Origin of the sequence: Pseudomonas sp. R3-52-08, from assembly GCF_003851745.1 — a bacterium.
Lineage (GTDB): Bacteria > Pseudomonadota > Gammaproteobacteria > Pseudomonadales > Pseudomonadaceae > Aquipseudomonas.
In genome coordinates, this window is the sequence record NZ_CP027730.1 from 4,443,776 (window position 1) to 4,905,148 (window position 461,373).

The 461,373-nt window shown below is 59.5% G+C and carries 412 protein-coding genes, 10 tRNA genes, 3 rRNA genes, 6 pseudogenes and 1 riboswitch (2 of these 432 only partly in view); of the genes and pseudogenes, 176 read left to right on the top strand and 255 right to left on the bottom strand.

The annotated features are described in order from the left end of the window. From C4J91_RS20415 to C4J91_RS20445, 7 genes are all read right to left on the bottom strand, one after another. Positions 1–324, bottom strand: the 5' portion of a protein-coding gene (locus C4J91_RS20415; protein ID WP_124363980.1) for a translation initiation factor 2. The gene continues 153 nt to the left of window position 1, outside the view; only the first 324 of its 477 coding nucleotides appear in the window; the start codon lies at positions 322–324; its stop codon lies off the left edge, out of view. 92 nt (positions 325–416) lie between these two features. Continuing rightward, positions 417–1,856: a PLP-dependent aminotransferase family protein gene (locus C4J91_RS20420; protein ID WP_124363981.1), complete on the bottom strand. Its 1,440-nt coding sequence runs from the start codon at positions 1,854–1,856 to the stop codon at positions 417–419. A 269-nt stretch (positions 1,857–2,125) separates the two neighbouring features. Further along, complete coding sequence (locus tag C4J91_RS20425; RefSeq protein ID WP_124363982.1) at positions 2,126–2,938, bottom strand: OmpA family protein; 813 nt, start codon at positions 2,936–2,938, stop codon at positions 2,126–2,128. Further along, a complete protein-coding gene (locus C4J91_RS20430) occupies positions 2,935–3,297 on the bottom strand; it encodes a DUF4398 domain-containing protein (RefSeq protein ID WP_124363983.1) in 363 nt (120 codons plus the stop codon). The genes C4J91_RS20425 and C4J91_RS20430 overlap by 4 nt, the downstream gene beginning before the upstream one ends. 9 nt (positions 3,298–3,306) lie before the next feature. After that, positions 3,307–4,119 carry an ABC transporter substrate-binding protein gene (locus C4J91_RS20435; RefSeq protein ID WP_124363984.1) on the bottom strand — a complete coding sequence of 271 codons (813 nt, stop codon included), beginning with the start codon at positions 4,117–4,119 and terminating at the stop codon, positions 3,307–3,309. Positions 4,120–4,191: 72 nt separating this feature from the next. Beyond that, positions 4,192–5,121 carry an electron transfer flavoprotein subunit alpha/FixB family protein gene (locus C4J91_RS20440; protein ID WP_124363985.1) on the bottom strand — a complete coding sequence of 310 codons (930 nt, stop codon included), beginning with the start codon at positions 5,119–5,121 and terminating at the stop codon, positions 4,192–4,194. Between the two features lie 2 nt (positions 5,122–5,123). Beyond that, positions 5,124–5,873: an electron transfer flavoprotein subunit beta/FixA family protein gene (locus tag C4J91_RS20445; protein WP_124363986.1), complete on the bottom strand. Its 750-nt coding sequence runs from the start codon at positions 5,871–5,873 to the stop codon at positions 5,124–5,126. A 505-nt stretch (positions 5,874–6,378) separates the two neighbouring features. On the opposite strand from C4J91_RS20445, the gene C4J91_RS20450 reads away from it, so the two are divergent. Further along, the gene (locus tag C4J91_RS20450; protein ID WP_124363987.1) at positions 6,379–8,043 is read left to right on the top strand and encodes an electron transfer flavoprotein-ubiquinone oxidoreductase; all 1,665 of its coding nucleotides are present in this window, start codon (positions 6,379–6,381) and stop codon (positions 8,041–8,043) included. 170 nt (positions 8,044–8,213) lie between these two features. Here C4J91_RS20450 and C4J91_RS20455 read toward each other — a convergent pair whose 3' ends face one another. Continuing rightward, positions 8,214–9,104 (bottom strand): AraC family transcriptional regulator, encoded by an 891-nt coding sequence (locus tag C4J91_RS20455; protein ID WP_124363988.1) that lies wholly within the window; start codon positions 9,102–9,104, stop codon positions 8,214–8,216. Positions 9,105–9,285: 181 nt separating this feature from the next. On the opposite strand from C4J91_RS20455, the gene C4J91_RS20460 reads away from it, so the two are divergent. Further along, positions 9,286–10,338: an NAD(P)-dependent alcohol dehydrogenase gene (locus C4J91_RS20460; RefSeq protein ID WP_124365198.1), complete on the top strand. Its 1,053-nt coding sequence runs from the start codon at positions 9,286–9,288 to the stop codon at positions 10,336–10,338. On the opposite strand, the gene C4J91_RS20465 is transcribed toward C4J91_RS20460, so the two are convergent. The 6 genes from C4J91_RS20465 to C4J91_RS20490 all read right to left on the bottom strand — a co-directional run bounded on the left by C4J91_RS20465 (position 10,339) and on the right by C4J91_RS20490 (position 16,274). Further along, positions 10,339–11,142 carry an IclR family transcriptional regulator gene (locus C4J91_RS20465; protein ID WP_124363989.1) on the bottom strand — a complete coding sequence of 268 codons (804 nt, stop codon included), beginning with the start codon at positions 11,140–11,142 and terminating at the stop codon, positions 10,339–10,341. A gap of 186 nt (positions 11,143–11,328) precedes the next feature. Continuing rightward, complete coding sequence (gene araH, locus C4J91_RS20470) at positions 11,329–12,294, bottom strand: L-arabinose ABC transporter permease AraH (protein WP_124363990.1); 966 nt, start codon at positions 12,292–12,294, stop codon at positions 11,329–11,331. Between the two features lie 19 nt (positions 12,295–12,313). Next, positions 12,314–13,813 (bottom strand): L-arabinose ABC transporter ATP-binding protein AraG, encoded by a 1,500-nt coding sequence (gene araG / locus C4J91_RS20475; RefSeq protein WP_124363991.1) that lies wholly within the window; start codon positions 13,811–13,813, stop codon positions 12,314–12,316. Further along, positions 13,810–14,790, bottom strand: coding sequence for a substrate-binding domain-containing protein (locus tag C4J91_RS20480; protein WP_124363992.1), 981 nt, complete (start codon positions 14,788–14,790; stop codon positions 13,810–13,812). The genes araG and C4J91_RS20480 overlap by 4 nt, the downstream gene beginning before the upstream one ends. 32 nt (positions 14,791–14,822) lie before the next feature. Next, positions 14,823–15,644 carry an SDR family oxidoreductase gene (locus tag C4J91_RS20485; protein ID WP_124363993.1) on the bottom strand — a complete coding sequence of 274 codons (822 nt, stop codon included), beginning with the start codon at positions 15,642–15,644 and terminating at the stop codon, positions 14,823–14,825. A 150-nt stretch (positions 15,645–15,794) separates the two neighbouring features. After that, positions 15,795–16,274, bottom strand: a complete 480-nt coding sequence (locus tag C4J91_RS20490) for a GNAT family N-acetyltransferase (protein ID WP_034128422.1) — start codon at positions 16,272–16,274, stop codon at positions 15,795–15,797. 191 nt (positions 16,275–16,465) lie between these two features. Here C4J91_RS20490 and C4J91_RS20495 point away from each other — a divergent pair, with 191 nt between their 5' ends. From C4J91_RS20495 to C4J91_RS20505, 3 genes are read left to right on the top strand one after another with little or no spacing between them, the layout of a single operon-like run. Next, positions 16,466–16,816, top strand: a complete 351-nt coding sequence (locus tag C4J91_RS20495; protein ID WP_124363994.1) for a hypothetical protein — start codon at positions 16,466–16,468, stop codon at positions 16,814–16,816. 51 nt (positions 16,817–16,867) lie between these two features. Then, positions 16,868–17,134 carry a hypothetical protein gene (locus tag C4J91_RS20500; RefSeq protein ID WP_124363995.1) on the top strand — a complete coding sequence of 89 codons (267 nt, stop codon included), beginning with the start codon at positions 16,868–16,870 and terminating at the stop codon, positions 17,132–17,134. 48 nt (positions 17,135–17,182) lie between these two features. Beyond that, positions 17,183–17,560, top strand: coding sequence for a Rho termination factor N-terminal domain-containing protein (locus C4J91_RS20505; protein WP_124363996.1), 378 nt, complete (start codon positions 17,183–17,185; stop codon positions 17,558–17,560). A 117-nt stretch (positions 17,561–17,677) separates the two neighbouring features. On the opposite strand, the gene C4J91_RS20510 is transcribed toward C4J91_RS20505, so the two are convergent. The 20 genes from C4J91_RS20510 to C4J91_RS20605 all read right to left on the bottom strand — a co-directional run bounded on the left by C4J91_RS20510 (position 17,678) and on the right by C4J91_RS20605 (position 35,267). After that, positions 17,678–18,595 carry a PfkB family carbohydrate kinase gene (locus C4J91_RS20510; RefSeq protein ID WP_124363997.1) on the bottom strand — a complete coding sequence of 306 codons (918 nt, stop codon included), beginning with the start codon at positions 18,593–18,595 and terminating at the stop codon, positions 17,678–17,680. Then, complete coding sequence (locus C4J91_RS20515) at positions 18,588–20,054, bottom strand: cytosine permease (RefSeq protein ID WP_124363998.1); 1,467 nt, start codon at positions 20,052–20,054, stop codon at positions 18,588–18,590. The genes C4J91_RS20510 and C4J91_RS20515 overlap by 8 nt, the downstream gene beginning before the upstream one ends. Before the next feature lie 51 nt (positions 20,055–20,105). Continuing rightward, positions 20,106–21,107 (bottom strand): ADP-ribosylglycohydrolase family protein, encoded by a 1,002-nt coding sequence (locus C4J91_RS20520; protein WP_124363999.1) that lies wholly within the window; start codon positions 21,105–21,107, stop codon positions 20,106–20,108. Further along, the gene (locus tag C4J91_RS20525) at positions 21,104–21,817 is read right to left on the bottom strand and encodes a GntR family transcriptional regulator (protein ID WP_124364000.1); all 714 of its coding nucleotides are present in this window, start codon (positions 21,815–21,817) and stop codon (positions 21,104–21,106) included. Before C4J91_RS20525 ends, C4J91_RS20520 begins: the two co-directional genes overlap by 4 nt. A 70-nt stretch (positions 21,818–21,887) precedes the next feature. After that, positions 21,888–22,448, bottom strand: coding sequence for a DUF1285 domain-containing protein (locus C4J91_RS20530; RefSeq protein WP_124364001.1), 561 nt, complete (start codon positions 22,446–22,448; stop codon positions 21,888–21,890). 16 nt (positions 22,449–22,464) lie between these two features. Beyond that, positions 22,465–23,070: a DUF4823 domain-containing protein gene (locus tag C4J91_RS20535; protein ID WP_124364002.1), complete on the bottom strand. Its 606-nt coding sequence runs from the start codon at positions 23,068–23,070 to the stop codon at positions 22,465–22,467. A gap of 171 nt (positions 23,071–23,241) precedes the next feature. Further along, the gene (locus C4J91_RS20540; RefSeq protein ID WP_124364003.1) at positions 23,242–24,210 is read right to left on the bottom strand and encodes a GTP 3',8-cyclase MoaA; all 969 of its coding nucleotides are present in this window, start codon (positions 24,208–24,210) and stop codon (positions 23,242–23,244) included. Between the two features lie 139 nt (positions 24,211–24,349). Continuing rightward, a complete protein-coding gene (locus tag C4J91_RS20545; RefSeq protein ID WP_124364004.1) occupies positions 24,350–25,015 on the bottom strand; it encodes a TetR/AcrR family transcriptional regulator in 666 nt (221 codons plus the stop codon). A 445-nt stretch (positions 25,016–25,460) separates the two neighbouring features. Continuing rightward, the gene (locus C4J91_RS20550; protein WP_124364005.1) at positions 25,461–26,246 is read right to left on the bottom strand and encodes a TatD family hydrolase; all 786 of its coding nucleotides are present in this window, start codon (positions 26,244–26,246) and stop codon (positions 25,461–25,463) included. 63 nt (positions 26,247–26,309) lie between these two features. Beyond that, positions 26,310–27,299: a DNA polymerase III subunit delta' gene (locus tag C4J91_RS20555; protein WP_124364006.1), complete on the bottom strand. Its 990-nt coding sequence runs from the start codon at positions 27,297–27,299 to the stop codon at positions 26,310–26,312. Then, positions 27,292–27,924: a dTMP kinase gene (tmk, locus tag C4J91_RS20560; protein WP_124364007.1), complete on the bottom strand. Its 633-nt coding sequence runs from the start codon at positions 27,922–27,924 to the stop codon at positions 27,292–27,294. The genes C4J91_RS20555 and tmk overlap by 8 nt, the downstream gene beginning before the upstream one ends. A gap of 19 nt (positions 27,925–27,943) precedes the next feature. Next, positions 27,944–29,065: an endolytic transglycosylase MltG gene (gene mltG / locus C4J91_RS20565; RefSeq protein ID WP_124364008.1), complete on the bottom strand. Its 1,122-nt coding sequence runs from the start codon at positions 29,063–29,065 to the stop codon at positions 27,944–27,946. Further along, the gene (pabC, locus tag C4J91_RS20570; RefSeq protein ID WP_124364009.1) at positions 29,066–29,881 is read right to left on the bottom strand and encodes an aminodeoxychorismate lyase; all 816 of its coding nucleotides are present in this window, start codon (positions 29,879–29,881) and stop codon (positions 29,066–29,068) included. Continuing rightward, on the bottom strand, positions 29,881–31,125 hold the full coding sequence (fabF, locus tag C4J91_RS20575; RefSeq protein WP_124364010.1) for a beta-ketoacyl-ACP synthase II: 1,245 nt from the start codon (positions 31,123–31,125) through the stop codon (positions 29,881–29,883). Before fabF ends, pabC begins: the two co-directional genes overlap by 1 nt. 128 nt (positions 31,126–31,253) lie before the next feature. Continuing rightward, the gene (acpP, locus tag C4J91_RS20580; protein WP_010566559.1) at positions 31,254–31,490 is read right to left on the bottom strand and encodes an acyl carrier protein; all 237 of its coding nucleotides are present in this window, start codon (positions 31,488–31,490) and stop codon (positions 31,254–31,256) included. 191 nt (positions 31,491–31,681) lie between these two features. After that, complete coding sequence (gene fabG / locus C4J91_RS20585) at positions 31,682–32,425, bottom strand: 3-oxoacyl-ACP reductase FabG (protein WP_124364011.1); 744 nt, start codon at positions 32,423–32,425, stop codon at positions 31,682–31,684. Positions 32,426–32,454: 29 nt separating this feature from the next. Continuing rightward, positions 32,455–33,399, bottom strand: a complete 945-nt coding sequence (gene fabD, locus C4J91_RS20590) for an ACP S-malonyltransferase (protein WP_124364012.1) — start codon at positions 33,397–33,399, stop codon at positions 32,455–32,457. A 126-nt stretch (positions 33,400–33,525) separates the two neighbouring features. Continuing rightward, positions 33,526–34,536, bottom strand: a complete 1,011-nt coding sequence (plsX, locus tag C4J91_RS20595; RefSeq protein ID WP_124364013.1) for a phosphate acyltransferase PlsX — start codon at positions 34,534–34,536, stop codon at positions 33,526–33,528. Positions 34,537–34,540: 4 nt separating this feature from the next. Then, the gene (gene rpmF, locus C4J91_RS20600) at positions 34,541–34,723 is read right to left on the bottom strand and encodes a 50S ribosomal protein L32 (protein ID WP_008152339.1); all 183 of its coding nucleotides are present in this window, start codon (positions 34,721–34,723) and stop codon (positions 34,541–34,543) included. A gap of 13 nt (positions 34,724–34,736) precedes the next feature. Beyond that, entirely contained in the window at positions 34,737–35,267 is a 531-nt protein-coding gene (locus tag C4J91_RS20605) for a YceD family protein (RefSeq protein WP_124364014.1), read from the bottom strand. Between the two features lie 105 nt (positions 35,268–35,372). Between C4J91_RS20605 and C4J91_RS20610 the strand changes: the two genes are divergently transcribed. Next, positions 35,373–35,951: a nucleoside triphosphate pyrophosphatase gene (locus C4J91_RS20610; RefSeq protein WP_124364015.1), complete on the top strand. Its 579-nt coding sequence runs from the start codon at positions 35,373–35,375 to the stop codon at positions 35,949–35,951. 148 nt (positions 35,952–36,099) lie between these two features. Here the strand turns inward: C4J91_RS20610 and C4J91_RS20615 are convergent, their stop codons facing one another. The 3 genes from C4J91_RS20615 to rluC are packed head-to-tail and all read right to left on the bottom strand — an operon-like array spanning position 36,100 to position 38,713. After that, positions 36,100–37,083 (bottom strand): S49 family peptidase, encoded by a 984-nt coding sequence (locus tag C4J91_RS20615; RefSeq protein ID WP_124364016.1) that lies wholly within the window; start codon positions 37,081–37,083, stop codon positions 36,100–36,102. Positions 37,084–37,104: 21 nt separating this feature from the next. After that, a complete protein-coding gene (locus C4J91_RS20620) occupies positions 37,105–37,767 on the bottom strand; it encodes an HAD-IA family hydrolase (RefSeq protein ID WP_124364017.1) in 663 nt (220 codons plus the stop codon). Next, complete coding sequence (gene rluC / locus C4J91_RS20625; protein ID WP_032886795.1) at positions 37,754–38,713, bottom strand: 23S rRNA pseudouridine(955/2504/2580) synthase RluC; 960 nt, start codon at positions 38,711–38,713, stop codon at positions 37,754–37,756. Before rluC ends, C4J91_RS20620 begins: the two co-directional genes overlap by 14 nt. Positions 38,714–39,471: 758 nt before the next feature. Here rluC and rne point away from each other — a divergent pair. Further along, a complete protein-coding gene (gene rne / locus C4J91_RS20630; RefSeq protein WP_372238293.1) occupies positions 39,472–42,630 on the top strand; it encodes a ribonuclease E in 3,159 nt (1,052 codons plus the stop codon). A 203-nt stretch (positions 42,631–42,833) separates the two neighbouring features. Here the strand turns inward: rne and C4J91_RS20635 are convergent, their stop codons facing one another. From C4J91_RS20635 to C4J91_RS20655, 5 genes are all read right to left on the bottom strand, one after another. Next, positions 42,834–43,418: an NTP transferase domain-containing protein gene (locus C4J91_RS20635; RefSeq protein WP_124364019.1), complete on the bottom strand. Its 585-nt coding sequence runs from the start codon at positions 43,416–43,418 to the stop codon at positions 42,834–42,836. Continuing rightward, entirely contained in the window at positions 43,415–44,401 is a 987-nt protein-coding gene (locus tag C4J91_RS20640; RefSeq protein WP_124364020.1) for an XdhC family protein, read from the bottom strand. Before C4J91_RS20640 ends, C4J91_RS20635 begins: the two co-directional genes overlap by 4 nt. Continuing rightward, positions 44,401–46,722, bottom strand: coding sequence for a xanthine dehydrogenase family protein molybdopterin-binding subunit (locus tag C4J91_RS20645; protein WP_124364021.1), 2,322 nt, complete (start codon positions 46,720–46,722; stop codon positions 44,401–44,403). The genes C4J91_RS20640 and C4J91_RS20645 overlap by 1 nt, the downstream gene beginning before the upstream one ends. Further along, entirely contained in the window at positions 46,719–47,186 is a 468-nt protein-coding gene (locus C4J91_RS20650) for a (2Fe-2S)-binding protein (protein WP_124364022.1), read from the bottom strand. The genes C4J91_RS20645 and C4J91_RS20650 overlap by 4 nt, the downstream gene beginning before the upstream one ends. A 254-nt stretch (positions 47,187–47,440) precedes the next feature. After that, on the bottom strand, positions 47,441–48,772 hold the full coding sequence (locus tag C4J91_RS20655) for a dicarboxylate/amino acid:cation symporter (RefSeq protein ID WP_124364023.1): 1,332 nt from the start codon (positions 48,770–48,772) through the stop codon (positions 47,441–47,443). Positions 48,773–49,112: 340 nt separating this feature from the next. Between C4J91_RS20655 and C4J91_RS20660 the strand changes: the two genes are divergently transcribed. Continuing rightward, positions 49,113–50,111 (top strand): AraC family transcriptional regulator, encoded by a 999-nt coding sequence (locus C4J91_RS20660; protein WP_124364024.1) that lies wholly within the window; start codon positions 49,113–49,115, stop codon positions 50,109–50,111. A 138-nt stretch (positions 50,112–50,249) separates the two neighbouring features. Here the strand turns inward: C4J91_RS20660 and C4J91_RS20665 are convergent, their stop codons facing one another. Genes C4J91_RS20665 through C4J91_RS20675 form a run of 3 tightly spaced genes read right to left on the bottom strand, consistent with a single transcriptional unit; the run spans position 50,250 to position 52,597 of the window. Beyond that, a complete protein-coding gene (locus tag C4J91_RS20665) occupies positions 50,250–51,596 on the bottom strand; it encodes an ATP-binding protein (RefSeq protein WP_124364025.1) in 1,347 nt (448 codons plus the stop codon). Beyond that, positions 51,593–52,270 (bottom strand): response regulator, encoded by a 678-nt coding sequence (locus C4J91_RS20670; protein ID WP_010208358.1) that lies wholly within the window; start codon positions 52,268–52,270, stop codon positions 51,593–51,595. The genes C4J91_RS20665 and C4J91_RS20670 overlap by 4 nt, the downstream gene beginning before the upstream one ends. Positions 52,271–52,288: 18 nt before the next feature. After that, complete coding sequence (locus C4J91_RS20675; RefSeq protein ID WP_124364026.1) at positions 52,289–52,597, bottom strand: hypothetical protein; 309 nt, start codon at positions 52,595–52,597, stop codon at positions 52,289–52,291. A gap of 138 nt (positions 52,598–52,735) precedes the next feature. Between C4J91_RS20675 and C4J91_RS20680 the strand changes: the two genes are divergently transcribed. Then, positions 52,736–53,452, top strand: a complete 717-nt coding sequence (locus C4J91_RS20680; protein WP_124364027.1) for a 4'-phosphopantetheinyl transferase — start codon at positions 52,736–52,738, stop codon at positions 53,450–53,452. A gap of 51 nt (positions 53,453–53,503) precedes the next feature. Here the strand turns inward: C4J91_RS20680 and C4J91_RS20685 are convergent, their stop codons facing one another. Then, positions 53,504–55,114, bottom strand: a complete 1,611-nt coding sequence (locus tag C4J91_RS20685) for an ATP-binding protein (protein ID WP_124364028.1) — start codon at positions 55,112–55,114, stop codon at positions 53,504–53,506. Beyond that, positions 55,111–55,836, bottom strand: coding sequence for a response regulator (locus C4J91_RS20690; RefSeq protein ID WP_124364029.1), 726 nt, complete (start codon positions 55,834–55,836; stop codon positions 55,111–55,113). Before C4J91_RS20690 ends, C4J91_RS20685 begins: the two co-directional genes overlap by 4 nt. A 574-nt stretch (positions 55,837–56,410) precedes the next feature. Here C4J91_RS20690 and C4J91_RS20695 point away from each other — a divergent pair. Further along, positions 56,411–59,302 (top strand): ribonucleoside-diphosphate reductase subunit alpha, encoded by a 2,892-nt coding sequence (locus C4J91_RS20695; protein WP_124364030.1) that lies wholly within the window; start codon positions 56,411–56,413, stop codon positions 59,300–59,302. 94 nt (positions 59,303–59,396) lie between these two features. On the opposite strand, the gene C4J91_RS20700 is transcribed toward C4J91_RS20695, so the two are convergent. The 7 genes from C4J91_RS20700 to C4J91_RS20730 form a co-directional block, all read right to left on the bottom strand. After that, the gene (locus C4J91_RS20700; protein WP_124364031.1) at positions 59,397–60,437 is read right to left on the bottom strand and encodes a hypothetical protein; all 1,041 of its coding nucleotides are present in this window, start codon (positions 60,435–60,437) and stop codon (positions 59,397–59,399) included. A 174-nt stretch (positions 60,438–60,611) separates the two neighbouring features. Further along, a complete protein-coding gene (gene flgE, locus C4J91_RS20705; RefSeq protein ID WP_124364032.1) occupies positions 60,612–61,922 on the bottom strand; it encodes a flagellar hook protein FlgE in 1,311 nt (436 codons plus the stop codon). Between the two features lie 31 nt (positions 61,923–61,953). After that, positions 61,954–62,673, bottom strand: coding sequence for a flagellar hook assembly protein FlgD (flgD, locus tag C4J91_RS20710; RefSeq protein ID WP_124364033.1), 720 nt, complete (start codon positions 62,671–62,673; stop codon positions 61,954–61,956). Positions 62,674–62,689: 16 nt separating this feature from the next. Next, positions 62,690–63,133, bottom strand: coding sequence for a flagellar basal body rod protein FlgC (gene flgC, locus C4J91_RS20715; protein ID WP_024076985.1), 444 nt, complete (start codon positions 63,131–63,133; stop codon positions 62,690–62,692). Between the two features lie 3 nt (positions 63,134–63,136). Next, complete coding sequence (gene flgB / locus C4J91_RS20720) at positions 63,137–63,544, bottom strand: flagellar basal body rod protein FlgB (RefSeq protein ID WP_057726450.1); 408 nt, start codon at positions 63,542–63,544, stop codon at positions 63,137–63,139. Between the two features lie 303 nt (positions 63,545–63,847). Continuing rightward, entirely contained in the window at positions 63,848–64,675 is an 828-nt protein-coding gene (cheR, locus tag C4J91_RS20725; protein ID WP_124364034.1) for a protein-glutamate O-methyltransferase CheR, read from the bottom strand. Positions 64,676–64,718: 43 nt separating this feature from the next. Next, positions 64,719–65,651 carry a chemotaxis protein CheV gene (locus C4J91_RS20730; protein WP_124364035.1) on the bottom strand — a complete coding sequence of 311 codons (933 nt, stop codon included), beginning with the start codon at positions 65,649–65,651 and terminating at the stop codon, positions 64,719–64,721. A 97-nt stretch (positions 65,652–65,748) separates the two neighbouring features. Between C4J91_RS20730 and flgA the strand changes: the two genes are divergently transcribed. From flgA to C4J91_RS20750, 4 genes are all read left to right on the top strand, one after another. Continuing rightward, complete coding sequence (gene flgA, locus C4J91_RS20735; RefSeq protein WP_177412834.1) at positions 65,749–66,501, top strand: flagellar basal body P-ring formation chaperone FlgA; 753 nt, start codon at positions 65,749–65,751, stop codon at positions 66,499–66,501. Positions 66,502–66,642: 141 nt separating this feature from the next. Continuing rightward, the gene (gene flgM, locus C4J91_RS20740; RefSeq protein ID WP_124364037.1) at positions 66,643–66,966 is read left to right on the top strand and encodes a flagellar biosynthesis anti-sigma factor FlgM; all 324 of its coding nucleotides are present in this window, start codon (positions 66,643–66,645) and stop codon (positions 66,964–66,966) included. 48 nt (positions 66,967–67,014) lie between these two features. Beyond that, a complete protein-coding gene (locus C4J91_RS20745) occupies positions 67,015–67,485 on the top strand; it encodes a flagella synthesis protein FlgN (RefSeq protein ID WP_124364038.1) in 471 nt (156 codons plus the stop codon). A gap of 96 nt (positions 67,486–67,581) precedes the next feature. Continuing rightward, positions 67,582–68,331: a flagellar brake protein gene (locus C4J91_RS20750; RefSeq protein ID WP_124364039.1), complete on the top strand. Its 750-nt coding sequence runs from the start codon at positions 67,582–67,584 to the stop codon at positions 68,329–68,331. A gap of 60 nt (positions 68,332–68,391) precedes the next feature. Here the strand turns inward: C4J91_RS20750 and C4J91_RS20755 are convergent, their stop codons facing one another. The 7 genes from C4J91_RS20755 to C4J91_RS20790 form a co-directional block, all read right to left on the bottom strand. Further along, positions 68,392–69,765, bottom strand: a complete 1,374-nt coding sequence (locus C4J91_RS20755; RefSeq protein ID WP_124364040.1) for an MFS transporter — start codon at positions 69,763–69,765, stop codon at positions 68,392–68,394. Positions 69,766–70,156: 391 nt separating this feature from the next. Further along, positions 70,157–70,272 (bottom strand): 5S ribosomal RNA (rrf, locus tag C4J91_RS20760). 171 nt (positions 70,273–70,443) lie between these two features. Further along, positions 70,444–73,335 (bottom strand): 23S ribosomal RNA (locus C4J91_RS20765). Between the two features lie 239 nt (positions 73,336–73,574). Then, a tRNA-Ala gene (locus C4J91_RS20770) sits at positions 73,575–73,650 on the bottom strand. Between the two features lie 10 nt (positions 73,651–73,660). Next, positions 73,661–73,737: transfer RNA gene (locus C4J91_RS20775), tRNA-Ile, on the bottom strand. 122 nt (positions 73,738–73,859) lie between these two features. Next, positions 73,860–75,396 (bottom strand): 16S ribosomal RNA (locus tag C4J91_RS20780). The 16S, 23S and 5S rRNA genes sit together here with 2 tRNA genes alongside, the layout of an rRNA operon. A gap of 541 nt (positions 75,397–75,937) precedes the next feature. Further along, a tRNA-Arg gene (locus C4J91_RS20790) sits at positions 75,938–76,014 on the bottom strand. A gap of 322 nt (positions 76,015–76,336) precedes the next feature. Between C4J91_RS20790 and C4J91_RS20795 the strand changes: the two genes are divergently transcribed. The 3 genes from C4J91_RS20795 (at position 76,337) to C4J91_RS20805 (ending at position 77,464) form a co-directional block, all read left to right on the top strand. Beyond that, the gene (locus C4J91_RS20795; protein WP_124364041.1) at positions 76,337–76,564 is read left to right on the top strand and encodes a hypothetical protein; all 228 of its coding nucleotides are present in this window, start codon (positions 76,337–76,339) and stop codon (positions 76,562–76,564) included. An 11-nt stretch (positions 76,565–76,575) separates the two neighbouring features. After that, positions 76,576–76,755, top strand: coding sequence for a PA3371 family protein (locus tag C4J91_RS27875; protein WP_124364042.1), 180 nt, complete (start codon positions 76,576–76,578; stop codon positions 76,753–76,755). 382 nt (positions 76,756–77,137) lie between these two features. Continuing rightward, positions 77,138–77,464 carry an Arc family DNA-binding protein gene (locus C4J91_RS20805; protein ID WP_003193592.1) on the top strand — a complete coding sequence of 109 codons (327 nt, stop codon included), beginning with the start codon at positions 77,138–77,140 and terminating at the stop codon, positions 77,462–77,464. 100 nt (positions 77,465–77,564) lie between these two features. Here the strand turns inward: C4J91_RS20805 and mgtE are convergent, their stop codons facing one another. The 8 genes from mgtE to ltaE form a co-directional block, all read right to left on the bottom strand. Continuing rightward, positions 77,565–79,007, bottom strand: a complete 1,443-nt coding sequence (gene mgtE, locus C4J91_RS20810) for a magnesium transporter (protein WP_065892684.1) — start codon at positions 79,005–79,007, stop codon at positions 77,565–77,567. 350 nt (positions 79,008–79,357) lie between these two features. Continuing rightward, a tRNA-Arg gene (locus C4J91_RS20815) sits at positions 79,358–79,434 on the bottom strand. 73 nt (positions 79,435–79,507) lie between these two features. Then, a tRNA-Arg gene (locus C4J91_RS20820) sits at positions 79,508–79,584 on the bottom strand. Positions 79,585–79,692: 108 nt separating this feature from the next. Further along, positions 79,693–79,783, bottom strand: a tRNA-Ser gene (locus C4J91_RS20825). 62 nt (positions 79,784–79,845) lie between these two features. Then, positions 79,846–80,034 (bottom strand): carbon storage regulator CsrA, encoded by a 189-nt coding sequence (gene csrA / locus C4J91_RS20830; RefSeq protein ID WP_003175645.1) that lies wholly within the window; start codon positions 80,032–80,034, stop codon positions 79,846–79,848. Between the two features lie 174 nt (positions 80,035–80,208). Next, complete coding sequence (locus C4J91_RS20835; RefSeq protein ID WP_065950555.1) at positions 80,209–81,450, bottom strand: aspartate kinase; 1,242 nt, start codon at positions 81,448–81,450, stop codon at positions 80,209–80,211. Between the two features lie 97 nt (positions 81,451–81,547). After that, entirely contained in the window at positions 81,548–84,166 is a 2,619-nt protein-coding gene (alaS, locus tag C4J91_RS20840; RefSeq protein WP_124364043.1) for an alanine--tRNA ligase, read from the bottom strand. A gap of 146 nt (positions 84,167–84,312) precedes the next feature. Continuing rightward, positions 84,313–85,317, bottom strand: a complete 1,005-nt coding sequence (gene ltaE, locus C4J91_RS20845; RefSeq protein WP_124364044.1) for a low-specificity L-threonine aldolase — start codon at positions 85,315–85,317, stop codon at positions 84,313–84,315. Positions 85,318–85,506: 189 nt separating this feature from the next. Then, a riboswitch (FMN riboswitch) is annotated at positions 85,507–85,676 on the top strand. Between the two features lie 114 nt (positions 85,677–85,790). Between ltaE and C4J91_RS20850 the strand changes: the two genes are divergently transcribed. Next, positions 85,791–86,300, top strand: coding sequence for a 6,7-dimethyl-8-ribityllumazine synthase (locus C4J91_RS20850; RefSeq protein WP_057723717.1), 510 nt, complete (start codon positions 85,791–85,793; stop codon positions 86,298–86,300). Between the two features lie 132 nt (positions 86,301–86,432). Here the strand turns inward: C4J91_RS20850 and astE are convergent, their stop codons facing one another. The 7 genes from astE to C4J91_RS20885 all read right to left on the bottom strand — a co-directional run bounded on the left by astE (position 86,433) and on the right by C4J91_RS20885 (position 94,244). Then, positions 86,433–87,437 carry a succinylglutamate desuccinylase gene (gene astE, locus C4J91_RS20855; protein ID WP_124364045.1) on the bottom strand — a complete coding sequence of 335 codons (1,005 nt, stop codon included), beginning with the start codon at positions 87,435–87,437 and terminating at the stop codon, positions 86,433–86,435. A gap of 11 nt (positions 87,438–87,448) precedes the next feature. Beyond that, positions 87,449–87,733: a topoisomerase II gene (locus C4J91_RS20860; RefSeq protein ID WP_124364046.1), complete on the bottom strand. Its 285-nt coding sequence runs from the start codon at positions 87,731–87,733 to the stop codon at positions 87,449–87,451. A gap of 26 nt (positions 87,734–87,759) precedes the next feature. Beyond that, positions 87,760–89,106, bottom strand: a complete 1,347-nt coding sequence (astB, locus tag C4J91_RS20865; protein WP_124364047.1) for an N-succinylarginine dihydrolase — start codon at positions 89,104–89,106, stop codon at positions 87,760–87,762. A gap of 150 nt (positions 89,107–89,256) precedes the next feature. Beyond that, complete coding sequence (gene astD / locus C4J91_RS20870; protein WP_164484592.1) at positions 89,257–90,726, bottom strand: succinylglutamate-semialdehyde dehydrogenase; 1,470 nt, start codon at positions 90,724–90,726, stop codon at positions 89,257–89,259. Beyond that, complete coding sequence (gene astA, locus C4J91_RS20875) at positions 90,723–91,748, bottom strand: arginine N-succinyltransferase (RefSeq protein ID WP_124364049.1); 1,026 nt, start codon at positions 91,746–91,748, stop codon at positions 90,723–90,725. Before astA ends, astD begins: the two co-directional genes overlap by 4 nt. 60 nt (positions 91,749–91,808) lie before the next feature. Next, on the bottom strand, positions 91,809–92,828 hold the full coding sequence (gene aruF, locus C4J91_RS20880; RefSeq protein WP_124364050.1) for an arginine/ornithine succinyltransferase subunit alpha: 1,020 nt from the start codon (positions 92,826–92,828) through the stop codon (positions 91,809–91,811). Positions 92,829–93,023: 195 nt separating this feature from the next. After that, positions 93,024–94,244, bottom strand: a complete 1,221-nt coding sequence (locus C4J91_RS20885; protein ID WP_124364051.1) for an aspartate aminotransferase family protein — start codon at positions 94,242–94,244, stop codon at positions 93,024–93,026. Between the two features lie 303 nt (positions 94,245–94,547). On the opposite strand from C4J91_RS20885, the gene C4J91_RS20890 reads away from it, so the two are divergent. Next, positions 94,548–100,451 carry a dermonecrotic toxin domain-containing protein gene (locus tag C4J91_RS20890; protein ID WP_124364052.1) on the top strand — a complete coding sequence of 1,968 codons (5,904 nt, stop codon included), beginning with the start codon at positions 94,548–94,550 and terminating at the stop codon, positions 100,449–100,451. A gap of 10 nt (positions 100,452–100,461) precedes the next feature. Here C4J91_RS20890 and C4J91_RS20895 read toward each other — a convergent pair whose 3' ends face one another. The 6 genes from C4J91_RS20895 to C4J91_RS20920 form a co-directional block, all read right to left on the bottom strand. Next, positions 100,462–101,442 (bottom strand): GlxA family transcriptional regulator, encoded by a 981-nt coding sequence (locus C4J91_RS20895; protein ID WP_124364053.1) that lies wholly within the window; start codon positions 101,440–101,442, stop codon positions 100,462–100,464. Between the two features lie 207 nt (positions 101,443–101,649). Next, a complete protein-coding gene (locus tag C4J91_RS20900) occupies positions 101,650–102,414 on the bottom strand; it encodes an ABC transporter ATP-binding protein (protein WP_046069190.1) in 765 nt (254 codons plus the stop codon). A 27-nt stretch (positions 102,415–102,441) separates the two neighbouring features. Then, the gene (locus C4J91_RS20905) at positions 102,442–103,554 is read right to left on the bottom strand and encodes a succinylglutamate desuccinylase/aspartoacylase family protein (RefSeq protein ID WP_124364054.1); all 1,113 of its coding nucleotides are present in this window, start codon (positions 103,552–103,554) and stop codon (positions 102,442–102,444) included. 1 nt (position 103,555) lies between these two features. Then, positions 103,556–104,254, bottom strand: coding sequence for an ABC transporter permease (locus C4J91_RS20910; RefSeq protein ID WP_124364055.1), 699 nt, complete (start codon positions 104,252–104,254; stop codon positions 103,556–103,558). Beyond that, positions 104,251–104,940, bottom strand: coding sequence for an ABC transporter permease (locus tag C4J91_RS20915; protein WP_078738713.1), 690 nt, complete (start codon positions 104,938–104,940; stop codon positions 104,251–104,253). Before C4J91_RS20915 ends, C4J91_RS20910 begins: the two co-directional genes overlap by 4 nt. Before the next feature lie 92 nt (positions 104,941–105,032). Beyond that, positions 105,033–105,818, bottom strand: coding sequence for an ABC transporter substrate-binding protein (locus C4J91_RS20920; RefSeq protein ID WP_124364056.1), 786 nt, complete (start codon positions 105,816–105,818; stop codon positions 105,033–105,035). 42 nt (positions 105,819–105,860) lie between these two features. On the opposite strand from C4J91_RS20920, the gene C4J91_RS20925 reads away from it, so the two are divergent. After that, positions 105,861–106,118, top strand: coding sequence for a hypothetical protein (locus tag C4J91_RS20925; RefSeq protein WP_124364057.1), 258 nt, complete (start codon positions 105,861–105,863; stop codon positions 106,116–106,118). Positions 106,119–106,502: 384 nt separating this feature from the next. On the opposite strand, the gene acs is transcribed toward C4J91_RS20925, so the two are convergent. Beyond that, positions 106,503–108,458 carry an acetate--CoA ligase gene (gene acs / locus C4J91_RS20930; RefSeq protein ID WP_124364058.1) on the bottom strand — a complete coding sequence of 652 codons (1,956 nt, stop codon included), beginning with the start codon at positions 108,456–108,458 and terminating at the stop codon, positions 106,503–106,505. A 398-nt stretch (positions 108,459–108,856) separates the two neighbouring features. Between acs and C4J91_RS20935 the strand changes: the two genes are divergently transcribed. The 3 genes from C4J91_RS20935 to C4J91_RS20945 all read left to right on the top strand — a co-directional run bounded on the left by C4J91_RS20935 (position 108,857) and on the right by C4J91_RS20945 (position 112,835). Further along, positions 108,857–109,126, top strand: coding sequence for a DUF2790 domain-containing protein (locus C4J91_RS20935; RefSeq protein ID WP_124364059.1), 270 nt, complete (start codon positions 108,857–108,859; stop codon positions 109,124–109,126). A gap of 483 nt (positions 109,127–109,609) precedes the next feature. Further along, entirely contained in the window at positions 109,610–110,860 is a 1,251-nt protein-coding gene (locus tag C4J91_RS20940) for a ribonucleotide-diphosphate reductase subunit beta (RefSeq protein WP_124364060.1), read from the top strand. A gap of 388 nt (positions 110,861–111,248) precedes the next feature. Beyond that, on the top strand, positions 111,249–112,835 hold the full coding sequence (locus C4J91_RS20945) for a DNA cytosine methyltransferase (RefSeq protein WP_124364061.1): 1,587 nt from the start codon (positions 111,249–111,251) through the stop codon (positions 112,833–112,835). A 142-nt stretch (positions 112,836–112,977) separates the two neighbouring features. Here C4J91_RS20945 and C4J91_RS20950 read toward each other — a convergent pair whose 3' ends face one another. From C4J91_RS20950 to C4J91_RS20970, 5 genes are all read right to left on the bottom strand, one after another. Beyond that, positions 112,978–114,750 (bottom strand): AIPR family protein, encoded by a 1,773-nt coding sequence (locus C4J91_RS20950; RefSeq protein WP_124364062.1) that lies wholly within the window; start codon positions 114,748–114,750, stop codon positions 112,978–112,980. Continuing rightward, positions 114,740–115,762 carry a PD-(D/E)XK motif protein gene (locus C4J91_RS20955; protein ID WP_124364063.1) on the bottom strand — a complete coding sequence of 341 codons (1,023 nt, stop codon included), beginning with the start codon at positions 115,760–115,762 and terminating at the stop codon, positions 114,740–114,742. Before C4J91_RS20955 ends, C4J91_RS20950 begins: the two co-directional genes overlap by 11 nt. After that, positions 115,746–118,655, bottom strand: a complete 2,910-nt coding sequence (locus C4J91_RS20960) for a Z1 domain-containing protein (RefSeq protein WP_124364064.1) — start codon at positions 118,653–118,655, stop codon at positions 115,746–115,748. Before C4J91_RS20960 ends, C4J91_RS20955 begins: the two co-directional genes overlap by 17 nt. After that, the gene (locus C4J91_RS20965; protein WP_164484562.1) at positions 118,652–120,109 is read right to left on the bottom strand and encodes an ATP-binding protein; all 1,458 of its coding nucleotides are present in this window, start codon (positions 120,107–120,109) and stop codon (positions 118,652–118,654) included. Before C4J91_RS20965 ends, C4J91_RS20960 begins: the two co-directional genes overlap by 4 nt. Positions 120,110–120,382: 273 nt before the next feature. Further along, positions 120,383–122,740, bottom strand: a complete 2,358-nt coding sequence (locus tag C4J91_RS20970; RefSeq protein ID WP_164484563.1) for a sigma-70 family RNA polymerase sigma factor — start codon at positions 122,738–122,740, stop codon at positions 120,383–120,385. Between the two features lie 403 nt (positions 122,741–123,143). Here C4J91_RS20970 and C4J91_RS20975 point away from each other — a divergent pair, with 403 nt between their 5' ends. After that, positions 123,144–123,590: a very short patch repair endonuclease gene (locus C4J91_RS20975; protein ID WP_124364067.1), complete on the top strand. Its 447-nt coding sequence runs from the start codon at positions 123,144–123,146 to the stop codon at positions 123,588–123,590. 79 nt (positions 123,591–123,669) lie between these two features. On the opposite strand, the gene C4J91_RS20980 is transcribed toward C4J91_RS20975, so the two are convergent. Together C4J91_RS20980 and C4J91_RS27880 are read right to left on the bottom strand one after the other, a co-directional pair. After that, positions 123,670–124,512, bottom strand: coding sequence for an IS3 family transposase (locus C4J91_RS20980; RefSeq protein WP_305955274.1), 843 nt, complete (start codon positions 124,510–124,512; stop codon positions 123,670–123,672). Next, positions 124,509–124,817, bottom strand: coding sequence for a transposase (locus C4J91_RS27880; protein ID WP_256681590.1), 309 nt, complete (start codon positions 124,815–124,817; stop codon positions 124,509–124,511). Before C4J91_RS27880 ends, C4J91_RS20980 begins: the two co-directional genes overlap by 4 nt. A gap of 388 nt (positions 124,818–125,205) precedes the next feature. On the opposite strand from C4J91_RS27880, the gene C4J91_RS20985 reads away from it, so the two are divergent. The 4 genes from C4J91_RS20985 (at position 125,206) to C4J91_RS21005 (ending at position 128,361) form a co-directional block, all read left to right on the top strand. Beyond that, on the top strand, positions 125,206–125,730 hold the full coding sequence (locus tag C4J91_RS20985) for a Bro-N domain-containing protein (RefSeq protein WP_124364068.1): 525 nt from the start codon (positions 125,206–125,208) through the stop codon (positions 125,728–125,730). 274 nt (positions 125,731–126,004) lie between these two features. Beyond that, a complete protein-coding gene (locus tag C4J91_RS20990) occupies positions 126,005–126,652 on the top strand; it encodes an HAD-IB family hydrolase (RefSeq protein ID WP_124365199.1) in 648 nt (215 codons plus the stop codon). Between the two features lie 271 nt (positions 126,653–126,923). Continuing rightward, positions 126,924–127,871 carry a hypothetical protein gene (locus C4J91_RS21000; protein ID WP_124364069.1) on the top strand — a complete coding sequence of 316 codons (948 nt, stop codon included), beginning with the start codon at positions 126,924–126,926 and terminating at the stop codon, positions 127,869–127,871. 109 nt (positions 127,872–127,980) lie between these two features. Next, positions 127,981–128,361 (top strand): helix-turn-helix transcriptional regulator, encoded by a 381-nt coding sequence (locus C4J91_RS21005; RefSeq protein WP_124364070.1) that lies wholly within the window; start codon positions 127,981–127,983, stop codon positions 128,359–128,361. 74 nt (positions 128,362–128,435) lie between these two features. Here the strand turns inward: C4J91_RS21005 and C4J91_RS21010 are convergent, their stop codons facing one another. From C4J91_RS21010 to C4J91_RS21020, 3 genes are all read right to left on the bottom strand, one after another. Then, complete coding sequence (locus tag C4J91_RS21010; RefSeq protein WP_124365200.1) at positions 128,436–129,887, bottom strand: amidase family protein; 1,452 nt, start codon at positions 129,885–129,887, stop codon at positions 128,436–128,438. A 198-nt stretch (positions 129,888–130,085) separates the two neighbouring features. Further along, complete coding sequence (locus C4J91_RS21015; protein WP_177412835.1) at positions 130,086–130,823, bottom strand: hypothetical protein; 738 nt, start codon at positions 130,821–130,823, stop codon at positions 130,086–130,088. Positions 130,824–130,930: 107 nt separating this feature from the next. After that, positions 130,931–131,989 carry an MBL fold metallo-hydrolase gene (locus C4J91_RS21020; RefSeq protein ID WP_124364071.1) on the bottom strand — a complete coding sequence of 353 codons (1,059 nt, stop codon included), beginning with the start codon at positions 131,987–131,989 and terminating at the stop codon, positions 130,931–130,933. Positions 131,990–132,110: 121 nt separating this feature from the next. Between C4J91_RS21020 and C4J91_RS21025 the strand changes: the two genes are divergently transcribed. From C4J91_RS21025 to C4J91_RS21035, 3 genes are all read left to right on the top strand, one after another. After that, positions 132,111–132,731, top strand: coding sequence for a TetR/AcrR family transcriptional regulator (locus tag C4J91_RS21025; protein WP_124364072.1), 621 nt, complete (start codon positions 132,111–132,113; stop codon positions 132,729–132,731). Positions 132,732–132,942: 211 nt separating this feature from the next. After that, positions 132,943–134,262, top strand: a complete 1,320-nt coding sequence (locus C4J91_RS21030) for a PAS domain-containing methyl-accepting chemotaxis protein (protein WP_124365202.1) — start codon at positions 132,943–132,945, stop codon at positions 134,260–134,262. Positions 134,263–134,335: 73 nt separating this feature from the next. Next, on the top strand, positions 134,336–134,854 hold the full coding sequence (locus C4J91_RS21035) for a DUF1003 domain-containing protein (protein WP_124364073.1): 519 nt from the start codon (positions 134,336–134,338) through the stop codon (positions 134,852–134,854). On the opposite strand, the gene C4J91_RS21040 is transcribed toward C4J91_RS21035, so the two are convergent. Then, entirely contained in the window at positions 134,851–135,735 is an 885-nt protein-coding gene (locus tag C4J91_RS21040) for a LysR family transcriptional regulator (protein ID WP_124364074.1), read from the bottom strand. The genes C4J91_RS21035 and C4J91_RS21040 overlap by 4 nt on opposite strands. 79 nt (positions 135,736–135,814) lie before the next feature. Here C4J91_RS21040 and C4J91_RS21045 point away from each other — a divergent pair, with 79 nt between their 5' ends. Further along, on the top strand, positions 135,815–136,522 hold the full coding sequence (locus tag C4J91_RS21045; RefSeq protein WP_124364075.1) for a CTP synthase: 708 nt from the start codon (positions 135,815–135,817) through the stop codon (positions 136,520–136,522). Next, entirely contained in the window at positions 136,519–136,842 is a 324-nt protein-coding gene (locus C4J91_RS21050) for an antibiotic biosynthesis monooxygenase (protein ID WP_124364076.1), read from the top strand. The genes C4J91_RS21045 and C4J91_RS21050 overlap by 4 nt, the downstream gene beginning before the upstream one ends. Positions 136,843–137,198: 356 nt before the next feature. Here the strand turns inward: C4J91_RS21050 and C4J91_RS21060 are convergent, their stop codons facing one another. Both C4J91_RS21060 and C4J91_RS21065 read right to left on the bottom strand, forming a co-directional pair. Beyond that, positions 137,199–138,500, bottom strand: a complete 1,302-nt coding sequence (locus tag C4J91_RS21060) for an IS4 family transposase (RefSeq protein WP_124364077.1) — start codon at positions 138,498–138,500, stop codon at positions 137,199–137,201. Between the two features lie 329 nt (positions 138,501–138,829). After that, entirely contained in the window at positions 138,830–139,153 is a 324-nt protein-coding gene (locus C4J91_RS21065; RefSeq protein WP_124364078.1) for a DUF2025 family protein, read from the bottom strand. A gap of 232 nt (positions 139,154–139,385) precedes the next feature. Here C4J91_RS21065 and C4J91_RS21070 point away from each other — a divergent pair, with 232 nt between their 5' ends. From C4J91_RS21070 to C4J91_RS21085, 4 genes are all read left to right on the top strand, one after another. Next, positions 139,386–140,537 (top strand): glycerophosphodiester phosphodiesterase family protein, encoded by a 1,152-nt coding sequence (locus C4J91_RS21070; RefSeq protein WP_124364079.1) that lies wholly within the window; start codon positions 139,386–139,388, stop codon positions 140,535–140,537. A gap of 91 nt (positions 140,538–140,628) precedes the next feature. Continuing rightward, complete coding sequence (locus tag C4J91_RS21075; protein ID WP_124364080.1) at positions 140,629–140,937, top strand: PepSY domain-containing protein; 309 nt, start codon at positions 140,629–140,631, stop codon at positions 140,935–140,937. A gap of 147 nt (positions 140,938–141,084) precedes the next feature. Next, complete coding sequence (locus C4J91_RS21080) at positions 141,085–142,107, top strand: transporter (protein ID WP_124364081.1); 1,023 nt, start codon at positions 141,085–141,087, stop codon at positions 142,105–142,107. Positions 142,108–142,297: 190 nt separating this feature from the next. Further along, on the top strand, positions 142,298–143,914 hold the full coding sequence (locus C4J91_RS21085) for an inorganic phosphate transporter (RefSeq protein WP_124364082.1): 1,617 nt from the start codon (positions 142,298–142,300) through the stop codon (positions 143,912–143,914). A gap of 13 nt (positions 143,915–143,927) precedes the next feature. Here the strand turns inward: C4J91_RS21085 and C4J91_RS21090 are convergent, their stop codons facing one another. Then, complete coding sequence (locus C4J91_RS21090) at positions 143,928–144,824, bottom strand: LysR family transcriptional regulator (protein ID WP_124364083.1); 897 nt, start codon at positions 144,822–144,824, stop codon at positions 143,928–143,930. Between the two features lie 105 nt (positions 144,825–144,929). Here C4J91_RS21090 and C4J91_RS21095 point away from each other — a divergent pair, with 105 nt between their 5' ends. Next, positions 144,930–145,691 (top strand): SDR family NAD(P)-dependent oxidoreductase, encoded by a 762-nt coding sequence (locus C4J91_RS21095; RefSeq protein WP_124364084.1) that lies wholly within the window; start codon positions 144,930–144,932, stop codon positions 145,689–145,691. Positions 145,692–145,702: 11 nt separating this feature from the next. Here the strand turns inward: C4J91_RS21095 and C4J91_RS21100 are convergent, their stop codons facing one another. Beyond that, the gene (locus C4J91_RS21100) at positions 145,703–146,140 is read right to left on the bottom strand and encodes a multidrug/biocide efflux PACE transporter (RefSeq protein ID WP_124364085.1); all 438 of its coding nucleotides are present in this window, start codon (positions 146,138–146,140) and stop codon (positions 145,703–145,705) included. Positions 146,141–146,228: 88 nt separating this feature from the next. On the opposite strand from C4J91_RS21100, the gene C4J91_RS21105 reads away from it, so the two are divergent. The 4 genes from C4J91_RS21105 to C4J91_RS21120 all read left to right on the top strand — a co-directional run bounded on the left by C4J91_RS21105 (position 146,229) and on the right by C4J91_RS21120 (position 149,282). Then, positions 146,229–147,083, top strand: a complete 855-nt coding sequence (locus C4J91_RS21105; protein WP_124364086.1) for a LysR family transcriptional regulator — start codon at positions 146,229–146,231, stop codon at positions 147,081–147,083. Positions 147,084–147,265: 182 nt separating this feature from the next. After that, on the top strand, positions 147,266–147,784 hold the full coding sequence (locus C4J91_RS21110; protein ID WP_124364087.1) for an N-acetyltransferase: 519 nt from the start codon (positions 147,266–147,268) through the stop codon (positions 147,782–147,784). Positions 147,785–147,826: 42 nt separating this feature from the next. After that, entirely contained in the window at positions 147,827–148,081 is a 255-nt protein-coding gene (locus C4J91_RS21115; RefSeq protein ID WP_124364088.1) for a helix-turn-helix domain-containing protein, read from the top strand. Then, complete coding sequence (locus C4J91_RS21120; protein WP_124364089.1) at positions 148,074–149,282, top strand: type II toxin-antitoxin system HipA family toxin; 1,209 nt, start codon at positions 148,074–148,076, stop codon at positions 149,280–149,282. Before C4J91_RS21115 ends, C4J91_RS21120 begins: the two co-directional genes overlap by 8 nt. A gap of 20 nt (positions 149,283–149,302) precedes the next feature. Here C4J91_RS21120 and C4J91_RS21125 read toward each other — a convergent pair whose 3' ends face one another. Then, entirely contained in the window at positions 149,303–149,785 is a 483-nt protein-coding gene (locus C4J91_RS21125; RefSeq protein ID WP_124364090.1) for a GyrI-like domain-containing protein, read from the bottom strand. 194 nt (positions 149,786–149,979) lie between these two features. Here C4J91_RS21125 and alaC point away from each other — a divergent pair, with 194 nt between their 5' ends. Next, positions 149,980–151,197 carry an alanine transaminase gene (alaC, locus tag C4J91_RS21130; RefSeq protein ID WP_124364091.1) on the top strand — a complete coding sequence of 406 codons (1,218 nt, stop codon included), beginning with the start codon at positions 149,980–149,982 and terminating at the stop codon, positions 151,195–151,197. Between the two features lie 665 nt (positions 151,198–151,862). Here alaC and C4J91_RS21135 read toward each other — a convergent pair. Together C4J91_RS21135 and C4J91_RS21140 are read right to left on the bottom strand one after the other, a co-directional pair. After that, positions 151,863–153,215 (bottom strand): GntP family permease, encoded by a 1,353-nt coding sequence (locus tag C4J91_RS21135; protein WP_124364092.1) that lies wholly within the window; start codon positions 153,213–153,215, stop codon positions 151,863–151,865. Between the two features lie 83 nt (positions 153,216–153,298). Next, on the bottom strand, positions 153,299–153,832 hold the full coding sequence (locus C4J91_RS21140; protein ID WP_124364093.1) for a gluconokinase: 534 nt from the start codon (positions 153,830–153,832) through the stop codon (positions 153,299–153,301). A gap of 212 nt (positions 153,833–154,044) precedes the next feature. On the opposite strand from C4J91_RS21140, the gene C4J91_RS21145 reads away from it, so the two are divergent. After that, positions 154,045–155,076 (top strand): LacI family DNA-binding transcriptional regulator, encoded by a 1,032-nt coding sequence (locus C4J91_RS21145; RefSeq protein WP_164484594.1) that lies wholly within the window; start codon positions 154,045–154,047, stop codon positions 155,074–155,076. Positions 155,077–155,086: 10 nt separating this feature from the next. Here C4J91_RS21145 and C4J91_RS21150 read toward each other — a convergent pair whose 3' ends face one another. After that, positions 155,087–156,232: a hypothetical protein gene (locus C4J91_RS21150; protein WP_124364095.1), complete on the bottom strand. Its 1,146-nt coding sequence runs from the start codon at positions 156,230–156,232 to the stop codon at positions 155,087–155,089. A gap of 432 nt (positions 156,233–156,664) precedes the next feature. Here C4J91_RS21150 and C4J91_RS21155 point away from each other — a divergent pair, with 432 nt between their 5' ends. From C4J91_RS21155 to C4J91_RS21185, 7 genes are all read left to right on the top strand, one after another. Further along, positions 156,665–157,582, top strand: coding sequence for a hypothetical protein (locus tag C4J91_RS21155; RefSeq protein WP_124364096.1), 918 nt, complete (start codon positions 156,665–156,667; stop codon positions 157,580–157,582). A 220-nt stretch (positions 157,583–157,802) separates the two neighbouring features. Beyond that, positions 157,803–158,042: a DUF6124 family protein gene (locus C4J91_RS21160; RefSeq protein ID WP_124364097.1), complete on the top strand. Its 240-nt coding sequence runs from the start codon at positions 157,803–157,805 to the stop codon at positions 158,040–158,042. 166 nt (positions 158,043–158,208) lie between these two features. Further along, the gene (locus C4J91_RS21165; protein WP_124364098.1) at positions 158,209–158,637 is read left to right on the top strand and encodes a DUF6252 family protein; all 429 of its coding nucleotides are present in this window, start codon (positions 158,209–158,211) and stop codon (positions 158,635–158,637) included. Positions 158,638–158,901: 264 nt separating this feature from the next. Then, positions 158,902–159,537: a glutathione S-transferase family protein gene (locus C4J91_RS21170; protein ID WP_124364099.1), complete on the top strand. Its 636-nt coding sequence runs from the start codon at positions 158,902–158,904 to the stop codon at positions 159,535–159,537. A gap of 13 nt (positions 159,538–159,550) precedes the next feature. Continuing rightward, on the top strand, positions 159,551–160,288 hold the full coding sequence (locus C4J91_RS21175) for an NAD(P)-dependent oxidoreductase (protein ID WP_124364100.1): 738 nt from the start codon (positions 159,551–159,553) through the stop codon (positions 160,286–160,288). Positions 160,289–160,300: 12 nt separating this feature from the next. Continuing rightward, entirely contained in the window at positions 160,301–161,710 is a 1,410-nt protein-coding gene (locus C4J91_RS21180) for an MFS transporter (protein ID WP_124364101.1), read from the top strand. A 133-nt stretch (positions 161,711–161,843) separates the two neighbouring features. Then, entirely contained in the window at positions 161,844–162,314 is a 471-nt protein-coding gene (locus C4J91_RS21185; protein ID WP_124364102.1) for a hypothetical protein, read from the top strand. A 346-nt stretch (positions 162,315–162,660) separates the two neighbouring features. Here the strand turns inward: C4J91_RS21185 and C4J91_RS21195 are convergent, their stop codons facing one another. Then, the gene (locus tag C4J91_RS21195) at positions 162,661–163,587 is read right to left on the bottom strand and encodes an aliphatic sulfonate ABC transporter substrate-binding protein (protein ID WP_124364103.1); all 927 of its coding nucleotides are present in this window, start codon (positions 163,585–163,587) and stop codon (positions 162,661–162,663) included. A gap of 206 nt (positions 163,588–163,793) precedes the next feature. Between C4J91_RS21195 and C4J91_RS21200 the strand changes: the two genes are divergently transcribed. Beyond that, positions 163,794–164,192 (top strand): GNAT family N-acetyltransferase, encoded by a 399-nt coding sequence (locus C4J91_RS21200; RefSeq protein ID WP_124364104.1) that lies wholly within the window; start codon positions 163,794–163,796, stop codon positions 164,190–164,192. 172 nt (positions 164,193–164,364) lie between these two features. Here C4J91_RS21200 and def read toward each other — a convergent pair whose 3' ends face one another. The 3 genes from def to C4J91_RS21220 all read right to left on the bottom strand — a co-directional run bounded on the left by def (position 164,365) and on the right by C4J91_RS21220 (position 166,223). Then, positions 164,365–164,904, bottom strand: a complete 540-nt coding sequence (gene def, locus C4J91_RS21210) for a peptide deformylase (protein WP_124364106.1) — start codon at positions 164,902–164,904, stop codon at positions 164,365–164,367. Beyond that, positions 164,901–165,857, bottom strand: coding sequence for a YihY/virulence factor BrkB family protein (locus tag C4J91_RS21215; RefSeq protein ID WP_124364107.1), 957 nt, complete (start codon positions 165,855–165,857; stop codon positions 164,901–164,903). Before C4J91_RS21215 ends, def begins: the two co-directional genes overlap by 4 nt. A gap of 180 nt (positions 165,858–166,037) precedes the next feature. After that, positions 166,038–166,223 carry a CsbD family protein gene (locus C4J91_RS21220; protein ID WP_124364108.1) on the bottom strand — a complete coding sequence of 62 codons (186 nt, stop codon included), beginning with the start codon at positions 166,221–166,223 and terminating at the stop codon, positions 166,038–166,040. 201 nt (positions 166,224–166,424) lie between these two features. Here C4J91_RS21220 and C4J91_RS21225 point away from each other — a divergent pair, with 201 nt between their 5' ends. Next, the gene (locus C4J91_RS21225; protein WP_124364109.1) at positions 166,425–166,802 is read left to right on the top strand and encodes a hypothetical protein; all 378 of its coding nucleotides are present in this window, start codon (positions 166,425–166,427) and stop codon (positions 166,800–166,802) included. Between the two features lie 22 nt (positions 166,803–166,824). Here C4J91_RS21225 and C4J91_RS21230 read toward each other — a convergent pair whose 3' ends face one another. From C4J91_RS21230 to fadD2, 6 genes are all read right to left on the bottom strand, one after another. Further along, positions 166,825–167,031, bottom strand: coding sequence for a hypothetical protein (locus C4J91_RS21230; RefSeq protein ID WP_124364110.1), 207 nt, complete (start codon positions 167,029–167,031; stop codon positions 166,825–166,827). Next, on the bottom strand, positions 167,024–167,155 hold the full coding sequence (locus C4J91_RS27885) for a hypothetical protein (protein ID WP_256681616.1): 132 nt from the start codon (positions 167,153–167,155) through the stop codon (positions 167,024–167,026). Before C4J91_RS27885 ends, C4J91_RS21230 begins: the two co-directional genes overlap by 8 nt. Positions 167,156–167,167: 12 nt before the next feature. After that, on the bottom strand, positions 167,168–168,493 hold the full coding sequence (locus tag C4J91_RS21235) for an MFS transporter (RefSeq protein ID WP_124364111.1): 1,326 nt from the start codon (positions 168,491–168,493) through the stop codon (positions 167,168–167,170). Beyond that, on the bottom strand, positions 168,490–168,960 hold the full coding sequence (locus C4J91_RS21240; protein ID WP_164484564.1) for a rhodanese-like domain-containing protein: 471 nt from the start codon (positions 168,958–168,960) through the stop codon (positions 168,490–168,492). Before C4J91_RS21240 ends, C4J91_RS21235 begins: the two co-directional genes overlap by 4 nt. A gap of 475 nt (positions 168,961–169,435) precedes the next feature. Next, entirely contained in the window at positions 169,436–171,127 is a 1,692-nt protein-coding gene (gene fadD1 / locus C4J91_RS21245; RefSeq protein WP_124364113.1) for a long-chain-fatty-acid--CoA ligase FadD1, read from the bottom strand. A gap of 380 nt (positions 171,128–171,507) precedes the next feature. Then, positions 171,508–173,196, bottom strand: coding sequence for a long-chain-fatty-acid--CoA ligase FadD2 (gene fadD2, locus C4J91_RS21250; RefSeq protein WP_124364114.1), 1,689 nt, complete (start codon positions 173,194–173,196; stop codon positions 171,508–171,510). Positions 173,197–173,408: 212 nt separating this feature from the next. Here fadD2 and C4J91_RS21255 point away from each other — a divergent pair, with 212 nt between their 5' ends. Beyond that, positions 173,409–174,353: an alpha/beta hydrolase gene (locus C4J91_RS21255; protein ID WP_124364115.1), complete on the top strand. Its 945-nt coding sequence runs from the start codon at positions 173,409–173,411 to the stop codon at positions 174,351–174,353. A 57-nt stretch (positions 174,354–174,410) separates the two neighbouring features. Next, the gene (locus C4J91_RS21260; protein WP_034115694.1) at positions 174,411–174,881 is read left to right on the top strand and encodes a MaoC family dehydratase; all 471 of its coding nucleotides are present in this window, start codon (positions 174,411–174,413) and stop codon (positions 174,879–174,881) included. A gap of 134 nt (positions 174,882–175,015) precedes the next feature. Here the strand turns inward: C4J91_RS21260 and C4J91_RS21265 are convergent, their stop codons facing one another. After that, positions 175,016–175,483, bottom strand: coding sequence for a PA2169 family four-helix-bundle protein (locus C4J91_RS21265; RefSeq protein WP_124364116.1), 468 nt, complete (start codon positions 175,481–175,483; stop codon positions 175,016–175,018). 204 nt (positions 175,484–175,687) lie between these two features. Between C4J91_RS21265 and C4J91_RS21270 the strand changes: the two genes are divergently transcribed. Both C4J91_RS21270 and C4J91_RS21275 read left to right on the top strand, forming a co-directional pair. Beyond that, complete coding sequence (locus tag C4J91_RS21270; RefSeq protein WP_104505342.1) at positions 175,688–175,924, top strand: DUF3820 family protein; 237 nt, start codon at positions 175,688–175,690, stop codon at positions 175,922–175,924. A 14-nt stretch (positions 175,925–175,938) separates the two neighbouring features. Then, positions 175,939–177,114 carry an aminotransferase class V-fold PLP-dependent enzyme gene (locus C4J91_RS21275; protein WP_124364117.1) on the top strand — a complete coding sequence of 392 codons (1,176 nt, stop codon included), beginning with the start codon at positions 175,939–175,941 and terminating at the stop codon, positions 177,112–177,114. 203 nt (positions 177,115–177,317) lie between these two features. Here C4J91_RS21275 and C4J91_RS21280 read toward each other — a convergent pair whose 3' ends face one another. Genes C4J91_RS21280 through zwf form a run of 3 tightly spaced genes read right to left on the bottom strand, consistent with a single transcriptional unit; the run spans position 177,318 to position 180,167 of the window. Then, positions 177,318–177,983 carry a bifunctional 4-hydroxy-2-oxoglutarate aldolase/2-dehydro-3-deoxy-phosphogluconate aldolase gene (locus C4J91_RS21280; protein WP_069076884.1) on the bottom strand — a complete coding sequence of 222 codons (666 nt, stop codon included), beginning with the start codon at positions 177,981–177,983 and terminating at the stop codon, positions 177,318–177,320. 17 nt (positions 177,984–178,000) lie between these two features. Continuing rightward, positions 178,001–178,714: a 6-phosphogluconolactonase gene (pgl, locus tag C4J91_RS21285; RefSeq protein ID WP_124364118.1), complete on the bottom strand. Its 714-nt coding sequence runs from the start codon at positions 178,712–178,714 to the stop codon at positions 178,001–178,003. Beyond that, entirely contained in the window at positions 178,701–180,167 is a 1,467-nt protein-coding gene (gene zwf, locus C4J91_RS21290) for a glucose-6-phosphate dehydrogenase (protein WP_124364119.1), read from the bottom strand. Before zwf ends, pgl begins: the two co-directional genes overlap by 14 nt. 220 nt (positions 180,168–180,387) lie before the next feature. Here zwf and C4J91_RS21295 point away from each other — a divergent pair, with 220 nt between their 5' ends. Next, on the top strand, positions 180,388–181,248 hold the full coding sequence (locus C4J91_RS21295; RefSeq protein ID WP_170039859.1) for a MurR/RpiR family transcriptional regulator: 861 nt from the start codon (positions 180,388–180,390) through the stop codon (positions 181,246–181,248). 129 nt (positions 181,249–181,377) lie between these two features. Here the strand turns inward: C4J91_RS21295 and C4J91_RS21300 are convergent, their stop codons facing one another. The 10 genes from C4J91_RS21300 to C4J91_RS21345 form a co-directional block, all read right to left on the bottom strand. Next, the gene (locus C4J91_RS21300; RefSeq protein ID WP_124364120.1) at positions 181,378–182,223 is read right to left on the bottom strand and encodes a D-hexose-6-phosphate mutarotase; all 846 of its coding nucleotides are present in this window, start codon (positions 182,221–182,223) and stop codon (positions 181,378–181,380) included. Positions 182,224–182,323: 100 nt separating this feature from the next. Then, positions 182,324–183,670 carry a carbohydrate porin gene (locus C4J91_RS21305; RefSeq protein WP_124364121.1) on the bottom strand — a complete coding sequence of 449 codons (1,347 nt, stop codon included), beginning with the start codon at positions 183,668–183,670 and terminating at the stop codon, positions 182,324–182,326. Positions 183,671–183,755: 85 nt separating this feature from the next. Beyond that, positions 183,756–184,916 carry an ABC transporter ATP-binding protein gene (locus tag C4J91_RS21310; RefSeq protein WP_124364122.1) on the bottom strand — a complete coding sequence of 387 codons (1,161 nt, stop codon included), beginning with the start codon at positions 184,914–184,916 and terminating at the stop codon, positions 183,756–183,758. A 2-nt stretch (positions 184,917–184,918) separates the two neighbouring features. Then, positions 184,919–185,764, bottom strand: coding sequence for a carbohydrate ABC transporter permease (locus C4J91_RS21315; RefSeq protein ID WP_034115702.1), 846 nt, complete (start codon positions 185,762–185,764; stop codon positions 184,919–184,921). Next, a complete protein-coding gene (locus C4J91_RS21320) occupies positions 185,757–186,665 on the bottom strand; it encodes a carbohydrate ABC transporter permease (RefSeq protein ID WP_124364123.1) in 909 nt (302 codons plus the stop codon). The genes C4J91_RS21315 and C4J91_RS21320 overlap by 8 nt, the downstream gene beginning before the upstream one ends. A 174-nt stretch (positions 186,666–186,839) precedes the next feature. Then, positions 186,840–188,126, bottom strand: coding sequence for an ABC transporter substrate-binding protein (locus C4J91_RS21325; RefSeq protein ID WP_124364124.1), 1,287 nt, complete (start codon positions 188,124–188,126; stop codon positions 186,840–186,842). 104 nt (positions 188,127–188,230) lie between these two features. Next, on the bottom strand, positions 188,231–189,490 hold the full coding sequence (locus tag C4J91_RS21330; protein ID WP_124364125.1) for an AGE family epimerase/isomerase: 1,260 nt from the start codon (positions 189,488–189,490) through the stop codon (positions 188,231–188,233). A 264-nt stretch (positions 189,491–189,754) separates the two neighbouring features. Beyond that, positions 189,755–190,579, bottom strand: a complete 825-nt coding sequence (locus C4J91_RS21335) for an ATPase (protein ID WP_124364126.1) — start codon at positions 190,577–190,579, stop codon at positions 189,755–189,757. Between the two features lie 127 nt (positions 190,580–190,706). Beyond that, on the bottom strand, positions 190,707–191,705 hold the full coding sequence (locus tag C4J91_RS21340) for an NAD(P)-dependent oxidoreductase (RefSeq protein WP_124364127.1): 999 nt from the start codon (positions 191,703–191,705) through the stop codon (positions 190,707–190,709). A gap of 98 nt (positions 191,706–191,803) precedes the next feature. Then, positions 191,804–192,700, bottom strand: coding sequence for a LysR family transcriptional regulator ArgP (locus tag C4J91_RS21345; protein ID WP_124364128.1), 897 nt, complete (start codon positions 192,698–192,700; stop codon positions 191,804–191,806). 96 nt (positions 192,701–192,796) lie between these two features. Between C4J91_RS21345 and C4J91_RS21350 the strand changes: the two genes are divergently transcribed. The 8 genes from C4J91_RS21350 (at position 192,797) to C4J91_RS21385 (ending at position 201,623) form a co-directional block, all read left to right on the top strand. Next, positions 192,797–193,198, top strand: coding sequence for an ACT domain-containing protein (locus C4J91_RS21350; RefSeq protein WP_124364129.1), 402 nt, complete (start codon positions 192,797–192,799; stop codon positions 193,196–193,198). Positions 193,199–193,203: 5 nt separating this feature from the next. Further along, positions 193,204–193,806, top strand: a complete 603-nt coding sequence (locus C4J91_RS21355; protein WP_124364130.1) for a LysE/ArgO family amino acid transporter — start codon at positions 193,204–193,206, stop codon at positions 193,804–193,806. A gap of 177 nt (positions 193,807–193,983) precedes the next feature. Beyond that, positions 193,984–194,580: a superoxide dismutase gene (locus tag C4J91_RS21360; protein WP_065949384.1), complete on the top strand. Its 597-nt coding sequence runs from the start codon at positions 193,984–193,986 to the stop codon at positions 194,578–194,580. Between the two features lie 155 nt (positions 194,581–194,735). After that, positions 194,736–194,915 (top strand): hypothetical protein, encoded by a 180-nt coding sequence (locus C4J91_RS21365; RefSeq protein ID WP_104504514.1) that lies wholly within the window; start codon positions 194,736–194,738, stop codon positions 194,913–194,915. A 210-nt stretch (positions 194,916–195,125) separates the two neighbouring features. Beyond that, positions 195,126–197,177 (top strand): bifunctional diguanylate cyclase/phosphodiesterase, encoded by a 2,052-nt coding sequence (locus C4J91_RS21370; protein ID WP_124364131.1) that lies wholly within the window; start codon positions 195,126–195,128, stop codon positions 197,175–197,177. A 127-nt stretch (positions 197,178–197,304) separates the two neighbouring features. Beyond that, on the top strand, positions 197,305–198,645 hold the full coding sequence (locus C4J91_RS21375) for an imelysin family protein (RefSeq protein WP_124364132.1): 1,341 nt from the start codon (positions 197,305–197,307) through the stop codon (positions 198,643–198,645). Between the two features lie 170 nt (positions 198,646–198,815). Continuing rightward, complete coding sequence (locus C4J91_RS21380) at positions 198,816–199,964, top strand: DDE-type integrase/transposase/recombinase (protein ID WP_124364133.1); 1,149 nt, start codon at positions 198,816–198,818, stop codon at positions 199,962–199,964. Positions 199,965–200,168: 204 nt separating this feature from the next. Further along, positions 200,169–201,623, top strand: coding sequence for a TrkH family potassium uptake protein (locus C4J91_RS21385; RefSeq protein ID WP_124364134.1), 1,455 nt, complete (start codon positions 200,169–200,171; stop codon positions 201,621–201,623). Here the strand turns inward: C4J91_RS21385 and C4J91_RS21390 are convergent. Then, positions 201,580–202,638, bottom strand: coding sequence for an AraC family transcriptional regulator (locus C4J91_RS21390; protein WP_124364135.1), 1,059 nt, complete (start codon positions 202,636–202,638; stop codon positions 201,580–201,582). The two genes, C4J91_RS21385 and C4J91_RS21390, sit on opposite strands and share 44 nt — an antisense overlap. A 162-nt stretch (positions 202,639–202,800) precedes the next feature. On the opposite strand from C4J91_RS21390, the gene C4J91_RS21395 reads away from it, so the two are divergent. From C4J91_RS21395 to C4J91_RS21405, 3 genes are all read left to right on the top strand, one after another. Next, positions 202,801–203,112 carry a DUF962 domain-containing protein gene (locus C4J91_RS21395; RefSeq protein ID WP_124364136.1) on the top strand — a complete coding sequence of 104 codons (312 nt, stop codon included), beginning with the start codon at positions 202,801–202,803 and terminating at the stop codon, positions 203,110–203,112. A 314-nt stretch (positions 203,113–203,426) separates the two neighbouring features. Further along, positions 203,427–203,609 carry a hypothetical protein gene (locus C4J91_RS21400; protein ID WP_124364137.1) on the top strand — a complete coding sequence of 61 codons (183 nt, stop codon included), beginning with the start codon at positions 203,427–203,429 and terminating at the stop codon, positions 203,607–203,609. 104 nt (positions 203,610–203,713) lie between these two features. Continuing rightward, positions 203,714–204,910, top strand: a complete 1,197-nt coding sequence (locus tag C4J91_RS21405; protein WP_124364138.1) for an MFS transporter — start codon at positions 203,714–203,716, stop codon at positions 204,908–204,910. Here the strand turns inward: C4J91_RS21405 and arfB are convergent. The 3 genes from arfB to C4J91_RS21420 form a co-directional block, all read right to left on the bottom strand. Further along, the gene (arfB, locus tag C4J91_RS21410) at positions 204,907–205,320 is read right to left on the bottom strand and encodes an alternative ribosome rescue aminoacyl-tRNA hydrolase ArfB (RefSeq protein ID WP_124364139.1); all 414 of its coding nucleotides are present in this window, start codon (positions 205,318–205,320) and stop codon (positions 204,907–204,909) included. The two genes, C4J91_RS21405 and arfB, sit on opposite strands and share 4 nt — an antisense overlap. 92 nt (positions 205,321–205,412) lie before the next feature. Next, positions 205,413–206,552 (bottom strand): hypothetical protein, encoded by a 1,140-nt coding sequence (locus C4J91_RS21415; RefSeq protein ID WP_124364140.1) that lies wholly within the window; start codon positions 206,550–206,552, stop codon positions 205,413–205,415. A 177-nt stretch (positions 206,553–206,729) separates the two neighbouring features. Beyond that, complete coding sequence (locus tag C4J91_RS21420; RefSeq protein WP_124364141.1) at positions 206,730–208,151, bottom strand: amino acid permease; 1,422 nt, start codon at positions 208,149–208,151, stop codon at positions 206,730–206,732. 646 nt (positions 208,152–208,797) lie between these two features. Between C4J91_RS21420 and C4J91_RS27640 the strand changes: the two genes are divergently transcribed. Together C4J91_RS27640 and C4J91_RS21425 are read left to right on the top strand one after the other, a co-directional pair. Further along, entirely contained in the window at positions 208,798–208,935 is a 138-nt protein-coding gene (locus tag C4J91_RS27640) for a hypothetical protein (RefSeq protein ID WP_003237751.1), read from the top strand. A gap of 73 nt (positions 208,936–209,008) precedes the next feature. Beyond that, complete coding sequence (locus C4J91_RS21425) at positions 209,009–209,968, top strand: leucyl aminopeptidase (protein WP_124364142.1); 960 nt, start codon at positions 209,009–209,011, stop codon at positions 209,966–209,968. Between the two features lie 198 nt (positions 209,969–210,166). On the opposite strand, the gene rluB is transcribed toward C4J91_RS21425, so the two are convergent. The 6 genes from rluB to C4J91_RS21455 all read right to left on the bottom strand — a co-directional run bounded on the left by rluB (position 210,167) and on the right by C4J91_RS21455 (position 215,086). Beyond that, positions 210,167–211,378 (bottom strand): 23S rRNA pseudouridine(2605) synthase RluB, encoded by a 1,212-nt coding sequence (gene rluB, locus C4J91_RS21430; RefSeq protein WP_124364143.1) that lies wholly within the window; start codon positions 211,376–211,378, stop codon positions 210,167–210,169. 144 nt (positions 211,379–211,522) lie between these two features. Beyond that, the gene (locus C4J91_RS21435; RefSeq protein WP_124364144.1) at positions 211,523–211,714 is read right to left on the bottom strand and encodes a DUF1289 domain-containing protein; all 192 of its coding nucleotides are present in this window, start codon (positions 211,712–211,714) and stop codon (positions 211,523–211,525) included. A 119-nt stretch (positions 211,715–211,833) separates the two neighbouring features. Then, positions 211,834–212,748 carry an SMC-Scp complex subunit ScpB gene (gene scpB / locus C4J91_RS21440; protein WP_124364145.1) on the bottom strand — a complete coding sequence of 305 codons (915 nt, stop codon included), beginning with the start codon at positions 212,746–212,748 and terminating at the stop codon, positions 211,834–211,836. A gap of 12 nt (positions 212,749–212,760) precedes the next feature. Continuing rightward, entirely contained in the window at positions 212,761–213,459 is a 699-nt protein-coding gene (locus tag C4J91_RS21445) for a ScpA family protein (RefSeq protein ID WP_177412781.1), read from the bottom strand. 120 nt (positions 213,460–213,579) lie between these two features. Next, a complete protein-coding gene (locus C4J91_RS21450) occupies positions 213,580–214,209 on the bottom strand; it encodes an L-threonylcarbamoyladenylate synthase (protein ID WP_124364147.1) in 630 nt (209 codons plus the stop codon). A 13-nt stretch (positions 214,210–214,222) separates the two neighbouring features. Beyond that, positions 214,223–215,086: a PHP domain-containing protein gene (locus C4J91_RS21455; protein WP_124364148.1), complete on the bottom strand. Its 864-nt coding sequence runs from the start codon at positions 215,084–215,086 to the stop codon at positions 214,223–214,225. Between the two features lie 87 nt (positions 215,087–215,173). On the opposite strand from C4J91_RS21455, the gene C4J91_RS21460 reads away from it, so the two are divergent. The 7 genes from C4J91_RS21460 to C4J91_RS21490 all read left to right on the top strand — a co-directional run bounded on the left by C4J91_RS21460 (position 215,174) and on the right by C4J91_RS21490 (position 220,762). Next, positions 215,174–215,770: a septation protein A gene (locus C4J91_RS21460; RefSeq protein WP_124364149.1), complete on the top strand. Its 597-nt coding sequence runs from the start codon at positions 215,174–215,176 to the stop codon at positions 215,768–215,770. 1 nt (position 215,771) lies between these two features. Next, the gene (locus C4J91_RS21465) at positions 215,772–216,071 is read left to right on the top strand and encodes a YciI family protein (RefSeq protein WP_124364150.1); all 300 of its coding nucleotides are present in this window, start codon (positions 215,772–215,774) and stop codon (positions 216,069–216,071) included. 106 nt (positions 216,072–216,177) lie between these two features. Further along, positions 216,178–216,585 (top strand): translation initiation factor 2, encoded by a 408-nt coding sequence (locus C4J91_RS21470; protein WP_124364151.1) that lies wholly within the window; start codon positions 216,178–216,180, stop codon positions 216,583–216,585. Between the two features lie 7 nt (positions 216,586–216,592). Further along, complete coding sequence (locus C4J91_RS21475; RefSeq protein ID WP_124364152.1) at positions 216,593–217,270, top strand: response regulator transcription factor; 678 nt, start codon at positions 216,593–216,595, stop codon at positions 217,268–217,270. 229 nt (positions 217,271–217,499) lie between these two features. Next, the gene (locus tag C4J91_RS21480; protein WP_124364153.1) at positions 217,500–217,961 is read left to right on the top strand and encodes an LTXXQ domain protein; all 462 of its coding nucleotides are present in this window, start codon (positions 217,500–217,502) and stop codon (positions 217,959–217,961) included. Between the two features lie 67 nt (positions 217,962–218,028). Further along, positions 218,029–219,372, top strand: a complete 1,344-nt coding sequence (locus C4J91_RS21485) for a HAMP domain-containing sensor histidine kinase (protein ID WP_124364154.1) — start codon at positions 218,029–218,031, stop codon at positions 219,370–219,372. 40 nt (positions 219,373–219,412) lie between these two features. Continuing rightward, positions 219,413–220,762 carry a CoA transferase gene (locus tag C4J91_RS21490; protein WP_124364155.1) on the top strand — a complete coding sequence of 450 codons (1,350 nt, stop codon included), beginning with the start codon at positions 219,413–219,415 and terminating at the stop codon, positions 220,760–220,762. Positions 220,763–220,781: 19 nt separating this feature from the next. On the opposite strand, the gene arcD (C4J91_RS21495) is transcribed toward C4J91_RS21490, so the two are convergent. Then, entirely contained in the window at positions 220,782–222,209 is a 1,428-nt protein-coding gene (gene arcD, locus C4J91_RS21495; RefSeq protein WP_124364156.1) for an arginine-ornithine antiporter, read from the bottom strand. 401 nt (positions 222,210–222,610) lie between these two features. Here arcD (C4J91_RS21495) and arcD (C4J91_RS21500) point away from each other — a divergent pair, with 401 nt between their 5' ends. The 6 genes from arcD (C4J91_RS21500) (at position 222,611) to C4J91_RS21525 (ending at position 229,492) form a co-directional block, all read left to right on the top strand. Beyond that, the gene (gene arcD / locus C4J91_RS21500; protein WP_124364157.1) at positions 222,611–224,038 is read left to right on the top strand and encodes an arginine-ornithine antiporter; all 1,428 of its coding nucleotides are present in this window, start codon (positions 222,611–222,613) and stop codon (positions 224,036–224,038) included. Between the two features lie 25 nt (positions 224,039–224,063). Then, on the top strand, positions 224,064–225,320 hold the full coding sequence (gene arcA, locus C4J91_RS21505; protein WP_124364158.1) for an arginine deiminase: 1,257 nt from the start codon (positions 224,064–224,066) through the stop codon (positions 225,318–225,320). A 12-nt stretch (positions 225,321–225,332) separates the two neighbouring features. Next, entirely contained in the window at positions 225,333–226,343 is a 1,011-nt protein-coding gene (locus C4J91_RS21510) for an ornithine carbamoyltransferase (RefSeq protein WP_124364159.1), read from the top strand. A 129-nt stretch (positions 226,344–226,472) separates the two neighbouring features. After that, positions 226,473–227,402: a carbamate kinase gene (gene arcC / locus C4J91_RS21515; protein ID WP_124364160.1), complete on the top strand. Its 930-nt coding sequence runs from the start codon at positions 226,473–226,475 to the stop codon at positions 227,400–227,402. An 18-nt stretch (positions 227,403–227,420) separates the two neighbouring features. Next, positions 227,421–227,783 carry a DUF5064 family protein gene (locus C4J91_RS21520; protein ID WP_124364161.1) on the top strand — a complete coding sequence of 121 codons (363 nt, stop codon included), beginning with the start codon at positions 227,421–227,423 and terminating at the stop codon, positions 227,781–227,783. 200 nt (positions 227,784–227,983) lie between these two features. Beyond that, complete coding sequence (locus C4J91_RS21525) at positions 227,984–229,492, top strand: sigma-54-dependent transcriptional regulator (protein WP_124364162.1); 1,509 nt, start codon at positions 227,984–227,986, stop codon at positions 229,490–229,492. A 9-nt stretch (positions 229,493–229,501) separates the two neighbouring features. Here C4J91_RS21525 and C4J91_RS21530 read toward each other — a convergent pair whose 3' ends face one another. Then, on the bottom strand, positions 229,502–234,172 hold the full coding sequence (locus C4J91_RS21530; protein ID WP_124364163.1) for a hypothetical protein: 4,671 nt from the start codon (positions 234,170–234,172) through the stop codon (positions 229,502–229,504). A gap of 358 nt (positions 234,173–234,530) precedes the next feature. Here C4J91_RS21530 and gcvH point away from each other — a divergent pair, with 358 nt between their 5' ends. From gcvH to C4J91_RS21560, 6 genes are all read left to right on the top strand, one after another. Further along, positions 234,531–234,914, top strand: a complete 384-nt coding sequence (gene gcvH, locus C4J91_RS21535) for a glycine cleavage system protein GcvH (protein ID WP_032879722.1) — start codon at positions 234,531–234,533, stop codon at positions 234,912–234,914. Between the two features lie 10 nt (positions 234,915–234,924). After that, on the top strand, positions 234,925–237,762 hold the full coding sequence (gene gcvP / locus C4J91_RS21540; protein WP_124364164.1) for an aminomethyl-transferring glycine dehydrogenase: 2,838 nt from the start codon (positions 234,925–234,927) through the stop codon (positions 237,760–237,762). 160 nt (positions 237,763–237,922) lie between these two features. Further along, the gene (locus tag C4J91_RS21545) at positions 237,923–239,299 is read left to right on the top strand and encodes an L-serine ammonia-lyase (RefSeq protein WP_124364165.1); all 1,377 of its coding nucleotides are present in this window, start codon (positions 237,923–237,925) and stop codon (positions 239,297–239,299) included. A 37-nt stretch (positions 239,300–239,336) separates the two neighbouring features. After that, complete coding sequence (gene gcvT / locus C4J91_RS21550) at positions 239,337–240,461, top strand: glycine cleavage system aminomethyltransferase GcvT (protein WP_124364166.1); 1,125 nt, start codon at positions 239,337–239,339, stop codon at positions 240,459–240,461. Positions 240,462–240,854: 393 nt separating this feature from the next. Beyond that, complete coding sequence (locus C4J91_RS21555) at positions 240,855–241,067, top strand: cold-shock protein (protein ID WP_034109143.1); 213 nt, start codon at positions 240,855–240,857, stop codon at positions 241,065–241,067. Positions 241,068–241,160: 93 nt separating this feature from the next. Beyond that, positions 241,161–241,649, top strand: coding sequence for an RDD family protein (locus tag C4J91_RS21560; protein WP_124364167.1), 489 nt, complete (start codon positions 241,161–241,163; stop codon positions 241,647–241,649). 134 nt (positions 241,650–241,783) lie between these two features. On the opposite strand, the gene nadA is transcribed toward C4J91_RS21560, so the two are convergent. From nadA to C4J91_RS21700, 28 genes are all read right to left on the bottom strand, one after another. Continuing rightward, complete coding sequence (gene nadA, locus C4J91_RS21565) at positions 241,784–242,842, bottom strand: quinolinate synthase NadA (RefSeq protein ID WP_124364168.1); 1,059 nt, start codon at positions 242,840–242,842, stop codon at positions 241,784–241,786. A gap of 245 nt (positions 242,843–243,087) precedes the next feature. Beyond that, positions 243,088–243,555: an SRPBCC family protein gene (locus C4J91_RS21570; protein ID WP_124364169.1), complete on the bottom strand. Its 468-nt coding sequence runs from the start codon at positions 243,553–243,555 to the stop codon at positions 243,088–243,090. A 22-nt stretch (positions 243,556–243,577) separates the two neighbouring features. Continuing rightward, positions 243,578–247,054, bottom strand: a complete 3,477-nt coding sequence (locus C4J91_RS21575) for an amino acid adenylation domain-containing protein (protein WP_124364170.1) — start codon at positions 247,052–247,054, stop codon at positions 243,578–243,580. A gap of 12 nt (positions 247,055–247,066) precedes the next feature. Continuing rightward, the gene (locus tag C4J91_RS21580; RefSeq protein ID WP_124364171.1) at positions 247,067–247,996 is read right to left on the bottom strand and encodes a diiron oxygenase; all 930 of its coding nucleotides are present in this window, start codon (positions 247,994–247,996) and stop codon (positions 247,067–247,069) included. Between the two features lie 25 nt (positions 247,997–248,021). Then, entirely contained in the window at positions 248,022–248,369 is a 348-nt protein-coding gene (locus C4J91_RS21585) for a DUF4437 domain-containing protein (protein WP_124364172.1), read from the bottom strand. Continuing rightward, a complete protein-coding gene (locus C4J91_RS21590) occupies positions 248,366–249,142 on the bottom strand; it encodes a DUF3050 domain-containing protein (protein WP_124364173.1) in 777 nt (258 codons plus the stop codon). The genes C4J91_RS21585 and C4J91_RS21590 overlap by 4 nt, the downstream gene beginning before the upstream one ends. Positions 249,143–249,600: 458 nt before the next feature. Continuing rightward, the gene (locus C4J91_RS21595; protein WP_124364174.1) at positions 249,601–251,145 is read right to left on the bottom strand and encodes a DHA2 family efflux MFS transporter permease subunit; all 1,545 of its coding nucleotides are present in this window, start codon (positions 251,143–251,145) and stop codon (positions 249,601–249,603) included. Continuing rightward, positions 251,138–252,310, bottom strand: a complete 1,173-nt coding sequence (locus C4J91_RS21600) for an HlyD family secretion protein (RefSeq protein WP_124364175.1) — start codon at positions 252,308–252,310, stop codon at positions 251,138–251,140. Before C4J91_RS21600 ends, C4J91_RS21595 begins: the two co-directional genes overlap by 8 nt. Continuing rightward, positions 252,307–253,809, bottom strand: coding sequence for a TolC family protein (locus C4J91_RS21605; RefSeq protein ID WP_124364176.1), 1,503 nt, complete (start codon positions 253,807–253,809; stop codon positions 252,307–252,309). Before C4J91_RS21605 ends, C4J91_RS21600 begins: the two co-directional genes overlap by 4 nt. Before the next feature lie 203 nt (positions 253,810–254,012). Then, on the bottom strand, positions 254,013–254,753 hold the full coding sequence (locus C4J91_RS21610) for a helix-turn-helix domain-containing protein (RefSeq protein ID WP_124364177.1): 741 nt from the start codon (positions 254,751–254,753) through the stop codon (positions 254,013–254,015). 1 nt (position 254,754) lies between these two features. Further along, complete coding sequence (gene leuA, locus C4J91_RS21615; protein WP_124364178.1) at positions 254,755–256,449, bottom strand: 2-isopropylmalate synthase; 1,695 nt, start codon at positions 256,447–256,449, stop codon at positions 254,755–254,757. A gap of 429 nt (positions 256,450–256,878) precedes the next feature. Next, positions 256,879–256,954 (bottom strand) — tRNA-Lys (locus C4J91_RS21620). A 132-nt stretch (positions 256,955–257,086) separates the two neighbouring features. Next, positions 257,087–257,734 (bottom strand): 7-carboxy-7-deazaguanine synthase QueE, encoded by a 648-nt coding sequence (gene queE / locus C4J91_RS21625; protein ID WP_124364179.1) that lies wholly within the window; start codon positions 257,732–257,734, stop codon positions 257,087–257,089. Between the two features lie 164 nt (positions 257,735–257,898). Then, on the bottom strand, positions 257,899–258,735 hold the full coding sequence (gene ybgF / locus C4J91_RS21630; RefSeq protein ID WP_124364180.1) for a tol-pal system protein YbgF: 837 nt from the start codon (positions 258,733–258,735) through the stop codon (positions 257,899–257,901). Positions 258,736–258,741: 6 nt separating this feature from the next. After that, the gene (pal, locus tag C4J91_RS21635) at positions 258,742–259,242 is read right to left on the bottom strand and encodes a peptidoglycan-associated lipoprotein Pal (protein ID WP_003193861.1); all 501 of its coding nucleotides are present in this window, start codon (positions 259,240–259,242) and stop codon (positions 258,742–258,744) included. 55 nt (positions 259,243–259,297) lie between these two features. After that, positions 259,298–260,578 (bottom strand): Tol-Pal system beta propeller repeat protein TolB, encoded by a 1,281-nt coding sequence (gene tolB / locus C4J91_RS21640; protein ID WP_177412836.1) that lies wholly within the window; start codon positions 260,576–260,578, stop codon positions 259,298–259,300. 17 nt (positions 260,579–260,595) lie between these two features. Continuing rightward, a complete protein-coding gene (gene tolA / locus C4J91_RS21645; RefSeq protein WP_124364182.1) occupies positions 260,596–261,669 on the bottom strand; it encodes a cell envelope integrity protein TolA in 1,074 nt (357 codons plus the stop codon). Further along, positions 261,669–262,121 carry a protein TolR gene (gene tolR, locus C4J91_RS21650; RefSeq protein WP_161793227.1) on the bottom strand — a complete coding sequence of 151 codons (453 nt, stop codon included), beginning with the start codon at positions 262,119–262,121 and terminating at the stop codon, positions 261,669–261,671. The genes tolA and tolR overlap by 1 nt, the downstream gene beginning before the upstream one ends. 23 nt (positions 262,122–262,144) lie before the next feature. Then, on the bottom strand, positions 262,145–262,840 hold the full coding sequence (gene tolQ, locus C4J91_RS21655; RefSeq protein ID WP_053135845.1) for a protein TolQ: 696 nt from the start codon (positions 262,838–262,840) through the stop codon (positions 262,145–262,147). A 1-nt stretch (position 262,841) separates the two neighbouring features. Continuing rightward, positions 262,842–263,297, bottom strand: a complete 456-nt coding sequence (gene ybgC, locus C4J91_RS21660; protein WP_124364183.1) for a tol-pal system-associated acyl-CoA thioesterase — start codon at positions 263,295–263,297, stop codon at positions 262,842–262,844. Positions 263,298–263,545: 248 nt separating this feature from the next. Further along, positions 263,546–264,604, bottom strand: a complete 1,059-nt coding sequence (gene ruvB / locus C4J91_RS21665) for a Holliday junction branch migration DNA helicase RuvB (protein WP_003175801.1) — start codon at positions 264,602–264,604, stop codon at positions 263,546–263,548. Further along, positions 264,605–265,216 (bottom strand): Holliday junction branch migration protein RuvA, encoded by a 612-nt coding sequence (ruvA, locus tag C4J91_RS21670; RefSeq protein ID WP_124364184.1) that lies wholly within the window; start codon positions 265,214–265,216, stop codon positions 264,605–264,607. A 66-nt stretch (positions 265,217–265,282) separates the two neighbouring features. Then, on the bottom strand, positions 265,283–265,807 hold the full coding sequence (gene ruvC / locus C4J91_RS21675) for a crossover junction endodeoxyribonuclease RuvC (protein WP_057723842.1): 525 nt from the start codon (positions 265,805–265,807) through the stop codon (positions 265,283–265,285). Between the two features lie 157 nt (positions 265,808–265,964). Next, positions 265,965–266,711 (bottom strand): YebC/PmpR family DNA-binding transcriptional regulator, encoded by a 747-nt coding sequence (locus C4J91_RS21680; protein WP_124364185.1) that lies wholly within the window; start codon positions 266,709–266,711, stop codon positions 265,965–265,967. Positions 266,712–266,845: 134 nt separating this feature from the next. Then, positions 266,846–268,621, bottom strand: coding sequence for an aspartate--tRNA ligase (gene aspS / locus C4J91_RS21685; protein ID WP_057013724.1), 1,776 nt, complete (start codon positions 268,619–268,621; stop codon positions 266,846–266,848). A gap of 108 nt (positions 268,622–268,729) precedes the next feature. After that, positions 268,730–268,951 (bottom strand): FmdB family zinc ribbon protein, encoded by a 222-nt coding sequence (locus tag C4J91_RS21690; protein ID WP_003193872.1) that lies wholly within the window; start codon positions 268,949–268,951, stop codon positions 268,730–268,732. A 171-nt stretch (positions 268,952–269,122) separates the two neighbouring features. Beyond that, on the bottom strand, positions 269,123–269,455 hold the full coding sequence (locus C4J91_RS21695) for a ribbon-helix-helix domain-containing protein (RefSeq protein ID WP_124364186.1): 333 nt from the start codon (positions 269,453–269,455) through the stop codon (positions 269,123–269,125). A 183-nt stretch (positions 269,456–269,638) separates the two neighbouring features. Further along, complete coding sequence (locus tag C4J91_RS21700; RefSeq protein ID WP_003193874.1) at positions 269,639–270,112, bottom strand: Dps family protein; 474 nt, start codon at positions 270,110–270,112, stop codon at positions 269,639–269,641. Between the two features lie 430 nt (positions 270,113–270,542). Between C4J91_RS21700 and C4J91_RS28000 the strand changes: the two genes are divergently transcribed. After that, positions 270,543–271,145, top strand: a complete 603-nt coding sequence (locus tag C4J91_RS28000; protein WP_005790922.1) for a cold-shock protein — start codon at positions 270,543–270,545, stop codon at positions 271,143–271,145. A 71-nt stretch (positions 271,146–271,216) separates the two neighbouring features. Here the strand turns inward: C4J91_RS28000 and C4J91_RS21710 are convergent, their stop codons facing one another. Next, positions 271,217–271,423 (bottom strand): SlyX family protein, encoded by a 207-nt coding sequence (locus tag C4J91_RS21710; RefSeq protein ID WP_124364187.1) that lies wholly within the window; start codon positions 271,421–271,423, stop codon positions 271,217–271,219. A gap of 3 nt (positions 271,424–271,426) precedes the next feature. Continuing rightward, positions 271,427–271,852 carry an HIT domain-containing protein gene (locus tag C4J91_RS21715; protein WP_124364188.1) on the bottom strand — a complete coding sequence of 142 codons (426 nt, stop codon included), beginning with the start codon at positions 271,850–271,852 and terminating at the stop codon, positions 271,427–271,429. 741 nt (positions 271,853–272,593) lie between these two features. On the opposite strand from C4J91_RS21715, the gene C4J91_RS21720 reads away from it, so the two are divergent. Then, the gene (locus tag C4J91_RS21720; protein ID WP_124364189.1) at positions 272,594–273,874 is read left to right on the top strand and encodes an OprD family porin; all 1,281 of its coding nucleotides are present in this window, start codon (positions 272,594–272,596) and stop codon (positions 273,872–273,874) included. A 187-nt stretch (positions 273,875–274,061) separates the two neighbouring features. On the opposite strand, the gene C4J91_RS21725 is transcribed toward C4J91_RS21720, so the two are convergent. Then, positions 274,062–274,907: a mechanosensitive ion channel family protein gene (locus C4J91_RS21725; protein WP_124364190.1), complete on the bottom strand. Its 846-nt coding sequence runs from the start codon at positions 274,905–274,907 to the stop codon at positions 274,062–274,064. A 136-nt stretch (positions 274,908–275,043) separates the two neighbouring features. Beyond that, positions 275,044–275,529, bottom strand: coding sequence for a YajQ family cyclic di-GMP-binding protein (locus tag C4J91_RS21730; protein ID WP_003193880.1), 486 nt, complete (start codon positions 275,527–275,529; stop codon positions 275,044–275,046). 123 nt (positions 275,530–275,652) lie between these two features. Between C4J91_RS21730 and C4J91_RS21735 the strand changes: the two genes are divergently transcribed. Genes C4J91_RS21735 through C4J91_RS21745 form a run of 3 tightly spaced genes read left to right on the top strand, consistent with a single transcriptional unit; the run spans position 275,653 to position 279,233 of the window. Further along, positions 275,653–276,570, top strand: coding sequence for a putative 2-dehydropantoate 2-reductase (locus tag C4J91_RS21735; protein ID WP_124364191.1), 918 nt, complete (start codon positions 275,653–275,655; stop codon positions 276,568–276,570). Between the two features lie 45 nt (positions 276,571–276,615). Then, positions 276,616–278,652, top strand: coding sequence for an ATP-binding protein (locus tag C4J91_RS21740; RefSeq protein WP_124364192.1), 2,037 nt, complete (start codon positions 276,616–276,618; stop codon positions 278,650–278,652). 2 nt (positions 278,653–278,654) lie between these two features. Beyond that, positions 278,655–279,233, top strand: coding sequence for a cob(I)yrinic acid a,c-diamide adenosyltransferase (locus C4J91_RS21745; RefSeq protein WP_124364193.1), 579 nt, complete (start codon positions 278,655–278,657; stop codon positions 279,231–279,233). 136 nt (positions 279,234–279,369) lie between these two features. Here C4J91_RS21745 and C4J91_RS21755 read toward each other — a convergent pair whose 3' ends face one another. From C4J91_RS21755 to secA, 3 genes are all read right to left on the bottom strand, one after another. After that, positions 279,370–280,314, bottom strand: coding sequence for a Nudix family hydrolase (locus C4J91_RS21755; RefSeq protein WP_124364194.1), 945 nt, complete (start codon positions 280,312–280,314; stop codon positions 279,370–279,372). A gap of 129 nt (positions 280,315–280,443) precedes the next feature. Then, complete coding sequence (gene argJ, locus C4J91_RS21760) at positions 280,444–281,661, bottom strand: bifunctional glutamate N-acetyltransferase/amino-acid acetyltransferase ArgJ (protein WP_124364195.1); 1,218 nt, start codon at positions 281,659–281,661, stop codon at positions 280,444–280,446. Between the two features lie 123 nt (positions 281,662–281,784). Beyond that, positions 281,785–284,520 carry a preprotein translocase subunit SecA gene (gene secA, locus C4J91_RS21765; protein ID WP_124364196.1) on the bottom strand — a complete coding sequence of 912 codons (2,736 nt, stop codon included), beginning with the start codon at positions 284,518–284,520 and terminating at the stop codon, positions 281,785–281,787. Between the two features lie 305 nt (positions 284,521–284,825). Here secA and C4J91_RS21770 point away from each other — a divergent pair, with 305 nt between their 5' ends. Next, complete coding sequence (locus C4J91_RS21770; protein WP_124364197.1) at positions 284,826–285,281, top strand: DUF721 domain-containing protein; 456 nt, start codon at positions 284,826–284,828, stop codon at positions 285,279–285,281. 3 nt (positions 285,282–285,284) lie between these two features. Here the strand turns inward: C4J91_RS21770 and C4J91_RS21775 are convergent, their stop codons facing one another. After that, entirely contained in the window at positions 285,285–286,763 is a 1,479-nt protein-coding gene (locus C4J91_RS21775) for a helicase HerA-like domain-containing protein (RefSeq protein ID WP_124364198.1), read from the bottom strand. A gap of 349 nt (positions 286,764–287,112) precedes the next feature. Between C4J91_RS21775 and C4J91_RS28195 the strand changes: the two are divergent. From C4J91_RS28195 to C4J91_RS21795, 5 genes and pseudogenes are all read left to right on the top strand, one after another. Further along, positions 287,113–287,952, top strand: a pseudogene (locus C4J91_RS28195) (cache and HAMP domain-containing protein); the annotation flags it as partial. 141 nt (positions 287,953–288,093) lie between these two features. Continuing rightward, positions 288,094–288,858 (top strand): methyl-accepting chemotaxis protein, encoded by a 765-nt coding sequence (locus C4J91_RS28200; protein ID WP_372237509.1) that lies wholly within the window; start codon positions 288,094–288,096, stop codon positions 288,856–288,858. 109 nt (positions 288,859–288,967) lie between these two features. Next, on the top strand, positions 288,968–290,080 hold the full coding sequence (locus C4J91_RS21785; protein WP_164484595.1) for a glycosyltransferase family 1 protein: 1,113 nt from the start codon (positions 288,968–288,970) through the stop codon (positions 290,078–290,080). Beyond that, the gene (locus C4J91_RS21790; protein ID WP_124364201.1) at positions 290,073–290,825 is read left to right on the top strand and encodes a DUF2334 domain-containing protein; all 753 of its coding nucleotides are present in this window, start codon (positions 290,073–290,075) and stop codon (positions 290,823–290,825) included. Before C4J91_RS21785 ends, C4J91_RS21790 begins: the two co-directional genes overlap by 8 nt. Then, positions 290,813–291,922, top strand: coding sequence for a lysylphosphatidylglycerol synthase transmembrane domain-containing protein (locus C4J91_RS21795; RefSeq protein WP_124364202.1), 1,110 nt, complete (start codon positions 290,813–290,815; stop codon positions 291,920–291,922). The genes C4J91_RS21790 and C4J91_RS21795 overlap by 13 nt, the downstream gene beginning before the upstream one ends. 115 nt (positions 291,923–292,037) lie before the next feature. Here C4J91_RS21795 and purU read toward each other — a convergent pair whose 3' ends face one another. Continuing rightward, complete coding sequence (purU, locus tag C4J91_RS21800) at positions 292,038–292,886, bottom strand: formyltetrahydrofolate deformylase (protein WP_019821236.1); 849 nt, start codon at positions 292,884–292,886, stop codon at positions 292,038–292,040. A gap of 346 nt (positions 292,887–293,232) precedes the next feature. Between purU and mvaT the strand changes: the two genes are divergently transcribed. Further along, positions 293,233–293,607: a histone-like nucleoid-structuring protein MvaT gene (mvaT, locus tag C4J91_RS21805; protein ID WP_003175830.1), complete on the top strand. Its 375-nt coding sequence runs from the start codon at positions 293,233–293,235 to the stop codon at positions 293,605–293,607. A gap of 90 nt (positions 293,608–293,697) precedes the next feature. On the opposite strand, the gene sbcB is transcribed toward mvaT, so the two are convergent. Beyond that, on the bottom strand, positions 293,698–295,125 hold the full coding sequence (sbcB, locus tag C4J91_RS21810; protein ID WP_124364203.1) for an exodeoxyribonuclease I: 1,428 nt from the start codon (positions 295,123–295,125) through the stop codon (positions 293,698–293,700). Between the two features lie 166 nt (positions 295,126–295,291). Between sbcB and C4J91_RS21815 the strand changes: the two genes are divergently transcribed. From C4J91_RS21815 to C4J91_RS21840, 6 genes are read left to right on the top strand one after another with little or no spacing between them, the layout of a single operon-like run. After that, positions 295,292–295,984 (top strand): RDD family protein, encoded by a 693-nt coding sequence (locus C4J91_RS21815; RefSeq protein ID WP_124364204.1) that lies wholly within the window; start codon positions 295,292–295,294, stop codon positions 295,982–295,984. After that, positions 295,981–296,955: a stage II sporulation protein M gene (locus C4J91_RS21820; RefSeq protein ID WP_124364205.1), complete on the top strand. Its 975-nt coding sequence runs from the start codon at positions 295,981–295,983 to the stop codon at positions 296,953–296,955. The genes C4J91_RS21815 and C4J91_RS21820 overlap by 4 nt, the downstream gene beginning before the upstream one ends. After that, a complete protein-coding gene (locus C4J91_RS21825) occupies positions 296,942–298,474 on the top strand; it encodes a DUF4129 domain-containing protein (protein ID WP_124364206.1) in 1,533 nt (510 codons plus the stop codon). The genes C4J91_RS21820 and C4J91_RS21825 overlap by 14 nt, the downstream gene beginning before the upstream one ends. Beyond that, positions 298,471–299,628, top strand: a complete 1,158-nt coding sequence (locus tag C4J91_RS21830; RefSeq protein ID WP_124364207.1) for a DUF4350 domain-containing protein — start codon at positions 298,471–298,473, stop codon at positions 299,626–299,628. The genes C4J91_RS21825 and C4J91_RS21830 overlap by 4 nt, the downstream gene beginning before the upstream one ends. Beyond that, positions 299,625–300,623: a MoxR family ATPase gene (locus C4J91_RS21835; RefSeq protein WP_124364208.1), complete on the top strand. Its 999-nt coding sequence runs from the start codon at positions 299,625–299,627 to the stop codon at positions 300,621–300,623. The genes C4J91_RS21830 and C4J91_RS21835 overlap by 4 nt, the downstream gene beginning before the upstream one ends. A 7-nt stretch (positions 300,624–300,630) precedes the next feature. After that, on the top strand, positions 300,631–301,962 hold the full coding sequence (locus C4J91_RS21840; RefSeq protein ID WP_124364209.1) for a DUF58 domain-containing protein: 1,332 nt from the start codon (positions 300,631–300,633) through the stop codon (positions 301,960–301,962). Between the two features lie 56 nt (positions 301,963–302,018). Here the strand turns inward: C4J91_RS21840 and C4J91_RS21845 are convergent, their stop codons facing one another. Together C4J91_RS21845 and C4J91_RS21850 are read right to left on the bottom strand one after the other, a co-directional pair. Continuing rightward, complete coding sequence (locus tag C4J91_RS21845) at positions 302,019–302,378, bottom strand: PilZ domain-containing protein (protein ID WP_124364210.1); 360 nt, start codon at positions 302,376–302,378, stop codon at positions 302,019–302,021. A gap of 205 nt (positions 302,379–302,583) precedes the next feature. After that, entirely contained in the window at positions 302,584–302,958 is a 375-nt protein-coding gene (locus C4J91_RS21850) for a tol-pal system YbgF family protein (protein ID WP_124364211.1), read from the bottom strand. 174 nt (positions 302,959–303,132) lie between these two features. Between C4J91_RS21850 and pyk the strand changes: the two are divergent. Further along, positions 303,133–304,583 (top strand): annotated as a pseudogene (gene pyk, locus C4J91_RS21855) (pyruvate kinase). Positions 304,584–304,744: 161 nt separating this feature from the next. On the opposite strand, the gene C4J91_RS21860 reads toward pyk, so the two are convergent. Then, on the bottom strand, positions 304,745–305,677 hold the full coding sequence (locus tag C4J91_RS21860; protein WP_124364212.1) for an iron-sulfur-binding ferredoxin reductase: 933 nt from the start codon (positions 305,675–305,677) through the stop codon (positions 304,745–304,747). A gap of 216 nt (positions 305,678–305,893) precedes the next feature. Here C4J91_RS21860 and C4J91_RS21865 point away from each other — a divergent pair, with 216 nt between their 5' ends. The 5 genes from C4J91_RS21865 to C4J91_RS21885 all read left to right on the top strand — a co-directional run bounded on the left by C4J91_RS21865 (position 305,894) and on the right by C4J91_RS21885 (position 312,998). Beyond that, positions 305,894–307,417 (top strand): fumarate hydratase, encoded by a 1,524-nt coding sequence (locus tag C4J91_RS21865; protein ID WP_010208051.1) that lies wholly within the window; start codon positions 305,894–305,896, stop codon positions 307,415–307,417. Between the two features lie 92 nt (positions 307,418–307,509). Then, on the top strand, positions 307,510–309,276 hold the full coding sequence (locus tag C4J91_RS21870) for an ATP-binding protein (RefSeq protein WP_124364213.1): 1,767 nt from the start codon (positions 307,510–307,512) through the stop codon (positions 309,274–309,276). Next, on the top strand, positions 309,270–310,595 hold the full coding sequence (locus C4J91_RS21875) for a sigma-54 dependent transcriptional regulator (protein WP_124364214.1): 1,326 nt from the start codon (positions 309,270–309,272) through the stop codon (positions 310,593–310,595). The genes C4J91_RS21870 and C4J91_RS21875 overlap by 7 nt, the downstream gene beginning before the upstream one ends. A gap of 298 nt (positions 310,596–310,893) precedes the next feature. Then, on the top strand, positions 310,894–312,213 hold the full coding sequence (locus C4J91_RS21880; RefSeq protein ID WP_124364215.1) for an MFS transporter: 1,320 nt from the start codon (positions 310,894–310,896) through the stop codon (positions 312,211–312,213). A gap of 152 nt (positions 312,214–312,365) precedes the next feature. Next, the gene (locus tag C4J91_RS21885; protein WP_124364216.1) at positions 312,366–312,998 is read left to right on the top strand and encodes a flavin reductase family protein; all 633 of its coding nucleotides are present in this window, start codon (positions 312,366–312,368) and stop codon (positions 312,996–312,998) included. Positions 312,999–313,105: 107 nt separating this feature from the next. Here the strand turns inward: C4J91_RS21885 and C4J91_RS21890 are convergent, their stop codons facing one another. Then, a complete protein-coding gene (locus tag C4J91_RS21890) occupies positions 313,106–313,339 on the bottom strand; it encodes a hypothetical protein (RefSeq protein ID WP_124364217.1) in 234 nt (77 codons plus the stop codon). A gap of 43 nt (positions 313,340–313,382) precedes the next feature. Then, positions 313,383–313,724: an antibiotic biosynthesis monooxygenase family protein gene (locus C4J91_RS21895; RefSeq protein WP_124364218.1), complete on the bottom strand. Its 342-nt coding sequence runs from the start codon at positions 313,722–313,724 to the stop codon at positions 313,383–313,385. 328 nt (positions 313,725–314,052) lie between these two features. On the opposite strand from C4J91_RS21895, the gene C4J91_RS21900 reads away from it, so the two are divergent. Further along, the gene (locus tag C4J91_RS21900) at positions 314,053–314,982 is read left to right on the top strand and encodes an AraC family transcriptional regulator (protein WP_124364219.1); all 930 of its coding nucleotides are present in this window, start codon (positions 314,053–314,055) and stop codon (positions 314,980–314,982) included. A gap of 122 nt (positions 314,983–315,104) precedes the next feature. Here the strand turns inward: C4J91_RS21900 and C4J91_RS21905 are convergent, their stop codons facing one another. From C4J91_RS21905 to edd, 4 genes are all read right to left on the bottom strand, one after another. After that, complete coding sequence (locus tag C4J91_RS21905) at positions 315,105–316,574, bottom strand: ATP-binding protein (RefSeq protein WP_124364220.1); 1,470 nt, start codon at positions 316,572–316,574, stop codon at positions 315,105–315,107. Further along, entirely contained in the window at positions 316,564–317,298 is a 735-nt protein-coding gene (locus C4J91_RS21910) for a response regulator (protein ID WP_124364221.1), read from the bottom strand. Before C4J91_RS21910 ends, C4J91_RS21905 begins: the two co-directional genes overlap by 11 nt. 118 nt (positions 317,299–317,416) lie before the next feature. Beyond that, positions 317,417–318,373 (bottom strand): glucokinase, encoded by a 957-nt coding sequence (locus C4J91_RS21915; protein ID WP_124364222.1) that lies wholly within the window; start codon positions 318,371–318,373, stop codon positions 317,417–317,419. Then, complete coding sequence (gene edd, locus C4J91_RS21920; RefSeq protein ID WP_124364223.1) at positions 318,370–320,196, bottom strand: phosphogluconate dehydratase; 1,827 nt, start codon at positions 320,194–320,196, stop codon at positions 318,370–318,372. Before edd ends, C4J91_RS21915 begins: the two co-directional genes overlap by 4 nt. A gap of 220 nt (positions 320,197–320,416) precedes the next feature. Here edd and gap point away from each other — a divergent pair, with 220 nt between their 5' ends. From gap to C4J91_RS28210, 8 genes and pseudogenes are all read left to right on the top strand, one after another. Then, complete coding sequence (gene gap / locus C4J91_RS21925) at positions 320,417–321,418, top strand: type I glyceraldehyde-3-phosphate dehydrogenase (protein ID WP_124364224.1); 1,002 nt, start codon at positions 320,417–320,419, stop codon at positions 321,416–321,418. Positions 321,419–321,605: 187 nt separating this feature from the next. Next, positions 321,606–322,124 carry an RNA polymerase sigma factor gene (locus C4J91_RS21930; RefSeq protein ID WP_124364225.1) on the top strand — a complete coding sequence of 173 codons (519 nt, stop codon included), beginning with the start codon at positions 321,606–321,608 and terminating at the stop codon, positions 322,122–322,124. Positions 322,125–322,199: 75 nt separating this feature from the next. Further along, positions 322,200–323,168 (top strand): FecR domain-containing protein, encoded by a 969-nt coding sequence (locus C4J91_RS21935; RefSeq protein WP_124364226.1) that lies wholly within the window; start codon positions 322,200–322,202, stop codon positions 323,166–323,168. 116 nt (positions 323,169–323,284) lie between these two features. Next, the gene (locus tag C4J91_RS21940; protein ID WP_124364227.1) at positions 323,285–325,849 is read left to right on the top strand and encodes a TonB-dependent receptor; all 2,565 of its coding nucleotides are present in this window, start codon (positions 323,285–323,287) and stop codon (positions 325,847–325,849) included. Between the two features lie 137 nt (positions 325,850–325,986). Continuing rightward, positions 325,987–326,595, top strand: a complete 609-nt coding sequence (locus tag C4J91_RS21945) for a biliverdin-producing heme oxygenase (RefSeq protein WP_124364228.1) — start codon at positions 325,987–325,989, stop codon at positions 326,593–326,595. Positions 326,596–326,769: 174 nt separating this feature from the next. Continuing rightward, complete coding sequence (locus C4J91_RS21950; protein WP_124364229.1) at positions 326,770–327,171, top strand: YbaN family protein; 402 nt, start codon at positions 326,770–326,772, stop codon at positions 327,169–327,171. A 273-nt stretch (positions 327,172–327,444) separates the two neighbouring features. Then, positions 327,445–328,536: pseudogene (locus C4J91_RS28205) on the top strand (cache domain-containing protein); the annotation flags it as partial. Positions 328,537–328,911: 375 nt separating this feature from the next. Next, positions 328,912–329,442: pseudogene (locus C4J91_RS28210) on the top strand (methyl-accepting chemotaxis protein); the annotation flags it as partial. A 301-nt stretch (positions 329,443–329,743) separates the two neighbouring features. On the opposite strand, the gene C4J91_RS21960 reads toward C4J91_RS28210, so the two are convergent. Beyond that, a complete protein-coding gene (locus C4J91_RS21960) occupies positions 329,744–330,307 on the bottom strand; it encodes an NAD(P)H nitroreductase (RefSeq protein ID WP_124364230.1) in 564 nt (187 codons plus the stop codon). Between the two features lie 139 nt (positions 330,308–330,446). On the opposite strand from C4J91_RS21960, the gene C4J91_RS21965 reads away from it, so the two are divergent. From C4J91_RS21965 to C4J91_RS21975, 3 genes are read left to right on the top strand one after another with little or no spacing between them, the layout of a single operon-like run. Next, positions 330,447–331,874: a di-heme oxidoredictase family protein gene (locus C4J91_RS21965; protein WP_124364231.1), complete on the top strand. Its 1,428-nt coding sequence runs from the start codon at positions 330,447–330,449 to the stop codon at positions 331,872–331,874. Positions 331,875–331,905: 31 nt separating this feature from the next. After that, positions 331,906–332,970 carry an imelysin family protein gene (locus C4J91_RS21970; protein ID WP_124364232.1) on the top strand — a complete coding sequence of 355 codons (1,065 nt, stop codon included), beginning with the start codon at positions 331,906–331,908 and terminating at the stop codon, positions 332,968–332,970. Between the two features lie 2 nt (positions 332,971–332,972). Beyond that, on the top strand, positions 332,973–334,070 hold the full coding sequence (locus tag C4J91_RS21975; protein ID WP_124365205.1) for a DUF1513 domain-containing protein: 1,098 nt from the start codon (positions 332,973–332,975) through the stop codon (positions 334,068–334,070). 66 nt (positions 334,071–334,136) lie between these two features. On the opposite strand, the gene C4J91_RS21980 is transcribed toward C4J91_RS21975, so the two are convergent. The 5 genes from C4J91_RS21980 to colR all read right to left on the bottom strand — a co-directional run bounded on the left by C4J91_RS21980 (position 334,137) and on the right by colR (position 337,907). Further along, complete coding sequence (locus C4J91_RS21980; RefSeq protein WP_124364233.1) at positions 334,137–334,364, bottom strand: hypothetical protein; 228 nt, start codon at positions 334,362–334,364, stop codon at positions 334,137–334,139. Beyond that, a complete protein-coding gene (locus C4J91_RS21985) occupies positions 334,361–335,080 on the bottom strand; it encodes a lipopolysaccharide kinase InaA family protein (RefSeq protein WP_124364234.1) in 720 nt (239 codons plus the stop codon). Before C4J91_RS21985 ends, C4J91_RS21980 begins: the two co-directional genes overlap by 4 nt. A gap of 4 nt (positions 335,081–335,084) precedes the next feature. Then, positions 335,085–335,765, bottom strand: coding sequence for a class I SAM-dependent methyltransferase (locus C4J91_RS21990; RefSeq protein WP_124364235.1), 681 nt, complete (start codon positions 335,763–335,765; stop codon positions 335,085–335,087). Positions 335,766–335,953: 188 nt separating this feature from the next. Next, positions 335,954–337,234, bottom strand: a complete 1,281-nt coding sequence (locus tag C4J91_RS21995) for a HAMP domain-containing sensor histidine kinase (RefSeq protein ID WP_124364236.1) — start codon at positions 337,232–337,234, stop codon at positions 335,954–335,956. Beyond that, entirely contained in the window at positions 337,224–337,907 is a 684-nt protein-coding gene (gene colR, locus C4J91_RS22000; RefSeq protein WP_124364237.1) for a two-component system response regulator ColR, read from the bottom strand. Before colR ends, C4J91_RS21995 begins: the two co-directional genes overlap by 11 nt. 199 nt (positions 337,908–338,106) lie before the next feature. On the opposite strand from colR, the gene C4J91_RS22005 reads away from it, so the two are divergent. Both C4J91_RS22005 and C4J91_RS22010 read left to right on the top strand, forming a co-directional pair. Beyond that, positions 338,107–340,056 carry an LTA synthase family protein gene (locus tag C4J91_RS22005; protein ID WP_124364238.1) on the top strand — a complete coding sequence of 650 codons (1,950 nt, stop codon included), beginning with the start codon at positions 338,107–338,109 and terminating at the stop codon, positions 340,054–340,056. Positions 340,057–340,107: 51 nt separating this feature from the next. Then, positions 340,108–340,827 carry a phosphatase PAP2 family protein gene (locus tag C4J91_RS22010; protein WP_124364239.1) on the top strand — a complete coding sequence of 240 codons (720 nt, stop codon included), beginning with the start codon at positions 340,108–340,110 and terminating at the stop codon, positions 340,825–340,827. A gap of 78 nt (positions 340,828–340,905) precedes the next feature. On the opposite strand, the gene groL is transcribed toward C4J91_RS22010, so the two are convergent. The 5 genes from groL to C4J91_RS22035 form a co-directional block, all read right to left on the bottom strand. Beyond that, positions 340,906–342,552: a chaperonin GroEL gene (gene groL / locus C4J91_RS22015; protein WP_065887544.1), complete on the bottom strand. Its 1,647-nt coding sequence runs from the start codon at positions 342,550–342,552 to the stop codon at positions 340,906–340,908. 50 nt (positions 342,553–342,602) lie between these two features. After that, positions 342,603–342,896, bottom strand: coding sequence for a co-chaperone GroES (locus C4J91_RS22020; protein WP_124364240.1), 294 nt, complete (start codon positions 342,894–342,896; stop codon positions 342,603–342,605). A gap of 248 nt (positions 342,897–343,144) precedes the next feature. Then, on the bottom strand, positions 343,145–343,621 hold the full coding sequence (locus tag C4J91_RS22025) for an FxsA family protein (RefSeq protein ID WP_124364241.1): 477 nt from the start codon (positions 343,619–343,621) through the stop codon (positions 343,145–343,147). A 66-nt stretch (positions 343,622–343,687) separates the two neighbouring features. Next, complete coding sequence (locus C4J91_RS22030; protein ID WP_124364242.1) at positions 343,688–344,419, bottom strand: HugZ family protein; 732 nt, start codon at positions 344,417–344,419, stop codon at positions 343,688–343,690. Between the two features lie 102 nt (positions 344,420–344,521). Further along, positions 344,522–345,529, bottom strand: a complete 1,008-nt coding sequence (locus tag C4J91_RS22035) for a DUF481 domain-containing protein (RefSeq protein WP_124364243.1) — start codon at positions 345,527–345,529, stop codon at positions 344,522–344,524. Between the two features lie 193 nt (positions 345,530–345,722). Here C4J91_RS22035 and C4J91_RS22040 point away from each other — a divergent pair, with 193 nt between their 5' ends. The 4 genes from C4J91_RS22040 to C4J91_RS22055 all read left to right on the top strand — a co-directional run bounded on the left by C4J91_RS22040 (position 345,723) and on the right by C4J91_RS22055 (position 350,508). Beyond that, a complete protein-coding gene (locus C4J91_RS22040) occupies positions 345,723–346,037 on the top strand; it encodes an MGMT family protein (RefSeq protein WP_256657927.1) in 315 nt (104 codons plus the stop codon). 43 nt (positions 346,038–346,080) lie between these two features. Beyond that, a complete protein-coding gene (locus C4J91_RS22045; RefSeq protein ID WP_124364245.1) occupies positions 346,081–347,613 on the top strand; it encodes an AmpG family muropeptide MFS transporter in 1,533 nt (510 codons plus the stop codon). Between the two features lie 205 nt (positions 347,614–347,818). Then, positions 347,819–349,534 carry a proline--tRNA ligase gene (locus C4J91_RS22050; RefSeq protein WP_124364246.1) on the top strand — a complete coding sequence of 572 codons (1,716 nt, stop codon included), beginning with the start codon at positions 347,819–347,821 and terminating at the stop codon, positions 349,532–349,534. A gap of 20 nt (positions 349,535–349,554) precedes the next feature. Next, positions 349,555–350,508, top strand: coding sequence for a hypothetical protein (locus C4J91_RS22055; RefSeq protein WP_124364247.1), 954 nt, complete (start codon positions 349,555–349,557; stop codon positions 350,506–350,508). A 128-nt stretch (positions 350,509–350,636) separates the two neighbouring features. On the opposite strand, the gene dinB is transcribed toward C4J91_RS22055, so the two are convergent. Next, the gene (dinB, locus tag C4J91_RS22060) at positions 350,637–351,695 is read right to left on the bottom strand and encodes a DNA polymerase IV (protein ID WP_124364248.1); all 1,059 of its coding nucleotides are present in this window, start codon (positions 351,693–351,695) and stop codon (positions 350,637–350,639) included. A 278-nt stretch (positions 351,696–351,973) separates the two neighbouring features. Between dinB and C4J91_RS22065 the strand changes: the two genes are divergently transcribed. The 4 genes from C4J91_RS22065 to C4J91_RS22080 all read left to right on the top strand — a co-directional run bounded on the left by C4J91_RS22065 (position 351,974) and on the right by C4J91_RS22080 (position 356,600). Continuing rightward, a tRNA-Met gene (locus C4J91_RS22065) sits at positions 351,974–352,050 on the top strand. Between the two features lie 271 nt (positions 352,051–352,321). Beyond that, positions 352,322–352,398: transfer RNA gene (locus C4J91_RS22070), tRNA-Met, on the top strand. A gap of 279 nt (positions 352,399–352,677) precedes the next feature. Further along, entirely contained in the window at positions 352,678–355,320 is a 2,643-nt protein-coding gene (mprF, locus tag C4J91_RS22075; protein WP_124364249.1) for a bifunctional lysylphosphatidylglycerol flippase/synthetase MprF, read from the top strand. Beyond that, complete coding sequence (locus C4J91_RS22080; RefSeq protein WP_124364250.1) at positions 355,320–356,600, top strand: virulence factor family protein; 1,281 nt, start codon at positions 355,320–355,322, stop codon at positions 356,598–356,600. Before mprF ends, C4J91_RS22080 begins: the two co-directional genes overlap by 1 nt. Positions 356,601–356,736: 136 nt before the next feature. On the opposite strand, the gene recJ is transcribed toward C4J91_RS22080, so the two are convergent. From recJ to C4J91_RS22095, 3 genes are all read right to left on the bottom strand, one after another. Beyond that, on the bottom strand, positions 356,737–358,446 hold the full coding sequence (recJ, locus tag C4J91_RS22085; RefSeq protein ID WP_124364251.1) for a single-stranded-DNA-specific exonuclease RecJ: 1,710 nt from the start codon (positions 358,444–358,446) through the stop codon (positions 356,737–356,739). A 160-nt stretch (positions 358,447–358,606) separates the two neighbouring features. Beyond that, positions 358,607–359,149 carry a YaeQ family protein gene (locus tag C4J91_RS22090; RefSeq protein WP_124364252.1) on the bottom strand — a complete coding sequence of 181 codons (543 nt, stop codon included), beginning with the start codon at positions 359,147–359,149 and terminating at the stop codon, positions 358,607–358,609. A 280-nt stretch (positions 359,150–359,429) separates the two neighbouring features. Continuing rightward, positions 359,430–359,714 carry a DUF3509 domain-containing protein gene (locus C4J91_RS22095; protein ID WP_124364253.1) on the bottom strand — a complete coding sequence of 95 codons (285 nt, stop codon included), beginning with the start codon at positions 359,712–359,714 and terminating at the stop codon, positions 359,430–359,432. Positions 359,715–360,026: 312 nt separating this feature from the next. Here C4J91_RS22095 and C4J91_RS22100 point away from each other — a divergent pair, with 312 nt between their 5' ends. Further along, positions 360,027–360,227, top strand: coding sequence for a hypothetical protein (locus C4J91_RS22100; RefSeq protein WP_057723913.1), 201 nt, complete (start codon positions 360,027–360,029; stop codon positions 360,225–360,227). 86 nt (positions 360,228–360,313) lie between these two features. On the opposite strand, the gene thrC is transcribed toward C4J91_RS22100, so the two are convergent. From thrC to ffh, 9 genes are all read right to left on the bottom strand, one after another. Continuing rightward, entirely contained in the window at positions 360,314–361,723 is a 1,410-nt protein-coding gene (gene thrC, locus C4J91_RS22105) for a threonine synthase (protein ID WP_124364254.1), read from the bottom strand. A 105-nt stretch (positions 361,724–361,828) separates the two neighbouring features. After that, complete coding sequence (locus C4J91_RS22110) at positions 361,829–363,133, bottom strand: homoserine dehydrogenase (RefSeq protein WP_124364255.1); 1,305 nt, start codon at positions 363,131–363,133, stop codon at positions 361,829–361,831. A 129-nt stretch (positions 363,134–363,262) separates the two neighbouring features. Beyond that, positions 363,263–363,994 carry a thioredoxin fold domain-containing protein gene (locus C4J91_RS22115; RefSeq protein ID WP_057723916.1) on the bottom strand — a complete coding sequence of 244 codons (732 nt, stop codon included), beginning with the start codon at positions 363,992–363,994 and terminating at the stop codon, positions 363,263–363,265. 140 nt (positions 363,995–364,134) lie between these two features. Further along, positions 364,135–365,031: a site-specific tyrosine recombinase XerD gene (xerD, locus tag C4J91_RS22120; protein ID WP_124364256.1), complete on the bottom strand. Its 897-nt coding sequence runs from the start codon at positions 365,029–365,031 to the stop codon at positions 364,135–364,137. A 107-nt stretch (positions 365,032–365,138) separates the two neighbouring features. After that, complete coding sequence (gene rplS, locus C4J91_RS22125) at positions 365,139–365,489, bottom strand: 50S ribosomal protein L19 (protein WP_003175895.1); 351 nt, start codon at positions 365,487–365,489, stop codon at positions 365,139–365,141. Positions 365,490–365,534: 45 nt separating this feature from the next. Further along, positions 365,535–366,308, bottom strand: a complete 774-nt coding sequence (gene trmD / locus C4J91_RS22130) for a tRNA (guanosine(37)-N1)-methyltransferase TrmD (RefSeq protein ID WP_177412837.1) — start codon at positions 366,306–366,308, stop codon at positions 365,535–365,537. Beyond that, entirely contained in the window at positions 366,290–366,826 is a 537-nt protein-coding gene (gene rimM / locus C4J91_RS22135; RefSeq protein ID WP_124364258.1) for a ribosome maturation factor RimM, read from the bottom strand. Before rimM ends, trmD begins: the two co-directional genes overlap by 19 nt. Positions 366,827–366,831: 5 nt before the next feature. Further along, a complete protein-coding gene (rpsP, locus tag C4J91_RS22140) occupies positions 366,832–367,083 on the bottom strand; it encodes a 30S ribosomal protein S16 (RefSeq protein ID WP_003175899.1) in 252 nt (83 codons plus the stop codon). Between the two features lie 252 nt (positions 367,084–367,335). Beyond that, entirely contained in the window at positions 367,336–368,712 is a 1,377-nt protein-coding gene (gene ffh, locus C4J91_RS22145) for a signal recognition particle protein (protein ID WP_124364259.1), read from the bottom strand. 234 nt (positions 368,713–368,946) lie between these two features. Between ffh and C4J91_RS22150 the strand changes: the two genes are divergently transcribed. The 3 genes from C4J91_RS22150 (at position 368,947) to C4J91_RS22160 (ending at position 372,677) form a co-directional block, all read left to right on the top strand. Further along, a complete protein-coding gene (locus C4J91_RS22150; protein WP_124364260.1) occupies positions 368,947–369,759 on the top strand; it encodes an inner membrane protein YpjD in 813 nt (270 codons plus the stop codon). Between the two features lie 12 nt (positions 369,760–369,771). Next, positions 369,772–371,010 (top strand): transporter associated domain-containing protein, encoded by a 1,239-nt coding sequence (locus C4J91_RS22155; RefSeq protein WP_124364261.1) that lies wholly within the window; start codon positions 369,772–369,774, stop codon positions 371,008–371,010. Positions 371,011–371,366: 356 nt separating this feature from the next. Continuing rightward, positions 371,367–372,677, top strand: a complete 1,311-nt coding sequence (locus C4J91_RS22160; RefSeq protein ID WP_124364262.1) for an MFS transporter — start codon at positions 371,367–371,369, stop codon at positions 372,675–372,677. A 117-nt stretch (positions 372,678–372,794) separates the two neighbouring features. Here the strand turns inward: C4J91_RS22160 and purT are convergent, their stop codons facing one another. The 5 genes from purT to C4J91_RS22195 all read right to left on the bottom strand — a co-directional run bounded on the left by purT (position 372,795) and on the right by C4J91_RS22195 (position 375,986). Continuing rightward, complete coding sequence (purT, locus tag C4J91_RS22170; protein WP_124364264.1) at positions 372,795–373,976, bottom strand: formate-dependent phosphoribosylglycinamide formyltransferase; 1,182 nt, start codon at positions 373,974–373,976, stop codon at positions 372,795–372,797. 69 nt (positions 373,977–374,045) lie between these two features. Then, positions 374,046–374,513 carry a VUT family protein gene (locus C4J91_RS22175; protein ID WP_124364265.1) on the bottom strand — a complete coding sequence of 156 codons (468 nt, stop codon included), beginning with the start codon at positions 374,511–374,513 and terminating at the stop codon, positions 374,046–374,048. Between the two features lie 109 nt (positions 374,514–374,622). Then, positions 374,623–374,826 carry a DUF1289 domain-containing protein gene (locus C4J91_RS22185; RefSeq protein WP_124364266.1) on the bottom strand — a complete coding sequence of 68 codons (204 nt, stop codon included), beginning with the start codon at positions 374,824–374,826 and terminating at the stop codon, positions 374,623–374,625. Then, positions 374,823–375,347: a gamma carbonic anhydrase family protein gene (locus C4J91_RS22190; protein WP_124364267.1), complete on the bottom strand. Its 525-nt coding sequence runs from the start codon at positions 375,345–375,347 to the stop codon at positions 374,823–374,825. Before C4J91_RS22190 ends, C4J91_RS22185 begins: the two co-directional genes overlap by 4 nt. 36 nt (positions 375,348–375,383) lie before the next feature. After that, positions 375,384–375,986: a CoA pyrophosphatase gene (locus C4J91_RS22195; RefSeq protein WP_016971944.1), complete on the bottom strand. Its 603-nt coding sequence runs from the start codon at positions 375,984–375,986 to the stop codon at positions 375,384–375,386. Between the two features lie 146 nt (positions 375,987–376,132). Between C4J91_RS22195 and C4J91_RS22200 the strand changes: the two genes are divergently transcribed. From C4J91_RS22200 to C4J91_RS22235, 8 genes are all read left to right on the top strand, one after another. After that, complete coding sequence (locus C4J91_RS22200; protein WP_124364268.1) at positions 376,133–376,681, top strand: NUDIX hydrolase; 549 nt, start codon at positions 376,133–376,135, stop codon at positions 376,679–376,681. Between the two features lie 37 nt (positions 376,682–376,718). After that, positions 376,719–377,222: a murein L,D-transpeptidase family protein gene (locus C4J91_RS22205; protein WP_124364269.1), complete on the top strand. Its 504-nt coding sequence runs from the start codon at positions 376,719–376,721 to the stop codon at positions 377,220–377,222. A 261-nt stretch (positions 377,223–377,483) separates the two neighbouring features. Continuing rightward, on the top strand, positions 377,484–378,215 hold the full coding sequence (locus tag C4J91_RS22210) for a GntR family transcriptional regulator (protein WP_124364270.1): 732 nt from the start codon (positions 377,484–377,486) through the stop codon (positions 378,213–378,215). A 36-nt stretch (positions 378,216–378,251) separates the two neighbouring features. Continuing rightward, positions 378,252–379,358: an N-acetylglucosamine-6-phosphate deacetylase gene (gene nagA, locus C4J91_RS22215; protein ID WP_124364271.1), complete on the top strand. Its 1,107-nt coding sequence runs from the start codon at positions 378,252–378,254 to the stop codon at positions 379,356–379,358. Continuing rightward, positions 379,351–380,361 (top strand): SIS domain-containing protein, encoded by a 1,011-nt coding sequence (locus tag C4J91_RS22220; protein ID WP_124365206.1) that lies wholly within the window; start codon positions 379,351–379,353, stop codon positions 380,359–380,361. The genes nagA and C4J91_RS22220 overlap by 8 nt, the downstream gene beginning before the upstream one ends. 36 nt (positions 380,362–380,397) lie before the next feature. After that, positions 380,398–382,911, top strand: coding sequence for a phosphoenolpyruvate--protein phosphotransferase (ptsP, locus tag C4J91_RS22225; RefSeq protein ID WP_124364272.1), 2,514 nt, complete (start codon positions 380,398–380,400; stop codon positions 382,909–382,911). 26 nt (positions 382,912–382,937) lie between these two features. Then, entirely contained in the window at positions 382,938–384,644 is a 1,707-nt protein-coding gene (nagE, locus tag C4J91_RS22230) for an N-acetylglucosamine-specific PTS transporter subunit IIBC (protein ID WP_124364273.1), read from the top strand. 96 nt (positions 384,645–384,740) lie between these two features. After that, positions 384,741–390,458 carry a membrane-targeted effector domain-containing toxin gene (locus C4J91_RS22235; RefSeq protein ID WP_124364274.1) on the top strand — a complete coding sequence of 1,906 codons (5,718 nt, stop codon included), beginning with the start codon at positions 384,741–384,743 and terminating at the stop codon, positions 390,456–390,458. A 301-nt stretch (positions 390,459–390,759) separates the two neighbouring features. On the opposite strand, the gene C4J91_RS22245 is transcribed toward C4J91_RS22235, so the two are convergent. Both C4J91_RS22245 and purL read right to left on the bottom strand, forming a co-directional pair. Next, positions 390,760–391,071, bottom strand: a complete 312-nt coding sequence (locus tag C4J91_RS22245; protein WP_124364276.1) for an NGG1p interacting factor NIF3 — start codon at positions 391,069–391,071, stop codon at positions 390,760–390,762. Between the two features lie 4 nt (positions 391,072–391,075). Beyond that, a complete protein-coding gene (gene purL, locus C4J91_RS22250) occupies positions 391,076–394,972 on the bottom strand; it encodes a phosphoribosylformylglycinamidine synthase (RefSeq protein ID WP_124364277.1) in 3,897 nt (1,298 codons plus the stop codon). Between the two features lie 286 nt (positions 394,973–395,258). Between purL and mltF the strand changes: the two genes are divergently transcribed. Both mltF and C4J91_RS22260 read left to right on the top strand, forming a co-directional pair. Further along, the gene (mltF, locus tag C4J91_RS22255; RefSeq protein WP_124364278.1) at positions 395,259–396,719 is read left to right on the top strand and encodes a membrane-bound lytic murein transglycosylase MltF; all 1,461 of its coding nucleotides are present in this window, start codon (positions 395,259–395,261) and stop codon (positions 396,717–396,719) included. An 80-nt stretch (positions 396,720–396,799) separates the two neighbouring features. Continuing rightward, positions 396,800–396,936 (top strand): annotated as a pseudogene (locus C4J91_RS22260) (UTRA domain-containing protein); the annotation flags it as partial. A 102-nt stretch (positions 396,937–397,038) separates the two neighbouring features. Here the strand turns inward: C4J91_RS22260 and C4J91_RS22265 are convergent. Continuing rightward, a pseudogene (locus tag C4J91_RS22265) lies at positions 397,039–397,805 on the bottom strand (type II toxin-antitoxin system HipA family toxin); the annotation flags it as partial. Further along, entirely contained in the window at positions 397,789–398,043 is a 255-nt protein-coding gene (locus C4J91_RS22270; protein ID WP_124364279.1) for a helix-turn-helix transcriptional regulator, read from the bottom strand. The gene C4J91_RS22270 and the pseudogene C4J91_RS22265, both read right to left, overlap by 17 nt. 388 nt (positions 398,044–398,431) lie before the next feature. Here C4J91_RS22270 and C4J91_RS22275 point away from each other — a divergent pair, with 388 nt between their 5' ends. Next, positions 398,432–400,504, top strand: a complete 2,073-nt coding sequence (locus C4J91_RS22275) for a TerD family protein (protein WP_124364280.1) — start codon at positions 398,432–398,434, stop codon at positions 400,502–400,504. Between the two features lie 177 nt (positions 400,505–400,681). Here C4J91_RS22275 and guaA read toward each other — a convergent pair whose 3' ends face one another. From guaA to C4J91_RS22295, 4 genes are all read right to left on the bottom strand, one after another. After that, complete coding sequence (gene guaA / locus C4J91_RS22280; protein ID WP_124364281.1) at positions 400,682–402,259, bottom strand: glutamine-hydrolyzing GMP synthase; 1,578 nt, start codon at positions 402,257–402,259, stop codon at positions 400,682–400,684. A gap of 126 nt (positions 402,260–402,385) precedes the next feature. Further along, positions 402,386–403,855, bottom strand: coding sequence for an IMP dehydrogenase (gene guaB, locus C4J91_RS22285; protein ID WP_015885726.1), 1,470 nt, complete (start codon positions 403,853–403,855; stop codon positions 402,386–402,388). Positions 403,856–404,100: 245 nt separating this feature from the next. After that, positions 404,101–404,649, bottom strand: a complete 549-nt coding sequence (locus tag C4J91_RS22290) for a sugar ABC transporter ATPase (RefSeq protein ID WP_124364282.1) — start codon at positions 404,647–404,649, stop codon at positions 404,101–404,103. 137 nt (positions 404,650–404,786) lie between these two features. Next, on the bottom strand, positions 404,787–405,554 hold the full coding sequence (locus tag C4J91_RS22295; protein ID WP_124364283.1) for a sulfite exporter TauE/SafE family protein: 768 nt from the start codon (positions 405,552–405,554) through the stop codon (positions 404,787–404,789). Positions 405,555–405,677: 123 nt separating this feature from the next. Here C4J91_RS22295 and xseA point away from each other — a divergent pair, with 123 nt between their 5' ends. From xseA to leuA (C4J91_RS22315), 3 genes are all read left to right on the top strand, one after another. Further along, the gene (gene xseA, locus C4J91_RS22300) at positions 405,678–407,057 is read left to right on the top strand and encodes an exodeoxyribonuclease VII large subunit (protein ID WP_124364284.1); all 1,380 of its coding nucleotides are present in this window, start codon (positions 405,678–405,680) and stop codon (positions 407,055–407,057) included. A 3-nt stretch (positions 407,058–407,060) separates the two neighbouring features. Further along, positions 407,061–407,882 (top strand): peptidoglycan DD-metalloendopeptidase family protein, encoded by an 822-nt coding sequence (locus C4J91_RS22305; RefSeq protein ID WP_124364285.1) that lies wholly within the window; start codon positions 407,061–407,063, stop codon positions 407,880–407,882. 323 nt (positions 407,883–408,205) lie between these two features. Next, positions 408,206–409,885: a 2-isopropylmalate synthase gene (gene leuA, locus C4J91_RS22315; protein ID WP_124364287.1), complete on the top strand. Its 1,680-nt coding sequence runs from the start codon at positions 408,206–408,208 to the stop codon at positions 409,883–409,885. 144 nt (positions 409,886–410,029) lie between these two features. On the opposite strand, the gene C4J91_RS22320 is transcribed toward leuA (C4J91_RS22315), so the two are convergent. The 21 genes from C4J91_RS22320 to trmJ all read right to left on the bottom strand — a co-directional run bounded on the left by C4J91_RS22320 (position 410,030) and on the right by trmJ (position 428,913). Continuing rightward, positions 410,030–410,821, bottom strand: coding sequence for an amidohydrolase (locus tag C4J91_RS22320; protein ID WP_124364288.1), 792 nt, complete (start codon positions 410,819–410,821; stop codon positions 410,030–410,032). Beyond that, a complete protein-coding gene (locus C4J91_RS22325) occupies positions 410,809–411,957 on the bottom strand; it encodes a pyridoxal phosphate-dependent aminotransferase (protein ID WP_124364289.1) in 1,149 nt (382 codons plus the stop codon). The genes C4J91_RS22320 and C4J91_RS22325 overlap by 13 nt, the downstream gene beginning before the upstream one ends. Before the next feature lie 127 nt (positions 411,958–412,084). Beyond that, complete coding sequence (gene der / locus C4J91_RS22330) at positions 412,085–413,554, bottom strand: ribosome biogenesis GTPase Der (RefSeq protein ID WP_124364290.1); 1,470 nt, start codon at positions 413,552–413,554, stop codon at positions 412,085–412,087. Positions 413,555–413,760: 206 nt separating this feature from the next. Next, on the bottom strand, positions 413,761–414,912 hold the full coding sequence (gene bamB, locus C4J91_RS22335; RefSeq protein WP_124364291.1) for an outer membrane protein assembly factor BamB: 1,152 nt from the start codon (positions 414,910–414,912) through the stop codon (positions 413,761–413,763). Then, positions 414,905–415,546, bottom strand: a complete 642-nt coding sequence (locus C4J91_RS22340) for a YfgM family protein (protein ID WP_124364292.1) — start codon at positions 415,544–415,546, stop codon at positions 414,905–414,907. The genes bamB and C4J91_RS22340 overlap by 8 nt, the downstream gene beginning before the upstream one ends. A 41-nt stretch (positions 415,547–415,587) precedes the next feature. Next, positions 415,588–416,877, bottom strand: a complete 1,290-nt coding sequence (hisS, locus tag C4J91_RS22345) for a histidine--tRNA ligase (protein WP_124364293.1) — start codon at positions 416,875–416,877, stop codon at positions 415,588–415,590. A 23-nt stretch (positions 416,878–416,900) separates the two neighbouring features. Further along, a complete protein-coding gene (gene ispG / locus C4J91_RS22350) occupies positions 416,901–418,010 on the bottom strand; it encodes a flavodoxin-dependent (E)-4-hydroxy-3-methylbut-2-enyl-diphosphate synthase (protein WP_122720285.1) in 1,110 nt (369 codons plus the stop codon). 2 nt (positions 418,011–418,012) lie between these two features. Beyond that, complete coding sequence (locus C4J91_RS22355; RefSeq protein WP_124364294.1) at positions 418,013–418,993, bottom strand: RodZ family helix-turn-helix domain-containing protein; 981 nt, start codon at positions 418,991–418,993, stop codon at positions 418,013–418,015. After that, the gene (gene pilW, locus C4J91_RS22360; protein WP_124364295.1) at positions 418,993–419,751 is read right to left on the bottom strand and encodes a type IV pilus biogenesis/stability protein PilW; all 759 of its coding nucleotides are present in this window, start codon (positions 419,749–419,751) and stop codon (positions 418,993–418,995) included. The genes C4J91_RS22355 and pilW overlap by 1 nt, the downstream gene beginning before the upstream one ends. Positions 419,752–419,763: 12 nt before the next feature. Beyond that, complete coding sequence (rlmN, locus tag C4J91_RS22365; protein ID WP_124364296.1) at positions 419,764–420,912, bottom strand: 23S rRNA (adenine(2503)-C(2))-methyltransferase RlmN; 1,149 nt, start codon at positions 420,910–420,912, stop codon at positions 419,764–419,766. Between the two features lie 29 nt (positions 420,913–420,941). Further along, positions 420,942–421,367 (bottom strand): nucleoside-diphosphate kinase, encoded by a 426-nt coding sequence (gene ndk, locus C4J91_RS22370; RefSeq protein WP_003175956.1) that lies wholly within the window; start codon positions 421,365–421,367, stop codon positions 420,942–420,944. Between the two features lie 92 nt (positions 421,368–421,459). Beyond that, positions 421,460–421,663, bottom strand: a complete 204-nt coding sequence (iscX, locus tag C4J91_RS22375) for a Fe-S cluster assembly protein IscX (RefSeq protein WP_124364297.1) — start codon at positions 421,661–421,663, stop codon at positions 421,460–421,462. A 14-nt stretch (positions 421,664–421,677) separates the two neighbouring features. Beyond that, positions 421,678–422,019: an ISC system 2Fe-2S type ferredoxin gene (gene fdx, locus C4J91_RS22380; protein WP_124364298.1), complete on the bottom strand. Its 342-nt coding sequence runs from the start codon at positions 422,017–422,019 to the stop codon at positions 421,678–421,680. Between the two features lie 3 nt (positions 422,020–422,022). After that, on the bottom strand, positions 422,023–423,885 hold the full coding sequence (gene hscA, locus C4J91_RS22385) for a Fe-S protein assembly chaperone HscA (RefSeq protein ID WP_124364299.1): 1,863 nt from the start codon (positions 423,883–423,885) through the stop codon (positions 422,023–422,025). Between the two features lie 51 nt (positions 423,886–423,936). Then, positions 423,937–424,458: a co-chaperone HscB gene (gene hscB, locus C4J91_RS22390; protein ID WP_014719822.1), complete on the bottom strand. Its 522-nt coding sequence runs from the start codon at positions 424,456–424,458 to the stop codon at positions 423,937–423,939. 8 nt (positions 424,459–424,466) lie between these two features. After that, positions 424,467–424,790: an iron-sulfur cluster assembly protein IscA gene (gene iscA / locus C4J91_RS22395; RefSeq protein ID WP_003209680.1), complete on the bottom strand. Its 324-nt coding sequence runs from the start codon at positions 424,788–424,790 to the stop codon at positions 424,467–424,469. A gap of 28 nt (positions 424,791–424,818) precedes the next feature. After that, the gene (iscU, locus tag C4J91_RS22400) at positions 424,819–425,205 is read right to left on the bottom strand and encodes a Fe-S cluster assembly scaffold IscU (protein WP_003175965.1); all 387 of its coding nucleotides are present in this window, start codon (positions 425,203–425,205) and stop codon (positions 424,819–424,821) included. A 99-nt stretch (positions 425,206–425,304) separates the two neighbouring features. Beyond that, the gene (locus tag C4J91_RS22405; RefSeq protein WP_057723964.1) at positions 425,305–426,519 is read right to left on the bottom strand and encodes an IscS subfamily cysteine desulfurase; all 1,215 of its coding nucleotides are present in this window, start codon (positions 426,517–426,519) and stop codon (positions 425,305–425,307) included. A gap of 50 nt (positions 426,520–426,569) precedes the next feature. Next, positions 426,570–427,061: a Fe-S cluster assembly transcriptional regulator IscR gene (iscR, locus tag C4J91_RS22410; RefSeq protein WP_003194020.1), complete on the bottom strand. Its 492-nt coding sequence runs from the start codon at positions 427,059–427,061 to the stop codon at positions 426,570–426,572. A 296-nt stretch (positions 427,062–427,357) separates the two neighbouring features. Further along, the gene (gene cysE / locus C4J91_RS22415; protein ID WP_124364300.1) at positions 427,358–428,140 is read right to left on the bottom strand and encodes a serine O-acetyltransferase; all 783 of its coding nucleotides are present in this window, start codon (positions 428,138–428,140) and stop codon (positions 427,358–427,360) included. 2 nt (positions 428,141–428,142) lie between these two features. Continuing rightward, the gene (gene trmJ, locus C4J91_RS22420) at positions 428,143–428,913 is read right to left on the bottom strand and encodes a tRNA (cytosine(32)/uridine(32)-2'-O)-methyltransferase TrmJ (RefSeq protein WP_124364301.1); all 771 of its coding nucleotides are present in this window, start codon (positions 428,911–428,913) and stop codon (positions 428,143–428,145) included. A 145-nt stretch (positions 428,914–429,058) separates the two neighbouring features. Here trmJ and suhB point away from each other — a divergent pair, with 145 nt between their 5' ends. Further along, on the top strand, positions 429,059–429,874 hold the full coding sequence (suhB, locus tag C4J91_RS22425; RefSeq protein WP_003175971.1) for an inositol-phosphate phosphatase: 816 nt from the start codon (positions 429,059–429,061) through the stop codon (positions 429,872–429,874). A 221-nt stretch (positions 429,875–430,095) separates the two neighbouring features. Here suhB and C4J91_RS22430 read toward each other — a convergent pair whose 3' ends face one another. The 6 genes from C4J91_RS22430 to queA all read right to left on the bottom strand — a co-directional run bounded on the left by C4J91_RS22430 (position 430,096) and on the right by queA (position 436,172). Then, positions 430,096–430,638 carry a glycine zipper 2TM domain-containing protein gene (locus tag C4J91_RS22430; RefSeq protein WP_005791197.1) on the bottom strand — a complete coding sequence of 181 codons (543 nt, stop codon included), beginning with the start codon at positions 430,636–430,638 and terminating at the stop codon, positions 430,096–430,098. A gap of 123 nt (positions 430,639–430,761) precedes the next feature. Further along, positions 430,762–431,676, bottom strand: a complete 915-nt coding sequence (secF, locus tag C4J91_RS22435; protein ID WP_122489141.1) for a protein translocase subunit SecF — start codon at positions 431,674–431,676, stop codon at positions 430,762–430,764. Positions 431,677–431,685: 9 nt separating this feature from the next. After that, entirely contained in the window at positions 431,686–433,557 is a 1,872-nt protein-coding gene (gene secD, locus C4J91_RS22440; protein WP_124364302.1) for a protein translocase subunit SecD, read from the bottom strand. 62 nt (positions 433,558–433,619) lie between these two features. Further along, on the bottom strand, positions 433,620–433,958 hold the full coding sequence (gene yajC, locus C4J91_RS22445) for a preprotein translocase subunit YajC (RefSeq protein ID WP_003175975.1): 339 nt from the start codon (positions 433,956–433,958) through the stop codon (positions 433,620–433,622). Between the two features lie 43 nt (positions 433,959–434,001). Then, on the bottom strand, positions 434,002–435,117 hold the full coding sequence (tgt, locus tag C4J91_RS22450; protein ID WP_032858353.1) for a tRNA guanosine(34) transglycosylase Tgt: 1,116 nt from the start codon (positions 435,115–435,117) through the stop codon (positions 434,002–434,004). Positions 435,118–435,122: 5 nt separating this feature from the next. Beyond that, positions 435,123–436,172 (bottom strand): tRNA preQ1(34) S-adenosylmethionine ribosyltransferase-isomerase QueA, encoded by a 1,050-nt coding sequence (gene queA / locus C4J91_RS22455; RefSeq protein WP_124364303.1) that lies wholly within the window; start codon positions 436,170–436,172, stop codon positions 435,123–435,125. Between the two features lie 108 nt (positions 436,173–436,280). Here queA and C4J91_RS22460 point away from each other — a divergent pair. Beyond that, positions 436,281–436,365 (top strand) — tRNA-Leu (locus C4J91_RS22460). A 165-nt stretch (positions 436,366–436,530) separates the two neighbouring features. Here the strand turns inward: C4J91_RS22460 and C4J91_RS22465 are convergent. Then, positions 436,531–436,839: a DUF3077 domain-containing protein gene (locus C4J91_RS22465; RefSeq protein ID WP_065936621.1), complete on the bottom strand. Its 309-nt coding sequence runs from the start codon at positions 436,837–436,839 to the stop codon at positions 436,531–436,533. 582 nt (positions 436,840–437,421) lie between these two features. On the opposite strand from C4J91_RS22465, the gene C4J91_RS22470 reads away from it, so the two are divergent. The 8 genes from C4J91_RS22470 to C4J91_RS22505 all read left to right on the top strand — a co-directional run bounded on the left by C4J91_RS22470 (position 437,422) and on the right by C4J91_RS22505 (position 446,630). Then, positions 437,422–439,071 carry a hypothetical protein gene (locus C4J91_RS22470; RefSeq protein WP_124364304.1) on the top strand — a complete coding sequence of 550 codons (1,650 nt, stop codon included), beginning with the start codon at positions 437,422–437,424 and terminating at the stop codon, positions 439,069–439,071. After that, a complete protein-coding gene (locus C4J91_RS22475) occupies positions 439,068–439,766 on the top strand; it encodes an ABC-three component system middle component 1 (RefSeq protein ID WP_124364305.1) in 699 nt (232 codons plus the stop codon). The genes C4J91_RS22470 and C4J91_RS22475 overlap by 4 nt, the downstream gene beginning before the upstream one ends. Continuing rightward, positions 439,759–442,143 carry an AAA family ATPase gene (locus C4J91_RS22480; protein ID WP_124364306.1) on the top strand — a complete coding sequence of 795 codons (2,385 nt, stop codon included), beginning with the start codon at positions 439,759–439,761 and terminating at the stop codon, positions 442,141–442,143. The genes C4J91_RS22475 and C4J91_RS22480 overlap by 8 nt, the downstream gene beginning before the upstream one ends. Positions 442,144–442,702: 559 nt before the next feature. Continuing rightward, the gene (locus C4J91_RS27900; protein WP_256681618.1) at positions 442,703–443,071 is read left to right on the top strand and encodes a GIY-YIG nuclease family protein; all 369 of its coding nucleotides are present in this window, start codon (positions 442,703–442,705) and stop codon (positions 443,069–443,071) included. A gap of 101 nt (positions 443,072–443,172) precedes the next feature. Continuing rightward, positions 443,173–444,294, top strand: a complete 1,122-nt coding sequence (locus tag C4J91_RS22490; RefSeq protein WP_124364307.1) for an SEL1-like repeat protein — start codon at positions 443,173–443,175, stop codon at positions 444,292–444,294. Positions 444,295–445,241: 947 nt separating this feature from the next. Continuing rightward, positions 445,242–445,577 carry a hypothetical protein gene (locus C4J91_RS22495; protein ID WP_124364308.1) on the top strand — a complete coding sequence of 112 codons (336 nt, stop codon included), beginning with the start codon at positions 445,242–445,244 and terminating at the stop codon, positions 445,575–445,577. 121 nt (positions 445,578–445,698) lie between these two features. Further along, complete coding sequence (locus C4J91_RS22500) at positions 445,699–446,079, top strand: cupin domain-containing protein (RefSeq protein ID WP_124364309.1); 381 nt, start codon at positions 445,699–445,701, stop codon at positions 446,077–446,079. Between the two features lie 221 nt (positions 446,080–446,300). Further along, positions 446,301–446,630 carry a hypothetical protein gene (locus C4J91_RS22505; RefSeq protein ID WP_124364310.1) on the top strand — a complete coding sequence of 110 codons (330 nt, stop codon included), beginning with the start codon at positions 446,301–446,303 and terminating at the stop codon, positions 446,628–446,630. On the opposite strand, the gene C4J91_RS22510 is transcribed toward C4J91_RS22505, so the two are convergent. Beyond that, positions 446,592–447,239, bottom strand: coding sequence for a LysE/ArgO family amino acid transporter (locus C4J91_RS22510; RefSeq protein ID WP_124364311.1), 648 nt, complete (start codon positions 447,237–447,239; stop codon positions 446,592–446,594). The two genes, C4J91_RS22505 and C4J91_RS22510, sit on opposite strands and share 39 nt — an antisense overlap. A gap of 265 nt (positions 447,240–447,504) precedes the next feature. Between C4J91_RS22510 and C4J91_RS22515 the strand changes: the two genes are divergently transcribed. After that, positions 447,505–448,383, top strand: a complete 879-nt coding sequence (locus tag C4J91_RS22515) for an NBR1-Ig-like domain-containing protein (protein ID WP_256681619.1) — start codon at positions 447,505–447,507, stop codon at positions 448,381–448,383. Here the strand turns inward: C4J91_RS22515 and C4J91_RS22520 are convergent. Then, complete coding sequence (locus C4J91_RS22520) at positions 448,342–448,797, bottom strand: Lrp/AsnC family transcriptional regulator (RefSeq protein ID WP_124364312.1); 456 nt, start codon at positions 448,795–448,797, stop codon at positions 448,342–448,344. The genes C4J91_RS22515 and C4J91_RS22520 overlap by 42 nt on opposite strands. 183 nt (positions 448,798–448,980) lie before the next feature. On the opposite strand from C4J91_RS22520, the gene C4J91_RS22525 reads away from it, so the two are divergent. The 4 genes from C4J91_RS22525 (at position 448,981) to C4J91_RS22540 (ending at position 452,403) form a co-directional block, all read left to right on the top strand. Next, on the top strand, positions 448,981–449,745 hold the full coding sequence (locus C4J91_RS22525) for an ArpA protein (protein WP_124364313.1): 765 nt from the start codon (positions 448,981–448,983) through the stop codon (positions 449,743–449,745). Between the two features lie 43 nt (positions 449,746–449,788). Further along, entirely contained in the window at positions 449,789–451,105 is a 1,317-nt protein-coding gene (glyA, locus tag C4J91_RS22530; protein ID WP_124364314.1) for a serine hydroxymethyltransferase, read from the top strand. Between the two features lie 31 nt (positions 451,106–451,136). Further along, entirely contained in the window at positions 451,137–451,463 is a 327-nt protein-coding gene (locus tag C4J91_RS27905; RefSeq protein ID WP_256658885.1) for a LysE family transporter, read from the top strand. Positions 451,464–451,809: 346 nt separating this feature from the next. Then, on the top strand, positions 451,810–452,403 hold the full coding sequence (locus C4J91_RS22540; RefSeq protein WP_124364315.1) for a LysE family translocator: 594 nt from the start codon (positions 451,810–451,812) through the stop codon (positions 452,401–452,403). Positions 452,404–452,509: 106 nt separating this feature from the next. Here the strand turns inward: C4J91_RS22540 and C4J91_RS22545 are convergent, their stop codons facing one another. After that, a complete protein-coding gene (locus C4J91_RS22545) occupies positions 452,510–453,145 on the bottom strand; it encodes a LysE family translocator (protein WP_124364316.1) in 636 nt (211 codons plus the stop codon). A 136-nt stretch (positions 453,146–453,281) separates the two neighbouring features. On the opposite strand from C4J91_RS22545, the gene C4J91_RS22550 reads away from it, so the two are divergent. The 4 genes from C4J91_RS22550 (at position 453,282) to C4J91_RS28005 (ending at position 456,331) form a co-directional block, all read left to right on the top strand. Then, the gene (locus tag C4J91_RS22550) at positions 453,282–453,653 is read left to right on the top strand and encodes a PH domain-containing protein (RefSeq protein ID WP_124364317.1); all 372 of its coding nucleotides are present in this window, start codon (positions 453,282–453,284) and stop codon (positions 453,651–453,653) included. A 744-nt stretch (positions 453,654–454,397) separates the two neighbouring features. Continuing rightward, positions 454,398–455,555, top strand: coding sequence for an S-type pyocin domain-containing protein (locus tag C4J91_RS22555; RefSeq protein ID WP_124364318.1), 1,158 nt, complete (start codon positions 454,398–454,400; stop codon positions 455,553–455,555). 12 nt (positions 455,556–455,567) lie between these two features. Further along, a complete protein-coding gene (locus tag C4J91_RS22560) occupies positions 455,568–455,852 on the top strand; it encodes a colicin E3-like toxin immunity protein (protein ID WP_124364319.1) in 285 nt (94 codons plus the stop codon). Positions 455,853–456,043: 191 nt separating this feature from the next. After that, the gene (locus tag C4J91_RS28005) at positions 456,044–456,331 is read left to right on the top strand and encodes a hypothetical protein (RefSeq protein ID WP_305955260.1); all 288 of its coding nucleotides are present in this window, start codon (positions 456,044–456,046) and stop codon (positions 456,329–456,331) included. 48 nt (positions 456,332–456,379) lie between these two features. On the opposite strand, the gene C4J91_RS22570 is transcribed toward C4J91_RS28005, so the two are convergent. Further along, a complete protein-coding gene (locus tag C4J91_RS22570; protein ID WP_124364321.1) occupies positions 456,380–456,754 on the bottom strand; it encodes a cytochrome c family protein in 375 nt (124 codons plus the stop codon). A gap of 224 nt (positions 456,755–456,978) precedes the next feature. Here C4J91_RS22570 and C4J91_RS22575 point away from each other — a divergent pair, with 224 nt between their 5' ends. The 3 genes from C4J91_RS22575 to C4J91_RS22585 all read left to right on the top strand — a co-directional run bounded on the left by C4J91_RS22575 (position 456,979) and on the right by C4J91_RS22585 (position 460,407). Continuing rightward, the gene (locus C4J91_RS22575; RefSeq protein ID WP_124364322.1) at positions 456,979–457,359 is read left to right on the top strand and encodes a response regulator; all 381 of its coding nucleotides are present in this window, start codon (positions 456,979–456,981) and stop codon (positions 457,357–457,359) included. 193 nt (positions 457,360–457,552) lie between these two features. Further along, entirely contained in the window at positions 457,553–458,167 is a 615-nt protein-coding gene (locus C4J91_RS22580) for a biliverdin-producing heme oxygenase (RefSeq protein WP_124364323.1), read from the top strand. Further along, the gene (locus C4J91_RS22585) at positions 458,164–460,407 is read left to right on the top strand and encodes an ATP-binding protein (protein ID WP_124364324.1); all 2,244 of its coding nucleotides are present in this window, start codon (positions 458,164–458,166) and stop codon (positions 460,405–460,407) included. Before C4J91_RS22580 ends, C4J91_RS22585 begins: the two co-directional genes overlap by 4 nt. A gap of 15 nt (positions 460,408–460,422) precedes the next feature. Here the strand turns inward: C4J91_RS22585 and C4J91_RS22590 are convergent, their stop codons facing one another. After that, positions 460,423–461,373 carry the 3' portion of a cell wall metabolism sensor histidine kinase WalK gene (locus C4J91_RS22590; protein WP_124364325.1) on the bottom strand. 369 nt of this gene lie beyond the right edge of the window, so only the last 951 of its 1,320 coding nucleotides appear in the window; the start codon falls outside the window, past its right edge — the gene reads right to left on this strand; the stop codon is at positions 460,423–460,425.

Genomic DNA, 461,373 nt, shown 5'->3' on the forward strand with positions numbered 1-461,373 from the left:
CGGCACGCTCTTGGGTTTGGGCATGGTGCCGATGGGTTGCAGCAGCCTGACCATGTCCGAAGGCAGGGACAGGTCCAACTGTGCCGGTGGCAGCTTGGTCTGGGCGACTTCGTGGGCAGACTTGGACTTGCTTGCAATCGGTGCGCGCTTCTTTACTTTGGCGGTTTTCTTCTTCGCCTGCGGCGCCGGCTTTTTCGCAGCGGCCTTTTGTTCGGCGCTTGCAGCAGGCTTGGTGTCCGTCACAGGCGCGGCCGCCAGCGCAGTGCCGACGTTGCATAGACTTATCAAGCCAACCATCCAGACAGCGCGAAAAATTGAGGTCATATCGCCACAGCATTAACGGCAGAAGGCCATATGCTCGCTTGTTGTGCATGGCATGACAAGCACAGAGATCAATGTTGTCCCCTTTATGCCCCTCAAAGGCCCGCCGCCGTCTCTTGGCATAACTGGCTGGCAAGCATCCCCAGGGTCATCAGCGCACGCTCTGCCTCGCGGTTCCACGGGGTGCCGCAATTGAGACGGATACAGTGGTTGAACTGTTCCGTATTACTGAAGATCAGCCCCGGCGCGATACTGATGCCCTGTTGCAGGGCACGCACGTGCAGTTCCTGGGTATTGACCCGTCCGGGCAAACTGACCCACAAAATAAAGCCGCCGGTCGGACGGGTCATCTGGGTGCCTTCGGGGAAATATTGCTGCACCGCCAGCTGAAAAGCGCTGAGGTTCTTGCGGTATTCCTGGCGAATGTAACGCAGGTGCCGGTCGTAACCGCCGTTCTCCAGGTACGCCGCAACGCCCATCTGTGTGACGCTGCACGCGGAGTGGGTGCTGAACATCTGCAAACGCTGGATTTCCTGCTGGTACTTACCGGCGATCATCCAGCCGATGCGCACGCCGGGGGATAAGGTCTTGGAAAAACTCGAGCAATAGATGACCCGGTCAAGACGGTCATAGGCTTTCAGGGCCTTGGTGCGGCCCAGTTCGAACATCAACTCGCCGTAGATATCATCCTCGACAATTTGAATATCGAAATCCGAAGCCAGGCGCAGCAACTGTTTCTGCCGCTCTTCGGGCATGGTGCCGCCCAAGGGGTTGCTCAGGCGCGTGGTCAATACCAGCGCCTTGATCGACCACTGGTTGGCGGCCAGTTGCAGGGCCTCCAGGCTCATGCCGGTGGCCGGGTCGCTGGGAATCTCGATGACCTTGAGGCCGAGCAGGTCGGCCAGCTGCAGCAAGCCGTAGTAGGTCGGAGACTCAGCGGCGATCAGGTCACCGGGGCGCGTCAGCACGCGCAGCGACATCTGCAACGCGTCGACGCAGCCGTGGGTAATCACCACTTCGGACGGGTCCACCACCACGCCGGCATCGCGCATGCGAATCGCCACCTGGCGGCGCAGCGGTTCGAAACCGGGGCTGAACATGTAACTGAATGCACGCGGGCTCTGGAAGCGCGTGACCTTGGCCAACTGTTGGTGCAACGCCCGTACCGGCAGGTAATCCACGCTCGGCACCGCCGCGCCCAACGGGAATACGCCTTCACGGCGCGACTCGACCAGCACTTGCTGGATGATGCTGCTGCGGGTGACCAACCCTGGGCGTTCAACCCGCGCGATGTCCGGCGTTGGCGCCGTGAGTGCCGGCGTCTGGTGCACGTAATAGCCCGACTGCGGCCGCGCCCGGATCAGCCCCTGGTCTTCCAGGTTGGCGTAGGCCTGCAGCACCGTGGCATGGCTCACGTTGAGCTGGGAGCTCATCTTGCGCACCGAAGGCACACGCTCCCCCGGCTGATAAACACCACGCCGAATATCCTCAGCCAGTTGCTGGGCGATACGTTGGTAAAGCAACAGATTGGTCATGACGCAGCACTCGATTTCACGGGTATTTTATTTTTGTGTGAAACATACCGGCACAGTTTAGAAGTGTACGGGGACAGTTGCCACAATAGTCGAGCGCGGGCGGGAGTGACAGAAAAAACTGTAGGGGTCGTGAATAGAATTTTCAGGTGTATACAGAAAAATGTGGGAGGGGGCTTGCCCCCGATGGCAGTAGTTCAGTCAACACTTCAGTGACTGACACTCCGCCATCGGGGGCAAGCCCCCTCCCACATTTTGAGTTGCGCCGGACTTCAGCGAGCGGCGCCGAGTTGGCCTTTTTCGTCGGAGAACACAATTTCCACGCGACGGTTCTGCGCGCGGCCACGTTCGGACGCATTGGCCTCCACGGGGTATTTGTCGCCATACCCTTCAACCTGAATGCGTTTTTCGTCGATGCCCAGGTCAATCAGCACGTCTGCCACCGATTGCGCGCGGTCATGGGACAGGTTCAGGTTGTCGTGCTCGCCACCAGTGTTGTCGGTGTAGCCCTCGATGCGCACCTTGCGCCTGGGGTTCAGTTGCAGGAACTGCACGATCTTCAACACCGTGCGGTTGGCCGAGTTCTGCAGCTCGGCTTCGCCGGTATCGAACAGTACGTCGCCCAGGGTCATCACCAGGCCACGGTCGGTCTGGGTGGTCAGGCTGGCGATTTGCTGTTCCACCCACTTGCCCTGCTGTTGCACGCTGGCCAGCTTGCTCTCACGCAAGGCCAGTTGCAGGCGTTGACGCTCCAACTCGAGTTTGGCCAGGCGCTCGGCGTTAAGCCCTTGCTCGGTATGTTCTCGGGCAATGGCACTGTAGCGTTGGCTCAGGTAGGCGTAATGCACCACGTCGGCGCCGCTGCCCCAGTAGCTGGACAGGCGATCGGCACGCGCCAGGGACTCACCGGCGCGGATCACATCCTTGGGCGCGAAACGCAATACATTGGCGTCTTCCTTGACCCGCTGAAAGTCACTGCTGGCCTGTTGCAGTGCCTGCTCGCCAGTGGGCTGGCTGGCGCAACCGCCCAACGCTACGCTGCTCAGCAGCAATACAGCGCTCAAACCACGCATCGTCGGGCTCATTGGGCTTCTCCCAGCTGCAACTGCTTGCGCAGGCGGGCGATGCGGGTGTTGACCACGTTCAATTGCTCCTGGCTCTTGCCGGTCAGCACCTTGGCCTCGGCCAGGCGCGCATCCAGCTCAGCCTGTTCGGCCCGCATACGCGCGTGTTTGTAGGACTGGTCGGCCATGTCGGCCCTGGCTCTGGCAAATTTGTCTTCGGCTTGTTTCAGCTCGGCCGATTCATCGGCATTGGCACCGACCGCTGTGGCTTGTTCCAGGGCTTGCTGGGTCAGGCGCATTTGTTCGGTCGGCGCAGGATCGGTGGCGCATCCCGCCAGAGCGACAACGGCAAGGGCCGCGAAAAGAGGTCGAAGAGTCACTGAAAATCCCTACTTTGTTGGGGTGCCGACGGGTTGTTGCAATTGCGCCTTCCAGCGCTCGAGATTGCGCTGCAACGCGGTTTCCGCCACACCGGACGCGGGCAATTCTGTCATCTTTTTGGCCAGCTGTCCGCGCAGCCACGGATCATTGCAGGCGGAATTGTGGGAAATCGCCAGGTACAGGCCAGGCTGGTCGATCGGAATGTCGCGCGCCACCAGGTCATCGCTCATGCCCAGGGTCTGGGCCATGGCCATGCCGGAATAGCGGCTGGCGAGCACATAGTCCACCTCTCCCAGCAACAGTTTCTGGAATGCCGGCGTCAGGCCAGGCAGACGCTGCAGGGTCAATTGCTGGCTGGCAACGGTTTCGAACCCCGCACTCAAGCGCGCGCGCTCCGATACGACCCCCTTGTGGCCCTGCAAGTCGGCAGCGGTGCTATAGACCAAAGACGAGTCCTTGCGCGTCCAGACCAGGTAATCGATCTGCATCAAGGCCGGGTGTATGTAGTCGAGGGTTTGCAATTCGCCGAGGTTCAACGGCGCATCGGCGAGCATATCCATGCGTCCACTGCGCACTTCATCCAGAGCCAGGGAGCGTTTGCCGCCGTAAAGCAGGTCGATTTTCAGGCCGAGCTCTGTGGCCACCTGTTGCAGCATATCGGCGGTGGCGCCGATCAGGTGGGTCGGGTCCTGCGGGTCGCGCCACAGCAACGGCGGTGCATCCGGGCTGCCGGTGATCACCAGGCGCTCGCATTTGCCCGCCGCCAGCGACAACGTCGGCAGCAGCACAAGACCCAGCAGGATCAAAGGACGCAATTGCATGGCGAGGTGCTCCCACACGTCAAAAAAAAACCCGGTCACAAGACCGGGCTCTTTATAAGTGAAGCGACTGGATTAGACCAGCTTCTCCAACTCGGGGATGGCTTCGAACAAGTCCGCCACCAGGCCGTAATCAGCTACCTGGAAGATCGGTGCTTCTTCGTCCTTGTTGATCGCAACGATCACCTTGGAGTCTTTCATACCGGCCAAATGCTGGATCGCGCCGGAGATACCGACGGCGATGTACAGCTGTGGCGCCACGATCTTGCCGGTCTGGCCGACCTGCATGTCGTTGGGTACGAAACCTGCGTCGACGGCCGCGCGCGAGGCGCCGACCGCTGCGCCCAGCTTGTCGGCCAGGGCGTACAGGTGCTTGAAGTTGTCACCGTTCTGCATGCCACGCCCGCCGGAAACGACGATCTTGGCAGCCGTCAGCTCAGGGCGATCCGACTTGGCCAGCTCTTCGCCGACAAAGCTGGAAGTGCCAGCGTCGTGGGCGGCGGCAACCGCTTCAACCGATGCCGAACCACCTTCAGCGGCAACCGGATCGAAACCGGTAGCACGTACGGTGATGACTTTGATCGCAGCGTTGGACTGTACGGTAGCGATGGCGTTACCGGCGTAGATCGGGCGCTTGAAAGTGTCGGCGCTTTCGACCGAGATGATCTCGGAGATCTGGTCAACGTCCAGCTGCGCGGCAACGCGTGGCAGGATATTTTTGCCGTTGGACGTGGCGGCGGCCAGGATGTGGCTGTAGCCAGCGCCCAGCTCTGCAACCAGAGGGGCAACGTTTTCCGGTAGCTGATGCTCGTAGGCGGCGTTGTCTGCATTGAGCACTTTGCTCACGCCAGCGATTTTCGCGGCGGCTTCAGCCACGGGGCCAGCGCCCTGGCCTGCTACCAATACGTGGATGTCGCCACCGATTTTAACGGCTGCGGCCACGGTGTTCAGGGTGGCCGGGGCCAGCACCTTGTTATCGTGTTCGGCGATTACGAGGATAGTCATTATCAGATCACCTTCGCTTCGTTTTTAAGTTTCTCGACCAACTCGGCGACAGACTTGACCTTGATGCCCGCGCTGCGTGCAGCCGGCGCTTCGACTTTGACGGTCTTGTTGGTGGAGGTGGTGGAAACGCCCAAAGCGTCAGGCGTCAGCACTTCAAGCGGCTTCTTCTTGGCTTTCATGATGTTTGGCAGGGACGCATAGCGCGGCTCGTTCAAACGCAGGTCGGTGGTGACGATGGCCGGCAGGTTCAGGGAAACTGTCTGCGCGCCGCCGTCGATTTCACGGGTCACGGCAACCTTGTCGCCGCTCACTTCCACTTTGGAAGCGAAGGTGCCCTGGCCGTAACCGGTCAGTGCAGCCAGCATCTGGCCGGTCTGGTTGTTGTCGCTGTCGATGGCTTGCTTGCCAAGGATCACCAACTGAGGCTGTTCCTTGTCGACAACGGCCTTGAGCAACTTGGCCACGGCCAGGGAGGTCAGTTCTTCAGCGGACTCGACCAGGATGGCGCGGTCGGCGCCCAGTGCCAGGGCGGTACGCAACTGTTCCTGGGCAGTGGTCGGGCCGATGGAAACCACAACGATCTCGGTCGCCACGCCTTTCTCTTTCAGGCGTACGGCTTCTTCCACGGCGATTTCACAGAATGGGTTCATCGACATCTTGACGTTAGCCAGGTCGACGCCGGAATTGTCCGCCTTGACGCGAACTTTCACGTTGTAATCGACAACGCGTTTGACAGCTACAAGAACCTTCATGGATTCCTCGTTACTCTCCGGTGAAAAGAAAGTCGCCTAGGCAAGCCTGGCGGTTGATGCTCATCGGCACACAAGGGCACCTCCAAAAACGTCGGCCAGTGACTCAGCGATGGGGAAATGATGACCGTCCGTCAGGGGTGACTGGGAAGTCATTCTTTATCGCAGCGTGTAAACTGCGCGCCATCGTAGGGCGCGCGTCACCTGTCATACTTTTTGGACGTGCTCTTGAAACCTGCAGTCTGCCTACGGTAAGCGCAAAACCGACCGTATATTGACCGGAACGCCTATTCTGGTCAATACGGCAAAATGGTCAGTCATAAGCCGCGTTGCTTTGATTTACCTAGGCTGCGGGCAATTCAAACAAACGTTTGTATTGGACGCTGCCAGTGGTGTAGATATAATGCGCCACCTAGAGAGAAAGGTGGGTCTTGCCGTTGCTGCAGGGCCGTACCGAACCTCCACCCATTAGAAAAAAGCCTGTTGAGCCTTGAGTAGGAGATAGCCTGTGGAACGCGAATACATGGAATTCGACGTGGTCATCGTCGGCGCTGGCCCGGCTGGCCTGTCCGCCGCCTGCCGACTGAAGCAGAAGGCCGCCGAAGCCGGTAAGGAAATCAGCGTCTGCGTGGTCGAGAAGGGCTCCGAAGTGGGCGCACACATCCTCTCTGGCGCGGTCTTCGAACCGCGCGCGCTGAACGAACTGTTCCCGGACTGGAAAGCCCTCGGCGCGCCGCTCAACACCCCCGTGGTGCGTGACGACATCTATGTACTGCGCAGCAGCGAGACCTCCACCAAGGTTCCGGACTTCTTTGTGCCCAAGACCATGCACAACGAAGGCAACTACATCATCTCCCTGGGCAACCTGTGCCGCTGGCTCGCCCAGCAGGCCGAGAACCTGGGCGTGGAAATCTACCCGGGCTTTGCCGCCCAGGAAGCGCTGTTCGATGAAAGCGGCGTGGTGCGTGGCATCATCACCGGCGACCTCGGCGTCGACCGCGAAGGCAAGCCCAAGGAAGGCCTGTACACGCCGGGCATGGAATTGCGTGGCAAGTACACGCTGTTCGCCGAAGGCTGCCGTGGGCATATCGGCAAGCAACTGATCCAGCGTTTCAACCTGGGCAGCGACGCCGACGCCCAGCATTACGGCATCGGTCTCAAGGAAATCTGGGACATCGACCCGGCCAAACATCAGCCAGGCCTGGTGGTGCACACCGCCGGTTGGCCGCTGGATATCATGGGCAACGAGAACACCGGTGGCTCGTTCCTTTATCACCTGGAAAACAACCAGGTGGTGGTCGGCCTGATCGTCGACCTGTCCTACAGCAACACTTTCCTGTCGCCGTTCGATGAATTCCAGCGCCTCAAGCACCACCCGGTGCTGGCCCAGTACCTGGAAGGCGGCAAGCGCGTCAGCTACGGCGCCCGCGCTATCGCCAAAGGCGGCCTGAATTCGCTGCCGAAGATGATCTTCAAGGGCGGCGCGCTGATCGGCTGCGACCTCGGCACCCTGAACTTCGCCAAGATCAAAGGCAGCCACACTGCGATGAAGTCCGGCATGCTCGCCGCCGATGCGGTAGCCGACCGCCTGTTTGCCGAATCCGAGGGCGGTGATGAACTGACTGGGTATGTCGACAGCTTCAAAGCCAGCTGGCTGTACGAAGAACTGTTCGCCAGCCGCAATTTCGGCGCGGCGGTGCACAAATACGGCGCCATCCTCGGCGGCGGGTTCAACTGGCTCGACCAGAATATTTTTGGCGGCAAGATCCCCTTCACCCTGCGCGATACCACGCCGGACTACGCTTGCCTCAAGCTGGCCAAAGACAGCCAGAAGATCGACTACCCCAAACCCGACGGCAAGTTGAGCTTCGACAAGCTGAGCTCGGTGTTCATCTCCGGTACCAACCACGAAGAAGAACAGCCCTGCCACCTGAAGCTCAAGGACCCGAGCATCCCGATCGGCACCAACCTGCCGCTCTACGATGAACCGGCGCAGCGCTACTGCCCGGCCGGCGTATACGAAGTGGTCACCAAGGAAGACGGTGAGAAACGCTTCCAGATCAACGCCCAGAACTGCGTGCACTGCAAGACCTGTGACATCAAGGACCCTTCGCAGAACATCACCTGGGTGACACCGGAAGGTGCGGGTGGGCCGACTTACCCGAATATGTAAGCCAAACCAGGCTCCCCAAGTGGGAGCCTTTTTTATGGCCAGCATCAATTAAAAATGTGGGAGGGGGCTTGCTCCCGATGGCGGTGGGTCAGTCACAATTTGGCTGACTGATGCACCGCTATCGGGAGCAAGCCCCCTCCCACATTTTGGTCACATGGAGTCAGCGAGATCTAGGCAGCGCGCTCTTCACCGGGGTTACGCAGGAAGTAGCGTTTATACTCGCGACTGAACTGCGACGTACTCTGATACCCCACGCCATGCGCCGCCTGCGCCACGCTCACCCCCTCCACCAGCAGCAGTTGCTGGGCCTTCAATAGCCGCAAGCGCTTGAGATACTGCACCGGCGACAACAGCGTGCAGCGCTTGAAGTGTTCGTGAAAGGTCGATGCACTCATGTGCGCATAACCGGCCAACGTCTCGATGTTCAGCGGCTCGGCGTAATGGGCATGCAGGTGATTCAATGACGTGGCGATGCGCGAAAACTGTCCCTGCTGTTCCACCAACGCACGCAACACATCGGCCTGGGGACCGCGCAGTGCAGTGAACAATAATTCACGCACCCGAGCCGGCCCCATGATCCGGCTCTCCAGCGGATCGTGCAGGCACTGCAACAGCCGTTCGACACACCCGCGCATGGCGTCATCGAGCACCACCGAACTCATCGATTCCAGGGTCTGCGCCGCCGGCGGCGGTCCGGCCTGTATGCCCATGGCCATGACCAGTTCGCCAAGCACCACGCGGTCAATGCCGACGGTGACGCCATACAGCGGCGCATTCGGCAGGGCAAACGTCTCGCATTCAAACGGCACCGGCATCGCCTGGATCAGGTAATGCCCGGCACCGTATTCCAGGGTGCGCGGGCCGAGATAGGCGACTTTGCTGCCCTGGGCCACGATCATCAGGCTCGGCTCGTAAATCTGCGGCCCGCGCGCCACATCGCAACTGGCGCGTAAGACTTTCACGCCGGGCAGATTTGTCGGGGAGAAACCGTCGCGAGGCGTGAGCCCCTTTATCAAGGCGACCAACGCGGCATTCGCGTCGAGATGGCGGGTCAACAACATGGCAAAAAACTTCGCGAAAAAGGGATGGGAGCATCATCGCAGATCTGGCGGCCGGTAGATCCAAACCAAGGGCACGCCCGGACGAATAGGCATGAGACTCGGAGCAATCACCATGGCCGCATCCGAGGGTGGCGCGGAGAATGGCCCGCCTCACTTGTCACTGCTTTTGCGAGGTTTCTCTATGTACACCGCCATCGGTTACGCCGCCCAGTCGGCCACCACTCCCCTCGCCCCCGTGTCGTTCGAACGCCGCAGCCCACGTGCCGATGACGTGGCTATCGAGATTCTCTACTGCGGCGTGTGCCACTCCGATATCCACCAGGCGCGCAACGAATGGGGCATTGCCGTTTACCCGCTGATGCCCGGCCACGAGATCGTCGGCAAAGTCACCGCTGTCGGTGCCAGCGTTACCGCGCACAAGGTCGGTGACCTGGTCGGCGTGGGTTGCATGGTCGACTCCTGCCGCCACTGTGAAGCCTGCCAATCGGACCTCGAGCAATACTGCCTCGAAGGCCCGACCATGACCTACGCCACCCCGGACCGCGTGGACGGCAGCAACACCATGGGCGGATACTCCGACAGCATCGTGGTCAGCGAGCACTTCGTGGTGAAGATCCCGGCCAAGCTCGACCTGGCCAGCGCTGCGCCGATTCTCTGCGCGGGCATCACCACGTACTCGCCGCTCAAGCACTACGGCGTCAAGGCCGGCGATAAGGTCGGGATCCTCGGCATGGGCGGTTTGGGCCATATGGGCATCAAGTTCGCCAAGGCCATGGGCGCCGAAGTGACGCTGTTCACACGTTCGGCGAGCAAAGCCGAAGAAGGCCGTCGCCAGGGCGCCGACCATGTGATCGTGTCCACCGATGCCGAGCAGATGAAAGCCGCCGCCGGGCATTTCGACTTCCTGCTCGACACCATCCCGGTGCAGCACGACCTGAACCCCTACCTCGATGTGCTGCGCTTTGACGGCGTGCATATCCTGGTCGGCTTGATCGAGCCGGTGGACCCGCCCGTCAATGCCGCCAAACTGGTGTTGGGCCGCAAAGTGCTGGCCGGCTCGCTGATCGGTGGCATTGCCGAAACCCAGGAAGTTCTGGATTTCTGCGCCGAGCATGGGATCACCTGCGACATCGAGATGCTCGACATCCGCCAGATCAACGAGGCTTACACGCGGATGATCGCCGGTGATGTGAAGTACCGCTTCGTCATCGACATGGCGACCCTGAAGGCCTGATCAGGCCTTCGCGCCCAGTTCCGCCGAGAGCCGAGCCGCGATCTGTTTGATCACAGGGATCAGCTCGGCCATTTTCTCCAGCGGCATGTAGGGCACGGTACTGGCGATGCTGATGCCGGCGACGATTCGCCGGCTGGCATCGCGCACCGGTGCGGCGACGCAACGGATCGACGGTTCGTTGTCTTCCAGATCGAACGCATAACCGCCCACCACGTATTCATGCATGCGCTGCTCGAACTGCGCCCAAGATTGCTCGGGGTGCTGCGGCCACTGCAGGTTCTTGCCCCCCGCTGGCAGGCTGACGTGGTACAGCCGCCGCCACTCTTCCACGCCGTCATCGAGCATCAACGCTTTGCCTATGCCGGTGCGCGCCAGCGGCATGCGATGACCCACCCGCGAGCGCATTTCCGGTCCGTTACGACCGGGGTTCTTGTGCAGGTAGAGCACCTCGTCGTATTCGCGAATCGCCAGGTGGATGGTGTCGCCGGTGAGGGCTGACAACTCGTCCAGGTAAGGCACCGCCAGGTTGACCAAGGGCAGTTCTTCGCGGGCCTGGAAGCCCAACTCGATCAGCTTCGGCCCCAGCAGGTAACCGACTTGCGGCACCACGCGCAGGTAACGCTCCTCCACCAGGCAACTGGCCAAGCGGTGCGTGGTGCTGCGGGTGGTGCCGATGCGCCGGGCGATCTCCTTGAGATCCCGCGCGCCCGCCGCCACCGCTTGCACCACGCCCAGTCCGCGCAGCAGGGTCTGGGTGCCGGTGGGGGCAGTGTCTTTGACGGGGGTGTGGGGGTTTTCCAGCATATCGGGCCTATTGGGAAGTACGAAAACGGCGCCATTATGGCAAAAGCTGCCTCTGGATACAGAGGAGATCAAATGTGGGAGGGGGCTTGCCCCCGATGGCGGTCTGTCAGTAACAGATGGGCAAACTGGCACACCGCTATCGGGGGCAAGCCCCCTCCCACATTTTGATCTTCATATGGCAAGGATCTAGCGTTGCTTCATGCGGTCGATGATCACCGCCAGCAACAGGATCGAACCCCGAATCACGTACTGGTAAAACGTGTCGATGTTTTTCAGGTTCATCGCGTTCTCGATGATCGCCAGAATCAACACCCCGGCAATCACATGGCGGATCATGCCAATACCGCCGCTCAGCGACACCCCGCCCAGCACGCACGCCGATATCACCGTCAGCTCGAAACCCTGGCCGATCATCGGCTGGCCCGAGGTCATGCGCGAGGCCAGGATCACCCCGGCCAGTGCGCCGATCAGACCGTGCACGGCAAAAATGATGATCTTGGTACGGTCAACGTTGACCCCAGCCAGCAGCGCCGCTTCCTGGTTGCCGCCAATCGCCATGGTGTTGCGCCCATAGGTGGTGTAGTTGAGCAGCCAGCCAAAGAACACAAAGCACAACACGGTAATGATGATCGGCACCGGCACGCCCATCAGTTGGCCGTTGCCGAACACAAAAAAGCGCTCGTCCATCACCCCCACCGCCTTGCCGTTGGAGAAGATGTAGGCCAGGCCGCGCACAATCTGCATGGTTGCCAGGGTGGTGATCAGCGCGTTGATGCGCAGCTTGGCGATGACAATGCCGTTGATCAGCCCCACCAGCAGGCCCATGGCCAAGGCCGCCGACACGCCAAGCACTACGCTGTCGGTATCTCGAATCACGATCCCCGCCACCACGCCGGCGCAGGCGATCACCGAGCCCACCGACAAGTCGAAGTGCCCCGAGGCCAGGCAGAACAGCATGGTGCACGCGGCGATACCCACGGTTGAAATCGCCAGGCCCAGCCCGCGCATGTTCAGCGGCGACAGGAAGTTGTCGATAAACAGCGCGCTGAGCACAAAGATGCCCAGCGCCGCCAATAGCATTACCCAGTCATCCAGGAATTTGCGCTGGTTGAAACCCGGCCAGAAGCCTTTTGCAGTTTTTACCTCAGACATACCCGTACCCTCGAATTCTTCAAGCCCGCGTACGCGGGAGTGCCAGTTGCAACAGCCGTGCTTCATCCGCCTGTTCGCGGGGTAGCTCGCCGGTGAGGGTGCCTTCGCTCATCACCAGGATGCGGTCGGAGATGCCCATGACTTCCATCAGGTCGCTGGACACCACGATCACCGCAATGCCCTGCGCCGCGAGGTTGTGAATGATCTGATAGATCTCCGACTTGGCGCCGATGTCGATACCGCGCGTGGGCTCGTCCAGCAGCAGCACTTTCATCGGCATCGACAACCAGCGGCCGAGAATGGCCTTTTGTTGGTTGCCGCCGGACAGGTACATGATCTTCTGCTCGGCGTTCGGCGTTTTCACCCTGAGCGCCTTGATCTGCGTGTCGGCGTTGCCCTTCTCCCAGTGATCGCGCAACAGCCAGCCAAATGCCGCATGGGCGCCACGCGCACTGATGTTGATGTTCTCGGCGACACTGGCCAGCGGAATGATGCCCTCCTTTTTGCGGTCCTCAGGGCACAGCAGTACACCACCGGCGATGGCATCGCGCGGGGAGCGCAGGCGCAGGTTTTCTCCGCAGAGTTCCAGCTGCCCCGCCGTCTTGCGTTCAAGGCCGCTGAGCAGGCGCAGCAGCTCGGTACGCCCTGCGCCGACCAAGCCAAACAGGCCGAGAATCTCGCCCTTGTGCACCTGGAAACTCACCGGTTCACGCAAGCCCGGCCCGAGCAGGCCGTCGACCTTGAGCGCAACGTCGCCCTGCTCCCGTGGCCGGTAGTCGTAGATGTCCTGGATATCGCGGCCGACCATGCAGGTCACCAACTGGTCGTGGGTCAATGTGCCCATGTCGTCGAAGGTGCGCACAAAGCGGCCATCCTTGAATACCGTCACCGCGTCGCAGATGCGGAACACTTCTTCCATGCGATGCGACACGTACAGCACCACTTTACCTTCATCGCGCAGGCGCGTGATGATCGCCATCAACCGATCGATTTCGCGGGCAGACAAACTGCTGGTCGGCTCGTCGAAGGCGATCACATGGGCGCCACGGGACAGCGCCTTGGCGATTTCCACCAGTTGGCGCTGGCCCAGGGACAGGCGACCCAGCTTCTCCTGGGGGTCGATTTCATCGGCCAGGCCCTTGAGACACGCCAGCGCCTGCTGGCGCAGCAAACCACCGTTGACCACACCAAAGCGCGACGGCATATGCCCGAGGAAGAGGTTTTCGGCCACGGTCATTTCCGGCACCAGGTGCAGCTCCTGGTGGATCACCGCGACGCCGCTGGCAATGCTGTCGGCGGCGCTCTTGAACGCCATGGTCTGCTCGCCGATCTGCAGCGTGCCACTGCTGGGGATATAGGCGCCGCCGAGGATCTTCAGCAGCGTCGACTTGCCCGCGCCGTTCTCGCCCATCAGCGCATGCACCGAGTGCGGCCGCGCTTCAAAGCTGATCTGCGCCAGGGCTTTCACACCGGGAAAATCCCTGCCGATGCCGTTGAAACGCAAGGCCGCGCCGGTCATTTCCAGAGGCCGATTTTGGTCAGTTCTTCCTGGAAGTTGGCGCGGGTGATCAAGGTCACTTCGTCCATGGCCGTGTATTTAGCCGGCTCCTTGCCGGTGGTGACCCACTCGTACATCGCCAACGCGGTGTTGTAGCCCTCGATATGCGGGCTGGGCAGCATCGAACCGAAGAAGCCGCTGTCGGCTTTCTTCAATTCGCCGATGGCGTCGGTGCCATTGATGCCGATACCGATCACGTTGGCGGCCTTGAAGCCGGCGCTTTCGGTAGCGCGTACGCCGCCCAGCACGGTGTTGTCGTTCATGCCGCCGATGATCAGGTTTTTCGCGCCGCTGGGCAGCTTGACCAGCGCCGAGTTGGTGGCGTCCATGCTGCCTGGCACGTCGAGGGTTTTCAGCGCGGCGGTCAGGATATGGTCCTTGGGAATGCCGGCTTCTTCCAGGGATTTGATCGAGCCGTCGGTGCGTTTCTTGCCGGTGTCGAGTTCGTTGAAAGTGTTGATCACCGCATAGGTGTCCTTCCAGTCCCAACCACGTTTTTTCGCTTCGGCGGCCATGGCGGCGCCCTGCTTCTGGCCCACTTCGAAGGCGGCCATGCCCAGGTACGGCACGTCCTCCATGAAGTTGCCCTTGGCATCGACGAAGCGGTCGTCCACGGCCATTACTTTCAAGCCGTTGACCTTGGCCTTGGCGACGATGGCCGGGCCCAGGGACACGTCCGGCGGGCAGATCACAAAGCCTTTAGCGCCGTTGGCGGCCAGGCTGTCGATGGCCGAAAGGGTTTTTTCACCGTCCGGCACGGCGATCTTGATCACGGTAAAGCCGTGTTCCTTGCCGGCTTTTTCGGCGAAGGCCCATTCAGTCTGGAACCAGGGTTCTTCGGCCTGTTTGACCAAAAAACCGATCTTCACTTCCTCAGCGGATACGAACCCACTGAACGCCATCGCAAGCGCCACAGCGCCGAGTGTTTTCTTGAACATGGACCACCTCATTGTTGTTATTGGAAAACGCTTTAGTCGTGGTACATCACCGACCGCCCGCCATCAATCATCAGGCAGGTGGCATTGATAAAGGGCGCCTCGTCGGTCGCCAGAAACAGCGCGGTCATCGCCACCTCGATGGGCTGGCCGATGCGCTTGGGCGGGTGCAGGTCGAACGCACGCTGACGCTCCGCAGAGGGGTCAGGGAACCCGTTCCAGTAGTCGACGTTGAGCTGGGTTTCGATATAGCCCGGCGCAATGGCATTCACGCGAATACCCTTGGGCGCGTATTCGATGCCAAGGGCGCGGGTAAGGCCGAGCAGGCCGTGCTTGGCGACAGGGTAGGGAAAGCAGCCGGGAATGATGTGGCTGGAATGGGTGGAAGCAATATTGATGATGTTGCCGATGCCCTGCTCGATCATGTGCGGCAGCACCGCGCGGCAACCGTACCAGGCGCCGTCAAGGTCAATGGCAAAGCAGCGGCGCCAGTCTTCGTCGGTCATTTCCAGCGGGTCGCGAAACACATTGACCCCGGCGCAGTTGACCAGCACGTCTACGCGGCCGAAGCGCTCGATGGCCACAGTGACCAGCGTCTGCCATTGCTCTTTGGAGGTGATATCGACGGCCTGCGCGACAATCTCGGCGCCACGCTCGCGCCAATGGGCCGCGACTTTTTCGATTTTGTCCGCCTGGATATCCGCGATCACCAACCGCGCCTGCTGCGCCTGGAAGCAGGCGACGATTGCCTCGCCAATGCCTTGTGCGGCGCCGGTGATGATCACCACCTTGTGCTTGAGGCGCTCGCCGTAAGTCGGCTCGGGCACGGCGGGTAAGGACAACGGTTGTGCCTGCATCGCTTCACCTGTTTTATTTTTGGCAGTGAGTGCTGATGCAGGCGACTATAAACCCAGACCTTGAAATATCTCAATATATAAATTTACGTCCCACAATGTGAGTAAACACATTAAAAAGCCGGCCATGAATGGCCGGCTCCGGGGCGCCTGTCAGCCTTGGGCGAAATCCCTTAGCGCATCGCCTTCCATGCGATAGCGCACCCATTCTTCCTGGGGCTGCGCGCCAATGGATTTGTAGAAGGCAATCGCCGGCTCGTTCCAGTCCAGCACGCTCCATTCGAAGCGGCCACAGCCGTTGTCGCAGGCGATCTTGGCGAGGTGGCGCAGCAACTTCTTGCCCGCCCCGCCGCCACGTTGTTCGGGGTTGATATAAAGGTCTTCCAGGTACAGACAGTTGCTGCCCAGCCAAGTGGAATAACTGAAAAAGAACACCGCAAAGCCAATCGGCAAGCCGTCGCGCAAGCAGATCAGGCCGTGGGCGGTGGCGCCCTCACTGAACAGGCTGCGCTCTATATCCACCACGCTGGCGATCACTTCGTGCCGGGCTTTTTCATACTCGGCCAGTTCCGTGATGAAGGTCAGAATCTGCGCAGCATCGCTGGGTACGGCGGGGCGAATCTCGATGGTCATGGGTGCGCCTTGGGCAAGTTCAAAGCCCACATACTAAGACGCTTTGATGACCGATTGCAGCGCATTTTCCATGTAGTGGTTACACAAAATCTTACAGGTCACGCAAGACCGTTCGTCGCCATCAAGGCACAAACCGCAATTGGGGGCTGACCAATACAGGGTAAGGACATCAATCATATGGAGACACCCTCATGAAAAATTCCAAATTGGCTGCCCTCGCTCTCACCGGCCTGTTGTCTGCAGCGTCGCTGAGCGCTATTGCCGCGACTTCGTCCACCGGCACGACGGACCCGGTCGGTTCCCCACCAAGCCCTGCCACCCAGGAATCCCAGGATTCCATGGGCACAGGCCTGGACACCAATGGCGGCGCGATCATCGACAACACCAACGGCGCCGACCCTCGCACCCAGGGTCACGATACCCAGCGCCAGGCACCTGCCGCCGTCGGTAACGGCAAAATGGGCCCTTCGGTCAACGAGCCGAAGATCAATAAAGGCGACGACTCGAATCTGCCGGGCGCACCGAAGCAACCAGCGCCTTGATGCATCCCTGGCACGATCAACACCCGATCATTTCCCAGTGAAGAGGTACACATGAACGTCGATACAAACCTTGAAAAAGAAGTCCTCACCCGCCTGCTGCATGCCCACCCGCAAGGCTTGGGCAAGGAGGTGCTGGACAACTACCGCGGCGAAAAAGAAGTCGCCAGTGTCTTGGCGCACTTGCAGGACCGCGGGCTGATCAGGGATGGGCATGTGACCACCGACGACGCCGGTGAATATTCGTTTAACCTGCCGATCAAGTTGACCGCGTCGGGTGTAGAAGAAGCGCGCAAGCTCGAAGAACCATCCGTTCAGTGATTCATTTCTGGTCTGGCCCCGCAGCTGGGGCCAGAAGGAGTTTTAGCGATGCCTCGTGGAAGCAAAGCCAAATACACCACCGAACAGAAACGCAAGGCCGCTCATATTGAAGACAGTTATGAGCACAAGGGACTGTCCAAGGAAGAAGCCGAAGCCCGTGCCTGGGCCACCGTCAACAAGCAGTCTGGCGGCGGCGAAAAGGCTGGATCCGGCAAACGCAAAGCACCGGCGAAGAAGGCCGAGGATCGCCAGGATTCGGCGAAGCGCGCAGCAGCCAGTCGCGAGGGACAGCCTCGCAGCAGTCGCGCCTCGCTGGGGACGCAAACCAAGGAAAGCCTGATGAAAGAAGCGCGGGCCAAGGATATTCCCGGGCGTTCGACCATGCGTAAGGATGAGTTGATCGAAGCGCTACGCAAGGCCGGTTGAAAAACACCGAACAAATGTGGGAGGGGGCTTGCTCCCGATAGCGGTGTGTCAGCCAGTTCATCTATAACTGACCCACTGCAATCGGGAGCAAGCCCCCTCCCACATTTTGATGTGTGTTTATTCAGAAACTAATGCGTCGACTTCGGCGGTGCCAGGGGAAGTCGCCGGCCCCCAGCGCGTTACCGCCAGCGCCGCCGCTGCATTCGCTCGGCGCGCCGCCTCAACCGGTTTCAAGCCCTTTGCCAACCCGGCAATGAACACCCCCGCATGCGCATCCCCCGCGCCATTGCTGTCCACCGCCTGCACCTTGAAACCCGGCACATGATTGATGTTACCCACCTGCCCGACCCAGCACCCATTCGGCCCATCGCGCACCACCAACAGCGTCTCAGCCGGCAGGTGTCGTCTCAACTCGGTCAACGCGGCGTCGATATCCATGGCCCCGGTGAATGCCAGGGCTTCAGGGCCGTTGCTGGTCCAGATATCGATACGCGGCAACAACGCGCGCATCAAGGCCGAGTCCGGCGCCTTGACCAGCGGGCCCGGATCGAACACCACCATCACCTTGCGCGACAGCGCCAGCAACCAGTCGATCAGTGGCTGCGCCTTGCCTTCAAGCAGCAGGCTGTAACCACTGACATACACGTAATCGTCGGCACGCGGGACGATGCCGGCGAGGTCTTCGGCACTGAGTTCACCCTCAGCACCCAGATGGGAAATGAACGTGCGCTCGGTGGTGGCTTCGGTCAGGGCCACACACAGACCCGTGTCCTTGCCGCCGCTCGCCGGCAGTGCCATCTCGATCCCTTCGGCCTGCATCGCAGCGCGGGCCAGGTCACCAAACCGACCGCTGCCGTGCCGCCCCAGGTAAACCACCGGCAGACCATTGCGCCGCGCCGCAGCCATGACGTTAAAGCCGCCACCGGCTTCGAAACGGGCAGAGCTGGCCAGCACGTCGCCACCGCTCGCCGGTAACCTATCCAGGGCCATGACCAGGTCGACGATGACCTGCCCGGTGTGCAGCAATCTAGACATTAGGGCTCTCAACTAACGCCGCACGTCGATCGGCCGCGCCGCCCAATACCGCGTACACCCCGCCGGCTACCAGGAAGGTGACGACCCAGCCGAGGCCGTTATGGCCGAGCCAGGAGTCGGACAGCGGCCCGGCAAACCAGATGTTGTCCGCAGTGATGCCGATGGTGGTGAAGCTGAACCCCAGCACGATGGCCAATGCCCACGCGCCAAACGCGCGCCACTCCACACCGCCGCGATACCAGTAGGCGCTGCTCGGGCTCACATTCAGCAAATCCGTGGGGCTGTAGTAGTGACGGTGAATCAGGTCGACCACGAAAATCCCCACCCAGGCGGTGATCGGTACCGCCAGCAACGAGATGAAGGTAATGAACGGGCCGTAGAAGCTGTCGGCGATCAGCATGAAATAAATGGAGCCGGCAAAAATCGCCACGATGTCGACGATCACCGCATGCACACGCTTGACCTTCAAGCCCAGGGTCAGGGTGGTGAGGCCGGCGGAATACACCGACAGGTTGTTCGACAACAGCAGCCCGCCGAACGCGGTGATCAAGTAAGGCACCGCCATCCAGGTCGGCAGCATGTCGCGGATCGCAATGATCGGGTCCGTGGCCGAGGCCAGGTCGTTGTTACCCACCGACAGCAGGCCACCCAGGGTGATCAGCAACACCAGCGGAATGCCCGCGCCGAACGCGGCGGAGGCCACCAGGCGCACCGCCTTGACGCTGCGATGCTGGTAACGGGACATATCGGCACCGGCGTTGGCCCAACCGATACCGGTGCCGGCCGCCATGGTGCCGACGCCGATGATCATGGCGCTCAGCGGCGCTGGGGTGGCGTTGAACACCGCGTTCCAATCGATGGTGGCGCAGAGGAAGCCGCCCACCAGGATATTCAGGGCGCCGAACACGTAGGTCGCCCATTTCTGGATCACCAGCAAGGTGGCATGGCCCAGGCCGGAAACGGCCAGGGTCAGCAGCACGAAGAGGCCGATGAAGATCAGGGTCAGCAACGGCGCGCTTTTCGCTTCTACCGGGGAACCGAACAGGATCGAGCACAGCGACAGCAACACAAAGGCGGCCGTGGTGGTGTTGACCGTTTCCCAGCCCAGGCGCGACATCAGCGACACCAGGGTCGGCCCGATATTGCCGCGTACGCCGAAGATGGCGCGGGACAAGGTCAGGCTGGGCGCGCGGCCACGGCGACCGGCGATGGAGATGATGCCCACCACTGCAAAAGAACCGGCAGCGCCGAGGACCGCGACGATGATCGCCTGCCAGATGGCCAGGCCACGAAACGCCACCAGTGTGGCGCCGAGCGGCAAACCGAGAATGCTGATATTGGCCGCGAACCATACCCAGAACAGCTGCAGCGGATGCCCGTTGCACTCGCCTTCCGGGACCGGTTCGATGCCGCGCGTTTCCAATTGCCCGGCGCCTTGGCCGGAAGAAGGGCTGCTCATGTGGGGGCTCCTGATGCTTTATTGTTGTGGTTGTGGCAACGCGTCAATGACTCAACGCAACGCGAGCAGGCTTTGCACCAGCGGTTGCAGGTCCAGGCCATTCACGCGTTTGACCTGCTCGACCAGCGCTTGCGGCCAGCACTGCATGCCCAGACAAGCACCGAGCATGGCGCCGAGGATCGCGGCGATGGTGTCGGTGTCGCCCCCCAGGCTCGCGGCCAGGCACAGCGCCTCGAAGGCGTTCATGTCTCCCGACGCGACTTGCTGCGCGAGGGCGAACGACACCACCACCGATTCCTGGGACGCGACGGAGGTGCCGATCAATTCATAGAGCAAGTCGGCAAACAGCGCGTTGTCGCCGCTGCCGACGCTCAGGGTGCGGGCCCAACTGATGCGGGTGGCGATGCGTCCGCCGGCTATCCAGTGGCCGTGGTGTTCGGCCTGTTGCGCAACCTGTGTGCCGATGTTGAGCGCTTCCCCTAGGTCGACGCCGTTGATGCCGGCCGAGACCACCGCCGCGACTGCTGCCGCGCTGGCAATGCCCAGGCTGGTGTTATGGGTGACCTGGCAGGCCTGGATCACCGCCTGGATAAACCGGGCCGGGTCACTGACATCGGCGGCGATGCCGACCGGCGTGATGCGCATGGCCGCGCCATTGGTGGTGCCGTAGCGCCCGGATTCTTCCGGAGTGTGCCCGGCGAGAATCATGTCGATCGCACGCTTGGTGGACGGCCCGAGCAAATCCTGGGAGCCCTTGGCGCGCATGGCCGCTTCCCAGTCGATCAGGCGTCGGGCGAGCACGCTGGGTTCGATGGTGCCGTGGCCTTCCACCAACAACTCACCGACCAGGATCGCCTGTTCGGTGTCATCGGTGATGGAACCGGCGGGCATGTTCGGCGCGATGGGCTGATCGGGGCCAGCGTCTTGCAGGGCGGTGATCGCACCGAAACGCTGCCGGACTTGCTCACGGCTCAAGGATTGGGTGGGCATGCCCAGCGCATCGCCCAGGGCCAGGCCATAGAAAGCGCCAAGCGCGCGAATGTCAGCAGTCATTTGGAAGCCCCGAATTGCAGGTGCAAACGAAAGTGCAGCGGGTCGAGCAAGCTTTCAACATGCTCCATGAAACGCTCACGACGGTCATAGGTTGTGCGCGAGGCCTTGAGAAATACCGTGCCGGCCGGATGTCCGAGCAACAGTGCGTCGTCATCGCTCAGGGCCTCGGCGCCGAGCCATTGGTCGCCTGCGGCGCCTACATAGCCATAGGCCGCCAGGGTGATGGTCAGGGAATTGTCGATCAGGCCGATGCGGGGCAGGCTTTCCAGGTCTCCGGTGGCAGGCATCAGCGAGCGTTCCAGCGACACCGCCGTACCGTCGGCCGTGCGTCGCAGGCGGTCGAGGGCAATGAAGTGTTCGCTGCCGAAACGGCTGGCCAACTCCGGGCGCGTCACCGCTTCGAAGCGCAACACCTCGGTGCTCACCTGCGCGCCGGTGTCCGCCAGGGCCTGGGCCCAACCGTGGCGTTGGTCGAGCCCCATGCCGTCAAACGTGACGATAGAGCCAACACCGCTTTGGGTGGCGATGTAGTTGCGGCGCTTGAGCTCAGCCAGCGCTTCGCGCAGCGTGCCACGACTGACCGCAAACTCTTCGGCCAGTTGATGCTCACCGGGCAACAGGAAACCGTCGGCGATCACCCCACCCTCGATACGGCGGATGAGTTCGTCAACGACGCGTTTTTTCTTATCGAATCGAACATGTCTAATCATGTACAAATTGATACCCGAAAGCCGACCTTCCCAGCAAGCGAATTATTGCAGGACAGTCAGAAAACCGGCCTCAGGGCTCCAGGCCAATCGGGTAAAACTCCCCGCTGCTCCATACGCCAAGCCAGTTTTGACCATTGATCGGACGGCTCACGGCCAGCTCGACCAATTGGTAAAACGCGTTGCGGTGCACCAGGGCCTCGAGGTTGCTGCGCACCCGCAGGTAAGGCGCCGGCTCCTCGGTGAGCGGATCGATTACCACACGCAGCGGGTGTTCAGGGCCGGCGTCGATCTGTTCGTCGACATTGGTGGTAAACGTAAGCACCTGGCTTTCGCCCTGCCCTTGCACCTCAAGCGTGACGGCTACGAAGGGCGCGTCATCGACGCGGATGCCGACCTTCTCCACCGGCGTCACCAGGAAATAATCATCGCCATCGCGGCGGATGATGTTGGAGAACAACTTGACCATGGGTTTGCGCCCGATAGGCGTGCCCTGATAGAACCAGGTGCCGTCACGGGCGATGCGCATGTCGATATGGCCGCAGAAATCCGGGTTCCACAGATGCACCGGCGCCGGCCCTTTACCTTTGGGCAGTTGCGCCAACAGGTCGTTGGCCTTGGCGGTATCGGTCATGGGGGTCTCCTCAGGCTTACTGATCGCTCATGCCCAGCAAGCTTCGGGCGTACTGGGCCAGGGGCCGGGCGATCAGATCTTGTGGCGAGTTGTCGTGGAACGTCAGTAAACCGCCACGACTGCGAATACGTGCAGTATCAATCAAATACTGGGTACTGGTCTCGATCAACATGATCTGGATCACGCCGCTGTCCAGGCCAAGGCGGTCCAGCGCTTGCTGGTCGGTCCACTCATCGGCGTTGCCGATACGGTCGTCGGCTGCCGCAAAACGGCAATACAGCAAGTAGTGAGCCCCGGCCGCGCGCGCTTCGGCCATGGCCTGTTCAAGGCCTTCAGGCTGACGGGCGCGACGCACCATGGGGAAATATTCGACGAAGCCGTTGAACGCTTCTTCGGCGACCACGTTCGGTCGTGGATACGCGCTGCCGGGCGGCACGAAAGCGCCCTGGGCGATAAAGATAAAGGAGTCCGGCTGCACACGGACCGACGCGGTGCGGCGCGTATCGCTGTGATCGAGCAAGCCGGCGTCGCTCATCTGATAGCGGGTGCCTTCGGCCATATCGCTGACGGTCATGCAACCACTCAGCGCCAACGACGCCAGCAACAAAACCAGACTACGCATCCTATTCCTCCAGAAGCCGGTGACGGAAAACCGGCGAATGGGCGTGAGATGCAGAATCTGGGCCAGGGGAGCAACTGCAAGCTTTAAGCTGCAGGCTGCAGGCTTGTAGCTTGTAGCTTGTAGCTTGTAGCTTGTAGCTTGTAGCTTGTAGCTTATAACTTGCGCTCGACGTCAGCCGCCAATGATCTTCATCACCGTCGCGCCGCCCGAGAACGCTACTTCCTGCTTGTCGCCCAGGGCCTTCATCAACAGCCCTTGCAACGCCGGCAGTGCCTGGTGGCGCGGCTGGTCCAGCAGGTCGCCGACGTAGTGACGGTTGCTCGACGACAGGCAGCCGTGCAACCAGCCCGTGGAGGACAGACGCAAGCGCGAGCAGGTACGGCAGAACGGCACGCTTTCATTGGCGATCACGCCAAAGAAGCCCTTGCCCGGCACTTCATAGCGCACGGCCGTGGCGTCGACGGGCGCATTGGCTTGCAGGTATTCGTGGTGTTCGCCGATCAGGCTGAGCAATTGTTGCAGGCTGACGAATTGCTGCAGGAACGCGTTGGAGTCCTTCGCCAAGTGCCCCATGCGCATCAACTCGATAAAGCGCAGCTCGTAGCCCCGCTCCAGGCAGTAATCGAGCAAGGGCATCACCTGGTCCAGGTTCTGGCCACGCAGGGGCACCATATTGACCTTGATCTTGATCCCGGCCGCGCGGGCCTGGTCCATACCGTCGAGCACGGTGGCCAGGTCGCCACCACGGGCGATACTGCGGAAAGCGTCGGCATTCAGGGTGTCGAGGGAAACGTTGATGCGCCGGATGCCCGCGTCCACCAACAGTGGCAGCTTGCGCGCCAGCAACTGGCCATTGGTAGTCAGGCTAATATCGCTGAGCCCCATCTGCCCCACGGCGCCCATGAAGGCTTCCAGCTTGGGACTTACCAGCGGCTCACCACCGGTAATGCGCAAGCGGTCGATACCGGCCGCTTCGATCAGATAAGCCACGCCTCGCGCCATGGCCTGGGCCGAGAGTTCGTCCTGGGCAGCCACCAGCCGCTTGCCGTTGGGCACGCAGTAGGTACATGCGTAATTGCAGGCGGAGGTCAGGCTGATTCGCAAATTGCGAAACCGCCTGCCTTGACGATCAACGATCATGAACCACTCCGGCAGAGGATATTTCGGGCGTGCTAGAAGCTGACTTATAAATCAGCTTTTAGCAAGATCCTTGCCTGAGTATATTCCTAGGGTACTGCGCCTGGCAGTAAATCATTGAGCCATCAGCGTGATGAATGACTCAGGCAGCGGGCGCTTCGCCAGCTTTTTCAGGGCCCGGTAACTCGGCGCTGTGCTTGCGCTTGTTGCCCATGCGCACGCCGATGTCCATCAGGAACTGAAAGAAGCCTTCCTGGTCTTCCAGCACATTGCTCCAGAACGGCGAGTGGTACAGCGCGACGGCGCCATGTACCAAGGCCCAGGCGGCGCAGTAGTGGAAGTACGGCGGCACGTCTTCGAGCTTGCCTTCACTGATACGGCCCTTGATCAGCAAGGTCAGGCGTTCGAAATTCGAGGCGCGGATCTTGTGCAGTTCCTCGACCATTTCCGGCACTTGATGGCCTTTGACGACCTTTTCTTCCAGGCGGTCAAACAGGCGGTAGCGCTGCGGGTCGCGCATGCGGAACTCGAAATAGGCTCGGGACAAGGCTTCTTTGTCCTTGTCGACATCGGCCGAATGCAGCAGCTCGTTCAAGTCGCGCTCGTAGTCGAGCATCAGGCGCAGGTAAATCTCGGCCTTGGACTTGAAGTGCTTGTAGATCGTGCCTTTGCCGATACCCACGGCATCCGCGATCATCTCGACGGTGACGCTGTCTTCGCCTTGTTCGAGGAACAATTTGAGTGCGGTGTCGAGAATTTCCTGCTCACGGCGGCGAAACTCACGGACCTTACGGGGTTCTTTATGCATGAGGAAGAGGTCTGCAAAGGTCGGAATAGGGAGGGTTTCGCGCGCCATGGATACGTGGCGATACGATTTACCCGATGCGAGGGATTATCCCGACTGAACGGTCGTTGGGCAACGCCTATGTGAACCCGTTATGCACTTTACTTTCAATACGCCAACGATTTTGGCGATATCAGTCAGAAACAATACGCGCCAATCAAACCTGAGCATCTGCTCAATGAGAACTCAAGCGAAGAGCGCGTATTCCAAATCTGTTTAAAAAACGACCAATCGACACTGGACTGAATCCGATAGTGATCAATACTTCAAGTGTCGGCGCGACATCTCCCCCAAGTGACGCGTCGGCCTGGGTACCGACGGACTGTGTGCCCTTGTTTTACTCCTAATGGTCTTAGCCCGGATTCACCCCCCAGAACCCGGGTTTTTTTTGCCTGGGATTTGAGCGCGATCAGCAGGCCACATGGGCCAGTGGAAACAAACGCCTGAAGTTCTCAGTGGTCTGCTCGGCGAAGCGCTCGTAGGACTCACCGCGCAGCATTGCCAGATAATCCGCCACGTCACGCACGTACTCGGGCAGGTTCGGCTTGCCGCGATGGGGGATCGGCGCCAGGTACGGCGAGTCGGTTTCCACCAGCAGCCGGTCAGCAGGCACCTGGCGGGCGACATCACGCAGCGCGTCGGCATTGCGAAAGGTAACGATACCCGACAGGGAAATATAGAAGCCCAGATCCAGAGCGGCCTTGGCCATCTCCCAATCCTCGGTAAAGCAATGCAATACACCCGCCTGGGGCAGCGCGGCTTCACGCAACAGCGCCAGGGTATCGGCGCGAGCCCCACGGGTGTGGACGATCACCGGTTTGCCGGTCTGTTGCGCGGCCTGCAGGTGCAGGCGGAACGAGGCCTGCTGCAGGTCGGCGGCTTCGGGTTCGTAGTGGTAATCCAGACCGGTTTCGCCAATGGCGACGACGCGCGGGTGATTGAGTTCGCCCAACAGCCAGTCCAGGGCCGGTGCTTCGCCGGGTTTGAGATCCAGCGGGTGGATACCCACCGAACAATCCACGTCGGCGTAGCGATCGGCGAGGGCTTTGACGTCGGCGGCGTTTTCGGCGCTGACGCCGATGCACAGGAAGTGCCCTACCCCGCGCTGGCGCGCAGCTTCAAGGGCGGCGTCAAGGGAGCCGCCGTGCTGAGCGAGGTCGAGTCGATCAAGGTGACAGTGGGAATCTACGAGCATGGGTCTCTACAACTTGAGTGACGGAACGTGTCTGGCCAACGATACACCCGCTGGCCACGGAAATTAACGCCGGCCGAGCAGACCGACCCACTGCACCAGCAGCGCTTCGAGCAAGAGCACGCGGTTGAGGTTGGCCTTGCCGAGCACCTTCTGGCGCTGGGCGAGGATCCAGTCCTGAATGCTCAACACCTTGTCCTGGGCACTTTTCTGCGCCAGGTATTGCACCACCTTGCGCATGTCCGGCAGGCCCAGGCCGTTCTCGTCCTGGGTCAGCTGGTAGCGCAGGATCAGGCTGGACCAGTCGCAGAACCAGTCGAACAGCAGCAACAGGGGAATGTCCTTCCACGCAGTTTCGGCCAATTGCGTGGCGGACAGTTCCTGTTTGATCAGCTTCTTCACCCCGTCCACCACCAGTGCACGTTGCTCGCGCACGCCCTGGGCCTGCAGCTTCACCGCAGCCAGTGGGGAGCCTGCGGCCAGGGTCAGCAATTCGACCCGCTCTTCTGCCGAGCAGTCCGGCAGCGCCTGCGCCAGCCATTGCAAGCTCATGGCCTCGCTCGGCAACGGGCACGCCTGCTGCACGCAACGGCTGCGGATAGTCGGCAACAAGCGGCTGGACTGATGGCTCACCAGCAATAGCACGGTGTCGCCGGACGGTTCTTCAAGGCTTTTGAGCAAGGCGTTGGCGGCGTTGATGTTCATCGCCTCCACCGGCTCGATCAGCACCACCTTGCGCCCGCCCATCTGCGCGGTCTGCACCACGAAACTGACGAGGTCACGGACCTGGTCGACCTTGATCGCTTTGTCCGCTTCCTCAGGTTCCAGCACATAGTTGTCAGGGTGGCTACCCGCCTTCAGCAGCAGGCAGGATTTGCATGCGCCGCAGGCTTCCAGGCCGACCGGGCGCTGGCACAACAAGCTGGCCATCAAGCGTTCGGCAAGGGCGCGCTTGCCGATGCCTGTCGGGCCGTGCAGCAAATAGGCGTGGGCGTGCTGGGCACGGCCGGCCAATTGTTGCCACAGGCCGTCCTGCCACGGATAGGCATCAGCCACGGGCGCGCTCCAGCAGGGTGGGCACCAGCGCATCGATGGCGTGCTGCACCTGCGCCAGCGGCTGAGCCGCATCGAGCAGGTGATAACGCGCAGGCTCCGCCTTGGCACGCGCGAGGAACGCAGTGCGCACAGCGTCGAAAAACCCCTGGCCTTCCAGCTCGAAACGATCCAGGCGGCCGCGTGCACTGGCGCGGGCCATCCCCACTTCCACCGGCAGGTCGAACAGCAGGGTCAGGTCTGGACGCAGAGCGCCCTGCACGAAGGTTTCCAGGGTAGCGATACGCTCCAGGCACAACCCACGACCACCGCCCTGGTAGGCGTAGGTGGAGTCAGTGAAACGGTCGCAGATCACCACGGCGCCGCGTGCCAGCGCCGGTCGGATGACCTCGGCCAAATGCTGGGCACGGGCGGCGAACACCAGCAGCAGCTCGGTGTCCGGGTTCATTGGCTCATCACCCGGCGCCAGCAATACTTCACGGATGCGCTCGGCCAGCGGCGTACCGCCGGGCTCACGGGTCAACACCACTTCGATGCCCGCAGCACGCAGGCGCTCGGCCAGGTAGTCGCGGTTGGTGCTTTTGCCGGCGCCTTCCGGGCCTTCGAGGGTTATAAACAAGCCAGTCACGGGCAGTCCTTAGTTAGAGTCATTGCGGGCTTTGCGGGGCGCTGGTGTCCGGCGCAGGCTCTGCCGGTACGTCAACCGGTGGCACCGCGTCGTCCAGCGGCTTGACCGTCGGTGCCGGGCTGGAACGGTAATCGGCACGGCGCTTGAGTTGAAACTCACGCACGGCGGCATTATGCGCATCCAGGTCATCCGAGAAAATATGGCTGCCATCGCCACGGGCGACGAAATACAGACTGCTGCCCGGCACCGGGTTCAGTGCGGCATGAATCGCCTCGCGGCCGACCATGGCGATTGGTGTCGGCGGCAAGCCGGCGATCATGTAGGTGTTGTAGGGGTTGGCTTCCTTGAGATGGGCGCGGGTCAACTTGCCGTTGTAGCGCTCACCCAGGCCGTAGATCACCGTGGGATCGGTCTGCAACATCATGCCCATCTTCAGGCGACGCACGAACACACCGGCAATTTGCCCGCGCTCTTCGGGCACACCGGTCTCCTTTTCTACAAGAGAGGCCATGATCAGCGCTTGATAAGGCTCAGTGTAAGGCGCATCAGGCGCGCGCTTGCTCCACTCCTGGGCCAGTACATCATCGAGGCGGTTGTAGGCCTTCTTCAGGAATTCGACATCGGTCATGCCGCGCACGAAACGGTAGGTGTCGGGAAAGAAGCGGCCTTCAGGGAACACGCCAGGATGGCCGAGCTTGTCCATCACTTCGCTGTCACTGAGGCCCGAGAGGCTCTGCACGATCTTGTCATGCTTGGCCAGGGCCGAGCGTACCTGGCGGAAGTTCCACCCCTCCACCAGGGTCAGGCTGTATTGCACCACTTCCCCACGCTGCCACAGGCCGATCAGGCCTTCGGCGGTCATGCCTGGGGTCATCCGGTATTCGCCGCTGTGCAGCGGCTGGCCCTCGAGGTTGAAACGCCAATAAAGACGCAGCCAGAAGGCACCGTCGAGCACGCCATCGGCTTCCAGACGATTGAAGGTGCCAGTGGGCGTCGCCCCTGTCGGCACATCGAGCAATTGCTCCTGGGTCAAATGCAACGGCTGTTTCAAGGCAGCGTTGTATTTCCAGGCGCAAAAGCCCGCCAGCAAAGCCGCCGAGCACACACCGATCAGCAGCAGTACAACCAGTTTTCGTATCACTCAAATATCCAATAGCGCGCGAACAATGCCCTGCAGTTTACGGGTGAGCGGGCCAACCGACCAGCTCATCCCAGCGCACTCGCATACCGGCCAGATGCCATAAACGCTGTTGCACACAAAGACTTCGTCGGCCTGCTGCAACTGTTCGAGACTGATGTCGGCCACGGCCACCGGGACGCCCAGCACTTGCGCCTGGGCCAGGAGTTCGGCGCGCATCACGCCGGCAACGCCGCAACGCTTCAGATCAGCGGTTAGTAACAAGCCGTTGCGCACCAGGAACAGGTTGCTGAACACACCTTCAATGACACGACCGGACGTATCCAGCATCAAGCCTTCGGCATGCTCGGCATCCCGCCATTCGGCGCGGGCGATCACCTGCTCAAGGCGGTTGAGGTGTTTGAGCCCGGCCAGCATCGGTTGTTCGGCCAAGCGGGTGACACACGCAAACAGGCGGATGCCGTCGGTTCCATGGGTTTCGGGATAAGCGGCAGGCGGACTGCCCTGCAGGATACGACGCGCAGCGGCCTCGGGGTCGATGCCATAACCGCGCTGGCTGTCGCCACGGGTCAGGATCAACTTGAGCACGCCATCGCCAAGGGCTGTGGCATAGGCCAGCACCTCGCTACGGACCAGCCCGTGATCTGCGGCTAACCCGAGGCGCCTGCAGCCCTCATGGAGGCGCTGCAGATGGCGGTCAAGCAGCACCGGCTGCCCGGCCTTGACCGCGATGGTTTCAAACACCCCATCGCCATACGCCAGGCCGCGATCTTTCAGGGGCACGCTGTCCGCTGGCTGACCGTCGACCCAGCTGTGCATCACTCGGCGAACCGGCGGAACACCAGCGAGCCGTTAGTGCCACCAAAACCGAACGAGTTGGAGATCACCACGTCGATCGGCATCGGCTGCGCTTCGTGAGGCACGAAGTTCAGGTCGCAGCCTTCGTCCGGCTCATCGAGGTTGATGGTCGGCGGAGCGACCTGGTCCTTGATGGCCATGACACTGAAGATCGCCTCGACCGCGCCCGCCGCGCCCAGCAGATGGCCGGTCATGGACTTGGTGGAGCTGACGGCCAGCTTATAGGCATGCTCGCCGAACACCGACTTGATGGCCTCGGCTTCCGCCAGGTCGCCGGTTGGCGTCGAAGTGCCATGGGCATTGATGTACTGCACCTGGTCGGCGTTGACCTTCGCATCGCGCAAGGCGTTGGTGATGCAACGCGCGGCACCGGCACCGTCGGCCGGTGGCGAGGTCATGTGGTAGGCGTCGCCGCTCATGCCAAAGCCGATCAGCTCGGCATAGATGGTGGCACCGCGCGCCTTGGCATGCTCCAACTCTTCCAGCACCAGGGCGCCGGCACCGTCGGACAGTACGAAACCGTCGCGGCCTTTGTCCCACGGACGGCTGGCACGGGTCGGTTCGTCGTTGCGGGTCGACAGCGCACGGGACGCGCCGAAGCCGCCCATGCCCAGGCCGCAGGCGGCCATCTCGGCGCCGCCGGCGATCATCACGTCGGCTTCATCGTAGGCGATATTGCGCGCCGCCATGCCGATGCAGTGGGTGCCCGTGGTGCACGCCGTCGCGATGGCGTAGTTAGGCCCCTGTGCGCCCAAGTGGATCGACAGGAAACCGGAAATCATATTGATGATCGAGCCCGGCACGAAGAACGGTGAAATTCGACGGGGGCCGGAATCGTGCAGCGTGCGGCTGGTTTCTTCGATATTGGTCAGGCCACCAATACCCGAACCCATGGCCACGCCGATGCGCTCACGGTTGGCGTCGGTGACCTCCAGGCCGGCATTACGCACCGCCTGAAAACCGGCTGCCAGGCCGTACTGAATGAACAGGTCGAGCTTGCGGGATTCCTTGATCGAGAGGTATTCCTCGACATTGAAACCCTTTACCGAGCCGCCAAAACGGGTGGAATAGGCAGAAAGGTCCGTGTGTTCGATCAGACCGATACCACTGTGGCCAGCCAGAATGCCCTGCCAACTGCTTGGCACATCCGTGCCCAGTGGCGACAACATACCCATACCGGTGACTACGACGCGTCTACGCGACACAGCACTCTCCTTCTTCTAATGACGACACTCTGCTTCGCAGCGTACTTTTCGTCACCGCTTAAAGAAAAAACCGCACGCCGTTACAGCAGTGCGGTTTTTCCCTGACAGCAAGCGACGACTACAAACTATTACGCCTGGTGGGCAGTAACGTAGTCGATAGCAGCTTGAACAGTAGTGATTTTTTCAGCTTCTTCGTCCGGGATTTCGGTCTCGAATTCCTCTTCCAGAGCCATCACCAGCTCAACGGTGTCAAGGGAATCGGCACCCAGGTCTTCTACGAAGGAAGCAGTGTTGGTCACTTCTTCTTCTTTGACGCCCAGTTGCTCGGCAACGATTTTCTTGACGCGCTCTTCGATGGTGCTCATACCTTGTTTAACTCCTAATGGACAAATTCAGGCAGCTGGCCAGTGGGTAAGTGTATAGAAAGCCATTTCAGCTTTTCAACTGAAAGCTTCACCCTGTACCCGCCCTGCCACCTGCCTATAAATTAAGTTGCAGCTTTATAACGGATTTTAGACAGCTCGTATGACATATTTTTGAAGCGATCCGTCACAATTTAACTCATGTACATCCCGCCGTTCACTGGAATTGTAGCCCCAGTCACGTATGCCGCACCGTCGGATGCCAGGAAAGTGACCACATTCGCAATCTCTTGAGCCTGGCCCAGACGGCCCAGCGGAATCTGCGTCAGCAAGGCTTCACGCTGTGCTTCCGGCAGTTCGCGGGTCATATCGGTGTCGATGAACCCTGGAGCCACCGAGTTTACCGTAATCGACCGCGAACCGACTTCACGCGCCAGTGCACGGCTGAAACCTTCCAGACCGGCCTTGGCGGAGGCGTAGTTTACTTGGCCGGCGTTGCCCATGGCACCCACTACGGAGCCAATATTGATAATTCGGCCCCAACGCGCCTTGGTCATGCCGCGCAAAACGCCCTTGGACAGGCGGAACAGACTGTTCAGGTTGGTATCGACTACGTCGTACCATTCGTCGTCTTTCATGCGCATCATCAGGTTATCGCGAGTGATACCGGCATTGTTCACCAGAATCGACGGCGCACCGAACTGAGCGGTGATCTCGGCCAGCACAGCCGCCACGGACGCATCACTGGTCACATTCAGCTCAAGGCCGGTGCCCTGCACGCCGTTTTCCTTGAGGGTCGCGGCAATACGCTCGGCGCCCGAAGCGGAAGTGGCGGTGCCGATCACAACGGCGCCCTGACGGCCCAGCTCCAGGGCGATGGCCTGGCCGATGCCACGGCTTGCGCCGGTAACCAGTGCAACTTTACCTTGCAGACTCATGCAGGCTTCTCCTAAGTACAAAATCGGGATTAAGCGTTCAGGCCAGTGCCGCGAGCGGCAGCGAAGGCTTCAGGGGTATTGAGGTTGGCAGTCGACACACCGTCGGCGCAGCGCTTGTTCAGGCCGGCCAGGACTTTGCCCGGACCGCACTCGACCAGCTCGGTGGCGCCGTTGGCGGCCAGGGTCTGCACCGACTCCACCCAGCGTACCGGCTTGTAGAGCTGCTCCAGCAGGTCGCGCTTGAGGGTGTCCAGGTCAGGGGCAACCGTCGCGCTGACGTTCTGCACCAGCGGGATCTGCGGCGCCTGCCAGTTGATGGCAGCGATAGACTCGGCAAAACGCTCGGCGGCCGGACGCATCAGTTCGCAGTGCGACGGCACGCTGACCGGCAACGGCAGCGCACGCTTGGCGCCACGCGCCTTGCAGCCTTCGATGGCGCGTTCGACCGCCGCCTTGGCACCGGCAATGACCACTTGGCCAGGGGAGTTGAAGTTGACCGCGCTGACCACTTCGCCCTGGGCCGCTTCGGCACAGGCTTCGATCACCACGGCGTCGTCCAGGCCCAGGATAGCGGCCATGCCGCCCTGCCCGGCCGGAACGGCTTCCTGCATCAATTGGCCACGACGCTCGACCAGCTTGACCGCTTCAGCGAGGGTCAGGCTGCCCGCCGCGACCAGCGCGCTGTATTCGCCCAGGCTGTGGCCGGCAACGAATGCCGGGCGCGCGCCGCCTTCGGCCAGCCACAAGCGCCACAGGGCGATCGAAGCGGTCAGGATGGCCGGCTGGGTCTTATCGGTTTGATTGAGTTGCTCTTCCGGCCCCTGCTGGGTCAACGCCCACAGGTCGTAACCCAGTGCGTCGGAAGCTTCCTTGAAGGTGTCCAGGATCAGCGGGTATTGCGCGCCCAGTTCGGCCAACATGCCGAGGGACTGCGAACCCTGCCCTGGAAAGACGAATGCGAGGGATGTAGACATGTAACAAGCCCCTAATGATCTTGTCGTCGGAAAGAGGCGCCCCTACGGTGGGAGCGCACGAAACTGACAGATTGGATGGTCAATTGAACTGGCCGGTCACATTTAAGCACTCCCGGGCCAATTCGCCTAAGGCAACAGATCCTCGAGACGGCCGTGCAAACGTTGCGGCAGGTTTTCCTGAATCTCGATCACGGCCCGCGCAATGGCACTTTGAAAACCTTCCACACCAGCCGAACCGTGGCTTTTCACCACAATGCCCTGCAAACCCAGAAAACTCGCGCCATTGTGCCTGGCCGGGGCCAGGTCGGCCTGCAGACGGCGCATCAATGGCAGCGCCAGGGCGCCAACAGCACGCGACACCAGGTTCTGTTTGAACAGCGCTTCGATGCGCGTGGCGATCATGGTCGCCAGGCCCTCGCTGGATTTGAGCAGGATATTGCCGACGAACCCGTCGCACACCACCACATCCGCCTCACCACGGTACAAACCGTCACCCTCGACAAAGCCGACGTAGTTCAAGCCTCGCGCGCCCTGCAGCAACGCAGCGGCGAGCTTGACCTGCTGGTTGCCCTTGATGTCTTCGGTGCCGATGTTCAGCAAGGCCACGCGTGGCCGTACCACGCCCAGCGCTTCGGCCGCCACCGAGCCCATCACGGCGAACTGGAACAGGTGCTCGGCACTGCAGTCGACGTTCGCCCCCAGGTCCAGCAACTGGCAATAACCTTTCTGCGTCGGAATCGCCGCCACCATCGCCGGCCGGTCGATGCCCGGCAGCGTCTTGAGCACATGCCGCGACAAGGCCATCAGCGCGCCCGTATTGCCGGCGCTGACACAGGCCTGCACCTTGCCGTCGCGCAACATTTCCAACGCCACGCGCATGGATGAGTCGGGCTTGCCGCGCAGGGCCGCTGCCGGCTTTTCGTCCATGGTGATGGCTTCGCTGGCCGCTGTAACCGTCAGGCGCGCGCGATCCACCGCCGGATGGCTGGCAATCAGTTCTTCAAGTAGGGAGGGTTGACCGACGAGGGTCAGGTGCAGCGAGGGCGTTGCAGACAGGCTGGCAATGCAGGCCTGAACAATGCTGCGGGGACCGAAGTCCCCGCCCATTGCGTCAATCGCGATGACTTGAGCAGACAAGTGATTACTCGTCAGCGCCCTTGTCGATCACTTTACGGCCACGGTATACGCCTTCTGGCGATACGTGGTGACGCAGGTGAATTTCACCGGTGGTTTTTTCTACAGACAGAGTGCTTGCCGTCAGGGCATCGTGCGAACGACGCATGTCACGGGCAGAGCGGGATTTTTTGTTCTGCTGAACAGCCATAATTGATTAACTCCTAAACGTTTGGGTCACGCTTTAACTGCGCCAATACACTGAACGGGTTGGACCGCGTTACCTCGTCCTCGCTCGGTTCGGGCTCGTCATCGAGACCCGCCGGCTGCTGGCATTCTTCCGGATGATGAGCAGGCACAATGGGCAAGGCGAGCAAAAGCTCCTCCTCGATCAGTGCATGCAGATCCAAAGGATCTTCGCCCAGTTCCAGCACGTCATAACCTTTCGGCAACGACTGGGTATTCGCACCCTCCTTCACCACGGCATAACTGCATTCGCTGTGGATCGGCAGGGTGACCAGCTCAAGACAACGCTGGCAAACCATCTTGACTTCGGTGTCGATAAAACTGTGGATCACCACAGACTTACGTTCATCTCGTTCAAAAACGAATTTGGCCTGGACCGCACCGACAGTGTCGGAAAGCGAGTCGCAGAGTCTCTCCAAATCGGCCAGCGGCAATTCACCTTGAAGGGAAGTGCCACGATCAGCCAATTTGCGCGGGTCAACGTGAGGTGGAATCGGGTCATTCAACATAGGCGCAGCATTATAGGGATGCACCCAGCCATGTCAAAGGAAATTCAGCCCTGTGCGTCAGCCGGTCACGCCGCTAGAATCTGCGGCTGCCTTGAGGAGACGTCCATGCTGCCTTTATTACTTGCGTCCAGCTCGGTTTATCGCCGGGAATTACTGAGCCGCCTGCACTTGCCGTTCACCTGCGGCGCACCGGATATCGATGAAAGCCATCGCCCGGATGAATCCGCCATTGAGCTGGTCAAGCGCCTGGCCGAAGAGAAAGCGCGCGCCCTCGCCGCCAGTCATCCAGGACACCTGATCATCGGCTCGGATCAGGTGGCTGCGCTTGAAGGACGGATTATCGGCAAGCCGCACACCTTCGAAAACGCCCGCGAACAATTGCTGGCAGCCAGCGGCAAACGTGTGAGCTTCCTCACCGGACTGGCGCTGCTCAATAGCGATACCGGGCACTGCCAGGTCGACTGCATCCCTTTTACGGTGCACATGCGCGAACTGAGCGTTGAACGCATCGAACGCTACCTGCGGATCGAGCAGCCGTATGACTGCGCGGGCAGCTTCAAGGCCGAAGGCCTGGGCGTGAGCCTGTTCCAGAGCACCGAAGGGCCGGATGCGACCAGCCTTGTGGGCCTGCCGCTGATTCGCCTGGTAGATATGCTGCTGGCGGAAGGTGTGCAAATCCCCTGAGAGCACTGCAGATCCAAATGTGGGAGGGGCGGTGCGACGATTCGACTTGCCCCCGATAGCAGTGGATCAGCCAGCCTATGTATGACTGACACACCGCCATCGGGGGCAAGCCCCCTCCCACATTTTGTCCTGCATTTACTTTGAGATATCAGCGCAGGGTCGGGCCCTGGAAGCCCATGTACAGGGCCAGCTTCTCAGCCACACTGGCGCCCAGCTTTTTGGAGAAGCGGTCAAACGGCGATTCCTCAACCGTGAAATCCACCAGTTCCTTCTCGCCAATCACATCCCGTGCTACCGAACTGGCACTGCCCAGGCCGTCGATCAAGCCCAGCGGCAGCGCCTGTTCACCCGACCACACGAGGCCGGAGAACAGCTCTGGATGGTCCTTGTCCTTGAGCCGATCGCCACGCCCTTGCTTGACGCTGGCAATGAACTGACGATGGGTGGTATCGAGCACGCCCTGCCAGAACTGGGTTTCATCGGCCTTTTGCGGCTGGAACGGGTCGAGGAACGCCTTATGCTCCCCCGACGTGTAGGTGCGACGCTCCACGCCCAGCTTCTCCATGGTGCCGACAAAACCGTAGCCGGCCGCCGTCACGCCAATGGAGCCGACCAGGCTGGCCTTGTCCGCATAGATCTGGTCGGCGGCGCTGGCGATGTAATAGGCACCCGAAGCCCCCAGGTCCGAGATCACCGCATAAAGCCTGGTATCTGGATGCAGGGCGCGCAGACGGCGGATCTCGTCATACACATAACCCGACTGCACCGGGCTGCCACCGGGGCTATTGATGCGCAGGACCACGCCTTTGACCTTGGGGTCTTCGAACGCGGCGCGCAGGCTGCTGACGATGTTGTCGGCGCTGGCGGGTTCCTTGTCGGCAATCACCCCGCGCACTTCGATCAAGGCGGTGTAGTGGCTGCCACGGATGGCGCTTTTTTCCATGTCCATCAGCGGGCTGAACAACGCCAGCATGCCCAACAAATACACGAAGGTCAGCAGCTTGAAGAAAATCCCCCAACGCCGTGAACGACGCTGCTCCTGCACGCTGGCCAACAAGGTCTTTTCCAGCAACTTCCAGCTTTTGTCGTCGCTGCTATCGGCCTTTTCAGGCGCTTTCCACTCGTCACTCATGCCATTAACCCCAGCAAAGACTTATTGAGCCCGACCGAGCCAGGCCTGCAGTTCAGAAAAATGATCGATCGTCAGCCTGGGCTCATATTGCTGCAAGGCTTCGGCCGCCTGGGCGCCGTAGCTGACCGCCACGCTGTCCATGCCCGCATTGCGCGCCATCATCAGGTCGAAGGACGCGTCCCCCACCATCAGTGCCTGGCGCGGCGCTACCCCGCAGTGAGCCAGGATCTGCTCCAGCATCAGAGGGTGGGGTTTGCTGGCGGTTTCATCGGCGGCACGGGTGATGTCGAAATAATCGTCCCAGCCATGTGCCTTGAGCACGCGGTCGAGCCCGCGCCGGGCCTTGCCGGTGGCCACGGCAAGGTAATAGCCCTGGGCACGGAACGCCTCCAGGGACTGCCTCACACCGTCGAACAGCGGGGAAGGCTCGGCCTCCAGGGCGATGTAGTGATCCGCGTAGTGCTGTCGAAACGCGATCAGTTGCGAGTCGTCGATCTGCGGGTACAGGGTGCGGATGGCCTCAGGCAAGCCCAGGCCGATGATGCCCTTGACCGCCAGGTCGCTGCACGGCTCGAAGCCGGAACGGGTCGAGGCCGTGTGCATCGATTCGACAATCCGCCCTATGGAGTTGGCCAGCGTTCCATCCCAATCGAAGATCAGCAGCTTGTAATCAAGGCGCGACACTCAAACGCTCCACGGTCTTGGCCCACATTTCATCGACTGGCGCCTGCAACTTCAACTCACCGCCATCGGGCAGCGGCACGGTCAGCATATAGGCGTGCAGGAACAGACGCTTACCGCCCAAGTCGCGAATTTCTTTGGAGAAATCCTCATCGCCGTACTTGGTATCACCGGCAATGCAGTGACCGGCGTGCAGGGTGTGCACGCGAATCTGGTGGGTACGCCCGGTCACCGGCTTGGCCTCGACCAGGGTGGCGAAGTCGCCGAAGCGGCGCAGCACCTTGAACAGGGTCAGGGCCTCTTTGCCCTCCTCGTCCACTTCCACCATACGTTCACCGGAGCGCAGGTTGCTTTTCTGCAAAGGCGCTCGCACGCTCTTGATCGAACTGGCCCAGTTGCCACGCACCAGCGCCATGTAGCGTTTATCCACGCCATCGCCACGCAGGGCGGTGTGCAGGTGGCGCAACATGCTGCGCTTCTTGGCGATCATCAACAGGCCAGAGGTGTCGCGGTCCAGTCGGTGGACCAGTTCCAGCTCCTTGGCATCCGGGCGCAGCTGACGAAAGGCTTCGATCACGCCGAACGTCAGGCCGCTGCCGCCGTGAACGGCAATGCCGCAGGGCTTGTTGATCACGATGAGTTTGTTATCTTCGAACACGATCGAGGCTTCCAGGCGCTGCAGCAGGCCCTGGGCCAGCGGCACCGGCTCGTCGCGCTCGGGCACACGCACTGGCGGTACTCGGACGATATCGCCCGCCTGCAACTTGTATTCGGGCTTGATCCGACCTTTGTTCACGCGCACCTCGCCTTTGCGCAAGATGCGGTAAATCAAGGTCTTGGGCACGCCTTTGAGCCTGGCCAGGAGAAAATTATCGATGCGTTGGCCGGCATATTCCGGCGAGACCTCGAGCAGCTGGACGCTGGGGGTCTGGGGGGCGGTAGTCGTCATGGCGGCGATGATAACAATTTTTTATGGAATTGAAGCACTTAATCATTGCTGCTATAGTCGCGAACGCCGCCAAAAGCGGCCTGGACAGAGGACTTGCGGCAAACTGCCGGCCCTGACCATCGCAATTCATCAGGACGCGAGGCCGTCCTACGGGGCGTTCGCCACCTTGGAAGGCTTGAGATTGTAACAAGCGCAGGTGACATGAGGCCTGAAGCGAGTGCGCAAAGCAGAGTGAATACTCGCCTTGCGCGCCGATATTTACGGCCAGTTCACAAAGTGCAGTCAGTCTCGGGCCAGACCATGGCGAATGCTTCGGAAACAACGCCTGTTAAGAGCTGAGTGCGAGCGCAGTCGCCCACACCTAGTCTTGTTTAGCCATGAGCGTGGACTCCCCATTGGAGAACACGGTAAATGCCAACCCGCTGCGGATTCTGCGCGCGGCAGCACCCGAATTATCAGGGATACGTGTAGGGTGGAGATGCACAACCGTCGGACCGTGTAGCACTAGGCTTATATTTAGACGCTTCATCTCGTCCACAGTCGCCGGTTGATTCCTCCTCCTGACCTTAGCTTTTGTTGAAGTGGTGCCTTTGTCACCACCGCTAACAAGCAGGACGCGTCCGTCGCGATACCCGCCCAATTGGCAGGTTTTGCTGGACACTGGAGTGGCCAACCACTCTTGACGCACCTGACACCGACCGTGAGAAGTCGTGTGTGCCGAACGCCGTTTCCGGCAGCCCGGAAACCGACGGTACAACATGAAAAGAATGCTGATTAACGCAACCCAACCCGAAGAGTTGCGTGTTGCACTGGTAGATGGCCAACGCCTCTACGACCTGGATATCGAATCCGGTGCCCGCGAGCAAAAGAAGGCCAACATCTATAAAGGCCGTATTACTCGCATCGAACCTAGCCTTGAGGCTGCCTTTGTCGATTTCGGCTCCGAGCGCCACGGCTTCCTGCCCCTCAAAGAAATCTCCCGCGAATACTTCAAGAAGGCCCCCGAAGGCCGGGTGAACATCAAGGACGTCCTGAGCGAAGGCCAGGAAGTCATCGTTCAGGTCGAGAAAGAAGAACGTGGCAACAAGGGCGCCGCCCTGACCACCTTCATCAGCCTGGCTGGCCGTTACCTGGTGCTGATGCCGAATAACCCGCGTGCCGGCGGTATTTCCCGTCGCATCGAAGGCGAAGAGCGCAACGAACTGCGTGAAGCGCTCAACGGATTGATCGCTCCGGCCGACATGGGCCTGATCGTGCGCACTGCAGGCCTGGGCCGTAGCAGCGAAGAAATGCAGTGGGACCTCGACTACCTGCTGCAGCTGTGGACCGCCATCAAAGAAGCGTCCCTGGATCGTTCCGCGCCCTTCCTGATCTACCAGGAAAGCAACGTGATCATCCGCGCCATCCGCGATTACCTGCGCCAGGACATCGGCGAAGTGCTGATCGACAGCGTTGAAGCCCAGGACGAAGCCCTGACCTTCATCCGCCAGGTGATGCCGCAGTACGCCAGCAAGATCAAGCTGTACGAAGACAGCGTTCCGCTGTTCAACCGTTTCCAGATCGAAAGCCAGATCGAGACCGCTTTCCAGCGCGTAGTCGAACTGCCTTCCGGCGGCTCCATCGTGATCGACCCGACCGAAGCCCTGGTGTCCATCGACATCAACTCGGCGCGCGCCACGAAGGGTAGCGACATCGAAGAAACCGCCCTGCAGACCAACCTGGAAGCGGCTGAAGAAATCGCCCGCCAGCTGCGCCTGCGTGACATCGGCGGCCTGATCGTGATCGACTTCATCGACATGACCCCGGCCAAGAACCAGCGCGCCGTGGAAGAGAAAGTCCGCGAATGCCTGGAAGCTGACCGTGCCCGCGTGCAGGTCGGCCGCATCTCGCGCTTCGGCCTGCTGGAAATGTCCCGTCAGCGCCTGCGCCCATCCCTGGGTGAAAGCAGCGGCATCGTTTGCCCGCGTTGCAATGGCACCGGCATCATCCGTGACGTTGAATCGCTGTCGCTCGCGATCCTGCGCCTGATCGAAGAAGAAGCCCTGAAAGACCGCACCGCCGAAGTTCGCGCACAAGTGCCGATTCCGGTTGCCGCCTTCCTGCTCAACGAAAAACGCAACTCGATCACCAAGATCGAACTGCGCACCCGCGCCCGTATCGTCATCCTGCCGAACGATCACCTCGAGACGCCGCACTTCGAAGTGCAGCGCCTGCGCGATGACAGCCCGGAAGCCCACAGCGGCCAGTCCAGCTACGAAATCGCTGCTGCCGCTGCCGAAGTGGAAGAAGTCCAGCCAGCCGCTGCGACCCGCACCCTGGTCCGCCAGGAAGCCGCCGTGAAGACCGCACCGGCCCGCGCCAACGCACCGGTTCCGGTTGAAGCCGCCGCTCCGGTTGCCGCGCCGGCCGCCCTGCCTGAGCCAAGCCTGTTCAAAGGCCTGGTGAAATCCCTGGTCAGCCTGTTCGCCACCAAGGAAGAGCCCGCCGCGCCGGTTGTGGTTGAAAAAACCGCCGCCGAACGCCCTGCGCGCAACGAAGAACGTCGCAACGGTCGTCAGCAGAGCCGTAACCGCAACGGTCGCCGCGACGAAGAGCGCAAGCCGCGCGAAGAACGTGCTCCGCGTGAAGAGCGCGCGCCCCGTGAAGAGCGTGCACCTCGCGAAGCCCGTGAAGAAACCCCGACCGTAGCCCGTGAAGAACGCGCACCTCGCGAGGAGCGTGCACCGCGCACTCCACGTGCCCCGCGTGAAGATCGCAAGCCGCGTGGCGAGCGTGAAGAACGTGTGCGCGAACTGCGCGAGCCTCTGGACGCGGCACCTGCCGTTGCCGCCGCCGCAGCCGCAACCACCGAAGAACGCCCGGCCCGCCAGCCGCGCGAAGAGCGCGCGCCACGTGAGGAACGTCAACCACGTGCTCCGCGTGAAGAGCGTCAACCGCGCGCCGAACAAGCCGCTGCCGCCAGCGAAGAAGAAGTGCTGACCGGCGAAGAGCAACTGCAGGAAGAGGGCCAGGACAACGCCGAAGGCGATCGTCCACGCCGCCGTTCCCGTGGTCAGCGTCGTCGCAGCAACCGTCGTGAGCGTCAACGTGATGCCAACGGCAACGTGATCGAAGGTTCGGAAGAAGCCGGCGAGCACGCAGAAGCTGGCAATCACGAACCGACCGGTGACGAACTGGCTGCCGGCCTGGCCGTGACTGCCGCTGTGGCCAGCTCGGTCATCAGCGCACCAGCTGAAGCCCAGGCTCATGAGCAGGCTGAACGCGCTACCGCCGCTGTCGAAGAGACTGCTGCTTTCGAAGAGACCGCTACGGTAGAAGCGCCTGTTGCCGAGACTCCAGTGGTTGAAGCACCGGTGGTGGAAGCCGCTACCCCAATCGAAACCCCAGTGGTTCCGGAAGTGGAAGTGGCACCGGTTCGCGACGCTCAACCCGTGACCGAAGTGGTTGCCGTTGAAGTCGCCCCGGTCGTCGAGCCTGCGCCAGTGGTTGAAGCTGCAGCTGAAGAAACTGTGGTTGAAACACCGGCTGCCGAAGAAGCCGCCCCGGCCGTGCGTGAAGTTCGCGAAGAACAGACCGCCTTCCAATGGTCCGCCGAACCTGCCGCCCCGGTTGAAGCGCCTGCGCCCGCGCCGGTGGTAGAGGAAGCGCCAACTCCGGTTGCTGAAGTCGTGGTTGCCGAGCCGGCCCCAGTGGTTGAGCCGGCCCCTGTGATCGAGCCAACGGCGGTCGTAGAGCCTGCGCCAGTCGTGGAAGCCCCGGTGGTAGCCGAAGTCGCCGCTCCGGTGGTTGAAGCTGCACCGGCAAGCGCCCTGACTGAAAACGGCCGTGCACCGAACGACCCACGTGAAGTGCGTCGCCGCCGCAAGGAAGCCGAGGCTGCCGCCGCTGCTGCTGCGTTAGAGCAAAAGGCCCAGTAAGAAGAGCACGAGCCTAAACCCCTCGTCTGATTCCATCAGCCAATAAAAAGCCCCGCCTGAGCAATCAGGTGGGGCTTTTTTTGCAAAAAAATCGAACACACGGCTGTTCAAAGGTGGGAGGGGGCTTGCTCCCGATAGCGGTGGATCAGCCAACACCTCCATGAGCTGACATACCGCTATCGGGAGCAAGCCCCCTCCCACATTCAGTCGGCGCTGAAACTCAACTGTTGCGGCACATCCACATCCCATAGCACGCCAGGATCATCCACCGGCACGCCTCGCACCTGTGCCAGTGCAAACAAAGCTTTCGCGCCACGGTCGCCGGCCAATGCCATCAATGCAGGCCCAAATACACGGCCGAAAGCGACTGGATGCCCATACTGTCCGGCATGCACCGGCACAGTGATGCTTCCCGGATCGGCCAGCACACGCTCGATCGTCGCGGAACGAATAAACGGCATATCCCCCAGTACCACTAGCCAGCCCTCTGCCGAAGCACTGGCCGTGACAGCGGCGGCAATGCTATCGCCCATACCGGCCGATTCCAGCAGCAGGACCTTACAACCATGTGCCTCTGCCAACCGAATCACCTCAAGGCGTTCCGGTGAAGTCACCACCCAACGCTCAACAAGCGTCGCCGGCAGGTTCACCAATACCTGCTCGATCACAGGCCGCGTCACGCCGTCCAGGCCGACGCAATCGGCCAGCAATTTATCCCGGTCGGCGCCGGCCTCAGCGCGGAAGCGACTGCCCTGCCCCGCCGCCAGCACTATTGCCGTCACCGTCACTGGGCAGCCACCGGCAGCGGCTTTTTCTGCAAGGGCGCCACGCCGTTCTTGATCGCGACGATTTCCGCCATGAGCGACAGTGCGATTTCCGCCGGCGTATGGCTGCCGATGTGCAAACCGATGGGCCCATGCAAGCGCGCGATTGCGTCCGCCGACAAGCCCAGCGCCGCCAGGTTTTCCCGACGTTTCAGCGTATTGACCCGCGAGCCCAGGGCGCCAATGTAGAACGCGCTGGAATTCAACGCCGTAAGCAACGCCATATCGTCCAGGCGCGGGTCGTGGGTGAGGCAGACAATCGCCGTGCGCTCGTCGGTCTGGATATTCAGCACCGCTTCATCGGGCATGCCCGGCACGAAGCGGCCGTGTTGTTCCTCCCAACCATAGACAAACTCTTCGCGCGGGTCGCAGATCAGCACTTCGAAGTCGAGCAGGCGCGCCATTTCCGCGACGTAGCGCGACAGTTGCCCAGCGCCGATCAGCAGCAGGCGCCAGCGCGGCCCATAGATGGCGCGCAGGCGCTGGTCGTCAAAGGTCACCACATCGGTCTTGCTCGCAGGGGTGAGGGTCACTTCGCCGGTGGCCAGGTTCAGCTCCCGCGCGACAATCTGATGATCCTCGCAGCGCGCCAGCAATTGCTCCACCCAGGCCCACTCTTCCACCCGTTCTTCGGTCAGGCGCAACGTGCCGCCGCAAGGCAGGCCAAAACGCGCCGCCTCATCGCGGGTGACGCCGTAGGTAACCAGTTGCACGGGCGGGCCGTCGGCGGGTAAACGGCCATCCTGCAGGCGTGCGATCAAGTCGTCCTCGATGCAGCCGCCGGACACAGAGCCGATCACCACCCCGTCGCCGCGCAAGGCCAACATCGCCCCCGGTGGGCGCGGCGCGCTGCCCCACGTCTGCACCACGCTGTACAACACCACGCGTTGCCCGGCGCGGCGCCATTGCAGCACGCTGCGCAAGACATTCAGATCCACACTGTCCATCAGGCTTTCGCCTCCTGCCAACCCTGCAATTGATAGCGTACCGGCAGGTTACGGATGCGCTGGCCGGTCGCTGCGAAGATCGCGTTGCACAACGCCGGCGCAATCGGTGGTACGCCGGGCTCGCCGACACCGCCCAACGGCACCTCGCCGGTCGGAGTTACCAGGTGCACGGCGATCTGCTTGGGCGCCAGGGACATACGCGCCACTTCGTACATATGAAAATTGTCTTGCTGGACCTTACCGTCCTTGAAGCTGATCTCGCCCAGCACCGCGTTGCCCAGGCCCATCACACACGCGCCCTCGAACTGCGAGCGGATGCGTTCCGGGTTGATCTGCGGGCCGCAGTCCACGGCGATATCGGCCTTGTGCACAATCAGCGTACCGTCGTCTTTGACTTCCACCTCGATCACCGCTGCCACATAGGTGACGAAACTGTAGTGCACCGCCAGCCCCAGCCCACGCCCCTTGGGCAGCTTGCGCCCCCAGCCGGCGGCCTTGGCGGCGGTTTCCAGTACGCCACGCAGGCGCGCGGTGTCGATCGGGTAACGCTCGGGGGATTCGCCGTAGTTCCACTCGTCGCTCAAGGTTTTCGGATCGATCTGACGGTCCGGGCCGAGCAACTTGAGCTGGTACTGCAACGGGTCCTGGCCGGCCTTGTGCGCCAGCTCATCGACAAAACTCTGGATGGCAAAACCGTGGGGAATGTTTGACACCGAACGGTACCAACCCACACGGGTATGCGCCGCCGCTTCAGGGTTTTCCAGGCGCACGTTGGGAATGGCGTAGGCCATATTGGTAAAGCCCATGCCCAGTTCGAATGCCGCTTCGTGGTTCATGCCCGGCGCGAACAGCGCGGTAATGCTCGGCGCTACCGTACGGTGCAGCCAGGCGGCAGGCAGGCCGTCCTTGTTCAGGCCAGCCTTGAGGTATTCGGCCGACACGGTATGAAAGTAGGAATTGTGGATATCGTCTTCACGGGTCCACTGTACGCGCACGGCTTTGCCCGGAAACTGCTTGGCCAGGACGGCGGCTTCGATGATGAAGTCCGGCTTGGATTTGCGCCCGAAACCACCGCCCAGCAAGGTCACGTGCACCGTTACGTTATCGAAGGGCACGCCCAGGCGCTCGGCGATGCGCTCGCGAGTGACTTGCGGTGCCTGGCTCGGCGCCCAGGCTTCGCACTGGCCCTTGTCGAAACGGGCGACGGCGACCATCGGCTCCATCGGCGACTGCGCCAGGTGCGGCAGGTAGTAGGCCGCCTCCAAGGTGCTGTCGGCATCGACCATGGCCTGGTCGAGGGTGCCGGTGTTGCGCACCACTTTGCCGGGCTGGCGGGCGGCGGCCTCCAGCTCTTTGCGGTAATCGACGGAGTTGTAGCCAGCGTTGACGCCGTCGTCCCACACGATGTTCAGCGCGTCACGGCCCTTGATCGCCGCCCAGGTATTGCTGGCCACCACGGCCACGCCACCGAGGGGCTGGAATTCGGAGGGGATCGGCCGGCTTTCGATTTCCAGCACCTTGATCACGCCAGGGACTTTCATCGCGGCACTGGCATCGAAGGATTTGACCTTGCCGCCATATACCTTCGGCCGTGCGATGGTGGCATAGAGCATGCCGTCGACATGCACGTCGGCACCGTAGACGGCGCTGCCGTTGACGATGTCGACGCCATCGATGGCCTTGACGCCTTCTTTGCCGATATAGCGAAATTCCGTCGGCTGCTTGAGCCGCAGGCTGTCGCGTGCGGGAACGGCCAGCGCACCGGCCGCGATGGCCAACTCGCCATAGCCCAGCTCACGACCGCTAGGTTGGTGGATCACCTTGTGCAATTGCGCACGGCACTCGCTGACCGGCACCTTCCACTGCTCGGCAGCGGCCTGCTCCAGCATCGCCCGCACACTGGCGCCGCAACGCCGCATCGGCTCGTACCAATGGCGCATGCTGCGCGAGCCATCGGTGTCCTGATTGCCATAACGCACCTCGTCACCCGGCGCTTGCTGGACCTTCACCTTGGCCCAATCGGCCTCCAGCTCATCGGCCACCACCAGGCTGAGGCTGGTGCGCACGCCCTGGCCCATCTCCGAACGGTTGCACACCACGGTCACCGTGCCGTCGGTGGCGATGCTGACGTAGACCTTGGGGTCATCGATCAGCCCATGGGGCATTGCATCGCCGCCATATGGCTTGACCGCATCAGCCGCGAAGGCGTCAGGCAGACCCCAGCTGGCAGCGATCACCAGCACACCGGTGGCCCCCGCGCCTTTGAGAAAGCCGCGACGACTGAGGTTATTCAGCACGAAATCAGCGGGTAACCGGCTCATGCCTTGGCCCCCAGGTGCGTGGCCGCCTGACGGATCGCGGTTTTGATCCGGTTGTAGGTGCCGCAGCGGCAGATATTGCCGACCATGGCCTCTTCGATCTGTTCATCACTGGGGTTGGGGTGGGTTTTCAGCAACGCGGTGGCCGACATGATCTGCCCGCCCTGGCAATAGCCGCACTGGGCCACGGCGGTGTCCAGCCAGGCTTGCTGCACCACCTGGCCGACAGGATCGGTGTGCAGGTTGTCGATGGTGCTGATGGCCTGGCCTTTGACCGCACCGATCGGGGTGATGCAACTGCGTGCGGGCGCACCGTCGATGTGAATGGTGCAGGCGCCGCACAGGCCCATGCCGCAACCGAACTTGGTGCCGTTGTAGCCCGCTGCATCGCGAATCGCCCACAACAGCGGCATATCTTCGGTGACGTCCAGTTGATGGTCTTGGCCGTTGAGTTTCAGGGTAATCATGGGCACGCCCGCCTGTTCATTGCATGGTTAGGGGCGAGCAATCTGTTGCAAGAGGTCACGCGGTTCGGTGCGCACAGATTGGCTCAGGCTGAGGAGGCTCTCTTGTGAAGACAGGTCTTCACCGGGCCTTTGGTGGAGCATCTACGTAATGTAAACCAAAACGCTCGAAAGTCAGCGGGCGCAAACGCAAACGCCCCGAACGGGTCGGGGCGTTTGCGGATAACCGAGCGGCGCGGGTTCACGCCATCAGTGGCTTACTTGATGACAGGTGCAGGGCCTTCGGCCACGCCCAGGTCGTCTTCCTGGCGGGTGTCGGAGATACCGGTACCGCCGGATGCCAGCTCGCTTTGCAGCTTGTCGGTGTCCAGTTCCTTGACCCACTTGGCCACAACGAGGGTGGCCACTGCGTTACCCACCAGGTTGGTCAGCGCACGGGCTTCGGACATGAAGCGGTCGATACCCAGAATCAGCGCCAGGCCGGCAACTGGCAAGTGGCCGACGGCCGACAGGGTAGCAGCCAGTACGATGAAACCACTGCCCGTCACGCCCGCAGCGCCCTTGGAGGACAGCAGCAGCACCAGCAGCAGGGTGATCTGGTGAGTGATGTCCATGTGGGTGTCGGTCGCCTGGGCGATGAACACGGCGGCCATGGTCAGGTAGATCGAGGTACCGTCAAGGTTGAACGAGTAGCCGGTTGGGATCACCAGGCCGACCACGGATTTCTTCGCGCCCAGACGCTCCATCTTGATCAGCATGCGTGGCAGCGCAGACTCGGAAGACGACGTGCCCAGTACGATCAGCAGCTCTTCACGGATGTAGCGGATCAGCTTGATCACGCTGAAACCGTGGGCGCGGCAGATAGCACCGAGCACCACCAGCACGAACAGCAGGCAGGTGATGTAGAAGCAGATCATCAACTGGCCCAACTGCACCAGGGAACCCACACCGTAAGCGCCGATGGTGAATGCCATGGCGCCCAGGGCGCCGATTGGCGCGAGCTTCATGATCATGTTGATGATGTTGAACATCACGTGGGCGAAGCGATCGATGAAGTCCAGCACCGGCTTGCCATAGGCACCCAGGCGGTGCAGGGCGAAACCGAAGATCACCGAGAACATCAGCACTTGCAGGATGTCGCCGTTGGCGAAGGCGCCGACGATGGTGTTAGGGATCACATTGAGGATAAAGCCGACGATGCTCTGGTCTTTACCGGCCGTCACGTAGGCGGCGACTTTGGAAGCGTCCAGGGTTGCCACGTCGATGTGCATGCCGGCGCCCGGTTGCACGACGTTGACCACGATCAGGCCGATCAGCAACGCGATGGTGGAAACCACTTCGAAGTACAGCAACGCATAGCCGCCGGTCTTGCCGACAGATTTCATGCTTTGCATGCCAGCGATGCCGCTGACCACGGTGCAGAAAATGATCGGGGCGATGACCATTTTGATCAGCTTGATAAAGCCGTCACCCAGTGGCTTGAGGGCCACGCCGGTCTGCGGGTAGAAGTGACCAAGCAAAATACCGATAACGATTGCAACGATCACCTGGAAATACAGGGATTTGTAGATTGGCTGACGAGTCGTCATTGCAAAGTTCCTCAATCGTCCCGTGTGGCAAATATCCGCCATTGCCCACGGCACTTGAATTGCGAACCCTCCTGCACTGGAGGGATTTGTTGTTTGCGAGGTTTGTAGGAACAAGCCTGCGCTGTCATCCTTACTGCAAACGGCGCGCCACTTTGCGCTAAATACCCTGAAGGCCTTTAGGCATCAGGCCCGAAGGTTTACCGGGGCCTGCTCTGGACACGAGCCAGGTGGCGGATTTCCGCCTAGCTGCCCAATCGCGTCCTGCAATTTGGCGGATATCCGCCTTGTCGCCTCGTCGGGTGATGACTACCATCGCCACTCCCATGGACGAGGCCCTGTCATGCGTGAACGCACCATCGCCAGTCACTTCGCCCGCGCCGCCCTGGAGGGCGCGCGTCGGGGCGGTTACGACTACTCGGGCCTGTTGCAGCAGGCGGGCATCACCCCCGAACTGCTGAACGAACCCCGTGCACGTATCGCTCCGGAGCAATTTACCCGGTTGCTGCAACTGCTCTGGCTGGCGCTGGATGACGAATACCTGGGTTTCGCCGACGGGCCAAGCAAGCGCGGCACCTTTGCCATGATGTGCCATGCGCTGATTCATTGCCGCACGCTGGAAAAAGCGCTGGAACGCGGCTTATTGTTTTATAGCCTATTCCCACACGGCCCGCGCTGGCAGCTGACACGGGAAGGCGACATGGCCCGCTTGAGCCTGGACGACTCGCAGCTCTGGGACCCCGACCACTTTCTCAGCGAATGCCTGCTGGTGATCTGGCATCGCCTGGGCAGTTGGCTGATCGGACAGCGCATCCGGTTGCACCAGACCACGTTCAGCTACCCGATGCCGCCACACGCCAATGAATATGACCTGTTGTTCCCCTGCCCCCTGGTATTTGGTGCACCGAACAGCAGCCTGGTGTTCCCCGCCCGCTACTTGAGCCTGCCGCTGTTGCAGGACGAGCGCACCCTCAAGCACTTTCTCGAGCGCTCCCCCGCCGACCTGCTGTCACGCCCGGATGAAGGCGACAGCTTGAGCAGCCAGTTGCGCCGCCTGTTGAGCCGCGACCGCACGCCCTGGCCAGACCTGGAAGCCGTTGCCCAGCACTTGCATATCAGCCCACAGACCCTGCGTCGGCATTTGCGCGAAGAAGGCAGCAGTTTTCAGGCACTCAAGGATGAGCTGCGGCGGGACATCGCCATCTACCATTTGGGGCGAGCGGATTTGTCATTACAGGAGATCGCCGAACAACTGGGCTTCTCCGAGCCGTCGGCGTTTCATCGGGCGTTCAAGAAGTGGACGGGGCTGACGCCGGGGGCCTATCGGGCGCAGGAGAATTAGATGGGTGTTGTGGGAGAGGGCCTCATCGGGGGCAAGCCCCCTCCCACATTTGACTGGGTTCACACAGTTTGATTTGTGAATACATTCACACTGTGGGAGGGGGCTTGCCCCCGATAGCGCCAGCCCAGCCACTACCGATCACACGGTGGGAAAATGAATCCTGAACGCCGCGCCACCCAGCGACGAATCACCCAGGGTCAGTCGTGCGTGATAGCTTTCAATGATGTCCTTGACCACCGCCAGCCCGATCCCCTGCCCTGGATGCTGGCGATCGAGCCGCTCGCCCCGCTGCAGAATCCGCGCGCGCTGATCCGGTGGTACGCCGGGGCCGTCGTCTTCGATGCACAACTCAATGCCCTCGAGGTTTTCCACCAGGCTGATGCGCACTTCGCTCAGGCATAGGCGATAGGCGTTTTCCAGCAGGTTGCCGAGCATTTCGAGCAGGGCGCCTTTCTCGATGGGCACGTCGCACTCGTCGGGCAGCTCGAGGGAGACGGTGACGCGTTTGTCCCGGTAGACCTTGTCCAACGTGTCGCACAGGCTTTGCAGCACCGGTTCCAGACGGACCTGGTGGCGTACCAGGCCGCTCTTGCGCAGGCTGGCGCGCTGCAATTGATAGCCGATCTGCTGGCTCATGCGCTCGATTTGCGATTGCAGCACCCAGGCCTGGCTGCGTTCTTCGGGGCGCTGGGCCATGTCTTCGCTGACCCCCTGCAGTACCGCCAGCGGGGTTTTCAGGCTATGGGCCAGGTCATCCAGAGAGTCGCGATAGCGCGCACGCTGCTCGCGTTCGCTGTGCAGCAAACGGTTGAGGGAACCGGTGAGGCGCAGCAGTTCCCGGGGGTGTTGTTCGCTGAGGCTTTCGCGGGTGCCGCCTTCGATCTGGTCCAGTTCCTGGCTCAGCCGCCGCAAGGCCTGCAGGCCCCAGGTCAAACCAAGCCACAGCAACGTCAGCAGCACCAGCAACGCCGCGCCGAACCCCAGGTAGAGATTCTCGCGCAGGCCTTCGAGGGTCAATTGGTACTCGCGCACCGGTTGCAGGGCGACGATGCTGAAGGCCGCACTTTTGCCGCCCAGCAACCGGACCTCGACGTCGTAGACGAAAAATTCCTGGCCGTTGGCCTCGCGAATGCGCGCAAATTCGTTGCCGCGCCCATCGTAGCGCGGCTTGTAGTTGATGTTTTCTTCCTGGGTCGCCCGCGAACGCCACACCAGGTGGCCTTCACGGTCGTAGATATAGCCGAGCAGGCGGCTGTCGGTCAGGTTGAAGCGCTCATCGGGCAACTGCGCCGGCATCAGCAGCCGGTTATTTTCCACGCGTGCCGCAGAGATCAGGGTGGTCACATCCGACGCCAGGCGCTGCTCGATGGAATCCTGCAATGCCAGGCTGAACGCGCCTTGCATGGCGGGCAGCAAGCCCAGCATGAACAGCACCGCCAGGGTGGCGGCGGCCAGCATCAGGCGCACGCGTAGCGAGCGAATCAACGGCAGCGCTCATTGAACAGGTAGCCCAGGCCCCGCACGGTGTCGATCGGCTTGAACCCGGCCGGCCCTTCCAGCTTGCGGCGCAGGCGACCGACCAGCACTTCGATGACGTTCGGGTCGCGCTCGTCGTCATCGGGATACAACTGCTCCATCAAGCGGTCCTTGGCCACCACTTGTTGATGATGGCGCATCAGGTACTCGAGGATCCGGTACTCATAGGCGGTCAGCGCCAGCGGCTGCTCATCCAGCGAGGCTTGCTTGCGATTGAGGTCCAGCAGCAGCGGGCCGGCAACGATAGTGGACTGGGTAAAGCCGCTGGAGCGGCGCAGCAAGGCGTTCATCCGCGCCTCCAGCTCTTCGAACTGGAACGGTTTGACCACGTAGTCGTCGGCACCGGCAGCCAGGCCTTCGACTTTGTCCTGCCAGTTGCCACGGGCGGTAAGAATGAGGATCGGAAAGGTCTTGGCCTGGGTGCGCAGTTGCCGGATCAGGTCCAGGCCGCCCATGCCGGGCAGGCCCAGGTCGATGATCGCCAGGTCATGATTGAATTGGCCGGTCTGGTACAGGGCTTCCTCGGCATTGGCCACAGCCTCGACGACGTGGCCGCTGTCGGTCAGGCGGGTAAACAGGTGATGACGCAACAGCGCCTCATCTTCCACCACCAGCAATTTCATAAGGCTCTCCAAGGCAATTCAACAGTCCGACCGAGGGATATCATAGCGGCCCTGCACGTCTTGCGGGCGCAGTTTAATGCCATTGTAGTGGCCCGACTCAAGCGCGTAGCCGGTGCGGTAGCCCGGTTTTGGGGCGCCGGCGCTCAGCGACTGGCCCCACGGGGCGGCCTGAATGCTCACTTCTTCGAAGCTGACACGCTGGATCAGGTTGCTGGATTTCCTGTTCTTCTCGCGGCCAAAGCCGGCAAAGCTGCTATCGCTGGCTTGCACACCGGCGGTAGCACTGAGCATGGTCAACGCCAACATCAGCTTCTTGATCGCAGTCATGGTCGTTACCTCGTACGCGTTTAGGCTGTAACGTCAAGACTACGCAAGCGCCCCTGAACTCCCCCTGAACAGGCTCTGAACCCGGCCATAACCGCGACGGGCTATGCACTGGCGCGCCAACTCGGCAAAATGTCGCGCATGATGCCCCTACCCGCCTGTTGTACCCCACTCGATGCCCATTGGCCGCTGCCTGCGCCCTTGCCGGGCACCGTATTCTTGAGCACGCGTTTTGACCCGGCCCTATTGAGCCCCGGGGATTTCCAGCGCAGCGCCGTGCCGCCACCGGCGAGCATCCAGCGCTCGGTGGCCAAGCGCCAGGCGGAATTCCTCGCCGGCCGCCTGTGCGCCCGTGAAGCGTTGCAACGACTGGATAATCTCGACTGCATCCCGGCCATCGGTGACGACCGCGCGCCGATCTGGCCAGGGCATATCAGTGGCTCCATTACCCACAGCACCGGGCACGCCGCAGCAATTGTCGGGCATAAGGCGCAATGGCGCGGGTTGGGGATGGACCTGGAGAACCTGCTGGCGCTGGAACGGGCGGAACGCCTGGCGGGGGAAATTCTCACCGTGGATGAACTGCAGCGCATGGCGGCCCTGCCCCGTGAGCAAATCGCCTTGCTGGTGACACTCACGTTTTCGGCCAAGGAGAGTTTGTTCAAGGCACTCTACCCGATCGTGCAGAAGCGCTTCTATTTTGAGCATGCCGAGGTGGTGGAGTGGACTGAAGCCGGGCATATACGGCTGAGGTTGCTGACCGAGCTGTCGGCTGAGTGGTGCCATGGCAAGGAGCTGGTTGGGCAGTTTGCGGTGGAGGGGGAGCAGTTGTTGAGCCTGGTGGCTGTCGGCGCTTGATAGGCCGCCATCGGGGCAAGCCCCCTCCCACATTTGGAATGCATGGCGATATCAGGGTTTCTCCTGATCCCTGGGCCAGCTCAGACTAAAACAAGCGCCGCCCAGGTTGTTGCTCTTGCTGATCAACGCCCGCCCGCCATGCCAATGGATAATCCGCCGCACAATCGACAAGCCCAGGCCATGCCCGCCCGAGGCGCGGGTGCGGCTGTCGTCCAGGCGCAGGAAGGGTGTGAAGATGCGTTCCCAGGCGCTTTCCGGCACGCCGGGACCATCGTCTTCCACATCGATACGGCAACGCATCTGCCCTACCTGATAACTGATCAGCACCTGGCCCTTGGCGTGGCGCATGGCGTTACTCACCAGATTCTGCAACGCGCGATGCAGGTAGCGGGGTTCGGCATCGACCCAGGCATCCTGCCAATGCGCCGATGACAGGCAGGTACCCCGGCTGACGCTGACCTGCGGGCGCAGTGGCGACAATTCGCCGACCACCTGATCAATTAACGCGTCGAGATCGACGCGCTGGAAGTTCAACGCCGGCGCGCCCTGCTCCAGGCGCGCATAAGTGAGCATTTCATCCACCAGGCCGTCCAGGTCCTGGATATCCCCGTCCATGCCCTCCAAGTATTTGCGCCGCGCCTCGGCCGTGGTGGCATCGCCCAGCATCTCCAGGCCGAAGCGCAGGCGCGCTACCGGCGTGCGTAGTTCGTGGGACACCGCACGCACCAGTTCACGCTGAATCGCCAGCAATTGTTGCAGGTGCTCGGCCATGCCATTGAACGCGGCCGCGAGCCGCCCTACCGAATCGGCGCCACGGGCCGGTACGCGAACTTCCAGATTGCCCTTGGCGATCCGCGTGGCCGCCGCCTCCAGCCCCTTGAGCCGGCGCTCGAGCTGACGCACCAACAGGTAGACGATCAAACCGATCAGGGTCAGACCGATCAGGGCGATCAGGATCAGCCATTGCGCGGGGTACGGATTCATTTGATACAGCGGGCCGATCTCCAGCACCCACGGCGTGCCGACCATGCCAGCGAACACGCGGATCGAATCACCGCCCTTGCCCAGCGCCATCACCGTATCGCCTTCCGCCACGCGACGGCGCTGGTCGTCGTCCATATCGGCCTGGTCGAGGGCCATCAGATGCATCTCGAAACCAAAGCCCTTGGCCTGCTTGAGGTCAGCCAAACGTTGCGGCTGCTCGGCCACCGGGAACCGCACCAGTTCGTCGGCCAGCAGGTAGATCGTGGCGCGGGCCAATTGCTCGCTGATTTGCTGCACTTCGCCGGTGAGCACCAATTGCTCCGGTTCGCTGACCAGGCGCACTACGCGCGCGGCATGGGGCCCGGTCTGTTCCACCAGGACCTGGCCACGTTGCAGACGCTTGCGCTGGCTCAGGTCCAGCTGTGCATCAGCGAAGGTGCGCAACTGCAGCGGGATGCCCAGCAATCGTTCCCACACCGCCAATGCACGCTGGCGCTCGAGGGCGCTCATGGGCTGCAGGTTGTCGCCCATCAGCGCAAAGGTGCCGTGGGCCAGGCGCTCGCGGTATTGGTCGCTGCGCACATCGTTGAGCAAGTGCAGCGCCAGCACGCCCAGCAGCGCGACCAGAATCAGCGCGGCGCACATGCCGCCGTAGATGCGCAGGAAGATCGAGTTCACAGGGGCATATCGGCGGCGGCTTCAGGCACGAACAGGTAGCCTTTGCTGCGGATGGTCTTGATCAGGCGCGGGTGGATCGGGTCATCGCCGATCTTCGGGCGAATACGTGAGATGCGCACATCAATCGAGCGATCCTGGCCGTCGTAGCCAACGCCACGCAGGGCAATGAAGATTTCTTCGCGCGAGAGAATGCGCCCGGCATTCGCCACCAACAACCACAGCAGGTCGAACTCGGCACTGGTCAGTTCGATACCCTTTTGGTGCAACCAGGCCTCGCGCAAGGCGTTGTCCACCACCAGCGGGCCGAATTGCAGGCGGCGCTGGTTTTCCACCACAACCGGTAACGCCGGCTCGCTGCGCCGCAGCAGGGCCTGGATGCGTGCCAGCAACAAGCGCGGGCGCACGGGTTTGCACACGTAGTCGTCGGCGCCCAGGTCCAGGCCGAGCACTTGGTCCACCTCATCAGTACGCGACGTCAGCATCAGGATCACGCCCTCATAGCGCTCGCGCACCTTGCGGCAGATGCTCAGGCCGTCTTCGCCCGGCAGCATCAGGTCGAGGATCACCAGGTCCGGCTGTTCGGCGACGATGCGCGCTGCGGCCTGGGCGCCGTCGTTCTCCACCGACACCCGCAGGCCGTTGCTCTCCAGGTATTCGCGGGTCAGCTCGGCCAGCCGCTCGTCGTCCTCGACAATCAATATCTGCCAGGGTTCTTGCTCCACGCGGTGTCCTCATTGTTATAAGAAATGCTGATGGTCGACACGGTCGAGGCATACCCTGGTTGTCATGTATTGAGGGCATAACGAGGGTCGATTGTAGCCACGGGCCAACCCCTGAACACAAGCCTGGAAATCCATTCGGTCATGGCGTTTTTTTGTGATAGGGTTCGCGCCCTCAAAAATCCAACCGACAGTTTTTGCCTGGAAATATTCGGTGACAGGCGGCGTAATCCAGCAGTACTGCGGCCTACACGGGCGTTCCATGATTCATACACATTTTACCCACAGCGTTATCCACAGGTAGTGCGTTGCTAAGCCCCCCAAAACGCATTATCTTGTACCTCGGCACTTCCAGAGACCCTACATGTAGGGTTTTGGAAATAAGCGCCCAACCACATAAGCAGCTCGAAATTCAAGCGTTTTATTGCTGGCACAGCGTGGAACCAACCGATTATCAGTAGACCAAACCGCTCACGCGGATGGCAGCTGTTTTTCATCCAAGTCATGGAAAACGGTACGGGTGTTGCAGGAAAGCCTGGCACTCGCAATCAAATATAGAACGTGGAGACAACCCCCCATGCAAACCGACACAACTCGCGAGAACCCGCAGGGCTCCGTGCCGCAGGCCGCTGATTCGAATATGGATCTGGCCGCCACTGCACCTGGCCAATTGCGCGTGATCAAGCGTAACGGCACTGTCGTTCCTTACACCGATGACAAAATCACCGTCGCCATCACCAAAGCGTTTCTTGCAGTTGAAGGCGGCACCGCTGCCGCCTCGTCGCGCATCCACGACACTGTCGCACGCCTGACCGAACAAGTGACTGCGACCTTCAAGCGTCGCATGCCATCGGGCGGCACTATCCACATCGAAGAAATCCAGGATCAGGTCGAACTGGCCCTGATGCGTGCCGGCGAGCAGAAAGTTGCCCGTGACTACGTGATCTACCGTGATTCCCGGGCCAAGGAACGTGCCGTGCACGCGCCGGCCGCCGAATCCGTCCAGGCGCATCCTTCGATCCGCATCACCCTGGCCGATGGCAGCTTTGCGCCGCTGGACCTGGGCCGCCTCAACACCATCATTACCGAGGCCTGCGAAGGCCTGGAAGAAGTCGATGGCGACCTGATCCAGCGCGAAACCCTGAAGAACCTGTACGACGGCGTGGCCCTGACCGACGTCAACACCGCCCTGGTGATGACTGCCCGTACCCTGGTCGAGCGTGAGCCGAACTACTCGTTCGTCACCGCGCGCCTGCTGATGGACACCCTGCGCGCCGAAGGCCTGGGTTTCCTGGGCGTGGCCGACAGCGCCACCCACCACGAGATGGCTGACCTGTACGCCAAGGCGCTGCCCGCCTACATCGCCAAGGGTATCGAATTCGAATTGCTGAACCCGATCCTGGCCACCTTCGACCTGGAAAAACTCGGCAAGGCGATCAACCACGAGCGCGACCAGCAGTTCACCTACCTGGGCCTGCAAACCCTGTACGACCGTTACTTCATCCACAAGGACGGGATCCGCTTCGAACTGCCGCAAGTGTTCTTCATGCGCGTGGCGATGGGCCTGGCGATCGAAGAGAAGCACAAGGAAGACCGTGCGATCGAGTTCTACAACCTGTTGTCGTCCTTCGACTACATGTCGTCCACGCCGACCCTGTTCAACGCCGGTACCCTGCGTCCACAGCTGTCGAGCTGCTACCTGACCACCGTGCCGGATGATCTGTCGGGCATCTACCACGCAATCCACGACAACGCCATGCTGTCCAAATTCGCCGGTGGCCTGGGTAACGACTGGACGCCGGTGCGTGCACTGGGTTCGTACATCAAGGGCACCAATGGTAAATCCCAGGGCGTCGTGCCGTTCCTCAAAGTAGTGAACGATACCGCCGTAGCCGTAAACCAGGGCGGCAAGCGCAAAGGCGCTGTGTGTGCCTACCTGGAAACCTGGCACATGGACATTGAAGAGTTCATCGAGCTGCGCAAGAACACCGGTGATGATCGTCGTCGTACCCACGACATGAACACCGCCAACTGGATCCCTGACCTGTTCATGAAGCGTGTCTTCGATGACGGCAAGTGGACCCTGTTCTCGCCATCCGAAGTGCCGGACCTGCACGACCTGACCGGCAAGGCCTTCGAAGAGCGCTATGAGTACTACGAGGCCCTCACCGAGTACCCAGGCAAGGTCAAGCTGTTCAAGACCATCCAGGCCAAAGACCTGTGGCGCAAAATGCTGTCCATGCTGTTCGAAACCGGCCACCCATGGCTGACCTTCAAAGACCCGTGCAACCTGCGCAGCCCGCAGCAGCACGTCGGCGTGGTCCACAGCTCGAACCTGTGCACCGAGATCACCTTGAACACCAACAAGGACGAGATCGCCGTTTGCAACCTGGGCTCGATCAACCTGCCGAACCACATCGTCAACGGCAAGCTGGACACCGCCAAGCTGGAACGCACTGTCAACACCGCCGTACGCATGCTCGATAACGTGATCGACATCAACTACTACTCGGTGCCACAGGCGCAGAACTCCAACTTCAAGCACCGTCCGGTCGGCCTGGGCATCATGGGCTTCCAGGACGCCTTGTACCTGCAGCACATTCCTTACGGTTCCGATGCTGCCGTCGAGTTCGCCGACAAGTCCATGGAAGCGGTCAGCTATTACGCGATCCAGGCGTCCTGCGACCTGGCCGACGAGCGCGGCGCCTACGAGACGTTCCAGGGTTCGCTATGGTCCAAGGGCATCCTGCCGCTGGATTCGCAACAGATCCTGATCGAGCAACGTGGCCAGAAGTACATCGATGTTGACCTGGAAGAATCCCTGGACTGGGCGCCAGTACGTGCCCGTGTGCAGAAAGGTATTCGTAACTCCAACATCATGGCCATCGCACCGACCGCGACCATCGCCAACATCACTGGCGTTTCGCAGTCGATCGAACCGACCTATCAGAACCTGTATGTGAAATCGAACCTGTCGGGCGAATTCACCGTGATCAACCCGTACCTGGTCCGCGACCTTAAAGCCCGCGGCCTGTGGGACTCGGTGATGATCAACGACCTGAAGTACTACGATGGTTCGGTGCAGCAGATCGAGCGCATCCCGCAAGAACTCAAAGAGCTCTACGCCACTGCGTTCGAAGTGGACACCAAGTGGATCGTTGACGCCGCCAGCCGTCGTCAGAAGTGGATTGACCAGGCGCAGTCCCTGAACCTGTACATCGCAGGCGCTTCGGGCAAGAAGCTCGACGTGACCTACCGCATGGCTTGGTACCGTGGCCTGAAAACCACGTACTACCTCCGTGCCCTGGCCGCGACCAGCACCGAGAAGTCGACCATCAACACCGGTAAGCTCAACGCTGTTTCCAGCGGCAACCATGGTGATGATTCGGTACTCGCTGCGCCTGCCGGCCCGGCACCGGTGCCGAAGGCTTGTGCGATTGACGAGCCGGATTGCGAAGCTTGCCAATAAGCTGAGCCGACCCTGGGTTTAACAGCTCAAGGTTGTAAGGCCCCCGATGCGCTTTCAGTGTATCGGGGGCTTTTTTCATTCAACAAAATATTCCCTAGAACAATATGGTCGCAATACCCGACTGGGGCACACCGCCGCGGCGCCCCCACAGTTCAATCCTGCCGTTGATCACGGCCATTGAGTGACCGCCGTACTCTACGGTTCCTACCTTGCTATTTCTCAAGTCGGCATCGGTCGCAGGCCGGTAATGACCTTTCAGACCCAAGCGGTCAAGACCCTCGCGTGAATACTCACCGTTGTTAAGGCTGTTCATCGCAGCCTGAAAGCTGCGCCCGGCGGTGCCATCATTGTTTTCCATCTGCGCCCGCTTGGCACTCGCGGCGTACATAAAATTGGCATTTGTCATCATCGCCGGGTGATCGCCCTTGAAACGAGCATGTGTCGCCGCCTGCCTCACCTCATCCTTGGTCACTGAAAGCTTGAAGCCATCTCGCATCGTGACGTCATACCCCTTGCTCGTCTCTTTAACGTCCTTGAAGACGTCTGTAGGTTTTTGACCGAACTGCATCATGGCGGCTTTTATGGCAGAAACGGTGACACAGTTACCATCAGGTCCTTGGCTGAAACCGCTCCAGATATTGTCGGGTTTCTTCCCGGGATTACTGTTATCGGGCTTGTAATTGAAATGCCTCGAGCCTTCGGTGATTGGCTTGTTACTCGTAGACTCGCTGGGCCCGAACCCACCCGGGTTGACTCTACGTCCACCCCCACCGCCTCCACGGCCGCCTGGCGGCGTGGGCGCTGGCGCGGGTGGCGTTACATCTTCATCGGGAAACAACTCCTTCAACAGCCGCCGTAGAAATTCGAGAAACTTGTCATCGTTGTTGTCGATGAGCTTGTTAAGCATCTCCTCGAGTTTTTTATCACCCAGCTGTTCACGCAGCTTGTTCAATTTATCCCGGGCGTCTTGCACCGCTTGCGTCTTACCTGTTTGCTGCGCATCAAACATGTCGTTGAGCAGCTTCCTGACTGCGGCTACCTCGTCAGCCGGCGTGGCGGATGCCTGCCTGTGTGCGCCCCTGGGCCCAACAACTGCGCGCCCTGCCCCTGGACCGAAAACCCCTGAACACCACATACCGCGCCCCCATGATTGGTGAACCTCTCAGGCTCTGGTCCGATCAGTGGCAAGACGGGTACGGTGCGTTCCTCGCCAAACAATTCAGCGCATAACCTTATGGGTCGGCGGATGTTTTCTTACACGCACAAAAAAGCCCCTCTTACGAGGGGCTTCTTGTGGAGCGCTAACGCATCACGTCATCTGAATGATGGTCTGCATGATGGTGCTCTGGGTGGAAATGGTCTTGGCGTTCGCCTGATAGTTGCTCTGGGCCTTGATCAGGTCCACCAGTTCGTTGGTCAGGTTGACGTTGGAGTTCTCCAGGGAGTTGGCCACGATCGAACCCAGTGTGCCGGCTTGCGGAGTGTCGTACCCAGGCTGGCCCGAAGCGAAGGTCTCTTTCCAGGTGGTGCTGCCGCCGGGTTGCAGGCCTTGTTCGTTGTTGAAGCTGGCCAGCGAAATCTGGCCGATGGCCTTGCTCTGCTGGTTGCTGAAGGTGGCGAACATTACGCCGTTGCCGTCGATCTTCAGGCCGGTGATCTGGCCGGTGGCATAGCCATCGGTGACCGGAGGGTTACGGTAGGTGGCCGAATTGTATTGGGTAATGTTGGCCATGTTGACGGCAATCCCGCCCGGGTTGGCGTTCGCGCCGTTAGCCTTCCACACACCATTAGTCACTGTGCCCGGCACCCAGCCTGCAACGGTGAGCGTCTTATCGGACACACCACCGGTCACCACGCTGGTGAGTTTGCCCGCGCCATCGAAGGTCAATGTCGACGCCACAGGGGGGGTCGATGGGGTGCCTGTCGGTGCCGAACCATCAGGATTGCGACCGTCGATCAGGGTATAGGCATTCCACTTGTTGCCGTCGGTTTTCACCAGGTACTGCACCATTGGGTGCGCGTTGCCTTGGGAGTCGTACAAAGTGGTGCTGTATTGAGTGGTGAAGGTATCGGTCTTGGTAGGGTCGAACGGCTTGGCCGTTTGGTCGATCACCGGCTCCGAGGAATTCAGGTTACTGGTGGAGTCCACCTTGGTGGACGCCTTGGGCGGCAGGTTAGTCAGGTTCAGTTGCAGGTCGGTGAGCCCGCCCTTGATGATCTTGCCGTCATCATCCGCCGCGTAACCCTGCAGGCGCGAGGTACCCGTGTTGTTGGTGATGAAGCCATCTTTGTCGGCACGGAAGGCACCGCTGCGGGTGTACTCCAGCGAACCGTCGCTGCCCTTCTGTACGAAGAAGCCACCGCCCTGGATCGCCATGTCCAGGATACCGCCGCTGCCGTTGACGTCGCCCTGGGTGAATTGCTGGGACACCGCCGCCAGGTTCACACCATTGCCGATGCTGTTCTGGCCGGTGCCCAGTTTGGACGCTGCGTAGATATCCGCGAACTCTGCACGAGACGACTTGAAACCCGTGGTCGCGACGTTGGCGATGTTGTTGCCGGTCACGTCCAGTTGTTTGTTGGCCGCATAGAGGCCGCTAAGGCCGATATTAAAAGACATGTTTCTCTCCCTCTGCCGTATTTAGCCGGCTCTATGTACCGATAGTCTGAATTTGCGACAGCTTGACGCTGCCCATGCCGCCTGCCAGGTTCAGCAGCATCTCGCCGCCGGTCTTGCTCAGCGTCACGCTGGTGACGATTGCCGGCAGCGAAGTGGCCAGGGCAACCGCGTCGCCCTTGTCATTCTTGGTGGAGGCCGCGAAGGTGTAAGTACCGGCTGGAGCCACCTCACCCGCTTCGTTCTTGCCATCCCAGATAAAGTCCGAAGTCCCTGCGCTCTGGGCGCCCAGATCGAGGGTGCGCACCACGTTGCCGTCTTTATCGGTGATCTTGACCGAGACGTTGCCCGTCGCCGCTGTCACCGCCACCGAACCGGTCATGCTCTTGCTGGTATCGACCAGCGCCTTGTCGGTCTGGGTGATGATCGAGCGTCCGACCAGCGACGAAGCCTGCAGCGCCTGGGAAGAACTGAAGTTGCTCGAGATGTTATTCACCGAGTCATTCAGGGTGTTGATGCCTTCCAGGCTGCTGAACTGCGCCAGCTGGGCCACGAACGCACCGTTATCCTGTGGCGACAAGGGGTTCTGGTTTTTCAGCTGGGTCACCAGCAATTGCAGGAATGCATCCTTGCCGAGGGCCTGGTCGCCGGTGGCGGCCTTGGAAACATTCGCTACATTGTTTGAAGCGTCCTTGACCTTGGAATTGAAGAGGTCCTGGACTGCCGTATTGTTCGACGTATCAACGATGGCCATTATTTGGCGCCCCTTATCACTGACCCAGGGTCAGGACCTTCTGCATCATGGTTTTGGCGGTGTTCATCATTTCCGCGTTGGTCTGGAACGAGCGACTGGCGGAAATCATGTCGGCCATTTCCTCGACCACATTGACGTTGGGGTAATAGACGTAACCCTTTTCGTTCGCCGCCGGATGGTTGGGCTCGTAACGCGCTTCGAGGTTGCTCTGGTCTTCGACCACGCCCAACACCTGCACGCCTTGGCCGGCGGCATCCTGGTTCTGGAACAGCGAATCACTGCCACCGCTCTGGCCGCCCTGGAACATGGTGGCGAATACTGGATGCCGGGCGCGGTAAGTCTGGTCAATGCTCGAAGACACAGTCTCGGCGTTGGCGATGTTACTGGCGACGGTGTTCAAACGCGTGGTCTGCGCGCTCATGCCACTGCCGGCAATATTGAAAACACTGGACAGGGACATGGCTTATTCTCCACGCAGGGCTGACATCAGCCCTTTGAATTTGCTGTTGAGCAGGGTAAAGCTGGCCTGGAAATTCACCGAGTTTTCGGCGTAGTTCGATTGTTCCAGCTGGGCATCGACGGTGTTCTGGTCGATCGATGGCTGCATTGGCGTGCGATACAGCAGCGACTCGTCACCACTGCTCAGGCCTTGCGCTTCGATATGACGGCTGTTGGTCATGTTCAAGGCGAAGGTGCCGTTCTTGGTCTTGTCCTGCTGCGCGGCGAGCACGGCGGAGAAGTCCAGATCCCGAGCCTTGTAGTTCGGGGTATCGGCGTTGGCAATGTTGTTGGCCAGGACTTCGGCACGCTGGGCGCGGAAGCCCAGGGCTTGTTCGTGGATACCGAGCGCTTTATCGAAGCTGATGCTCATGGCGGAAACCTTTAGGCTGACCTGCTATTCGTTAACAGGGCTATAGCAAGGTGCATGCCAATCTGCGAGGGTCCCGTATATCAAGGGCTGGCGGGGAGGTTGCCGGCGGCAATGCCAGAAAAGCGGCAAGTACTTTCCGCGTGGCGCCAGTAAAGCGGCAATACAATTTGCCGCTTCCGGTGGGATGGTGGCAAACAAATGTGGGAGGGGGCTTGCCCCGATAGCGATGTGTCATGTCATGAATAGCTGACTGACCACCGCCATCGGGAGCAAGCCCCCTCCCACATTTTGACTGCGTACTGCTTATTTGGCCTGGTAGATGATTCCCGGGCTGCACTGCACCATCTGGTAGTGATCCGGCAATCCGTTCAAGGCTTCCGAAGCGCCGAGGAACAGATACCCCCCACGCTTGAGCGTGCCATGGATGCGCAACAGGATGTCCTTCTTCACTTCGGCCGAGAAATAAATCAGCACGTTGCGGCAGAACACCATGTCAAACTTGCCCAGGCTGGCGTAGCTGTCGAGCAGGTTGAACGAGCGAAACTCCACGCGATTCTTGATCGGCGCCTTGATCGCCCAGCGCCCTGCCCCTTTCGGATCAAAGTAGCGCTGCAGACGCTCCGGAGACAAACCCCGGCCCAGGGCCAGGCTGTCGTACTCACCCGTCTTGCAGTTGGTGAGCATGGTGCCGGACAAGTCCGTCGCCACGATTTGCGCGCCGGCCTTCAACTGTCCCATGTTGGTCCGTTCGAACTCGTCGATGGACATCGAGATCGAATACGGTTCCTGTCCGGAAGAGCACGCCGCCGACCAGATACGCAGGCGCTGGCCCGGGCTGGCCTTGATGGCCGCCGGCAGCACTTTGTTCTTGAGCACCTCAAACGGGTAGGTATCGCGAAACCACAGGGTTTCGTTAGTGGTCATGGCATCGACCACCATCTCCTTGAGCCCGCTGCGCGGCTGCCCCTGGATCCGCTGGACCAACTCACCCAGGGACTTGATGCCCTGCTGTTCCATCAGTTTGTTGAGACGGCTGGATACCAGGTATTGCTTGTTTTCACCGAGCAATATGCCACAGGCTTTTTCCAGGAAGACCCGGAACTGTTCGAAATCCAAATTACCCGTAGACAATGATACCGCCTCTTAAATCGTGTGACCGCCAGGGGAAATCCCCCTAGCCGTGATCTGCTGCCTTGATCCGGTCGACTACCCGGGATGCGAGGTCATCAGGCCGGAATTTAGCCAGGAAGTCATCTGCGCCGACCTTCTTGACCATTGCCTGATTGAATACCCCCGACAACGAAGTATGCAGGATGATATGTAATTTTTGCATGCGTGGATCGTTGCGTATTTCAGCTGTAAGGGTATAGCCGTCCATTTCCGGCATTTCAATGTCGGAGATCATCATCAGAAATTCTTCTTCCGGCTTCTTGCCCTCATCGACCAACTTGCGCAAGTAATCCAAGGCTTGGCGCCCGTCATTGAGGGCCACCACATCGACGCCGATGGTTTGCAGACAACGCGTGACCTGCTTGCGGGCGACAGAGGAGTCGTCCACGGTCAACACGCGCAGGGACACCGCCTTGTGCGCTGTCTCGGCATCCACCACACCGACCGAAATGGTTTCCGACGTGGGCGCGACTTCGGCGAGAATTTTCTCTACGTCGATGATTTCCACCAACTGGTTATCAACCCGCGTCACGGCCGTCAGGTAATGATCGCGTCCGGTGCCCTTGGGCGGCGGATGGATCTCTTCCCAGTTCATATTGACGATACGTTCCACCGAGCGCACCAGGAACCCCTGGGTCTTGGTGTTGTATTCGGTAATGATAACGAACGGGTTCTGACGGTCCTGCAAACCAGCGGAGCCGGTGGCCATTGCCAAATCAAGAATCGGAATGGTCGCGCCACGGATATTGGCTACGCCGCACACCACCGGGCTGGATTTAGGCATGATCGTCAGCTTGGGGCACTGCAACACTTCCCGCACTTTGAACACGTTAATGCCGTACAGCTGCTTGCCGTCCAGGCGAAATAGCAACAACTCCAGGCGATTCTGCCCTACCAGCTGTGTGCGCTGGTTTACTGAATCCATTACTCCTGCCATGCCCAGACTCCTAAATCCCAGAGGTACGATGCGTACCCAACACTAAACGGCACGAGCTTTGCTAAGTTTTGCTATTCGGTTGGCTTTGGATATTAAAATGACAGTTTCCCGACATCCCTGCCGCCCAAAGTACCGCAGACTGCTCTGCGCCGCGATGGCGCTGCTTGTCTGGGGCGTGGGCGTCGCGGCTCGTGCCGACAACGTCACCCTGCCTGATCTACTTATCGGCGTCACCCAGGGCTTTCTTGAATTCACTGTAGAAGATTATCTGGCAACCACCCAGACACCGGGCCGCTATGAAATTCAGGTCAACCCATTGGACCCGCGCCTGCGCCTGCCAATGTGCGACAAGGAATTGACAGCCACCCTGGAAAGTCCCGCCCAGCCCATCGGTCGGGTAACCGTTAAAGTCCGCTGTGAGAGCGCCTCCCCCTGGACGGTGTTTGTGCCGGCCCAGGTCAAATTGTTCCGCGACGTGGTCGTGGTGGCGCGCCCTTTGAAGCGCACCGGCATTATTGGCTATGACGATGTTGTGCTGCGTGAGCGGGATATCAGCCTGATCAATCAGGGTTACCTGACCTCCCTGGACCAGGCTATCGGGCAGCGACTCACCCGACCAATGGTCACCGATCAGGTGATCACGCTGGTGCATCTGGAGCAGGCGGAAGTGATTCGCAAGGGTGACCAAGTGGTGATTTCCGCCAGCAGCGGCGGGTTGAACGTAAGAATGCCGGGGGAAGCGCTGTCCAATGGCGGTATGAGCGAACAGATCCGGGTCAAGAACCTCAACTCCAACCGTGTGATCAAGGCGCGGGTGACGGCCCCCGGCCAAGTCGAGGTGGCGCTATAGATGACTGGAATCAATTGCCCGCTTTTCCTACACTGTGGGTTGGATGCCGCGCCGTACAGGTTTATTGTCACTAAAGCCTAAAGTTTGTTTGGGTATGGCCGAAAACATGGCAAGCGTCCACTACCCAGAGGTTTTTTTATCATGGTCATTGATTTCAATCGTTTGAACAGCACTCAGCCCTTACCAGGCAATACGCGCACCAACGGTACCAAGGACAGCGTAGAAGCCAAGTCTCAGCCCCTGCCCGCCAAGGCAGAGCAAGCGGGCGCGAGCCAAAGTGGGGAATCGGTACACCTGAGCAATGAGGCTCAACAGTTGCAGAAGGTCACTGACTCGCTGCGCGATCAACCGATTGTCAATAAAGCCCGTGTGGCCGAGTTGAAACAGGCAATCGCCGATGGCACTTATACGGTCGACAGCAACCGTGTAGCCAGCAAGCTGCTTAACTTCGAAGCCGAGCGCTAGGCAAAGGCCTGCGCTGGGCTTCTGGACGCTTAAAACCCAAGGCCAGCCATGCACCACGACGAACATTTGCTTCAACTGATCATTGATGATCTGGCGCCGACGCAGCAATTGCTCGAGCTGCTCAAAGAGGAATCCCTGGCCCTGTATGGCCGGGATATGCCTTTGCTCGAAGAAATACTGGCGCGCAAACAGTCACTGATTGTGCTGCTCGAACAGCACGGCAAGAAGCGCAGCGAAATTCTCACCAGCCTGGGCCTGCCCGCCGATCACGACGGCCTGGCACAGCTGGCGAGTCATTCTTCGGTCGGCGATCAATTGCTGGCGCAAAGCAAAGAACTCAATCAGTTGCTCGCCCAGTGCCAGGAAGCCAATCTGCTCAACGGCCAGTCGATCCAGCTCCAGCAAACCACCACCGCCAACCAGTTACGCATCCTTCACGGCGGCGAGCCACCGGCCCTGTATAACGCCCAAGGTTCCACTTCACGCCTGGTCAAGCCAAGCACCCGCAGCCAAGCCTGACGCCGGTTTACAGCGCGAGCTATCCAAGGTGCGCTACATACTGGCAAAATGCCGGTTCTTGCGTGTAGTCGTATTTTGCCTGGAGATGGAACAACTGTGTTCAACGCCCTTAATGCGGAAGATGCACCGCAGCCACCGAAGGTCCTCACCACGCCTCTGGAAATCGCCAGCACTTTGCGAATGCTCCAGGAAAGCCATGATCCATTGATCATCACTTTCCACGAACGCAGCCAACGTTTCCAAAGCTATCTGGTGGATATCGATCGGGATAACAAAACGCTGGCACTGGACGAAATGATCCCGCGCGATGGTGAACGTTACCTGGAAAATGGCGAGCCCTTCCGCATCGAGGGTTTCCATGATGGCGTGCGGGTCGCCTGGGAAAGTAACGGCACGCTGAGCGTCAGCGAAAAAGACGGCCACCGCATTTACACTGGCGGCATGCCCGGCGAGGTGGTTTACCATCAACGTCGTAACGCATTTCGCGCTGCATTGAAGCTGGCGCAATTGGTGAACATCGAACTGGGTGGCGAGAAGCTCAAGGCACCGTTCAATGGCAAGCTGCTGGATATCTCGGCCACCGGATGCAAATTGCGCTTTGAAGGCGACATTTCCGACCGCTTGCAGCTGGGCCAAGTCTATGACCGCTTTGTCGCCGCGCTGCCGTTCGGCAACATGACCACCGCTGTCGAGCTGCGTTACCTGCATTTCGAAGACAAGATCAACACCACCTTCGCGGGTGTGCGTTTCCATAACATGAGCGGCCTGGTGCAGCGCCAGGTGGAGCGTTTTGTGTATCAACTGCAGCGCGAAGCTCGACGCTTCGACAAGGATGACGATTTTTAAGCCTTGGACGCAGCTGTAAAAAAACGGGCAGATCCTGATAGGATCTGCCCGTTTTTTCGTTCAGGGGCGTGCCCTGCTCAAATCATGGGGATGATCGTCCGGGTCAGTTGACTCCGGTGGCGTCTGCGCAGCCGGCTCGTCCACCGTGGGTTCGGGCTCTGGCTCAGGAACAGTGGCCTGCATCTGCTCCTGTACCACCTGCTCATCTACCCGTGGGTCAAGGGCGGCCACCAACGGCGAACTGGACATGCTGTCAGGCATCGCCACGTGATGCAGCGGCGCATCGTCTACCTGGTGCAGGTTAGTCACCGCCTTCGGCCGAATACGCCATACCAGGATCAACGCACACAAACTGAAGAAGGCGTACAGCATCTGGCTGCCGAACAGCTTCATCAGCACGCCCGCCAGAAGCGGCCCGATACTGGCCCCAATGCCGTAAGTCACCAGCAACATAGCGGTCAGCGACACCCTGCGATCACCTTCCACATGATCGTTGGAAAACGCCACTGCCAACGGGTAAAGACAAAACTGCACGAGTGAACATAGGAAGCCCGCCAAGAACAGCATTTCCAGAGGGACCTGGGTCATGATCGCCAAGGGCAGCGCGGCTACGGCCAAGCACAAGGCAAAGCAGCGAATCAGCAGTGCGCGGTCATAGCGGTCCGACAACCAGCCCAGCGGCCACTGCACGAGCAGTCCCGCGAAAATACAGGAGCCCATGAACAAACCGACCTGCTCGGTCGTCAACCCCTGCTGGGAGGCATAGAGCGGTGCCAAGCCGTAGAACGAGCCGACAATCAGCCCTGCCCCCAGCACTGTGCTGAGCGACTGGGGCACACGCTTGATAAAGAAACGCGGCTCCATCGGCGCCGGGTGCAACGGCGCCGGGTGAATGCGGCGGGTCATGGCTACCGGCACCAGGCAGAGGGCGAAGCACAGCGCCACCAGCATCAGCAGTTCAAGACCCAGGTGGGGATGCATGACCAGGATCAGCTGGCCCAGCACCAGACCGAGGTAAGAGGCGATCATGTAGCCGCTGAACACTACGCCGCGCTGCTTGGCATCGGCCTGCTCGTTGAGCCAGCTTTCGATGACCATGTACTGGCACATCATGCCCAGGCCCACGATCACCCGCAATACGATCCACGCCGGTAGCCAGTCGATCAAGCCATGACCCAGCACGGCCGCGCCGACGATACCGGCGCAGGTCGCGTAGGCGCGTATATGGCCGACACGCGCAATCAAACGGTGCCCGATCTTGCCACCCAGCACCAGGCCAAAGTAGTTGGCCGCCATCAGCGCACCGACCCACAGGCTGTCGACATGATCCGCCGCCAAGCGCAAGGCCAGGTAAGTACTGAGCAGGCCGGAGCCGATCAGCATCATCAAGGAGGCGAAATATAGGGCTCGAAAAGATTTCCAGATTTGGCGCATCGGCGTTCCGAGCGGCTCCTTGCAGTGAGGGGACAGGGCTATCGGCATGATAGTCCGCAGTGGTCAGGTCCGGACAGGCGGCATGAGCCGTTTCCGGGATTATTTTGCTTACCCGTTCAGACGCTGTATGCGCGTCTGCGAGGTACATGAAGTGGAGATAAATATACAACGCACCACCTGTGAACCCTGATCATAGGCAAGGTTCGACTGGTCTTTGGGTAAATGCCATAAAAGGCCCGAATAGAGCGTTCTATAGGATATAGAGCCTTCCTAGTACGTTCGCGTCGGGGTTGGAGTTATCGCGAGCAGGCTTGTGTCTGCAAGAGATGTGGGTTTCGACCGCGCAAAACAAAACCCCATCTGCTTTCGCAAATGGGGTTTCGGAATTTAATCTTGACGATGACCTACTCTCACATGGGGAAACCCCACACTACCATCGGCGATGCATCGTTTCACTACTGAGTTCGGGATGGGATCAGGTGGTTCCAATGCTCTATGGTCGTCAAGAAATTCGGGTACTGAGTCGTGGCCAGATGGCCTCGCTTCAGCAAATTGGGTATGGGATAGAAGTCGGTGTTTTGTGAGCCTCGAACTTTCGGTTCATTGCGTCTTCACACACCGCAATCTGATGCTTCTGCTTTTTTAAAGTCAGGAGTAGTCAAATTGCTTGGGTGTTATATGGTCAAGCCTCACGGGCAATTAGTATTGGTTAGCTCAACGCCTCACAGCGCTTACACACCCAACCTATCAACGTCGTAGTCTTCGACGGCCCTTCAGGGGACTCAAGGTCCCAGTGAGATCTCATCTTGAGGCTAGTTTCCCGCTTAGATGCTTTCAGCGGTTATCTATTCCGAACATAGCTACCCGGCAATGCCACTGGCGTGACAACCGGAACACCAGAGGTTCGTCCACTCCGGTCCTCTCGTACTAGGAGCAGCCCCTCTCAAATCTCAAACGTCCACGGCAGATAGGGACCGAACTGTCTCACGACGTTCTAAACCCAGCTCGCGTACCACTTTAAATGGCGAACAGCCATACCCTTGGGACCGGCTTCAGCCCCAGGATGTGATGAGCCGACATCGAGGTGCCAAACACCGCCGTCGATATGAACTCTTGGGCGGTATCAGCCTGTTATCCCCGGAGTACCTTTTATCCGTTGAGCGATGGCCCTTCCATACAGAACCACCGGATCACTAAGACCTACTTTCGTACCTGCTCGACGTGTCTGTCTCGCAGTCAAGCGCGCTTTTGCCTTTATACTCTACGACCGATTTCCGACCGGTCTGAGCGCACCTTCGTACTCCTCCGTTACTCTTTAGGAGGAGACCGCCCCAGTCAAACTACCCACCATACACTGTCCTCGATCCGGATAACGGACCTGAGTTAGAACCTCAAAGTTGCCAGGGTGGTATTTCAAGGTTGGCTCCACGCGAACTGGCGTCCACGCTTCAAAGCCTCCCACCTATCCTACACAAGCAAATTCAAAGTCCAGTGCAAAGCTATAGTAAAGGTTCACGGGGTCTTTCCGTCTAGCCGCGGATACACTGCATCTTCACAGCGATTTCAATTTCACTGAGTCTCGGGTGGAGACAGCGCCGCCATCGTTACGCCATTCGTGCAGGTCGGAACTTACCCGACAAGGAATTTCGCTACCTTAGGACCGTTATAGTTACGGCCGCCGTTTACCGGGGCTTCGATCAAGAGCTTCGCGTTAGCTAACCCCATCAATTAACCTTCCGGCACCGGGCAGGCGTCACACCCTATACGTCCACTTTCGTGTTTGCAGAGTGCTGTGTTTTTAATAAACAGTCGCAGCGGCCTGGTATCTTCGACCGGCATGAGCTTACGGAGCAAGTCCTTCACCCTCACCGGCGCACCTTCTCCCGAAGTTACGGTGCCATTTTGCCTAGTTCCTTCACCCGAGTTCTCTCAAGCGCCTTGGTATTCTCTACCCAACCACCTGTGTCGGTTTGGGGTACGGTTCCTGGTTACCTGAAGCTTAGAAGCTTTTCTTGGAAGCATGGCATCAACCACTTCGTCGTCTAAAAGACAACTCGTCATCAGCTCTCGGCCTTAGAATCCCGGATTTACCTAAGATTCCAGCCTACCACCTTAAACTTGGACAACCAACGCCAAGCTGGCCTAGCCTTCTCCGTCCCTCCATCGCAATAACCAGAAGTACAGGAATATTAACCTGTTTTCCATCGACTACGCTTTTCAGCCTCGCCTTAGGGACCGACTAACCCTGCGTCGATTAACGTTGCGCAGGAAACCTTGGTCTTTCGGCGTGGGTGTTTTTCACACCCATTGTCGTTACTCATGTCAGCATTCGCACTTCTGATACCTCCAGCAAGCTTCTCAACTCACCTTCACAGGCTTACAGAACGCTCCTCTACCGCATCACTTACGTGATACCCGTAGCTTCGGTGTATGGTTTGAGCCCCGTTACATCTTCCGCGCAGGCCGACTCGACTAGTGAGCTATTACGCTTTCTTTAAAGGGTGGCTGCTTCTAAGCCAACCTCCTAGCTGTCTAAGCCTTCCCACATCGTTTCCCACTTAACCATAACTTTGGGACCTTAGCTGACGGTCTGGGTTGTTTCCCTTTTCACGACGGACGTTAGCACCCGCCGTGTGTCTCCCATGCTCGGCACTTGTAGGTATTCGGAGTTTGCATCGGTTTGGTAAGTCGGGATGACCCCCTAGCCGAAACAGTGCTCTACCCCCTACAGTGATACATGAGGCGCTACCTAAATAGCTTTCGAGGAGAACCAGCTATCTCCGAGCTTGATTAGCCTTTCACTCCGATCCACAGGTCATCCGCTAACTTTTCAACGGTAGTCGGTTCGGTCCTCCAGTTAGTGTTACCCAACCTTCAACCTGCCCATGGATAGATCGCCCGGTTTCGGGTCTATTCCCAGCGACTAGACGCCCTATTAAGACTCGCTTTCGCTACGCCTCCCCTATTCGGTTAAGCTCGCCACTGAAAATAAGTCGCTGACCCATTATACAAAAGGTACGCAGTCACCCAACAAAGTAGGCTCCCACTGCTTGTACGCATACGGTTTCAGGATCTATTTCACTCCCCTCTCCGGGGTTCTTTTCGCCTTTCCCTCACGGTACTAGTTCACTATCGGTCAGTCAGTAGTATTTAGCCTTGGAGGATGGTCCCCCCATATTCAGACAAAGTTTCTCGTGCTCCGTCCTACTCGATTTCATGACTAAGAGATTTTCGCGTACAGGGCTATCACCCACTATGGCCGCACTTTCCAGAGCGTTCCGCTAATCTCAAAGCCACTTAAGGGCTAGTCCCCGTTCGCTCGCCACTACTAAGGGAATCTCGGTTGATTTCTTTTCCTCAGGGTACTTAGATGTTTCAGTTCCCCTGGTTCGCTCCATACACCTATGTATTCAGTGTAAGGTAACCATCTTATGATGGCTGGGTTCCCCCATTCAGACATCTCCGGATCAAAGTCTGTTTGCCGACTCCCCGAAGCTTTTCGCAGGCTACCACGTCTTTCATCGCCTCTGACTGCCAAGGCATCCACCGTATGCGCTTCTTCACTTGACCATATAACCCCAAGCAATCTGGTTATACTGTGAAGACAACATTCGCCGAAAATTCGATCATACTCAATTAAGAGCGACTCACAAATTTTACCTTAGCCTGAGCCGTTACCAGTGAAAGTAACGTTCAGTCTATCTTTCTATCACATACCCAAATTTTTAAAGAACGATCTAATCAAAGACTAGAAATCAATATTCACAGCGGAATACTCATTTCTAAACTCTAACAGCAGAAACAGTTAATGGTGGAGCCAAACGGGATCGAACCGTTGACCTCCTGCGTGCAAGGCAGGCGCTCTCCCAGCTGAGCTATGGCCCCATAACAAAATTGGTGGGTCTGGGCAGATTCGAACTGCCGACCTCACCCTTATCAGGGGTGCGCTCTAACCAACTGAGCTACAGACCCAATTTCGAGCGCAACTGATTAGCTAAGAGCTATCAGCTTGGAGCTTAAAGCTGCTTCTATCGTCTTCTTCAATGAATCAAGCAATTCGTGTGGGAACTTATGGAGCAGCTGATGTCGTCGATTAAGGAGGTGATCCAGCCGCAGGTTCCCCTACGGCTACCTTGTTACGACTTCACCCCAGTCATGAATCACACCGTGGTAACCGTCCTCCCGAAGGTTAGACTAGCTACTTCTGGTGCAACCCACTCCCATGGTGTGACGGGCGGTGTGTACAAGGCCCGGGAACGTATTCACCGCGACATTCTGATTCGCGATTACTAGCGATTCCGACTTCACGCAGTCGAGTTGCAGACTGCGATCCGGACTACGATCGGTTTTCTGGGATTAGCTCCACCTCGCGGCTTGGCAACCCTCTGTACCGACCATTGTAGCACGTGTGTAGCCCAGGCCGTAAGGGCCATGATGACTTGACGTCATCCCCACCTTCCTCCGGTTTGTCACCGGCAGTCTCCTTAGAGTGCCCACCATAACGTGCTGGTAACTAAGGACAAGGGTTGCGCTCGTTACGGGACTTAACCCAACATCTCACGACACGAGCTGACGACAGCCATGCAGCACCTGTCTCAATGTTCCCGAAGGCACCAATCCATCTCTGGAAAGTTCATTGGATGTCAAGGCCTGGTAAGGTTCTTCGCGTTGCTTCGAATTAAACCACATGCTCCACCGCTTGTGCGGGCCCCCGTCAATTCATTTGAGTTTTAACCTTGCGGCCGTACTCCCCAGGCGGTCAACTTAATGCGTTAGCTGCGCCACTAAGAGCTCAAGGCTCCCAACGGCTAGTTGACATCGTTTACGGCGTGGACTACCAGGGTATCTAATCCTGTTTGCTCCCCACGCTTTCGCACCTCAGTGTCAGTGTTGGTCCAGGTGGTCGCCTTCGCCACTGGTGTTCCTTCCTATATCTACGCATTTCACCGCTACACAGGAAATTCCACCACCCTCTACCACACTCTAGTCAGTCAGTTTTGAATGCAGTTCCCAGGTTGAGCCCGGGGATTTCACATCCAACTTAACAAACCACCTACGCGCGCTTTACGCCCAGTAATTCCGATTAACGCTTGCACCCTCTGTATTACCGCGGCTGCTGGCACAGAGTTAGCCGGTGCTTATTCTGTCGGTAACGTCAAAACAATCACGTATTAGGTAACTGCCCTTCCTCCCAACTTAAAGTGCTTTACAATCCGAAGACCTTCTTCACACACGCGGCATGGCTGGATCAGGCTTTCGCCCATTGTCCAATATTCCCCACTGCTGCCTCCCGTAGGAGTCTGGACCGTGTCTCAGTTCCAGTGTGACTGATCATCCTCTCAGACCAGTTACGGATCGTCGCCTTGGTGAGCCATTACCTCACCAACTAGCTAATCCGACCTAGGCTCATCTGATAGCGCAAGGCCCGAAGGTCCCCTGCTTTCTCCCGTAGGATGTATGCGGTATTAGCGTCCGTTTCCGAACGTTATCCCCCACTATCAGGCAGATTCCTAGGCATTACTCACCCGTCCGCCGCTCTCAAGAGAAGCAAGCTTCTCTCTACCGCTCGACTTGCATGTGTTAGGCCTGCCGCCAGCGTTCAATCTGAGCCATGATCAAACTCTTCAGTTCAAACATCTTTGGGTTTTTAAGAAACCCTAAACTTGGCTCAGCAATCGTTGGTTACATCTTTGATTTCTCGCGGAGTAACTTGTGATGCTGATAATCTTGTTGACTATCAGTCTGACTCCACAAGCACCCACACGAATTGCTTGATTCAGTTGTTAAAGAGCGGTTGGCTAAGAGCTATTCGTCTCAACCGAGGCGCGCATTCTACAGCAGCCTCATTTGCTGTCAAGTGGTTATTTTCAGAAGTTTTCGAAGATTTCTTCAGCAACTTCAACCACTTGCGCTTGCGATCTCTCGTAAGCGGGAGGCGAATTCTACAGTTTTAAGCAGCAGCGTCAAGCAGTTAAATCAAAAACCTGGGAATTCTTTTCCATCCCACCGCCCTTCTATATAGAGCAAACAAAAGGACGACCCAGGGACCATCGCGATTCGATTGCCCACCGAACAGCAACTGAATACCGCCGCACTTCTCACGGCTACAGTCAGGAAGCTAAGGAAGCGATGGTTTTGACATGACGAACGCAACAAGACAACAACTGAGGGATGGTGTCCCAGGGCCGGTTCGAACGGCCAACCTTCCCCTTAGGAGGGGGATGCTCTATCCAATTGAGCTACTGGGACAAATCGCAATCAACAAGCCAAAGGCTCAACGACGGACGGCGTGCATGTTAACGGGCAAGGTAGTTTTTGTCATGTCATCCCTTGGCTTTTTGATCGTAAGCCAACGCTTGCAAGCATGCGGTAGCGCAGCCCAATACAATCCGGGCGACCTATGCTGTCGTGCAAAATGCACTCCCCCAAAGTGCCATCATTGCAAATTGCACTACATGACACGCCATAAAACAAGATAACTCATTGATTATATTGAATAAATCAGTTGGCACGCGACCTGCAAGACTTCTCCCACAACCCCATTTGGCCAAGGCATACGGAGAAGAAGACCATGAACAGCGCCCTACTACTCGCCCTCAACACAATGGCACTGGCCGCGCTGGTAACTTTTCACTTCTTTCCAGCCAAATCGCAAGACCCAGCCCAAATCACCCAGGCCGTACCGCACCACCTGCAGCAAAGACCACAGCTGGCGGTGATGACAGCCGACCCTCAATCCCCTATTCGTTTGACCCAAGGCACCCAAGCCACCCCAACATCCGAACACTGGGTTTTCTGAGAGCGCTACTCATGTCCAAACCTGCATGGCTTTTTCTGTGCCTGACGCTCGCGACCGCCCTACTGGGCTTTAGTAATGCTATGCAAGAAACTCGCACCCTGACGTTCATCGCCAGTGCTGTTTTTGGATGCCTCTTGGTCCTGACACTCGCCCTCGGGCGGCGGATAAAATTCGACCCCATACTGCGTTAACCCCCCTCCAGCCGACCTTATGTCGCTTTGCGCTAGCAAATCAGCAAACTGCCACTACCCTTACAGATGAGGGCAAAAGGCCATGTTGCTTAAGGCGTGCGCTCTTTAACCCGATTTCGGATAAGGCTTACGTGAAGATCAGGAGTACCCGATCCAACGCGAAAACTTTTCCAACCAGTCCGCAAAAATGCAAATCAGTGCTGGCATAAAGCCTTTAGGCGGTTCAATATTTGTCACAGAATTGACGCCAAGGAAATGTCAAATCTGAGGCATGATGCGGCCTCTTTGCAATTCGGGTTGAACTTTGGTCGTGAGCCTTGTCTTAACACTCATCTTGCGGCCAATTCCAAAAACCGCTCCCCTGAACTAACCGGTTAAATATATGCGCCCATTGAAACAGGCAATTTATTCCAGCCGTACGGCTGACAAGTTCGTCGTACGTCTGCCAGACGGAATGCGGGAACGCATTGCCGAGGTGGCTCGCAATCATCATCGCAGCATGAACTCCGAAATCATCGCTCGCCTGGAACAGAGCCTTATTCAGGAAGGCGCCTTGGGTGAAGAGTTGAGCATGCGCCTGGACAGCCCAGAGCTGTCACTGCACGAACGCGAACTGCTGCAGCGTTTTCGTCAGCTTTCCCACCGCCAGCAAAATGCTCTCGTCTCGCTGATCGCGCACGACGTAGAGGCGGCCGCAGAAGCCAATTGATTTGCAGCTGAAAGCCGAAGCCAGCCATGTGCTGGCTTTTTTTTGCGTGGGATTTGAGCAAGAAAGCAATGCGAGGGCAGATTTGCCCCCGCAGGAAAGGTCAGAGCAGGAAGATCGTAGCCAAGCCCAGGAAGATGAAAAAGCCACCACTGTCAGTCATGGCCGTGATCATCACGCTGGCCCCCATGGCAGGATCGCGCCCCAGACGCGCCAGGGTCATAGGGATCAAAACCCCCATCAAGGCAGCCAAAAGCAAATTGAGGGTCATGGCAGCGGTCATCACCACACCCAGCGACCAACTGCCATATAGCAAGTAAGCCACCACGCCGATTACGCCTCCCCACACCAGGCCGTTGATGAGGCCCACAGCCAATTCCTTGCGCAGCAGGCGCGAAGAGTTGGCGGTACTGACCTGATCCAGCGCCATGGCGCGTACGATCATGGTGATGGTCTGATTACCGGAGTTACCGCCGATGCCGGCCACAATCGGCATCAACGCCGCCAGGGCCACCAACTTTTCGATGGAGCCCTCGAACAGCCCGATCACGCGGGACGCGATAAATGCAGTAATCAGGTTGACGGCCAGCCAAGCCCAGCGGTTGTGCAGCGAACGCCAGACTGACGCAAAAATATCTTCCTCTTCACGCAAACCCGCCATGTTGAGGACTTCGGTTTCACTCTCTTCGCGAATAAGGTCAACGATTTCGTCAATCGTCAGACGGCCGATCAACTTGCCGTTCTTGTCCACCACCGGGGCAGAGATCAAGTCGTAACGCTCAAAAGCTTGGGCTGCGTCGTAGGCATCTTCATCCGGATGAAAGCTCACGGTATCGCTGGCCATCAGGTCAGCAACTCTCTTCTCCGGATCATTTACCAGCAGGCGCTTGATGGGCAATACGCCCTTGAGAATGCCTTCGTAGTCGACCACAAACAGCTTGTCGGTATGCCCCGGCAGCTCTTTGAGACGGCGCAGGTAGCGCAGTACCACTTCCAGGCTGACGTCTTCGCGGATGGTGACCATCTCGAAGTCCATCAATGCGCCGACCTGGTCTTCATCATAAGACAGTGCGGAACGCACACGCTCACGCTGCTGAGTGTCCAATGCCTCCATCAGCTCATGAACAACATCGCGCGGCAATTCAGGCGCCAGGTCGGCCAGCTCGTCCGCATCCATCTCCTTGGCCGCAGCCAGGAGCTCATGATCGTCCATGTCGGCGATCAGGGTTTCACGGACCGAATCGGATACTTCGAGGAGAATGTCGCCGTCGCGATCAGCCTTGACCAACTGCCAGAGCGTCAGGCGATCATCCAGCGGCAAGGCTTCGAGAATATAAGCAACGTCGGCGGAGTGCAGGTCATCGAGTTTGCGTTGCAGCTCGACGAGATTTTGCCGGTGAACCAGGTTTTCGACGCGGTCGTGGTGCGGTCCTTCCTGGCGGTGCGTGAGGTCTTCGACCACGCGCTGGCGCTGCAGCAGCTCGATAACTTGAGCCAGGCGATCCTGCAGGCTTTCTTGTGTTTTCTTTACTTCTACTTCGGTCATAGGCGAACTCCACTCCCAGCAGCGGAGCGCGCCGGAAGAATCAATCAGTCAATTCATGATTGGTAAAGCGGGATACTGAGTAACTACTGGGTAAGTCCATGGAGGCATTCCACAAGCCCCGGCGGGGCTGACCGGCGCATGATACACCGCTCGGCCGCTTTTAACGTCAAAAAAAACTGGAAAGAACAAGCGCTTGCAAGCCAAAGCTGAGTGTTGGCTACATCTATGAACTGCGACGACGCAGCGGGAAGGGAAAACACAAGGGAAACAGAAAAAGACGTACGCCAGGATAAAACCTACACAAACCCCAGACGGCAAAAAGCCCGCACTAGGCGGGCTTTTTGTTTGTATGGTGCACTCGACAGGATTCGAACCTGTGACCGCTCGGTTCGTAGCCGAGTACTCTATCCAGCTGAGCTACGAGTGCAGAGTGTGTTTTTTAGACCAGATCACAACTGGTTGAAACCAAGCCATCTGCATCGCTGCAACTGACTCTTAAATGGTGCACTCGACAGGATTCGAACCTGTGACCGCTCGGTTCGTAGCCGAGTACTCTATCCAGCTGAGCTACGAGTGCATTTGTTGCCGCGCATTATAGGCCGTTCAATCTCTATGTAAAGCTATTTTTTCGATCAATTTCAACAACTTACCGAAAAAACCAGATTGCAACGAACTAAGCAAATAATGGCGGAGAACGGGGGATTCGAACCCCCGACACCCTTTTGAGGTGTACTCCCTTAGCAGGGGAGCGCCTTCGGCCACTCGGCCAGCTCTCCGCAACACGGGGCGTATATTAACCACGTTCCTCCCCGTTTGCAAACATAAAAAACGATAAAAATTAAAGGCTTGGTTCTTCGTCCTTCTCTTTCTTGATCCGCAGGTAGATTTCCTCGCGATGGACCGCTACCTCTTTCGGAGCGTTAACCCCGATACGCACTTGATTGCCTTTGACGCCGAGCACGGTCACGGTGATTTCGCCATCACCGATAATCAGGCTTTCTGCGCAACGACGAGTCAGAATCAACATACCTTTCACCTCACGCAATTCATTTCAGGAACAACAGTCTGCAAAAAAAAGGCATTCGACCTACAACCAAAAGGCCGTAGCCCTACCGCCTAAGTATTGTCGAGCCCACGCAAAAGAACATGCGCCCTACAAAAAAATGAAAGGCGCGGTAAGCCGCGCCTTCCTGGCATCGCATCACTCGCCCTGTCGGGCCGGAGCGTCCAGCTCAAAAGCGGTATGCAGCGCGCGCACGGCCAGTTCCAGGTACTTTTCTTCAATCACTACCGAGACTTTGATTTCCGACGTGGAGATCATCTGGATGTTGATGCTTTCCTTGGCCAGCGCCTCGAACATGCGGCTGGCAACACCGGCATGGGAGCGCATGCCCACACCCACGATCGACACCTTGGCAATTTTGGTATCGCCGATCACTTCACGGGCGCCGATCTCGCGTGCAGTGTTCTGCAGGATACGCTCGGCCGCATCGTACTCGTTGCGGTGCACGGTGAAGGTGAAATCGGTGGTGTTATCGTGCGAAACGTTCTGCACGATCATGTCGACTTCGATATTCGCGCCGCTGATAGGACCGAGGATCTTGAAGGCCACACCCGGAGTGTCTGGCACGCCACGGATCGTCAGCTTGGCTTCATCGCGGTTGAAAGCGATGCCGGAAATGATCGGCTGTTCCATGGATTCCTCTTCATCAATAGTAATGAGGGTGCCCGGACCCTCTTTGAAGCTGTGCAATACGCGCAGCGGAACGTTGTACTTGCCGGCGAATTCCACCGCACGAATCTGCAGCACCTTGGAACCGAGGCTGGCCATTTCCAGCATCTCCTCAAAGGTGATCTTGTCCAGGCGCTGGGCCACGGACACGACGCGCGGGTCGGTAGTGTAGACGCCATCCACATCAGTATAGATCTGGCATTCGTCAGCCTTGAGAGCCGCTGCCAGCGCCACGCCCGTGGTGTCCGAACCGCCACGCCCAAGCGTGGTGATATTGCCCTGCTCGTCAACACCCTGGAAACCCGCTACCACGACCACGCGCCCAGCTTTCAGATCAGCACGAATCTTCTGATCGTCGATCTGCAGGATGCGCGCCTTGGTATGTGCGCTGTCGGTAAGAATGCGCACCTGACTGCCAGTGTAGGACACCGCTGGCACACCGCGCTTGTTCAGGGCCATGGCCAGCAGCGCAATGGTCACCTGCTCACCGGTGGACACAATCACATCCAGCTCACGCGGGAGCGGTTGTTGATCACCGCTGATGGCCTTGGCCAGGTCGATCAGGCGATTGGTCTCGCCGCTCATGGCCGACAACACCACCACCAGGTCGTCGCCAGCATCACGGAACTTCTTAACCTTGTCGGCCACCTGCTCGATTCTTTCGACAGAACCGACCGAGGTGCCTCCGAATTTCTGTACGATCAAAGCCATTTCTAAGCCGCCTCAGCCCGTAAAGGGGCGCCCAATAAACGAATCTTCCAGCAACCGAGCGAGCCCACGACTAGACCATGGGCTCATTAACAGCGCCTTAAATACCTGCCTCGACAAACGGCACGGTCAAGGCCAGCGCCGCGTCCAGGGCGCCGGCATCTACACCACCGCCTTGCGCCATGTCCGGACGACCACCGCCCTTGCCGCCCACTGCCGCAGCGGCTTGCTTCATCAAATCACCGGCTTTGAGTTGGCCAGTCAGGTCCTTGGTTACACCGGCAACCAACACGACCTTATCCTCATGGACACTGCCGAGCAGGATCACTGCGCGGCCGAGCTTGTTCTTCAACTGATCGACCAAGGCCAGTAACGCCTTGCCATCCTGACCGTCCAGGCGCGCCGCCAGGACTTTTACGTCCTTGACGTCAACCGCCGAGGCCGACAGATCGTCGCCCGCAGCACTGGCCGCCTTGGCTTGCAACTGCTCCAGCTGTTTCTCCAGCGCACGGTTGCGCTCAAGCACGGCGGACAGCTTGTCGATCAGATTGTCGCGGCTGCCCTTGACCAGGCCGGCCGCTTCCTTGAGTTGTTCTTCGGCTGCGTTGAGATAGGCAAGCGCCGCGGCACCGGTGACTGCCTCGATACGACGCACACCGGAGGCCACACCGCCTTCGCTGATGATTTTCAACAGGCCGATGTCACCGGTGCGGTTGGCGTGGATACCGCCACACAGCTCCACCGAGAAACTGCCGCCCATGCTCAGTACGCGTACTTCATCGCCATACTTCTCGCCAAACAGCGCCATGGCGCCCTTGTTCCTGGCGGTTTCGATATCCGTTTCCTCGGTTTCAACCGGGGTGTTCTTACGGATTTCGGCGTTGACGATATCTTCCAGCGCCTTGATCTGATCAGGCTTGATCGCTTCGAAGTGGCTGAAGTCGAAACGCAGGCGCTGGCTGTCGACCAACGAGCCCTTCTGCTGCACATGCTCGCCCAGCACCTGACGCAATGCAGCGTGCAGCAAGTGAGTGGCCGAGTGGTTCAACGCAGTTGCATGCCGTACATCGGCATCGACCTGAGTCTCGACTGGCGCGCCGACGACCAGGTTGCCCAGCACCAACACACCATGGTGCAGGAACGCGCCACCGGTCTTGGTGGTGTCGCGCACGTCGAAACGACCGGACGTCGAACTGAGGAAACCACAGTCACCGATTTGCCCGCCCGACTCCGCGTAGAACGGCGTCTGGTCCAGGACCACCACCGCTTCATCGCCCTCGTTCAGCACATCGACTGACTTGCCGTCTTTATAAATGGCAACGATTTTGGCCGCGCCGGCGGTAGCCTTGTAGCCGATGAACTCGGTAGGCACATCAACCTTGACCAGGGTGTTGTAGTCCAGGCCAAACGAGCTGGCGGAACGCGCACGCACACGCTGGGCTTCCATCTCACGCTCGAAACCGGCCTCATCGACGGTCAGCTCACGCTCACGGGCGATGTCGGCGGTCAGGTCCATCGGGAAACCATAGGTGTCGTAGAGTTTGAACACCACATCGCCCGGCACCACGGTGCCTTTGAGTTCAGCCAGGTCCTGCTCGAGAATTTTCAGGCCGTGCTCCAGGGTCTTGGAGAACTGCTCTTCCTCAGCCTTGAGCACCCGCTCGATGTTGGCTTGTTGCTGCTTCAGTTCCGGGAAGGCATCGCCCATCTCGGCTACCAGGGCAGCCACGATCTTGTAGAAGAAGCTGCCGGTAGCGCCCAGTTTGTTACCGTGACGGCAGGCGCGACGGATGATGCGGCGCAGCACATAGCCACGGCCTTCGTTGGACGGCAGCACCCCATCGGCAATCAGGAAACCGCAGGAGCGGATGTGGTCCGATACGACCTTGAGCGAAGACTGGCCTTCATTGGCGCAGCCAATGGCCGCAGCCGATGCACTCAACAGGTTGGTGAACAGGTCGATTTCATAGTTGGAATGAACGTGCTGCATGACCGCACTGATCCGTTCCAGCCCCATGCCGGTGTCCACCGACGGTGCCGGCAACGGATGCAACACGCCATCAGCGGTGCGGTTGAACTGCATGAACACGTTGTTCCAGATTTCGATGTAGCGGTCGCCGTCTTCATCCGGCGAACCCGGTGGGCCACCCCAGATGTCGGCACCGTGATCGTAGAAAATCTCGGTGCAGGGGCCGCAAGGGCCGGTGTCACCCATGGTCCAGAAGTTATCGGAGGCGTACGGCGCACCTTTGTTGTCGCCGATGCGGATCATGCGCTCGGCGGGCACGCCGATTTGCTGGGTCCAGATGTCATACGCTTCGTCATCCGTGGCATAGACGGTTACCCAGAGCTTTTCCTTGGGCAGCTTCAGCACGCCGGTCAGGAAGGTCCAGGCGAAGGTGATCGCGTCTTTCTTGAAATAATCGCCGAAGCTGAAGTTACCCAGCATTTCGAAGAAGGTGTGGTGGCGCGCGGTGTAACCCACGTTTTCCAGGTCACTGTTCTTGCCGCCGGCGCGTACGCACTTCTGACTGCTGGTGGCGCGGGTGTAGGCGCGTTTTTCCTGGCCCAGGAAACAGTCCTTGAACTGGTTCATCCCCGCGTTAGTGAACAGCAGGGTGGGGTCATTGCCTGGGATCAAAGAGCTTGAGGCTACACGGGTGTGGCCTTGCTCTTCGAAGAAGCGAAGGAAGGCTTCACGGATTTCTGCGCTTTTCATTAGGTTCTTCCACGGAGGCTGCGGCCAAAGGCCAGTGCGCAACATCATCAGACGAAGCGACGGCAAAGGGCCGCATTATATCGGCCCTTTGCCGGTGGTACAGCGTGTTTATGTGATAGAAGCAGTCAATTAGACGGCCTGCACTGTCATTTCTGCGAAAATGCGACGAATGTCTGCACGACTTGCTCAATCTGCGCCCGGCTGACGTCCAGGTGCGTCACCATGCGCAGGCGCGGAGCGGCGCTCAACTTGATGCCGCGCTCGGCGGCAAACGCTTTCAACGCCTGGGCCCGGTCATCGATCTGCACATAGACCATGTTGGTCTGTACCGGCTCCACCGTATAACCCGCCTGGCGCAACTCATCCCCCAGCCACTGCGCATTGGCGTGGTCATCGGCCAAACGCTGCACCTGATGATCCAGGGCATACAGGCCTGCCGCCGCCAGTGAGCCGACCTGGCGCATGCCGCCGCCGACCATCTTGCGCAGACGCCTTGCCTTGGCGATCAATGCCGTGGACCCGCACAGCACCGAACCGACCGGCGCACCGAGCCCCTTGGACAGGCACACCGACACCGAGTCGAAATGCCCGGCAATTTCACGCGCGTCCACGCCCAGCTTGACCGCTGCGTTGTAGAGCCGCGCGCCGTCCAGATGCAACGCCAGGCCGTGTTCACGGGTAAACGCCCGCGCCTTGGTCAGGTATGCCAATGGCAGCACCTTGCCTTGCATGGTGTTTTCCAGCGCCAGCAAGCGCGTGCGGGCGAAGTGGAAATCATCGGGTTTGATCGCCGCCAGCACCTGGTCGAGGTCCAGGGACCCGTCTGGCTGCACCTCCAGCGGCTGGGGCTGGATCGAACCCAACACGGCTGCCCCGCCCCCTTCGTATTTGTAGGTGTGGGCCTGTTGCCCGACGATGTATTCCTCGCCGCGCTCACAGTGGGCCATCAACGCCAGCAGGTTGCTCATGGTGCCGGTGGGCACGAACAGCGCGGCCGGAAAGCCCAGGCGCCTGCCCAACTCAGCCTCCAGTCGGTTGACGCTGGGGTCTTCGCCGTAGACGTCGTCACCGCTGACGGCGCTGGCCATCGCATCGAGCATACCGGGGGTGGGTTGGGTCACGGTGTCGCTGCGCAGGTCGATCACGGTCATGAAGGGGGCCTCTAACGGAATGGATAAGTCCTTTTGTGAGTGATTACTGCGGGCAAAGCCACGCAATATCAAGTCCCACCGCATTCAATCGCATACCCACCAAACAAACCGATATAGCTTATCGATACGGCAACCGTGCAGTTTTTGAAAAAGCATGTTAAAAACTCTCCGCCGCCAGGGTTCTGGCGGCAACGTTCTCAGGGCGGGGTGCAATTCCCCACCGGCGGTAATTGCGCGCAATGTGCATAGCCCGCGAGCGCTTGGCGCCTCGAACTGCTCAGGCAGGACGGCGACAAGGTCAGCAGACCCGGTGTGATCCCGGGGCCGACGGTCATAGTCCGGATGAAGAGAGAACGGGATTGGCACCTAAGGGCCGCACGTTGAATTCATGCCTGCATGAAAACAGCGGTGCATACCCTTAAATCCCATTCGATTCATAACGCCCTGTTTTTTTCTTAAACAGGAGTCAGAACATGCAACCCACCGCAATCGACAGCAAAAGCAAAAACCACCACGGCGAGCGCGTCGCATTTATCCAGGCCTGCTGGCACAAGGATATTGTCGATCAGTCGCGCAAAGGTTTCCTCGCCGAAATGATCGCCCAGGGCTACCAGGAATCGGATATCGACTTCTTCGAAGTCGGCGGCGCCTTTGAAATGCCCCTGCACGCCAAGCTGCTGGCCAAGACCGGCCGTTACGCCGGTATCGTCGCCGCCGCGCTGGTGGTGGATGGCGGCATCTACCGTCACGAATTCGTCGCCCAATCGGTGGTCAGCGGCCTGATGCAAGTGCAGCTCGAAACCGAAGTGCCAGTATTTTCGGTGTCGCTGACCCCACACCACTTCCACGGCGGCAGCGAACACACCACGTTCTTCTACGAGCACTTCGTGCACAAGGGCCAGGAAGCTGCGCGTACGTGTGCCGACACGCTGCACAAGGTCCGTGCGATCCGCCGCAGCGAGCCACGCGCTGTAGCGGTGTAAGCCACGCTGCAAAACCAATGTGGGAGGGGGCTTGCTCCCGATAACAGTGTGTCAGTCAGCTCATCTGTAACTGATACACCGCCATCGGGAGCAAGCCCCCTCCCACATTTGCATAGGGTCAGGCCTTGAAAACTACACTAGGCCGGCGTCCGTGGTTGGCACAATCAATATCCCCGCGCGCAAACCATTCTTCACCTTCGGGTTGGGGAAGATGATGCGTGCGCCCTCTTCCTCGATCACCCAGCGGGTCTTGGCTACGTCTTCGGCCAGCAGGTAGCCTTTTTCCAACTCCGAAAAGTTTTCCACCTCCGCCGGCAGGTGCAGCAGGAAGGCGTCACTGTGCTTGATCACTTCACGCGCAACGGCGAACAGCTGCATACCGTCGAGGCTGTCCGTAGCAGGCTCGGTGCCCTCGATGATCTGCTTGAGGCGCAGCTCCAGGCGGGAAACATCCACGCCCTCGTTATGCCCGAACGGCCGCGCCTTGCCCAATTCCAGGGTGAAGGCCTCGGCGTCCAGCTGCTCGTAGGTAAAGGCGGTGAAGGTGATCGAGGTCTTGTTCTGCAACAGCACCGCTTGCATGCCGGCTGCGTGCAGGCGCTCAAGCTCACGGCGTGAATGCTGGCGCCCTTCCTTCCACGGGTACAACGCAAACTGCTCGATCTTCGAGCCACGAATCGCGGTGTGCAGGTCGTAATGCAGGCGCGAACGGCCAGGCTGGCTGAAAAAGCTGCGGGCCAGCTGTTCCAGTTCGGCGGCGCGCATGGCTTCGGGGCCGATGTTGCTTTCATGCCGGCCGTTGAACAGCCGGTTGACGTCCAGTTCAAGGTAACGCCCGCCGCGACGCATGGCCTCGGGGTTGCCGAACAGGAACAGAATACGGGTGCGGGGTTTGATTTCCCCACGGGCGATGCCATGCAACAGACGGTCGAGCAACTCGATCGGCGCGGTTTCGTTGCCATGGATGCCGGACGACAACAGCAGGTCGCTGCCATTGTCCCGTGCTTCAGGAGGACGCACTTCAAGCGCGCCCTCACTGAGCCAGCGCATCTGCACGCCGTCGACAGTCAGTTGAATTTTTTGCGCCGGTTCACGACCGGCGAGGGTCAGTTCAAGCAGTTTGCCGAGGGCGAGCATAAGCAGCTTCCTTAGTGGTTGCAGCCAGGGCCATGGACGTGATCGTCGTCGCCTTCAACCTCGGCCGGTTCCATTTCCAGTTGCAGGCTCATCAGGTTGGTCGCCAATGGCCGCATCAGCAGGTTGGCGTACTCGGCGTCACCCTCCTCCACATCCACGCCGATCAGCAGTTGGCCACGGCCGTCGTGCTGGATCCAGATCTCCTTGCCCTGCCAGACCACGGCAACGCGGGTGCAGGAGGTTTCCAGCTGGGTGCCGTCGGTGTCTTCAAGGATCAGCTTCAGGGTGTCGGTCATAAATAAAATATCTCAGCCGTAGGGCGTTAATGGGTCTGGAAAGGATAAACCGAGCCCAGTTTAAGGATTTGCGTCAGTTCATCCAGTGCCGTCCGGCACTCAAGCAGCAGTTGCGGGTCAGCCAGGTCGGTTTCGCGCAGGCTGTCGCGGTAGTGCTTGTTGACCCACTGGGTCAGGGTGTCGTACAGCGGCGCGGTCATGATAACGCCTGGATTCACCGCCGCCAGTTCGGTTTCGTTCAGCGCCACACGCAAACGCAGGCATGCCGGGCCGCCGCCGTTCTGCATGCTTTGCTTGAGGTCGAATACGTTCACTTCGCGGATCAAGCCGCCAGAGGCCGTGAGCTGTTGCAGGTACTGCCAGACGCGCTCGTTGGCGCGGCATTCTTCCGGCACGATCAGCAGCATCGAGCCGTCAGGACGGGTCAGCAACTGGCTGTTGAACAGGTAGGAGCGCACCGCGTCCTCCACACTGACCTGGGCACGCGGCACGCAGACCGACTGGAAATTGCCGCCCAGCTTGCCCAGTTTGCCCTGCAACTCAGCGAGCATCTGTTCGGTATGGAGGAACGCGTCCTCGTGGTAGAACAGCACTTCGCCGTTGCCTACCGCGATCACGTCGTTGTGGAACACACCGGCATCAATCACTGCCGGGTTCTGCTGGGCGTAGACCACGCCTTCATCCTTCAGGCCGTGCAAACGCGCAACCGCCTGGGACGCCTCGAGCGTCTGGCGTGCCGGGTATTTCTGCGGCGCCGGGTAACGAGCGTCGAACGCACTGCGGCCGAAGACAAAGAACTCTACGCCCGCCTCGCCATAGTCACGGCAGAAACGCGTGTGGTTCGCCGCACCTTCATCACCGAACTGCGCCACCGCCGGTAACGCGGCGTGGTGCGCGAAGTGCTGCTGATCGGCAAACATCGCCCCCAGCACGCGGCTGGTGGTCGGGTGTTCGATGCTGCGGTGGTATTTGCAGTTGAGGTTGGCCGCGGTGAAGTGCACGCGGCCGTCCGCCGTATCGGCGCTGGGGCTGACCGTGGCGGCGTTGGCCACCCACATGCTCGACGCCGAGCAGCTCGCCACCAGCAACGGCATGGCCTGCTTGGCCGCCTGCTGAATGACCTGCGCGTCGGTGCCGCTGAAACCGAGGCTGCGCAAGGCGGCCACGTCCGGACGTTCCTGGGGTGCAAGCACGCCTTGCACAAAGCCCATGTCCATCAGCGCTTTCATTTTCTGCAGCCCCTGCAACGCCGCTTCCTTGGGGTTGGAGTGTTGCTGGCTGTTGCTCTGGGACGCGACGTTGCCGAAGGACAAACCGCCGTAGTTATGGGTCGGCCCCACTAGACCGTCAAAATTGACTTCATAGGATTTCATCGGCGAGGCTCCACGAACATCTGTTTTTATAAGCAATCTTCAACACATCACAGATTCAGTGTGGGAGGGGGCTTGCTCCCGATAGCAGTCTGTCTGTTGATAAATCAGGTGACTGGTCCACCGCTATCGGGGGCAAGCCCCCTCCCACATTTAGACCAGCGTTATGCCCGGGGTCAGAGTGGCTGGAACCACCAGGCTCGGGGTTTCCAGCGACGCCACCGGGTACGCGCAATAATCCGCCGCGTAATACGCACTGGCGCGGTGGTTGCCCGAAGCCCCTACCCCGCCGAACGGTGCGGTGCTGGCGGCGCCGGTCAGCTGTTTGTTCCAGTTGACGATGCCGGCACGGCTTTCCAGCCAGAACTGCTGGTAACGCTCCTCGGAATCCGAGAGCAAACCGGCGGCCAGGCCGTACTGGGTGTTATTGGCCTCAGTGATTGCCGCAGCAAAATCTGCGTAGCGAATCACCTGCAACAGCGGGCCGAACAGTTCTTCGTCTTCGCGCTCGGCCACCGCCGTCACGTCGATGATGCCTGGGGTCAACAAGGCGGCCTGATCTCGCGGCTGGGTCATTTCCAGCAGTGCCACGGCGCCATTGGCCAACATCAGCTCTTGGGCGTCCATCAAGGCTTTGGCGGCCGCCAGGGAAATTACCGAGCCCATGAACGGCGCCGGTTGCTGGTCGAACGCGCCCACTTCAATGGCCGCGCTGACCGCCACCAGGCGCGCCAGCAACGCATCACCCCAGGCGCCCTGTGGCACCAGCAAGCGACGGGCGCAGGTGCAGCGTTGGCCGGCGGAGATAAACGCCGACTGGATGATGGTGTACACCGCCGCATCCATGTCGGCCACTTCGTCCACTACCAGCGGGTTGTTGCCGCCCATCTCCAGGGCCAGGATCTTGTCCGGACTCCCGGAAAACTGCTGATGCAGATGGTTGCCGGTGCGGCTGGAACCGGTGAAGAACAACCCGTCGATGCCTGTGTTGGCCGCCAACGCGATGCCGGTTTCCCGCGCACCTTGCAACAGGTTCAACACGCCCGCTGGTAAACCCGCTTCGACCCAGCACTGCACGGTCAACTCGGCCACTTTCGGCGTGAGCTCGCTCGGCTTGAACAGTACGGTGTTGCCCGCCAGCAGCGCCGGGACGATATGCCCGTTCGGCAAGTGGCCAGGAAAGTTGTAAGGGCCGAACACCGCCACTACGCCGTGGGGCTTGTGACGCAGCACAGCGGTGGCGTCGCCCAGGGGGCCGCTCTTCTCGCCGGTACGCTCGCGATAACTTTGCACCGAGATCGCGATTTTGTTGGCCATGCTGGTGACTTCGGTGGCCGATTCCCACAGCGGCTTACCAGTTTCCTCACCGATGCAGCGGGCGATTTCATCGGCGCGGCTTTTCAGGGTACTGGCGAAGGTTTCGAGCACACTGATGCGCTCTTCCAACGAGCGCCGCGCCCAGCCTGGAAATGCCTGGCGTGCGGCCTGCACGGCGGACTCGACCTGCTCGGCCGTCGCACCGTTGCCGCTCCACAGCACCTGCTGGGTCACCGGGTTACGCGATTCAAACAGTTCACCCTGGCCGGCCAGCCAGCTACCTGCGATATACAACGAATTCATTATTTCGACTCCCGGGCTGCGGACAACGGTACGGCACGCACTTGATCACCGACCACAAGCTGCAGACGCTTGGCGGTCAGCGGATCGACCACCAAGGTGCCCGCCGCCAAGCGAGCCGGGGCAGCAGTGATGCGGCAGTCTTCGCGTTTGCGGTTATGGATCAGGAACGGCGTGGCGTCGTCCCCCGGCGTGCCGATGGCCAGCACCAGCGCCTGGCTGTCGCGCACCGCACGAATCTTGCTGGTTTCACACTCAACCGCCGGGCCGGCATCGAAGATATCCACATAGCCCTGGTAGCTGAAGCCTTCGCTCTTGAGCATGCTCAGCGCCGGCTCGGTATCCGGATGGACCTTGCCGATCACGTTGCGCGCGTCTTCGGAAAGAAAGCAGCTGTACAGCGGAAACTTGGGCATCAGCTCAGCGATAAACGCTTTGTTGCCGACACCGGTGAGGTAGTCGGCCTGGCTGAATTCCATTTTGAAGAAGTGCCGGCCCAGGCTTTCCCAGAACGGCGAGCGCCCCGCGTCGTTGGACACGCCGCGCATCTCGGCGATGATCTTGTTGCCGAACAGTTGCGGGAATTCGGCAATGAACAGCATGCGCGCCTTGGCCAGCATGCGGCCGTTGAGGCCGTTGCGGTAATCGGCGTGCAGGAACAACGAACACAGCTCGGAGTTGCCGGTGAGGTCGTTGGCCAGGAACAGCGTCGGAATTTCGCGGTAGATGTTCAGTTCCTGGGAGGCGCTGACCGTCAGGCCGACCCGGAAGTTGTACCACGGCTCGCGCAGGCCGACGGCGCCGGCGATGGCCGAGATGCCCACCACGCGGCCTTCGTCGTTCTCCAGCACGAACAGGTAGTCGGCATCGCCGCGCCCGGCTTCGCCGCGAAAGGTTTTCTCGGCCCAGCCCACGCGGTGGGTCAGGCGCTCTTCGTTGGCCGGCAAGGTGGTGAGGCCGGTGCCGGTGCTGCGCGCCAGATCAATCAGGGCCGGTAAATCGCTGCTGCGTACGGGACGAACGATCATGCTATCTCCTCGAACGGGCCGCTTTGCAGCCACCCGCGAAACTCTGTTTTATACCGGCTCTCAAACTGCAACAAGACGCACGCTCGCGCCTTCGCCAACGCCCAGGGCTTCGGCGGCTGCCAGATCCAGGGTCACCGGTTTGCCGGGCGCGTAGTCCAGCTCCAGCATCACCGCACGGTAATCCTGCAACTGCGCGTTGCTGACCAGGTACTGGCGGCCGACACCCTTGAGCATCTCGCCGATCTTCACCGGCACCACGCGGCTCTGGGCGATCGAGCGGATGCCCGAAACCCGCGCGTGCAGGGTCGGGCCGCCGTCGAAGATGTCGATGTAATGGTCGGTTTCGAAGCCCTCGCGCATGAGGATATCGAAGGTGATCTGCGCACGCGGGTGCACCTGGCCCATGGCTTCCTGGGCTTCGTCCGGCAACAGCGGCACGTAGATCGGGTAATGCGGCATCAGCTCGGCGAGGAACGTACGGCTTTTCAGCCCGCACAGGCGCTCGGCGGCAGCGTAATTGAGGTCGAAGAAGTTGCGACCGATGGCGTCCCAGAACGGCGAATCACCGTTCTCGTCGCTGTAGCCGACGATCTCGGTCACCACTGAATCGGCAAAGCGCTCCGGGTGGCTGGCGACGAACAACAGGCGGCCACGGGAGTTGAGCTCCGACCACGGCGAACCGACCAGCTCAGGCACCACGTAGAAACTGGTGAGCAGGCTGTTACCGGTGAGGTCGTGACACTGGGACAACACGTGGATCTTGTTGTGGATCTTCAGCTCGCGGGAGGCGTGCACGAAGGTTTCGTTACGGAAACTGTAGAAGGGCTCCGAGTAGCCGGCCGACGCGACGATGGCTGAGCAGCCCGCGAGCTTGCCCGTCTCGGTGTCTTCGAGCACGAAGAAATAGCTTTCTTCACCGTTGAAACTCACCTCGGCCGCGAAGGACGCTTCGCTGGCCGCGATCTTGTCGCTCAGGCGTTCCACATCATCCGGCAAGGAGGTGACACCAATCGGGCTGTCCGCAGCCAGACGCTGTACCTCGCCCAGATCAGCCATTTGCGCGGGGCGCATCACCAGCATGGTGTCACTCCTTAACTCGAAAAAATCATAGGGAAAAAATACCGCAAGGCCAGGCACACCATAGTTCCCAATGTGGGAGGGGGCTTGCCCCCGATGGGGGTGGGTCAGCTACAGATAAGCTGGCTGATACACCGCAATCGGGGGCAAGCCCCCTCCCACATTTGACCCGGGTCCAGCCGGCAGAGGGTGTAGTTATCAGGCTTGGGTCAGCGTTTTTACGGCACGTTCGAAGCGATCCAGACCTTCGTTGATGTCCGCCTCTTCCACCACCAGGCTCGGCGCGAAACGCACCACGTCCGGGCCGGCTTGCAGGATCATCAGGTTCTCTTTCTCGGCGGCGTTGAACACGTCCTTGGCCTTGCCCTTGAACGCATCGCTCAACACGCAACCGATCAGCAGGCCCATGCCACGCACTTGGGTGAAGATGCCGTACTGCTCGCCGATCTGCTCCAGGCGCGCCTTGAACAGGTCGTGCTTGGCATTCACGCCGGCCAGCACCTCGGGAGTGTTGATCACGTCGATCACCGCTTCAGCCACCGCGCACGCCAGCGGGTTGCCGCCGTAGGTGGTGCCGTGGGTGCCGACCACCAGGTGCTTGGCCAGGTCTTCACGGGTGAGCATCGCGGCAATCGGAAAACCGCCGCCCAGGCTCTTGGCGCTGGTGAGGATGTCCGGCACCACGCCGTAGTGTTGGTACGCGAACAGGTGGCCGCTGCGGCCCATGCCGGTTTGCACTTCGTCGAACACCAGCAGCGCGTTATTCGCGTCGCACAATTCGCGAGCACCTTGCAGATAAGCCAGCTCGGCCGGCAGTACACCGCCTTCGCCCTGTATCGGCTCCAGCACCACGGCGCAGGTCTTGTCCGACACGGCGGCTTTCAAAGCCTCCAGGTCGTTATAAGGAACGTGGGTGATGCCGGTGATTTTAGGCCCGAAACCATCGGAGTACTTGGACTGACCACCGACGTTGACGGTGAACAGGGTACGGCCATGGAAGCTGTTCAGCGCGGCGATGATCTCGTACTTCTCGCTGCCGAAACGGTCGAACGCCACACGACGGGCCAGCTTGAAGGCGGCCTCGTTGGCTTCGGCGCCGGAGTTGCAGAAGAACACACGCTCGGCAAACGTGGCGTCGATCAGCTTATGGGCCAGGCGCAGCGCCGGCTCATTGGTGAACACGTTGGAGACATGCCACAGCTTGTTGGCCTGCTCGGTCAGTGCGCCGACCAGCGCCGGGTGGGCGTGGCCCAATACGTTGACCGCGATACCGCCGGCAAAGTCGATCAGCTCGCGACCCGCCTGGTCCCACACGCGGGAACCTGCGCCACGCACGGGAATGAACGCGGCAGGTGCGTAGTTAGGCACCATGACCTGGTCGAAATCGGCACGTTGCACCGGGGCTTGCTCAACGGACATCGGAGTCTCCTGAAGAGGAACGCCTGCCTGGAACTGGCGGGCGATGCAGGGATTGTAAGGACAGTTTTCAGTGCGGCCTTGCCGCCAAGCGACAACTTCTTATAGCGCCAACCCGCGTTTTACGCGGGTTTACGCCAATGCGACAAATAGCGTCGCAATGGCGCAGTTTAAACCGTGCGCCCGCTCCATGGGCAGGTGATCTTCGCAAATTGGCCGAAGCACACCGCGCCAACTATCTACCGCCGTTAATCGAGCCTCGACTGGTCTGCTGGAAACAAACCAACACCGTCAAGGATCGATCCCATGCCGCACCGCGCCACCCCCGACGCCCACCTCGCCATCCTCATGCAGGCCGTTCCCCCGTGGCTGAGCGACGCCTCGCCAGCCCGGCGCACCGCCCTGGGCGAGCATTCGCCGAACTTTCCCGACTGGTACACGCACGCCAGCGCGGCCCAGCATAAAGAACTCAAGCGCCTCAACGGTGAGGCCTGGACCCATCAGAATCGCCTGGACAAAGCCCTGACCGGGCTCAAAAGCGCGGAAACCTTTGGCGCCGAGTTGCTGCAAACGGCGCTCAAGCGCCAATACGGTCTTGACTTGGATGTGCGCAGCACCTGGCTGCAGCTTTACGTGCCCTTGACCGTCGCCGGGTTTCGCGTGAAAGCCGGGGCTTCGCGCACCTGGAGCGTGTCCCTGCTCAACGCCGCCCTGCACAACTTCGAACCGGATGAGGCGAAACCCAATGCCTATGAACGCAATTCCGGCTTCAGCACCCAGCCCAATGCCGTGGGGCAGTTCCAGACACTGCCGGCGATTGCCGAAAAAATCAGCACCGCGCAATTCGCCACGCTGTGCCGCGACCTCGATATCGGTGGCCGCTACCAGCACTACCTCGAAGATTACCTGGGGATGACCAACCCAGTGGCCAAGGCCGTCCTGCAAACCCGCGTGGAACAGACCCAGGCCAGCGCGCTCAAGCTGTCGTTGTACATGGCGCTCCTCAAGAGTGATATCACGCAAGCCGGGTATGACGCGGTCCATGGCCTGATTGATCGCGGCAATAACCTCTCGACCCTGGTCGCCCATGAACTGGTGATCATGTCCAGCCGCCTGACCGGCATCGTGCTGTTTGCGCAGAATCTGGAGGCAAGCCGTGAAGCCGTACCGGTGATCGCCTATATCCCCGATGACCCGCAACATCCGATCAAGCAATACGCCAGCGCCCAGGCCTTTATTCAGGCGCTCACCACGCGGCTGCGCTCCACGGATTTCCAGCACTTCTTCAGCCGTTTCGTCAGCCACGCCGACCTGGGACGTTTTTTCGCCGACCTCACCGGCCGCTTGAGCGAAGTGACCTGGCATCCGCATACACCGGGCGACCCCTTGCCCAGCTGGCGCAAAACCGACGTCGAACGGCCCGATCTGCAATGTCGCGGCATCGCCATCCAGCAGCCCCTGTTCCAGCACCTGCACCAGATGAAGTTGAGCAAGCTGCTCGACGACGCAGGCAGCCAAGCCGTGTCCACCGCAAGCGTCAACCGCAAGGCCCGCTGGGAGCGCTGGGACCTGGTGAAGAAAATCGCCTCGGTGGTCCTGCAAGTGGCAGCCTTGATTGCCACCCCCTTTGTCCTGCCCCTGGGCCTGCTGACGCTCGGCTATACCGCCTATCAACTGTTGGACGAAGCCTTTGAAGGGGTTATCGACTGGGCTGAAGGCCTGACGCGCGAAGCCTTCGGGCACACGCTGGCGTTCGTCGAGCAACTGGTGCAATTGGGGTTGTTTGCCAAGGGAATCCCCATCGCCCAAGACCTCCTGCGCAAAGCATTGCCCGCCGCCAGCCAGCGTTTTATCGACGGCCTTATACCGGTGACGACGCCCGACGCAAACCAGCGCCTGTGGAAGCCGGACCTGGCGCCCTATCGCCATACATTGACGCTGCCCAAGACCGTGCGCCCCGACCCGCAAGGCCTGTACCGCTACAACGCCAAGTGCGTATTGCCCCTGGGCGAGCACCTTTATAACGTCGGGCAGGACCCCGCCAGCCAGCGTTATTTCCTGCTCCATCCCACACGGCCGTCCGCCTACCAGCCCCGGGCCATGACCAACGGCCAGGGTGCATGGCTCACCGAAGTCGAACACCCCCTGAGCTGGGACAGCGCCACCCTGATGCGACGCCTCGGCTACCCGGCCGAGGGCCTGAGCCCCGCTCGGCTGCAACAGGCACGCAGCGCCAGCGGCACCCACGACAACGCCTTGCGCAAGATGCACCTGGGCCAGCAAACACCACCGCCCCTGCTGGCCGATACGCTCAAGCGCTTCCAGATCGACCAGGCCCTGCAAGACTTCATCGCCCAGATGAACAGCGACGATCCGACGGTTTTCAGCCAGGCGGATACCCAGACCCAGCTGCAGGTCTTGACCTATCACGAGCTGTGGCCAGCCTCCAGGACCTTGCGTTTTCTGGACGACAGCGGCAATACCCAATGGGAATTTGCCGGCCAACCCGGCGCCAGCGTGGTGCAGGTCCACGAAGCCCAACTGGAAAAGGGCGATTTATTGCACATTCTGCTGGAAAGCCTGACCGAACCTGAACGCAAGTTACTGCTGGAAGAGCCCGCCGACCAACCAGCACCTCACACCCACCTGCGCGTTGCGGCCTTGCGCAAAAAAATCGCGCGCCAGGCCTACGACAAACGCTTCTCCCTGTTCGACTCGCACTACCGCACGGCAGAACGCGTCCATAGCCCGTCACTGCAAAAGATCATCGATGCCGCGCCAGAACCCGGCCTCCCCACCGCTGTAGCCGAGGAGCTGCTGGCCAATGCCAGCGGGGAGGAGTGGCGGGCCATCGACCAGGGCAAGGTACCGCCACAGATTGTCGCGCAGGCCGCCGCGGCCCAGTTGGATGTGCGCACCACCCGCGCCTATGAAGGCTTGTACCTGGACGCCGTCGACAATCCGGACACACACCTGCTCACCCTGTTGTCGCTGGAACGCCTGCCCGGATGGTTGGGCAACCTACGCCTGGAAGTGCGCCAATACCGGGTCGACGGCCAACTACTGGAGGCCGTCGGGGCCGAGGATGCGCCCCTCAAACGAACCATCATCCATACAGAAACAGGCCGCTACACCCCTGTGGATGAAAAAGGCCCGGTATTTGGCGACGGCGATTTCTACACCGCCATTCTCCAGGCCATCCCGGACAACCAGCGCGACGCCCTGAACATCCACATCGCTCAAGGCGAACGCCTGCGCCAGGCCGTAGGCGAACATGTAATAGGGCGCGACCGCTTGCGCGCATTGCTGGGTAAGGACACTTACCGCAAGCCCACCTATGACCCCAAGGTCATGCGCTTGCGCGGCGGTATGGAAGGCTATCGCGCAGGGCCATCAGCTGCGCCGGAACCGACCCTGGAACAGCGCGCTCACCATCTACTTCCCAGCCTCAACCGGGAGCAGATCAGCGAACTGATACAAACCCTGGAAGGTCGGCCAGATGGCGCCCTGTCAAGCCTGATCACGCTGCAAGCCGAATACAACAAACTGGACACCGACCTGGCCGTCTGGGAGCACACCACGTCGCCCTTCCACCCCGTGACAGAGATACTGCTCACGCCCCAGGAGTATCAATACGTCCGGCGCAATCGCGCGCTATGGGCTCAGGAGATCAGGCGCGGCTGGCGTCAGGAAACCGATATCGATCCGTATCATGAGCAGCTCGCCCTCAATGGCCATACATTGCAATTGACGATGCCCATCTACGGCGAGCTGCCCTTGCTCACCGCGCGCTTCGAGCACATCACTCTGTTGGAAATGAGGGGCGAAGGCACCGCATTGGAAATCAACGATTTTGTGCAGTTGTTCCCTCGGTTGCGCCACCTGAACGTCAGCCGTTTTTCCCTGGGGCGCCTTGCCCCGAGCATTCCGCAACTGCGCCACCTCAACGCACTGATATTAATTGACTGCAACATCACGCTGACCGAAGAAAGCCAGGCAGCCCTGGGCGGTATGACCCGGTTGGTGGCCCTGGACCTGTACAACAACCCCCTGGGCCTCACCCCCAGCGTCGCCAACATGCCCCAGTTGCAAGACCTGGACCTGAGCCGTACCGGCATCAGCGAGCTCCCAGCGGGCATACTCAATCGGCCCGAGCTGGAGCTGGCGGTGCTTTCCAATAACCAGATCCACGAGCTGCCGGCAGCGCTGTTTGATTTACCGGTTGCCACCAGCCGCAAATTCGACCTCTCCAGCAACCCGCTATCGCGAATGACCCTGCAACGGGTCAAGGCCTACCACCAAAGGACCGGCGGCCGCTGGGAGATTGACGCCCCCCGCGCAGACATCGAGCAGGCCAGACGCCTGTTACCCACCCTGAGCGACGATGACATCAACCAGCTCATCTTCAAGCTGCCGGGGGACCTGGATGCTGGCCGCGCCGCGCTGGCGCAACTGGAAGTCGACTATCTCAGGATTCGCCAAGACCTGCTGCCGTGGGCTGAAGACCCGCAAGCCTCCGCCCGGGAGCGCACTTATCGCTCACTCTTCGTGGACATGCTCGAGGCGGCCTGGCGCCGGGAAACCGAACTGGATGAACATGCCCATGGGAACCACCCGTGCTACAACCTCAGGCTGCCATACCCCATCAACGGCGATATCCCCACCCTGCGCACGCCGCTCACCCACATCTCATCACTGGCAATGACCGGCAATGGCGCCACCGTGCAACTGGGGAACTTCCTGCGCAGTTTCCCTCGGCTGGAGCGGCTGTCCATCGAACGCTACGCCCTGAGTCATCTGCCCAAGTCCCTGCCCCAACTGGCGCAGTTAACCCATCTGCGCCTGGACCGCTGCGGCCTTACACTCAACCCCGTCAGCGCCCAGGTGCTGTCCGGCATGACCCAGCTCAAACACCTGGACCTGGCGAACAATCGGCTGAGCTGGCTGCCGGACTTTAATCGCCTGACAAACCTGGGCAGCCTGTCGCTCAGCAACACCGGCCTGCGGGAGATCCCGTTGGCGCTGCTCTCACGCACCGTCGTGCGGACACGGGTGGATCTGAGCCTCAATGCCGTCGAGCACATCCCCGCACAAGGCTTCGGGCTGCCCGCCACCCTCAGCGCCGCCTTTGACCTATCGGGTAACCCACTGTCCCGACAAACACTGGAACGTCTGAAAGCCTACTGCCAAGTCACCGCCGAACACTGGAATGTCCAGGCACCTCAACCACAGCTGCAGCAGTTACAGGCGCTGTATCCGACGCTCGACAGGCGCGAAGCCAGCCGTCTGTACTTCCAACTGCCCGGCGACCTGAACGCCGCCGCCCCCGAAATCGCGCGCCTGGGCGACGAATATCAGCAGATGCAAACCCGGTTGCAGGCCTGGGCCCTGGACGTTCCGCAAAGGGATCCTTTGCTCGATACTCCGCTGGACGAAGACACCCGAGCGCAAGAGCAGATCCGTCGCCTGCACTTCAAAGACTTGCTCGAACGCTGTTGGCGCCGCGAGGGCGAACTGGATGACTCCAACGGCGTTACCCGCCGCCGCTACAAGCTGGTGTTTCACGGGCAATTATTGGGGGATCTGCCGGCGCTGACCGCGCGCTTCAACCATGTCAGCCTGCTGGAGATCATCGGCGACGGTACCAATCAACAGGTCGATGGCTTGCTCAGGTGCTTTCCCAACCTGATCAGCCTGACCCTGGAGCGCCACACACTGGGAGACATCCCCGCCACAGTGTTCCAACTCGGGCGCCTGCGCGACCTCAAGCTGGCAGAAAACCATATTCGCATGACGCCCGAGAGCAAGGAGCAGCTCTCACGCCTGGTCCACCTGGAGTACCTGGACATGAGTGACAACCCGCTGAGCCTGACACCTGATGTTCGCAACCTGGGACGACTGACGTCGGTCTACCTGCATCGCTGCGGGCTGACACTGGTGCCTGAAGGGCTCTTCAGCCTCGATCGCCTGCGCGTCGTGGACCTGAGTGATAACGAAATCGTGGAATTACCCAGCGATCTGCTGGAAATGCCCCTGCCGCTCGATGACGATTCCGACTTGAGCGGCAACCCGTTGTCCGAGCAAAGCATCACGCTGCTGCGCAACTACTATCGCCAGACCGGTTACGAATTGGGCGTAGACGAAGCGATGTTCGACGAGTTCGGCGTGGCGCTGCAGGTTCCAGGTACACCGGTACCGATGGAGGAATAAACCGCGCGTCTCAGCCGCGCTCGGACGGCACGGACGAGAGTTCGAACGGGCTGCTGCTGCGCCGCTGGTTGCGGTCTTCACGCGGGGTGGCGCCAAAGAAGTTGCGGTAGGCGCTGGAGAAGTGCGGCCCCGAGGAGAAGCCGCAGGACAGGCCGATCTGGATGATCGACTTGCTGGTTTGCATGAGCATCTGGCGGGCTTTGTTCAGGCGCAGTTCCAGGTAGTACTGGCTGGGGACGCGATTGAGGTACTGCTTGAAGATCCGCTCCAGTTGTCGTCGCGACACGCACACGTGCTGGGCGATTTCATCGGTGGTCAGCGGCTCCTCGATATTGGCTTCCATCAGCAACACCGCCTGGGTCAGCTTCGGATGGCTGGAACCCAGGCGGTTCTGCAGCGGAATGCGCTGGCGCTCGCCGCCTTCGCGGATGCGCTCCACCACCAATTCCTCGGAAACGGCGCCGGCCAGTTCGGCGCCGTGGTCACGGGCCAGCACCGCCAGCATCAGGTCGAGTACCGACATGCCACCGCAGGCGGTCAGGCGATCACGGTCCCAGTCGAACAGATGGCTGGTGGCGATGACCTTGGGGAAACGCTCGGCAAAATCATCCTGCCAACGCCAGTGCACGGCGGCGCGGTAGCCGTCGAGCAGGCCGAGCTGGGCCAACGGGTACACACCGGCCGACAAACCGCCGATCACACAACCGGCGCGCACCAGCTGCTTGAGCGCCGAACTGAGCTGGGAAGCAATGACGGTCGGCGGCTCGTCGGCCAGCAGGAACAGTTTCTGGAAGCCTTCCAGCTTGCCGGCCCACGGTTCGCCCGGCAGTTGCCAGGCGCCTTCGGTGGCCGGCTCTGCGAGCAAAAACGACAGCTCGTAGACCACGTCCGGATGCACCCGCTGAGCAACGCGCAAGGCCTCCTCAGCCAGCGCAAGCGTGAGTGCTTTTGTGCTGGGCCAAATCAGGAAACCAATTTTGTGGGCGGTCATGGAAGGCTATCCGAAGCGAGTAACGGTAATGAAGACAAAGGCCAATGCTAGCCCGTAAACCAACACAAATCTCAAAAACCATGAAGATCCCATGTGGGAGGGGGCTTGCTCCCGATAGCGGCGGATCAGTCAGCAAATGTGTATCTGAAGTACCGCTATCGGGAGCAAGCCCCCTCCCACAGGGTGCAGCGTCTCCAGTGAAGTGGGTTATTTCAAGCTGCCGGAGAGGAACTGCTGAAGACGCACAGACTGCGGATTCACCAGCACTTCACGCGGGTTGCCGCGCTCTTCGACGATGCCTTTGTGCAGGAACACCAACTGGTTCGACACCTCACGGGCAAAGCCCATTTCGTGGGTGACCACCACCATGGTGCGACCTTCCTGGGCCAGGTCCTGCATCACCTTGAGCACTTCGCCGACCAGCTCCGGGTCGAGAGCCGAGGTGGGTTCGTCGAACAGCATCACCTCCGGCTCCATCGCCAGGGCACGGGCGATCGCCACGCGCTGCTGCTCGCCGCCGGACATGTGGCCGGGGAACGCATCCTTGCGATGGCCCACGCCGACCTTGGCCAGGTAATGCTCGGCCTTTTCACGGGCGTCTTTTTTCGACATGCCAAGCACATGCACCGGCGCTTCCATCACGTTTTCCAGCGCGGTCATGTGCGACCACAAGTTGAAATGCTGGAACACCATGGACAGGCGCGAACGCATGCGTTGCAGTTGTTTAGGGTCGGCGGCCTTCATGGCGCCATCTTTGTTCGCGACCAGTTTCAGCTCTTCGTTATTGAGCAGAATCTTGCCGGCGTGAGGTTGCTCGAGCAGGTTGATACAGCGCAAAAAGGTACTTTTGCCCGAACCGCTGGAGCCGATGATGCTGATCACATCACCGGCAGCGGCGGCCAGGGACACGCCTTTGAGCACTTCATGACTGCCATAGCGTTTATGCAGGTCTTGGACTTCAAGTTTGTACATGCGGTCGGTTCTCACAAAAACAGGTGGTCAGTCGTTGAGCAAGCGCCCGTGACGCAGCGCTTCGCGCCCCGCCACCTTGGCCAGCCAGAAACCCGCTTGGGCATAACGCAGCCGTTCAACGGCGAACAACACCCCGGACGTGCCCGCGCAGACGATGCTGACGCGGTCGGTCAGAGGATCAATCACTTCAAAAATCGGTTCGCCGGTTTCAACCCAGTCGCCTGCCTTACGCAGGTAACTGATCACCCCGGCGTGGGGTGCGAACAGCAGCTCGGTGCCCTCGAAGGGCATGCCTTCACACGCCTCGTGCTGCGGTGCGGGCCATTTGCCCTTGATCAAGCCTTGTTCGGCGAGGAACGCCAGGATGCCCTCGGCATGGAAGATCGCCTCGTCGCGGCCGGTGTCGGCCTGGCCGCCCAACTCCAGGGTTGTCGCCAGACAGGCCAGCGGGATCTGCGCCTCGGGGAACGCCCGGGACAAGCGCAGCCACGGCAGCGAACACGCCTCGTCAAACGAACTGCCACCGGAATCTTCCGCCAGCAGGCCGACTTTTACATTCAAATGCGCCGACAGCGAACGCCACTGTGGCCAGTGCTGGGGCAGCGCGTACATGTGCAGCGCGGCTTCGGCGTCGCAGTGCAGGTCGAGGACGATGTCGGCGGTGCAGGCATGGCTCAGCAGAATGCGCTGCATGCCTTGCAACTGGCTGCTCGGCGGCGCCAAGGCGCTGAGCACGTCGCTCATGGCCTGGCGGATCAGGCGCACATTGGCGTGGGGGTCATCGCCCAGCTTGCCGTGCAGACGCTCGGCGACGGGCGCGCTCAACTCGACGAAATCGCGGTTGAAATTCTTGCCGCTGCCGACCTCGAAACGCCCCTGGTGGCTGCCTTGCAGCAGCTGGCCCAGGCCCATCGGATTGGCCACGGGCACCAACTCGATCACGCCATTGAGCGCCCCTTGGCGTTCCAGGCCGGTAAGGCGTTTTTTCAACTCCCAGGCGGCGCGCATGCCGGGTAACTCATCGGCGTGCAGGCTGGCCTGGATATAGGCCTTGCGCTCGCCACTGCCGAAACGGAACACGCTCAGCTGGCGCTCGCAACCCAGGTGGCCCCAGGGCAGCAGGTGATCGATACGTTCCATATCAATGCTTCCGTGGAGCCAGGTAGCTCAGCCAGCGGCGCTCGGCCAACTTGAACAGGCGCACCAGGATGAACGTCAGGCACAGGTAGAACGCGCCGGCGGTGATATAGGCTTCAAACGGCAGGTAGTACTGGGCATTCACCGTGCGCGCGGCGCCGGTGATGTCGATCAAGGTGACGATGGAGGCCAGGCTGGTGGTCTGCAGCATCATGATCACTTCGTTGCTGTACTGCGGCAGCGCGCGGCGCAGGGCCGACGGCAACAGGATGCGACGGTACAGCTTGTAGCGCGACATGCCCATGGCCTTGGCCGCTTCGATCTCGCCATTGGGCGTGGCCTTGAGGCTGCCGGCGATGATCTCGGCGGTGTAGGCGCTGGTGTTGATCGCGAACGCCAGGCACGCGCAGAACGTGGCGCTGGACAGCAACGGCCACAGGAAGCTTTCCCGCACGGACTCGAACTGGGCCAGGCCGTAGTAGATCAAAAACAGCTGCACCAGCATCGGCGTGCCGCGGATCACATAGGTGTAGAGCCACGCCACGCCGTTGACGATCGGCTGCTTGGACACGCGCATCAAGCCCAGGGGCAAGGCGGCGAGCAAGCCGAAGAACAGCGAGATGGCGAGCAGTTTCAGGGTGGTCAGCAAGCCGCCAAGGTACAGCGGCATGGCCTCCCAGATGACGTTGTAGTCGAAGATCATAGATCAGCCGCCCTTACGCCTACCGAGTAGCGCTTCTCAAGATAGCGCAGGGCCAGCAACGACACGCTGGTGATCACCAGGTACATCGCCGCCACTGCGAGGAAGAAGGTAAAAGGCTCGCGGGTGGCGTCGGCCGCCTGCTTGGCCTTGAACATCATGTCTTGCAGGCCCACCACTGAAATCAGCGCGGTGGCCTTGGTGAGTACCAGCCAGTTGTTGGTAAACCCGGGGATTGCCAGCCGAATCATCTGCGGCACCATTACCCGGAAAAACACCTGAAAGCTGCTCATGCCATACGCCAGGCCGGCTTCGGCCTGGCCCTTGGGAATGGCCATGAAGGCGCCGCGGAAGGTTTCCGACAGGTAGGCGCCAAAGATGAAACCCAGGGTGCCGATACCGGCGGCCAGGGGGTTCAGGTCAATATAGTCGTCAAAGCCGAGCATCGGCGCGACGCGGTTAAGCAAGTCCTGGCCACCGTAGAAAATCAGCAGGATCAGCACCAGGTCGGGGATCCCGCGGATCACCGTGGAATACAGGTCGCCCAGCCACGCCAGCCAGCGCACCGGCGACAGGCGCAACGCGACCCCGATCAGACCCAGAACAATGGCCAGGGCCATGGACGACAAGGCGAGCTGAAGCGTCAACCATGCGCCATCGAGGATGACGGCCCCGTAGCCTTTCAACATGATTCAGGTCCTCGAAAAGGGGGATGAAAAAATGGCGCAAACTTCAGAGTGTTCTGTTGCTTGCGCCATTTCGGACAGACAGCTGCGACTATTTACTTGGCATCAGCGCCGTAAATATCGAAGTCGAAGTACTTGTCCTGGATCTTCTTGTATTCGCCATTGGCACGGATCGCGGCGATAGCGGCGTTGATGCGCTCCAGGTTTTCCTTGTCGCCTTTGCGAACCGCGATGCCTACGCCGTCGCCGAAGTATTTGACGTCGGTGAACGCGGGACCTGTGAACGCGTAGCCTTTGCCAGCGTCGGTTTTCAGGAAACCGTCCTGCAGCAGGGTGGCGTCGGCCACGGTGCCATCAAGGCGACCGGCTTGCACGTCCAGGTAGATTTCGTTCTGGGTGCCGTAGGGAACGATGGTGGCGCCCTTCGGTGCGAGGACTTCCTTGGCGAAACGGTCATGGATCGAACCACGCTGCACGCCGATCTTCTTGCCTTTCAATTCATCCAGGCTGTCGCTGACGGCAGTGCCGTCCTTCATCACCAGGCGAGCTGGGGTCAGGTAGTAGCGGGTGGTGAAGTCCACGGATTTCTTGCGGTCTTCAGTAATGGACATGGATGACAGGATCGCGTCGATCTTGCGCACTTTCAGCGCCGGGATCAGACCGTCGAATTCCTGCTCGACCCACGTGCACTTCACATCCATCTGCTTGCACAGGGCGTTGCCGATGTCGTAGTCAAAACCGACGATGCTGCCATCCGGCGCCTTCGAGGCAAACGGAGGGTAAGCGGCTTCGATACCAATTTTCAGCGGTTTGCCTTCAGCGAAAGCCTGCATGGACAGCACGGACAGCGCCAGGGCGCCCAACAGCACGAGTTTCTTCATCTTGGGACTCCATCGGTATAGGGCAAAACAGCAGTATGAGCCATGGCCCACGATGCGGCGAAGGTGAAACCGAAAGCGGTGCAGCGTCCTGCGCCAGTGCGTGCCAGCGACGACGAGCGAGTGATCGGCATTCTAACGACAGGCTGGAAGCCGATATTTCCTCAATGCGACAACAATTTACAGAAGCACCGAGAAAGCGGTTCCAACTCATTGACAGCCTCTGAATTTTATGCAGAGACAAAAGATATTAAACCAGCTGATGCTGCAAATTGCGGGCCTATTATTCGCAAACCCTTCTAGCACGGCAAGGGTGGCGTTTAATCTTATTTCAAAGGGTGTCTGAAACGCGGTTCTCCTGGGCGCGAGCGTAGCCGTTTGCCTCATGCCTGGGCGCGGGGTTACACATTTGCGTTAACCGGTAACATTCAGAAACGTCCTACTGTGCAAACCGATATTTATTTGCCAGCTGGCTATGCAGGCAGCAGCTGTACAGGCCTTGAAATGCAATCCAAATGTGGGAGGGGGCTTGCTCCCGATAGCGGCAGGTCAGTGACAGCTGTATCAACTGACCCACCGCTATCGGGAGCAAGCCCCCTCCCACATTGATTTTCAGTGCTTTCGAGAGCGTATTAAAAAGCCCCACCCGGCCTACGCCGAATGGGGCTCTTTCCCATCTACCCCGCCTTAAGCGACGTTCATGGTCTTGTGCGTCTCGATCAAATGCGCCACCACCCCTGGGTCGGCCAGGGTGGAGATATCCCCCAACCCGTCATACTCAGCCGTGGCAATCTTGCGCAGAATCCGCCGCATGATTTTCCCCGAACGCGTCTTCGGCAAGCCCGGCGCCCACTGGATCACGTCCGGTGAGGCAATCGGGCCGATTTCCTTGCGCACCCAGTTTTTCAGCTCCAGGCGCAGTTGTTCGGTCGGCTCTTCGCCACCGATCAAAGTGACATAGACATAAATGCCCTGCCCCTTGATGTCATGCGGCACGCCGACCACCGCCGCTTCCGCGACTTTCGGGTGTGCCACCATCGCGCTTTCGATCTCGGCCGTGCCCATGCGGTGGCCGGACACGTTCAACACGTCGTCCACACGCCCGGTGATCCAGTAGTAGCCGTCCTCGTCGCGCCGCGCACCGTCGCCGGTGAAATACATGCCACGGAAGGTCTTGAAGTAGGTATCGACGAAACGGTCATGGTCGCCAAACAGCGTACGCGCCTGGCCCGGCCACGAATCAAGGATCACCAGGTTGCCCTCGGCCGCGCCTTCGATCAGGTTGCCGAGGTTGTCCACCAACGCCGGCACCACGCCAAAGAACGGCCGCGCCGCTGAACCCGGCTTGAGCGCATGGGCGCCCGGCAGCGGGCTCATCATGTTGCCGCCGGTTTCGGTCTGCCACCAAGTGTCGACAATCGGGCAACGGGATTGGCCGACATTCTTGTAGTACCAGTCCCAGGCTTCCGGGTTGATCGGCTCGCCTACCGAGCCCAACAGGCGCAGGCTGCTGCCATCGGCGCCTTCAACGGCGGCGGTGCCCGATGCCATCATGGCGCGGATCGCGGTGGGCGCGGTGTAGAGGACATTGACCTTGTGCTTGTCGACGATCTTCGCCACCCGGGTGATGTCCGGATAGTTCGGCACACCTTCAAACAGCAAGGTGGTCGCGCCATTCGCCAGCGGGCCGTAGACAATATAAGTGTGGCCAGTGACCCAGCCGACGTCGGCGGTGCACCAGTAGATTTCGCCGGGGCGGTAGTCGAACACGCGCTCATGGGTCAGGGCTGCATACAGCAGGTAACCGCCGGTGGTGTGTTGCACGCCCTTGGGCTTGCCTGTGGAGCCGGAGGTGTAGAGGATGAACAGCGCTTCTTCGGCGCCCATCTCTTTGGGCGCACACACGGTGCCCGCCACTTTCATCAGGTCTTCGTACCAGATGTCGCGATGCTGGTTCCACTTGATCGCGCCATTGGTGCGCTTGCACACGATGACCTTCTGGATGCTGCTGGTTTCCGGGTTGGTCAGGGCGTCATCGACGTTGGCCTTCAGCGGAATCTTCTTACCAGCGCGAATACCTTCATCGGCTGTAATCACCACCTTCGACTTACAGTCGATGATGCGACCGGCCAGGGCTTCCGGCGAGAAACCGCCAAATACCACGGAATGAATCGCACCGATGCGGGTACAGGCGAGCATGGCGACCACAGCTTCGGGGATCATCGGCATATAGATAGTCACCACGTCACCGCGATGCACATCCTGGCCGCGCAGGGCGTTGGCGAATTTGCAAACTTGTTCATGCAGCTCGCGGTACGTGATGTTGCGGCTCTCGGCAGGGTCATCGCCCTCCCAGATGATCGCGATCTGGTCGCCACGCTCGGCGAGGTGACGGTCCAGGCAGTTGTAGGAAACGTTCAGGGTGCCATCGGCGAACCACTTGATGTCGACATGGTGATCGTCGAACGACGTCTGCTTCACCGTGGTGAAAGGCTTGATCCAGTCAAGACGCTTGGCTTGCTCGCGCCAGAAACCATCGGGATTGACCACCGATTGCTGGTACATCGCCTTGTAGGTCGCCTCGTCGGTCAGCGTGTTGGCTGCTACTTCGGGGCGAACGGGGTACAGGGAAGCCGCACTCATCTTTCTTACCTCGGTGACATAGTTGTTGTTGTATGGCCCCTGTTGTAGCCGGGGTGGGCCTATAGAACCATTCGACGATGGTAGTAACAAGACCCTACAAATTACCCAGCTATGCCCGGCTGCCGCTCTGGCCCGCGCCCCGTGGCGCTTCGCGGGTTTCTGAAAAAACCTTCATCGGGGGATTGTTACAAAAACTGCCAAAAGTGTTTATCAAAACCACGGGTATATGAATATAAGCCGCAGGCCTAGAATCAACCCCGTCAACACGACACCGAGATTAACACCGCAACAGCCCCCACGAAGGCAACGTTAATCCGAACTTCCCAACTCTCAAGTTACACACGCGGCCTCACAAGGGCCCCGTGACCCCTTTCGCCCTGAAGAAGGTAAATAGAGAAATGAAAGCGTTATTAGTTTTAGCCCTCAGCAGCCTGTGCGCCACCGCCGCCCTGGCCGACGAGGCCCCGACCGAGCTGGCTGGCCAGAACGCCCCGATTGTTGAGGACTATACCTACAGCACCCACTTGGACGTCGCTAAAGTAGTCTCCATGAGCAACATCCCGGAAGTATGCGAAGTTGTACCGGCGAAGATGGAATATGAGGATTCGCAAGGTCAACGTCATATTCTTAATTATCATGTCATGGGTAATGGTTGCTCTAACGGTTGATTATTGGTTAGTGGATTCTTGTTCGCCGCAAGAAATCGTTCTTGCGGCAAAGAGCCGGTCCTTAATCCACCGCCCTCCCCTCCACAAAAAAACATCCCACCGCCCGTCAAAAACTTCCTACCCCGCCAACCCCCTGCAAACCCTCGTCCTGGCCCAAATAGCAGCCTTTTTGTCCGCTCACCGGGACAATCCGCCACAACACAAACCCGAATTTTTCCCTATAATGCGCGGGTAAATCGGGCCTGCAATATCCCTTTACACAGGGATGAAGAGCCAGACCTGAGGCCTCCGCTGGAGCAAGCCCCCGCCGCTCCGCACCTCAAGCCTCATGCAGAACCCGTAACCCAATTGCGTTTAATGCCTGCGCTAGCTGCTGCAACAAACGATTCCTTAAGATCCACCGCGGCCCTGGGGCCGTGTGAACACCCAACCATCCGGTTTCACACGGGCACCTTTGAGCCCTCACGCAGGAGACGACACGTCATGCTGAGCTGGGACGAATTCGACAAAGAAGAAGAAGGCGAAGTAGCCACCAAAGGCGCCAACGCCGGCCACGCCACCGAAGCCAACATGGACCGCCTCGACGGGGCCGGCGCTGCCGCCGCCATCGAAGCCCGCGCCGTCACCGCCAATGACTCCGCCGCCATCGTGCGCGCCAAGGCTGCACTGGACAAACTCGACGTCGCCGAAGGCCTCGCCGAACTTGAAGGCGCCTCCGCCCGCGTCGCCGTTGACGAAAAACGCATGATCAACTGCCGCGCCGACCTCAACCAACTCGTGCCCTTCAAGTACGACTGGGCCTGGCAGAAGTACCTCGACGGCTGCGCCAACCACTGGATGCCGCAAGAGGTCAACATGACCGCCGACATCGCCCTGTGGAAAGACCCCGAAGGCCTGACCGACGACGAACGCCGCATCGTCATGCGCAACCTCGGCTTTTTCTCTACTGCGGATTCGTTGGTCGCCAACAATCTGGTGCTGGCCGTGTACCGCCTGATCACCAACCCGGAGTGCCGCCAGTACATCCTGCGCCAGGCCTTCGAAGAAGCGATCCACACCCACGCCTACCAGTACTGCATCGAATCCCTGGCCATGGATGAAGGCGAGATCTTCAACATGTACCACGAGATTCCATCGGTCGCCAAGAAAGCGGCCTGGGGCCTGAAGTACACCCGCTCGATCTCCGATCCGAAGTTCGAAACCGGCACCGTCGACACCGACAAGGAACTGCTGCGCAACCTGGTCGCCTACTACTGCGTGCTGGAAGGCATCTTCTTCTATTGCGGCTTCACCCAGATCCTCTCCATGGGCCGCCGCAACAAAATGACCGGCGTGGCCGAGCAGTTCCAGTACATCCTGCGCGATGAGTCGATGCACCTTAACTTCGGTATCGATGTGATCAACCAGATCAAAATCGAAAACCCGCATTTGTGGGATGCCGAGATGAAGGAAGAAGCGACCCAGATGATCCTGCAAGGGACCCAGCTGGAGATCGAATATGCGCGGGATACCATGCCGCGTGGCGTGCTCGGCATGAATGCGGCGATGATGGAGGATTACCTCAAGTTCATCGCTAACCGTCGTTTGTCGCAGATTGGGTTGAAGGAAGAGTATCCGGGGACGACTAACCCGTTCCCTTGGATGAGCGAGATTATGGACTTGAAGAAAGAGAAGAATTTCTTTGAGACTCGGGTGATTGAGTATCAGACGGGTGGGGCGTTGAGCTGGGATTGATTCCCAAAGCAGCCGAAACGTGCCAGTTTTAACGAGTGGCTAAGGCCCGCTAAAAAGCCCTGATTTTTTCAGGGTTTTTTATTCAAGGCACTAATCTATTTACGCGAAGGCCGCCCACAGAAAGGTGATGCGTTATTGGCTGAATGACCCGTCCCCAAACGACAGTGCCCAACGTATTTCTTATGACTGTGTGGACATGCGGAAATTTCCTCCATGCACCTTTGAAGCAGTAAAACTCAGTTTCCTCTTGCGAGGTTCATTTCTTGCCGACTACCAAGTGAACCGTTACCATTTCTCGCATATAAATGCCCGCCCCTCAGGCGGTGCAATCTCCTGAGCGCTGCAATGCGCTTTTTTTATTTTTGTCTTAGGCGCATCGACTAAATCAATGAAATATAAGGAATCTATCCCGGTCATCGACCTCTTTGCGGGCCCGGGCGGACTGGGAGAGGGATTCTCTTCAATCGGTGGACATCAGAAGGGAGTAAGAAAATTTCAGCTTCGCGTCTCGATCGAGAAAGACCCTGTCGCTCATGCCACATTATCTCTACGTGCGTTGTTCCGCGCTTTTCCAAAAGGCGAAGTACCGGAGGCTTACTATGAATACGTTCGGGGAGAAATTACTCGTGAAGAGCTTTTCAAGCATCCGGACGTACCGGCAGAAGCTGTAGAAGCTGCACAAGAAGCAAAGCTTGCAGAGCTTGGTAAAATCTCACCAGAAGAAGTCGACAAATGGATCAAGGAAGCCCTGATTGGCGCAGAGGAATGGATCCTCATTGGTGGACCTCCTTGCCAAGCATATTCCGTAGCAGGACGTGCCCGTCGCACACGCGAGACCCAAGAGGAATTTGAAAGCGACGAGAAGCACTTTCTCTATAAAGAGTATTTGCGGATTATTCGCGAGTTCAAACCAACGATTTTCGTAATGGAAAACGTTAAAGGTATATTGTCTTCGAAACACAGTGGCTCGCACATATTTCGACAAATTTTCGACGACCTCTCGGCGCCTGCCAAAGGTCTCTCGTACAACATCCGCTCTTTAGTCGTTCCTAAAGACGTGGAAAAGCCGGACCCACACGACTTTGTCATTCAAGCAGAACAGCACGGCCTTCCACAGGCTAGGCACCGCGTTATTCTGCTTGGCGTACGCTCTGACGTCGCTTCAGGCTGCCCTGCTTTACTGGAGAATCCTCACAAGCTCGTAATGGAGCGCAGCAAAACCGTCTTTACAGTTGGGCAAGCGCTCTCAGGGCTCCCTCCGGTTCGCAGCAAGATTTCAAGAGGTGGTGATTCGCTCGAAGCTTGGCTATCAGCTTTGAATGAAGCTGGCTCTCTACTTTTAAAATCGTATGTAGCCGGCGACGGCAACTTGATAGATGCGATGAAAAAAGCGGCGGTTGACGCACAGAGACTAGAGTCCAATGGCAGTAATTTCATACACTGGAAGGTAAATCCGGAAATGAATACCAAACAGCGTGAGTGGTTCCTCGACCCTCGGCTGAAAGGAGTGCTGCAGCATGAAGCCAGGAGTCACATGCGCTCAGATCTTCATCGGTACATCTATGCGGCATGCTACGCAAGACTGAATGGCTCCTCGCCAAAAATACACCAGTTCCCTGCACAGCTACTGCCCGCTCATGAGAACGTATCTTCCGACTCCGTTCCCTTTAGTGACCGCTTCAGAGTTCAGATGGAAAATGGTCCATCTACAACAGTCGTTGCCCACATAGCCAAAGATGGCCATTACTACATACACCCGGACCCGAGTCAGTGCCGAAGCTTGACTGTTCGCGAAGCCGCTAGATTGCAGACCTTTCCTGATAACTACTTTTTTGAGGGGAATAGAACACAACAGTACACTCAGATAGGAAATGCAGTACCGCCACTACTTGCTAGAAAAATTGCAGCAGTCGTCGCAACTATCATCGACTCCTACCGGTCGGGTAGAAATCGACAGGCTTCATTGGATATCTGATCGTGCCGCGCAGACTATCGAGCACCGCATCAAGTGCCAGATAGTCTTCACTATGCCCCGAAACAAGGACGAACCCTCTTAACCATCCTTACGCTTACCAAGCCATCACCAACGTTATGCGCCTTCCCTGCGAGCACGAATATCAGAGTGTCTCGGGAATATCTGCAAACGGAGGAGAAAACGGTTGGGAAAACATAGCCTCGCGACACTCAGGACGCTTTGCCCATTCAGAGATCATCCTGCCGTTTGCGGTTTCATGAAGACGATCATTAACTTCCCGAGCCCAGATTTCTATTTGCTTAATGAGTTGATGAGAAACACCTTGCCTGGCCCAGATGCGGTCAAGGTTAAAGGAATCACCGTAAGCAGTAGAAATTAAAGCAACAGTGTAAGCAGCAACGTTTGCGAGAAAGGCTGGCACCAATGGTCGCGCAGCTTTATGTACTGCTTTAAATAACAAAGCTTTCGAGACAATTGCTTTGAAATAGGCAACATCCGGAGTAAAGGCCGCTCCGTCAACCTCCATCTCAGTCATGCGAGACATGAATCGATCAAAGCATTTCTGCGCACCTAGGCTGACGACATCAGCTTGGCCATCCCACGCGGTAAAGTACTTCGCTAACTCAGTTTTTGTGATCTTCCTTGAGGTAGGTACTGACTCCTTGAGGGCACGGAGCTTCGCTGGCGTGACACCATCACGAGCGAGAAGGGTATTGTAGCTGCCTGCAGCTCTCTCATAAAACCATCGCCCAGTACCATCAGGGCAATAAACAGAAAGCGACAGACGCTCAATATCAACATGGAACGGTTTGTTGGCGGATAGATCTGACTGTCGAACAGCATTTTGACTATTGGCATAACGCGAAATATCTGAAACAAGCGCCTCTTCTTTAGCAGGATCTTGCTCTTTCATAACAATAATTTTGGCCGGAACACGAACCTTGCTTAAGTCCGTATCAGCATATTTTTTCTTGGCGAAGAAAATTGAAGCAGTAGTTTGGCCACCATTAACAATTTGCATACCTCGCAACCACGAGATACCCGGTGACCCATCTGAGGCGCGACCGAGCCGCATCTCATCAGCAACCAGTACGATGCCGTTGTTATATGCCATAAATCGTTCCGGAGAATTTCGCAAAGTATTTTGAAGCCCTGCATTCACACCCTTCGCTTTCACACTTAAAAATGAGCGCACATTAGCCTCAAGTAGACGGGGCCCGAACTTTTCATAAACAAACCGGAGCGCTTCGCCTGGTATAGCTGTAAGTGCGTAGTCATAGTCACCTGTCTCCCCAGGTACAAAGACGCACGGAAGTGGAGAGCCAGACACTTCATTGAAGTCGAGGACTAACTCATCTCGAGGCTTACCCTCAGAACGATGACGGTACAGCCGTTCGATATCCATGACTTCAAGCTTGACATATTTACCGCCAACATCTCGGGCCTTGAAACTCTTCGACTTAGCTATACCGTCCGTAAGTACGTAGACACGAACTTGTTCTAGCCCGTTATAAATTTCTCGAATCGTCAATGCAAGGGAGTGTACATCGCTTGAAGGGTCGAGTTTTTCTGCAATTCTCCCAGCGGCACACAGCTCCAAAAACCGAACACATTGAGCCGCTGCCGTTTTGATGTCTAGGTCGGGAATAGGGTGCAGCTCGTCGAAACCTTCGTATAAACTTACGAATAGATCAAGTTGGTCAGCGTCTTCCGACATGGAATAACCACTCAGGCGCAAATTCGCGTTGCCTACTTTCCCCTGGAAATGGCAAATAACCGGATCAAAAGTCATTCCCGCATCAACAAGATGTTGCATTACCACTTCGGAGAAAACGAGTTCTCCAAACGGGGCACCATCAGACATCAGGGTCGCTACCTCGGCCTTAGTTTCGACGAAAAATTCATCAAGCGTCATCCACAGTTACTCCTAGTAATTTTAAAGCCGTATGGAGATCCGAGAGGAAAACTCCAGCGTGATCCAGATTGACTTCGTAGACGACGCGTGTAACTCCAGCTGGCACTAATCCCGAGGTCAACCTCGGAAAGCCATTAGAAACAGAAAAAACCAGCCTCTCCTTCAATTTAAATTTTCGGGTGTAGTAACTCATGTGGCCGTCGAAGTAACCAGAGGCCATAAGCCTTTCTTTAAGAAGGTTGACCATAACTGGGTCGCCGCCCAACTGACGCTCTGTCTCTGCGATCATTTCGGGAAGAGTGAACCCACTCTCATGGCGCGAAAAACGCACGGCAGCGAGAAAGAGAGGCGAAGCCACGGAGTCGTCCAATTGCTCAAGGGAGGCTATTTTCACAGGAAAGCCAGCGCTGGACATCGTAGCTTTAACTTCAACAGCCCCATACCCCAACAGGAAATCTTGGGGAGCATCATCAGGCCCCACCCAGGCCCGAAGCACTTCCTCAGCGGATACGCCCGATTCCAAAAGACCAATCATGAAGTTAAGTTCGCCCGCCAAACCGAGTTCTACTTCGGGACTGAGAGGGCTCGCGCCTCGCGACATGAACTGCTTCCAAGCGACTACGCGACCAATCAAAACCCTCAATAACTTATTTTCGTCAACGCTAGTTGCGGAGACGTCGTCTAAAAGACAGACAACATCGCGGACCATTGCAGCGAAAAGCTCAGTGCTACCGGCCTCTTTTCTAGTGAGCGCCAATCTAAGCCCACCATATATCTCCGGATCGGCGATCTCGATTAAAAAGCCCTGCCCCTCAGGCAACGTTTCGGTACGAGCCAACTTTGCAGTGGGGAAGCAAAAAAGTATTGCTTCGACATTGGCCGGGGAACGCCTTCCCGCCTGTACCCCAACGGGGCCAGCAGGAGCCAGTGAAATAACCTGCCAGCCTGACGTAGAGTCATTTCCTGACAATGAGGACCACGCTATCAGGCACTCTTCATTCGGACGGGCCATACTCTTGCATCCAGTAGAGAAGGTTAACTTCATATTCAACGCTTATCGGATTGTCACTACTAGGAAATGCAATAGCGAACGCCATAATAGGCTTGCTCCATCCGGGGACAATCAAACGATCCGGGGTCTTTTCCTTGTAGATGTAAGGCGTTAGTGGATAAAGCAAAAGCAATCCGCAGTCCGCCTCCCCACCAACCTTTTCACGAGTTTCACGAATCCCCCTACCACTTGGGAAGGTTGGCGGCGACGTCCGCCCTCGAGTTGGTTCAGGTTTCCAAGCTGCACGAGTTAGGGCCAACGCCTCGCGCCAAACGTCGTCGTCAAGGTCAATACCTTCATCTTTAGGATCGGTTAGCACACCAATAGCAAAGCTTTTGGGATCAATTTTCTCAGGATCAACCGAATCTTCAGTTTTGCGTACTGAGTACGTGTTTGAAGGTACACCACCAGGGAAGACGTGCTCGTCTCCAGAGCCATTACCACCTGCAAGCAGTGCAACGCTCCACTTTTTCAATTGCCCAGTAGCGACCATCTTGCCGATAAATTCCGACAGCAAAAAGGCTTTTGCACTTGTAGCATTCGGATGGGTCGCATACTCGCCAAGGAACGATTGTACTTTAGACACATCAACATTTTTCCAGAGACGAGCACTTGGCCAAGAGTCGGAATCACCGTCACGAGCATACTTTGGTGACCCCTCCCATGAGTTACCGAGTGAATCGATCAGAGCATCAGTCGCGTCGAGATTCTGTTGCTGAATCCTAGCATCGCGATGAAAAAGAATTGTTTGTGGGCGTGTGCCGCTATAGGTCAAAGAAAGCGTTTGTGCGTTTCGCATCTTCAAAGGAGAGGTGACAGTAAGCACCTCATGAGACATAACCTTTAGGCCGTATTGCTCTGGCGTCAGCTTAGCTTCAGCCATAAAATCGAACTCATCCCGCAACTCCTCTGCAGCATCGGCGATGTGCCCGAACCACTTTACCAGATCAGAAGATGTGTAGAGGCGACATAGATCAAGATAACCTGGACGATAGCCAAACCAGCGTCCCATTTGCATGAGCGTGTCGTACATCTTTGTTGTACGCACGAAATAGCTTACACACAGCCCCTCCAGCGTTAGCCCCCTAGCAAGCTTGTCACCTCCGACAGCAATCACTTTTAGCACCGCACCGGGTGTTGCATAGTCGAGAGCATCTTTGGCCGTGCCATTAATTGAGCGGACTTGGATATCATCCAGCACGTTAGGCAACACAGTAAGTATATCGTCCCAACTCGGCATGGTTGGTGGCCGCTCCTCAACCGGAGAGAGTGCCGCGACCTGATCGCGGATGGGGAGAAAATCCTCATCCCACAGTTTGTGCAATTGAGCCAATTGCTCATGGGCACCGAGGCCGCGAGTGATCTTCTGACGCATGTGGCGAACGGCTGTCTCAATCTGTTCGCGCACATGGTTCTGCACATCTACATAGCGGGTGACGTGAACCAACATAGAACTGTGCTCTTTCCCTTGGCCGCGTAGCTCTCGAACCGCACAAGCTAAAACGAAGGCACTTATTGCCTCTTGTAGTGAAGGAGGAATGATCTGCTGCCCATCGTGGGTCGGGACATGAATTTTCTTATGTTTTGGCGGCATCCACCCTGAGCCATTTTCGGGAGCGTAGTGATCTGCAATATTCCTCGATAGGGGAAGCGCGCCTTTACGTCCTTCTTGGGTCATCTTGCCAAACATGCGGGCGGGCCCCACGTAATTGGAAGGGGCTGCAAGATTAATGATAAAAGACCTTGGAAAGAGATCTGGACCCTCTTTGGCCGTCGCGCCCTTATGATGGATGAAGATGTTGGCGAAGGGAGTAGCCGTGTATCCGACATAAGCTTTGCGAGAGAATGCATGCAGCAATTGACGGATAAGGCTATTGATAGTTTTAGGCTGATGCTCTTCGTCCGGCGTTCCATCATCGTTGAACATTTGCTCGCCTGTATCGACGGAAGCATTATCTGCCTCGTCATCAACCATCAGTAGAGGCAGCTTCGTAACTAATTTTCGCCCATCGCTCGCGTCTGTGCTATCGGCAACTCGGTTCTGTATCCAGTCCAAAAGAGCGGTTAAAACGGTTTTTTGCTTCTTGACCACAAAGAGCCATGGCCGCTCTTCAGGAGAGATACCGTGAAAGTGCCTAGCAATGGCTTTACTGAAGTCACCGTTTTCCGCGCGCGTGGTAGCAGAGTTAGTCTTTAGATCCTCACCGAACTCAGCTACGCCTATAGGTGCTCCCGGATCGCGGCCTGCTGTCGTCTCGTAGCCTAGAAAGCTTTCTTCTAGTCGCATCTGCGTTTGCGAGCGCAGGTTGTTGTGCATGCCCGCGAGAACGATGATGATTTTGTAGCCTGCGTCCGCTGCTTTACATATAAGCCCAGAATAGTTGCTGGTTTTACCAGACTGCACATGCCCTACAACGAGCCCTCGGCGATCCCAGTCATCTCCACGCTTCGGATCTTCCAGCAGACCTAGAATATCGTCAGTGGCCTCATCAAGCCCCTCGACTACCGTATTGGAAAGCTTCGATTCCAAAAAGTCCTCGTAACGCCGCCAGTAATGCCAATCCCCTTTGCGAGCTGCGGTTAGCCAGTCAAAGTGACCAATGTTGTCTTTTAGTGTGGTTGATTTTCCGATCCAGTGGCTAAACCTTTGGATCAGCGTGACAAGAGCCTTCCCTTGATCCACTGCGTACATTGAGTTGCCAGCAAACATTGCAGTCGCAAGTCGGATTTTTTCGGCAATAAGCGTCGGCGTAATTTTAGACTTATCCTTCTCAGCCTTTACTAATCGCTGTGCAGTAGCGATAACGTTTTCCAGCAACTCAACCTGCGATGCCGTCTCTTCCGCTGAGGTCATACGCTCTCTCCTAATGTAGCTATAAGTAGTGGGTAATTCTGAAAGGGCTCGGTCCTGAGCATCGATTTACGAGCATCTTCAACGCTAAGCCCTTTGCGCTCGATCAAATCGTTAAATAATACGATTGCAACCTCGATTACGGCTGCGTTGGGCTCCCCTTCAAAACCAGTACGTGGAGTATCCTTGTTCTCCGCGGTGTCGAGCCAAATGCGCTGTACAGGCACTGTTTCTTCGACGACCCGTAACATGGCTCGAACAAGACCAGCACTACCCCCAACCGCCTCAATCACCGCTGCCACTGTAGGATGCCTCTCATCGATACGGTAGCGCACACCGTTCTTGAGCCTTTCGACACGCCATGCCTGTTGCTCAACTTTGAGACCTCCAGGTCCGAGCGTCGGCGTGCCACGAAAAGCAAATACTCTCCTGGCCCTTTCTCTAGTGTCTTCAGCTAGTTTCGTAAGCCATGGGCGCACTGTGACGGGAGGCCGAGCGGTGGATTTTTTGACGTCGATCTTCCATGCAGAATCAGCAGTATTAGGTATGTCCAACCTGATTCTAGCGAGCCTATGAGGCTCTTCTCGGTTCCATGCGCGCCCCTGACCTAACCCAAGCCAACCTCCTGCCAGAAGCAACCGATGATTCCGATAGACGTAAAACCCTTGTTGAGAGGTCCATCCTTCTGTCCCTCCAGCCCGACTAAACTCGTCGTCAGAAAGTCGATCCTTGTGTGGTAGGACATGGCATTGAGCTTCAACAAGACCCGATGGTGTAAGAATTCGAGCGACCGGAGAATGCCATGGTTTAGAGGGATGCCCTGTCATAAAGGGATCCCACGGGACGACTGATTTTCCATTGATATACAGTCGAATAACCGGGCTTGCATCTTCTAACAGTCGATGAAAAATCATTGCGAAACGTCGTTCGATGTCGTCGACCAAGTCGGCAAAATGATTGAGGGTATAACCAAGAGTAACGATTCGATCCAGCTTTTCCCAAAGGACCATTGTTCCTGAGTGAAGCCTATCCACTGCACCAATAAAAGCCTCGGAACCATGAGCCGGACCTTCGAACATCCTCCATCCGACGTCTGTCGACGCAGCAATGGCATCAAGATCCCAACGTAGGCAGGAAACAGGACCACTCATCCTTCTAGAAGCGACAGTAAGGCAGCGGCATTGAGAAAAGGATGCCGTTTTTAAGCCCATCCCAAAACGACCTAGATCATTGGCGGAGCGTTCATCCAGAGGATTCTTAGCCCCCAGCGTCATGGCTACCTCTAACTCGTCATCGTCCATCCCCCGCCCGTTGTCTAAGATGGAGATCCTGCTTCTCTCACCATCCCATTCAAACGTCACATGAACCTCTGATGCTCCTGCGGAAATGCCGTTATCAATCACGTCAGCGAGGGCCGCGGCAGTCGAGTATCCGAGACCACGCAGGGCTTCCAACATCGCGCCGGCTCGCGGCGGGGCATACCTTGTGCGTTCGTTCATTTGACGTAGGTAGTTCCGGAAAGAAGTGTGAAACCAACATCAATCATTCTACGGGCAACTTTACGAACCCGCGCATCCGGCTGTGTTGGTAGTGATATGTGAATGCGGCGATCATCCGAACCTTCCTCCTCAACACTAATACCAAGAGCCCTGACCTCATTCAAAATATCAGTTAGCTGGATATTTAGTTGAGAGGCATTCACCGCTACCTGAAACTCCGACCCCAGACTCTTACTCAAAAACCTGATGAGCGGGCTCTAAACCCTCGGGAACCGATCGATGAGGCTCGACCGCACTGGAGTTCTCAGTAGTTTTGACTGCCACTTCCTCTGATCTGGACTCCGGACAAGGGGCTTCCTTTAGACCCAAGTAATCGCCCAAGAACAAAGCTAGCTTTGCCATCCTGACAGGGTGACGTAGCTTTTTAAGCGCCTTCGACTCGATTTGTCGGATCCGCTCACGTGTCACATCGAACCGTAGACCTATCTCTTCCAAGGTCATGGCCTCGTCGAAATCCAAACCGAAACCAAAACGAAGGGTTATGACTTCGGCCGAGCGTTCGTCAAGTTCCCCTATCATGCCGACCAAAATTGCTCGAAGAGAAGCTGCTTCTACAACGACAGCCGGGTCCGATGATTCCTCTTCGGGGAGGAAATCGAGCAAGGATTCCGACGTGCCTTCAAGGTTCGCATCCAAGCTGCTGACTTTCTCGGAAACGGTCAAAAGAAGCTTGAGCTTATCGAGGGCTATCCCCGTTCGACGTGATGTCTCGCGCTCGGTTTCAGGACGCCCGGTCTTAGCCTCGAACTCATCTCGCTCATGCAACATGCTCCTTACCAAATCTTGCATGTGTACGGGCACCCGAATCGTCCGCTCCGTATTAGAGATTGCGCGCGAAATATGCTGACGAATCCACCACGTAGCATAAGTGGAAAATCTAAACCCTTTGCGCCAGTCAAAGCGCTCAACGGCCTTCATAAGGCCTATATTGCCCTCCTGAACCAGATCATCAAAAGGAAGCTCAGACCAAAGATATTTTTTGGCTATAGAAAGCACCAACCGAAGGTTGAAGAGAATCATCCTCTCCCTCGCCACTTCTCCGCGTCGAATTGCTGAGGAGAAGGCCGAATCGCAATCAGCCATCTTCGATAGTTTCAGCAGGAAGCCCCGGTAAAGACAGGCGGCCGCAAGCGCTTCACGAACCTTTATGGAGTCATTACTGGCGGAGCGCGCCGCTGACACCGCTGATACAAACGCTGACGCTTCCGAGTGAAGTCCTAACTCGTTTTCCTCGAACTCAACCTTATCAACGGACGAGGTCTCTCCTAAGCTAGCGTCCCCTACGTCGTCTCTGACAAGATCATGACCAGAGGTGAAAAACTCATGACTTTCCTCTCGGCAAGCTACCTTTTCAGCCGCCTCGAAAATGACACTAAGACCTCCGGGCCAGCAAGATAAGGCATCTAATGCTTCGTTTCTTGCCGCCTCCATCTCGCGGCCTAAAGAGACTTCCTCTGCGGCGAGAAGTAAGTCTTTCTTCAGTCCCTTTGCGTAGAATCTAAGCGGCTCATTGCGACCTGATGCCAGGTCGTCCACGAACTCCAAGGCCTCCGACAACGTAAGTTCTTCTTCCGATGTAGGATCGAGAAGATTCGACTGCTCGGCCAACCCTATCCACTCATCGATCACTACACCGAGGTCGCCCAACACGAAAGTCAGCAGACGTTCAGCTTCTTCATTACGACTTTGTGAGATGTCTGCTCCTCGACATACATCGATTAGAGCAGTCTCCGAAACAGTACCTTCACGCAGCCCTCTAAATAGCAGACCACGGACACGCTCATTATCATCCGTTAGGAGAAGCGCCCTTTCGGGAAGGAACAGTGCGATATCGTCCCATTCGATATCGGTGTCGATTGCCTTGTGCCGACCGATAGTTTCTTGGATTACGCTAATTACTTTCGCAACGGTTACATCCCCCTTCGGGGCAGTCGCTTCAGCCTCCGCTATCCAATTGCCTTCGAATCCCAAATCTAGGGGCTCGTCGTCAAGGTCGATGTGTGTATCCCCCTTGGCGGTCACAACTACATTCTCGTGCTCGTTGAGAAAGGAGATTTCATTATGGATAACTCGACGAGACTCAGATTCGACCAGGTCATCGACATAATTCGTCAAGTCAGCCGTCTCCCCTTTCGCTTCCTGATAAGACGATTCGCTCAACAAGGAGGAAAGGGGTACCACCATCTCCACTCTAGTCTGAGTCGAAACTTGGTCGTACACGCAATTTTCATTTAATCCGGTGTTACGACTAAATGCCTCCCTCAACAGTGCAATGCATTGAGTACATTCCGCCTTCTCCGCGTATGCGAGAGCATCTCTACCTTCAGCATCGAGCACATCAGGATTTGCTCCAGCTGCCAGCAATAGCTGTACAATTCCCGCTTTTTTTCGGGAAGAGGCCAACATTAGGGGCGTCGCACCTCTGCCGTCGCGGGCATCGAGATCATCGCCCCGTGCTATATGGAGCTTGACCGCGACCTCAACACCAGCAATGGTCGCCATGCGCAGTAAAGGGTTGAGCTTAGCCATGGAATGCCCCAAATGCCCATGCACCCGCCTCATAAGTCGCTTTCGCAATAATGATCCGGCGAATGGGATGGCTGCTAACTGATTTCAGGGTCGACTCCTTGTCTATATTCAATTCTCTAGCTTGCCAACCTAAAGCTGGCATTAAGATAACATTTACGAAAGGTGATCGAGTTTGACACGGAGCATGTCAGACATCATTTATGTTGAACATGACCAAGAAGCCAGAAGTGGCGCAATGCCACTCACCATATCCACTTGTCATCGACCCGTAAAGGACGCGGGAGGTCCAACGGGCCAGTACGAACCCTTCACCTAATTACCTAATTACCTAGGCAATGTCGGAATTGAGGGTGCGATGCCGGCGGTTGGGAAGAAAAATTCTTTCGATAGGGGTAGATCCTGAATGAGTGCAGACACCGTCACCCCAGAACAGCGGTCCAGAAACATGTCCAAAATCAAGGGCAAAAACACCAAGCCTGAAATGACTGTTCGATCCCTATGCCATGAGCTGGGGCTTCGCTATCGCTTACACCAAAAGCATCTACCGGGCACGCCAGATATGGTATTCCCAAAGCGCCGATTATGTTTATTCGTTCACGGCTGCTTCTGGCATAGGCACCCCGGATGTAAATACGCATATACGCCCAAAAGCAGATTAGATTTTTGGTTACCTAAGCTCGCAAAAAACGTTGAGAGAGATACGAAGGCTCGGCGAGCACTTGAAGCAGCAGGTTGGCGCGTATCGATCATCTGGGAATGCCAGACAAAAAACAGAGATGCTTTGCGAACTGAAATCCAAAAAATGATCGACCCCAAACTCAATAGTCATCGCACCACCGCTGAAATATGATGGATAGTCTTGATAGCTTGACCACCTTCAACCGTCCACCTTGTTCTGGTCAAGTTTTTCCGGACACCGATTACGGTGATCAAGCCGCCTCCTGCTCCATGGCTATTGGCGACAGGTAGTTGTTGTAGCTGTGCAGCCTGATCCGGTTGTATCGCATGAAGAAGCAAGTCATATCCTGCTTGGCTTCTTCAACTGTCGTATAGCCTTTGGTGGGCACCCACTCTGATTTGAGCGTCCCGAAGAAACGCTCTGTTGGCGCGTTGTCCCAGCACTGCCCCCTACGGCTCATGCTTTGCGTTATCCCATGCCCCAGCAGCTCGGATTGAAAGTGCTGGCTGGTGTATTGGCAGCCTTGATCTGAATGAAACATCAAGCCTGCATGTTTGCCTCGAACCTCCACCGCCATTCTCAGCGCCCTGCTAACCAGATTGGCGTCATTGATCAGAGAAAACGCCCAGCCAACGATTCGGCGGGCGAACAGATCAATGACCGCTGCCAAGTGATACCAGCGTTTCCCAACCATCAGGCTGGTAACGTCGCCGCACCAGACTTGATTAATTGCGGTTGGCTCGAAGTTACGCTCAAGCAAGTTCTTGGCCACAAACGCTTCGACGCCTCTAGAGCGATACTGATGGCGGCGGCGCTGTTTGCTGGCCAGATTTGCCTCCGCCATGAGCTTTGCAACTAAATACCGTCCCACCTTGATCTGCTGGGCTTTCAAGTGCTGAGAAATCATCCGCGCGCCTGCACTTTCCCGGCTTTCGACATGCAATTGCACGACTTTTGCTCTAAGCGCGTCACGCTCGGCATTCGGCGCTGAGCGACGCTTGATCCAGTCATAAAACGCGCTACGAGAAACGCCTAGCGCGCTGCAAAGCAGGCTGGTCGGATATGAACTCGACTCCCTCAGTTCCTCGATCAGGAAAAACGATCGGGATCCGACATCAAGAGAGCCGTAGCCTTTTTTAAGATTTCAGCCTCAGTCTCCAGGCGCTTGACCTTGGCTCGTAGCTGTTGAAGCTCTCGCTGTTCGTCGCTGATAGCCTTGGTACCTGCCACTGGCTGCCCTTTGTGACGCTCTTTACGAACCTGATCCACCCAGCGGCGCAGAGCCGTAGGGCCAACGGCCATGGATGCACAGACGTCGGGAACTGAGCAGTTATCATCAAGAACCATGCTTGCAGCACGTTGCTTGAACTCGCGGGTATAGGTCTTTCGCTGTTGCATGGAACCTCCTGATTGGGCGAATCATATCGCCCTTAAGAGGTGTCCGGGATCATTAGGCCAGAACACCTACCCTCCTAACTCGGCGCCTAAGAAACGCCTCAACCAGAGCGGTCCTCCGCACCCGACAGCCATGCGGCTTTTTTTCGCCAGCGGTTTCTCTACGTCTGTGAAAAATCCCCGTTATGTCGGGAGTGGGCGAATACAAGACCCGAAAGGGGAATATGTCCGGCCCGTCTCTGGTGGGTTTCTTAGCTCCCGACACCCATAACGCATGCCCTAAGAAAGCAACCAGAGGTAACGGAAATGCCTGGATACTTTGCATCCCCTGCTAAGGATGTTCACAGCACCTGCACCATTTCTCAAACACGCTCCGATCCGGAGGTGTGCCATGCATGAACCTACTGTCTTCACCCGCCACAACCTGCAACTGCATGCTCTGCTCCTTGAGAACCAGCCGTGGTTTTGTGCCCGCGACCTTGGGCGCCTCACTGGGCTATATCTGGACGAGCGTAAGATCAGCAAGCTCGATGAGGATCAACGGCAAACGCTGGAAATCCGCTATCACGGCCAGCTTGAGAATATGCTGATGATCAGCGAATCCGGCGTGTATGCATTACTGGTGTATCACTACACACCCGGGCATCGCTTGTTGCGGGAGTGGTTGACCCATCAGGTCGTACCGACTTTGCGAGATGGACAATTATCACGACCCACAGACCGTCCGATGCTGAGTTTGCTGGATTGGCCTGAGATGTCGCTGAGCCTGCTGCATTGGCAGGATGAGGGTTGGATTCGGTTACGGGATATGCCGTATCTCTTGCTCAATAGAACTCGTCGACGCGTTCCGCCGAGCAAGACCTGGTTGCAAAAGGTGGCTGAATATTTCCAGTCTGCGGGTCATTCGCCACGCTGAATCTCGCAGGTCGTCCGTCCGGGCTGGCGTTCGGGCGGACCGCCAACACGCTCTTCCTGGTCCGCGCTGTGGCAATGCCGGATACCTTCCGACGTTCATTCCTATGCCCGACCGGGTAAACTCCCTCGCTGATCGCCAGTAGAAGAACAACAGCAGTCCCCTTGGCCGATCTGAATTGCATAACCGTTATCAGCCTGAACCCACGTAACGGGGACCAGTCTCAAGGTTATGAAATCCCGCTCCACCTGATCAAGGACCACCCGTGAACCCAGACATGCTCGAAGCCGGCCCCGTTGACGCCAAAGTACTTTCCGTCTTTGACTTCGACGGCACCCTCACCCACCACGACAGTTTCGTGCCCTTCCTCAAGTTTGCCTTCGGCACTGGCGCGTTTTATGGCCGGATGGTCAAGCTGGCGGTGCCGGGGCTGCGTTTTTTGGTGCGGCAGATCAGCCGAGATGAGTTGAAGGCGCAGTTGATTCGCACCTTTATGACCGGGGTGGAGAAGGCGTGGGTGCAGCGCAAGGCCGAGGAGTATTGCCAGCGCAATTGGGCGCGGTTGATGCGCCCGGCGGGCGTGTTGTCGGTGGAGCAGGAGTTGGGCTCGGGGGCGGTGGTGACGCTGTGTTCGGCGTCGCCCGCGTTGGTGTTGCAACCGTTTGCCGATCGGCTGGGGATCCGTTTGATCGGGACTGAGCTTGAGGTAGTCGACGGGGTGTTGACCGGTAAGCTCACGGGGAATAATTGCCGCTGTGAGAACAAGGTGCTGCGGCTTGAGGCGGTGTATGGGGATCTGGGCGAGTATCGGCTGCGGGCCTGGGGCGATACGCGCGGGGATCGGGAGTTGCTGGCGGCGGCGCAGGATGCGCATTTTCGGCATTTTCATGCGAAGAAGAAAAGGCGGGCTCGGTTGCAGCGGTGATGCGGGCACAGGGGTGGCTGGGAGACTGAGGTGGTCCCATCGGAGCCTCGCTAAAGCTCGACACCTCCCACATTTGATTGTCATCGGGCCGTTGATTTGCGTGTACCTGCTGATCAACGCCGCGCCGGCCAGCATGTTTTATGACTTGGCGGCATTGACCACAGCCGGGGGCACACTGTGCTTCCTGAGTGGGCAACGGGTTGCAAGTTCTTGCTGATATTTGCGCAGGTTCTCGCTATTAATAGCCAAACCTCTCACGGACCCGAGCCCCATGAAATTCGACACGGCCTACAGCCTGAGTCTCGATGACAAACTGTCAATCTATGACGTACGAGACCTGAATTTCGACGAAACCGCCGATTTCGATTCCGACAAGGAGCGCTTTCTCTGCCCCAACGATGTGTGCCGTGCGGCGTTTGATGAGGGCAATACGCTGAGCACCTTCAACGCAAAAAACGTCAACTACCAGCGCACGCCGCATTTCAAGAACAAGACCGGCACCCGGCATATCGACGGTTGCCGCTACGCCAGCACGCATAAGAGCGCGACCGGTGAAAGCGATGACGAGCGCGAGGAAAATTTCCCTTCGGAGTTTGTGCTCACACCACGTCAATACGCACGTAGGAGCCCGCTGACAGGCGCCGAGAACGTCGCCCTGCAAGACCCAACGAAAGCCCCTGCAAATCAAGTCGCCACATCCCACGCCAACAACGACACCACCCCGGATAAAACCAGCGTATTCGCCCACCCGGTGGAATGCTACGTGTCGAATATCGACGACAAGGACAAGCTCAAATCAATGCCGTTGAAAATCGGCGAGCACACGGTGACGTACTGGACGTTTTTCAAGAAAATCGAATACCTGCAAGACAACCAGGGCCTGATCTATTGGGGCAAGATCAAAGCCATCAAGGACTACACCAACAGTGTTCGCATCGATTTCGAAAAGAAGGTATGGCTCGACAAGAAGCCCTACTCCGTCAACGTCTACCTGAGCAAGAAACTGCTCGATAGCTACCGCAAGCGCACGGCATTCCTGGAGCAGATCAAGGCCGCTGCAGGCAGCGAACGACCGTTGTATTGCTTTTTCTATGGCGTGACGCCGCAGCTCAAGCAGGTACCGAGCCAGAAGAACCCCGAACAGACGTTCGGGATATTCAGCGCGAATATTGAAAACCTGGATCATCTGATCATCCGGGAGGCGCCGGGGATGGAGTAAACGCACACTGAAAAACGCCACCCATTGTCCTGAGTTGATGAGCGGTACAAACAACTGTATAAAAACACAGTATAGTTGTGCCTCCCCTGTCGAACCTGGAGAAATCCCCATGTCCTCTCTGGCAATGAGCTCTTACGTAGAACAGCAGATCGTCCTTCATCAATTCACCGCCAAACACTGCGCCCAGGCGCGCATCGTGTTGGGCTGGAGCCGCGAAGCACTGGCTCGCGAGGCTGGCGTGACGGTGCAAGCCATTCAACAATTGGAAAGCCATGGCGACGTGGATGATGACACTCGATTGGCCCTGGCATTTTGCCTGGAAGCGCAAGGGCTGGTGTTTTTCCCGGGGTTCGCACCGGGGTGGGGGATGAGTAAACGCCGGTTCGACAGCGCGTCGGCCGAACCGGCGACGCCGGGCCTCCTCTCTCGGTTGCTGGGCTCACCCGCTGCATCAATTGAGTCACCCACTCCCCAACCGAATGGTGCGTAGAGTCCAGCCTGATCACCGGCAACGCAATGGATTAACCCGCGTTCATGCTGCTTCAAGCAGAAACTGAATCATATTCAGACGTTGCCTGCAGGCCCCTCAACCGCGTTATCTGTCATTACGGGTGCTGGCGTAAAGGGCGCGCCAGGGCGGAATGCCGGCTGTTTAATCGCCTGTGTGGCTTGCTCATAAACATAGGCAGCCGACAGCACTGTGGCTTCGTTGTTAGCCGACCCGTAAAGGTAAAGCGCCGTGGGCATCCCTTCATCATCCATCCCGGACGGAATGGACATTCCCGAGTAACCCGCCGCAGCGCTGAAAAAATAGTTGTTTGAGAGGAAGTTCGACACCATCGCATCGAGCCTGTGCTTTTTCATCGGATCATCGATGGTTTTCTGGAAAACCGGAATGATGGCCGCCCACAGCTCATCGCGCTGGTCCTGAGTGCTCACCAGGCCATTGATAAGCTCCAGCAGGTTCTGGTCGGGCTCACCGGGCTGCTGGTGACGCTTATTGAAAGCAATCAGCTCCGAAAGCGATTTGACAGGCAAACCCTCGCGCCCTGCGAGATACTCTTCCAATTGGTGCTTGACGTCTGAAAACAACGCCTCGTTGTAATCGGCGTAGGTTTGCTCAGCGACGCCATCCTCCAGCGTTCCCACGGGCACCAGGATCGCACCTTGAGACTTCAACACCTCAAGCGCATCCGCGTAATGCTTACGGTCCGCCCGCTTCGCGGGGTCTTTGGCCTCCTCTACGGACAATTCAGGCACAGGCGTGTAGCCAATTCGCTTGCCTTTCAAGGCATCGGAGCGCAGTCCCTCGGTATAAAGCGTGGTCTCGGTCATGGCGTTGAGCGCTTCTGCCGCATCGCAGACATTGCGCGTGAACGTGCCAATCGAATCCATGCGTGAACTGGTCATGACACCCTCGGTACTCAGCAAGCCCACGGAGGTTTTCAAGCCAAAAACGCCGTTGTAGGCCGCGGGAGTAATGATCGATCCGCTGGTTTCCACCCCTAACGCCAGCGGCACATGCCCCTGGGCTACCGCCACGGCGGAACCTGAGCTCGATCCTGCTACCATCCCGCCCAAGCGATGCGGGTTCAGCGTCTGGCCCCCTCGGGAACTCCAGCCATCCACCGGTAATTCAGAGCGGAAGTTCGACAGCTCGCTCATGTTGGTTTTACCTACAACCACCACGCCGGCCTTCAGCAAGTTGTCCACGACCTTGGCATTTTGAGTGGCGGCCTTGCCCACCAGAGCCTTGGAACCGGCGCTTGTCTGCATCCGGTCCTTGGTTTCGAATACATCCTTGAGCGCGATCGGAACGCCGTGCAAATAACCGCGCACCTGGCCTTTTTCACGTTCAAGGTCCAGCGCCCTGGCTTGCTGGAGCGCATCCGGGTTGGTTTCTATGAACGCGTTACCGCCCTGCAGCCCATGATCAATACTGGCAATTTGTCGGAACGTGTCTTTCACCAGCGATTCTGAGGTGACCCCGCCGCGGCTGGCCATTTCCACAGACATTTGACATGCGCCCTTGAAGCCCTGCGGCGGATTTGAAAGCGCTTGCAACAGGCCTGTCGCCCACCCACCTGCCGAAACTGGTCCGATCATGGAAATACCCCTAATTGACTGAAAGAGAGCTATCGGCCGATAACCCAACACGAGTCTAAGAGGCTGTTCCGGCGTCGCTATCCAGGCGAATCCTGCTGCCCGGTATGATCATTCCGTCCCCGGTGTAGGCGCGACAGTTGATAGAAGCTGGCGGTAAGTTCGCAGCAGGACCTGCACGCGATCAGCCGCCCAGCGGGCCCCGTAAAACCAGAGTTGGGTACCATCCTCCAGTGCCTGACAGGCGCTGGGGTATCCACTTCTGCGAGCAGCATGAAACGCCGCACTCTGATCGTCTGACACCAGGGCATCCAAACGATGACTGGCCACGAGCGCATCGATGGCCGTACCGGATTCGAGCGGGTCGTCCGTACGCTGCGCGTCCACTGCGACTAATTGCACACCCGCTTGGCCGAGGATAACGAAGGCACGGTGCAAGGTTGCACGCTGGTCCGTGGGTTCAACATGCCCACCGCGTACGTAGCGGATGGCATAGCCGATGCGCCACCCCGCCAGCACAGGAGAGGCAGTAAAAGCGCTGTTGTTTTGCACCAGGGGCACTTCAACCATCACGGGGCCAGTGGGGTCGACACCACTGAGGGCAACCAGTGATAACGCGGGGTCTCGCGTGGGCTTGATCATTGGAGGCAAGGCGTTATAGCCGGGTATGAGTACCGTCCCCTCAGCGCGTCCTGCACCGAAAACGATAGCACCGGGGCTGGCGTTATCGGTTCGCGCCTGGGTGACGGTTGAAGAACCAGGATCGGCATGCTCGCCTGATACGGCGAGCGACGATGCTGAGAGGCACGGCATGCCCAATCGCCAGAGTTTCTTGCAGTCCTCGTTCATTGCAACGCCCCTCGAAATTAACTTTCCGACGGATCATCGCACTCTCTTCTGACGTTTGTCGCAGAGTCGAAACACCCTGAAAAACACCTTTTTCACAGGCTCTTTAGCTAACCCGCAGCCTGTTCTTTCACATCCTGAGTCTCTACCTCCAACCACCACGCACGCCCTCGTTCGGGCTGGTTGAGCCGGAACGCTTGCCCCATCGCCGGCGTAGTAATCGACACATTGCGCTCCCAGGCCAGCGCCATGATGCGGTCGAACGGCTCGTGCCAGGCATGAAACGCCAAGTCGAAGGTGCCGTTGTGAATCGGTAGCAACCAGCGGCCCCTGAGGTCGATATGCGCCTGTAACGTTTGCTCCGGCTGCATATGCACATGAGGCCAGTCGACGTTATAGGCGCCGGTTTCCATCAGGGTCAGGTCAAACGGTCCGTATTGCTCGCCGATCCGCTTGAAGCCGTCGAAATAACCCGTGTCGCCGCTGAAAAAGATCCGCCGCGCGTCATCGATCATCACCCAGGAACACCACAGGGTCTGGTTGCCGTCAAACAGGCCACGCCCGGAAAAATGCTGCGCCGGCGTGGCAACAAAACGAATGCCATCAACCTCGGTGCCCTGCCACCAATCCAGTTGCCGCACCTTGGCGGCGTCCACCCCCCATTTGACCAAGGTGTCTCCCACACCTAAGGGCGCAAGAAAGTACCGCGTCTTGTCGGCCAATTGGATCACAGCTGTGCGGTCGAGATGGTCGTAGTGATTGTGGGAAAGGATCACCGCTTCCAATGGCGGCAACTCTTCCAGGCTGATCGGGGGTTGGTGGAAACGCTTGGGGCCGGCCCAACTGAACGGTGAGGCGCGCTCGGCGAACACGGGGTCGGTGATCCAGAATTTACCGCGCATTTTCAACAACACGGTTGAATGGCCCAGGCGGAACACGCTGTGATCAGGGGCTGCCGCCAAGTGCTCGCGGGTCAGGGGTTGTACCGGGATGTTGCCCACCGGCCTTGTGGTGCGCGGCTTGTTAAACAACATGTTCCAAAAAATACGCAAGGTCTTGCCAAAGCCACCGTGGGGCACCGGCGCGTCGTTGGTGAAATGCCCCTGGTCGCGCTCGGCAGGCCTGAGCGCAGTGGGTGTCGGGTCAACACGTGTTGAAATCGTAGCCATTACAGAGTGACTCCTGCGTCCGCTCATAAATTACACTGCACAGTGTAGTTTCTACATTGCAACAAAACTCGAAGCAAGTAAACTGCCGAGTGTAATTTCATTTTTGAGCCAAACCTCCTCCATGACTGCCTCCCAACGCCTCACCGACCGTAAACGCGAAGCCATCGTAGCGGCGGCCATCGCCGAATTTCGCGAGCATGGCTTCGAGGTCACCAGCATGGACAGGATCGCCGCCACGGCCGGGGTTTCCAAGCGCACGGTCTACAACCACTTCCCCAGTAAAGAAGAGCTGTTCGCCGAAATACTGCACCAATTGTGGGCCAGCAGCGCCGCGCAACTGGATGTGGCGTACAGCCGCGACCAACCACTGCGCAATCAACTGCGTGGGTTGCTGGAAGCGAAAATGAAGATGATGGCGGATGCCAACTTCCTCGACCTGGCACGCGTGGCCATCGCGGCCACCATTCATTCGCCGGAACGGGCCCAAGACATGGTCAACCGCTTGAGCGAGCGCGAAGAAGGCTTTACCCAATGGGTTCGTGCCGCCCAGGAAGACGGCCGCCTGAGTTGCAAAGACCCGGCGTTCGCAGCTCACCAGATACAAAGCCTGCTCAAAGCCTTTGCGTTCTGGCCGCAGATCACCCTTGGCCAGCCTACCCTCGACGCAACGTCCCAGGCTCATGTGATCGAATCGGCGATTGATCTGTTCCTTGCAGGCTATGAGGTCAGTCCGCCGCAGTAGCACAATGCCGCCATTGGTCGCCTCGCCAGAAATGTGCCGCCCCGAAGGCGAACTTCCTGGCAGGCCGATCACTCTGAACCCGTTGTTCCACCCCCCTCTGTCAGCACAAGGAGCTGACAATGAGCAAGTCAACCGTGAGGCCCAGGTGCCCTACGGGGTCAGGCGCATTTACATGGATCCCTCATACGCATGCCTGCTCGAGCTTCCGATCATGCTATTCAACGCTTACAAAAAAACCATCACCGCCTTGCAACACACCACTGCGCAACAGGCCAGCCTGCTGGACGCGATCGAGCGCTCGATGGCGGTTATCGAATTCGATGTGCAGGGCACCGTGCTGCGCGCCAATGACAATTTCTTCAAGACCCTGGGCTACCGCGCCGACCAGATCCTGGGCCAGCCCCACCGGATGTTCTGTACACCGGCGTTCGCGCGCAGCGCCGACTACAACCAGCTGTGGACACATCTGCGCAACGGCCAATTCCAGTCCGGCACCTTTGAACGGGTAGGCGCCAACGGCGCATCGGTGTGGCTGGAAGCCAGCTACAACCCGGTACGCGATGAAGCCGGTCGCGTGGTCAAAGTGGTGAAGTACGCCATGGACGTCACCCCCCGCCTGCAAGCCGAAAGTGAAGCCAATGCCAAGCTGCAAGCCATCGACCGCGCCATGGCGATGATCGAATTCAACCTCGATGGCACCATCATCACCGCCAATGCCAACTTCCTGCAGCGCATGGGTTACAGCCTGGCGCAGATCCAGGGCAAGCATCACCGCCTGTTCTGCACCCCGGCGCTGGCCAGCAGCCCAGCCTATAGCGAGTTCTGGAAGCGCCTGAACCAGGGTGAACTGTTCAGCGGCCAGTTCGAGCGGGTGGACAAGCACGGCAATACGCTGTGGCTGGAGGCCAACTACAACCCGGTGTACGACGCCAGCGGGCGCCTGTGCAAAGTTGTGAAGTTCGCTTCGGACGTTACGGCCCGTGTGCAACAGCATGCGGCCGACGCGCAAAGCGCTGCGCAGGCTTATCACCTGTCGCTGAACACCCAGGACATGGCCGAAAAAGGCGCCGAGGTGATTCAGAAAACCGCCACCGGCATGCGCGACATCGCCGTTGATATCGACGCCTCTTCGCAACTGATCGCCAAGCTGGGCGAGCGGTCGCAACAGATCACCACCATCGTCAACACCATTCGCGGCATCGCCGACCAAACCAACCTGCTGGCCCTCAACGCCGCAATTGAAGCGGCCCGCGCGGGCGAGCAAGGCCGTGGCTTTGCCGTGGTGGCCGATGAAGTACGCCAATTGGCGGCGCGTACCAGCGGCTCCACAGCGGAAATTTCCGGCATGATCGCCATGATCCAGGACGAAACCCGCCAGGCCATCGACAGCATGGACGCCACCCGCGACCGTGCGGCCCAAGGCGTGGAACTGGCCAACCAGGCCGGTACGGTGATCCTGCAGATCCGTGAAGGCACCAGCGAGGCGGTACAGGCGGTGAGCGCGTTTGCCAACGAGCGGGGCAACCGCTGACGGCTTCTTCATGTGCGGGCCGAGGGCTGGGTCTATAGTGCGTGATGCCTCACGCCACCGACTCGAGCCCGCCATGACCTCAGAAAAACCCGACCCAACCCCTGTCGACCCCTTGCGCTTCCACCGACATCACGCCCACCTGGCACCGACCTTTGGCAACGATACCTTTGCCCTCAAGGCCGAAGCCTTTGCGCGGTTCTTTGGCACACCGACCTTCCTCGGCGCGCAAACCGCCATTGTGGTGCTGTGGGTGGTGCTGAACGCTACCGGCATTACCCACTTCGATGTATACCCATTCATCCTGCTCAACCTGGCCTTCAGCCTGCAATCCGCTTACGCCGCGCCGTTGATCCTGCTGGCCCAGACGCGCCAGGCTGCGCGCGACAAAGCCCAGTCCGACGCCGACGCACAACACCGCGAAGCCCTGGCCACCGCCAACACCGCCCGCCAGGCCCAGGCCGCACAAACCACCAAACAGTTGCTGGAGCTACTGGAACAAAACACGCGGCTGACGGAAATGACTAAACAGCTGACCGAACGTATCGAAACCCTGACGTGCGAAATACATGAGCAATTTGTGCGCAAAACCTAATTGCGCAACCCGCTTACATGTCGCCCCAGCTCATCAAACAGGGTCACCACTGAACGCAACGCCCGGCAGTCGGGGCGCGTCAACAGCCATAGCGCCGTGTCATGCCCTGCCAATGCGCAGCCCAGTGGTTGCAGGCCATCGCCTATCAGAAAATCCGGCAGCGCCGCCACCCCCAGCCCGGCGCGCACCAACTCGGCCACCGACTGCATGCTGTTGCAACGATAACCGGGACGCACGCCCGGCAGATGCTCACGGCGCCAGGCCACTGTGGGATGGTCGGGTAAAAAGTCGTCCGGCGCGATCCAGACCAGGTCAGCCAGCTCCTGGCCTGCATGCCGACGCGCATAGTCGGCGCTGGCGCACACCTGATACGTCACCGTCCCCAGGCAACGTCCGACAAGATGCTCCGGCGGCTTGCTGGTCAGACGCAGCGCGATATCGGCATCGCGGCGGCTGAGGTTGGCGAAATCATTGGAGGTGCTCAGTTCCAGGATCAACGCCGGATAATTCGCCATGAACTTGGCCAGGGCCGGCAGCAGCAGACCTTGCAGCACAGCGTCGGTGCAGGTCAGGCGCACCGTGCCGCTGATCACTTCCCCGCCCTGCTCCACACCGATGCGCGCGGCCTCTAGGGCAAGTTCTGCGCGCTCGGCCTGTTGCGCCAAGTGGGTGGCCAATCCGGTGGGCAGATAACCGGCACGGTTTTTTTCAAACAACGTCTGGCCAAGGGCAGCTTCCAGGCGCCGCACCGCCCGGAACACTGTGGACACATCCACCCGCAGCAGCCCGGCAGCCCGCGCCAGGGTGCCGCCGCGAACCAGGGCGAGGACCAGCGACAGGTCGTTATAGTCGACTTGATAGTGCACGGCTGCATTGAGCATGTGAGAAAATGCCAATATTGATTGCGTGAGCGCCAATCTATAGTGCCCCTCAGGACACCACAAGCCATGGGATCACACGATGAAAGACGCCCCGCTGCACCTCGCTCTGATCGGCGATTACAACCCTGACGTGATTGCGCACCAGGCCATTCCCGTGGCGCTGCAACAAGCAGCCCAAGCCTTGAAGCTGAGCGTCAAGGTGCAATGGCTCGACACCGACACCATCACCGCCACGGCCTCGCTGCACGGGTTCGACGGTTTCTGGTGCGTGCCCGCCAGCCCGTATCGCGACACCGAAGGCGCACTGCGAGCCATCCGGTTCGCCCGCGAACAGCGACGGCCTTTCCTCGGCACTTGCGGTGGTTTTCAGCACGCGGTGCTGGAATATGCCCGCAACGTGCTGGGCTGGGCGGATGCCGAACACGGCGAGTTGGTACCGGGCGCTAAACGTGCCGTCATCACGCCGTTGAGTTGTGCGCTGGTGGAGGCCGACGACACCGTGCGCCTGGAGCCCTACACCCGTATCGCGCAAGCCTATGGCAGCCTGGATATCCACGAAGGTTATCGGTGCCGCTACGGCATCAACCCCGAGTTCGCTCATGCACTGCTTGAAGGAGAGATGATTGCCAGCGGTCACGACGCTGCAAACGACCTTCGAGCGGTGGAGCTGCTGAACCACCCGTTTTTCGTCGCCACCCTGTTCCAACCCGAACGCGCCGCCCTCAAAGGCATCACGCCGCCGCTGGCGATTGCCCTGCTCACGGCGTGCCAGGAGGCCTCGGCATGATCGCCAGAACGCCGGCGCCGCCCTACTACGCGGTAATCTTCAGCTCACTGCGCACCGATGGCGACCAGGGCTACGGTCAGGCCGCCACGCGCATGCTGGAACTGGCGCGTGAACAGCCGGGATTTCTGGGCGTGGAATCGGCGCGGGAAGAGGGCCTGGGGATCACCGTGTCTTATTGGAGCAGCGAAGCGGCGATCCTGGCCTGGAAACAGCAGGCCGAACATCAGCAGGTGCGCGAGCAAGGGCGCTCCCTCTGGTACACAGCGTTTCATACCCGCGTGTGCAAGGTGGAGCGGGCCTATAGCTTCCACACTGAATGATCGTGCGTCTGCAAAATGCATAGGTATCTACACAACTGTGTAGCAGCCTACGGTAACCACGATGCGAAGCGAGTCGCTTTTGATCTTGCTTTTGATCTTGATCTTGCTCTTAGGCGCCCCGTTAAACCACGCTGGCCGAACGCTGGCTTGAATCCGTAGGTAACCCGGCAGGACGCCGGGTTAGCCGCCCTGCGCCATGGATGGCGCATGGCGGCGGCCCACGGATTCAAGCCTGCGTTCGGGCATGCCGAGCCTAGGCGAGGCACCGAGTGGTGGGGCGAGGACCTTTTGGTTACTTTTGGCTGGGCCGGCATTCCGGTCCTTCCAAAAGTGACCCGCTGTAAGAGCCAGCCCTTTCAAGGTCTTTTGATTTTAGCGGCCTTGAGCACCCGATCCGTCGACACATGGGCATTCGCGGCTTTGCCTTCCAGCCATTCCTTGGGTTTAGGCACCTTCGGCCCTCGCTTGCTCTTGACGACCGCTTTGGGCTGGATATTTCGAGCAAGTGCAAGCAGATATTGAGCCAGCCCCGCTGCGGGGATAGGGATGGATAAATATTCTGGCAAGGCTATTTGCATTCCCTCGTAACCGCTGCGTACCTGCACCGTCAGGTGGAAAATCGATGCCTCCCAATCGTCGGGCAAAGTTTGGCGATGAGCTTGTTCGACGCTGCGTTTGAGCACGGCCAGAACGTTGTAAGCCAGCACGGCCGATGCAAATCCCAACAGGGCTGCCTTAGGGTTGCCCAAGGTTTCGATTTCACTGTCCAACACCGCTTCCAGGCGCTGGAACATCCCTTCGATGCTCCAACGACGGCGGTACAAATCGGCGATTTGCTCAGCACTGATAGAGTCGGGCAAGTTGCTCCAGAACAGCAGCGTGGTGTCGCCGGATTCGGTGGGGTTTTGCAGGCTCAGTTCGACTCGCCGCCACTGGCGTCCACCTTTTACTTCGATGATTTGCTCACGCACGCTGCCTGCCGCGACCGCAACAGGCAGCTGCCAGTCGCTTTCCTTAAGCAAGCGTGGATGTTTGCTCTGTTCGCGAATGATGAACGAGGCCCCGGTATCTTCGCAGGCCTCCATGACTGGGAGCGTGCAGTAGAGTCGATCAGCCATCCACAGTTGCCCCGCGTTGGCCTTTTCCAGCAACGGCAGCACGCTGACGCGTTCGCTGGCATAGGCATCTTCACAAGGCTGAAGATCAACGACCTGGTCCAGATCGGGGTCGTAAACCAGAACGGAAAAACCAGGCCGGGCGGCGCCTCGTTCACGGCGCAAAGCGTCCAGACGCTTTTCGCTGGAAGGCAGGTGGTTACCGTCAACGACCCGTAGTTGCCAGCCAGGCAAAATGGCTGTGTGCCCCAGTTCTTTTATCGTCGGTGCCAAACGCTCTGCGCTACCGGTAACCAGGGCGCGCAGTAGCGCAGGCTCTGTACGACTGACCTTGTCATACAGCGCCGCCAAGCTGACAGGAAGATCTTCCATCTGTCGCGCGGCGGCATGCAGCGAAGGTCGCAAACCCAATGAAACAAGGGACATCAGTTCAACGATGGTTGAAAACAAAAGCTCTCGTGGGTACTGCCGCTGACGGTGCTCTTCGAACACCTGGTCGACCCACTCAGCAGGAACAGCCTGCTCCAATACCACTCTGGTCATGACACTGGTCGGTGCTTTTTTCTCAAACCGCGCTAGAACCTCTGCCCACATCGCTTTCGTCGCCCTGATTGGAGTTTTGCGGGATTTTATCAAAGACCTTGAAAGGGCTGGCCGTAAGGGCGGAACCCTAAGCCGCCGTTACCGCAGCAACGGATATGTACTCGCTCTGATCCAACATCATGGTCGGCTATCAGGCCGCCATCGGGAGCAAGCCCCCTCCCACATTTAGGTCGCGGGGCATCAGTTAGAGAGGCTTCGGCTCCTGGGCCGTCACAGGTTCAGGGCCGTGCCAAAGCTGTGTAGATACCTACGCTGCAAATGGCCTGCGCTTAACTGACCAAACTACGCACCGCACTGATCTGCGGGATCTCAACCCGGCGCATATACACCCGCAGCGGTTCGCTGATGTTGATGCGATCGTCAATGTTCTGTGCGAGCAGCAACTGAATGCGCGCTCGGGACAGGATCATGCTGTGGTCGGCAGCAGGCTCCCAGACGAACTCGGCTGTGGGGATGATGCCGTCATCGGCCACGTCCATGCCGAAGGCGTCTTCACTGAAACGCACGATGTACTGGCCAGTTTTGCGATTCAGGCCTACAAAACCGTGGAGTTGGTCGGCGGCCTGGCAGATAAGTTCGGAAGTGATGCGCATGGTAAACCTCACTGAAAAGTCCTACTGGGACTGGAAAGATGGTTTACACGCGTGGCAGAAAATACCGTCCTCTAACGGGACAGCTTCGGCTAAGAGTACTGCAATGCATCACAAAAAAACCGACGAAATTGGCCCGCGCACACGTTAATGTCGGTTTGGTGATAGCGCCTTTCGCAATCAATTGTTAAAAAGGACACCTTCTCAAAGTTACCTCCACGAAAGGACTTCGCATATGCCTGTCACGTTAACCAACGGCCCGGTACCCGCCACTCTAGGGAGTGCCCTGCTGCTGGCGCTGATGCTCGGCCTTGGCCCTGCACAGGCTGCCGACCCCATCAGCCCGGCTGAATTGGCGACAAACGAAGGCATTCCCTACCCTGCCGTGATCGCCCACCGTGGCGCCTCCTATGACGCCCCCGAGTCCACCGCCGCCGCTTACAAGGTCGCGCGCGACCTGGGCGCCGACTATCTGGAACTGGACCTGCAGCGCAGCAAGGACGGCGTATTGTTCGCCCTGCACGACAACAACCTGCAACGCACCACCGACGTGGCGACCAAGTTCCCCGAGCGCAAAGACGCGCCGGCCAACGAGTTCACCTGGAAAGAGCTGCAAACCCTCGACGCCGGCACCTGGTTCAACGCCGCCTACCCGGACCGCGCACGCCCTGGTTTCGTCGGCCTGAAAATCCAGAGCCTGGATGACATCATCAAAATTGCCGAAGGCAACCCGCAACACAAACCCGGCTTGTACATCGAGACCAAGGAGCCCAAGCAATTTCCGGGCATCGAGGCCGACCTGAAAAACAAGCTGCTGGACAAGGGCTGGTTGAGTTCCGCCGGCTCCAAGCTGGGCAAGAGCAACACCGGTGTCGGCCAAGGCAAGGGCCGCGTGGTGCTGCAAACTTTCGAGGTGGCCAGCCTGAAAGAACTGCAGAAAGAAATGCCCAACACGCCGAAGATCCTGCTGTTGTGGGTCGGTGAAGGCAGCATCGAACCGAAGTCCAAAGTGCCCTTCGCCGAATCCGGCGAGCCGACCAAAGCCGCCTATTACGCTAAGCAGGAACCAAAGGACGCGGCCGAGTTCGAAAAATGGGTCGACCAGGCCAAGAGCCTGGGCGCCATCGGCACTGGCCCTTCGGCGGAGCTGACCGACCACGGCGACCAGAGCTACACCGACCTGGTCAAGCCTGAAATGAACCAGCTGACCCACGACAAGGGCCTGCTGGTGCATGTGTACACCGTGGATGAACCGGTTGATTTCGACAAGGTGATGAAGGCCGGCGTCGATGGCATCTTTACCAACCGCGCTGCCGAACTGCTGAAGTTTTACAAGCGCTGGCCGTCGTCCAGCGTGCAGGACCTGCTGAACGACCATAAGTACTGAGGCGTTTGTGGCAGTCAGCCATTAAGCATGAGTTAAGTTGCGCCGGTTAATCTGGCGCCACTTAAACAGTTCAACCAGAAGGACACACACCATGAAAACCTTGACCACTCTGTTCGCCGCCACTGCCCTGACCCTGACCGCCGGTTTGGCACAGGCTGATGTTCGTCCGGATCACATTGAAGGCCTGCTCAAGTCCGGTGCCGTGATGAAGTTCGATCAACTGAACGCTGCGGCCGTCGCCAAACACGCTGGCGCAACGATCAACGACACCGAGTTGGACCACAATAACAGCGGCGTATTGGTCTACGAAGTGGACCTGACCGACACCACTGGCAAGAAATGGGAAGTGAAGCTCGACGCCAAAACAGGCGCCGTGCTGGAAGACAAGCTAGACACCTGAGTTCAAACTCAAAAACGCGCCACCTCCGGGTGGCGCGTTTTTTTATGGGCGCTCGCCAGACCGTCACATAACCGTCATCGCGCCTTGCAATGATTCGCGCATGCGAACCTGTGAAACGTCCTACAGGCGCTTTGTCTGCGAGCCTCCATGAACCACAGCATCGATCACGCCCATCAGGATCCCGATCTGTTTGGCCTGCTTTACGGTTTCCGCTTTCTGCCCGGCGAAAAGGGCGAGCAGATTGACTCGGCCACCGCGCTTGCGTACCTGCAACAACCCGGCGATCCGCAAGCCTTTCTCTGGCTGCACCTGAACCTGGCCCACGCCGCCTGTGAGCGCTGGATGCAAGCCCACCTGGAATTGCCCGAAGAGTTCTTCGAAGCATTGCACGAAGGCTCGCGCTCTACGCGCATCGAGCACGTCGATTCCGCCCTGTTGGCGGTGGTCAACGACGTGGTATTCAACTTCAGCAGCATGGTGTCGTCGGATATTTCCACGTTGTGGGTGTGTGCGCGCAGTCGCCTGCTGATCAGTGCGCGCCTGCAACCGCTGCACTCGGTGGATAAATTGCGCTCGTCGGTGAAAGCCGGTGAACGCTTCCGCTCGCCGCTGGAGTTGCTGGTGCATTTGCTGCGCGACCAGGGCGAAGTACTGACGCAAATCGTGCGCAAGACCAGCCTCAGCGTCGACCAGATCGAAGACCAGTTGCTGTCCTCGCGCCTGTCCACCAACCGCGCCGAACTCGGTGCCGCGCGCCGCGTGCTGGTGCGTTTGCAACGCCTGCTGGCGCTGGAACCGGGCTCGCTGTTGCGCCTGCTCAACCGGCCGCCGCAATGGCTGCAAAAGGAAGACGTGAAGGAGTTGCGCAAATCCACCGAAGAGTTCGCGCTGATCATCAACGACCTGACGGCCCTGGGCGAGCGCATCAAATTGTTGCAGGAAGAGATCGCCGCCAACCTCAACGAACAGAGCAACCGCACCCTGTTCACCCTCACGGTGGTGACGGTGCTGGCGCTGCCGATCAATATCATCGCCGGTTTTTTTGGCATGAATGTGGGTGGGGTACCGCTGTCCACCGACCCGGAGGGCTTCTGGATCCTGGTCGCGCTGGTGGCGACCTTTACCTTGATTGCCGGGCGCTGGGCATTCAGGAAGCGCAAGGATTACTGAATGACGATCGTTCCCACGCTCCCGCGTGGGAATTCAGCCCGTGACGCTCTGCGTCCCCCGTGCGCGGTTTTGGCGGTGCCTAATAGACCAGCGGCACCCGCATATCCCTTAAACACTGACCTGCCGCAGCATCTTTGTAACATTCTGCAATGATCATGGGCGACATCCTCATCACACTGGATGCTCCGGCATGGCCACCCCTTCCCTGACTGCCTCGCCCCACGCCTCACCCACCACCTCCACACCCCGCCTGGACACCAAGCCCGGCCTGGTGACGGTGATCATGTTCTTCGCCGTACTCGCCATGGGCCTGTTGTTCACCGCCTATAGCCTGATGCATGACATGCACGAACTGGGCACGGTGGTTACCACCTGGACGCCGTTCCTGCTGCTCGGCGTAGCGCTGTTGATCGCCCTGGGCTTCGAATTCGTCAACGGCTTTCACGACACCGCCAACGCGGTGGCGACGGTGATCTACACCAATTCGCTGCCACCGCATTTCGCGGTGGTGTGGTCGGGCTTTTTCAACTTTCTCGGCGTGCTGCTTTCCAGCGGTGCGGTGGCGTTCGGCATCATCGCCCTGCTGCCGGTCGAGCTGATCCTGCAGGTGGGTTCATCGGCCGGCTTCGCCATGATCTTTGCCCTGCTGATCGCCGCGATCCTGTGGAACCTCGGCACCTGGTGGCTGGGTTTACCGGCGTCGTCGTCCCACACCCTGATCGGTTCGATCATTGGCGTGGGCGTGGCGAATGCCTTGATGCATGGCCGCGACGGCACCAGCGGTGTCGACTGGAGCCAGGCCACCAAAATCGGCTACGCCTTGCTGTTGTCGCCGCTGATCGGCTTCGCGTTTGCCGCCTTGCTGTTGCTGGCCCTGCGCGCCTTCGTGAAAAACCGCTCGCTGTATAAAGCGCCCCAAGGCGATACCCCGCCGCCCTGGTGGATTCGCGGCATGCTGATCGTCACCTGCACCGGTGTGTCGTTCGCCCACGGCTCCAACGATGGGCAAAAAGGCATGGGCCTGATCATGCTGATCCTGGTGGGCACCCTGCCGATGGCCTACGCGCTGAACCGCACCATGCCCGCCGACCAGTCGCTGCAATTCGCGGCAGTCGCCGAGGTAACCCAGGCTGCATTGGTGAAGGCGGTGCCGCAGCCGGCACCCGCCGACTCCCGCGCAACCTTGTCGACCTATGTGCGCACCAAGGAAGCCACCCCGGAATTGGTGCCCGCCCTCGCCGCCATCACCGGCCACATCGGTGCCGAGGTCAAAGGCTATGGCTCCCTGGCCGCCGTACCGGCTGAAGCGGTGGGCAACGTGCGTAACGACATGTACCTGACCAGCGAAACCATTCGCTTGATGGACAAGGGCAAGGTCGGCGGTTTCGACGCCGACACCCAAGACAAGCTGCAGCTGTTCAAGCAACAGATCGACAGCGCCACGCGGTTTATCCCGCTGTGGGTCAAGATCGCAGTGGCCATCGCCCTGGGGCTTGGCACCATGGTTGGCTGGAAGCGCATCGTGGTGACGGTGGGCGAGAAGATCGGCAAGACCCATCTGACCTACGCCCAAGGCGCCTCGGCCGAAACCGTGGCGATGCTGACCATCGGCGCGGCGGACATGTTCGGTTTGCCGGTGTCGACCACCCACGTACTGTCATCGGGTGTGGCGGGAACCATGGTGGCCAACGGCGGCGGCTTGCAGATGCGCACCATCCGCAATTTGTTGATGGCCTGGGTGTTGACGTTGCCGGCGGCGATTGTGTTGTCGGGCAGCCTTTACTGGCTGTTCACGCAACTGTTCTGAGCCACGTTCGCCTCTAGAGATGCGCGTGCAGCGTGGCCGCCAGCCACTCCATGAACACCCGCACGCGCAAGGGCAAATGCCGCTGGCCGGCGTAGAGCAACGACACGTCCAGCGGCGGCGCGGGGTAATCCGGCAGCACCGCCACCAGCTCGCCGCTGCCCAACAATTCGCAGATGCCCAGGCGTGGCACTTGAATGATGCCAAAGCCCCCCAGGCACGCCGCCTGGTACGCATCGGTGCTGTTGACGGTCACGCGCCCGGCCATCGGCAGCCGCTGCACCTTGCCGCCTTGCACGTACTCGAACCCCGCCGAGCGTGCGCCCAGCGGCCTTACGTAATGCACCAGTTGATGGTGCTCAAGGTCCGCCAGGGTTTCGGGCCTGCCGTAGCGCTGCACATACGCCGCGCTCACGCAGTTGACCATGGGCAGGCTGCACACCCGCCGCGCCACCACGCTTTGATCGGGCTGGGCGCCCACGCGCACGACACAGTCGAAGCCTTCGGCGATCAGGTCCACCTGGCGGTCCGAGCTGCTGATCTGCATGTCGATCAGCGGATGCCGCTCCATGAACGGGGGCAAGTTGGGCACGATCAAGGTGCGCGCCATCGCGTTGGGCATGTCCACCCGGATGCTGCCGGCCAATTGTGTTTCGTCCTGTCGGAACAGCCCTTCCAGTTCCTCCATATGCGCCAGCAAATCCTTGCTGCGCTCATACAACACCCGACCGTCCTGGGTGGCCTGCACCCTGCGCGTGGTGCGTTGCAACAGGCGCGCACCGAGCAGTTCCTCCAGTGCCCGCACCTGCTCGGACACGGTGGAGCGCGGCAGGCCAAGGCTCTCGCCAGCCTGGGTGAAACTCGACAGTTCGGTGACACGCACGAACGTGCGCAGCAGCTCCAGTTTATTCATGGGATTGTTCGCCTTGCCCGACCAGTGATTCCGATATAGCCATGTTTATCACGTTGCCGGCGTACAAATACACTCAGTCCCACCATCACTTCAGAGGACTGCAGCATGACCCCACGTAAAATCGCACTGATCACCGGCGCCAGCCGCGGCTTGGGCAAAAGCGCTGCATTGCATCTGGCAGCCCAGGGCGTCGATATCATCGGTACCTACCACAGCAAGGCCGATGAGGCCCAGGCGTTAGTGGCGCAGATCGAACAACTGGGCGGCCGCGCCGCCATGTTGCAACTGGACGTGAGCCAGAGCGCGACGTTCGCAGGGTTCGTCGCTGAAGTTACCGGCGCGCTCAAGGATGTTTTCGCACAGAACCACTTTGATTTTCTGATCAACAATGCCGGCATCGGCCTGCATGCAAGCTTTGCCGAAACCACCGAAGCCCAGTTCGACCACCTGGTGGCGATTCATTTCAAGGGACCGTTTTTTCTGACACAGAAGCTGTTGCCGTTGATTCGCGACGGTGGGCGCATTCTCAATGTGTCCAGCGGCCTGGCGCGTTTCAGCCTGCCGGGCTACGCCGCCTACGCGGCCATGAAAGGCGCGATGGAAGTGCTGACCCGCTACCAGGCCAAGGAACTGGGCGCACGTGGCATCAGCGTCAATATCCTAGCCCCTGGCGCGATTGAAACCGACTTCGGCGGTGGTGCGGTGCGCGACAACGCTGACATCAATGCCATGGTCGCCAACAACACCGCCCTGGGCCGCGCCGGTTTACCCGACGACATTGGCGGCGCCATCGCGCTGCTGCTGGCCGATGGCAGTCAATGGATCACCGGCCAGCGCATTGAGGCTTCCGGCGGCATGTTCCTGTAGGCGCCTGGCGCTCACAGGGAAATCGGGGTCTTGCTGGCAACCCTTTCGCGTATCACGTCATAGCCCCAGTGATAGACGTAGGTGTACGGCAGGAAGAACAGCAGCACCCCGATGTCGAGGATGAAGGCTTCCAACAGGCTGATCTTCATCAAGGCGGCAATCAATGGCACCGCCAGCAGGATCAAGCCACCTTCGAACAGCAGCGCGTGCAGCACCCGCGTCCAGCCGCCGCTGGGCAGTTGCAGGCGCACTTTAAGGCGGTCGAAGAAGCTGTTGAAAATGACGTTCCAGCTCAGCGCCAGCAAGCTGATGCCCAGGGTCACCGCGCCCATTTCCAGGGCCGGTCGGCCGGTCACCCAGACCAGCAAGGGCGTACAGATCAACAAAGCCAAACCCTCAAAACCCAAGGCTTGGAGAACGCGTTCAGTCATCGATTTGGTAGGGTTCATGACCCGGCTCCGTGAAGGACGATGGTTGCGATGATTACCCCTAGAGCCGATACTTCATAACTAATAACCATCGATCAAGGCGATACTCATGGCGTCCCATGAAGTGCTCCAGGCGTTTGTCCAGGCGGCGACCCAAGGCTCGTTTTCCGGGGCGGCGCGTAAGCTGGGCAAGAGTCAGTCCACCATCAGTGCGGCGGTGGCGAGCCTGGAGATTGATCTGGATGTGGTGCTGTTCGATCGCAGCAGCCGCAAACCGACGCTGACCCCGGCCGGCCAGGTGTTGCTGCAGCGTGCGGAGCAGGTGCTGGAGGCCAGCAGCCGGCTGGAGCTGGCGGCGAGCCAATTGGCCCAGGGGCTGGAGCCGAAGCTGAGTATCGCCATGTCCGATACCTACCAGTCCGACCACTTCGAGGTTGCCCTCAGCGCCTTTGAACAACGCTACCCGGACCTTGAGTTGGAATGCCTGATCGCTGAATGCGAAGACTTGATCGCCTTGGTGCAAAGTGGCCGCACACACATCGCGTTTATCGAACAGCAGGAGGTTTACCCGCCGGACCTGACGTTTGCCCCCGTTGAAGAACGTACCGAAATCGCCCTGTTCGTTTCGCGTAAACACCCGTTGGCATGCCTGGCCAAGGTTCACCCGCAGACGCTGCAGCTGCACCGGGAGTTGCGCTTGGCGAGCATCATCAATCCCAATGAAAACCGCGGCACCCAGCGCGTATGGTCGGCCCCCAGTTACCTGATGTTGATGGAGATGGCGCAACTGGGCTTCGGCTGGGCTCCGATCCCGCGCTGGCTGGTGGAGCGTTTTGGCGGTGGGCAATTGGTCGAACTCAAGGTGCGCAGCTGGCCCCGCTCGGTGGCGGTGGATGCGGTGTGGTCGCGACAGAACCCACCGGGGCCGGCGGGCAGTTGGTTGCTGGGCAAGATGCTTGAGTGAGTCACTGTTGATGGGCTTGGAGTTCGGCCAGGCGTTGTTCGAGGAAGCGCGCTGTCGAGGCGCTCGGGCGACTCGGCCAGGAACGCACTGCAGGCAAATCGACAGTCCGCACAAAAATAATGTCGCCTCCGGCAAAAACGCTAGAATCCGCCCCTCTTCGTAGGATTTCGGATATGCCGCACATGGAAACCCGCCTCGTCCCCTATCAGGCGCTGAATGCTGTACAAAAACAGCAGCTCGACGGACTGGAAGTCAATCCAGAACAACTGGCGTATTCGGGTGATATCTATTGCGCGCTGAACAGCCTGCTGGTCAATCCCAACCCCGACGCTATCAAAGGCTTCGCCCTGCTCGCCGACGAGCGGCCGGTAGCCTTCCTGCTCCTCAAACGCCCACCTTGCCTGCCCCACTGGGCCGACGAACACAGTGCGACGCTGCATGCGTTGCAGGTCGATCGGCATCAGCAGGGTCGTGGGTTTGGCAAAGCCTGTTTGCAGGCGCTGCCGGAGGTGGCGCTACAGGCGTGGCCGCAGATCAAGGCGCTGGAATTGTCGGTGGATGCGGACAATGAAGCGGCGATGGGGTTGTATCTGGCAGCCGGTTGGGTGGATAGCGGTGAGGCTTACAGGGGAAAGATTGGGTATGAGCGCAGGTTGAGATGGGTGTTTAGTACGGCTGGTGTTGACAGCGCTAAAATGTAACGTATACATAACTTAACAACAGCAAAGTAATGTATACGCGACATGGACACTTCTGTAATTACTCAACGACTCGGCGTCCAGCTGCGCACCATGCGCTTGAATCGCGGATATAAGCAGGTGGATCTGGCGAAGTTGGCCGGAATTACCCGGCAAAAACTGATCGAAATCGAAAAAGGCAGCCTCTCGGTCTCGATGAATGCCTATGCTCGGGTGGTCGCCGCCTTGGGCAGCGAATTCAAATTGGTGCCTGTGACCTTGCCGACCCTGGAGGAACTGGAGGACTTGTTCAATGAATAGCCCCACGCTACGCGTTCATACGCCTCAAGGGGACAGCGGCAGCGTGCTGGTCGGTGCTCAAGACTATTTGTTCCGGTATAGCGATAACGCAAAAGCCGACAGCGCAATCAGCCTGTCGATGCCCGTCCGCGCGGAAGAATACCGTCGCCGGGACCTGCACCCTATCTTTCAGATGAATTTGCCCGAAGGCTACGTGCTGGAGCAACTGCGCAATCGCCTCGCCAAAACGGTGAAGGTCGACCCGATGTTGCTGTTGGCGCTCTCGGGAAGCAGCGCGCCAATCGGTCGGGTTTTCGTATCTTCTGAACAGGTGAACGAGCTGATCCATCGCAACAGCCCCCACACAACCGGAGAAAACCTCGACGAAATTCTTGCGTGGGACGGCGCGGAAGATCTGTTCGTCGAGCTGGTGGATCGCTACATCCTGCGAGCAGGTATTTCCGGTGTGCAACCCAAAGTATTGGTGCCGGAAAAACCACAAACGCCCGAACAGGAATTCACCTCGAAAACCGACGATCTGATCATTAAAAGCGGGCGCGACGAGTTTCCGGGGTTGGCCATCAATGAATACCTGTGCATGTCCATTGCCCGAGACGCGGGCCTGCCCGTACCGCCGTTTTATCTGTCCCGCAACCATAAGCTGTTCATCATGCGGCGCTTCGATCGGGACGCACAGCTCAACCCACTGGGCTTCGAAGACATGACCGCGCTGATGGGCCTGTCCGCCGAGCAAAAGTACACCAAGAGTTACGCCGCCATAGCCAAGGCTGTACGCGTGTTCTGCGCCCCGGCGCATCAACGCAGTTCGCTGGACCAATTGTTCGATAGCGTAGCGCTGAGTTGCATCGTGGGTAATGGCGATGCCCATCTGAAGAATTTCGGCGTGCTCTATAGCAATCCGGTGAAATCAGATATGCGGTTGGCACCGGCCTACGACATCGTGAACACCACCGCTTACATCCCGGAAGACTCACTGGCATTGGACCTGGGCGGAAATAAATCGTTATTCGCCTCGCGCCTGGGCATCCTCGAATTTGCCAGGACCTGCGAAGTCGAACATCCCGAGGAGCGTATCCAGGCGCTGTTGCAGACCCTTGAAATGGTGCTCAAGCGCGAAGATGACTACTGCCGGTTGGCACCTGAGGTGGCGAGCGCCATACGTCAATCCGCTCAAGGTTATCAAAATAGCTTCGGGGGCTGAGTCGCCCCCGGTTTTGGCTCTCAGGCTTTCTGTCCAACCGGCAGCCAGATTTCCACCGTCCCGGTGCCCTTCTTCCCGTCAAAGTCCGCACTGTAGCGCTCGAAATCCGCGCCCATCACCTTGTAGCCCGAATGCGGCAGCCATTCGAACATGATGCGCTCGTACGTCTGTTCCAGCGCCCGCACAGGCCCGTAATGCGTGAACACGGCGTAATTGAGCGGCGCAATTTCGATGAACTGGAAATTGCTCGGCACATCGCCCTTGGTCGGGACTTCAACACCGGCCATGTAGTCGAATTCGCCGTGCTTGGGGTTATGGCAAACACCATACGTCACGCCGCCGACGCGCTTTTTGATGTCCTTGATGCACGTGTCGAACAACTCCCACAGATTGGGGATATCGCCCACGGTAGCCTTCGAATAACGCCCCTGAACGCCGGCGATCACCATGGCCTTGCCGGCTTCCATGCGTGGCTCCAGCGGTTGTTTTGTCTGCTGATCCATACGAACAGTCTCCTTCTTATGAGGGAACAAACCCGCATCGAGTATAGGGGCATATCCGCGTCGCGCTCCATGTGGAAATTTTTCCTACGCATCTGGACAACTGGCCATCATCGACCGTATTGTCTGCCCGCAGGCCAGCGCAGTGGCCGACGTCGCTCGGACGGTTCCGGGCGCTTACGTACCTCGAGGCAACAATGGCAGACCAAGGTTCGCCGCGCCGCTTTGCGCGCATAGATCGACTCCCCCCCTACGTGTTCAATATCACTGCCGAGCTGAAGATGGCTGCGCGTCGGCGCGGCGAAGACATCATCGACTTGAGCATGGGTAACCCCGACGGCGCCACGCCCCCGCACATCGTGGAGAAAATGGTCACCGTCGCCCAGCGTGAAGACACCCACGGCTACTCCACGTCCAAAGGCATTCCGCGCCTGCGCCGGGCGATTTCGCGTTGGTACAAAGATCGTTATGAGGTGGACATCGACCCCGAGTCGGAAGCCATTGTCACCATCGGTTCCAAAGAAGGCCTGGCGCACTTGATGCTGGCCACCCTGGACCAGGGCGATACCGTGCTGGTGCCCAACCCCAGCTACCCGATTCACATCTACGGCGCCGTGATTGCCGGCGCCCAAGTGCGCTCGGTGCCGCTGGTGCCCGGCGTGGACTTCTTCGCCGAGCTTGAGCGGGCGATTCGCGGCTCGATCCCCAAGCCGAAAATGATGATCCTCGGCTTCCCGTCCAACCCCACCGCGCAGTGCGTGGAGCTGGATTTCTTCGAACGCGTGATCGCCCTGGCCAAGCAATACGACGTGCTGGTGGTGCATGACCTGGCCTACGCCGACATCGTCTACGACGGCTGGAAAGCCCCGTCGATCATGCAAGTGCCCGGCGCCAAGGACATCGCGGTGGAGTTTTTCACCCTGTCCAAGAGCTACAACATGGCCGGCTGGCGTATCGGCTTCATGGTGGGCAACCCGGAACTGGTCAACGCCCTGGCGCGGATCAAGAGCTACCACGACTACGGCACCTTCACCCCGCTGCAAGTCGCCGCGATTGCGGCGCTGGAAGGCGATCAGCAGTGTGTGAAAGACATTGCCGAGCAGTATCGTCAGCGCCGTAACGTGCTGGTAAAGGGTCTGCATGAGTTGGGCTGGATGGTGGAAAATCCGAAGGCGTCGATGTATGTCTGGGCCAAGATTCCCGAGCAGTATGCCGCCATGGGCTCGCTGGAGTTTGCCAAGAAACTGCTGCTGGAGGCGAAGGTGTGTGTATCGCCGGGGATTGGCTTTGGTGAGTATGGTGACGATCACGTGCGCTTCGCGCTGATCGAGAACCAGGACCGGATTCGCCAGGCGGTGCGGGGGATTCGCGGGATGTTCCGGGCGGACGGGCTGGTAGCAAAACCCGGCGTCTGACTAGGTCAAAAAGTGGGAGGGGGCTTGCTCCCGATGGTGGTGAATCAGTCACCACATGCAGTGGCTGACACCCTGCCATCGGGGGCAAGCCCCCTCCCACATTTGATTGGGTTTCCAGCTTTTGTTGCGGGGTGTGGCTTAGACCGCCAACGACAGCAACATGCCGAAGATCAGCGCCCGACTCGGTCAAAATTGTGGGAGGGGGCTTGCCCCCGATGGCGGTGAATCAGTCACCACATGCAGTGACTGACACCCTGCTATCGGGGGCAAGCCCCCTCCCACATTGGATTGGGTTCCCATATCTGCTGTGGTGGTGTGGCTTACACCAGCAACGACAGCAACATGACGAAGATCAGCGCCCGACTCGGTCAAAATTGTGGGAGGGGGCTTGCCCCCGATGGCGGTGGATCAGTCACCACATGCAGTGGCTGACACCCTGCTATCGGGGGCAAGCCCCCTCCCACATTGGATTGGGTTCCCATATCTGCTGTGGTGGTGTGGCTTACACCAGCAACGACAGCAACATGACGAAGATCAGCGCCCGACTCGGTCAAAATTGTGGGAGGGGGCTTGCTCCCGATGGCGGTGAATCAGTCACCACATGCAGTGACTGACACCCTGCTATCGGGGGCAAGCCCCCTCCCACATTGGTTGAGTGGTGTGGCTTACACCACCAACGACAGCAGCATGATGAAGATCAGTGCCACCACCGACAGAATGGTCTCCATCGCCGTCCAGGTCTTGAATGTCTCGGCCACGGTCATGTTGAAGTACTGCTTCACCAACCAGAACCCCGCGTCGTTAACGTGCGACAGGATCAACGAGCCCGCCCCCGTCGCCAGCACCAGCAGCTCGCGGTTAACCCCAGGAATCATGCCCACCACCGGCACCACGATGCCTGCGCCGGTAATGGTCGCGACGGTTGCGGAGCCTGTAGCCACACGAATCACCGCCGCCACCAGCCACGCCAGCAGGATCGGGTTGATCTGCGCATTCACCGCCATGTGGCCGATCACGTCGCCCACGCCGCTGGTCACCAGCATCTGCTTGAAGCCGCCACCGGCGCCGATGATCAGGATGATCGCGGCGGTCGGCGCAAGGCTGGCGTCGAGCAGTTTGAGGATCTGCTTGGAATGGATGCCCTGGCGATGGCCGAAGGTGTACAGCGACAGCAGCAACGCCAGCAACAGCGCGGTGATCGGGTGACCGATCATGTCCATCCAGTTGCGCACTACGTTGCCTTCGGCAAACGCGATGTCGGCGAAGGTCTTGAGCAGCATCAAAAACACCGGCAGCAGCACGGTGACCAGGGTGATGCCGAAGCTTGGCAGCGATTTGTTATCGGTCTCGCGGGCCAGTTGATCCACCAGTTCCTGGGATGGGTTGCCCGGAATGTACTTGGCGATGAACGTACCGAAGATCGGGCCGGCAATAATGGCGGTTGGCAGTGCGACGATCAGGCCATACAGGATGGTCTTGCCGATATCCGCGCCAAACACGCCGATGGCCAGCAGCGGGCCCGGGTGCGGCGGCACCAGGCCGTGCACTGCCGACAGGCCAGCGAGCAGCGGAATACCAATCTTGATCAGCGACACGCCAGTACGGCGCGCAACGATAAACACCAGCGGGATCAGCAGCACAAAGCCGATCTCGAAGAACAGCGGGATGCCCACCAGGAACGCGGCGAACATCATGGCCCACTGGACCTTGTCCTTGCCGAAGGCGCGGATCAACGTCTGGGCGATCTGATCGGCGCCGCCGGATTCGGCCATCATCTTGCCGAGCATGGTACCCAGCGCGAGGATGATGCCGACAAAGCCGAGCACACCGCCGAACCCGTCCTGGAACGCCTTGATGATCTTGTCCACGGGCATGCCCGAGGTCAGGCCGAGGAAACCGGCCGCGATGATCAGTGCAATGAACGGGTGCACCTTGAACTTGGTGATCAGAATGATCAACCCGATGATAGTGACTACTGCGTCTAGCAGCAGGTATGACTCGTGGGACATGCCAAACATGGGGGGTCTCTCCTGTTTGTTGTTGTTATTAAAGCGGGTGTTGAACTTCCTGCCGGGGATAGCGCTATCTTTCCGGCAAAAAATTAGTGATTAGGTTCAAAGCCGTGCTTGAGCCACCAGGCGTTGGTCTGCTCGGCCAGCTCCTCGACGCTGTCTTCGCTGGCGTTGAGGGCCAGGGTCAGCGGCTCGCCCTTGGGCGATTCAAGAGTGGCGAACTGGCTGTCGATCAGGCTGGCCGGCATGAAATGGCCCGGGCGATGGGACACGCGGTCGGCGGCTACCTCACGGGTCAGCTCCAGGAATACAAAGCCCAGGCCCGGCGCGGCTTCGCGCAGGTGGTCGCGGTATTTCTTTTTCAGGGCCGAACAGGTGAGCACCGGATGCTCCCCGGCCTTGAGCGAACGGCGCAGTTCATCGCAGAGGATGTCGAGCCAGCCGGCGCGGTCGTCGTCGTTGAGGGGGTGGCCGGCGCTCATCTTTTCGATGTTCGCGGCGGGGTGAAAGCTGTCGCCTTCAATGGCGGTGGCGCCGTTCAGACGGCACAGGGCCTCGCTGACGCTGGTTTTGCCACAGCCGGCAACACCCATGATGACCAGGGCAGTAACAGGTTGACTCATAAACACCTCAGGACGCAGATAGCGCTACCTTTGCACGCTGTAAGGCTAGTGCAAAAACAGGCTTTTCCCGCGCCGTCTTGTCTTTTTTTATGGAGTGACGCGTGCATCCGCTCCAATCATTTGAACGGGATCAGGCAACCCAACGTTCAAGCATTTGCAGCCGTTTGGAGACAGCGCTACCTTAGTGCCTCGATTTTTGTTTGGCAAGCCGCCTGATGACCTCCAAGAACGATAAAAATACCCGCACCACCGGTCGCCCCACCTTGAATGAAGTTGCCCGTCTGGCCGGCGTCAGCCCGATCACCGCCTCCCGCGCCCTGCGCGGTATCAGCACCGTCGCCGCCGAACTGGTGGAAAAAGTCCAGCAAGCCGCCGCCGAACTCAACTACGTGGTCAACCCCGCTGCCCGTGCGCTGGCGTCGGCCCAGAGCCATTCGGTAGTGGTGCTGGTGCCGTCCTTGTCCAACCTGCTGTTTATCGAAACATTGGAAGCCATTCACCAGGTGCTGCGGCCCAAGGGTTTTGAAGTACTGATCGGTAACTTCCACTATTCCCGTGACGAAGAAGAAAACCTGCTGCGCAACTACATGGCCTACCAGCCTCGAGGTCTGCTGCTGACCGGCTTCGACCGCACCGAAAGCGCGCGACGGATGGTCGAGGCCAGCAACGTGCCCTGCGTATATATGATGGACCTGGACCCGAATGCCGGCGTGAACTGCGTAGGCTTCTCGCAGTTGGCCGCCGGGGAAACGGCAGCGGCGCATCTGCTCTCCCGTGGGTACAAACGCTTGGCTTACATCGGCGCGCAACTGGATCAACGCACGTTGCTGCGTGGCGAAGGTTTCCGCCGAGCACTGCAAAACGCCGGCCTGTACGACCCGGCGCTGGAATTGCTGACCCCGCGCCCTTCGTCGGTCGGCCTGGGTGGCGAACTGTTTTTACAGCTGCTGGCGGCTCATCCCGATGTGGATGCGATCTTCTTCGGCAACGACGACCTGGCCCAAGGTGCACTGTTGGAAGCCATGCGCCATGGCATCAACGTGCCGCAACGCGTCGCGGTGCTGGGTTTTAACGACCTGCCCGCATCCTCCTTCATGGTGCCGCGCCTGAGCAGCATCAGCACGCCCCGCGAAGCCATCGGCCGGCGTGCGGCGGAGCACTTGCTGATGATCATGGCGGGTAACAAGATCGCCAAGCCGGTGGTGGATATGGGGTTTGAGTTGCAGGTGCGGGAGAGTACGTGAAGGCTCGCGCTTAGTCGGACGGAGGAAGCCTGTAGCCGCCGCCCTCTGCGCCTTCGTGCAACGCTGCCTGGATACGCTCGTATAGCGCGTTGGCCTCCCGCGAACCGATGGATCGCGAGCAATCGCGTAACACGATACGAAGCAGGATGTTCTCTTGCCCAGGCAACAACCCCAGGCGAGCGATTGCTTGCGCTGGCAACTCATCTCGAGACCAGCGCCCCTTGATCTGCATTTCTTCCACCCACGCTGCGTCCTCACCTGCGGCGAGCAGCATCTTCTCAGTGATAACTTCTTCGCTTTGCCCCGGCGTCACCGCAAGAGAAATGTCTCGGGTAATCGAAGGCAATCGAGAAATCGGCTGCCACGGCTTCAAGTCGAACATTTGCGCCCTGACGCGGGGATGGGTATCACGCAGGAGTCGAATATCCGGAATGCCCTTGCGCAGCATGGTCAAACGATCCAGGCCCATCCCCAAAGCCAGGCCGCCGTGGTGGTGCGGATCGATATTCAAGCGTTCAAGTAACGACCGGGCGATGCACCCGCACTCCAACACCTCGATCGGTTCTCCATCAAGGATCAAGTTCACCTCGATACCACCTTCGGTGTAATGGTGGGGGCTGTCCGAGAACACCCATTCCATGGCGGGCACCGCAATGTCCAGGATGTCTCCCACCAGGCGCAGTAGCTGGTCCCGCTCAGCAAGCTGCGGCTCGCCCAATACCCACAGGTCCATTTGATGCGGTTCCGCGCAATGCCAGCGATCACGGCTATCACGTCGAAATGTCATGCCGGGCGCCGCCAACAGCCTCATCTGCCCAGGCCGGCGGTTTTCACTGGCCCGCTGTAACGCTGCCGGAATCAAACTGGTGGTTTGAGTACGCAGCAGGCTGATGTCATCAACCCACCGGGTGTGGGCACTGCCCAGGGTAATTTCGCGGGTGTCGTAGCCGAGCAGGCCGTAGTTATCGTGGGCCGAAACCACACGCGGCCCTTCCAGCCACTGAGGGTCAGGCCAATGACGTGAGGTCAGGCCTTGGAGAATTTGATCAAGCAATAGTCGCACTGCGTGCGGCTCGAGGTTGAGGTCGGTTAGATCCTCTAATGTCAGGGCTCGTTTCAGTTCGGCGGCACTTATAACTTTTCTGCTTGGATACATATCTGCATCTCCTGCACCGTAAAAGCCAGAAGTACAAAAACTACGCCTTGAAACTTTACGAGCGCAACAGCCAGACACGAGAAACTATATTTTCAGATGCTACGTACAGACGTTACTTACAGACTTCGTAAAAAATCATAAAAACCTCTGACTTAAAATAAATACATATAAAAACCATCATTCAATACTTTCAATCTGCCCCCTTTGGAGAGCTAATGTTTTCACCCCGCCCAACGGGGTGCTTACAAACAGAACCGGATCAATAAGATAGGAGGCAAAATGAAAACCTTAGATCAATCGAACGAACAACAGCTCAATCGAAAAACGCCTGATTCAGAAGCGTTTACCTGGCCACCGCTGTCGTGGCCTTAATTGAAGCACTGAAGCGCCAAGGCTTAGGCTTTGGCGCCTTCGAAAGTAGGAGCCCACCCTATGATAGCGCCCAAAACCACAGTGCTGGACAAGGGAAACCTTGTGATCACTTCCGACTCACCCCAGTTTCTTGAGTACTGTAGTCTTCAGCACTTTACGACAAAAAATATTATGCAAGCTCAGTCACTGGATCAAAATAGCCTGGTGTTTTCGTTTAGTGACTGCGCTGCAAAAAAGACATTTGACCTAGCTAGGCTCACCGATAAAAAACGCTGTGTATTTTTCCCTATACATGTTTTTGAAAACACAATCAACAATGCACTATATAGCTTAGAGTGCTTTCTAAAAAGCGACATTACACAAGCGCTCAAGGAGCAGCAAAAAGCCTTAGAACTGATTAACTGTAAGTCCCCCCTTGCCCTGACAGGACCTTCAACCCAATCGACTGTAAACGTTTTATCCAGCGCGGTGCCCTATGCAATGCTTGACGGAGATTTAAAGGATAACTTCGTTCACTCAGCCGCCGAGTTTTTCGAAGTCCACCTTGCTCATATGCAGCCCCAAACGGCTTGCCCTTTCACTGTCAATGGAGAGTTCCGAGTGAGTGGAATTCTAACCGTTCTGAGAAAAGCGCAAAGCGCGCCTCCTGACATCACAAACTCACTCACTACACTGATTGGTGAAGTTGCTTCAAAACAGGCCAGCCTGAAGGTCGAAGGCAATAAGGTCAGGTCATTCACGGTAGACAACCGAGATTATGCCGACCTGATTAAACGCGCGGCGGGAAAAAGAGGAGCACACCTCACCGAGTTCGCCACAGGCGTAAATCAGGCGATTACACCCATTATAGATTTCAGCATTAACTCTCAGATGAACGAGGGCGTCAGTGGCGTTCATGTGGCTATTGGCGATGGTACTAATGGCTATCACATTGATTTTCTATGCCCGGATGTCGTTGTTCTTAAGGCGGTCACATGATCTGTGCCAAGCAGGGCGTAGGAACGATCACGCGCACGTAGGATGCCTGTAGGAAGCGACTGACATCACGCCAAGTGCCTTGCTCCATTACCTACGGTTACGTCAGAATCCGCCGGCTTGTTTTACGGGGTGGCGGTCTCTAAGGTTTGCCGGTCGCTGAATTCCTCGGTGATCGGGTTTAGTAGCCCATTTTTGGACCTCCTGAACCAGGAGCATTGTAATGTTCAAAGAAATCGACACGCCGCCAAACACCCTCTTCACCGTCTTCCCCGATATTTCTACCGAAACCCTGCTGATCAACAGCTACGAAACCGTGTGCTCCGTCAGCACCTTGCTGCTCGACCTGTCCAATGACCTCACTGGCAAGCAACGCGACGTAGCCCTGGCTATCCACCAATTGAGCGAGCTGAGCGTCTTGCTGGTGGGCAAGGCCATGGACCAGCACACACCGTTGGCTTAACTGTGAAGGGGGGGCAATTTTTCTCTCTGTACGCTCGTCGAAAAAGCGACCCGAACGCCTCCCCCTACCTGTCAACCTTGACAGTAGGCAAGTGTTTGACGATGTCCTATAAGTGAGTTGTTGGCTGCATTGTGCTCCACAAACCGCTACTAAAAAGGACTTCGTCATGCACACATTAAAAACACAGAAAAGGTCACTTGCCCAAGGCGTAGTGAGTTGCAACGTCTCACTTATAGCTGCTCCATTCACGTCAGATAGCGTAGATTTTTTCGACTCAACCGCGACCCACTATGGCGTCACGGCATTTGATAGAAAAGCAGGTGGGCGCATGTTTTTTATCTCGCTGAAAAAAACCATTGTGCCAGGCACTTATGAGTTTAAACCCGAGTCAGACGTGTACGGTTATTACTACCACGAACATGAACGTTTTGGATGGAATTACTATCCCGAGAAAGGGGAATTTTTACTGAAGAGCGTTGATTTTGAAAAGCTTGAGATAGACGCAACGTTCGCATTCACGTCAACGAGGACACCCGACCAACAACCCGTGACGTTCGAGAACGGCGTCTTCACACTGACCGGACCGGGTGCCTGAGATAATGTTGTTTAATTCCTTCGGTTTCATGCGACAAGGGCGGGCAGTGAGTAAGAGCACTGCTATTCATGACTAAATTGACTGCACGATATCTGAATTATAAATGCAACAAATGGCCCATCCCCGCTGAACCTCTTCCCATGTTAAGGCGACATTGCCGTAAACGGGCAATTGCTCGCCTTTTCTTGCTGACGGCACTACCTCGCTATCGTCACCAAACGTCTGTTAAATTGCCTCTGCCATTCACGAGCGCAGGGAAGCACCATGGGACATTCACTGAAAATCTTGGGCCGCGCCTCCTCCATTAACGTACGAAAAGTACTGTGGACCTGCCAGGAACTGGGTATCGACTACGTGCGTGAAGACTGGGGCATCGGCTTCAAGCCCACCCAATCCCCCGAATTTCTCGCCTTGAACCCCAATGCCCAGGTGCCGGTGCTGATCGACGACCATGGCGTGCTGTGGGAGTCCAACACCATCTGCCGCTACCTGGTCGGCCTCTATCAACGCACTGACCTGCTGCCCGTCGAGCCCGCGCCACGGGCGCGCGTCGAACAATGGATCGACTGGCAAGCGGTCGAACTCAACCGTGCCTGGGGCGATGCGTTCACCGCGCTGGTGCGTAACAATCCCGACGGCCTGGACGCAACACAGATTGCCGCCGCAGTGCAACGCTGGAACAGCGTGATGGGCATTCTGGAACAACAGTTGGCCAAGACTGGCGCTTACGTAGCGGGCGATGAATTCACCCTCGCCGATATCCTGATCGGCCTCTCGGTACACCGCTGGCAAGTGACGCCCATGGAGCGTCCGCCCTACCCCGCCATCGCGGCGTATTACCAACGACTCGGCGGGCAGCATGCAGGCTTCAAGACCTTCGCGCTCGACGGCCATAATTAAACAAGGACACACCATGAACGGACTCAACGTACTGCTGACCGGCGCCTGCGGCAAAATCGGCAGGACCTTTTTCGAGGCGTCGAAAGACCGCTACCGCTTCACCCTGACCGACCGTGTCGAGCCGGATTTCGCGCTCGGCGAACACCGCTTTGTGCACGCTGACCTGAGCGACAAATCCGTCCTCGCCAGCCTGCTCGAAAACATCGAGGTGGTTGTACACCTCTCGGGTATCCCGGACCCCGATGCGTCGTTCGAGGAGCTGCTGCCCAATAATATCCTCGCCACAACTTACCTGTTCGAGGCCGCCGTGGCCGCTGGCGTGCAACGCCTGGTATATGCCAGCAGCGCGCAAGCTGTCGAAGGTTATCCAGTAGACCGTGAGATCACCCCCGACATGCAAGTGATGCCCGCCAACCTGTATGGCGTGACCAAATGCTACGGTGAAGCGCTGTGTGGCTATTACGCGGCCAAAACCCCGCTCTCCACCATCGCCGTGCGCATTGGCGCGTTTGAGTTTCCCCAGCACGCCGACCTGAACAACGCCCGCGACCTCAGCGCGTGGCTCAGCCCGCGCGATGCGGTGCAACTGCTGCAGTGCGCAGTGGACACCCGCGATGTGAAACACTTGGTCGCCCATGGTATTTCCAATAATCGCTTCAAGCGCCTGGACCTGAGCGAAACCACACGTGTGTTGGGTTACCAACCGGTGGATGATGCGTTCCAGGTCTTTGAAATCCCCATCACTTACTGAGTGTTCTGACCCATGCCTGCACGCTCCACCACTGACGGCATCGACCCGACCCGCGCCGCCCACATCAGCGCACGTATCGACCGCCTGCCCGCCGTCGCCAGCATCTGGCGCCTGGTGGCATTGCTGTCGATCGGCGGTTTTTTCGAGCTGTATGACCTGTTCCAGACGGCCTATATCAGCCCAGGCCTGATCAGCGACGGGATTTTCCACACGGGCAGCGAGGGCGTGTTTGGCTTTTCCGACCAGGCCGCGTTCGCCTCGGCCACCTTCCTCGGCCTGTTCCTCGGCGCCAGCCTGCTGAGCCCCATTGCCGATCGTTTTGGGCGCCGGGCGATCTTTACCTTTGCGCTGATCTGGTACACCGTCGCCACGGTGCTGATGGGCATCCAGACGTCCGCCCTGGGTATTATCTGCATGCGCTTTCTGGTGGGCATCGGACTGGGTATTGAACTGGTGACGATCGACGCCTATCTGTCGGAACTGGTGCCCAAGCGCATGCGCAGTTCGGCGTTTGCCTTTGCGTTTTTCATCCAGTTCCTGTCGGTGCCGGCGGTGGCGCTGATGTCATGGTGGCTGGTGCCCCAGGCGCCGTTCGGGATTTCCGGTTGGCGCTGGGTGGTGCTCAGCAGTGCAGTCTTTGCGTTGTTTATCTGGCAACTGCGCAAGCGCCTGCCGGAATCACCGCGCTGGCTGGCGCAGAAAGGTCGTTTCAAGGAAGCCGGCACAATCATGGACACCCTTGAAGCGCGCTGCCTGAAGGATCACGGCAAGCCTCTGGATGAGCCGGAACCCGAGGCTGTCAGCGTGCAGGGCAGCGGCCGTTTCGCCGATATCTGGCAACCGCCCTACCGCCGTCGCGCCTTGATGCTCATCGTCTTCCACGTGTTCCAGGCCATCGGTTTCTTCGGCTTTGGCAACTGGCTGCCCGCCTTGCTGTCGGGCCAGGGCGTCAGCGTGACCCACAGTCTGCTCTACGCGTTTATCATCACGCTCGCCTATCCGCTGGGCCCGCTGTTGTTCGTGAAGGTCGCCAACCGTTTTGAGAACAAGTGGCAGATTGTCGGCTCGGCCTTGGGCGCGGTGATCTTCGGCAGCCTGTTCGCCGTGCAAACCACGGCGGTGGGGCTGATCCTCTGTGGGGTGATGATCACCTTCTGCAACGCCTGGCTGAGCTTCAGCTATCACTCGTATCAGAGCGAATTGTTCCCCACCAATATCCGTGCGCGGGCGGTAGGGTTCTGCTACTCGTTCAGCCGCTTGTCCACGGTGTTCAGCAGCCTGCTGATCGGTTTTATCCTCGAACACCTGGGCACACCGGGCGTGCTGGCGTTTATCGCGAGCAGCATGTTGATTGTGATGATCACCATCAGTTGGTTTGGGCCGCGAACGCGTAACCTGGCATTGGAGAATATCGCCCACTGACGGCAAGGGTTGGCCGTCGACGGGACAGTGTTTGCCGCGACGGCGGCTTGCCCCCCAATAAAAACGGGCACGTCGTGCCCGGCATGCTAATTGCTCCAGCTGTCACACCGAACATTCCCCCAGGTGACCGATCATGCTGGTTAACAACGACACCCAAGCCGCGTCGACCGTCCAACAGCTCAAGCGCTCCGACATGGACCCGGCCAACGCCGCTGCCAGCGCGCTGTACAGCGGCGCCCTGCAAACGGCGCAGCAAAGCGTGATGGTGCCGGCCGCCCAGAAGGACCTGGACAAGGCGAGCGATCGCATCGACGAGGCCTTCGCCAAGACCCGCGTGCAGTTGCAAGCCACAGCGACGACCTCCGGGGCGCGGGCTGAACTCAGCGAATACATGAGCAAATCCCCGGCCGAGCGCATCCGCGAGCAGTTGCTCAAGGAGCAGGGGATGACAGAAGAGCAAGTGCAGGCCCTGCCGCAGCAACAACAAGACGCCATTGCCCGACAAGTGGCTGAGCGTTTGAAGGAGCAGCAACAGCAGCAGGTAGCGGCGAAGGCGGCTGCTCCACAGGCCCAGGCAGTGAAAGACACCCTGGCAGCAATCTAAGCCACACCGCTGAACAAAAAATGTGGGAGGGGGCTTGCTCCCGATAGCAGAGTATCAGCCACCGATTTATTGACTGATCCACCGCTATCGGGGGCAAGCCCCCTCCCACATTTTGAATTTCTTTCACATGAGGTCAGCAGCGTTTTTTCAGTTATCAGCCAGCATGAGCACCACGCCTAAGTCGATCAGGTCGGCGGGATCGAGCTGAATGGCCGGTGTTGGCGGCGTTTCAGCAAGGGGTGGGTGAGCGGCCCACTGTCATTGCGGCCCTGGCAGCTGAAAACCCATGAGCTGAATACGTCGGAGGTACTCGGTAGCGAGGGAGCACTTCCCCCCGCCCCAGGCCTTATGGACCTTTGAACACAACCTGCTGCACATCGACCTTTTTCGGGATCAAGCCATTGGCGAAAAACAAATCGGCGGTGCGTTGCTGATTGGCGATGTCGACCGCCTGCAGCGGCCGGATCGGCTCGGGCGAGCGGTGCTCGAAGTAGCGTTTGACCACCGCCGGTTGCAGGCCCAGGGTCTTGGCCATCAGCGCGATGCTGTCTTCGGGTTGGTCCAGGGACAGACGCTGCGCCTTGCCGAGGGTTTGCAGGATGGTGGCAATGGCCTGGGGATTTTGTCGGGCAAACGCGCTGCTGGTCACGAAGAAGCTGCCGGCCGGATTGAGGCCCTCGCCGGTGCCCAACACGCGGGCGGCACCGTCGACCACGGCGGCCGAGTAGTAAGGGTCCCACACCACCCAGGCGTCCACCTTGCCTTGCTCGAACGCGGCGCGCCCGTCGGAAGGCGACAGGTACACCACGTTCACATCTTTCCACTGCAAACCGGCGCGCAGAAGGCTCTTGAGGAACAGGTTGTGCGCACTGGAACCCTTGAGCAGCGCCACGCGCTTGCCTTTGAGCTCAGCCACGCTCTGAATGGGGCTGGCTTGAGGCACCAGCACGGCTTCGGTTTTGCCCTCATTGGGCTCGACGGCGATGTACTGCAATTCAATCCCGGCGGCCTGGGCAAAAATGGGTGGGATGTCGCCGATATTGCCGATGTCCAGGCTGCCGGCGTTCAGCGCCTCGATCAGCGGCGGGCCACCGAGGAACTCGGTCCACTGCACCTGAGTGCCGGGCAGCGCGGCTTCGAACAGCTTGTGTTCACGGGCGAGGACCATGCTCACCGAGCTTTTCTGATAGCCAATGCGCAGCGTGGCTGGATCGGCGGCCAGTGCCTTGGCGGCGACCAGCGAAAGAACGGCGACAGCAATAATTTTCAGCATAAGAGCGCTTCCTTGACCTTGACGGCGGGTGCGGTTGGGCACGGTATGTCGGGTGCTTCGAAGCAGCGATCCTAGCAAGCCCTCTTATTCATTAATAATATTAAAAAGTCATCTATTTATAACTTTATATACGGACTCGCAGGCCGATGTTTGCGCCCTGCCGGCAAAGGCTACAATGCCCGCCTCGCCCTTTCATTGGTTTGAACATGCACATCGAACGCTTGGCAGCGCCGCTATGGCCGCTGCTGAACAAGTTTTACCGCAGCCACAACTCGTCGATGAAGGCGCTAAAGGACGGGCAGTTGTGGGTGGCGAGGGACACGCAGATCGTTGCCGGGTTATGCCTGACCCCCGTGGTCGGTGGGCAATGGCTGACCGGCGTGTTCGTTGACCCGGCTTATCGCGGCCAGGGGCTGGCGGCGCGGTTGATCCACCTGGCAGTGGCTGAAGTGGACGATAGCGTATGGCTGTTTTGCCACCCGGACCTTGAAGGGATGTATCAGCGTATGGGTTTTTCACAGGACACCGTGCTGCCGCAATCGCTCAGTGAACGACTGGTTCGCTACAAGCGCAACAAACCGATGATTGCGATGGGCCTTCGATAACCTGGATGGCTTGCGCCGATAGCGGTGGGTAGGAGCGAGCTTGCTCGCGAAAAACTCACAGGCACCGCGTTCATTCAGCAAGCACGCGTTATCGTTGACATCTTTCGCGAGCAAGCTCGCTCCTACAGGAAGCAAGCCCCCTCCCACATTTGGACCTGTTGCAGTCTGCTGCTCATTCGTCGGCGGTTGGGTCCATTTCCGGGAACATCACTTCGATAAACCCGAACTTGCTGAAGTCGGTAATCCGCGACGGGTACAACCGCCCGATCAGGTGATCGCACTCATGCTGCACCACCCGTGCATGGAAGCCGTCGGCGAAACGTACGATCGGCTCGCCCTTGGGGTCGAAGCCTTCGTAGCGGATCTGCTGATAGCGGTCCACAGCGCCGCGCAGGCCGGGGACGGACAGGCAGCCCTCATACCCCTCTTCCAGCACCGGGCTGAGCGGTGTGATCAACGGGTTGATCAGGATGGTCTGCGGTACCGGTGGTGCCTCCGGGTAGCGTTCGCTGGCCTCGAAACCAAAGATCACCAATTGCAGGTCCACACCGATCTGCGGCGCAGCCAGGCCGACGCCGCCCACGTGTTCCATGGTCTGGAACATGTCGTCGATCAGTTGCCACAGCTCGGGGCTGTCGAACATTTCCGGCGGCACTGGCTGGGCGATGCGCAGTAGACGTTCATCGCCCATTTTCAGGATTTCACGGATCATTGATCAGGCTCAACGGTGAGAGGCTTGGAATGGTCCCGGCCCAGGCCTGAGACATGTTGTTTTTCACCGGCATGGCCCGGTTCGTCGATTTCTTTTTCGCCGGGGTCCTTGCCTTCGGCGGACATGTGTTCGATCACGGCGTTCATCTCCGCGCCAAGCAACAGCACGGCGGCGGAAATATAGAAGTACAAAAGCAACACGATGATCGCGCCGATGCTGCCGTACATGGCGTTGTAGTCGGCGAAGGTTTTAACGTAGTAGCCAAAGCCGAGGGAAGCGACGATCCACACCACCACCGCCAATACGGAACCGGGGGTGATAAAGCGAAACTCCTGTTCAACATCCGGCATCACGTAGTACATGAGGGCCACGGCAAACATCAGCAGGATCACGATCAGCGGCCAGCGCAGGATGGTCCACAGGGTTACGACAAATTCCTGCATACCGATCTGCCCCGCCAGCCATTCCATCACCTGCGGGCCGAGCACCATCAGCGCGGCGGCGGCGAGCAGCATGCCGGCGATGCCGATAGTGTAGAAAATCGACAGCGGGAAACGCTTCCAGATCGGCCGCCCCTCCACCACGTCATAGGCCGCGTTCATCGCGCTCATCATCAGGCGTACGCCAGCGGAGGCGGTCCACAGGGCGATCACGATACCCACCGAGAGCAGCCCGCCCTTGGATTGCTGCAACTGGTCGATCACCGGGTTGACCTGCTCCAGTGCCTGGGGCGGCAATACCAGCTCCGACTGCAGGCGCAGCCAGGTGAAGAAATCCGGCAGATGCAGAAAACCGATCAGGGCAATCAGGAACAACAGGAAGGGAAACAACGAGAACAGCATCTGGTAGGCCAACGCCGAGGCGTAGGTGGGCATCTCGTCGTCGACGAATTCCGTAACGGTGCGCACCAGCACCTTGTGCAGCTTGAGACCATCGAGTACCGGAAAAATCATAGCGTCTCCTTTCGCCGCAAAGAGGGTGAGGTCGCGGGCGACTCAGGGGCCGTTTTCTACATCAAAGTAGCCCATTTGGCGACTTTGAAACAATTTCTAAACTTTAGTTGCAGCCTTGGATACAAAAACGGCCATCCGTAGATGGCCGTCGGGCTGCTGGGATGAGCCAGCCGGACCGTCTTACTCGGTCGCTTTTTTCACTGCGTCCTTGGTCTTGCCCACTGCCTGCTGAGCTTCGCCTTTCTTCTCTTGAATCACGCCTTCAACCTGCATTTTGTCGTTATCCGTGGCTTTGCCGACACCTTGCTTGACGTTGCCGACGGCTTCGTTAGCCATGCCTTTTACCTTATCGGAAGTGCTGCCCATGGTATTACTCCTGATAACTATCAAATGGTTTGAGGTCACTACGTAGCGGTTGACTCGAAGCCAAGCGACAGAGTTTCAATTATTTTTCAGTGCGCATTTCATCGAAAGGGGCAGGTTTGCCTTTATGTTTTGCGGCCAACCCACGAGAATGCCCGGCAGATTCAGGCTCGAACGCTGAATAACAGATCCCGTAGGAAGGTTATGAAACTCAATAAAGCACAGGCCATCGCCCGCAGAAACCAGGAACTGGGCGGTGCCGTACTCGGCGTCAACAACTGCCATTTCACCGACCTGGACCCCAAACGCAATATCTGGTGGTTCGACTTGCCAGTGGCGCGGATTGGCCTGGGCCAGTACGAGTGGATCCACCTGTTGATGCACAACGCCGAGACTGACCAACTGCTGCACCTGAAAGTGCCAACGGTGTTCCTGCGTGAGAACCTCGAAGGGCTGGTGGTGCGCAATGCCGGCAAGCGCAAGCCGGAAATCACCTTGGAACTGAGCGCCGACAAGGACTCGTTCCTCAAGGATGTGCGCCCTGCCGGTGCAGGAATCAGCTTCGCATCGTTCGCGCTATAAACCTTTGAGCGGTTATTGAGGCTCAAGCAAACACATCGATCGCCGCTTGCTCATACAGCCAGCGCACCGCCGCCTGTACGTGCTCACCGCCGGCCTGTCCCGGCAACGCTTGCGCCAGTCTGATCGGCGCCGTGCCCTGCAATGCGCGGATCAGCACGCGCACAGCCGGCAAAGACTCAACCCGCAGCATGGCGCCGCCCGCAAACAGCAGCCCCGTGTCTTCATTCAACGCCAGCAGATACAGTGGGCTGTGTCTTGTCACGGGAGAGGCTGACGAAGTGTTCCCAGAAAGCCGCCGGTATCGTCGGGGTATTTTTGGCGTCGAACAGGTGGGCGCGGGTCGTGGCAGTCATCGGTATTCACCTTCAATCCGGGAAAGCATCAGGGTAAAAGTCCTTGTAGATGTTCTTGATCTGTTCATCGCCCATCCCCAGCACCCGCACCAGTACCAGTACCGCGCTGAACATGCAAGGGATCGCGGCGAGAATGATGAGCAGGCCCAGGGCGGCCATGGCGTAGCTCACGCCCAGCGCTTCGGAAACCGCGCCCCCCACCAGTGCGCCGAAGGGAATCACCATCCCAGACACAAACGACGTCGCCGACCCGATGCGGTTGCGGTAGCTGTCGGGGGTGGCCAGCATGCGCACGGTGGACGTATTGACGGTCACAATGACCAGACCGATGCCGCCCACCAGCAGCAAGGGCACCGTCACGCCGGCGAACCCAGCGGGTCGGGCATGGAAGTACTGGCTGAAAAGCCCAGACCCCACCATCGCCAGTCCCACCAAGAGAAAACCGCCAAACACCACCCTCGGCCGCCCCCAGCGCACATTGGCGCGCTTGACCAGAAACAGGCTGCCCGCCAACAAGCCCACCGCGAACGCGCCTTCGGTCACGGCGATCAGCCATAAATCCTCGGGAAAATGGCGATTGATCAACACCGGAAACAACACCGCAAACAGGGGGTACAGCGAGAAGTTGACGATGAACGCCAACAGGCTGAGGTTCCATTCGGGCTTGACCCGGTAGAGCGCGGTAAACCCTTCACGGGTGCGGGTGTACCACGTCGCCAGATACGACAGCTGTTGCGCACCCGGCCTGTCGCTGGCGGCAGGTGCCCTCACCAGCACAATCAGCGCCAAGGCCAAGATCACCGCCGATGCATTCAGCCAGAGCGTACCCAACACGCCCAGCGGCCCCAGCAGAATCCCGGCCGCCAGCGGCCCCATCAGCGCTGACGACGAGCCGACGATACTTCTCAGGCGGACCGCATCGCTGACCCGGTGGGGCGCAACCAATACCGACGCCAAGCTCATCTGAATCGGATCGCGAATTCCGATGGCAACCCCGGAAATCGCCAGGCAACTGGCAATCAGCCAAGGCACGTAGAGATCCTGGCTGCCCAGCACCGCCAACATCAACGTCGTGACAGCGCTGATGGCATAGCAGCCCACCAGCAAGCGTTGCCGATCATATTGGTCGCCCAGCCAACCAAACATCGCGCGAGACAACACATCCGCCAGGGTCGCTACCGCGACAAAACCGGCATAGGCGAGCGGGTCCGCGGTTTTTCCCAGCACCCACCAGGCGATTGCGAATTGACCACAGCGCGTGCCCACCGCATTAAGAAAAGCGGCCAGCTGGATCAGATAGAAATCGCGGCTCAGCCCGCCCAGCGACGGACCGCTCATCGCCGGACCTCGGCACGGCGCAGGCGCTCCTGGCAACCGGCGGCGAGATAGGCGTCCAGCCCCCCGGTCAAACTGCGGCAGCGCCCGCTACCGACCACGGCGCTGATCGCATGCAGGGCTTTCAGGCTGCGTACGCCGCTTTTGCAATAGACCACCGTTTCAATGGGCGCAAGTCCTTGAGCCAGGCGCTGAGGCAACTCGCTCAAGGGCAGATTGATCCCGCCCAGGGACATAGCCAGATGCTCATGCCCGTCCCGTACATCAATCAATTGCAGCGCCGTATCGCTGAGCAGCCGCTGCTCCAGGGCCTGGGCGCAGATCGCGTATTGCGCGCCGACAGCCACCGCGCAGTTGGCTGCGATGGCTTGAGGCTGGCGAATAAGCGCTCGCTCGCCACTGAGCGGGTTACTGGCGCGAGGACGAATCGACACCTGGCGCAATTGCAGGCCCAGTGCATCGAACAGCATCAATCGATTGACCGACGGCTCCCCTACCGCGCTGAGGATTTTTATCGCCTCCAGCGCCTGGATCGAGCCGATGATCCCAGGGCATGGGACAAGGTGTCGGACAATGAAGCTTTGCGCAAACTCGACGTCATGCGATACATGTAATTGCCTGTTGAATAGCGGATCAGTAAGTGCGTGCCATCCACTGCGACAGTGTGTCACCCCTGAAACAGCAAGGAGAGTTTTAGAGCAGTGCACGGCCATGCTCAACTACAAGATTTGGTAGTCATTCGTGGGTAAATTTTTAATGACCGCCGCTTTGCCCAGTCAGCGCAGGGATTTGTCCGAAAGATTTAAATTTTCGCAACTCGGCGAACTCAGTTTGTTTTTTGTCATCAGCCTGAAAAGTAGCAATATACAATCAAGGCACGACCGAAAATGAACGCAAAAAAAACCCGTACTTGGATAAGTACGGGTTCAGTGAAAAGCGATCAGATTACTTTTTCACACCGAGTTTCTTCAGTTCTTCATCGCGCAATTCACGCCGCAGAATCTTGCCCACATTGGTGGTCGGCAGCGCATCGCGGAACTCAACGGCCTTGGGCACCTTGTAGCCGGTGACGTTGGCGCGCATGTGTTCCATCACCTGTTCCTTGGTCAGGGTCGCCCCTGGCTTGACCACGATGAACAGCTTGATGTGCTCCCCGGACTTTTCATCCGGCACGCCGATGGCTGCGCACTGCAACACGCCCGGCAGACCTGCCAGCACATCTTCCAGCTCGTTGGGATACACGTTGAAACCCGAGACCAGGATCATGTCTTTCTTGCGGTCGACAATACGCATGTAGCCGTCGGGCTGGATGATCGCGATGTCGCCGGTCTTCAGCCAGCCTTCGCTGTCGAGCATCTCGTCGGTAGCGTCCTGGCGCTGCCAGTAGCCCTTCATGACCTGGGGGCCCTTCACGCACAGCTCGCCGGTTTCGCCCAGCGGCAGCTCGGTGCCGTCGTCGGCGATCACTTTACACACGGTGGAGGGCACCGGGATGCCAATGGTACCGATCTGGATATGCTGGATCGGGTTGACCGTGGCCACCGGGCTGGTCTCGGTCATGCCGTAGCCTTCGCAGATGCCACAACCGGTCACGGCCTTCCAACGCTCGGCCGCCGCCAACTGCAGCGCCATGCCGCCCGACAGGGTGACCTTCAGCGCGGAGAAATCCAGCTTGCGGAAACCTTCGTTATTACACAACGCCACGAACAGGGTATTGAGGCCGACAAAGCCGCTGAACTTCCACTTCGAGAGTTCCTTGACCATCGCCGGCAGGTCGCGCGGGTTGCTGATCAGGATATTGTGGTTGCCGATCAGCATCATCGCCATGCAATGAAAGGTAAACGCATAGATGTGGTACAGCGGCAGCGGCGTGATCAGGATCTCGCACCCTTCATTGAGGTTGGAGCCCATCAGCGCCTTGCATTGCAACATGTTGGCGACCAGGTTGCGATGGGTGAGCATTGCGCCCTTGGCCACGCCGGTGGTGCCGCCGGTGTATTGCAGCACCGCCACATCGCCGCTGGCCGGGTTGGCATCGCTGACCGCCTGGCCCTGCCCCTTGGCCAGCACGTCATTGAACTTGATCGCTTGCGGCAAATGATAGGCCGGGACCATTTTTTTCACGTACTTGATCACGCTGTTGATCAACAGACGCTTGAACGGCGACAGCAGGTCGGCGACTTCGGTCACGATCACGTGTTTGACGGCGGTCTTGGGCACGACTTTTTCAGCCAGGTGCGCCATGTTGGCCAGGCAAACCAGGGCCTTGGCCCCGGAGTCATTGAATTGGTGTTCCATTTCCCGCGCGGTGTACAGCGGGTTGGTGTTGACCACGATCAGCCCGGCACGGATGGCGCCGAATACAGCGACCGGGTATTGCAGGACATTGGGCAGTTGCACGGCGATTCGATCGCCAGGCTTCAAGTCGGTGTGCTGTTGCAGGTAGGCAGCGAATGCGCCGGACAATTCGTACAGTTCACCGTAGGTGATGGTCTTGCCCAGGTTGCTGAAAGCCGGTTTGTTGGCGAAGCGCTGGCAGGACTGCTTCAGTACCGCCTGAATATTCGGATACTCGTCTGGATTGATTTGTGCAGCAATCCCGGCGGGGTACTTATCCTTCCAAAAGTCTTCGTTCATGGAAGCCCACTCCTCAGCGACGCGAATTCATCATCGCATTTGATGCGATTATTATTGGTGTATGTTTTTTTAAGGTGAATCTGGCGCTTCAAGCAGGCCTAGACGTCACAAAGCGCGCCGAGAGTAGCAGCTTTGCCAAGGGCCGACTAGAGCCAAAAGAGGGCCCCACGGTCACTAACACGACTGTCCTACAATAATTGGTCACACTTTTAATGCAGGCAAAATAACCCACTGAAAGGCTCTGGAACAGGGCTTTGCGGGCAATACAAAACAATGTGGGAGGGGGCTTGCTCCCGATAGCGGAGTGTCAGTCACTGCATCTGTGCCTGAAACACCGCAATCGGGAGCAAGCCCCCTCCCACATTTTTTAGCTATTCGGTTCAGGCGATGTCGCGCAGCTCCCGCCGCAGGATTTTCCCCACCGGCGTCATAGGCAGCGAATCCCTGAGCACAATGTGCTTGGGCACTTTGTACCCCGTGAAGTTGGTCTTGCAGTACGCCTTCAACTCCTCGATGCTCACACCTTCGGCACGCGCGACCACAAACAGCTTCACCGCTTCCCCCGTGCGCTCATCCGGCACGCCGATCACCGCGCAGTTGGCCACGGCCGGGTGGGCCATCACCACGTCTTCGATCTCATTGGGATAAACGTTGAAACCCGAGACGATGATCAGGTCTTTCTTGCGGTCGACGATGCGTATAAAGCCGTCTGTATCGATCACAGCGATATCGCCGGTCTTCAGCCACCCCTCGGCATCCAGCGCCTCGGCCGTGGCCGCCGGTTGCTGCCAATAGCCCTTCATCACCTGCGGGCCCTTGATGCACAGTTCGCCGCGTTCGCCCAACGGCAACTCAGCGCCCTCGTCATCGACCACCTTCATGGCCGTGGCCGGCACCGGAATGCCTACTGTGCCCAGCCGCGATTGATTGCCATAGGGGTTGGTGCTCGCCACCGGTGAAGTTTCGGTCAGGCCGTAGCCCTCGCCGATTGCACACCCGGTGATCTGCTGCCAACGCTCGGCGGTGGCCTTGATCAGCGCCGTGCCGCCGGAATTGGTCAACTTGAGATGGGAAAAATCCAGGCTCTTGAAGTCCGGATGCTCCATCAGCGCCACAAACAGCGTGTTGAGCCCCAGCAGCCCGGTGAAGCGCCACTTTTTCAGTTCCTTAATGAACCCGCCGATGTCGCGGGGGTTGGTGATCAGCACGTTGTGGTTGCCGGACACCATCATGCACATGCAGTTCGCGGTGAACGCATAGATGTGGTACAGCGGCAGCGGCGCAATCATCACCTCCTGCCCTTCCTTGATCAGCGGATGGCCGTCGTCCCCCAGTTGCGACATGCACGCCCGCGCCTGCTGCATATTCGCCACCAGATTGCCGTGGGTGAGCATCGCGCCCTTGGCCTGGCCGGTGGTGCCACCGGTGTATTGCAGCACGGCGATATCCTCTAGGCTCACCGGATGTCGCGTCACGCCCAGGCCCGCGCCCATGTGCAAGGCGCGCTTGAACGACACCGCACGCGGCAGGTGGTAGGCCGGGACCATCTTCTTGACTTTGTCGACCAGGGTGTTGACCAGCCAGCCTTTGGCGGCGGGCATGAAATCGCCCATTTTGGCTTCGATCAGGTAGTCGATCTCGGTGTCGGTACACACCTCCTGTACCCGCGAACCGAACAGGTTGAGGTAGACCAGCGCACGCACGCCGGCGTCCTTGAACTGGTGGCGCATTTCACGCGGGGTGTACAACGGGTTGGTATTGACCACAATCAGCCCGGCGCGCAGTGCGCCAAAAACCGCAATCGGGTAATGCAACACGTTGGGCATCTGCACCGCGATGCGCTCGCCGGGCTTGAGGTCGGTGTGCTGCTGCAGGTAACCGGCGAACGCCGCGCTCTGGCGCTCAAGCTCGGCGTAGGTCAGGGTAATGCCCATGTTGCTGAACGCCGGACGGTCGGCAAAGGTCTTGCAGGAACGCTCGAAGACTTCGATCACTGATTGATAGGCAGTGAGGTCGATGGTGTTAGGCACACCCGCCGCGCGTTTGTCATTCCAAAAATCAGGTTGCATTATTCTTGTCCTCTTTACCTGAGTGTGTCCGGCCGCTTTTCTATGCAGCTACAAAGAGCGGAGCTTTGAGGACGTTAGCAGTAATGGCCAAACAGGCAATACACTGAACTGTGTCATTGATTGTATGAATCTTGTCGCTGAGGCGCAGGCAGATACCCCGCCCCCCACCCGATGAGCTATACACTGCAACGACCCTGCGCAAAGGAACCGCCATGAACCACAGCACTTTCTGGCTGACCGCGAACGACCAAACTCGCCTGTACGTCAATCAATGGATGCCCGCCGAGCCCCCCAGGGCCCTGGTGATGCTGTCCCATGGCATGGCCGAGCACAGCGGCCGCTATGGGCGCCTGGCGCAGGCGTTGTGCGGCGCCGGCTATGGTGTGTATGCGCTGGACCAACGTGGCCATGGCCGTACCGCCGACGAAGGCACCTTGGGGCTGTACGCCGAAGAGGATGGCTGGAACAAAGTGGTGGGCGACCTGGCCAGCCTTAACCAGCACATCGGCCAGCAGCAACCGGGGCTGCCGATTATTTTGCTCGGCCACAGCATGGGCAGCTATATCGCCCAGGCCTATCTGCTGCATCACAGCGCCAGCCTGCATGGGGCGATACTCAGCGGTTCGAATTTCCAGCCGGTGGCGTTGTATCGCGCGGCACGGGCGATTGCCCGTATCGAACGCGCGCGCCAGGGTTTGCGCGGGCGCAGTGCATTGATTGACTTTCTGTCGTTCGGCTCCTTCAACAAAGCGTTCAAACCCAATCGCACCGCCTTCGACTGGCTCAGCCGCGACCCGGTTGAAGTCGACCAATACATTCATGACCCGCTTTGCGGTTTCCGCTGCACCAACCAGCTGTGGGTCGATCTGCTCGGCGGCTTGCAGCAAATCAGCAAAGCGTCCAATCTCGCGCAGATCGATCCGGGCCTGCCAATTCTGATAATCGGCGGCGAATGTGATCCGGTGAGTGAAGGCAAGCGTCTCAGAAGCCTGGCCCATGCCCTGCGCGATGCGGGCTGCCAGCACCTGCAATTGACGCTCTACCCGCAGGCACGTCATGAAGTGTTCAATGAAACCAACCGCGACGACGTCACCGCGGACGTGCTGACGTGGCTCGAGCACGCCCTGACAGTGCGCAGGCCTACCCGCTGCGAATAATTTTTCGTTTAAAATCAGCCAATTAAATTATCGATTAGCCACAGGATGCACGTTTAGATGACCCAGGTAACCAACACCCCCTACGAGGCCCTTGAAGTCGGCCAGACCGCCAGCTTCAGCAAGACTGTCGAAGAACGCGATATCCAGTTGTTCGCCGCCATGTCTGGCGATCACAACCCAGTGCACCTGGATGCCGAGTATGCCAAGGCGACGATGTTCAAGGAGCGTATCGCCCATGGCATGTTCAGCGGTGCGCTGATCAGCGCGGCGGTAGCCTGCGAACTGCCCGGCCCGGGCACGATTTATATCGGCCAGCAGATGAGCTTTCAAAAGCCGGTCAAGATCGGCGACACCCTCACCGTGCGCCTGGAAATCCTGGAGAAGCTGCCCAAGTTCCGTGTACGCATTGCCACGCGAGTGTTCAACCAGCGCGATGAGTTGGTAGTGGATGGCGAAGCGGAGATTCTTGCTCCTCGCAAACAGCAAGTAGTGACCTTGACCGAATTGCCGCCAATCAGCATTGGCTGAAAATGACGCAATATAAATGTGGGAGGGGGCTTGCCCCCGATGGCGATCTTCCAGTCACTGAATTCATTGACTGGTTGACCGCTATCGGGAGCAAGCCCCCTCCCACACTCTTTACAGCATGTACAACCCAGGGTTTACGACTGAGCGCGAGCCTGATTACGCAGGGCTTTAACCTGGTCGTGGTTGCGCTGCACGCCGTGGTACTGACGTTCAACCAGATCACGAATACCCAGCAGGTTGTGCTTGTTGATCTTCTCGATCGCTTCCTTGTAAGCCTTCAATGCGTGGTCTTCACCGCGCTCAGCTTCGTTCAGCACGGACTCTTCGTCCTTACCGGTCACCATCGATTTTACGTCAACCCAACCGCGATGCAGCGCACCGGCCATGCTGCCGGAATCTTCCGGGTCGCCACCCAGGGCACGCACGGCAGTTTTCAGCTCGGCGGCGGCGGTGGCGCAATCGGCGGAACGCTTGACGAACAGGGCTTTGAGCTCTGGGTGCTTGATGTCTTCAGCGCACTCCTGGAAACCCTTTTGGCCGTCGATGCTGGTTTCGATCAGGTCGTTCAGTACGGAGATGGATTCTTTATTGATGTCAGTCATTTTTCAATTCCTTATGTGGGTTGAGAAAGTTGTCTTAATGATTGCAGCGCCCGTGCCAGGTTTTGAAAAATTACTTATTTGTTTTATTTCAATGACTTACGAATTATTGAACCATCTGTATCGACGTTATTTGCATGATCTGTCATTTGGCCTTCATGCAGAATGCCTGTATTTTCCCCGCTATCGAATCAAACGCTGAAGCCCATGAACCCCGAAAAACTCGAATTGCTGATCACCCGCGAAATGCCCTTCGGCAAATACAAAGGGCGGATCATCGCCGACTTGCCAGGCCCGTACCTGAACTGGTTCGCCCGTGAAGGTTTTCCCCACGGGGAACTGGGCGGCTTACTGGCACTGATGCAGGAAATCGACCACAACGGTTTGGCCGAATTGCTTGAACCGCTGCGCGTTAAACACGGTAAACCCGCCCCTCGCCATTAATTAAGAGCCTCGCCATGCCAAGGAATGCAAACAACGAACGTCACTGGCAGGCCATCGCCCAGCGCTATGAGCTGGAGCCGGGCCCGATCAATCTGGAAAACGGCTACTTCGGGCGCATGAGCCGTGCAGTCCAGGCCCAGTACCTGGAACACGTTGCCTTCATCAATCGCAGCAACTCGGTGTACGTGCGTCAGCGTTTCGAGCAAGGGGAAAATCTCGAGATTCGTCGCCAACTGGCCGCTTTGATCGATGCAGACCCGGACTCGGTAGCCTTCACCCGCAACGCCACTGAAGCCTTGCAGTCGCTGATCCGCAACTACAACCGCCTGCAACCCGGCGACCAGGTGCTGATCAGTGACCTGGAGTACGACACGGTCAAAGGCGCGATGCGCTGGCTGGCCGGTATGCGCGGCGTTGAAGTGATCGAGATTTCCCACGCTCACCCGGCCAGTTTCGACAGCCTGGTGCAGACTTATCGCGATACTTTCAATCAGTACCCGCGCTTGAAGCTGATGGCGCTGACCCATGTTACGCACCGCACCGGCCTGGTGATGCCGGTGGCGGCGATTGCCAAGGCTGCGCGTGAGCAGGATATTGATGTAATCCTCGACGGCGCCCACGCTCTGGGCCAGATCGATTTCAACCTGGCCGAGTTGGGCATTCAGTTCGCCGGCTTCAACTTGCACAAATGGATCGGCGCCCCGCTGACCCTGGGCTTTCTCTACATCGCCCCCGAGCGCCTGGCGGATATCGACCCGGACATGGGTGAATTCCACTACCCCGCCACGGATGTACGCGCGCGTACGTCCTACAGCACGCCGAACTTTCCGGCACTGATGAGCCTGCCGTTGGTGTTTGAAGAACACCGGCAACTGGGCGGCGCGGCGGCCAAGGGCGCACGGGTCAATTACCTGCGCAATCTGTGGGTGAACCAGGTGCGGGCTGTGCCGGGAATTGAAGTGCTGACGCCGGATGATCCGAGGCTGTATTGCGGGATTACCGCGTTCAAGTTCATTGGGCGCGATCAGCAGGTGATGGTCGACAGGTTGCTCAAGGAGTATGACTTGTTCACCACGACACGCTCAGGCGCGGCGTTTGGTACCTGTATTCGAGTGACGCCGGGGTTGGTGACTACGGCTACGGACATCAATGTGTTGGTGCATGCGATTACCCAGCTCAACACAGATTAAACTGTGGGAGGGGGCTTGCTCCCGATGGCGGTGTATCAGTCAGCACATGTATTGACTGAACCACTGCTATCGGGAGCAAGCCCCCTCCCACATTGGTTTTGTGGAGTGCTCCAGGTTTTCTACAGGCAAAAAAAAGCGGTACACCGACCAAGTGCACCGCAAAAATGCCGTTAAGCACAACAACAACGATTCGATTAATCAGATCAATCCAGCAGCGCCAGCGCCTCGGCGGTGACTTCCTGGATACGCGCCCAGTCGCCGTTCTTGACCCACTCAGGATCAAGCATCCAGCTACCGCCCACGCACATCACGTTTTTCAACGCCATGTAGCTTTTGATGTTGGCCGGGCCGACGCCGCCGGTCGGGCAGAATTTCACTTCGCCGAACGGGCCGCCCAAGGCCTTGATCGCCGCCACGCCGCCGCTGACTTCCGCTGGGAACAGCTTGAAGCGGCGATAGCCCAGGCCATAGCCTTCCATGATGCCGGAGGCATTGCTGATGCCAGGCAGCAGCGGGATCGGGCTGTGCACCGAGGCTTCCAGCAGGTCGCGGGTGATGCCGGGGGTGACGATGAACTGCGAGCCGGCCACTTCTGCCGCTTCGAGCATATGACGGTCCAGCACAGTGCCGGCACCGGTGCACAGCTCAGGGCGCTGCTCGCGCAATACCTGGATGGCCTTGAGGCCGAACTCGGAACGCAGTGTCACTTCCAGGGCGGTCAGGCCACCGGCAGCCAGGGCATCGGCCAGAGGCAGGATGTCCTGTTCGCGGGCGATGGTGATCACCGGCAGGATCCGCGCCTTGGCGCAGAGGCTGTCGATCAGGGCAACTTTATCCGCCATGGACACGGTCGGTTGAGGGCTTTTCATAGCGGCTGATCCTTGGCTCATGGGCACCAGTAAATCTCTAAAGTAGGTTGCAAAAACGCGCGAATCGGCATGGCGGCGACATCGTTACCGGCCAGCGCGGCGCTCAAGGTAGTCAACTTCGAACTGCCGGAAATCGACAGCACGGTGTAGTGGGCCGTGGCCAGCAATGCACGACTCATGGTCAGGCGCTGGTGCGGCACGGTCGGCGCCAGCATTGGCCAGCAACGGCGGGTGCCGTCGGCCTGCAACGCCTGGGCGAGGTTCGGGCTGTTGGGAAACAGCGAGGCGGTGTGGCCGTCATCGCCCATGCCCAGCACCAGCACATCGATCGCCGGCAGTTCGGCCAGCAGGCGATCAGCCTGCTCGGCCGCCTCTTCAAGGTTGGCGGCAGCGCTGTACAGGCTCAAAAACTTCGCCTTGGCCGCCGGGCCTTGCAACAGGTGCTGCTTTAACAAGCCGGCATTGCTGTCGGCGTGCTCCACCGGCACCCAACGCTCGTCGGCCAGGGTGACCGTGACCTTGGACCAGTCCAGGGCTTGCCTGGCCAGGTTCTGGAAGAACGCCACCGGGCTGCGGCCACCGGACACCACCAGAGTGGCCGCGCCACGGGCGCTGATGGCCGCGCGCAATTGTTCGGCCACGTCATTGGCCAGGCCGTCCGCCAACAGCACGGGCGTCCGGTACTCATGGGCAGTAACGCCCTGAGGCAGTTTCAATTCAGATATCGCCATACCACGACCTCCCATCCCGCGTGATCAGTGCAATCGAGCTCATCGGCCCCCAGGACCCCGCCGCGTACGGCTTGGGCGCATCACCGGATTTTTTCCACCCGGCGATCAACTGGTCACACCACTTCCACGCGGCTTCAATTTCATCTTTGCGAACAAACAGGTTCTGATTGCCGCGCATCACTTCCAGCAACAACCGCTCGTAGGCATCGGGAATCCGTGCGCTGCGATAGGTGTCGGAAAAATTCAGTTGCAGCGGCCCGCTGCGCAGTTGCATGCCCTTGTCCAGGCCCTGCTCCTTGGTCATCACACGCAAGGAAATACCTTCGTCCGGCTGCAGGCGGATGATCAACTTGTTGCTGATCTGCAAGCGCTGCTCGGGGGCGAAGATATAGTGGGACGGCTCCTTGAAGTGGATGACGATCTGCGACAGCTTTTGCGGCATGCGCTTGCCGGTACGCAGGTAGAACGGCACCCCGGCCCAACGCCAGTTGCGAATATCGGCCCGCAGGGCGACGAAGGTCTCGGTGTCGCTCTGGGTGTTGGAATTCTCTTCTTCCAGGTACCCCGGCACGGCTTTACCGGCGCTGTAGCCGGCAATGTACTGGCCGCGCACCACCTGGGTGGTCAGGCCTTCCGGGCTGATCGGCGCCAGGGCCTTGAGCACCTTGACCTTCTCGTCGCGGATGCTGTCGGCGGACAGATCGGCCGGCGGGTCCATGGCGATCAGGCACAGCAGCTGCAGCAGGTGGTTCTGGATCATGTCGCGCAGTTGGCCAGCCTTGTCGAAGTAGCCCCAACGGCCCTCGATGCCAACCTGCTCGGCCACGGTGATTTCCACGTGGGAAATGTAGTTCTGGTTCCATTGGGTTTCGAACAGGCTGTTGGCGAAACGCAAGGCGATCAGGTTCTGGACGGTTTCTTTGCCCAGGTAGTGGTCGATACGGTAGGTGCGGTTTTCCGGGAAAAACTGCGCGACGGCGTCGTTGACCTTGCGCGAGGATTCCAGGTCCGAACCAATCGGCTTTTCCAGCACGACGCGGGTGTTTTCCGCCAGGCCGACCTTGGACAGGTTTTCGCAGATCGCGCCATACACGGCGGCCGGGGTGGCGAAGTAGGCGATCAGGCGCTGTTCGCTACCGACCTTTTCGGCAAGGGCGACGTAGTCGTCGGCCTTCATGAAGTCGACATGCACATACGCCAGGCGCGCCAGGAAACGCTGGGCCACGGCTTCGTCCAGCTCCTTGCCGACGTATTTGCGCAGTTCGGTTTCGATATGGGCCAGGTGCTGCTGCTCGGAACCGGCTTCGCGGGCCAGGGCCAGGATGCGCGTGTCATCGTGCAGCAGGCCGGCGCCATCGAGTTGATAGAGGGCAGGAAATAACTTGCGCAGCGCCAGATCACCCAAGGCGCCAAACAGGGCAAAGGTGCAGGGTTCTACGGTTATCAAAGGCATGATGTTTGTTCTTTTATCAAGTTAAGCTACAAATACCTTTTTTCAAGGCATCACTCAAGGAAAAATGTAGTAATAACCACAACATTTTCCGCAAATACGCATTGCGAGTGGTGGTGTTCGGCTACCCTCAGTAGGATAGGCCACCGCGAAAAGCCACTCATTGACTGGTTACCGCCTTTTTATTTGCATCGTCGCCCGAAGGAAAGACTGAATGGACCGCGTGCGAAATCTTCTGGAACAGATCCGGAACCGCCTCGAAGAATTGAACAAGGCCGAGAAAAAAGTCGCCGAGGTCATCCTGCTCAACCCGCAGCAGGCCACCCGCTTCTCGATCGCTGCCCTCGCCCAAGCCGCTTCGGTCAGTGAACCGACGGTCAACCGCTTCTGCCGTTCGTTCGGCGTCAGTGGTTACCCTGAACTTAAATTGCAGTTGGCGCAAAGCCTGGCCAGTGGCGCGGCGTATGTCAGCCGCGCAGTGGAAGCCGATGATAACCCGGAGGCCTACACCCAGAAGATCTTCGGCAGCGCCATCGCGTCCCTGGACAGTGCCTGCCAGGCCCTCGACCCGGCCCTGATCAGCAAGGCCGTGGATCTGTTGATCCAGGCGCGGCAGATCCACTTCTTCGGCCTGGGCGCCTCGGCCCCGGTGGCCATGGACGCGCTGCACAAGTTCTTCCGTTTCAACCTGGCGGTGACCGCCCACGCCGACGTGCTGATGCAACGCATGATCGCCTCAGTGGCGCATACAGGTGAGTTGTTCGTGATCATTTCCTACACCGGGCGTACCCGTGAGCTGGTGGAAGTGGCGCGTATCGCGCGGGAAAACGGCGCGTCGGTGCTGGGCGTAACGGCCGAGAACTCACCACTGGCCAAGGCCAGCACGGTGAGCCTGAACATTCCGCTGCCGGAAGACACCGATATCTACATGCCGATGACCTCGCGGATCATTCAGCTGACGGTGCTGGATGTGCTGGCGACCGGGATGACATTACGCCGCGGAGTGGATTTCCAGCCGCATTTGCGCAAGATCAAAGAGAGCTTGAATGACAGCCGGTATCCGGTGGGGGATGAGTTCAACTGAACCTGATCGTTCCCACGCTCCGCGTGGGAATGCCTCTTGTGACGCTCCGCGTCACGGCATCAAGAGCAGACGCGGAGCGTCAAGGGCTGCATTCCCACGCGCAGCGTGGGAACGATCACAGCAGCACCACTAAATCCCAGCCCGAGCCTGCAAACTCAGATGCGCCCTCTCCCCCGGCGCCAGGCTCGCCCCGGCCATCGCCGACTCCACGCACACAAACCCCGACGCCTCGTTGAAGCTCACACCCAGCAACGGCCGGCTACCGGGATGCCACACCACGGTGTCGGCGCTGTCGCCGGTGTCGATACACAGCTCCCGCTGCCACGCATGGTCCTTGAGGTGCAGCTCACCCTCATGCTGGAACACTCGCTGGCAGCCGCCATCCACCCGCAGCTCGCCTTCCTGCTGGCAAGCCTGGCGGTTGAGCTGGTCATAACCTTGCGCGCCGTCGAGCCCAGACAGCGCTACCTCGTCAACGTGACCGATACGCCAGTAGGCGTGCAAAGCGTGGCTCAACTGGCACGGCAGCTCATCCTGATGCTCGGTGCTCAGGCGCAATTCCAGGGTTTCACCCAAATGCGCGTGCAGGTCCACCTGCCAGTCACACAACTGCAGCTGCCAGTGCAGGCGCACGCCATCGTCTTCGGTGCTGCTGTCGAGCAGTTTCCAATCGATCAAGCGCGCCCAACCGTGGGAGGGCCACGCGTTTTCGCTGGGGTGACGGCCATACCACGGCCAGCACACCGGCACGCCACCCCGGATGGCACCGACTTGCGGCCACTTGGCGGCGCACCACAGCCAGGGTTTCTGGCCGGCGGGCTGAAAGTGCAGCAATTGCGCGCCCTGGCGACTGAACACCGCCTGGCACAGCGGATGGTCGATCACCAACACGTCACGCATCTGGAAGCGCTCCCAGGCGAACACCGGACGCTCGCGCAAGGATTTGAAAAAACGTTGCAGCGGTTGCTCATGCATGTGCCACGGTCCTGAATATCACAGTGCAACCCAAAAAAAAGCGGATAGCCATGGCTACCCGCAAAATGCGCACAGAGAGAAGGAGCTTATCGCAACAGCGTTAGAACGTAGACTGGATTTTCAGGCCCGCTACCAACGCGTTGTCGACTTTGTCCACGCCACCAGGCTGGACAACGTATTGCAGGTTCGGACGCACGGTCAGCCAGTTGGTGACGTGGAAACCGTAGTTGAGTTCGACGTTGTACTCAGTCTCACGAATGGGCGTGTAGAACGGATTGTCATAGTCGCTCACACCATTGGCGGCGTTGAGCAGTTGAGAGTTCTTCTTCACGTCATCGTTGACATGCAGGCGAGCGACGCCAATGCCGACGTCATCTTTTGGACGCGCGTCGAAGGGGCCTTTGTACACCAGCATCAACGACTGGTAGTTGTCGACCAGGTTGGTTTCCTTGTCGTGGAAGGTCGCGTTGGCGGCGATGTTCAGGCCACGGGTAGCGTCGCCGTTATGCGTGGTGAGTTGCTGTTGCGCAACGAACCAGTAGCCTTTCTTGCTGCTGTGGGTACGGTAGGCGGCGCCAGTAGTGGCGGCATCGTTGCCGTTGACGTCTTCGCGTACGTCAGACGCATCGGCAGCGCTTTTGTAGTAACCCACACGGTATTCGCCCGGCAGGTTGTTGACCTTCGGCGACCAGACCAACTCCACCGGAATCACGGTGCCTTTGGTACCGCTGCCGCTGAGTTTGAAGCCGTTACCGTGCTCCAGTTGCGACGGGTTCTGGTTGTAGGCACCAATCTGCGCATACAGCTCAGGCGTGATGTTGTACTTCACGCGGATAGCGGCCTGGGCGACTGGCCAGTTGTACCAGGTGTTTACGTAGTTACCGACCTGGGAGCCGCAGAACGACAGGTTCTGGAAGTCGCACGGGAAGGTGTTGAAGTCTTCGCCTTCACCGAAGTAGCCGAGTTTCACGTCCAGTTTGTTGTCGAACATCTGGTGCTGAACCCAGAACTGGGTCAGACGCACCATGTGGCCACGGCCATACACTTCCTGAGACGAACTCAAGGTGCCGGCGCGCGGATCGCCAATACGGTCATTGGAGATGTTCTGGCCATTACGGTTGGTGAACTGGATCTTGGCCTGGGTGTTATCCCAGCCCCACAGTTTTTGCAGGTCCAGCGCCACGCCCAGACCGAACTGGTCGGAGTAACGGCCGGTCTTGTCATCGTTGTAGCCACCGTGGGCGTTGTAGCCCATCTCACCTACGTAGTCGGCCTTGATGTCGATACCCTGCTCGATCAGCTTGGTACGCTCGCCGCCCCAATCGCCGGTCATCCACTTGGAATCGGCGCTGAACGCATCGGCCGCCATCGCATTGGCGGACAATACAAGGGCTGCTGCTGCTGACAGTTGGCAGAACAGCCGGGTGTTGTTGTGTTGCTTTTTCATCCCTACATCCTCGTCTTTATTGTTATTAAACTGTTTTTATCTAACGCGGGTTACATTTTTTAATTAAAACAACCAGTTATCTCGATTAACGACCTTTGAACTGGGTCACATTGCCGGCATGCCCCTGTGCCGGCAATGCAGCAACGGTGCCCAATCGCTCACCGGTCGCGGCATCGAACAGCAATACCTTGGCCGGGTCGAACTGCAGGGTCAGGGTCTCGCCGACCTGCGGTGCCACGTCCGGCGCCAGACGGCAGCAGACCTTGGTGTCATTGAGCTGCACGAACACCAGGGTGTCCGGGCCGGTGGGCTCGGTTACCTGGACTTCGGCACGAATGCTCGAAGCACCATTGCCCTCGCCCGCCGCCAGCACGATCTGCTCCGGGCGCAGGCCCAGGATCACATCGCGGTCTTCCAACCCAGCGTCATTCATACTCAGCGGCAGCTCGCAACGGGCCTGGCCGCTGTCGAGCAGCGCCACCAGGCGACCGTCCTTGCGTTGTAGACGCAAAGGTACGAAGTTCATGGGAGGTGAACCGATAAAGCTTGCCACAAACAAGTTGGCCGGGTCGTTGTAAATTTCTTTCGGCGTACCAAATTGTTGGATGATGCCGTCCTTCATCACCGCCACTTTGTCGCCCAGGGTCATTGCTTCGATCTGGTCGTGGGTCACGTAGACGGTGGTGGTCTTCAGGCGCTGGTGCATCAGCTTCATTTCGGTGCGCATCTCGACGCGCAGCTTGGCGTCAAGGTTCGACAACGGTTCGTCGAACAGGTAGATCTTCGGCCGACGCGCCAAGGCCCGGCCCATCGCCACGCGCTGTTGCTGGCCACCGGACAGTTGGCCCGGCTTGCGGTTGAGCAAGTGTTCGATCTGCAGCAGCTTGGCTACGCGCGCGACTTCGGCGTCGATGTCGGCCTGGGGCATCTTGCGGATCTTCAGGCCGAACTCGATGTTCTCGCGCACGCTCATGGTCGGGTACAGCGCGTAGGACTGGAACACCATGGCGATGTCACGGTCCTTGGGGCTCATGCCGCTCACGTCCTGATCACCGATCATGATCGCGCCGCCGGAGATGGTCTCAAGGCCGGCGATGCAGTTCATCAACGTGGACTTACCGCACCCCGACGGGCCGACCAGGATCAGGAACTCACCTTCCTTGATCGACAGTTCGATGTTCTTCAAGGTGTCGGGCAGGCCGGCGCCATAGGTCTTGTTTACATTGCGAAGTTCAAGCGTAGCCATGATTACCCCTTGACCGCGCCGGCCGTCAGGCCGCGCACGAAATACTTGCCTGCGATCACATAGACCAGCAGGGTCGGCAGCCCGGCGATCATCGCCGCCGCCATATCCACGTTATATTCCTTGGCCCCGGTGCTGGTGTTGACCAGGTTGTTCAGCGCTACCGTGATGGGCTGCGAGTCGCCGCTGGAGAACACCACACCGAACAGGAAATCGTTCCAGATCTGGGTGAACTGCCAGATCAGGCAGACCATGATGATCGGCGTCGACATCGGCAGAATGATCTGACGGAAGATGGTGAAGAAACCGGCACCGTCCAGGCGGGCCGCCTTGATCAACGCATCCGGAATGCTCACGTAGTAGTTACGGAAGAACAGCGTGGTGAACGCCAGGCCGTAGACCACATGCACGAACACCAGGCCGGTGGTGGTGCTGGCCAGGCCCATCTTGCCGAGGGTGAACGACGCCGGCAGCAGCACGGTCTGGAACGGCAGGAAGCAGCCGAACAGCAACAGGCCGAAGAACAGCTGCGAACCGCGAAAGCGCCAGAACGACAGCACGTAGCCGTTCAACGCACCGATGGCCGTGGAGATCAGCACAGCGGGCACGGTGATCTTGATCGAGTTCCAGAAGTAGCCATCCACGGTGGCCCAGGCCTTGACCCAGCCAATGCCGCTGACCACGGTTGGCCAGCTCAGCAGGTTGCCGGTGCTGATGTCTTCAGGCGTCTTGAAACTGGTGAGCAGCATCACCACCAGCGGCACCAGGTACAGCAGCACCGCAAGGATCAGCACCGCGTAGATCGCGATGCGACTCAGGCTAATGGCAGGTTTAGCGGCGAGACTAGTCATTACGCTTGGTCCTCAGCTCGGAATACAGGTACGGCACGATGATCGCGAGGATCGCACCGAGCATCAGGATTGCACTGGCCGAGCCCATGCCCATCTGGCCGCGACTGAAGGTGAACGAGTACATGAACATGGCCGGCAGGTCGGAGGAATAGCCCGGGCCGCCAGCGGTCATCGCCGCGACCAGGTCGAAGCTCTTGATCGCAATGTGCGCCAGGATCATCACCGCACTGAAGAACACCGGACGCAGGCTTGGCAGCACCACGCTCCAATAGATGCGTGGCAAGCTTGCGCCGTCGATCTGCGCGGCGCGGATGATCGACTGATCGACGCCCCGCAGGCCCGCCAGGAACATCGCCATGATAAAGCCCGAGGCTTGCCACACGGCGGCGATCACCAGGCAGTAGACCACGCGGTCAGGATCGATCAGCCAGTCGAGACGGAAGCCTTCCCAGCCCCAATCGCGCAATAATTTGTCCAGGCCCATGCCCGGGTTGAGCAGCCATTTCCAGGCTGTACCGGTGACGATCATCGAGAGCGCCATCGGGTACAGGTAAATGGTGCGAATGAAACCTTCACGACGGATTTTCTGGTCGAGGAAAATCGCCAGCAGCACGCCGATCACCAGGGTGATACCGATGAACATCCCGCCGAACACGGCGAGGTTTTTGCTCGCGACCCACCAACGATCGTTGTCGAACAACCGCTCGTATTGCGCCAGGCCAGCCCACTTGTAGCTGGGCAGGAAGGTGGAGGTGGTGAACGACAGCACGAACGTCCACAGGATGTAGCCATAAAAGCCCACCAGCACGATGAACATGCTCGGCGCCAGCACCAGTTTAGGGAGCCAGCGCTGCAGTGCATCGAACGGCGAGGCCTTGCTGAACACAGCAACAGAACTCATGGGAAAATCCAATACAAGGAAAAGGACTGACAGGTGAAACCATGGCGCTCCCCTGTAGGAGCGAGCTTGCTCGCGAAAGTCTTCAACGATGACGCGGGCATCAGGGATGAACGCGGTGACCTTGAGTTTTTCGCGAGCAAGCTCGCTCCTACAGAAAAGCGCTTTTAGAGCGTGTTACTTCGCAGACTTGATCGCAGCGCCCAATTTCTTGGCGGTGTCGGCCGGGTCGGCTTTCGGATCGTTGATGTAGTTGGTGACCACGTCAAAGAACGCACCTTGTACCGCCAGCGTGGTGGCCATGTTGTGCGCCATGCTTGGCTGCAGGCCACCGGTCTTGGCATCGGTCAGGAAGTCCTTGGCCGCCGTCTGGGCGCAGGAGTCGAAACCGTACGAATCCATTTTGTTCAGCATGTCGTTGCGCACAGGGATCGAACCCTTGTTGATGCTGAACACTTTCTGGAAGTTTTCACCCAGCACGACTTTGGCGATGTCCTGCTGGCCAGCGGCAGTGCCTTCGTCTTTCTGCTTGAACACCGCCAGGGAGTCGATGTTGTAGGTGAAGGCTTTGTCGGTGCCTGGGAAGGCTACGCACTCGTAGTCCTTGCCGGCGACTTTCTTGGCGGCGGTCCATTCGGACTTGGCCCAGTCACCCATGATCTGCATGCCGGCCTTGCCGTTGATGACTTTACCGGCTTCGAGGTTCCAGTCCTGGCCTTTTCCGTCAACGTCCATATAGGTCGCGACTTTCTTCAGCTCGGTCAGCGACTTGACCATTTCCGGGCCGGTCAGTGCGCCGTTATCCAGGTCGACCAGGGCTTTCTTGTAGCCATCGGCACCCATCACCGAGAGCACCACCGCCTCGAACACGGTGCTGTCCTGCCAAGGCTGGCCGCCGTGAGCGAGCGCAATGAAGCCCGCCGCTTTCAGCTTGTCGCCGGCGGCATAGAATTCTTCGAGGGTGGTGGGGTTCTTGGTGATGCCGGCTTTCTTGAAGACTTCCGGGTTGATCCACAGCCAGTTCACGCGGTGGATGTTGACCGGTACGGCGACGTAGTCACCGTCGTACTTCACGGTATCGGAGACTTTCTTGTCGAGCAGGGAGTCCCATTTTTCTTCTTTGGCGACGTCTTTGAGCACGTCGGTGTCGAGCAGGCCGGTGGACGCCCATTCCTGGATGTCGGGGCCTTTGATCTGGGCAACGCCAGGTGGGTTGCCGGCGACCGCACGGCTTTTCAGCACAGTCATTGCAGTGGCACCGCCGCCACCTGCAACAGCGCCGTCTTTCCAGGTGAAGCCGTCTTTCTCGACTTGAGCCTTCAAGACATCGACAGCCGCTTTTTCACCGCCCGAGGTCCACCAATGCACCACTTCAACCGTCCCTTTCGAGTCGGCGGCAAATGCACTGAGGGGAAACAACGAGGCAACGGAAATAGCTACGGCGAGGCGATTAATCGCGTTCATCTGAATACCTTTTCTTGTTGTTATGCATGCAAGTCTAGAGCTTGCGCTGCACGGAGTTTAAACAGGGATTTTCCGGGCGCAGGTAACAAAGGGACGTACAAATGTCACCACTTGGTGACATAGCGTCCGCTGCCCAATGCACTGGCCAGGCTGGGTGCCAAGGGTAGCGCCGGCAACACGACGGCTTGCCAGGCATGGTACAGGTCCGGTTTGCCCGCCCATATTTTGCTGCTGGGCTGGTTGTGCGGGCTGAGTTCGTGGTGCCAACTGCCATGGAGCCGGTCGATGAAATGGGTTTCGCAAAACTCCCAAAACCGCCGGTACCAGATTTCATAATGCAACTCACCGGTACGCTTGAGCAGCGCCTGGGCCGCAGCGCTGGCTTCGGCATGGGTCCAGTGCAGGCGTTCGCGAACGACCGGGCGGTTGTTCCAATTCAGGGTGTAGACAATGCCCGGCGCACCATCCACCGCCCAGGCATAGTCGCAGGCGCTGGCAAACAGCCCTTGGGCATCGCTCACCAACCAGTCCGGCGTGAACAGCCCGGCTTGCAGGCGCGCGGCCTCCAGGTGCAGTACCAGCCGCGCCCATTCGAAGCCATGGCCGGGGGTGATGCCGTAGGGACGGAAACCGTCGGCGGGGTTGTCTTCATTGTAAGCGGGCAAAGGCTTCCACTGGGCGTCGAAGTGCTCGATCACCATAAAGTGGCTACCGGCGGCGTGGGTGTGGATAACGCGCTCGACGATACGCAACGCGCGGTTCAGCCAGCGCGTGTCACCGGTGACATCGGCCAGGGCGAGGAACGCTTCGGTGGCGTGCATGTTGCTGTTGGCGCCGCGATAGGCTTCGACGCCGCTCCAATCGCGAGCGAAAGATTCGAGCATCACGCCCTCCTCTTCGCTCCAGAAGAACTGGTCGATGATATGGACCGCATCGTTCAACAGGGTGTGTGCACCGGGGGCACCGGCCACCACCGCCGAGCTGGCGGCCAGGGCGACGAAGGCATGCAGGTAAGCGGCCTTGCGGGTATTGCCATCGATGGCATCGGGCGCGGCGAACCAGCCACCGTGTTCGCTATCGTGCAACGGGCCACTGAGGGCCGCGACGCCGTGGGCTACCAGCTCGGCGTAACCGGGCAGCCCCATGGCGTGGGCCATGGCGAAGCTGTGGGTCATACGGGCAGTGTTCATGGTTTCGGCATGGGCATCGGCCGGCAGCTGACCTCGCTCGTCGAGGTTGCCAAAGCCGTGCGGCAGGCGCGAAGCCTTGGCAAATGACAGCAAACGCTGGCCTTCGGCCGCGAGCCAGGCGTGATGGGCAGGTGCGTTCAGCCAACTGCTGGCAGGCAGTGGTTGCATGGTCATGGGGGGCCCTTATTGTTTTTTGTGGGGTGACCGGAGTCTAAACAAGGGCGCGGGAGTGGCAAGTAACGAAGGGGACAAGAAATGTCACCGGGCGGTGACAAAAGTGCGAGCGACATCAATTTACCTGACTAATACAGGTTTAAATGTGGGAGGGGGCTTGCCCCCGATAGCGGTGAGTCAGTCAATATTTCGGTGACTGATACACCGCTATCGGGGGCAAGCCCCCTCCCACAGTTTGGCCTCATTCACAGTCCACAGAACGAGTCATTGACCCAGTGGCGTCGTCGCCGCTGGCGCATTGAGACGTTGATTCAGGTTCTGCACCTGGCTTTGCAAGGTCGTGATATTGCGCGTGGTCTGGATGCGGAACACGTCGAACTCTTTATTGGTCGGTGCATCCGCAGTGGCGGGCTGGTTTTCCTGCGCGCTCTTGAGTACCAGCACGTCCTGCTCAAGACGGGCGATGGCCGCCGTCGGATTGCCTTGCTTCTTCAAGGCCGCCACGTCGTTAGCCAGGTCCTTGGTCTCACCCTGTGTCGCCTTGAGGCTGGCGACCGCATCGGTCAGGGCCTGCACCTGGCCCTGCAATTTGGCATTCGCATTCGCAAGCTCAGTGGTGCTGGCGCTCATCTGTGCCAGGCGCTGGTCCAGCGCGGTGGCTTGGCCGGCCACGCCCACTTGTTGCTTGCCCTGCTCGAGCAACTGGGCTTCCAGCTGCTTGATCTGCAATTTCAGGGCTTCGCTGCCGTTGTTCACATTGGCTTCGCTGGCCACGACCTTGCCGGAAATATCTTGCAGGCGCCCCGCCGCTTCTTCGCTGATACGCGCAAAGCTTTCCTGGGTGGCGACCAGTTGCTGGCCCATCAGGGAAATCTGTTGGAAGCTCCACCAGGCCAGGCCGGCAAAGGCGATCAGCAATGCGCCGACCAACGCCCACAACGGGCCGGTGTTGGCCCGTTTAACCTTGACCACAGGCGTCGTCCGCGAGCGCACCGAGGTGGCGGCAGTCGGCACGAAATCATCATCGTCCCCGGGATCAGCCCGCAGGCTGGGAACGTTGTCGAAGTCGTCTTTAGCATCGTTACGCATGAATCTACCCTGAATCAATGAGATGGCCGGCTGGAAAGCCGAGCGCCGGGAGTATAAACCCTGCGTCCGGCGCATGGGTCGACACGCAACCGGCAATACGGTTTCCGATGTGTTGCTGGTTGTGAGCTTAAGCGTGGCCCGGGGCCTGGGCCTTCCACCAGGTACAGAACTCGTCGAGGGCGCTCCACAGGCTGACCTTGGGCTCATAGTCGAGATAATGCCGCGCCCGGCTGATGTCGAGGGTGAAATTTTTGTTCATGACCTGCATGCCCAGGCGTGACAACGACGGCTCCGGCCGCCCCGGCCACATTGCGCAGAACGCCTCATTCAAAGCCGCCATGCTGTAGGACAAACCATAGGAGCGATAGCGGGTGACCTGCGGCAGGTCCATTTGTCGCATCACGTAGTTGACCACGTCCCACACCGGCACCGGCGTGCCATTGCTGATGTTGTAGGCCTTGCCTAACGCCGACCCAGGCGCCAGCAAACTGCTGAGCAGCGCCTCGTTAAGGTTGTGCACGCTGGTGAAATCAACCTTGTTGAGGCCGTCACCGACGATGGCCAGGCGGTTCTTGCGCTGCATTTTCAACAGGCGCGGGAACAGGCTCATGTCACCGGCACCGGTGACGAAACGCGGGCGCAGGGCCAGCACTTCCAGACCGAATTCCTGGGCCCCGAAGACCTTCTGCTCCGCCAGGTATTTGGTCGCCGCATAAGGATGCTTGAAGCGCTTGGGCACTTGCTCTTCGGTCAGCCCCAAGTGGTCGCGCCCATCGAAATAGATGGAGGGCGAGGACAGATGCACCAACCGCCCGACCCGCTGCTTGAGGCACGCTTCGACGACGTTCTCGGTGACCAGCACATTGCCCTGATGGAAATCCTGATACTTGCCCCACAGCCCGACGGCACCGGCGCAATGCACCACGGCCTCGACATCACGGCACAGCGCGCGCACCAGGTCGGCATCGTTAAGATCACCCTGGATAAACTCAGCCCCGCGCCGCACCAGATGTTCCACACCCTCGGCACGTCGCCCGTTGACCCGCACGTCCAAGCCCTGCTCCAGGGCGAAACGCGCAAAGCGCCCGCCGATGAAGCCGCTTGCGCCGGTGACCAGAATCTTCATGGTGTCTCCTACGGATACAGCTGCAAGCCTCAAGCTGTCAGCTGTAAGTTAAATACGGTCCGCAAGCTCTTCTCTTGCCGCTTGCAGCTTGACGCTCGTCACTGCTGATAGGGCACCAACCATTGCCCACAGACCTGTGCCAGATGCTCGGTCAACAGGCCCAACAGTTGCCCGCCGCTGCGCCAATGATGCCAGTACAGCGGCACGTCGATGGGCTTATCTGGCAGCAATTCGACCAACAGGCCGTTTTGCAGTTGGTCGCGTACCTGCAGTTCGGGTACCAGGCCCCAGCCCAGGCCGGCTTCCGTCAGGCGGATAAAGCCTTCGGACGACGGGCATAAATGGTGCTCGAAACCACCGTTCACCCCGAGCGAAGCCAGGTAACGGTGTTGCAGGAAATCATCCGGCCCGAACACCAGGGCCGGGGTACTGGCCAGTTGGTCGGCCTGCACGCCAGCGGGGAAGTGCCGCGCGATAAACGCGGGGCTGGCCAATGCGCGATAACGCATGGCGCCAAGCACCAGGCTGCGGGCGCCGGCCACCGGGCGCTCGCTGGCGCAGATGCAGGCCGCCACTTCACCGGCGCGCATGCGTTTGAGGCCGACAGTCTGGTCCTCTACCACCAAATCCAGCAGCAAGTGCTGTTCGGCGCAGAAATCACTCACCGCCAGCGCCCACCAGGTGGCGAGGCTGTCGGCGTTCAGCGCGATGCGCAAGCGCTCGGGCATGCCTTCTTCGTCCAACGCGGGCACCTGGCTTTGCAGGTCGCGCTCCAGCAGCCGCACCTGTTGCACATGGTTGAGCAAGCGCCGGCCGATATCGGTGGGGGTCGGCGGCGTTGCCCGTACCAGTACCGGTTGGCCGACGCGCGCTTCCAGCAGCTTGATGCGCTGGGACACGGCCGACTGCGACAGCCCCAGCACCTGCGCGCCGCGCTCGAAGCCCGCCTGTTCCACTACGGCCGCCAACGCGGAAAGCAATTTATAGTCGAACATCAGTTTCTCTAATGAGCGATCAGCAATATTGATTTTTCTTATACAGCCTGTACCCAGAGAATAGCCAGCATCGCTTCTCTTTATAAGGAACCTTCCATGGTTGGCGAAACTTCCCTGGCAACCCTGTTGCGCAGCATGAGCCCTCAGCTCAATGACGGTGACTACGTATTCTGCACCCTGCCCGATCACCGCATTCCGGCCGGTTGCGAGGTGATCGGCAGCTTTCGCGAGCCAGAAGGCCTGACGTTGATCCTGGAGCGCCGGCACGCCGAGCAGGCTGGCCTGGCCTTCGACTATGTGGCGGCATGGATCACCTTGAATGTGCATTCAGCCCTCGAAGCGGTGGGCCTGACCGCTACGTTCGCCAGCGCGCTGGGAAAGGCCGGTATCAGTTGCAACGTGATCGCCGGTTATTACCACGACCACCTGTTTGTCGGTCGCGCGGATGCCGAGCGCGCCATGCATGTGTTGCACCAGTTGGCGGCGGACGCGGAGTAAACCTTATGTGGCAAAGCTATCTGAATGGGCTGTTGGTGTCCCTCGGCCTGATCATGGCGATCGGCAGCCAAAACGCCTTTGTCTTGGCGCAAAGCCTGCGCCGTGAACATCACCTGCCGGTGGCCGCGTTGTGCGTGGTGTGTGATGCCTTGCTGGTGGCAGCCGGCGTATTCGGCCTGGCGACGGTGCTGGCGCAAAGCCCGCTGCTGCTGGGCATTGCCCGTTGGGGCGGCGCGGCGTTCCTGCTGTGGTACGGCACCCTGGCATTGCGTCGAGCGTTTTCGAAACAGAGCCTGGAGCAAGGCGCACACCTCAAAGTGCGCTCATTGCGCGCGGTGTTGCTCAGCGCCCTGGCGGTGACCCTGCTCAACCCCCACGTGTACCTGGACACCGTGCTGTTGATCGGCTCACTGGGCGCGCAGCAAACCGAACCGGGTGCGTATGTAGCGGGCGCCGCCAGCGCTTCGTTGCTGTGGTTCGCCACGCTGGCCCTCGGCGCGGCGTGGTTGGCGCCCTGGCTGGCGCGCCCGGCCACCTGGCGCCTGCTGGACCTGCTGGTGGCCGTGATGATGTTCAGCGTGGCCTACCAATTAATCAGTGCGCCATGAACTTATTCCAAAAGGCTCTGGAACCTCTATCCCACACAGTTGTTGCGTGGTTTTGCCGCACCCCCGGTGCTATGATCCCGAACTTGCGCCGCAAAGAGTACAGACTCGCCGGCGCTTGTTTGGCCGCCCGTGATCGGCCTTGCGCTCACCGCAACTGACCTGATTAGGAGAATCATCATGGCTTTCGAATTGCCGCCGCTGCCCTACGCACACGATGCCCTGCAGCCGCACATCTCCAAGGAAACCCTGGAGTATCACCACGACAAGCACCACAACACCTATGTCGTGAACCTGAACAACCTGGTGCCAGGCACCGAGTTCGAAGGCAAGACCCTGGAAGAAATCGTCAAGTCTTCCTCGGGCGGTATCTTCAACAACGCCGCTCAGGTCTGGAATCACACGTTCTACTGGAACTGCCTGGCGCCAAACGCCGGTGGCCAACCTACCGGCGCACTGGCGGAAGCCATCAACGCTGCGTTCGGTTCGTTCGACAAGTTCAAGGAAGAGTTCAGCAAGACGTCCATCGGCACCTTCGGTTCCGGTTGGGGCTGGCTGGTGAAGAAGGCTGACGGTTCCCTGGCCCTGGCCAGCACCATCGGCGCAGGCAACCCGCTGACCAACGGCGACACCCCGCTGCTGACCTGCGATGTCTGGGAACACGCCTACTACATCGACTACCGCAACGTGCGTCCGAAGTATGTAGAAGCGTTCTGGAACCTGGTCAACTGGAAGTTCGTGGCTGAGCAGTTCGAAGGCAAGACCTTCACTGCCTAAGCAACGCTTGCAGTAGAAAGAGCCCGGCGATTGCCGGGCTTTTTCATGGGCGCTGGAAAGTAGCGAGTTGGTTGGAATCGTGGAACTCGCCGAAGGGAATTTGCCACGCACTGAGTGAGAGGAATAACCCTCTCGCGCTCTTCTGGAGAAAAAAGATGGAAGAAATCGGAAAAGCAGGCGGGCAGATGGCGATGCAACTCATCAGCGGCCTGATGAAAGGTCTTGCCGGTGGTGCAGGTGGCGGCGGCGATGAAGGTGGCGCGAAAGCACCAGAGCGCCCCGGTGAGGACAACATGCCACCGCCACCGCCGAAGATTGATTTTTCAGTCAGTTAATCAATGCGTTTGAAATGCCAAGCTACCGTTGGCATGCAGCGCGTTAGTCAAACAGTCAGACGGCGGAACGAATCCGCCGTTTTTCTGGTTTTTTCCTTCCTGTCAGGCGTGAAGTCACCTTGCGCGCCAATGTTCCTTTGACTGCCATCGCCCGATTGCCAATACTCATGGCATATTGAAGGCCACCCGCATGAGACAAGGAATGCCCCTTTGAAGCTGGAACTCAAAAACAGCTTGTCGGTGAAGTTGCTACGGGTTGTCTTGCTCTCGGCATTGATCGTGGGCGTAGCGCTGAGCGTGGCGCAGATCGTGTTCGATGCCTACAAGACGCGCCAGGCCGTGGCCGGTGATGCCCAACGTATTCTCGACATGTTTCGCGACCCCTCGACCCAGGCGGTGTATAGCCTGGACCGCGAAATGGGCATGCAGGTGATCGAAGGATTGTTCCAGGATGACGCCGTGCGCGTCGCGTCCATCGGTCACCCCAACGAAACCATGCTCGCGGAAAAAAGCCGCGCCTTGCAGCACTCTTCGAGCCGCTGGTTGACCGACCTGATTCTCGGGCAGGAGCGCACTTTCACCACCGCACTGGTCGGCAAGGGCCCCTACAGCGAGTATTACGGCGACCTGAGCATTACCCTCGACACCGCCACCTACGGCGAAGGTTTTATTGTCAGCTCAGTGATCATCTTTATTTCCGGCGTGCTGCGCGCCCTGGCCATGGGCCTGGTGCTGTACCTGGTGTATCACTGGCTGCTGACCAAACCGCTGTCGCGGATTATCGAACACCTGACGTCGATCAACCCGGACCGGCCCAGCGAGCACAAGATCCCGCAGCTCAAGGGGCATGAACGTAATGAGCTGGGCCTGTGGATAAACACCGCCAACCAGTTGCTTGAATCCATCGAACGCAACACCCACCTGCGCCACGCGGCCGAGTCCAGCCTGTTGCGCATGGCCCAGTATGACTTTCTCACCGGCCTGCCGAACCGCCAGAAGTTGCAGGAGCAACTGGACAGGATCCTGACCGATGCCGGCCGTCGCCAGCGACGGGTGGCGGTGTTGTGCGTGGGGTTGGATGACTTCAAGAGCGTCAACGAACAATTCACCTATCAGAACGGTGACAAACTGCTGCTGGCGCTGGCCGATCGTTTGCGCGCCCATAGCGGTCGCCTCGGCGCGCTCGCGCGCCTGGGGGGCGACCAGTTCGCCCTGGTGCAAGCCGATATCGACCAGCCCTACGAAGCCGCCGAACTGGCGCAAAGCATTCTGGATGACCTGGAAGCGGAATTCGCCCTCGACCAGGACCAGATTCGTTTGCGCGCCACCATCGGCATCACCTTGTTCCCGGAAGACGGCGACAGCACGGAGAAATTGCTGCAGAAAGCCGAACAGACCATGACCCTGGCCAAAAGCCGCTCGCGCAACCGTTATCAGTTCTATATCGCCAGCGTCGACAGCGAAATGCGTCGGCGCCGTGAGCTGGAAAAAGACCTGCGCGATGCCTTGAGCCGCGACCAGTTCCACTTGGTGTACCAACCGCAGATCAGCTATCGCGACCTGCGCGTGGTCGGTGTAGAGGCGTTGATTCGCTGGCAGCACCCGGAACACGGCCTGGTTCCGCCAGACCTGTTCATCCCGCTGGCGGAGCAGAATGGCACCATCATTCCCATCGGCGAATGGGTGCTTGACCAGGCGTGCCGCCAACTGCGCGAATGGCATGATCAGGGTTTCACCGAGCTGCGCATGGCGGTCAACCTGTCCACCGTGCAGTTGCACCACACCGAGTTGCCGCGGGTGGTCAACAACCTGATGCAGATTTACCGCCTGCCGCCGCGCAGCCTGGAGCTGGAAGTCACCGAAACGGGCCTGATGGAAGACATCAGCACCGCGGCCCAACACCTGCTGAGCCTGCGTCGTTCGGGGGCGCTGATCGCCATCGATGACTTCGGCACCGGTTATTCATCCCTCAGTTACCTCAAAAGCCTGCCGCTGGACAAGATCAAGATCGACAAGAGCTTCGTCCAGGACCTGCTGGACGTAGACGACGATGCGACCATCGTGCGGGCGATCATCCAACTGGGCAAAAGCCTGGGCATGCAGGTGATTGCCGAAGGCGTGGAGACCGCCGAACAGGAGGCCTACATCATTTCCGAGGGCTGCCATGAAGGCCAGGGTTACTACTACAGCAAACCGCTGCCGGCCCGGGAGTTGGCGGCTTACTTGAAGCAATCGGAACGCAATAACGCGGCGATTCTTTGAGCGGGCCGAACGATTCCAAATATTTCACGCGTATAAGCCTTTACACAAAATGCAAATCTTTCGCATTATGTCGCAGCTTTTGCGCCCGCGCGCGCGCCCTATCAACAACCGAAGCAGGATGTTCGCCATGATTCGTATGCCCCTGGCCACCGCCAGTCTGCTGGCTATCGCCATTTCTCTCGCCGGTTGTGGCGAAGGTAAAGACAAGGCCGCCGCGCCTCAGGCGCCTGCCGCTGCCAGCACTACCGCCCCAGCGCCCGCCGCGCCTGCGGGCCAGGTCGACGAGGCTGCCGCCAAGGCCGTGGTCGCGCATTACGCAGACATGGTGTTTGCGGTGTACAGCGACGCCGAGTCCACCGCGAAAACCCTGCAGACCGCCATCGACACCTTCCTGGCCAACCCGAACGACGACACGCTCAAAGCGGCCCGTACCGCCTGGATCGCTGCGCGCGTACCTTACCTGCAGAGTGAAGTGTTCCGCTTCGGCAACACCATCATCGACGACTGGGAAGGCCAGGTGAACGCCTGGCCCCTGGACGAGGGGCTGATCGACTATGTCGACAAATCCTACGAACACGCACTGGGCAATCCAGGCGCCAACGCCAACATCATCGCCAACACCGAGGTCCAGGTCGGCGAAGACAAGGTCGACGTCAAGGAGATCACCCCGGAAAAACTCGCGAGCCTCAATGAGCTGGGCGGTTCCGAAGCCAACGTCGCCACCGGCTATCACGCCATCGAATTCCTGCTCTGGGGCCAGGACCTCAACGGTACCGGTCCAGGCGCCGGGAACCGCCCGGCCTCGGATTACATGACCGGTGACGGTGCCACCGGCGGCCACAACGAGCGTCGTCGTACCTACCTGCGCGCCGTAACCCAGCTGCTGGTCAGCGACCTGCAGGAAATGGTCGGCAACTGGAAGCCCAACGTCGAAGACAACTACCGCGCCACCCTGGAGTCGGAACCGGCTACCGACGGCCTGCGCAAAATGTTGTTCGGCATGGGCAGCCTGTCCCTCGGCGAGCTGGCAGGCGAACGCATGAAGGTGTCCCTGGAGGCCAACTCGCCGGAAGACGAACAGGACTGCTTCAGCGACAACACGCATAACTCGCACTTCTATGACGCCAAGGGCATCCGCAACGTCTACCTGGGCGAGTACACCCGCGTCGACGGCAACAAGCTGACCGGCCCGAGCCTGTCGTCCCTGGTCGCGAAAGCCGACCCGGCGGCCGATGCAGCCCTCAAGGCTGACCTGGCGGCGACCGAAGCGAAGATCCAGGTGATGGTTGACCACGCCGCCAAGGGCGAGCACTACGACCAGTTGATCGCAGCCGGTAACGATGCGGGTAACCAGATCGTGCGTGACGCAATCGCTGCGCTGGTCAAGCAGACCGGTTCAATCGAAGCCGCTGCGGGCAAACTGGGCATCAGCGACCTGAACCCGGACAGCGCTGATCACGAGTTCTGATCAAGGCGCAGTTGAATGAGGCGACCTTTGGGTCGCCTTTTTTGCGCCATCTTCACCACAAAACCTATGTGGGAGGGGGCTTGCTCCGGTACAAACCGGGGACATCGTTTACATTTCTAACCGGGGACATGGTTTACAGGTTAATACGCATGATCAGGAGGTAACTGATCATGCCCTGGAACCAAGAGTCTCCGATGAATCAACGAATCAAACTGGTCGCTGACTGGCTTTCTGGTAACTACACCAAAAGCCAGCTGGCGCGCCGCTTTAACGTAAGTCGGCCTACCGTCGACAAATGGATCGGCCGGCACAATGGCGATTTAAAGTCGTTAGCCGAACTGTCCCGACGCCCTCACAACAGCCCCAATAAAACCGACGATGAAATCCTGGCCCGTGTGGTGGCGATGAAGGAGGCGCACGATAAATGGGGTCCGAAGAAGCTTCTCGAGCTATTGCGACTTGAAGATCCCTCCATCGCCTGGCCTTCCCCAAGTACAGCAGGCCAATGGCTTGATCGACTTGGGCTCGTCCAAAAGCGGCGCTTCAAGCGCAGACACGGTACTTCCCCTGTAGTAATGCGCGAGGCCAACGAACCTAACCAGACGTGGTGCGCCGACTACAAAGGGCAATTCAAAATGCATAACGCGCAGATGTGCTTCCCTTTGACCATCACAGACCACGCTTCCCGGATGATTTTGGCGTGCAGGGCTCATTCAAAGATCAAGACTGAACCTGTTAAACAAGCCTTTGAGAGACTGTTTCAGGAGTACGGCATGCCCGAAGTTATTCGGTCGGACAACGGTGTTCCGTTTGCCTCTCCTGGCCTGGCAAGAATATCCACGCTGGCAGTTTGGTGGATACGTCTGGGCATCTATCCGGAGCGCACCATGCCAGGAAGACCGGCCCAAAATGGTCGCCATGAGCGGATGCACCGTAGCTTGAAACTGGAGCTGCCCTTAGGAGAAAACTTAATCGAGCAGCAGCTTTTGCTGGAGCATTTCAGGCATGAGTTCAATTACGTGCGCCCTCATGAAGCGCTCGGTATGAAGCGTCCAGGGGACGTGTATGTGCCGTCTACGCGGATTTACCCAGGATGCTTGCCGGATGTGGAGTATCCGTCCGAAATGAAAGTTCGAAGCGTCAGACAGGACGGATCGATCAAGTGGAACGGCAAGTTGGTATTTATCAGCGAGGCGCTGTCAGGGGAGCAGATAGGGCTTAAAGAGGCTGAGGATGATGTTTGGGATTTGTACTTGTGTGATTATCCCCTGGGAAGGCTTGGGCGAGGTATGACCCGCGTCCAAGCCTCAAATGTGTAAACGATGTCCCCGGTTTCAGATGTAAACGATGTCTACGGTTCTACATCCCGATAGCGGTGTGTCAGTGACAAATGTATTTGCTGACCCGGCGTCATCGGGAGCAAGCCCCCTCCCACAATTTGCGCTATGTCGCGTCCAAACCCTCGGTTTACAAGACCGGCACCGCAGGTAGAATGGCGCCACCCCCACACCTGAGCGAACTTCATGGCGTTGCCGACCCTGCGCATCATCGGTTTCATCATCGGCATCTTCCTGATCACGCTTGCGATCGCCATGGTCGTGCCCATGGCCACCCTGGTGATCTTCGAACGCACCGGCGACCTGCCGTCTTTCCTGTGGGCCAGCATGATCACCTTTATCGCCGGCCTGGCCCTGGTCATTCCCGGTCGCCCCGAGCATGTGCACCTGCGCCCGCGGGACATGTACCTGCTGACGGTGACAAGCTGGGTGGTGGTGTGCGTGTTCGCGGCGCTGCCGTTTTTGCTGACCCAGCACATCAGCTACACCGACTCGTTTTTTGAAAGCATGTCCGGCATCACGGCCACCGGGTCCACGGTATTGAGTGGGCTGGACAGCATGTCGCCGGGCATCCTGATGTGGCGCTCGCTGTTGCACTGGCTCGGCGGTATCGGCTTTATCGGCATGGCGGTGGCGATCCTGCCACTGCTGCGCATCGGCGGCATGCGCCTGTTCCAGACCGAATCTTCGGACCGTTCGGAAAAGGTCATGCCACGCTCCCATATGGTGGCGCGGCTGATCGTTGCGGCGTATGTGGGCATCACCATCCTCGGCAGCCTGGCGTTCTGGTGGGCCGGGATGGGGTTGTTCGATGCGATCAACCACGCCATGTCGGCGATTTCCACTGGTGGGTTTTCCACCTCCGATGAATCCCTGGCGCACTGGAAGCAACCGGCGGTGCACTGGGTAGCGGTAGTGGTGATGATCCTCGGCAGCTTGCCGTTCACCCTGTATGTGGCGACATTGCGCGGCAACCGCCAGGCGCTGATCAAGGACCAGCAGGTGCAGGGTTTGCTCGGCCTGCTGCTGGTGACCTGGCTGGTGCTCGGCACCTGGTATTGGTGGACCACCAACCTGCACTGGCTGGACGCCCTGCGCCATGTGGCGTTGAACGTTACCTCGGTGGTAACCACCACCGGTTTCGCGCTGGGGGACTACAGCCTCTGGGGCAATTTCTCACTGATGCTGTTCTTCTACCTGGGCTTTATCGGCGGCTGTTCGGGCTCGACCGCCGGCGGGATCAAGATCTTCCGCTTCCAGGTTGCCTATATCCTGCTCAAGGCCAACCTTAACCAGCTGATTCACCCACGCGCGGTGATCAAACAGAAGTACAACGGCCATCGTCTCGATGAAGAAATCGTACGCTCGATCCTGACCTTTTCGTTTTTCTTCGCCATCACCATCTGCGCCATCGCGCTGGCCCTGTCACTGCTGGGGCTGGACTGGATGACCGCGTTGACCGGCGCGGCCAGCACTGTATCCGGCGTCGGCCCCGGCCTGGGTGAAACCATCGGCCCGGCCGGCAACTTCGCCAGCCTGCCGGATGCGGCCAAGTGGATTCTGTCGCTGGGCATGCTGCTGGGGCGGCTGGAAATTATTACGGTGTTTGTGCTTTGTATTCCGGCGTTCTGGCGTCACTGACGCTCGACGCTTGCAGCAACCGCGCCCGGTATTCGCCGGGCGTGGCGTCAAACCAGCGGCGAAACGCGCGAAAGAAGTTGCTCGGGTCGGCGAACCCCAACAGGTAGGCAATTTCCAGCAAGGTCATGCTCGGCTGCGCCAGGTATTGCTCGGCCAGCTCGCGGCGGGTGTCATCGAGCAGGGTCTGGAAGCTGGTGCCCTCCTCCTGCAAACGCCGCTGCAAGGTACGCTGGGACAGGTGCAACGTCTGCGCCACCACTTCGCGCTTGGGTTCGCCCTGGGGCAGCAGGCGGCACAGCACTTGCCGTGCCTTGTGAGTCACGCGGCTTTCGGAAAAGCGCGCCAGGTATTCTCCGGCAAAACGATCATGCAGCAGCGCCATGGCCTCGTTGGCCGTGGGCAGCGGGGCATCCATGTCAGCCTGTTCGAAAATCAGCGCGTCATAGGGCGCATTGAATTCCAGCGGCGCATGGAACACCTGTTTATAGGGCGCCAGGTCGACCGGCTGAGCGCCTTGCAACAGTACTTTACGCGGTTGCAGGGTTCGCCCGGTGAGCCAGCCGCACAGCGCCAACGCGCTGGCCAGCGAGGCTTCGGCGCTTTGCCGGGTGGGCGGCAGATGGTCGCCGTGCACTGTCAGAATCAGCGCATACCCCTCGGGTAACAAGCGGAAGCTCAAGTCGGCGCTTTCGGCGATGATGCGCTGGTAACGCACCAGGCGCCCGAAGCCTTCGGCCAGGGTGTTGCTGGACATCAAGGCATAACCGGCCACATGAAACGATGCCGGGCGCACCACTTTCCCCATGTTCAGGCCAATTGCCGGGTTGCCCGACACCTCCACCGCGCGCTGCCACAAACGGGTCATGGCGTCTTGCGCAAACCGTGCGTCGGGATCACTGAGGGCGGCGTAGTCCAGCCCCAGTTGCTGGAACAGGGCCCGGCAATCCAGGCCGTCCATTTCCAAGGCCTTGACTATCCCCATCGCCCAGCTTGCAGAAGTTGTTCGTTCGCTCATGGCGTCTTCTTGAAAAAAGCGGGCCTGAATGGCAGGCCAGGAAGGCAAGGATACTAAAGTGGCATCTATTGTCACTGGCTGTAACCATCGATCACTCTAGACTCCAATAAGCTCCCCGCCGAACATCTGTTGGGCGGCATAACAATCAAAGGGCCGGCCACAGTGGAAAACCTCAAGCGATTCAATAGCTTCGCCGAGTTTTACCCGTATTACCTGACGGAGCACGGCAACAGCACCTGCCGACGCCTGCATTTTATCGGCACCACCCTCGTGATCGGCATTCTGGCGTACGCCCTGGGTCGCGGCTCGCTGGGCCTGCTGCTGGCCGTGCCGATTGCCGGCTACAGCTTTGCCTGGATCGGCCACTTCTTCTTTGAAAAAAACCGCCCGGCTACCTTGCAGCACCCGTTTTACAGCCTGCTGGGTGATTTTGTGATGTATCGCGACATGATCCTGGGCAAGGTGCCGTTCTAGTTTTCGTGGATATAAAAGTCTATTTGTCATTTACAGTGCTGTATCCTGCCAAGGCTTTTTGAGAGCGCGCAATCACCCGCGATTTAAAACAGACCTTGCGAGGAGCGACGACGATGCACGAGATACCTAATCTCCCCTTCCCAAGCCTGCACCCAACAGAGCAGCCAACACCGCAGCAGGCCAGCCCAAAGCAGCCTGAGGCCAAACAAGCCAAACCAGTCGACAGCAAACGCCAGGGCTGACGCCGTACCAGACCGTGTGGAAAGCGCCATTTCAAGCGTTTTCCACACTGCCTGAACCCTGGGATACCCGCCATGACCGACACCCTTCCCGATTCCCCGGACACCGCCGTCCTCGACGCTGCCTTGCACATGGTCGAGGTGTGGAACCGCCTCAGCGCGGACAAACAAGCCACATTGCTCAAGCGCTTCGGCACCCAGGAAAACGCCTTGGCCGCCCTGGTCACCACCCAATTGCTGGCCCCTGCGAAAACCTGAGGTCTTCCCGGTCTGAGGTTTTTGCGCTTTAGCGCCCTACGCGAGCCAAACCACCGGTATCATTAGCAGCCTATCTTTACCTGCTGCGACAGTGGACCTCTCCCATGCCAGATACCCAGCGCCCCATGGCGGTCACGCTGCAAGTCGTTTCCATCGTGCTGTTCACCTTTATCGGTTACCTGAACATCGGCATCCCCCTGGCCGTTTTGCCGGGCTATGTGCATAGCGAACTGGGCTATGGCGCGGTGATTGCCGGCCTGGTGATCAGCGTGCAGTACCTGGCCACCCTGCTGAGCCGCCCGTATGCGGGCAAAATCATCGACAACCTGGGCAGCAAGCGCGCGGTGCTGATCGGCCTTGCGGGGTGTGGCTTGAGCGGTGTGTTCATGCTGCTCGCGGCATGGTTTTCAAGCCTGCCGGCCTTGAGCCTCGCCAGCCTGCTGATCGGCCGCCTGGTGTTGGGCAGTGCTGAAAGCCTGGTGGGCTCGGGCGCCATCGGGTGGGGCATCGGCCGGGTCGGCGCGGCGAACACCGCCAAGGTCATCTCCTGGAATGGCATCGCCAGTTATGGCGCCTTGGCGGTCGGTGCGCCGTTGGGCGTATTACTGGTAAGAAATTTCGGACTGTGGAGCATGGGCGTCAGCATCCTCCTGCTGGCGGCAATCGGCCTATTGCTGGCCTGGAACAAGGTTGCCGCGCCCATCGTGACCGGCGTGCGCCTGCCGTTCATGAACGTGCTGGGCCGCGTATTGCCGCACGGCTGCGCGCTGGCGTTGGGTTCTATCGGCTTTGGCACCATCGCAACCTTTATCACTTTGTATTACACCACCCAGCATTGGGATAACGCGGTGTGGGCCTTGAGCTTGTTTGGCGCCAGCTTTATCGGTGCGCGCCTGCTGTTCGGCAACCTGATCAACCGTATCGGCGGGTTTCGCGTGGCGATTGCCTGCCTGTCGGTGGAGATCCTTGGGCTGTTGTTGCTGTGGCTGGCGCCGGACGCCAACCTGGCCCTGGCGGGCGCGGCGTTGAGCGGGTTTGGCTTTTCCCTGGTATTTCCGGCGCTGGGGGTGGAAGCGGTCAACCTGGTGCCCGCCTCAAGTCGCGGTTCGGCGGTGGGGGCTTATTCGTTGTTCATCGACTTATCGCTGGGTATCACCGGGCCATTGGCCGGGGCTGTGGCGGCAGGCTTCGGCTTTGCGTCGATCTTCCTGTTCGCCGCCCTCGCCGCCCTGGGTGGCTTGCTGCTGAGTGTGTACCTGTACCGCCAGGCGCCCAAGGCCCGCGAAGCACGCGAGGCCTAGAAGTCGACCTTGCCGCGCCCGGCCTTGATGCTGCCACGCTTGGTCTTGGATTCGAGGCGACGCTTTTTCGAGCCCAGGGTCGGCTTGGTCGGGCGGCGTTTCTTCTCGACCTTGGTGGCGCTGAGGATCAACTCCACCAGGCGCTCCAGCGCATCGGCGCGGTTCTGTTCCTGGGTGCGATATTGCTGGGCCTTGAGCACCAGCACGCCATCACTGGTGATACGGCTGTCGCGTAATGCCAACAGCCGCTCCTTGTAGAATTCCGGCAGCGACGATGCGGGAATATCAAAACGCAGGTGCACCGCGCTGGAAACCTTGTTGACGTTCTGCCCCCCGGCGCCCTGGGCGCGAATGGCGGTCAGCTCGATTTCGGCGTCGGGCAAGTGCACGTTGTCGGAAATTACCAGCATTGGAACAGGTCCGTGATTCAGGCCGACCAGCATACGCGAACACGCCCCTTCACGGCATCGGCATCACCTATACATCGCCATACAGACGCGGGTTACTGACGGTTGGTGAACGCCGTCTCCAACTGTGCCTGTGCCAGCTGTGTCGACCTGATCATGGCGCCACGGTCTGTAGGTTTTTCATTGTTGAGCGTCATTTCAACCCCAGATACCACTTCCGGGTAGGAATGAGAAAAGATCATCGAAGGCTCAACATGCTTGGGCGGCAAACCGTGTAGATCATGACGCATCTCGTCGTAGAACCCTTGAGCGGTATCCGCGATTTTGTTGCGCATCAGATTAAACATCAGTCCGGTCAAGCCTTCGCGCCCCTGGGTTTCAGTCATCCCCTGCGGCCACATTGACTGGCCCTGCGAACGGGCAGCGTAACGAAGGGTAGAGGCGACATCTGATGCGCTACCCGACGTCCCCAACATGACCGAGGCGCCCAAAGCGTCCCGCACTTGGGTGCCCAAGTCGTTGCGCAAATCGGTGCCGTGAAGATCATCGAAGTGATTGGTCTTTTTACCGTCTACCAATCGATTGGCAGAAACACGTCCCTGGGAGGCGTTTGCGTCGATATTCGCAAGCAGCGGGTCATGTTTTTTCAGCGTCTCGCCAAGTATCTTGATGCCGAACGTTACCTCCGCACCCTCGCGCGCTTGCTCATGGGTCAGCGGTCCCTGCTCTGCGTTGACCAGCATCGCATGCAGGCTTTTCATCCTCATCAGCGTCCCCGGATGATCCTTGCCAGCCAGAAAAACGTTATCGGGATCATTGTCCGGCGCGAGCAGCTCTTTATGTAATTGCTCGCGAAAAGCAGGATTGGTCGTCGACTCGGCCCACAACCCGCGAATCAGATGCACCATGTGAGAAGACAAGCGCGTTGCTGGCGAGTCTTCACGCAGCAGGTCCTTTTCAACGCCCAAATCAACGGCCATTTCGGCCTCTATATTTTTGAAGAAATTCTTCGCACGGCGCTCGAGATTTTCTTTGCTTTCATAGTTTACGTTCTGCAACGTATCGTTGATAAAAGCGCTGACCAGCGAATGCTTGTCTGCCGGTGTGTAATTTTCCCCAGCGACAGAAACACCCGTATGGGGTTTCGAAACCACTTTCTTAGCGGTATCAGCCGCTTGTTCATACGCAGAGACGGCTATGAATGGGTGGGCGGGAACAGCGGATAATTCCGGCATTTGATACTCCAGAAGATTAAAGATCGTAAAGGCTCCACGACTCTATTGGTCACCTACCCGCACCAGGTTCCTCGGCCTGCCCCCCGCGCTGTAACAAACATCAACATCACTTGGCCTTGGCGGCCGCCATAAAAAACCCGGCGATGCGCCGGGTTCTTTTATTCAAGGGTTGCCGCCCTACTCCAGTACGGTCTGTGATGTGCCCAAGGCGGCCAGTGCCTTACGCTTGTTTTTCAACCAATAGCACAGAGCCATAAACGCTACCCACACCGGAATCGCATACACCGACACCTGGATACCCGGAATCATCAGCATGATCACCAGGATAAACACCACGAACGCCAGGCAGACGCAGTTGCCATATGGGTACCACAGCGCCTTGAACAGCGGCACCTGGCCGGTGCGGTCCATGTGCTGACGGAATTTGAAGTGGGAGAAGCTGATCATCGCCCAGTTGATCACCAACGTGGCCACTACCAGCGACATCAGCAACTCCAGCGCGTGTTGCGGGATGAAGTAGTTCATCAACACCGCTACCAGCGTAACGGCCGCCGACGCCAGGATCGAACGCACCGGCACCCCACGCTTGTCGATCTTGGCCAGCGCTTTCGGCGCGTCACCCTGCTCGGCCATGCCCAACAGCATGCGGCTGTTGCAGTAGGTGCCGCTGTTGTAAACCGACAGCGCCGCCGTCAATACCACGAAGTTGAGAATATGCGCGGCGGTGTTGCTGCCCAGCATCGAGAACACTTGCACGAAAGGGCTGCCGCTGTAGGCATCGCCCGATGCATTAAGGGTGGCCAGCAGGCTGTCCCACGGCGTCAGCGACAACAGCACCACCAGCGCGCCGATGTAGAAAATCAGGATGCGGTAGATCACCTGATTGATCGCCTTGGGGATCACGGTGCGTGGCTGGTCCGCTTCGGCGGCGGTAAACCCGAGCATTTCCAGGCCACCGAAGGAAAACATGATGATCGCCATGGCCATCACTAATCCGCCCACGCCATGGGGGAAGAAGCCGCCGTGGTCCCACAGGTTGCTCACCGAAGCTTGCGGACCACCGCTGCCACTGACCAGCAGGTAGCTGCCCAGGGCAATCATGCCGACGATGGCCACTACCTTGATGATCGCGAACCAGAACTCGGCTTCACCGAAGACTTTGACGTTGGCCAGGTTGATCAGGTTGATCAGCACGAAGAACGCCGCCGCCGAGACCCAGGTCGGAATCTCCGGCCACCAGTAGTGCACGTATTTGCCGACTGCGGTCAGCTCCGACATCCCCACCAGGATGTACAGGATCCAGCAGTTCCAGCCCGACAGGAAACCGGCGAAACCGCCCCAATACTTGTGGGCAAAATGGCTGAAGGAACCGGCGACCGGCTCTTCGACGATCATTTCGCCGAGCTGGCGCATGATCATGAAGGCGATAAAGCCACAGATGGCATAGCCCAGGATCATCGACGGGCCGGCAGACTTGAGTACCCCGGCCGAGCCGAGGAACAGGCCGGTGCCGATGGCGCCACCGAGGGCGATCAACTGGATATGCCGATTTTTCAGGCCGCGTTTCAGCTCGCCTGAAGAGGAATGGGGTCCACTCATGAAAAAGGTCTCACGCAAGGTTTGAAGAGGTTGAATGCAGGTTGCTGCCTTGAATTACCGACTCAAGCAGCGCCGCTCAAACCCCAGCGCAGGCACCAGGAGTACAGCGTCTTTCTAGCGGTCATGCGTCACCTGTTTGTTTTTATCTGTGACGAAATCGAACCCGTCTGGCTCGTGGCCGGACGGAGTGATCAGGGCGGATACACCCTGGGTCTTGGCCTTTGCGTGGATACGCAAGAGGAGGTCACAGTAAAACGCGGCGCATTGTACACCGCTCGACAGCTTCGGCACGCACCAGGAACGTGCACCCGACAATCTGTCAGGTATTCCTTACAGGGGATTTCCACCCAAAGCGCGCAGGCCGACAACGTAAACTTAACGTTACGCAGCGGAAAATTGGCTTTACGGTCAGGCTCAAATGACGGTTTACGGAAAATTGTCAGTCGGACTCATCTGAAGAATCGGTTCAGCCAATCCGCTGTTTTACCTGGATAAAAAATAACGTCAAAAAAACGGAAGAAAAAATCCAAATGAAACCGTGTCAATAAATATTTTGCATTTTGAAACACTCTCTCCTAGGTTCTCTTCACTTGCCTGCGAGCCGCTGGCAAGCCGTTCTCAAACAACGTCCTCTAGGAGATACACCATGCAAGCACTGGAAAAAGACCTGGAAACTGAACTGCAACTCGACGATTGGTTTGAAGCGCCGACCCATGAGGCCGCCGTTGAAATGATGCAAGCTGATGCCGTTGTGCCATTTGGCACCGCGATGTGGCCTTTCTAACACCCGGCAGGCATCCGGCAGGTGTCGTGCACGGCACCTGCCCCCTTACCCAAGGCACAGAAGGACACTCGTCATGGACAAGGCCCGCGCTGTCGAACATTTTCTCTATTACCTCGCTCACCATCCGGCTCTTCAGGGCCTGAGCCGCCCTACCGTGCTGCTGGGCCATACCGAACGCTACGATGCCATCGCCCAGGCAATCACCCAAGGCAGCGCCGCCCGTTTCAATTTCCAGGTGCAGCGCCTGGACCTGAGCGCCAGCGAATCCCTGGCCCAGGCCATCGAAGCCTGCGACCTGTACCTGTTTCTCTACGATTCCTCGACCCTGCCCAACCCGCGTGCCGAAGGCCCGGACTTCATCCGCGCGTTGCACGGCGTCATGGCCGAACATTGGAAAAAGTCGCTGCTGTTCAAGGACTACGGCGACTATTTCTACGACACTTTCAGCGTCGAACCGCAGCGCATCGCCGACCTCAACGCCACGTTGATCCGGCGCATGTCCGAGGCCAGCGTGCTGAGCTTCACCGACAAGCACGGCTCACGCCTTGAAGCACCTATGAGCAGCATCAAGAAGTGGACCAATATCAACGGCGTCGGCAACCACGACCTGGCCCCTGGCGAGATCGCCACCCACAGCGAAGCCATCAACGGGCAAGTGCGGTTTGTCGGCACCTTTCTCAGCACCATCCCCTTTGCGCGCAAATACGGCGTGCTGGAGTCCCCCCTGGAACTGTGGATCGAGAACTCCACCATCTGCAGCGTGGCCAGCGAGGTGCCGGGGCTGGCGGATGACTTCAACAAGTACCTCAACGCCAACCCGTCCAACCGCCGTGTGGAGGAATTGGGGATTGGCACCAATGAAGGCGTGAAGGATTTGTATGCGCGCAACGCAGGCTTTGAAGAGCGCCATTGCGGCTTGCACCTGGGGTTGGGTGGCGGGCAGAAAGGCAGCCATCACCTGGATTTGATCTTTGCCAGCGGCGTGTTGGCGCTGGATGACAAGCCGGTGTTTGATGGGACGTTTGCCTTTTGAGCAAAGGACTCGAAAACACTGGAGACCCAATTGTGGGAGGGGGCTTGCCCCCGATTGCGGTATGCCAGCCAGCCATTTTTTAACTGACAGACCGTTATCGGGGGCAAGCCCCCTCCCACAGTTGAGTGCATTTCAATTCCAGATCGCAAAAAAAACGCCAACCCGAAGGTTGGCGTTTTTTGTGCAGCGCTTAAGACATCACTGCGGCTTCTTGCGACCAAACCCAGGACGCTGGCCGGAACCGGCCGGCGCGCCACGGCGCTTGCCCGATGGCTCGTCCGCCACCAGTTTCGGCCCAGGGCGCTTGTTAGCCGCTGGCTTGGCTGGACGCTTGGTGCTGGCGTTGTCGGCGGGGCGCTCCGCTTCACCACGGTTGCTGCGACCACCGGTTGGGGCTGGGCGCGGCGTACGTGGCGTGCGGTCACCTTCCTGACGCGATGGCGCGGTTGGACGACGCTCACCTTCGATCTGCGGCTCACGCGAGATGCGACCACCAGTGGCCGGGGCGTTCAACGCCGGGCGCACGGTGCGCGCAACACGTTCGGTACGGGCCACCGGGCGCGACGACTTACGCTGCATACGCTCGAGCTTGTCTTTGCTCTTGGCGTTCATCTGCGGCATGGCCACCGGCGTCAGGCCAACTTCGGCACTGAGAATGTCGACTTCGTACTGGCTCATTTCGCGCCAGCGGCCCATCGGCAGGTCGGAGTTCAGGAACACCGGGCCGAAACGCACGCGCTTGAGGCGGCTGACCACCAGGCCCTGGGATTCCCAGAGGCGACGCACTTCGCGGTTACGGCCTTCCATCACCACGCAGTGGTACCAGTGGTTGAACCCTTCGCCACCTGGCGCCTGCTTGATGTCGGTGAACTTGGCCGGGCCGTCTTCCAGCACCACGCCGGCCTTGAGGCGTTCGATCATCTCGTCATCGACTTCACCGCGTACACGCACGGCGTATTCACGGTCCATCTCGTAGGACGGGTGCATCAGGCGGTTGGCCAACTCACCGTCGGTGGTGAACATCAGCAGGCCCGTGGTGTTGATGTCGAGGCGACCGATGTTGATCCAGCGGCCCTCTTTGGGCTTGGGCATCTTGTCGAACACGGTCGGACGGCCTTCCGGGTCGTCACGGGTGCAGATCTCGCCATCGGGCTTGTTGTACATGATCACGCGGCGTACCGATTCGGCCGCCTCTTCACGCTTGATGACTTTGCCATCGATGGTGATTGCATCGTGCAGGTCGACGCGCTGGCCAAGGGTGGCCTCGACGCCGTTGACCTTGATGCGCTTCTGGGTGATCCAGGCTTCGACGTCGCGGCGCGAGCCCACGCCGATACGCGCCAGCACCTTTTGCAGTTTTTCGCCTGCTGGGCCGATTTCCTGGCTGTCGTTCTGGTCTTTGTCGTTCATCTTAAGCACCTCCCGGTGGGTCGATTCAGGCGTGGCCTGAAGAGTGTTGAAAGCGGGGCTTTGGCCGAATAGCTCGGCAAAGGGTCGCGAATCATACGCGCATGCTGCGCGTTGCGCATCAGAGACTAGCCGATCCAGGCACAATCATTTGCTTTTCCGCCGGCCGGTGGCGCCCAGGGCCAGCAGGCGCAGCTCGGCTTCGGCCAGCACCGTGCGCTTGTCGACTTTGTCGAGTTTCTTCCAGGCACGGATTTCGCGCTTGCTGCGGCCACAGCCGACGCAGATGTCGTGTTTGAACTTGCAGATGCTGATGCAGGGGTCTTTGGTGGAAGTCATCGCTAAGGCTCTCGTTTCCACGCTTCGCGTGGTAATGCATCCCGTGACGCTCCGCGTCACAGCGGACGCGGAGCGTCCAAGGCGACATTCCCACGCGGAGCGCGGGAACGATCATTGCGTCAGTCTTCGAATTGGCGGCGTTCGTTTTCGATGGCCTCGGCCAGCGCCCGGGCTTCGTCTTCCTCATCGCTCAACGGCGGCTGCTCAAGGGCCGCGACGGCGGCCAGCAGTTTTTCCCGGGCATCGGCAACACCGAGGATGTCTTCTTCGACGTCAGGCTCGGGCTCAACGTTCACCTGAATCTCAGGCTCTACGGCGCCATCGCGCAGCACATCATCAAAATCGGTCTTGATGCCCTGCTCCATGTCGTCCAGTTCCAACAGCAACGTATGGAAACTGGTTTCGTCTTTCGGCTCTTCCGGCTCGGCGCTGGCGTCGGCCAGTTCCTGCAAGCTGGCCGGTACCGGCGCGTCGTCGAAGTCGAGCACCGGTTCGGCTTCCATCTCGCGCAGTTCGGCCAAGGGCGGCAGGTCGTCGAGGTTTTTCAGGTTGAAGTGGTCGAGGAACACCTTGGTGGTGGCGAACATCGCCGGTTTGCCCGGCACGTCACGGTAGCCGACGATGCGGATCCACTCGCGCTCCAGCAACGTCTTGACGATATGGCTGTTGACCGCCACGCCCCGCACATCTTCGATCTCGCCCCGAGTGATCGGCTGGCGATAGGCGATCAACGCCATGGTCTCCAGCATCGCCCGTGAATAACGCTGCGGGCGTTCTTCCCACAAGCGCCCCACCCAAGGGGAAAACTTCTCGCGGATCTGCAGGCGATAACCCGACGCCACTTCACGCAGTTCAAAGGCGCGACCGTCACAGGACTTGCGCAGGATCTCCAGCGCCTTCTTGAACACCGCAGGTTCGGGACGTTCGGCCTCTTCAAAGAGTTCGAACAGGCGCTCCAAAGATTGCGGCTTGCCCGAGGCCAGGAGAAAAGCTTCCAGCAAGGGTGCCAGTTCGCGGGGTTCAGTCAGATTCATCGATTCAGCTCGTTATTCGGCTCGCGCCCGCACATGGATAGCCGCAAACGGCTCATTCTGGACCAGCTCGACCAAGGACTCCTTGACCAGCTCCAGGATCGCCATGAAAGTCACCACCACGCCCAGGCGCCCTTCCTCTGCGGTGAACAGCTCGACAAACGGCACAAACCCGCCGCCCTTGAGACGCTCCAGCACATCGCTCATACGCTCGCGGGTGGACAGGGCTTCGCGGCTGACCTGGTGGCTTTCAAACATATCGCCACGGCGCAGCACCTCGGCCATGGACATCAGCAACTCTTCCAGGCTCACATCGGGCAACAGTTTGCGCGCGCGGGCTTCCGGGGCATCCAGCTTGGGCACCACCACATCGCGGCCTACGCGGCTCAAACCGTCGATCCCTTCGGCGGCCGCCTTGAAGCGCTCGTATTCCTGCAGGCGCCGGATCAGTTCGGCGCGCGGGTCATCTTCTTCGGCCTCGACCGTCTCCGCGCGCGGCAGCAGCATGCGCGACTTGATCTCGGCGAGCATGGCGGCCATCACCAGGTATTCGGCGGCCAGCTCCAGGCGCACCGACTGCATCAATTCGACATAGCCCATGTACTGCCGGGTGATTTCCGCCACGGGAATATCGAGGATGTTGATGTTCTGTTTGCGGATCAGGTACAGCAGCAGGTCCAGCGGGCCTTCGAAAGCTTCAAGGAAGACTTCCAGGGCGTCCGGCGGGATGTACAGGTCCAGGGGCATTTCCAGGACCGCCTGGCCATAGACCATCGCGAAGGGCAGTTCCTGCTGGGCCCCCGCCTGGGAATCGACGGTTTCCACGACCGACATTCAGGCCTCGACCATGAACGGCGTCGGGTCGCCGCACCCTACACGCACCACTTGCGGCTCGCCATCGGCCAGGTTGATCACGGTGGAGGCTTTGTTGCCGCCGTAGCCACCGTCGATGATCAAGTCGACATGTTTCTCCAACAGGCGGCGCATTTCGTAAGGGTCATACAGCGGCTCGGTTTCGCCGGGCAGGATCAGCGACACGCTCATCAGCGGCTCGCCCAGTTCGGCCAGCAGCGCCAGGGCGATCGGGTGTTCCGGCACACGCAGGCCGATGGTGCGTTTTTTCGGGTGCAGCAACAGGCGCGGCACCTCGCGGGTGGCGTTGAGAATGAAGGTGTACGGCCCAGGCGTATGGGCCTTGAGCAAGCGGAAGGTGCCGGTGTCGACCTTGGCGAACAGCCCAAGCTGGGACAAGTCGCTGCAGATCAGCGCAAAGTTGTGCTTGTCATCCAGTTGGCGCAGGCGTCTTACGCGCTCGACCGCGCCCTTGTCGCCGATCTGGCAACCGATGGCATAGGACGAATCCGTTGGATAGATCACCACGCCGCCGGCGCGAATGATTTCCACGGCCTGTTTGATCAGGCGCGCCTGGGGGTTTTCCGGATGAATCTGGAAGAATTGACTCACGAGCTCTACCTGTTCAGACGGTGGCAATAATGGGGTCATGCTTGAATCGCCCCCACAACAGCGGCAGGTCTTGCGGAATCTGGCGATACTCGCCGATCTCGGACCAGCCGCCTGGGCCATGAAAATCACTGCCGGCACTGACCAGCAGACCAAATTCGCGGGCAAGGATCGCCAGGCTGCCGACCTGATCGGCGGGTTGATGCCCGTTGACCACTTCGATCGCGTGGCCGCCCGCTCCAATATAGTCACTGATCAGCTTGCGGCGCTTGCTGCGGGTGAAATCGTAATGCCAGGGATGCGCCAGGCTGACCCAGGCCCCGGCAGCCCGCAGGGTCTGCACGGTGTCCTCCAGGGTCGGCCAATGTTGCTTCACATCGCCCAACTTGCCCGCGCCCAACCATTTACGGAAGGCTTCGGCGCGGTCCTTGACGAAACCCGCCTGCACCATCCAGTCGGCGAAGTGCGGACGGGCCGGTGCATTACCGCTGTCGCCCAACGCCTGCTGGATAGCCCGAGCGCCGTCGAGGGCGCCAGGCATGCCTTTGAGGCTGAGCTTGCGGCTTATTTCTTCGGACCGCAGCCAACGGCCATCGTGCAATCGGGCGATGGCCGCCACCAGGGCCGGGGCGTTTTGCTCGAAACCGTAGCCGAGCACATGAATGGTGGCGCCGCCCCAGGTACAGGACAATTCCACGCCGTTGACCAGCTGCATGCCCAAGGCCTGGGCCGCCGTGCGGGCCTCATCGAGGCCTTCGAGGGTGTCGTGGTCGGTCAACGCGAGGACTCGCACGCCTTTTTCAAACGCACGCGCAACCAGTACCGCGGGCGCCAAGGCGCCGTCGGAGGCCGTGCTGTGGCAGTGCAAATCAACATTCACGGGAGTGTGTAACCTCAAGTCAGCTGGCGCTATCGCAACCAAGGATGTTTGTTATTATGCCGCCACATCCAGCTTCTGGCTCTTACTGTGAAACAATTCATCGACTTCATCCCGCTGTTGCTGTTTTTCATCGTTACCAAACTCGACCCCAGGGTCATCGACATCGCCGGTCACGAGCTCTCGTTCGGCGGCATCTACAGCGCCACCGCCGTGCTGATCATCAGCTCCATCGTGGTGTACGGCGCCATCTTCATCTCCCAGCGCAAGCTGGAAAAAAGCCAATGGCTGACCCTCATCGCCTGCCTGGTGTTCGGCGGCCTGACCCTCGCCTTCCACAGCGAAACCTTCCTCAAATGGAAAGCCCCGGTGGTCAACTGGCTGTTCGCCCTGGTCTTCATCGGCAGCCACTTCATTGGTGATCGCCTGCTGATCAAGCGGATCATGGGCCACGCGCTGAGCCTGCCGGACCCGATCTGGGTGCGTCTGAACGTGGCCTGGATCGTGTTTTTCATCTTCTGCGGTGCCGCCAACCTGTTCGTGGCCTTTACCTTTCAGGAATACTGGGTCGACTTCAAGGTGTTCGGCAGCCTGGCCATGACCCTGCTGTTCCTGGTCGGCCAAGGTATCTACCTGTCGCGCCACCTGCATGACACTGCCGCCACCACGCCGAAAACCGAGGACTGACATGCTCTACGCCATCATTGCAACCGATGTTGCCAACTCGCTGGAAAAACGCCTGAGCGTGCGCCCGGCCCACGTCGAGCGCCTCAAGCAGCTGCAAACCGAAGGCCGCATCGTACTGGCCGGCCCGCACCCGGCCACCGACAGTAACGAGCCGGGCGAAGCGGGTTTCACTGGCAGCCTGATCGTTGCCGAGTTCGCCTCCCTGGCCGATGCCCAGGCGTGGGCCAAGGCTGATCCTTATGTGGCGGCGGGCGTCTACGCCGATGTCGTGATCAAGCCGTTCAAGCAAGTCCTGCCGTGACCCCGGTGGCGCCGAACCCAAACGGTTCGGCTCCGCCCCACCGGCTCATCATTCCCGGTAACCTGCCGACAACGTTCTGAATATCCGTGTGGAATCAGGAGTTCCGATGCGCTTACGTCAGTTGTGTCTGTTGGCAGTGTTTACGATCGGGGCGACGGCCCACGCTGAAGAGACCTCGAGCAGCGGCAGCTCCACGCCGCTGTCCTTGAGTGCCGGCAGCCAGATCACCGAATTGCAGCAACGCTTGAAAGAAAGCGAAGGGCTACGCGAAGCGCTGAGCAAGCAACTGCAAAGCACGCAGGCTACCCGCGAAAGCGCGCAACTGAGTCGTTTGCGCCAGGAGAACCAACGCCTGGCCCAGCAACTCAAAGAGACACAAGGCGGTGCCTTGACCCGATGGCTGACCGAGCAGCAGCAATGGTTTGTCACCGGCGCGGGCGTCGCCCTGATCGCCTTGCTGTGCGGCATCTTTGCCAGCGGTGGGCACCGTCGTCGTCGACAATGGCTAAATTGAGTGAGTCATGAGCGAGCTGTTACTGATAGATGATGACCAGGAGCTCTGTGAGCTGCTGACCAGTTGGCTGAGCCAGGAAGGTTTCCAGGTACGCGCCTGCCACGACGGCTCCAGTGCCCGCAAGGCCCTGGCCGAAACCGCCCCGGCGGCAGTGGTGCTCGACGTGATGCTGCCCGATGGCAGCGGCCTGGAGTTGCTCAAGCAATTGCGCAACGACCACCCTGAATTGCCGGTGCTGATGCTCTCGGCCCGGGGCGAACCCCTGGACCGCATCCTCGGCCTGGAGCTGGGCGCCGACGATTACCTGGCCAAGCCTTGCGATCCGCGCGAACTCACCGCTCGCTTGCGTGCCGTGCTGCGCCGCAGTCATCCGGCAGCCGTGTCGACCCAACTGGAACTGGGCGACTTGTGCTTCAGCCCGGTGCGCGGCGTGGTCAGCATCGACGCACAGGAATTTACCCTGACCGTCTCCGAAAGCCGCCTGCTCGAAGCCTTGCTGCGCCAGCCCGGCGAACCGCTGGATAAACAGGAGCTGGCGCAAATCGCCCTCGGCCGCAAGTTGACCCTGTACGATCGCAGCCTGGACATGCACGTCAGCAACCTGCGCAAGAAAATTGGCCCACACCCGGACGGCCGTCCGCGGATCGTGGCGCTGCGCAGCCGTGGTTACTATTACGCGCCTTGAGCGATCGTTCCCATGCTCCGCGTGGGAATGCCGCCTGGACGCTCCGCGTCCCGCCTTGCGCTTGGGTGACGCGCAGCGTCACGGGATGCATTCCCACGCAGAGCGTGGGAACGATCAGGGCCGCCGCCTCACCCTTACCAAACCTTTACCCTCCCCTGACCGCCGCTGACCTTGTCCTGCGTAACCTACTCACATCCGGACTCACCGGAATAGAGACAGGAGAATCCCCATGCGCAAGACCCTTATCGCTTTGATGTTCGCCGCCGCACTGCCTACCGTCGCCATGGCCGCCATGCCTGAAGGCCCAGGCCCGATGGGCGGCCCGGAAGGCCACATGATGGGTGGCCCAGGCCACGGTGAACATGGCCCGCGTGGTAAAGGTGGCCCGTTCAGCCAGTTGGATTTGAGCAAGGAACAACGCGAGCAGATTCGCAAGCTGATGGGTGACCAATGGCACGCTCGCAAAGACCTGACCCAAAAGTACCTGGCCAAACTGCCGGCCGCTGACCAGAAAGCCATGCAGGACGAGATCGCCGCCGGCAAGCAGAAAACCCAGGCCGACATCCGCGCCGTGCTCAAACCCGACCAGCAGAAGAGGTTCGACGAGATCGTCAAGCAGCAAGAGCAGCGTCGTGCCGAATGGAAAGAATTCCAGGCCTGGAAAGCGCAACAACCGCAAAAAGCGCAATAATGCCCTCGCGTTAATGCTCCCAGCCCAGTGGCCCCGCCACTGGGCTTTTCCTATTTGAGGGTTTCCCGTGCGTTCATTGTTCTGGCGCATCCTGGCGAGTTTCTGGCTGGCCATCGCCCTGGTTGCCGGATTGTCGATCCTGCTTGGGCATATGCTGAACCAGGACGCCTGGATTCTCAGCCGTCATCCCGGCCTCAACAACCTGGCGCAAGAGTGGACGCAACTCTACGAAGCCCAAGGCGAAGACGCTGCCCAGGAGTTGCTGCAGCAACGCAAGCGCCAGTATCACATTGACGTGCAAGTGCTGAACGAAGGCGGCGAGCCGGTGGTACGCGGCACGTTCCCACGCCGCGCCGCGGCCTTCGAAGCACGGCAGAATGACAGCCAGGACGGCCACCTGCCCTGGCGGCGCCTGACCGCCGAGTACACCAGCGAAAAAACCGGCGACACCTACCTGCTGATCTACCGCATTCCGCATCCGGAACTCGACGCCTGGCACCGCAGCAGCCTGCTGTGGCCGTTCAGCGCCCTGGCCATTGCCCTGGTGGTGCTGACCCTGTTCAGCCTGTTGGTGACATTGTCCATCACCCGTCCGCTGAGCCGCCTGCGCGGCGCGGTGCATGACCTGGGCCAAGCCACGTACCAGCAGAACAGCCTGGCGCAATTGGCCAACCGCCGCGATGAATTCGGCGTGCTGGCCACCGATTTCAACCGCATGGGCGCACGCCTGCAAAGCCTGATCGCCAGCCAGCGCCAACTGCTGCGCGACGTCTCCCACGAACTGCGTTCGCCCCTGGCCCGCTTGCGTATCGCCCTGGCCCTGGCCGAGCGCGCCAGCCCCGAAGAACGGGAAAAACTGTGGCCGCGCCTGACCCGCGAGTGTGACCGCCTGGAAGCCCTGATCAGCGAGATCCTGGTACTGGCCCGGGTGGATGCCGACAACGCCAGCGCCGAAGAGGTCGACCTCAACCTGTTGCTCCAGACGCTGCAAAAGGACGCCCAGCTCAGCGCGCCCGAGCAAGCCGTGCAACTGACCACTGAACCCGACCTGCGCCTCAAAGGCTGGCCGACCATGATCGAACGCGCCGTGGATAACCTGCTGCGCAATGCCCAGCGTTTCAACCCGGCCGGCCAACCCATCGAGCTGCAGGCACAGCAGCGCGGCGAGCGCATTTTGATCAGCGTGCGCGACCATGGCCCCGGCGTTGAAGCCGAGCACCTGAGCCAACTGGGCGAGCCGTTCTACCGCGCCCCGGGCCAGACAGCGCAAGGTCACGGCCTGGGCCTGGCGATCGCCCGTCGCGCCGCCGAACGCCATGGCGGCAACCTGATCCTGGCCAATCATGCCGACGGCGGCTTTGTCGCCAGTATCGAACTGCCGTTGGTGCCGGGGGTTGTCACACCGGCCTGACGATCTTCTATAGTGGCCCTTCTCTCACGGAGGGCCTTAGATGACTGACCTGCTGACATCCATCCAAGCGGCACTCGATCTACCGCACACCCCGCTGCCCCTGAACGAGCCCGGCGCCCTGCCCTCGGCCTTCGCCGTGACTGACCTGGCCGCCGCCAGCATCGGCGCCGCCGGCCAGGCCGTCGCCGAGCTTATCCGGCAACAGACCGCACGCTTGCCCAGCGTCAGCGTGGACCGTCGCCTCGCCTCATTCTGGTTTGCCTCATCGATTCGCCCGCTGGGTTGGCAGGTGCCCCCGCTGTGGGACCCGATAGCCGGTGACTACGCCAGCACCGACGGCTGGATTCGCTTGCACACCAATGCGCCCCATCACCGCGCAGCGGTCGAACGGGTGCTGGGCAAGGTTACTGAGCGTGCGCAAATGGCGCGTCACGTCGCCAAATGGAACGCCGCCGAACTGGAACAGGCGATTGTCGACGCGGGCGGTTGCGCGGCGCAGATGCGTTCGTGGCACGCCTGGCAAAGTCACCCTCAAGGCTTGGCAGTGAATGCCGAGCCACTGGTACAGCGTCAGGCCTGCGAAACCAGTCGTGACACACCTTGGCTCGGCACAGCGGCCCGCCCACTGGCCGGCATCAAGGTGCTGGACTTGACCCGCGTATTGGCCGGCCCCGTCGCCAGTCGTTTTCTCGCGGGTTTGGGTGCGGATGTATTGCGCATCGACTCGCCGACCTGGGACGAGCCCGGCGTGGTGCCGGAAATGACCCTGGGCAAGCGCTGCGCGCGGCTGGATCTGAAAAGCGCCGAAGGCCGACAGGTCTTCGAAGCGTTGCTCAAGGACGCCGATATAGTGTTCCACGGTTACCGCGCCGATGCGTTAGAGCAGTTGGGCTATTCGGTCGACGCACTGCAACGCATCGCGCCGGGCCTTATCGACGTCAGCCTCAACGCCTATGGCTGGAGTGGCCCGTGGCGTAACCGTCGCGGCTTCGACAGCCTGGTGCAGATGAGCAGCGGCATTGCCGATGCGGGCATGGCCTGGAAGCACGCGGATAAACCGCTGCCGTTGCCGGTGCAGGCGCTGGATCACGCCACCGGGTACCTGATGGCCGCCAGCGCAATCCGGGCCTTGACCGAGCGCCTGGCCTGCGGCCGGGGCGGGTCGGCGCGCTTGTCATTGGCACGCACGGCGAAACTGCTGGTGGAGGCAGGGCAAGTGCCGGAGCAACCGCCGCTGCGGGCCGAAGATACGCGTGATCAAGGCCTGGTGGTTGAGCAGACTGCCTGGGGCCAGGCGCATCGCTTGTTGGCGCCGCTGAGTATCAGCGGCGCGCCACTGCAGTGGGATTTGCCCGCTGGCGAACTGGGGGCGCACCGGCCTCAGTGGTGACTTGCCCCCGATTAGGCCCTCACAACGACAACACCCCGCTATACAGCCCATAGGCCGCCAAGCCGGCCCCTGCAACCACGCAGCCGAAAATGCCTTTTTCCACAACGGTGAACAACGGCTGGCCCTGTTCGCGCTTGGCCTGGGCGAACAGGATCACCCCGGGCGCATACAACAGCGCCGAGAGCAGCAGGTATTTCAGGCCGCCTGCATACAGCAGCCATACGGCGTAAACCAGGGCAATCAGGCCCACCAGCAAGTCCTTCATGCGCCGACGCGGGGCGCCTTCGTAGGTTTCGCCACGTCCGCTCAACAGCACCGCATAGGCCGCCGACCACAGGTAGGGCACCAGAATCATCGACGAGGCGAGGTAAATCAGGGTGGTGTAGGTGCTGGCGGAAAACAGCGTGATCACCAGGAACGCCTGGATCATCACGTTGGTCAGCCACAGGGCGTTGACCGGCACCTGGTTGGCGTTTTCTTTCTTCAGGAATGCCGGCATGGTCTTGTCCTGGGCGGTGGCGTAGAGGATTTCCGCACACAGCAACGCCCAGGACAACAGCGCGCCCAGCAGCGACACCGCCAGGCCGAGGCTGATCAATATCGCGCCCCAGCGCCCGACGATATGTTCCAGCACCCCGGCCAGGGACGGGTTTTGCAATTGCGCCAGTTCCGGCTGGCTCATGATCCCCAGGGACAGCACATTCACCAGCACCAGCAGCGCGAGTACGCCGAGAAAACCGATCACGGTGGCCCGGCCCACGTCCGCGCGCTTCTCGGCCCGCGCCGAGTAAACGCTGGCACCTTCGATGCCGATAAACACAAACACCGTGACCAGCATCATGTGGCGCACCTGGTCCGTCACACTGCCCATTTGCGGGTTGCCCAGGCCCCAGATATCGCGGCTGAAGATATCCGCCTTGAACGCCACGGCGGCAATCACGATAAACATCAGCAGCGGCACGATCTTCGCCACGGTGGTCACCAGGTTGATGAACGCCGCTTCCTTGATCCCGCGCATCACCAGAAAATGCACAGCCCACAGCAACAGCGACGCACAGCCGATGGCCAGCGGCGTGTTGCCCTCGCCAAACGCCGGAAAAAAGTAACCGAGGGTGCTGAACAGCAGCACGAAGTAACCCACATTGCCCATCCACGCACTGATCCAGTAACCCCAGGCCGAGGAGAACCCCATGTAGTCGCCAAACCCGGCCTTGGCGTAGGCATACACGCCAGAGTCCAGTTCCGGCTTGCGGTTGGCCAGGGTCTGGAACACGAAGGCCAGGGTCAGCATGCCCACCGCCGTGATTCCCCAGCCGATCAGCACCGCGCCCGCACCAGCGCGTGCGGCCATGTTCTGGGGCAGGGAAAAAATCCCACCGCCAATCATCGAACCCACCACCAAGGCGATCAGGGCACTGAGCCGAAGTTTCTGTGCGGGGTGGGACATGACGATTCCTCGAATTAAATTTTTCAGCGGACAGCTGCGCATTCAACTAATTCAGTTTAATGAACATAGCCTTCATAACATAAGGGCATGTAATAACAGGAAGTTTAGGCGTATTTAGAATTTAAATAAGTGCAGCATAAACCACTCGTCAAACCTTACTCAAAAAGTTTGCACATTGGTAAATACCAACTAGCGTCATACATCCATGCACCACCAAATGATTAATCAGGAGGGAGGAAGCGCTCTGCAAAGCGCCTCTTCGGGCTTCTCATCGCCCGCGAACCTTCACCCCCAAGTCATTAATTCATAATGAAATGTGCCGATGATGTGATCTAAGTCAGCTGTTTGATTAGCCCACGGAATTATTCTGTGATCTCTCTCTCCTGCATTGGAGTCACACAATGTCTGATTCACCCGGAAAACTTAGGCTTGGCGCGTTGGTGGCGCTGGTCGTGGGCTCGATGATTGGCGGCGGGATCTTCTCACTGCCGCAAAACATGGCCGCCAGTGCCGATGTGGGCGCGGTGTTGATTGGCTGGGTGATTACCGCCGTCGGCATGCTGACCCTCGCGTTCGTGTTCCAGACCCTCGCCAACCGCAAGCCGGACCTCGACGGCGGTGTCTACGCCTACGCCAAGGCCGGTTTCGGCGACTACATGGGTTTCTCGTCGGCCTGGGGTTACTGGATCAGTGCCTGGCTGGGCAACGTCGGTTATTTCGTGCTGCTGTTCAGCACCCTGGGCTATTTTTTCCCGATCTTTGGCGAAGGCAACACCCCGGCCGCTGTGATTGGCGCCTCGGTGTTGCTGTGGGCCGTGCATTTTCTGGTGCTACGCGGAATCAAGGAGGCGGCGTTCATCAACTTGGTGACCACCGTCGCCAAAGTAGTGCCACTGGTGCTGTTCGTATTGATCGCGCTGTTCGCGTTCAAGCTGGACATCTTCACCGCTGACATCTGGGGCGTGAAAAATCCGGACCTGGGCAGCGTGATGAACCAGGTGCGCAACATGATGCTGGTCACCGTGTGGGTGTTCATCGGTATCGAAGGCGCGAGCATCTTTTCGTCCCGGGCGGAGAAACGCTCCGATGTGGGCAAGGCCACGGTGATTGGCTTTATTACCGTGCTGCTGTTTTTGATGCTGGTGAACGTGCTGTCCCTGGGGATCATGACCCAGCCGGAACTGGCCAAGCTGCAGAACCCGTCGATGGCCGCCGTGCTGGAGCATGTGGTGGGTCACTGGGGCGCGGTGCTGATCAGTGTCGGCTTGATCATTTCGCTGCTGGGGGCACTGCTGTCGTGGGTGTTGCTGTGCGCGGAGATCATGTTCGCCGCCGCCAAGGACCACACCATGCCGGCCTTCCTGCGCAAGGAAAACGCCAACCACGTGCCGGTCAACGCCCTGTGGCTGACCAACGCAATGGTGCAAGTGTTCCTGGTGATCACGCTGTTTTCCGCCAGCACCTACCTGTCGCTGATCTACCTCGCTACCTCGATGATTCTGGTGCCGTACCTATGGTCGGCGGCGTATGCGCTGTTGCTGGCGGTGCGCGGCGAGACTTACGAAAACGCCCTCAAAGAACGCAAGAAAGACCTGTTCATCGGCGCCGTCGCCCTGATCTACGCGATCTGGCTGCTCTACGCCGGCGGCACTAAATACCTGCTGCTGTCCGCCCTGCTCTACGCCCCCGGCGCGATCCTGTTCGCCAAGGCCAAGCGTGAACTGGGCAAACCGATATTCACCAACGTCGAGAAGCTGATTTTCGCCGCAGTGATCGTTGGCGCCCTGGTGGCTGCCTATGGCCTCTACGACGGCTTCCTGACGCTGTAATTGCATGTCCACTGGAGGATCTGAAATGACCACGGAAAAAGTGAAGTACGGCGTTCATTCCGAAGCCGGCAAACTGCGCAAAGTCATGGTGTGCTCCCCAGGCTTGGCCCACCAGCGGCTGACCCCCAACAACTGCGACGAGCTGCTGTTCGATGATGTGCTGTGGGTCGCCCAGGCCAAGCGCGACCATTTCGACTTCGTGACCAAGATGCGCGAGCGGGACATTGATGTGCTGGAAATGCACAACCTGCTGACCGACATCGTCGCTATCCCCGAAGCGCTGGACTGGATTCTGCAGCGCAAGATCACCGCCAATACCGTCGGCCTGGGCCTGGTTGACGAAGTCGGTTCCTGGCTGCGCAGCCTGGAGCCGCGCAAGATCACCGAGTTCCTGATCGGCGGCGTGTCGGCCGATGACTTGCCGAGCAGCTTCGGCGGCCGGACCATCGAGATGTTCCGCGACTTCCTCGGCCACGCCAGTTTCATCCTGCCGCCGCTGCCCAATACCCAGTTCACCCGCGACACTACCTGCTGGATCTACGGCGGCGTGACGCTCAACCCGATGTACTGGCCGGCGCGACGCCAGGAAACCCTGCTGACCAGCGCCATCTATAAATTCCACCCTGAGTTCACCAACGCCGACTTCCAGATCTGGTACGGCGACCCCGACCAGGAGCACGGCGCCGCCACGCTGGAAGGCGGCGACGTGATGCCGATCGGCAACGGCGTGGTTTTGATTGGCATGGGCGAGCGCTCGTCGCACCAGGCCATCGGCCAACTGGCGCGCAACCTGTTCAAGAACAACGCCGTGGAACGCGTGATCGTGGCCGGCCTGCCCAAGTCCCGCGCGGCAATGCACCTGGACACGGTGTTCAGTTTCTGCGACCGCGATCTGGTCACCATCTTCCCCGAAGTGGTCAACCAGATCGTGCCCTTCACCCTGCGCCCGGACGACAGCAAACCCCACGGTATCGATATCCAACGGGAGACTACCAATTTCCTCGACACCGTTGCCGCAGCGCTCAACCTCAAGGCGCTGCGCGTGGTCGAGACCGGCGGCAACAGCTTCGCCGCCGAACGCGAACAATGGGATGACGGCAACAACGTGGTGGCCGTGGAGCCGGGCGTGGTGATCGGCTACGACCGCAACACCTACACCAATACCTTGCTGCGCAAGGCCGGGGTGGAAGTCATCACCATCAGCGCCGGTGAACTCGGTCGGGGCCGTGGCGGCGGCCACTGCATGACCTGCCCGATCATCCGCGACCCTATCGACTATTAAGGAGACTCCATCATGGCTTTCAATATGCGCAACCGCAGCCTGCTGTCGCTGATGCACCACACCACCCGCGAGCTGCATTACCTGCTGGACCTGTCCCGCGACCTCAAGCGCGCCAAATACACCGGCACCGAGCGTCCGCACCTCAAAGGCAAGAACATCGCGCTGATCTTCGAAAAGACCTCGACCCGCACCCGCTGCGCGTTCGAAGTGGCGGCCCACGACCAGGGCGCGCACGTCACCTACATCGACCCGGTGTCGTCGCAGATCGGCCACAAGGAAAGCATGAAGGACACCGCCCGCGTGCTTGGGCGCATGTTCGACGCCATCGAGTACCGGGGCTTTGAACAGGAAATCGTCGAAGAGCTGGCCAAGTTCGCCGGCGTGCCGGTGTTCAACGGCCTCACCGCCGAATTCCACCCGACGCAAATGATCGCCGACACCCTGACCATGCGCGAACACAGCGACAAGCCGCTGCATGACATCAGCTACGCCTACCTGGGCGATGCGCGCTACAACATGGGCAACTCGCTGCTGATGATCGGCGCCAAGCTCGGCATGGACGTACGCATCGGCGCGCCGAAAGCCCTGTGGCCCCATGACGATTTCATCAAGCAGTGCCAGGCGTTCGCGCAAGAAAGCGGCGCACGCATCACCATCACCGAAGACCCAGCCGAGGCGGTCAAGGGTGTGGATTTCATTCACACCGATATCTGGGTGTCGATGGGCGAGCCAGTGGAAGCGTGGGACGAGCGTATCGAGCAACTGCTGCCGTACCAGGTCAACAGCAAGATGATGAAAGCCTCGGGCAACCCGCGCGTGAAGTTCATGCACTGCCTGCCGGCGTTTCATAACAGCGAAACCAAGGTCGGCAAAGACATCGCCGCGCGCTATCCGCACCTGGCCGGTGGCGTGGAAGTCACCGAGGAAGTCTTTGAGTCGCCGGCCAACATTGCCTTCGAGCAGGCGGAGAACCGCATGCATACCATCAAGGCGATCCTGGTGTCGGCGTTGGCGGATATCTAACTGATCGTTCCCACGCTCTGCGTGGGAATGCCTCACTGGACGCTCTGCGTCCGCTTTTGTGGCGCAGAGCGCCACTGGCTGCATTCCCACGCAGAGCGTGGGAACGATCATTTCAGAAGGACATTCTTTATGCGCATCGTCGTAGCCTTGGGCGGCAACGCCCTCCTGCGCCGTGGTGAACCCATGACCGCAGACAACCAACGCGCCAATATCCGTATCGCCACCGAACAGATTGCCAAGATCCATCCCGGCAACGAGCTGGTGATCGCCCACGGCAACGGCCCGCAGGTCGGCCTGCTGTCGTTGCAGGCCGCGGCCTACACCAGCGTTTCGCCGTACCCGCTGGACGTACTCGGGGCCGAGACCGAAGGCATGATCGGCTACATCATCGAACAGGAACTGGGCAACCTGCTGGATTTCGAAGTGCCCTTCGCCACCCTGCTCACACAAGTGGAAGTCGACGCCAACGACCCCGCGTTCCAGAACCCGACCAAGCCAATCGGCCCGGTGTACGCCAAGGCCGAAGCGGAAAAACTTGCTGCCGAAAAAGGCTGGGCCATCGCCCCCGACGGCGACAAATACCGCCGCGTGGTTGCCAGCCCGCGCCCGAAACGCATCTTCGAAATCCGCCCGATCAAATGGCTGTTGGAGAAGAAAGCCATTGTGATCTGCGCTGGCGGCGGCGGTATCCCCACGATGTATGGCGAAGACGGCAAGCTCAAAGGCATTGAAGCGGTGATCGATAAAGACCTCTGCTCATCGCTGCTGGCCGCGCAACTGGACGCCGATTTGCTGGTGATCGCCACCGACGTCAACGCGGCGTTCATTGACTTCGGCAAGCCCACCCAGAAGGCCATCGGCCAGGCTCACCCCGACGCCATGGAACAACTCGGCTTCGCCGCCGGTTCCATGGGCCCCAAGGTGCAAGCGGCCTGCGAGTTCGCCCGCCAGACTGGCAAAACCGCGGTGATCGGTTCACTCTCGGACATCGAAGCCATCGTCCAGGGCAGCGCCGGCACACGCATCAGCACGGCAACCGCTGGCATCAGCTATCTGTGAAGTAGAGGAGATTTGCCTATGGCTACCTTTGAACCGGGACACTTGCACGTCGAGCGTCACGCGCTGAACAAAGACGACTACAGCTACAACCTGTGCATCGACTATGAGGTCAGCCAGGACCCCAAGGAAGGCAAGGGCATGTTGTTCAAACTGCACGGTTCGGTGCAGGGCAAGGACCTCAAGGAGGAGTTTTTCCTGCCCAAGGACCAGGCCTTCGACTTTGCGCGGCACGCGATGAATATCGCGCAGAAATACGGCATGCCGAAAGTGGCCGTGTTGAATGGCTCGATGCACAAGCAGTACGACTTGATGTTCGAAGATGTGCGGCACCAGCTGGATGTGAAATCGGGCGACCCGATCAAGCCTGAACACCTGGCATAACGCGCCTGCATTGACACAACACTGTTCAAATGTGGGAGGGGCGGTGCGACGATTCGACTTGCTCCAGATGGCGGTGGATCAGCTGATAAATCTTTGGCTGACACACCGCTATCGGGAGCAAGCCCCCTCCCACATTTTGATCTCCTCCAGCTCCAAGGCATACTGGCTCCCCTCCGCACTCCAGAATCAAGATCCGCCCCATGCGTATCCACGTCAGCTTCATCGATCGCGTCGGCATCACCCAGGAAGTCCTGGCCTTGCTCGGTGGGCGCAATCTCAACCTGGATGCGGTGGAAATGGTGCCGCCCAACGTCTATATCGACGCGCCGACCTTGAGCGCCGAGGTGCTCGAGGAACTGCGCGATGCGTTGTTCAGCGTGCAGGGCGTGCAGGCGGTGACCGTGGTCGACATCCTCCCCGGCCAACGCCGCCACCTGCAACTCGACGCGCTGTTGGCGGCCATGACCGACCCGGTACTGGCCCTGGACAGCGCGGGCAAGATCCTGCTGGCCAACCCGGCGCTGATCGCGCTTTACGGGCGCGAACCGGCCGGGGAAAGCATCGCCGAGCTGTTCAACGATCCAGGGCTACTCAACACCTTGCTGGAGCACGGCTTCCGCCTGCCGCTACGCGAGATCAGCGTGAACGGCCAGACCCTGCTGCTGGACGCCACACCGATCACCGATGCCGGCGCCCTGCTCACCCTCTACCCGCCCAACCGCATCGGCGAGCAATTGTCGGCGCTGCACCACGACCATGCCGAAGGGTTCGACGCGCTGTTGGGCGAATCCCCGGCGATCCGCACCTTGAAGGCGCGTGCGCAGCGCGTGGCCGCGCTGGATGCGCCGCTGTTGATCCAGGGTGAAACGGGCACCGGCAAAGAGTTGGTGGCACGCGCCTGTCATGCGATCAGCGCGCGTCACAGTGCACCCTTTCTGGCCTTGAACTGCGCCGCACTGCCGGAAAATCTCGCCGAAAGTGAATTGTTCGGCTACGCCCCCGGTGCCTTTACCGGCGCACAACGGGGTGGCAAGCCGGGGCTGATGGAGCTGGCCAACCAAGGCACGGTATTTCTCGACGAGATCGGCGAAATGTCGCCGTATCTGCAAGCCAAACTGCTGCGTTTTCTCAACGACGGCAGCTTCCGTCGGGTAGGCGGCGACCGCGAAGTGAAGGTCAATGTGCGCATCCTCAGCGCCACCCACCGCAACCTGGAAAAAATGGTCAGCGAAGGCACCTTTCGGGAAGACCTGTTCTACCGTCTCAACGTGCTCAACGTCGAAGTGCCGCCCCTGCGCGAACGTGGCCAGGACATCCTGTTGCTGGCCCGCTACTTCATGCAGCAGGCCTGCGCGCAGATCCAGCGCCCGGTGTGTCGCCTGGCGCCAGGCACCTATCCGGCGCTGCTGGGCAACCGTTGGCCGGGCAATGTGCGCCAGCTGCAGAACGTGATCTTCCGCGCCGCCGCCATCTGCGAAAGCAGCCTGGTGGACATCGGCGACCTGGACATCGCCGGCACCTCGGTGGCCCGCCAGAGCGACGGTGAAATCGACAGCCTCGAACAGGCCGTCGAGGATTTCGAACGCAGCCTGCTGGAGAAACTCTACGTCAGCTATCCCTCCACGCGGCAGTTGGCCAGCCGCTTGCAGACCTCCCATACCGCCATCGCCCATCGCTTGCGCAAGTACGGCATTCCCGGCAAACCCTGAACCCACCCTTCACCAGAATGAGCGCCGTCCGCGGTGCTTGACTGAACCTTTAGCGCTGAAAAACAGTTGCTCGGCCATGGGTGCGCTGATGCGCGAATAGTAGATCGCGATGACATCCCGGTCGGTCTTGTCAGCGAGGCTGCGGAAACTCATGAAGCGCTGCTCCGGCCGCTTCAAATGGCCGGCGTTGTAAGCGCTGTCGGGTGTGGTGAGCGTCGTGTAATGAAAGTGTGCATACGCCAGGACCTTGCCCTGCTTGTCCTTGACCACATACTCCTGCAAAAAATCATCGACGCGCTTGAGTGCGATACGCCCCTCGATGCGTAGTATCAGCACCTGATCCTGGGCATGGAGCCAGGCAATCCCGTCCTCATCGGGAGGCAAACGCTTGAGCATGTCGATACGCAACAGTCGCCCCTGTTCCAGGTAACGGCGGGAGACCTGCTCCAATTCATCGAGCAGGGCCTGCGATACGGCATCGGGCGCTTCAGGCAGCGCCTTGCGAATCTTCTCGGCAACGGCCCTGATCGCTTCGGACTGCCGCGTCAACCGGGCCTGGACGTTGTCCGCCACGTTGGAGGCAAGCGCTTCGGCACGGGCCTGCTGCTGCACAATGGGTTCTCTGTCCAGCAGCCGACGGGCATCGCGCTTGAGGTTTTCCAGGGAGCGTATCGGGCGTGGCACCACGGCGACCGCCTCGGGAATCGCTTCGAACTCCGCCGAACCCACCCGCTGATGCAAGCTGACAACCACCGTCTGGTCGACAGGGCTGATGAGATCCACGATGTCTTCGCTCGCCTGCGGCGTGCGCGCACGAACCCGCCCCAACTGATAGCGTCTCTTTGAGTCACGTACCAGCCGTTGACCTGCACCGGGCGTGCGCACGGTGGTGGGTTGGGGGTTACGCTCTTGCTCGCGGAGCAGTTTGGCCAACGCTATTCTCGATTCCTGTTCCAGGCTGAGGATCGCCTCTTCCACCGGCACCTCGATGTCCCCATGAATCAAGTCCGGCGCGGCTGCACGGTATTCATCCAGTATCGCCCGCGACCCGGCGTACTCATGCAGAATGGCCTGGATCCCATCGATGCGCTGCTGCACGCTCAGCACGCCGGCTTCGTCAATAGTCTTCTGGGATTGGGCCGATTGAATCGCCTCGTCAATCGCCACCTTGACCCGACTGACATCGTCGCGCTCTTCAGGCAGGGGCTGCCGGCGCCATATCAGCTGTTTCAGCGTCTGCAGCTGCAAGGTCCTCCAGTCCAGTGGCAAGCCATGGGAAGAAGGCGCCAGTTCGCCGATGTACGATTTATATCCAGGAATGCTCAGCAACCGCTCGTAAAAGACGCGCTCCCAAAAGCTCAAGTTGACCATCTTGTCCTGGAATTCGCCGATCTTTCGCGCTTCCTCGGTCAGCGCACCGTAAGCCGCCTGGACGGCGGCCACGTCCTCGTGTTCCAACTGCGCCGTCAATTGATCCAGACTCACTTTGGAAAACTGCTCTTGCATGCGATTGAACTTCAATACGTACATTCGCCGGCGCATGGTTTTAAGCATGTCCTCCAATTGCAAACTGTGCTCTCTTTCAAAACCATCCACGGGCCTATTGGCGTTTTTTTGCACCAGCACATTAAGTTTTTTTAGTTGCACCTCCTCTTTTTTCTCCAGTTCCTTCAAAAAGCGCGCCCTGGCGTTTTGCCGCAGTGAGTCGGTGAATAGACCTTCAGCGCTTAAATGCGCCTTTTCGCACAGGTTTTCGGCGGCAATGACCACGCGTTCAGCGTTCGTCAACTCGGCGCTCACTTCGTTGTACGCCTGCTGCAGCGCGAGGTTTTTCTGTTCGATTTGCGCACGCTGCCCGATGGCGGTGTTCTTGAGTTGACCACCGATCAAGCGCAGGCCCAGGTCGACTTTCCAGGCACCGCGCGCATTCTTCCTGAGCCAGGGGCCAAGGCGCTGGGAGTTCCTGAGGTCAAATAGACGCCAGCCCGCCTCAACAGCCCTCACGCCATACAGCTTGCCGTCTATCAGCGTGTAGTTTTCAACGCTGGCGACGGCACTGTCACTCAGCACCTGAACCCCACCGCGCACAGGGCTGTCGGCCGAGACAATCGTGGGGCGCTCAGGCCAACGTTCTCCACGCTGGGGTGACCATTGGAACGTCTCCAACTGCGCCTGCTGCTGCGGGGTAAGCCTGAACCGTGAGTTGGCCCAGGAATAATCCATGGCGGTTATATCGGCGAGTGAACGCTGCCAGGCAAACGTCGACGCCGACTGGCGAACGTGGTTGGGCGGGATCACCTCCGGAGCTGACACCACGCCTGTCGTAACGGTTTTGATCGCGCGCAGGCGTAAACGCTGATCCAGCGTGACCACCGGGCTCAGCAGCAGGCCGGCCACACTGCCCATCAATTCGGCGAGGGCATTGGCCGTGTCTTCACGACTGGCCTGGGCCGGTAAAGCCAGGACTGTCCGAAAGGTCCTGAAGGTTTGGAACAGCCAGCCCGCGACCGCCACGGGCCCTCTGATCATGGGCAACAACGCATTGAACAATTGCCAGAGATCATTCTTGAACAAGGTCCAGCGCAATGCCTGGTTCGACGCAGACTGCTTCACCGCGAGCTGCCACAGGCTTTGGGCGTTGTCATCGAAGACGGCCGCCAGAAAATCGCCCTGCACCGGCTCATCGCTGAGCAGCGCCGGGCTTGAGCTGGGCTGCACGTCGTATTCATCGCCTTGAAGAAAACGCTGAACGTGAGGACGCAAAAAGCCGCCATTGCCAAACACGGCCCGGCTGTCCTCCGGCAGGCGCTGCAGCACCACGCTTTGCAGGTCGCTGCCCATTCGCGCGATCTCGTCGAGCAACGCCTGGCGGCTGGGGAATTGTTGCAACACGGCTTCGGTTTGATCCGGCCGATAAAGAATATGGGGCAATTGGCTGTTGTCACGCGGGCCGATGACAAACAGGTTATCCGCTCGATGGGCAACCCCCCCGGCATGGATCAGAAATGCCAGAGGCCGGGCCGCTATCACTTCACCGTCGATCAAACGCTTTTGCGGATCGTCCTGCAGCATCGCTCGCACCACCAATGCGCCGGCCCGAGTAAAGCCATAGCGCCGGCGCAGGCTGTTTTCAAGGGCGCGCATCGGCAGTTGGATCGCCATCTGATCAACGAACAATCGACGCCGCCGTGCGGACTCCGCCGGGTCGGCTATCAGCGCATGTTCAAGCAGTGCGGGGTAGTGCTTGCCCACATCCACGCGTTCGATCAGTTGCTTGAGGTACGCCGGCGTGATCCATCCGGGCACCTGACCCGGCGAGGTCTGATTGCTGATCTGCACGCGGGCATAGGCCGTGGCGAAGGGGTTTTCCAGCGACCATTGGGTCAAGGTCCTGGAGGTGCGTTGCGTCCAGCCGACGGTTGCGCCCTGGGTGTGTTCGAAGGTTAGAAGGTAATCGTCCGGGTTGATAAGCGCTTGCGTGGGGTGGTCCAGGCGCATTTGCCGTTGCAGGGCTTTGTGTGCATACACATCGATAGGGTCAAGGCCATCCAGGAATGACGCACCACCGGTGACTCGCTGCGAGCGCTCCAGGCGTTCGAGCCACTGACCATACACCAGGCGATCGGCCCTGTTGGCCTGTTGCAGCCAGACAGGCAGCTGCTCTTCGTGAGGTTGCTGGAGGTAATCCGGGTCGAACCAGGCCAAGGGCGACGTGAGGGTGATGAACAGGTTTTCATAGCTGCCAATGTCGGGAAGTGCTGACCAGTCGAGCCGATACAGGGTGCGAAGCTGACGCTCGAGCAAGGTCTGGGCCAAAGCCTCGAACACATCGCACATCGGCTCACGAAGCACCCAGTTGACGGGCACTCCGGGCAGGTAGTGGTTCATGTAGCGAGGTAACAGGTTACCCAACGCGTCCGGGGTATCGAGCTTAAGCAGGTTCATCGCCGGAACGTAGACCAGAGTGATTTGCTGGCCCTGGACCTGCCGCTGCAGGACCAACAGCGGCAGCCATTCGCCACCGTGACCATCCTGGGCGGCATAGACTTGATAGATGCGCAGCACATGAGGTTTGTCCAGCGCCTCTCGGTCCGCTTGGTACGCCCAAAGTTCCTGGTAATCATTGCCCAGCCCCAGCAGCCATCCCGCTTGCTCCGGTGTCAACGGCGGATTCTGCCGCGCCGTGAGCAGGCATGCTCTTAATTGCTCGCGGACTGCATACCAGCGACTTCTGGCCACACCGGGCACGTCAGCATTCCAGTACTCCACCAACCGCTCGCAAAACCCCGCGAGCACGCCGAGTGCCAGGGTGTTGAGCATCAATTCAATGTCATCCACGCTGATGGCTTCGGTCACCGGTTGGAAAACCTCCGCTCCCGACCGGATCAACAATTGATGATGCCCTGGCGTGTAGTTCAACGCTTCGCCACTCATGCAGCGTTTAATCAGCGCATCGCTCAAGGCGATGAGTTGCGTGTAGTGACCGCCCGGCTGTGTCACGCCGATCCAGGTATTGCTCGCCTGGAGGCGGGAACCGGCAAACCATTCGCTTATCCACGCCTGGATCATCGATTGGGCCACCTCGGTCAGGCTCAGGCGGTGGGCAAACACTTTGGCCAAGTAATCGCGGGACTTCCGGGCCTGGGTGAGTTCCGGGGAATTTGCAGTTGAAGCACACATGGGACGCATCCTGATAACGGGATGGCGCACGTTAAAGCGCGGTGGGGCATCCGTTACGGTAGATAGATCGCGCAGGCAGACGCTAAAAGCGACGTCTATCCGTACTGAAAGCGCTACAGCGTAACGATTTCGCTACAACCCTGTTTTTTGCGCGCCATGCAAGGCTTTGATCCACATAGGCTTTTTTTCGCAGGTCTGGCTGTAGCGAAATCGCTACAGCCGAAACACGCCACCCTCTAATCCGACTTAGTAACCAACTGATTTATAAAGAATTAATGGAATTGGCCGCAATATTGCTAAGCAACTCCTCATTATTCCAATCCCGTCCACCAGACGAATCTGGCCCTGAGGAGTTTCCATGAGCGAGTTGCGTTTCACTGAAGATCACGAATGGCTGCGCGCCGAAGCCGATGGCAGCGTCACCGTGGGTATCACCGCTTTCGCGCAGAACGCGCTGGGTGATGTGGTTTTCGTGCAACTGCCGGAGTTGCAGGCCTACGACAAGGGCGCTGAAGCCTCCACCGTGGAGTCGGTCAAGGCCGCCAGCGGCGTGTACATGCCGTTGGACGGTGAAGTGCTGGAGGTGAACGACAAACTCGATGGCAGCCCGGAGCTGGTCAACGAAGACCCGATGGGCGAAGGTTGGTTCTTCCGCTTTAAACCGGCTGATGCCGAGGCGGTCGCTAAACTGCTGGATCAGGATGCGTACGACCGCCTGATCAAAGCCAACGCCGAAGCCTGAGGAGCGCGCCATGACGATCAACTTGAGCACCGCCAACGAATTCATCGCCCGTCACATCGGCCCGCGCCAGGAAGATGAGCAGCAGATGCTCGCGAGCCTGGGCTTCGATTCCCTGGAAGCCCTGAGCGCCAGCGTGATCCCGGAAAGCATCAAGGGCACCAGCGTGCTCGGCCTGGAAGACGGCCTGAGCGAAGCCGAGGCCCTGGCCAAGATCAAGGCCATCGCCAACCAGAACCAACTGTTCAAAACCTACATCGGCCAGGGCTACTACAACTGCCATACGCCGTCGCCGATCCTGCGCAACCTGCTGGAAAACCCGGCCTGGTACACCGCCTACACCCCGTACCAGCCAGAGATTTCCCAAGGCCGCCTGGAAGCGCTGCTGAATTTCCAGACCCTGATCAGCGACCTCACCGGCCTGCCGATCGCCAACGCCTCCCTGCTCGACGAAGCCACCGCCGCCGCCGAAGCCATGACCTTCTGCAAGCGCCTGAGCAAGAACAAGGGCAGCAACGCCTTCTTCGCCTCGATCCATAGCCACCCGCAAACCCTCGACGTACTGCGCACCCGTGCCGAGCCATTGGGCATCGACGTGGTAGTGGGCGATGAGCGCGAACTGAGCGACGTCAGCCCGTTCTTCGGCGCCCTGCTGCAGTACCCGGCCAGCAACGGCGATGTGTTCGATTATCGCGAGCTGACCGAGCGCTTTCACGCGGCCAACGCCCTGGTCGCCGTGGCCGCCGACCTGCTGGCCCTGACCTTGCTGACCCCACCGGGCGAGTTCGGCGCCGACGTGGCCATCGGCAGTGCGCAACGCTTCGGCGTGCCGCTGGGCTTTGGCGGCCCGCACGCGGCGTACTTCTCCACCAAGGACGCGTTCAAGCGCGACATGCCGGGCCGTCTGGTCGGTGTCTCGGTAGACCGCTTCGGCAAGCCGGCCCTGCGCCTGGCCATGCAGACCCGCGAGCAACACATCCGTCGCGAGAAAGCCACCAGCAACATCTGCACCGCCCAAGTGCTGCTGGCCAACATCGCCAGCATGTACGCCGTGTACCACGGCCCCAAGGGCCTGACCCAGATCGCCCAGCGCATTCACCAGCTGACCGCGATCCTGGCCAAGGGCCTGACCGCCCTGGGCTTGAAGGTCGAGCAGCAACACTTCTTCGACACGCTCACCCTCAACACCGGCGCCAACACTGCCGTCCTGCACGACAAGGCCCGTGCCCAGCGCATCAACCTGCGCGTGGTGGACACCGAGCGTGTCGGCCTGTCGGTCGACGAAACCACGACCCAGGCGGATATCCAAGCCTTGTGGGCGATCTTCGCCGATGGCAAGGCGCTGCCTGCCTTCGCCGCCACTGAAAGCACCTTGCCAAGCGCCTTGCTGCGCCAGTCGCCGATCCTCAGCCACCCGGTGTTCAACCGCTACCATTCGGAAACCGAGCTGATGCGCTACCTGCGCAAGCTGGCCGACAAGGACCTGGCGCTGGACCGCACCATGATCCCACTGGGCTCGTGCACCATGAAGCTCAACGCCGCCAGCGAAATGATCCCGGTGACCTGGGCCGAATTCGGCGCCCTGCACCCGTTCGCCCCGGCCGAACAAAGCGCCGGCTACCTGCAACTGACCTCGGACCTGGAAGCCATGCTCTGCGCGGCCACCGGCTACGACGCGATTTCCCTGCAGCCGAACGCCGGCTCCCAGGGTGAATACGCCGGCCTGCTGGCCATCCGCGCCTATCACCAGAGCCGTGGCGAAGCGCGTCGCGACATCTGCCTGATCCCCTCGTCGGCCCATGGCACCAACCCGGCGACCGCCAACATGGCTGGCATGCGCGTGGTGGTCACCGCCTGTGACGCACGGGGCAACGTGGACATCGACGACCTGCGCGCCAAGGCCATCGAGCACCGCGAGCACCTCGCCGCGCTGATGATCACCTACCCGTCCACCCACGGCGTGTTCGAAGAAGGCATCCGCGACATCTGCGCGATCATTCACGACAACGGCGGCCAGGTGTATATCGACGGCGCCAACATGAACGCGATGGTCGGCCTCTGCGCGCCGGGCAAGTTCGGCGGCGATGTGTCCCACCTGAACCTGCACAAAACCTTCTGCATCCCCCACGGCGGTGGCGGCCCGGGCGTTGGCCCGATTGGCGTCAAGTCGCATCTCACGCCGTTCCTGCCTGGCCACGCGGCCATGGAACGCAAGGAAGGCGCCGTGTGCGCAGCGCCTTTCGGCAGTGCAAGCATCCTGCCGATCACCTGGATGTACATCAGCATGATGGGCGGTGCAGGCCTCAAGCGCGCCTCGCAGTTGGCGATCCTGAATGCCAACTACATTTCCCGTCGCCTGGAAGAGCACTATCCCGTGCTGTACACCGGCAGCAATGGCCTGGTGGCGCATGAATGCATCCTCGACCTGCGCCCCTTGAAAGACAGCAGCGGCATCAGCGTGGATGACGTGGCCAAGCGCCTGATCGACTTCGGCTTCCATGCGCCGACCATGTCGTTCCCGGTGGCCGGCACCTTGATGATCGAGCCGACCGAAAGTGAATCCAAGGAAGAACTGGACCGCTTCTGCGATGCCATGATCGCCATTCGCGAAGAAATCCGCGCAGTGGAAAACGGCACCCTGGACAAGGACGACAACCCGCTCAAGAACGCTCCGCACACTGCGGCGGAACTGGTGGGCGAGTGGAGCCACCCGTACAGCCGCGAGCAGGCGGTGTACCCGGTTGCGTCGCTGATCGAAGGCAAATACTGGCCGCCGGTGGGCCGGGTCGACAACGTGTTTGGCGACCGCAACCTCGTTTGCGCATGTCCATCGATTGAAAGCTACGCGTAACTTCGGGGGTGTACTCGCTTAAAAGGTGGGAGGGGGCTTGCTCCCGATGACGGAGTGTCAGTCAACAGATAGGTTGAATGTACAACCGCCATCGGGAGCAAGCCCCCTCCCACACTGACCGAGTACACCCGATACATAATAAGAAACCGGAGAACAACTCATGTCTTTAAGCGTGTTCGACCTGTTCAAGATTGGCATCGGCCCTTCCAGCTCCCACACCGTCGGCCCGATGCGCGCCGCCGCTCGTTTCGTCGAAGGGCTCAAGCGTGACAACCTGCTCAGCGCCACCCACAGCATCAAGGTGGAGCTCTATGGCTCGCTCGGCGCCACCGGCAAAGGCCACGGCAGCGACAAAGCCGTGTTGCTCGGCCTGGAAGGCGAACACCCGGACACCGTGAATACCGAGACCGTGGCCGCACGCCTGGCGCAGATGCGTGGTGATGGGCGCCTCAACCTGCTCGGCGAACACAGCATTGCGTTCAACGAGAAAGCCCACCTGGCGATGATTCGCAAACCCCTCGCCTACCATCCCAACGGCATGATTTTTCGCGCCTTCGATGCCGCCGGCATCCAGGTGCGCAGCCGCGAGTATTACTCGGTCGGCGGTGGTTTCGTGGTGGATGAAGACGCGGCCGGCGCCGACCGGATTGTCGAGGACGCCACCCCACTGACCTTTGCGTTCAAGCACGCCAAGGACTTGCTCGGCCATTGCGCCACCTACGGGCTGTCCATCAGCCAGGTGATGCTGACCAACGAAAGCGCCTGGCGTCCGGAAGCGCAAACCCGTGCCGGCCTGTTGAAGATCTGGCAGGTCATGCAGGATTGCGTGGACGCCGGCTGTCGCAATGAAGGCATCCTGCCCGGTGGGCTGAAGGTCAAGCGCCGAGCCGCCGCGCTGCACCGGCAATTGTGCAAGAACCCCGAGTCGGCCCTGCGCGATCCGTTGTCGGTGCTCGACTGGGTCAACCTCTATGCGCTGGCGGTCAACGAAGAAAACGCCAACGGCGGGCGCGTCGTTACCGCGCCCACCAACGGTGCGGCCGGGATCATCCCCGCCGTGCTGCATTACTACATGCGCTTTATCCCCGGCGCGAACGAAGACGGCGTGGTGCGCTTTCTGCTCACCGCCGCCGCTATCGGCATTCTGTACAAGGAAAACGCCTCGATCTCCGGCGCCGAAGTCGGTTGCCAGGGCGAGGTCGGCGTGGCCTGTTCCATGGCCGCCGGGGCACTCTGCGAAGTGCTGGGCGGCAGCGTGTCACAGGTGGAAAACGCCGCCGAGATCGGCATGGAACACAACCTCGGCCTGACCTGCGACCCGATTGGCGGGCTGGTGCAGGTGCCCTGCATCGAGCGCAATGCCATGGGCTCGGTCAAGGCGATCAACGCCGTGCGCATGGCCTTGCGCGGCGATGGGCAACACTTTGTGTCCCTCGACAAAGTGATCCGCACCATGCGCCAGACCGGCGCCGATATGAAGAGTAAATACAAGGAAACCGCCCGTGGCGGTTTGGCGGTCAACATTATCGAGTGCTGACGCCTGACCGCGCCGGCACGTTTTTCAGGAGCTGAACATGTCCACCGAAACCCTGTTGAAAACCCCATTGCACGCCCTGCACATCGAGCTGGGCGCGCGCATGGTGCCCTTCGCCGGCTACGACATGCCGGTGCAGTACCCGTTGGGCGTAATGAAGGAACACTTGCACACCCGTGAACAGGCCGGGTTGTTCGATGTGTCGCACATGGGCCAGATCCGCCTGACCGGCGCCAACGCCGCCAAGGCCCTGGAAACCCTGGTGCCGGTCGACATCATCGACCTGCCGGTGGGCATGCAGCGCTACGCGATGTTCACCAATGACCAGGGCGGCATTCTCGACGACCTGATGGTGGCAAACCTTGGCAACGACGAACTGTTCCTGGTGGTCAACGCCGCCTGCAAGGATCAGGACCTGGCACACCTGCGCGCGCACATCGGCGACCAATGCAGCATCGAACCGCTGTTCGAAGAGCGCGCGCTGCTGGCCCTGCAAGGCCCGGCGGCGGTGAAGGTGCTGGCGCGCCTGGCACCGCAAGTCACCAAGATGACATTCATGCAGTTCGCCTCCCTGCGGCTGCTGGGCGTGGACTGCTACGTCAGCCGTTCGGGCTACACCGGGGAAGACGGTTTTGAAATCTCCGTGCCGGCTGAAAACGCCGAAAGCCTGGCCCGCAGCCTGCTGGCCGAGGCCGAAGTACAGGCGATCGGCCTGGGCGCTCGTGACTCCCTGCGCCTGGAAGCGGGCTTGTGCCTGTACGGCCATGACATGAACACCGACACCACCCCGATTGAAGCCAGCCTGTTGTGGGCCGTCTCCAAGGCCCGCCGTGCCGATGGCGCGCGTGCCGGCGGCTTCCCGGGTGCAGACCGAATCTTCACCCAGCAGCAAACGGGCGTGACCCGCAAACGCGTAGGCTTGTTGCCCCAGGAACGCATCCCGGTGCGTGAAGGGGCGCAAATCGTTGATGAACAGGGCACGGTGATCGGCAGCGTGTGCAGCGGAGGCTTTGGCCCAAGCTTGGGCGGCCCGCTGGCGATGGGGTACCTGGACAGCGCATTTGTCACACTGGATACCGAAGTCTCTGCGTTGGTGCGTGGGAAAAAGGTGCCATTGCGTGTAAGTAAAATGCCATTCGTGCCGCAGCGTTACTTCCGCGGCTGAATGTCTGTTTCAATAAGTAACGCGCTTGCGTGCCGTGCACTAAACTGTAACGCAAGCGCCATATAACAGTGCACGCGTGATAGTAATTGTTAGGGTTTTTTCCCTATAACAAGTGATTGAATCTATCGAATAAGACAGCTGCGCAACTTCAACAAAACTGTCATCAGTCCGAGCAATCTCGGGCTGTTTGGCAGGGCTTGTTTTTTTCATATTAGTTGGCGTAGAGTTTCTCCACTGTGTTTGCATGGGTCGCTTGGAACCTGGACCTGGGCAGTAGCTGAAGTAGTAGTGCTACAACCCGTTCGACGTCTCTTACTTTCCTGCAACCCAGCCCAGTACTCTTTCATGTGAAAGGGGCTGTCATTAATTTTTAGCGTCAAAGGAAAGAAGAAAATGTCTGATCGTCAGAGCGGTACCGTCAAGTGGTTTAACGACGAAAAAGGGTTTGGTTTTATCACACCAGAAAGCGGTCCGGATCTGTTCGTGCATTTCCGCGCTATCCAGGGCAACGGCTTCAAGAGCCTGAAAGAAGGCCAGAAGGTCACCTTCAAGGCCGTGCAAGGCCAGAAAGGCATGCAAGCTGACGAAGTACAAGCAGAAGGCTGATCCTTCCTGCGACAAAAAGCCCCTGATATGACATCAGGGGCTTTTTTATGGGCGCCATTGCGTAAACTGCAGTTTTCCCCAGAGAGCCCTGCCATGCCCAAAGCCCTGTTGAGCCCCCAAGGCGAGTTTCCCGCAGTTGGCCTGGGCCGTCGCCTGGCAGCGATGTTCTATGATTTTCTTTTATGCACCGCGCTGCTGATCGTCACCGCGTTTATCTACAAGCTGGTATGGATCGCCTTCGTCGGCGAAGCGAAGATGCGCAGCCTTACCGAATCCGGCGCCCTGGACGGTGACCCGCTGCTATCGACCCTTCTGTTGTTTGTGTTGTTCGGTTTCTTCGCCAAATTCTGGACCCATTCGGGGCAGACCCTGGGCATGCAGGTGTGGGGCGTGCGCGTGCAGAACGCCGATGGCTCGTGCATCAGTCTGTGGCAGGCGCTGTTGCGCTTTGTGGTGTCGATCGCCTCGTGGCTGTGCGTAGGGCTGGGATTTATCTGGTCGCTATTCGATAAGCACAAGCGTAGCTGGCATGACATCTATTCGGACACGCAGCTGGTGCGGATCCCGAAGCAGAAGAAATAACTCCCTGCCTGGTGCAGATCAAATGTGGGAGGGGGCTTGCTCCCGATAGCAGTGTGTCAGGACTTTATATGTCACTGATATACCGCCATCGGGGGCAAGCCCCCTCCCACATTTTTGACCGAGCCAGTCTCAGATCAGGCGTTGCCGGCCAGCCTCAGGCGCGCAGCCTGGGTGAAATCGAGCATGCGCTTGAGCGGCCTCACGGCATGGGGAATCACTGACGGCTCGACGAATATCTCATTACTGCCCTCGCGCAGACATTGCAGCGTGCGTTCCAGGGTATTCATTGCCATCCATGGGCAGTGCGCGCAACTGCGGCACGCGGCGCCGTTACCGGCGGTAGGCGCTTCGACGAAGACCTTGTCCGGGCACAGCTGCTGCATCTTGTAGAAGATGCCACGGTCAGTGGCGACGATGAACGTCTTGTTCGGCAACCGTTGTGCCGCGGCAATCAGCTGGCTGGTGGAACCGACGGCGTCCGCCAATTCGATGACCGCTGTCGGCGACTCCGGGTGCACCAGGATCGCGGCATCCGGATACAGCGCCTTCATGTCTTCCAGCTGCTTGGACTTGAACTCTTCGTGCACGATGCACGCACCGTCCCACAGCAGCATGTCGGCACCGGTCTGGCGCTGGATGTAGGTGCCCAGGTGTTTGTCCGGGCCCCAGATAATCGTCTCGCCGTTATCCATCAGGCTTTCGACGATCTCCAGCGCGCAACTGGAGGTCACCACCCAATCGGCGCGGGCTTTGACCGCCGCCGAGGTGTTGGCGTAGACCACCACCGTGCGCTCGGGGTGTTGATCGCAGAAGGCGGAAAACTCCTCCACCGGGCACCCAAGGTCCAGGGAGCAGGTGGCTTCCAGGGTCGGCATCAGGATACGTTTTTCAGGGGTCAGAATTTTCGCGGTTTCGCCCATGAACCGCACCCCCGCCACCAGCACGGTCTTGGCCGGGTGAGCAGCGCCGAAGCGCGCCATTTCCAGGGAGTCGGAAACGCAGCCACCGGTTTGTTCGGCCAAGGCCTGAATCACCGGGTCACAGTAGAAGTGGGCGACCAGCACCGCGTCCTGCGCTTTAAGCTCGGCGGCGATGGCGGCCCGCAGGCTCGCCTCTTCATCGGCGCTGAGGGCCTTGGGCTGCTTGGCGTCGAGGTGGGCTTGAACCAGTAGGCGTTCGGAAATGTGCGTCATGTTCGCAAGACCTGCAGGCGCAGTAGCGCGAAAGTCGAGTGTACCACCGGCTCAGGAGCCCTTCGGGCGCCGCCGGACGAAGTGTGTAGTCATCAAGCACGGGTAAAGCTGAAGCTGCGCAAGGCTACAGAATATCGAATGGATTCAAAAGCCTAATCTGGCCTTGCACGGGGCATTTTGCGGGGGGATGACGGCGGGATTGGTGCCCCGCGAATACACAGGTATTCGCGGGGTGGTGCAAGTGGTCAGGCAAACAGCTTCTGGACATTGCTCATCGCATCATCGGCGAACCCTTGCAGGAACGCCTCGAACGCCGGCACGTCCTCCGGGCCACCGGTGTAGGGCTCACCGATGATGGTCCAGGTCGCCAGGCTTTGGTTCGCGCCTTGCGGCTCCACTTGCATGACGGCCCACAGGTTGCCGATGTTCAGTGAGGTGTAAATCAGCGACCAGGTCATGGTCATGCCGTCGTTGTCATGACTGTTGAGTTGCTCGATCACCACGTTGCCGTCCTTGAACAGCTTCTTGCGTACCGAGCGCACGCCCTCCCCGGTCATTTCAATGTGGGACAGCGCCGGAATGAATTTTGCGAAACCGGAAAAGTCACCGACGATATTCCACACGCTGCGCGCGTCGCCATTGACGCTGACGCTGGCGACCACAGGGTTGCCCACGGGGTTGCGCACCAGGGTATCGGGTTCAAAATGTTGCATGAGACAGCTCCTTGTTTGTGCTTTAGATGAAATCGATTTGCTTGAGGTAGTCGCAGCCTTTTTGCAGCAGCGCACTGTTCTTGGCCGGGTAGTCTTCACCCATGCTACGGATGCCTGAGAGCGCATTGCGGTATTCGATCATCGAGATATCGCCGATGTCTTCCTCAAACCCATTGAGGTAAAAGCCGACTACACCGAATAACGCGTTGTCACTGTCGATCGCCGACAGGCGCTGCTGCCATTGTGTCACCGGGACCATCTGGAAATCGTGACCAGCGGCGCGAAACGCCTCCAGGTAGTGCGCCCAGCTCAGGGGCAACGGGTTGTGCAAGTTGAAGACCGCCTTGGAGCGGTTGTGCCGGCTGGCATGAAACGCAATGAACCGAGCGAGAAAGTCCACTGGCATCAGGTCGAAGTTCAGCGCCAGCTCAGGCACTTCCTTAAGCTGCAATGAGCCTTTGAGCATCAGCATCAACCGGTTCTGATGGGGCTGGCACACACCGGTCCGCGTATTGAAGGCAATGTTGCCGGGACGATAGAGGTTGACCCACACTCCCGACTCACTGGCATTCCACAAGATGCGCTCAGCCACCCACTTGGAAAGGTTGTAGCCATTGCGAATGTAGATCGGCGGCGTGAACGCCGGCGGTTCTTCCAACACGCGCCCCTGCGCATCCACCGTGCTGGAAGCCGACAAGGTGGAAATGAAATTGAACACCTTCTTGCTGCGCCCTTCACACAGCTGCAGGCATTCCAGCACGGGGGTGACGTTGTCCTTGACCAGCGACTCATAGTCGAGCACATGGTTGACGTTGGCCGCGTTATAGATCAACACGCCGTATTCACGGTCCAGCCACTCATAATCAGCCTGCGACAGCCCCAGTCGAGGCTGGCTGATATCCGCCGCCAGCACCCTTACGCGGCTCAAGTCCAGGTGCTCCAGACGGTTCTGAATCAAGGCCTGCTCGAAACGCTGCTGGGCGCTCATTCCTGCTGATTCGCGCACCAGGCACGCCACTTCGGTGCTGCCCAGCTCCAGCAGCGCTTCGACGATATGCACCCCCAGAAACCCATTGGAACCGGTGACGATGACCTTGTGCAGGTTGCCCAGGCGGCTGATCGGCAACACGTCCAGCTCGGGTCGCAGCATCGCGTCACGCAAGGCCTGAGGGCTGACCGTGGCCGTGGCCTCCACGTCCTGGTCGATGAGCTTGGCGAGGTTGATCAGGGTCGGCTGTTCGATAAAACGGTTGATCGAAACGCCCTTGCCGAACTTCTCGCGAATGCCCATGAGCATTTGCGACAACAGGATCGAGTGGCCGCCGAGGTTGAAGAAGCTGTCATCCACCGAGATGTCGGCACCGGGCATGTCGAGCAGTGTGGCCCACAACCCGAGCAACGTTTCCTGGGTAAGGTTCTGCGGCGCCTGGCGTGGCCCTTGGGTTTTGTAATTGACGGGAAGATTCTTCAAGGCCTTGCGGTCGACTTTGCCGTTGGCCGTGGCCGGCAGGCGGTCCAGCAGGCAGTAGGCGCTGGGGCGCATGTAATCGGGCAAGTGCTTGAGTGCGTAAGCCTGCAACTGTTCGCTGGCCGCGTGTCCGTCACCGCCGTGGGGTTGGGAGAAAAACGCCAGGATGCGCCGCTGCTGATCGATCACCACCGCCAATTGGCGAAACAACTGGCTCGATTGCAGCAAGTGCTCGATTTCTTCCGGTTCGACGCGAAAACCGCGAATCTTCACCTGGTTATCCAGGCGTCCGATGATCTGGATGCCGTCTGACGTCCAGCGCGCCAGGTCGCCGGTGCGGTACAAACGCAACAGCTGACCATCGGGCAATTCGTGCAGGCGGTAACGCTCGGCAGTCATTTGCACGGCGTCCAGATAACCCAGGCCCACCCCTGGCCCGGCGATGTGGATCTCGCCGCTGCCACTTTGCCCTACCGGCTGCCCCTGCTCATCGAGCAGGTAAATCGCGGTATTGGCGATCGGCACGCCAAGGTTGCGATTGTTGTCGCCGGGCAGGAAAGTGCGGCATGTGGCAAGCACGGTCGTCTCGGTGGGCCCGTAGATGTTATGCAATTGGCACTGCCCCGCCAGTTGCTCGATGACATGGGGCTCGCACACATCGCCGCCCGTCACCAGATGCTGCATGCCGTACAGCGATTCGAGCGCAAGGATGCTGAGCAAGGCCGGTGGCAGGAAGGCATGCGTCACGTGCTCCTGCTGAATCAATTCGGCCAGCGCCACAGGATCACGGCGCTGATCCTCGGTGGGTACGATCAGCTCCGCGCCCTGGATCAGCGTGGGGAAGATATCCAGCAACGAGGCATCGAAATTGATCGTGGAAAACTGCAAGGCGCGGCTGTGGCGATCCAGTTCCACATAACGGGCATACCATGCGCAAAAGTGGCTCAGGTTGTCGACCGTCAGTAATACGCCCTTGGGTTGCCCGGTGGTGCCTGAGGTGTAGATCGCCACACAAGGCGCCGCCCCTGCCAGCGGCACGCGCAGCAGGCTTTGATGCGGAGCCAGGGCCACGCGGCTGTAACCTTTGGCGCCATGGTGGAAGAAATCCAGGTGGCTGATGTCCAGGATCGCCAGGCCCGGGAGCGGGTTGCCAGCGTCGGTGTCCTGGATCAGCAAGCTGGCTTTGGCATGCTTGAGGATCGCCCCGCGGCGCTCTTCGGGATGGTTCGGGTCCAGCGGCAGGTACACGGCCCCACAGCCAATCACTGCGAGAATCGCGGCATACAGCGCCGTTCCTTTGGGCAAGGAGATGCCGATCACGGTCAACTCCCCGGCCCGGGATTGAAGCAAAGGCTGCAGGCGCTCCTGGATGGCCACGCTGTAGGCGTGCAGTTGCGCATATGACATGCCTTGCCCATCGACTTTCAAGGCAGTGCGCTCGGCATTGGCCAGCAGACTGTCGGCCAGCCGCTGTACGAAGGGTTGCCGGGCTTCCTGCAGCACCCCGATGGCGGCAGTGGCATTGTGGCGATGCTGCCAGGCCAATTGATCAAGCCGGGTCAGGCTCAGCAGGCGGTCGAGCGCCTTCACTGGTTCGCGCGGCGCCTCGAGGTAGTCGGCACTGCGCGAGTAGCGGCCAATGTGCATGCTGGCCAGTTCCACCATTTGCACGATGGCTTCCTGCGCCTGGTCCGCACCATTGCCGGCCGTATCGGCGCCAACTTCACGGCGCCCCAGCGTCATCCAATCGCCCTCCCCCGCGCGCCACAGGCATTCGAGGTGCAACGGCGCGGACACATCGCCGGCATCGTCGGACTGCATCCGTAACGATAGATGGTGACACGCCGGATAGTGAGGGAACCCTGTCGTGCTGGCATCATCGATCAGCAAGTCCGGCGACGGTAACCGGCAGTGCTCATTAGCATTATCAGTGCGCAGCAGATGCGTCGTATGGCCCATCTGCTCCAGCTCTTGCGCAAGGCGGGCGAGCGCATGGCTGCGCCCGCACAGAACGATATCAAGGTGTCTCATGGCAGTTCTCCTCTAGCGCAGATAATCGGCGAGCGCTTCCTGCATGCAGGGAGCGTCGAGCATGGCGCTGTGTTTGAAGAATCGGACGATGTTGCCCACCAGCGGATGCGTCGGGGTGATCGGAAAACTCATGCCTTCGACCTCCTCACGCAACGCCGCCTTGACCGTAGGGCTCACCGGCAACTGCTCGATCAAGGCGAAATCGAACCCCTGCTGGATGTCGTTGGTCAGGTACTCGGCGAGGAACACCGGCATGATCGCGGCCAGCGCGCGCTTGTCCTCCTCGCTCGCTGTGCTCCAGTAAATGCGCGTCAACTTGGCCCAGAAGCCGGAGTGCCGCCCCTCGTCCGCCAGATGGTCTGCCATCAGCCCCTTGACCGATGCCTTGACCGAATCGTCCCGGGCAAATGCCGCGACATCATTGGTCAGGGTATTTTCGGCAACCGCAACGCAGATCAGCTCAACCGCTGCCTTGAGGTGCTCGGGCGCCATTGCCAGGGCCTTGGGAATCGAACGGCTGAGTTCGATTTCCGCAGGCAAGGTGATGGGCTCGATCCCGGTCAGTTCGATGGTTTGTTGCATGTAGTCCATCGCCACCAATGCGTGGTAGTCCTCATCGACTACCACCGTCATCGCGTCATACCGACACGCAAACGGAAAGCGGATGGCGAAGTTATCTTTCGCAATGCTTCTGGCCGTTCTGTCGACAATTTCCGTTTCGAAAATCACTACATCGTTAATGAACTTGTACAAGCTTTGAACAAGTACGAAGTGCTGCAAGTGAGCACACTCACGAATAAACGTTGCCCCCATTACCAGCGGTTGGCGACTGATCGGGAATATTAACTTTTCATCATCTTCCAAACGACGCCTCGGTCGCGTGCGAATCGTCGCCCGCTCCTCCCACGCTTCGGAAAATGATTGATATTCTTCAGCTCTCATGAAGCGTTCCCTTTGTTCATGATGATCAGTAGTAGTGCACTTCAAACAACAAACAGCCGTCTTCGGAATGGAACGGCCCGTGCTCGGTGTGCGCCGCCCTGAAGAAGTAACCGCCATCCCGATAGGTTTTTTCAGGGCGATCTTTACTGGCTGACTCTGTCTGGTCGCCTTCAATCAAATACACTTCTTCGTGATAATCGTGCGTGTAAATCTCACGGGTACCACCGCCCGGATGAAAGCGCACCAATCGCGTGCGAATACCGGTTTTATTGATAGAATCTAAGGTGTCCTTGAATACCGTCAGGGTAATACCGCGCTCAGATGTCACCTCGACCCATTGGGCCTGGTCAGCTTCGATGACTGCTACGTTCATGCCACGCACTCACTGACATTTTCACGCATGGCGACACGCAAGTTGTCCCACAAGGCCAGACGACTTTGCACGGCGGCGATGGCCGACTCATACACTTCTTCCTGGCGTTGCGCATCACCGTTGACCAGGCGTGCGAGCAGGCTTTCCGCCGCCGGGCCGTGATCTTCGGAGTCAACTTCAATATGGCGTTGCAGGTAGTAGCGGAACGTCGGGGCATCGTCGGCAGTGATTTCCCAGTCATCGAGAATGCGCTGGAACATCTCTGGAATCACGCTCTCGCGGCCATGCAGGAACGCGGCGGCGACACTGTGCGTCGACGCATTGATTGCGGTTTCGATGGTATCGGTCACGAACGCGGAAGCCGCCAGGCCTGCTCCACAACGGTCCAACGCGGTCTGCAGATCGACGCCTTCACGCATCAGCTTGACGAAGAATTCGATCTTGTCGGTGCTGGCGCCAACTTCACGCATGGCATGCAGGTAGAGTTCGAAATGACTGTAGTGACCGCCCTGCAGGTTCTGGTCGGACTCTTCGCCGAGGATGATTTCGTTGATCAGGTGAGCTGCCGCCGGGTCCAGTGGTGGGAGCCAAGGCAGGCGAGTACACGTCAGGTCCTGTTGCAGGCGCTTGGCCAGGGACATGAAATCCCACACGGCAAAGACATGGGTTTCCATAAAGGCGCGCAGGACAGGCAATGAATTGATTTCAGCAAAAATCCGATGATTGCCCAGTTCCGTTTTCTTTGCGTTCAATAGCGACTTTTTATCTTCCATGGTGCTTTCCTTATCAGGCTTAGTTGCGTTCAGGCCACGCGACATATACCGACCTGCCTTTTTCAGGCATGAGCAGGCTTATCTCGCCATTACCGGCCAGCACGGTATATATGTTAATTAAGTTACACGGTGAATCTTCGGCAGACCGAGCGGTCACCCGCCGAAGCAAGACGAAACTTAGAGGAAGTTCATAACGATCGGCAAGTGTTTTCTGGAAAAATAATACTAAATATTTCCAAACTACAAAACACACAACAACAGAAGCCCGAGCAAAGTTTTAAATATCAACTTTGTCGGGCGATAGTTTACCTACTCGCTTTTCGCGAGCATTAGCAAACTGCATGTCATTGCTAAGTTAGCAATCCACTAAACCGTCAACAGGCCTGTCGCCTTTTTTCCATTCAAGTTCCCTCTTGTTTGCTGAGAAGCGCCGCGCATCAGTTGCCGGCCAAGTGCATTCAATTCTTTGCTTGCTGACGTAATGCCAATGCCGCCACACCACACAGGACCAAGGCGATACAGGACACGTAGAACGCATCGCTGTAGGCCATCAGGTAGGCCTCGCGGCGCACGGTACGCATCAAGCCCTCGAGGACTTGCTGCTGGGCGGGCAGCAGTTGGTTGAAGACGAAGGCTTCGCTGTCTGCCATGCCGGCGCGCAGGCGCTCCTGGAATGACGGGGAAAACAAGGTGATCGACTCGCCGACTCGCTCTGAATGAAAGCGCTCGCGCATGGCGACAATCTGCGTCAACCCGGCAGTGCCCACGGCTCCGCCCAGGTTGCGCAGCATGGAAAACAGGGCAGAGGCAGAACCGGCTTCATCCTTGGCCAACCCGGACACGGCCAGCACCGAAAGCGCCACCATGATCAACGGTTGCCCGATGCCCCGTACCACAGTGGACGGGATGATCACGTTGGCGGCGCTGTCCATGTCCAGATGCGCGCCGAGATAGCAGCCCAGGGCCATGATGAAAAAGCCGCTGGCAACCATCAGTTTTGGGTTGAGCCACTTCATCAGGCGCGGCATGAACGGCGCCAGCACCAGTTGCACCATGCCGTAGGCAATCAGGCTGATCCCGATTTCCCGGGCGTTGTAGCCCTGCAGTTGGGACAGGTAATTGGGCACCAGAAAGACCAGGCCGAACGTGGCCCCGCCAAAAATGAACATCGCTGCGCTCGCCACGCCGAAGTTGTAGCTCTTGAGCAGGCGCAGGTTGATGAATGAGCGGCTGCCGTAGAGCTGTGACAGCACGAAATACACCAGGGCGACGCCGGCGGTGAGCGACATCCATACGATGAAATCGGAGCCGAACCAGTCCTTGCGTCCGCCTTCTTCAAGCACGATCTGCAACCCGCCGAGGCCGACAATCATGGCCAGGATGCCGCCCCAGTCGCCGCGCTTGAGCAGGCTCAATTGCATGGGTTTGGCATCGATGGACCATGCCACCGCCAGCAGCAGGAGAATGCCGGGGGCCAGTTGCAGGTAAAAAATCCAGCGCCAGGAATACGCATCGGTCAGCCAGCCGCCGATGGACGGCCCGGCGGCCTGGGCCACGCTGTTGGACAGGGCGAACAGGGCCATGCCCATGGCGATCTTGCTGGGCGGCAGTTCCGTGATGATCAGTTGGAACGACAACGGGATCAGCACCGCGCCGGCGGCGCCCTGGATCACCCGAATGATGATCATCACTTCCAGGTTGGGTGCCCAGGAGCAGGCAATGGAAGCCACTAGAAATACAAACGAGCCCACCAGCATCACCCGGCGCAGGGAGAACACCTGCACCAGCCAGGCGGTCAGCGGGATCATGACGATTTCCGCAACCAGATACGCCGTGGAAATCCACGAGCCTTCTTCAAAGGTCGCCCCCAGCGAGCCTTCGATTTCCGGCAGCGCGGCGCTGGTCACGTGCACGTTCATGCCGGCCATGAAACAGCCGAACAGCCCGCCGATCACGGCCACCCAGGCGCGAAAGGAGACGGTTTTCTCGCCAATCTCAGTCATGCGCGGCGCCCTGGGCAGTAGGACGGGTATCCACCGTCGTGATCACCGACATGCCCGGCAGGATGGGGCCGCCGTCATCGTGCTGATCGATCACGATCTTCACCGGAAAACGCTGCACGATCTTGGTGAAGTTGCCGGTGGCGTTGTCCGACGGCAGCAGCGCAAATACCGCACCCGAACCGGGCGAAAAACTCACCACATGGCCCTTGAGCTTGCGCCCTGAATAGCTGTCGACGCTGATATCCACCGTTTGCCCGGCGCGCATGTCACGCAATTGGGTTTCCTTGTAGTTGGCCACCACGTAGGCCTGCTGCAAGGGCACCACGGCCAGCAGCGGCAGGCCCGGCGCGACATATTGGCGGGTGCGCACCTTGCGCTGCCCCACTACCCCGTCGATCGGCGAGCGGATCAAGGTGTCTTCGAGCGCATGGGTCGCCAGTTTCAACTGGGCCTCGGCCTGGTCGCGCCGGGCTATCTGTTGCTGCAGCGAGGCATCGGCCAATTGGCGGCGGGTAGTGGCGACATTCAGCCGGGTTTCCTGCTGGCGCTGCATCGCCCGGGCAATGTCCACCGCGGCGCTGGCCTGGGTGTAACTGGCCGCGGCGCTTTCCAGGCGCTGGGCGCTGGCGGCATGCTCGCGGACCAGGCCTTCATAGCGATGTTGATCCAGACTGGCGCGGCGCAACTCCGCCCCCACGCTGCGGGTATGCGCCTCGGCCTGGGCGACACCGGCCTTTTGCTGTGCGATCAGGCTGTCGGTAACGTGCAGGTTGGCCTGCTCGGCGGCAATCGAGGCTTGTGCTTGCGCCAACTCCGCACGGGCTTGGGCCAAGCGCGCCTGGTAGTCACGGTCCTCGATGCGCACCAGCACATCCCCGGCCTTGACGGGCTGGTCATCCTCCACCAACACCTGGGCTACGTACCCGGACACCCTTGGGCTGATGGGAATCCAGTCGGCACGCACGTAGGCGTCGTCAGTCTGTTCCAGGTAACGCCCGACGGTCATCCAATACACGCCGAACGCCACCGCTGCGATCAACAACGCAGCACCACCGAGCAGGATCAGATTGCGTTTGCGGCGTTGCTTGCGGGCGTGCATGAGCTGCTCGAGCACATGCTCCTGCTCATCCTGCACAGCGGTTTTTTCATCAACAGCGATATTCATGGCTGGGTACCGGAAAAATGGGCGGAAGCGTGGGTAAGTGCAGCGGCCGGAGCCTGGGCGGAAGCGGATTGCCATCCGCCCCCCAGGGCGCGAAACAGGCTGATCTGGCGCTGCAGCAATTGGCCATCGGCATCGGCGCGCGTGGCTTGCAGGCGGATCAGCTCACGCTCGCTGTCGAGCACATCGAGAAAGTCGATGGAGCCGGCGTTGTAGTTGAACTGCGCCAGCTTGTAGGCATGCCGACTGCTATCGAGTGCCTGACTCAAGGCGGCGTGGCGCTGGCGCTCGCCGTCGTACAGCGCCAGGGCCTGGCGTACGTCCTTGAGGGCCCTGAGCACGCTGTTTTCGAATTGCGCGACTTCCACCTGCTCGAGCGCGCGCGCCTGGTTGACCCGCGCACGGTTGGCACGCCAGTTGGGGAACTGCCAGGTAATCAGCGGACCGATGCCAAACATCACCGCGCTGCTGTCCCCCAGTTCATGGGGCTTGCTGGCCGAGGAAGACACGGAGGCGCCAAAAGTCACCTTCGGATACAGGTCGGCCTGGACGATATCCACTTGCAAGGTGGCGGCTCGCAATGCTCGCTCGGCCTGACGGATATCAGGTCGGCGCGCCAGTAATTGCCAGCCATCGCCCACCGGCAGCGCGGCACTGAGTTGCGGTACCACTTCGCACGTCGCCGCGCCTGAACCCTGCTCCAGGTCAGCCACGCCGGTCAGCATCGCCAGCTCGTACAACGCCGACTCGCGGCGCGCCTCCAGCATCGGCAACAGGGCCAGGGTTTCGCCCTGCAGGGCCTGCATGCGGCTGTATTCAAGGTCTGTCACCACGCCGGCCTGACGCTGGCGATCGGTCAGCGCCAGGCTGCGCCCGACCACTTCCAGTGAATGGCGCTGCACTTTGGCGCGCGCGCCCAGGGCGCAGGCATTCACGTAGGCGCGAGTGGTTTGCGCGGCGACGGTGATGCGCAGCAAGTCTTCGGCATCCTGAGCCGCCGCCGCCTGAACCTGCGCCCGTTCGATGCTGCGCTGGACCTGGCCCCACACATCCACTTGGTAAGCCAATTCGAAACCAGGGTTGAAGGCCCACTGCGACGGTGCGTGGCTGTCGGTGGCCTTGGCCAGGGTCTGATCGTCGGCAGTCTTGCCGTAGACGGCGCCCAGTGACGCATGGGTTGACGGCCAACGCTCGGCGTCGGCCTGCATGATGCCGGCCAGCATCGACTGCACATGGGCCTGCGCCGCCGCCAGGTCGCGGTTATGTTCCAGCGCTTGCTGCACCAGCGCGTCGAGCTTGGGATCGTTGTACAACTGCCACCAACGGTCGGGCAAGGCCTGGGCCGACACACCCTGCGGCAGGCGGCTCAAGGCATCGATGCGCGAAGGGTGCGGTTGCGCCGGCACATGGGTGACCCAGGAAGAACATCCTGCCAACCAGACGACAGCCACGCCCAGGAGCGAAAGACGGCAGTGCCGCGTGGAAAATGAAGGCGAACCCATCGCAGAAATCCAGAGTGCTGAGTAGAGACGCAGGTTAAGAGAGCACCGTGCTGCGCATCTCCCGAGTTCCAGACAACCATCGTTTCGATTGGGACAACTTGGCTGCGCAGCCGGATCCAGAGCGCCCGCCGTCCAGGCGCACGTACGCATGGCCCTGCGCAAAGGCGGGCCATGTCCAGTAGGTGGGGGTAGCGCGGGGTCGATCAGACCAAACGGCAGTTGCTGGGTGTGTAGCCCATGGTGCGTTTGAACATTGCCGTGAAAGCGCTGGGGCTTTGGTAGCCATGCTCAAGCGCCACTTCCAGAATGGACACGCCGCAGGCCAGGCGCTGCATGCTCAGCAGCAGTCGCGTGCGCTTGCGCCACTCGCCATAACTCATGCCCAACTCTTTCTGGAACAGCCGAGCCAGGGTGCGCGAACTCATATTGAGTTGCACCGCCCAGCTCTCCAGTTTCGATTCCTGGGAAGGGTTGTCGATAAAGTCGGCACACAGCGACTTGAGCCGCGGCTCGTCTGGAATCGGCACATGCGCCAATACTTTCTGTGCCCTGTCGAGTTCAGAGAAGATCAGGTCGACAATCTGCCTGTGACGCACCACCGCCGGCTCGCTGTCAGGTGTTTCGGCGGCGGCGATGATCAACTCACGCAGCAGTGGCGACACACGGATGACGTGGCACTCCTCCGTCAAGGCGCGGTGGGCGCCGGGGCTGATCAGCAACGTGCGCATGCGCACCTCGCCCGTCATGCGGATCTGGTGCTCCTGCCCGGAGGGGACCCACAGCGCGTGCCCGGAAGGCACCACCCAAGTGGTGCCGACAACCGATACCAGCATGACGCCGTTGATGGCGTAGACCAACTGGCCTTCGTCGTGTCGATGCGAGGCAACGATATCGCCGTGACCATAGTTACCGGTAAGCGCCGCCAATGCGGTATGCGCATTCATCTCAGGAAGGCACCGCAGCACTCGCCACGCTGAGCAGGCCCAGACGCGATGCGCGATTGACGGCACTCGTCACCGCCTTGAGGGACGCCAGCAAGATGCTGCCATCGCGGGCGGCACCGAACAGCAACTGGTTGTTCACGCGGATCTCCACATAAGCCAGTGCTTCAGCCTGGGCACCGTCACGGGTGGCATGTTCGTGGTAATCGGCGATATCGAAGTGGATGCCACGTTGCGCGAATGCGTCGACCAGCGCCGCCAGCGGGCCGTTACCTTCACCGCTCAGTTCAAGGGGGCTCGCGCCGCCGATCAGCGTGCCTTCCAAGTAAGTCACGTTGCCCTCGCTGACCAGTTTGGGCTGCAACAAAGTGTAAGGCTTGCCTTGGTCGAGGTAGTGCCGGGTAAAGCAGGCCAGGATCATCTCGCCACTGACTTCCTGACCGGAGGCATCGGCTTCCTGCTGCACCAGACTGCTGAATTCCATCTGCAGGCGCCGCGGCATCACGATGCCATGTTGTTCCAGCAGATACGCCACGCCACCTTTGCCCGACTGGCTGTTGACGCGAATCACCGCTTCATAGCTGCGTCCCATGTCGGCGGGATCGATCGGCAAGTACGGCACTTCCCACAGCCCATCGGGATTGGCCTGGCGGGCCGCGAAGCCTTTTTTGATCGCATCCTGGTGCGAGCCCGAAAACGCCGTGAACACCAGCTCCCCGGCGTAGGGATGGCGCGGGTGCGTGGGCAGTTGGTTGCAGAACTCGACTTCACGCTGCACGTGGATGATGTCCGAGAAATCCAGTTGCGGGTCGATACCGCTGGTGTAGAGGTTCATTGCCAGCGTCAGGATATCCACATTGCCGGTTCGCTCACCGTTGCCGAACAACGTGCCCTCGACCCGCTCGGCTCCGGCCAGGCAAGCCTGTTCGGCGGTAGCGACCCCGGTACCGCGATCATTATGCGGGTGGACACTGATGACTACGCTGTCACGCCGGCTGAAATGGCGGCAGAACCACTCGATCTGATCGGCGAAGACATTGGCCGTGGAGACCTCCACAGTGGTGGGCAGATTCAGGATCATTTTGTTCGACGGGGTCGGGCCGAAAGCATCGGTCACCGCTTCGCAGACCTCCAACGCAAAGTCCAGTTCGGTGAAGCAGAAGGTTTCAGGGGAATACTGGAACGTCCACTGCGTATCTGGATTGTTGTCCATGTGGCGCTTGATCTCACGCGTTGCCTGGGTGGCAATGTCGATGCAGCCGGCCCGGTCCACGCCGAACACCACCTCCCGGAACACTGGCGCGGTGGCGTTGTACACATGCACGATCGCGCGCGGAGCGCCTTTCAAGGCTTCAAACGTACGCTCGATCAAATGGCTGCGCGCCTGCGTCATCACTTGGATAGTCACATCGTCGGGAATCGCACCACTGTCGATCAATTCACGCACGTAATCGAAATCGGTCTGGGAAGCGGCAGGAAAGCCTACCTCGATCTCCTTGAACCCCACCTTGACCAGCAGCTCGAAGAAACGGCGCTTGCGCTCGGCATTCATGGGTTCGATCAATGCCTGGTTGCCGTCACGCATGTCGACACTGCACCAGGTTGGCGCTGCAGCCTGCACGACACTTGGCCATTGGCGGTCCGGGAGGTCCACGGTAGTAAAATGGCGGTATTTGCTAGAAGGGTCCTTGAGCATCATGTCGCTTCTCCTTTTTAGAACTGATCGGCGGTAGCGTAGACAGCCTTGCTGAACGCATCCGACATTGGATCCAATACTAAACACAGAGAGCTTGACATGAATTGCGTATTTGGCGCGACAACATGAAAGAAATTACAGAAAAAATCATAAATTGAAAAAATAGTGGTGATTTCTTTCAATATACGAATTTATAGGGCAATAAACCCTTTAAGAGCAGGGTTTAGACGATGATCGAAATTGAGCGCGACGGGGCGTGGAAAATAGCAAAAAGGCTACTGAGGGGGATAGGTGATGGCGGTTGAGTCGTTCGCTGAGAGGTAGCGACTATGTACGTGGCGCATAGAGCGCATGTTCAGCATATTTCAGGCAAAAAAAAACCCGGAAATCCTCACTTGCGTGGGCCTTCCGGATTTTCTAAACCGCCAAAAATGGTGGGTCGTGTGGGATTCGAACCTACGACCAATTGGTTAAAAGCCAACTGCTCTACCAACTGAGCTAACGACCCGCTGTGTGGTGGCGCGTATAATACTGATTTCTAAGGATTATTCAACACCTTATTTGAAAATAATTCAAAATTATACGCAGGGGCCATAATTCAGTCGGTTGAACGCCTCGCATCACAGCCTGATCAGGCATATCAACGCCCCGGCTCGTCGTTCCAAAGGTATTTGTGCAACTGCAATTGCAGGCGCACCGGCAGGTTGTCCGCGACCACCCAATCCGCCAGCTCACGGGCATTCAGGTCGTGATGGCTTGGGGAGAACAGCACCTCGCCTGCACGACGCTCAAGGCCATACTGGATCAGCTTGGACGTCGCCCAGTCATAATCGTCTCGCGAACAGATGACGAACTTGACCTGATCGTTGGCCGTCAGCAAGTCGATGTTCTCGTAGCGGTTGCGGTGAGCTTCTTTGGAATCGGGGGTCTTGAGGTCGACCACTCGGCTCACACGCGGGTCTACCGCAGAGATGTCCAAGGCGCCGCTGGTTTCCAGCGAAACCTCGTATCCGGCGTCACACAGCTGCTTGAGCAAGGGGATGGCATTGGGTTGCGCCAACGGCTCGCCGCCTGTCACACAGACGTAGCGCGGTCGGTAGCTGGCAACCTGCTCCAGGATGTCGTCCAGGGTGCGCACAGTGCCGCCGCTGAAGGCATAAGCACTGTCACAGTATTGGCAACGCAAGGGGCAGCCGGTGAGCCGTACGAATACGGTGGGCAGCCCTGCGGTGCGCGTTTCACCCTGTAACGAGTAAAAAACTTCGGTAATACGTAATGTGTCTTGCATAGTCGCCACGGGCGTAACAGCTAAACAGGCTGTCCGCCTCCGTCAGGCACTTCAGGGGATTGCGCCAACGCGTCAATCCCAGGAAGCGTGTGTCATAAAAGGGCGTGGATTCTAACGAAAAAACCCGCGCCAGGCGCGGGTTTCTTCTAAACGGAGCGCATTGCTTACAAGCGTTGCAAATCCCGTTGGGCCAACTGCGCAGCGGAAGTACCCGGATACTGGGCGACGACCTGCTGCAAAATGCCTTTGACCTTGTCGGCATGGCCAAGGCGGCGTTCCACGTCAGCGAGTTTGTACAGCGAGTCCGGCACCTTGGCGTGCTTGGGGTACAGCTGGCTGACCTTGGCAAACGCCTGGCCTGCCCCCTGCAAATCACCCTTTGCCAGGTTGACCTCACCCAACCAGTACTGGGCATTGCCCGCGTATTGGCTGTTGGGGTACTTGCGCAGGAATGCGGTAAACGCCTGGCTGGCCTTATCGAAATCCTTGGCCTTGATCAGGTCGAAGGCTGCATCGTAATACAGTTTTTCCTTCGCCGGATCACCCGGTTCACTGCTGGCAGCCGGGGCCTGGCTGGCTGCCGCGGCTCCCGCTGCTGCGCCACCGGCGGCAGCACTGGGCGTGCCACCGGCAGAAGAATTATCAGGAGTAGCGGCAGGTGCAACACCGGCTCCAATACGTCGATCAAGATCCTGGTAACGCTCCAGGCCTTCTTGCTTAAGCTGGTTCACTTGATTCTGCAGAACTTCGATGGCGCCTTGTTGCTGGGCCAATTGATCCTGCATGCGTTGCAGCTGGTTGAACAGTTCGCCCTGTGCCGAAGGCGCGGCCGTAGCCGCCCCCCCAGCATAGGCGCCGTTCGTGCCATAACCCGCTGGCGGATAACTGCTGCCGCTATTGTTATAGCCAGAGTTGCTATCCGTTACAGGAACCGCAGCCCACACCGCAAGCGGTGTGAGGCTGAAAGCCAATACAGTTAGAGCACGACGGCACGTTCGCATGACGAATTACTTACGCAGTTCGACGCGACGGTTCTGAGCCCACGACTGTTCGTCGTTGCCAGTTGCAACTGGACGCTCTTTACCGTAGGAAACCAGTTCCAGTTGGCCTGGAGCAACACCTTGCAGTACCAGGTAGCGCTGAACGGCTTTCGCACGACGCTCGCCCAGTGCCATGTTGTACTCACGAGTACCACGGGCGTCAGTGTTACCTTCCAGAACAACGCGAGCGCCGTTAGCTTTCAGGTCCTTGGCGTGAACGTCCAGAGCGCGCATGGCTTCTGGCTTCAGGTCCGAACTGTCGTATTCGAAGTAGAAAGTGGTGATCGCGCGCAGAGCAGCTTCTTCGCTCAGGGAGCCGTCGACTGCACCAGTGTTAGCGCCGTAACCAGCGTTTGGATCAACAGCTGCGCCTTCACCGGCATTGTCGCCGCCTTTAGAGGAGCAACCAACGGCTACGGACAGAGCCAGAGCCAGAGCAGCAAACTTACCAAACTTCAGCATTTCCATCGTGAAACTCCTAATGAACCCCAGTGTGTTAAGTACTTCTTTTTGTAGCGCCGCGTCAGTTCAGGTAAGGGGACCAGGATGGTTCTCTGACTTCGCCTTGTGCGGTAGGAAGCGGGAGCCTTACGCGTCCATTAATGGACACGAGCATCAAGACTCCCCGGCCCTGCTGGCGGGTGGCGTAGATTACCATGGTGCCGTTGGGCGCAACAGTGGCTGACTCATCAAGGTTGGTATCTGTAAGGATTTTTACGGTTCCGCGCTGCAAATCCTGGGCCGCAACCCGGAAATTAGTGAAACCATCCTGACGGTGAATCATTACTAACGTCTTTTCATCGGCCGAAAGCTTGGGGTTGGCGTTGTAGTTACCGATAAAGGTCACGCGTTCCGCGCCACCACCACCCACGCTGGCTTTGTAGATTTGAGGCTTGCCGCCACGGTCGGAGGTGAAGTAGATGGTCGAGCCATCCTTACCCCAGAACGGTTCGGTATTGATGCCCGGGCCGCTGGTCACACGAGTGATTTGGCGCGAAGCCATGTTCATCACGTAGATGTCCGGGTTACCGTCCTTGGACAGCACGAATGCCAGGCGCGAACCATCCGGCGACCAGGCTGGCGCACCGTTGAGGCCTTCGAAGTTGGTGATCTGCTCACGACGGCCAGTATCGATGTGCTGGACGAAGATACGCGGACGCTTCTGTTCGAACGACACATAGGCAATACGCTTGCCGTCCGGCGCAAAACGCGGCGACAGGATTGGCTCGCGCGATTGCAGCAGGGTCACGGCGCGTGCGCCGTCATAGTCGGAGCGCTGCAGGGTGTAACGCGTGTTGTCTACGGAGAAACGCTCAGCGGTGACGTACAGCATGCGTGTGGAGAACGCACCCTTGATACCGGTGAGCTTTTCAAACGACTGGTCCGAAATATAGTGGGCCATGTCACGCAGTTGCTCGGCGGTGCCCGAAACGTTGCCGGTCAGGACCTGCTGTTCGGTGGCCACGTTGAACAACGTGTACTGGATCTGCAGGCGACCACCGGCCGGTGTGATGCTGCCGACCATCAGGTACTGCGCGCCCACGGCCTTCCAGTCGCGGAAGATGACTTCGCTGGCCTGGGTCGGCTGGCTGATCATGTTGCCTTTCGGAATCGGCGCGTAATAGCCGGAGTTGCGCAGGTCGTCGCTGACGATCTGGGCCATGTCGTCCGGCAGCACGCTGCCGCCCTGCCAGCCGAACGGCACTACCGCGATCGGGGTAGCCCGATCGCTGCCGCTGGTAACCAGAATGTTCTTTTCATCCGCCGCCGCTATCCCTGCCATGCAGCAAATAACGACAAGCATTCCTCGAAGAAGGTTTCTCACAAGGCTAGATCCTCAGGTGTGAATGTCATCTTGAATGAACGATAGGGAGCGAAGTCGCTTGGTTTCATTCCCTGCATCTCGGTCAACCGGCCAATATTCTTGACTGCGGCAACCGCCGAACTGTCGAACGAACCGTCACCACTGGACTTGGCCACGCTGACCGAAGTCACCGTACCGTCCGGCAACATGCCGATCTGCAGCACTACTGTCATGCCTTTACGTGCCGAAGGTGGACGTGTCCAGCCTTCCGCTGCCCGCGCCCGGATCAGGTCGTCGAAACTGCCCGCGACTTCATCGCCACGCTCATCGGCCAAGGCTTGCTGACGCTGCGGCGTGTCGGAAAGCAAATCTGCCAGGGCCTGGGCCTTTTTCTCTTCGGCGGATTTACGGGCTGCTTCCTGGGCCTTTTTCTTGGAGGCGTCGGCGGCAGCTTTCTTCTTCGCTTCGTCGGCGACTTTCTTTTTCGCCTCGTCTGCTTCAGCTTTTTTCTTGGCGTCTTCGGCGGCTTTCTTCTTCGCGTCTTCGACGATCTTTTTCTTGGCTTCTTCAGCGGCCTTTTTCTTGGCCTCTTCCTCGGCAGCTTTCTTGGCTTCTTCTTCGGATTTCTTCTTGGCTATATCAGCCAATTGTTTCTCTTCGGCCTTTTTGGCTTCGGCAGCTTTCTCGGACTTCTTGGCTTCATCAGCCTTTTTCGCCTCGTCAGCTTTCTTCGCTTCGTCAGCCTTTTTCGATTCCTCGGCCTTTTGAGCCGCCTCTTCTTTCTTTTGTTCCGCAGCCGCCTTCACCGCTTCCTGCTCGACCTTCTTCTGTTCCATCTGCTCGACTTCGGTCTGGCGCGCAGCCGACTTCTGGGCCTCACCCGCAATCTTCTGATTGGTCTGGGTGGTGGCCTGACTTTTCGATTTCAGCTGATACAGGGTCGCCTGCACGATCGGCTTGGCTGGCGGCAGGTCCGGGGTCATGGCAAAGCTGACGAACAGCATGCCGAACACCAGGATGTGCAGGGCAATTGCCCACACGCCAGGCCAGAAGTAGCTTTCCGAGGCGGACGGCTCTCGCTGTTGCTGCATCAGGGCGCCTCGGTAATCAAGCCAACGTTACCGACGCCGGCCTTCTGCAGCCCGCCCATGGCGCCCATGACGGAGCCATAGTCGACCGACTTGTCACCGCGAATGAACACCTGGGTGTGCTTGCCGCCTTCGTTGCCGGAGCGAATGATCTTGGTCACGGCGTCAGTCATTGCCGGCAAGGTCAGGGCCTTGTCCTGCTGCTTCTGCGTGTCGACTTCGCTGCCAAGGTTCCAGTAGTAGGTCTTGTCAGCCTTGATCGAAATGGTCAGGACCTGAGTGTTGTTGTCTTGCGGCAGGGCTTCACTGGAAACCTTGGGCAGATCAACCTTCACGCCCTGGTTGAGCATCGGCGCGGTCACCATGAAGATCACCAGCAGCACCAGCATCACGTCGATGTAGGGCACTACGTTCATCTCGGCGACCGGCTTGCGCTTTTTGCGAGCTCGAGCGATTAAAGCCATTGGGAATTACCTGCTTATTCTTCGCTGGTGTGCACTTTACGGTGCAGGATCGCCTGGAATTCATCGGCGAAGGTGTAGTAACGGCTGATCAACGTTTCGCTGGTAGCGGCAAAACGGTTGTAGGCAATTACTGCGGGGATAGCGGCGAACAGGCCGATCGCGGTGGCGATCAGGGCTTCGGCGATGCCCGGGGCCACAGTGGCCAGGGTCGCTTGCTGGGCCTGGGCCAGGCCACGGAAGGAGTTCATGATGCCCCATACGGTACCGAACAGGCCGATGTACGGGCTGACGGAGCCCACAGTCGCCAGGAACGGCAGGCTCTGCTCCAGTTTCTCTTCTTCGCGGGAGATGGCGACGCGCATGGCCCGGGCCACACCTTCCATCACCGCTTCCGGGTCAACGCCCGGTTGCTGGCGCAGGCGCGAGAACTCCTTGAAGCCGGCGCGGAAGATTTGCTCGACGCCCGAATCCGGGTCCGGATTGCTGCCAGCCTGGCGATACAGCTTGGACAGGTCGATACCCGACCAGAAGCGCTCTTCAAAGCTCTCCAGGGCACGTCGACCGGCACGCAGCAGGTTGCTGCGCTGAAAAATCATGACCCAAGAGGTAACCGATGCGGCTACCAGGGTCAGCATGACCAGTTGCACCACGACACTGGCATTGCTGACCAGGCTCCACATGGAGGAATGGTCGACGACGGTAGGTTCCACGCTAAATCTCCTGCTTTGATTGTTTACCCGCGCCGCTCACGGCGGCAAAGGCCGCACGTAGAGTTTCGGGAATGGCCCGAGGTTTCAAACTGTTGGTGCGTACACACGCCACCAGGAACTGCCCCTCACAGAGCAGCGTTGCATCCGTAGCCCGCCTGACCTGCTGTTTGAATCGCAGGCTGGCACGGTTCAATTCGATGACTTCAGCGCTGACCAGCAGTTCATCGTCCAGTCGCGCCGGTGCGTGGTAACGCGCCTCGCTGGAATGCACGACGAATAACAGGTCCTCCCCTGCCAGCAAGGATTGGGCAAAGCCCAGCTCCCGTAGCCGCTCGGTTCGAGCCCGCTCCATGAATTTCAGGTAATTGACGTAATAAACGATGCCGCCGGCATCAGTGTCCTCGTAATAAACGCGACAGCGATGTGCGAACGACTGATCCCCGTTTTGCGCGCGCATACTCTAGTGCTTACTCCTCAGGTTGCCAATCCGGCTGGACAACTGTTTTTTCAATACCGGAACACATTTCCATTGCCTGAATGACGACGCCAGACACTGGGACAGCACAAACTTCAGATAAATCACCCCACATGACAAATACCCTGCAGGAGCGAGCTTGCTCGCGAAAAACCTGAGCACGCCGCGTATAACCAGACATACCGCGTTATCGTTGACGTTTTCGCGAGCAAGCTCGCTCCTACAGTTTTTTAATCGTCCACTGCATCGAGGAATTCGTCTACCACAGGCATCTCTCCCAATCGTGACGGAATATTTAGCCCGAAGTGCAGGTAGGCGTGGCGCGTCACCACCCTGCCCCGTGGCGTGCGCATGATGTAGCCCTGCTGGATCAGGTAGGGTTCCAGCACATCCTCAATGGTATGCCGCTCTTCACTGATGGCGGCGGCCAGGCTGTCTACGCCCACCGGGCCACCGTCGAATTTCTCGATCATGGTCAGCAGCAGGCGCCGGTCCTGATGATCGAAGCCATGTTCGTCCACATCCAGCAGGTTCAACGCCAGGTCCGCGACCGCCTTGGTGATATGCCCCTTGGCCCGCACCTCGGCAAAATCGCGTACGCGGCGCAGCAAACGATTGGCGATCCGTGGTGTACCGCGCGCGCGTCGGGCGATTTCGAACGCGCCTTCAGGGTCCAGCGGCAAGCCGAGGATACTCGCCGAACGGCTGACGATAGTCGCAAGGTCGGCGGTGCTATAGAACTCAAGACGTTGAACGATACCGAAACGGTCTCGCAGCGGGTTGGTCAGCATGCCGGCACGGGTGGTCGCGCCGACCAGGGTGAACGGTGGCAGGTCGAGTTTGATCGAACGGGCCGCCGGGCCTTCGCCGATCATGATGTCGAGCTGGAAGTCCTCCATCGCCGGGTACAGCACTTCCTCGACGATGGGCGACAGCCGGTGGATCTCGTCGATAAACAGCACGTCGTGAGGCTCGAGATTGGTCAGCAGCGCGGCGAGGTCGCCGGGGCGCTCCAGCACCGGGCCGGACGTGGACTTGATCGACACGCCCATTTCCTGGGCGATGATATTGGCCAGGGTGGTTTTACCCAGGCCCGGCGGGCCGAAGATCAGTGTGTGATCCAGCGACTCGCTGCGCCCGCGCGCGGCCTGGATGAACAGTTCCATCTGCTCGCGCACGGTGGGCTGGCCGATGTAGTCGGCCAGGCTCAAGGGGCGGATGGCGCGGTCCTGGACTTCTTCACGGTCGCGCGGGCCGGTGGCCGCGATCAGACGATCAGCTTCAATCACTTAAATCATTCCCTTCAGGGCTCGGCGGATCATGTCTTCGCTGCTCAGGTTCTTGTCCTTGATGGCCGACACCGCTTTGCTGGCCTCCTGCGGCTTGTAGCCCAGGGAGATCAACGCACTGACAGCATCGCTTTCGGCACTGGCAACCTGAGTCGCCGGCATATCCGGTTGATTGGGCACCAGGGCGAACATGCTCGGCACCACTTCCCAGGCCTTGAAACGGTCCTTGAGCTCCACCAGCAGGCGCTCGGCGGTTTTCTTGCCGACACCGGGCACCTTGGTCAGCGCCGAGGTGTCCTGGGCCGAAACGGCACGCACCAGCTCATCCACTTCCAGGCTCGACATCAACGCCAGGGCCAGCTTGGGCCCTACGCCGTTGAGGCGAATCAGTTCGCGAAAGAAGTCACGGTCGCGCTTGCCAATGAAACCATAGAGCAGTTGCGCGTCCTCTCGCACGACTAAATGCGTGTGCAAAGTTATCGGCTCGCCGACCGACGGCAGGCGATACAGGGTAGTCATGGGCACTTCAAGCTCATACCCCAATCCATTCACATCCAGAATCAGGTGCGGCGGCTGTTTCTCAGCCAGGGTGCCGCGCAAGCGTCCAATCACGGTTCAGATCCTTAAAGCTTGGGGTCAGAACAGGCCTGACCGGAAATAACGATTGCGCTGATGCTATCAGAGACGCAGGCGTCCGCCACGACTGCGTGCCGCGCCCAGACCATGGGGCAGCAGGCTGGAGCGGGTGTGGGCGTGGCAAATGGCAATGGCCAGGGCGTCGGAGGCGTCGATCTGGGGTTTTGAGGTGAGCTTGAGCATGTGCATGACCATCATCTGCACCTGTTCTTTATTCGCCCCACCCGTACCGACGACGGCCTGCTTGACCTGGGTCGCGGTGTATTCGGCGATTTCCATGCCCTCCTCGGCTCCCGCCACAATGGCCGCGCCACGGGCCTGGCCGAGCTTCAACGCCGAGTCGGCATTCTTGGCCATGAAGACTTTTTCGATGCCCATGGTCACCGGGCCGTAGGTCTGGATGACTTCACGCACGCCGCGATAGACGATCTGCAGGCGCTCGGCCAACTCCCCCGCGCCGGTGCGAATACAGCCCGAGGCCACATAAACGCAGCCACGCGGAGTGTGTTGCACCACGCCAAAACCGGTAATGCGCGAACCGGGGTCGATACCTAGGATTAAAGTCATAACGCCTGCAGGTTGGATAAACACATTTTGTGATACGCCGAAGTTCAAATGTGGGAGGGGGCTTGCCCCCGATGGCAGTGGATCAGTCAGAATATGTTTGGCTGACCCACCGCTATCGGGGGCAAGCCCCCTCCCACATTTGGATCTATGTAGTTCTTCAGCTTAGCTGTTCGGCCACGGATTCCGGAATGTCGGCGTTCGAATACACGTTTTGCACGTCGTCCAGGTCTTCGAGCATATCCAGCAGCTTCAACACTTTTTGCGCACCGTCCAGGTCCAGTTCGGCGCTGGTGGTCGGCAGCATCACGATTTCCGCGTCGGTACCTTTGAAACCAGCCGCCTCCAAGGCATTGCGCACCGCGTAGAAGCTGGCGAACGAGGTGAACACGTCGATGGAGCCGTCTTCGTTTGTGACCACATCGTCGGCATCCGCCTCCATCGCGGCTTCCATCAGCGCGTCTTCATCCGTACCGGCCGCAAAGGTAATCTGCCCCTTGCGCTCGAACAGGTAGGCCACCGAACCGTCGGTACCCAGGTTGCCGCCGCACTTGCTGAACGCATGGCGCACCGCAGCTGCGGTACGGTTGCGGTTATCGGTCATGCATTCGACCATCACCGCCACGCCGCCTGGCCCATAGCCTTCGTAGGTCAACTCGACCATGTCGTCGGTGTCGGCGGCGCCGGCGCCACGGGCCACGGCGCGGTCGATGATGTCACGGCTCATGTTGGCGCCGAGCGCCTTGTCCAGCGCCAGACGCAGACGCGGGTTGGAGCCCGGGTCACCGCCACCCTGGCGGGCGGCGACGGTCAGCTCGCGGATCCACTTGGTGAATATCTTGCCTTTCTTGGCATCCTGACGCTCTTTGCGGTGCTTGATGTTCGCCCACTTGGAATGGCCAGCCATAACACAACTCCGAAATTCTATAGAAACCGTATCAATCCCGCCGGGCAGGATTTCCCTCTTTTAAACGCAAAGGCGCATCCGAAGATGCGCCTTTTTGACTGCGTACCACCTTATCGCGCTTTCACGCAGCAGCCTTACTCAGCCTTCGGCGTCTCGCGCAGACGGATGTGCAATTCGCGCAATGCCTTGGCATCCACGACGCCCGGCGCCTGGGTCATGACGTCCGCAGCACTCTGGGTTTTCGGGAACGCAATCACTTCACGGATCGACTGGGCGCCGGTCATCAGCATCACCAGACGGTCCAGGCCGAAGGCCAGGCCACCGTGCGGCGGCGCACCGTACTTGAGCGCGTCGAGCAGAAAGCCGAACTTCTCTTCCTGTTCCGCTTCGTTGATGCCCAGCAGACGGAACACTGCTTGCTGCATCTCTTTGCGGTGAATACGGATCGAACCGCCACCCAACTCAGTGCCGTTGAGCACCATGTCGTAGGCACGGGACAACGCGCCGGCCGGGTTGGCTTCCAGCTCGGCCGGGGAGCACTTCGGCGCGGTGAACGGGTGGTGCAAGGCGCTGAAGCTGCCGTCGTCGTTCTCTTCGAACATCGGGAAGTCGACAACCCACATCGGGGCCCACTCGCAGGTCAGCAGGTTCAGGTCGTGACCCAGCTTGATACGCAGTGCGCCCAGGGCTTCGCTGACGATCTTGGCTTTGTCGGCACCGAAGAACACGATATCGCCATCGACCGCCCCGACGCGATCGAGGATCGTGTTCAGGTTGGCTTCGGGGATGTTCTTCACGATCGGCGACTGCAGGCCGTCAACGCCATTGGCGCGCTCGTTGACCTTGATGTACGCCAGGCCCTTGGCACCGTAGATGCCGACGAACTTGGTGTAGTCGTCAATCTGCTTGCGCGGCATGCTCGCGCCGCCAGGCACGCGCAGGGCGGCGATGCGGCATTTCGGGTCGTTGGCCGGGCCGCTGAACACCTTGAAGTCAACGTCCTTGAGCTGGTCGGCCACGTCGACCAGTTCCAGCGGGTTACGCAGGTCTGGCTTGTCGGAACCGTAGCGACGCATGGCCTCTTCGAAGGTCATGTGCGGGAATTCGCCGAACTCCAGGTCCAGCACTTCCTTGAACAGGTTGCGGATCATTTGTTCGGTGAGGCCCATGATCTCTTTTTCATCGAGGAAGCTGGTCTCGATGTCGATCTGGGTGAATTCCGGCTGGCGGTCGGCGCGCAGGTCTTCGTCACGGAAGCACTTGGCGATCTGGTAGTAACGGTCGAAGCCGGCCACCATCAGCAGTTGCTTGAACAGCTGCGGCGATTGCGGCAAGGCGAAGAAGCTACCCGGGTGGGTACGGCTCGGCACCAGGTAGTCGCGTGCGCCTTCCGGCGTGGCACGGGTGAGAATCGGCGTTTCCACGTCGAGGAAGCCGTTCTCGTCGAGGAAGCGGCGGATGCTGGTGGTCATGCGCGAACGCAGACGCAGCTTCTCGGCCATTTCCGGACGACGCAGGTCCAGGAAGCGATAGCGCAGGCGAGTTTCCTCGCCAACGTCGGAATATTCGTTCAGTGGGAACGGCGGGGTTTCCGACTCGTTCAGCACTTCCAGCTCGTAGCCCAGCACTTCAATGCCGCCGGACGCCATGTTCTTGTTCACGGCACCGGCCGGGCGCAGGCGCACCTTGCCGGTGATCTTCACGACGTATTCGCTGCGCACGCGGTCGGCGGCGGCGAAGCTCTCGGCGCGATCCGGGTCGAACACTACCTGGGCCAGACCATCACGATCACGGATATCGAGGAAGATCACCCCGCCGTGGTCGCGGCGACGGTGAACCCATCCGCAAAGGGTGATTTCCTGACCTTCCAGGGTCTCGTTCAGTTGGCCGCAATAGTGGCTGCGCATCATGGTCGTGGTTTCACTTCTCGTAATTCGAAATTCGGTGGCAGGCGTGCCTCGTCACCGTACATTAAAGCAGGGGACGGATAATGCAGGAGCCTGCGCGTAGAGTTCAACTCAGTCTGCTTTGTCGCCGCCCGCCAGGTTCTTCTTGGCGCCGGTCTTGAAATCGGTCTCGTACCAGCCGCTGCCGCTCAGGCGGAAGCCCGGCATGGACAACATCTTTTTCAACTCAGGTGCCTGGCAGGCTGGGCAATCGACCAGCGGCGCGGCGCTGATCTTCTGAATGGCTTCCAACTGATGACCACAGGAAGCACATTGATAGTCGTACATGGGCATGGAGTTGTCTCGGCGATCAGATCGTTACTGCGCTACGCCCTGCCGATGTGCATAAAGCCCAGCATGCGCAGCAAAGCGCGGGATTATATCTGGTAAATCGAGGCAGCGCAGCCGGCTTTCTGCCCGAGGCGCGGCCCGCCGGAAGGAAGGGCCGCGCCCTGCAGCCTCCGATCAGACGGGGCCAGAGGCGCTAAGGCGGTCTTTCAACAGGTGAACGACACACACCACCCGCACCAGCCCGCTGAAGTTCTTCACACCGCCATAGCGCAAATGCACTTCCCGATCGACATAGGACAACAACGCACTGACCGAGCAGGTGTTGATCCTGGCCATTTCCGTCAGGATATTCCAGTAGATCTGCTCCAGCCGCAGGCAGGTGGAAAACCCGTTGAGCCGCACCGACCGCGATAATGGCTTGGCGAGCCCCATGTCGAACCCTTTCGCGAAGGGATCGACCTTTATCTTGTGAAAACCACCGGTTTCCACGCCCTTACCACATGACATACACCTGACACTCCCTTGCCAAAACAGCAGTCCATGGGTTTTTCCCATTGGACGGTCAGCCTATAAAACCGCAGGAAGCGACGAGCAGCCAGAAGACGCGGGCGCCGGGCGTCGTAGGACAACGCCAGCAAGCGCAGAGAAACCAGTGAGCGGCGCCCCGAAGACGCCGCACGGGTTCGACGGTTATTGGTTTTCGAGCAGCGAACGCAGCATCCACGCGGTTTTTTCGTGGACTTGCATCCGTTGCGTCAACAAGTCCGCCGTCGGCTCATCGCTGACCTTGTCGAGCAACGGGAAAATGCCACGCGCGGTACGGGTGACAGCCTCCTGGCCCGCCACCAGCTGCTTGATCATCTCTTCGGCGCTCGGCACACCCTCTTCTTCCTTGATCGAAGACAGGCGGGCGTAGATCGAATAGGCACCCGGTGCCGGGAAGCCCAGGGCACGGATACGCTCGGCAATGGAATCCACCGCCAGCGCCAGCTCGTTGTACTGCTCTTCGAACATCAAGTGCAGCGTACGAAACATGGGGCCCGTGACGTTCCAGTGGAAGTTGTGGGTCTTCAGGTACAGCACATAGGTATCGGACAGCAGCCGTGAAAGTCCGTCGACGATGGATTTACGATCTTCTTCACTGATACCAATATCGATTGCCATGTTTTTCCCCTTCAATTGACGAGCATTCATTGATCAGGTGCAGGATCACTCTAGCAAGAGTGCTGGCCGCGTGCAGCCCAACGCACCCAGGCAATGTGCGGCAAATTGCCCCGCACCGCTTGCGAGGGCAGCGGCGGAAGAGCCGGTCATCCTGTAAGAAAAAACGCTCGAAAGGCCGCTCAAATTACCTGCACCTGTCTAGGACAAGCCTTAGACGCAAAAATGCCACCTCGATTGCAACACCCCGAAATGCTTGATTTGAGTAGGCACAGCCTTTGCTGTTAAATAGGCGGCGTGTGGCTGCCGTTCATTTCTGCGGCACGTCACATAGGCTGCTACCCGCGCACGTGCCCAACGCCTCCCATTGTTCAGAAGCGAACCGTGCCAGTCAGCTCTTCCTTGTGATCCGTCTTAACGTGAGTTAATCAAAATGTTGAAAATCGTCCACCTGCTAACGGGCGTTGCAGCTTTGCTGCTGTCCTTTATCCCGAGCCTGCAGCCTGAAAGCCTGCCCTACCTGCAACAACACGACGCTCTATACCTGGCCTTGTTCGGCCTTCTCAACCTGACCCTGGCACCGGTAATCCCCTACTGGAACAAAGGCACGCGTCATCAACTGCAAAACCTGGTCAGCGCGCTGCTGGTACTGACCGTCGTTGTTCAAACCCTTACCCTGCTGGCACCCATGCCTGAAGTGGGCGGCCACCCGGCCATCCTGCTCAGCCTGGTGATCGCTGTGGTCGCCATCGTTCTTCACCTGGCCATCAGCTTCTATCGTTCGTCCCCAGCGGCCGCGTCGCAAAACTACGACATGACCAACCGGGATACCGGGACCGTCAAGTGGTTCAACACCTCCAAAGGCTTCGGCTTTATTTCGCGCGACTCGGGTGACGATATCTTCGTCCACTTCCGAGCTATCCGCGGTGAAGGCCACCGCGTCCTGGTCGAAGGCCAGCGCGTGGAGTTCTCGGTGATGAACCGCGACAAAGGCCTGCAAGCTGAAGATGTCATCGCTGCCCTGCCGCGTCGCTGATTCCAGCCTGCGCTGCAAAAAAAACCGCGATCCGGCGTAGGCTGGATCGCGGTTTTTTATTGCACGCTCATTTAATAATGCGGCGGCGGGGCTTCTTCTTCCGAGGTTTCGAACTGGCCGCCCATTTCTTCCTGGCGCTTGAGCAAGGCGATCATCTGCAATTGCAGGCGCTCCACCGCTTGCTGCTGGGCGACCAGAATGTCATTGAGGGTTTCGATGGTGTCGTCCTGGAACGCCAGGCGGCTTTCCAGGTCGGTGACGCGATCTTGCAGGTCCATGGTTCAGTCCTGGGTAAAAATGAAGTCGGCAGGCAATAATTCACGCAATCGGCTACGGATCGCCGCCACCTGCTCTGCGCTGTATGGACGGGCCGGATGCTTGCCCCACACCGGCGCCGGCCATGCCACGTCATCGCGCTTGCGCACGATGACATGCACGTGCAACTGGCTGACGACGTTGCCCAGCGCGCCGATGTTCATCTTATCGGCGGCCAGGCCTTCGTTCAGCAACTGTGCGAGTGCAGTCGTTTCTTGCCACAGCGTCTGTTGCTCAGCGACATCCAGTTGAAACACTTCGCTGATACCGTCAATGCGCGGTACCAGGATGAACCAGGGATAATTCGAATCATTGGACAGCAGCAGGCGACAGAGCGGGAAGTCCCCAATGGCCAATGTGTCTTGTTGCAGGCGTTGATCTAAAGCGAACACGTGGGCACTCCGTTCGGCAGGTCAATTACAGGCGCCCAGCATACCGCCGAATGCGCGAGGCTTCACGGCGAATGCGCGAGCAGCCTGAGGCAAGCCAATTCCATGGATGCACCCTTTCGAGGCAGTCGGACGTGTGAACCACGCTAACTCGGGCTTCAACGGGATGCACCAAAATGACCCACTTGTGCTTCAAAGGGAGTCGGCCGCTACCCACTTATGAGGGTCAATCGGTAACGTTTTGCCAAGGCGCAGGTTTTTCGGGCTACCACATGAAGGTAACACCCGAATGTCGCGCCTGAACCAAACTGCCCGAGAGGCCCGTGTTTATGCGGTTTTTACACTGCCGTAACGTTTTTCACGAAAAAATGACATTCGGTTGGCGCTTTGTGCACGCTTGTTGCATTCACCTCGCTATCGTCGGCAACGACACCTGGGTGGATGCCAGGGTTTCGCGATAAGAAACAATAGCGTTTCAATGGGTACCAAGGACGATTTCAAACTTTGAAGGCGTTTGAAAAGAACATTGAAGTTGTCAGCCTAATTACCATCGGGCTGTGATTTGCGACACGGAGCTAGCAATTTACGACAGCCTCGTAAAGAAGCTGAAAGGATAGTTGGGCAAGTATCGTCAATAGCGCCGGTGTGAGATAACTTTGCGCCGACACACATAAAGAAAGAGCCGCCCAGATAAAAATACAGGTGGGACGGCAGTACTCTTCTAAACCAAAGGAGCAAATCACGATGCGCGTGATGAAGTGGAGCATGATCGCCCTGGCTGTTTCAGCAGGCACCTCGCAGTTCGCAATGGCGTCCGCCCAGGACGATTCCAAGGGCTTTGTTGAAGACAGCACTTTCAGCATCAACACTCGCGCTTTGTACTTCAGCCGCGACTTCCGCAACAACCCGTCGGGCCCGGGCTCCAAGAGCCGTGCGGAAGAAAGCGGCCTGGGCTTCAACGCCTTGTACGAGTCGGGCTTCACCCAAGGCACCATCGGTGTCGGCGTTGACGTGATCGGCCTGATGGGCCTCAAGCTCGACAGCGGCAAGGGCCGTGCCGGCACCGGTCTGTTCCCTACCGGTTCCGACGGTCGTTCGCAAGACGAGTACTCAAAAGGCGGCGGCGCGGTTAAGTTCCGCATTTCCAATACTGTGCTGAAAGTCGGTGACCAATACACCACAGCGCCTGTATTCGCCTCCGATGACAGCCGTTTGCTCCCAGAACTGCCACAAGGTATCTCGATCACCAGCAACGAGATCAAGGGCCTGAAGCTCGAAGGCGGTCACTTCACTTCCAGCGTCGCGCAGAACCAGACCTACCATGACAGCCTGGGCCTGACGAAGACCGACTTCGTCGGCGGCGTCTATGCCTTCACCCCGGAAGTCACCGGCAGCCTGTACTACGCGAAAACCGAAGACTACTTCCGCAAGTACTACAGCAACCTGAACTGGACCCACGCTTTGAGCGATGACCAGTCCTTCGCGCTGGACTTCAACATCTACGACACCAAGAGCGAAGGCGCCGGCCTGCAGCGCGCTGAGAAAGATGGCGTGACCAAGCTCGACAACCGCGCATTCAGCTTGCAGGGCGCGTACACCGTCGGCGCTCACACCTTCACCCTGGCTGCCCAAAAGGTTACCGGTGACGGCGACTACGGCTACGGCGTAGATGGCGGCGGCACTGTGTTCCTGGCCAACTCCATCGCCCGTTCCGACTTCAACGCCGAAGGCGAGAAGTCGTACCAGGCGCGCTACGACATCAACATGGCGACCTTCGGCGTTCCTGGCCTGAGCTTCATGACGCGTTACGTGACCGGTAGCGGCGCCAACACGGGCACCACCAGCAACGGTAAAGAGTGGGAACGCGACATCGAAGCCAAGTACGTGGTTCAGAGCGGCCCGGCTAAAAACCTCAGCCTGCGTCTGCGTCAAGCGACTTATCGTTCCGGTGATGGCGTTTACTACGGTTCGCCTTCGATCGACGAACTGCGTCTGATCGCGAACTACCCGCTGAACATCTTGTAATTACGCGAGTAATTACAACGATGACTTAAGGTTTCGACCTTGAATAAAAAGCCGCTCCCCTGTTTGCAAGGGAGCGGCTTTTTTATTTCAGTTACATTTCAAAAGCAATATAACTAGCAAGCTAAGTAACTATATACAACTGTCGCATTTAACCTGACCTTTCGGCCAACTTGAATGCGACACTGTTTCATGCCTTCGCCGGAGCTTCCTGCATCACGCGAATAACGCGCTGCGGGAACGGAATATCAATCCCCGCCCCTTTCAAACGGTCGCGCGCCAGTTCATTGAGCATGAATACCACATCCCAATAATCCGCCGTATTGGTCCAGCAACGCAGGGACACGGTGATGGAGCTGTCGCCCAGGGTCGATACCACTGCGACGGGCGCCGGGTCGGCCAGCACGCGCGGGTCTTTGGCCAGTTCCAGCAACACTTCACGGGCTTTCTGCAGGTCAGCCTCGTAGTCCACGCCCACATCAAACACCACCTTGCGCGTCGGTTGGCGGTTGGTGTTGGTGATGATGCCGTTGGACAGGATGCCGTTCGGTACAATCACCGTCTTGTTGTCGCCGGTACGCAGCACCGTGTGAAAAATCTGGATACTGTCGACGGTACCCGAGGTGCCTTGGGCTTCGATCCAGTCACCGATGCGAAACGGACGGAACAACAGGATCAGCACGCCGCCGGCGAAATTGGCCAGGCTGCCTTGCAAGGCCAGGCCGATCGCCAGGGTAGCGGCACCAATGGCTGCGACGAACGAGGTGGTTGCCACGCCGATCATCGAGGCCACGCTGACGATCAACATGACTTTCAGCGCAATGTTCGCAAGGCTGGTGATGAAGTGCTGCAGCGCCAGGTCGGCGTTACGCACGGCCAGCAAGCGCCCCACTCGGTGGGTAAAGACGTTGATCAGCCACCAACCAATGGCCAGGGTGATAACGGCCAGCAGTACCCGGCTGCCGTATTCCATGATCATCGGGATCCAGGACTGCGAGGTCTTGATCAAGTGATCCACTTCAGCGTTCAAATCCATCTATCTTCTCCTGTTGTGCGGATATGCGGCTTCATTGACTGCCTGAAAACGCAAATGAGCCCCGTAGGGCTCAATTGTAGGCATTGTTGCTGCGGCGTGGGACGTCGAAAACGGCCACAGGTTCCGCAAGGTGCCATCAGTCGCGGAAGTTGTTGAACTGCAGCGGCATGTCGAAGGTCTTGGCGCGCAGGGCCGCAATGGCCTCTTGCAGGTCATCACGCTTCTTGCCGGTAACACGCACCTGTTCACCCTGGATGGCCGCCTGGACTTTCAGCTTGGCATCCTTGATGTGCGCGACGATCTTCTTCGCCAGTTCCTTGTCGATGCCTTCCTTGAGCACGGCTTCCTGCTTCATCAGTTTGCCGGAAGCGTAGGCGTCCTTGACTTCAAGGCACTGCACGTCGATCTTGCGCTTGACCAGGGCCAGCTTGAGGATCTCGATCATCGCTTCCAGCTGGAAATCGGCTTCAGCGGTCAGGTTGACAGTCAGTTCCTTTTCCTTGAATTCGAAGCTGCCCTTGCCTTTCAAGTCATAGCGACGGTCCAGTTCCTTGACGGCGTTCTCGACGGCGTTGGTGACTTCGTGTTTGTCCAGTTCGGATACCACGTCGAACGAAGGCATGTCATTTCTCCAATATAAGGGGCGGGCTCAGTAGAGATGGAGCGCGCCCGAGCTAAAATGCCGGGGCATTATAGCGGTTCTTTCGCCGCGTTCACCGCTGGCGACCTTACGGAGCACACACTGATGTCGACCACCTGGCATATTCTCGGCGCCGGTAGCCTGGGTACCCTCTGGGCCACGCGACTGGCGCGCGCAGGCGTGCCGGTGCGGCTGATCCTGCGCGATCAGGCGCGCCTGACCAGCTATGCGTCGAGCAACGGCCTGACCCTGGTTGAGCAAGGCGTTGCGCACACCTACCCGGTAATCGGCGAAACACCCGACAGCCCGGAGCCGATCCAGCGCCTGTTAGTGGCGTGCAAAGCCTACGATGCCCAAAGTGCCGTCGCACAGTTACAGCATCGCCTGGCGCCGAACGCGGAACTGATCCTGCTGCAAAACGGCCTCGGCAGCCAGGATGCGGTAGCCGCCCAGTTGCCACAGGCGCGTTGCATCTTTGCCTCCAGCACCGAAGGCGCGTTTCGCGAGGACGAATGGCGTGTGGTGTTTGCCGGCCATGGCTACACCTGGCTGGGGGATGCGGCTCATCCTACCGCGCCGCTGTGGCTGGAGGACTTGCAGGCCGCCGCCATCCCCCATGAATGGAGCATCGATATCCTCACGCGCCTGTGGCGCAAGCTGGCGCTCAATTGCGCGATCAATCCGTTGACCGTGCTCTACCAGTGCCGCAACGGCGGCCTGCAGGCCCACCAATGTGAAGTAGCCACCCTGTGCGCGGAATTGAGCGAATTGCTGGAGTGCTGCGGCCAGCCTGCAGCTGCGCAAGATTTGCACAGTGAAGTGCAACGGGTGATCCAGGCCACTGCGGCCAACTATTCCTCCATGTACCAGGACGTGGCCAACGCACGGCGTACCGAAATCAGCTACCTGCTGGGCTACGCCTGCCAGGCGGCCGCCCGCCATCAACGGGTACTGCCGCATCTGCAACTGCTGCAAGCGCGCTTGGTCGAGCAGTTGGTTGCACGCGGATTGCCCAGCGACTAAGGCACGCGCTACCCTGCCGTATGTCTATTGCCTGCGAAAAACCTGATGCCACTGCGCCAGCGTCTTGAAAACCTACCGGTAGGGCAGAAACTGCTGGCCGCCCTGCTGGTACTGCTGACCACCGTGTTGCTGGTGGCCAACCTGACCTTTATCAGCGCCGCCTACTGGATCTCCCAGGAAAGCATGGCGCCCCAGGCCTTGCAGGCCATCGGTCGGCTGGTGTCCAACCCGGCACTCGCCGCTGAAGCCCTGCAGTCCCCGGCCAAGGCCAACGCGCTGCTCAATGAGCTGACCAGCTATTCACCGCTGCGCGCCGCCGCCCTGTACGACGGCGAAGGCAATCGCTTGGCGCAGATGCAACACGGTGACCGCCTGCACCTGCCCGACAACTACCGGCATATCGAGGCCTGGCGCCTCACCGAGTTTCGCAGCAACCAAGTCATCACCCTGCCCCGCACCGACCAGCCTTCGGGGCATTTGCTGCTGGTGGCCAGCAGCGAGCTCCCGGTGGCGTTCTATACCGGCACCCTCACCGCAAGCCTGGGCATCCTGATTTTCAGTGTGTTGCTGTGGCTGGTCATCGCCCGGCAGATCAAACGCCTGATCACGCGGCCGATCCATGAACTCGAAGAACTGTCGCGCCAGGTGACTCGCGAAGAGAACTACGCCCTGCGCGCAGGCCCCGGCAACCACGATGAAATCGGCAGCCTGGCGGAAGCGTTCAACACCATGCTGTCGCGCATCGAAGCCCGTGAGCAGCAGCTCAAACGCGCGCGGGATGATTCCCAGGCCGCCTACGACCAGGCTCAGGGCCTGGCCGAAGAAACCCGCCATACCAACCGCAAGCTGGAACTGGAAGTGCAGGTGCGCAGCAAGATCGAGAAAAAGCTCACCGGCTTTCAGAACTACCTCAACAGCATTATCGACTCGATGCCCTCGGCGCTGATCGCCCTGGATGAACAGCTCTACGTCACCCAGTGGAACCAGGAAGCCACCGCGCTTTCGGGCACGCGCCTGGATGAAGCCCTCAACCAGCCGATCTTCCTCGCATTCCAACCGCTCAAGCCGTACCTGCCGCAAATCAAGGCCACGGTGGAACAGCACACGGTGGAGCGGATCGAGCGGGTCACTTGGGTCAAGGACGACGAGCCAAAGCATTACGCCCTGACGTTCTACCCCTTGATGGGCGGTGCCGGGCGCGGCGTGGTGATCCGTATCGATGACATCACCCAGCGCCTGTCCCTGGAAGAAATGATGGTGCAATCGGAAAAAATGCTCTCGGTCGGCGGCCTGGCTGCCGGCATGGCCCACGAAATCAACAACCCGCTGGGGGCGATCCTGCACAACGTGCAGAACATCCGGCGCCGCCTGTCACCCGAGCTGCCCAAGAACCTGGAACACGCCGAACAGGCGGGCATCGAGCTGGCGCTGGTCAATCAATACCTGCAAGCGCGCGAAGTCCCGCAGTTGCTGGATGGGATTCAACAGGCCGGCGCGCGTGCAGCGAAAATCGTCACACACATGCTCAGCTTCAGCCGGCGTAGCAACCGGCAAATGGCCCCCTGCGACTTGCCAGCCCTGATCGACCAGGCCGTGGAGATCGCCGGTAACGATTTCGACCTGGCCATCGGTTTCGATTTCAAGGGCCAGGCGATCATCCGCCAGTTCGACCCGCAACTGGGGCCGGTACCCGGCACGGCCAACGAACTGGAGCAGGTGCTGCTCAACCTGCTGAAAAATGCCGCCCAGGCGATTCACCTGCGTGAAGACGGCAGCGAACCTGGGCGCATCACCCTGCGTACCCGCCTCAACCCGCCCTGGGCCGAGATCCAGGTGGAAGACAACGGCATCGGCATGAGCGAAAACGTGCGCAAACGCACCTTCGAGCCGTTCTTCACCACCAAAGAGATCGGCCAGGGCACCGGGCTTGGGCTGTCGGTGTCGTATTTCATCATCACCAATAACCACAAGGGCCAGATGGAAGTGCATTCCACTCTGGGCCAAGGCACCTGTTTCACCTTGCGCCTGCCCCTGGCCGGCAGCCAATTGTCCCCCGCAGAACTCACCCAACTGGAGCAATGACCATGGGCTTTCGCCTGTCGAAGATCTACACCCGCACCGGTGACCAGGGCGAAACCGGCCTCGGCGACGGTCGCCGCGTGCCCAAGGATCACCCACGGGTGGAGGCCATTGGCGAGGTGGATACGCTGAACAGCCAGTTGGGGTTGTTATTGGCCAACCTGGAGGAGCAGAGCGGCAAGCAACCCGAACTGGACGATGTGGTGGAAGTGCTCACACCCTGCCAGCATCGCTTGTTCGATCTGGGCGGCGAGCTGGCCATGCCGGTGTACAAGGCGTTGAATGCAGCGGAAGTGGATCGGCTGGAAGCGGCGATCGATCGCTGGAATGAAGAGGTGGGGCCACTGGAAAATTTCATCCTGCCCGGCGGCTCAGCGCTGATCGCCCAGGCCCATGTGTGCCGCAGCCTGGCGCGCAGTGCCGAACGCCGCTGTCAGCAGCTGAATGCTCTGGAACCGTTGGAGGGGGTTGGGTTGGCGTATATCAATCGATTGTCGGATTTGCTGTTTGTAGCCGCCAGGGTGATTGCCAAGCGCCAGGGGGTTGCCGAGGTGTTGTGGCAGGCGGCCGCCAAGCCCCATTGATCGTTTTCATGTGCCTATTGATCGTTCCCACGCTCTGCGTGGGAATGCCGCCCGGGACGCTCCGCGTCCGCCTTTAAAGTCATGACGCAGAGCGTCACAGCATGCGTTACCACGCGGAGCGTGGGAACGATCAACATCAATCTCCGGGCCAAAATGCCCGAATCCCCGCAACACCTTGCGCTCCAGCCGCCCAAGCCTGCTCCCGCTGCGCAGGCCCTACCCCGCCCAACAGAAACACCGGCTTGCTGAACCCACGGATCAGCTCGGCCGCCTGTTCCCAACCCAACGGCTGAGCCTCGGGATGAGTCTCGGTCGGCTGAACCGGCGACAGCGTGACGAAGTCCACATCCATCAACTGCGCCAGCGCCAGTTCTTCAGCGTTGTGACACGAGGCCGCCAACCAACGGTCCTTCGGCAGCGGTCGGCCCTTGCTCGCGTATTTACGCAATTGCGCCGAGGTCATGTGCCAGCCTGCCGCTGGAAAATCCCCCAGCCATTCGAACGGCCCCTTGAGCATCAACTGCGCCTTGCCCGCACACAGCCCCACGGCGTCCACGGCGAGGTCGCGGTATTTAGGGTCGTAACCGTTGGGCGCGCGCAGTTGAACCAGTTTGATGCCACCGGCGATGGCTGTTTGAAGGCCACGCAGCAAGGGCGCGGTTTCCAGTTCACCGGGCGTGATCAGGTAGTCGGCCGGCAGACGGGCTGCCGCGACAATGGGCGCGTTAGCCGCTGGAAACTCATAGTTGACCAGATCCCGCGGGGTCACCCACTCCAGGGGCTGCCCTTCGACCCCATGGGGCTCGCCGGTAAACGCCGAGACCTCCCAGACATCCAGCAACACCTGCTTGTCCGGGTAGTCATGCTGCACCTGGATCAACGGCCGCGCCGTGGTGACCTGGATGCCCAGCTCTTCCTGCAACTCGCGGGACAAGGCCGTGGCGACTGACTCATCAGCCTCCACCTTGCCGCCGGGAAATTCCCAGAGGCCACCTTGATGCTGGGTATCGGCGCGGCGTGCCAGCAGGATCCTGCCGTCGACACCGCGGATCACCGCTGCTGCTACATGCACTCGTTTCACCGCCACTGTTTCCTCTCGTTATAGCCCTTGTAGGAGCGAGCTTGCTCGCGAAGAACGTCAACGATAGCGCGTACATCCTGGATAAACGCGGTGGCATTGAGTTTTTCGCGAGCAAGCTCGCTCCTACATTCAGGTGCGATATTCCGCGTTGATCTTCACGTATTCGTGGGACAGGTCCGTGGTCCAGATGGTTTCGCTGCAGTCGCCGCGCCCCAACTCGATGCGGATGGTGATTTCTTCCTGCTGCATCACCGCCGAACCCTGGGCTTCGGTGTAGGTGTCGGCGCGGGCGCCACGGCTGGCAATGCACACGTCGCCGAGGAAGACGTCGATCTTCCTCACATCCAGGTCAGGCACGCCGGCACGACCAACGGCCGCGAGGATACGGCCCCAGTTCGGGTCGGAAGCGAACAAGGCGGTCTTGATCAGCGGCGAGTGCGCCACGGTATAACCCACGTCCAGGCACTCCTGGTGGTTGCCGCCGCCGTTGACTTCAACGGTGACAAACTTGGTCGCGCCCTCACCGTCACGCACGATGGCCTGGGCCACATCCATGCACACTTCGAATACCGCCTGCTTCAGCGCCGCGAACAGCGGGCCTTCGGTGGAGGTGATCTCCGGCAGGTTGGCCTGGCCGGTGGCGATCAGCATGCAGCAATCGTTGGTGGACGTATCACCGTCGATGGTGATGCGGTTGAACGACTTGTTGGCGCCGTCCAGCATCAGGCGTTGCAATACATCACGGGAGACTTTGGCGTCGGTGGCGATATAGCCGAGCATGGTGGCCATGTTCGGACGGATCATGCCTGCGCCCTTGCTGATACCGGTCACGGTGACCGTCACGCCATCGTGCACGAACTGCCGGCTCGCGCCTTTGGGCAAGGTGTCGGTGGTCATGATGCCGGTAGCCGCAGCCGCCCAGTTATCCACAGACAGGTCATCCAGCGCGGCTTGCAGGGCGCCTTCGATTTTCTCCACCGGCAGCGGCTCACCGATCACGCCGGTGGAATACGGCAGCACCTGGCTCGCGTCCACGCCGGTCAGCTGGGCCAGCTTGGCGCACGTGCGCGCAGCAGCCACCAGGCCAGGCTCGCCGGTACCGGCGTTGGCATTGCCGGTGTTGGTCAGCAGGTAACGAATCGACCCGGCCACACGTTGCTTGGCCAGGATCACCGGCGCAGCGCAAAAGGCGTTGAGGGTGAATACACCGGCGACGGTCGAGCCTTCGGCGCAGCGCATCACTACCACATCCTTGCGCCCCGGGCGCTTGATGCCGGCCGAAGCGATACCGAGTTCAAAACCGGCGACCGGGTGCAATGTGGGCAAAGGACCAAGACCAACAGCCATGTATGCGCTCCTTGAAATAGATGATGTGTGTGCCGTCGCTATCGACGGTGGGAATTAATGGCAAAACGCCGCGACGGCTGATGCCGGTCGCGGCGTGGGGTGTTGCAGCGTCAGGCGAAAATCTTATTCGATCTGGCCGTGGCAGTGTTTGAATTTCTTACCCGAACCGCAGTAGCACAGCTCGTTGCGGCCCAGCTTCTGATCATTGCGCACCGGGGTCTGAGCCAGGGCCACATCGACCTCTTCGCCCAACACCTCAGGTGCTTCCAGGCCAGGCGCTTCGTCGTGCTGGAACTGCATGCGCGCAGCCAGTGCCTCGGCTTCCTGGCGCAGGCGCGCTTCTTCCTCGATCGGGTCTTCGCGACGCACCTGAACGTGGGACAGCACGCGGATCGAATCGCGCTTGATCGAATCCAGCAGCTCGGAGAACAACGTGAACGACTCGCGCTTGTACTCCTGCTTCGGGTTTTTCTGGGCGTAGCCACGCAAATGGATACCGTGGCGCAGATGGTCCATGGTCGACAGGTGGTCTTTCCACAGGTCGTCCAGCACGCGCAGCACGATTTGCTTCTCGAAGGTGCGCAGGGCTTCGGCACTCGCCTGCTCTTCTTTCTCGTTGTACGCGGCCAGCAATTCGGCCATCAGTTTTTCGCGCAGGGTTTCTTCGTACAGGTGATCGTCTTCGTCCAGCCACTGCTGAACCGGCAAGTCGACGCCAAAATCGCTCTTCAACGCGGCTTCCAGACCGGCCACATCCCACTGCTCAGGCAGCGACTGTGGCGGGATATGCGCGCTGACGGTGGCATTGAGCACGTCCTGACGGAAGTCAGCGATGGTCTCGCCAATGTTGTCGGCGGCCAGCAACGTATTACGCATGTGATAGATCACTTTACGCTGTTCGTTGTTGACGTCATCGAACTCGAGCAGTTGTTTACGAATGTCGAAGTTACGCCCTTCTACCTTGCGCTGGGCCTTCTCGATGGCGTTGGTCACCATGCGGTGCTCGATCGCTTCGCCGGACTGCATGCCCAGGGCCTTCATGAAGTTCTTCACCCGATCCGAGGCGAAGATACGCATCAGGCTGTCTTCCAGGGACAGGTAGAAACGGCTGGAACCCGCATCACCCTGGCGACCGGCACGACCGCGCAACTGGTTGTCGATACGGCGCGATTCGTGACGCTCGGACGCGATCACCTGCAAACCACCGGATTCGAGCACGGCCTGGTGGCGTTTCTGCCAGTCAGCCTTGATCTGGGCGATCTGCTCAGGGGTCGGGTTGTCGAGCGAGGCCACTTCCACTTCCCAGTTACCGCCCAACAGGATGTCGGTACCACGACCGGCCATGTTGGTGGCGATGGTCAGCGCGCCGGGGCGACCGGCCTGGGCGATGATCTCGGCTTCTTTTTCGTGGAACTTGGCGTTGAGCACCTTGTGCTCGATGCCTTCCTTGTTGAGCAGGCTGGACACGTGCTCGGACGTCTCGATGGTCGCGGTACCCACCAGGATCGGGCGACCCTTGGCCAGGCCGTCCTTGATGTCATTGATGATCGCCGCGTATTTCTCTTCGGCGGTCAGGAACACCAGGTCGTTGTAGTCTTTACGCGCCAGGGGCTTGTTCGGCGGGATGACCACCACCGACAGGCCATAGATCTGATGGAATTCGAACGCTTCGGTGTCGGCCGTACCGGTCATGCCGGACAGTTTGTTGTACAGACGGAAGTAGTTCTGGAACGTGGTGGACGCCAACGTCTGGCTTTCGGCCTGGATGTTGAGCATTTCCTTGGCTTCGATGGCCTGGTGCAGGCCTTCGGACAAGCGACGACCGGGCATGGTACGGCCGGTGTGCTCGTCAACCAGGACGACCTGGCCGTCCTGGACGATGTATTCGACGTTGCGATGGAACAGCTTGTGGGCGCGCAGGCCGGCATATACGTGGGTCAGCAGGCCCAGGTTATGCGCCGAGTACAGGCTTTCGCCTTCGGCCAGCTCACCGATCTGGGTCAGCATTTCTTCAACGAACTGGTGGCCGGCCTCGTTGAGTTCGACCTGGCGGGTCTTCTCGTCGATGGTGAAGTGGCCGTCTTTGGTCACCACGCCTTCGACTTCCTCGATGTGCTGCTCAAGGCGCGGGATCAACTTGTTGATCTCGGTATACAGGCGCGAGCTGTCTTCGGCCTGGCCGGAGATGATCAGCGGGGTACGGGCTTCGTCGATGAGGATGGAGTCGACTTCGTCGATCACGGCAAAGTTGAGTTCGCGCTGGAATTTTTCATCCATGCTGAACGCCATGTTGTCGCGCAGGTAGTCGAAACCGAATTCGTTGTTGGTACCGTAGGTAATGTCGCAAGCGTAGGCGGCGCGCTTTTCTTCGGGCGGCTGGAACGGCGTCACTACGCCGACGGTCAGGCCGAGGAATTCATACAGCGGGCGCATCCAGTTGGCGTCCCGGCGAGCCAGGTAGTCGTTCACCGTCACAACGTGCACGCCCTTGCCGGACAGTGCGTTGAGGTAAACACCCAGGGTTGCCACCAGGGTCTTGCCTTCACCGGTACGCATTTCGGCAATCATGCCTTCATGCAAGGTCATGCCGCCGATCAACTGGACGTCGAAGTGGCGCATGCCCATGACGCGCTTACCGGCTTCACGGGCGACCGCAAAGGCTTCGGGGAGCAGCTTGTCGAGGGTTTCACCTTTGGCTATGCGGGCCTTGAACTCTTCGGTCTTGGCGCGCAATTGCTCATCCGACAGGGCAACCATCTGCTCTTCGAAGGCATTGACCAGCTGCACCGTCTTGAGCATGCGTTTGACTTCGCGCTCATTCTTGCTTCCAAAAAGTTTCTTTAACAAAGGCGCAAACATATCGGCAGGTTCTTCCACACATAGGGATGGAGGGCGCACCGTGAGTGGCCCGAGCAGCCCTCACGGCCGCATGCGAACGCGCATTCTACCCGGAATCGTGGGTGAGGAAAGTGGCGTTGTTCCCCGATGCGGGCACGGCGCTGTGAGAGGGCTTGTTTAAAATAAGGGCTTTTGGCGGAACTTCAACCCATCAAAGGCAGAAGTTACTTATTGATTTCATGAGAAAAGCCCTGCCCTTGCAGGGTCTCGGGGCTCACCGGCGCTTTCTGCTAAGATGACGGCTCTGTTACTTAAGGTGTCTAGACATGGCATTTCGCCCTCTTACAGCCCGCGCTCCCGGCGTGTTGCTTCGCGAAGCCAAGCCGCTGAAAGCCATCTTTGGCCACGCGCAACGCCTGGCGCATTTGCAACGCCTGCTCGAAAGCCAGCTGCAACCGGCCGCACGCGAACATTGTCATGTGGCGTCCTGGCGTGAAGGCAACTTGCTATTAATTGTCACTGACGGGCATTGGGCCACCCGCTTGCGTTATCAGCAAAAACGCTTGCAGCGCCAATTGATGGTGTTTGATGAGTTTGCCGGCCTGACGCGCATCCAGTTCAAAGTGCAGCCGCCTGCCGTGCTGCGAAGCCCGGCCGGACATACGATGGACCTGTCGGAACAGGCAGCCGAAACCCTCCAGGCCACCGCCGAAGGGATCAGCGATCCGGGTTTGCGCGCGGCGCTGGAACGGCTGGCCGCCCATGCCAGGCCCAAACCCTGAGCCTTACTTGCGCTTGCTGCCACCCAGCAGCGAGCCCAACAAGCCACGCACCAACTGCCGCCCCATCTGATTGGCGGCCTGCTGCATGGCGGATTTCAGCGCCTTGCCTGCCGTGGTGCCCAGGAATGCACCGGCTTTGTCGGTGAAGCTGGGTTCTTCGGTCGCCGGCTTGGCCTCCTCGGTCGGCCCCAAGTCTTTACGCGCCATCAGCACTTCGTAGGCTGACTCGCGGTCAATCGGCTTGTCATAGCGGCCCTGCAGCGGCGAACTGGCGATCAACGCCGCACGCTCGGCCTCGGTGAGCGGCCCGATCCGCGACTGCGGCGGTGCAACCAATACGCGCTGGACTACCTCCGGCGTGCCTTTTTCCTGCAAGGTACCCACCAACGCCTCACCGGTGCCCAACTCGGTCAGCACCGCCAAGGCATCGAATTCTGGGTTGGGACGGAAACCGTCCGCCACCGCCCGCAGGGATTTTTGCTCTTTGGTGGTGAATGCGCGCAGGCCATGCTGAATACGCAGCCCCAGCTGCGCCAGCACCGTGTCAGGCAAATCCCCCGGAGACTGAGTGACGAAGTACACCCCCACCCCTTTGGAGCGAATCAACCGCACCACCTGCTCCAGACGGTCCTGCAACGCCTTGGGCGTATCGGCGAACAATAGGTGCGCCTCGTCGAAAAACAGCGCCAGCAGCGGCTTTTCGGCATCACCGCGCTCCGGCAACTGCTCGAACAGTTCCGCCAACAGCCACAGCAGGAACGTGGCATAGACCTTCGGTGCGTCATGCACCAGGCGGCTGGCGTCCAGCAAGTGGATACGGCCGCGCCCGTCGCTGGCGGGCTGCAGAATGTCCTCGAGCTGCAGGGCCGGCTCGCCAAACAGGGCTTCGGCACCCTGCTGCTCCAGCACCGCCAGGCGCCGCAACAACGCCTGGCTGGAACCGGTGGTCATCAACGCCGCGTCGTCGCCCAACAGTTCAGGGTGATAACGCAGGTGGTTGAGCAGTGCCTTGAGGTCTTTCAGGTCCAGCAGTAACAAGCCTTCACGGTCGGCCACTTTGAAGGTCGCGTACAGCGCCGATTGTTGGCTGTCGGTGAGTTCCAGCAGGCTGCCGAGCAACAACGGGCCCATTTCGCTGATGGTCGTGCGCAATGGATGACCGGACTGCCCGTGGATATCCCACAACGTAACCGGATAAGCCTTGGGCGTGTAATTCAGGAAGGGCATCCCGGCAATGCGTTCGGCGACTTTGCCCTGGGGATTGGCCGCTGCGCCCAGGCCGCACAGGTCACCCTTGATGTCGGCGGCGAATACTGCCACGCCGGCATCACTGAAGGCTTCCGCCAGGCGCTGCAAAGTGACGGTTTTGCCGGTGCCCGTGGCGCCGGCGATCAACCCATGCCGGTTGGCCAGGCGCATGGGCTGGGCGATGGGCTGGCCGTCTGGGCCGGCACCGATAAGCAGTTGTGTGGAGTCAGGCATTTCGTCACCTTTGGTTAATCTTTAATGCAGCCAGGTCGATACAGACACTGTGAGACCCACAAAATCTAAAAACAGGACAGATATTTCCCACAGAGCCCCCTGGCGCTAGCACTCGAAGTATCACACCTTTTTTTGACGCTGCCATTTTTGCGCATCCCCTAAAGACGCGCCTCGGATATCAAGACCTTAGCGGACCCTACAAGCCATGAATAAAAACCTGCGCTTCAGCCATAAAATTTTGCTTGCAGCCTCCCTTATCGTCATCGCCGCCTTCGCGTTATTTACCCTCTATAACGACTACCTCCAACGCAACGCGATCCGTGACGACCTCGATAACTACCTGCATGAAATGGGCGACGTCACCGCCGGCAGTATTCAGACCTGGCTCACCGGGCGCATCGCCTTGGTAGAAAATGCCGCGCAGAATATTGCCCTCAACCCCGAACCGTCGGTGGTTGCCAGCCTGCTGGAACAGAAAGCGCTGACATCGTCATTCATGGCAACCTACGTCGGCGACAGCCAGGGCACCTTCACCATCCGTCCTGACACCAAGATGCCCGACGGTTTCGACCCGCGCGTTCGCCCTTGGTACAAAGGCGCCCAGACCAGCAACGGCTCGACCTTGACCGAACCCTATATTGACGCGGCAACGGGGCAACTGATTATTTCCATCGCCACCCCGAGTGCCAAGGCCGGCCAGAGCATCGGCGTGGTGGGCGGCGACCTGAGCCTGCAAACCCTGGTGGACAACATTGGCGCGCTGGATTTCGGCGGTATGGGTTACGCATTTCTGGTCAGTGCCGACGGCAAAGTGCTGGTGCACCCGGACAAGGCCCTGGTGATGAAGACCCTGGCTGACGTGTACCCGAAAGACACACCGAAGATCAGCGCTGACTTCAGCGAAGTGCAGGCCAATGGCAAGACCAATATCGTCACCTTCACCCCGATCAAGGGCCTGCCTTCGGTGAACTGGTACCTGGGTATTTCGGTGGATAAAGCCAAGTCGTTCGCCATGCTCAGTGAATTCCGCACCTCGGCGGTCATCGCTACCATCATCGCCGTGGTGATCATCATCGCCTTGCTGGGGATGTTGATCCGTGTGTTGCTGCAACCGCTGCACGTGATGACCCGGGCCATGCAGGACATCGCCGACGGCGAAGGCGATCTGACCCGACGCCTGACCATCCAGAACAACGACGAGTTCGGCACCCTGGGTACTGCGTTCAACCGTTTCGTGGAGCGCATTCATACCTCGATCCGCGAAGTGTCGTCGGCTACCGAGCAAGTCAATGAAGTGGCACTGCGGGTGGTCAGCGCGTCCAACTCGTCGATGGTCAATTCAGACGAACAGGCCAACCGCACCAACAGCGTCGCCGCTGCCATCAACCAACTGGGCGCTGCCGCCCAGGAAATCGCCCGCAACGCGGCGCAAGCCTCCAATCAGGCCAGTGATGCGCGGCATTTGGCCGAAGACGGCCAGCAGGTGGTCGAGCGCAATATCAAGGCAATGACCCAGCTGTCGACCATGATCAGCGCCTCCAGCACCAATATCGAGGCGCTGAACAGCAAGACGGTGAATATCGGCCAGATTCTTGAAGTGATCACCAGTATTTCCCAGCAAACCAACTTGCTCGCGCTCAACGCTGCCATCGAAGCCGCGCGTGCCGGTGAGGCCGGCCGCGGCTTCGCGGTGGTGGCCGATGAGGTGCGCAACCTGGCGCATCGCACCCAGGAATCGGCGCAACAGGTGCAGAAGATGATCGAGGAGTTGCAAGTCGGCGCCCGGGATTCGGTGAGCACCATGAGTGAAAGCCAGCGCCACAGCCAGGACAGCCTGGAGATCGCCAACCTGGCCGGCGAGCGCTTGAACAGTGTGACTCAGCGCATTGGCGAGATCGACGGCATGAACCAGTCCGTGGCCACCGCCACCGAGGAGCAGACCTCGGTGGTGGAGTCGATCAATATGGACATCACTGAAATCAACACCCTCAACCAGGAAGGCGTGGAAAACCTGCAATCGACTCTGCGCGCCTGCTCGGACCTTGAACGGCAAGCCGCACGCTTGAAGCAAATGGTGGGCAGCTTCCGCATCTGAGGCGAATGTGGGAGGGGGCTTGCGCCCTCCCACAGCCAATCTCGATCGAACATCTATCCCTTGCTCAGGTCCACGTAAAGGAGAGCAATGGATCGGAGGGATGTTCATCGTGCATATCGCTGACATAACCATGTTCTACGCCCCGGCCAGCGGTGGCGTACGCACTTATCTGGACGCCAAGCACCGGCGCCTGGCGCTCAAGCCCGGGATTCGCCACAGCCTGTTGGTGCCTGGCGCCCATTTGAGCGAGCGGGACGGGATTTTCGAGGTGCCGGCGCCACCGCTGCCCTTCGGCAAGGGTTACCGCTTCCCCCTACGCTTGGCTCCTTGGCGAAATGTCCTGCACGATTTACAGCCGGATCTGATCGAAGTCGGCGATCCATACCTGACCGCCTGGGCCGCCCTCGACGCACGGCGCCAGCTGGATGTGCCGGTCATCGGTTTTTACCACTCCGATCTACCGCTGCTGGTGCGTAACCGCATGGGCGCCTGGTTTACCCCCAACGTCGAAGCCTATGTCAGCAAACTCTATGGGAATTTTGACCGAGTACTGGCCCCCAGCCAGGTGATGGCCGACAAACTCACCGGGCTTGGGGTGAAAAACGTCTTCGTACAACCTCTGGGCGTCGACCTGCAAACCTTCACCCCCGCCGTGCGCGACCCCGGCCTGCGCGCCGAACTGGGGATTGCTGAAGACACCCGGCTGCTGATTTTCGCCGGGCGTGGTTCCAAGGAGAAAAACCTGCCGGTGCTGCTCAATTGCATGAAACGCCTGGGCGAGGGTTACCACTTGTTGCTGGTCGGCTCCGGCATGCCGGCCAGCGTGCCGGACAACGTCACCGTGGTCGATGGCTTCGTACCGGCCAATCATGTTGCCCGCTTGATGGCCAGCGCCGACGCGTTGTTGCACGCTGGCGACCAGGAAACCTTCGGCCTGGTGATTCTGGAAGCCATGGCCTGTGGTATCCCGGTGGTCGCCGTTGCGGCGGGCGCCTTCACTGAGATCGTCGACGAGCGCTGTGGCCTGCTCTGCGCGCCCAACAACCCCAAGGCGATGGCCGATGCGGTACGCGAACTGTTTGGCGCAGACAGTCGCCGCCTCGGGGAACAGGCTCGGCGCCATGTCGAACAGCAGTATGCGTGGGATGCAGTAGTGGACAGCCTGCTGGGGCATTACCACGCCGTGCTGGGCACGCACAAACCGATGCTCGCCCATGGCTGAACGTTCGGTCATGCTGGTGCTGCACGATGTGGCGCCGAACACCTGGGCCGATTACCGGCCTTTTGTCGAGGCCGTCGATGCCATCGGCAATGTCCCTATCACCTGGCTGGTCGTCCCGGACTTCCATCACCGTAACGCCCTGGGCGCCCACGGTGACTTCCGGCGCCTGCTCGATAACCGCGTGGCAAAGGGCGATGAACTCACCTTGCACGGTTACTACCACTGCGACGAACAACCCCGGCCGCGCACGCCAAAAGAATGGTTCATGCGACGCATCTATACCCATGAGGGCGAGTTCTACCAGTTGTCCGAGGCCGAGGCGTTGCAGCGCCTGAGTGACGGCATTGAGGTATTCCAGCGCAATGATTGGCCGCTGCAAGGGTTTGTCGCACCCGCCTGGTTGATGAGCGAAGGCACCCGGCTGGCGCTGCGCCAGTTACCGCTCGGCTATACCAGCGACCCGCAGCATTTGTATCGGCTGCCTGACTTCACGCGCATTCATGCCCCGGGCCTGGTGTGGAGCGCGCGCAGTGCGTGGCGCCGGGGCCTGTCCAAAGTGCTCAGCGACCGCCGCGAACAGCGCTGGCAGACGGCCCCGGTGATTCGGCTCGGCTTGCACCCCGTGGACATGCGCCACGAGTTTTCCCGCCATTACTGGCTACAAACCCTGCAGCGCCTGCTCGACGACGGACGCACGCCACGGACCAAGGCCGCCTGGCTGTCGACGCTGCCATGCGCCGACTGATCTGGCTGGTGCTGGCGCTGATAGTCGCGCTGGTGATTCCCGTGTGGCTGGGGGGCGGCGAAACCGTTGCGCGCCTGCGGCAGTTCCCCCTGCCCCAGTTACTGGCGATGTTTGCCATGATCATCGGCTGCTGGTTGATCAACAGTCTGCGTTTGCGCTTGTTGCTTGGCGAACAGCGCGGCCGGTTGGGATGGCGTAAAAGCCTGGGCGTGGTGATATCGACCGAGTTCGCCCTGTGCGCAACGCCTGGGGGCAGCGGCGGGCCGCTGACGTTGATGGGCCTGCTGGCACGCAATGGCATACGACCCGCCCACGGCAGCGCGGTGTTCGCCATGGACCAACTGAGCGACTTGCTGTTTTTTCTCTGCGCGCTGGTGGGCATCGTGCTGTATGCGCTGTTCCACAGCCTCAGCCCGCGCCTGGAATGGCTGCTGGGGCTCAGTGCCGTGTCGATGGTGGGTGGCGTCGTTGTTGGCCTGCTGGTGGTGCGCTTTCATCGTCGGCTGATTCGCCTGGCCGGGTTGGCACTCAAGGCCTTGCACGTGCGTGTCAGCACCCGTCGACGCTGGGCTCGCCGGCTGCTGCGCTTCCTCGCGGCATTCAGCCAAACCCTGAAATTGCCCTGGCACACGCTGCTCGAGGTGTTTGCGCTGACCAGCCTGCATTGGCTATTACGCTATAGCGTGTTGTACCTGGCGCTGCGCGGCCTGGGGGGTGATGTGCAGTGGGCCTGGAGTTTCCTGATCCAGATGCTGTCGTTGACCGCAGGGCAATTCAGCCTGTTGCCAGGCGGGGCCGGGGCGGCGGAGTTGACGTCGGTGGCATTGCTGGCGCCCATGGTGGGCAAATCCACGGCGGCGGCGGCGATTCTGATCTGGCGGGCAGTGACCTACTACTTCTATCTGCTGGCCGGTGCGCCAGTGTTTTTGCTGATGGTGGGCAAACCGCTGCTCAAACGTCTTTTTCAGGGACCTCGGGCGGCTTCTCAGGCGCCTGTAACTGCTCCCACAACTGGGCAGCGCCAGGAAAGTCAGTACCATCATCGGCACCCAGCGCGTCCGGGTCGTAGCGACTCAGACACCCCTCGCCCAGGGTAGCCGGTGGCCTGGAAGTCGCCTTATCGAGTGGGTCGGTCATGGTCGCGTCCTGAAATAAAAAGGGCCCGGAGAGTTTTACTCCCGGGCCCCCGCTTATTCAATCAACACGCGTCGATCAGAACACCACGGTCTTGTTGCCGTGCACCAACACGCGATCTTCCAGGTGATAACGCAGGCCGCGCGCCAGCACCATCTTCTCGACGTCACGCCCGAAACGCACCATGTCTTCGATGCTGTCGCTGTGGCTGACGCGTACTACGTCCTGCTCGATGATCGGACCGGCGTCCAGCTCCTCGGTAACGTAGTGGCAGGTCGCTCCGATCAGTTTCACGCCGCGCAGGGACGCCTGGTGATAAGGCTTGGCCCCCACGAACGAAGGCAGGAAGCTGTGGTGAATGTTGATCACCTTGCCGGCGTATTCGCGGCACAGTTCCGGCGGCAGGATCTGCATGTAGCGCGCCAGCACCACCACATCGGCGTCGTGCTGCTTGACCAGGCGTGATACCTCGGCGAACGCGGGCTCCTTGTCCTGCGGGTTGACCGGCACGTGGTAATACGGGATGCCATGCCATTCGACCATGCTGCGCAGGTCATCATGGTTGGAGATCACACAGGCGATCTCGCAATCGAGCTCATCGCTGTGCCAGCGGTGCAGAAGGTCCGCCAGGCAGTGGGATTCACGGCTGGCCATCAGGACGACACGTTTTTTCTGCTCCGTGTCGGTGATGTGCCAGGTCATCGAAAACTCTTCGGCGATCGGCGCAAACGCCTCACGAAAGGCTTCCAGACCAAAAGGCAGTGTATCGGCACGAATTTCGTGACGCATGAAGAACCAACCGCTGAGATCATCCGAGTGATGGCTCGCCTCGGTGATCCAACCGTTATGAGAAGCCAGAAAGTTACTGACCTTGGCAACGATGCCAACCCGGTCCGGGCAAGCAATCACCAGCCGAAAAGTGCGCATTAGGGGGAAACTCCAGAACTTCGCAAAGGCCGCCATTCTAGCGATTGCGCAGAAAAACTGCAGTACTCCTTGCGGCTTATTCTGAGCCCCGGCCGTGGCAACAGCCCTTAATAGCGTAAGGTTTTACCACCGCTATATGTACGTGCACGGCTAAGCTCAGCACTTAGCCGCATTAAGCTGATTATTCTCAGCCACTCACCTGATAATTAACTCGACTGCAGCGCATTGCCACAAACATTCAATGTAATTCACATAAATAGCTGCTTAAATGTTTACTTGGTGAAATTGCCTGACTATTATTGGGCCACTCACCCTGTCAATCAGCGTTCTACATAAGGTAGTCCACATGTCCCTGATCAACGAATACCGCGCCACCGAAGAAGCTATCAAAGAGCTGCAAGCCCGTTTGAAGAACCTGTCGCAAGACGACAAGCTGAAAACCGAGCTGGAATTCGAAGGCAAACTGCGCACCCTGATGGGCGAATACTCAAAATCCCTGCGTGACATCATCGCACTGCTGGATCCGGAATCGAAAGTTAAAGCACCTCGCGGCGCTGTGAAAACTACCGGCACCAAACGTGCTCGCAAGGTCAAGCAATACAAAAACCCGCACAACGGTGAAGTGATTGAAACCAAAGGTGGCAACCACAAGACTCTGAAAGAGTGGAAAGCCAAGTGGGGCGGTGACGTGGTTGAAGGTTGGGCGACCCTGCTGGGCTAAGCCTGGTCGGCGTCACACCCGATACGCGATACATTAAAAACGCCAGCTTGCTGGCGTTTTTTATTGTCTGGATGTTTTGCAGTTATGCAGCTACAGACTCAGGCGAGCCGCTAAAGAGTCGGCATAGTCTTGCCATTCACCCAGTACCTGGCACTGAAACGCTGTCGCATTGTTTTGCAACTCCTGGCGCGCCGCCTTAAATGCCGACAGGGTATTGGGTGCGCCCCACACCGGGTCTGACAAACGTTGCTGACAGAAAAGTCTCCAGCGCTGTTGTTCCTCATTGTTCAAGGTTTCAGGAAAGTTACGCGCGCGGTAGCGAAATAATAATTCCGGCAACCGATGATCATCGAAAGGCCATTGCTGACGCCCTAGTTGCAGCGGCTCTGCCAGGCGAACTTGTTCACATAAGCGTCGGTCACGGTCGCCGATAAAACCCTCGTAGAGCTGCTGCTCCGGATCGGCATTCGGCGCAAATTCCTCCTCGGCGTAAACGCTCGCCAACTTGTCACGCCAAACTTCCTGTGCGTCAGTTAGTCGCAGCGCTCGCGCCTGATAAACGTCCATATCCAGTTGCAACCGCTCGCGATCTTGCGCGCGCAGCACCTTCAAGGGCGCGACGACCGGGCAGCGGTTGATGTGCAGCAACTTCAGGGGTACCGGCAGCTCGCCTTCCGCCAGTTCATCACGCCGCGTATAGAGGCGCTTGCGCAACGTGTCGGCATCCAGTTCGAGCAGGCCCTGCGGGTCGAGCCCCAGGTCACAGACAATCAATGCATTGCGATTGCGCGGATGCCAAGCCAGAGGCAACACCACACCGAGGTAATGGCGCTCGGCGCTGAAGCGTCCGGAAATGTGCACCAGCGGCTGCAACAATCGCACCTGGTCCATCACCCGTTGCTTGCTGCGCAGCTGGAACAGCCATTCATACAGCCTGGGTTGTTTTTCCCGGACCAATCGTGCCAGGGCAATAGTTGCACGCACATCAGACAATGCATCGTGGGCCTGGCCGTGGTCGATGCCATTGGCTTGGGTCAAGCGCTCAAGCTTGAGCGTCACGCGCCCGTCCTGCTCGGGCCACACAATCCCTTCCGGGCGCAGGGCATAGGCGGTACGCATCACATCGATCAGATCCCAGCGGCTGTTGCCGCCTTGCCATTCGCGCGCGTAAGGGTCGAAAAAGTTGCGATACAGACTGTAGCGCGTCATTTCATCGTCAAATCGCAGGGTGTTATAACCCGCGCCGCACGTACCGGGAGCAGACAGTTCGGCATGCACCCGCGTCATGAAATCCGCTTCGGCAAGGCCCTTCTGCGCCAGGACCTGCGGCGTGATACCGGTGATCGCACACGCCGCCGGGTGAGGCAGGATATCGTCGCCGGGCTGGCAATAAAGATTGATCGGCGAACCGACCTCGTTGAGCTCGAGGTCGGTACGAATGCCGGCCACCTGCAGCGGGCGATCGCTGCGTGGGTTGATCCCGGTGGTTTCGTAGTCGTACCAGAAAATGGAGGTCACGGGCTGTTCCTGTGCTGAAGACCGGCAAAGTCTAGGCGCTGCGAGGTGTCAGGGGCCAGCGATACCTTACTGGACAAACATCCAGCAAAAGCTTGAAGGGTTGCTTCCAGCCTCGACACTGCTAGCATCCGTCTCTCTCAGTCGCTTCGCACTGCCAAGGATCGCAATGCCAACAGCTCCTCTGGATACCTGCTACCAGATCGAGACCCCCGAGGGTATCGACCTGCCCTTGCGCCCTGCCGGCCTGCTGCCAAGGGCCGTGGCCTTTGCCTTCGACCTGCTCGTGCGCGGCGTGATCATGAGCGTTCTGCTGGTGCCCCTGGCGCTGCTTGGCAACCTCGGGCTCGGCTTGGGCTCCCTGCTGCTGTTCCTGGTCAGCTGGTGGTACATGGTGCTGTTCGAAGTGTTCAATCAGGGCTGCTCTCCCGGCAAGCAGGTCATGGGCTTGCGGGTGGTACAGGACGACGGCACCCCCATTGGCTGGTCGGCGTCGCTGATCCGCAACCTGCTGCGCTTTGTCGACATGCTGCCCTTCGGCTACTTCTTCGGCGCCATCAGTTGCCTGCAACATCCACACTTCAAGCGGCTCGGCGACCTGGCAGCGGGTACGCTGGTGGTCTACCGTGATCAGGCGTCGGCCCGCCCGCGCATCCCCCAGGCAGCCGCCCTGCGCCTGCCCTTCGCACTGGAGCTGAGCGAACAGCGGGCCATACTCGGTTTCGCCGAACGCCAGGCTGAATTGTCTGCCGAGCGGGTCCATGAACTGGCTGCCATCCTCGCCGCGCCCTTGCAGGTGTCTCCGGCTCGCGCCGTGGAGCAACTCAACGGTGTGGCCCACGGTTTGTTGGGGCCGACATGAAGCAGAGCCTTTTTGAAAGCCGCCACCAGCAGCAATGGCAAACCTTCGCCGAACTGCTCAAACAGGTAGAGCAAGGCAAAGCCTGCGAGGCAACCGACTTCCCTTATCAATACCGCCGCCTCTGCCAACATCTGGCCCTGGCCCAGGCACGCGGCTATAGCAGCTACCTGGTAGACCACCTGCAACAACTGGCGCTGCGCGGTCACCAACAACTGTATCGCCATCGCAGTCAAACGACAGCCAACGTACTGGCGTTCATCCTCGCCGGTTTCCCGCGCCTGGTGCGCGAACAATGGCGCTTCGTACTGATTTCCAGTTTGCTGTTCTTCGGTAGCCTGCTCGGCATAGCGTTATTGGTGTACCTGTTCCCCAACCTGATCTACAGCATCGTCAGCCCGCAACAAGTGGCCGAGATGCAAAGCATGTACGACCCTGCCGCCAGCCGTCTGGGGCGTGCGGCCGAACGGGCCTCCAGCGAAGATTGGATGATGTTTGGCTATTACGTGATGCACAACATCGGCATCGCCTTCCAGACCTTCGCCGCCGGCTTGCTGTTCGGCCTGGGCAGCGTGTTCTTCCTGGTATTCAACGGCTTGATCATCGGCGCGGTCTGCGGGCATCTCAGTGAAATCGGCTACGGCCAGACGTTCTGGTCTTTCGTGATCGGTCATGGCGCCTTCGAACTCAGCGCCATCGCACTGGCCGGTGCGGCAGGCCTGCAACTGGGCTGGTCGCTGATCGCGCCTGGGCCCCTGGCACGTAGCGAATCCCTGCGCCTGGCGGCCCGCAAAAGCGTGCAGATGCTGTGCGGGGTCATGCTATTGCTGCTGATCGCAGCATTCATCGAAGCCTACTGGTCATCCACCACGAGCATTGCGCCCTGGATCAAATACCTCGTGGGCAGCGCACTTTGGCTGTTCGTGGCCGCCTACCTGATCTTCGCCGGCAGGACTCGCCATGCGCCTGACTGACTCCAGCGTGGTCATCCGCCCCCGCACCTCCTGGGAAGCCTTGGACCTCGGCGTACTGATGGCCCGGGAACATCGTGTATTGCTGATGAGCAGCTGGGCGCTGGTCAGCCTGCCGGTGTTCGTGCTGCTCAGTGCGCTGCTGTGGCAGTACCCGTCCTACGCCATCTTCTTGTTCTGGTGGCTGAAGCCGGCCTTCGAGCGCTTGCCGCTGTACATTCTTTCCAAAACGCTGTTTGGTGAGACGCCCAGTCTGAAACAGTCCGTTCGCCAGTGGCCGCGCCTGCTCAAGGGGCAACTGCTCGCCAGCCTCACCTGGCGCCGGCTGAGCCTGAGCCGCAGCTTCGTGATGCCCGTGAGCCAGCTTGAAGGCCTGGAGGGTCAAGCGCGTCAACAGCGCCTGGGCGTACTGCAACAGCGCAACGCGGGTGGCGCGCGCTGGCTGACGATCATCGGGGTGCACCTGGAAATCGGCCTGTGGTTCGGTTGCATGGCGCTGTTCTATCTATTCATCCCGGAGCAGGTCGAACTGGATTGGGACTGGCAGCGGCTGGCATTGGCGACCGGCCCGCAGGGGCTATGGCTGGAGCACCTGAGTAATGCCTTCTATGCGCTGATCCTGGTGTTCTGGGAACCCATCTACGTCGCCTGCGGTTTCAGTCTGTATCTCAACCGTCGCACCGTCCTGGAGGCTTGGGACCTGGAGCTGGTGTTTCGCCGATTGCGCCAACGCCTGAGCAGTGTCGCACCGCTGTTGCTGCTGGTCGTCGGGCTGACGCTGGCGCAACTGAGCCCAACGGCGATGGCGGATGAACCGGCTGATCCAAAGCCGCTCAGCACCCAGGCGGCCAGCCAATCGATCAAGGCATTACTGGAAAAACCGCCGTTCAAGAATCCGCAAACCGTCACCCGCTATCGTTTTGGCGAAGAAAAACCCGCCACTGACCCCAAAGCCCAGGGCGGCGACGGTAAGCTACCTGGCTGGCTCCAGCACTTGCTCGACAACCTCAACAGCAACACCTTCAAGCACGTGGCCCAAGGCCTGGAGATACTGCTATGGGGCTTGCTGATCGGCGGGTTGGCCTGGGTGGTGTGGCGCTACCGTGAATGGCTGCGCACGTTTGTCAGCCGCAGGCGGCGACATCGCCCCAACGCCGCAAAACCTGCGCCTGCCCAGTTGTTCGGGTTGGAGCTGGGGGTCGAGACGCTGCCCGACGACATCGCCAGCACCGCCGAACAGTTGTGGCCCACCCAACCGAGGGAAGCCCTTGGCCTGCTGTATCGCGGCCTGCTCAGCCGGCTGCTGCATGAGTTCAACCTGCCGCTCAAAAGTGCCGACACCGAGGGCCAGGTACTGGAGCGCGTCCATCAGTTGCAGCAACCGCAGTTGCTGGCATTCAGTCACGAATTGACCCGGCACTGGCAAAACCTCGCCTATGGCCACCGGCTGCCTCCCGGCGCAGCCCAGCAAAAGCTCTGCAGCGACTGGCGCGCACTCTTCAGTGGCGGGGCCAGCCAATGAAGCGACCCTTACTGTGGATGGCCCTGCTGCTGGCTTGCCTATTGGGAATGGGCGGTCTGTATGCCTGGCACAAGGCAATTCCCTATGAGGAGGTTGTAGATCACGGCCCGGCGCCGGACGCGCTGGCTAATCCTTACCTCGCGGCCGAGCATTTCCTGGGCCAGCAAGGTTTGACGGTAGCGCATGCCAACGGCCTTGAGCGGCTTGCCGACCTGCCTGCACCAGGCCATAGCCTGCTGTTGCTGGGAGAACGCGGCAACATGACCCCACGCCAGGTCGAACAGTTGCTGGCCTGGGCCGAAGCCGGGGGCCACCTGCTACTGGTGGCCGAGGCGTTATGGGATGAAGAAACCGGCAAAAGCGGCGACCTGCTGCTTGATCGTCTCGAGCTTCGCCAGGCCTTGAGTGATGACTTCGACGAGCCGGCGCCACCGCGCAAAAAGCGCGCGCCAGACCTCACCAAACTGTATGTCGACAATGAAACCAAACCTGCGTATTTCAGTTTCGACACCGACTTCAACCTTACCGACCCCAGGCACCTTGCGCAGTTTTCAGCCAACAGCGCCAAGTCCAGCCACCTGATGCAACTGGACCTGGGGCTGGGCCGCGTCACGGTGATCACCGACAGCGACCTGTGGAAAACCCCGAGCATCGGCAAACACGACAACGCCTGGCTGCTGTGGTACTTGAACCAGGGTACCGACGTCACTTTGCTGTTCAACAGCGACGTGGACAACCTGCTTACCCTGCTGATCCGTTACTTCCCCCAGGCCCTCGTCGCGCTTGTTGCACTGGTTGCCCTGGCACTCTGGCACGCCGGTATGCGCCAGGGCCCGATCCGGGCGCCCGCGCCCAAGGCGCGTCGACAGCTGCAGGAGCATTTGCGCGCCAGCGCCGACTTCCTGCTACGCCGCAACGGCCAGGGCGCATTGCTGCAGGCCTTGCAGCACGACCTCCTGCGCACCGCCCGGCGACGCCACCCCGGCTTTGAACACCTCGACACGGCGGAACAATGCCAGGTTCTGGCACTTCTGACGCGACAGCCTTCCCCTATCATCAGCCAGGCACTCGGCGCACCTGCGCTGAAACGGCTGTCCAGCGCCGACTTCAGCCGACAGGTGGCGTGCCTGCAAACCCTCAGGAATGCCCTATGAGCGATTCTCCACTGGCCACTGCCCTGACCGCAGAAAAAACCTTTGAATACGCCAGCCAACAGGCCCAGGCCCTGCGCGTTGAATTGCGCAAGGCAGTCATTGGCCAGGACGCGGTGATCGATGACGTACTCACCGCATTGATTGCCGGTGGCCATGTTTTGCTCGAGGGCGTACCCGGCCTTGGCAAAACGTTGCTGGTGCGTGCGTTGGCCCGTTGTTTTGGCGGTGATTTCGCACGCATCCAGTTCACCCCGGACCTGATGCCCAGCGATGTCACCGGCCACGCGGTGTACGACCTGCAGACCGAACAGTTCAAGCTGCGCAAGGGGCCGTTATTCACTCACCTGCTGCTCGCCGACGAAATCAACCGCGCCCCGGCCAAAACCCAGGCGGCACTGCTCGAAGCCATGCAGGAGCGCCAGGTCACGCTGGAGGGCGAGGCATTGCCCATCGGCGAGCCGTTCATGGTGCTGGCCACCCAGAACCCCATCGAGCAGGAAGGCACCTACCCATTGCCCGAAGCCGAGCTGGACCGCTTCATGCTCAAGGTGCGCATGGACTATCCCGAGGCGCAACAGGAAGTGGATATGGTGCGCGAAGTGACCCGCTCGTCCAGGGCCGACATGCTCGATGTGCAGCCTTTGCGCACCGTGCTGCAAGCCGAGGACGTGGTGCAGATGCAGCAGATTGCCAGCGGCATGCCTCTGGATGAACAGGTCCTCGACTATGCCGTGCGCCTGGCGCGGGCGACGCGCAGTTGGCCAGGCTTGACCATCGGTGCCGGTCCACGAGCGTCTATCGCCCTGGTTCGCGGCGCCCGTGCGCGGGCGCTGTTGCGCGGCGGCGAATTCGTGATCCCGGATGACGTCAAGAGTTGCGCCCTGGCGGTACTGCGTCACCGAGTGCGTCTGTCGCCGGAGCTGGATATCGATGGTTTGGAGGTGGACCAGGTGATCAAGCAGTTGCTCGACCAGATCGCGGCCCCCAGGCAGTAACGCCGGCATGAAACCGACCCGTCTGCTCCTGACCTGGCTGGGTGTTCTGCTGACTCTCAATATTCTGCTGGGCGCGTCGGCGGCGTTGCAGTTCAAGGTGCCCGATACCTTGCACGCAATCGCCTGGGGCCTGCTGTTGGCCCTGCTGTTACTGGCGATACTGGATGCCATGCGCTTGCGCCGCCGCCCTTCGGCCCGTATACAGCGGATGTTGCCCGGTAGCCTGGCGCTGGGGCGCTGGGGAGAAGTGCGCCTGTCACTGGAACACGATTATCCACAGCCGCTGACCGTGCTGGTGTTCGATCACGTGCCCGAAGGACTGGTAGTGGATAACCTGCCGCAATCCATCTCACTGCGCCCCGGTGAGCGCGGCGAGTTGGGCTATCGCGTGCGCCCCCTGCGACGTGGGCATTTCAGTTTCAGCCGCTGCGAAATCCACTTGCCCAGCCCCTTGGGGCTGTGGTCGGCGCGGCGCTGGATCGAAGCCTCGGATGCCACCCGCGTGTACCCGGATTTCGCGCGTTTATCCGGTGCCCGGTTGCAGGGTGTGGATAACTGGCTGAGCCAACTGGGTGTACGTCAGCACCAGCGGCGCGGACCAGGCCTGGAATTTCATCAATTACGCGAATTTCGCGACGGTGACAGCCTGCGTCAGATCGACTGGAAAGCCACGGCACGCCAGCGCACGCCGATTGCCCGCGAGTATGAGGATGAGCGCGACCAGCAGATTGTATTCATGCTCGATTGCGGCCGACGCATGCGCAGCCAGGACGACGAGTTGTCCCACTTCGACCACGCGCTGGACGCCTGCCTGTTGCTGAGTTATGTCGCCTTGCGCCAAGGCGATGCAGTCGGGCTCTGTACCTTTGCCAGCGACCAGCCGCGTTACCTGGCGCCGGTCAAGGGCAGCGGCCAATTGAACGTCTTGCTCAATACAGTCTATGACCTGGAAAGCACACGCCAGACCGCTGACTATGAGGCCGCCGCCAGCCAATTGCTGGCTCGGCAAAAGCGCCGCGCCTTGGTGATCGTGGTGACCAACCTGCGCGATGAAGACGATGCAGCACTGATGAGTGCCATCAAGCGGATCGGTCGACACCATCGGGTACTGGTCGCCAGTCTGCGAGAGGAAGTACTCGACCAACTGCGCCAGGCCCCGGTACAAACCCTACCCGAAGCACTGGCTTACAGCGGCGCGGTTGACTACCTCAACATGCGCAACCAGCTGCATGATCGCCTGGGCGCTCATGGGTTGTCGGTGTTGGATAGCCTGCCATCGGAGTTGGGCGCCGCGTTGGTGACACGTTACCTGCACTGGAAAAAAGCCGGGGTGTTCTGACGGCAAGCGCACGGCCACGGTAGGCACAGGTCCCCATGGCCGACTGCACATGATAGTCAAACGGGTGCCTGTAAAGGATCGAAACTGAAGTAATGCAACAAGGCGCTGATCAGCTGCGCGTATTCTTCGCACGCCTGACGCACGCGGAACCCCGAGTCGTAATGCTGCGGGTTGACATCTTCACGGCTCCACAAACAGGTTGCGGTGAGGTCAACAGCCTGGAACTCGCCGTCCGGCCCTGGAATCTTCAGGCGCAGCTCAAAATCTGCGCCGATCATCATTGGTAGCTGGCTGATCAGCATCAGCCCTTCTTCAGAAACGTCGCCCAGATAGCCGATTGGCTTGTCCGTAAGCCGATTGAACACCTGCAGGAAATAAGGTAGCTGATGCCGTTCGATCCGTCGTTCGATAAACATGGTGAGGTCGCCATCCAATAAAGCCAGTGATTCGGAACAAGCCCATCGCTCGCTCTCCCTGGATATCGGTGTGACAAGAAATCGTTGCCACGAGACAGCTGCCGAATCCGGGCATTACATTCTTTTGAACAGAAAGTTGTACAAACATCTATTCAAAGAATAACCCAAGACTGGAAAGAGGCCAGTTATGAAGCGACGAATACCCTCATAAAGACGCCGGCCGTGGTTGCGCTGCGGTCACGCCAGAGAAATGCCCCAGCTGGCGCAGGGTATCGAGCCGGGCTTGGGCTCGGTAAGCGTACTCGCTTGATGGGTATTGGCTGATGATGAATTGGTAGGTTTGCGCAGCATCGACGAACAGTTTCTGGCGCTCCAGGCACTGCCCGCGCAACATCGAAACCTCGGGCTGCACATAGCGGCGGGTGCGGCTTTCACGGTCTACCTGGGACAATTCCAGGGTAACCCGTGCGCAGTCACCCACCCCATAGGCGCGGTAAGCGTTGTTCAAATGATGGTCCATCGACCAGCGGGTGCAGCCGACAACACTGACGGCCAGGGCAGCAACGAGCAAAATTCGCATGGGGGTTCTCCTGTCTTGTGCAGTGTATCGACCTATCGTCCAAAATCTTCAAGGGCGTTCACCTTTGCACCGCAGCAAAAACAAGCCGATCGTCGATAAGTAGTGCAAACGAACAATGACTACAACGAAAGAGCATAGTAGCCTTCCCCAGCGCTTGAACTCAGGAGTCTGTGCATGTCCGTCCGTCGTACCAAAATCGTCGCCACCCTTGGCCCGGCCAGCAACTCGCCGGAAGTCCTCGAACAGCTGATTCTGGCTGGTTTGGACGTTGCCCGTCTGAACTTCTCCCACGGCACCCCGGACGAGCACAAGGCTCGCGCCAAGCTGGTGCGGGACCTGGCTGCCAAACACGGCCGCTTCGTGGCGTTGCTGGGTGACCTGCAAGGCCCGAAGATCCGTATCGCCAAATTCGCCAACAAGCGGATCGAGCTGAAGATCGGTGACAAATTCACCTTCTCCACCAGCCATCCGTTGACCGAAGGCACCCAGGACGTCGTAGGCATCGACTATCCGGATCTGGTCAAGGACTGCGGCGTCGGCGACGAACTGCTGCTGGACGACGGTCGCGTGGTGATGCGCGTCGACACCGCTACCCCGACCGAACTGCATTGCACCGTGATCATCGGCGGCCCGCTGTCCGACCACAAAGGCATCAACCGTCGCGGCGGTGGCCTGACGGCACCGGCCCTGACTGAAAAAGACAAGGCCGACATCAAGCTCGCCGCCGAAATGGAAGTGGACTACCTCGCCGTGTCCTTCCCGCGCGACGCCGCCGACATGGAATACGCACGTAAACTGCGCGACGAAGCCGGTGGTACCGCCTGGCTGGTGGCCAAGATCGAACGTGCCGAAGCCGTGGCTGATGACGAAACCCTGGATGGCCTGATCAAGGCTTCCGACGCCGTCATGGTTGCCCGTGGCGACCTGGGCGTGGAAATCGGCGATGCCGAGCTGATCGGTATCCAGAAGAAGATCATCCTGCACGCACGCCGCCACAACAAAGCGGTGATCGTTGCGACCCAGATGATGGAGTCGATGATCCAGAACCCGATGCCGACCCGCGCCGAAGTGTCCGACGTGGCCAACGCCGTGCTCGACTACACCGACGCCGTGATGCTCTCGGCTGAAAGTGCCGCTGGCCCGTACCCGCTGGAGGCCGTCCAGGCCATGGCGCGTATCTGCGTCGGTGCCGAGAAGCACCCCACCAGCAAGACCTCCAGCCACCGCATCGGCAAGGTCTTCGAAAGCTGCGACCAGAGCATCGCGTTGGCCGCCATGTACACCGCCAACCACTTCCCGGGCGTTAAAGCGATCATCGCCTTGACTGAAAGTGGTTATACGCCGCTGATCATGTCGCGCATCCGCTCGTCGGTGCCGATCTACGCGTTCACCCCCACCGCGAAGCCCAGGCCCGTGCGGCGCTGTTCCGTGGCGTGTACACCATTCCGTTCGATCCGGCTTCGCTGGCCCCGAACGAAGTCAGCCAGAAAGCTATCGACGAGCTGGTCAAACGCGGCGTCGTCGAGAAAGGTGACTGGGTCATCCTGACCAAGGGCGACAGCTATCACACCACCGGCGGCACCAATGGCATGAAGATCCTGCACGTGGGCGACCCGCAGTTCTGAGTGACACGCTGAAAAAACAAAAGCCCTGCCATGAGAATGGCGGGGCTTTTTTGCATTTCAAATGCCGGTTGAGGTGTTGAACCCTCAGGCCTCATCGGGGGCAAGCCCCCTCCCACAGTTAATCGCGTACACCCGCAAAGCATGTGCTCAACAGTCAGCGCTCAACCACGAGGCAGGAACACATCGGCCAGCAGTTGATTACGCGGCAGCCCCGCCAGAAACAAGCGCTTGGAAAAGGCTTCGACGCTGTCCGGATGCCCGCAGACTAAGGCCAGCGTTTGCCGCGAAATAAGCCGCAGCTGCCCCAATGCCTGGGCCAACTCATCTGCGGTCCACAACTCCACCGTAAGGTTCTGATGCTGCGCGGCCAGCGCCGTCAGGGGTTCGGCCAAGTAGTGAGCCTGGGCATCATGAGCCAGGTGAATGACGCGGATGGCACCTTGGTGATCCTGGCGCAACGCTTCACGCAACACCCCCCACAACGGACCCAGCCCAGCGCCGGAGGCCAGCAGCCACAGCGGCCGGGCTTGCCAGTCGGGATCATACTGCAGCGCCCCACCCCGCAACTCACCCAGGTTTAAAGCATCACCGATCTTGAAGTGGCGAGCGGCATCGCTGAATGCCCCGGGTTGACGGCAATCGATATGAAACTCCAGGTACGGGTCCTGCTGGGGCAAGCTCGCCAGGGAATACGGACGTGCCACCTGCCCTGCCCACAACACCAGATGCTGCCCGGCGCGGTATCGCAGGCCACGCTCGGGTTGAAGGCGCAGGCGCAGCACCGTCGGACTCAGCCAATCCGCACCCACCACCTGCGCCGCCATGCCGTCGCGCAGCGGGTCAAAGGCTTCGACCCGCAGATCGCCGCTGACCCGACACTGACACGCCAGGCGCCAGCCGTCCTGGCGTTGCGCCGGGCTCAACGCCTGAGGTTGCTTGTCTTCAACCTCGCCCTGGCAACGCACCAGGCAGGCATGGCAACTTCCGGCGCGGCAACTGGAGGGCACGGCCACCCCCGCCTGAGTCAAGGCGTCCAGCAGGTTGCTGCCGGTAGTCACCGGCCAATGGCGTTCGCCGACGTACAGTTCAGGCATAAACGGACTCAATCACAAGGGGCGCGCACAGGGAATCATGCCTGCGACAGTTTGACCATAGTCGGGTGTATCAGCCACCGTGCCGGGTTATACTGCCGCGCCTTTTTAGCGTCGCGCCTGCACCAGTGGCGTGCCTTGGAAAGGTGGTTTCAGCCGACCGATGCACCCTTGCTGAAGCCACCTTATTGAATGTTCCCTTATAGAGGAGCGCGACTCATGACCGTGATCAAGCAAGACGACCTGATTCAGAGCGTTGCCGACGCCCTGCAATTCATTTCCTACTACCACCCCGTTGATTTCATCCAGGCGATGCACGAGGCCTATCTGCGCGAAGAATCGCCGGCCGCCCGTGACTCCATCGCCCAGATCCTGATCAACTCGCGCATGTGTGCCACCGGCCATCGGCCAATCTGCCAGGACACCGGTATCGTGACCGTGTTCGTGCGCGTGGGCATGGATGTACGTTGGGATGGCGCCACCATGGGCCTGGACGACATGATCAACGAAGGCGTGCGTCGCGCCTACAACCTGCCGGAAAACGTCCTGCGCGCTTCCATCCTTGCCGACCCGGCAGGCGCGCGCAAGAACACCAAGGACAACACCCCGGCGGTGATCCACTACTCCATCGTCCCGGGTAACACCGTGGAAGTGGACGTGGCCGCCAAGGGCGGTGGTTCCGAGAACAAGTCGAAAATGGCCATGCTCAACCCGTCCGACTCGATCGTCGACTGGGTGCTCAAGACCGTGCCGACCATGGGCGCCGGCTGGTGCCCACCGGGCATGCTCGGCATCGGCATCGGCGGCACCGCCGAGAAAGCCGCGGTGATGGCCAAGGAAGTGTTGATGGAATCCATCGACATCCACGAGCTGAAGAAGCGCGGCCCGCAGAACCGCATCGAAGAGATGCGCCTGGAGCTGTTCGAAAAGGTCAACCAACTGGGCATCGGCGCCCAGGGCCTGGGCGGCCTGACCACCGTGCTCGACGTGAAGATCATGGACTACCCGACCCACGCCGCGTCCCTGCCGGTGTGCATGATCCCGAACTGCGCCGCCACCCGCCATGCGCACTTCGTGCTTGACGGTTCGGGCCCGGCGTCGCTGGAAGCGCCACCGCTGGACGCCTACCCGGAAATCGTCTGGGAAGCCGGCCCATCGGCCCGTCGCGTCAACCTCGATACCCTGACGCCCGAAGAAGTGCAAAGCTGGAAACCGGGCGAAACCGTGTTGCTCAACGGCAAGATGCTCACGGGTCGCGACGCGGCGCACAAGCGCATGGTCGAGATGCTGAACAAGGGCGAAACCCTGCCGGTGGACCTCAAGGGCCGTTTCATCTACTACGTCGGCCCGGTTGATCCGGTGCGCGAAGAAGTGGTTGGCCCGGCGGGCCCGACCACCGCGACGCGGATGGACAAGTTCACCCGTCAGATCCTCGAGCAAACCGGCCTGCTGGGCATGATTGGCAAATCCGAGCGCGGCCCGACCGCCATCGAAGCGATCAAGGACCACAAGGCCGTGTACCTGATGGCCGTGGGCGGCGCCGCTTACCTGGTGGCGCAGGCCATCAAGAAGTCGCGCGTTGTCGCTTTCGCCGAACTGGGCATGGAAGCGATCTACGAGTTCGACGTGAAGGACATGCCGGTCACCGTTGCGGTGGACAGCAAGGGCGAATCCGTACACATCACCGGTCCTGCGATCTGGCAGAAGAAGATCAGTGAGAGCCTGGCGGTGGAAGTTCAGTAAGTAAAGGTGGGAGGGGGCCTTGCTCCCTCCCACACAAGTTTCGGGCAGCCCATGCTATGGTGCTCGCCCCCACTGCGCCTGTTCATCCTCGTATGATCGCAATCCCTCGCCCCCTGCGCCTGACCTTCTATTCCCTGCTGATCGTCGCCGGTGCGGTGCTGGCGGCAGCTGTGGCCACGCGCCATGCCGAACGCCAGGCCTTGGTGGACGACGCCGCCCGTGCCAATCAACAGCTGGCGCTGTATGCCAACTCGCTGCACACCCTGATCGAACGCTACCGTGCCCTGCCCGCCGTGCTGGCGCTGGACTCGGAGATGATCAACGCCTTGAAAGGCCCGCTGGACGCCACCACCCAGGACCTGCTCAACCGCAAGCTGGAACGCATCAACGGCGCCGCCCAGTCTTCCACCCTCGAATTAATGGACCGCACCGGCCTGGCCGTGGCCGCCAGCAACTGGAACCTGCCCAGCAGCTATGTGGGGCACAACTACGCGTTTCGGCCGTATTTCAGCCAGACCCTGAGCCAGGGCACCGGGCGCTTTTACGCGGTGGGGGTGACCACCGGCATACCGGGTTACTTTCTTTCCAGCGCCGTTGTCGACGAACACGAGCAGTTTCTCGGCGCCATGGTGGTCAAGCTCGAATTCCCTGAGCTTGAGCGTGAATGGGCCCAGGGTAACGACCTGCTCCTGGTCAGCGACGCGCGCGGGATCGTGTTCATCGCCAACCAGCCGGGCTGGCGCTACCGCAACCTGCGTGCGCTGTCGGCCAGCGACCTGGCCGAACTCAAGGCCACCCGCCAATACGACAAAAAGCAATTGCAGCCGCTGGAGACCAGCACCTTGCAGCGCTTCGGCGACAACAGTCACCTGATGCGCGTCAACGGCCCCGACGGCAACGCCAACTACATCTGGGAATCGCTGCCGCTCAAAGCCGAAGGCTGGACCCTGCACCTGCTGCGCAAACCCCAGTTCCCGTTTGAAGACCAACGCAACGCCGGCCTGGCTGCCGCCGGGTCCTGGCTGGCATTGGTGTTCCTCGTGCTGTTTTTGAGCCAACGCTGGCGCCTGGCGCGTCTGCGTCAACGCAGCCGTGAAGAGCTCGAGCAATTGGTCGAGGAACGCACCCGGGCCCTGCGCACCGCCCAGGATGGCCTGGTGCAGTCGGCCAAGCTGGCGGCACTGGGGCAGATGTCCGCTGCCCTCGCCCATGAAATCAACCAACCGCTGACCGCCCAGCGCATGCAATTGGCGACCCTGCGGCTGTTGCTCGACCACGGCCGCGTGGACGATGCCTACAAGGCACTCACACCACTGGATGACATGCTCACCCGCATGGCCGCGCTGACGGGCCATCTCAAGACCTTCGCGCGTAAAAGCCCCAGCGGCCTGCGCGAACGCCTGGATCTGGCCACCGTGGTCGATCAATCCCTGCACCTGCTCGACGCACGCTTGCGCGATGAAGCCATCGGCGTAGTGCTGGACCTGACCCGCCCGGCCTGGGTACGCGGCGACGCGATCCGCCTGGAACAAGTGCTGATCAACCTGCTGCGCAACGCCCTGGATGCCATGGCCGACAAGCCGCGCAAACGCCTGGAAATCCGCCTGCACGCCGACCAGCAGCTCTGGCAGTTGAGCGTCAGCGACAGCGGCGGTGGGATTGCCGAAGAACACTTGAACAACGTATTCGACCCCTTCTTCACCACCAAGCCGGTGGGTGACGGGCTCGGCTTGGGGCTGGCCGTGTCCTACGCTATCGTGCATGAACTGGGCGGACGTCTGATCGCCGGCAACCGGGGCGACGGCGCGATATTTACCCTGACCTTGCCTGTCGCGCTGGAGACGCCCGACCTATGTTGAACGCGGTGATTGTGGTGGATGACGAAGCCAGCATTCGTACGGCCGTCGAACAATGGTTGAGCCTGTCCGGGTTTGCGGTGCAGTTGTTCAGCCGTGCCGAGGAATGCCTGGCGCAGTTGCCCAGGGACTTTCCCGGCGTGATCCTCAGCGACGTGCGCATGCCCGGCCTCAGCGGCCTGGAGCTGCTGGCCGAAGTGCAGCGGCGCGATGCCGACTTGCCGGTCATCCTGCTCACTGGCCATGGCGACGTGCCGATGGCCGTCGAAGCCATGCGCGACGGCGCCTACGACTTCCTGGAAAAACCCTTCAGCCCGGATGCGTTGCTCAATAGCCTGCGCCGCGCGTTGGATAAACGCGGGCTGATCCTGGAAAACCGCCGCCTGCATCGCCAAGCCGATCATCGCGCCCAGCTGGAATCCAGTCTGCTCGGGGTATCCAAGAGCCTGCAAACCCTGCGACGCCAGGTGCTGGACCTGGCGTCGCTGCCGGTCAACGTGTTGATCCGCGGCGAGACCGGCAGCGGCAAAGAGCTGGTTGCGCGCTGCCTGCATGATTTCGGCCCGCGAGCGAAAAAGCCGTTTGTCGCGCTCAACTGCGCCGCGATCCCCGAGCAGCTGTTCGAAGCCGAGCTGTTCGGCCATGAAAGCGGCGCATTCACGGGGGCCCAGGGCAAGCGGATCGGCAAGTTGGAATACGCCCATGGCGGCACGCTGTTCCTCGATGAAATCGAAAGCATGCCCTTGGCCCAGCAGGTAAAACTGCTGCGCGTGTTGCAAGAGCAGAAGCTGGAGCGCCTGGGTTCCAATCAGAGCATTCATGTGGATTTACGCATCATCGCGGCCACCAAGCCGGACTTGTTGGAAGAGGCCCGCGCCGGGCGCTTTCGCGAAGACCTGGCGTATCGTCTCAACGTCGCGCAACTGCGCCTGCCGCCGTTGCGCGAGCGGCGCGAAGACATCCCGCTGCTGTATGAACATTTTGCCCAGGACGCTGCCCAGCGCCTGGGACGCAGCGCCGAGCCGCTAAGCGGTCCGGCGCTGGGACGCCTGCTCAGCCATGACTGGCCAGGCAACGTGCGCGAACTGGCCAACGCTGCCGAGCGCCAAGTGCTGGGGCTTGGCGAGCCGGAACCGGAGGGCATCGAGGCCGGGCAATCCTTGGCGGCGCAGCAGGAAGCCTTCGAGGCGCATTGCCTGAAAGCTGCGCTGACCCGGCATAAAGGCGATATCAAGGCGGTGCTGGCCGAACTGCAACTGCCGCGCCGGACCCTCAATGAAAAGATGCAGCGGCATGGGTTGGTAAGGGAGATGTTTCTCTAGCGGTCTTCAGATCGCCATCGGGGGCAAGTCGAATCGTCGCACCGCCCCTCCCACATTTTGACCTCATTGTTCCTGAATAAACGCGGTCCACTGTGGGAGGGGGCTTGCCCCCGATGAGGCCAGCAGCCATAAGCGGATTTCCGCTCATCAGTCCAAAACCATCAGCGACATTCCGCTCAAAAAAATTCTGCAACCCTTCTAAACCGGGCCTTCAACCACCTGGCACAGCTCCTGCTACAGCCCGAACCAGGCTGCGCACGCGCCGCTCCATAAAAACAACTAGATGAAGGATCCTTCAATGGATAACACCAACACCCTGCCTCTGGGGTCGGCGGCCGCGCCGGCAAAAGAACGCACAACCTCCAGCCGGATCAGATCGATCTTCAGCGGCTCCGTCGGCAACATGGTCGAGTGGTACGACTGGTACGTCTACGCCGCTTTCTCGCTGTACTTCGCCAAAGCCTTCTTCCCCAAAGGCGACACCACCGCCCAATTGCTCAATACCGCCGCCATCTTCGCCGTGGGCTTTTTGATGCGCCCGATCGGCGGCTGGTTGATGGGCCTGTACGCCGACAAGGTCGGGCGCAAGAAAGCCCTGATGGCCTCGGTCTACCTGATGTGCTTCGGCTCACTGTTGATTGCCCTGAGCCCAGGCTATGAAATCATCGGTATCGGTGCGCCCATCCTGCTGGTGTTTGCCCGCCTGCTGCAGGGGCTGTCGGTCGGTGGCGAATACGGCACCTCCGCCACTTACCTCAGCGAGATGGCGACCAAGGAGCGTCGTGGTTTCTATTCCAGCTTCCAGTACGTCACCCTGATCTCGGGCCAGCTCATCGCCCTCGCGGTGCTGATCGTGCTGCAGCAAGTGCTGACCACCGAGCAACTGTATGCCTGGGGCTGGCGCATTCCGTTCGCCATCGGCGCGCTGTGCGCAGTGGTTGCGCTGTACCTGCGGCGCGGCATGGAAGAAACCGAGTCATTCACCAAGAAAGAAAAAGCCAAGGAAAGCGCGATGCGCACCTTGATGCGCCACCCCAAGGAACTGCTCACCGTGGTCGGCCTGACCATGGGCGGCACCCTGGCGTTCTACACCTACACCACCTACATGCAGAAATACCTGGTGAACACCGTCGGCATGAGCATCTCCGACTCCACCACCATCTCGGCGGCGACGCTGTTCCTGTTCATGTGCCTGCAACCCTTGGTCGGCGGCCTGTCGGACAAGATTGGCCGTCGGCCGATCCTGATCGCCTTCGGCATCCTCGGCACTCTGTTCACGGTGCCGATCCTCACTACCCTGCACACCATCCAGAGCTGGTGGGGCGCGTTCTTCCTGATCATGGCGGCGCTGATCATCGTCAGCGGCTATACCTCGATCAACGCAGTGGTGAAAGCCGAGCTGTTCCCGACCGAAATCCGCGCCTTGGGCGTAGGCCTGCCGTATGCCCTGACCGTGTCGATCTTCGGCGGCACCGCTGAATACATCGCGCTGTGGTTCAAGAGCATCGGCATGGAAACCGGCTATTACTGGTACGTGACCGCGTGTATCGCGGTGTCGTTGGTGGTCTATGTGACCATGAAGGACACGCGCAAACACTCGCGCATCACCACCGACTAACTGGATGATGAGATAAAACCTGTGGGAGGGGGCTTGCTCCCGATAGCGGTGTGTCAATCAATATATTACTGACTGACACCCTGCTATCGGGGGCAAGCCCCCTCCCACATTGGGTATGATGTTTGCCCCGAAACCGAGAGCAGAACTGGCCCATGTCCGACGATATCCATTTCTACGAACCCGCCAACGGCCACGGCCTGCCCCATGACCCGTTCAATGCCATCGTCGGCCCACGCCCGATCGGCTGGATCTCATCCCACGACCGCGAGGGCCGCCTGAACCTGGCGCCCTACAGTTTCTTCAATGCGTTCAACTACATTCCGCCGATCATTGGATTTTCCAGCGTGGGGCGCAAAGACAGCCTGAACAATATCGAGCAGACCGGCGAGTTTGTGTGGAACCTGGCGACCCGCCCACTGGCCGAGCAGATGAACCAGAGTTGCGCAGCCGTTTCGCCAGAGGTGAATGAATTCGAGTTGTCCGGCCTGACGCCGGTGGCGTCGAAAGTCGTCGGCGTACCGCGAGTGGGCGAGAGCCCGGTGTCGTTCGAATGCAAGGTGACGCAGATTATCCAGCTGCAACGCGCCGACCAGCAGCTGGTACCCAGCTGGCTGGTGCTGGGCGAAGTGGTCGCGGTGCACATCGCCAAATGGCTGCTCAAGGACGGGATCTACGACACCGCCGCCGCCGAGCCGATTTTACGCGGTGGCGGCCCGGCGGATTATTTCCAGCTAGGGCCGGAGGCGCTGTTCAAGATGTACCGCCCAGGCGCCACAAAGCCCTGACTGAAATGCAATAAACATGTGGGAGGGGGCTTGCTCCCGATGGCGGTGTATCAGCTACAACTCAGTTGACTGACACATCGCCATCGGGGGCAAGCCCCCTCCCACATTTAGTCCCAAATCAGCTGGCCTTCCGCGTCCACATCGACCAGATACTCAAGCCGCGCCGCCGCCGCTTCATCGGCGTCGGAAGCCGTCTTGAACGTCTGCCCATCGAGAATCTTGTGAAAGCGCGGTGCACCCATGCCATCCAGTGCCTTGACGGCGATGGCGGCACTGTAGCCGCCCTCTCCCGGTACTACGGCGGAAACGGCTTCGTGGTGGGCAAATTGTTTACGTGCCATGTTTGAACGTCCTGGCCAATGAAAAGTCGGCCATTCTAACGCTCTAGCCGGCCAGTTGCAGGTACTCGCCGTAGGCTTTGACGGCGGATGCATCGGTGAAGGTCTGGAAGTCCATGCTGCGCACGACCATGTCGTTCAGCAACTCGGTGAAGATCATCAGGGCCGGAGAATTGAAGTAGGCGCTCATCGCCTGCTCGCTGCTCCAGAAGCCCGAAATCAGCCATACATCGGGATCGGTCTGGGAATGCTGCACGGTAAATTGCAGGCAACCCTGAGCCTGTCGGCCCGGTTCGATCAAGCTGCTCAAGCGTGCACCGAGTTCGGTGCTGCACCCGGTACGGGCGCGGACAAAGGCCATATGGCTCGCGGGAATGGGGGTGGACATGTTCGACTCTCCCGTTGAGAAGTGATGCTCGGCAAGCACTGTGAGGGCGTGTTGCCACAGGATCAAAGATAGCGGCGCCGGTGTGGGCACGGTTAGTCAATTCCTGCCGGCTTATTGCACAATCCTGCGAGAAGCGTAGGCATGACGTTCCAGCGCTGGATTTATTCCAGGCCCGAACGGCATGTTTCAGGGAGATGACAGCCGCCTTGCTTGCCTGATTCACGATATGCCGCAGGATCAGGCAAGGATTGTGCAGAATCGACGTAACACTTTTTGAATACCCACCACTAAGCTGAGCACCATTCAACCAGTGTGTAGAGGACGCCCCATGTCGTCGCCCGACCTCAAGCCCATGCCCCTCGATGCCGAGATGGAAAAGCAGCGTGCCGAACTGGCCAGCATTGTGCACCGCCATACCTGGGAAGATGGCTCCTACGGCACGGCGATCACTTCGCTGTACCTGAACCGCCACAACACGCCGCGTGACTTCATGCCGGTGCTGGTGGAGCCGGCACTGTGCATCCTCGCCAGTGGCAGCAAGGAAGTGCGCCTGGCCGACGAAATCTTTGCCTACGACCCGCTCAATTATTTGGTGTTCTCGGTCGCCATGCCGGTGGCCGGGCGAATTATCGACGCCACCCCCGAAGACCCCAACCTGTCGGTGCGCATCAATATCGACCCGGCCCAGCTCACCGCACTGATCGCCGAAGCCGGCCCGATGGGTGTGCCGTCGCGTCCAACTTCCCGAGGCATGTACGTCGACCGCATCGACCATCAGTTGCTTGATGCAGTGCTACGCCTGACCCGCCTGCTGGATACGCCCAAAGATATCGCGATGCTCGCCCCGCTGATCAACCGCGAAATTCTCTACCGCTTGTTGCGCGGGCCCCAAGGCTATCGCCTGTATGAAATTGCCGTGGCCAACAGCCAGAGCCACCGGGTGAGCCAGGCGATCAAGTGGTTGAACGGCAACTACGAACAGCCGCTGCGCATCGATGACCTGGCCAGGGAAGTGAACCTGAGCGTCTCGACCCTGCACCATCGTTTCAAGGCGATCACCGCCATGAGCCCGCTGCAATACCAGAAACAACTGCGCTTGCAGGAAGCTCGGCGGCTGATGATTGCCGAAGGGCTGGAGGCCTCGGCGGCGGGGTATCGGGTGGGGTATGAAAGCCCGTCGCAGTTCAGCCGGGAGTACAGCCGGTTGTTTGGCGCGCCGCCGTTAAGAGACTTGGCCAGACTGCGTCAAAGCATCTGACCTGACACAGACAAAATGTGGGAGGGGGCTTGCTCCCGATAGCGGTGGGTCAGTCAGCTGATGTGTAGCTGATAGACCGCCATCGGGAGCAAGCCCCCTCCCACATTGGGTCCTGCGTGTATTCAGTCTAATCCGCGCGGTAGCTGGAGGGTCACCCGCAACCCACCCTCGCGCAAATTCTGCAAACTCACCTCACCGCCATGGCTATGGGCGATATTGCGCGCAATTCCCAACCCCAGCCCATAGCCCTGCTGCTGCCCGGCCAGGCGAAAGTGCGGTTCGAACACCTGCTCCAACCGCTGTTCCGGCACGCCGGGGCCTTCGTCGTCCACATGCAGGATGAATTCGGCGCCATCGTCCTCGATGTGCAGATGGGCGTTCTGTCCGTATTTCAGCGCATTGTCGATCAGGTTGCCGATGCAGCGCTTGAGCGCCAGCGGCTTGCCCGGATAGGTGGTCAGGGCCTGCCCATGCTGGGTCACCCGCCCATTGCCGTTGGGCGCGAGGTAAGGCTCCACCAGGCATTCGAGTACGTGGTTGAGGTCCACCGGCTGGATGTTCTCGTGGATATCGGTGTCTTTCACGCATTGCAACGCGCCCTTGACCAGCAATTCCAGCTCATCCAGGTCGCGGCCGAATTTGGCTTGCAGGTTTTCGTCTTCGAGCAATTCCACGCGCAGGCGCAGGCGTGTGATGGGTGTGCGCAAGTCATGGGAAATCGCGCTGAACAACTGGCTGCGCTCAGTCAGGTAACGGCTGATGCGCTCACGCATGGCATTGAACGCACGGCCGACTTCCACCACTTCACTGCCGCCGCCTTCGGCCACAGGCTCCACATCCGCTCCCAGGGACATGTCCCGCGCCGCCCGCGCCAGGCGCTTGAGCGGGCGGCTCTGCCAATGCACCAGCAGGCCGATGAACAGCAGCAGGAAACCGCTGGTCAACACGATAAACCACACCTGCTGGGCCGGCAGGCCTTGTTCTTCAAGGCTGGTGTAGGGTTCTGGCAGCAGCGAGGCGATGTACAACCATTCACCGGGAGCGAGCTGGATCTGGGTGACGAGCACCGGCGGGTTGACCGGCTCCAGGGTCAGCGCGTAGTGAGCCCAGGAGCGCGGCAGTTCGTCGAGCTTGAGCCCGGCATTGAAAATGCGCAGGTCTTCGGCGCTGACGAATTCCACCGAAATATGTACATCGGCGCCAAGGGTCTGGCGCAGCACGTCGTCCACGGCCACCAGCACCGCCTGCTTGCGCGGGGTTTCGGGCAAGACCTGCATATCCAGCGGGCGATCATTGAGGGTCACCACAAAACGCGTGCCGCCCATGCTGCGCAACTGGTCGAGCACCAGCGGGCGATAGGCCACCGGTAATGAACGAAAATAACTCACGCTGGCGGTCATCGAATGCGCCAGGCTACGGGCAGCCGTCACCAGGCCTTCGAGCTGGGTAGCGCGCAGTTGCGACACCCAAATCACGCTGGATAACGCCTGGGCAAACAGCACCGCCAACAGGGTCAGCAGTAACATCCGCCCCAGCAGCGAACGTGGTACCGGGATCCGCCGGCGTAGTTCACGCAGGCGTTCAGTGGGCATTGCCGGCAACCACGCTGGCTGCCAGTTGATAGCCGCTGCCGCGCACGGTGCGGATCAGCCGGGGTGGTTTTTCGGTATCGCGCAGGCGCTGGCGCAGGCGGCTGACAGCCATGTCGACAATGCGGTCCAGCGGCATCAGGTCGCGGCCCCGGGTAGCGTTGCCGATGGTGTCGCGGTCGAGGATCTGTTGCGGATGGTCGAGAAACAACTTGAGCAAGGCAAAGTCGGCGCCAGAGAGGATCACCTCTTCGCCGTCCACGTGAAACAGGCGATGGCTGATCATATCCAGGCGCCATTCATCGAACACCAACACCTCGCCGCCACTGCTGCGCTCCTGGCCGAACTGGCAGCGTCGCAGCAGCGCCTTGATCCGCGCCTGCAGCTCGCGGGGGCTGAACGGCTTGCCGATATAGTCATCGGCGCCCAGTTCCAGGCCGATCACGCGGTCGGCTTCGTCGGAACTGGCGGTGAGCATGATGATCGGCACCTGCGCCTGGCGCGGATGCTGGCGGATCCAGCGGCAGAGGCTGAAACCGTCTTCATCGGGCAACATCACATCCAGGATGACCAGGTCGCACGGCGCCTCGTTCATCGCCTGGCGGAACCCCGCGCCATCGGCCACGCCACGGACCTGGAAGCCGGCGCGACTGAGGTAGGTTTGCAGCAATTCGCGGATTTCCTGGTCGTCGTCGACGAGGAGAATCGATTTACTGATTACGCTCACGGGGTCCTCCTTGTTGTTATGAGGTGCTCTTGATGGCCTCATCGGGGGCAAGCCCCCTCCCACATTGGAATGCAATCCAATGTGGGAGGGGGCTTGCCCCCGATGAAGCCGTCACAGCCTAAGCAAATGCCTGCTCAAGCGCCACACCCGCGCCGGTCAACCCGGAATACGGCGCGGTCACCAGCCACACCGGGATGCCCTTGAAGTAATCACTCATACAGCCTTTGTCGGCAAAACTCCTGGCAAAACCGCTGCGGATAAAGAAGTCGGCAAACCTCGGTATCACCCCGCCCACGATATACACACCGCCACGCCCGCCCGTGGTCAGCACATTGTTGCCGGCCACTCGGCCCAGCCAGATGCAGAACTGGTCGAGCACTTCCAGCGCCACCGGATCGCCCGCCAACCCCGCCGCCGTGATGGCCTCGGGCGTGTGCAGTACCGGTGTGTGCCCGTCCACCGCACAGATCGCCCGGTACAGACGCGGCAAACCGCCCCCGCTCAACGCGGTTTCAGCGCTGACATGGCCGATCTCGCTGTAGATGTGTTGCCACAACTGGGTTTCACGCGGGCTGCTCAGGGGCAGGTCGACATGGCCGCCCTCCCCCGGCAACGCCGCCCAACGGCCTGCGCCGAGGTCCAGCAAGGTACCGACCCCCAGGCCGGTGCCCGGCCCGATCACCACGGCCGGGCGCAACGGCTCCGGGGTACCTTCGCACACCACGCGAAATTCATCGGGCTGCAGGCGAGTCATGCCCAGGGCCATGGCCGAGAAATCGTTGACCAGCAGCAATTCGTCCACCTGCAACGCCTGGCAGAAAGCCGTCTTGCTCAGGCGCCAGTGATTGTTGGTGAACTTGAATTCATCGCCGCTCACCGGGCCGGCCACCGACAGGCACACCGCACCAATGTCACCCAGCACCAGGCCTACCTCCTTGAGATAGACCTTGATGGCCTCCTCAGGGCTTGCGTGATCCACCGTGGCCTGCACGCGGATCGAATGCAGTGCCTGATCCCGCCACAACGCAAAACGGGCGTTGGTACCCCCGATGTCACCGACCAGCGCTAACTTCACTTAAGCGTCTCCAAGGCACAGGTAAAGGCGCTGGCGCCTTGCTCTGCGGAGCTTGCGGCCAAGCGCATGAATGCAAACAACTCGCGACCGGCGCCCACGTTATTGCCCAGCAGGCCCGTGGCCGGCGTGCGCGCGGCAAATTCTTCGGCGTCCACCTTAAGCTCCAGGGTGCCGGTAACGCCATCGACGCGAATGATATCGCCATCCTGGACCCGCGCCAGCGGCCCGCCGCTCTGGGCTTCGGGATTGACGTGGATCGCGGCGGGAATCTTACCCGAGGCGCCGGACATACGCCCGTCTGTCACCAGGGCGACTTTGAACCCACGGTCCTGCAACACGCCAAGGAACGGCGTCATCTTGTGCAATTCGGGCATGCCGTTGGAGCGCGGGCCCTGGAAGCGCATCACCGCGACAAAGTCTTTTTCCAGCTGGCCCGCCTTGAAGGCGTCGGCCAGGTCCTGCTGATCCTGGAACACCACCGCCGGCGCTTCGACCACTTGGTGCTCGGGCGCTACTGCCGAGACTTTCATCACGCCACGGCCGAGGTTGCCTTCCATCACTCGCAGGCCGCCTTCGGGCGAAAACGCACGGGCCACGGGGCGCAGGATGGTTTCATCGAGGCTTTCGATGGGGCCGTCGCGCCAGATCAGTTCGCCGTCGACCAGGAACGGTTCCTGGGTGTAACGGCTCAAGCCCTTGCCCGCCACGGTGTTGACGTCTTCGTGCAGCAGGCCGGCTTCGAGCAGTTCGCGGATCAGGAACGACATACCGCCCGCCGCCTGGAAGTGGTTGATGTCAGCCTTGCCGTTCGGGTACACGTGCGACAGGGTCGGCACCACTTCGGAGAGGTCGGCCATGTCCTGCCAGGTCAGGATAATGCCCGCCGACATGGCGATGGCCGGCATGTGCAGGGTGTGGTTGGTGGACCCGCCCGTGGCGTTGAGGGCGACGATGGAGTTGACGAGTGACTTCTCGTCGACGATCTCGCCGATCGGCGTGAAGTTGCCGTTGGCCTTGGTCAGGCGTGTGACCTGGTGCGCGGCCTCGCGGGTGAGTGCATCGCGCAGCGGCGTATACGGATTGACGAACGAGGCGCCCGGCAGGTGCAGGCCCATCACTTCCATCAACAGCTGGTTGGTATTGGCGGTGCCGTAGAAGGTGCAGGTGCCGGGGCTGTGGTAGGACTTCATTTCCGATTCCAACAGCTCTTCGCGGGTGGCCTTGCCTTCGGCGTAGCGCTGGCGCACATCGGCTTTCTGCTTGTTGGAGATGCCCGACGGCATCGGCCCGCCGGGCACGAAGATCATCGGCAGGTGGCCGTAGCGCAGCGCGCCCATCATCAGGCCGGGGACGATCTTGTCGCAGATGCCCAGCATCAACGCGGCGTCGAACATGTTATGGGACAGCGCGACCGCCGTGGACATGGCGATCACTTCACGGCTGAGCAGGCTCAGCTCCATACCCGGCTCGCCCTGGGTCACGCCATCGCACATGGCGGGCGTGCCGCCGGCGAACTGGCCGACCGAGCCGACTTCGCGCAGGGCTTTCTTGATTTGTTCAGGGAAGTGTTCGTACGGCTGATGCGCCGAGAGCATGTCGTTATATGAAGAAACAATTGCCACGTTGGCGGCATTCATCATGCGCAGACTGTTTTTGTCTTCGGTGCCGCAACCGGCCACGCCGTGGGCGAAGTTGGCGCACTGCAGCTTGCCGCGCATCGGACCGTCGCTGGCTGCGCCGCGAATGAGCGCAAGGTAAGCCTCGCGGGTGGCGCGGCTGCGGGCGATAAGCCGTTCGGTGACCTCAAGGACGCGGGGATGCATGTATAGAACTCCAGGCTAACGGATGTGGCGACCTGAGTGTCTATGCTGATCAAACGCCCGCAGCGCATGGATGGCAGGCAGTCGTTTGGATCATCGGACCAGTTGATTCAGGTCACTCGTTGTAGATTGAACAAAATATTGCCACTAAAAAGGCTTGTTTTCTATTTTTATGCGAATAATCTTGTAATTCTTACAACAAATCGACGATAGGCACTTTCCAATGACTCTACGTATCGCAATCAACGGTTTTGGCCGTATCGGCCGTAATGTTCTGCGCGCACTGTATACCCAAGGCTATCGCCAGGATTTGCAGATCGTCGCCATCAATGATCTGGGCGACAGCTCGATCAATGCCCACCTGCTCAAATATGACACCGTGCATGGCACATTCGAAGCAGAGGTAGCCCACGATCAGGAAAGCCTGACCGTCAATGGCGACCGGATCGCCGTGAGTGCCATTCGCAACCCGGCCGACCTGCCGTGGGCCGCGCACAAGATCGACGTGGTGTTCGAATGCACCGGCCTGTTCACCGATCGTGACAAGGCCGCCGCCCATATTAGCGCCGGTGCGCGCAAGGTGATCATCTCTGCCCCGGCCAAGGGCGCGGATGCGACCGTGGTCTATGGCGTTAACCATGACATTTTGCGTCAATCGCACCAGATCATTTCCAACGCGTCGTGCACCACCAACTGCCTGGCGCCGGTGGCCCAAGTGCTGCACCGCGAACTGGGCATCGAAAGCGGCCTGATGACCACGATTCACGCCTACACCAACGACCAGAACCTCACCGACGTCTACCACACCGACCCGTACCGCGCACGTTCGGCCACCCAGAACATGATCCCGAGCAAGACCGGCGCCGCTGAAGCCGTCGGCCTGGTATTGCCGGAACTGGCGGGCAAGCTGACCGGCATGGCCGTGCGCGTGCCGGTGATCAACGTGTCGCTGGTGGACCTTACCGTGCAGTTGAAAAAAGAAGCCACGGCCGATGAAGTCAACGCGCTGTTGAAGCACGCCAGCCAGCATTCGAAAATCCTCGGCTACAACACCCTGCCGCTGGTTTCCAGTGACTTCAACCATAACCCGCTGTCTTCGATCTTCGATGCCAATCACACCAAGGTGAGCGGCAAGTTGCTTAAAGTGCTGGCTTGGTATGACAACGAGTGGGGCTTCTCGAACCGGATGCTGGATAACTGCCTAGCGCTGTGTAACGCTGAATAACACGACCTGCTTGTTCCCACGCTCTGCGTGGGAATGCAGCGCCGGACGCTCTGCGTCCCGCTCCGGAGGTTGTGACGCGGAGCGTCACAGGATGAATTCCCACGCAAAGCGTGGGAACGATCAAGCCACTTGCCATTTCAGTTGATGATAAGCATTATCATTAACTGCAAATCGGTCTGGTATCACTGTGAGCCAATCTCGCTTCAATCACGTCTTTCTCACCCAACGGGTGATTCTGCTGCGCACGCTGCAACGCATGGTGAATAACCACAGCACCGCCGAGGACCTGTTGCAGGAAACCTACCTGCGCGTGACCCGGGCCCTGAGCGAGCGGCCGATCGACCACCTTGAACCCTTCGTCTACCAGACCGCGCGCAACCTGGCGCTGGATCATTTGCGTGCGCGCAGGATCCAGGCCCGCACCCTGCAGGAAGATGTCCCGCTGGATATCCTGCAAAGCGTTGCCGCCCCGATCAGCACACCCGAAGACGCGACCCAGGCCGAGCAATTGCTCGAGCACCTGAGCGTCAGCCTGGGCCAGTTGAGCGCTCGCCAGCAGCGGATCTTCATCCTCAGCCGCCTGCACGGTTGCAGCTACCAAGAGATCGCCGATCAGCTGCAGGTGTCCTTGAGCACCGTACAAAAGGAACTGAAGTTGATCATGGCCATCTGTGTAGGTGTGGCCGAACGGCTGGATCAGCCTTAAGCTTCACGCCGACAGAAGTGTCGATCCAGGCTGTAGGAAAAATGAACAGAACGTGGCGAAGACCCGAGGAACACCGTGACCGACCCGACTAAACTGCGCCCCCATGCGCTGGCTCATGAGGTGCTGCAAGACACGGCCATGGACCAAGCCCTCGATTGGCTGATCGCCTTGCAGTGCCCGCAACCCGGCCAACAAGCTGCGTTCCAAGCCTGGCTGGCCGAGGACCCCGCGCACGCCCACGCCTTCAGCAAAGCCCAGGCCGCCTGGGGTGGCGCGCCCGTACACAGCGCCGCCGTGGCCCTGGCCGCGCCACGCAGGCCGAGCGCCTGGCGCCGGATCAAACCGCATTGGAAACCCCTGGCCACCGCCGCCGTGCTGCTGCTCGGCCTGTTCAGCTTCAGCAACTTGCCGGTACGCCTGCAGGCCGACCACCTCACCGTGGTCGGTGAACGCCAGCGCCTGCAACTGGACGAGGGCGCCAACGTATTGCTGAACACCAATTCGGCGTTTTCCAGCCGCATCAAGGACCACCAGCGCATCGCCCGCCTCTACCAGGGCGAAGCGTTTTTCGACATCGCCCCCAGCCGTGGCCTGCCGCTGGAAATCGACGCCGGCCCGGTGCGCGCCAGCGTGCGCGACACCGCGTTCGCCGTGCGCTATCTCGACGGCGAAGCCCAGGTGCAAGTGCAGCGCGGCGATGTCGACCTGAGTAATACCGTCGACGACGCCCGGGTGCGCCTGAGTGCCGGTGAAAGTATCCGCATCGGCCCCAAAGGCTTTGGTCAGCCGGCCAAGCTGGACGCCGGCAAGGACCTGGCCTGGGTCCAGGGCCGACTGGTGTTCGAAAACTGCCCGATGGGCGAAGTGCTGGCGGAGCTGCGTCGCTATTACCCGGGCTGGATCGTCAACACCAACGACAGGCTCGCCAGTGTCGCCGTCACCGGTAACTATCGCCTCGACCAACCGCTGGACGTGGTGCGTTCCCTGGCCCACATCACCTCGGCCAAGCTGTCGGAATACCCGGCGCTGGTGATCTTGAACTAAATGAGAATTATTTTTACTCGATGCTGAACGGCGATACGTCTCGTTATAGCCAATGCAACTGATTCCTATTTGGTTCGGTTCGCAACTATAAGATTCGTATCTCCGGAGCGCTCTCGATGTCCTCTCGTTTCAACCGCCGGTCTTGTTCGCCCGCCCTGTCTCTGCTGACCGCCGCCATACTGATGGCCGGCGTGCCGGCAATGGCCGCCACTGCCGCCGAACCCGCACCGCGCAGCCAAGGCACCTACACCTTCAGCATCGAACAGCAACCCCTGGTGTCGGCGTTGAACGCTTTCACCGGTGTGACCGGCTGGCAAGTCGGGCTGCCGGCTGAGTTGGGCCAGGGTGTGTCGTCCCCTGGCGTGCGGGGTGCCTTGTCGCCGGAGAAGGCGCTGGAACGGCTGTTGGTGGGGACCAACCTGAGCTATCGCAAGCTGGGCAACAGCAACATCGTCCTGGAGAAACGTGCCGCCGGCGGCGCCCTCAACCTGCAGCAGGTAACCATCAGTGCCACCCGTACCGAGCAGGATGTGAACAGCGTACCGAGCATGGTCAGCGTGCACGACCGCCAGGAACTGGACCGCCAGAACGTCAACACCACCCGTGAGCTGGTGCGCTACGAACCGGGCGTGTCGGTGGGCGGCGCCGGTACGCGCTCGGGCAATGCCGGCTATAACATTCGCGGTATCGACGGCGACCGCATTCTGACCCAGGTCGACGGCGTGGAAGTGCCCGACAACTTCTTCAATGGCCCCTACGCCAAGACCCGGCGCAACTACGTCGACCCGGAAATCGTCAAGCGCGTGGAGATCCTGCGCGGGCCGGCCTCGGCCCTGTACGGCAGCAGCGCCATTGGCGGCGCGGTGAGCTATTTCACCCTCGACCCGGATGACATCATCCAGCCCGGGCAGGACGTCGGCGCCCGCCTGAAGACCGGCTACAGCTCCGCCGACGAAAGCTGGCTGACGTCCGCCACCGTAGCCGGCCGTGTGCAGGACGTCGACGGTTTGCTGCACCTGAGCCAGCGCAACGGCCACGAAACCGAGTCCTATGATGGCAACAACGCCACCGGCCTGGCCCGCACCGGCGCCAACCCGGAGGACGCACGCACCACCAACGTACTGGCCAAACTGGGCTGGAATTATGGCGACGATAACCGCCTGGGCCTGACGTACGAGAAGTACAAGGATGATCGCGACGTCAACCTGAAGAATGCGGTGGGCGGCCCGTTCATCGGTGGCCGTGGTTTCAACCTGTACCGTGACCGTCGCGGCAACGACACCATTACCCGTGAACGTTTCGGCCTGGAAAACAGCGTTGCCCTCGCGTCGCCGATGGCCGACCGCATCAAGACCAGCCTCAACTACCAGATCGCCAAGACCGACCAGACCACCGCTGAAATCTATCAGTCGGGCCGTCGCGTACTGCGCACCCGCGACACCCTGTACGAAGAAAAGCAGTGGGTCTTCGATGCACAGCTGGACAAGGCCTTCAGCCTGGGCGACACCGAGCACCAGGTGACCTACGGCACCACCCTCAAGCAGCAGAAAGTCACCGGTTCGCGTGAAGGCAGCGCCACCTGCCTGGCGGTCGGCAGCGGCTGCACCGCCATCGGCGCGCCCAGCCCGTCGGCCGGCGACAGCGTGAAGAAATCCAGCGATTTCCCCGACCCGACCATCAACACCTACTCGCTGTTCGCCCAGGACCAGATCAGCTGGAATAAATGGACCTTTCTGCCCGCCGTACGCTACGACTACACCCGGCTCAAGCCCAAGCTGACCGAGGAATTCCTCAGCACCGTAAACCCCACCGGTGAATATGCAGTCGATGGCAAGGACAAAACCTGGCACCGCGTCACGCCCAAGTTCGGCCTGACCTACGCCCTGACCGATCAATACACCTGGTTCGGCCAATACGCCGAAGGTTTCCGCACACCGTCCGCCAAGGCGCTGTACGGCCGCTTCGAAAACCTCAACCTGGGCTACACCGTGGAGCCCAACCCCGACCTCAAGCCGGAAACCAGCAAGGGCATCGAAACCGGGCTTCGCGGCAAGTTCGACGCGGGCTCGTTTGAAATCGCCGTGTTCTACAACAAATACCGCGACTTCATCGATGAGGACAACGCGGTGGTCGGTGGCACCGTCGAGCAGTTCCAGGCGGTGAATATCAAGCGCGCCACCATCAAGGGCGCCGAAGCCAAGGGCCGCCTGAACCTGGACGCCTTCGGTGCGCCGCAAGGCCTGTATACCCAGGGAGCGGTGTCCTACGCCCATGGCCGAAACGACGACAACGGCCAGCCGCTCAACAGCGTCAACCCGCTCAAGGGCGTCTTCGGCCTGGGCTACGATCAGGACAGCTACGGCGGCCTGCTGAGCTGGACCCTGGTGAAAAAACAGAATCGCGTCGACAGCAGCACCTTCCACGCCCCGGATGGAGACACCAGCGGGCCGTTCAAGACGCCGGGGTTTGGCATTCTCGACCTGAGCGCCTATTACAAGGTCACCCACGACGTGACCATCAACGGCGGCGTCTACAACCTCACCGACAAGAAGTACTGGAACTGGGATGACGTGCGCAGCTACGACAGCGTCGGCGAAGCCGCGGTGACCGGCCCGGCCAACCTCGATCGCCTGACCCAGCCGGGTCGCAACTTCGCGATCAATGTGATCTGGGACATCTGACGCCAACCGCTGCATCTCGCCGCGATGTTCGAGCGGCGAGATGCGGAATTTTTACTGTGCTGCGTCTTCCTGTTCGTCTAGTTGATAACCGCTCTCTTCAGAGCCAGAAAGGCGCTCCCCCTCTCAAGGACTTTTTCATGACCGCTTCTCCTACCGCAGAACGTCCAAGCCTGCGCTCCCAGCGCCTGAACCAGATCACCCACGCGCCACACACCAGGCTCGACGCGTTGGTGAAGGCCCACGCGCCGTTTGCAACCCAGGCCAACTTTGCCCGCTTCGTGGTGGCGCAATACCTGTTCCAATCGGAGTTGGTGGCGCTGTACAACGATGCCGAACTGAACCGGATCATCCCCAACCTGGCCGAACGCTGCCGCGCAGACGCCGCCAGACTCGACCTGGGCGACCTCGACACCGAGGTGCCGGCCCCGGTTGCCGGGGCCGTGAACAACCCGAGTGTGGCCCAAGCCCTGGGCTGGCTGTTCGTCTCCGAAGGCTCCAAACTGGGCGCTGCCTTCCTGATCAAACGTGCCGTGGGCCTGGGCCTGAGCGAAACCTTCGGCGCCCGTCACCTGGGCGAGCCGGCGGGCGGCCGTGCCGAAGGCTGGAAAAGCTTCACCCGCACCCTCGATGCAATGCAATTGAGCGCCGAGGAAGAAGCCGCCATGGATAAAGGCGCAATCGATGCGTTTGTACGCTTCACCGTCTTGCTGGAACAGGCGTACGCTAGCGCCCCTGAACTGGCCTGATTGCGACTTGATCCTGAATTGAAATGCAATCAACTGTGGGAGGGGGCTTGCTCCCGATAGCGGTGTACCAGCAACGAATTCCATAACTGACCCACCGTCATCGGGAGCAAGCCCCCTCCCACACTTTGACCCTATTTCAAGCTGATTTCTTGTGACCTCCTGATTGCACACACCATGACCGGCAAACCCCAATCCACCTCGAAAATCGCGCAGATCCTCTACGGCCTGCTGGCCTACGTCAGCCTGGGGATCGGCTTGGTGGCGATTGTCATACCGGGTTTGCCCACCACCGAATTCATCCTGCTTGCCGCCTGGGCCGCGACCAAAAGCTCACCCCGCCTCAGCGCCTGGCTGGAAAACCACCGCCTGTTCGGGCCGATTCTGTTCAACTGGCGCAATGGCAAGATCATCGCGCGCCGGGCCAAAGTCAGCGCCACCGTCAGCATGTTGCTGTGCGCCGCCCTGATGCTGGTAATGCTTGATCATGGCTGGCCGATCTACCTGGCAATCGCCGGCATGAGCCTGGGCAACCTGTGGATCTGGTCGCGCCCCGAGCAGCTTGCACGGCCCGTATAACGTGTGTGTAGGGGTTTTCCTACCGCTTATCGCCTGTCACTCATGAATTGATTTGTTACGCCGATGTTTCAGACATGGCGCCGAATGGACTTGGCTCTGCGCATCTCAACAAGTCCATTCGTGAGTGAACCTATGTTCGACACCCTCTCTATCCGCTTGAAAATCGTGCTGCTGTCCGGCCTCTGCCTGTTAGGGGTGATCGCACTGGTGGTCGGCATCAACATCTACAACACCAACCAGAACGATCAATTGGTCAGTGACTCAAGCTCACGAATGCTGACTGCCAGCGTAGAACAGCTGTTGCAAGCCAAGGCGGCCGAACAGGCCGTGCAGTTGCAGAAAACCTTCAACGAAAACCTGCTGGTGGTCACCGCTCTCGCCGATCAAGTCAAAGACCTGCGCACCCTGGGGGCCAAGCGCTCGCTGGACGCGGGTGCCTTGCGCGAAGACATCAACCAGAGCGTAAAAACCGCTTTTGAGCGTAACACCAAGGTGCTGGGCATCTGGCTGTCGTTCGAACCCAACGGACTGGATGGCAAGGACAGCGAGTTCGTCGACGACAAAGCACGCGTCTCCAACGAAAAAGGCCGCTTCTCCAGCTACTGGAGCCGGGCCGGCGGCGCCAGCCTGAACACGATCATGGTTGAAGATGACCTGACGAAAACCAGCCTCAACCTCAGCGGCACGCCCTACAACATTTGGTACACCTGCCCACGAGACACTCGTACTACGTGCCTGTTGGACCCCTACGAAGACACGGTGGCCGGCAAACCCGTGCTGATGACCACCATCTCCCTGCCCTTGATCGTTGAGGGCAAGGTTATCGGCGTCGTTGGTGTCGATATCGCCCTCAACGCCCTGCAAGCGGTCACCGACGCGGCGCAGAAAGACCTGTTCAACGGCGCGGCGCACTTGGAGGTGCTGTCCAGCACCGGCCTGATCGCGGCCTACAGCGGTGAACCGGCCAGAGTGGGCAAGAACCTGATCGACACGCTCGGCGCCGAAGGCAAGGAGATCGTACAGCTGCTCGCCAGCGACCGCCCCATGATCCGCGAGCAGGACGAGACCATTCGCGCCGTGTACCCCGTCAAGCCGATACCCGACGCCAAATCCTGGGGCGTGGTGATCAAACTGCCCAAAGCGGTGATGCTGGCCGATAACGTGAAGCTGCAAGGTGTGCTTGATGACGCACAAGCCACAGGCACCCTCAAGGCCTTGCTGGTAGCGGCTGCGGCCGGCCTGGTAGGCCTGCTGCTGATCTGGCTGACGGCCACTGGCGTGACCCGCCCGATCAACAGCGTGGCGGCCATGCTCAAAGACATCGCCAGCGGCGACGGCGACCTCACCCAGCGCCTGGCCTACAGCAAAAAAGACGAACTGGGCGAGCTGGTGAACTGGTTCAACCGCTTCCTCGACAAGCTGCAACCAACTATCGCGCAGATCAAACAAAGCATCACCGAAGCGCGCGGCACTGCCGATCAGTCCTCGGCCATTGCGCGCCAGACCAGCGAAGGCATGCAGGTGCAATTTCGCGAAATCGACCAGGTGGCCACCGCGTCCAATGAGATGAGCGCCACCGCCCATGACGTCGCCAACAGCGCCTCCAATGCCGCCAGCGCGGCACGCGGCGCGGATCAGTCGGCACGCGAAGGCATGTCGATCATCGAACAAAGCACCCGCGATATCACCACGCTTGCCGAAGAAGTCAGCAAGGCCGTCGGCGAAGTCGAGGCGTTGGCCGTCAACAGCGAACAGATCGGTTCAGTCCTGGAAGTGATCCGCAGCATTGCCGAACAGACCAACCTGCTGGCGTTGAACGCGGCGATCGAAGCGGCGCGCGCCGGGGAAAGCGGACGTGGTTTTGCGGTGGTGGCCGATGAGGTGCGTAACCTGGCCAAGCGCACCCAGGATTCGGTCGAGGAAATTCGCGTGGTGATCGAACGTATCCAGAGCGGCACCCGTGGCGTGGTGGCGACCATGCATTCGAGCCAGCATCAGGCCCAAAGCAATGCCGGGCAGATCCATCAGGCCGTGCAGGCCCTGGGCAAAATCAGCGACGCGGTGACGGTGATCAGCGACATGAACCTGCAAATCGCCAGCGCCGCCGAACAGCAAAGCGCGGTAGCAGAAGAGGTCAATCGCAACGTCTCCGCGATCCGAACCGTCACCGAAACCCTCACCGGCCAGGCCACCGAATCGGCAGCCATCAGCAGCCAGCTCAATGCTTTGGCCAGCCAGCAAATGAAGTTGATGGATCAGTTCAAGGTTTAAATAACACCACACCTCAATGTGGGAGGGGGCTTGCCCACGATGACAGAGTGTCAGTCAAATTGTTTGTAACTGACACCCCGCCATCGGGAGCAAGCCCCCTCCCACATTTGGACCGAGTACCGCTTGGGGCATCCGGTCAGCCAGCAAATGAGGTTGATGGATCAGCCTAAGATCCAGACAACACCACAGACCCACTGTGGGAGGGGGCTTGCTCCCGATGACGGAGTGTCAGCCAACTTATCTGTCACTGACACAACGCCATCGGGAGCAAGCCCCCTCCCACATTGGGATCACTTTTGTCTTAGAGACCGGTCCAGCCTTGGACGAACGGTGTCAGATCTTCCTTCGGCGCGGTGCGCGGCGGGTTCTGGGGGGTACCCAGGTAGAGAAAGCCAATCACTTCCTCGCCGGGTACCAGCCCCAGGCCCTTGGCGACGTGGGCCGAGTAGGACAACTCACCCGTGCGCCACACGGCACCAATCCCCTGGGCATACGCCGCCAGCAGGATGCCATGCGCCGCGCAGGCAGCGGCCAGCAATTGTTCGGATTTGGGCACCTTGAAGTGCTCCTGCAAACGCGCAATCACCACCACCACCAGCGGCGCGCGCAACGGGCCGTTCTGGGCTTTGTCGATGGCGGCTTGCGGGGCGTCGGCATCCTGCAGGCGCGCAGCTTCGGCGAGCAGCGTGCCCATCCGCTCACGGGCCGTGCCTTCCACGGTGAGGAAGCGCCACGGGCGCAGTTGGCCGTGGTCGGGCGCGCGCATGGCGGCAGCGAACAGCACGTCGCGCTGCTCCTGGGTCGGTGCCGGTTCCAGCAGACGCGGCACGGAAACACGGTTGAGCAAAGCGTCGAGAGCCTGCATTGGCCACCTCCAGAAAAAAATGTGCGCTCATTCTAGCGGAATGAATCGGGATGCCACCAAACGATAATTGCTCTTATTCAAACTGCCCCGCCCTGTTAGACTTTGCCCCCACATTTTCCGCCTTCGTTCAGGAAACTCGATGTTCCGTTCGCTACTTCACCTGTGCGCAGCGTTGATGGCCCTGGGCCTGACCGCCTGCGACGACGCCCCGCAGTTTACCCAGGCCGAACCGGGTGAAGCGCGCGCCGGCGGTGCCACCACGGTGAACAAGCGCGACCAGAACGCGTTTTCCCTGCCCTCGGCCAACCTGGCGCCCACTCGCCGCCTGGACTTCAGCGTCGGCAACAGTTTCTTTCGCAGCCCCTGGGTGATCGCGCCCTCGACCACCACCGCGCGTGACGGCCTGGGTCCGCTGTTCAATACCAACGCCTGCCAGAACTGCCATATCAAGGACGGCCGGGGCCACCCGCCGCTGGCCGATGCGCCCAATGCCGTGTCGATGCTGGTCCGCTTATCTATCCCGGATGCAGCACCTTACGCCAAACTCATCGAACAGCTCGGCGTGGTGCCCGAGCCGGTCTATGGTGGGCAACTGCAGGACATGGCCGTGCCCGGCGTGGCGCCGGAAGGCAAGGTGCGGGTCGATTACACACCGGTCAACGTCCAGTTCAAGGACGGCACGGTGGTCGAGTTGCGCAAGCCTGACCTGCAGATCACCCAGCTCGGCTACGGCCCGATGCACCCCGACACGCGTTTCTCTGCGCGCATCGCCCCGCCAATGATCGGCCTGGGGCTGCTCGAAGCCATCAGCGACGCCGATATCCTGCGCAACACCGATCCGAAAACCGCTGACCGTGAGGCCATCATCGGCCGGGCGAATCAGGTGTGGGATGACGCCGCGCAAAAAACCGTGCTGGGGCGATTTGGCTGGAAAGCCGGGCAACCCAACCTCAATCAACAAAATGTTCACGCGTTTTCTGGTGATATGGGCCTCACCACCTCCCTGAGACCCTTCGATGACTGCACCGACGCCCAAGTCGCCTGCAAACAGGCACCCAACGGCAACGGCCCCGAAGGCGAGCCGGAAGTCAGCGACAACATCCTGCGCCTGGTGCTGTTCTATACGCGTAACCTCGCCGTGCCGGTGCGCCGCGACGTCGATGCGCCGCAGGTGCTGGCCGGTAAAAACCTGTTCTACCAGGCCGGCTGCCAGGGCTGTCATAAGCCGACGTTCACCACGGCCGCCAACGCCGCCGAACCTGAGCTGGCCAACCAAGTGATCCGCCCCTACAGCGACTTGCTGCTGCACGACATGGGCGAAGGGCTTGCCGACAACCGTACCGAATTCAAGGCCGGTGGCCGCGACTGGCGTACCCCGCCGTTGTGGGGCATCGGCCTGACGCAAACCGTGAGTGGTCACACCCAGTTCCTGCATGACGGCCGCGCCCGCAACCTGCTCGAAGCCGTGCTCTGGCATGGCGGGCAAGCGCAAGCGGCGCAGCAGCATGTGTTGTCGTTTAACGCCGAGCAGCGCGCCGCGTTGCTGGCGTTCCTGAATTCTCTATAAGCTTTGCCCCAATTACAGAAGGGAGCTCGACATGTTCCGTCCCAAGTTGTTGTTCACCAGCCTGGCCGCCCTTGCCCTCGGCGCCTGCTCGCCCCAGGACCCGCAAGCGGTGACCTCGGCGGCCATCGCCAAGCAAGTCATCCTGCCCACGTATAGCCGCTGGGTTGAAGCCGACCGCCAACTGGCCGTCAGCGCCCTCGCCTACTGCCAGGGCAAGGAAAGCCTGGACACCGCCCGCGCCGACTTCCTCCACGCGCAAAAAGCCTGGGCCGAGCTGCAACCGCTGCTGATCGGCCCGCTGGCCGAAGGCAACCGCGCATGGCAAGTGCAGTTCTGGCCGGACAAGAAAAACCTGGTGGGTCGCCAGGTCGAACAGTTGGTCGCCAGCCAGCCACAGATCGACGGCGCCGCCCTCGCCAAATCCAGCGTGGTGGTGCAAGGCCTGTCCGCCTACGAATATATCCTCTACGACGCCAAGCCTGACGTCGCCGACGAAGCCCAGAAAGCCCGTTACTGCCCGCTGCTGATGGCCATCGGCGAACGCCAGAAAGCCCTGGCCGAAGAGATCCTGGCCAGCTGGAACAGCACCGACGGCATGCTGGCGCAGATGAGCAAGTTTCCGAACCAGCGCTACGCCGATTCCCACGAAGCGATTGCCGACCTGCTGCGTGTGCAAGTGACCGCCCTGGATACCCTGAAGAAAAAACTCGGCACGCCGATGGGCCGCCAGACCAAGGGCATCCCGCAACCGTTCCAGGCCGATGCCTGGCGCAGCCAGTCGTCCCTGCAAAGCCTGGAAGCCAGCCTCGCGGCAGCCCAGACCGTGTGGGTGGGCGTCGACAACAAAGGCCTGCGCGGCCTGTTGCCGGCCGATCAGAAAGCCCTGGCCGACAAGATCGACGCTGCGTATGCCGCGTCACTGAAACTGTTCGCCAGCAACCAGCGCTCCCTCAACGAACTGTTGAACGATGACGCCGGGCGCCAGCAGCTCAACGATCTCTATGACAGCCTCAACGTGGTCCATCGCCTGCATGAAGGCGAGTTGGCCAAGGCGCTGGGCATCCAATTGGGCTTCAACGCCAACGACGGTGACTGATGATGCTCAGGCGACAGGCTTTGGCGGTTGGCAGCGTGCTGCTCAGTGCACTGACGTTGGGCGGCTGGACGCTGTTCAAGCAAAAAGACAAGGGCCCCCTGCTGCTGTCGGCGCGCGATGACGCCGACGGCAGGCACTACGCCGTCGGTTATCGCCTGGACGGCACGCAGGTGTTTGCCACCCAGGTCGGCCAGCGCTGCCACGACATCGTCAACCACCCGACGCTGCCGATCGCGCTGTTCGTCGCCCGCCGCCCGGGCACTGAGAGTTATCTGGTCGACCTGCGTGATGGCACGCTCCTGCAGACCATCACCTCGAACGCCAATCGCCACTTCTATGGGCACGCGGTGATCCACAAGAGCGGTGACTGGCTGTACGCCACCGAGAACGACACGTCCGATCCCGGCCGTGGCTTGCTCGGCGTGTATCGGTTCGAAGGCGAGCGGTTGGTGCACAGCGCAGAAATCTCCACCCATGGCATCGGCCCGCACCAGGTCTCTTGGATGCCCGATGGCGAAACCCTGGTGGTGGCCAACGGCGGCATTCGCACCGAAGCCGAAAGCCGTGTGGAGATGAACCTCAACGCCATGGAACCGAGCCTGGTGCTGATGCACCGCGACGGCCGCCTAATCAGCAAGGAAACCTTGGGCCAGCAGATGAACAGCGTGCGCCATATGGGAATCGCCAGCGATGGCACCATCCTCACAGGGCAGCAGTTCATGGGGCCGTCCCAGGAGCGGTCCGAGCTGCTCGCGATCAAGCGTCCGGGCCAGCCATTCGTGGCCTTTGCGGTGGCCGATGCGCAGTTGCAGGCGATGGGGCACTACACCGCCAGCGTCGCGGTGCACAGTGAGCTGCGGCTGGTGGCGTTGACGGCGCCGCGTGGCAACCGCTTCTTTATCTGGGACATGGACAGCGGCGAGTTGCGCCTGGATGGGCCATTGCCCGACTGTGCCGGTGTGGGTGCGGTGGCGGACGGCTTCGTTGTCACGTCAGGCCAGGGGCGTTGCCGCTTCTATGATTGCCGCCAGAAACAGTTACTGGCCAAACCGTTGGAATTGCCGGCGGGGTTTTGGGATAACCACCTGCACCTGATCTGATTCACGCTCACCCAGGCAAAAAAAGGGCCTCGCATCGCAAGGCCCTTTCCGGGGGGTTCAATCGCTTCAACTCTGCGGCCTCATCGCTTGAGACATCCCGAACATGAATAACAGCAATTCATGATCGGGCTTGGCCGCCACACTGACCTTGGCGACACGTGGCTGCAGGCATAGCCCACCGCCTTGCGCCGCACTGAGTACCTGTGTGCGAGGCTGTTCCCACGCAGCCAGGGCGAGGGCTGCAATGCCCAACGCCCCGACCAGGAACACACCTCGTGCTATTTCTAGCTTCATCTGGTTAAACCCTTGATAGCGCTGCCAAACGCCGTCTCATAAAAGTAGCTGAGTTTTTTCCAGTCGGTATCGTTCCACGACGAATGGCGGCGCAATTGCAGCATGTCATGGGAGGCGGCCCGATAAGCGGTCAGACGCTGGCGACATTTTTCAAAGTCCAACAACGCCACTTCCACGGTCACCGCATCGCCCTCGCCGGTGACCCGTACGAAGATGTGCTTGATATACAGGCAACCATGCTGCCAGCGCCCTTTGTGCATGCGCGCCAGGGTCCCGGCCAGCTCCTTGAGCAGGCGTTCATGCACCTCCTCACCGTATTGCTCACGGCCACCGGCGGCGTACCAGTTTTCGATCTCGTCGAAACCGTCCAGCGAAGCGGTCACCAGCAAGGCTTTCCATTGATGCTCAGGGTCGCGTCGCGCCTCGCAAAACACCATCTCCGGCACCCGTACATCGAGCAAGCGCAGGCCCCTGAGGGCATCACGTTCACGCAACACGGTCGGACGTCCAAACGGATGCAGCCAACTGCGGTAGATGTGGCCGGTCTGGCGCTTGCAGTAGAGCAAACGGCCATTGGAACTGACCACCCGCTGTACGCCACTTTCGCCGCCACGCCGACGATTGGGCTCTTCTACCCATTCGCCCTGCTGGCGCCAGAAAAAATCAAATCGTTCTTCGGGAGCTACATGACTGCCGACTACGCACTCAACTGCCATCCTGTTACCTCTTACGCAATACATAGACTCGCCACATGGCGTAGAGCGGCATGAAGTCCAGGGATTCCTGAACCCGGAAACCGGCCTGCTCGAATTCTGCCTCGACAGTAGCAGCCGGTAACACAAACCGGTTTTGGTAACCTTCCTGCTCACCTTTCTTACGACGACGCACTTCGGCGCGCTTACGCTTCCACGCCTTGAAATTGCCATCCACCCACAGCGAGATAATCACGCTGTCACGGGTAACACGTTGAAACTCCCGCAGTATTGTCATCCTGTGCGCTGGGTCACCGATGTGGTGCATCAGGCGCATGCAGAAAATACTGTCGACCGAATTATCTGGCAAATCGATATCAAAGGCAGATGTCTGCAAAGGACGTACCCGTTTCACCACTTCCGGGGGTTGGGCCACCGTGGCGACCTTCAACATCGACGCCGAATTGTCGGCCCCGATAATCACGCGGTTGGGTTTCTCGGCCAGCAACGGCCAAAACCGACCGGCACCACACGGCAAGTCTAATACCAGGCTTGGCTCACCGGCCATGGCCAGCGCAGCGCGCGCCAGCTGCTCGTCGCGTTTGTGGGACCACCGGCGGGCCAGATTGTCCTGATGCTTGAGCAAATAGCGGTGAGCGTGGTTATCGTCGTACTTTTCAGAAAACTCTAACTTGATCGGCGAAGGCATCTTACATCTCCAATTACTGATGCCTACAACCCTAAGCAGCGAACTGTGATCAACAAGTCAACTCGTTGTGAAAAACTTGTCCTGTCCAATTGCATACATTTCAAGACTTTACAGAAACATTCAGTAGCATCGGGCCATCTTCGCTGAAAAACCGGCGTCGTGCAGCAGCAAATTGTCAGACTGAGCGGTCAGGTTTTGACTTGATCCAATTCGACATGAAAACGGCAACCATTGGGCTCCATGGTGCTCAGGGTCACGCTCCAGCCTTGGTTCTCACAGATGCGCTGCACCAGCGACAAGCCCAACCCTAGCCCCTCGCCGCGCTTCTCGCTGCCCCGCACAAACGGCTCGAACATCGCCTCACGCTTGTCTTCAGGAATGCCCACACCGGTATCCTCCACCACAAAACCGCTGGGCTCCAGGGTGAGGCGGATAAACCCTTGCTCGGTGTAATGCAGTGCATTGCGCAACAGGTTGCCCATCACCGCATGCAGGAAGGTGGTGTTGTAGCGTGTATCCAGCGGATTGCCTGGGCAGTAGATCAACTCAAGACCTTTTTGCTCGATGGGCCCGCGCCAGATCCCGATCAGATCCTCAGCCACCTGTGTCAGGTTGACCTGGGCCGACATGGCGGCATCGTCATGCTGGGCACGGGCCAGCATCAGGAAGGTCTGCACCAGCTCGCGCATTTCTTCACAGGCCCGGGCGATTCGCTGGACCTGGTTACGCCCCCGTTGATCGATTGCCGGGTTCTCCAGCAACAGCTCGCAGGAACTGGCCAGCACCATCAAGGGTGTGCGCAACTCATGGCTCACATCGCTGGTAAACAATTGCTCGCGAGACAGCGCCTGGCGCAAGCGACCCAGGGTGGCATCGAACGCCACCGCCAACTCGCCGACTTCGTCGGCGGCATAATCCGGCGCCAGAGGCGGGGCAAGCCCGAGCAACTGGTCGCGATGGCGCACCTGGCGCGCCAGCCGTACCACCGGCGCCATCACCTTGCGCGCCAACACCCAGCCAAGAAACACCGCCAACGCCAGGCTGAGCACAAAGCCCACCAGCACCACGGCAAACAGAACGCGCTCGCGCTCTTCGAAATCACTTTGGTCCTGCAGCAGCACATAACGCCGGCCATCGATCACCTCGACCATGGCGTGGTATGACAGCGACTCGCGAAACACTTCATGAAAGCCTGGGTCCAGATGCCGCAGATCCTTGGGCAGCTCGAAATCGCCGGGGCCGCCGCTGAAATAAAACAACTGGTCAGGCTCCGGCCGGTGTCGCCAGTCTTCCATGCTGTCCATCAACAGCAGCCGTTGCAGATCGCCGCCCAGGCCCGCCGAAATCAACTTCTCTTCCACCAGGTGTACCGTCGCGACGATGCCCATGGCGAAAGCCCCCGCTACCAACGCGCTCATCAAGGCAAAAGCGATGATGATCCGCTGGGCAAGGCTTTGCTTAAACTCCATCACGTCCCTCGGCGAGGCGATAACCCACACCGTGCACCGTTTGCAGCAGCGGCTTGGCGAAAGGTTTGTCGATCACTTGGCGCAATTGGTGGACGTGGCTGCGCAGGCTGTCGCTGTCCGGGCAATCATCGCCCCACAAGGCTTCTTCGAGAATTTCCCGACGCAATACGTGCGGGCTTTTCTGCATCAACACTGCCAGCAGCTTCAGGCCGACCGGGTTGAGCTTGAGCATGCGCCCTTCGCGCGTGACCTCCAGGGTGTCGAGGTCGTAATGCAGGTCGCCCACTTGCAACACACGCCGCCCGCCACCCTGGGCCCGGCGCAGCACCGCTTCGATGCGCGCGGCCAGTTCGGACAAGGCGAACGGCTTGAGCAGGTAGTCATCGGCCCCGGACTTGAAGCCCTGCAGCCGGTCATCCAACTGGTCGCGGGCGGTGAGCATGATCACTGGCGTGTCGCGGCGTGCATCTTCACGCAGGCGTTTGCACAGGGTGTAGCCATCGATGCCGGGCAGCATGATGTCGAGCACGATCAAGTCGTAATGCTCGGTGGCGGCCAGGTGCAGGCCCGACAAACCGTCCTGCGCACAGTCCACTGTGTAGCCTTTGAGCCCCAAGTAATCGGCCAGGTTGGCCAGAATATCGCGGTTGTCTTCAACCAATAAAATTCGCATGGGCAGTGTCTCCGTACGCGGTAACGGCCGTGTTGGCTCGCGCAGCTTAAGGCCAAGTGCCGCTCAGGGATAGAGCGGCGAGGCCTGTCGATAGAGGTTTTCAACGGGTTGCACAGCCAAACGAGTTTTTCACTATAGCTTCACAAACTGACTACAGCGTCAGCGCGAAGATCGCCGCCACTGAAAAAGGAAATTTGACATGGGGCTCCCCAAAACTGCGCCTGTGCGCTATTTGCTGTTGATAACCGGCGCCTGGCTGGTTGTTTTCCTGCTCACCCGCAGCGTGCTGCTCATCACTCACCTGGATGAAGTCGGCGGTAACCTGCTGCCGGTGTTCGGCGTGGGCTTGCTCTACGACCTCGGCTTCATGGCCTATGCGGCGTTGCCGCTGGGGCTGTACCTGTTGCTGTGCCCGCCTGCACTGTGGCGCCGTCGCGGTCATCGCTGGTTCCTGCAAGCGCTGCTCACGGTGAGCCTGTTCGCGATGCTGTTCACGTCGGTGGCCGAATGGCTGTTCTGGGATGAATTCGGCGTGCGCTTCAACTTTATCGCCGTTGATTACCTGGTGTACTCCGATGAGGTGTTGAACAACCTGCTGGAGTCCTACCCGATCGGCAAGCTGCTCAGCCTTTTGGCGATGCTCGCGCTGATCCTCAGCGTGGCCCTGCGCAAGCCCTTCAACGCCGCGATGGCCGCGCCCCTGCCGGCGCTGCGTGGCCGGTTGGTGAATGCCGTGGCCTTGCTGGTGGTCGCCGGCCTCAGCCTGCAACTGATCAGCCAGGACAGCCCGCGCACGCAAGGCGGCAACGCTTATAAAAACGAACTGGCCAGCAATGGCCCCTATCAGTTCTTTGCCGCGTTCCGTAATAACGAACTGGACTACATGCAGTTCTATAAAAGCCTGCCAACCGACGTGGTCGCCAAGCAACTGCGCGCCGAGCTCAGTGAGCCCAACGCCCGTTTCATCGACCAGGACCCCCTGGATATCCGCCGCGCCATCACCAACCCCGGAACCCTGCGCAAGCCCAATATCGTGCTGGTCACCATCGAGAGCTTCAGCGCCAAATACATGGGCAGCAACGGCGACGAGCGCCACCTCACGCCCAACCTCGATGCGCTGCGCCAACAGAGCCTGTACTTCAATAACTTCTATGCCACCGGTACGCGTACCGACCGTGGCCTGGAAGCCATCACCCTGGCGGTTCCTCCTACGCCTGGGCGCTCTATCGTCAAGCGCATCGGCCGCGAAAGCGGTTTCGCCAGCCTGGGGCAGCAGCTTTCCGCCATTGGCTACGACAGCGTGTTCGTCTACGGCGGGCGCGGTTACTTCGACAACATGAATGCGTTTTTCAGCGGCAATGGCTATCGCGTCGTCGACCAGAGCAGCGTGCCCGAAGCGCAAATCTCGTTTAAAAACGCCTGGGGCATGGCCGACGAGGACCTGTACAAACAAACCCTGAATCTGGCCGATGCCGACTACGCCAAGCAGCAGCCGTTTTTGCTGCAGTTGATGACCACCTCCAACCACCGTCCCTACACCTACCCGGACGGGCGTATCGATATCAAATCCGGCAAGGGCCGTGACGGCGCAGTGAAATATACCGACTACGCCATCGGCCAGTTCCTCGACGCGGCGCGCCAGAAGCCCTGGTTCGATAACACGATCTTTGTGTTCGTCGCCGACCACACCGCCGGCAGCGCAGGCAAGGAAGATCTGCCGATCACCAACTACCAGATCCCCCTGTTCATCTATGCACCGAAGCTGATCGACGCCCGCGAAACCGCGCAACTGGCCAGCCAGATCGACCTGGCGCCGACGCTGCTGGGCTTGATCAACCTGAGCTACGAGTCGACGTTCTTCGGCCGCAACCTGTTGCAAGACAACCCGCTGCCACCGCGCGTGGTGGTCGGCAACTACCAGCACCTTGGCCTGTTTGACGGCACGAACCTGGCGATTCTCAGCCCGCGCAAAGGCCTGCGTCGTCATGACCAGGCGCTGGGGGACAGCCAGGAACTGCGCGTCGGCAGCGACGACCCGTTGATCCAGCGGGCGATCACCTATTACCAAGCCGCCAGCTACGACTACAAGCAACAACTGCTGAGTTGGAGAGCCCCCAAGGAAGAGGCCCCAGCCCTGAGCACACGCTAATCAAAACGTCCCGTGCGGGTGAGTACGGGACGTTTTTTACCAAGGTTCGTCATGAAGCCCCCCGCCTTCCTACCCGTTTCTAAACCGCTTAATTTTTGGCTGTGTCTGGGCCTCCCCGTCGGCGCCGCATTGGTCTTGCTGCTTCTGCAGCTGACCTCGCTGGACATGGACCTGGCCAAACGCTTCTACGATGCCGAGCAAGGCGGCTTCATCGGCCGCTATAGCTTCTTTCTCGAAGACATCCTGCATGATCGCGCCAAGCAACTGGTGATCCTGTTTTCGGTACTGGCGATTCTCGGGCTGGTGGGCAGTTTCATCCTGCAGCGACTCAAGCCCTACCGCCGCGAACTGGTCTGCCTGGTGCTGTCCCTGGCAATGGCGACGGCTTTCGTGGCGCCGTTGAAGACCATTACCGCAGTGCAATGCCCCTGGAGCCTCAAAGAATTCGGTGGCCAGGAAATTTACAGCGAACTGCTTAGCCCTCGCCCGCCGACCGATAAACCCGGTCGCTGCTGGCCCGGCGGACATGCGGCAACCGGGTTTGCCTTGTTCGCTTGGTTTTTTGCCCTGCGCGATCGCCGGCCACGCATGGCGCGCAACGCGTTTATCTTCGCGGTGGGCTTGGGCAGCGTCTTTTCCGTCAGCCGCATGTTGCAAGGGGCGCACTTTTTTTCCCACAACGTCTGGACGGCGATATTTTGCTGGCTGATCTGCCTGGGCATGTATTGCCTACTGTTGTACCGGCCATCGAAGCCCGCCACGTCCCGTTGACGGCTTGCGCAACATCCATAAAAAAACCCCGCCTGCATCACTGCAGGCGGGGTTTTTCAGTAGCTGGGTAAGGCTGGCTTACATCATGCCGCCCATACCACCCATGCCGCCCATGTCTGGCATACCGCCGCCGCCAGCGCCTTCAGCCTTAGGCTTGTCGGCGATTGCAGCTTCGGTGGTCAGGATCAGGCCGCCGATGGAAGCTGCCGCTTGCAGCGCGGAACGCGTCACCTTGGTTGGGTCCAGGATGCCCATTTCGATCATGTCGCCGTAGACGCCAGTCGCAGCGTTGTAACCGTAGTTACCTTTGCCGTTCTTGACTTCGTTGACCACAACGCTTGGCTCGTCGCCGGAGTTGGCAGCGATCTGGCGCAGCGGTGCTTCAACGGCACGACGCAGTACAGCGATACCAACGTTCTGGTCAGCGTTGTCGCCGGTCAGGTTGGTCAGGGCTTCCAGAGCACGGATCAGCGCAACGCCACCGCCAGGTACCACGCCTTCTTCAACGGCTGCACGGGTTGCGTGCAGGGCGTCTTCAACGCGGGCCTTCTTCTCTTTCATTTCGACTTCGGAACCGGCGCCAACCTTGATCACTGCAACGCCGCCGGACAGCTTGGCCAGACGCTCTTGCAGTTTTTCCCGGTCGTAGTCCGAGGAAGTCTCGGCTACTTGAGCGCGGATCTGAGCGATACGCGACTCGATGTCACCTTCAACGCCAGCACCGTCAACGATGATGGTGTTTTCCTTGGAGATGGTCACACGCTTGGCGCTACCCAGGTTTTCCAGGGTGGCGCTTTCCAGGCTCAGGCCGATCTCTTCGGAGATAACGGTACCGCCGGTCAATACGGCGATGTCCTGCAGCATGGCCTTGCGACGGTCGCCGAAGCCTGGAGCCTTGACGGCTGCAACCTTGACGATGCCACGCATGTTGTTCACAACCAGAGTCGCCAGGGCTTCGCCTTCAACGTCTTCGGAAACGATCAGCAATGGGCGGCCGGCTTTGGCAACGGCTTCCAGCACTGGCAGCATTTCGCGGATGTTGGAGATCTTTTTGTCGACCAGCAGGATCAGCGGGCTGTCCAGCTCGGCAACCATGGTGTCTGGCTTGTTGACGAAGTACGGGGACAGGTAGCCACGGTCGAACTGCATGCCTTCTACAACCGACAGTTCGTTTTCCAGGCCCGAGCCTTCTTCAACGGTGATCACGCCTTCTTTGCCGACTTTTTCCATGGCTTCGGCAATGATGTCGCCGATGGAGCTGTCGGAGTTGGCGGAGATGGTACCTACCTGAGCGATAGCCTTGGTGTCAGCGCATGGCTTGGACAGGTTTTTCAGCTCGGCAACGATGGCGATGGTCGCCTTGTCGATACCGCGCTTGAGGTCCATTGGGTTCATGCCGGCAGCGACGGCCTTGTAGCCTTCGTTGACGATGGCCTGAGCCAGTACGGTCGCGGTGGTGGTGCCGTCACCGGCGTCATCGTTGGCACGGGAGGCAACGTCTTTGACCAGCTGCGCGCCCATGTTTTCGAAACGGTCTTCCAGTTCGATTTCTTTGGCGACGGAAACGCCGTCCTTGGTGATGGTCGGAGCGCCGAAGCTCTTCTCGATGATCACGTTACGGCCTTTCGGGCCCAGGGTCGCTTTTACTGCGTCAGCCAGGACGTTGACACCGGTGAGCATTTTTTTGCGGGCGGAGTCGCCGAATTTAACTTCTTTAGCAGCCATGATCGATATTCCTTAAATACTTTGGAGTAAACGGAAAATGAGCGGGGAAATCAGTCTTCCAGTACGGCGAGAATTTCGTTCTCAGCCATTACCAGCAGGTCTTCGCCGTCGATTTTCACAGTGTTGCTGCCGGAGTAAGGGCCGAAAACAACCTTGTCACCCACTTTCACGGCCAGCGCACGTACTTCACCGTTTTCCAGAGCCTTGCCTGGACCCGCAGCAAGAATCACACCGTGGTTGGCTTTTTCAGCAGCCGAACCTGGCAGGACGATCCCGCCGGCGGTTTTCTTTTCTTCTTCACTGCGACGGATGACGACGCGGTCATGCAGAGGACGAAGCTTCATTGTCGATCTCTCCTAATTGTGTTTTTCATCGGCCGGTATCAATTCCGGCGGGTTAAATTCCGGCGGTGCCGGTCGCGGCTCGCTGGGCGAACCGCGGAAGTCTGTCTAGTGTCACCACCAGAAACCTTGCGGTGACCGTTACATAAGGGCGCCCAGGCTTATTACAAGGGCCAGCGCCGGAAATTTTTTTGGATTGACTCAAGGATGAATGCAACACGGCACCCGAAGGTGCCGTGCCGGTGAAGCGGTTATTTGTTGTCGCGGTGTTCGAATTCGCCTTCGATCACATCGCCTTCACGCCCCAAGGGCTGGCGCGGGGCCGGGCCGCCACGGGGTTGCAGGTCGTCGGCAAAAGCACGCTGGCGAAGGGCCGCTTCTTCGGCACGCTGGCGCATCTTGCCGGCCAGCAATTTGCGCGTGACCGGCAGCAGCATGACCAGGCCCACCACGTCGCTGATGAAACCCGGCAGGATCAACAGGCCACCGGCCAGGGCCATCATCAGGCCTTCGAGCATGGTCTGGGCGGGCAGCTCACCGCGGTTCAGGCTTTCACGGGCACGCAGTGCCGTCGCCAGCCCGGCGACGCGCAGCACCAGCACGCCGAGCATCGAGCCGAGAATGATCAGCAGCAGAGCCGGGAAAAATCCGATCGCACCGCTGACTTGAACGAATACGAACAGCTCCAGCACCGGGAACAAGAGAAAAAGCAACAAAAAAGGGCGCATCAAATGGTTCCTCAACGCAAGAATGCCTTGCTAGTTCACCTTAGATGACGTCGCCTTTTCGTGAATTCAAGCACTAACGTCTGATTTTTTCGGCCAGGATTCGGCGTGAGCCAATGAAACCAAGGCTTCGCGTACTTGTGTCGGCGTGTTGCAAGGTTCGCCAAACGGCAGCCAGTGCAGGGACTGGCCGACACGCAGGTGCATGCCTTCGCTGTCGATGCCGGCCAGTTGCGCAGGCTCAGTCGTCGGTAAACCAGCAAGGTTGACGTAATGGGCGATGGCCTTGGCGTGATCGCTGTTCATGTGTTCGATCATGCTGCGTTCGGCGTTGCCCGCGAACGGATTGGCCAAGGTCAGGTGGTCGACCCAGTGGATCGCGCCGAACCCGCCGATATACCGGTGGCGCACCGGCTGGAGCACCCAGAAATCGAAATCGTGGGCCTTGTGGTAGTTGGCCGAGTCCGGGAAGTAGCGGTAGTAGCGCTCGGCAGCGGCGTCGATGGCGGCTTCGTCTTCCAGCTTCCGGGCTTGCGCCAGGTAGGTCAGGCGTCCGACGGCCTGCACATCGGCCGCTTCGCGCTCACCCACCAGCAACGAACACTTGGGGTCGTTCTGCAGGTTGTGGGTGTGTTGGGCGATGCGGCTGATCAGGATCAGCGGGCGGCCCTGCTCGTCGAGGCAGTACGGCACGACCGAACCGAAGGGAAAACCGGGCATGGCTTTGGATTGTGTGGCCAAGGCCCCACGGTATTCCTTGAGCAACAGCTCTCGGGCGTTCCTGGCAACGTGCGCGCTCAATGTATGACTCCTGGGTTGTTTCGCCGCCCATGGCATATGGGAATGGATCTCAACACAAGGTAATCAATATCCGCGCAGGTTGCCAGGGTGCTCGATGCCGCGTTACCAGGACACGCCAAACCCTGCGGTGTAGCGGGTCTTGCTCAAGCTGCTGTCGGAATCGCCGCTGATGACGTCGCGCTCGGCCTTGAGATTGAGCGAGGCCCATTCGGTGACCTTGTAGCGCAGGCCCATCTCGGCATCCAGGGAATACTCGGCCGGACCGTCGATCGGCTTGCCCAGCTCGCCGTTGGTGAAGAATTCCACGGTCTTGCCTACCAGGTAGCGGTTGTAGTTCCACTTCATGGCCAGGGAATAGAAGTTGTCCTTGCCGCCATCGGCGTATTCGTAATCGGTGCGGTTGATCAGCGAGCCGAGGGAGAACGCGCCCAGTTCATCGTCCCAGAACTGATAGCCCGGGCCGGTACCGACGGTGCGTTGGCGCGCCAGGTCTTCAACCTTGTCGCGCTTGTAGGTCAGGCGGCCTTGCCAGAACCAGTGCTCGGTGATGAAGCGGTCCAGATCGTATTCCAGCGCCCAGTTGTCGGTGGTGGTGACGTCGTCCTGGAATTCGCGGTTGTATTCGCCCTTGCCGGTGTGGCGCCACTGGCCGTGACGGGCCGAGGTCTTGAAGTCGACGTCGTAGTCGTTGGTGTCTTTGTCGGCGCGCTTGTAGTCCAGCGCCAGGTCGATGTTGCCCTTCCACACCAGGTCTTCGATCACAGGCTTGGGCTTGAGGATCTGCTGGATACTGGCCAGGTCCACGGTCTTGGGCGCTTCGCCATTGGCCAGCACGACTTTGCCATCCTCCGCCGGCTTGAGGGACTTGGCCTTTTCACCGGCATAGGCGTCCTGCTTGACCAGCAACTCCTGGTCGCTCTCCAGGGTTTTCACCTGCTTCCAATCCACCGGGATGGCGCCCCCGTAGCTGGTTTGGATCAGCAACTTGCCGCCGTCGAAGACTTTGATCTTGCCGGTCAGGCGGTCACCGTTCTTCAACCAGACGGTATCGGCGAGCAAGGGCGTGGAAGCACTGAGAACAGCGAGGCACAGCAGGGTTCTGGACAACATAAGCAGATACGGGGCTCGGGGTTGGCGAAAGGAAGACGCTATCGTGTGAGATAGCCTGAACTGACTCAACTATTTATATTGAGTTCAATACGCGACACCAAGTTTACAGACGTTTCTTACAAAAACACCGACGTTCTCAACGGATAGACCCACAGTGAATGAACCTGCCGACACCCCGCAAAGCCCCGCCGACATGCGCCGCACCGCGCTGTACCTGACCTTGGCGCAAGTGCCGGCAGGTTGCGTCGTAAGCTACGGCGAGTTGGCGCACCTGGCAGGGTTGGGGCGCGCCGCACGCTGGGTCGGACGTACCCTGAGCCAGCTTCCCGCAGACACCCGACTGCCCTGGCATCGGGTGCTGGGTGCCGGTGGTCGGATAAGTCTGCCGGTGGGCAGCGCCTCAGGTGACGAGCAACGTGCGCGTTTACGCAGCGAAGGTGTCAGCATCCTGAACAATCGCGTTGATATTCAGCGCCATGGCTGGCGCCCGGTAGAGCACAGCGGTTAGAGTGCGCGCTTTGTTTCCGCAAATCTGAGGCAGACTCCAGCCCATGCCCCGTAAAACCTGGCGCGCCGCGCTCGCCGCCTATGCCAGCCCCTCGACGTTAGTGCTGTTGTTGCTCGGTTTCGCTGCCGGCATGCCTTATATGTTGGTGTTCTCGACGCTTTCCGTGTGGCTGCGTGAAGCGGGTGTGGCCCGCGAGACCATCGGTTATGCAAGCCTGATCGGGCTGGCCTACGCCTTCAAATGGGTCTGGTCGCCGCTGCTCGACCAATGGCGCCTGCCATTGCTCGGGAAACTCGGGCGCCGGCGTTCCTGGCTGGTGCTCTCCCAGTCGCTGGTGATCCTCGGATTGATCGGCATGGGCTTTTGTGACCCACAAAAACACTTGTCCTGGCTGATTGCCATTGCCGTCGTCGTGGCCTTCGCCTCGGCCACCCAGGACATCGCCGTCGATGCCTACCGCCTGGAAATCGCCGACGACAGCCGCCAGGCCGCCCTGGCCGCCAGCTATATGTCCGGTTATCGCATCGCCGCCCTGCTGGCCACGGCCGGTGCGCTGTTCTTTGCCGAAGGCTTCGGCTCCACCGGTTTCAACTATAAGCACTCGGCCTGGACCGGCACCTATGTGCTGTTCGGCGTGTTGATGGTTCCGGCCCTGCTCACCACCCTGTTGATGCGCGAACCCAACGTGCCGCTGCGCACCCAGTTGCAGGCCGGGCGCTATAGCTTCGTGCATCAGTTGGCGTCAGTGTTCGTGCTGATTGTGCTGCTGGTGTCGGTGCCTGCCATGTTTACCCAGCTGTACAACACGGATTTCGCCAGCGTGCTGTTCCAGGGCGTGAGCCTGTGGGAACTGCTGATGGAAGACCGTGCCTTCCTGCGCGCTATCCTCTATATCCTGCTCACCGCCCTGTGCCTCTCGGCCATGGGCCGCCGTGGCCTGGCGCCGGTACTGACGCCGGTTAACGACTTTATCCTGCGCTACCGCTGGCAGGCGTTGCTGCTGCTCGGGTTGATCGCCACCTATCGCATGTCCGATACCGTCATGGGCGTGATGGCCAACGTTTTCTATATCGACCAGGGTTTTACCAAGGACCAGATTGCCGGGGTCAGCAAGATCTTCGGCCTGATCATGACCCTGCTCGGCGCCGGCATGGGCGGCCTGTTGATCGTGCGGTTCGGGATTCTGCCGATCCTGTTCATCGGTGGCGTGGCCTCGGCCGGCACCAACCTTTTGTTCGTGATGCTCGCCGACATGGGCCCCGACCTGCAGATGCTGATCGTCACCATTTCCCTGGATAACTTCAGCTCCGGCCTGGCCACCTCTGCCTTTGTCGCCTACCTGTCGAGCCTGACCAACCTCAAGTTCTCCGCCACCCAATACGCGCTGCTCAGCTCGATCATGCTGTTGCTGCCGCGCCTGATCGGCGGGTACTCGGGGGTGATGGTGGAGAAGTTCGGCTATCACAGCTTCTTTATGATCACCTGCCTGCTGGGGGTGCCGACGCTGTTCCTGATTGCCCTGCACTGGTTCCAGGAGAATCGGCGGATTCGGTTGAATCCCCCGCAGGAAGACTGACAATGTGGGAGGGGGCTTGCTCCCGATAGCGGTGTGTCAGTGTCAGATGTACTGACTGACACACTGCCATCGGGAGCAAGCCCCCTCCCACATTGGATCTTCCACAGTCAGTCAGGTCCCCCGCAATGTCACGCCTGTACTCCAGCAGCAAGCGCCCGTACAATCCCAAGTCATTTCAAGTCCAAGCAACCGACAACGGCCTACCATGCGTACCAGTCAATATTTGCTCGCCACACAGAAAGAAACGCCTTCCGACGCGGTTGTGATCAGCCATCAGCTGATGCTGCGCGCCGGCATGATCCGCAAACTGGCGTCGGGCCTGTACACCTGGCTGCCCATGGGCTTGAAGGTGATGCGCAAGGTCGAAGCCATCGTTCGTGAAGAAATGAACGCTGCCGGCTCTCTGGAAGTGTTGATGCCGAGCACCCAACCGGCTGAACTGTGGCAGGAATCCGGACGTTGGGAAGAGTACGGCCCCGAGCTGCTGCGCTTCAAGGACCGTCATGGCCGCGATTTCTGCGCCGGCCCGACCCATGAAGAAGTCATCACCGACCTGATGCGCAACGAGTTGAGCAGCTATAAACAGCTGCCTCTGAACCTGTATCAGATCCAGACCAAATTCCGTGATGAAATCCGCCCACGCTTCGGCTTGATGCGCGGCCGTGAATTCATCATGAAGGACGCCTATTCGTTCCATGCCGACCAGGCGTCCCTGCAGGCGACCTACGACCGCATGCACCAGGCCTACTGCAACATCTTCACGCGCCTGGGCCTGAAATTCCGCCCGGTTGAAGCGGACAACGGCTCCATCGGCGGCGCCGGCTCTCACGAATTCCACGTGCTGGCCGAATCCGGCGAAGACGACATCGCGTTCAGCAACGGTTCCGACTACGCGGCGAATATCGAGAAAGCCGAAGCCATCCCACGGGAAACCTCGCGCCCAGCGCCAGCCGAAGAATTGCGCCTGGTCGATACCCCGGACACCAAGACCATCGCGGCCCTGGTGGAAAAATTCAATCTGCCGATTGAAAAGACCATCAAGACCCTGATCGTGCGCGCCGAAGAAGAAGGCAAGCTGATCGCCCTGGTGATCCGTGGCGACCACGAGCTCAACGAAATCAAGGCGGCCCAGCAGCCTGGCGTGGCCAGCCCGCTGGTCATGGCCACCGATGCCGAACTGCGCGACGCCATTGGCGCCGGCGCCGGTTCCCTCGGCCCGCTGAACCTGCCTCTGCCGATCATCATCGACCGTTCGGTCGAGCTGATGAGCGACTTCGGGATCGGTGCGAACATCGACGACAAGCACTACTTCGGCGTGAACTGGGAGCGTGACCTGCCGGTTCCGACCGTGGCCGACCTGCGCAACGTCGTGGCCGGCGACCCAAGCCCGGATGGCAAGGGCACCCTGGAGATCAAGCGCGGCATCGAAGTTGGGCACATCTTCCAGCTGGGCAACAAGTACAGCAAGGCGATGAAGTGCGAAGTGCTGGGCGAGAACGGCAAGCCGATCACCCTGGACATGGGCTGTTACGGCATTGGTGTGTCCCGTGTGGTCGCCGCTGCCATCGAGCAGAACAACGACGAGAAAGGCATCATCTGGAGCGACGCCCTGGCGCCGTTCCAGGTTGCGCTGGTGCCGTTGCGCTATGAAACCGAGCAAGTGCGCGAAGCCACCGACAAACTGTATGCCGAACTGACGGCCGCCGGTTTTGAAGTGCTGCTCGATGACCGGGACAAGAAAACCAGCCCGGGCATCAAGTTCGCCGACATGGAACTGATTGGCATCCCCCACCGGATCGTGGTCAGTGACCGCGGCCTGGCCGATGGCAATCTGGAATACAAGAGCCGGACCGAAGCCGAGGCCCAACCGTTGCCGGTGGCTGACGTGCTGTCTTTCCTTCAGGCGCGTATTCGTCGCTGAAAACCAGATCAAGAGAAGTCATGTTCAAGCGAAACACCAGAGCCCTGGGGGGCGCCGCCTTGTGCGGCGCCCTGCTGGTCAGCGGCTGCGCCAACCAGATGTCGCAACGCAGCGAGCACGAGGAGCGGGTCGAGCGTAAGTTGCTCGACCACAGCCTGCAGATCGATGTAGGTGAGCCCAAAGTGCTGGAGCTGCCGCAACGTCGGGTTCGGATTCACGAGCAAAAGACCTTTGAAGTCACCGAATTCGAAGTCACTCGGCGTTACGACCGCTACACGCCCTATCAGCCCTGGCGCAAACTCTACGAGATGCCCCTGGGTGCCGTGGCGCTGGTGGCTGGTGCGGGGGCCAATGTGGTGAACATCTTCGCCCTCGGCAACCTGCCCGCCAGCATGACCCGCGATTGGCTGAGCTACGGCGTGGACGGCATTAACCCGTTCATGAACGTGCAATCCCACGGCCGTGCCCAGCAGAACCTCGCGGGCATCGATGAAGTCCAGCGTGACAAGCGCCTGGAGTATTCGAGCCTGCCCTGGAGCGAACGCCCGGTACAGGTTACCGCCGGCAAGCAGACCCATGAACTGACCACCGACCGCGACGGCGTCCTGCGCCTGAACCTGCTGGACAGTCCGTTTGCCGAGCAGGACCTGAACCGCATCACCACTTTGAAGATCAGCGTGGAAGACGGCCAGGACGACGTGCACACGGATTCGACCCTGGCGATCAGCAGCACCCTGCGCGGAAAATTGCTGGAAGCCCATGGCCTGATCTACGACGATTTGGAAGACGACGAAGTCAACCAGTGGGTACACCGGGTCAAGCGCCTCTCGGAGCTGGGCCTGGAAGAAGAAGCCAGCGAACTGGAGCAAAGCCTGATTGAACTGACGCGCAATGACCCGGAGTTGCAGCAGGAGTTTTTGCAGGCGCTGGCCAAGGATGCCGGACGGTTAGTCGCAGACCCTGGCGCACGCTGATCCCAGGTTTTTTGTAGGAGCGAGCTTGCTCGCGAAAAACTCACAGGCACCGCGTTCTTCCAGGAAACACGCGTTATCGTTGACGTTTTTCGCGAGCAAGCTCGCTCCTACAGGGGGCACCCGGTTTTTTACCAGGAAAACTCGAGCTGTTCGTTACCGCCGCTCAAATCCAGCAACCTCACCCCAATCCCCAACAACCGCACCGGCTTCCCACCACGGTTGAACGCCTGGGTCATCAGCTGTTGATAACTCTCCAGATCCCGCCCTGCCCCGGCCTGCTCCAGAGTGGTCTGGGTAAAGTCATGAAACTTGACCTTCACGAACGGCTTGCCCGCCCGGTAGCTGCTATCGATACGCGCCATGCGCCCGGCCAGGGTGTCCATGAGTTCGGGCAGCTTTGCCAGGCAGCTTGAAAGATCCGGCAAGTCCACATCGTAGGTATTTTCCACGCTGATCGATTGCCGCCGGCTGTCGTTCTGCACCACGCGGTCATCGATCCCACGGGCGAGGCTCCAGAGGCGCTCACCAAAACTGCCGAATTCGCGCACCAGCGCCAGCTTGTTCCACTCCCGCAATTGCAGGCAATCTTCAATGCCCAGGCGCGCCAGCTTGTCGGCAGTGACCTTGCCGACCCCATGCAACTTACTCACCCGCAACTGGGAGACGAAATCTTCGACCTGGTCCGGGGTAATCACAAACAGGCCGTTGGGTTTTTTCCAGTCGCTGGCGATCTTGGCCAGAAACTTGTTGGGCGCCACGCCCGCAGACACGGTGATGTGCAATTGATTGGAGACACGCCGGCGAATGTCCTGGGCGATGCGCGTGGCACTGCCGCCAAAGTGCGGGCTGTCGGACACGTCGAGGTAGGCTTCATCCAGCGACAACGGCTCGATCAAGTCGGTGTAGTCGCGAAAGATCGTCTGGATTTCCTTCGATGCTTCTTTATAGGCATCCATCCGCGGCTTGACGATCGTCAGGTCCGGGCACAACTTCAACGCGTGACGGGATGACATCGCCGAGCGCACCCCATACGTCCGCGCTTCATAATTGCACGTAGCGATCACCCCCCGCCGGTCTGCCGAGCCGCCGACAGCCAAGGGTTTTTGCGCCAGGCTCGGGTCGTCGCGCATCTCGATGGCGGCGTAGAAGCAATCACAGTCGACGTGGATGATTTTGCGCTGCGTCATATAAACGGGGTGTGAACCAACGGGTGGCCAGTATCGCATTCACCCCTGTATATAGCACCAGTAGTTTGAATCTTCTGCCTGAGCGGTACGAAATATCGCAGATGAATTTGTTTTCTCAATCGAATTCGGCCCTCCAATAGAGCTGAAAGCCTCGGCCCGACTGGCTCCGCGCCCCTACCACGCTCGCCTTGGAGAGCTAACCGATTGAACCACAAGCGCTTTTCTTCTATTTTCGGGTTGACACGCTCGCGTTCCTCTGTAGAATGCCGACACACAGACGCGGGATGGAGCAGTCTGGTAGCTCGTCGGGCTCATAACCCGAAGGTCGTCGGTTCAAATCCGGCTCCCGCAACCAAACATCAAAAAAGGCTACTCGAAAGAGTGGCCTTTTTTGTGCGCGCCTGTTTTACCTCCCTCCCCTGTAGGAGCGAGCTTGCTCGCGAAAAACTTCAACACACCGCTGGCTACCTGAAGCGCTGCGTTATCCTTGACGCCTTTCGCGAGCAAGCTCGCTCCTACAACGGAGGTGCCAAGGCCTTGATTTTGAATAAATCAGCGTTAATTTGAGCCATCGACTCATTAACGGTTGACACCTCGTCGCTGGACTGTAGAATGCCGCCCACAGACGCGGGATGGAGCAGTCTGGTAGCTCGTCGGGCTCATAACCCGAAGGTCGTCGGTTCAAATCCGGCTCCCGCAACCAAACATCAAAAAAGGCTACTCGAAAGAGTGGCCTTTTTTGTATCCGGTGAAAAAGTTCTTCTGAAACAATGGTATGGCATCTTTCATGAAACCGTAGACGGTTTGTAGAGTCCATCCCATTGCACGCTATGCTCGATACTCAAGCGCTACCCTCTACGACCAATGGCCGCAGTCGCCCCACTCGGTGATCCGCGTTAATATTTGTAATTATTTTGTCCATAGGGATTGGTAACTTGGCTGGATACCTCCATCCTGTCGCGCACAATCCACGAGGTGATTGATGCGCGCCAACTCGTCTGAACCACACGACACTGTCACAGCTGAACAACCGATCGCTCCCACTCGTTTGCGTTGGCTGGATCTGTTGAGCAAATACCGTCAGCCCATCGGCCTGGCCGTTACGTTGCTGCTGTTTGCAATTGCCCTGATCGCCTGCCGACACCTGTTGTTGGAACTCGACCTCTACGCGCTCCACGACTCGATCCTGGAGGTGCCTAAACCGGCCTTGCTCGGCGCGTTCGCGGCAGCGGTGGCCGGCTTCATCATTCTGTTGGGCTATGAATTTTCCGGCGCACGTTACGCCGGCGTGAAACTGCCGGCCAAGACCCTGGCCCTGGGCGGCTTCACTGCCTTTGCCATCGGCAACGCCATTGGCCTGTCAATGCTCTCGGGCGGCTCGGTGCGCTATCGTTTATATGCACGCCACGGCATTGGTGCGTCGGAAGTCGCCCACATGACCGTGTTCGCCAGCCTGGCGCTGGGCTGCGCGCTGCCGCCACTGGCCGCGTTGGCCACGCTGAGCAACCTGCCGGCGGCATCGACCTACCTGCATTTACCGCAGAGCCTGTTGGGCGGTGTCGCCGGTGCGGTGCTGCTGTTGTCGGCCATGCTGTGCATCGGTATCTATCGCCGTCGCCTGCCGGAACAACCCTACCCGGATAACCTGCTGGTCAAGGCCGGGCGCCGCACCCTGCGCCTGCCTGGCCGTCGCCTGACGTTCCTGCAACTGGTCATCACCGCGCTGGACGTCGCCGCCGCCGCCGCTGTCCTTTATCTGCTGCTGCCCGAAGCACCGCCTTTCGGCCCGTTCCTGTTGGTGTACCTGCTGGCCCTGGCCGCCGGCGTGCTCAGCCATGTACCGGGAGGCGTGGGGGTTTTCGAAGCGATCCTGCTGGCAGCCTTCGCCGACACACTCGGCGCTGCGCCACTGGCTGCTGCCCTGCTCTTATACCGGATGATCTACGTGGTGTTGCCGCTGCTGATCGCCTGTATCTTCCTGCTGATCAACGAGGCCCAGCGCCTGTTCCAGACTCAGCAGAGCCTGCGCGTCGCGTCCGGCCTTGCGGCACCGGTGCTGGCCGTACTGGTTTTTTTGTCCGGCGTGGTCCTGCTGTTTTCCGGCGCCACGCCGGAGATCGATTCACGCCTGGAAAACATCGGCTTCCTGATTCCCCACCGCCTGATTGACGCGTCGCACTTCGGTGCCAGCCTGATCGGTGTGCTGTGCCTATTGCTGGCCCAAGGCCTGCGTCGACGTTTGTCAGCCGCCTGGATGCTGACCATGGTGCTGCTGCTGGTCGGCGCCCTGCTCTCACTGCTCAAGGGGTTCGACTGGGAAGAAGCCAGCCTGATGACCATGACCGCCGTGCTGCTGGCGATCTTCCGGCGCTCGTTCTACCGCGCCAGCCGCCTGACTGAACTGCCCTTCTCGCCGCTGTACCTGGTGGCGAGCGTCTGCGTATTGGGCGCGTCGATCTGGCTGTTGCTGTTTGCCTATCAAGATGTGCCTTACAGCCATCAACTCTGGTGGCAGTTTACCCTCGATGCCAACGCCCCGCGCGGCTTGCGTTCCTTGTTGGGTGCCGCCGTATTGTTGGTGATCGTGTCGCTGACCTGGCTGCTGCGTACCGCGCGCCCGGTGATCCACCTGCCGACCCCGGATGAGCTGGAACGCGCCAGCAAGATCCTGATGGCCTCTTCCCAACCCGACGGCGGCCTGGCGCTGACCGGCGACAAGGCGTTGCTGTTCCACCCCAACGATGAAGCCTTCCTGATGTACGCCCGTCGCGGGCGCAGCCTGGTGGCGCTGTATGATCCGATCGGCCCGACTCAACCGCGCGCCGAGATGATCTGGCAGTTCCGCGACCTGTGCGACATTCACCACGCACGGCCGGTGTTCTATCAGGTGCGCGCCGAGAACCTGCCGTACTACATGGATATCGGCCTCACCGCGATCAAGCTGGGCGAAGAAGCCCGCGTCGACCTGAAACGCTTTGACCTGGAAGCCAAGGGCAAAGAGATGAAGGATTTGCGCTACACCTGGAACCGTGGCACCCGGGACGGCTTGTCCCTGGAGATCTGCGAGCCGGGCACGGCGCCGATGGATGAATTAAAAGTTATCTCGGACGCCTGGCTTACCGGTAAGAATGTGCGTGAAAAAGGCTTCTCTCTGGGCCGCTTCAGCGACGACTACCTCAAGCACTTTCGGATTGCGATCATCCGCTTCGAAGGGCGCCCGGTGGCCTTTGCCAACCTGCTCGAGACGTACAACCATGACCTGGCCAGTCTCGACCTGATGCGCGCCCACCCGGACGCGCCGAAGCTGACCATGGAGTTCATGATGGTCGGCCTGATTCAACATTATAAAAACCACGGCTACGCCCGCTTCAGCCTCGGCATGGTGCCGTTGTCGGGCCTGCAACCAAGGCGTGGCGCGCCACTGACCCAACGCTTGGGCTCGATGGTGTTCCGCCGTGGCGAGCAACTGTATAACTTTCAAGGTTTGCGCCGTTTTAAAGACAAGTTCCAGCCTGACTGGGAACCCCGTTACATGGCCGTGCCCGCAGGACTTGATCCGCTGGTGGCACTGGCCGATACCGCCGCCCTGATCGCGGGCGGCTTGACTGGATTGGTGAAACGCTGATGATTCGACGCTCCTGGCGGTATGTATTGGCCTTTGTTGTGCTGCTCGCGCTGATCCTGGGCGGCGGCTATTGGTACTGGAACCGCCCTGCCCCACAGCCGACCCTGGAGCAATTGCCCCAGGCCGACGGTTCGACGATGACCCGCGTGACCCCGGCCGGCACCGCCAAAGCCCGCGTGGCGGTAGCCGTGATGGCCGACGAAACCCTCACCGACAGCCAATTGGTCGCCCTGAGCCAGGGCGGCTCGGCGCAGATCGTGCAAGTGGTGCTGCCTAAAGATGACTGCGCCCTGCAGGAGAAGGCGCTGCAAAGCGCTCTGGCGCAGCTTAAAGGCCCGGCGACCCTGGTCAGCGGCATCGGCCCTGGCGCCGCGCTCGCCTGGCGCTGGCTGGCCACACAGAGCGACGACAAGGCCAACGCCATCTCCGTGGGCTTCGCCCTAAAACAGGAAGGCTGCAACGACCCGCTGCCCAAAACCGCCGCCCATGGCAACTGGCTGGTGGCGTGGAACGACAACCCTGACGATGAAAGCGCCAGTTTCGTACGCGACACACCGCGTGCCACCACCAGCATCAGCGACTACGACATTCATTACCCGCAAGTGCTGAACAACGAGCTGCGCAAGCAACTGGTGGGTTCGGACAACGGCGGCCTGGCGATTCCGGTGGTGGAAGTGCCGGCAGGCCAGGCCAAGGACACCGTGACCCTGTTTCTCTCCGGTGACGGCGGCTGGCGTGACCTGGACCGCGACGTGGCCGGCGAGATGGCGAAGATCGGCTACCCGGTGGTCGGCATCGACACCCTGCGCTACTACTGGCAGCACAAGACCCCGGAACAAAGCGCCAAGGACCTCACTGAGCTGATGCAGCACTACCGGCAGAAATGGGGCACCAAGCGCTTCGTGCTGACCGGTTATTCGTTTGGCGCCGACGTGCTGCCGGCCATCTACAACCGCATGCCGGCAAACGAGCAGCAACGGGTCGACGCAATCATCCTGCTGGCCTTCGCCCGCACCGGCAGCTTTGAGATCGAAGTGGAAGGCTGGCTGGGCAACGCCGGCAAAGAAGCCGCGACCGGCCCGGAAATGGCCAAGCTGCCAGCAGACAAGGTGGTGTGCATCTACGGCGCCGAGGAAGTCGACGAGAGCGGCTGCACCGACAAGACCGCCGTGGGCGAAGCCATCAAGCTGCCCGGCGGGCATCACTTCGATGAAAACTATCCGGCGCTGGCCAAGCGGCTGGTGGATATCATCGTCAAGCATCAGGCCAAAGCCGAGTAATTCCAGGCTTCACATAAACCAAATGTGGGAGGGGGCTTGCCCCCGATAGCTGACTGTCAGCCAATGATGCTGTGACTGATCCACCGCTATCGGGAGCAAGCCCCCTCCCACATTTATATCCCGGTGTCAGTTGGATCTAACGCGGTTCGATATGCGCAATCATCAACTGCACCGTTTCATTCCCGCGATACTCGTTCACGTCCAGCTTGTAGGCCAACTCCACCCAACGCACCGTCGGGTTCGGCCAGACTTCACGGTCGACTCCAAACGCAATGCCATCGAGCTTCACCGAGCCGCATTCGCTCTTGAGCACCACCTTCAAGTGCCGCTCGCCGACCACTCGCTGCTCCACCAACTGGAACACGCCGTGAAACAATGGCTCGGGAAAGTGCTGCCCCCACGGGCCGGCATGGCGCAGTGCGCGGGCCAACTCCAGGTGAAACTCTTCCACCGCCAGGGTGCCGTCGGAGAGCAGCCGACCGGTGAGGTCTTCTTCGCGCAGTTGCCGACGCACCTCGGCATCGAAGGCTTGGGCAAATAACGGGAAATTCGCTTCGGGCAGGGTCAGGCCAGCCGCCATCGCATGACCGCCATATTTGGCAATCAGGTTGGGATGCTGGCTGGCAACCACCGCCAGCGCGTCACGGATATGAAAGCCCTGTACGGAACGCCCGGAGCCCTTGAGCAGGCCATCACCGGCATCGGCAAAGGCGATGGTGGGACGGAAATAGCGCTCTTTCATGCGCGACGCCAGGATCCCGATCACCCCTTGGTGCCACTCCGGGTCGAACAGGCACAAGCCGTACGGCATCGATTCGACCGGCAAATCCTTGAGCTGGGCCAGGGCTTCGCGCTGCATGCCTTGCTCGATGGATTTGCGATCCTGGTTCATGCCGTCCAGTTGAGCGGCCATTTCCCGTGCGGCGGCAATGTCCGTGGTGAGCAGGCATTCGATGCCCAGGCTCATGTCATCCAGGCGCCCGGCCGCATTCAAGCGCGGGCCAAGGATAAAACCGAGGTCAGTGGAGGTGATACGGGCATGGTCGCGCTTGGCCACTTCAAGGATTGCCTTGATCCCAGGCCGCGCTCGACCGGCACGAATACGTTCCAGGCCCTGATGGACGAGGATGCGGTTGTTGGCGTCCAGCGGCACCACGTCGGCAACGCTGCCAAGGGCCACCAGGTCGAGCAACTCACCAATGTTCGGCTGCGGGCTGTTGTCGTACCAGCCCAGGTTGCGCAAGCGCGCACGCAGGGCCATCAACACGTAGAAGATCACGCCGACACCGGCCAGCGCCTTGCTGGGGAAGGTACAGCCCGGCTGGTTCGGATTGACGATCGCGTCCGCCGCCGGCAGTTCATCGCCCGGCAAGTGGTGATCCGTCACCAGCACCTTCAACCCCGCCGCCTTCGCCGCCGCCACGCCCTCGACGCTGGAGATGCCGTTATCCACGGTGATCAGCAACTGCGGCTCGCGCTGCAGCGCCACCGCCACGATCTCCGGCGTCAGGCCGTAGCCATATTCGAAACGGTTGGGCACCAGGTAATCGACGTGGGCCGCACCGAGCAAACGCAGGCCCAGTGTGCCGACGGTACTGGCGGTGGCGCCGTCGGCGTCGAAGTCACCGACGATCAGGATGCGCTGGCGCTGCTCCAGCGCCGTCACCAGCAGGTCGACGGCGGCATCGATGCCCTTGAGCTGCTGATAGGGAATCAACCGCGCCAGGCTCTTGTCCAGCTCGGCTTCCGATTGCACCCCGCGCGCGGCGTAGAGACGGGTCAGCAGCGGTGGCAATTCACCGAGGAAAGGCAGGACGGCGGGCAAGGGACGGGGTTCGATACGCATACGGTGGGGATAACTTCTCTACTGATACAAGGGTTAAAACGACAATTCAAGCTTCAACAAAGATCAAATGTGGGAGGGGGCTTGCTCCCGATAGCTGAGGGTCAGTCAATGATGGTGTGACTGATCCACCGCTATCGGGAGCAAGCCCCCTCCCACATGTTCAATCACGTCCGCCAACCAGCCATTCCAGCTGCACTTCATGCTGGCCACGGTCGTCGGTGACGAAGATCGTGCCTTCGCTGATCATCACATCCCACTTGATCACGCGAGGCATGTCCTTGGCCAGCACCTCGAGGATTTCCTGGGGCACTACGGCGATGTGCACGTTTTTCAGGTTTTTCGCCACCGGCACGACCTTGCCTTCCCACACGCGAAGGCTGCCATACGCCAGCAGGCTGGTACGTTCGGTACGGCGCGAGCACCAGGTCAGACGGTCGGCATCCGGCTGGCCGACTTCGATCCAGTGCAACACCCGGTCATCCAGGCTCTTTTCCCACAGGGCCGGCTCGTCGACGTCCGACAAACCACGGCCGAACGCCAATTGCTCGTTGTACCAGAGGGCGTAGGCCAGCAGGCGCACGGTCATGCGTTCTTCGGTTTCCGAAGGGTGGCGGGCGATGGTCTGTTTGACGCTCTCGTACACCGAACGGTCGAGGTCGGTGAGATTGAGTTCGAATTTGTAGGTCGTGGACGGCTGGGCCATGAACGGGCTTCTAGGACAAGGAAAGGCGACCAGTCTAACCGATGGCGAGGGCATTCAACGAATACTGCGCGCCAGCCATGACCCGTTTGCGTTCGCAGGGCGCGCTGTGCCAAATCCCAGGCAAAAAGAAACCCCGAGGAGTGGGGAGACAACTCGGGGTTAAACGTGATCTACAAAGACCAGTACAACAAGCCACAAACACCGGAGCACAATGTTTGCTCTTGCTGTTACAAACTCTGACCGGCCGTGTTGTAGGAAGTTTCGAAGGATAAATAATTCTTCATGCGCAGACCGGGTTTCGTGTCATGGCGGCATTTCGCAAGGCTGCGATGACCGAGGGCTCGAGTCGACCTTCAGCGATTTTCAAATCGCGCAGCAGACAATCCACCACATCCACCAGCGCGCGCTTGTCGGTCAGCTGTGCGCGGTTGACTTCGCGCTCGACCATGATGGCGCCACCGGGGTTCTTCACGGTCACCAGGCATTCGCCCTGCACACCAGAGGTGGTCAGCGTAACCAGATAAGGGCTCAGTGCTTCTTCGAGCAACAGGCTGATACTTTCCATCTCGATCACCACTCAATAGTTCGGGAACAATCGTTTCAACGGGTGCTGCATCTCTCCTAAGTGACCGGTCGTAACGTAGGAAAGTTCGCTTTTTCGTCTTTCAAGGGTTGTGCGGGGATGACGTATCCAGCATGCGCTTGCAACATGACAGGTAAAAAACGGCAGCACATAACTGCTTACGCAATGGGTTGCGGTTCTGGGGTACGCCGAGCGCGCAGGCCAGGAGTGAATCCTATACTCGGTGAGCGCTGATCACCCTGCCGTGCGGGCAGAGTGCATGTCATAAGGCCCTTATCACAAAGGATGAAGAGGATGCTGGAACACAATGAACAACAAGCTTCGATCGAGAAAATTCACGCGGACATATCACGCATCTATGCCGAACAACGCAAGTTCAATGCTGAAGTCCACAAGATAACCCGTGAGATCTTCTGGTACCCCGTGGGCATCGCAATAGGCTTCTTTACGGCTGTTGGCACGGTAATGGCGCTGGCCCACAAGCTACTCACGTAGACGATATGACTGGCGGGCCTGCCAGAAACAAAAAAACGCCGCTGACCCTGGGAAGGGAAGCGGCGTTTTTGTCTATGTGGTGCGCCTTACAGCGGCTTACCTCGATTGCCATGCTGGCTGACAAACGCCTGCACCGTCTTCAGGTCGTTAGCCAACACCGTGTAACGCTCTTCGCGCTCAAACAGATCAGTCAGGTGCTTGGGCAGCTCCAAGGCCTTTCCAACACCGGCCTGCTCCACCGCTTCCGGGAATTTGACCGGATGCGCGGTGCCCAGGATCACCATCGGGATATCCAGGCTGCGACGGCACTCGCGGGCGGCTTTCACTCCGATGGCGGTGTGCGGGTCGAGCAGCTCGCCGGTCTGGGCATAGACTTCAGCGATGGTTTCGCACGTCTGCGCGTCGTCCACTGCCAAGGAGTCGAACAGCTTGCGGGTTTCGGTCCAGCGCTCTTGCTCGACGCTGAAACCGCCACCTTGCTTGAAGCTGTTCATCAGCTCGGCCAGCGCCGCGCCATTGCGACCGTGCATGTCGAACAGCAGGCGTTCGAAGTTCGACGAGACCATGATGTCCATCGACGGCGACAGCGTGGCGTGCAGGGTTTCCTTGACGTACTGGTTGCCGCTCATGAAGCGGTGCAGGATGTCGTTGCGGTTGGTTGCGACGATCAATTGATTGATCGGCAGGCCCATGTTGCGTGCCAGGTAGCCGGCGAAGATGTCGCCGAAGTTGCCGGTCGGCACCGAGAACGACACCGAACGCGCCGGGCCGCCCAGCTGCAGGGACGCGTGGAAGTAGTAGACGATCTGGGCCATGATCCGCGCCCAGTTGATCGAATTCACCGCCACCAGGCGTGTACCTTTGAGGAAGCTCTGGTCGGCGAAGCTGTTCTTGACCATTTCCTGGCAGTCATCGAAGTTGCCGTCGATGGCGATGTTGTGGATGTTCTCACCAAACAGGGTGGTCATCTGGCGACGCTGCACCTCCGACACGCGCTTGTGCGGGTGCAGGATGAAGATGTCGACGTTTTCGCAGTGCTTGCAGCCTTCGATGGCCGCCGAGCCGGTGTCACCCGAGGTGGCGCCGATGATCACCACGCGCTCGCCGCGTTTCTCCAGCACGTAGTCCAGCAGGCGACCGAGCAATTGCAGGGCGAAGTCCTTGAACGCCAGGGTGGGGCCGTGGAACAGCTCAAGCACCCACTCGTTGCCGTTCAGCTGGCGCAGGGGCGCGATGGCGCTGTGGGAAAATACGCCGTAGGTTTCTTCCAGGATCTTTTTGAAGTCCGCATCCGGAATGCTGCCGGTGACGAACGGGCGCATTACACGGAACGCCAGTTCGTGGTACGGCAGGCCGGCCCAGGAAGCGATTTCTTCCTGGGTGAAGCGCGGCAGGTTTTCCGGCACGTACAGGCCGCCGTCGGTGGCAAGGCCTGCCAGCAGAACGTCTTCGAAATTCAGGGCCGGTGCCTGGCCGCGGGTGCTGATGTAACGCATAGGAGGCAAACCTTCGGTTTGGGCTTCAAGCTTCAAGCTGCAAGCTGCAAGTCAAGAGCGAATAGGCTCTTACTTGCAGCTTGCAGCTAATAGCTTGCAGCTGAATTAATTCAAATGTTCGACGCGGATACGGACGACCGGCCCAACCACGCCTTGGAGAGCTTCGAGGGCTCGGATGGCATCGTTGATATGCTGTTCGAGCACGCGGTGGGTCAGCAGGATCATCGGCACCTGCCCGTTCTGCTCCTCGACTTCCTTCTGCATGATCGATTCGATGTTGATTCCGCGCTCCGACAGGATGCTGGCCACCTGGGCCAACACGCCCGGATGATCCTGGGCCTGGATGCGCAGGTAGTAGGCACTTTCGCAGGCTTCGATCGGCAGGATCGGGTGGGCCGACAGCGAGTCCGGCTGGAAGGCCAGGTGCGGTACGCGGTTTTCCGGGTCGCTGGTCATGGCGCGAACCACGTCCACCAGGTCGGCGATCACCGATGAAGCGGTCGGCTCCATGCCGGCGCCGGCGCCGTAGAACAGGGTGGAGCCGGCGGCGTCACCGTTGACCATCACCGCGTTCATCACGCCATTGACGTTGGCGATCAGGCGGTCGGCCGGGATCAGCGTCGGGTGCACACGCAATTCGATACCGGCCGGGGTGCTGCGCGCCACACCGAGGTGCTTGATGCGGTAGCCCAGGGCTTCGGCGTAGTTCACGTCGGCGGTGGTCAGCTTGGTGATGCCTTCGGTGTAGGCTTTGTCAAACTGCAGCGGGATACCAAAGGCGATGGACGCCAGGATGGTCAGCTTGTGGGCCGCATCGATGCCTTCCACGTCAAAGGTCGGGTCGGCTTCGGCGTAACCCAGGGCCTGGGCTTCGGCCAACACGTCTTCGAAGGTACGGCCCTTCTCGCGCATTTCGGTGAGGATGAAGTTACCGGTGCCGTTGATGATGCCGGCCACCCAGTTGATGCGGTTGGCAGACAGGCCTTCACGGATCGCCTTGATCACCGGGATGCCACCGGCCACCGCTGCTTCGAACGCCACGATCACGCCCTTTTCACGCGCCCTGGCGAAGATCTCGTTGCCATGCACGGCGATCAGCGCCTTATTGGCGGTGACCACGTGCTTGCCGTTGTCGATGGCCATGAGCACCAGCTCGCGGGCCACGGTGTAGCCGCCCACCAGTTCGATGACGATATCGATTTCAGGGTTGGTGGCCACGGCGAACACATCGTGGGTAATCGCAATACCGGTCGTTTCGAACTGAGGCTTTGGCGAACGCGTGGCAATCTGAGCCACTTCAATCTCGCGCCCTGCACGGCGGGAAATTTCTTCAGCGTTACGCTGAAGTACGTTGAAGGTGCCGCCACCGACGGTCCCTAACCCACAGATGCCTACTTTGACCGGTTTCACTGAAGAACTCCCCATGAAACGGCCGACTCAAGGTCGGCCGTGGAACACAGCCGCACAACTGCGGCTCTCAATTAATGGCCCGCCGACGGTTCGGCGGGCCATGCTCGTCAAAGGCTCGACGATAAATGCTTACTTGGCACCCAGTGCCAGTTTGGCAACTTGTGGTGCCGGCTGGTAGCCCGGAATCACCTGGCCGTCGGCCAAAACGATGGCCGGCGTGCCGTTCACGCCGATGGACTGGCCCAGGGCGAACTGCTTGGAAACCGGGTTGGCGCATTTGGCCGCCTTGATTTCCTTGCCGTCGACCATCTTGTCCATGGCCGCCTTCTTGTCGGCCGAGCACCAGACCGCTTGCAACTGCTCATCACCCGGCGAACCCAGGCCCTGGCGCGGGAACGCGACGTAGCGCACTTCCACCCCCAGCTTGTTCAGCGCAGGCACTTCGGCGTGCAGCTTGTGGCAGTACGGGCAGGTGGTGTCGGTGAACACCGTGATGTGGGTCTTGGTTTCACCGATGGCCGGGTACACCACGGTTTCAGCCACCGGAATACCGTTGATCAGCTTGGACACGCCAAGGCGCTCGGCTTTCTCGGTCAGGTTGACCGGCTTGCCGTCCTTGAGCTGGAACAGGTAGCCCTGAACGATGTACTGGCCGTCGGCACTGGCGTACAGCACGCGGCTGCCCTTGAGCTTGACTTCATACAGGCCGGCCATCGGGCTGGCGCTGATGCTTTCGATGGGGGTGTCGAGCTGCAGGTTGACCAGACTCTTGCGAATGGCCTGCTCGGCCGCATCATCGGCGACAGCAAAGGTGGAAACCAACGCAATGGCTGCGGCGGCAATAATCTGGGTCAAGCGCATGGGAACTCCTGAAGGCAGATGCAGGGACGGTGCAGGTACGCCGATTGGAAACTGGGGGTGTGACCGTCGCCTTTGCGAACCGACAAAGCCTACCACAGTTGGGCCGCAGGGCAGCCCGTGGCAGGGTAAATTGGGATTTTTCAGCCGCGCGGATGGTGCTTGGCGTGCATATCCTGCAAGCGCGCCCGCGCGACATGGGTGTAAATCTGCGTGGTGGACAGGTCACTGTGCCCGAGCAGCATCTGCACGACACGCAAATCCGCACCATGGTTGAGCAAGTGCGTGGCGAATGCATGGCGCAGAGTGTGCGGCGACAGCGTCTTGCCGATCCCGGCAACCTTGGCCTGATGCTTGATGCGGTGCCAGAAGGTCTGGCGGGTCATCTGCTCGCCGCGCAGGCTGGGAAACAGCACATCACTGGGGCGGCCGCCGAGCAATTCGTTGCGCGCATCGCGCATGTAACGCTCGACCCACACAATCGCTTCCTCACCCATCGGCACCAGGCGCTCCTTGCTGCCCTTGCCCATCACCCGCAACACACCCTGGCGCAAATTGACCTGCTCCAGGGTCAGGCTGATCAACTCGGTCACCCGCAGTCCGCAGGCGTAAAGCACTTCCAGCATGGCGCGATCGCGCTGGCCGATGGCTTCACTGAGATCGGGAGCGGCCAACAGCGCTTCTACGTCAGCTTCCGACAAAGACTTGGGAAGAGGCCTGCCCAATTGCGGCATATCGACCTGTAGCGTTGGATCGGTTGCGATGAGCTTTTCGCGCAACAAATAGCGATAAAAGCCGCGCACTCCGGAGAGAAATCTCGCAGTCGAACGGGGCTTGTAATGCTGTTCGAGGCGCCAGGCCAGGTGGTCGAGGATCAACTCACGCCCGGCATTGGCCAGCTCCAGGTTTTTCTCCTGCAACCAACCGTTGAACAGGGCCAGGTCACTGCGGTAAGCCTGGCGGGTATTGTCCGACAGGCCTTTCTCCAGCCAGAGCGCATCAAGAAAGCGATCAATCAAAGGGTGGTCAATGGCGGGCATGGGAACTCAAGCAAGGGACTGGTCGGACAGATCCTATCGCAGACCTTGAATTGCAGGCACAAAAAAGCAGCCCGTAGGCTGCTTCTTTCTGCATCGGGAAGCTGGACTTAAGCCAGTTTTTCCTTGATGCGAGCTGCTTTACCGGACAGGTCACGCAGGTAGTACAGCTTGGCTTTGCGTACGTCACCGCGACGTTTCACAGCCATGCTGTCGATTTGCGGGCTGTAGGTCTGGAAAGTACGCTCTACGCCAACACCGTTGGAGATTTTACGAACAGTGAAAGCACTGTTCACACCACGGTTACGCTTGGCGATTACCACGCCTTCGAACGCTTGCAGACGCGAACGGTCGCCTTCCTTCACTTTCACCTGAACGACAATGGTGTCGCCCGGGGCAAAGGTAGGGATCTCTTTGGTCATCTGCTCTGCTTCGAGTGCAAGGATGATTTTGTTAGTCATGCTGTGCTCCTAAGGTAAGTCAATGGACCTACCATCGATACGTTGTTAACTATCGTCCCGCGCGAGGATGTATTCCTCGAGCAGCTTCTTCTCTTCTCCAGAAAGCGAGCGGCTTTCCAGAAGATCGGCGCGTCGTTCATAGGTCCGACCAAGGGACTGCTGTAAACGCCAACGCCGGATGTGTGCGTGATTGCCACTTAGCAATACGTCGGGAACACGCTGATCCGCATACACCTCCGGACGGGTGTAGTGCGGGCAATCCAGCAAACCATCCGTGAAGGAATCCTCCTCCGCAGAGTCCGCATGCCCTAAAGCTCCAGGCAGCAGTCGTGTAACCGCATCTATCAGGACCATCGCCGGCAGCTCACCGCCAGACAGGACATAGTCCCCAATCGACCACTCTTCATCGACATGAGCTTCAATAAACCGCTCGTCAATGCCTTCATAGCGGCCGGCAATCAGGATCAGTGCTTCCTCATTTGCCAGTTCGCGTACCGCAGCCTGTTTCAGCTGACGGCCTTGAGGGGACAGGTAAATTACCTTCGCCTTCTCCCCGGCGGCGGCCTTGGCCTCAACCAACGCGTCTTCCAGGGGCTTGATCTTCATCACCATGCCCGGACCACCGCCAAATGGGCGATCGTCCACAGTGTGATGCCGATCCGTCGTGTAGTCTCGCGGGTTCCAACAGGTAAGCTGCAACAGCCCCTGTTCCACCGCCCGACTGGTGATGCCGTACTCGCTGATGGCGGAAAACATCTCGGGAAACAAACTGATCACTTCAATGCGCAAATTAGCCACGCTTAGAAGTCCGCGTCCCATTCCACCTTCATCTCGCCCGCTGCCAGGTCGACGGCCAACACGCACTGCCCGGTATAGGGCAACAGGCGTTCGCGATCATCCAGGCTGCCAGCGCAAGGCTTGACCACCATTACATCATTGGCGCCGGTTTCCAGAAGATGATCGATTTTCCCCAGCAATTGCCCGAGTTGATCAATAACCTTCAGACCTTCCAGCTGGTACCAGTAGTACTCGCCGTCGGTCAATTCAGGGAACAGGTTGCGCGGCACGCAGATCTCATAACCGGCCAGAAGACGAGCTTCTTCACGATCATCAAGACCCTTGAGCTTTGCGACCAGGAACTTGTCGTTCCCGCGTCCACTGACCAGCTCGACCTGTTTCACACTACCTTCGCGCTTGAGCGTCCAGGTTTTGTACTGCAACAGGTTTTCAGTCGGATCAGTAAAGGAATACACCTTCACTTCGCCGCGAACGCCATGAACAGAGTAAATCTTGCCGATAACGATCAAATCATCAGCAACAGCTGGCGTCGCGTTCATATTGCTCAGGCTGCGGCCTTAGCCGAGTCCTTCAACAACTTTGCAACGCGCTCGGATGGCTGTGCACCCACGCTCAGCCAGTAGGCTACGCGCTCTTGGTTCACGGACAGACGAACTTCTTGACCACGAGCAACAGGGTTGAAGAAACCAACCTGTTCCTTGTGCGAACCGTCGCGCGGGTTGCGGCTGTCGGTTACGGTCAAGTGGTAAAACGGGCGCTTTTTGGAGCCGCCAAGGGCAAGACGGATTGTTAGCATGTGAACATCGTTCCTGTAGTCGGTGCTGCAAATCTAAATGCACAGCGGGCATAGGTGCCCGAAAGGCCGCATATTCTAAGGAATATCCGGACTTTTGCAAATGTCTTTTTCTGGCGCCTATCAGCGTGCCATTCAGATCTGCTATAGAGCCGTCGGTTAAAACGGCAAGTCAGCGCCCGCCAACGGCGGGTTTGCTGGAGATCCCACATCCCTGTGGGTCGGAGCGCAAGCGAAGGCTTGCGCTCGAATACTTTACATTTTCGGCATACCGCCGCCGGGCAACATTCCGCCCATGCCGCGCATCATCTTGGCCATACCGCCCTTGGCGGAGAACTTCTTCATCATCTTCTGCATCTGCTTGTGCTGCTTGATCAAGCGGCCGATGTCCTGCACCTGGGTGCCGGAACCCATGGCGATCCGACGCTTGCGCGAACCGCTGATCAGCTCAGGGTCGCGGCGCTCGGCCGGGGTCATGGAGTTGATGATGGCTTCCATCTGTTTGAACTGCTTCTCTGCCGCGCCCTGGGCGTTGCCCATTTGCGCCAGGTTCACGCCGCCGATGTTCGGCAGCTTGTCCATCAGGCCGCCGAGGCCGCCCATGTTCTTCATTTGCTGCAGCTGGTCGCGGAAGTCTTCGAGATCGAAGCCCTTGCCCTTCTTCAGCTTTTTGGCCAGTTTGTCGGCCTTGTCTTTATCGAGCGTGGCTTCGGCCTGTTCGATCAGGCTGAGCACGTCGCCCATGCCGAGGATACGCGAGGCGATACGCTCCGGGTGGAACGGTTCGAGCGCTTCGCTCTTCTCGCCCATACCGATGAACTTGATCGGCTTGCCGGTAATGGCGCGTACCGACAGCGCGGCACCGCCACGGGCGTCGCCGTCGACCTTGGTCAGGATCACGCCGGTCAGCGGCAGTGCGTCACCGAAGGCCTTGGCGGTGTTGGCGGCATCCTGGCCGGTCATGGCGTCGACCACGAACAGCGTCTCGACCGGGTTGATCGCGGCATGCAGCGCCTTGATCTCGCCCATCATCTCTTCATCGATGTGCAGGCGACCGGCGGTATCGACGATGACCACGTCGATGAATTTCAGCTTGGCTTCTTTAATAGCCGCAGTGGCGATATCAACCGGCTTCTGGCTCAGGTCCGACGGGAAGAAGGTCACGCCCACTTCGCCCGCGAGCATTTCCAGCTGCTTGATCGCGGCCGGACGGTAGACGTCGGCCGATACCACCATCACCGACTTCTTCTTGCGCTCTTTAAGGAAGCGCGCCAGCTTGCCGGCGGTGGTGGTCTTACCCGCGCCTTGCAGGCCGGCCATCAGCACGACGGCCGGTGGCACGGCGCTGAGGTTCAAATCTTCGTTGGCCGCGCCCATCAGGCTTTCGAGTTCGGCCTGGACGATCTTCACGAACGCCTGGCCCGGGGTCAGGCTGCGCGACACTTCAGTGCCGACCGCACGCTCCTTGACCGAGTTGACGAAGTCCTTCACCACCGGCAAGGCCACGTCGGCCTCCAGCAACGCCATGCGCACTTCACGCAGGGTGTCTTTAATATTGTCCTCGGTCAGCTTGGCCTTGCCGGTTACGTGGCGCAGCGTCTGCGAGAGACGGTCAGTCAAGTTTTCAAACATGCGCGATCCTTTCAGGCCCTATTCATCGAAATGCATTGGTAGACCGAGGTAATGGCGGCCCAGGCTGTGGTAAATCGCTATTAAAAACAGCGCTCGGCGAGCCTGCGGCGTGGGCAGGTCGCGGATTATAGCGAAGACTGCGTCCATGCACACCCGCTGTCTGGCCCGGGAGTCTTTCGTGCAGCGCAGGTGTGTGCCAAACTCAGCGCCTTTCGGGCTTGCCTATCAGGATTTATGCTCCCCTTGTCACCCAGTTTGCTACCCAGCCTCGCCGCCGCCATCGTGTATGCCGCTGCGACTCTCTATCAGGGCTCTCGTCTGGCCCAAGGCACCAAAGCGGATAAACGTCTGCTGGTCGGCCTTGGCGTGCTGGCCCTGCTGGCCCATGCGGCCAGTCTGTTTACCCACCTGCTGACCCCGGTTGGCCTGGGCCTGGATTTTTTCAGCGCCGCCAGCCTGATCGCCGCCGCCGTGATCGCACTGACGCTGTTGGCGTGCTACCGGATTCCGGTCGAAAACCTGCTCGTTCTTCTATTCCCGCTGGGCATGCTCACGGTGCTGCTGGCGCAGTTCGCGCCCACCGGCACCGTCCAGGTGATCGATGAAGAGCCGGGCATCCTCGCGCATATCCTGTTGTCGATCCTGGCCTACGGCATGTTCACCATCGCGGTGTTCCAGTCGCTGCTGGTGCTGTTGCAAGACCACCAGCTCAAGCACAAGCACCCGTCCGGGCTGATCAAAAACTTCCCGCCGCTGCAAACCATGGAAAGCCTGCTGTTCGGTTTTCTGTGGGCCGGCTGGACCTTGTTGTCGCTATCGCTGATTTCCGGCTGGCTGTTCGTCGAAAACCTGTTCGCCCAGCATCTGGTGCACAAAACCTTGCTGGCCTGCCTGGCCTGGGTGGTGTTCAGCGTATTGCTGTGGGGCCGCAACCGCCTCGGCTGGCGCGGGCACAAGGCCATCCGCTGGACCCTGGCCGGTTTCTGCCTGCTGATGCTGGCCTATTTCGGCAGCAAGCTGGTTCGCGAATACATCCTGCATATCTGACGGGCGGCGATCATGGACAACTTGCCCCTTGGGCCGATGCTCGCCGTAATTGCCCTGCTGATTTTATGGGCGGCACTGTTTACCGCCATCGAAGCCGCGCAACAACACCTGCTGGCCCTGCGCCCCGGCACACGCCAGGGCGACAAGGCCGCCGCGCGCCTGAGCTTCCCGCGCCACAGCCTGATCCTGTGCAACAGCCTGTGTCGTGCAGCCGTCGTGATTCTCTGCACGCTGCTGGCGATCTATGCCTGGGCCCAGAACGGGCCGTGGCTCGGCTGGTTGATCTCGTGCGCGTTGCTGCTGATCCTCGCCGACTACCTGCCCCGCGCCCTGGCTACCCGTTATCCACAGGCCATACTGGGCTTCGGTAACGCCCTGCTGGGCGTGCCGCTGAAAATCCTCTATCCCGCTGCCTGGCTGCTCAATGGCATCAGCCTGCTGTTGCTGCGCCCGTTCGCGCGCAAGCCGGGCATAGTGAAAAAGAGCGACGAACCTTCGTCCGACCACGACGACGAGCCGCAGCACGACGTCGACCAAGAGCGCATGCCCAGCATGCCGGGCATCCATGCCCTGGACAACATCACCGTTAACGACATCCTGGTGCCACGCAGCGAAGTGGACGGCATCAACCTGGATGACCCGATCGAAGACATCATCGAGCAACTACGCACCTCCCAGCGCACGCGGCTGCCGGTGTTCCACAGCGATATCAACCAGGTCGAAGCGGTGCTCAACACCCGGCAGGTCCAGCATCTGCTGCCCGATGCCAGCCTGACCAAGGCAGCACTGCTGGCCGCCTGTCACGAACCCTACTTCGTGCCGGAGAGCACGCCTCTGCAGCTGCAACTGCTGAATTTCCACAAGCAGCAGCGGCGCCTGGGCATGGTGGTGGACGAGTACGGCGAAGTGCTGGGCATCGTGACCCTGGAAGATATACTCGAAGAAATCGTCGGCGAATTCGAAAGCGACCAGGCGGTGGATAACCCCCATGTCGAAGCCCAACCCGATGGCCGCTACATCATCGACGGCGCTGCCTCGATCCGCGAACTGAACAAAAGCCTGGGCTGGCACCTGCCCAGCGACGGCCCCAAGACCCTCAACGGCCTGGTGACCGAAGCGCTGGAGACCATTCCGGACTGCGCGGTGTGCCTGAAAATTGGCCGCTACCGCCTGGAAATCCTCGAGACCGAGGACAACCGGGTAAGCAAGGTGCTGATCTGGCATACCAGCCATATGCCCGTCGCCGCATAACCTCCTGACACACAAAAATCCAATGTGGGAGGGGGCTTGCCCCCGATAGCGGTGGATCAGTTATAGATGAGCTGACTGACACACTGCATCGGGGGCAAGCCCCCTCCCACATTTAGATTTTCAGCGTGTCAGCCCCCTTGTTGTATGTTCAAACCCCTTCCTATAATCCCTGCGGCTTACCCAAGCCCCCGCCCGACCGCGTGCTACCCGCACTCAGCGCGTCCAGGCAGCGCTTTACCCTGTCCGAGCGGTGTTTGCTCCCATCCCGAGCCACCCCGCGTACAACCCTGATCCATGGGTGTTCGACCAATAATAATCCGCGTCCAAACGCGCAATGACCAATCCGGGATACTGCCATGAGCACCACGTATAACGAGGCCGCAACCGCCGCCCCGACCAACTCGACGGCCCGCGTGGCCACCGCGAGCATCGTCGGCACCGCCATTGAGTTCTACGACTTCTATATCTACGCCACGGCTGCGGCACTGGTCATCGGCCCGGTGTTCTTCCCGCAGACGTCCGGCACCGCGCAGATGCTCGCGTCGTTCCTGACATTCGGTATCGCGTTCATAGCGCGCCCACTGGGTTCGGCGCTGTTCGGTCACTTTGGCGACCGTATCGGCCGCAAGTCGACGTTGGTGGCCTCCCTGCTGCTGATGGGCGTGTGCACCACCCTGATCGGCTTGCTGCCGGGCTACGACAGCATTGGCGCCTGGGCACCGATTCTGTTGTGTGTATTGCGCTTCGGCCAAGGCCTGGGCCTGGGTGGCGAATGGGGCGGTGCGGCATTGCTGGCCACCGAGAACGCCCCCAAGGGCAAGCGCGCCTGGTTCGGCATGTTCCCGCAACTGGGCCCGTCGATCGGGTTTCTGGCGGCCAACGGCTTGTTCCTGATCCTGGCCATGAGCCTCAACGACGAGCAGTTCCGCAGCTGGGGCTGGCGCATTCCGTTCATCCTCAGCGCAGCGCTGGTGATGGTGGGCCTGTACGCGCGGCTCAAGCTGCACGAGACGCCGGTGTTCGCCAATGCCGTGGCCAAGGAAAAACCAGTGAAAGTGCCGCTGGTGGAACTGTTCAGCCAACATTGGCTGCCGGTGCTGCTGGGCGCTGCGTCGATGGTGGTGTGCTACGCGCTGTTCTATATCACCACGGCGTTTTCCCTGAGCTACGGGGTGTCGACCCTCGGCTACAGCCGTGAAACCTTCCTCGGCCTGTTGTGCTTCGCAGTGCTGTTCATGGGCCTGGCGACGCCGCTGGCAGCGCTGGCCAGCGACCGCTATGGGCGCAAGCCGGTGCTGATTGTCGGCGCGGTCCTGGCAATCCTGTCGGGCTTTACCATGGAGCCGCTGCTGACCCACGGCTCAACCTGGGCCGTGGCGCTGTTCCTGGCGCTGGAGCTGTTCCTGATGGGCGTGACTTTCGCGCCGATGGGCGCGCTGCTGCCGGAACTGTTCCCGACCCGGGTGCGTTATACCGGCGCGTCGGCGGCGTATAACCTGGGTGGGATCGTGGGGGCGTCGGCCGCACCGTTCTTTGCGACCAAGCTGGTGGCGATGGGCGGGCTGAGTTATGTCGGTGGGTATGTGTCGGCGGCAGCGTTGCTCAGTCTGATTGCGGTGCTGTGCCTGAAAGAGACGCGGGATAATGATTTGAATCGCGTCGCCTGATGATCATTCCCACGCTCTGCGTGGGAATGCAGCCCAGGACGCTCTGCGTCCCAAAGCATGACGCAGAGCGTCACAAGAGGCATTCCCACGCGGAGCGTGGGAACGATCAAGCTGAGGTTACAGCTCTACTACAACCGCCTTGGAAGCCCGGGTCGCCTTGGCCCGAGCCGCTTCAATCGACTCATCCCGCGCCAACGCCACGCCCATGCGGCGCTGACCATTCACCTCAGGCTTGCCAAACAGACGCAACGCCGTATCCGGCTCGCTCAAGGCCGCGCCCAGGCTGGCGAACGCCGTCTGCTTCGACTGCCCTTCCACCAGGATCACCGCCGACGCCGAAGGCCCGAACTGACGGATCAACGGGATCGGCAGGCCCAGGATGGCGCGAGCGTGCAGCGCAAATTGCGACAGGTCCTGAGAAATCAGGGTCACAAGGCCGGTGTCATGTGGGCGCGGCGACACTTCGCTGAACCACACCTGATCACCCTTGATGAACAGCTCAACGCCAAACAAACCACGGCCACCCAGGGCTTCGGTCACCGCTTTGGCAACCCGCTCGGATTCGGCCAGGGCAATCGGGCTCATGGCTTGGGGCTGCCAGGATTCCTGGTAGTCGCCCTTCTCTTGCCGGTGGCCGACGGGCGCACAGAAAGTGGTGCCACCGATGTGGCGCACGGTCAGCAGGGTGATTTCGTAGTCGAAGTCGATAAAGCCTTCGATGATCACTCGGCCCTTGCCGGCCCGCCCGCCTTCCTGGGCGTAATCCCAGGCTTTCTGTACATCGTCCGCGCTGCGCAGCAGGCTCTGGCCCTTGCCCGAGGAACTCATCACCGGCTTGACCACGCAGGGAAAGCCCAGGTCTTGCACGGCCTTGCTGTAGTCCTCGAAGGTGTCGGCGAAGTGGTACGGCGAGGTCGGCAGGTCCAGCTCTTCGGCGGCCAGGCGACGGATGCCTTCGCGGTTCATGGTCAGCGATGTGGCACGCGCGGTCGGGATCACGGTGAAGCCTTCGGCTTCCAGCTCGACCAGGGTAGCGGTGGCGATGGCTTCGATTTCCGGCACGATAAAGTGCGGCTTCTCCGCCTCGATCACGGCGCGCAATGCGGCGCCATCGAGCATGTTGATCACATGGCTACGGTGCGCAACCTGCATGGCCGGCGCATTGGCGTAGCGATCCACGGCAATCACTTCAACGCCCAGGCGTTGCAGTTCGATTACCACTTCCTTGCCCAGCTCACCGCAGCCACACAGCAAAACGCGGGTCGCGGTTGGCGACAATGGAGTTCCGATTCGGGTCATCTCAGGTCCTCAGGGGAGCGGATCAGGGGGAGAAAGGCCGGCATTTTACATGAACTGCACACCTTGGCCTCAGTCAGCGACGGCGCGCCGGCGGATGCGCCAGGCCATGATCAGCCACACCACGGTGACACCGGCGAATTTCGACACCAGCGCCGTGCCCGCCACGGCCGGCGTCAGCGCACCGATCAAGCCGAAGAAGATAAACGTATCAAGGGGAATGCTCAGCGCCGAACTTATCCACAGGCGGTCGTGCAGCGGGCGCCGGGTGATGCTGAACACCAGCCAGTCGATGCACTCGGACACCGCAAAGGCCGTGGCGCTGGCCAGGGCGATGGACGGGTCGGAGGTGATATACGACAGCACCAGCGCCGCCAGCATGGCGATGATCGCGCCGTGGCCGAAGCGGGTTTGCACCATGTCACGCAGGATAAACACCAGGCCGCCCCAGGCGGACCAGATGACGTCCAGGTGCGGCGCGGTGGAAAAGGCGAAGTTGATCAGCACGACGCTGCTGATGTAGGCGACCAGGAAGAGCATGAGGCGATAGAACCTGTAGGAGCGAGCTTGCTCGCGAAAAACGTCAACGATTACGCGGGAAGCCTGACTATACGCGGTGTTCTTGCGTTTTTCGCGAGCAAGCTCGCTCCTACAGAGGCATCATCCACACCACACCACTCGCCACCGCCCGCTCATGGCACAACCCCAGCACCGCCCGGCGTTCGGCATTGTCCATGCGGCTCCACCGCGTAATCTCATCCACGTTGCGCTGGCAACCGATGCAAATATCGTCATCATCCAGCGCGCAAATGCTCACGCACGGCGAGGCGACCGGGCGTTCAACCGAACTCATTCTGCCTGCTCAACCAAGTCACGCGCATACCGCTGCGCGTTATGCACATAGTGCGCGGCACTGGCTTCAAGCATGCGCTTCTGCGCCTCGGTCAGCTCACGCACCACCTTGCCCGGCGAGCCCATCACCAGCGAGCCATCGGGAATTTCCTTGCCTTCGCCGATCAGCGAATTGGCGCCGATGATGCAGTGTTTGCCGATCTTTGCGCCGTTGAGGATCACCGCGTTGATGCCGATCAGGCTGTAGTCGCCCACCATGCAGCCGTGCAGCATGGCGTTATGGCCGATGGTCACGCCGGTGCCGAGGGTCAGTGGGTAGCCCATGTCGGTGTGCATCACGCTGCCGTCCTGCACGTTGCTGTTCTTGCCGATCAGGATCAGTTCGTTGTCGCCACGCAATACCGCGTTGAACCACACGCTGGCGCCCTCCTCCAGCCTGACCTTGCCCACCAGTGTGGCATTGGGCGCCACCCAGCTCTGTGGATGGGGCTCGACGCAGGCATCGCCCAGGCGGTATTTCATGGTTTTCCCTCACGGCTTTGCCATTCAAACGACGGCTTAGATATTGATGAAGCTCTTGGGTGGCTGGTGCAGGCTGATCTTGGCATCGTCATAGAGCAGGTTGATCAGCTCGACGATCATGATTGCCGTCAGGCCCCAGATTTTGTATTCGCCGAACCGATAGCTCGGCACATACCAACTGCGGCCTTGGTAATCGATGCGGTGGGTGTGCTCGCGCGGGTCCTGGCGGAAAAAATCCAGGGGCACGCTGAAGACCGCTGCGATCTCGGCGTCGTTGGCCAGGTATTCGACGTAGTCGGGGATGACGCCCACGTACGGCGTTACGCGGATGCCGTGCAGGGAGATCAATGGGCTCAATGGCCCGATGACTTCGACCAGCCCCGGCGGCAGGCCGATTTCTTCTTCGGCTTCGCGCAGGGCGGTAAAGATCAGGTCCGGGTCTTCGGGGTCGCGGCGCCCGCCGGGAAAGGCCACTTCGCCACCGTGGGTCGACAGGCCGCTGGCGCGCAGGGTCAGGATCAGCTCGGGTTCGTCACTGCGGGTAATCGGTACCAGCACCGCGGCCTCGGGGAAACGCCCGTCAGTCTCCAGGGTGTGGGGAGTGTGATTGCTTACCCGGCGAAGTAGCTCGTCCAGCATGAGTCATCTCGGTCTGTTGGCTACCTTGCATCATGCACCAAAGCGGGCGGGCGCCCAAGCCCAAAACCAGCGGCATGTCGCTAAACGACAACTTGCAGCGCTCTGCCTGCCAAGCCAAGATAGGCCCACTCTCCAGGAACCCCAGCATGAACTTCTGCAGCCAGTGCGGTAAACCGGTTATCCAACGCATCCCCGAAGGCGACGCACGCCTGCGCTATGTCTGCGATCACTGCGCGACCATTCATTACCAGAATCCCAATATCGTCGCCGGTACCCTGCCGGTATGGGGCGACAAAGTGCTGCTGTGCCGTCGCGCCATCGAGCCGCGCCTGGGTTACTGGACCCTGCCCGCAGGCTTTATGGAAAACGGTGAAACCGTGGCCCAGGCGGCCATGCGCGAGACGCTGGAAGAAGCCTGCGCACGGGTGCGCAACCTGAGCCTCTATACGCTGATCGACGTGCCGCACATCAGCCAGGTGCATATTTTCTATCGCGCCGAGCTGGTCGACCTGGACTTCGCCGCAGGCCAGGAAAGCCTGGAAGTGAAGCTGTTCGCTGAAGCCGATATCCCTTGGTCCGAGCTGGCTTTCCGCACGGTCGGGCGTACCTTAGAATGCTTCTTCGCTGACCGTCGGCAACAGCTGTTCCCGGTGCGCAGCGAGTCGGTGCCCCCCCTGTCCATGCCCGCCCAATAACAAGCCGGCCACTCATCGCCAAAGGGAAACCGTTTCAATGCGTTGGTTGCTTGCTCTTCTCTGCCTGTCGTTCGCTACCCTGTCCTCGGCCTCCACGGTGGAAACACTCGGCGGCAAACCCGTCGAAAAAGTCCTGGTGCTCAAATCCGCTCACCAGTTGCAGCTGATCAACGACGGCAAGCCCCTCAAGACCTATCGCATTTCCCTGGGTAAAAACCCTAAAGGCCACAAGCTGTTCGAGGGCGACCGCCGCACGCCCGAAGGCCTCTACTGGATCGACTGGCGCAAGACCAGCGAGCGCTTCAACCTGGCCATGCACATCTCCTACCCCAACATCAGCGACGCCGCCCGCGCCCGCCGCGAAGGGGTCAAACCGGGCAGCATGATCATGATCCACGGCACCCCGGACACCGAGGATTACCCGGAACAGTGGTTCCACACCCTGGACTGGACCGACGGCTGCATCGGCATGCGCAATGTGGATATGCGTGAGGTCTGGAGCCTGGTCAAGGACGGCACCCTGATCGAGATTCGGCCCTGATCTGCGACCACTCGTAAAATAATTCGAAAATATTTCCTGCCCCGAGCAGCACCTGCCGGTGAATACCAATTCACCGTGCGGGCTGCGCCGTTGCGCGCGGCATAAAGACCTTTCTAATACCACTTGATACCAGGCACCGTTGCGGTGCCTTAATCCATTGAATGCACCGTTGTGGCTGCATTGACATGGTATTTAAGTGGTATTAATTTCCGACCCATACCGGGCGACAACACTCCAATAACCGCATCGGAAACCTGACAGATGAATCCCATTCTGGCCTTGCGCCCTGACGACAAACAATCCACGCCGCTGTACCTGCAATTGGCGCGCAAGCTCGAAGCGGCGATCCATGCCGGCCAGTGGACCTCCGAGCAAGCCCTGCCGTCGGAACGCGCGCTCAGCGAGCAGTTGAGCATTTCTCGGGTCACCGCCCGTAAAGCGCTGGAAGTGCTGTTTGAGCAGGGCCTGATCCGCCGCAGTCAGGGCTCCGGCACCTTTATCACGCCACGCCTGGAACAGCCGCTGTCGCGCCTGTCGGGGTTCAGCGAGATGCTGCGCCTCAAGGGCTTTGTGCCCGGCTCCCAATGGCTTGAACGCGACATCACCCCGCCGACCCATGAAGAACTGATCCGCCTGTGCCTGTCGACCAATGACAAAGTGGCGCGCCTCAAGCGCCTGCGCAAAGCCGACGACACAGTCATGGCCATTGAAATGACCGCTGTCCCCGCTTCGGTGCTGCCACAGCCGCAGGCTTTGGGCAGCTCGCTGTACGAATACTTCGACAGTATCGGCAAGCCCATCGTCCGTGCCCTGCAGCATGTACAGGCGATCAACGCATCGGATGAATTCGCCAAGCTGGTGGGCATCGCCCCCGGCACCGCCATGCTGCTGATGACCCGGGTCGGCTACACGCTGGATAACACCCCCATAGAAATCACCGACACCTATTGCCGCAACGACTACTACGACTTTGTCGCAGAGCTGCGTAGGTAAGACTTGCCGCCGCGTCGCGGCTTTAGAGAACTGCCCATGTCCGAAGACAACATCCTTACGCCCAGCGGCTGGATCTGCGGCCGCCTGGTGCACGAGCACGGCAAGGTCGTCGCCATCGAAGGCACGCCTTGCAATCCGGCCGACAACGACCTGCCCTATCTGCTGCCCGGCTTTATCGACCTGCATGTGCACGGCGGCGGCGGCAAAGACATCATGGAAGGCGTCGAGGCCTTCGAGACCATCACCCGCACCCATGTGCGATTTGGTACCACCTCGCTGCTGGCCACGACCATGACCGCGCCGGTCGACGAAATCTCCCGCGTGCTCGGCCAGCTCGGCACCTTCTGCGCGCAGCGTCCTACCGGCAGCGCTCGCGTGCTCGGGGTACACCTGGAAGGCCCCTACATCAATCCGGGAAAACTTGGCGCCCAACCCAACTTCGCCCACACCGCCTTGATGGCCGAAGTCGAAGCCTACCTGCGCCTGGCGCCGATCCGCGTGATCACCATTGCGCCGGAAATCGCCGGCCACGACAGCCTGATCCGCGCCCTCAGCCAACGCGGCGTGCGCATGCAGATCGGCCACACCCTGGGCAGCTATGAAGAAGGCGTCGCCGCCCTCGCCGCCGGCGCCACCAGCTTTACCCATTTGTACAACGCCATGAGCCCGCTGCATCACCGCGAGCCGGGCATCGTCGGCGCCGCACTGGCCCACGCCACCTACGCCGAGTTGATTCCCGACCTGCTGCACGTACACCCCGGCGCCATGCGCGTGGCGCTGCGCTCGATCCCCTGCCTGTATTGCGTCACCGACTCCACCGCCGCCGCCGGCATGCCCGATGGCGAATACAAGCTGGGCAGCCACACCGTGACCAAGTGCCTGGGCGGCGTACGCCTGGCGGACGGCACCCTGGCCGGCAGCACCCTGACCATGGACCAGGCGCTGCGCAACCTGGTGAAGATCGGCCTGCCAATCAGCGAAGCCTCACAACGCCTGTCGCAATTTCCTGCGGACTACCTGGGCCTGGAAGAACGCGGTCGCCTGCAACCCGGCAGCTTTGCCGACTGCGTGCGCCTGGACCGCTCCCTGACACTCACCGACGTAATGGTCGAAGGAGAAGCCATTGACTTCAAAAATGCTTGAAGAGGCGCTGGCCTCCTGTGACGCCGTCGCGGCGCAACTGCAACGCTTGGAGCCGATACTCGAAGACGTCGCCGGTCGCCTGCGCCGCCAGCCGCCGCAAGTGGCGATGACCGTTGCGCGTGGCAGTTCGGACCATGCCGCCAGCTACTTCGCCTACCTGGCCATGCAGCATGTGGGCATTCCGGTGGCGTCGCTGCCGATGTCGGTGGTGACCTTGTTGCAGGCGCCGATGAAAGTCAGCGGCCAGGTGGCATTTGGTTTCTCGCAATCGGGGCAAAGCCCGGACCTGGTCAACAGCCTGCGCCTGCTGCGCAAACGTGGAGCCTTGAGCATCTCGATGGTCAACGCCGAAGACTCGCCGCTGCAAGCCGCCTGTGAGTTCCATGTGCCGCTGTGTGCCGGGCCGGAACTCAGCGTGGCCGCCACCAAGAGCTTTATCGCCACGCTCAGCGCCAGCGCGATGCTGGTCGGCCACTGGAACCAGGAAGCCGACCTGCTGCAAGCCTGCAAGGCGCTGCCCGACGGCCTGCGTGACGCGGCCAAACAGGATTGGCGCGCGGCCATCGAGGCGCTCAAAGGCAGCCAGCGCTTGATGGTGATCGGCCGTGGCGCCGGTTTTGCCGTCGCCCAGGAAGCCGCGCTCAAGCTCAAGGAAACCTCGGCGATCCAGGCCGAAGCCTTCAGCAGCGCCGAAGTGCGCCACGGGCCGATGGCCTTGATCGACGCAGACTACCCCTTGCTGGTGTTCGCCCCACGCGGCGCCGAGCAGGCCGGCCTGCTGACCCTGGCCGCCGATATGCGCCAGCGCGGCGCCCGTGTGTTGCTGGCGGCGCCGGACGATGTCGCCGAACGCGACCTGACCCTGAGCCGCGCCGAACACCCGAGCCTGGACCCGATCCTGGCCATCCAGAGTTTCTACGTGATGGCGGCAGGCCTGGCCCAGGCCCGGGGCATGAACCCCGACCAGCCCCGTCACCTGAGCAAAGTCACTCGCACTCACTAAGTCGATTGCCGTGTTTTCCTGATGAGTACCGTGCCCATGTCCAACAACAATAACCGACTGACCCTTAGCGCCCCCTTGAGTGGGCCGGTGCTGGCCCTGGGCAGTGTCCCCGACGAAGTGTTCGCCAGCGGCGCCATGGGCGACGGTATTGCCATCGATCCGTTGAATGACTGCCTGCACGCGCCGTGTGACGGGGTGATTATCCACGTCGCCCGCACCGGACATGCGCTGACCCTGCGCGCCGACAACGGTGCCGAAGTGCTGATGCATGTCGGCATCGACACCGTGGAACTCAATGGTGAAGGTTTTGCCTTGCTGGTAAAGGAAGGCGCGCGGGTGAGCCAGGGCCAGGCGCTGGTGCAATTTGATCTGGACCGCATTGCGCGCCAGTGCAAGAGCCTGGTGAGCTTGATCATCCTGACCAACAGCGACCGCTTCGAACTGACGCCCTGCCCGCTCAGCACGGTCAAGGTCGGGGAGCCATTGATGCAGGTGACGCTGCGCTCGAGCGCCCCCGCTCAAGCGGCTGTGGATAACTCCAGCGCCGAAGCCAGCGCCAGCGTGCGCATCACCCATCGTGGCGGTTTGCATGCGCGCCCTGCTGCGCTGATCCGCAAGACCGCCCAGGGTTTCAGCAGCCAGGCGCACCTGCACTTCGCTGACAAGTCGGCGTCGTGCGACAGCCTGATTGGCTTGATGGGATTGGGCATTGGCGAAGGTGACGAAGTACGCGTGACCTGCCGTGGCAACGATGCCGAAGCGGCGCTGCAAGGGTTGATCGCGGCGTTGTCCGTGGCGATCCGCGAAGATCACCACGCTCCTGCAGTGGCGGCCGTACCACGTCGCGCTAGTGTGGAAGCCGATGTGTTGCAAGGCGTGTGCGCAGCCCCCGGCCTGGTGTGCGGCCCGCTGTTTCGCCTGACCGGCATTGAGCTGCCGGAAGACACCGGTAACCATTCGGCCGACGAACAAAAGCAGCGTTTCGACACGGCACTGGAGCAGGTGCGCGGCGAAATCCGCAGCACCCTGGATCACGCCCGCCAACGCAAGAACGTCGACGAAGAAGAGATCTTCGCCGCGCACCTCGCGCTGCTGGAAGACCCGGCATTGCTGCAAGCCGCTGCCGACGCCATTGCCCAGGGCAGCGCCGCCACCCATGCCTGGCGCGATGCGATCCAGGCCCAGTGCGCGGTATTGCTGGCACTGGGCAAGCCCTTGTTTGCCGAACGCGCCAACGACCTGCGCGACCTGCAACAACGCGTATTGCGCGCGCTACTGGGTGAAGCCTGGCACTTCGAATTGCCCGCTGGAGCGATTGTCAGCGCCCATGAACTCACCCCCTCGGACTTGCTGCAACTGAGCGAACAGCACGCCGTGGGGATCTGCATGGCCGAGGGCGGCGCCACGTCCCACGTCGCGATTCTGGCGCGGGGCAAAGGCTTGCCTTGCGTGGTGGCGCTGGGTGCTGAGCTGCTTGAGGTGCCTCAGGGCCAGCGCGTGGTGCTGGACGCCGCCAATGGCCGCCTGGAACTGGCGCCCAGCGATGCTCGCCATGCTGAAGTCCACCAGATTCGTGACGCGCAGAAAGTCCGCCGCCAGCAGCAACAGGCTCAGGCCCGATTGCCCGCGCGCACCCTCGATGGCGTGAGCATTGAAATCGCCGCCAACGTCGCCTCCAGCGCCGAAGCCCGGCTGGCGTTTGAAAACGGCGCCGATGGCGTCGGCCTGCTGCGCACCGAATTCCTCTTCGTCGACCGCCGCACCGCGCCGGATGAACAGGAGCAGCGCCAGGCCTATCAAGCCGTGCTGGATGCCATGGGCGACAAGTCGGTGATCATCCGCACCATCGACGTGGGCGGCGACAAGCAACTCGATTACCTGCCGCTGCCTGTCGAAGCCAACCCGGTGCTGGGCCTGCGCGGCATTCGCCTGGCCCAGGTACGCCCGGAACTGCTCGACCTGCAACTGCGCGCGCTGCTGCAAGTCAGCCCGCTGCAGCGCTGCCGCATCCTGCTGCCGATGGTCAGCGAAGTGGATGAGCTGCTGCAGATCCGCCAGCGCCTGGATCAATTGTGCGAAGAGCTGGCACTGACCCAGCGCCCCGAACTGGGGGTGATGATCGAAGTGCCCGCCGCTGCGCTGATGGCCGAGCAATTGGCCGAGCATGCGGACTTCTTGTCCATCGGCACCAATGACCTGTCCCAGTACACCCTGGCCATGGACCGCGACCACGCGGGCCTCGCCGCCCGCGTTGATGCGCTGCACCCGGCCTTGCTGCGGCTGATCGCCCAGACCTGCGCCGGTGCGGCGAAACATGGGCGCTGGGTCGGCGTATGCGGCGCCCTCGCCTCTGACCCACTGGCTACGCCGGTGCTGATCGGCCTGGGCGTCAGCGAGCTGTCGGTGAGCCCACCGCAGATCGGCGAAATCAAGGACCGCGTCCGCCACCTGGACTCGGCGCACTGCCGGCAACTGAGCCGTGAGCTGCTCGACCTGAGCAGCGCCAAGGCCGTTCGCCATGCCTGTCAACACCACTGGCCGCTGAGCTGAAAACAACAAGAATAGGGAGACACGCCATGTATCAACATTTCATCGAAGGCCTGCAACGCCTGGGCCGCGCACTGATGCTGCCGATTGCGATCCTGCCGATCGCCGGTCTCTTGCTGCGCCTGGGCGACACCGACTTGCTCAACATCGCAGTGATGCACGACGCCGGGCAGGCCATCTTCGCCAATCTGGCATTGATCTTCGCCATCGGCATCGCCGTCGGCTTTGCCCGCGACAATAACGGCACGGCCGGCCTGGCAGGGGCGATTGGCTATCTGGTGATGATCTCCACGCTCAAGGTGATGGACACCTCCATCAACATGGGCATGCTCGCCGGTATCGCCAGTGGCCTGATGGCCGGTGGGCTGTATAACCGCTTCAAGGACATCAAGCTGCCGGAGTACCTGGCGTTCTTCGGCGGGCGGCGATTCGTGCCGATTGTCACAGGCTTTTCGGCGGTGGGACTGGGCGTGATTTTTGGCCTGATCTGGCCGCCGATCCAGCACGGCATCAACAGCTTCGGCGTGTTGCTGATGGAAAGCGGCAGCCTCGGCGCGTTCGTGTTTGGCGTGTTCAACCGCCTGTTGATCGTCACCGGCCTGCACCACATCCTCAACAACATGGCGTGGTTCGTGTTCGGCAGCTTTACCGACCCGGTGACGGGCGCGGTGGTGACGGGCGATCTGACTCGATATTTTGCCGGCGATCCGAAGGGCGGCCAGTTCATGACCGGCATGTTCCCGGTGATGCTGTTCGGCTTGCCCGCCGCGTGCCTGGCGATGTACCGCAACGCCCTGCCGGAGCGCCGCAAGGTGATGGGCGGGATCTTCCTGTCGATGGCGCTGACCTCGTTTTTGACCGGGGTGACCGAGCCGATTGAATTTGCCTTTATGTTCCTGGCGCCGTTCCTGTATCTGATCCACGCCGTGCTCACTGGCCTGTCGATGGCCATCACCAATATGCTGAACATCCACCTGGGCTTCACCTTCTCCGGTGGGTTTATCGACATGGTGCTCGGCTGGGGTAAATCCACCAACGGCTGGCTGGTGGTGCCGGTGGGGCTGGCGTATGCGGCGATCTACTACACGGTGTTCAGTTACTGCATCCGCCGCTTCAACCTGAAGACACCGGGCCGTGAAGATATCCAGGTGGCACCGGCTGAAACGATGAGCGATAACCAACGCGCCACGGCTTACATCCGCGCATTGGGAGGTGCGGACAACCTGCTCAGCGTCGGCGCCTGCACCACGCGGCTGCGCCTGGACATGCTCGACCGCAACAAGGCGATGGATGCCGAACTCAAAGCGCTGGGCGCCATGGCCGTGGTGCGGCCGGGCAATGGTGGGAGTTTGCAGGTAGTGGTCGGCCCGATGGCGGATAGCATTGCCGATGAGATTCGGTTGGCGATGCCGTCTTTTGTTGCCAGTGCGTCGGTGACGGTTGCGCCTGTGGATAAGCCGGTGGCGGTGGATGTGCAGGAAGCCGAAAAGTGGCTGAGCGCCTTGGGTGGCCGAGAGAATGTGCGGCAGTTGGAAACCGTGGCAATGACGCGATTGCGGGTGGAGTTGGGGGATGATTCGGTGTTGTCAGAGGCTGATCTCACTGCACTGGGTTGCCAGGGCGTCAGTCGGCTGGACAGCGGCGTTTGGCACCTGTTAATTGGTGACAAGGCGCCGGGATTGGGTGATGCGTTGGAGCGGTTGGTCGGTGCTCGGCAGATCGGCGCGGGCGCTTAACGCTTCATCGCCTGATCCCGCTACTTATTTACGGCCTGCTCCCAACCACGGTTCTCCATGCTGAGGGTTCTTACCCTCGGCATGGAGCCCGTACCCGTGAGCACTTCCACTCCCCCCCCGTCCTTTGATGAAATCAAAGGCTCGCTCAACCTGATCGGCCATCACCTGCTCAAGGTCGATACACCGTTGCTGCCGGACCAGAAAGCATCCACCGAGTTGGCTTATCTGGAGCGCTTGAATGTTCAGTTGAACCAGCACCGCGAACAGTACCTGCGCAAAGGCCGTGCGCTTTACCAGGCACTGGCCCGCAGCAACCTGGCCAGCCCTGAAGGGCAGACGCTGCTGAGCGTTCTCAAGACCACACTGAACACCCGGTTGCAGGCGCTTGATCTTCGTGAGCAAATCGATGGCAAGAGCCAAAAATCCTTCATGACGTATGAAGCGGGTTACACGGCCCTGACCCACGAGGCCGCCCTGGGAGAGATGGACCGCCTGCTGCACCCGCAAGAGCGAGCAATGCTCGATCGCCTCCCATTGGGCCCGACGCAACGTCCCGGCCAGTACGCACTGACCATGGAATACCAGGACCAAACCGTCGAACTGGCCGGGGCCTTTGTCCTCACCGAAAAATCCAGCCCCGTGGTGAGCGAAATGACGGCCAACGCGGCAGTGGGCAGGGTGCTGTTGTTCACACCGTCACGCGGCATCGAAACCTTCGACTCATTGACCGACTTGAATACCCGGTTGCGATCACGCCTGGATAACGCCGGTGAACGCCATGAAGTTTTGAGCCTGCTTGCGGTGCGTTACCACGCCATCACCCCAGAGGCGATCTGGCCACTGACCCTGGCCCCCATCGACGACGCGCCGCTGTTCGAACATACCTACAACGCCCTGATCACCAAACGAGGCGAGGACATCGACCGGGCCTTGAGCCTGGTCAACAATCCTCACAACGACGCGGGCCTGCTGATGGACGCGCTGGACCGTGCCATTACCGATGCCCTGCCCGACCTTACTGCCCGCTTTGAATGGCGTGCCCAGGTGCTTTTGGACAGATGGCTGCGCCACAGCGCGCCGGACTGGTACCGCAGCGCCAACGAGGCGCGCCGGACGACGCTGGCCGACCATTTGCGCCGCTATAACGAAGCCCGACAGCACCTGCTGGACTTGCTGGGGCCGGTCACCACGCCCCACGCCCTGGCTCGTTACCAATGGCTGGAACGCTTGAGCGACGACCTGGAAATCCACGACCTCGACCCGCAGCGGATAGAGGTCAACACTCGCCGTGTGCTCGACCCCATCGGCGAATATGAGCACGACCGAAGCCTGGTCGAATTGGCCCTGCGCGGCCCGCATATCGGCGATGAGAACGTCGACTCCGACTTCCTGAAAAAGACCACGCTGACCTACAACGGCGCAGCGCTGGAGCAGGAGTACAACCACCTGACGCCCGCCTGGCTGCTGGAACAGTTGGGTACGCTGCAACCACGTATCGACTTTGGCGACCTGCAAAAACAGATGCATTCCAAGCCTGAAGTCAGCCGAGCCATCGAAGCGATGCTTGATCTCAGAATCAACGCATTGGCCTATGCGGCGCTGTTGCAAGGTCACCTCAGCGAGAACGACTACAGCCTGATCCAAAGCCTGCGCCAAGGCACCGGTACCGGCCTGAGCGCCTCGACCGTGTCACTGCATGAAGCCCAGTTGCAGGACCTGTGGGTGCTGCGTCAGCGCAACGCCGAGGATGTGGTCATACGTGTGCTGCTATGCACGCCAGAAGGTGCGCGTGAGCAACAATTCCAGGCATTCAACAGTGATGCGGCCTGCCAGAGCCATATCCTCGGCTGGGCTCTGGACAACGGCATCAAAACGCCCCCCGGCACCCTGACCGATTACCTGATCAACCGCGTTGCCCTGCGTTTTCGCAACACGATGACGCAGGTACTCAGAGGCTTGAGCTTCAAGCCTCAGGACCTTGAGCACGAGGAAGTCACCTTCAGTCCGAGTCGCAGTCACGCCGATTGCCTCAAGGACATGGCGGCCCATGTACTGGCCACCCGTGTCGATGACTACGAGTTCAGTACGCCAGGCTGGTATCGCTCCGCGCCTGCCGACACTCGTCGTAAACTGCTGAAACTGGCGGAGGACGCCGAAGGTGGGCTGCGTACCTATAACGACTTTCCGCTGTCCGAAGCGAGCGTCCCAACCTTTACCGACTATTTGCATGAACAGGCCACGATACGTCTGAACACACTGCTCGGTCACCCTCGCAACGCGGTCGACCCTGACACTGTGTGGGCCTACTCGCCGCCTTCGTTGAAAGGCACGTCCACACCCGCGCCTATCTCCTACACCCAGCTCTACCGCGATGGGTATGCGGATGGCATCGGCTTCCTCGACGAGAAATTTTCTCGCTCCGCACGCTTCAAAGGTCCGGACAAGGTGGACCTCAGCCTGCTGACGGCGGAAAATGTCGCGCGTTCGGTCACGGGTGTCTGGATCGGTCAACGCTATACCAACGAGATCAAGGCCAGGCTATTGAACGCTGGCAGCCCGGACTATGACCTGCGGCGCAATGCCACGCTGGTCCTGGCCCAAACGCAAATGCAGAACGCAGCCCTTGAATGTCAATTGCAGGGCCATATCGCCAGCGTCGACTTGCCCTGGCTGGAACGCAGCATCGCAACGATGGGCAGTACATCGGCGCAAACCCGTCTCGACTATGCCATTCACCGCCTGATGATCGACGGCGATTGGGTGATAGGCACCTACCTGTTCAGCCATGGCGACAATCCCACGCTGCTCTATACCCCCAATGCACCGGACGGTATCCGCTGGCGCGAAGCCAAGTTGTTCAACTACCTGCTGATAAAAACGCCGGGGATGATCCAGTACCTCATCGCGCGCGTCCCCACCCAATCCAGGATCAGGGTCCAGGCCTTTCTGGAAAAGGCCAAGGAGCAACTGCCCGAGCATCTGGACAGAACCACTGTCAGCCCCGCACGGTATGACTCGACTCACGCACAGGCGCCGCTGCTCGATCTACGCAAAGACCTGTACAACATGAAGCTGCAACGCATCATCGACGATGTGGCAGCCACCACCGTCAACCGCACACACATGATCACCGACATCTTATGGACCTGCGTGGAATGGGTTACGGCCATCGCCACCGCGCCATTCCCCATCCTGAGCCTGAGTGCCGGCCTGTTGCTGGCGTTCAAGGATGGCATGCTGGCACTACACGCTTATCATCAAGGTGATAACGCCAAAGCGCTGGAACATCTCATGGGTTATCTATTCAACAGTGCCGGCGCGGTATTCACCGACCTGCGACCGGCACTGGATTCAGTGAAACGCCTGAGCCAGGCTCCCAAACGCCTTGCAAACGCAAACACACCGTCGTTAAAACTGATCAGCCCGCTCGAACCCGCCCCGCTCGCTCCTGCCGGTATGCAGTCCGCCTGGTTTAACGGAGAGCTGCTCTGGGCCCCCAAGACTCCTGATCCGATTGGTCGCTACTTGCTGTATCGCCTGGACCCGGCCACCGGCAAACTGGTGTCGACCACTCGCCTGGCCGCACCCGATGCCCAAGGCGTATGGAAACGCACCGGCGTGACAGGTGGTGCACCGAAGTATGAAAAAGTCGCGGAGTCTCCCGACAGGCTGAAAAACTATGAGATACCGGCCAAGTACCAGGGCAAGATGCAGGCGGTTGTGAACCCCAACTCGAGGGAGATGCTCACGGCTGCCGATGATTGGTTGGATGATCCGGGGCTCATGCGGGACCTCGCCGCCATGGACCTGAAAAAAGCCCATACGGTTTACCAACAGCAAGTGAACCACTTGACCAACGATGCACAGGATTTCTTCAACGCTCGTCCGCTCGGAGCTCCTCGCGTGGAGGTTCCAGCCGTCGAAGTGACGACTGATGTGTCCGCGCTGACCGACAGCGCCCTGTTCACTGCCAACCCCAATCTGGTCATTGGCGCCGTCCCGGGTTCCATCGCCAGCAAACAGCTGTTGATCGAAAACATGGACGCCCTGATTAAAAAAGGCTTCAGACGCTTGTATGTGGAGTACCTGCCCAACGATGTCTTCCGCGAAAAACTGAAAAAGCTCAACCGTGGAGGCTCTTGGAGGAATATCAAACAGCACTTGAAAGCCATCGACAAAGCCTTGGGCTTCGCCGAAGACGCCAGGTTCTCTTACGTGGGCCTGGTTCACGAGGCGCAGAAAAAAGGCTTGAAGGTACGGGCGCTGGACGCCTCAACCTCCTACCAGCTGGACGATATGCTGAGCCTGGGGGATACCCCACCCACCACACCGCGAGACAGCGCCCTGAGAAACTTCTACTCGCACAAAGTCCTGGAAGCCGATATCGAGGACCTGCCGGACGAGCGCTGGATTGCCTTGGTCGATCCTGCGCGCATGACCACCTTCAATCAGAAGCCAGGGCTCGCCGACCTGCACAAGGCGGTAGCTATGCGGGTTGAAGATGTGGGCCTCGACCAGCCCGTGGGCATCTGGGTCGACAGTCCGGGAAACATCGCCGGTGATGCCCTCGCCAAAGGCGATTACCGCCTGACTCTGCAAACTCCCTACAAGGCTGTCGAGCAGCCAGGCCCATCCGCTGCGGCGGCACTCCCCGCCGTTGGGCATTACAGCGAATACGATATCGCCCCCTCCCTGCGTGACAGCATCCGCACCCAGTCGCAACAGCCCTATGGCCTGGATACACACTATGTGCCAAGCCCAAGCCAGCGCGAGGCGTTCTTTGCCTTCAAGAGCATCCGGGAACGCCTGCACAAGGATGCCAAACAATTTCTGAGCAGCCATGAACTACCGGCCCGCCCGGATCTTTCCGCGCTGGGTACGAAAACACAGGCCGAGCCTTTCCTTGAAACGCTCAACAAGAGCACGCTGCCCGGACTGGTCATTGGTGAAGCCCACGAGGCACAGTCCAGCAAGGCGTTCCTTATAAAACACATGAAAAAACTCAAGGCACTGGAGGTCAAAACTCTCTACGTTGAGCACCTGCTCACCGACCTGCACCAGGCAGACCTGGATACGTTCTTTCGAACAGCGCACATGCCGCGCAACCTGCAAAGCTATCTAAGATCTCAGGACGTCGGTCACATGCCGCTCTACAGCGGGCCCAATACCTATTCACAGGTCATCCAGGCCGCCAATAAATACGGCATTCGGGTGCGTGCGCTCGACTGCAGCGCCAGCTACCACGTAAAAGGCGCGGGTTCCGACGCCCGCAACGAGATGTTCAATTACTTTGCCTCACGCGTCATCAACGCTGACCAGGCGGCAAATGGTCCGCACAAATGGGTGGCGTTCATCGGCAGCGGCCACACCAACACCTTCCAGCAAGTGCCTGGCCTGGCCCAACTGCAAGGTGCTGTAAGCCTGCATATCCGCGATGTCGCGCCCAGCCTGTCAAGCAACATCCGCCCCGGCCGTTGGGAGACAAACCTGGAAACCCGCTGGACGGCGTTACGCAGTGACTTTACGTTGAACGTCGGCGTGCCCGGCAAGCATGAACCGGCCGCCTTCGTGCCGCTGGACAGAACACGGCTGAAAGCTACCGGGCACTTTCTGGTCGAGCACCCGTCGATGGCAGAAACCAACCTGCTGCACAAATCCAGAAGCGGCGAAATCGTCTCGACCCCAATCCAGGTGGACGATCAGGGGATGTTCTACATTGATCGCTGGGACATGGCGCAGCAGCGCTTTGTCTACCAGACAGCCTTGATCGATGCCATTCGTGACCAGGTGAAACTGATCCCAGCGCCGTACTGAGTTGAAAGCCCTGGGCGCCATGGCGGTGAATGTGCAGGAGGCCGAGAACTGGCTGAATGCGCTGGGTGGCCGAGCGAATGTGCGCCAGCTGGAAGCGGTGGCGTCAGCGCCAGGGTTTAGAGAGGTAGTGGCTGTTTTGGTCTCATCGGGGGCAAGCTCCCTCCCACATATGACCGCATTGCCATGTCTGGCACCGATCAGAATGTGGGAGGGGGCTTGCTCCCGATGAGGCCCTCGCAGCCAACAAAAAACCCGCTGACCAAACGGGCCCAGCGGGTTTCTTGTTTATGCAGCCAACAGATCAGAAATCCGCCAACTGCCACACTTCATACGCTGGCGTTTCGTACGGGTGACTCAGTTTGAGCGCAGCCACAACAGCCACGATCCACTCATCCGCCACCACCAGCTCAACCTTCCATTCTTCCACCACTTCAACTTGGCCCACCTGCCCGATAAACGGCTGGCTGCCGTCCAACGCGCGAAATTGGCCCTGCCCCAGCACTTGCCAGGCGCAGTTGTCGTAGTCGCCGATGCGCCCGCCGCCGGCTGTGAAGACGGCGGTTTTCACCGTCTCCAGGTGGCTGTCAGGTACGAAGAAGGCGAGCTTGTACATGGCCTTAGTTCACCCAAACGCGGGCGTTGCGGAACATGCGCATCCACGCACCGTCTTCATCCCACTCTTCCGGGCGCCACGAGTTCTGCACGGCGCGGAATACGCGCTCCGGGTGCGGCATCATGATGGTCACGCGGCCGTCGCGGCTGGTGAGGCCGGTGATGCCGCGCGGCGAGCCGTTCGGGTTGGCCGGGTAGTTCTCGGTGACCTTGCCGTGGTTGTCGACGAAACGCAGGGCCACGGTGCCGGACAGGTCGGCTTCGAGCAGGGCTTCTTCGCTGGCGAACTCGGCATGGCCTTCACCGTGGGCGATGGCGATCGGCATGCGCGAACCGGCCATGCCTTGCAGGAAGATCGAGTTGGACTCCTGCACCTGCACCATGGCGACACGGGCTTCGAACTGCTCGGAACGGTTACGCACAAAGTGCGGCCAGAACTCGCTGCCCGGGATCAGTTCGCTGAGGTTGGACATCATCTGGCAACCGTTGCACACACCCAGGGTGAAGCTGTCGTTGCGCTCGAAGAAGCCCTGGAACGCATCGCGGGCACGGCTGTTGAACAGGGCCGACTTGGCCCAGCCTTCACCGGCACCCAGCACGTCGCCGTAGGAGAAACCACCGCAGGCCACCAGACCTTTGAACTCATTGAGGTCAACGCGACCGGCGAGGATGTCGCTCATGTGCACGTCGATCGCATTGAAGCCGGCACGGTCGAACGCCGCCGCCATTTCCACCTGGCCGTTGACGCCCTGCTCACGCAGTACGGCAACCTGTGGGCGAATGCCTTTCTTGATGTAGGGCGCAGCGATGTCCTGGTTGACGTCGAAGCTGAGCATGGTGCTCAGGCCCGGGTTGTCTTCTTCCAGGATCACGTCGAATTCCTGCTCGGCGCAGTCGGCGTTGTCGCGCAGGCGCTGGATCTGGTAGCTGGTCTCGGACCACTGGCGTTGCAGCAGGCGGCGCTGGCCGGTAAAGACCGTGTCACCGTTGAACGAGATATTCACTTCGCCGTTGTTGATCGGCTGACCGATCACCGCCACGCACTCAGCCAGGCCAGCGGCGCTGAACTGTGCCAGCACGTCTGGAGTCGCGTCCTGACGCACCTGGATCACCGCACCCAGCTCTTCGTTGAACAGGATGCCGTTGATTTCCGCCGCGTCCTCGGCAACGCTGTCGAGCACGATGTTCAGGCCGCAGTGACCGGCAAAGGCCATCTCGACCACGCTGGTCAGCAAGCCGCCGTCGGAACGGTCGTGGTAAGCCAGCAGGTGGCCGTCGGCATTGAGGCCCTGGATCACGGCGAAGAAGGCTTTCAGGTCCTCAGCGTCGTCGACGTCCGGCGCGTGCTTGCCGAGCTTGCCGTGGGTCTGCGCCAGGATCGAGGCGCCCATGCGGTTCTGGCCACGGCCCAGGTCGATCAGGATCAAGTCGGTGGTGCCCTTGTCCATGCGCAGTTGCGGGGTCAGGGTCTGGCGAATATCGGTGACCGGTGCGAACCCGGTAACGATCAGCGACAGCGGCGAGGTGACGCTCTTGTCGGTGCCGTCTTCATTCCAGCGGGTGGCCATGGACATGGAGTCCTTGCCCACCGGAATGGTGATCCCCAGCTCAGGGCACAGCTCCATGCCGACAGCCTTGACGGTGTCGTACAGGCGCGCGTCTTCGCCGGGGTGGCCGGCTGCGGACATCCAGTTGGCCGACAGCTTGATGTCGGACAGCTTGCCGATGCGCGAGGCCGCGATGTTGGTAAGGGTTTCGCCGATGGCCATGCGGCCCGACGCCGGCGCGTCCAGCAAGGCCAGCGGCGTACGCTCGCCCATAGCCATGGCTTCACCGGTGTAGACGTCGAAGCTGGTGGCGGTGACGGCAACGTCGGCCACCGGTACCTGCCACGGGCCGACCATTTGGTCACGGGCCACCAGGCCGGTGATGGTGCGGTCGCCGATGGTGATCAGGAAGCTTTTGCTCGCCACGGCCGGGTGGTGCAGCACGCGTTCGATGCTGTCGACCAGTTCCAGGGTGCTTGGGTCGAAATCATCGCCCAGCTCGGCTTCACGTACCGCCGAACGGTGCATGCGCGGGGCTTTGCCCAGCAGCACTTCCAGCGGCATGTCCACCGGGCTATTGCCGAAGTGGCTGTCGGTGACGGTCAGCTGCGGCTCGGCAGTGGCTTCGCCGACCACGGCAAACGGGCAGCGCTCGCGCTCGCAGATGGCCTGGAAGCGCGCAAAGTCTTCAGGGCCGACCGCCAGCACGTAACGTTCCTGGGATTCGTTGCTCCAGATTTCGTGCGGGGCCATGCCCGGCTCGTCGTTTGGAATGTTGCGCAGTTCGAAACGGCCACCGCGGTCGCCATCGTTGACCAGTTCCGGGAACGCGTTGGACAAGCCACCGGCACCGACGTCGTGGATGAAGCTGATCGGGTTCTTGTCACCCAATTGCCAGCAACGGTCGATGACTTCCTGGCAGCGCCGCTCCATCTCCGGGTTTTCTCGCTGTACCGAGGCGAAGTCGAGGTCGGCCGAGCTGGTGCCGGTGGCCATGGAGGAAGCCGCGCCGCCGCCCAGGCCGATCAGCATCGCCGGGCCGCCGAGGACGATCAGCTTGGAGCCGACCAGGATCTCGCCTTTCTGAACGTGTTCTTCACGGATGTTGCCCATGCCGCCGGCCAACATGATCGGCTTGTGGTAACCGCGCACTTCATCGCCACGCGGAGTGGTGATGGATTGTTCGAAGGTACGGAAATAACCGGTCAATGCCGGGCGCCCGAATTCGTTGTTGAACGCGGCGCCGCCGAGCGGGCCTTCGATCATGATGTCCAGCGCGGTGACGATGCGCTCGGGTTTGCCGTACGGCACTTCCCACGGCTGTTCGAAGCCCGGAATCTGCAGGTTGGACACGGTGAAACCGGTGAGCCCCGCCTTGGGCTTGGCGCCACGGCCGGTCGCGCCTTCATCACGGATTTCGCCGCCGGAACCGGTGGCTGCGCCGGGGAACGGGGCAATCGCAGTCGGGTGGTTGTGGGTCTCGACCTTCATCAGGATGTGCACCGGTTCCTGCACCGCGCCGTACTGGCGGGTTTCAGGGTCCGGGAAGAAGCGGCCGGCGACGGAGCCGACGATCACCGAGGCGTTGTCCTTATAAGCCGACAGAACCCCTTCGCTGTGCATCACGTAGGTGTTCTTGATCATGCCGAACAGGCTTTTTTCCTGGCTTTCGCCGTCGATGTCCCAACTGGCGTTGAAGATCTTGTGACGGCAATGCTCGGAGTTGGCCTGCGCAAACATCATCAGCTCGATGTCGTGCGGGTTGCGCTTCAAGCCGATGAAAGCGTTGACCAGATAGTCGATTTCGTCTTCGGCCAGGGCCAGGCCCAATTCGGTGTTGGCCTTCTCGAGGGCGGCGCGGCCACCGCCCAGCACGTCAATTGCGGTCAGCGGCTTGGGTTCGGCGTGGCTGAACAGGCCGGCAGCCTGTTCCAGCTGGCTGACGATGATCTGGGTCATGCGGTCGTGCAGGCTGCTGGCGATCAGCTCGGCCTCGGCGTCGCTGAACTGGCCGGCAACGTAGAACGCGATACCACGCTCCAGGCGCTGGATGCTCGAAAGGCCGCAGTTACGGGCGATGTCGCTGGCCTTGCTCGACCAGGGCGAGATGGTACCGAACCGTGGCAGAACCAGGAACAAGCGGCCGGTCGGCTCTTGAACGGGAACGCTGGGGCCGTACTTCAGAAGGCGTGCGAGCACTTGCTGTTCGTCGGCGGTCAAGACGCCGGCTACGTCGGCGAAGTGAGCAAATTCAGCATACAGGCCTGTAACAGCTGGAACCTTCTGGCTCAGTTGCTTGAGGAGTTTGCTGTGGCGAAAGGCAGAAAGGGCAGGAGCGCCGCGCAGGATCAACATCTTCGGGACAGCCTCGGGAAGGGGTGTGCTTTGAGGCCGTGCATTCTAGCGTAAACCTTCGCCAACGGCACCCGAAACGCTACCGTTGGCCGCTGCCGAACGTCAGTTGGCACGGTTTGCATGGGGCCCTGGGGTGTTCCCCGGCAGCGGGCGCAGATATTTTAACCGTCACAATCGGGCGCCAAGCCACGTTTCTGCGGGCTGCAGCACAGTTTTGGCGGCGCTAGCAGACAAGTCCACCGCTGTCGAGATATGGCGCCGTGGGCCGTTTGCGTATACTGCGCAGATGTTCTCCCCAACTGTTTTGCGCCCGCGATGCGCCAAATGGCTCATCGCCACCGGACTCTTCCTGATGCTCAGCGCCTGTGTTGATAAACCCAGCACGCTCGAGCGAATCAAGGAGGATGGCGTATTGCGGGTGGTTACCCGGAACAGCCCGGCGACGTATTTCCAGGACCGCAACGGTGAAACCGGTTTCGAATACGAGCTGGTAAAGCGCTTCGCCGATGACCTGGGCGTTACGCTTAAAATCGAAACCGCTGACAATCTGGATGACCTGTTCGGTCAGTTGGGCAAACCCAACGGCCCGGTGCTGGCCGCCGCCGGCCTGGTCAGCAGCGAACAGCGCCAGCAGCAGGTGCGCTTCTCCCACCCGTACCTTGAAGTCACGCCGCAGATCATCTACCGCAACGGCCAGTCACGACCGACCAACGCGGCGGACCTCGTCGGCAAGAAGATCATGGTGCTCAAGGGCAGCACCCACGCCGAGCAGTTGGCGGCGCTGAAAAAGCAGAATCCTGCCATCGAATACGAAGAGTCCGACGCCGTTGAGGTGGTCGATCTGCTGCGCATGGTCGACGAAGGGCAAATCGACCTGACCCTGGTGGACTCCAACGAAGTCGCCATGAACCAGGTGTACTTCCCCAACGTGCGCGTGGCGTTCGACCTGGGCAACGCCAGCAACCAAAGCTGGGCGGTGGCCGCCGGTGAAGACAACAGCCTGCTCAACGAAATCAATAGTTACCTGGACAAGGTCGAGAAGAACGGCACCCTCCAGCGTCTGAAAGATCGCTATTACGGGCACGTCGATGTACTCGGCTACGTCGGCGCCTATACCTTCGCTCAGCATCTGCAGCAGCGCCTGCCCAAGTACGAGAAGCACTTTCGCGCCTACGCCAAGGAAGAAAAGGTCGACTGGCGACTATTGGCGGCCATCGGCTATCAGGAATCGCTGTGGCAACCGGCAGTCACCTCCAAGACCGGCGTGCGCGGCTTGATGATGCTGACCCAGAACACCGCCCAGGCGATGGGCGTGTCCAACCGCCTGGATGCCAGGCAAAGCATCATGGGCGGCGCCAAGTACCTGGCCAAGATCAAGGACGAGCTGGACGACAAGATCGCCGAGCCCGACCGCACCTGGTTTGCCCTCGCCGCCTACAACGTCGGCACCGGCCACCTGGACGACGCGCGCCTGCTGGCGAAAAAGGAAGGCCTGAACCCGAACAAGTGGCTGGACGTGAAGAAAATGCTGCCGCGCCTGTCGCAGAAGCAGTGGTACAGCAAGACGCGCTACGGTTATGCCAGGGGCGGCGAGCCGGTGCATTTTGTGGCGAACATCCGGCGCTACTACGACATCCTGACCTGGGTGACCCAGCCGCAGTTGGAGGGTAACCAGGTGGTCGAAGGCAATTTGCATGTGCCGGGTGTGGATAAGACCAAGCCGCCGGAAGATAACCCGCAGTTGTAAACACGATTATCCAAACACCGCTCCCACATTTTTAGTCCGCGTACACCCGTCTAGTTATTTCCACCAGTATTCGACCTGCACACCTCGACCTCGAGGGCCAAAGCCATGTGATCGTGGTGAGCAACCAGACGTTTTTGCAGGATGGGCGGCAGTACGAGTACACCGAGTCGCGGCATACGCTGGATAAGTTTACTTTTCGGATATTGCGCGGGACTGAGTATAGGTCGGGAAGATCATTGCACTGCGATGCTTTTTGCCAGCCCTGCCGTCCATGCAGCAGTCATCTTCTCTCCTACCGCCGCGAACTCTGGGTGAGTGCTCCCTGGTAGCTTCCATCGTACTTCTTCGCGGTTCCCCATCCCGATAAAACGCACATGTCCTCGAAACCGAGGTAGGCGCTTTCACTGATGTCGAACCGTTTCACCACAAGGAGCTTGCCGTGCTCGCTGAGCTGGAATTCAGGCACCTCCAGGCCGCAATGGAATGCAGCCCGCATGCAGAAAAATTCATTGGCTGCCAAATGAGGAAAGTCAGACTCGTTGAACGCCTTCACCAAATGCGTCGCGCCCCGATGGGTGAGACGTTCAATACCGGGGGCCATGTCGTCAACGTCGCGTACCAACACTTTGGGTTGAACACCCGACACCCCCGAGTAGGCTGCGTAGGTTTTCAGAAGATCATCAAACAGGTCTTTCGCCCCGTCATAAACCAATAGCTCGGACAGTTTGACCCCAGGCAGTGGCTCACCACCCGCATCATGGGCAACCCTGATGCGACCCAACTGGTATGGGCCCACGATACCCAGCAAAGCGAAATCGTCAAAGCCGCGCACTGACTTGCTGAAACGCCGCACAAGCTCATCCTTGAGATGCCCCTCGGGAATGTGCATCTCGAACAGAGGATGGATCCCATACTCCCAGTTGTAACTCTCCAGGCGCACCGGCATCGTCAGGGATACGGCATTCTCTTCGCTGACAGTGTCGTTATACGAGAAAATCGTATCGCGCCGGTCTCTGCACCCCGCCCGAGCGTTCCAGCAGGCACACCGCCTACGCCGATATATAGCCGTTCACTTTGACTCGTCATGGATGTTTCCCGATTTCAGCTCATCAAGGGTCATGCGCCGACGCTTGGGGATGGCGGTCAACTCATATCCCAAGCCTTCAAGAATGGCTGCAACCTTGCGAATCCCGATTTCCGGGATGGTATTGTTCTCAATCCCCGAGATGGTGGCGCGACTCATGCCATGCCGCTGCGCAAGCTGGCTTTGTGAAAGGCCAGCCGCCTTGCGGAGGTTCTTGATCAGTATTCCTAGATCGCCCATACCAAAATGCATCCAATACAATGCAAAAATAAATAATACTGCCTAAATGCACGCTATACGATGCATTTAATCTTGAACAGCCCTTTTATACACTTATGGCTCTTAGTTGAGTGTTTACACACCAGAAACACAAACCTCCCGCCAAGCAGACTGTGCAAAAACGTAGCCTGTGAAGCAGCTTGTTACCGTTGAGATATGCCGCTACTTGGCAAACAAATACAACCTTCCGTAGGATGCGTTCGTGGCTATGGAACACCTTCCTTCTAACCTCCGATGACCTAGGGGTTTCGCTCTCCACACTGCGCCTGCTTCTTGCAGGCGTTTTTACATCAGCTGTAAAACCATACTGCAACTCGTCCACGACGGCGGCCAAGGGAGAAAAACAAGCATGAATCAGGGTCTTTTTCTGCGTCGCCGTAGCAAAGTTCACGTCCCGATGGGAACTGGCGGTGCCACGCGCGCTCAGGTCGCGTCGGCTGTCCGGGAAGTCGCGGCATTCCGATGCGTACTATCAGAACCTCTGATTGAGCAAATCGGCATGTTGTCAGCGACAGAGCTCAAGCACTGGTTGCGCGAAATTGTCGGAGTCCTGCGGCGGCAAACTGGCGCTCATGTACACCACAAGCCATTTTATCCTGACTTTCCAGAGCAGGTTCTGACGGCCTCAGAGGCGGAGTTGTACCTTAACGCCGTCATCCACTACCTCACGCTTTGGCGTTTACCGCCGTCTGAACACTCTCGACCTGCGATGCTTGAGGGCAACTTCATATCCCGCGTGATCGAACCGGGAAGCATCTCTGAGTTCGAGTCACTGCTCGAACCACTCGTGTCATCGCGCACCTCACTCTCCGAGGAGGACGCTGCCGATGTCGCCTGGTTTATCCGAACGTACAAAAACGATGTGTTCCGCCTGCTGCCTGAAGCCATTCCGTTCCGGGAGATCCGTGCACAGGTTGGCGGCGCACTTATCCTGCAGGTAGCCGGCGATGCAAGGGTGGACGCATTCCTTGAGAAAAACGTCGAAACGGCGACTGACGTGCTACGACTCGCGGTCGCTCTGAGTGGTGGAGACGTGTCACTGGCGACAGCTTCGACGCGTTTCACAGCGATGAAGCGCTCGATACGCCGTCTGCTTTTGCGCCTACTCGACCAAATACCCAACGCTGTAGAAGACGTGATGCGCCATGCTGAGCACTGGAAACGCCTGGCTGAAGTACTGCATCCGGGCGACTACGCGGATAAACACCCACGAGCGCTAGCCGCCATCACGGCAGCACGCCGCAACGAAGCGCCAGCCTCATTTGGATCACGTGTCGAAACATTGCTTGCCTTGCGTCACATTTCCACGCTTACGCCCCTACTACAGAGTCGTCCTGGTGAGTTCGCACGAAGGCTGGACGCGACCCTGCGGCGCGCGACGGACCCAGAATCGGTTCTCGACGCGTTCGAGTCGGTTGCGACACAAGTGTCCTCACCTGTGCTGCTGCAGTTACTGGCCCAGGTACGTGCGCCGCGCCCCCTCCCCCTGCGAGCCTTCACGCCCAAAGGTGCATTTGCCAAAGTTTATGGCATCAAGGATCAACGCGAACCTCTCGCTCCCGCCGTATTGGATCGTGCAGCCAGAATCTGCGAGGGCGCACTCATAATGCGTTTTGCGTCGCTACCGCCACTAGGCCGCTGTTTCATCGATCCAGCATTACGCGAATACAGAGTGCCGCTGGCACAGCGTGCCTCATCGAAATCGCTACGTACGCTGGTGCGGGGCAGTCGATTGCCTATGCCTGACACACGTTTCATTCGCCTGTTCCTATGGTGGAAGAACGGTCGTGGACGCACAGACATCGACTTGTCTGCCGCCTTTTTCGACGCCAACTTCGCGTTCAAACAAACGGTCGCGTACTACAACCTGAAGGATTTCGGCGGCTACCACAGCGGCGATATAGTCGATGCGCCCAAAGGGGCTTCGGAGTTCATCGACCTCGACCTCGATGTCCTCGTCGAAAAGGGTATTCGCTATGTCGTCACGTCTATCAACTCATACACCGAGCAACCATACTGCGATCTTCCAGAATGCTTCGCCGGCTGGATGGCCCGTGTCGACGTGGCATCGGGTGAAATATTCGAACCACGCTCCGTGTTCGACCGTATCGATATCGCATCCAACACAGGGATCTGTCTGCCATTCGTAATGGACTTGCAGGAACGACGCATGATTTGGGCCGATCTGGGACTCACTGCATCTGCGCGGTGGAACAACGTCCAGAACAATCTCAGTGGGGTATCGTTGATGCTGCGAGCTTTGGTACATACACCAAGGCCGGATTTGGAGACCCTGTTCGATTTACATGTCCGAGCACGAGGGGAACGAGTGGCTTCACCGCAGCAGGCACAGGCGGTATTTGCGCCTGATCAAGGGATAACACCGTTCGATACGGATTTGATTCGATCACAGTTTCTCTAATACCTACGCCAGGCTGTGCCGTGGCGCCCAGCGCACTCAGCACATCTGCCGACAGCCCACCCGGCAGTTTCAGCAATGCTTCCAGAATCTGCCAGACCCAAAAAGCCAAAAGCCCGCAATTACGCGGGCTCCAGGGCATTTCTTGCTAGATCGTGCCGGACAATGCCGGACGTCCAATCATTCCCACTCAATCGTCGCCGGCGGCTTGCTCGACACGTCGTACGTCACGCGCGAAATGCCTTCGATTTCATTGATGATACGGCCGCTGACGGTTTCCAGCAGTTCGTACGGCAGGTGTGCCCAACGGGCGGTCATGAAGTCGATGGTTTCCACCGCACGCAGGGCCACGACCCATGCGTAACGACGGCCATCGCCTACAACGCCTACGGATTTCACCGGCTGGAACACCACGAACGCCTGGCTGACCTTGTGGTACCAGTCGGCCTTGCGCAGTTCTTCGATGAAGATGTGGTCGGCGCGACGCAGCAGGTCGGCGTATTCCTTCTTCACTTCACCCAGGATGCGCACGCCCAGGCCCGGACCTGGGAATGGGTGGCGATAGACCATGTCGTACGGCAGGCCCAGTTCCAGGCCCAGACGGCGGACTTCGTCCTTGAACAGTTCGCGCAGCGGCTCTACCAGCTTGAGGTTCATTTCCTCAGGCAGGCCACCGACGTTGTGGTGGGACTTGATCACATGGGCCTTGCCGCTCTTGGCGCCGGCCGACTCGATGACGTCGGGGTAGATGGTGCCTTGGGCGAGGTACTTGATGTTGTCCAGGTGTTTGGCCTGGGCATCGAAGACGTCGATGAAGGTGCGGCCGATGATCTTGCGCTTCTTCTCCGGGTCGGACTCGCCGGCCAGGTTGGTGAGGAACTGCTCTTCGGCGTTGGCGCGGATCACCTTGACGCCCATGTTCTCGGCGAACATGGCCATTACTTGCTCGCCTTCGTGCAAGCGCAGCAGGCCGTTGTCGACGAACACGCAGGTCAGTTGGTCGCCGATGGCTTTGTGCAGCAGTGCAGCAACCACGGAGGAGTCAACACCGCCGGACAGGCCGAGCAGCACGTTGTCGGTACCGACCTGGGCACGCACCTGGGCGATGGCGTCTTCAGCGATTTTCGACGGCGTCCACAGGGCTTCACACTCACAGATGTCGAGGATGAAGCGCGACAGGATGCGCCCGCCTTGTTTGGTGTGGGTCACTTCAGGGTGGAACTGCACGCCGTAGTAGCGACGCTCATCGCTGAACATGCCGGCGATCGGGCAGCTCGGGGTGCTGGCCAGGATGTGGAAGTCTTCCGGCATCTTGGTGACCTTGTCACCGTGGCTCATCCACACGTCGAGGCCGAACAGGCCGTCGGCGTCGATGTGGTCTTCGATACCGTCCAACAGGCGGCTCTTGCCGACCACGTCAACCCGCGCATAACCGAATTCACGCAGCTCGGAGCCTTCAACCTTGCCGCCCAGTTGTTCGGCCATGGTCTGCATGCCGTAGCAAATGCCGAAGACCGGTACGCCCAGGTCGAACACCGCCTGCGGGCAGCGCGGGCTGTTGGCTTCGTGCACGGACTCGGGGCCACCGGCGAGGATGACGCCTTTGGGTGCGAATTCGCGGATCGCTTCGTCATCCATGTCGAACGGGTGCAGTTCGCAGTACACGCCGATTTCACGCACGCGGCGGGCGATCAGTTGGGTGTACTGGGAACCGAAGTCGAGGATCAGGATGCGGTGGGCGTGAATGTCGAGGGCCATGAAAGAAACTCTGAAAAGCAGTTGCAAGCTTCAAGCTGCAAGCTGCAAGTAATCGGAAGCTGCACGGTAGCTGCACTAATGCAGCCCCGCTTGCAGCTTATAACTTGTGGCTTATAGCTGTCGGCATCAGCCGACCCGATAGTTTGGCGCTTCCTTGGTGATCTGCACGTCGTGGACATGGGATTCAGCCATGCCGGCGCCGGTGATCCGCACGAACTCTGGCTTGGTGCGCATTTCTTCGATGTCGGCGCTGCCGGTGTAGCCCATCGAGGAACGCAGGCCGCCCATCAGTTGATGGATGATCGCGCTCAGGGTGCCTTTGTACGGCACACGGCCTTCGATACCTTCCGGGACGAGCTTCTCGGCGCCTGCCGAGGAATCCTGGAAGTAGCGATCGGACGAACCTTGCGCCTGGGACATGGCGCCCAGCGAACCCATGCCACGGTAAGCCTTGTACGACCGGCCCTGGAACAGTTCGATCTCGCCCGGCGCTTCTTCGGTACCGGCGAACATCGAGCCCATCATCACGCAGGAAGCACCGGCAACGATGGCCTTGGACAGGTCACCGGAGAAACGGATGCCGCCGTCGGCGATCAACGGCACGCCGGTGCCTTCAAGGGCCGCGGCGACGTTGGCGATGGCGCTGATTTGCGGCACGCCGACACCAGCGACGATACGCGTGGTGCAGATCGAGCCAGGGCCGATACCGACCTTGACCGCGTCAGCACCCGCTTCGGCCAGCGCCTTGGCGGCAGCGCCAGTGGCGATGTTGCCGCCGATCACCTGCACGTCAGGGAAGTTCTGCTTGACCCAGCGCACGCGATCGATCACGCCCTTGGAGTGACCGTGAGCCGTGTCGACCACCACCACGTCAACGCCGGCGGCGACGAGGGCCGACACGCGGTCGCCGGTGTCTTTACCGGTACCAACGGCAGCGCCAACGCGCAGACGACCTTGGTCATCCTTGCTGGCCAGCGGGTAAGCCTTGGCTTTTTCGATGTCGTTGACGGTCATCATGCCCTTGAGGGCGAATTTGTCATCGACGATCAGCACGCGCTCGATGCGGTGCTTGTGCAGCAGTTCACGCACGTCGTTCTTGTCGGCGCCTTCCTTGACCGTGACCAGACGCTCTTTAGGCGTCATCACTTCGCGGACGGTGACTTCAAGACGGTTCTCGAAACGCACGTCACGGGACGTAACGATGCCGACCAGGTCGCCATCGTGCAGTACCGGAACGCCGGAGATGTTGTGCAGGCGGGTCAGTTCGAACAGATCGCGTACGGTGGCGTCAGCTTCGATGGTGATGGGATCTTTCACCACACCGGCTTCGTAACGCTTGACCTTGCGCACTTCGGCAGCTTGCTGCTCGATGGTCATGTTCTTGTGGATGATGCCGATGCCGCCTTCCTGAGCCATGGCGATGGCCAGACGGGCTTCGGTGACGGTGTCCATGGCAGCGGAAACCAGGGGAATATTCAGCTCGATGCCACGGGTTAGGCGGGTCTTGAGACTGACTTCGTTAGGAAGCACCTCGGAATAACCGGGCACTAGGAGAATGTCGTCGAATGTCAGAGCTTCTTGGCTGATACGCAGCATCGCGGGGGCTCCCGAGCGGGAAAATGGAAGCGCGCCATTATACTCAGACACCCCTCAGGTCTCAACGTAAAACTCTGACATATTTGGGAATAGTGATAGATGGAGAAATCTGGCTTCGCCTGATCGTTCCCGCGCTCTGCGTGGGAATGCCGCCTTGGACGCTCTGCGTCCCACCGTTGAGGTGACGCGGAGCGTCACAGGATGCATTTCCACGCGGAGCGTGGGAACGATCATCGGGGGCAAACCTACAGCTCGACCTTGACCCAAGCGATCTTCTGGTCCAGCCAATCGGCAAATTCGTCGATAAAGCTTTGCTTGAACCCCGCCTCTGCCCAATTGTTGAAGATAAAGCCCAGGTTGGAAAACCCGCATTCCTGCAGGAACAGGAAGCCGTTGATGTCGTCTTCGTGCCCACACAGCGGGCAGGTAAAGTTGTCGGTGTGGCCGGGCATCCAGTCTTCCAGGCTGTCGAACAGGGCTTCACCGACTTCCTTGCGGCACTCCGGGCAGCCGGCTTCTTCAAGAAACCCCTTGGCCGGCGTATAGATGCAGCGTTTGTAGATGATTTCCAGGCCATTAACCGGTTCGTTGAACGGCAGCGCCTGCGGGTGCAGCACCACTGCGCGGGCGCCATCGGCCAGGGCGTAGGCCATGCGATTGCCGGTACGGCCGCAGGTGGTCAGTTCTTCCTTGATGATGTTCTTGCGCACCAGCCAGCGCACGATTGCCCGCGCGCGGGGCTCGTGGACGGGCAAGGTGGAGATTTTCGGGACAAGGATGCTTTGGGAGTTCATGGGAGTCCTGCGGTGTGGCTGCTGACGCTATCGGGGGCAAGCCCCCTCCCACATTTGAATTGGGAACACAGCTAACTGTGGGAGGGGCCCCCGATGGCGTCCTGAAGGCTGGCAGCTTAATCCCTGATCCACCCAGGTCAAGTACTCAAATACCGCCCAATCAACGCAATCCCACTGGCCAGCACCAACCACGTCACCAACCGCACAAACGCCTCACGGGACATGCGCATCGTCAACCGGCGCCCGCACCACAGCCCCAGGGCCATCGCCGGCAACAGGCACACCGCCAACATCAGCAAGGGCAAATCGGCATACACGCCGGCGATCAGGAACAGGCTCAGGCGCACCACCGTGCTGCAACTGATCAACGCGCTTTGCGTGGCCCGCGCCGCGTCCTTGGGCAAACGGCTGTTCAGGTAGATCGCATATAAAAAGCCGCCGCTGCCGAACAACGCCCCGAACAAGCCGCCGACCGTCCCCATGGGAATCGACCAGCCCGCCGCCAACTGCGTGGGCCGCGCCTTCACCGCCAGGCTGTAGATCGCGTATGCGCTGATAAACAGGCCCATCAACAACAGCAGCAAGTCCGAATGCAGGTTGAGCAGAAACACCACACCCAATGTGCAACCAATCGCCATACACGGCAGCAGTCGCAGCAACTCCGGTTTGCTCACGTCCCGACGTGTTTGCAGCAAGCCACCAAAGGCTGCGACAAAATCCAACAAGACCAACAGTGGGATGATCTTCGACAACGGCATGAACAGAATCAGCACAGGCCCTGCCACCAGCGCCGTACCAAATCCGGCGATACCGAAAACGATATAGGCCACGACGATACCGAGGCCGATCACCAGCCACTCAACCGCGCCGAACGACCACTGGCCCATCAGCTCAACCACATTCATGGGCAATTCCTTGAAAGAGAATGCCGACACTTTAGTCATCCGTGAGCATTGCGCCAGTACGAAGGGGTGCGCTGGTAGAGCAATTCTGCCAAACCTTGCGCGAATGCCTATAAACTGCGGCCCATGATTAAAGATCCTTTTGCCCGACTGGGCCTGGACCGCGAAGTCCTGACTGTCAGCCAGCTCAACGGCCGCGCGCGGGTGTTGCTCGAAGACGTGTTCACCAATATCTGGGTTGAAGGCGAAATCTCCAACCTCGCCCGCCCGGCCTCCGGCCATGTGTATTTCACCCTTAAGGACAGCGGCGCCCAGGTACGTTGCGCGCTGTTTCGAAACAACGCGGCGCGTGTGCGTCAGGCGCTGAAGGATGGCCTGGCGGTGAAGGTGCGCGGCAAGGTCTCGTTGTTCGAGGGGCGTGGCGACTACCAGTTGATCCTCGACACCGTGGAGCCGGCGGGCGACGGCGCGCTGCGCCTGGCCTTCGATGCCCTGAAGGAAAAGCTCAGCGCAGAAGGCCTGTTCAGTGCCGAGCGCAAGGTGCCATTGCCGGCGCACCCTCGGCGCATCGGCATTATCAGTTCGCCGACCGGCGCGGTGATTCGCGACATCATCAGCGTATTCCGCCGACGCGCGCCGAACATTGAACTGACGTTGATTCCGACCGCCGTACAGGGCCGCGAGGCGATCGCGCAGATTGTGCGTGCGCTGAAACTCGCCGACGCCCGCGGCTTCGACGCGCTGATCCTGGCCCGTGGCGGCGGCTCGCTGGAAGACCTCTGGTGCTTCAACGAAGAAGCCGTGGCCCGCGCGATAGACGCCTGCGTCACGCCCATCGTGAGTGCCGTCGGGCATGAAACCGATGTGTCGATCAGCGATTTCGTGGCAGACGTGCGCGCGCCTACCCCGTCTGCCGCCGCTGAACTGCTGGCCCCGGACGCCAGCCACCTGGTGCGCCAAGTGGAGAACCTGCATCGCCGCCTGGTGATGTTGATGCGCAACCGCCTGAGCCACAGCCGCCTGCGCCTGGAAGGCATGGCCCGCCGCCTGCGTCACCCGGGCGAACGTCTGCGCCAGCAGGCCCAGCGCCTGGACGACCTGGACATGCGCCTGCGCCGCGCCTTCGAGCGCAGCCTCAATACCCGTCGCGAACGCTTGATCCGCCTGGAAACCCGCCTCGCCGGCCAGCACCCAGGCCGCCAGCTGGCCCTGCTGCGCCAGCGCCTGGACAGCCTCGCCGAACGCCTGCCCCGGGCCATGCGCGAGGGCCTCAAGGCGCGGCGCCTGCAGCTGCAAAGCCAGGTGCAGACACTGCAGGTGGTCAGCCCGCTGGCGACCCTCGGCCGTGGCTACAGCATCCTGCTCGACGAGCGCGGCCAGGCGATCCGCAACGCCGCGCAAACCCACACCGGCCAGCGCCTGACCGCGCGTCTCGGTGAGGGCCAACTGCAAGTGCGGGTGGAAGACAACCACCTGACACCCGTCACCCTTTCGTTACTGGATTGACCGATGCCACGTTTCCTCAGCCTGTTGATGCTCGTTTGCCTGACCTTCAATGCCCACGCCGACAGCTACATCACGCGCCTGTTGAACAAGCCGGTGCCCGGTGGCGTAGCGGTGGTGGACCTGGGGCCTGCGGCAACCGCGCCCAAGGCCACCTACCTGAACAGACCGGTGCTGGTGGTAAAAGAGCAAAACAACTGGCTGGCGATTGTAGGGATCCCACTGACGGTCAAGCCCGGCACCGAACGCATCGTCTACGGCGGGCAGCAACTGCCGTTCGTGGTGGGATTCAAGAAATACCCCGAGCAACGCATCACCTTGAAAAACAAAAGCCAGGTCAACCCGCAACCGGCGCAACTCAAACGAATCGAGGCCGAACTGGCCGTGCAGCTCAAGGCCTATCGCAGTTTCAGCCCGACTACGCCGAGCAACCTGCTGCTGGACAAGCCGGTCAACGGGCCGCTGTCGAGCAAGTTCGGGGTAAGACGTTTCTTTAATGGCGAGGAGCGCAATCCGCATTCGGGTCTGGATTTTGCCGTTGGCGCAGGTACGCCGATCAAGACCCCGGCGGCTGGCAAGGTGATCCTGACCGGCAACTACTTCTTCAACGGCAACACCGTGTTCGTCGACCATGGGCAGGGCTTTATCAGCATGTTCTGCCACATGTCGAAGATCGATGTGAAAGTCGGCGACCAACTGACGCGCGGCGCGGTGGTGGGCAAGGTCGGCTCGACAGGTCGGGCAACCGGGCCGCATATGCATTGGAACGTCAGCCTTAACGACGCACGGGTCGACCCAGCGATCTTCATCGGCGCTTTCCAGCCCTGAATGGCCCGATTGCGCAGCCAATAAAGGCTGCGCAATTAAAGTCAGTCACCGCCGAGTTTTTAGCCATAAAATCTCTATTCCTACGCGAATAGCAGAACTTATCTCAATTTTTCGCGACTGCTTGCCATCTTTCACCCCGACGGTTAGGGTTGGGCTTATGAAAACCTCTCACACCCTCATTCAGCTTCGTCAGCACCGCAGCCTGTGCCTGGTCAGCGCACGACTGCCAAGCTGAATCGATCTGCCTCGTCTTAAGCTTTATCCCCAATAACAGTTCTACGGCAGGCCGCCTTTTCTCGGCCCCTACAACAAAGGATTTCCCGATGAGCATGCTCAAAGACCCTTCTTCGAAATACCGTGCGTTTCCGATCATCGATATCCCGGACCGCACCTGGCCGTCCAAAACCATCACCACCGCGCCGATCTGGTGTAGCTCGGACTTGCGTGATGGCAACCAGTCGCTGATCGAACCGATGGACGCCGCGAAGAAGCTGCGCTTCTGGAAGACCCTGGTCGCCGTCGGCGTGAAGGAAATCGAAGCGTCCTTCCCGGCCGCGTCGCAAACCGATTTCGATTTCGTACGCACCCTGATCGAAGACAACCACATCCCCGAGGACACCACCATCCAGGTGCTGACCCAGGGCCGTGAAGACTTGATCGCACGAACCTTCGAATCCCTGCGCGGGGCCAAGAAAGCCATCGTGCACTTGTACAACGCCACTTCGCCGTCGTTCCGCCGCATCGTGTTCAACCAGGACAAGGACGGCGTCAAGGCCATTGCAGTCAACGCCGCCAAACTGTTCGTCAAATACGCCGCGCAGCAGCCGCAAACCCAGTGGACCTTCGAATACTCGCCGGAGACCTTCAGCGCCACTGAGCTGGAGTTTGCCAAGGAAGTCTGTGACGCGGTGATCGAGGTGTGGAACCCGACGCCCGAGCACAAGATGATCCTCAACCTGCCGGCCACTGTTGAGTGCGCTACGCCGAACATCTATGCCGACCAGATCGAGTGGTTCGGTCGCCATATCAACCGCCGTGACAGCGTGATCATCAGCCTGCACACCCACAACGACCGTGGCACCGGCGTCGCCGCCACCGAGCTGGGCCTGATGGCCGGCGCCGATCGTGTCGAAGGCTGCCTGTTCGGCAACGGCGAGCGTACCGGTAACGTCGACCTGGTCACCGTGGCGCTGAACATGTACACCCAGGGCCTCGACCCGCAGCTGGATTTCTCCGATATCGACGGCGTGCGCAAAGTCGTCGAGGAGTGCAACCAGATCCAGGTGCACCCACGTCACCCCTACGTTGGCGACCTGGTGCACACCGCGTTCTCCGGCTCGCACCAGGATGCGATCCGCAAGGGCTTCTCCCAGCAGAAAGACGATGCGCTGTGGGAAGTGCCGTACTTGCCGATCGACCCGGCAGACATCGGCCGCAGCTACGAGGCGGTGATCCGTGTGAACAGCCAGTCGGGCAAGGGCGGTATTGCCTACCTGCTGGAGCAGGAATACGACATCAGCCTGCCACGCCGCATGCAAATAGAATTCAGCCAGGTGGTGCAGGCTGAAACCGACCGCGTCGGCCTTGAAATGACCGCACCGCAGATCTACGCCTTGCTGCAACGCGAATACTTGCAGGCCAACACCCCGTACGCGCTGGTCAGCCATCGCCTGCAGGAAGAAAACGGCAACAGCTACGTCGAAGTGGAGGTCTCCGGCAAGGGCCAAGGCGAAACCAACCTGCACTGGAAAGGCAAAGGCAACGGCGCGCTGGAAGCGCTGGTGGCGGGCTTGCCGATTGGTGTGGAGATCATGGACTACAACGAGCACGCGATTGGGGCGGGTACCAACGCCAAAGCGGCGGCGTACATCGAACTGCGCGTAAATGGCGAGCGTCCGGTGCATGGCGTGGGGATTGATGAAAACATCACCACCGCGAGCTTCAAGGCGCTGTTCAGTGCGCTGAACCGCTCGCTGAGCCAGCAGGAAGCGAAAGCTGCGTAAGCACCAGCCCTGATCATTCCCACGCTCCGCGTGGGAATGCAGCCCTGGACGCTCTGCGTCTGCCCTTAAAGTCGTGACGCGGAGCGTCACAGGAGGCGTTCCCACGCAGAGCGTGGGGACGATCTAGTCCCCGATGGCGGTTCGTCAGACAAACTGAAAGCTATCGGCATCCAGGTTCGCCGGAAAGCGCGTGCGATACGCCGCCAACTCAGCCGCATCCAGCTTCACCTGAAACACCCCATCCGCCTCCCCCGCACTCAGCAACGTCTCGCCCTGGAAGTCCAGCACCTGGCTATCGCCGGTGTAGGCAAAACCCTTGCCGTCGGTACCCACCCGATTTACCGCAGCCACATAGCACAGGTTTTCAATAGCCCTCGCCGGCAACAGTCGATTCCAATGCTGACGCCGCGCCCCCGGCCAATTGGCGGTGTAAAGCAACAAGTCGGTGTCCTGGGCATCGCGACTCCACACCGGGAAGCGCAGGTCGTAGCAAATCAACGGCCGAATACGCCAGCCCTTCAACTCGAACTGCACCTGACGTTCGCCGGGGGTGTAGTGATCGTGCTCGCCGGCCATGCGAAACAGGTGGCGCTTGTCGTAATGCAGCACCTCACCGTCAGGACGCGCCCAGAGCAGGCGGTTACGGTGGCTGCCGTCCGCCGCCTGAATGATCACACTGCCCGTGATCACGGCGTTGTATTTCGCGGCCTGGGCCTGAAGCCAACGGTGCGTCGGGCCGTTTTCCGGTTCGGCCAGGGAAGCCGATTCCATGGAGAAACCGGTGGTGAACATTTCCGGCAATACAATCAGGTCGACGCCGCTGGCCTGCTCCAGCAACAGCTCGAAATGCTCAAGATTGGCCTGGCGGTCGTGCCACGCCAGGGTGGTTTGGATCAGGGCAATGTTCAGGTCTGGCAAGGCGCTCAAATCACGCATAGTTTTTCCGCCGCCTGTTGCAGCGTTTCCTCGCGTTTGGCAAAGCACAGGCGCACCAGGCGCTGGCCTTGGGGTGGGTTGCGGTAGAACACAGAGATAGGAATCGACGCCACGCCGTGTTCGCGGGTCATCCATTCGGACATGGCGACATCATCCAGGTCCGGGCGAATCCGGGAATAATCCACCAGTTGAAAGTAAGTCCCTGCCGATGGGCTGAAGCTGAACCGCGACGGCGCCAGCAACCGGCAGAACAGGTCGCGCTTGGCTTGGTAGAACGCCGGCAGCGCAGCCACGTGCTCCGGGTGCTCGGCCATAAAGTCGGCCAGGGCGTACTGCAACGGCGTCACGCCACAGAAACTGACGTATTGATGCACCTTGCGCAGTTCGGCAGTGAGGGCCGGCGGTGCAACCACATAGCCGGTTTTCCAGCCCGTGACGTGATAGGTCTTGCCGAACGAGCTGACCACGAACGCACGCGGGTACAGCTCCTCGTGGGCGAGCACGCTGACGTGGGGCACGTCGTCGAACACCAGGTGTTCATACACTTCATCGCTGAGCAGATAGATATCGCGCCCGCGAATCAGCTCGGCCAGTTGGTCCAGTTCCTCACGGCTGACCAGCGCGCCGCTGGGATTGTGCGGGGTATTGAGCACAATCATGCGCGTGCGCGGCGACAGCGCGGCCTTGATGCGCTCCAAGTCCAGGCTGAAATCCTGCAGGCCCAGCTGCACATGCACGCAGCGCCCGCCGGCCAGCTCTACCGAGGGCGCGTAGCTGTCGTAGCAAGGGTCGAAGATGATCACTTCGTCACCGTTGCGAATAACCGCCTGGATAGCGCAGAAAATGCCTTGGGTGGCGCCCGGCGTAATGGTTACTTCACGGTCGGCATCGACGCTGACACCGTAGCTGCGGGCAATCTTCGCCACCACCTGCTGGCGCAGCGCGGGCAAACCGCTCATCGGTGCGTATTGGTTATGGCCGTTGGCGACGTGCCGACCCACGGCGTCGAGCAAGTCTTGAGGGCCATTGAAGTCAGGAAAACCCTGGGACAGGTTGATTGCGCCGGTTTCGGCCGCCAACTGCGACATGCTGGTGAAAATGGTCGTGCCGACATTCGGCAGCTTGCTGGTGATCATGGGAGCGCCCCTCGGGTGAGCTGCAAGTTTTAAGCTTCAAGCTACAAGCTGGTCAACCGTCGCGCACAAAAAAGGGCTCGAACGGAGCCCTTTCTTGCAGCTTGTAGCTTACAACTTGGCGCTGCCGCTATTTCTTATCACGGCGCTTTTTATCGGCTTTCTTGTGATGCGTCATCATCCGACGCTTCTTGTTGACCTGGCGGTCGGTAAGGCTGTTCTTGTTGCCTTCGTATGGGTTCTCGCCGCCCTTGAACTCGATACGGATCGGCGTACCGACCAGTTTCAAGACACGGCGGTAGGTGTTTTCCAGGTAACGCACATAGGACTTGGGCACCTTCTCGATCTGGTTACCGTGGATCACGATAATCGGCGGGTTGGCACCACCCAAGTGGGCGTAACGCAGTTTGATGCGGCGGTTGTTGACCATCGGCGGCGCGTGCTCGCCCACCGCGTCTTCCAGGATCTGGGTGAGGCGGTTGGTCGGCCAGCGGGTGACCGCGGACTTGAACGAGTTCTGTACGGACGCGTAGAGGTTGCCCACGCCAGTGCCGTGCAGTGCCGAGATGAAGTGGATATCGGCGAACTCAACGAAGAACAGGCGACGCTGCAGCTCGATCTTGACGAAATCGCGCTCGCTCGGCGTCATGCCGTCCCACTTGTTGATCGCGATCACCAGCGCACGACCGGCTTCCAGGGCGAAGCCCAGCAGGTTCAGGTCGTGGTCCACTACGCCTTCGCGGGCGTCCATCACGAAGATCACCACGTTGGCGTCTTTGATCGCCTGCAGGGTTTTGACCACGGAGAATTTTTCAACTTCTTCGTGGATCTTGCCGCGCTTGCGCACACCGGCGGTGTCGATCAGCGTGTACTTCTCGTCGTTACGCTCAAACGGGATGTAGATGCTGTCGCGGGTGGTGCCGGGTTCGTCATATACGATTACCCGGTCTTCACCGAGCATACGATTGACCAGGGTCGACTTGCCGACGTTAGGGCGGCCGATGATGGCGATCTTGATACCGTCTTTTTCGCTCGGGCCAGGAATGCGCTTGGCTTCCTCGCCTTCGGCGACGATCTCCTCCTCACCCTCCTCTTCCTCATCGTCATCCTTGGGAAAGGTGCTGAGGGCAATTTCCAGCATCTGCGTGATGCCGCGACCGTGGGCACCGGCAACCGGGATCGCATCGCCCAGGCCCATCGGGCTGAATTCGGCACGGGCCGCCTCAGGATCGATGTTATCGATCTTGTTCGCGACCAAGTAGGAACGCTTGTTGCGCTTGCGCAGGTGCTCGCCAATCATCTGGTCGGCAGCGGTGTAGCCCGCACGGGCGTCCACCAGGAACAACACGACATCGGCTTCTTCAATGGCCAGCAGCGACTGCTCGGCCATTTTTTCATCCATGCCATGTTCGTCACCGGAGATACCACCGGTGTCGACAATAATGTAGGAGCGCCCTTGCCACTTTGCCTCACCGTATTGGCGATCACGGGTAAGACCGGACAAGTCGCCGACGATGGCGTCGCGAGTCCTGGTCAGGCGGTTGAACAAGGTGGACTTGCCGACGTTAGGTCGGCCCACCAGGGCAATTACGGGAACCATGCGGCTCTCCACTTCGTTATTTCAGAAAATACAAAAGCCGCTGCAGGGCAGCGGCTGGTGCTCGACTGTAGGAGCGAGCTTGCTCGCGAAAAACGCAAAGGCTCCGCGTTTGTTCAGACAGCACGCGTCATCGTTGACGATTTTTCGCGAGCAAGCTCGCTCCTACAGGTGAAGCTGCCAGAGGGCTAAGCCCCCAAGCATAGTTCTTACTTTATGGTCAGGGCTTCCAGCTTGCCGCTGTTGCCATACACATAAAGCATGTTACCCACCACCAGCGGACGCGCACGCAAGCCGTCGCTGTCGATACGCTCGCGACCTACAAAGCGACCGTCCACCTGGCTCAGCAGATGCAGGTAGCCTTCGAAGTCACCGACCGCTACGTAGCTGGAAAAGACTTCCGGGGCCGACAGTTGACGGCGAGCCAGGGAGTCGTTGCTCCACAGTGCAGTGGTAGAACGCTCGTCGACACTTTCAACGGTGCCGGACGCCAGGCTCACATAGACGCTGCCGAACCCTTGGGCGACACCGGCGTAGCTGGAAGCATCACGCTGCCAGTTGACCCGCCCGCTCTGCAGGTCCAGTGCCGCGACACGGCCCTGATAAGTGGCGACGTAGAGGGTCTCGCCGGACAGCAACAGGCCGCCGTCGATGTCCACCACGCGATCCAACTCGGAACGACCTTGCGGGATAGCTACGCGGGTTTCCCAGGCAGGCACGCCGTTCTGGGTATTCAGGGCGACCACTTTACCGGTCGACAGGCCCGCAACGGCCAGATTGTTGGTCACAATCGGACCGCTGGTACCGCGCAAAGTCAACACCGCCGGGGTGCTGTCGTACAACCAGCGCTGGTTGCCGGTAGTCGCATCCAGACCGATCACGCGGTCATCCTGGGTTTGCACCACGACGACATCGCCGTTGGTGGCAGGCGGTGCGAGGACTTCACTGGTCACGCGAGCGCGCCATTTCTCTTCACCGGTGCTGGAATCCAGGGCCACGACCTCACCCTTGAGCGTGCCGAGCATGACCATGCCGTAACCCACGCCTACGGCGCCGGAAACAGGCAACTCAAGGTCTTTCTTCCACTTCACGTCACCGGTCATGCGGTCCATGGAGGTCACGATGCCAGTGACGTCAGCGGCCACAATGTTGTCACCGTCAATTGCCGGTACCAGCATGTTGTAGGTTTCACCCTGACCGTCACCGATGGAGCGGCTCCACTGCTTTTGCAGGACCACTTCTTCCTTGAAGCTGGTCAGCTCCGCAGGCGGCAGTTCTTTTTTACTGTTGCTGCTGCAACCCGCGGCCAGAACGGCCAGAGCCAGCAATGCTGCATGTTTCCAACGGATCACGTCACGCATCCCCTTTGGCCAAGTCGTCCAGCTTGATTTGTAAGCCACCGACCGCCGCTTCATCAGACAGCGCCGCCTTGGCTTTTTGGTACGCAGCATTGGCTTCGTCGGTACGGCCCAATTGGACCAACAGGTCGCCCTTGAGCTCTTCGCGAGTGGCTACAAATGCCTTGTCAGCATCGCCGTCGAGCAGTTTGAGTGCTTCGTCAGCCTTGTTCTGTGCCGCCAACACCTGTGCCAGGCGCTGACGTGCGATTTCACCCAGGGTCGGGTTGGTCGGTTTGTCGGCGATGGCCTTGAGCTCAGTGGCTGCATCATCGAGCTTGCCGGTGTCGACCGCGACTTTCGCGACGAACAGGCTGCCGTACTGCGCGTAGGCAGTACCGCCAAATTCGTTCTTCAGCTTGCCGGCCAGGTCTGCCACTTGGGCAGGGTCGGGCTTGCCGTCCGGCGTCAGGGTAGTTTCCAGCAACTGCTGATAAACGATCGAGGCGCCCTGGGACTGGTTGGCCTGATACTTGGTCCAGGCCTGCCAGCCGAACACCACCACTAAAGCCAGCAGACCGCCAGTAACCAGGGGCTTGCCGTTACGCTGCCACCAGTCCTTGAACTCGGCCAGTTGCTCATCATCAGTACTCGACACCCCAATACTCCTTAATCGCTAAATTCGGCTGTTCGACAGCTTCAACCCTGCACGACGCAGGTGGCCAGGTGCGCAGCGAGCGCATCAAAGGCAATGTTCTGTTGTTCGCCCTGACCACGCAGGGGTTTGAAACCTATCACTTGCTGGGCCAATTCGTCATCGCCGAGGATCAGCGCATACAACGCGCCGCTCTTGTCGGCTTTCTTGAACTGGCTCTTGAAGCTACCCGCACCGGCATTGATCTGCAGACGCAGGTTCGGCAGCTGGTCGCGCACTTTTTCGCTCAGGGCCAACGCAGCCAGTTCGGCGGCCTCGCCAAAAGCACAAAGATACACGTCCACCTGACGGGAAATCTCTTCGGGCACTTGCTCCAGGGTCTCCAGCAGCAGGATCAGCCGCTCGATGCCCATAGCGAAACCCACGCCTGCGGTCGGCTTGCCGCCCATTTGCTCGACCAGGCCGTCGTAACGACCACCGGCACACACGGTGCCTTGGGCGCCGAGTTTGTCGGTGACCCATTCGAACACGGTCTTGCTGTAGTAATCGAGGCCGCGCACCAGCTTCGGGTTGATCACATACGGGATACCCGCCGCATCCAGGCGAGCCTTGAGGCCCTCGAAGTGCGTGCGGGATTCTTCGTCCAGGTAATCGGCCATTTTCGGCGCATCGACCAGCACGGCCTGGGTGTCGGCGTTCTTGGTATCAAGCACGCGCAACGGGTTGGTCTTCAGGCGGCGCTGGCTGTCTTCGTCCAATTTATCCAGGTGGGCAGACAGGTACTCCACCAGGGCGACCCGGTAGCGGCCACGGGACTCACTGGTGCCCAGGCTGTTGAGTTCGAGCTTGACCGCGTCGCGGATGCCCAACTGGCCCCACAGGCGCCAGGTCAGAACGATCAGTTCGGCGTCAATGTCCGGACCGTCCAGGTTGAAGACTTCACAACCGATCTGGTGGAACTGGCGATAACGGCCTTTCTGCGGACGCTCGTGGCGGAACATCGGGCCGATGTACCACAGTTTCTGGGTCTGGCCGCCACCGGTGATGCCATGCTCCAGCACAGCGCGAACGCACGCGGCGGTGCCTTCCGGACGCAGGGTCAGGGAGTCGCCGTTACGGTCTTCAAAGGTGTACATCTCTTTTTCGACGATGTCGGTCACTTCACCGATGGAGCGCTTGAACAGCTCGGTGAATTCAACGATCGGCATACGAATCTGCTTGTAACCGTAGTTATCCAGCAGGCGCGCGACCGTGCTCTCGAAATAGCGCCACAGTGGCGTCTGCTCCGGCAGGATGTCGTTCATGCCACGAATGGCTTGCAGAGACTTGCTCACATCAAATCCTTAAATTCGTTCAATCAGCCGCGAGCGATCAGCGCTGCATCAGCGGCGACCTTTTCGGCCGCTTTCTGGCGGATCAGCTTTTCCAGCTCATCCACCAGATTGTCATTCGTCAATTTCTGCGACGGCTTGCCGTCGATGTAAATCAGGTTCGGTGTACCGCCGGTCAAGCCCACATGCGCCTCTTTGGCCTCGCCCGGTCCGTTGACCACGCAACCGATCACCGCCACATCCAGCGGCACCAGCAGGTCTTCGAGACGCAACTCCAGGTCGTTCATGGTTTTCACCACGTCGAAGTTCTGCCGCGAGCAGCTCGGACAGGCAATGAAGTTGATGCCACGGGAACGCAAACGCAGGGATTTGAGAATGTCGTAACCGACCTTCACTTCCTCTACGGGGTCTGCCGCCAGGGAGATGCGGATAGTATCGCCAATCCCTTCGGCGAGCAGCATACCGAGACCCACCGCAGATTTCACTGTGCCTGAGCGTAAACCGCCCGCTTCAGTGATGCCCAGGTGCAGTGGCTGTACGATTTCCTTGGCCAGCAGGCGGTAGGCTTCTACGGCCATGAACACGTCGGAAGCCTTTACGCTGACCTTGAAGTCCTGGAAATTCAGGCGTTCGAGGTGTTCAACGTGACGCAGGGCCGACTCGACCAGCGCCGCAGGGGTCGGCTCGCCGTATTTCTTTTGCAGGTCTTTTTCCAGCGACCCGGCGTTAACGCCGATGCGGATGGGGATGCCGCGATCACGGGCCGCATCGACCACAGCGCGCACACGGTCTTCACGACCGATGTTGCCCGGGTTGATGCGCAGGCAGTCCACGCCCAGTTCGGCGACGCGCAATGCAATCTTGTAGTCGAAGTGAATGTCGGCAACCAGTGGCACCTTGACCAATTGCTTGATGCGGCCGAACGCTTCAGCAGCGTCCATGTCCGGTACGGAAACCCGCACGATGTCCACGCCAGCCGCTTCCAGACGATTGATCTGGGCGACGGTGGCGGCCACGTCATTGGTGTCGCTGTTGGTCATGCTCTGCACCGCGATGGGGGCATCGCCGCCCACCGGCACCGAGCCGACCCAGATCTTGCGCGATACGCGACGTTTGATTGGAGATTCGCCGTGCATGACTATTGTCCCAACTTGAGGCGAGCTGTCTCGCCACTGGTGAACGGCGCCACGTCCACAGGCTGGCCGTTGTAGGCCACTTGCGCGCCACGGGCGAAGCCCAGACGCAGCGTCAAAGGAGGCTTGCCGCCCTGGTCAAGCGTATCTCCCTTACGCTTGAGACCGCTGAACAGCACTTTGCCGTTGCCATCGGTGACTTGCGTCCAGCAGTCGGCAACGAAGGTGATCTGTACACGCCCGTCACCGGCGATCAATGCGGGCGTGGTGGGCGGCGAAATGGCGGGCGCAGCCGGTGCGGCCGGCGCTGGCGCCTGTGCCGGAGCGGCTGCTGCAGGGGCCTGGGTAACCGGCGCTGCTGGAGCCGGAGCGGGTACGGCCGCAGTCGCAGCAGGTGCGCTGCCGGCGTCTGGAGCCGGCTGTTCGACGGGGGCAGACGCTTGCGGCGCAGCTTGTGATTCGGCAACCGCCTGGTCTTCCGGCTCATCCAGCGGATGAATCTGGGTGGTGCCGTCGGCGCTTTCGACTTCGACGTGTTCCAGGGCGTTGCTGGTCAGGTCTTTATTGCGCTGGGAGGCCTGGTCTTGCCACCAGACGAAACCACCGCCGATCACCGCAACCAACAGCAACAGGCTGACGATGCGCAAAATCGTGTGGGAAACCCGAGTGGGCTCTTCGATACGCCCGAGGCCATGGACATTACTGCCCTGGGAGTCGGTGCCGGTGTACTGGTCGAACGCCTGGACCAACGCGGTCTGGTCGATGCCCAGCAATTTGGCATAGGCGCGGATATAGCCGCGGGCAAACGTGTGCCCAGGCAGTTTGTCGAACGCGCCAGCCTCGAGGTTGGCCAGGGAGGTGCTGGTCAAATTGAGCTTGAGGGCCACTTCCGCCAGCGACCAACCATTGCTTTCGCGGGCCTGACGCAAGGTCTCGCCTGGGTTGACGCGATTAGCTGCTACAACTTCCGGGTGCGCGGCTTTCATCATTGCTCCGACAGGTATTGCTGATATTCCGGCGTACCGGGATAGAGTCGTTCGAGTTGCTGGCCAAAACGTGCGGCCGTGTCGCGTTCTTCATGAACCGTCGCCAGGCGCACACCGAGCAACAGACTACGTGCATTGTGCCCGCTGAGCCGGCTGAAACGCTCGTAATAGTCGCGTGCCGGCACATAATGCCTGTCTTCGTAAGACAACTCAGCCATTTCAAGCAAAGCGCGTGGCTGGCGAGCGTTCAGGAGCAGGGCTTTTTCCAGTTGCTGGCGCGCAAGCTCGCGCTGGCCGAGGTGTACCGACGTCACCCCAAGGTTCTCGAAGACGCGCGAACGCTCAGGATAAAGGGTATCGGTACTGGCCTGCCGGAAATAAACGGCGGCCTGCTCATAACGCTTCTGCTCGAACAGGAAGCTGCCGTAGTTGTTCAGCAACCGGGCGTCGCCAGGACGGGAAGCCAGCGCCTTGGTGAAATACTGATCTGCCAACTCGGGCTCGGCCTGCGCCTTGAACACCAGCGCCAGCGCGGCATTGGCATCAGCATCATCGGCCTCCAGCTCGAGGGCCTTTTTCAAGGGCACCTTGGCCTGCTCGTTCATGCCTTGTTGCACATAGCCCAAGCCCAGTTGCACATAGGCCGCTCGCGCCGCGTCACGACCCTTGCCGGTTTGCAAAGGGCTGTCATGGCCCGATGAAACACAACCGGTCGCAAGACCGGTAACAAGCAACAGCAGCGCAAGGCGCAAGGGCATAGAGGTCCTCTCTCAGTTTCGATTTGCAGCGCTTTGCGGTGCATCGTCGGCGGCGCTCAACTCACGCACGGCGATGTAACGCTCACTGCGACGGGTGCGATCCAGCACCTGCCCTACCAATTGGCCACAGGCGGCGTCGATGTCTTCACCGCGGGTGGTGCGGACGGTGACGTTGTAGCCGGCCTGGTGCAGTTGATCCTGGAAACGGCGGATGGCGTTGTTGCTCGGCCGCTCGTAGCCAGAATGGGGAAACGGGTTGAACGGAATCAGGTTGATCTTGCACGGGGTGTTCTTGAGCAGCTCGATCATCTCGACCGCGTGCTCGACCTTGTCGTTGATGTCCTTGAGCATGGTGTACTCAATGGTCAGCACACGCTTCTCGCCCAAAGTCGCCATGTAGCGCTGGCAAGATTCGAGCAGCATCTTAAGCGGATACTTCTTGTTGATCGGCACCAATTGGTTACGCAATGCGTCATTCGGTGCGTGCAGCGACAACGCCAGGGAAACGTCGATGTGCTTGGCCAGCTCATCGATCATCGGGACCACGCCGGAGGTCGACAGGGTCACACGGCGCTTGGAAATGCCGTAGCCCAGGTCGTCCATCATCAGGTGCATGGCCGCAATCACGTTGTCGAAGTTCAGCAGCGGTTCACCCATGCCCATCATCACCACGTTGGTGATGGCACGGTCGACGGTCGCCGGGACGCTGCCAAAGGATTTGTTGGCAATCCACACCTGGCCGATGACTTCGGCGGCGGTGAGGTTGCTATTGAAGCCTTGCTTGCCGGTGGAGCAGAAACTGCAGTCCAGGGCACAGCCTGCCTGGGACGAAACGCATAAGGTGCCGCGCTTGCCCTGGGGAATGTACACGGTCTCGACGCAGCTGCCGGACGCCACGCGCACCACCCACTTACTGGTGCCATCGGTGGAGATGTCTTCGCTGACTACTTCAGGACCACGCACCTCAGCAATGGCCTTGAGCTTGTCGCGCAAGGCCTTGCTGACGTTCGTCATGGCGTCGAAATCGTCGACGCCAAAGTGGTGAATCCACTTCATTACCTGACCGGCACGGAAACGCTTCTCCCCGATTGAGTCGAAGAATTTCTCCATTTCCGGCTGAGTCAGACCCAGCAGGTTGGTTTTAACAGTCGATGTTGTCATGGATTCACCCTCACTCTTTAAGCCGATGCTTAGCGAGCGGTTACTTCGGTAGCTGCGAAGAAGTACGAGATTTCGCGAGCAGCAGCGGCTTCGGAGTCCGAACCGTGTACAGCGTTGGCGTCGATGGATTCAGCGAAGTCAGCACGGATGGTGCCGGCAGCAGCTTCTTTAGGGTTGGTAGCGCCCATCAGCTCACGGTTCAGAGCGATAGCGTTTTCGCCTTCCAGAACCTGAACAACAACAGGACCGGAGATCATGAAGGCAACCAGGTCGCCGAAAAAGCCACGAGCGCTGTGCTCAGCGTAGAAGCCTTCAGCTTCAGCCTTGGACAGTTGCTTGAGTTTCGAAGCTACAACCTTCAGGCCGGCTTTTTCGAAACGAGTGGTGATCTCGCCGATGACGTTTTTTGCAACAGCGTCAGGCTTGATGATGGAGAAAGTACGTTGAACAGCCATGGTGTAACTCCAGAAACGGTAATTTACGAAAAATTAAACCCGCGAATTATACGCGGGTTATTGGGTATTGCCTAACTGCGTAAAAAGGCGGCTCAGTCGTCTGCTTCTTCGATCCACAGACCTTGAATCGCCTCCAGAACCTTTTCGCCACCCCGGTCCGGGATGTCATCGAATTCCGGCAGCGCCATCACGAGGTTGCGCAGCTTGACGAAGTTCACTGTCAGAGGATTGACCTCAGGATGAGCTTCAGCAAGTTGTATAGCGATTTCTTGTACATCAACCCATTTCAGGCTCATGACATTTCCTTGAATCAATGCGGCGCTTCGGCCGCATGGTTGAGCGAATATTTCGGGATTTCGACCGTAATGTCTTCAGTGCCGACCTTGGCCTGACAGCTCAGGCGAGAAGTCGCTTCCAGGCCCCAGGCGCGGTCAAGAAAGTCCTCTTCCAGCTCATCGGCCTCTTCCAGGCCGTTGAAGCCTTCGCGGATGATGCAGTGGCAGGTGGTGCAGGCACACACACCGCCGCAGGCGCTTTCGATCTCGATATGATTGTCGTGGGCGACTTCAAGAATGGACTTGCCGGTCTCAGCCTCCACGACCATACCGTCCGGGCAATGCTCGGCGTGTGGCAGAAAAATGATCTGCGGCATCAGTTAATCCTCAAGTTCATTCAGGTTGCGGCCCGCCAGGGCGGCTTTTACCGACTGGTCCATACGACGGGCGGCAAAGGCATCGGTCACTTGCGACAGACGCTTGGTCTGCTGCTCGATGGCGTAACCATCGGTGCCTTTCATGAGTTCGGCCAGCTCCTGCATCTGCAGGTCGATGACCATGCGCTCTTCGGCATCCAACAGGCGCTCGCCGTCAGCCTCAAGGGCGCCCTGCACCGCTTCGAGCAGGCGCTGGGCGTCGACTTGCTGCTCACGCAACACACGGGCGACCTTGTCGTCGCTGGCATATTGGAACGAGTCCTTGAGCATCTTGGCGATTTCGCCGTCAGTCAGCCCGTAGGACGGCTTGACCTGGATGCTGGCTTCAACGCCTGAGGCCAACTCGCGCGCAGCCACGCTGAGCAGGCCGTCGGCGTCCACCTGGTAGGTCACGCGAATCTTCGCCGCGCCCGCAACCATGGCCGGGATACCGCGCAATTCAAAGCGCGCCAGGGAGCGGCAGTCGCTGATCAGCTCGCGCTCGCCTTGCAGCACATGGATCATCATGGCCGTCTGGCCATCTTTGTAGGTGGTGAAGTCCTGGGCGCGGGCGACGGGAATGGTGGTGTTGCGTGGAATCACCTTTTCCATCAGGCCGCCCATGGTTTCCAGGCCCAGGGACAACGGAATCACATCAAGCAGCAGCAATTCGCCACCATCGCGCTTGTTGCCGGCCAGGGTATCGGCCTGGATCGCAGCACCAATTGCGACGACTTGGTCCGGGTCGATTTCAGTCAACGGCTGGCGGCCAAAGGCTTGGGCGACGGCTTCACGCACGCGCGGAACACGGGTGGAACCGCCCACCATGACCACGGCACCGACGTCTTCCAGTTCGATACCGGAATCTCGCACCGCGCGGCGGCAGGCTTTCAGACTGCGGGCGACCATGGGCTCGATCAACGCATCGAAGGCTTCGCGCGTCAGTTGGGCCGACCAGGTGCCGTAGGAAACTTCAACAGTTGCAGCATCCGTCAGCGCTTCCTTGGCGGCGCAGGCGGTTTGCAGCAGGCTGCGCTGTGCACCTGGGTCCAGGTCGGCAGACAAGCCCGCACTGCTGATAATCCAGCTCGCGATGGCGTGATCAAAGTCGTCACCGCCGAGGGCGCTGTCGCCGCCGGTGGCCAGCACTTCAAAGACGCCGCCGGTCAGGCGCAGGATTGAAATATCAAAGGTGCCGCCGCCCAGGTCGTAAATCGCGACCAGGCCTTCAGCATGCTGATCCAGGCCGTAAGCCACAGCAGCCGCAGTCGGCTCGTTGAGTAGGCGCAGCACGTTCAGACCGGCGAGTTTCGCCGCGTCCTTGGTGGCTTGGCGCTGCGCGTCATCGAAATACGCCGGAACGGTGATCACCGCACCGACCAGTTCGCCGCCCAAGGTGGTTTCCGCACGTTGGCGCAGCACCTTGAGGATATCGGCTGACACTTCCACCGGGCTTTTCGGGCCTTGGACGGTGTCGATGAACGGCATATGGGATTCGCCGCCGACAAAGCGGTACGGCAGCTGGTCGCCCAATTGCTTGACGTCGGACAACCCACGGCCCATCAAGCGCTTGACCGACAGCACGGTGTTCAAGGGGTCGGTAGACGCTGCCAGCTTGGCCGACTCGCCCACTTCGATGCGGTCGGCGTGATAACGCACGGCGGATGGCAGGATCACCTGGCCATCGGCATCGGGCAGTGGCTCGGAAAGGCCGCTGCGCAAGGCAGCGACCAGGGAATTGGTGGTGCCCAGGTCAATCCCGACCGCCAGGCGACGCTGGTGCGGTTGAGGGCTTTGGCCGGGTTCGGCGATTTGCAGTAGAGCCATGGTAATCAGGTCTTATCTGTCTATCAGGCGTGCATCACGGGCAGCACTGGGTTAATCGTCGAGGCGCTCTTCTAGCTGGCGCACTTCGTAGGTGAGCTTGTCGAGAAACTGCATGCGCCGCATCAGGCGCTCGGCCTGCTCGCGTTGCGCCGCATCATCCCAACAGGCTGCGAAGCTTTCGTTGAGCTCATCCTGGGCGGTTTTCAGACGCCGCTTGAAGACCGCGACTCCAGCCACATCGGCTTCGTCCTGCAACTCTTCAAGTTCTTCGCGCCACTGCATCTGTTGCATCAGGAAGTCCGGGTCATGCACGGTGACTTCCATCGGCAACTCACCGCCCTTCATCGCAAGCAAATAACGCGCGCGCTTGGGGGGGCTTTTCAGCGTCTGATAGGCTTCGTTGAGGCTGGCCGATTGCTCCAGCGCCAGGCGTTGCTCACGCTCGGAAGCGTCAGCGAAACGGTCCGGATGCACGCCACGCGCCAATTCTCGGTAGCGCGTGGCAAGCTGCTCGAGGTCCAGCCGAAAGCTCGGTTGCAACTCGAATAAAGCGAAATGACAAGGAGTACCCACAAGAAGCCTCAGATGTTGAAGCTTTCGCCGCAGCCACATTCACCGCGTACGTTGGGGTTGTTGAACTTGAAGCCTTCGTTCAACCCTTCCTTGACGAAATCGAGCTCGGTGCCGTCTAGGTAGGTCAGGCTCTTTGGGTCGATGATCACTTTCTCGCCGTGACTTTCGAACACCTGATCCTCTTCAACCACCTCGTCGACAAACTCCAGCACGTAGGCAAGGCCGGAACAGCCCGTGGTGCGAACCCCCAGACGAATCCCCTCACCTTTACCGCGCCCATTCAGGGAGCGGCGAATGTGCTGCGCAGCCGCTTCTGTCATGCTGATAGCCATCGTTGACTCCTTACTCGTCGCCAAATACTTAAATCAAGCCTTTCTTCTGCTTGTAGTCGCGAACGGCCGCCTTGATGGCGTCTTCGGCGAGTACCGAGCAGTGAATTTTCACCGGCGGCAGGGCCAGTTCTTCGGCCAGCTGGGTGTTGCTGATAGTGACAGCCTCATCCAGGGTCTTGCCTTTCATCCATTCGGTCGCCAGGGAGCTGGAGGCGATGGCCGAACCGCAGCCGTAGGTCTTGAACTTGGCGTCTTCGATAACGCCAGCGTCGTTGACCTTGATCTGCAGGCGCATCACATCGCCGCACGCCGGAGCGCCAACCATGCCAGTGCCGACATCAGGATCTTCCGCGTTCATCTTGCCGACGTTGCGCGGGTTTTCGTAGTGGTCGATGACCTTTTCGCTGTAAGCCATGGTACTGAATCCTCACTCATCAGGGCCGCTCTGGAACCCTGTAGAAACGCCTGCGTTTTCCGCCACGTTCCTACAGAGCTTGGGTGGCGGCTTCTATATTTAGTGTGCCGCCCACTCGATCTTGGAAATGTCGACACCGTCTTTGTACATGTCCCACAGCGGCGACAGAACGCGCAGCTTGTTGACGGCTTCGCAGACTTTCTGCGCGGCGTAGTCGACTTGCTCTTCAGTGGTGAAGCGGCCGAAGGTAAAGCGGATCGAGCTGTGTGCCAGTTCGTCGTTGCGGCCCAGGGCGCGCAATACATACGAAGGCTCAAGGGACGCCGAGGTGCAGGCCGAACCGGACGATACCGCCAGATCCTTGAGCGCCATGATCAGCGACTCGCCTTCGACGTAGTTGAAGCTCAAATTCAAGTTATGCGGTACGCGGGCAGTCATGCTGCCGTTGATGTACAGCTCTTCAAGGTTCTCGACCTGCTTGTAGAAGCGATCGCTCAGGGCCTTGATGCGCACGTTTTCGGCCGCCATGTCTTCCTTGGCGACGCGAAAGGCTTCGCCCATGCCGACGATCTGGTGGGTCGCCAGGGTGCCGGAACGCATGCCGCGCTCGTGACCGCCGCCATGCATGGTCGCTTCGATACGCACCCGTGGCTTGCGGCTCACGTACAGCGCGCCGATGCCTTTAGGGCCGTAGGTTTTGTGGGCCGAGAACGACATCAGGTCGACTTTCAGCTTGGACAGGTCGATGTCGACCTTGCCGGTGGACTGAGCGGCGTCGACGTGCAGCAGAATGCCCTTGGAGCGGGTCAGTTCGCCAATCGCTTCGATGTCGTTGATGGTGCCGATTTCGTTGTTCACGTGAATCACCGAAACCAGGATGGTGTCTTCACGCAGCGCGGCTTCGATCATGGCCGGGGTGACGATACCGTCGGTGGTCGGCTCAAGGTAGGTGACCTCAAAACCTTCACGCTCCAGTTGGCGCATGGTGTCGAGGACAGCCTTGTGCTCAATCTTGGTGGTGATCAAGTGCTTGCCCTTGGTCGCATAGAAATGCGCCGCGCCCTTGATTGCCAGGTTGTCGGACTCGGTGGCACCGGAGGTCCAGACGATTTCGCGCGGGTCTGCGCCAACCAGGTCGGCGACCTGGCGACGAGCGTTCTCGACCGCTTCCTCGGCTTTCCAGCCGAATACGTGGGAACGGGAGGCCGGGTTGCCGAAGTTTCCGTCCACCAGCAGGCATTCGCTCATTTTTTGCGCGACACGCGGATCAACCGGGGTGGTCGCTGAGTAATCAAGGTAAATCGGCAATTTCATGGACTTTCTCCTAAATCAGGCTGGCTGGCGTGCCGTTAGCTCTGCGGCTGTCACTCGACGGCGGACGCTTCGATCTTATCCAGACGCGGCGCCTTGGTGTTGCAACGGCGCTGGTCCTGACGCTGGGCTACTTCTTGCACCTCACGGCGAGTCACAAGATCAGCCAAGCTGATACCACTCAAAAACTCATGGATCTGCAGGCTCAAGTCACACCACAAGTGGTGCGTGAGGCAGGTGTCGCCGGCGTGGCAGTCACCCAGGCCCTGGCATTTGGTGGCATCGACGGATTCGTTGACCGCGTCGATCACCTGGGCCACCTGAATGCCCTGCATGTCGCGGGACAACTGATAGCCACCACCTGGCCCCCGCACGCTGGAAACCAAGTTGCTACGGCGCAATTTGGCGAACAGCTGCTCGAGGTAGGACAGGGAAATGCCTTGGCGCTCGGAGATATCGGCCAGGGACACCGGCCCAGTTTGCGCGTGCAAAGCCAGGTCGAGCATGGCAGTCACCGCGTATCGGCCTTTTGTAGTCAGTCTCATGGACAAGTACCAAGGTGTTTCAGAATGGGAGCAAGTATGCGATTCCCGAGTATTTAAGTCAACTATAAGACCTAGTACTTTAGTCAGGATTACCCGTAAAAAGGGCGCGCGAATCATAGCAGGATGGGGTGGGGAGGAACAGCGGCAGCGGGCGGTCAGCAATTCCAGACACTATGAAGACCAAATGTGGGAGAGGGCTTGCCCCCGATAGCGGTGTGCCAGCCAATATTTCACTGACTGACCCACCGCCATCGGGGGCAAGCCCCCTCCCACATTGGTTTTATGGTGGTGAGAGCTTAGCCAGCCTTGGTAGCGGTTTCGCTCTTGATCTCGGCGAAGTCTTCTTCGCGCAGCTCAGGCAGGTCTTTTGCGCAGTAGCTGCTGCCCAATTCCTTCAGCGCGCCGCACATCCCGTCCAGCTTGCCATCCACCGCTTGCAGGTGGTCAAGCAACTGGCCGATGGCACGCGCCACCGGGTCGGGCATGTCTTCGCTCACGCCGTAGGCATCGAAGCCGATTTTTTCGGCCATGGCCTTACGCTTGGCCTCCTGCTCGTCGCCCACTTCCGGCTTGACGATGATCCGTCCAGGAATGCCCACAACCGTGGCACCGGGCGGCACTGCCTTGGTCACCACCGCATTGGAGCCCACCTTGGCACCGGCGCCTACGGTGAACGGGCCGAGCACCTTGGCGCCCGCGCCCACCACCACACCGTCGCCCAGCGTGGGGTGGCGCTTGCCTTTATTCCAGGTGGTTCCGCCCAGGGTGACACCCTGATAGAGGGTCACGTCATCGCCAATCTCAGCCGTCTCGCCAATCACGATACCCATGCCGTGGTCGATAAAGAAACGGCGGCCGACCTTGGCGCCCGGATGAATCTCGATCCCGGTCAACCAGCGCCCGAAGTTCGACACCAGCCGCGCCAGCCATTTCCAGCCCATGCCCCACAAGGCGCCGGACAAACGATGAATCCAGATCGCGTGCATGCCCGGGTAGCAGGTCAGCACTTCAAAGGCGTTGCGCGCCGCCGGGTCACGGTGGAAAACACTCTGGATATCTTCTCGCAAACGCTCGAACATTTTTAATCCTTCCGCTTAAGGAGCTCGCCACGGGCCGCTTTCTGGGTCTCCGTGAGGATGCCACGCAATATATTCATTTCCGCCCGGCTGACCGAGCTGCGCCCGTAAAGGCGACGCAGGCGCGCCATCAAGTGCCGTGGTTTTTCAGGATCGAGGAACTCGATGGCCACCAGGGTTTGCTCCAGGTGCTCATAGAAGCGCTCCAGCTCGTCCATGGTGGCGAGCTCGCCACTTTTGGTCGATGCAACCTCGTCCTTTTCCATCTTGCTTGGCTGACCGGCAGCCGCCAGCCAGGCCATGCGCACCTCATAAGTCAGCACCTGCACCGCCGCGCCGAGGTTCAGCGAACTGAACTCAGGGTCTGATGGAATGTGCACGTGGTAATGACATCGCTGCAGCTCTTCATTGGTCAGACCGGAGTCTTCACGGCCAAATACCAAGGCGATTTCTGCGCCACCGGCCGCCTCTTCCACCACTTTGGTGCCGCACTCACGCGGATCCAGCAGCGGCCAGGGAATGCGACGGTCACGGGCGCTGGTGCCGAGCACCAGGTTGCAGCCGACCAGGGCATCTTCCAGCGTGGCGACAACCTGGGCGTTTTCCAGGATGTCATTGGCGCCGGATGCGCGGGCATCGGCCTCGTGGTGCGGAAACACACGCGGCTCGACCAGCACCAGGCGCGTCAGCCCCATGTTTTTCATGGCTCGCGCCACCCCGCCGATGTTGCCGGGATGACTGGTATTGACCAGGACGACACGAATGTTTTGCAGCAAGGGAGGCGCTCTCGGACACGGGAAAGGGGAGCAAATCTTACAGAACCGCCCAAGGTTATGCCATGAAAGCTAACGTCGTCCTTCACCTGCAGAAAGTTTCTGCTAGAATGCCCGGCTTTCTTTAACAACCTTAGGTGACACATCCATGCAGCCCATGCTGAATATCGCGCTGCGCGCCGCCCGCAGCGCCAGTGAATTGATCTTCCGCTCTATCGAGCGCCTGGATACCATCAAGGTCGACGAAAAAGACGCCAAGGATTATGTATCCGAGGTGGATCGCGCCGCCGAACAGAAAATCATCGACGCCCTGCGCAAGGCCTACCCTACCCACGGCATCCTCGGTGAAGAAACCGGCCTGCACAAAGGCAGCGGTGAAGGCGAAGACTACCTGTGGATCATCGACCCACTGGATGGCACCACCAACTTCCTGCGCGGCATCCCACACTTTGCTGTGAGCATTGCCTGCAAATACCGTGGCCGCCTGGAACACGCCGTCGTTCTCGACCCGGTTCGCCAGGAAGAATTCACCGCCAGCCGTGGCCGTGGCGCCCAGCTCAATGGTCGTCGCCTGCGCGTGAGCGGGCGCACCAGCCTGGATGGCGCCTTGCTGGGTACTGGCTTCCCGTTCCGTGACGATCAAATGGACAACCTGGAAAACTACCTGGGCATGTTCCGCGCCTTGGTTGGCCAGACTGCGGGTATCCGTCGCGCTGGCGCAGCGAGCCTGGACTTGGCTTACGTTGCCGCCGGTCGTTTTGATGCGTTCTGGGAGTCGGGCCTGTCGGAGTGGGACATGGCGGCGGGCGCCCTGTTGATCCAGGAAGCGGGCGGCTTGGTGAGCGACTTCACCGGCGGTCATGACTTCCTTGAGAAAGGCCATGTGGTTGCCGGCAACACCAAATGCTTCAAGGCAGTGCTGACGGCGATCCAGCCGCACCTGCCGGCTTCGCTGAAGCGTTAAGCGAGCGAGCACAAAAAAGCACCCCGCGGGGTGCTTTTTTATGCCTGGGATTTGCTGCGCACTGAAATGCCAGCCACACCATCAACCAAATGTGGGAGGGGGCTTGCCCCCGATTGCAGTGTGTCAGCAAATGATTAGCTGACTGACCCACCACTATCGGGGGCAAGCCCCCTCCCACATTTTTGAATTGCACAGGTTTTTGAACCTGCGCCAGACTCAGATTACTGCTGATTCTGACCAAGGATCAGACGCCCTTCCTTGTCCACCGGAATCTGACCACCCGGATCACGCTCCATACGCACCGTACCTTCCTTGCCGTCCAGGTTGTAACGCACGTCGTAGCCAACCACCTTGTCACTGATGTCATTCACGGTGTTACAACGCGTCTGGGTCGTCGTGTAGGTATCGCGGTTCTGCATGCCTTCCTGAACCTTGTTACCGGCATAACCACCACCGACCGCACCCGCTACGGTAGCGAGCTTCTTGCCGTTACCGCCGCCGATCTGGTTACCCAGCAGGCCACCGGCAAGGGCGCCGACCACGGTACCGGCGATTTGATGCTGATCCTGCACCGGACGCTGCCGGGTCACTGTGACGTCCTTGCAGACCTCACGCGGGGTTTTAATCTGGGTTTTTACCGGCTGCACCGCCAGCACTTGCGCATACTCAGGGCCGCTTTTTACCAGGCTGTAGGTGGCAACAGCACCCCCGGCAGTCACACCGACAGCACCCAATACCGCACCAACCAGCAACGACTTGTTCACGTTGAACCTCCTGACCATCACAAACGGATCGAAAGATCCGCGCTATACCCAGCCTTGGAGCCAAAAAAAAGGCGCGAGTTCAATCTCGCGCCTTTCTTGTAACCGCTGATCAACAAACGCCCATCAAGGACGGTCGTCGACCTCCTTGCCAGTGCTGGCCGGAGGGATCAGGTCTTCGCTGTTCAGGTTCAGCCAGATCAGCACCACGTTGGCGATGTAGATCGACGAGTAGGTACCCGCCAGGACACCAATGAACAGTGCCAGGGAGAAGCCCCACAGGTTGTCGCCACCGAAAATCATCAGTGCTGCGATCGCCAGCAATGTGGAGATCGACGTGGCCATGGTCCGCAGCAGCGTCTGGGTGGTGGAGATGTTGATGTTCTCGATCAGCGTCGCCTTGCGCAGTACGCGAAAGTTCTCACGAACCCGGTCGAATACCACGATGGTGTCGTTGAGCGAGTAACCAATGATCGCCAGCACCGCCGCCAGCACCGTCAGGTCGAAGGTGATCTGGAAGTAGGCCAGGATACCCACGGTCACGATCACGTCGTGGATCAGCGACACAATGGCGCCGACACCGAACTTCCACTGAAAGCGGAACGCCAGGTAGATCATGATGCCGACCAGCGCCATCAGCATGCCGAGGCCGCCCTGGTCGCGCAGTTCTTCACCCACTTGCGGGCCGACGAACTCGACGCGCTTGACCGACGCCGGGTTGTCGCCACCGACCTTCTGCAAGGCCTCGGCTACCTGGTGACCCAGTTGCGGGTCTTCGCCAGGCATGCGCACCAGCAGGTCGGTAGTAGCGCCGAAGCTCTGCACCACCGCCTCGTGATAGCCGGCCTTGACCAGCTCGTTGCGCACCAGGGTGACGTCGGCCGGCTTCTCGTAGGTCAGCTCGATGAGCGTACCGCCGGTAAAGTCCAGACCGTAGTTCAGGCCCTTATGGAACCAGCTGAACAACGCCAGAACGGTAAGGAGCACGGTGACGCCGAACGCAATGTTGCGAACGCCCATGAAGTTGATTGTACGTAACATGGCAGCCCCTTAAATCCACAACTTCTTGAAGTCACGTCCGCCAAAGATCAGGTTGACCATTGCGCGGGTCACCATGATGGCCGTGAACATCGAGGTAAAGATACCGAGGGACATGGTCACCGCAAAACCTTTGACCGGGCCGGTGCCCATGGCAAAGAGAATCCCGCCGACCAGCAAAGTGGTCAGGTTGGAGTCGAGAATCGCGGTGAATGCCCGGCCGAAGCCTTCGTTGATTGCACGCTGTACGGTCATGCCCGCCGCGATCTCTTCACGGATCCGCGAGAAGATCAGCACGTTGGCGTCGACCGCCATCCCCATGGTCAGCACGATACCGGCGATACCCGGCAGGGTCAGCGTAGCGCCCAGCAGCGACATCAGCGCCAGCAGCATCACCATGTTGCCCGCCAGGGCCACGGTGGCGATGATGCCGAAAAAGCGATAGATGGCGATGATGAACAAGGACACGAACAGCATGCCCCACAGCGCCGCATCGACACCCTTGGTGATGTTATCGGCACCCAGGCTCGGGCCGATGGTGCGTTCTTCAGCGAAGTACATCGGCGCGGCCAGGCCACCGGCACGCAGCAGCAGCGCCAGTTCGGAGGACTCGCCCTGGCCGTTCAGGCCAGTGATGCGGAATTGCGCCCCCAGCGGCGATTGGATGGTCGCCAGGCTGATGATCTTCTTCTCTTCCTTGAAGGTCTGCACCGGCACGTCTTTCTCGACGCCGTTGACCATCTGCTTGGTGTAGGTGGTGATCGGGCGCTGCTCGATGAAGATCACCGCCATGCTGCGACCGACGTTGCTGCGCGTGGCGCGACTCATCAGTTCGCCGCCGTGACCATCCAGGCGGATGTTCACTTCAGGGGTGCCGTGCTGCGAGTCGAAACCAGCCTTGGCGTCAGTGACCTGGTCACCGGTGATGATCAAGCCACGCTCGATCAGCGCTGGAGGACGGTTGCCTTCACGGAACTCAAACTCTTCGGAAGTCGCACGGGAAGCACCCGGCTCAGCCGCGAGGCGGAACTCCAGGTTGGCAGTTTTACCCAGAATACGCTTGGCTTCAGCGGTGTCCTGAACGCCCGGCAATTCAACCACGATGCGGTTGGCGCCCTGGCGCTGCACGATCGGCTCGGCCACACCCAGCTCGTTGACGCGGTTACGCACCGTGGTCAAGTTCTGCTTGATGGAGTATTCGCGGATTTCCGCGATCTTGGCCGGGCTCATCGCCAGACGCAGCACCGCCTGACCATTCAAGTCGGCTGGCACGATGTCGAAATCGTTGAAGTTCTTGCGGATCAGCGCACGGGCCTGTTCGCGGGATGCTTCGTCAGCAAAGCCCAACTGAATGGCGCCATTGAGCTGCGGCAGGCTGCGATAACGCAGCTTCTCTTTGCGCAGCAGGCTCTTCACGTCGCCTTCATAGACTTTCAGGCGTGCGTCGAGGGCTTTGTCCATGTCAACTTCCAGCAGGAAGTGCACACCGCCGGACAAGTCCAGACCCAGCTTCATCGGGTGCGCGCCAATGCTGCGCAACCATTGTGGCGTGGTCTGTGCCAGGTTGAGTGCGACAACATAGTCATCACCCATGGCCTTGCGCACGACGTCCTTGGCCGGCAATTGGTCTTCTTGCTTGGTCAGGCGCAACAAGCCGCCCTTCGCACCAGCCGCCAATGTTGCCGCTTTAACCTGGATGCCCGCGTCGTTGAGCGCTTTGCTCGCGCGTTCCAGATCAGCCTGGTTGACCTGCAGCGAAGTGCTGGCGCCAGAGATCTGGATCGCCGGGTCATCAGGATAGAGATTGGGAGCGGAATAAATAAAACCGACCGCCAGCACCGCCAGGATCAGTACGTATTTCCACAGAGGGTATTTGTTCAGCATCACGCCGCCCGCTTATAACGCGGGGCGCCTTGCGCGCCCCGTCGATTGGTAAAGGTTGTTACTTAGATCGCTTTGAGCGTGCCTTTAGGCAGCGTGGCGGCGATGGCGCCCTTCTGGAACTTCATTTCCACGGTGTCGGAGACTTCCAGTACCACGAAAGCATCGGAAACCTTGGTGATCTTGCCGGCGATACCGCCAGTGGTCACGACTTCGTCGCCTTTCTGCAGGCTGCCCAGCAGGTTTTTCTGCTCTTTGGCGCGCTTGGCCTGTGGACGCCAGATCATCAGGTAGAAGATGACCAGGAAGCCGACCAGGAAAATCCACTCGAAACCACCGCCCATCGGGCCGGCAGCGGCAGGCGCAGCGGCGTCAGCCATGGCGTTAGAGATAAAAAAGCTCATTTAGCACTCCAGTTGCAAATAGTGAATCTTAGGGTCGGGAAACTCAGTCCAAGGGCGGCACAGGGAGCCCGCGCTTGGCATAGAAGGCATCGACGAAGGCGGCCAATGTACCCTGTTGAATAGCCTCGCGCAAACCAGCCATCAGGACTTGGTAATGACGCAAATTGTGGATGGTATTCAACATGCTACCCAGCATTTCCCCGCACTTGTCCAGATGGTGCAGATAAGCACGGGAGAAGTTCTGGCAGGTGTAGCAGTCACAGGTGGGATCCAGCGGCGAATCATCATGGCGATGGAACGCGTTACGGATCTTCAGCACGCCTGTATCGATGAACAGATGCCCATTGCGGGCATTACGGGTTGGCATCACGCAATCGAACATGTCCACACCGCGGCGCACACCCTCTACGAGATCTTCCGGTTTGCCAACGCCCATAAGGTAACGAGGTTTGTCAGACGGCATCAGGCCCGGCAGGTAATCCAGCACCTTGATCATTTCGTGCTTGGGCTCGCCCACCGACAAACCGCCGATGGCCAGGCCGTCAAAGCCGATCTTGTCGAGGCCTTCCAGCGAGCGCTTGCGCAGGCTTTCGTGCATGCCGCCCTGGACGATACCGAACAACGCCGCGGTGTTATCGCCATGGGCATTCTTCGAACGCTGCGCCCAACGCAACGACAGCTCCATGGAAATACGCGCGACGTCTTCGTCAGCCGGGTACGGCGTGCACTCGTCAAAAATCATCACGATGTCGGAGCCCAGGTCGCGCTGCACCTGCATCGATTCTTCCGGGCCCATGAACACCTTGGAACCGTCTACCGGCGAGGCGAAGGTCACGCCCTCTTCCTTGATCTTGCGCATGGCGCCCAGGCTGAACACCTGGAAACCACCGGAGTCGGTGAGGATCGGGCCCTGCCACTTCATGAAGTCATGCAGGTCGCCGTGCTTCTTGATCACTTCCGTGCCCGGGCGCAGCCACAGATGGAAGGTGTTGCCGAGGATGATCTCGGCGCCAGTGGCGACGATGTCACGGGGCAGCATGCCCTTGACGGTGCCATAGGTGCCGACCGGCATGAACGCCGGGGTCTCCACGGTGCCGCGCGGGAAAGTCAGGCGACCACGACGGGCCTTGCCGTCGGTGGCCAATAATTCAAACGACATACGACTCATAAGTTGTCCTCAGGGCCGCGCGGCGCCGGGTTGCGGGTGATAAACATCGCATCACCGTAGCTGAAAAAGCGGTACTCGTTGGCGATGGCCGCTTGATAAGCAGCCATGGTTTCCGGGTAACCGGCAAATGCCGACACCAGCATCAACAGCGTGGATTCCGGCAAATGGAAGTTGGTCACCAGGCAATCGACCACATGGAACGGCCGGCCTGGATAAATGAAGATATCGGTGTCGCCGCTGAACGGCTTGAGCACGCCATCACGCGCCGCGCTCTCCAGCGAGCGCACGCTAGTGGTGCCCACGGCCACCACACGGCCACCGCGCGCCTTGCACGCATTGACCGCATCCACAACGTCCTGGCTGACTTCCAGCCATTCGTTGTGCATGTGGTGGTCTTCGATGTTCTCCACACGCACCGGCTGAAACGTACCGGCCCCCACGTGCAGGGTCACATAGGCGCTTTCGACGCCCTTGGCGGCGATGGCATCCAGCAGCGGCTGATCGAAATGCAACCCGGCCGTCGGCGCCGCCACCGCACCGAGGCGCTGGGAGTACACCGTCTGATAGCGCTCGCGATCCGAGTCTTCATCGGGACGGTCTATATAAGGAGGCAACGGCATATGGCCGACGCGTTCCAGCAGCGGCAACACCTCTTCGGCAAACTTGAGCTCGAACAAGGCGTCATGACGCGCGACCATCTCGGCCTCGCCACCGCCATCGATCAAGATACTCGACCCCGGTTTCGGCGACTTGCTGGAGCGCACATGGGCCAGCACGCGATGGCTGTCCAGCACCCGCTCCACCAGAATTTCCAGCTTGCCGCCGGAGGCTTTCTGGCCAAACAGCCGCGCCGGAATCACCCGGGTATTGTTGAACACCATCAAATCGCCCGGGCGCAAATGCTCAAGCAAATCAGTGAATTGACGGTGTGCGAGGGCACCGCTCGGCCCGTCCAGGGTCAGCAGTCGACTGGCGCGACGCTCGGCCAACGGGTGGCGAGCGATCAGCGAATCAGGGAGCTCAAAAGTAAAGTCAGCAACGCGCATGATGGGGTTCGTCTAGCAGGGCCGGGAAGTCTAGCGGAAATAGTCAAAATTGACCATGAAACGTGATTGACCAACGGTAATCTCATCTCTATACTTCGCCGCCATTGAGCCCTGATGGCGGAATTGGTAGACGCGGCGGATTCAAAATCCGTTTTCGAAAGGAGTGGGAGTTCGAGTCTCCCTCGGGGCACCATCTTAAAAAAAGACCTTGAAATTCAAGGTCTTTTTTTTCGTCTGTAGAAAAGTGGGTGGTCGGCTGATTCATCGCTCACCGCCCATTACCGACCTGAAACACGATCCACTGTAGGAGCTGGCTTGCCTGCGAAGACGCCAGCCCACACACCCTCAAACCACCTGCCTACACACCAACCGAATCACCCTCCTCCGTCACCCCATTCGGCAACATTCCATTCGCCAAATCATCCACCACCGCCTTCGCCATCTCACCCAAATAATGCGCTGCCCAGGCATAGCGATCTGCGCTTTTGTCCATTGCTGCATCCAATGCCAGCATTTTTGAACAGTGGAGAAGCTCGGAGGCGTGCTCCAAGGCATCGCGGATGGGCACGCCGGAATTGACGCGAAATAGACGGTGGAGGTTGGGCTGTTTGCCGCAGGTGGAAAAGGTGATGACGCCCAGGGTTTTGTTGAGGGGTGGGTTGATCATTGGGCACCTCCAAACGGCGTGAAGGTGCTGACGATGGTGCAGTGAGCGTAAGATTTATCACAACGATTCATTGGTATAGCTCCCATTTTTCGAGAGAGCTGCATCATTCGTTTCCAGGCGAATGGTGACAGCCGTGCGCAGGCTGGAAACCGGGGGTAATAGGCAAACCCGGCAGACTCGAAAGTCTCCCACGCACAGCCGCCATAACACGCATATGCTGGCACAAAAAGAGTGCCAGTGGTCGTGAAAAATGATGGCGCCTGCACGCCCATACCCACGGGTTTCCAGACCCGGTCGCTAATTTTTAGCGACGATGAAAAGTATCCCATCGTTGATTCAGTTGAAAAGCTGTCTATGTCACAAAATTTTTCGTGCCAGCTCTGCTGATAAATAATCTATAAAAAACAATAGAAATTTCGCAAACCAGCTTTGATTTTTCATGCTGATTTTTTTCAAAAAATAATCAAATCCACTTTCAACTCCGCACAAAACGTCGACCGAGATATCAGTTTGACATCAAAGCAACAGATAGAGTAATGTTTTAATAAACAATCCCCGAACAGAATCTACGGCATCATTCAGATGACTCAAAATGGAATTAAATCATCACTTCATGACGCTAGCCCTTCCTGGAATGGCTTTAACTATCAAGGCAAGGTCGGTTTAAATACCGCACTTACGAAAATACTAAGCTATCTTGTCATAAAACCTTATGACAAATATGCCTTCACAAAAGACTTCGAAAACATTTCGCTTGAGTATGAATGGCTCGAAGACTTTTCTATAAAAAACGGGTTAAATTACGAATCGCTACATCAGGTAAAAAACTTTAAGGAATCCAACTTCGGTTCTTACAGGGATGCCATAGATACGATTCTTACTCGCCGACAGGGTGCGATTTCCAAAAGTGATCTGCTCAACTACTTAACTATTTATGAAATAGACGACCCGGAAAAAACCTCAGAGCAATTAATAAACGATCTTGTCAAGCAGAAGATCATATCCTCCAGTAACTGCCCATTGCCTAACTGGGAGAAAAATCTTTGCAACATCGCTCCCGCTCTACAAGAGGTGGTCAAAAGCTGTCTCAATGATTATGCCCAACTACTGAAAAACGCTTACAGCGACAAAGTTCCTAACTATATACATTCAGCTAATGCCATTTCAGAACCTAGTAAAAACCTACAAGACTACACATGGTCCTCAAAAGAAATCGCTCCAAATTCTACAGACAGGACGCTGGACGGTTACAACATCTTTTTCAGACAAAGTCCAAACTGCCCTTATAGATTGGCATTGAATGACACAGAGCTAAACGAATCGATTTTACAAAAAATAAAAGCTATAAAAGAAATAATCTCCCCTGAGGAAATAACGATAATAAATGAAAAAAGTTTCATTTGCTACATGGGAGCTCTACTGGAATCTATTGACGAACATGTCCGCATTAGACACACCAATATTAAAGACGGTTATAGCGTTGGCAAGTTCAGGAGAACGGTGACCCCTTTTCAGTTCGCCGCAATCATAGATACTTTACTACGCGAGCTTCGAGATCAAGATACGGCCTATTACGCAATTAGGGCGGAACAAACCATAGCAAAAACAGTACTTACCATAAAAGAGACAATAGAGGAAGAAATACAAAGCATTCCAGCACTAGACGAGGAGAGATCAATTCTCTCAAAAAAACTGCACAACTTGCTAGAGTATGAAAACAATATAATAAAAAAAATGACACCTACAGAGCTTTTAACAAAAATACAACAATCATCGCCGCACATAAAAAGAACTGCTCCTATAGATCTATACTATGGTGAAATATTACAGACATCTGACTTTAAGAATGTATTTCTAAATTTCATCATGTCTCTTTTAGAGGTGCCAAAAGAGTTTCACCCAACTTGCTCTAACAGCCTTAGATACTCTCCTAGCTGTATAAATGTCGAACACGAAATCGGGTCATCAGATAGAACGTATAGCAAAATATCACAACGCATAACAGATGCCTGCACGAACGATAGTATCGTAGACTCGTTGATCTACAATTACCATTTCATCGCAATCAGAACAAAACAAGGTGAGTCGACAAATACATTAGTCGAGCCACCAAAAGTAGGGAACGATTATGAGGATGAAGAGGCCAAAAGACTCCCAAAATTCGGAGATAAACTCTCAACTCGCTTAATATCCATACTAGACGCAGCAAATAGCATTAACGGTGTCAAATGATAAACTTAATTGAATTACTATTTAATGACTCAGGGTATACCCGGGTCGAGCAGATAGACATTTCTGACGCAAGGCTTTATCGTAGATCCGGCACACTCCAAGATGAATTCTTCATCATAAAAGACTTCACGAGCGAAAGCAGTGAAAAAATAGATGAATTACAATCTGAAATACACTCATCATTAGGCAGTTTCTTCTCATCTGTAGAAGGTGCCGAAAAAAACACTAATTTGATATTGATAAAACGCCATCAAAAACCTACACCTTCACAGGCAATTTCTTTAAATAGAAAAATATCTGAAATAGAAGAGAACCCCTATTATTTTAAAAAGAGTGTTTTAGCCTATACCGAGGAGGAGATCGCGTTTCTAGCAGACGCTCATAATGCCAACGCCAATAGCACACTAAAAGCGACTCTCGAACAAATAGTGCATAGCAATGAGCACTTCATAAATTTCAGAGACAACGGTACGACATCCCTCTTTAGTATTGCCATAAAAATCTACACAAAGCTCCCCTTCTTAACGTACAACTTGAAGCCTGAAGATCAAATAGATTTGAGCGCGGATATCGACTTTAAACTGCAACTACGAGATTTAACCAAAGTTTGCAAAGAAGCACTTAGCCTTGACGTAAATGACTTAGATGCCTTAGAAGCATGGATCGCAAAACAGGAGATTGAGGAGGATGTATAAAATAGGCCGTTTTGAAATAGAAAACTTCAAATCAATAAGTAAAAGATTTTTCTTAGATTTTTCGGAGGTTGACACCATAATTCTGGATGGTCCTAATGGCTTTGGAAAAACCACTTTATTTGATGCTATCGAGTTATGTTTTACGGGAAAAATATCGAGATTTGAATCTTCGACAGGATCAAATGATCCAAAAGCGAAAAACTCGCATATATTAAAATTTAATAACGCCAACAAAACAACAATACTGTTAGAACTAATCAATACAAAAACAAGAAACACCATCGTAATACAAACCTGCATACCTGCTGACATTAAAGGCGTAAAGGCGTCTATCCGAGATTATAAGTTAAGTATTTCTAGAGAATATAGATCGGATTGGGAATCACAAGCCCAATGGTTACCTCTGACTTCGGAGATTCTCGGAAATATAATAAACCTAAAATCTATGGACTCACTATTTCACATCCAGCATTATATCCAACAAGAAGAGACTGCAGGCTTCTTAAAAAACAACAATGAGGGCAACAGGCACAAACAACTAAGCCAGTTGTTTGGGACCGAGTCACAAGCTCAAGATTCTGAAAAGCTAGAAAACCTTAAAAAAAGCTTAGATGTTTTATACAAAAGATCAAAAGCGGATCTCGAAGAGCTTGAAAAACAAGCCCTAAAACTCTCAGCCAAATCTGAACCTGAACAAACGAAAGCAGAACCTTCTGGAGTCTGCGAACTAATACTGCAGCCAAGTATACTTTCATTGAACACTGATCAAATTAAATATTTAAAGACTGAGCTAGACACACTAAGATCAATAGCTGACGCTCCAGATAAGTATTCCGCAATAATATCAAACAATACTGTTGACGTCCTACTCTCAGAGCGTGAACAGCAACTAAACGATCTGATACGCCTGGGAGCTGCCGCATCATATGCCGACTTACAAAAAATTTATAAAGCTCATAGCAAATGGCTAACTTTACAAAAAAAAATCGACACCGCAAAAAAAATCATAGCATCTTATGATGAAGATCAAAACACCGTAAGCGAAAAGCTATTAATAACAATTACGTCAAATTTCCCACCTGACCAAAGCACATTCCAACTTCTGAGCGAACTCAAGAGCGAACGTTCGAAAAGCGGCGGTCTTTACAATGCTTTAGATAAATTGAATTCAAGTCGAAGCTCTCTTATAGAGGCCTATAAGGCAGTATTGCCTTCAATCGCAGAATACCAAACACATTGCCCACTGTGTGGCGATCTAAAGGAAGGAGGATTATCTCAACTTATTTCAGAAATAGACCAACATCATCTGACCCTCATGAGAAGCGCCTCCAACAGCACACTTCGAATCAATGAAATCATTGAACAACTTCTCCCGCTATTGATACTTAAAACCATTAAAAAGTGCCAGCGCTTAATCTCCAAATACTCGAAGTACTGCACTACGCACCAAAAAAACTTTTTCGACCAAAAACTAATCAATGAAGAAAGATTTGAGAAATTTAAAAAAGTACAATCTTGGATTATCGAAAAAAAAATCGACTTAAGCTCCATTATCGATCAAAACATTATGCTTTTTAATGAAAACTATGAATCGCAACTAATAGCGCTAAGAACTGAGATCAATAAACTAAAGCTTTACATTGGTGATGACGTCCCAAACTACAAAGAGATCGTATCCGCAGCAAAAAATTTGCAAATCAACAAGGTTAGCCTAGAGAAGTTAACTGGGCACGACATAAAATCCGATTACAACTACCTTTCCTTTATAGACTTCACCAATACAAGCGCCAACATTAGCGACAATTCATCTCAGCAAATAAAAGCTCGTGATAGACTGAGTAAAATCTCACAAAGAAGGGCGTCCATTTCAGAGATTTTCAACATTTACAAAAAGGAAATTCAAAGTTACGAGACAAATGTCGCAGCAAAAATAGCAATTCCTTTCTATGTGTACAGTTCCAAAGTATTGCAAACTCGCCCAGAAGGAACTGGGATTTTCTTAAAGACTTTAGATTCCGACACTAAAGGATCTATACCATATATAAGATTCTGCTCTGAGCGAGATGACGACCACGACGCATGGTATACAATGAGTTCAGGGCAACTTTCGGGGTTAATTATTTCTTTCGCTCTCGCTATGAACAAGCTTTACCCTTCACACTTAAACTGCGTATTAATTGATGACCCTATGCAATCTATGGACGAGATAAATATGGCATCTTTGACGCAACTACTTAGATATGAATTCCACAGTCACCAATTTATTCTTTCCACTCACGACGCCAACACGTCGAGCTACATAAATTATAAATTTATACGTTCCGGCAATAGAGTTGAACGTGTCAATTTAAAAAACAAGTCTGCTACATTCAGCTGACCACTACCTCAACTTAGGTAAATGTGAAAAATGAGGTTCCCCCTTTTAGATGAAGTCCTACGCGACTCAAGCAAATCCTTGGCGATTACCCTCTACTACTCACCAGAGCCATCCCATGCTGATTCAACTTCTAACGAGCCTCCTCCCCTCTCTCACGATCCCAAACACGAAGGTGCATCTCGCCCAGCACAATGGACGAACATCCAGTGGACGTGTACTTGGCGGGAGATTTTGACGAGTGGCAATCGTGGCGGTCCCGACGCAATTTTTAGTGTGAATATGTGATCGGTCTGGTCGAACTACTAGGCACGAAAAAATGGCTCCTGGCAGGCGTGTACGACTCTTTGAAGCTGAATGATACGAAGGGCAAGAAGGAGAACCGGGACTTCGTTTACGACTATCTCCGTGTGCCTGGATTTGCCGAACTGGAAGGACGCTTGATCCTCGACTACATAAAGCCCCGATTATCTTGGCTGGAAACCTGCCTCAGAAGTGGTCGTGTCCTCCATTCTGGAAAAACCAATGACGGTTGGCAGGTTCCCCGGTTTCAAGAGTGGACGTGTCCCACGCTGAGTTGAAAATCATCGTCAACCAAGCCTTGGAATCCTGGCAGACAGCCCTGTCCACCGTGGCGGGCGTTTACTTGATTTCTGACCGCTCGAAGGGTGAGGAACAGCTGTATGTCGGCTCAGCGACCGGTACGGGCGGTCTATGGGATCGATGGTCGAACTACGCCAATAGCGGGCATGGTGGAAACGTACGAATCAGAGATCTGCATACGAAGCGTGGCAAGGATTTCGCGGACAATTTCAGGTTCAGCATCCTTGAGATCGCAGACAAGCACACCGGCAAAGAAGAAATGATGCTGAAGGAGATCCACTGGAAACGCCGCCTGCTGACTCGCGATAGCGGGTTGAACGGAAACTGAATTCTAGAGAAAAATAAGTCCTTCCCCTTCCGTTCATATTTTTGTGCAACGCTACGCCCCTGCACACCACCATCGCTACACTGCCCCTCCACACCTCACGAATGGATTCGAAATTGCGCCGGCTTGCCCTTCCTTTGGTTGCTTTGCTCCTGGGCTTACTGGCCTATCTTTTAATCACATTCGCTATCACCGTATGGCGCAGTCCGCAAAGCGTCACGCTGTTGATTGGTGCTTTCTACGACGAAGGCATCGTGGTCGATAAAAACCCGGTCAAGGCTGCAGAGTGGTATTTGCGCGCCGCTGAAAACGGCGAAGCTGTCGCTGAGTATAAAACCGGCATTTTCACTTACTACGGGCGTGGCGTAGCGGTGAATCATTCCAAGGGCCTGGAGTGGATCACTCGGGCGGCCGAGCATGGAAATCCTGATGCACAGTATTTCCTGGGTATTTCCAATATTGCAGGCCAGGATCAACCCAGGAGTTTTGCCCAAGCAGCCATGTGGTTTCAGAAAGCCGCCGAACAAGGACATGCCAGAGCGCAAGGAGACCTCTCCAGGCGTTACTACCGAGGTGATGGCGTTGAGGTCAGCGATCAGCAGGCGTTCGCATGGGCAAGTAAGGGCAGTGCTCAAGGGGATGCCGAGTCACTCATACAACTGGCAACGCTTTACGCGCAGGGCAGAGGCGCACCCGTTGATCTTGAGCGCTCGGTCAAGCTACTTGCCCAAGCAGCCGGCACCGGCAATGCCAAGGCTTACGAAATGATGGGCGCCGCGACGCTCAGTGGCAGCGGCACGCCCAAGGATGTGCCCGCCGCAGTGCAGTGGTTTACCCGTGCCGCCGAACAAGGCCGGACCGATGCGCAGTTCATTCTCGGCTTTCTCTATAGCAAGGGTGATGAAATACCGGTCGACTACCCGACAGGTAATCGGTGGCTGCTCAAGGCTGCGGCGCAGGGACACGCATTTGCAACCGCGATCCTCGCGGTGCAGATGGACACCGGCCGAGGTTTCGAACCTAACAAGCTCAAGGCGTGCGCGCTTTTACGCGTAGCGTTGAGACGTAAGCTGCCTAAAAATGAAGATGAAATGCGCGGCCAGCTTGGGCACGAAGAAAAATCTCTATCGCCAAGCCAGTTGGACGGGGTTTCGGCGCTGGAAAACCTCTATTCAACTCCGGAAGGGCTTGAAGGACTGATGGCGGATATAACGAGCGGGCAGTAAGCCGGCCAAAGCGAAAACAGCGTCCATAAGAGCAAAGGGGACGCAAGTGGCTTTGGAACGACGCGGATTGATTGCGGCGGCTAGTTAGGCCTCGTGGTACAGATTGCGACCCCACCCCGGACGCTCCGCGTCCTGCTTTCAGCGCAACATCCGGCACTTGCGCAATGGTGACGCGGAGCGTCACGGGATGCATTCCCACGCGGAGCGAGGGAACGATCACACTGTCCCCTTTTCGGGCTATTCAGTAGTCGCATCCGCTCGATCCACCAAATCGGGTCTCCCGCAGGCAAACATGCCGCCAGCTATTGAGCAACAGTGGGGCATAGCTGCAAGACGCACCGGTTTTATTGATCGCGACTTGCACCGACTCCATGTCACCGCGACTGACAGGGACGGATATTGCGCAGCAGTCCGGGGTTTTTGAACAGGCTGAAACGGTCGTGTCATTGCGCGTGCGCCCATTCACAGATACGGCCAACGCCGTGCTGTCACAGTGGCCGGTCAAACCTTCTCCCGTGACAAAAAAAGAGGTGGTTGGCAGGTTACCAGTTCCCCCCCCAAACCCTAGCGGAATAAGGAACAGCGAATGAACGTAGCTTCCGCCGGCCCTTACAGTCGAGACCGTGACGGGTGAGTGGCAGGACTGATTGACCCACTCCACGGGGGTCACCCGCTTCCAATCGCGGTCGTTTGTGACGCTCCAATGCTTGCCACTGCGGTAGTCATAGCAACCGTTCAGGCCTGCGACGGCGGTGAGTACCAGAAGAATTGCCGCCCGTGTTGTTTTCATGGTTGACCCGCTTTCCCTATTAAGGTTTTGATTGCCTGCATTCTGTTGCACCGGGCATTAAAAGAGGACGGATTTATTTCAAGGGAAATTAATCCGCCCCCTTTTTCAGGTTTTCGATTGCGTCCAACGATCTTTCGACGAAGTGAAATAGGAAATCATGGCATTCACTGCTACCTGCGTTGTGTCCCTGCTTTTTTGGACTGTTGTTTCATTAATCACAGCAGCTAAGGAGCCTTGGGACCTGGCCATTTATTGGACCATCATCTATCCCGCCGCGCTTGCGTTGTCAGTGATGCTTGGAGCAATGCTAAAAAGCGCCCAGTGGTCCGCAGGCGCCGTCGTAATGCTTGCTCAGATCCCGGTGATTTTGGTCACTTCTGGTGCTTCCCCCTTGCTGGGTGTCGGTATCCTGTATGCGGCTTTTCTCTCAATTCCGGCGATAACACTATCTTGGCTCGCCGGCAGATTGCGGCAGGCCTACATCAATCCATAAAGCCCTCTTGTTTCTGATGTCGACGAGGCCTGCCGTGCCGCCATCCTCTTGCAAGATCGTACAAGCCCTCCCACCCTTCCCTCGCTAACCTGACGATTCTCACCCACACCGAGTATCCGTTATGGTTCTGCCAGAGCTCCAAAAAAAACCGGTAAACCTCAAGCAGAAAGCCTCACTCATCGACCAACAATGGAGCCCACGCGTCGTCGCCGAAATGAACGACTACCAATTCAAGGTAGTACGCATCGAGGGCGAGTTCATCTGGCACTCCCACCCCGAAACCGACGAGGCCTTCCTGGTACTGGAAGGAACGTTGCGTATCGACCTTCCAGGTGGCCCAGTTTATGTAGAGCCAGGTGAACTCTATGTGGTCCCCCGTGGCGTAGAGCACCGAACGGCCGCCGAAGGCGAAGCCAAGTTGATGATGATTGAGCCACGCGGCATTTTGAACACAGGCCATGAAGGCGGTGACCGTACCGCAGTGAATGATCAGTGGATATGAAGGCCGGCATTTATTTGAAGTGCCCACGCTGAGCCCAATAACGGCTGACCATTACCCGGTGCAACGATGACTGAGCCGCAAATACTTCAGGGATGGCGACACTTACTCCACGTATCGCATAAGCCTCTAACAACTGCCAAACGCTTCACAACATGGGGTCTTTTTTTTCACGCGCAGAACAGTGATCATCGCCCTCCCCTAAAGCCCCAGGAACAGAGACCATGGAATTGACGCTGGAAGCGGTTGCGCTTTTTGCACTGAAGCTGGTGCATGAGACAGACGGCGGCAGTCCGGTTTTGCGAGATGATCCGGTGATGCAAGCGTATGACCGCGAGGTGTTTGGGTTGTTGGTGCGCCAGGGGGATGTAGAGACGATTCAGCTCAAAATCAATGAGTGCATCAGGCAGGCGCTGACTGCACTGGGTGGAACCGATACGGTAATGGGGCGCGAACTGCAACGACTGGCAACCGCCGTACACATTACGGACCAGCTCGACGCACTGGTCGCACCGCTAACCACCCTCAAGGACTACCTGAAAGACATCCAGTGAATCGGTGATCAGCATTCCGGCGAGATACGCCATCAATACCGCCACGCCCGCATCCAGCCAGCGCCACACCACCGGCGTCCGAAACAACCCCGTCAAGCGTTGACAGCCAAGCGCCAACACTACAAACCACAGTAGCGACGCGGTCATCGCCCCCGTCGCAAAGAGTGCTTGCTGGCCTGCCGGTTTAGCGGCGCCGATCGAGCCGATCAGCACGACGGTATCGAGCCACGCATAGGGGTTGGCAAAACCCAGCACCATTGCCGCACGCAACAGCCCTTGTTGCGAATGGCCGACTTGGGTGTTCGGCATGGACTGGTCACGCAGGCAAGCCAGCAGGCGCTGTCCACCGAACCACAGCAAATAGGCCGCACCGGAAAGTAGCAAGAGCGCTACCAGATTGGGACGGCTGTCCAATAGCGAACCCAAACCTGTGATGCCTACGGCGATCAACAGCATATCGGAGACGACGCAGACGGCGACCACTCCCCAGATGGGACCACGGCTGACACCTTGGCGGATGACCAAGGTGTCTTTCGGGCCTGGGGCTGCGAACAGACCGATGCCCAGGAGCAGGCCTTCGAGGTAGAGCGCGTTGAAGTAATGAAACATGGGATGTTCGACTCCCGACGGGAAAAGCTCGTCAGTGGCTGTTCCGGCAGATGTAAAGGAATGCAACACACACTGGGTTCGCAAGCATGTGAGAAACCGCGACACTGGATATAGCCAACCAAAAATAGGGACCTATCCATGTCCTTCATAACGTCGCCAGTTGGGAGTAAGTGTGCCTTGCTCATTACACGTAGCGGCGAGCAGGTTGTTCTTTTTGACGAACAAGGTGAGCAGCCTCGCCGGGGACTGGGGATCACAACCGAATATGAGTATCAAGACACGCGACACCCTCCGAGCCCTGGTCGTACGGCGCAGCCGGGAACTGGGTAAGTCCATGACAACCCTGGCCAAGGAGGCCGGCATTTCGCGGACCTACCTATACGGGCTGGCAGGCGGCGCCCCACAAGATCCCTCGGTACGCACATTGATCAAACTGGCCAAAGTGCTGCAGGTTTCCCCGCTGCTGCTGTTCCGTTACTTCGCCGACTTGGCGGGCGCTCCGGCTGACTCCAACTCAATGGCGACCACCAACCGGGCTGTAGGCCTGCGTGATTCAAGCGACATCGCCGTCTTCAACGCAGACGTCACCACGCCCGACCAGACCGTCGTGCTGCCTGGCGAAATTTTTCAGAAAACATGGGAGATCCAGAACCTCGGCACACGCCCGTGGCGGGGTCGAAAACTGGTACGCGTTGACGGTGAATATGTCATAGCCCGACGCACCGCCACGGGCGCGCCATTGGAAGTCGTGATGGACACGTACCTGCGCAGCCTTAACAACGAAACCCTCATCGCAGAAACACTGCCTGGGCAACCGGTGCATATCACTGTGGAATTCGCCGCGTCCAAGGAAACCTGCGCAGTCACTTTCATCTGGCGGATCGAGGATGAACACGGGCAACCGTGCTACGCGCCTGAGTTCATTTTGCATGTGATCGTAAACGTGATGGCGCGCGGAACTACGATTATCAATTTATGCGCGTCACAACAAGCATTTGACTTTTTAAACATCTCTAGCAAAGCAACAAAAAGTTTAAAAGACCTTAAACCCATGAAACATACTCACATCAAAAATATCTTTTTTGCACATCTGCGAAGTTATTCAGAGTGCAGGCAGTTTCCGCTCAACAGTTTTTATTATTGAAGTATTGGTATCGGCTAATCGCGTCATCTGCTGGAGGGTTTGATCCAGGTGCTGTACAGAATCAACATAAAGATGACAGACAAAACTGTCATCACCCGTGATTTTGTAACAGAGGACACACTCCTCAAGGTTCTTGATCAACTCCTCAATCTCTTGAAACTTTCCCGGCAATGGTTTTACCCGAACCAGTGCCTGTAGCGCATATCCTAAAGCCTGCGCATCCAGTTCGACACTGAACCCGGAAATGACCCCCGCGACCTCCAGACGTTTGAGACGCTCGCTGCAGCCGGGAGCAGACAGACCCACTTGACGACTGAGCGCTCGGATGGAGGTCCTAGAGTTTTCGTAGAGAGCCAAAATAAGGGCGCGATCAATGGGGTCCAATTTTTGAGCGCTTTTTGTAAGCTTTTTCATACGATAGGCCTTACGAAAATTAAAGAAATCATATGAAAACCTTACATACCATGGATTCATAAAAAAAGAATAGATTTTTTGTAAATTGGCTCCTATTGTTTTTTCAAACGGTCACCCGCAGTACCGCCAGGCAGCAAGGCATACATTGCCTATATTTCAGTTTAAACTTTTAGAGGAATTGAAATGAATCATGCACTCGATGCTACTACTCTGCAAAAACACCACGACGACAATTTCCCTGAAGAGCGGATATTCTTACTGCGCAATGAGTTTGCCCGAAATGGATTTATAAAATTGCGGGATATCGTAGACGACACCTTGCGTCAGCGCATCACCAATGAAGTCCATGGACTTATCGACCGTCAGATTGAAAGGAGGGACTTACACCTGGCGACTACCGATAATACACCGCGATACATGAGTGTCGTTCGCAGCGAGTTTATATCGGAAAACAGCGCAATTATAAGCACTCTATCCAAAAGTGAAGTATTACTCAACACACTGTCCTTGATTGCAGATACCAATATTGTCGCTTCAGTCTCCAAGGATGAAGAATACCTGATCACCAGACAGGAGCGTAAAGGTGACACTCATGGCTGGCATTGGGGCGATTACAGTTTTGCACTGATCTGGATTATCGAGACGCCACCCATTTCCAAAGGCGGGATGCTTCAGTGCGTTCCTCACACCACGTGGGATAAATCCAATCCCAGGATTCACGAAATCCTGTGCAATAATCCGATTGCCACTTATGGCTTTACAACTGGCGATATTTATTTTCTGCGTACTGACACGACCCTCCATCGCACTATTCCACTCAATGAAGATGCCATTCGAATCATTCTTAACATGACATGGGCAGATGAAAAATACCTCGACAGAAACCTGCACGGTAATGATCGGTGGTGGGAGAACCAACATGCTGAGGCTGCTAAAAGCCTGACTTGAAACATAGCCTTCTGATTATCCATAAGCCCCACAGGATTAAGATATGCACGATGCCCAATGCCTTCAGAACGCCAGCGTGTTATTAAAACAAGCTCAGTCACACTCCGCCATGGCCGACCTGGTAAGAGCCGCCGTTACACGAAATGAGCAGTGGCGTGGGCAACAGTGCATCAACCTTGTGGCAGCTGAGTCACCGACCAGCCCGTCCGTGCGCGCACTCCTTTCCAGTGAAGTGGGAACACGCGCATCGGGCGGGCATATCGGCCGGGACAATCGTTTTTTTTCAGGGATGAAGAATATCGATGAACTGGAATCGTTGTGCGTGGAACTCCTGAAGATGACATTTGATGCCAAGTACGCCGACCATAGACTGATGGGTGGGATGGCAGCGGTACTTGCTGCTTACACTGCACTGACTCGACCCGAAGACAACGTCATGACGGTGCCAGTGATAAGGGGTGGAGATACTAGCAACAGGACAAATGGTCCTCCGGGCGTCAGAGGGCTGAAAGTCTGGGATATTCCGTTTATCCACAAAACCGGCGAGATCGACCTTAATCGGTTTAGTGAGATTGCCCATGATCTGAAACCAGCTGTAATCGGACTAGGAATGACGCTCACGCTGTTTGCGCTTCCTATCAAGGACATAAAAGGTATCGTTTCGCCCTGGGGTGGGAAAGTGTATTTCGACGCTGCCCATCAACTCGGCCTGATCAGTTCTGGTCTATTTCAAAATCCCCTCGAAGAAGGAGCGGACTTGATGACTGGATCTTCCGGAAAAACATTCAGTGGCCCACAAGGAGGGATTATTGCCTGGAACGATCCCGAATTGACAGCGCCCATCAACACGGCGATTTTCCCTACTCTGACTGGCAGCCACCAAATCAATCGCGTGGCCGCGCTCGCCGTGGCGGCAACCGAATTGCTGGAGTACGGGACCGTCTACATGGCGCAGGTGGTTCGCAACGCCCAAGCACTTGCAAGCTCTCTTGATAAGCTAGGGGTAACGGCGTTTTATCGGGAGCAAGGCTATACCCAAACTCATCAGATTGTTATTGATTCAAAACCTTTTGATTGCGGTCGCGATGCTGTCCAACGCCTAGAGGCAGCCAATATCATTGCCAATGAAATGCCCCTACCCTGGGATATCGACCCTTACAAAGAAACAGGTATTCGATTAGGCACCGTTGAAGTGACTCGCCTGGGAATGAAAGAGATAGAAATGGAGTGGATCGCCGAGAAGATTGCAAAGATTTTACTACACCGGGAAGACCCGATGGCGGTGGCAAATAGTGTAATCGATTTCATGAAGAATTATAGAACGGTGTACTACTGTCACGAACATGGATTACCCCACTAGCCGCTGTTATTCGCGTACTCAGGAAACGTAAATGCCCGAAACTCTATTTTCTATTTATCAGGCGACGCTGACATTCGCCATTGCCGCCATCGCGCTTCTCGCCAGTCCCGGTCCGGCCACCCTGGCCCTGGCTGCGAGTGGCGCCGCCTATGGCATGAAGCGCTCTATTCAATTTTTCGTGGGTATTACCGTGGGATTGGTCATCGCCATGGCAGTAGTCTCCACGGGGCTGTATGTCTTTGTGCACAGTTTTCCCTTATTGGGCGTTGGTCTCGCTGGAGTATCCATTCTTTACATTCTTTATCTGGCTTATACCATTGCTGCGGCCCCCCGATTAACGATGAGCAAACAGCGGTAAGTCCAGGGCTGGGTGCGGGTTTTGTGCTGGGTGTAGCAAACATTAAAGCGTACGCTGCCTTTGCTGCGTTACTAGGCAGTTTTACGTTAGGTGTTACGCCAACATGGGAGCTGTTTACCAAGGCGTCTATCTGTCTATTGGTTTGCGTGATATTCGATTTTTTCTGGCTTTTTGCGGGGAGCAAGCTCCGTAAATTATTCATTCACCCCACTTGGAGCCGAATACTTAACGTCAGCTTCGCGGTGCTAATGGTCGCGACGGTAGCGTGGTCATTTATGCTGACGGATTAACTCTATAGATAAACCAGAAAAATACAGTATGATCGTTTTCTAAGGAGGATTTCCGCATGCTAGCTACCCTTTCCGCCCTTTTACTACTATTAATAATACCCGGCCCCACTAACACGCTATTGTTCCGTGCAGGGGTGCTGTATGGGTTCAGCGTGTCGCAGCGCCTTGCCTTTATCGAATCTCTTGCTTATCTGATTCAGGTATCGCTGTGGGGATTCACATTACTCTACCTATCGGCATACTCTCCTTTGACCGTGAAAATCGTCCAATTTAGCGCAGCATGCTATCTCCTTTATATTTCTTATAAGCTGTGGCAACGCGAAAACAGCATAACCAACACAGCCAAGGATCGGTTCTCCGGGCCTTATTTTTTCCTGCTGACATTGATGAATCCTAAAGGCCTTCTGACCGTTTCATTTATTGCTCCAATTCATACCTTCACTGAGTTGGAGAGCTACGTAGAATTCATGGCGGCTCTCTTGTTGGTGACTATTTCAGTGGGATCTGCCTGGATATTTTTTGGTGCTCGATTTAAAGGCTTCCATCAAACGCGGTTTACCACTCTGAAGATCAACCGGGTCACGTCTGTCACCCTCTTTTGTTTTGCCTCAACGCTTATTGGTCGCCTGGCCGGTTCGGTTTTGAACTAAGATTTTTTCCGTTTCTCGTACGCTGCTTCTACCATTCAAAGCCACCTACCCCACCGTCAAAACGTATACTTGAAACTCGTCATAAAGTTACGCGGCGCCCCATAGCCTACCGCCGCCCTTCCACTGCCATCCGCACCGCCAACCCCATCAACACCGACCCCATCAGCAAGCGCTGCACCACCTGCCACCCCGGCCGGGTGACGAAAAACACTGCGATGGACCCCGCCAGCGTGGCAATCACCGCATTCACGCTCACGCTGATGAGAATCTGCGTTAAGCCCAGCACCAGGGATTGCATCAGCACGCTGCCGTGGCCGTTCGGGTCGATGAATTGCGGCAGTAACGACAGGTACATCACCGCCACCTTGGGGTTCAGCAGGTTGGTCACCATGCCCATGGTGAATAGTTTGCGCGGGCTGTCCTGGGGCAGGCGCTGCACCTGGAACGGCGAGCGGGCACCCGGTTTGATCGCCTGCCAGGCCAGATAAGCCAGGTACAGCGCCCCGCCAAAGCGCAGGGCGTCGTACGCAAAGGGCACCGCCATCACCAACGCCGTAATGCCCAAGGCCGCGCAGAGCATATAAACCAAAAACCCCAACGCAACGCCGCCCAGGGAAATAAATCCGGCGGTGCGCCCCTGGCAAATCGAGCGCGAAATGAGGTAAATCATGTTCGGGCCGGGCGTCAGCACCATGCCGAGTGATATCAGCGCATAGGCAAGCCAACTGGACAGTTCAGGCATGGTCGGGCTCCCGAAATATGTGGTCAACGTTGTAGGGTTGGACGCCATGGTAGGGCGTTCAAAATGCGCGCGTTAGATACAGATACGTGATCAAAACGTCATACACCGACCACACCATTCACCCAGGGGCAGGCACATGATTGACTTCAATAACAAAGGCTTCTTCAAGCTCAAACAAAACAACGAGTACGCCGAACGCGTGGCTTCATTGCTGCTGGATGGCGAAGAGGTAGTGGACGCGTACAAGGCCATGCGCGACGGCGTGGTGTTCACCACCAAGCGCATCATTGCGGTGAACGTGCAGGGGATTACCGGCAGCAAGAAGGATTTCACGTCGCTGCCCTATAAGAACATCGTGGCGTATTCGGTGGAAACGTCGGGGACGTTTGATCTGGATTCGGAGTTGGAGATTTACTTTTCGTCGCTGGGAAAGGTGAAATTCGAGTTCACCGGCAAGACGTCGATTGTGGAAATTTCACGGTTGATTTCCAAACATCTGCTGGGCTAAACCACTGGCGCGATTCAACCCATGTACACCGCTCAACCTGTAAGAGCTGGCTTGCCTGCGAAGGCCATGGGTATCTACACAACTTTGGCGTAGCTTGAACCTGTGGCGAGGGAGCTTGCTCCCGTGACGGCTCGGGAGCCAAAGACTATTCTTCTGGTGCCCGAGACCTAAGTGTGGGAGGGGGCTTGCCCCCGATGGCGATAAGTCATTAGCAGATGCATTTACTGAGACTCCCTCGTCGGGGCATAGGTATCTACCCACGATGCGAAGCGAGCCGCTCTTGATCTTAGGCGCCCCGTTAAACCACGCTGGCCGGAATTCAACAGTGTTTTTTTTTGGGGGGGCAAACCGGCAGTGATTTGGGGGAGCGCCGTCAGGGCGCAATCCTAAGCCGCCGTTACCGCAGCAACGGATATGTTTTCGCCCTGATCCAGCATTCAGGTCGGCTGTCAGGCCGCCATCGGGAGCAAGCCCCCTCCCACATTTAGCTCGCGGGGCATCAGTTAGGTAGTCGTCGGCTGCAGAACCGTCACAGGTTCAGAGCCGTGCCAATTTGTGTAGATACCTATGCTGCGAGGCGCCAGCCCAAACGCCGCCAGACTCCCCACTTTACGCCTCAGCAGTTCGCGCCAGGAATGGCTTCACTCAACTGACTTTTCCCACGTAGGCCATCGAACAAAGCCAATATCAGCGGCAGATTCTCCCCCGTAGGCTCACTCCCTCGCACAAGGAAGTGAGCCGGTCATGTCAGAACGTTTTTATCCACCGACTGAAGAACAGCTACGCAGGCAACGAATCCTGACCCCGCAACCGTCACGCGTGCCCTATTCGCCAGCGATTATTCCATTCGAGCCATCTCCTGCCCCTACGCCAGTCACACCTCCCGGCTGCGTCTTCATCAAGCCCTGCCAATTGCCTGACGGCTTCACCCGTTACGCTGACTCCACCGGTTATGTCCCGCTGGAGTTGGTCAAGGAGTACGCGCATTTAAGCCTGTTGGGCGGGCGCGAGGTGGACGGGCGAGGAGCGGTGGCCTTGCGCAAGATCGGCGGGAGCGCATTGCCCACTGGTTTGGGGCAGTTGGCGTTGCGTTCGGCGGCTTGGGAGTCGGCGGTGACTGCCGCCGGCTCTGTCGCTGGTGGCCTGTTGACGGGGTTGGTGGCGCTGGCTTGGCCTTCTGAACTGGGTGATAGCGCGCTCTACAGCGAAGAACAGCTGCGCTCGATGGCGCAGGCGCGGTCGCAGATGCGTTTGCATATCGAGCAACGCGAGGACGGTACGCTCAAGGGGTATGGGTTTTACACCGGCAACCATCCGAACTGGCAGATGATCGATGTCGTGCAGTTCCAAAGCTATGGCGATCAGTTCGTGGCGGATTTGGGCGAGGGCGTTGAGCTGATCTGGACGCCTGCGGTGGATCCGGGGGACACGCTGGGTATTCCTGCATTGGAAGCGGCGCCGCAAGCGCCAGTGATCTGGATTTACCCGCCGACGGAGAAGGCGGCGCAGATTCTGGTGAACCCAGTTTATCCGCCAGAGTATCGAGATTTTATTCTGGTGTTCCCGGTGGAGTCGGGGGTTCGGCCGTTGTATGTGGTGGTTAATGAGCCAAGGAAGGGGCTAAGAAACCCAGATCATGATTACTTTCCAGCGCCCAGAACTGAGGACATAACAGGCTTTCCAGGTTTGATAGAGCAAAAAAGGAAGACCCGAAAACGCAACGGTGGCGGCCTTAGAGAGCGCTGGAAAGACTCGAAAGGTAAAAGACTTTTTGAGTGGGATTCAGAAAAAGGTGAACTGGAGGTCTACCGATACAGTGATGTGAAACATCTAGGTGCATTTGACCCTTATACCGCCGAGCGGCGGGGTCCAGCAAAAGATGAACGGCATATAGATAAGTAAGTGGAGAATTCTGTGGCAATGAAAGTACGGCTGGAATGGTTCAACAAACGAACAGAAAGTCTGGAGGCAGACGAGTACTCAGCAAATCTTGATGAGGATGACAGTATTGTTAACGCACTTGGCTTACACGAGGAACCTCAAATTTACGCGGGAGGATTCGACGTTCTTCCAACTTGGATAGCGATTCTCCAACCATATTTCCAGCACGTGATAGAGCCTTTACTTTTCGACTACCAGATATCCTTTCGATACCAGGGCGCTTGGCCGCCACCTCCAGAGCAGCGCAAGAAACCATGAGGCCAACCATGAAAAAGCCCCTCCTCTACCGCTCAGTCAACAGTCGAACCCACGGTGTGCGTCACGGCAGTTCTCGCGCTTATCGGTATGAACGGAACACAAAAAGTGAAAGGAACACCCTGGCAAATCGAGGCTCCATGCACAGTCACCTACGACATGGTTTTGATTACACCCCCCTATTCCGGTTCCTCATGTCCAAAGTCGGCCACCCCTGGAGCAAGGTTTTCAGCGAAGCCAACGCCCGCCTGGATCGTCCGGAGCCGGTGTTCTGGATGGTTGCGCTGCATGAAAGCGACAAGCAGGAATACGTGAGTACGGGCGAGAATAGCTACTACAGCGGCTTGTGGGTGGACGAGGCTGGCCTGCTGCAAAAGGTCAACCCACAGCTGACGCCCGAGCACATGAAACCCTTCTGCGACTGCTGCACCCAAACGTTCAACGGCGTGGTGTTCGCACAGGCTTCACCGCGCGAACGGTAGGCAGTCGGGCACGACAGCTTCCAAAGGTGTTCCGCCTTGCCTCAGCGATCACTTGGACTGAAACGTCTCCAAATACGCCAATATATTCTCAATCTTCTCCTGATCACTGATCCCCCAAAAAATCATCCGCGTGCCGCTCACCACTTTCTTCGGCGCTTCGATGTAGGCGGCAAGTTTGTCGCGGGTCCAGACCACGCCTGAGTTTTTCATCGCGTCGGAATACTGATAATCCGTAGTAGTGCCCGCAGGCCGGCCGATGATGCCGTTGAGCTGCGGTCCGAACCCGCCGCGTGCGCCTTCGCCCACACTGTGGCAGCCACCGCAAGTCTTGGTGAAGAGCTTGCCGCCCGCCTCGGCATCGCCGGCAGCAAAGGCCCCGTGTGTGTTGAAGATCAGGGCAAGGGTCAACCAGGCGTACTTCATCAGAGGGCTCCGCATCGAGTGTTGCCGACAATTATGCCCGTTTAAATGGCCGTTTCCCCAGCCGCTTTACGATAACCGTGCGGGCCTGTGCTATGAACTGGCGCCCCCCAGCCACGTTCCTGCAGACCACCAAACGACCACCCATCGTTTAAAAAACATCCAATCGAACCTATATGCCCCGCCTCCACTCCACCCTACTGAACCCTGATGGTGGAGTAAGGATCATGGCTCAGCCATCGATTTTAGTATTGGAAGACGACGAGATCATTCGGGCGTTGATGGTGGATGTGCTGGAGGACTTCGGCGCATTGGTAAAGTCGTTCCCTTCGGCGGATGAAGGGATGATTTATCTGGAGCGGGGCGATGACCCCGTGGACCTGATTGTCAGTGATATTCAGATGCCCGGCTTGCTCAATGGTTATGACTTGAGCCGAGTGGTGGCGCATCGTTGGCCAGAGGTTCAGGTGGTGCTGACGTCCGGCAACACCACGATAGCGTCGCAACTGGGTGGCTCTGTGCGGTTTTTGCCCAAACCCTGGAGTACCGACCACTTGCTTGAGTGCGTGCAAAAAGCATTGACCCAGCAAGGTTCGTCTGTGCATTAATAGCGCGGCGATATCATTCAACCCGAACTTCGTGCCAAGGCCTGTGGTCGTTTTACCTACAAGGAGTGACTTTTCTGATCTGATGGTCAGCCTTTTCGCTTGTTGCGTAAGCTGACGACAATGAATTGTGTAGAATCGTCGCCCATTTTCATGCGTCATTCATGGCCGAGAGGCCCACAGTTCGAGCTCATTAATGCACTCAGAAGCCCATGACGTTGGTGCGCCATCCTTGTTGGAAACGTTGCGCACAGGCACCGGGCTGTTGCATGTCGCGCTGGAAAAGCGCCTGCCGTTTTTTTCCGAGCGCCTGGATACAGACTGGTACCGGCGCTTGCTCCAGGCCTACTACGGTTTCTATCAGCCGATGGAAGCGGCGCTGTATGACGGCCGCCTGATTCCCCATGGATATGACGCCGCATTGCGTACGAAAACGCCGACGCTGTTCAGTGATCTCCGCGCCCTCGGCCTGAATGAGCACACCATCAGCACCCTGCCCCGTTGCACCCGACTCCCGCCCCTGGACACACCCGCTGCCTGCCTTGGCGCCTTGTATGTGCTGGAAGGCGCGACCCTCGGTGGGCAAGTGTTGCGCCGCGAAATAGCCCTGCGCCTGGGGATCGATGCCGACAACGGCGGTGCGTTTCTCGATATTTATGGCGCCGAGACCGGCCGACGCTGGAAAGAGTTTCTCGACTACCTGGGTCGCCTGCCGCTGGACACAACAGCCAGGGCTCGCGCAGTAATGGCCGCCCGCTCCACATTCAGCGGCTTTGAGCAATGGCTCGACAGCCAGGAGGTACTGCTATGAAACCTGAAGATTTTGAAGAGCTGCTTGCCAACTGCGCCGACGAGCCCATTCGCTTTCCCGGAGCGATCCAGCCTCACGGTGTGCTGCTGACATTGTCGGAACCCGGCCTGGATATCATCCAGGTCAGCACCAACGTCGCCAGCTTGTTCGGCCATGCGCCCAAAGCGCTGCTCGGCCAGCCGCTGCACAGCTTGATCGGCGCAGAGCACGCCCAGGCGGTGCAGGTCATGGCACAAACCGACACGTTCTTCGACATGCCACCGTTGCACGTCACGCTCAATGGCGCAGCGTTCGAAGGCTTGCTGCACCGCCACCAGAATGTGCTGGTGCTGGAGTTCGAACCGCGGCTCAAGGATTTCCGCCCACGCGCGCTGAACGGTCGCACCAGTAACCTGGGCAAGATGTTGCAACGCTTGCAGGCGGCGAAAACCCTGCAAGCGCTGTACGAAATCAGCGTGAATGAAATCCAGGCCATGACCGGTTATGACCGCGTGCTCATTTACCGCTTCGAAGACGAAGGCCACGGCCAGGTAATTGCCGAAGCGTCAGCGCCGTCCATGGAGCTGTTCAACGGGTTGTTTTTCCCTGCCTCCGACATCCCGGAACAGGCCCGCGAGCTGTATCGCACCAACTGGCTGCGCATCATCCCCAACGCGGCCTACGAGCCAGTGCCGTTGCTGCCCAAGCTGCGCCCAGACACCGGCGAGCCGCTGGATTTGAGCTTCGCCACCCTGCGCAGCGTGTCGCCGATTCACTGCCAATACATGAAGAATATGGGCGTACTGTCGTCCATGAGCATCTCGTTGATGAAGGGCGACACGCTATGGGGCCTGATCAGCTGCGGCAACCGCGAGCCGCTGCTGGTGCCGAATGAGTTGCGCACCGCCTGCCAGACCATCGGCCAAGTGCTGTCGTTGCAGATCAGCGCCATGGAGACCCTGGAACTGAGCCGTCAACGCGAGGAAAAAGTTCAGGCGCTGGCACTTCTCGATCAAGCGCTGAAGGCCTCCCAGGACAGTGTGTTCGACGGCCTTGCCCAACAAAGCCAGTTGTTGATGGACCTGACAGAGGCAGGCGGCGTGGCGATCATCGAGGGCAAGCAATTGCACTGCTACGGTTACTGCCCGGAACCGGCGCAAATCCGCGCACTGCACAAGTGGCTGCAAGAACGCGACGAACCGGTATTCGCCAGCCACAACCTGGCCTCGGTCTACCCGCCGGCCGCCGAGTTCCAGCAGTTGGCCAGCGGCGTCCTGGCTATGCATCTGCCCAAGCCTGTGGATAACGGTGTGCTGTGGTTCCGCCCGGAGGTGAAGGAAAACATCCACTGGAGCGGTGACCCGCAAAAGCCGCTGGACCTGGAAAACTCCCACGCGGGCCTGCGCCTTCGCCCACGCACCTCGTTTGAAGTGTGGAAAGTGGTCATGGCGGGCATTTCCACCAAGTGGAGCCATGGCGACCTGTTCGCCGCCAACGACCTGCGCCGCTCGGCCCTGGAAAACGACCTGGCACGCCAGGTAAAACGCGAGCAGCAGGCCGTGCGGGCGCGTGATGACCTGGTGGCCGTGGTATCTCACGACCTGCGTAACCCGATGACCGTCATCTCCATGCTCTGCGGCATGATGCGAAAAGCGTTCAGCTCCGAGGGCCCACACACCTCGCGACGCATCTCCTCGGCTATCGACACCATGCAACAGGCGGCCGGGCGCATGAACACACTGCTGGAGGATCTGCTCGACACCTCGAAAATCGAGGCCGGACGCTATGTCGTCAAACCTGTGGCGCTGGAGGTAAGCCATATGTTCGATGAGGCTTATTCGCTGCTCGCACCGTTGGCGCTGGAAAAAGGCATCGACCTGTCGTTCAACGCCGAGCCCGGCCTGCTGATCAACGCCGACCCGGAGCGCTTGTTCCAGGTGTTGTCGAACCTGATCGGCAACGCCATCAAGTTCACCCCGCGCCTGGGCAATATCGGCGTCAGCGCCATGAGCAACGGTGCAGAAATCGTGTTCTCGGTGCGCGACTCCGGTGAAGGCATTGCACCGGAGCAGTTGCCTCACGTGTTCGAGCGCTACTGGACAAATACCGAAAACAACCCCACCGGCAGCGGTTTGGGGTTGTACATCACCCAAGGCATCGTCCAGGCCCATGGCGGCGAAATTGTTGCCGAAAGTGAGGTGGGCCGGGGCAGTGAGTTCCGGTTTACCCTGCCCAGGGTGATTGAAGTCTCGCCTACCTGATACGTCTTGTGAATGTCATACCGGCAATATCACCACGGCTTCCAACCCACCCCCCTGGCGCTCGGCCAGGGTCAGGGTACCGCCATGTTCCAACACGATTGCTCGTGCGGTAGAGAGCCCAAGCCCTACGCCGCCGGTGCTTTTGTTGCGTGACCCCTCCAGGCGATAGAACGGCAGGAATACTTCCTCCCGATGCGCTGCGGGAATGCCCGGGCCACGGTCCAGCACGCGAATCACCACCGTATCCTGCTTGTGCTGCAACTCGATTTCCGGCGCCGCACCGTAGTGGATCGCATTGTCCATCAGGTTGGTCATCACGCGTTTGAGGCCCAGGGGCCGGCCGAAATACACCAGACGTGGCGGCCCGTTAAACGTGAAGTCGATGGCCTGGTCGCGATAATCGTCGATCAACGTCTGCAGCAACTCCGCCAGGTCCAGTTGTGTGGCCTGTTCCAGGCGCGCGTCATCGCGGAAAAATTCCAGGGCGGTGTTGATCATGGCCTGCATTTCGTCCACGTCGCGAAACAGTCGCTGTTGCTGGTCGCTATCCTCGATGAACTCACCGCGCAGGCGCAGGCGGGTCAGCGGCGCGCGCAGGTCGTGGGAGATGGCGGCAAGCATTTGGGTACGGTCCTGGATGAAGTGGCGCAACTGCGCCTGCATGCTGTTGAAGGCAAGAATCGCCTGGCGGATTTCGTGAGGCCCCACCGGCTCGATCGGCGGCGCGCGAAAGTCGCTGCCAAAACGCCGCGCACCTCGGGCGAAGTGTTGCAGCGGGTGGGCCAGGCGTCGGGTCGCGACCAGGGTGACCAAGGCGGTGGAGACCAGCACCAGCAGCGCCACAATCAGGCTGCGCACACCATCGTCCAGGCCCCAGCTGCGTGTACCGGTGCTGAACATCAGCCAGGATCGGTCGGTCAGTTGCATCAACAGTACGTACTGGCCGTTGCCGTCGGGCCAGTCGGC

What these genes read in the sequence shown, in the direction of transcription:
- acpP (WP_010566559.1), bottom strand. Translation starts at nt 31,490, where the DNA reads ATGAGCACCATCGAAGAGCGCGTCAAGAAAATCGTTGCCGAGCAACTG.
- C4J91_RS21265 (WP_124364116.1), bottom strand. Translation starts at nt 175,483, where the DNA reads ATGACTGACATCAATAAAGAATCCATCTCCGTACTGAACGACCTGATC.
- C4J91_RS21235 (WP_124364111.1), bottom strand. Translation starts at nt 168,493, where the DNA reads ATGAGCGGTCCGTCGCTGGGCGGGCTGAGCCGCGATTTCTATCTGATC.
- C4J91_RS21005 (WP_124364070.1), top strand. Translation starts at nt 127,981, where the DNA reads ATGTCCTCTCTGGCAATGAGCTCTTACGTAGAACAGCAGATCGTCCTT.
- secF (WP_122489141.1), bottom strand. Translation starts at nt 431,676, where the DNA reads ATGTTACGTACAATCAACTTCATGGGCGTTCGCAACATTGCGTTCGGC.
- C4J91_RS20805 (WP_003193592.1), top strand. Translation starts at nt 77,138, where the DNA reads ATGCGCCCATTGAAACAGGCAATTTATTCCAGCCGTACGGCTGACAAG.
- C4J91_RS22245 (WP_124364276.1), bottom strand. Translation starts at nt 391,071, where the DNA reads ATGTACAAGCTCGCCTTCTTCGTACCTGACAGCCACCTGGAGACGGTG.
- guaB (WP_015885726.1), bottom strand. Translation starts at nt 403,855, where the DNA reads ATGCTGCGTATCAGCCAAGAAGCTCTGACATTCGACGACATTCTCCTA.
- C4J91_RS20515 (WP_124363998.1), bottom strand. Translation starts at nt 20,054, where the DNA reads ATGAGCAGCCCTTCTTCCGGCCAAGGCGCCGGGCAATTGGAAACGCGC.
- C4J91_RS20835 (WP_065950555.1), bottom strand. Translation starts at nt 81,450, where the DNA reads ATGGCTTTGATCGTACAGAAATTCGGAGGCACCTCGGTCGGTTCTGTC.
- scpB (WP_124364145.1), bottom strand. Translation starts at nt 212,748, where the DNA reads ATGAATCTGACTGAACCCCGCGAACTGGCACCCTTGCTGGAAGCTTTT.
- iscR (WP_003194020.1), bottom strand. Translation starts at nt 427,061, where the DNA reads ATGAGACTGACTACAAAAGGCCGATACGCGGTGACTGCCATGCTCGAC.
- C4J91_RS20755 (WP_124364040.1), bottom strand. Translation starts at nt 69,765, where the DNA reads ATGCGCCAAATCTGGAAATCTTTTCGAGCCCTATATTTCGCCTCCTTG.
- astA (WP_124364049.1), bottom strand. Translation starts at nt 91,748, where the DNA reads ATGATCGTTCGTCCCGTACGCAGCAGCGATTTACCGGCCCTGATTGAT.
- C4J91_RS20455 (WP_124363988.1), bottom strand. Translation starts at nt 9,104, where the DNA reads ATGTTGTTGACCCGCCATCTCGACGCGAATGCCGCGTTGGTCGCCTTG.
- C4J91_RS21255 (WP_124364115.1), top strand. Translation starts at nt 173,409, where the DNA reads ATGAACCACAGCACTTTCTGGCTGACCGCGAACGACCAAACTCGCCTG.
- C4J91_RS21380 (WP_124364133.1), top strand. Translation starts at nt 198,816, where the DNA reads ATGCCCTGGAACCAAGAGTCTCCGATGAATCAACGAATCAAACTGGTC.
- C4J91_RS22510 (WP_124364311.1), bottom strand. Translation starts at nt 447,239, where the DNA reads ATGTTTCATTACTTCAACGCGCTCTACCTCGAAGGCCTGCTCCTGGGC.
- C4J91_RS20950 (WP_124364062.1), bottom strand. Translation starts at nt 114,750, where the DNA reads ATGACGCTTGATGAATTTTTCGTCGAAACTAAGGCCGAGGTAGCGACC.
- C4J91_RS20435 (WP_124363984.1), bottom strand. Translation starts at nt 4,119, where the DNA reads ATGCAATTGCGTCCTTTGATCCTGCTGGGTCTTGTGCTGCTGCCGACG.
- C4J91_RS21995 (WP_124364236.1), bottom strand. Translation starts at nt 337,234, where the DNA reads ATGGAGTTTAAGCAAAGCCTTGCCCAGCGGATCATCATCGCTTTTGCC.
- C4J91_RS20445 (WP_124363986.1), bottom strand. Translation starts at nt 5,873, where the DNA reads ATGAAGGTTCTTGTAGCTGTCAAACGCGTTGTCGATTACAACGTGAAA.
- C4J91_RS20425 (WP_124363982.1), bottom strand. Translation starts at nt 2,938, where the DNA reads ATGAGCCCGACGATGCGTGGTTTGAGCGCTGTATTGCTGCTGAGCAGC.
- C4J91_RS21830 (WP_124364207.1), top strand. Translation starts at nt 298,471, where the DNA reads ATGAAGCGACCCTTACTGTGGATGGCCCTGCTGCTGGCTTGCCTATTG.
- C4J91_RS21360 (WP_065949384.1), top strand. Translation starts at nt 193,984, where the DNA reads ATGGCTTTCGAATTGCCGCCGCTGCCCTACGCACACGATGCCCTGCAG.
- C4J91_RS21605 (WP_124364176.1), bottom strand. Translation starts at nt 253,809, where the DNA reads ATGGGTTCGCCTTCATTTTCCACGCGGCACTGCCGTCTTTCGCTCCTG.
- C4J91_RS20920 (WP_124364056.1), bottom strand. Translation starts at nt 105,818, where the DNA reads ATGAAGAAACTCGTGCTGTTGGGCGCCCTGGCGCTGTCCGTGCTGTCC.
- C4J91_RS22195 (WP_016971944.1), bottom strand. Translation starts at nt 375,986, where the DNA reads ATGCTGGACGAGCTACTTCGCCGGGTAAGCAATCACACTCCCCACACC.
- C4J91_RS20610 (WP_124364015.1), top strand. Translation starts at nt 35,373, where the DNA reads ATGCTGCCTTTATTACTTGCGTCCAGCTCGGTTTATCGCCGGGAATTA.
- C4J91_RS21010 (WP_124365200.1), bottom strand. Translation starts at nt 129,887, where the DNA reads ATGTCTGTGGAAATGGCCAGCCGCGGCGGGGTCACCTCAGAATCGCTG.
- C4J91_RS22500 (WP_124364309.1), top strand. Translation starts at nt 445,699, where the DNA reads ATGGTTCTGCCAGAGCTCCAAAAAAAACCGGTAAACCTCAAGCAGAAA.
- rluC (WP_032886795.1), bottom strand. Translation starts at nt 38,713, where the DNA reads ATGACGACTACCGCCCCCCAGACCCCCAGCGTCCAGCTGCTCGAGGTC.
- flgM (WP_124364037.1), top strand. Translation starts at nt 66,643, where the DNA reads ATGGTCATTGATTTCAATCGTTTGAACAGCACTCAGCCCTTACCAGGC.
- queE (WP_124364179.1), bottom strand. Translation starts at nt 257,734, where the DNA reads ATGCAAGACACATTACGTATTACCGAAGTTTTTTACTCGTTACAGGGT.
- C4J91_RS22095 (WP_124364253.1), bottom strand. Translation starts at nt 359,714, where the DNA reads ATGGAAAGTATCAGCCTGTTGCTCGAAGAAGCACTGAGCCCTTATCTG.
- C4J91_RS22155 (WP_124364261.1), top strand. Translation starts at nt 369,772, where the DNA reads ATGGACAACTTGCCCCTTGGGCCGATGCTCGCCGTAATTGCCCTGCTG.
- C4J91_RS21350 (WP_124364129.1), top strand. Translation starts at nt 192,797, where the DNA reads ATGGTTGGCGAAACTTCCCTGGCAACCCTGTTGCGCAGCATGAGCCCT.
- pal (WP_003193861.1), bottom strand. Translation starts at nt 259,242, where the DNA reads ATGGAAATGCTGAAGTTTGGTAAGTTTGCTGCTCTGGCTCTGGCTCTG.
- C4J91_RS21215 (WP_124364107.1), bottom strand. Translation starts at nt 165,857, where the DNA reads ATGATTTTTCCGGTACTCGATGGTCTCAAGCTGCACAAGGTGCTGGTG.
- C4J91_RS20420 (WP_124363981.1), bottom strand. Translation starts at nt 1,856, where the DNA reads ATGACCAATCTGTTGCTTTACCAACGTATCGCCCAGCAACTGGCTGAG.
- C4J91_RS21835 (WP_124364208.1), top strand. Translation starts at nt 299,625, where the DNA reads ATGAGCGATTCTCCACTGGCCACTGCCCTGACCGCAGAAAAAACCTTT.
- secD (WP_124364302.1), bottom strand. Translation starts at nt 433,557, where the DNA reads ATGCTGAACAAATACCCTCTGTGGAAATACGTACTGATCCTGGCGGTG.
- C4J91_RS21435 (WP_124364144.1), bottom strand. Translation starts at nt 211,714, where the DNA reads ATGACTTCCACCAAAGACCCCTGCATCAGCATCTGCAAGTTCAAACAC.
- C4J91_RS28005 (WP_305955260.1), top strand. Translation starts at nt 456,044, where the DNA reads ATGTCCAAAGTCGGCCACCCCTGGAGCAAGGTTTTCAGCGAAGCCAAC.
- C4J91_RS21275 (WP_124364117.1), top strand. Translation starts at nt 175,939, where the DNA reads ATGCCAAGGAATGCAAACAACGAACGTCACTGGCAGGCCATCGCCCAG.
- C4J91_RS21270 (WP_104505342.1), top strand. Translation starts at nt 175,688, where the DNA reads ATGAACCCCGAAAAACTCGAATTGCTGATCACCCGCGAAATGCCCTTC.
- C4J91_RS20940 (WP_124364060.1), top strand. Translation starts at nt 109,610, where the DNA reads ATGCTGAGCTGGGACGAATTCGACAAAGAAGAAGAAGGCGAAGTAGCC.
- C4J91_RS27880 (WP_256681590.1), bottom strand. Translation starts at nt 124,817, where the DNA reads ATGCAACAGCGAAAGACCTATACCCGCGAGTTCAAGCAACGTGCTGCA.
- C4J91_RS22185 (WP_124364266.1), bottom strand. Translation starts at nt 374,826, where the DNA reads ATGAGTTCGGTTGAACGCCCGGTCGCCTCGCCGTGCGTGAGCATTTGC.
- C4J91_RS22050 (WP_124364246.1), top strand. Translation starts at nt 347,819, where the DNA reads ATGCGTACCAGTCAATATTTGCTCGCCACACAGAAAGAAACGCCTTCC.
- rne (WP_372238293.1), top strand. Translation starts at nt 39,472, where the DNA reads ATGAAAAGAATGCTGATTAACGCAACCCAACCCGAAGAGTTGCGTGTT.
- C4J91_RS21990 (WP_124364235.1), bottom strand. Translation starts at nt 335,765, where the DNA reads ATGCCTTCGCCGATCAAGTTAGAGTTTTCTGAAAAGTACGACGATAAC.
- C4J91_RS21375 (WP_124364132.1), top strand. Translation starts at nt 197,305, where the DNA reads ATGATTCGTATGCCCCTGGCCACCGCCAGTCTGCTGGCTATCGCCATT.
- C4J91_RS21880 (WP_124364215.1), top strand. Translation starts at nt 310,894, where the DNA reads ATGGATAACACCAACACCCTGCCTCTGGGGTCGGCGGCCGCGCCGGCA.
- aspS (WP_057013724.1), bottom strand. Translation starts at nt 268,621, where the DNA reads ATGATGCGCAGCCACTATTGCGGCCAACTGAACGAGACCCTGGAAGGT.
- rlmN (WP_124364296.1), bottom strand. Translation starts at nt 420,912, where the DNA reads ATGACAACATCGACTGTTAAAACCAACCTGCTGGGTCTGACTCAGCCG.
- C4J91_RS21965 (WP_124364231.1), top strand. Translation starts at nt 330,447, where the DNA reads ATGTTCCGTTCGCTACTTCACCTGTGCGCAGCGTTGATGGCCCTGGGC.
- C4J91_RS20480 (WP_124363992.1), bottom strand. Translation starts at nt 14,790, where the DNA reads ATGTTCAAGAAAACACTCGGCGCTGTGGCGCTTGCGATGGCGTTCAGT.
- C4J91_RS22580 (WP_124364323.1), top strand. Translation starts at nt 457,553, where the DNA reads ATGCACTCAGAAGCCCATGACGTTGGTGCGCCATCCTTGTTGGAAACG.
- C4J91_RS20640 (WP_124364020.1), bottom strand. Translation starts at nt 44,401, where the DNA reads ATGGACAGTGTGGATCTGAATGTCTTGCGCAGCGTGCTGCAATGGCGC.
- C4J91_RS21555 (WP_034109143.1), top strand. Translation starts at nt 240,855, where the DNA reads ATGTCTGATCGTCAGAGCGGTACCGTCAAGTGGTTTAACGACGAAAAA.
- C4J91_RS20490 (WP_034128422.1), bottom strand. Translation starts at nt 16,274, where the DNA reads ATGACCATCGAGATTCGCCCCGCCGTACCCAGCGATGCTGCGCAGATT.
- C4J91_RS21735 (WP_124364191.1), top strand. Translation starts at nt 275,653, where the DNA reads ATGTCGACCACCTGGCATATTCTCGGCGCCGGTAGCCTGGGTACCCTC.
- C4J91_RS21480 (WP_124364153.1), top strand. Translation starts at nt 217,500, where the DNA reads ATGCGCAAGACCCTTATCGCTTTGATGTTCGCCGCCGCACTGCCTACC.
- C4J91_RS20905 (WP_124364054.1), bottom strand. Translation starts at nt 103,554, where the DNA reads ATGGAACGTATCGATCACCTGCTGCCCTGGGGCCACCTGGGTTGCGAG.
- C4J91_RS21335 (WP_124364126.1), bottom strand. Translation starts at nt 190,579, where the DNA reads ATGCGTAACGATGCTAAAGACGACTTCGACAACGTTCCCAGCCTGCGG.
- ispG (WP_122720285.1), bottom strand. Translation starts at nt 418,010, where the DNA reads ATGCACGGCGAATCTCCAATCAAACGTCGCGTATCGCGCAAGATCTGG.
- C4J91_RS21865 (WP_010208051.1), top strand. Translation starts at nt 305,894, where the DNA reads ATGACCGTGATCAAGCAAGACGACCTGATTCAGAGCGTTGCCGACGCC.
- flgD (WP_124364033.1), bottom strand. Translation starts at nt 62,673, where the DNA reads ATGGCCATCGTTGATACGTCGAACAATACGGCAGTCCAGGACCTCTTC.
- C4J91_RS20545 (WP_124364004.1), bottom strand. Translation starts at nt 25,015, where the DNA reads ATGCATAAAGAACCCCGTAAGGTCCGTGAGTTTCGCCGCCGTGAGCAG.
- def (WP_124364106.1), bottom strand. Translation starts at nt 164,904, where the DNA reads ATGATCCGTGAAATCCTGAAAATGGGCGATGAACGTCTACTGCGCATC.
- C4J91_RS21060 (WP_124364077.1), bottom strand. Translation starts at nt 138,500, where the DNA reads ATGACCAGAGTGGTATTGGAGCAGGCTGTTCCTGCTGAGTGGGTCGAC.
- purU (WP_019821236.1), bottom strand. Translation starts at nt 292,886, where the DNA reads ATGCGCACTTTTCGGCTGGTGATTGCTTGCCCGGACCGGGTTGGCATC.
- C4J91_RS21850 (WP_124364211.1), bottom strand. Translation starts at nt 302,958, where the DNA reads ATGCGAATTTTGCTCGTTGCTGCCCTGGCCGTCAGTGTTGTCGGCTGC.
- gcvH (WP_032879722.1), top strand. Translation starts at nt 234,531, where the DNA reads ATGAGCGAGTTGCGTTTCACTGAAGATCACGAATGGCTGCGCGCCGAA.
- suhB (WP_003175971.1), top strand. Translation starts at nt 429,059, where the DNA reads ATGCAGCCCATGCTGAATATCGCGCTGCGCGCCGCCCGCAGCGCCAGT.
- C4J91_RS20440 (WP_124363985.1), bottom strand. Translation starts at nt 5,121, where the DNA reads ATGACTATCCTCGTAATCGCCGAACACGATAACAAGGTGCTGGCCCCG.
- C4J91_RS21225 (WP_124364109.1), top strand. Translation starts at nt 166,425, where the DNA reads ATGAAACTCAATAAAGCACAGGCCATCGCCCGCAGAAACCAGGAACTG.
- C4J91_RS21140 (WP_124364093.1), bottom strand. Translation starts at nt 153,832, where the DNA reads ATGAGTCAACCTGTTACTGCCCTGGTCATCATGGGTGTTGCCGGCTGT.
- mgtE (WP_065892684.1), bottom strand. Translation starts at nt 79,007, where the DNA reads ATGACCGAAGTAGAAGTAAAGAAAACACAAGAAAGCCTGCAGGATCGC.
- C4J91_RS20700 (WP_124364031.1), bottom strand. Translation starts at nt 60,437, where the DNA reads ATGTGGTGTTCAGGGGTTTTCGGTCCAGGGGCAGGGCGCGCAGTTGTT.
- C4J91_RS22210 (WP_124364270.1), top strand. Translation starts at nt 377,484, where the DNA reads ATGAATCCCATTCTGGCCTTGCGCCCTGACGACAAACAATCCACGCCG.
- C4J91_RS27885 (WP_256681616.1), bottom strand. Translation starts at nt 167,155, where the DNA reads ATGACTGCCACGACCCGCGCCCACCTGTTCGACGCCAAAAATACCCCG.
- C4J91_RS21730 (WP_003193880.1), bottom strand. Translation starts at nt 275,529, where the DNA reads ATGCCTTCGTTCGACGTGGTATCCGAACTGGACAAACACGAAGTCACC.
- C4J91_RS21975 (WP_124365205.1), top strand. Translation starts at nt 332,973, where the DNA reads ATGCTCAGGCGACAGGCTTTGGCGGTTGGCAGCGTGCTGCTCAGTGCA.
- C4J91_RS21970 (WP_124364232.1), top strand. Translation starts at nt 331,906, where the DNA reads ATGTTCCGTCCCAAGTTGTTGTTCACCAGCCTGGCCGCCCTTGCCCTC.
- araG (WP_124363991.1), bottom strand. Translation starts at nt 13,813, where the DNA reads ATGACCGGCGCGGCCTTGCGTTTCAACGGCATCGGCAGGGATTTTCCC.
- C4J91_RS21890 (WP_124364217.1), bottom strand. Translation starts at nt 313,339, where the DNA reads ATGGCACGTAAACAATTTGCCCACCACGAAGCCGTTTCCGCCGTAGTA.
- groL (WP_065887544.1), bottom strand. Translation starts at nt 342,552, where the DNA reads ATGGCTGCTAAAGAAGTTAAATTCGGCGACTCCGCCCGCAAAAAAATG.
- C4J91_RS21310 (WP_124364122.1), bottom strand. Translation starts at nt 184,916, where the DNA reads ATGGCTACGCTTGAACTTCGCAATGTAAACAAGACCTATGGCGCCGGC.
- bamB (WP_124364291.1), bottom strand. Translation starts at nt 414,912, where the DNA reads ATGCGTGACGTGATCCGTTGGAAACATGCAGCATTGCTGGCTCTGGCC.
- purT (WP_124364264.1), bottom strand. Translation starts at nt 373,976, where the DNA reads ATGACCCGAATCGGAACTCCATTGTCGCCAACCGCGACCCGCGTTTTG.
- C4J91_RS21875 (WP_124364214.1), top strand. Translation starts at nt 309,270, where the DNA reads ATGTTGAACGCGGTGATTGTGGTGGATGACGAAGCCAGCATTCGTACG.
- C4J91_RS22480 (WP_124364306.1), top strand. Translation starts at nt 439,759, where the DNA reads ATGTATAAAATAGGCCGTTTTGAAATAGAAAACTTCAAATCAATAAGT.
- C4J91_RS21105 (WP_124364086.1), top strand. Translation starts at nt 146,229, where the DNA reads ATGGCGTCCCATGAAGTGCTCCAGGCGTTTGTCCAGGCGGCGACCCAA.
- C4J91_RS22550 (WP_124364317.1), top strand. Translation starts at nt 453,282, where the DNA reads ATGATTGACTTCAATAACAAAGGCTTCTTCAAGCTCAAACAAAACAAC.
- C4J91_RS21030 (WP_124365202.1), top strand. Translation starts at nt 132,943, where the DNA reads ATGCTATTCAACGCTTACAAAAAAACCATCACCGCCTTGCAACACACC.
- C4J91_RS20485 (WP_124363993.1), bottom strand. Translation starts at nt 15,644, where the DNA reads ATGCAGGCACAACCGTTGTCCTTACCCGCCGTGCCCGAGCCGACTTAC.
- C4J91_RS21155 (WP_124364096.1), top strand. Translation starts at nt 156,665, where the DNA reads ATGATAGCGCCCAAAACCACAGTGCTGGACAAGGGAAACCTTGTGATC.
- C4J91_RS22115 (WP_057723916.1), bottom strand. Translation starts at nt 363,994, where the DNA reads ATGCGCTTGACCCAGATTATTGCCGCCGCAGCCATTGCGTTGGTTTCC.
- C4J91_RS22010 (WP_124364239.1), top strand. Translation starts at nt 340,108, where the DNA reads ATGAAGCCCCCCGCCTTCCTACCCGTTTCTAAACCGCTTAATTTTTGG.
- C4J91_RS21790 (WP_124364201.1), top strand. Translation starts at nt 290,073, where the DNA reads ATGGCTGAACGTTCGGTCATGCTGGTGCTGCACGATGTGGCGCCGAAC.
- mprF (WP_124364249.1), top strand. Translation starts at nt 352,678, where the DNA reads ATGCGCGCCAACTCGTCTGAACCACACGACACTGTCACAGCTGAACAA.
- secA (WP_124364196.1), bottom strand. Translation starts at nt 284,520, where the DNA reads ATGTTTGCGCCTTTGTTAAAGAAACTTTTTGGAAGCAAGAATGAGCGC.
- C4J91_RS20680 (WP_124364027.1), top strand. Translation starts at nt 52,736, where the DNA reads ATGATGCCCCTACCCGCCTGTTGTACCCCACTCGATGCCCATTGGCCG.
- arcD (WP_124364156.1), bottom strand. Translation starts at nt 222,209, where the DNA reads ATGTCCCACCCCGCACAGAAACTTCGGCTCAGTGCCCTGATCGCCTTG.
- der (WP_124364290.1), bottom strand. Translation starts at nt 413,554, where the DNA reads ATGGTTCCCGTAATTGCCCTGGTGGGCCGACCTAACGTCGGCAAGTCC.
- C4J91_RS21775 (WP_124364198.1), bottom strand. Translation starts at nt 286,763, where the DNA reads ATGCCTGACTCCACACAACTGCTTATCGGTGCCGGCCCAGACGGCCAG.
- C4J91_RS21600 (WP_124364175.1), bottom strand. Translation starts at nt 252,310, where the DNA reads ATGAATATCGCTGTTGATGAAAAAACCGCTGTGCAGGATGAGCAGGAG.
- C4J91_RS22290 (WP_124364282.1), bottom strand. Translation starts at nt 404,649, where the DNA reads ATGAACTCCCAAAGCATCCTTGTCCCGAAAATCTCCACCTTGCCCGTC.
- C4J91_RS22570 (WP_124364321.1), bottom strand. Translation starts at nt 456,754, where the DNA reads ATGAAGTACGCCTGGTTGACCCTTGCCCTGATCTTCAACACACACGGG.
- flgC (WP_024076985.1), bottom strand. Translation starts at nt 63,133, where the DNA reads ATGTCCCTGTCCAGTGTTTTCAATATTGCCGGCAGTGGCATGAGCGCG.
- C4J91_RS21330 (WP_124364125.1), bottom strand. Translation starts at nt 189,490, where the DNA reads ATGACCATGCAACCACTGCCTGCCAGCAGTTGGCTGAACGCACCTGCC.
- C4J91_RS21085 (WP_124364082.1), top strand. Translation starts at nt 142,298, where the DNA reads ATGGCCACCCCTTCCCTGACTGCCTCGCCCCACGCCTCACCCACCACC.
- rluB (WP_124364143.1), bottom strand. Translation starts at nt 211,378, where the DNA reads ATGAACGACAAAGACCAGAACGACAGCCAGGAAATCGGCCCAGCAGGC.
- flgB (WP_057726450.1), bottom strand. Translation starts at nt 63,544, where the DNA reads ATGAGCATCAGCTTCGATAAAGCGCTCGGTATCCACGAACAAGCCCTG.
- ptsP (WP_124364272.1), top strand. Translation starts at nt 380,398, where the DNA reads ATGTCCAACAACAATAACCGACTGACCCTTAGCGCCCCCTTGAGTGGG.
- C4J91_RS22090 (WP_124364252.1), bottom strand. Translation starts at nt 359,149, where the DNA reads ATGGCCCAGCCGTCCACGACCTACAAATTCGAACTCAATCTCACCGAC.
- C4J91_RS21710 (WP_124364187.1), bottom strand. Translation starts at nt 271,423, where the DNA reads ATGGACCTGCAAGATCGCGTCACCGACCTGGAAAGCCGCCTGGCGTTC.
- dinB (WP_124364248.1), bottom strand. Translation starts at nt 351,695, where the DNA reads ATGACGCAGCGCAAAATCATCCACGTCGACTGTGATTGCTTCTACGCC.
- C4J91_RS22525 (WP_124364313.1), top strand. Translation starts at nt 448,981, where the DNA reads ATGAATCATGCACTCGATGCTACTACTCTGCAAAAACACCACGACGAC.
- C4J91_RS21610 (WP_124364177.1), bottom strand. Translation starts at nt 254,753, where the DNA reads ATGAATGCGCATACCGCATTGGCGGCGCTTACCGGTAACTATGGTCAC.
- C4J91_RS21545 (WP_124364165.1), top strand. Translation starts at nt 237,923, where the DNA reads ATGTCTTTAAGCGTGTTCGACCTGTTCAAGATTGGCATCGGCCCTTCC.
- C4J91_RS21345 (WP_124364128.1), bottom strand. Translation starts at nt 192,700, where the DNA reads ATGTTCGACTATAAATTGCTTTCCGCGTTGGCGGCCGTAGTGGAACAG.
- C4J91_RS21260 (WP_034115694.1), top strand. Translation starts at nt 174,411, where the DNA reads ATGACCCAGGTAACCAACACCCCCTACGAGGCCCTTGAAGTCGGCCAG.
- C4J91_RS21960 (WP_124364230.1), bottom strand. Translation starts at nt 330,307, where the DNA reads ATGCAGGCTCTCGACGCTTTGCTCAACCGTGTTTCCGTGCCGCGTCTG.
- C4J91_RS21700 (WP_003193874.1), bottom strand. Translation starts at nt 270,112, where the DNA reads ATGGCAATCGATATTGGTATCAGTGAAGAAGATCGTAAATCCATCGTC.
- C4J91_RS20535 (WP_124364002.1), bottom strand. Translation starts at nt 23,070, where the DNA reads ATGCGTAGTCTGGTTTTGTTGCTGGCGTCGTTGGCGCTGAGTGGTTGC.
- C4J91_RS21135 (WP_124364092.1), bottom strand. Translation starts at nt 153,215, where the DNA reads ATGTTTGGCATGTCCCACGAGTCATACCTGCTGCTAGACGCAGTAGTC.
- pabC (WP_124364009.1), bottom strand. Translation starts at nt 29,881, where the DNA reads ATGCACAGCTGGGTCGACGGTCAGCCAGCGGACAGCGTGCCCCTGAAA.
- C4J91_RS20660 (WP_124364024.1), top strand. Translation starts at nt 49,113, where the DNA reads ATGCGTGAACGCACCATCGCCAGTCACTTCGCCCGCGCCGCCCTGGAG.
- C4J91_RS21870 (WP_124364213.1), top strand. Translation starts at nt 307,510, where the DNA reads ATGATCGCAATCCCTCGCCCCCTGCGCCTGACCTTCTATTCCCTGCTG.
- C4J91_RS21465 (WP_124364150.1), top strand. Translation starts at nt 215,772, where the DNA reads ATGCTCTACGCCATCATTGCAACCGATGTTGCCAACTCGCTGGAAAAA.
- mvaT (WP_003175830.1), top strand. Translation starts at nt 293,233, where the DNA reads ATGTCCCTGATCAACGAATACCGCGCCACCGAAGAAGCTATCAAAGAG.
- C4J91_RS21015 (WP_177412835.1), bottom strand. Translation starts at nt 130,823, where the DNA reads ATGAACGAGGACTGCAAGAAACTCTGGCGATTGGGCATGCCGTGCCTC.
- C4J91_RS21425 (WP_124364142.1), top strand. Translation starts at nt 209,009, where the DNA reads ATGGACAAGGCCCGCGCTGTCGAACATTTTCTCTATTACCTCGCTCAC.
- C4J91_RS21415 (WP_124364140.1), bottom strand. Translation starts at nt 206,552, where the DNA reads ATGCCGGAATTATCCGCTGTTCCCGCCCACCCATTCATAGCCGTCTCT.
- C4J91_RS21745 (WP_124364193.1), top strand. Translation starts at nt 278,655, where the DNA reads ATGGGCTTTCGCCTGTCGAAGATCTACACCCGCACCGGTGACCAGGGC.
- ltaE (WP_124364044.1), bottom strand. Translation starts at nt 85,317, where the DNA reads ATGACCGTGATCGACCTGCGCAGCGACACCGTGACCCAACCCACCCCC.
- gcvP (WP_124364164.1), top strand. Translation starts at nt 234,925, where the DNA reads ATGACGATCAACTTGAGCACCGCCAACGAATTCATCGCCCGTCACATC.
- arcC (WP_124364160.1), top strand. Translation starts at nt 226,473, where the DNA reads ATGCGCATCGTCGTAGCCTTGGGCGGCAACGCCCTCCTGCGCCGTGGT.
- C4J91_RS20505 (WP_124363996.1), top strand. Translation starts at nt 17,183, where the DNA reads ATGCCTCGTGGAAGCAAAGCCAAATACACCACCGAACAGAAACGCAAG.
- C4J91_RS21325 (WP_124364124.1), bottom strand. Translation starts at nt 188,126, where the DNA reads ATGAACGCGATTAATCGCCTCGCCGTAGCTATTTCCGTTGCCTCGTTG.
- zwf (WP_124364119.1), bottom strand. Translation starts at nt 180,167, where the DNA reads ATGCCTTTGATAACCGTAGAACCCTGCACCTTTGCCCTGTTTGGCGCC.
- aruF (WP_124364050.1), bottom strand. Translation starts at nt 92,828, where the DNA reads ATGCTGGTGATGCGCCCCGCGCAAATGGCTGATCTGGGCGAGGTACAG.
- yajC (WP_003175975.1), bottom strand. Translation starts at nt 433,958, where the DNA reads ATGAGCTTTTTTATCTCTAACGCCATGGCTGACGCCGCTGCGCCTGCC.
- nagE (WP_124364273.1), top strand. Translation starts at nt 382,938, where the DNA reads ATGTATCAACATTTCATCGAAGGCCTGCAACGCCTGGGCCGCGCACTG.
- C4J91_RS21390 (WP_124364135.1), bottom strand. Translation starts at nt 202,638, where the DNA reads ATGAGCGAACGAACAACTTCTGCAAGCTGGGCGATGGGGATAGTCAAG.
- C4J91_RS22585 (WP_124364324.1), top strand. Translation starts at nt 458,164, where the DNA reads ATGAAACCTGAAGATTTTGAAGAGCTGCTTGCCAACTGCGCCGACGAG.
- iscU (WP_003175965.1), bottom strand. Translation starts at nt 425,205, where the DNA reads ATGGCTTACAGCGAAAAGGTCATCGACCACTACGAAAACCCGCGCAAC.
- C4J91_RS21000 (WP_124364069.1), top strand. Translation starts at nt 126,924, where the DNA reads ATGAAATTCGACACGGCCTACAGCCTGAGTCTCGATGACAAACTGTCA.
- C4J91_RS21815 (WP_124364204.1), top strand. Translation starts at nt 295,292, where the DNA reads ATGCCAACAGCTCCTCTGGATACCTGCTACCAGATCGAGACCCCCGAG.
- C4J91_RS22495 (WP_124364308.1), top strand. Translation starts at nt 445,242, where the DNA reads ATGGCATTCACTGCTACCTGCGTTGTGTCCCTGCTTTTTTGGACTGTT.
- C4J91_RS20525 (WP_124364000.1), bottom strand. Translation starts at nt 21,817, where the DNA reads ATGATTAGACATGTTCGATTCGATAAGAAAAAACGCGTCGTTGACGAA.
- C4J91_RS21530 (WP_124364163.1), bottom strand. Translation starts at nt 234,172, where the DNA reads ATGTGTGCTTCAACTGCAAATTCCCCGGAACTCACCCAGGCCCGGAAG.
- astE (WP_124364045.1), bottom strand. Translation starts at nt 87,437, where the DNA reads ATGCTCGCCCTCGGCAAACTGCTTGAACTGACCCTCGCCGGTCGTGAA.
- C4J91_RS21580 (WP_124364171.1), bottom strand. Translation starts at nt 247,996, where the DNA reads ATGAGAGCTGAAGAATATCAATCATTTTCCGAAGCGTGGGAGGAGCGG.
- C4J91_RS21300 (WP_124364120.1), bottom strand. Translation starts at nt 182,223, where the DNA reads ATGCATGAGCAACCGCTGCAACGTTTTTTCAAATCCTTGCGCGAGCGT.
- C4J91_RS20935 (WP_124364059.1), top strand. Translation starts at nt 108,857, where the DNA reads ATGAAAGCGTTATTAGTTTTAGCCCTCAGCAGCCTGTGCGCCACCGCC.
- C4J91_RS21940 (WP_124364227.1), top strand. Translation starts at nt 323,285, where the DNA reads ATGTCCTCTCGTTTCAACCGCCGGTCTTGTTCGCCCGCCCTGTCTCTG.
- C4J91_RS21845 (WP_124364210.1), bottom strand. Translation starts at nt 302,378, where the DNA reads ATGTTTATCGAACGACGGATCGAACGGCATCAGCTACCTTATTTCCTG.
- C4J91_RS22520 (WP_124364312.1), bottom strand. Translation starts at nt 448,797, where the DNA reads ATGAAAAAGCTTACAAAAAGCGCTCAAAAATTGGACCCCATTGATCGC.
- C4J91_RS22545 (WP_124364316.1), bottom strand. Translation starts at nt 453,145, where the DNA reads ATGCCTGAACTGTCCAGTTGGCTTGCCTATGCGCTGATATCACTCGGC.
- C4J91_RS21045 (WP_124364075.1), top strand. Translation starts at nt 135,815, where the DNA reads ATGAAAGACGCCCCGCTGCACCTCGCTCTGATCGGCGATTACAACCCT.
- C4J91_RS21125 (WP_124364090.1), bottom strand. Translation starts at nt 149,785, where the DNA reads ATGGATCAGCAGACAAAACAACCGCTGGAGCCACGCATGGAAGCCGGC.
- purL (WP_124364277.1), bottom strand. Translation starts at nt 394,972, where the DNA reads ATGTTGATCCTGCGCGGCGCTCCTGCCCTTTCTGCCTTTCGCCACAGC.
- C4J91_RS20890 (WP_124364052.1), top strand. Translation starts at nt 94,548, where the DNA reads ATGCCGCACCGCGCCACCCCCGACGCCCACCTCGCCATCCTCATGCAG.
- ruvC (WP_057723842.1), bottom strand. Translation starts at nt 265,807, where the DNA reads ATGACTTTAATCCTAGGTATCGACCCCGGTTCGCGCATTACCGGTTTT.
- C4J91_RS20745 (WP_124364038.1), top strand. Translation starts at nt 67,015, where the DNA reads ATGCACCACGACGAACATTTGCTTCAACTGATCATTGATGATCTGGCG.
- C4J91_RS21280 (WP_069076884.1), bottom strand. Translation starts at nt 177,983, where the DNA reads ATGAAAAGCCCTCAACCGACCGTGTCCATGGCGGATAAAGTTGCCCTG.
- C4J91_RS21090 (WP_124364083.1), bottom strand. Translation starts at nt 144,824, where the DNA reads ATGAATAAACTGGAGCTGCTGCGCACGTTCGTGCGTGTCACCGAACTG.
- C4J91_RS22045 (WP_124364245.1), top strand. Translation starts at nt 346,081, where the DNA reads ATGCCCCGTAAAACCTGGCGCGCCGCGCTCGCCGCCTATGCCAGCCCC.
- C4J91_RS21905 (WP_124364220.1), bottom strand. Translation starts at nt 316,574, where the DNA reads ATGCCCACTGAACGCCTGCGTGAACTACGCCGGCGGATCCCGGTACCA.
- C4J91_RS21365 (WP_104504514.1), top strand. Translation starts at nt 194,736, where the DNA reads ATGGAAGAAATCGGAAAAGCAGGCGGGCAGATGGCGATGCAACTCATC.
- C4J91_RS20540 (WP_124364003.1), bottom strand. Translation starts at nt 24,210, where the DNA reads ATGATCGTTGATCGTCAAGGCAGGCGGTTTCGCAATTTGCGAATCAGC.
- C4J91_RS22175 (WP_124364265.1), bottom strand. Translation starts at nt 374,513, where the DNA reads ATGCTCTTCCTGGTCGCCTACATCAGCAGCGTCGTGCTGATCAACTTC.
- gcvT (WP_124364166.1), top strand. Translation starts at nt 239,337, where the DNA reads ATGTCCACCGAAACCCTGTTGAAAACCCCATTGCACGCCCTGCACATC.
- thrC (WP_124364254.1), bottom strand. Translation starts at nt 361,723, where the DNA reads ATGCGTTACATCAGCACCCGCGGCCAGGCACCGGCCCTGAATTTCGAA.
- csrA (WP_003175645.1), bottom strand. Translation starts at nt 80,034, where the DNA reads ATGTTGATTCTGACTCGTCGTTGCGCAGAAAGCCTGATTATCGGTGAT.
- C4J91_RS20645 (WP_124364021.1), bottom strand. Translation starts at nt 46,722, where the DNA reads ATGAGCCGGTTACCCGCTGATTTCGTGCTGAATAACCTCAGTCGTCGC.
- iscX (WP_124364297.1), bottom strand. Translation starts at nt 421,663, where the DNA reads ATGAGCCTGAAATGGGTTGATGTACAAGAAATCGCTATACAACTTGCT.
- C4J91_RS20965 (WP_164484562.1), bottom strand. Translation starts at nt 120,109, where the DNA reads ATGTTGGAAGCCCTGCGTGGTCTCGGATACTCGACTGCCGCGGCCCTC.
- C4J91_RS22150 (WP_124364260.1), top strand. Translation starts at nt 368,947, where the DNA reads ATGCTCCCCTTGTCACCCAGTTTGCTACCCAGCCTCGCCGCCGCCATC.
- C4J91_RS21400 (WP_124364137.1), top strand. Translation starts at nt 203,427, where the DNA reads ATGACCGACACCCTTCCCGATTCCCCGGACACCGCCGTCCTCGACGCT.
- C4J91_RS21585 (WP_124364172.1), bottom strand. Translation starts at nt 248,369, where the DNA reads ATGAACGTAGCAGTCATCGAAGCTGACCAGGCCCAATGGGTCGAGGTG.
- C4J91_RS22325 (WP_124364289.1), bottom strand. Translation starts at nt 411,957, where the DNA reads ATGATCACCAGCAAGCTGCCGAATGTCGGCACGACCATTTTCACCAGC.
- nagA (WP_124364271.1), top strand. Translation starts at nt 378,252, where the DNA reads ATGTCCGAAGACAACATCCTTACGCCCAGCGGCTGGATCTGCGGCCGC.
- C4J91_RS28000 (WP_005790922.1), top strand. Translation starts at nt 270,543, where the DNA reads ATGTTGAAAATCGTCCACCTGCTAACGGGCGTTGCAGCTTTGCTGCTG.
- xerD (WP_124364256.1), bottom strand. Translation starts at nt 365,031, where the DNA reads ATGCCCGCCATTGACCACCCTTTGATTGATCGCTTTCTTGATGCGCTC.
- C4J91_RS22465 (WP_065936621.1), bottom strand. Translation starts at nt 436,839, where the DNA reads ATGATCAACCCACCCCTCAACAAAACCCTGGGCGTCATCACCTTTTCC.
- alaS (WP_124364043.1), bottom strand. Translation starts at nt 84,166, where the DNA reads ATGAAAAGCGCAGAAATCCGTGAAGCCTTCCTTCGCTTCTTCGAAGAG.
- C4J91_RS20925 (WP_124364057.1), top strand. Translation starts at nt 105,861, where the DNA reads ATGGCCCACGATGCGGCGAAGGTGAAACCGAAAGCGGTGCAGCGTCCT.
- C4J91_RS22205 (WP_124364269.1), top strand. Translation starts at nt 376,719, where the DNA reads ATGCGTTGGTTGCTTGCTCTTCTCTGCCTGTCGTTCGCTACCCTGTCC.
- C4J91_RS21320 (WP_124364123.1), bottom strand. Translation starts at nt 186,665, where the DNA reads ATGAGTTCTGTTGCTGTGTTCAGCAAGGCCTCGCCGTTCGATGCACTG.
- arcD (WP_124364157.1), top strand. Translation starts at nt 222,611, where the DNA reads ATGTCTGATTCACCCGGAAAACTTAGGCTTGGCGCGTTGGTGGCGCTG.
- C4J91_RS21020 (WP_124364071.1), bottom strand. Translation starts at nt 131,989, where the DNA reads ATGGCTACGATTTCAACACGTGTTGACCCGACACCCACTGCGCTCAGG.
- C4J91_RS21825 (WP_124364206.1), top strand. Translation starts at nt 296,942, where the DNA reads ATGCGCCTGACTGACTCCAGCGTGGTCATCCGCCCCCGCACCTCCTGG.
- guaA (WP_124364281.1), bottom strand. Translation starts at nt 402,259, where the DNA reads ATGGCCCTCGACATTCACGCCCACCGCATCCTGATCCTCGACTTCGGT.
- C4J91_RS21195 (WP_124364103.1), bottom strand. Translation starts at nt 163,587, where the DNA reads ATGCTGAAAATTATTGCTGTCGCCGTTCTTTCGCTGGTCGCCGCCAAG.
- C4J91_RS21795 (WP_124364202.1), top strand. Translation starts at nt 290,813, where the DNA reads ATGCGCCGACTGATCTGGCTGGTGCTGGCGCTGATAGTCGCGCTGGTG.
- C4J91_RS21840 (WP_124364209.1), top strand. Translation starts at nt 300,631, where the DNA reads ATGAAACCGACCCGTCTGCTCCTGACCTGGCTGGGTGTTCTGCTGACT.
- tolB (WP_177412836.1), bottom strand. Translation starts at nt 260,578, where the DNA reads ATGCTTGTCGTTATTTGCTGCATGGCAGGGATAGCGGCGGCGGATGAA.
- C4J91_RS22540 (WP_124364315.1), top strand. Translation starts at nt 451,810, where the DNA reads ATGCTAGCTACCCTTTCCGCCCTTTTACTACTATTAATAATACCCGGC.
- C4J91_RS21040 (WP_124364074.1), bottom strand. Translation starts at nt 135,735, where the DNA reads ATGCTCAATGCAGCCGTGCACTATCAAGTCGACTATAACGACCTGTCG.
- C4J91_RS20900 (WP_046069190.1), bottom strand. Translation starts at nt 102,414, where the DNA reads ATGTACAAACTTGAAGTCCAAGACCTGCATAAACGCTATGGCAGTCAT.
- C4J91_RS20670 (WP_010208358.1), bottom strand. Translation starts at nt 52,270, where the DNA reads ATGAAATTGCTGGTGGTGGAAGATGAGGCGCTGTTGCGTCATCACCTG.
- C4J91_RS22100 (WP_057723913.1), top strand. Translation starts at nt 360,027, where the DNA reads ATGCTGGAACACAATGAACAACAAGCTTCGATCGAGAAAATTCACGCG.
- C4J91_RS22220 (WP_124365206.1), top strand. Translation starts at nt 379,351, where the DNA reads ATGCTTGAAGAGGCGCTGGCCTCCTGTGACGCCGTCGCGGCGCAACTG.
- C4J91_RS21035 (WP_124364073.1), top strand. Translation starts at nt 134,336, where the DNA reads ATGACCTCAGAAAAACCCGACCCAACCCCTGTCGACCCCTTGCGCTTC.
- C4J91_RS20460 (WP_124365198.1), top strand. Translation starts at nt 9,286, where the DNA reads ATGTACACCGCCATCGGTTACGCCGCCCAGTCGGCCACCACTCCCCTC.
- C4J91_RS21725 (WP_124364190.1), bottom strand. Translation starts at nt 274,907, where the DNA reads ATGGATTTGAACGCTGAAGTGGATCACTTGATCAAGACCTCGCAGTCC.
- rimM (WP_124364258.1), bottom strand. Translation starts at nt 366,826, where the DNA reads ATGAACGCGACGCCAGCTGTTGCTGATGATTTGATCGTTATCGGCAAG.
- C4J91_RS21220 (WP_124364108.1), bottom strand. Translation starts at nt 166,223, where the DNA reads ATGGGCAGCACTTCCGATAAGGTAAAAGGCATGGCTAACGAAGCCGTC.
- C4J91_RS20915 (WP_078738713.1), bottom strand. Translation starts at nt 104,940, where the DNA reads ATGTTGAAAGGCTACGGGGCCGTCATCCTCGATGGCGCATGGTTGACG.
- C4J91_RS22020 (WP_124364240.1), bottom strand. Translation starts at nt 342,896, where the DNA reads ATGAAGCTTCGTCCTCTGCATGACCGCGTCGTCATCCGTCGCAGTGAA.
- glyA (WP_124364314.1), top strand. Translation starts at nt 449,789, where the DNA reads ATGCACGATGCCCAATGCCTTCAGAACGCCAGCGTGTTATTAAAACAA.
- flgE (WP_124364032.1), bottom strand. Translation starts at nt 61,922, where the DNA reads ATGTCTTTTAATATCGGCCTTAGCGGCCTCTATGCGGCCAACAAACAA.
- C4J91_RS20650 (WP_124364022.1), bottom strand. Translation starts at nt 47,186, where the DNA reads ATGATTACCCTGAAACTCAACGGCCAAGACCATCAACTGGACGTCACC.
- C4J91_RS20695 (WP_124364030.1), top strand. Translation starts at nt 56,411, where the DNA reads ATGCAAACCGACACAACTCGCGAGAACCCGCAGGGCTCCGTGCCGCAG.
- argJ (WP_124364195.1), bottom strand. Translation starts at nt 281,661, where the DNA reads ATGGCTGTTGGTCTTGGTCCTTTGCCCACATTGCACCCGGTCGCCGGT.
- C4J91_RS20945 (WP_124364061.1), top strand. Translation starts at nt 111,249, where the DNA reads ATGAAATATAAGGAATCTATCCCGGTCATCGACCTCTTTGCGGGCCCG.
- C4J91_RS22515 (WP_256681619.1), top strand. Translation starts at nt 447,505, where the DNA reads ATGAGTATCAAGACACGCGACACCCTCCGAGCCCTGGTCGTACGGCGC.
- C4J91_RS21420 (WP_124364141.1), bottom strand. Translation starts at nt 208,151, where the DNA reads ATGAGTGGACCCCATTCCTCTTCAGGCGAGCTGAAACGCGGCCTGAAA.
- C4J91_RS21120 (WP_124364089.1), top strand. Translation starts at nt 148,074, where the DNA reads ATGAATAGCCCCACGCTACGCGTTCATACGCCTCAAGGGGACAGCGGC.
- C4J91_RS22190 (WP_124364267.1), bottom strand. Translation starts at nt 375,347, where the DNA reads ATGAAATACCGCCTGGGCGATGCCTGCGTCGAGCCCCATCCACAGAGC.
- gap (WP_124364224.1), top strand. Translation starts at nt 320,417, where the DNA reads ATGACTCTACGTATCGCAATCAACGGTTTTGGCCGTATCGGCCGTAAT.
- C4J91_RS21575 (WP_124364170.1), bottom strand. Translation starts at nt 247,054, where the DNA reads ATGAGACACCTTGATATCGTTCTGTGCGGGCGCAGCCATGCGCTCGCC.
- arcA (WP_124364158.1), top strand. Translation starts at nt 224,064, where the DNA reads ATGACCACGGAAAAAGTGAAGTACGGCGTTCATTCCGAAGCCGGCAAA.
- cysE (WP_124364300.1), bottom strand. Translation starts at nt 428,140, where the DNA reads ATGTTCGAGCGTTTGCGAGAAGATATCCAGAGTGTTTTCCACCGTGAC.
- C4J91_RS21185 (WP_124364102.1), top strand. Translation starts at nt 161,844, where the DNA reads ATGCTGGTTAACAACGACACCCAAGCCGCGTCGACCGTCCAACAGCTC.
- C4J91_RS21100 (WP_124364085.1), bottom strand. Translation starts at nt 146,140, where the DNA reads ATGAACCCTACCAAATCGATGACTGAACGCGTTCTCCAAGCCTTGGGT.
- C4J91_RS20530 (WP_124364001.1), bottom strand. Translation starts at nt 22,448, where the DNA reads ATGACCGATACCGCCAAGGCCAACGACCTGTTGGCGCAACTGCCCAAA.
- C4J91_RS20655 (WP_124364023.1), bottom strand. Translation starts at nt 48,772, where the DNA reads ATGACGACTCGTCAGCCAATCTACAAATCCCTGTATTTCCAGGTGATC.
- tolA (WP_124364182.1), bottom strand. Translation starts at nt 261,669, where the DNA reads ATGCAGCAACAGCGAGAGCCGTCCGCCTCGGAAAGCTACTTCTGGCCT.
- C4J91_RS20520 (WP_124363999.1), bottom strand. Translation starts at nt 21,107, where the DNA reads ATGACTGCTGACATTCGCGCGCTTGGCGCTTTCTATGGCCTGGCCCTG.
- C4J91_RS21820 (WP_124364205.1), top strand. Translation starts at nt 295,981, where the DNA reads ATGAAGCAGAGCCTTTTTGAAAGCCGCCACCAGCAGCAATGGCAAACC.
- fadD2 (WP_124364114.1), bottom strand. Translation starts at nt 173,196, where the DNA reads ATGCAACCTGATTTTTGGAATGACAAACGCGCGGCGGGTGTGCCTAAC.
- rpsP (WP_003175899.1), bottom strand. Translation starts at nt 367,083, where the DNA reads ATGCTAACAATCCGTCTTGCCCTTGGCGGCTCCAAAAAGCGCCCGTTT.
- C4J91_RS21520 (WP_124364161.1), top strand. Translation starts at nt 227,421, where the DNA reads ATGGCTACCTTTGAACCGGGACACTTGCACGTCGAGCGTCACGCGCTG.
- ndk (WP_003175956.1), bottom strand. Translation starts at nt 421,367, where the DNA reads ATGGCTGTTCAACGTACTTTCTCCATCATCAAGCCTGACGCTGTTGCA.
- C4J91_RS22305 (WP_124364285.1), top strand. Translation starts at nt 407,061, where the DNA reads ATGCCACGTTTCCTCAGCCTGTTGATGCTCGTTTGCCTGACCTTCAAT.
- C4J91_RS21525 (WP_124364162.1), top strand. Translation starts at nt 227,984, where the DNA reads ATGCGTATCCACGTCAGCTTCATCGATCGCGTCGGCATCACCCAGGAA.
- iscA (WP_003209680.1), bottom strand. Translation starts at nt 424,790, where the DNA reads ATGGCTATCAGCATGACAGAAGCGGCTGCGCAGCACATTCGCCGCTCC.
- C4J91_RS21985 (WP_124364234.1), bottom strand. Translation starts at nt 335,080, where the DNA reads ATGGCAGTTGAGTGCGTAGTCGGCAGTCATGTAGCTCCCGAAGAACGA.
- trmD (WP_177412837.1), bottom strand. Translation starts at nt 366,308, where the DNA reads ATGGGACGCGGACTTCTAAGCGTGGCTAATTTGCGCATTGAAGTGATC.
- nadA (WP_124364168.1), bottom strand. Translation starts at nt 242,842, where the DNA reads ATGACGCACATTTCCGAACGCCTACTGGTTCAAGCCCACCTCGACGCC.
- alaC (WP_124364091.1), top strand. Translation starts at nt 149,980, where the DNA reads ATGGCAGACCAAGGTTCGCCGCGCCGCTTTGCGCGCATAGATCGACTC.
- C4J91_RS22320 (WP_124364288.1), bottom strand. Translation starts at nt 410,821, where the DNA reads ATGCGTGATTTGAGCGCCTTGCCAGACCTGAACATTGCCCTGATCCAA.
- C4J91_RS21240 (WP_164484564.1), bottom strand. Translation starts at nt 168,960, where the DNA reads ATGCTGTTCGATGCACTGGGCCTGCAATTGCGCCAGGTGTCGATTCGT.
- mltF (WP_124364278.1), top strand. Translation starts at nt 395,259, where the DNA reads ATGTTCTCCCCAACTGTTTTGCGCCCGCGATGCGCCAAATGGCTCATC.
- C4J91_RS22575 (WP_124364322.1), top strand. Translation starts at nt 456,979, where the DNA reads ATGGCTCAGCCATCGATTTTAGTATTGGAAGACGACGAGATCATTCGG.
- C4J91_RS21770 (WP_124364197.1), top strand. Translation starts at nt 284,826, where the DNA reads ATGGCATTTCGCCCTCTTACAGCCCGCGCTCCCGGCGTGTTGCTTCGC.
- C4J91_RS22005 (WP_124364238.1), top strand. Translation starts at nt 338,107, where the DNA reads ATGGGGCTCCCCAAAACTGCGCCTGTGCGCTATTTGCTGTTGATAACC.
- C4J91_RS21690 (WP_003193872.1), bottom strand. Translation starts at nt 268,951, where the DNA reads ATGCCCATGTACGACTATCAATGTGCTTCCTGTGGTCATCAGTTGGAA.
- C4J91_RS22470 (WP_124364304.1), top strand. Translation starts at nt 437,422, where the DNA reads ATGACTCAAAATGGAATTAAATCATCACTTCATGACGCTAGCCCTTCC.
- C4J91_RS21065 (WP_124364078.1), bottom strand. Translation starts at nt 139,153, where the DNA reads ATGCGCATCACTTCCGAACTTATCTGCCAGGCCGCCGACCAACTCCAC.
- C4J91_RS22200 (WP_124364268.1), top strand. Translation starts at nt 376,133, where the DNA reads ATGAACTTCTGCAGCCAGTGCGGTAAACCGGTTATCCAACGCATCCCC.
- C4J91_RS21355 (WP_124364130.1), top strand. Translation starts at nt 193,204, where the DNA reads ATGTGGCAAAGCTATCTGAATGGGCTGTTGGTGTCCCTCGGCCTGATC.
- C4J91_RS21175 (WP_124364100.1), top strand. Translation starts at nt 159,551, where the DNA reads ATGAACGGACTCAACGTACTGCTGACCGGCGCCTGCGGCAAAATCGGC.
- C4J91_RS27875 (WP_124364042.1), top strand. Translation starts at nt 76,576, where the DNA reads ATGTCCAAACCTGCATGGCTTTTTCTGTGCCTGACGCTCGCGACCGCC.
- C4J91_RS20495 (WP_124363994.1), top strand. Translation starts at nt 16,466, where the DNA reads ATGAAAAATTCCAAATTGGCTGCCCTCGCTCTCACCGGCCTGTTGTCT.
- C4J91_RS22505 (WP_124364310.1), top strand. Translation starts at nt 446,301, where the DNA reads ATGGAATTGACGCTGGAAGCGGTTGCGCTTTTTGCACTGAAGCTGGTG.
- C4J91_RS21115 (WP_124364088.1), top strand. Translation starts at nt 147,827, where the DNA reads ATGGACACTTCTGTAATTACTCAACGACTCGGCGTCCAGCTGCGCACC.
- flgA (WP_177412834.1), top strand. Translation starts at nt 65,749, where the DNA reads ATGACAGTTTCCCGACATCCCTGCCGCCCAAAGTACCGCAGACTGCTC.
- ffh (WP_124364259.1), bottom strand. Translation starts at nt 368,712, where the DNA reads ATGTTTGAAAACTTGACTGACCGTCTCTCGCAGACGCTGCGCCACGTA.
- C4J91_RS20500 (WP_124363995.1), top strand. Translation starts at nt 16,868, where the DNA reads ATGAACGTCGATACAAACCTTGAAAAAGAAGTCCTCACCCGCCTGCTG.
- ybgC (WP_124364183.1), bottom strand. Translation starts at nt 263,297, where the DNA reads ATGCGCGCGCAAAACGGGGATCAGTCGTTCGCACATCGCTGTCGCGTT.
- C4J91_RS21695 (WP_124364186.1), bottom strand. Translation starts at nt 269,455, where the DNA reads ATGTCATGTGGTAAGGGCGTGGAAACCGGTGGTTTTCACAAGATAAAG.
- C4J91_RS22295 (WP_124364283.1), bottom strand. Translation starts at nt 405,554, where the DNA reads ATGAATGTGGTTGAGCTGATGGGCCAGTGGTCGTTCGGCGCGGTTGAG.
- rplS (WP_003175895.1), bottom strand. Translation starts at nt 365,489, where the DNA reads ATGACTAACAAAATCATCCTTGCACTCGAAGCAGAGCAGATGACCAAA.
- C4J91_RS20605 (WP_124364014.1), bottom strand. Translation starts at nt 35,267, where the DNA reads ATGTTGAATGACCCGATTCCACCTCACGTTGACCCGCGCAAATTGGCT.
- C4J91_RS20960 (WP_124364064.1), bottom strand. Translation starts at nt 118,655, where the DNA reads ATGACCTCAGCGGAAGAGACGGCATCGCAGGTTGAGTTGCTGGAAAAC.
- C4J91_RS22035 (WP_124364243.1), bottom strand. Translation starts at nt 345,529, where the DNA reads ATGTTGTCCAGAACCCTGCTGTGCCTCGCTGTTCTCAGTGCTTCCACG.
- C4J91_RS20990 (WP_124365199.1), top strand. Translation starts at nt 126,005, where the DNA reads ATGCTCGAAGCCGGCCCCGTTGACGCCAAAGTACTTTCCGTCTTTGAC.
- C4J91_RS20795 (WP_124364041.1), top strand. Translation starts at nt 76,337, where the DNA reads ATGAACAGCGCCCTACTACTCGCCCTCAACACAATGGCACTGGCCGCG.
- C4J91_RS21570 (WP_124364169.1), bottom strand. Translation starts at nt 243,555, where the DNA reads ATGCAACATTTTGAACCCGATACCCTGGTGCGCAACCCCGTGGGCAAC.
- fdx (WP_124364298.1), bottom strand. Translation starts at nt 422,019, where the DNA reads ATGCCGCAGATCATTTTTCTGCCACACGCCGAGCATTGCCCGGACGGT.
- C4J91_RS22490 (WP_124364307.1), top strand. Translation starts at nt 443,173, where the DNA reads ATGGATTCGAAATTGCGCCGGCTTGCCCTTCCTTTGGTTGCTTTGCTC.
- C4J91_RS22475 (WP_124364305.1), top strand. Translation starts at nt 439,068, where the DNA reads ATGATAAACTTAATTGAATTACTATTTAATGACTCAGGGTATACCCGG.
- hscA (WP_124364299.1), bottom strand. Translation starts at nt 423,885, where the DNA reads ATGGCTCTACTGCAAATCGCCGAACCCGGCCAAAGCCCTCAACCGCAC.
- C4J91_RS21315 (WP_034115702.1), bottom strand. Translation starts at nt 185,764, where the DNA reads ATGACTAGTCTCGCCGCTAAACCTGCCATTAGCCTGAGTCGCATCGCG.
- C4J91_RS27905 (WP_256658885.1), top strand. Translation starts at nt 451,137, where the DNA reads ATGCCCGAAACTCTATTTTCTATTTATCAGGCGACGCTGACATTCGCC.
- C4J91_RS20730 (WP_124364035.1), bottom strand. Translation starts at nt 65,651, where the DNA reads ATGGCAGGAGTAATGGATTCAGTAAACCAGCGCACACAGCTGGTAGGG.
- C4J91_RS21150 (WP_124364095.1), bottom strand. Translation starts at nt 156,232, where the DNA reads ATGTATCCAAGCAGAAAAGTTATAAGTGCCGCCGAACTGAAACGAGCC.
- C4J91_RS20955 (WP_124364063.1), bottom strand. Translation starts at nt 115,762, where the DNA reads ATGGCCCGTCCGAATGAAGAGTGCCTGATAGCGTGGTCCTCATTGTCA.
- arfB (WP_124364139.1), bottom strand. Translation starts at nt 205,320, where the DNA reads ATGCTGGTAATTTCCGACAACGTGCACTTGCCCGACGCCGAAATCGAG.
- C4J91_RS21680 (WP_124364185.1), bottom strand. Translation starts at nt 266,711, where the DNA reads ATGGCTGGCCATTCCAAGTGGGCGAACATCAAGCACCGCAAAGAGCGT.
- C4J91_RS21170 (WP_124364099.1), top strand. Translation starts at nt 158,902, where the DNA reads ATGGGACATTCACTGAAAATCTTGGGCCGCGCCTCCTCCATTAACGTA.
- xseA (WP_124364284.1), top strand. Translation starts at nt 405,678, where the DNA reads ATGATTAAAGATCCTTTTGCCCGACTGGGCCTGGACCGCGAAGTCCTG.
- C4J91_RS21305 (WP_124364121.1), bottom strand. Translation starts at nt 183,670, where the DNA reads ATGAAAAAGCAACACAACAACACCCGGCTGTTCTGCCAACTGTCAGCA.
- C4J91_RS21080 (WP_124364081.1), top strand. Translation starts at nt 141,085, where the DNA reads ATGAACCACAGCATCGATCACGCCCATCAGGATCCCGATCTGTTTGGC.
- araH (WP_124363990.1), bottom strand. Translation starts at nt 12,294, where the DNA reads ATGTCTGAGGTAAAAACTGCAAAAGGCTTCTGGCCGGGTTTCAACCAG.
- C4J91_RS21070 (WP_124364079.1), top strand. Translation starts at nt 139,386, where the DNA reads ATGCCTGTCACGTTAACCAACGGCCCGGTACCCGCCACTCTAGGGAGT.
- queA (WP_124364303.1), bottom strand. Translation starts at nt 436,172, where the DNA reads ATGCGCGTTGCTGACTTTACTTTTGAGCTCCCTGATTCGCTGATCGCT.
- colR (WP_124364237.1), bottom strand. Translation starts at nt 337,907, where the DNA reads ATGCGAATTTTATTGGTTGAAGACAACCGCGATATTCTGGCCAACCTG.
- C4J91_RS20860 (WP_124364046.1), bottom strand. Translation starts at nt 87,733, where the DNA reads ATGACCGACACCCTGAAGCTGATCCTTGAAGACACCGACGGCACCCAG.
- C4J91_RS22275 (WP_124364280.1), top strand. Translation starts at nt 398,432, where the DNA reads ATGAATCAGGGTCTTTTTCTGCGTCGCCGTAGCAAAGTTCACGTCCCG.
- C4J91_RS20510 (WP_124363997.1), bottom strand. Translation starts at nt 18,595, where the DNA reads ATGTCTAGATTGCTGCACACCGGGCAGGTCATCGTCGACCTGGTCATG.
- fabG (WP_124364011.1), bottom strand. Translation starts at nt 32,425, where the DNA reads ATGAGTCTGCAAGGTAAAGTTGCACTGGTTACCGGCGCAAGCCGTGGC.
- recJ (WP_124364251.1), bottom strand. Translation starts at nt 358,446, where the DNA reads ATGCGTATCGAACCCCGTCCCTTGCCCGCCGTCCTGCCTTTCCTCGGT.
- C4J91_RS28200 (WP_372237509.1), top strand. Translation starts at nt 288,094, where the DNA reads ATGGTCAATTCAGACGAACAGGCCAACCGCACCAACAGCGTCGCCGCT.
- C4J91_RS22160 (WP_124364262.1), top strand. Translation starts at nt 371,367, where the DNA reads ATGAGCACCACGTATAACGAGGCCGCAACCGCCGCCCCGACCAACTCG.
- C4J91_RS21860 (WP_124364212.1), bottom strand. Translation starts at nt 305,677, where the DNA reads ATGCCTGAACTGTACGTCGGCGAACGCCATTGGCCGGTGACTACCGGC.
- C4J91_RS20885 (WP_124364051.1), bottom strand. Translation starts at nt 94,244, where the DNA reads ATGTCCGTTGAGCAAGCCCCGGTGCAACGTGCCGATTTCGACCAGGTC.
- C4J91_RS22555 (WP_124364318.1), top strand. Translation starts at nt 454,398, where the DNA reads ATGTCAGAACGTTTTTATCCACCGACTGAAGAACAGCTACGCAGGCAA.
- C4J91_RS20985 (WP_124364068.1), top strand. Translation starts at nt 125,206, where the DNA reads ATGCATGAACCTACTGTCTTCACCCGCCACAACCTGCAACTGCATGCT.
- C4J91_RS21180 (WP_124364101.1), top strand. Translation starts at nt 160,301, where the DNA reads ATGCCTGCACGCTCCACCACTGACGGCATCGACCCGACCCGCGCCGCC.
- C4J91_RS27640 (WP_003237751.1), top strand. Translation starts at nt 208,798, where the DNA reads ATGCAAGCACTGGAAAAAGACCTGGAAACTGAACTGCAACTCGACGAT.
- C4J91_RS21590 (WP_124364173.1), bottom strand. Translation starts at nt 249,142, where the DNA reads ATGGAAGATAAAAAGTCGCTATTGAACGCAAAGAAAACGGAACTGGGC.
- C4J91_RS20850 (WP_057723717.1), top strand. Translation starts at nt 85,791, where the DNA reads ATGCAACCCACCGCAATCGACAGCAAAAGCAAAAACCACCACGGCGAG.
- C4J91_RS20550 (WP_124364005.1), bottom strand. Translation starts at nt 26,246, where the DNA reads ATGCTCGTAGATTCCCACTGTCACCTTGATCGACTCGACCTCGCTCAG.
- C4J91_RS21095 (WP_124364084.1), top strand. Translation starts at nt 144,930, where the DNA reads ATGACCCCACGTAAAATCGCACTGATCACCGGCGCCAGCCGCGGCTTG.
- C4J91_RS22055 (WP_124364247.1), top strand. Translation starts at nt 349,555, where the DNA reads ATGTTCAAGCGAAACACCAGAGCCCTGGGGGGCGCCGCCTTGTGCGGC.
- C4J91_RS21900 (WP_124364219.1), top strand. Translation starts at nt 314,053, where the DNA reads ATGTCGTCGCCCGACCTCAAGCCCATGCCCCTCGATGCCGAGATGGAA.
- C4J91_RS22355 (WP_124364294.1), bottom strand. Translation starts at nt 418,993, where the DNA reads ATGAAAGCCGCGCACCCGGAAGTTGTAGCAGCTAATCGCGTCAACCCA.
- C4J91_RS21405 (WP_124364138.1), top strand. Translation starts at nt 203,714, where the DNA reads ATGCCAGATACCCAGCGCCCCATGGCGGTCACGCTGCAAGTCGTTTCC.
- C4J91_RS21385 (WP_124364134.1), top strand. Translation starts at nt 200,169, where the DNA reads ATGGCGTTGCCGACCCTGCGCATCATCGGTTTCATCATCGGCATCTTC.
- C4J91_RS22405 (WP_057723964.1), bottom strand. Translation starts at nt 426,519, where the DNA reads ATGAAATTGCCGATTTACCTTGATTACTCAGCGACCACCCCGGTTGAT.
- C4J91_RS21885 (WP_124364216.1), top strand. Translation starts at nt 312,366, where the DNA reads ATGTCCGACGATATCCATTTCTACGAACCCGCCAACGGCCACGGCCTG.
- C4J91_RS20895 (WP_124364053.1), bottom strand. Translation starts at nt 101,442, where the DNA reads ATGACCGCCCACAAAATTGGTTTCCTGATTTGGCCCAGCACAAAAGCA.
- C4J91_RS20675 (WP_124364026.1), bottom strand. Translation starts at nt 52,597, where the DNA reads ATGACTGCGATCAAGAAGCTGATGTTGGCGTTGACCATGCTCAGTGCT.
- C4J91_RS21560 (WP_124364167.1), top strand. Translation starts at nt 241,161, where the DNA reads ATGCCCAAAGCCCTGTTGAGCCCCCAAGGCGAGTTTCCCGCAGTTGGC.
- acs (WP_124364058.1), bottom strand. Translation starts at nt 108,458, where the DNA reads ATGAGTGCGGCTTCCCTGTACCCCGTTCGCCCCGAAGTAGCAGCCAAC.
- C4J91_RS20465 (WP_124363989.1), bottom strand. Translation starts at nt 11,142, where the DNA reads ATGCTGGAAAACCCCCACACCCCCGTCAAAGACACTGCCCCCACCGGC.
- C4J91_RS22040 (WP_256657927.1), top strand. Translation starts at nt 345,723, where the DNA reads ATGCGCCGCACCGCGCTGTACCTGACCTTGGCGCAAGTGCCGGCAGGT.
- rpmF (WP_008152339.1), bottom strand. Translation starts at nt 34,723, where the DNA reads ATGGCTGTTCAGCAGAACAAAAAATCCCGCTCTGCCCGTGACATGCGT.
- C4J91_RS20975 (WP_124364067.1), top strand. Translation starts at nt 123,144, where the DNA reads ATGAGTGCAGACACCGTCACCCCAGAACAGCGGTCCAGAAACATGTCC.
- C4J91_RS20615 (WP_124364016.1), bottom strand. Translation starts at nt 37,083, where the DNA reads ATGAGTGACGAGTGGAAAGCGCCTGAAAAGGCCGATAGCAGCGACGAC.
- C4J91_RS21895 (WP_124364218.1), bottom strand. Translation starts at nt 313,724, where the DNA reads ATGTCCACCCCCATTCCCGCGAGCCATATGGCCTTTGTCCGCGCCCGT.
- pilW (WP_124364295.1), bottom strand. Translation starts at nt 419,751, where the DNA reads ATGCCCTTGCGCCTTGCGCTGCTGTTGCTTGTTACCGGTCTTGCGACC.
- C4J91_RS21025 (WP_124364072.1), top strand. Translation starts at nt 132,111, where the DNA reads ATGACTGCCTCCCAACGCCTCACCGACCGTAAACGCGAAGCCATCGTA.
- C4J91_RS22025 (WP_124364241.1), bottom strand. Translation starts at nt 343,621, where the DNA reads ATGCGCCCTTTTTTGTTGCTTTTTCTCTTGTTCCCGGTGCTGGAGCTG.
- C4J91_RS20970 (WP_164484563.1), bottom strand. Translation starts at nt 122,740, where the DNA reads ATGGCTAAGCTCAACCCTTTACTGCGCATGGCGACCATTGCTGGTGTT.
- C4J91_RS21510 (WP_124364159.1), top strand. Translation starts at nt 225,333, where the DNA reads ATGGCTTTCAATATGCGCAACCGCAGCCTGCTGTCGCTGATGCACCAC.
- leuA (WP_124364287.1), top strand. Translation starts at nt 408,206, where the DNA reads ATGAGCATGCTCAAAGACCCTTCTTCGAAATACCGTGCGTTTCCGATC.
- C4J91_RS22270 (WP_124364279.1), bottom strand. Translation starts at nt 398,043, where the DNA reads ATGGGCGATCTAGGAATACTGATCAAGAACCTCCGCAAGGCGGCTGGC.
- C4J91_RS20910 (WP_124364055.1), bottom strand. Translation starts at nt 104,254, where the DNA reads ATGATCTTCGACTACAACGTCATCTGGGAGGCCATGCCGCTGTACCTT.
- edd (WP_124364223.1), bottom strand. Translation starts at nt 320,196, where the DNA reads ATGCATCCCCGCGTCCTTGAGGTCACCGAACGGCTTATCGCCCGCAGC.
- C4J91_RS21165 (WP_124364098.1), top strand. Translation starts at nt 158,209, where the DNA reads ATGCACACATTAAAAACACAGAAAAGGTCACTTGCCCAAGGCGTAGTG.
- C4J91_RS21340 (WP_124364127.1), bottom strand. Translation starts at nt 191,705, where the DNA reads ATGAAGATTCTGGTCACCGGCGCAAGCGGCTTCATCGGCGGGCGCTTT.
- C4J91_RS21050 (WP_124364076.1), top strand. Translation starts at nt 136,519, where the DNA reads ATGATCGCCAGAACGCCGGCGCCGCCCTACTACGCGGTAATCTTCAGC.
- pgl (WP_124364118.1), bottom strand. Translation starts at nt 178,714, where the DNA reads ATGGCGATATCTGAATTGAAACTGCCTCAGGGCGTTACTGCCCATGAG.
- C4J91_RS21490 (WP_124364155.1), top strand. Translation starts at nt 219,413, where the DNA reads ATGACTGACCTGCTGACATCCATCCAAGCGGCACTCGATCTACCGCAC.
- C4J91_RS21160 (WP_124364097.1), top strand. Translation starts at nt 157,803, where the DNA reads ATGTTCAAAGAAATCGACACGCCGCCAAACACCCTCTTCACCGTCTTC.
- C4J91_RS21980 (WP_124364233.1), bottom strand. Translation starts at nt 334,364, where the DNA reads ATGAAGCTAGAAATAGCACGAGGTGTGTTCCTGGTCGGGGCGTTGGGC.
- C4J91_RS21720 (WP_124364189.1), top strand. Translation starts at nt 272,594, where the DNA reads ATGCGCGTGATGAAGTGGAGCATGATCGCCCTGGCTGTTTCAGCAGGC.
- C4J91_RS21475 (WP_124364152.1), top strand. Translation starts at nt 216,593, where the DNA reads ATGAGCGAGCTGTTACTGATAGATGATGACCAGGAGCTCTGTGAGCTG.
- C4J91_RS22080 (WP_124364250.1), top strand. Translation starts at nt 355,320, where the DNA reads ATGATTCGACGCTCCTGGCGGTATGTATTGGCCTTTGTTGTGCTGCTC.
- C4J91_RS21200 (WP_124364104.1), top strand. Translation starts at nt 163,794, where the DNA reads ATGCACATCGAACGCTTGGCAGCGCCGCTATGGCCGCTGCTGAACAAG.
- C4J91_RS21740 (WP_124364192.1), top strand. Translation starts at nt 276,616, where the DNA reads ATGCCACTGCGCCAGCGTCTTGAAAACCTACCGGTAGGGCAGAAACTG.
- ybgF (WP_124364180.1), bottom strand. Translation starts at nt 258,735, where the DNA reads ATGCGAACGTGCCGTCGTGCTCTAACTGTATTGGCTTTCAGCCTCACA.
- tgt (WP_032858353.1), bottom strand. Translation starts at nt 435,117, where the DNA reads ATGTCGTTTGAATTATTGGCCACCGACGGCAAGGCCCGTCGTGGTCGC.
- astB (WP_124364047.1), bottom strand. Translation starts at nt 89,106, where the DNA reads ATGAAATCCTATGAAGTCAATTTTGACGGTCTAGTGGGGCCGACCCAT.
- C4J91_RS21110 (WP_124364087.1), top strand. Translation starts at nt 147,266, where the DNA reads ATGGAAACCCGCCTCGTCCCCTATCAGGCGCTGAATGCTGTACAAAAA.
- fadD1 (WP_124364113.1), bottom strand. Translation starts at nt 171,127, where the DNA reads ATGAACGAAGACTTTTGGAAGGATAAGTACCCCGCCGGGATTGCTGCA.
- fabD (WP_124364012.1), bottom strand. Translation starts at nt 33,399, where the DNA reads ATGTCTACATCCCTCGCATTCGTCTTTCCAGGGCAGGGTTCGCAGTCC.
- leuA (WP_124364178.1), bottom strand. Translation starts at nt 256,449, where the DNA reads ATGATGCTCAAGGACCCTTCTAGCAAATACCGCCATTTTACTACCGTG.
- C4J91_RS21595 (WP_124364174.1), bottom strand. Translation starts at nt 251,145, where the DNA reads ATGACTGAGATTGGCGAGAAAACCGTCTCCTTTCGCGCCTGGGTGGCC.
- C4J91_RS21950 (WP_124364229.1), top strand. Translation starts at nt 326,770, where the DNA reads ATGACCGGCAAACCCCAATCCACCTCGAAAATCGCGCAGATCCTCTAC.
- C4J91_RS21470 (WP_124364151.1), top strand. Translation starts at nt 216,178, where the DNA reads ATGCGCTTACGTCAGTTGTGTCTGTTGGCAGTGTTTACGATCGGGGCG.
- C4J91_RS21945 (WP_124364228.1), top strand. Translation starts at nt 325,987, where the DNA reads ATGACCGCTTCTCCTACCGCAGAACGTCCAAGCCTGCGCTCCCAGCGC.
- C4J91_RS21075 (WP_124364080.1), top strand. Translation starts at nt 140,629, where the DNA reads ATGAAAACCTTGACCACTCTGTTCGCCGCCACTGCCCTGACCCTGACC.